The sequence below is a fragment of the Trinickia sp. HAY1-2D genome, assembly GCF_056754935.1.
The window spans coordinates 2,324,296-2,785,668 of the sequence record NZ_JBPGWX010000002.1; the positions used below are offsets into that span (position 1 = coordinate 2,324,296).

Sequence of the window (461,373 nt, forward strand, 5' to 3'; positions counted from 1 at the left end):
ATGCATCATGCCGAGCGTATCCTCCGCCCAATCGCATGCGCCCTCTTCCCTTTCGGCTGCGAGCGACGCGGCGATGGCCGCGGCATCGGGCTGCCCGAAATGCCTGTCGATCCATGCGCGCGTGGCGGCAAGCGACGTGTCGGCGTGTTCATCGCCGTTGGCGCAGATAGCCTCGTGCGCAATGCGCTTCACGCAGGCGATCACGTCGGTGCCTGTGGCAAACGATTCATGACCCAGCGCTTCGAGAAGCGTCGGAATGGCGCTGGCATTCATGCAGATATCGGCCAGCCCGGCGTAGAGTGCATCGGCCGCGCCGATCGTTACACCGGTGACGGCAAGATACCGGCCGATCGCGCCGGGCGTACGGGCGAGGAACCATCCGGCGCCGACATCGGGGAAAAATCCGATACGCGTCTCGGGCATCGCCATTCGCGTCGTGCTCGTCACGACGCGCAGGCCGCCGGTCCGATGCGCCCCTTGCGAAATGCCCATTCCGCCGCCCATGACGATGCCGCTCATCAACGCGATATAAGGCTTGGGGTAAATAAAAATCGCGTGATCGAGCGAATACTCCTCGATGAAGAAACGCTCGCGTGCGGCGATGTCGTTGCGCTGCGACATCTCGTAGAAGGAACGGACGTCGCCGCCCGCGCAAAAAGCGCGCTCGTGCGGCGAATAAACGACGACGGCAAGCACGCCGGGATCCGTGCGCCATTCGTCGAGCCGGGCGTGCATCGTGCGGATCATGCCCAGCGAAAGCGCATTGAGCGCCTTGGGGCGGTTCAGTTCGATAAAACCGATTCGATTGGCGATGAAGGTGCGCACCTCGGCCGAGGTGGCAGCTAAAGCCGAATCATCAGTCGTAGTCATGGCTGGACGTCGAAACCGAAGAAGCGACACATGAAACGGTAGCACGCGCGGGCATCGACAGCGAGCGAGGCCGTCCGAATCAATGCGCCTGCATCCCGGAAAAGAGGTTGAGGACGACGACACCGGCCACGATCAGCGACAGGCCGATGACCGCGCCGACATCGGGAACCTGCCGGTAAAGCACGATGGCGACGAGCGTGATGAGCACGATGCCAACGCCCGACCATATTGCGTAGACGATGCCCACCGGCATCGATTTGAGCGTCAGCGAAAGGCAGTAGAACGCCACGCCATAGCCGCCGACCACGACGAGCGAAGGCGCGAGACGCGTGAAGCCCGCCGAAGCACGCAGCGCCGAAGTACCAATGACCTCCGCGACGATCGCGATGGCGAGCCAGAGATAGCCGAGACCGCTCGATCCGCGCATCGGTTTCAGCCCTTGACCAGCGCAAGCTGCGCGTAGTCGTGGCCGAGCTCCGCGCTGAGCGCCTCGACGACCAGTTCGTGATCGGCGCGTTGAGCGAGTCCCGACACCGTCACCGACCCGATGACTCCGACACCGGTCACCGTGATCGGAAACGAGCCGCCGTGGGCGGCGTACTCGGCGCCGGGCAATCCATGCTTGTCGGCAAGCGTCGTCCCGGCCTGCTGCATGCGCAGTCCGATCGCATACGAACTGCGGCGGAAGTGGGCGACGACGTTGCGCTTACGGCGCACCCAAGCTGCGTGATCGGGCGTGGCCCCCTCCAGCGAGCAGAAAAAAAGCGACTGGCCGAAGGTCGAAACATCGATGGCGAGCGCGAGCGAACGCGCTGTCGCAATTTCGTGCAGATAAGCGCCGAGCTGCCAGGCGCGAGCGGCGTCGAAACGAGGGAACACCAGCGTGTGCTCCTGGGCTGCGATGGTACGCAGATCGTGGTCGATATCCATGAGAGAACAAAATGCCGTTGGGTAATGCGCGTGAACCGGGACAACCCGATCGTGCTGCGGCGCGGCACCCGATTCTAGCGCAGGTGTATGCGGCCGCGCCCAAGTGGCGGCGAGCAATCGGGCATCCGCGCAAACCCGCGATCGATAGATAAAAGCGAATCCATCCTTGCGTCGACTTTGGGATTTATCTATAATCTTCTTTTCGACGGACGCGGGGTGGAGCAGTCTGGCAGCTCGTCGGGCTCATAACCCGAAGGTCGTAGGTTCAAATCCTACCCCCGCAACCAATACAAGCACGTCCGCAAGCACTTCCAAGCGATGTGCCGCCGTCCAGGAACATTGAAGCTCGATCGTCAGATCGGGCTTTTTTTATGTGCGCGCCGCGGAGGTTGGCGCGATAACGAAAGCCCGGCGAACCGGGAAAAACCCGCATCGACGACCGAAACGGCGGCGACCGTCCAGCCATGCGCCGAGTCCAAGACAACGTTTTCTTTATGTAGTCTCGGCTCCTATTGCGCATAATCCGGCGCGCCCCTATCGTTGTCGAAGCAACATCAACGGCTGCGCAAAAAAACAGAAAGACTGCGCGAAAGGCCGACACTCTGAGACAGGTACGGAGACCACCGATGACAAGCATGTCCGAACCCGCACACGCCGGGCCCCCCACATTTTTTTCGAAGCAGGCCACGGTCGCCCGCCCCGGTTTCACTCGCTGGATGGTGCCGCCCGCGGCACTCGCCGTGCATCTGTGCATCGGCCAGGCCTATGCGTTCTCCGTCTTCAACGGCCCGCTGACGAAAGTCATCGGCATTACCCAATCGGCGCCGGATGACTGGTCGCTGACCACGCTCGGCTGGATTTTTTCGCTCGCCATCGTGTTCCTCGGGCTCTCCGCGGCCTTCGCGGGCAAGTGGCTCGAGCACGTCGGCCCGCGACGCACGATGTTCACGGCGGCCTGCTGTTTCGGCGGCGGCTTCCTCGTTTCGGCGCTCGGGGTCTGGCTGCATCAGATCGTGCTGCTCTATCTCGGCTATGGCGTGATCGGCGGTATCGGGCTGGGGCTTGGCTACGTCTCGCCCGTGTCGACGCTGATCCGCTGGTTCCCGGACCGCCGCGGCATGGCAACCGGTATGGCCATCATGGGTTTCGGCGGCGGCGCGATGATCGCGGCGCCGTTGTCGGTCGCGCTGATGAACCACTTCAAGAGCGCCACTAGCGTCGGCGTGGCCGAAACGTTCATCGTTCTCGGCATCGCCTATTTCATCTCGATGTCGATCGGCGCCCTCGCCATCCGTGTGCCGCCCGCGGACTGGAAGCCGGCGGGATGGACGCCGCCCGACACGTCGCACAAATTGATCACGCGCAACCACGTCCATATCGACGAAGCCTTGAAAACGCCGCAGTTCTATCTGATCTGGCTAGTGCTCTTCCTGAACGTCACCGCGGGCATCGGCATTCTCGGACAGGCCTCGGTCATGATCCAGGAGAGCTTCAAGAACACCGTCACGCCGGCCGCCGCCGCGGGCTTCGTCGGACTTCTCTCCCTGTTCAACATGGGCGGGCGCTTCGTCTGGGCATCGGCATCGGACTGGGTCGGCCGCAAAAACACCTACTTCATCTTCTTCGTGCTGGGCGCCGTGCTCTACTACCTCGTTCCGAGCTTCGCGACGACGGGCAACATTGCACTTTTCGTGCTGGCTTACTGCGTGATTCTTTCGATGTACGGCGGTGGCTTTTCGACCGTGCCGGCCTATCTCGCGGATATGTTCGGAACGGCCTTCGTCGGCGGCATCCATGGGCGCCTGTTGACCGCCTGGGCCGCCGCGGGCGTGGCGGGTCCGGTGCTCGTCAACTACATCCGCGCATACGAGGTAGCGCACGGCGTGGCCAAGGCCGACGCTTACACGATGACTGTCCACATCATGGCAGCGCTGCTCGTCGTCGGCTTCATCTGCAACCTGCTCGTTTCGCGCGTGAACGAGAAACATCATATGAGCGAGCTTCAGCTCGCCAACGAACAGTGAGGAGAGGCGCAATGAACGAGACATCCACCGCGGTCACGCCGTCGAGCCGCATCGGCCTGATCGTCTTCTGGGCGTACGTGCTGATCCCGCTCGCCTGGGGCGTCATCAACACGCTGCGCCAGGCACTCAAGCTGTTCGTCTGAGGCGCACCGGCGAGCCGACCGGAAGCCGGGCCATGCGCCCGGCTTCGTTTTTTCGGTGCACGATCCGAAACGTCGGGCGACCCGCGGCGAGCCGGCAGCCAGTGATAAACTCGCATCACTTTCACGCGCGCGTTTTTTGCCGGCTTGCGCGAGCGCCGAGTACGCAGCAGCGCTGCACCGCGCCCGCGCCGTCCCTCACGATATCTATGAAATTCTGCTCAGCCTGCGGCCACTCGGTCAGCTTACGGATTCCAGCCGGAGACAATCGCGAGCGCTTCGTATGCGAGCGCTGCGGCGCCGTGCATTACCAGAATCCCCGCAATGTCGTCGGGACGGTGCCCGTGTGGGAGGACAAAGTCCTGCTCTGCCGCCGCGCGATCGAACCGCGCTATGGCTATTGGACGCTGCCGGCCGGTTTCATGGAAATGGGCGAGACCACCTCGGAGGCCGCCGCGCGCGAAACGCTCGAGGAAGCGGGCGCGCGCGTCGAAGTCCAGCACTTGTTCTCGCTGCTCAATGTGCCGCACGTCCACCAGGTGCACATTTTCTATCTGGCGCGGCTGCTCGATATCGATATCGAAGCCGGCGAGGAAAGCCTCGAAGTGCGTCTTTTCGACGAAAGCGAAATCCCCTGGGACGACATCGCGTTTCCCACCGTCTGCCAGACGTTGCGTTTTTTCTTTGCCGATCGTTCGGCCGGCAACTATGGGCTGCACACGGGCGACATCTTCCGCTCGCTGCGCGAAGGCTGATCGAACCCGCGCGCCGATGGTCCCCTGGCTCGGTCCTGACGATCCGTTCCCGCCTGTCGAGCAGGCGCTCGGCGCAACGAGCGGTGCGCCGGGCCTGTTGGCCGCGAGCTCGGACCTGCTGCCCTGGAGACTCGTCGATGCCTACCGGCGCGGCATTTTCCCCTGGTACTCGGACGGTCAGCCGGTACTCTGGTGGTGTCCGCATCCGCGCATGATCCTCGTGCCGGCGGAATTCAAGGTATCCCCTTCGCTGAGAAAGACGCTCAAGCGCGTGCTGCGCGATCCGCGCTGGGAGGTCCGCGTCGATTGCGATTTCCCCGGGGTGATGCGCGCCTGCGCGCAAGCGCCGCGCCAAGGGCAGCGCGGCACCTGGATCACGGCCGAAATCATCGACGCCTATTCGATGCTGCATCGCGCCGGCGAAGCGCACAGCGTGGAAACCTGGTACGAAGGCGCCCGCGTGGGCGGTCTGTACGGCGTCTCGCTCGGACGCATGTTCTTCGGCGAATCGATGTTCGCCGATGTGACCGATGCGTCGAAAATCGCGCTCGCCGCACTCGTGGGCCACCTGCTCCGCCACGAAGTAGAAATGATAGACTGCCAACAGAATACGTCGCATCTGGCATCGCTCGGCGGCCGGGAAATTGCGCGCAAGAGCTTTCTCGGACATGTGCGCGAAGCGGTGGCGCAAGCGCCCATTCCGTGGCGCTTCGATAAATCCGCCTTGCTCGAGGTCCTGCCTGACAGGATGCAGGCGATGCCGGAAAAACGCGCGCGCTGACCACGCACCGTGAGCAGCCTGCCAACGAGGGACGATGCTTCGAGAGCCGCCAATGACTCACCCGAATGAGCTGCCGCTTTCACCTCTTTCCGCGCTGCAATTTTATGCAACCGCGCCCTATCCTTGCAGTTATCTGGAAGGACGCATCGCGCGCTCGCAAGTCGCCACGCCAAGCCACCTGATCAATTCCGACGTTTATACCGAGCTCGTCAAGGCGGGCTTTCGCCGCTCCGGGGTATTCACGTACCGCCCGTACTGCGAAGGTTGCCGCGCTTGCGTGCCGGTTCGCGTGCCCGTCGCGGCCTTCACGCCGAACCGGACGCAGCGCCGTGTGTGGAAGCGCCACGCCAGCCTCGTCGCATCGGTCTCGCCGCTGCACTACGACGAGGAACACTACGGGCTCTATATGCGCTATCAGGCGGCCCGCCATGCGGGCGGCGGCATGGACCGCGACAGCCGCGATCAATACGAACAGTTCCTGTTGCACAGCCGCATCAACTCGCGGCTCGTCGAATTCCGCGAGCCGGTGCCAGCCGATCTCGGGATGGCGCAACCGGGAACACTGCGCATGGTCAGCATGATCGACATCCTCGGCGACGGGCTGTCCTCCGTGTATACCTTTTTCGAACCCGACGCCGCGAAGGCGAGCTACGGCACCTACAACATTCTCTGGCAGATCGAGCAGGCTCGAAGCCTCGGGCTGCCTTACGTCTATCTGGGCTACTGGATTCAGGAAAGCGCCAAGATGGCCTACAAGTCGAATTTTCGGCCACTCGAAGGCTTGAGCGGCGGGCGCTGGAGCCCGCTGGATATGTCCTCGCGCGAGGCGCCGCCCTCCGACGACGATGCCGCGCGTGGCGCCGAAGGGTAACGCCCTTGCGCGCGCCGGGCACCGGGCCGCGCGTTTCGGGGCCGGCACCGCGAAGCCGGTAAAATAGCGGGTTTCCATTTCCGGCTCCAACCTTTCCGTGCTCAGCTCCCTTTATCCGTTTGCACGAGCCCAACTCTTTCGCATGGATGCGGAAGACGCTCATCATCTGACGCTGCGCGCACTGAGTGCCGCGGGCCGGGCCGGCGTCGCGCGGCTGCTCGCCACGCACGTACCCGACTTGCCGCGCACGGTGATGGGCATCGCGTTTCGCAATCCGGTCGGGCTCGCAGCGGGGCTGGACAAGGATGGCGCCTGCATCGACGGACTCGCCGCACTCGGCTTCGGGTTTATCGAAGTCGGCACCGTGACGCCGCGCGCACAACCCGGCAACCCTCGCCCGCGCATGTTCCGGCTACCGCAGGCCGGCGCACTCATCAATCGGATGGGTTTCGACAACGGCGGCGTGGATCAGTTCGTGCGCAATGTGCAGGCGGCGCGATACCGTGGCCCGCTCGGCCTGAACATCGGCAAGAACGCCGATACGCCCATCGAGCGCGCCGCCGACGATTATCTCTATTGCCTCGAAAGGGTCTACCCGTTCGCCAGCTACGTCACGATCAATATCTCGTCGCCGAATACGAAAAACCTGCGCCAATTGCAAGGAGCGGACGAACTCGACGCGCTCGTCGGCGCGCTCAAGGACAAGCAACAACGGCTGGCGGACCTGCACGGCAAGTTCGTTCCGCTCGCGCTGAAAATCGCCCCCGATCTCGATGACGAGCAGATCAAGGCGATCGCCGCCACCCTGCTGCGCCATGGCGTCGAAGGCGTCATAGCCACCAATACGACGCTCTCGCGCGCGGCCGTCGCAGGTCTGCCGCATGCCGACGAGACAGGCGGCCTGTCGGGCAAACCGGTGTTCGAAGCTTCCAACGCCGTGATCGCCAAGCTGCGCGCCGAGCTCGGCGAAACGGTCGCCATCATCGGCGTCGGCGGCATCGCGTCGGGTGCCGACGCGGTGGCCAAGCTTGCTGCGGGAGCGTCGCTCGTACAGATCTACACCGGCTTCGTCTACCGGGGCCCCGCGCTGGTGGGCGAGTGCGTCGACGCGATCGCCCACATGAGTGCGCCTGTCATATAGACATAAACAAACGATATTTCTAGACCGATTGGTATTTCGCTATCATGACGCACCTAATCACTGCCCCCGAGGCGAGGAGATCGACACGATGAAATTGGCGACGCTCAAGAAGATTCTGACGGCCGGCCTGCTTGGCGCGGCGTTCGTTACGGTCACCGCGCACGCAGCGGATTTACTCGACGAGGTCAAACAGCGCGGGACGTTGCGCATCGGCCTCGAAGGGACGTTCCCGCCGTTCAATTCGAAGAATGCCAGCGGCGAACTCGTCGGTTTCGATGTCGATATCGCCAAGGCCGTGGCGGCCAAGCTCGGCGTGAAACCCGAATTCACGACGACCGAGTGGAGCGGCATCATTGCCGGCCTGCAGGCAGGCAAGTTCGACGTGATCGTCAACCAGGTCGGCGCGACCGATGCGCGCAAACAAGTGTTGGATTTTTCGCCGGCCTATACCTACTCGGGACCGCAGTTGATCGAGCGCAAGGACGACCCGCGCGAGTTCAAATCGCTCGATGACCTGAAGGGCAAAAAGCTCGGCCTCGGACTGGGCACGAACTACGAGCAGATGGCCAAGGCCGTTCCCGGCATCGACGTCAAGACCTACCCGGGCGCGCCCGAATATCTGCGCGACCTTGCAGCAGGACGCCTCGACGCCGCACTCAACGACAAGCTGATGGTCGCTTATCTGCTGAAGGGCTCGCAACTGCCGTTGCGTGCGGGTGCACAGCTGAACAGCGATACGCCGTCCGCCATTCCGTTTCGCAAGGGCAATCCGAAATTTGCCAAGGCCATCGACGATGCTATGACCCAGCTCGAAGCCGACGGCACTTTCAAGAAGATTTCGGAAAAGTGGTTCGGCATCGACGTTACGAAGCCCAAGGGCAAGTAAGCGCCCCTCGCTATTTCCCAGCTTCTGATGAAGGGCGGCGTCACGGCGATGCCGCCCTTTCTCTTTATCGAGCGTATATGATGTGCGCTCGCGCCGTTGCGGCACGTCGAATCGTTTAGCCCCCACGCCACCACAGGTCATGTCCTCCACAACATCCCTGCTCGTCCAGTCGATGCCCGCACTCTTGCAGGGCGCGGCACTCACCGTCAAATTCGCCGTGCTTTCGATGGCCTGCGGGCTCGTTGCCGCAGTCGGGCTCGCATTGATGGGTATCAGCCATAGTCGCCCCCTGAACTGGATCGCGCGCATCTATGTGAGTCTCATGCGCGGCACACCGATGCTCGTGCAGATCTTCGTCGTTTATTACGGGCTGCCAAGCGTCGGCATCGCGCTCGAACCGACGCCGGCGGGCGTCATCGCGCTGTCGGCGAATGTGGCCGCGTATCTATCGGAGAGCATGCGCGGCGCCATCAACGGCATTCATCGCGGCCAATGGCTGGCAGCCTACAGCCTCGGCTTGTCCAGGCGGCAGACGCTGCGCTATATCATCGGGCCGCAGGCGCTGCGCATCGCGGTGCCGAGCCTTTCGAACAGCCTGATCAGCCTCATCAAGGATACGTCGCTCGTCTCGGTCATCACGGTGACCGAACTCTTGCGCAGCGCACAGGAGATCATTGCGGCCACCTATCAGCCGCTACCGCTTTATCTCGCGGCGGCCGCAATCTATTGGGTGCTCTGCCAAGTGCTCGAATGGGTGCAGCGCTGGTACGAGCGCCGGCTGGCACTGCCGACGCGTCACTGACGGGCCGGCGTATCGCGCCTTTTCAGTAGGCCGGTAGCTTCGCGGCTGCCGCGACCGCGTCGAGCGCTGCGCCGAACCGATCGATGCGCGGCAGATAGAAATGGTCGGGGTCGAGCGAGTAGGCAACCCGGCGCGTGCGCCCCATCACTTCGCTGCGGGGAAAGAAACCGAAGTAGCGCGAGTCCGCACTATTGTCGCGATTGTCGCCGAGCATGAAGTACTTGCCGGCCGGCACGATCACGGGACCGAACGAGCTTCGCGGGCTGGGCGCCACCGGCGACCCGCGTACGACGCGAGACGACTTGTCCAGATGTTCGACGAGGTAGATCCCCGGCGAAGACGGCGCATCGCGCATGGGTGCCACGACGAGGGACCGGTACTGCGCGCGCACTCCGTTCACGTAGAGCACATTGTCGACCAGTGAAACGCTATCGCCCGGGATCGCGACGATGCGCTTGACGAGAAGCTCGTGGGCAGCCGATGAATCGATCGTCACGATATCGCCGCGTTGAGGGTCGGCAAGGTGTGCGATTCGAATGTGCGTCAGCGGCACCCGCAAATCGTAGGCCATTTTGTCGACGAAAATGCGATCCCCCTCACGAATCGTCGGCAGCATCGAGCCGCTCGGCACGGAGTTCCAGTCGGCCACGGCGCTCCGGAACACGACCATGAGGAAGATGAAGGCAATGAGGCTCTTGTTGTTGCGCCAGAGGTTGGCAAGCGTCGGCATCGATGAGCTCCCGGACGGATGATTGATTGCAAACGAGCATCGGTCATGGCCGATGCGCCTGCGATCATATCCGAGTTGCCGCGCCAGGCATGTCGAACTGCCCATTACGCGAAGGCGCGCCGAAGCCGTGCCGCATCGGCCGCGAGCGCCCCGCCGTGCCGGACTCCGTTATCGCCGGCCCGGCATCTCGACCGAGAACTCCCGGCTGACTTCATCGGCGGCCAGCTCGACGAGCGCCAGCGCCGCAGCTTCGGCTTCCTTCGGGTCGCGCCGCTCGATCGCCGAAACCAGACGTTCGTGCGTGCGCACCGAGATCTCCCAGGCGCCCTGCTTTTCCATCAGCATCGGTTGCGTCGCGGCAAGCGCTCCGCGAATGATCGCAGCCATTTGCTGGAAAAACTGGTTGCCGCTCGCATGGACGATGCGCGTATGCAGCATCTCGTTGGCGGACGCATAGCCTGCGTCTCCCGGCGCGAGCGAGCGAAACAGATCGAACGCCTCGCGAATGGCGGCCACGTCGGCCACGCTCGCCCGTACCGCGGCTTGCGCCGCCGCCCGCGGCTCGATGACCATACGAAACTCGATGACGTCGCGCATGAACAGCGGATCGGGCTTGGCCCTGAAGCGCCAGTTCACTACGTCTTCGTCGATCATGCGCCAGTCGCGCATCGAACGAATGCGCGTACCGACCTTCGGCCGGACGTCCAGCATGTGCCGCGCGAGCAGCATCGACAACGCTTCACGCATGACCGTGCGGCTGACGTCGAACTCCTTCGACAGCACGTCTTGCGGCGGAAGAATCGCCCCGTACTTCTCTTCGACGATGCCTGTGACAAGCCCGTCCATCACTTTGCTGACCAGCGAACGATCCTTCCCCTGCTCCATGACTCCCCCCGATGCGCCTATCGACGCTTACTCCCGCCTCATCCGTTGCCCGGCTACGCATCGCGCTTTCGGTACGCGATACGGTGCTTCGTTCAAATTCGCCACGCTATTGGGAAACGCCTGAACAGGGTTATCCCTCTGACGAATCACGTATGACTATGCTTGCGCGCTGCCGCTCGCTCGCGGCGTGGGCGCCAATCGTTTAGGAGACCTCACTGTCGTCTCCGCTTCGACGACGGGCGCGGTACAGGTCGCATACCGCTGCATACGAGCACCGCTTGCCGACCATCGAGCCGCGGGCCCAGGTAAGACGAATCGTCATGCTGCACGGTACTTCTCATACAAGTACAGTTCCGTTCGCAATCGCACTCACTCTTCCGAGTTTGCACGGCGTAGGCAATACAACGCGCGAAATTGCACCCCACGCACATGTCTCAACAATGAGTCATTCGCGACGCTCGTCGCTTTTACATGCGAGGGACGCCAACTCTGCGAAGCGTTGTCCGCGGGACCGTCGATGCATCCGCATCGCCAAGCCGCTGGCCGGCATGGCGGGGGGAGCCGAACCCTTGTCAGCCGGGCCTTCGCTCTCGTAGCGAAATCAGCGCGACGCAGCAACGAATGTGGCCGATGCAACACAACTGAATCAATTTCCGCCACCCAGCCCGTGCTTGCCCGCCGCCGATCGAGAGGGTGCGCTGGCTGCCCAAGGCCGTGCGCCTCGAGCCCAAAGAGCAGGCCGATCAACGGTTTACGGCAATCAAACAAAGCTGAATCTGAGGAGTCCCGGTCCACGGGCGCGTTGTGCAGATTTGAAACAAAAAGGTTGCTCGGTTCCGTAGTCCCGCGTCGCAACAGTGGTCGCTTCCGGTGCGGCGGGGCCTCGCGGGGCATGGCACGATCCTCGCTGATCCTGGCGCGCAACTGAGCGCTGCCGCACAGACGGTGGCACGGCCAGGGAGAGAAGGCCAAAACCACGCCGGGTTGAATGGCGATGTCGGAACCCAGTCGTCCGACGCATCCAAGCATCCACGGCCTTAAGCAACAAAGAGCCGCACGAGCCTATGCGCGAGAACCGCATGACGTGGCTGTTATTCGAGGACCGATCATGTTGACACTACAATCCGACCTTCACGGCAACCATCTGCTAGGGGCATTGCCGTCGCATGAATGGCAAGCGCTGACGCCTCATCTCGAGTTGGTTCATCTTCGCACAGAGCAATTGCTGTGCGACTGCGGACACAAGATCCATCACGTCTACTTCCCGACGACGGCCATCATCTCGATCCTCTCGATGATGGAAGACGGCGGTTCTGTCGAACTCGCCGCCGTCGGCCGTGAGGGCATGACGGGCGTACAAGTGCTGACCGGCGGGGAGACGATGCCGAGTCGTGTCCAAGTGCAATGCGCGGGTTTTGCCTACCGAATGAGCGCTCAGCAATTGAAACAGGAGATCGCGCGTTCCGATCTCCTGCGCCGGCTGATGCTGCTTTATATGCAGGCCCTTCTCACGCAAGTCGCACAAACGGCCGCCTGCAACCGGCACCACTCGCTCAGCAAGCAACTATGCCGTTGGCTGCTGATCGAAATCGACCGGGCCGCCACGAACGAGCTGGCCGTGACGCAACAGATGATCGCCGACATGCTCGGCGTGCGCCGCGAGGGCATTACCGAGGCCGCCGGCAAGCTGCACGAGCAGGGCCTCATCCATCACAGCCGAGGGCATATCAAGGTGCTCGATCGCAAAGGCCTCGAATCGCGTGCTTGCGAATGCTACGGGCTCGTGAAACGCGAATTCGACCGGCTGCTGCCGAGCCTGCATCAAACGAACGCCGTCACCTGAGCGCACGACGTAGTCCGCACCGCGGTGCAAGCCGCGGTGCGATGCCCAACGCTCGGGTCCGCGCGCGAATGCCTTCCCGTTGCGCTCGCGCGCCGAACGCGCGGCTTACCTTGGTGCGCCGTAAAGAATCGATTCGACGCCCGTTCCGGAGCCCAACAGGCACAGATCCGCGCCTCGTGCGGCGAACAGCCCGACGGTGACGACACCGGGCCACGCGTTGATCGTCGCCTCGAGTTCGCGCGGCGCGGCGATCTGCAAGCCCTTTACGTCGAGAATCTCGTTGCCGTTGTCCGTGATATAAGGCGCGCCGTCCTGCCGCACGCGCAGCACCGGCACCCCGCCGAGCCCCATGACTCGCCGCCCGATCGCCGTGCGTGCCATCGGCACGACCTCGATCGGCAATGGAAAGCTGCCAAGCACATCGACCCGCTTCGATGCATCGGCGATACAGACGAATACTTCGGATACCGAAGCAACGATTTTCTCGCGGGTGAGCGCGCCGCCGCCGCCCTTGATCATGGCGCCGCTCGCGTCGATCTCGTCGGCGCCGTCGACATAGACGGGCAGCGATTCGATCTCGTTCAGATCGAACACGCGAATGCCGTGCTGCTCGAGCCGTGCCGTGGTGGCAACCGAGCTCGACACCGCGCCGCGGTAACGCGCCCGATGCGGTGCCAGCGCTTCGATGAAACAATTTGCCGTGGATCCGGTGCCGACGCCGATGACGGCGCCCTCCGGAGCGTGGGCATTCACGTAGTCGGCGGCGGCTTGGCCGACCATGCGCTTGAGTTCGTCTTGGGTCATGAGGAGCAGCTCGATGTGAGGCGAAAAGCGCTGATTTTACCGGAGTCCCCCGCCCTGATCTCGACGCCGCGGGTCATACGCTGCGCGGGTGCGGCACGACATCGGCAAGCGCGTGCGTCGGCCGGCGCCGCAGCGCGACGTCGAACGGATTGGCCAACGGCCCGATCGCATCGGCCTGCCGTTTCAGCAGCTCCACGATCATCGGCAGCCGTTCCTCGTTGAGCCTCGAAGCCAGGGTGCCCACGCTCAACGCCGCAATGGCCGTACCCGTGCGATCGAGGATCGGTACGGCCACGCCTGCCATGCCGTCGAGCACGCCGCTGTTGCGTCCCGCGTAGCCAAGCTGCCGCACGCGTTCGATCTCGGTGCGCAGGTAGACCTCGTCGAGTACGCCGTATCCGCGAATACGCGGCACGTTGAAGCGGATGATTTCTTCCCGTTCGGCTTCGGGCAAGAACGCAAGGATTGCGAGGCTGCCTTGTCCGACACCCAGTGCGATTCGTCCGCCGATGTCGCTCGTGAACGACCGGATCGGAAACGGTCCCTCGCAGATGTCGAGACACACTGCATCGAACCCGCTCTTCGCCAGTAAAAAAATCGTCTCGCCGAGACTGGCGCATAGCCTCAGCAGCGATGGGCGGCAAAGCGTGCGCAACCCGCCGGGGTTGCCCGCGAGCGCGGCCAGCGCGAAGAAATCGAGGCCGAGCCGGTAGCGCTTGCTCTGCTCGTCTTGTTCGACCGCGCCTTCCGCGATCAACGCGTGCAGGATGCGATGCGTCGTGCCCTGCGTAAGGCCCACGGACTTGGCGAGCTGCGTTACGCGCGCGCCATCGGCCTGCGCAGCTGCCAACGCGCGAATCACGGCGAATGCGCGCGGCAGCATGCCGCTCGCGCGCGCGTCGTCCGCCTGCTCGGACGCTGCCCGCGCCGGTGTGCCATCCGAGACGGAGGATTGCCTCATATATGCGACCGTTATTCCATTGAGTGAAACTATCTATGCCAGCTCCTCGAAAGCGAGTATCTCAGTTTTCGAGCGTGCGCGTGAGATGCGGCTTGAGACAGCGGGCAAACCCTGATCGTCCGCAATGGAATGAAGCGAGGGAAAGATACCTCCACGTTCCGCTCAATGGAATTTTTTCGATTTTCCTCCCGCTCACCGGAATTCCAAATTGACGCGACAAATCTGTCTGGACAGAATCAGCCGTGCCTCGCGCCCCATGGCGATATCGCCATCGATGGTGTCGCGGCGTCGCGGTTACAGAGGATCCGCCATGTCGTTTCTCAAGCTCACCGATCTTTCGAAGTCGTTCGGCGATCTGCAGGCCGTACGCAACCTGAACCTGTCGGTCGAAAAGGGTGAATTCGTTTCCTTGCTCGGTCCATCCGGGTGCGGCAAAACCACGACGCTGCAGATGATCGCCGGTTTCCTCGACGTATCGAGCGGCAGCATTGCGCTCGACGGATGCGACATCACACATCTGAAGCCCAATCGACGCGGGCTCGGCGTCGTGTTCCAAAGCTACGCGCTGTTTCCACACATGAGCGTCGCGCAGAACGTCCGGTTCGGACTCGAGATGCGCGGCACCGATCGCAAGGAAAGCGAGGAGCGCGTGCGTGAAGCGCTCTCGCTCGTTCATCTGGACGCGCTCGCCCACCGCTTCCCGCGCGAACTCTCGGGCGGCCAGCGTCAGCGGGTCGCACTGGCTCGCGCCATCGTCATCGCGCCGCCGGTCCTGCTGCTCGACGAGCCGATGTCGAACCTCGACGCCAAGCTGCGCGAGGAAATGCAGTTCGAACTCCGCGCGATCCAACGGCGCATCGGCACGACGACCATCATGGTCACGCACGATCAGTCCGAAGCGCTGTCCATCAGCGACCGCGTCGTCGTCATGGAGGCAGGCCGCATTACGCAGATCGATACGCCCTATCGAGCCTACGAGCGCCCCGAGAACCGCTTCGTTTCGCAATTCATCGGCAAGGCGAATCTGCTCGCGGGCACGGTGCTCGCGAACGACGGCGATGAAATCCGCATCGACCTCGGGCATGACGTCGTTGCCGTCGGACGCGCGGTGCTCAGCGGCAACGGCCGTGGCGACCCCGGCAAGGGCGACGCGGTGACGGTCTGTATCCGCCCGGAAAAGCTCAAGCTTTGCGAGTCGAGCCGCGGCCGCCTGGACGCCACCGTGACGAGCCGTTTCTTCCTCGGCAGCCAATGGCTTTATCGGGTGGCTTCCCCGCTCGGGGAAGTGCTCGTGTGTTGCCAGAACGAAGGCGGGGAGCCGATCGCAGAAGGACAGCAGGTCGGTGTCGATTGGACCAACGACGCCATCCGCTTCGTCGAGACCGAGGCGCGACAATGACGATCGCTGCATCGAAGTCCTCGCAGCCCCCATCGGTGCGCACGACATCGACCGTCGCCGCATCGCCGGCGTTGCCGTCGACCGGTACGCCGTGGCGATCCTATGTGCCGCTGTGGCTCGCGAGCGCGCCCGCATTCGTGCTGTTTGCGACCCTCGTGTTCGTACCGCTCGCGATGACGCTCGTGCTGACGTTCTATCGCTTCGATCCGTCGAGCGGCCCCATCGCCGCGTTTCAGTTCGGCAACTACATCGAGGTCGTCGGTTCCCCTTACTATCAGACCATCTTCGCGCGCACGTTCGCCATCGCGTTCGTGACGACGGTGGCATGCGTTGCGATCGGCGCGCCCGAAGCCTATGTGCTCTCGCGCATGCGCGACCCTTGGCGCTCGTTGTTCCTGCTCGCGATTCTGGCGCCCCTGCTCGTCTCCGTCGTCGTCCGCGCGTTCGGCTGGAGCATGCTGCTCAACACGAACGGCCTCGTCAATCAGGCGTTCGCCTTGTTCGGCCTCGGGCCTTTCAAACTCGAATACACGTCGTTCGCGATCGTCATCGCACTCGTGCACGTCATGCTGCCGTTCATGGTCATTCCCGTCTGGACCGCCCTGCAAAGGCTCGATCCGCAAACCGAGCAAGCCGCGCTGTCGCTGATGGCAACGCCCTGGGTCACGCTTTATCGCATCGTGCTGCCGCAGGTGATGCCGGGCATTCTGTCGGGCAGCCTGATGGTGTTCGGCCTATCGGCCAGCGCATTTGCGATTCCGGGCCTGCTGGGAGGGCGGCGCCTGAAAATGGCCGCGACCGCGGTCTACGATCAATTTCTCGGCTCGCTCGACTGGCCGCTCGGTGCAACGATCGCGCTGTTGCTGCTGGCCGCCAATCTCGCCGTCATGCTCACCTATTACCGCGTGCTCGAGCGCCGTTACGCGCGCAGCATGGGTTGAGACCGGAACTTCGCCATGAGACGTAACGGACCTCTCGCACTCGCGTTTCATACGCTCGTGATCCTGTTCGTGCTTGCACCGCTTGCCATCGTCGTGCTCGTGGCATTCACGCCCGACGAGACACTGACGTTGCCGACGCACGGGCTTTCGCTGCGCTGGTTTCGCGCCATTCTCAATTACCCCGATTTCATTGGCGCGTTCTTCAACAGCGTGAAACTCGCGTTCCTGGCGTCAACACTCTCGCTCGCGATCGCCCTGCCGGCTGGACTTGCGATTGCCCGCGCGCGTTTTCCGGGGCGGAACTTTCTCAACGCGTTGATGCTCTCGCCGCTCGTCATTCCCGGGCTCGTGCTGGGTATCGCGTTTTTGCGGTTTTTTGCCGTGATCGGCGCGACGGGCTCGTTTGCCTGGCTCGTCATAGCGCACGTGGTCATCGTCACGCCGTTCGTATTGCGTTTGATCCTGGCCGCCGCTAGCGGGCTCGATCGCAGCGTCGAGCACGCCGCGTTCTCGCTCGGCGCGAGCGCATGGACCACGTTCCGGCGCATCACGTTGCCGATGATTCTGCCCGGCATCACCGGCGGCTGGTTGCTCGCATTCATCAACAGCTTTGACGAACTGACCATGTCGATCTTCGTCACGTCGCCGCAAACCGTCACGTTGCCGGTGCGCATGTACATGTACGCGACGGAGTCGATCGACCCGATGATGGCATCCGTCTCCACGCTCGTAATCGCGATCTCCGCCGCGGCGATGCTGCTGCTCGACCGCATATACGGGCTCAACCGCGTCCTGATCGGCAATCATTGATGCTTGGCACTCCTGATCGGCAAGCCGACGCCTGCCACCCCTGCGATCCGCAATTCGTTCGTGTCGCCGAGACGCGTCGTGCGAGCGTCTCCTTCTTTCTCGACGGCCGCGAGGCGCAAGCGCTGGTTGGCGATACGGTGCTCACCGCTGTGCTTTTGCAGCAGCGGTTCGTGCGCCATAGCGAATTCAACGACGAGCCGCGTGCCGGCTTCTGCCTCATCGGCGCATGCCAGGACTGCTGGCTGTACACCGAAGCCGGCGAGCGCATACGCGCATGCTCGACGCCGATCGTGGCAGGCATGCGCCTCGTCACGCGCGCCAGGGCCAGCGGCATGAACTGCGACGGGGACCGTGCGGCCGCGCCTGGTGACGGCACGGCGTGGAGCGGCGAACGATGACCGACGCTGCGTGCATTGTCATCGTCGGCGCGGGTCCCGCGGGCGTGCGGGCGGCCGAAACGCTCGTCGCAGCGGGATTGCGTCCGCTCGTGCTCGATGAGCAATCGCGTTGCGGCGGGCAGATCTATCGGCAGCCGGCCGCCGGTGCCGGTTTCGAACGCTCGAAGCGTACGCTCTACGGATTCGAGGCAGCCAAAGCCCATGCGCTCCATTCGACGATGGAGGCGCTGCTCCCCCATATTGGCTATCAGGCCGATACGCTGGTCTGGGACTGCGAGGCGCGCAATGGACAAGGCGGCCGGCTCGTGGCGCTGCATGATGCACGCGAGCAGAACGTGCCTTTCTCCCACCTGATCCTCGCAACAGGCGCGACCGATCGCGTCTTGCCGATACCCGGATGGACGCTGCCAGGCGTCTATACGCTCGGCGGTGCGCAAACAGCGCTCAAGGCGCAAGGTTGCGCGATCGGCTCGCAGATCGTATTCGCCGGTACAGGGCCGCTCCTTTACCTCGTCGCATACCAATATGCGAAAGCCGGTGCGTGCGTCGCCGCCGTGCTCGATACGAGCCCGCTCGCCGCGCAGGCTCGAGCGCTGCCGAAGCTCGCTCGCCAGCCAGCCACGTTGGCCAAGGGCGTCTACTACGTCGGCTGGCTCCAGGCCCACGGCGTGCGGATCGAACGCAACGTGACGCTGGAGCGCGTGCACGGAGAACGGTCCGTCACGGGTCTCGCATGGCGTCGCGCTGATGCCGGGAACGGCGACGAGGCTATCGTCCAAACAATCCGGTGCGATGCACTCGCGCTCGGCTTTGGGCTGCGTCCCGAAACCCAACTGGCCGACATTGCGGGTTGCCGCTTCCGCTTCGACGACACCACGCAGTGCTGGCTGCCCGAGCGCGACGCGGCAGGACGCAGTTCCATTGCGGGGATCTATCTCGCGGGCGACGGTGCGGGGATAGCCGGAGCCGATGCCGCGGAACTTGCCGGCCGGCGCGCGGCGCTCGCGGTACTCGAGGACTTGCAGTGCGAAGCCTCGCCCGATGCGCATCGCGAAGAAACGGCATCGCTCGAACGTGCAATGAAGAGGATCGCCGTCTTTCGCTCGGGATTGGAAGCCGCGTTCCCGCCGCCTTTTGGCCGTGCCGCATCGTGGCCCGATGACACGATCGTGTGCCGTTGCGAGCAGATCGACGCAGGCACGCTGCGACGCTGCGTGCGCGCCGGTGAGGCCAAGGAGATCAATCGTCTGAAGGCGCTGACGCGGGTCGGTATGGGTCGCTGCCAAGGGCGCATGTGCGGTGAAGCAGCGCTCGCGCTGATCGCCGACGAGACCGATTGTTCGATGCAAACCGTGGGGCGCTTGCGGGCGCAGGCTCCCGTCAAGCCGATTCCGCTCGCAGCCGCACTCGGGGACGATGCGCTTGCCGCCATTCCGGAGCATGCGCGCGATGAGTGAGCTCCATCACTACGACGTGGCAATAGCGGGCGGCGGGCTCGTCGGCGCTTCGGCGGCACTCGCGCTCGCACGGGCCGGCTTGCGCGTCGTGCTGTTCGAGCGCCGCTACTGCGGCGCTCAGGCCAGCGGTGTCAATTACGGTGGCGTACGGTGCCAAGGCCGCCCCGCCGAGCAATTGCCGCTTGCGATGCGCGCGCGCGAGGTCTGGCGGCGTTTGCCCGAATCGATCGGTATCGATGGCGAGTTCGTGGTGTCGGGCCATCTGCGGCTCGCTCGCAGCGAGGCCGACCTGGCGGGACTCGCCGAGTACGTGCACATGGCCGCCGAGCACGGACTGCACCTCGAGTTCATCGCCGGCCGGGCGTTTCGCACGCGTTATCCGTGGCTCGGCTCAGCCGCGATCGGCGGATCGCTCTGCGAGACCGACGGGCACGCCAATCCGAGGCTCGTGTCCCCGGCGTTTGCGCAGGCGGCACGCCGCGCGGGCGCCGACGTACTCGAGCTGACCCCGCTCGACGATGCGACATATGACGGTGCGCGTTTTCACTTGTCGGCAAACGGCCGGCGATTCAGCGCGGATTGGCTCATCAATGCCGCCGGCGCGTGGGCCAATACGATCGCGCAACGCTTCGGCGACGCAGTCCCGATGCAGCCGATCTACCCGAACATGTGGGTGACGGAGCCGCTACCGCAATTCATCACGCACAACCTCGGCGTCTACGGCGGTGGCATCTACGCACGCCAAGTCGCGCGCGGCAACTGCATCATTGGCGGCGGGCGCGGTTATGGCGACGGTCAATATGCACAGCCTTCCTCCGACACCACGCGTACGGTCATGCGCGATGCCTGCGCGTTGCTGCCGATGCTGCGCGAAGCGCTGTTGATCCGCTCATGGAGCGGTGTCGAGGGATGCACGCCCGATCACAACCCGATCATCGGTGCCAGCCACCGGGTACCGCGCCTGTTACATGCATTCGGTTTTTCCGGCGGCGGCTTTTTGCTTGCCCCGGGCGTCGGCGAAGTGCTTGCCGAGCTCGTGGTCTCCGGCGCAACCGCAACACCGCTTGCCGCGTTCGATGTCGACCGATTCGTTCCCGCTGCAGCTTCGCTGCCCAGCATTACTTCGTCATGAGGAGACCCGTCGTGAAACCGTCGTCGATCTTGTCGTCCGTTGCCGTTACTCTATGCGTCGCCGCTGCCGCGACAGCCGTTCACGCTCAATCGAAAACGCTGTACATCGGCATGAATGGCGGGCCGATGGAAAAGGCCTATACGAGCCAGGTCCTGCCGATGTTCGAGCAGGCCAATAATGCGAAGGTGGTTGTCGTGCCCGGCACTTCGTCCGATATCCTCGCGAAGCTGCTCGCCAATCGCGATAAGCCGCAGATTCATGTCGCCTTTCTCGACGACGGTGTCATGGCGCGAGCCGTCAGCATGGGGTTGTGCGAAAAGCTCGACGATTCGCCCGTGCTCAAGGAGCTCTATCCGTTTGCGCGAATGAAAGACGATGTCGGCGCGGGCGTGCAACTCGGCATGACCGGCATCGCGTACAACACGAAGCTGTTTACGCAGAAAGGATGGTCCGCGCCCAGCTCGTGGCTCGATTTCGCCGATCCGAAATACAAGGGCAAGGTGGTGTTCCAGTCGGAATCGAGCAGCACATTCGGGCTGCACGGTTTTCTCGCGCTCAATCGCCTCTGGGGCGGCAGCGAGAAAAACGTCGAACCGGGGTTTACGAAATGGCCCAATACCGTCGGGCCCAACGTCGTCGAGTACGTCCCGAATTCGGCGAAGATTTCGGAGATGGTGCAAACGGGCGAAGCCGGCCTCTTTCCGCTGACGCCGACCGCCGTGGCCGATCTGCAGGACAAGGGCTTGCCCGTGGCCTACGTTTCGCCCAAGGAAGGGCCGGTGCTGCTGCTCGTCGATGTGTGCGTCGTCAAGCACAACCCCGATCCGCAACTCGCGCAGAAGCTTGCGCAGTTCCTGCTGTCGAAGCCCGCGCAGGAAAAAGCGGCTGAGGCGGGCAAGCAGATTCCGACCAACCGGTTGGCTACGATGCCGGCATCGATGCAAAAGAGCCTCGGGAACGTCGAGAGCCTGCTGAGCAAGGTTACCGTCGTCGATTGGGATTCGATCAATGCGCGCCGTCCGGAATGGGATAAGCGCTGGAATCAGCAGATCGAGCGCTGATAAGGCATCCGCACGCCAACGCTGCCACTTGCAGCGGCTCCGGTGGCGTGCCGTTTGACGACGTCAGGGCTTGGCGGTCCGCTGTCTCACCGCTTCGAACAAACAGACACCGCTCGCCACGGAGACATTGAGGCTCTCCACCGTCCCCGCCATCGGTATCTGCATGACTTCGTCGCAGGTGTCGCGCGTGAGGCGCCGCATCCCCTCGCCCTCCGCGCCCATGACGAGCGCCACGGGCCCGTCGAGTTTCGTGCCGTAAAGGCTCGCGGACGCATCTCCCGAGGTGCCGACCACCCATACGCCGGCATCCTTGAGCTCGCGCAATGCGCGTGCGAGGTTGGTCACCGTGATGTAGGGCACTGTGTCGGCCGCGCCGCTCGCGACCTTGGCCGCCGTCGCGTTCAGCCCGACCGCGCGGTCGCGCGGTGCGATTACAGCGTGCGCACCGGCTGCATCGGCCACGCGAAGGCATGCGCCGAGATTGTGAGGATCCGTCACGCCGTCGAGCACGAGCAAAAGCGCCGGGCCCTGGATCCCGTCGAGCAGTTCGGCAAGATTTTGCGCGAGCGGCAAATCGCTTGCGCGCGCGACGACGCCTTGATGACGCTCGGTATGCGCAAGGCCCCAAAGACGTGTCTCGTCAGCCGCGATCAACCGGACGCCCGCTTCCTTCGCCGTGTGCAGGAAGTCCTGCATACGGCGGTCGCGCCGCGTCGCGTCGTAAAAGACTTCTTCGACTGTGGACGCGTCGTGACGCAAGCGCGCCGTCACTGCGTGAAACCCGTAGAGAACCTTGAGACGTGCCATAGCTGAATCGAAAAATCGTGTGAGTATGCGATGCGAGCAGCCGATAAAAGCCGCTCGCTATCACGGGCATGCGGACATGCTGACATGCGCCGATGGGATGCCCGGCACCGAAGCGTCCGACATGCGTGGACGGTAAGCCGGTGCGCGCCGCGCCGCACCGGCAAGCTACCGCGGTTACTTCTTGCGCACGTGCGATTTCGAAGCCGGCTTCGTCGCAGCGCCTCGTTTCCTGGCTGCTTGCCCGCGTGCGGCTCGCGCCTCCTTCACAGCCGGCGTCTTGCCCGGCGCGGCCTTCTTGCGCGCCGTGGACTCGCCATTTGCAAGCGTTCGCACGCGCGCACCAGCCGGCTCCGCAACCGCTCGCTCGGCCAGCGCCGCACGCTGTTGCACGACCGCCGTCTTCGTCACGGTATCGCGCACGAGCCGGAAGTCGATCTTGCGGGCATCGAGATCGACACGGCCCACTTGCACGCGCACGCGATCGGACAATCGATAGCGAATGCCGGTACGCTCGCCGCGCAGCTCGTTCTTGATCTCGTCGTATTGGAAATAGTCCGCGCCGAGCTCGGTCACATGCACGAGCCCTTCGATGAAGAGCGCGTCGAGTTGCACGAAGATGCCGAACGACGTCACGCCGCTCACCATCCCACCGTATTCCTCGCCAAGCTTGTCGCGCATGAAGTAGCACTTGAGCCAGGTCTCGACGTCGCGCGAAGCTTCGTCGGCACGCCGCTCGTTGGACGAGCAGTGCAAACCGAGTTCTTCCCAGATTGCCGTATTCGGCCCACCGTTGTTGCGCGGCGCAGATTCGTCAGCTTGCTGCAACGCACGCGCTTTCGGCGAGAGCGCCGTATTCAGCGTGACGCCGAGCGGTGGCTGCGGCCGATATTTACGGCCCGCCAGAATGGCATAGATCGCGCGATGCGTAAGCAGATCGGGATAGCGTCGAATCGGGCTCGTGAAATGCGCGTAGGCCTCGTAGGCCAGACCGAAGTGCCCGATGTTATCGGGGCTGTAGACGGCCTGCTGCATCGAGCGCAGCAGCATCGTTTGCAACATCTGCGCGTCGGGCCGGTCGCGGATCTGTGCCATGAGCGCCGCGTAATCGCTCGCATGCGGCGTCTCGCCGCCGCCCAGCGAGAGCCCCATACCACGCAGGAACGTGCGCAGGTTTTCGAGCTTTTCGGCGGTCGGACCTGCGTGAACGCGGTAAAGCCCCGGATGCTTGTTGCGCTTCAAAAAGTCGGCGGCACAAACATTCGCCGCCAACATGCACTCTTCGATGAGCTTGTGCGCGTCGTTTCGCTGACGCGGCAAAATCTGCTCGATCTTGCCTTGCGCATTGCAGACGATATAGGTTTCCGTCGTATCGAAATCGATCGCCCCGCGCTTTTGGCGCGCGGCAAGCAGGGATTTGAATACGCCGTAGAGGTTCTGCAGCTGCGGCACCAGTACGCTACGCCGTGCGGCCTCGGGACCTTTCGTATTGGCGAGTATCGCCGCAACCTCGGTGTAAGTCAGGCGCGCGGCCGAGTGCATGACGGCCGGATAGAACTGATAGGCCTTGATCTCTCCCCTGCCCGTGATGACCATGTCGCACACGAGCACGCACCGGTCCACCTGCGGGTTCAGCGAGCAAAGACCGTTCGACAGCTTCTCGGGCAGCATCGGGATCACGCGCCGCGGGAAATAGACCGACGTGCTGCGTTCGATTGCGTCGGCATCGAGCGCCGTCTCGGGCTGGACGTAGTGCGAGACATCGGCAATCGCCACGATCAGGCGAAAGCCATCGCCACGGCCGACCTTCATCGGTTCGCAGTAGACGGCATCGTCGAAGTCCCGCGCATCTTCGCCATCGATCGTCACGAGCGGCACATCGCGCAAGTCCACGCGATGGCGCAGATCGGCCGGCCTGACTTCGTCGGGCAGCTTTGCGGCTTCGGCGAGCGCCTGCGGATTGAACTCGTGCGGCACGCCGTACTTGCGCACCGCGATTTCGATTTCCATGCCCGGGTCGTCTATGTCCCCGAGTATCTCGGACACGCGGCCTAGTGGCTGCGAATGCCGGCTCGGGAAATCGGTCAGCTCGACCACCACGACCTGCCCGACCTTCGCTTTTTTCGTGCTTTGCGTGATCAGAATGTCGTGACCGATCCGCTTGTCCTCGGGGGCGACGATCAGCGCGCCGTTTTCGCTCAGCAGTCTGCCGATCACACGCTTGTTGGCGCGGTCGGTGACCTCGACGATGTGCCCCTCCGGCCGCCCGCGCCGATCGTAGCCGATGACGCGCGCGAGTACGCGATCGTTATGCATGACCTTTTGCATTTCAGCGTTCGGCAGGAACAGATCGTCCTGGCCATCGTCTCGCACGACGAAGCCGTAGCCGTCGCGATGACCCTGTACGCGGCCGGCGACAAAATTCGAAGGATGAGTCAGCTGGTAGTAGCCGCGCTTGTCGAGGCGGATCTGGCCGTCGCGTTCCATTGCGCCAAGGCGTTTGAAGAAGCCTTCGCGCTCCTGGCGCTTGATCGAAAGCGTCTCGGCAATGTCGTTCGCGGTGAGCGGCGTGTCGCTGGTGCGCAGCACGCCGAGAATCTCTTCGCGGCTCGGGATCGGGTACGGGTATTTGCTCAAGGGACGCGTGTCGGTGGTTTGTTCTTGTTCCGGGGTATGAGACATCATGGCAATGCGGGCGATTCTAACACTGTGGATCGTGGCACCGGGCAGCCGGCGGGCCGCGGCAGGGAGCCGGGTGGCTTCGGGCAGGCGTTGCGGCCGTAATGGGGCGGTATTCCCAGCGCCGACCGACACGTTGCGACCAGGCGCGATAAAGCGCTTGACAGCAATTTCAGGGCCCATATAATGGCGATCTTTGCTGCACGACGCACACCTGCCCAGGTGGCGGAATTGGTAGACGCACTAGGTTCAGGTCCTAGCGGTGGCAACATCGTGGAGGTTCGAGTCCTCTCCTGGGCACCAAAGATTGACGTGAAAGGCCCAGCCCGCAAGGCTGGGCCTTTTCATTTGGCGTAAATTTGGCGTAACGGCCTTCTGCAAGCGACGAGGCCCGGTAGCAGAAGCGAGCAAGTCATCGGGACCGATGAGCCGGCACTCACAGGGATCCAAAATCGGACCGCCGGAAACAGGTAACACGGGTAACCCTCACCGCAGCAATGCGTCAGTGCCCCGAGGGCCAACGGCCTGCGCAGCTTTGAGACCAGTCACAAATAGGTAACCGTAAAGTGACACGTTACCTTTTGCTTCTGTCACAGCAGCACTCATTCAATCCGCTTGAAATCAAATAGTTGGCCGAGCGTTACACATTCAGTGACCGGCCGTGACCATCCGGCAGTAACGTAAATTGCCGTTTCTGTTCAGTGGGTTACCGCCGCTTTCGAGGCCTAGTGACACCCGTTACCGTTTCCCGCGGCCCGCTCCACGATGTTCGTCAGCCCGAGCTTCCATGTACAACCGGTAAAACGGTCCGACGATGCGAACCTTCCCTTGATTCGCCACTACCCCGTCACTATCATTGCGGCGTGTTCGAAACAACGAACACCCGGATTGGCGTCCGGATGATAGAAAGCAGGCGATAGGCGGAAGATCAGCTTATCGCCTGCGCGTCTCGTGCCTCCTCTGGTCGGGCCTTGACGAGGGAGCCTTCGGGCTCGCCGGTTCTTTCTATCCCGGTACGCCAACCTTGTCTCGTGCCCGGCCACCTCATCTGGCGTCAGCGTCGGGCTTGTCGAACCCGCACAAGGAGGCGCGCCCCATGGATCCAATCGCCGCAGATTCCGAGTCTCTACAGTCCCGGCTTGACGTCGCAATGATCAGCATCGATCGCATCACCGCCCTAACCGGCCTGCTGGCCGTCGAAGACGTCGCGGCAGCCTTTGCCCGCCTCTCGTCGCTTGAGCAAGTAGCCATATTCGGCTGCATCGAAGCCGATCTCCATAAAGCTCGCGAGGCATTATTGCGCGCCGTAGGTCACGACGACCGGAGGAATGCACCGCGCCCCGGTTCGTGATGCAATATGTGGTTCTTGCAGCTTCCGAGTTCAGGTGCGCGTCACGAAGGCGCCCGCCAAGCCCTTCGTGACCACTATCGACGCTCACCATCTCCAGAAATCGGCCCGGGCGTCACGCTCATATACCGCTTTAGATCGGGCTTGCCCAAAGCAATCAGGTTGAGCATCGCTACGCCAAGACGACGGGCAAATTCATCGTCGACCTTATAGTCGAACTCATCCAGTAGGATCGGCATCTCGAGACGACCAGCGAGCAGTGGCGCAAGCTTGACCGGATCAGCGGTCTGTACGTTGAACTTTTGTTGATCGTCGTCGTAGGTCAATACGACAGAGTAAGGCGGGTGCGTTGCCATCAATATCCCCTGCATTGCTGATAGTTCATGAATGCCTGCTGTTTACAGAGCGCCAAGCCACGAGCGCCTCCCATCGGGCTCCCGAGCGCGTGGCACATATCTAGATCCCGCTCATACTGCTCGAAGCACTCAGCCTCGTGCTCCTCGCTAACAGCTCGCCCAGAAACGCTCATCAAATCGTCGGACGTGCGACTGGTGCCAAAGTCGAACCGGTCGCCCTCTCCAAGAGGCGTCGACGAATGTGCATCTGGGGCCGCAGCTTGGGCCGGCGTGCCGGCTACGACGCTCTCGAGGTACTTGATCAAATCGTCAGCGCTAACGTCGTCGTAGCTCTGCATCCAAGAGTACGACTTGGGCGCGGAAACCGCTCCTCCAAACGCCGCTGCTACTGGGCTGCCACCTTCTCCCATCTCAGCGAATGATTGACGGGACGGCTCGATCTGATTCCGTCGCGAAGTACGCTCGGGAGCGGCAAGGCCGCCGCCAAATCGCCTCGCAGCGCGCTCAATCGCGACCGTGACTCCGCCACTTTTCACCGCTGACCGAAGCAAGGCGATCGCATCGCTCGGATTCACGCCTGCCGGCGTATACGCGACCTGTAGTCCGAGCTCCCGAAGGTAACCGCGCGCCTGATGAATTGACCGTGCCAGTGGCCAACGTCGTAAGAACTCTTCGGCATCCCACTGATGCTTCACCGTCGGTATCGCTGATACACCGGTGGTAGACAGAATTGCTTGTTCACCGAAACCCAAGTCGATTGTGACCGAGGCCATCGACAAATCTCCTCCACACATGATCGGGATATGAGATGCAATCGTAGCCGCGTCTCCGCTGCGGGGCAAACCGCATAAAGAGGTCAGGACAACCCGAAAGCCCTACCCGCATCCACTCTCTCAAAATCACCGCAGAGGCGTCTTTCCGCCGAATGCACCCAAGCGCACCTTCTCGGCGAGAAGACGGTCGATTACAGTTTGAACGGCCGCTTTCACGTCCCCGTCCTTCTTCTCCCACAATGCGTATTGCGCCCGCAAAGCATCGGCGTGAGCGCCATTCAATACGTTCCGCGCCCGGTGAACCTCAAGGATCAAGCGGCGCACTTCCGACTCTCGATATCGCAACCAAAGGTCGCGGAGTTCGTTGTCAGTAATCGGCACGAAGTTGTCGGGGGTGAGCTTCATCTGGATGCCACAATACCTGTATGCCCATACAGTATAGAGCGTGGCAGAATGCGAGTGAAGGACCATTCTGCTGGGGAGTGGCATGTGCACGAGCTACAAAGTCGGCCGCGAGATCGATGTGGCGCGCATCTTCGATGCGGAGCCGCCGGTCGGCGAATGGCACGAGGAGGTCTACAAAGACTAACTGGCCCCTATTGTTCTGCAGGAACGAGACGGCACGCGAACGCCGAAATTCGCCACATTTGGGTTGATCCCCCGAAAGCGGATCCCGGATCGCTTAAAGCCTTATGATACGATGAATTGCCGGTCGGAGACCGTCGGCACTAAGCGTTCCTTCAAGTGGCCCCTGGCGAGCCGGTCAACTCTGCTTGATCCCTTGTACCGCCTTCTATGAGCCATGCTATGAGACAGGAAAACCCGTGCGCTGGGAAATCGGGATGGCCGACAAGGAACCTTTCGCTATCGCGGGCCTTTGGCGCGAATGGGCCGATCGCGACGGCCTCGCGCTGTCATTCACCATGCTGAAAATCAACGCTGACACGCATCCGCTAATGCGCCGCTTCCACAGGCCCGGCGACCAGAAACGGAGCGTGGTTATCGTGCCGCGGATGCACTATGGCGACTGGCTGTCTTGCCGTGACTCTGACGTGGCTCACACGTTTCTCAATTCGTATCCGGCCGAGTTATTGACGGCCCAAGCCTCGCCGTTACCGCCACGCCAGCAACAAGCGAAACCACAAGCGACCTGACTGAAACGGCCAATGAGACAAATCGCTACCCGGGGAAATCAAAATGTTCGATCTCATCAGTAGAAACCGAGGCTACCTCTTTTCTTCCGGCTATCTCCAGGAAATGTTAGATGGAAAGGTCCAGACTCTCGAACGTGAGGTCGATGGGATCGACGCCGAACGTCTCCTGAATACCGCGCCCGCCGATTTAATTGCATACCTCGTCGAGAAATATACGGTCCCCCACATAACATTGCATCGCTCAGAATGGACGGTAGACCAACAAGAGACGCAAGTCGACGTGAGCGCCGACCCGTACCGACACTTCTCTCACGCTCGGTCGGGGCCGTTCTATGTTCCCGGCCAGACCATTGAGATCCACGTGCCGTTCGAGGGCGACCCGGATTTATTTTTTATGCGGGCGAATCAGTTCACTGCGAATCCACCGCGAGCGAGCATTCGGGGTAACACACTTGTACTGGTGTTTATGCAGCCGCATGATCAGCAGCGGGACATCCGGAGTGACATTGACCGTCTTCTGGTTGAAATCGAGCAACACATTAAGTGGGGGAACGATCAGATCGAACAATGGATCAGATCTCTTCATACATGCGCTGAACAAGCGGTTAATGGCCGGCGCCAGCGCCTCCTTGAAAATCAGAACCGAGTGGCATCGCTCGGGATCCCGATACGCGAGCGCGTTGGAACTCCAAAAACGTACGCCGTTCCGGACGTTCGTAAGAAGGCCGCCCCAAGTTTGCCTCCCGCGTCGACTGCGCCGTATGCTGCCGAGCCCTCCTGGGATATGACGCAGTACGAACACGCTCTGTCCGTAATCCGGAATATGGCGCTGGTGTCATCTTCCGCCATATAGGAGCCACTGGGCTTCCGGCATAAAGGAGCCGGGACGTTTTCGGCATAAAGGAGCCACCGCGTTTCCGGCATATAGGAGCCAGTCGATTTCCGGCATATAGGAGCCAGGAGCCAGGGCAGGAATCGAGCATCTCGATCGTGATGCTCATCGCAGGCTTAACTTGTGGGGCGTGATCCCCCAAGGGAGGCTGCGATGGGCCGACGGAGAATCGAGATGCATCAATATCGCCAGGTTCTCGTGCGCATGCGCCACGGGGATTCCGAGCGCGAACTGGCGCGCTGTCGCTATATGGGCCGACGCAAGCTCGCCGCACTGCGAGAGTTGGCCGAACAACGAGGCTGGCTCAAGCCCGATGCGCCGTTACCGGATGACGCCGAGATCGCCGCGGCGCTCGGGCCGCCGCACAAGGCTAGGTCCACCGTCTCGGGGCTCGAGGTCCACCGCGCATTGATCGCCTCATGGATCGAGCAGCAAGTGCCCGGCACCTGTTAGCGCCGGTGTAAAACCGACGCTAAACGACGGCGCAAGGTTGAGCGAATCACTCAAGAACAAAGGGGCCGCGTGGGCCCCTTTGTCGTCAATGACATCGATCAGAACGGCGGATCGCACTCGTTGAGCGGCAGCTCGTGTTGCCGGCGATCGTCACGTAGGACCCGCTGCATGTCGGGCAGATATCGGGCGCAAATCACTTCACGCAGGTCGTCGAGTAGCTCGAACACGGCGAGCGCCTGCTCGGGCGTCCAATCATCGGGCACGACGAAGCTCAGGCCGCGCGTTCGACCGGAAGGCAACAGCGGGGCTTTCATGATGTCTGCCCTCCCTTGGCCGATTTGCCGGGACTGCGCTGGCGGGCGCGTTTGTCAGCCCGCTCGCGAGCTTCTTTCAGGCGGTACGATTCGCCTTCGATCGAGATGACCTCGGCCAGATGCACCAGGCGATCGACGAGCGAGACGACGCAGGCAGCGTTGGGGAACACTTCGTGCCATTCGGCGAACGGTCGATTCGATGTCACGATCGTGCTGTTGTTCTGGTATCTGCGGCTGATCAGTTCGAACAGCAGATCCGCATGGCGATTCGAGTACGAGAGGTATCCGACCTCGTCGATTACAAGGACGTCGGGCGCAGCATAGCGACGCAGGCGCCGGCGCAGCGTTGAATCGCTATCGAGCGCGGCCAGTTCGCCCAGCATGTTGCCGGCGGTGGTGAACAGCACCGTATGCCCATGCACGAGCGCCTGATGCGCGATGTTCTTCGCTAGCGTCGACTTGCCCACGCCGTTCGGGCCGATGAGCACGACGTTGGCGGCGTCCTTCATGAACCCGAGCGTCATCAGATCCTCGATGGCGCCGCGATCACATCGTGACGGCCAAGCCCAATCGAAGTCGCATAGGGCTTTGAATCCACCCAGATGCGCTTCCTTGATGCGCCGCTCGAGCGAGCGACGGGCTCGCTCGTCTTCTTCCCACTGCACGAGCGGGGCGACCCACGGCTGCTGCGCAACTTCCGGCCAGTGGGCCAACAGCCCGTGCAAACGTAATTCCTGTGCGCGCGTACGCAATGATTCAAGCGAGCTCATCGGAGCCTCCGGCGAGTTGGTCGTAGGTGTCGAGCCGGTGTGGTCGAACCGGCGTGTCCTTCTGGCGTACGTGCGGTGGCAGACACACGGCAAGCGGCGGCGGTAGCTGCTGCTCTTCGCGGCGGCGCTCCAGCGCCAAGCGCACGGCGTTCGGGTGCGGAACGCCGCTTTCGAGCGCATCTCCGATTGCGGCCTGCAATTGCGCAGCGCCGTATCGTTCGAGCAGACGCAGCAACGCCGCCGTGATGGTGCCCAGATTCGCATTGCGTTCAGCCGCGCGGCGCAGCAGGTCTTGGCTAGCAGGGGCGGCTTTGGCCAAGCGATCCATTCCGCGATGATGCCGGGCCTCGCGTTTGACGCCGACGAGCGTCTCGATGTGAACGGGCTCTTCGATTTGCGCGCCGCGGTCGAAACTGCGAGCGTGGCGGGCAATGATCTCGGCGCCATCGAGCACACGTACCTGCTCGAGATCGGCGCGTATCGTGAGCGTGCGCCGCACGTGCGTGTGCGGGATCGAGTAGTCGTTCAGATCGAAGCGCACGTAGGGCGTCTTGCCGACTTTGACGGCGAGCGTTTCCTCGACGGGATACGGGTTCTCGGGCAGCGCAAGCAGCGTTGGCTGTTCTTGAGTAAATGCTTGGCGCACGCTGATCATGCGATCCTCCGGGCACGGGCGATCGGCCGCCTGCGTGCGGCACCAGTGCTCGGCTTGCGCATTCAGATCGTCCAGATCGGTGAACTGCCTGGCCGCGAAGAACGCGTCGCGGACATGTCGAATCGCACGCTCAACGCGGCCCTTCTCATTGCCGCGCGCAATGGCCACCGGCCTGGGCTCGAAGCGATAGTGCGCGGCGAAGGCGAGCAGCGTCGGATGGAAACGGATGGCCTCGCCCTGGCGTTCGAGCACGGCGCTCTTCAGGTTGTCGTAGAGGATGACCCTGCCGAGCCCGCCCCAGCAGGTGAAGGCGCCGATATGGCCGCGCAGGAAGTTCTCCATGCGCGCGTCGAGGAAGAACCGAAGATACAGATCGCGCGAGTATGAGAGCACCATCACGAAGGCCATCAAGGGCCGGCGCGCTCGGCCGATCTGCAAGTGACCGAAGTGCCCCCAATCGCATTGCATCTGTTCGCCGGGCAACGTGCGCAGCCGCAGGTACGCCTCGGCAGGCGGGCGCGGCCGGTGCAGCGAGATCAGATGCCGGAAGTGCGTGGGGCCGCCCTGATAGCCGCGCTCACGCACCATACCGTAAAGGCGACTGGCGGTGAGTGTCGGATACTTCTCGAGCGTCTGGCCAATGAACGGCAGATATGGCTCGATCATCGAAGAGCGCGGCGCCGATCCATGGCGCGGCAAGCCGGCCTGCGCGAGCACCCGTTTGACGGTGTCGCGATGCACGTGCAGTTGCCGCGCGATGGTGCCGCAGCGCCACTTCTCGACGTGATAGAGCCGCAGGATATGGGCTTCGAGTTCAGCGTCAATCGTCACCTTCAGAGCCTCCCCGCAATCGGTAGATGGAATGGAAAGCTCGACGGCGCAGCGGGCCAAGGCGTACGAACGGCGAACACGCATTGCCGCATAGGTGGCAATGCGTCGCCGTCGGCACTGATGCCGTGACGCGATGATGAGCGAAGGCGGCGCGCATCGACTCCGCAGCCAGTAGAGCACTGGACGCCGTCGCGAGTGAACCGTGATGCGTCACTTTATTGATTCGTGCCCGGTAACGCCGGGCGCGCTGCGCATGGGCGAGACGTCCACGGCGAGAGTGCTGGTAACGCTGGGCCGCTTCGCGCTGGCTCGCGCGGCGAGCCGCTTGCGCACAGCCGTTGGCGCAATAGATCTGGCCGCGATCACAGCGGCGACAAATGAACACCTGTGCCCGACAGCGGGCGCAAAGGAACAGGCGGCCCGTGGGCTGCTCTTGGCAATAGCCTTCGGTCATCGGCGCTCCGATCGAAACGCCGAAGACGAACGCATAGACAGGAGCGCGCCAGCCGTGGAATACTGCGGCTGCACGCGCTCCCTGTGTTAAAGCCCCTGGCTTTGCACGTTGACTTGTGTGGCGCGACTCCGGGGTTAACTTGGCGGTTTAGCCGGGGTCGCGTCGGTGGTTTCTTCGGCGCTGTGCCTTTCTACCGCAACCGCTTCCCGCCGTCATCTCCCAACGCGCTTTGCGCGTCTGCACTCGCCCTACGGGCTCCTTACGACGCGCAAAGCGTCGTCAATGCCCAGCGCAACCTTCCCTACACATCGCGCAATAAGATCCGGCCGCTCAGTGGCTCGATTCCGGAACGCCGTCGTTTAGTGTCGGATTTGGACCGGCGTTCACAGCACCGCGATTCTGGCCGCTTTGCGGCGTGAGCACGGCTACACCGGCAGTTATTCGTCGGTTTATCGCATGATCGTTTCGATCAACGCGGACCGTCCGCCCGAGGCCACCGTGCCGCTCAGCTTTGCGCCCGGCGAAGCGGCGCAGGTCGATTTCGGTGCCGGCCCGATGCTGCCCGACGCCGACGGCGTGCTGCGGCGCACGTGGGCGTTCGTGATGACGCTTGCCTTCTCGCGACATCAGTACGTCGAGTTCGTCTGGGACCAGACGGTCGCAACTTGGCTCGGGTGCCATCGTCGCGCCTTCGAATGGTTCGGCGCCGTGCCCACGCGCGTGATCATCGACAACCCCAAGTGCGCGATCACGCGTGCCTGCGCTTACGACCCTGTCGTGCAACGCGCCTACGCGGAATGCGCGGAAGGGTACGGTTTCCGGATCGATCCCTGCCCGCCGGCGGACCCGCCCAAGAAGGGCATCGTCGAAGCCGGCGTCAAATACGTAAAAGGCAACTTCCTGCCGCTGCGCCAGTTCCGCGACTTCATGGATCTGAACGAGCAGGCTCGTCACTGGGTCATGCATGAAGCGGGGCGTCGCATCCACGGTACAACACGCAAAGTACCGCTCGATTTGTTCGAGATCGAACGGCCACTGATGCGCGAGCTGCCAGCCGTCGCCCCCGATCTGGGCACCTGGCACAAGGTCTCGGTTCACCGAGACTGCCATGTCGCCCATCAGCGCGTGCTGTATTCCGTGCCGTTCTCGTTGGTCGGCAAACGGTTGTGGCTGCGTGCAACGGATGCTTCGGTTTGTATCTACGACGATTACCGACTGGTCGCTTCGCACGTACGCGGCCGCCGCCCCGGCGATCGGCTTACCGTGCGCGACCACCTGCCGCCCGAGGCGCGCGCGTTTCTCGCTCACGATCGGCAGTGGTGTCTCGAACAAGCTACGCGCGTGGGGCCGGCTTGCGCCGAGCTCATCGAACTGCTGCTGGCCGATCACATTCTCGAACGCCTGCGTGCGGCGCAGGGCGTCATGCGGTTGCAGAAGCCCTACGGAGCTTCGCGCCTGGAAGCGGCGTGCGCTCGGGCGCTCGCACACGCCAGTCCCTTCTATCGGACCGTCAAGACGATCCTTGTCGGCGGCTTCGATCAGCAACCACTCACCGATTCGAACGACCACATCCATGCGCCCAGCGCGCGTTTCGCCCGCGACGCCCAGTCTCTGTTTGCCCCCGACGCCCACGTGCGTCACTGACCCAGGAGATGGCCATGCAACCCATGCCAGCCTTGACCCCACATCTGAAGCAACTGCGCCTGTCCGGCATCCTCGACTCGCTGGAGGCGCGCAATCGCCAAGCGATCGACGCGAAGCTCTCTTACGTCGACTTCCTCGCGCTGCTGATCGAAGACGAAGTCGCCCGGCGCGAGCAGAAGAAGTTTGCGTTACGCATGCGACGCGCCGCCTTCCGCACCAGCAAGACGCTGGAGCAATTCGACTTCGATCGGCTACCGCAGTTGAACCGTGCCCTGGTACACGATCTGGCCGGCGGTCGTTACCTGGGCGAGCACGCACCCGTGCTCATCGTCGGGCCCTGCGGTACCGGTAAAAGCCATCTGGCGCAGGCCCTCGGCCATTGCGCCGTGCGCCAGGGAGTCGACGTGCTGTTCACCACCTGCACCCAGCTCACAACGAGCTTGAACGCAGCACGCGCCACCGGCGCCTACGAGCGTCGGCTCGCCAGCTTAATGCGCGTCGAATTGTTGATCATCGATGACTTCGGGCTCAAACCGCTTCGTCCGCCCGCCGACGAGGATCTGCATGAACTGATCGCCGAGCGTTACGAGGCGGCCTCCACCATCGTGACGAGCAACCTCGATCTGACCGAATGGGATCAGGCGTTTCCAGCTAACCGCTTGCTGGCCTCGGCTACGCTCGACCGCCTGCGTCACAACGCCTACTGCCTCGTGCTCGATGGGCACTCATATCGCAGCCCGAGGCACCTGCCGGAGCATCACTTGAACCTTGCAAACGCCGGATAAACGGCACATTCTTGAACCACAAAGATGCTCGATTCTGCCCACTTCTGCTGGCGCCTATATGCCGGAAATACCCGGCTCCTTTATGCCGGAAGGTGACAGCTGGTGATGGAACGCAGTCCGCGCGCCTTTGCCAGGATGGATGAGGAGGCGCTGCGCCAACACTTTCTCGTGCAATTGAACGGGCAATTTGAGGGCGGCGCGACCGGCGAGACATTTAACTTCGGTGGCAAGACCGACATCTTGCTGCGCGCCGACGGGCGCAACGTTTTCATCGCCGAATGCAAATTCTGGAATGGCGCAAAGAAATTTTCGGACGCGGTGGACCAGCTTCTCAGCTATACGTCCTGGAGAGATTCGAAGACAGCAATTCTTGTCTTTAACCGCGGCACGGACACGAGCAAAGTTCTCACCGCTGTCGAGGCAGCAATGACAACGCACCCGCATTTCAAGCGGTCCTCGGACTGGAACGACGACACTGGCCGTCGCTACGTCTTGCATCAGCCCGGCGATAAGAACCGCGAACTAATCGTTTCTGTGATGGTGTTCCACATTCCCGCCCCTGAGGACGCGTCGACCCCCGAATGAGGGGCCAAGGGGTGTTCAATGCTCCCACGAGCCCCGCGGTGCATCCACCGCGCAGCGGGCCGAGCGTCACACACTAGCAACTATGTGCACAAAAACGCATCATCCGGGCATGCTCGCCATTCTCCGCGGGCGCGCTCCACGAGAGGCCGGCCGCCGAGACTCCTGGCGCACAGAAACCGCTCCTTACATCTGCGCCGCAGGCGGGGAGGAGGACCGCGCAGCCCTCGGCTCCGTGTTCGCGGCTGTCCGTACACCCGCCCCTTTCAAGTCCTGCGGCTGTCCATAGTGACCTCTTGGAATCATTAATGCCCCACGGCCTCAAAGACGACGGGCAAATTGGGTTCGTATGCTAGCATTACATCTCACATAACAAACGCAGTTTGGAGAAAGTGTGGAACCGCAAGCCGGAATAAGAAGCCTTACCGTCGAAGGACTTCACGAGCAGTTCGACGTCGACCTTGAGTTCAAGCCGCGACTGAACATAATTTATGGAAAGAATGGCAAAGGCAAAACAACAGTCCTTCACATATTAGCCAACGCCCTTGAGCTCGACTTCAAGCGATTTAAATATCTAAATTTCAGAAAGATCGCAATTTCGACTTTTTCCGGCACAACACTTGAGATAACAAAAACCACGGACGCTGATAGTGTCAAGGTGCGCGTTAATGGCGAAGCGACTTCATTAGTTGACAGCTCTGAACATCTGTCTGAGCTCGAGTTGACATCTCTTCGCACCGTGCTCGGCGAGCGTTCAACGTACCTACCCGCGTTTCGATCAGTTCTCGAGCGGGTTCGCGATGAGGTGGGGGCCTACTACCGCGATAGAACACGTGATTCAAATCTGGATGAGCTCGAGGCAAAGGAGTTGGAGTCGCTCCGCGAAAAATTTGGCGTTCGAAGACTACGTGCCGCGACTGAAATGCGTACGCTGCGGGAAGAGGCGAGCATAACGGCGCGCAAAACAGTGCAGTGCCGCCAGTGGTTTGGGCCGTTTGTACCGACAATCCGATATCCATCGATAATGGAAGTTGATGACGGACTGACATCTGAATGGCGATCGGCTCAGTTCGCGATGGCGGAGCGTGAACAAAATATGTTCGCAGACGTTTTCGTCAAAGTATTCCGAACAATTGTTGGCCTAGATAATCCACAAAAGCCCTTTGAAATTGAAGATGCGCTCGCCTCTATTGCGGACTCGCTCGATAGTAAGGATTATCAACTCGGAAATCGTCGATCCGAGCCAATCTCAGATCAATTACGCGAGGCGATGGAATTTCTCAAGCAAAGACCAGCGCATGAATCAAAGGGAATTGAAAAATCAGTGCTTGCGCTGTACCTGGAAACGTTAGTCGAACGCAAGGAAGCAAGAAAGAACGCTCTACAGAGCAGCCGAGACTTTGAGACCTCTATTAATCGGCTCCTGGGGACGCAAAAAACTCTAAAAATTGGCGAGACCGCAGGCCGGGAGCATGTTAGGTCGGCAGTCTCCGTAGGCACTGAGGGAGGTCGTTCGTACGGACTTTCCGCCCTGTCTTCCGGCGAGCGTCAGATTTTGACAATGCTCTATTCAGCTTGCCGCTCGCGATTTAAAGATGGAATTTTTCTCATCGATGAACCGGAGCTTTCTTTGCATATTGACTGGCAGAGAATGATTCTTAATGAGCTAATGTCCTTGGCTCCGAATCGCCAAATCATTGCTTGCACGCACTCACCGGAGGTTGGGGCCGATCACTTCGATGAGACGCAGGATTTTGAGCCGCGCCTCACCAAGCGCCCGCAGGACGATTTATTTGACGAAATAGACGACGCAACAGACGGAGAATAACATGCAGGGGTATTCAATCGCGGGGTATTTGAACGCGGTTATGCGACGGACACAAAAAACCATCTTGGTCGAGGGGAATTCAGACAAATCAGTCCTTCAACGTCTGAAGGGCGAGCGCTGTGCCACGAAGAGCGAAGAGCTCCCTGGAGTTATTGACATTGCAAGTCTCCTGACAGACGAGAAAATAAAGGGTCTCGGAATGAAGGAAATAGTTAAGACGGTGCTTACAGAATTATCTGCATCTGCGTCAATGTCAGCGAAGGCCGCCGAAAAATTCGGCACGCTAACGGACCGGGAATGGGATGGACTTACGCTCGACTTGGAGCTACAAAACCCGTGGTTTCCGCCTCAACAAGGATGCCCGAATTTTGTAACTGTCGGGCATTCGGTCGAGAATTATTTTTTTCGACTACCACCTGTTCTAGCATTTCTTCGTCAATTCTTTAGCGACGATCTCGATCAGGATTTTTTTAATCTCCTATCCGATAGATTTCACGCGATAGTTGGCTTTGCCGTTTCATATTCACTAGTCATGAAACATATCGGCGCGCTTACTCGCGCCGATCGACTGATTTCAACCACCGCGATTGAATGGGTTGACTCCCTGTACATTGCAAAACCGGCGCTCAATAGCTGTCTGACTGCGCGAAATTTTCACGCACAAGTTAATGTTTACTTGCTCGTAAATCATGGCGCCAGAGCTTATGCGGACAGGTTTCCGACAACGGAACCCGGTCACTGGCTTTGTCATGGGCACCTGGGAGAACAGGCAATATGGGCGTGCGTCGCAAGCCTTGCTCGCGAGTGTGGGGTAGGCAATGACACGGCGACCCAAATCGAGCGGGGCTTGAACGATGTTCGATTCAAACACTTTGTAGACTATCTTTGTCGTGACAATGCTCACCCTCACGCACCGCTTGACTCAGCCGTTGAATGGCTCACAACATAGTTCCCTGGCGAAAAAAACAGCGGGTCGGTTATCGGAGTCGGCAACGGCCCACCATCGAATAAAACAATGCGCTCGCCCATCATTGAGGCTTTCATGTGCGCATTTCCGGATCGGCGGTGATGACAGGTCAGCTATCCGAGGATCATACACGTCTCGGCGATCGATGCAGTTTCGTTTCCGATCCAACCATTGCGATCGCCGAGGTATGCAGCTCATGCTATGTTGGGACCGGAACGGCCGGAATCTCATAGCGGTCGAACCTCACAACGTCTTCGCCGAGCCAGTCGTTCAGCTCGGCGAAACGAGCCTGCAGCGGCTCGATCTCGTTCCGCCCGAAGACCCGTGCAGCTGTGTCGGGCGTACCGAATCCTCCCGAGTTGACTGGCACGATGCCGAGCAACTGCGGCGGCACTCGGTGCGCCGCAAGTAGGTCATCGCGGGTCACGTTCTTGATGTTGAAGAACTCATCCTTTGCCGCGACCTCCGACACGGGAATCAGCTGGATGCCGTCCTTCTTACCGTTCGGCGCGTACATAAACACGTTGCGGAAGTTTCCCGGCCCCTTCGCGTTTTTCAATGCCTCGCGCATGTTGTCGACGTCCTCTTGTCTCTGAGCAGCGTCGGTCATGTAGAGAATGAAACCTGCGTGGCTGCCGTTCTCGTAGTACTTCCTCCGAAACAGCGTCGACGACTCGTTCAACCAAGCAGAATGCAGCGAACTGAGGTACTCGGGTAGGCCATACACCTCCTGATTGATGTCCGGCCGCATGAGCTGAAAGACGCTTTCCGGCTCGAACTCGTGCCGGTCGTGCCAACCATTCACATAGAGGAAGCCGCACATATCCGCCCTCCGCCGCGTGTATTTTGCGAGCGTGGGCTCGAGCCGCAGCGTCCCTCCTAACCGGTTCTTCCGGCGTTCGACGTAGCCATTGCCGAACGTCAGAAAGTCGAGTGCCCACCGCTCGAACGCATGCCGCGACAACCATTTGTGCGGCCGAAATGTCGACGCGAGCACGTTCGCCTTAAAGTACAGCGCGGAGCTATGGTGCGTGCTCGCGCGGAACGACTTCGCCAGTCCCGCGAAGCTCACCGGCGGCTCGAACCATTCGCCATTCGACCAGCATTCGACATAGTCGAGAATCTCGGCCCTGTTCATCGCCGGGGAGGGGTCACCGAACGTGAAAACCTCGGCTCGCGCGGGCGCGGCCTGCATAGCGTTGGCGGCTGCCGCGACCGCGGAGGTGTGCGGCGCATGGAAGTGGCGCTCGCTCATGAATAGAACTCCGTGAATGATGAAGAATTGACGCCCGCTCCCGCCAGCGGCTCGCGGTCGATCGCGTGCAAACACGCCCATGCCAGATCGGCGTGGCCGGTCTCGTCGTTACGGCCCGCCGTGAAGGTTGTCTGACGCCCGCTCGCCGTCATCGTCTGCTTGATCGCCATGAACGCTGCTGCCAGGTCGGTCCAGCTCGCGTCGAATTGCAAGCGGCCGTTGCGAATGACGGACTGCCCCTTCAGCACGAGCCTAGTTTTCACCTCGGGCGAGTAGTTCAACGCGACAGCGCCCGGAAAAAACTTGCAAACCAGCTGATAGACGCCCTGCCCCATGCCAGTCGTGTCTATAGCGATGTAGCCAACGTTGTAGCGTTGCGTGATCTGCTCGATCGCGGCGGCCTGCTCTTCGAAATTGTTGCCGCGGAACTGGTGACGTTCGAGTACGCGGAACGGGCCGCCTTCGACGCGCGGAGGCGCCACGACGACAAGCCCCGCCGAATCGCCTGTAAGCGCCGGATCGTAGCCAACCCACACCTCGCGGTAGCCAAACGGACGCAGCAACAACGGCGAGAAGTCCTCGGACCACTCTTCCCAGGAATCGATCATGCACCGCTGCAGCTCGGCCAGCTTGAACACCGAAAGCGAATCGTCGATGAATTGGCACATCAGCAGATTCGCGAATTCCTCGGCGCTGTATTCGTTGCGCAGCTCATCGATGTCGAACAGGTCGCATCCGCCTGCCATTGCGTCGAGAATCGTGACGATCTGGCGCCACTGCGCATCCGGGCACAACATACCCCGCACGAGCGCCTCGTGGCTTGTATCGATCTGGATACGATCGCCGGCCGTGCGGCCGCGGTTCGCGTGTGCGCCGCTCCAGAACGAATACGCTTCGTGCGTGATGCTCGAGGGCGTACTGAAATATGTCTTGCGCCAGCGCTTGTGCATCGCCATGCCCGAGGCGACCTTGTTGAGCTCGCGAAACTTCGGTACCCAGAAATACTCGTCGAAATAAAAGTTGCCGTGATAGGACTGCGCCGTGCGCGCGTTCGTACCCAGGAAGTACAGGATGGCGCCGTTAGGGAGAATGATCGGATCGCCCGTCAACTCCAGCTCCGCTGCCTCGCGGGCAAACTGCGTGATGTACTGTTTGAAGACGTGTGCCTGCGCTTTGCTCGCGGACAAGAAGATTTGGTTGCGACCGGTCTCGAGCGCATCGGCAAACGCCTCGCGCGAGAAATACCAGGTTGCACCGATCTGGCGCGACTTGAGGATGTTCCGCGTTCGCCGGTCGCCGTTGCGGTACCAGACCTTCTGATAGTCAAACAGCGAATCACGAAACGCCGTGACGATCCTCTGGTGCTGCTCCTCACTGATCTCGTTGCGCGGCGGTCGCCGTTTCCTTCCGGCGTTGCGCGCGGCGATGTTCGGATTAAGGTCGCCTTCCTTCCCGGTCTCGCCATACTTTCGCACGCGGGCGAGCCGCTCGATCTGCCGGCCGAGCAGGTCGATTTCCTTGTAGTCCGCGCCGTCTTTCTTATCTTTCGCAATCAGCAGCGCAAGGCGCGTCTCGGTAGCCGCCTCGATTCGTTGGATCGGCGTGGTCTCCTTCCATCGATCGCGGCGGCACCACGACGCCACGGTCGGGGGTTTCAACTGGAGATGCCGCGCAATCGACGCGATGCGCCAGCCTTGCCAGTAGAGCGAGCGTGCGGTCTTGCGCGCGTCCGTTTGGTGTTGAATCGAGTCCGTCGTGTCGAGCATGCACCAAGCGTAGGGCTCCGCGCACGCGTGAGCACGCGAAGCAATGCGTACCCGGTCCAGCAACGCTCATGGAACGTTGAGCGATAGCCGACGAAGGTCGAACATGAGAACCACGCTCACTCAAACCCTATGGTTCGACCTCTCGATATGGCAACCAGCAAAACGAAGTTCTTTCGCGTCGCAGTAGAAGGCGCGACCGTCGATGGCCGCGAAATCAAGCGCGATTGGCTCACCCAGATGGCAAAGAACTACAACCCGGAACTGTACGGCGCGCGCCTAAACGTCGAGCACGTCAAAGGATATGCGCCGCTTTCGGCGAACAGCCCGTTCGGCGCGTACGGCGACGTGACTGCCCTCGAAGCGCGCCAGATCGATGACGGTCCGCTGAAAGGAAAAATGGCGCTCTACGCGCGAATCGACCCGACCGACGATCTGATCACGCTGTCGAAAAAACGCCAAAAAATCTATACGTCGATCGAAGTCAACCCGGCCTTCGCCGACAGCGGGGAAGCGTACTTGGTCGGCCTCGCCGCGACGGACGATCCGGCAAGCCTCGGCACCGAGGCGCTGCAATTTGTCGCGAAGCGCTCGAACAACGTCTTCTCAGCGCCGTGCGAAACAACGATTGAATTCAACGGCGACATCGAGTCCTCGAGCCTTCTTTCGATCGTCAAGGGAATGTTCGCCCGGAATCGCACGACCGACGATCAGCGTGACGGTGATGTTCGCCGAGCAGTCGAAGAGGTAGCCGGTTTTGCTACGAAGCAGGCCCGAGAAACCGCGGCCCTCCGCATCGAACTCGCGTCCACTGTCCTCGACGTGGCTGACGCGAGGAAGCAGGCCGAGGAGGCGGTCGCCGCGGTGGAAGCGCTTACCACCAAGCTTTCGTCAACGGACAACGGTGCACCGCGACGGCCGCCGTCAACCGGCGCGGCGGGCGAATTCGTGACCGACTGCTGACCTATTCCACGCTCACATCTCGGAGCCCCCATGAAGAAGGAAACGCGCTTGGCGTACAACAAATACGTCGCGCAAATCGCCAATCTCAACGATACGTCCGACGTGTCGACGAAGTTCACGGTCGAGCCCTCCGTGCAACAGACGCTCGAAACCAAGATCCAGGAATCGAGCGAGTTTCTAAAGCGCATCAATGTGCTGCCCGTTACCGAATTGGAGGGCGAAAAGCTCGGCTTGTCCGTCTCCGGTCCGATTGCCAGCCGCACCGATACGACGAAGGCGGACCGGCAACCCGTCGACCCAACGGCACTCGATAACGCCAAATACCGCTGCGAGAAGACCGATTACGACACGGCAATCACGTACCGCAAGCTCGACGCGTGGGCCAAGTTCCCCGATTTCCAGCAACGCGTCCGCAACGTGATAGTGACGCAATCCGCGCTGGATCGGATCATGATTGGCTGGAACGGTGCAGCGGCTGCGCCTACGACCGACAAGGCGGCGAACCCGCTGCTGCAGGACGTTAACATTGGTTGGCTGCAGCAGTACCGTAACCGGGCGGCTCAGCGTGTTCTGCATGAAGGCACCAAACAAGCCGGCAAGGTGCTCGTCGGCAAGGACGGCGACTACGCCAACCTCGACGCGCTTGTGATGGACATCGTTTCGTCGATGATCGACCCGTGGTTCCAAGAAGACACTGGGCTCGTCGTAATCTGCGGCCGAGAATTGCTGCACGACAAGTACTTTCCAATCGTCAACGCGACGCAGGCGCCGACCGAGCAGCTCGCAGCCGATTTGATCGTCAGCCAAAAGCGCATCGGCAACTTGCCTGCCGTGCGCGTACCGTTCTTCCCGAAGCGCGCAATGATGGTGACGAAGCTCGACAACCTATCGATCTACTTCCAAGAGAGCGCTCGTCGGCGCTCGCTGATTGATAACCCGAAGCGCGATCAGATCGAGAACTACGAATCGTCGAACGACGCGTACGTCGTCGAGGATTTCGGCTGCGGTTGCGTCGCGGAAAACATCGAACCGGTGGCGGCATGACCATCGACACGCCTGCCCGCGCTCACTACGCCAGGGTGACGGCTGCGCGCGCGGCAGCTGCCGCCTCGCCCGGTCAATCGATGGCCGGGGCAACGCCATACGAACTCATGATGGCGAAGCTCGCCGCCGACCGCCGCGCCCTAAAGAGCGTGCAGTCGATCGCCCGGAAGATCGAACTCAAAAGAAAGCTGCTGCCCGAGTATGCCGACTACGTCTCGGGCGTATTGAGCGGTGGCCGCGGCGCACAGGACGATGTTTTGGTCACAGTCATGGTGTGGCGCATCGATGTCGGCGACTTCGAGGGTGCGCTCGACATCGCATCCTATGCCCTGTCACACGGCCTCGCCCTGCCCGACCAGTTCGAGCGATCGCTTGCCTCTCTCGTCGCTGAGCAGTTCGCCGACGCAGCGCTCTCGGCATTCATGGAGGGAGGGACGTTTGATGCCGGGACCTTGGAATGCGTTGACGAGCTGACCGGCCACGCCGACATGCACGATCAGGTCCGCGCGAAGCTCTACAAGGCCCTTGGCTACGCGCGACAAGAAACCGACCCGCCGCGCGCACTCGAATATCTGCGACGAGCGCTGTCGTTAAACGACCGCGTCGGCGTGAAAAAGGACATCGATCGGCTTTCGAAGCTGATCGAGGCGGTCGAGCGTCTGAGCGACGCAACCGACGGTCAGTGAAGAGCCCTCCCCGGCATGGCGGCACCGACGCTCGATCCCTACACCTGTTGGCAAACGGGAACCGAGCGTCGGTCCACCGCCATCCCTGAACACCTGGACATCATGAGCAGCTTCATTGCGATCGCCGATACGACAGTACCGGCCCAGCCGGCCAACGCCACGATCGTCAGGAACGACGGATGGTTTCCCGACATCGATCTGAAAGACCTTCGCGAAGCGATGCGTCTCGACGGCACGGTGACGCTTGAGCGGTTGCGCCTAGCCACGGTCGATGCGATCGCGAGCATCAACGATGAACTGCGGGCATGGAAAGCGGGGCGATGCGCTCAAGGGCACGCCGATCTGGCGAGCGTCCCGGCTGATCAGACCGACGGCGTCAGCGCTCACGTGCTGCGGTACCGCCGTGCGGTCTACAACTTGACACGTGCCGATCTGACCGAGCAGTACCGCGCCTACGACGTCACGAAGACGGGTGCCAACGACACGGAAGTCCTGGAAGCAACGATATGCGAGTCGCGCCGCAACGTCCGGTGGGCGCTGAATGACATGCGCGGCACCCCGCGCTCAACGATTGAGCTGATCTGACCATGATCGTGAGAGCACTACGGGGCGATTCGGTCGACTCGCTGTGCTGGCGCCACTACGGGCGTACCGACGGCACAGTCGAAGCTGTACTGGAGGCGAACGCCGGTCTAGCAGACCTCGGCGCGATTCTGCCCGTCGGCACCCCGGTCCACTTGCCGGCGCTCGAAACCGTCACAAACACAAAGCCACTGCTGCAATTGTTCGATTGACCCCAAGCTACTTCCATACATGTCCGGATCGCACACTCCAACCGCCGCGCCGTTGACCACGGTCGGCATTGCCAGCCTTGCGCCGGGTATCGATGGCAATGCGTTGATCGGCGCGTTCACCGGCGCAGCACTTGTCGTCGTCACGTCGAAAGAGATCGGCGTCGGCCGGCGCGCGGCCTACATGCTGATCTCGCTCGTGATGGGATATCTTGCGGCACCTGAAATCGTCAACGCCACGCCGCTCCAATCGACGGGTGTGGCGGCGTTCTTCGCAGCGGCCCTTGTCATCGCCATCACGCTTCGAATGATCGAGCGGGCGAGAGCCTGGGATCCACGCTCGATGTTTCGAAACCGGGAGTGACATGTCCGTTTCGTTTGCTCTTATCGCATGCATCGCACACCTCGCGACGCTCCTTCGTATCCTCACGTTCCGACGAAATGGCGCGCGATATCGGGGTCACGTGTCGTGGGCCGCCTGGGTCCTAGCTGCCGTCATGGGCGGAGCCGCGATCGAACTGGCGCTGCGCCTCGGGCAAGTCGGCGTTTTTGAAGCGGCAGCGTCAGTCTTGCTGGCCGTGTTTGTGTTCGGCGCGCGCGGCAACGTCGCACGCCTTCTCTGGAGCGATTGACCATGAAGACGCATCGCCTCGGCGACCACGGTGACGACGTTGCCCTGCTGCAACGCCGGCTGGCCCGCGCCAGCTTCCGCCTGGAAGTGACCCACCTCTACGACGACGCGACTCAAGCCGCTGTTGCCGCCCTTCAGCGAAAGTTCGGGCTCATCGACGATGGAATAGCTGGGCCAAAGACCTATGCCGCACTTGCAGCCGGCCAGCGCGATCCAAAGCACCTCAGCGCTGCTGATCTCATGCGGGCAGCGCAAACGCTCGACGTTCCCGTCGCTTGCGTGCGCGCCGTGATCGAGGTCGAATCCCGCGGCACCGGCTTCCTGGCCAATGGTCGTCCCGCCATCCTGTTCGAGCGGCACATATTTTGGAAGCGGCTCCAGGCACGCGGTGCCGATCCCGCGCCATTGTCGGCAAAGCATCCGAATATCCTGTCAAAAGCGCCGGGCGGCTATCAGGGTGGCGCTGCGGAGTACACGCGCCTCGCTACGGCCGAGCTGATCGACGTCGCAGCCGCTTGGGAGTCGGCGAGCTGGGGCGCATTTCAGGTGATGGGTTACCACTGGGAGCGTTTGGGCTACGCGAGCGTCGACGATTTCGTGGCTCGCATGGAAGCTGACGAAGCCGGCCAGCTCGATGCCTTCGTGCGCTATGTCGCGGCTGACATGGCGCTCATCGCTGCGCTCAGGGCCCCGAAATGGGCCGCTTTCGCGAAGGGATACAACGGCCGGACCTACGCGGCGAACCTATATGACGTCAAGCTCGAGCGCGCCTATGAACGGTATGCGGCGCGCGAAGCAGCGGCGGCCAAGGACACGGCGGCGGTTGCCGCGTGAACAGGCTTGCAGGGAAGCTGATCGCGGCATTGGTGACCCTCGCCGCCCTCCTCGCTGGCGCGTCCTACGTGCGTGCGCTGCGTGCCGACCTGGCAAGTGTGAATCGGCAGCTTATCGATGCGCGGAAGCGCATTACAGAGCGCGACAGCGCCCTTGAGCGGGTACGTTTGGATGCCGCCAATAAAGTGACCCAGCAGATACAACTCACTCGAACACACGACGCAATCGCCTCGAAACTGGCGGCAGCTCGGCTCGAGAACCGGAGATTGATCGATGAAACCGCCGAGCTTCGCGCGTGGGCTGATACCCGCTTGCCTGATGATGTTGTGCGCCTGCACACAAGCCCCACTCTCGCCAGCGCCAACGATTACATTGAACGAGTGCCCGGCGGTGAGCCATTGCACACTCCCGGCTATTGCACCACGAACGAACGGTGATCTAGACGCGGCTCTCACAACGGCAAAGGCCGCATGGGCTGCGTGTGCGGCCAAGGTCGATATGATCGTTTCGTGCCAAACGGAAGCGCGGCAGCGAGACGCCAGAGCAAATGTCCATGAATAAACCCGCGAGCCTGCGAACGGCGCTCGTCGCTGCCATCCCATCTTTGGAGGTCGAGCCCGACAAGCTGGCAGTGTTCATCGACCAGGGATCAATCATCGCGACCGGTACACGCTCGCTCTCGTTCGAGTACCGGTACACGGCGCATGCCCTCGTGATGGATTTCGCAGGCGATGCCGATGACGTCTTCGTCGCGCTCATCGAATGGGCGCGCAAGAATCAGCCGGAACTTGTGACGGACCCAGACGAACGTGAACACGGCATTACCTTCGAGGTGGACATTCTCAACCATGCAACGGCCGACCTCTCTATCAAACTGGCTTTGACGGAAGGAGTGGCGGTAACGACCGGGCCCGACGGCAATCGAGTTATCGAACACATCGACGACTCACCGCTCCGGGCAGCCGATGGCATGACATGGGTTGGAAGCCGTGGACAATTTGAGCGCGCTTGAGGACTGGGCGGGCGCCCTGCTCGCCCGAATCTCGCCCGCTGGCAGACGCGCGGCGATGCGCGACATCGCGCGCGAGCTGCGCCGCAGCCAGCAGGTTCGCATCGCCGCGCAGAGGAATCCCGACGGCACCGGATACGAATCGCGCAAGGTAAGGCACAGTGACAAAAAGCTGCGCAGCAAGCGTGGACGCATCAAACGAACGGCAATGTTCATGAAGTTGCGCACGGCGCGTTGGATGAAGATCGAAGCGAGTGAGAGACAACTAGCAATCGGCTTCTCTGGTCGCATTGCGCGAGTCGCCCGCGTGCACCAGTTCGGCGAGAAAGCACCGGTGGTGCCGGGCGGATCCGAATACCCATATCCTGTGCGAGTGCTGCTTGGTTTGACAGATCTCGATCGCGAGCTTATTCGCGAAAATTTGCTAAGACACCTGACGGAATAATCGGCCAGCGATGATTTGCTGCGTCTCCGCGCTCCCAAACAGCGTGTTGTTCTCGGACTGCAACAGGGTCGGAATCCGGCCAGAAGCGGGCGTTCGTGACTAGCGGTTTTCGGGCAGGCTGGAAGCGGACACAGCGTTGCCAGATTTGGAAGCGGCGCGGAATTGTGAAGCACGCCTCACCGCGACGTGGCTTCATTCCGAGGTGGTAAACTGCTGGCCTCGGGGCAGTTGTGATGGTGTCGCCGCTAGCTGCGGTGCAGTGAGCGCCGCGACCAGTGGCCGGCGTGTTCGTGCACGTCACGCAGCGATGCGGCGCAATATTACTGAAGCCGCGTCAGATGCGCTACCAATCCGGCTTAAGAACTGGGAGGTGGTTGGGGAATGGCTCGTAGATTCAACATTGCGGCCCTGAAGGCCATTGCACAGGCTCCGGCCTCAGATGCGGCGAAATGGCTGACCGGCGCAGAAGATTCAGTCGGCTTCCTGAAAGAGAATGCTCAGAGCGAGGAAATCGTTATCTACGCTGGCGGACCGGCCGTGCTCATTCACGCCGTGCTCGCACCTGTTCAGCAGGTCACACCAGCCGATCAACAAGACCTCATGAGTCGGTTCGTCAGCACCGATGAGGCCTGGGCGATCCAGAAGAGCTACGGCGGAGGAGAAGGTCACCGCGTTTATCTGGAGCCACCAATGGGGTCGGGCAATTCGCTCGCCGGTGGCGAGAAGCTCGTCTACCAGCGCAGCTTTCATGGAGTGGACAAAGGCGAGCGAGCAATGGAATTGAGCCAGAAGCTCGTGCACGCCCTGGACCTGCACTTCGTGGCAGAGCGGAACGCCTACTGCCGGCTGGACTCACGGGGCGACATTGAAGACGTGATCCGCATCATCCGTGCGGACCTTGCTCCCGGCAGCGAGAAACTGGTGGCAGTCACCATTCTCACGGAAGACCTTGCCAGATACATGGCGTTGGCGGGCTTTGCCTTGGTCTTCTTCTTTGACTTCACTCGCTTCAGTCCCAGTTTCGGCGGCTGGGGCGACCACGAGCGCATCGATCGTAAGGCACCGGACCTGTTCTATCACGGCGGTGGCATCCACAATGCCAGCTACGTGAACGGGCGTATGATCGTGCGCCCGACCGTCACCGTGCAGGACTTGGTTGCCGAGTGGGAGGCGGAGTCCAATCCCAAGAGAAAGAGGGAGTACGCCACCTTCAAGATCTTCGATCGCAAGAACAACCGCGAATTGGAAACCTCATGTGCGCCGGAGTTCCTCTCTAACTACTTTCAGAAGTCGGATCTGCCTTGGGAGATATCACCGGCGTTCTTTCGTGCCGACGTCTTGCACAGGTTCAAGGCGGACCCTGAGAAGTACAGCCTCGACGACCGTTCGATCACTTGCCGCAATGCTTGGTACTTGAAGAGCTACGACATCAACGAGGCCGGCCAAGTGCATGCCTACATCGGTGACTTGGCACGTCTCCCGATTGAGGAGCAGCGCTATTGGCAGTCCTTCAACGAATGGCCGAACGGGTCGATATCGAAACGAGCCTATGAGAACGACATTCTTGGTGAGTTCAGCTCTGAATACGACCCCCTCAGCAGCATGAAGTACAAGATCGGGAAGCTAAATGCCGCCCCTCCTGATTGGTGGCAGCCGCGCTCTGAAGGGCATATGGAAGCCGCACGGTATCCAGCTACGGACTCGGTCCTTGAGTGGGCCAACGAGGTCATGGCCTTCGATCAAGTTCTCGTCGAAGGCTTCCAGGTCAAGCCCCTGCGCAAGCTGCTCGAGTCCAAGGGACGAAAGGCAGAGGCAAGCTGGGCCTCTTTGCGCGTGGTCGCTGAACTAGCTGTGGCCTCAGGAATGACGGTGGACGAAGCCAGAGCACTGCTTACACCGCTGAGCCGGCTGCATGCGCTGAGGAGCATTCTGAAAGCCCACAGTTCCGTCGAAGAGAAGGACAAGGAAGAGAGACAAGCGCGCGCAGCATATGGAACGTTGCGCGCGCATTTTAAGGAGCTCGCTGCTCAATGCGACCGGAGCTTTGACAAGATCATGCGTATTCTTGGAATTGCTGACTTGAATCCGTAGATCGCGAACGGTGACGTAGGCGTGATATGCGCGGCGGCCTCGAGACGGACGCCTTTGACGGTGGCGGCCTAAGACTGGTAGGTGGCCTTCGCGGCTTCCTTGCCCCGGCGGCCGCCGACAGCGACGGCGCTGTCATCGAGGCACCAGGCGAGCGGGGCCAGGTGGTCGCGGCCGGTCAGGCCATTGTGCGTCTGGCAAAAGGCCGGCGCCCGTCAGGCCGCGATCGACCAGCCGGGCACCGTCCGCCCGCAGATCGGCTCCGCCGCGGTCGCCACGCTGTTCGGCTAGGCAGACGGCAACCAGCCCCCCGCGTGGGATAATCTCGACGATGCTATCCGATCCGATCTGAGGCAATTGATGGGGCCCGAAGCCGAAGAAGTTCAAGAAGAAACGCAACCAGCGAAGCTCTTCGACCTGCCAGAGACGGAAGGGGTCAACGAATCCGAGCGCATCCTTACTGGTCTGTGCCAGCGGACGTTCCTACGCCTCTGGTCCCAGACGAACGTCTACACTGACGACGGCTTCAAAAACGGCAAGGGTGCGACGAAGGAACTGTGCGACGCGCTCGTCGTCTTCGGGAAAGATGTCATCTTGTTCTCGGACAAGCACGTCCTCTTCAACGAGGCCAAGGGGCTCAAGGTCGCCTGGCCGCGCTGGTACAAGAAGGCGGTGTTCGAGTCGTGCCGACAACTCCATGGCGCGAAGCTCTGGCTCGAGCGCTTCCCGCAGCGCGCCTTTCTGGACGCGAAATGCACTAGGTCGTTGCCGGTCCCCGTCCCCTCCGAAAACGCCACCTTCCATTTGGTGGCCGTGACCCGCGGCAGCCGTAACTCCGCGCTTGCGCACAACGACGGCGTAGGCTGCGGATCGCTCGCTGTGAACAACACGGTGAAGGGAGACACCCACAACGAGCTTCCTTTCGTCATCGGTATACCCCAGCCGGAAAAGCACTTCGTCCATGTCTTCGACGAGGTATCTATTGAGCTGGTTCTCCGCGAGCTCGACACTGTCGTCGACTTTCTGGACTACCTCAAGAAGCGACAGGCGTTGCTTGGCACGTCCGGGATCATGGTCAGCGCCACGGGCGAGGAGGAACTGCTCGGCTCAGTATTACTTTGCGCGCAACAATGGGAAGACGGTTTGTCATGGCACGGTCGATACGCGACCGGAAATGATCAGAGCCTTTCTCGAAGCCAAAGGTTGCAGCCACGCCAAGGTTGGTATGGAGACAGGCCCGTTGGCCGTGTGGCTTTATCATTCGTTGCGGAAGCTGAATCTCGACATCGATTGTATCCATGCGCGTCATGTGCATTCCGCGCTCACGGTGCAGTTGAACAAGACGGACCGGAACGATGCGCGCGGTATTGCCAACCTGGTTCGCTCAGGGTGGTATCGGCCAACCTTTGTCAAAAGTCTCGAGTGCCACAACGAACGGCTGCTGATCTCCGCGCGTGACCGCCTGGTGAGAGTGCGGGTTTCGATCAATAATCAGATTCGTGGTTTGCTGAAGACATTCGGCGTGGTGCTTTCGCCGGGTAGGAATGATGTCTTCCGACGCGAGGTCCTCGCGGCAGATCCTTCCGTCGAGGCAGTGAAGTCCGTGATCCTCATGCTACTGGATACGTGGCGACATGTGAGTCTGCAAATTAGGGCGTGCAGCAGGATGCTCGAGAAACGAGCTACGCAGGATCCCGTGTGCCGAATGCTCATGTCGATTCCGGGTGTTGGTGCGCTAACGGCGCTGTCCTACAAGACTGCAATTGGCGATCCGGCACGCTTCCGCCGTGTGGCTGATGTGGGTGCCTACCTTGGCCTGACTCCGAGGAAATACCAGTCCGGTGACGTCGACAGAAACGGCGGGATTTCCAAACAGGGAAACCGGCAGACGCGATCGCTCCTATACGAGGCAGCGTCATGCCTGCTATCGCGCTATGGAACTGAAACCAGTCTGGCGCGTTGGGCGGGCATGATTCGTCAAAAAAAGGGATACAAGAAGGCCGTCGTCGCACTGGCTCGAAAGCTATCAACTGTTATGCTGAGTATGTGGAGGACGGGACAACTGTATAAAGACCCTGCTCTGCAGGTTGGCCGTTAAGCGAGGTGCGGCTGTCAGCGACTCCGATCAGACTGAGTTCGTCGCCGAACTCGATTCCGAGACTCGCTTTGCTACCTCTCATGGGATAGCGTGAATCACATAGGATCGAGCGCGACGTCTGGCTGCATGTTGTAGCGCGTGAAAAGCGCGACTACGAAGACGACAAAGACCACAGTAGATCGGTGGTGTTGACCAATTAGACGATAAGCGCGTGTACCGGATTTACCGGGAGCTGGAGTTGAACCTGCGCATCAAGCCGCGCAAGCGGCTCGTACGGCAGGCACGGGAGCCGCTGATCGTGCCGGCGTCGATGAATGCGGTGTGGTCGATGGATTTTATGCACGACCAGTTGAAGGATGGCCGCAGTATCCGGTTGTTCAACGTGATCGACGACTTCAACCGCGAGGCATTGGGAATCGAGATCGACTTCTCGTTGCCCTCTGCGCGCGTCATCCGAGCCTTGGAGCAGATCATTGACTGGCGGGGAAAGCCCATGGCGATACGGTGCGATAACGGCCCGGAGTACCTGAGCGACGCAATCACGCAATGGGCAGCCAAGCATGGCATCGCGTTGAACTACATCCAGCCGGGCAAGCCGCAGCAGAACGCCTACGTGGAGCGATTCAATCGTACGGTGCGCTATGAATGGCTATCGCAGTACTACTGGGACGACCTCGCGCACGTGCAGCACTTCGCGACGGAATGGATGTGGCAATACAATCACGAGCGCCCTAACATGGGCCTGGGCGGCATGACGCCGAAACAGCGGCTCATGGCCGCGGCATAGTCTCTACTTCTGACTCGCGTTAAAAGCGGGGGGACTACCCCGGGTGCTTACACACCAACGGGTGTATCTTCGCTTATTTTCGCCCCCGCTGAAATATGTCACGAAAACCCTTTGTCCTCGTCAGCGGCCTACCTGCCAGTGGGAAATCAACTTTGGCTCGAAAAATCGCAACCGTGTTGGAGCTACCTTGCATCGACAAGGATGATCTTCTCGAAAGGCTTTTCTTGACAAATGCAGTCAGTGAGCCGGCTCAACGCAGATCGCTTAGCCGGTTGGCTGATATCGAGTTAATGGAAAGTGCAAGACGATCAGGAGCAGCAGTCCTTGTGTCTTGGTGGCGGCATCCCAAGTCGAATGCAGATTCGGGTACGCCCGTTATGTGGCTGAGCGAGCTTCATGAGCCAGTGGTCGAGGTTCACTGCTTTTGCACGCCTGAGGTAGCTGTGGAGCGCTTTCTCGCGCGCGAGCGACATCCTGGCCATTTAGACTCGCGATGGTCCCGCGACCAACTGCTGGAAATGTTTCACGATCAGGCAGCATACGGGCCCATATACGCGGACAGAGCAATCTGCATTCCAACCGATCATTAGACGGACGTCGGTCGCATCACCGACGAGTGATTGCTGGGCGTGATAGCGCGCGCAACGCGCGCTGCCGCATTTCAAGCCGCTTGTCGCGGTTCGTCGGCAGACACCGCACGGGCGCCCTTGTGTCGAGGCGCCGTTTCGGTCAATGCCGACGCCATAAACACACCAATGACAAGACCAGCCAGCGCAAAATCGAACACGCGCGGCAGCCCGAAATTCTGCGCGATATACCCGGCGATAGCCGGTGCCACCCCTCCGCCGAACATCTCTCCGATGCCGGAGATCAACCCAATCGTCGAAGCCACGAGCCCCGCCGGTGCCGCTTCGTACAGTGTCCGTTAATGGTTAGGGAAGTCGAACTCGCTCCCGAGGCAACGGCGCCAGCCATTCGATAGACGAAACGCTGCGATACGCTTGCCGCTCGCCCTATTAGGCCGCTATAACTTCCCTTGTTGATCAATCATTCAGCCAGAACGTCCGGCTCACGGCGCAAAAAGAGCGATGGACCGCTTTCCATCCGATACAGCTTCAGCACGACCGGCCCCACTGTTCCGCACAAACAGCAACGGCACGATGGCAAGCAGACAGATTACGGCAAGACTGCCGTAATGCACGGTCCACCCCGCATGTCCAATGAGGTAGCCTGAGAGCGGCGAAACGACCATACCGGCGACCCCGAACGCGATCCCGATCATCAGCCCCATTCCCGCGCCGGCCGCCCGCTCCGCCGAATCGATGACCATCGCGTAGGCAACCGGAAATGGGGCATTGCGGAACAATCCCCAAACGAGAAGGACGCTCCACGCACTGGCGAGGGAGTCGATGCGCAACAGCATCAGTGTGGAAATCGCACAGCAAATCGCCAACACGATCAGCGTTCGCTTTCTTCCCAGCGAGTCCGAAAGCGTCCCCCACACGACCTGTCCCACCCATCCCGTCAACCCCGACACGCCGGATACGAGGGCCGCCGCCGAAACCGTCATATGGGCCACCTCGATCAAATACGACGTCAAAAACAGGACGATGCCCAGCTCGGCGACCAGAAACAGAAAGATCGAAGCGATCGCCAATCCCGTATTGCGCTGGCGAAACGCCGCCTTGATCACGCCCATCGGCCGCCGGAAATCCCCTCTTTCACCCACCGCAGCCGTGGGCGTCGTCAAATCATTCGCGCGCATCCATTCGAATGCCATTTCCTGATTGCGTCGGGTGCCGACGACCAATTGCGCCACGATGATCACGACGCCGATCAGCGGAATGAGCGCAAAGGCATCGGTCCATTGTCCGTAACGCAGGACGATAGCGATCAGCACGCCGGAAAGGAATTGGCCGATCGGAAAACCTGTGTGGTGAACGCCCACGGCGAAGCCGCGGTTCTCCTTCTGCCACCAGTCGCTAACGAGTGCCACGTTGACCGGCTCGGCGCCGCCTCGGCTCAGCCCCATCGGTACGCGCAGCAGTTGAAACCATCCAAGGCTCCCCGACATCAGCGCCGTCAGCAGCCCACCCACCACGGCCAAGGCATAGGCGACGATCCACGTATAGCCGCGCCGATATCCGCTGCCGATCAGATCGGACGCCACGCCGAAGCCCACGGCGCCGATCATCGAGGCAAACGCGAAAATCGTATTGATGAATCCAGCCTGAACGTTCGACAGGCCATAGGCAAACTTGATCGACGGCAATACGGCCGGCATGATCTGGCCGTCGATCGAGATCATCAGCACGGCCAACGTCGTAATCCAAAGCATTGCCCAGGAGCTCCAATGCGCGCGCACCCTGCGGCGTGCCCGCCCGGATGCTTGTGTCATCGGCTCAACTCTTTCGTTCATGACTGTCTCCGATCCTGTTTGTCTTCAATTGATTGCACATATTCGGTTCCGCCGATGCGCCGCTTCCAACTTTCCCGTGAGTGGCGACGCACGCCCCAGCCGATCACGCGCATCCGGTTGCCAGGGTGAATGGGATCGGGGCCCCAGATGGCTTGATAGGTATCGATGCAGCGCCCCGTGCGCTGTAAGTGCCCCGCAACCGATATGAGCGCAAGCCACCAGACGGTGAGTACGGCCGCCATCCACCGCGGCGCGTCGGCAAGCTTCAAACCCATCCCGATTACGACGACCGCCAAGAGAATCGCAGCGGTCCCGACAACCTTGTGCACGTACTCGAACCAATATCGTCGCGCCGTCATGTCGTAGTGATCGCCGCGTATCGCATCCTCACTCGAAGCGCCAAGCCCGATTGCAGTGGAGCCACCACCCTTGCTACCCCGCCACACCCCACCCAACACCTGGACCCATCCGCTCGCGACCACCGCCCATCCGAACCATCGATGACACTGTGCCAGCGCACTTGTGTCATGCGCACGGCCCAATGCAAGCGAGCACCCCAACGTCATCGACAGCACCCCTGCCGTCTGCAAGATGCGATGCCAGTGCCACCACGTTTTGTTGTCGAGTTCGTCCGGCCAGGCTTGTCGCGGCATCACCTTGAAATAGCGGGCCACCAGCACGCCAAGCGGCAACAGAATCGCCCACGCGGCCACCATCGCCCTGCCGTGCCATGCGGTCCACGCGGGAAGTTCGTGATCCATGCGCCCCGATATCGGCGTCAGCAGCCACGTTACGAGATCGGCGCTCATTCGGCGGACCGAATGACCTTCGAAACATCCGGCTCGCGCTGCGTAGCGATATAACTTTCCAACCGTCGCGTCCGAACGTCGAAAATACCGACGCGATCGTCATCCTGCGAGACGAATGCCAGACCGCGCTCGCGATCGAACGACAGCGCAATCGCTCGCGCCGGCATCGGAATGTGGTCGATTTCGGCAAGCGTGGCAGGATCGACGAGCGACAAGCTCCGCTCGCCGTAGTTGGTCACGATCAGCATCTCGTCGTCCCAGCGATAGATACGTGTGGGATCGTCGCGGGATGCACTGCGCCGCCGCACTTGCATCGCTTCCGTATCGATCGCCGTCAGTGTTTGGCTCCAACGATTGCTGACGAATAGCGTGCGCTCGTCGCCGCTCAAACAATACCCTTCGGGCTTATCGCCTGGGTGGCAAGCCACCGGCACCGCCAACGGGTCCCACGGTTTGACCTTCGTTACCGTATGCGAAAGCAAATTCATGCAGTAAGCGGTGGCGCCGTCTTTAGTCAACGCGAACAGGTGACTCTTGATACCGCCGGAGGGCACGGCTCGCCGTGGCGCCTCGTCGGTCAATGGCCGATCGAGCACGAGCAACGTGGCTTTCTCCTCGCTCAGCGCATACAGACGGTCGCGCTCATCCATCTGCAAGCCATGAATCCGGTTGTACGGCGCAAGGTCGATCGTTCGCGTCAGCGAGCCGGCTTCGATGTCGATCTGCAACAGCGAATGACCGCCCGGGCCTGTGTGGCCGGATGTCTCGACACCGTAGTGCCCGATCCACGCGTTGCGATTTGCCCGGTCCGTCACGAACTCGTGCGGATACGAAGGCAACGCGACGCTATGCAGGCGTTTTCCCGATTCGATCTCGTACCAACTCACGCAATGACTGCATTTTTCCACAAGCAAAAGCGTGCCGCCGTCGCTCACGTTGCACCTCTCGTATTAAGCCGAATGCGATAAAGGGATGTCGATGCGCAGATATAGAGCGCGTTGCCGTGCGGCCCGCCGAAGGTGACGTTGGCGACTTTCTCGGGCACGCCGATCCGCGCCAGGCGCGTCCCGTCAGGATGATAGATCTGCACACTATCCTCGCTGCTCGTGAAAACCCAGCCCTGGCGATCGACGCGGAAGCCATCGGCAAGGCCTGGGGTCACCACCGCGAAGATGCGTGGATTGGCCAACTCGCGCCCTGACACGACATCGAACGCGACGATGTGATGATTGCCGCTACCGTCGCTGCGCAACGCCGCCGAGGTGTCCGATACGTAAAGCACCGACTCGTCCGGCGAGAACGCAAGGCCGTTCGGCTCTTCGATGAAATCGGATACGACGGAGAGCGTCCGTGTGCGCGGATCGTATCGGAAAACATAGTTGCCGCCGAGTTCGGATTCAGCGACATGGCCCTCGTGATCGGACACGATGCCATACGGCGGATCGGTGAACCAGATCGTGTCGTCACGTTTAACGATGATGTCGTTCGGCGAGTTCAGGCGCTTACCCTCGAAACGATCGACCACGATCTCGTCCTCCGTGAACGGCACGCCATCGCGCATACGCGTTCGGACAATGGCTCGCTGCCCGTGCGAACAATGAAGGATAGAGCCGTCGCGCTCGCGCGTATGTCCGTTCGTGAATTCAACGCCTTCACGCCAAACCGTCATTCCGTCGCGTTCGGACCAGCGCAGCATCCGATTGTTGGGAATGTCGCTCCACAGCAGCGCGGCGTCCTCATCGATCCAAACGGGCCCCTCGCCCCATATCGCGCCCGTGCACAACCGCTCGAGCATCGCGCCCGGGGCAAAGAGCGAGCTAGCCCGGGCGTCATACACGGTGATTTCCGTCTCGATCGCATCCATCTCTTTTGAACTCTCGTTGCACATCTGAATAGCCCGCGCTGTTATTTGCCCCAGATCCGACGGTACGCATCGCGATAATGGTTGGCCGGGTCGTAGATGTTGTTCGACGTAACGTCGGAAGCGATGTTTTCCCGTATCACGAGATGCACCGGCGTGCTGTAGCCGCTCGGCTGCGCGCCGGCGAATGCACGGTTCAACTCGTCGACGAGTTGCCAACCGTGGAGCATCAGCGGCTCGGGAATCGTGCCCACCTGATAGCGGTCGCCGCGAATGCGCTGGTAGGCGGATTGACTACCGTCGCCGGCCGATACATTGAACGGCGGGCCGGCCGGCTTTTCGCCCGCGCTCGAAAGCGAGGGCCCCATGAAATCGAAGTAGAGGTCGTTAATTCCGAGCGAATACGTCCACTTGGCGCCGTAGCGTTGCAGCAGCGCAGTCGACAGTTGCGGAATGCGCGTCGACGTCTCCGAAAGCGGGGTGTCCTCGACCGCCAGCAGCGCGCAGCCTTTGCATTGCTTGATGACGTTCGCCATCGCGGTCGATTTGGCGACCGCCACCTTGTAGAGCGAATCGGTGAAGACAACGACGCCCGCGGTGCCGTTCGACTTGACCACTGCATAGTCGGCTGCCACCTTCGCAACAGCGATCGGATCTGTACTGACGTTCGTGAAAAGGCCGGTCGCCGGGTCCGGGCCCGCCTTGGGCCCCGCATGCCAGCCTACGACTGGAATTTTCAAGCCGCGCGCCTTCTGAATGACGACCGCTTGCTCGGCTGGATCGAAGCCGCCAAGAATGATGCCGGCTGGATTGAGTGCCATTGCCTGATTCATGGCGGCCGTGCGCCCGGAGACCGTGCCCTGCCCATCGAGGATGCGCACTTTCCAGCCGATCACGTGAGCGGCCTGCGCCACACCGTCGCTCACACCCAGTACCCCGCCGTTGCGAAGATCGGACGCCACGTACACGATGGTCCTGTCGGGCTGCGCCTTCGGCCCGGCCGTCGGGCCGTCCCAGGCCGGCGACGGTTGAACGGCTGCATCGACGACCTTTTGCGCCGTGGCGAGATAATCGTCGGCCGCCATCGCTCGTGTCGCCAGGGTGAAGCAAGCAAGCACCGCGACAGCAGCCGCGATCAAGTTGAGGGGCTTGTGAATCGACTGCACGCACTTCATCGTCATGTCTCCGTTGCTGTTCATTGTTGGACTTTCCACGTCATGCCGCGAGCTTCAGTTCTGCTTGCCGGTAGGGGCCGCATTCGAGGCCGTCCTCGATGCAGCGCGTTTCGGCGCCTGCGAGCGTCGGCGGGCGCCATAACCGGCGATGCCGATGGCAACCAATAGCGTCACGCCGTTGAAAAGCGGCTCGACAAAAAATGCGCCGCCCAATTGCTCGATGCCCGAGATGCCGACCGCCAGGACGCCCACGCCCACGAGCGTGCCCCACACGTTCACGCGGCCGGGGCGGATCGTCGTCGAACCCAGAAACGCGCCGACGAGTGCTGGCAGCAGATATTCGAGGCCGACGCTTGCTTGTCCGATTCCGAGCTTCGATGCGAGCACGACACCGGCAAAGGCCGTCAGCAATCCCGACGACATGAATGCACCGATGACATAGCGGCGCACAGGAATCCCATTGAGCCCGGCCGCACGCGAATTGGCACCGATCGCATAAAGGAATCGCCCGACGGGAAGATATTCGGTGGCGACCCACAGCAGCAGAGCGATCGCGATCACGTACCACGTCGAGATAGGCAGCCCCAACAGCACCGCGCCGTTGATCCGATAAAAGGCGTCCGGCAACGTGCCGACTACCTGCCGCCCACCGGTGTGCCACAGCGCAATGGCGTAGACGATCGTGCCGCTACCGAGCGTTGCGATGAACGAATCGATCTTCGCCATCTCCACGAGCAGCCCGTTGAGCAGACCGAACCCAAGCCCGAGCAGCAAGACGATCCCGACCGCCACGGGCCACGCCAGGCCAAACCGCGTTTGCAAGGTGATGGTCAGGATGTGCCAGAGCACGATGCCGTAGCCGACCGTCAAATCTATTTTGTTGGTCAACATCGGAATCATCGCGGCCAATGCGAGCATCGCGATGATGGCCTTGTCCGACAGAATCGAGTTCAGATTCATCCGCGTCGGAAACGTATCGGGCAGGACGATCGAAAACAGCACGATCAACGCCACCATCAGGATCGGCAGGCCATACACGGGCAGGATCGTCGAGAGGCCGTACGAAATCGCACGAGGTGACGATTTATCCTTGGTTTGCGGGATGGAAATCATGATGAGTCCTTTCAATTTTCAAATCGATCAGCCGACCGCGCATTCGTTGGCGGACGCGCGCTGCAGCAGCGTTTCGATCGTCAACTCGGCACGCGGGACGCTGTCGATCACGCGCTCCCGGTTGAATATCAAGGCACGGTGCGCGATGTTCGCCACTTCTTCGAAATCGGTCGACACGAGCAAGACGGCCACACCGCGTTCGAGCGCCTGGTTCACGAGCGCGTAGATGTCCGCTCTCGCCCCCACATCGACGCCCGCCGTCGGCTCCTCGAGGATCAGCAGTTTGGTTGCAATTTGCAGCCAGCGCGCCATGACGACTTTTTGCTGATTACCGCCGCTGAGATTTTCGATGGCTTTGCTCGGGTCGTTCGGACGCACGCCGAATTGTGACGTCAAGACGAATGCCTGTTGATGCTCATGACGTGCGCTCTTCAATTGGAAGAAGCCACGCCCTATCGCAAGTGGATTGAGAAACAAGTTTTCGCATACCGAGAGCGGCATCGCGAGCGACTCGCCCGTTCGGTCGCCGGCAACGAACCCGATCCCTTGCCGCATCGCATGCCGGGGACTCCGAACGTCGAGCGTTGCACCGCAAAGCTCCATTCGGCCGGCGTCCAACGATGCCTGTCCAAAGAGCGCGCGGCCCACCGTGTCCTGCCCGGCCCCACGCAAGCCTGCGAGCGCAACGATCTCGCCCGCGGCAAGCTCGAGCGAAACGGGCCCCACGTCGCAGAACACGGCATCGCGCAGTGCGAGAACGACGTCCTTGCTGCCTCGGATCTGGGGCACATGGATCGGTTGCGGCTTGCGCCCGACGATCATGCTGACGAGATCTTCTGGGCTCGTCTCCTCGATACGCTTCTGTCCGACGAGCCGGCCATCGCGCATCACCGCCACGCGATCGGCGATTCGGAAGATCTCATCGAGGCGATGCGAGACATAGATCATCCCCACACCCCGTTCGCGCAGCGACGAGAGCACGGTGAACAGACGCTCGACGTCGTCCTGCGGCAGGCTGGCTGTCGGCTCGTCCAGGACGATCAAGCGGGCGTCCGTGGCCAAAGCCCGCGCGATCGCAAGCAACGATTTTTCGGTGCGTGTCAGTTCGCTGACCGGCGTGTCGGGATCGATATCCGCGTCGACCGACTCGAGCGCTTCGACGGCACGGCTTCGCACGGCACGCCAGTCGATGAGGCCCCCACGTCGGGCGAAGCCGCAGCCGAACGCTACGTTCTCCGCCGCGCTCATCCAGTCGATCAGACCGAGGTCCTGATGGATGAATGCGAGGGACTCACGCGAGCGTTCGCCCGTGAGCGACGCACCGCGAAACGTGATCGATCCCGAATCGATTGAATAGACACCGGCGAGCAGTTTGATCAGCGTCGATTTGCCCGCGCCGTTCTCTCCGAGCAGGGCGACCACCGATCCCGCATCGATATCGAGACTGACGTTGTCGACGGCGAGCGTGCCGCCGAAGCGCTTCGTCACGTTGTTGAAGGACAGTAGCGATGACATCCATGTCTCCTCGTGTTGGACCCGCGTCTAGAACGTATGACGCAGGCCCATTCGCACGCCAAGTTGATTTGCGCCACTCGACGCGTCGAATCCTGTGATCTGCGCTTGCGTCGCATCGCCGGCGGCGTGCTGATAGACCGCCATCACGTAGGTATCGGTGCGTTTGGAGAGAAAATAGTCGGCAATCAGATCGAGCTGGTGATACTTCGGCCGGGCTCCGTTCGCATCGTCCTTCCCGGCAAGAAAATCATAGGAGCCGGAGAGAAAGAACGCCGGGGTGAATTGATAACTCGCACCGGCTTCCACATTGTCGAATGCGACGTGATGCCCGGCATCGCCCGATGCGAAGAAAGTATGCGAAAGATTGAGCAATGCCTTGAGATTGCCGAACGCGTATGAGCCTGCCAGCGCGGCCACGCGTTGGCTCGATGCCTGAGCGAGATAGTTGCCGTAGATGACGTTCGTGAAGGTCGGCGTATTGACGTAGCCATCGACCGCCACAGCCGGATTCTTCACGTTCAAATAGGCGGCGGCGAGCTGAAGCGGCCCGCGTGCATATCCTGCGCCGATGCTCCACACACTATTTTGCGAAAAGCTGCCCGGCACGCCGCCGAAGCTATAAAGACCGCCGAACGTGAAGCCACCGTAATTGGCGCTGGCAAACTTCACACTGTTGTTCACGCGAAATCCGCTGCCCGTATTGTCGATGTCTTCGGGATGCGAGAAATACCAGCCACCCCAACGCCCGTTGGAAGAAATCGGCTGGATGTAGTCCACCACGAGGTCGTATTGGCGGCCCAGCGTCACCGTTCCATATGGCGTCGAAAGCCCCATGAATGCCTGGCGTCCGAACTCGCGTCCGCCCGGCCCGGCTTGCCCGGAGAAACCGTCGAAGCCGTTTTCGAGCGTAAAGATGGCTTTCATGCCGCCACCGAGGTCTTCGGTTCCGGTGAAGCCCCAGCGGCTACCGGCCACTACGCCGCTGACGGCTTGCCAGCTGTGGGCGCCTCCCTGATTCGTTGCATATGTCACGCCGTTGTCGATGATGCCGTACAGCGTGACGCTGCTTTGCGCCATTGCCAGCGGTGCGAAAAGTGAAATGGGAATGGCGAGCAGTGCAGCACTTCTCATGACGTCTCCTTGCTTGTTTTCGGTACATCGAATTTTTTGCAAGTGTGGACGCCGGACAGTTGCCGCGCTAATCAAAAGTTTTCAGCGATCGATAACCTGTGTTTATAAGCGATTGGATGTGAACGTCGTGCGGCGCACGTACTACGCGGCTTCCGACTCGCCATGGAAAAGCTGCAGAAAGTGGCGCGCCGGGGCGCTCAGTGGCCGATCGCGCCGGATGATGCTGCCGTATGACGGCAGCTTGTGACGGAAGGCGTAGGCGATCGCGGCCACGAGTCCATGCTCGGCATTGACCTGGGCCACGGTAGCCGGAATCGCGCCGAGCATTTGCGAGCGCGACACCAAGCTCATCGTGGTCAGGATCGATCCGGTTTCGATGAGCCCGCGCGGCATCGGACGATGATGCTCGCCGAACTCACGCTCGACGACGTCGCGCGCGGGACTGCCAGTGGGCTGCAGAATCCATGGGTACTCGGAGAGCGTCGCGAAATCGAGATCACGACGCCGAGCCAGCGGATGGTCGACGCCCGAGACGATGGCAAGCGACTCGTCGTCTACGGTGCGAAACAAGTATTCACTGCGTTCGTGTGCGTCTCGCCCGATCACTACCTCGAGCACGCCTTCGTGCAGTTGCGGCATCAACCGATCGCTCGTATCCACGGCAATTTCGATGGCCAACAACGGAAAGCGCGCCTTCAGCTGCACGAGCGCCTCGGTCAAACGCCCGGGCGTCGCGGCCATGATGCTGCCGATCACGAGCCTCCCCGCGCTGCCTAGCTGCAACTCCGCCAGCTCGCGATTGAGCGACTCCATGCTGCCGCGAATGCCGCGGAAATAACCGAGCACACGCTCGCCCGCCGGATTGAGCTGAAGACTTCGCCCCGTTCGCTCGAACAGCCGCTGCCCGAGCGCGCTTTCGAGCTCGTGCAGCATTTTGGTCGCCGCGGGCTGCGTGAGCCCGAGCTGTGCTGCAGCGCCGCGCAGCGTCGAACACTCCTCGACAGCGAGCAGCAGTGCGATTTGTCTCATCCGCAGCCGGTTCAGCAATTGCGGCGTCGAGTCTTTTCTATCTATGGAGCCCAAGCTGATTACCTGTGGTTATCGATTCATCAAGAGTTTTCAATTTACGGAAGGGGTGCGTCTACCTAGGATCAACCCTGTATGACATGGCCGACGAACGGCCGACTCAAGGAGATCCTGAATGACCATCGAACATCACGCCGCCCGGTATCGGACGAATTCAGCCGAGGTGAGCGCATGACGGGCGCATCGCCGCTTCCCGTCGTCGCACTGACGCTCGGCGATCCGGCCGGCATCGGGCCCGAGTTGATCGCGAAGCTGCTCGCCCGCCCAGATGCGGCGATGCACGCGAATATCGTGCTGATCGGCGATCCGTGGTTGTGGGAGGAAGGCCAGCGGCTCGCGCACGTGTCTGTCGAGGTCGAGCCGATCGCTTCGCTCGCCGATACGCGCCATCGCCCATCGACGCAACGTCCTGCCTTCATCGCGATCGATACGGTCGAGCAAGCGCAGGTCGTGAGCGGTCAACCACGCGCGGCCGGCGGCCGCTCAGTGTTGCAAGTGCTGGACCACTGCATGGACGCGACGCTCGCGGGCCATGTCGACGCGATTGTCTTCGCACCGCTCAACAAACATGCGATGAAACTGGGCGGGCTCAAGCACGAGGACGAACTGCACCACTTCGCCGAGTATCTGGGCGTGAAGCATTACTTTTGCGAATTCAACACGCTCGGCGACCTCTGGACCGCTCGCATTTCTTCGCACGTGCCGCTGAAAGAGGCTGCGGCCTATGTGAACGTCGATCGCATCGTACAAGCCTCCGAGTTGATTTACAGATCGCTGCTCGATAACGGCGTCGAATCGCCGAAGGTGGCGATTGCGGCCTTCAATCCGCACGGCGGCGACGGCGGCGTATGCGGCCGGGAGGAAATCGACATCATCGCGCCCGCCGTACGCGAGCTGCAGGCTCGAGCGTGGCCGACCGATACGCCGTTTCATGGGCCGTTCCCCGCGGACACCATCTTTCTGAAGGCGCAGTCCGGCGAATACCAGGCGATCGTCACGATGTATCACGACCAAGGGCAGATCGCGATCAAGCTCATGGGCTTCTCACGCGGGGTAACCGTGCAAGGCGGACTGCCCGTGCCGATCACGACGCCCGCGCACGGCACGGCTTACGACATCGCAGGGCTCGGCCGCGCCGACGTGGGCGCGACCTGGCAAGCATTCCAAATCGCGTGCCGCATGGGCGCCGCGCACCGGCGATCCATCGAGGCGGTCAGGGCATAACGGCGGGCGCTCCCCGTAGCGATACCTCATGACGAAGCATGACGAAACAACCGAGACATCCGAATGAAAATCAAATCCGTGCGCGCACGCCTTTTTAAATGGAAAGGCAAGACCGTGCCGCCTCAAGGCAATTTCTGCTCGAACGCGATGGACCTGCTCTACGCGCCGCAAGAAACGATGAGCACCTTCCGCTTCCACTCGTGGACCGTCGTCGAAGTCGAGACCGATTCCGGCATCGTCGGTCTCGGCAACGTGGCCCTCGCCCCGCAGGTCGCGAAGGTCATCATCGACGAGTATCTCGCGCCGCTCGTCATCGGTCAGGACCCGTGGGACTACGAGTATCTGAACCAGCGCATGTACCGCGCGACGCACGCATGGGGGCGCAAGGGCATCGGCATGGCCGCGATTTCCGCAGTCGACATTGCGATCTGGGACATCCTCGGCAAGAGCGTCGATAAGCCCGTGTTCAAGTTGCTCGGCGGCCGCACGAAGGAAAAGATCCCCTGCTACTACTCGAAGCTCTATCGCACCAACCCGAAGGCCATGCAAGAAGAGGCGCAAAAGTATCTGGACGAAGGCTTCCGCGCGTTCAAGATGCGCTTCGGCTATGGGCCCGCGCACGGTCAGCAGGGTGTCGTCGAGAATCTGAAATCGGTCGAGGCCGTGCGTGAGGTGATCGGCTACGACAACGATCTGATGCTCGAGTGCTACATGGGATGGAACGTCGAATATGCCAAGCGTATTCTGCCGAAGCTCGAGCAATACCAACCGCGCTGGCTCGAAGAACCCGTCATCGCGGACGACATCGACGGCTACGCCGAGCTGAATCGGTTGACGAGTATTCCTATCTCGGGCGGCGAGCATGAGTTCTCGCTATACGGCTTCAAGCAGCTGCTCGATCGCAAGGCCGTGTCGGTCGTGCAATACGACACCAATCGTGTCGGCGGCATCACGATGGCACACAAGATCAACGCGCTGTGCGAAGCGTACAGCGTACCGGTGATTCCGCACGCCGGCCAAATGCACAACTACCACCTGACGATGAGCACGCTTGCCTCGCCGATGAGCGAGTACTTCCCGATGTTCGACGTCGAGGTGGGCAACGAGCTTTTCTACTACATCTTCGACGGCGAGCCGGTTGCCGAAAGCGGCTTCCTGCAACTGCGCGATGACGTGCCAGGCCTGGGTCTTACGCTGAAGACCGAGTTTCTCGATCAGTTCGAGATCGTGGAGTGACCATGAGCGCACGTTACCAAGGCGTGTTTCCCGTCGCGCCGACGATCTTCAAGGAAGACGGCGCACTCGACCTCGACGGTCAGCGCCGTTGCCTCGATTTCATGATCGATGCGGGCTCGAACGGGATCTGCATTCACGCAAACTATTCGGAACAATTCGCGCTCGGCGATGACGAACGTGATCTGATCACGCGCACGACACTCAAGCATGTTGCCGGCCGGGTACCGGTGATCGTGACGACGTCACATTTCAGCGCGCGGATTTGTGCCGAGCGTAACCGATATGCGCAAGCGCTCGGTGCGGCTATGGTGATGGTGATGCCGCCCTATCACGGCGCGACGTTCCGCGTCCCCGAGGCGCAGATTCAGGCGTTCTTCCGCGAAGCGACGGCCGGGCTGGGCATACCGTTGATGATTCAAGACGCGCCCGCAAGCGGCACGACATTGTCCGCGCCGTTTCTTGCCAGGCTGGCTCGCGAGATCGAAGCCGTGTCGTACTTCAAGATCGAGACCGCCGGCGCGGCCTCGAAGCTGCGCGAGCTGATCGAACTGGGCGGCGATGCGATCGAAGGACCTTGGGATGGCGAGGAAGGGATCACGCTGCTTGCCGACCTCGATGCGGGTGCGACCGGTGCGATGACGGGGGCTGGCTACCCGGACGGGATCCGTCGGATCACCGATGCTTACTTCGCGGGCCAACGCGACGAAGCAGTTGCCCAATACGCTCGTTGGCTGCCCCTCATCAACTATGAAAACCGCCAGGCAGGCTTTCTGGCCGCGAAAGCGCTGATGAAGGAAGGCGGCGTGATTGACTGCGACAAGCCACGCTCGCCTTGGCCGGAGCTGCATCCGCAAGTTCGCGCGGGTCTGCTCGACGCGGCTCGCCGGCTCGATCCGCTCGTGCTGTCCTGGGGCCGGTAAGGGAAAGACGCCCAGGCGGCCCTCAAAGGCCGCCGCTACTGGTCAATAGATGATGTTGGGTGCGAGTGTCTCGCCCGTCATGAAGCGCCGATGCGACATGTGCTTCAGATCGTCGGAAGCCTGACCGGTTGCGATTGCCTCAGCGAGCATGCGGGCGGCGCCGAGCGAGCTGCTGAAGCCGTGTCCGCTGAAGCCGGTGCACAGATACACGCCGGGATGTTGACTACATTCGGAGACGACCGGAATGCCGTCGGGCGTATTGTCGATGGCGCCGCCCCACGCGATGTCGACTTTCGATGGATCGAACTGCGGAAATACTTTACGCGCCTCGTCATAGGCGGAGTGCACCAGCGACAGGTCGGGCGCGGGATCGAGCACGCGATTGCGCACGAACGGCGAGCGTCCGAGATGCAGATAGCTGAACTCGCTCCACAGTTGCCGGAAGAACTCGCCGCCGAATTGCACCTTGATGCTGTTGCGACGGCTCGCATACAGCCCTTTGAAACGCATGCCGTAGCGCAGCGCGTTCGGCACCACGTGCACGGTGCCCCGCCCGCTCTTCGCGAGCGTGTAGCCGCCATCGGCACGCTCTCGCAGTGCGAACTCCGGCGCCTTCAGCGGTCCACTGAAGGCGAGACGAATATCGCTGTGCGATTTCGATGCCGACGAATAGACGTTCAGCGTCGGCAGCACGATCTTTTGCTTCAGACAGAAAAGCGACGACCACGCGCCTGCCGCAATCACCACCGCATCGGCGCGCACGCGTCCGCGCTCCGTCTCTATGCCGGCGATGCGGCCCGCCTCGAAAACCAGATCGTTGACCGCGCAGTCCTGCAGGATCGCGACGCCTTGCGCGGCAGCTCGCTGTGCAAGCAGGGGAATCGCGCAAGACGGATCGGCATAACCGTCGTCGAAAGTGCGCACGCCGCCGATCCACGGCGCGCAGCCATCGGCGTAGACCTTGTTCGCTTGCTCGCGCGACAGCATCTCCGCCGCGACGCCGCTGCTGCGCGCAAAATCGCACCACGCATGCCAACCCGCGAGTTCCTCTTCGCTGCGCGTGACGAAAGTGATCCCGGTCTTGCGAAACCCGACATCGACGCCGATCTCGTCGGCGAGATCCGTCCAGCGCTGTACACTCAGTTTCGCCACGGCCAGTTCGCGCATGTCACGCCCGAGCGTTCGACACCATCCCCAGTTGCGGCTACTCTGCTCCGCGGCGACATGACCTTTTTCGAAGACCGCGACGTGCTTGCCGAGCCGGTTCAGTTCATAGGCCGTCGCTACGCCCGCCGCGCCGCCGCCGATCACCGCGACGTCCACGTGCGTCGGCAGCGTCACGTCGGTGTTGATTTTCAATAACGGTTGTCTCACTTTTCAGCCGGGTCTTAGGGAAAAAGCGTGCAGTAGGAACATCGCCGACATCGTTGTCTCGATCGACAAAGCGACGCAAAGAAGCGATGTTTGGTCGCTGTTTCGTCGCTTTTGATACGCGTGCCGGTATGCGGATGACGTCGAAGTTTAAGAAGGAGCCTCCGCCATGACAAATTCGCAAGTATTGGGAGGACATGCTTTTTTGATATGGTGAGCGCTGTGCAGCGGGCGGCTCGACACGTGCCTCGAAGATGTCGCGAATAAACAGCCAAGGGTTTAGGTGCGTACCCATATCAAAAAGTGATGGGGGGTCAAATATGGCGTATTTGGATGTGCAGCGGATCCATCAATAAAATGGACCGACTAGCGGCCGGATCAGCGAATGTAGCGACGAGCGCGATCTCCCTGACGCAAGACCGCTGATCACGATGAGACCAGAGGACGACGATGAAAGCCAGCAGAAGAGACTTCCTCGCGATGTTCGCCGCGGCAGGCGCAGCAACCGCCTTGCCGGGCATCGCGATGGCGGACGAGGCGCCGCGCAAGGGCGGCAACGTGCGCATGGCGGTGCAGAACAGTTCGATGTCCGACACGCTCGATCCGGCCAAGGGCGGGCATTCGGGCGATTGGACCAAGCAATTTTGCGTGTTCAACGCGCTTACCGAGTTCAACGGCACGCTCACGCCCAGCAACGCGCTTGCCGACAAGCTCGAGAGCACCGACGGCATGACGTGGCACATCGGTCTCAAGCAGGGCGTGCATTTCCACGATGGCGCCGAGTTGACCAGTGAAGACGTCGTCTATTCGCTCGCACGTCACAAGGACCCCGCCACGGCATCGAAGGCCTTCGCGATCGCCAGCGGCTTCAAAGAGATCAAGGCTGCCGGCAAATCTGAACTGACGCTGGTGCTCGACCAGCCGAACTTCGATCTGCCCTCCGTGCTCGGCAGCAGCTACTTCCTGATCGTCAAGAACAACACGAAGGATTTTGCGAAACCGGTGGGCACAGGTCCGTTCATCGTCGACACGTTCACGCCCGGCGGCAAATTCTCCGCCAAGCGCAATCCGAATTATTGGAAGTCGGGCCTGCCTCATCTCGATACCGTCGAGATCATCGGCTTGCCCGATAACAGCGCGCGCGTGAACGCGGTGCTGGCAGGCGACATCGACATTTGCTCGCTGGTCGATCACCGCTATGCCGCACAGGTAAAGGGCAACGCCAACGTGCAGTTGGTGGCCAACAAGCTCGCGATTTACACCGATCTGATCCTGCGCCAGGATCACCCGATCACCGGGAATCCAGACTTCGTCTCGGCCACGCGCTGCCTCCAGGATCGCAAGCGCATGGTGAACGACGTGATGCAGACCTACGGCGTGATCGCAAACGATCATCCGGTCGCGCCGTGGGACCCGTACTACCTCGAAGGCCTGCCCCAACACCAATTCGATCTCGACAAAGCGAAGTTCCATCTGAAAAAAGGCGGGCTCGTGGGGAAGTCGATGGAAATCTATTGTCAGCCGGGCATTGCGGCAGCCGTGGAAGGCGCGCAGTTCCTGCAAAGCTTCGGCGCGCAGGCGGGCTTCAACTTCGTCATACGTCAGGTGCCGACCGATGGCTACTGGTCAACCTACTGGACCAAGCGCCCGATCACCTACGGCTCGATCTCCAACCGGCCGAACGTCGGCATGATCTTTCAGCTGTTCTACTCCTCGAAGTCGCCGACCAATGAAGCGCATTGGCAGAATCCGAAGCTCGACCAACTGCTCAGTGCGGCGCGCGCGGAAGGCGACTTCAACAAGCGCAAGGCAATCTATGGCGACATGCAGACGCTGGTGCACGAAAGCGCCGGCACCGTGATTCCCGTGTTCGACGTCATCCTCGACGGCGTCTCGAAGAAGGTGCGCGGCTACCAATCGAATCCGTCGGGCATGAACATGGGCTACCGGTTCGCCGAAGCGGTCTGGCGCGCCTGAGTTCCGTGGCAAGGCAAAATGCCGTTCAGTCGCCAGACTGAACGGCATTTTTTCGTTGGGAGTTTGCGCTTTGCAGCGGCGTCAGGCCTTCGCGCGCAACGCCGTTTCCTCCAACCAGTTGGCCCGCATCTCGGGCACCGAATCAATCAGCAGCGATGTATACGGGTGCCGTGGCTGGGTGAGCAGCGTGCTGGGGTTGCACGCATCGACCTTCTGGCCTTTGAACAGCACGACGATGTCGTCGCAAATCGAGCGCACGGTCGAAAGATCGTGGCTGATGAACAGATATGACATGTTCAGCTCGTGCCGCAGCTCGACCAGCAGATCGAGGATAGCCGCGCCCACCACGGTATCGAGCGCCGACGTCACTTCGTCGCAGATGATCAGGTCGGGATCGGCAGCCAGCGCGCGCGCCAAGTTGACGCGCTGTTTCTGGCCGCCCGAGAGCTCGGCGGGACGTCGATGCGCAATCGACGATGGCAGCTCCACCAGCTCGAGCAGACGGGCGACGCGCGCCGGCACCTCCTTCGACGCACAGCGTTCGAAATGCCGCAGCGGCCGCGACAGAATCGTCTGGATGTCCTGCGCCGGATTGAGGACCTTGTCGGCGTTCTGGAATACCAATTGAATGCGTCGATATAGACCGCGATCGCGCTTGCCATGCTCGCCCGGCAACGGCTTGCCGGCGAAACGGAGAACGCCCCGCGCCGGCGCAAGCATCCCCGCGATCACATAGGCGAGCGTCGACTTGCCCGAGCCCGATTCGCCGATCACGCCGAGCGTGGTGCCGCGCCGCAGCGTCAGATTGATGTCGTCCAGGACGCGCACGGACGGCATGCCCGCGCGGTCGCGCTCGCCGTACCCGGCGATCAGATTGCTGATCTCGAGCAATGCCGGTTGCTTTCCGGCCTGATCGGCGTCTTCCTCCGTCAGGCGGCACGACGGCTCGGCAGCGGCCAGCAGGCTGCGCGTGTACGGATGCGCAGGCGCATCGATGATCTGTCCAAGCACGCCCTCTTCCTGAATCTCGCCGTTGCGCAGGACGAGCACGCGATCCGCAATCTGCGCCACCACCGCGAGGTCGTGCGACACATACACCGCGCTGATGTGGAACTGTGCGATCGCACGCTTGAACGCGCGCAGCACTTCGATCTGCGTCGTCACGTCGAGCGCCGTGGTCGGCTCGTCGAACACCACGACTTCGGGGTCCGACATCAGCGCCATCGCCGCCATCAGCCGTTGCAGCTGACCGCCCGATACCTGGTGCGGATAACGCTCGCCGATAGCCTCCGGCGACGGCAGCGCGAGCGCGCGGAAGAGCCCGACGGCCTTCTCTCGCGCGGCCTTGCGGCTCATCAGCCGGCGCACGCACACGCCTTCGATCACCTGATCGATGACGCGTAGCGCGGGGTTGAACGACGCCGATGCGCTCTGCGCGACATAGGCGACCCGCCGGCCGCGCAGGTCGCGCAATGCCGCAGGCGCCGCCGCCAGGACATCCGTTCCGCCGACGCCGACGCGCCCCCCAGCAATCCGGCAGCCACGCCGAGCGTAGCCGAGCAACGTCAGCGCAATCGTCGTTTTGCCCGAGCCGGATTCGCCGATCAGCGCGAGCACTTCGCCGCGCCGAATCGAGAAGCTGACGTCTTTGACGATCGGTATTTCGGCGCCATCGTCACCGCGTGCGACGACCTGCAGATTGGCAACTTCTACGAGACATTCGGTCGACATGGCTTATCCCCGTGCGCCGCCGCGCCTGCGCACGGCCAGACTGTCGATCAGGAGGTTGACGCCGATCGTCAGCGTGGCGATCGCGAGCGCCGGCATGATCACCGCTGGCGCACCGAAAGAAAGACCCGACAGGTTCTCGCGCACAAGCGATCCCCAGTCGGCATACGGCGGCTGCACGCCAAGGCCGAGGAAGCTCAGGCCGCTCAGCATCAGCACGTTGTAGACGAAGCGCAGGCCGAAGTCGGTCAGCATCGGATGAATCATGTTGGGCAGGATCTCGCGGCATGCGATATGGAAGGCGCTTTCGCCGTTCAGGCGCGCGACCGTGACGTATTCCATCGCATTGATGCCGACCGCCTGAGAATGCGCGATACGGAATGCGCCCGGCATGTAAATGACGCCAGCCGTCAGCACCAACACACGCAGATCCGAACCGTAGATAGCGATGACGAGCAGCGCGAGGATCTTGCTCGGTGTAACGAGTAACGCATCGACGATGCGGCAGACGATCTCGTCGAACCAGTTGCCGATCACTGTCGACACCAGCGCGAGCAGCGTGCCGCTCACGCTCGCGATGACGGTGGCGGCAAGCGCGAGCCCGATGGAATAGCGCGCGCCGTACAGAATGCGGCTCAGCAGGTCGCGGCCCAGGAAGTCGGTGCCGAGCGGATACGCAAGACTGCTCGATGCGAACACCTTCCCGCCGCTCATGTCCATCATGCCGTAAGGCGCGATGAAGGAACCGAAAATGGCGATGAAGACCCACGCGAGCGAAAGGAAGAGACCGATGCGGCCGAGCCCGCTCAGGGACATGAAGAAGCGCCCGATCCGACGCGGCGAAAGCAGGAAGGTCATGGCGTCACCGCAATTTCGGGTTGCAGACGATCGTAGCGATGTCCGCGAGCAATAGCAGAAGCAGATAACAGGTGCTGAAGAACAGCACGCAGAACTGGACGATTGGCAGATCGCGGTTGCTGACCGCGTCGACCAGCGTGCTGGCAAGCCCTGGGTAGGAGAAGATCGCCTCGACGATGATGACGCCGCCGAGCAGATACGACAGGCTCAGCGCCATCGCATTGACGATCGGTCCGATCGCGTTGGGCAGCGCATGGCACAACACCGTGCGCGACGGACGCAGGCCCTTGAGCACGGTCATCTCCGCATACGGCGCATCGAGTTCGTTGACGAGCGCCGCGCGCGTCATCCGCGCCATCTGCGCGACCACGACGCAACACAGCACCAGCACCGGCAAACTGTACGACTTGAAGAACTCGCCGACGCTCGACACATCGGGATTGACCGACACGGCCGACACCCAGTGCAGCTTGACCGCGAACAGCAGCACGGCGAGCGTGGCGAGCAGGAATTCGGGGACGGCGACCACCGACATCGTCAAGACCCCGATCACCCGGTCGAGCAGTGTGCCGCGCACCATCGCCGCGACGATGCCGAGCACCAGCGCGATCGGCACCGAGGCAGCGGTCGCCGCGCCGGCCAGCATCAGCGTATTCGGAATGCGCGCCAGCACGATGCTTTTGACCGGCACTTGCGCCGCGTACGAAATCCCGAAGTTGCCGCTCATCATCCCGCCGAGCCACGTGAAGAAGCGCAGCAGCAGCGGTTCGTCGAGCCCCAGCTCCTTGCGCAGCATCGCCACCGTTTCCGGCGTGGCGTACTGGCCCAACGCCATCTGGGCCGCGTCGCCAGGCAGCAAGCTGGCCATGAAAAAGACGAGCGCGGAAACCAGAAACAGCGTGAGCGCACCAATTGCGATGCGGCGGCTCACCATGCGCAGCACGACGCGATTCATATTTCACCTCGGTAACCTCGGTATTCAGGTGCGCCGGTCCGGCTTTGCGAGACGCCGGGCCGGATCGCGCTCGAAACAACCGCTCCGCTGTCAGGGCATCATGAGACCGCGTCCTTGAAGCGGAAATACGCGCCCACCAGGGGCAGGAACCATTCGCGCCCCGCGTAGCCCGGCAAGGCCTTCCAGTCCTCACGCGCCCACGGATTGGCGCGCGCGGCGCCCATCACGATATCGGCCATCACGTCGCCCATGTAGGTCGACATCTGCGTGCCGTGCCCGCTGTAGGCAACCGAATAATAAAGCCCCTCGTGCTTGCCCGCCGACGGCAGACGATCCGCGGTCGCCTCGACGAGGCCGCCCCAGCAATACTCGATGCGCACGTCACGGAAATCCGGCAGCAGCTTGTCCAGCGACTCTTTCAGAATCCGTCCGCTCTTGCGGTCCGACGCGGGATTGCTGCGCGCGAATTGCGCGCGGCCGCCCCACACCAACCGGTCGTCGTCCGTCGTCCGGAAGTAGTTGCCGAAATTCAGGCTCGTCACGTAGTTGCGGCGGTTGGGCAGCGCGCGGTCGAGCAGTTGCGGAATCGGTTCCGTGACGATCACGAAACTGCCGACCGGCACGATGCGGCGTTGCCACCAGCCAAACGGCCCATGATTCGAGCAGCCGGTGGCGAGCAGCACGCGTCCTGCCTCGATCTCGCCTTTCACCGTCACGATGCGGTGCCGGTCTCCGCCGAGCGGGACGAGCTTCGTGACCGCCGCATGCTCGAAGACGCGCGCGCCGTGACGCGCCGCCGCCGTCGCCAGTCCGGTGCCGAAGCGGCCCATGTGCATCTGGCCGCCACGCCGATCGAGCATGCCGCCATGAAACGCATCCGAGGCGATCTCGCGGCGCACGTCGCTGGCCGACAGCAATTCGACATCCGAAAGCAGATGCTTGCGCAACGCTTCGTGGTTGCGCGCGATGCCGGCCATATGGCTCGGCTTGCTGGCGAGCTTGAGCTTGCCGTGACGAACGAAGCTGCAATCGATCTGTTCGCGGCTGACCAGTTGCTCGACGTAATCGACCGCGTCGGTGTAGGTCTGATAATACCGCTTCGCCACCTGCTCGCCGTAGCGCCCGATCAGATCCGGCAGGCTCTGCGAGGTGCCCGGGCTGCAATGTCCGCCGTTGCGGCCCGAGGCTTCGCCGTGGATGCGCGACGCTTCGAGCAGCACCACGTCGACGCCCTTGCGCGCGAGCGACAGCGCCGCCGACAGCCCCGTGAAGCCGCCGCCGATCACCACGACGTCCGCACGCGCCGGCAGGTCGCCGGTCACGCCGGCCTCGAAGCGAGGCGCTGTTGCCAGCCAGAAAGATTCGAGTCTCATAGCCCGACGACGGCGGCAAGACCACCGATATCCTTGATTTCCGTATAGCCGTAAAACGGATTGGCCGGCTCGTGGCCGCGGTTGACCCACACCTTGTTCCTGATGCCCATGTCGTGCGCGATCATCAGGTCGTAGCGGAAGCTCGACGACACGTGCAGGATGTCTTCCGGACCGCAGTTCAACTGGTCGAGCAGATACTCGAACGCCTTCATCTGCGGTTTGTACGCCTGCGCCTGTTCGGCCGTGTAGACCGCATGGAACGGCGCGCCCATGCGCGCTATGTTGTGAGGAATCTGCACGTTCGACGCATTCGTCAGGCCGACCAGCTGGAATTCCTTCGCGACCTTGGCGAGACCGGTGGGCACGTCCGGGTGCGGCCCCCAGCCCGGCACCTGATCGTAGATGGCCTTGCCGTCGCCTTCCCGATATTCGACGCCAAAGCGTTTGCAGGTACGGCGGATGGCGTTGTCGACCACCTGTTCGTACGGTTTCCACGCACCCAACACTTCGTCCAGACGGTAAGCGGCGAAGGCGTCGGTGAATGCGCGCATCCGCGCGGCAGGCACACGGTCCTGATAGAGCGCGCTCGCGGCCGGCGCCATCTCGAAGTAGATCAGTGTGCCGTAGCAATCGAAGGTGATGTACTTAGGCTTGAACAACGACATGTTATTTCCTCGGCAATTGGGGCGCGTCGCCCGGAATTAGAAATCGATGAGCACCGACTTGTAGCGAAGACTGCCTTCGAAGGCTTGGCGGCCCAGATCCTTGCCCATGCCCGATCCCTTGAAACCGCCGGTCGGGATGATGAAGTCCCACGTGCGGCCGAAACGGTTCACCCACACGGTGCCCGCCTGGATGCGGCGCGTCGCCCGCAGCGCCCGGCCGAGGTCGAGCGTATGGACGGCCGCCGCCAGGCCGTAGCTGGCGTGATCGGCGAGCGCGAGGGCTTCCTCTTCGTCGTCGAAGGTCTGCACGGTCAACACCGGACCGAAGATTTCTTCGCGCACCGCGAGCGACCGACTCGTCACGTCGGCGAGCAGCGTCGGACGGTAGTAATAACCCTTGCTGTCGTGCTCGAAGAAATCGGCGCCGCACAGCGCGCTTGCGCCTTCGTCCATGGTCTGCCTGACCGCCGCGTGGATGTTGCGGGCCTGCTGCCCGTTGATGATAGGCGGAAAGCAACTCGGTTCACGCCAGGTCGGTCCTGGCCGCAGCGCGTCGATCTTCGCGATGATCGCTTCGATCAACGGCCCGGCGATGCCGCGCTGCGCGATCAGCCGCGTGCCGGACACACAGGCCTGCCCCGCATTCGACGTGAACCCGCGCACGACGCGGCCGGCGACCGCGTCGATGTCGCCGGCGTCGTCGAACACCACTTGTGGGCTCTTGCCGCCGAGTTCGAGCGTGACCGGCTTCGTGCCGTGATGCGCCGCCTCGCTCATGATCGCGGCGCCCGTGCGGGTCGAACCGGTGAACGACACCTTGCCGACGAGCGGATGCCTCACGAGCGCCGCGCCCGCGCCCGCACCGCGGCCCTGCACGATGTTGAACACCCCCGCCGGCAAGCCCGCTTCGATCGCGAGTTCGGCGAGACGCATCACCGAATAAGGCGTCAGCTCGGACGGCTTGAGCACCATCGCGTTTCCGGCTGCGAGCGCGGGCGCGCATTTCCACGAAGCCATCGAAAGCGGGAAATTCCACGGCGCGATGGCCGCCACCACGCCATACGGCTCCGGCAGTACGAGGCCCAGGCTGTGGTGCGTCGTCGGCACTGCGTCGCCGCCGAACTTGTCGGCGCACTCAGCGAAGAAGCGGATGCACTCCGCGGTGAACGGCACATCGAAGGCGCGCGCTTCAGCAATGGGCCGGGTCGAGCCGATCGCCTCGAGACGCCCGAGAGAATCCGCTTTCGCGTCGATCAGGTCGGCCCAGCGCGACAGCACGCGGGCGCGCTCGCGCGGCGCACGCGTGCCCCAGCCGCTCGCGAGCCAGCTGCGGTGGGCATCGCACACGGCCTGATCGACGAGATCGTCGGAGGCGTCGGGCAGCGTGCCCATCACGCCACCGTCGGAGGGTCGCAGGACCTCCAGCTCCTCACGGCCATCGACGCGTTTGCCGCCAATGAAGTGTCCGCTTGGAACCGGGATGAGAGGTGAAGTATCGCCCTTCATGTCGTTCATAGGGACCCGGTCATGTCCATGGGATGAGCGCCGCTGTGCGCGTGTCATATCGGCGTTTCATCAAGTTACGGCGAGTGTAAGAACGACAATTTTCTTTGACAAATACGCATATAATCGTAGGCCATACATTTTTGATATGGCCCGCCCGATGCTGAATTTTCGCGAAGTTCAGGCCTTTCGCGCGGTCATGTTGTCGGGTTCGATGACGCAGGCCGCAAAAGATCTGCACACGTCGCAATCGAACATCAGCCGCGTCATCGGCCAACTGGAACGGCGTCTCGGCATCAAGCTGTTCGAACGCCAGATCGGCAAGCTGATGCCCACGCTCGAAGGCCAGGTGTTCTTCCGCGACGTCGAACATACGTTCGCGAGTCTGCGCGGGCTCGAGGAAAAAGCCGAATCCATTCGAAAACGCGGCAGCGGCCGTCTGCGTGTCGCGGCCGTGCCATCCATGGCGATCGTCGCCGTTCCCGATGCCATTCAGGTTTTCGCGCAGCGTTATCCCGATGTCGACGTCACGTTGCAGGTCGCCGATTCGCTGACCGTGTGCCAGTGGCTCGCAACCGGCTATGCCGATGTCGGCATCGCCTCCGAGATCTTCAACGGCACGAGTGTCGCGTCGGAGGTGGCGCGCAAGAGCCGGGGCGTGTGCATCGTGCCGAGCGATCACCGGCTCGCCAAGCGCGGTGGCACGGTCACGCCGGCGGACCTCGTCGGCGAACGCTTTCTGTCGCTCAAATCGAGCGACGTGATGCGCAAGCGGATCGACGACGCCTGTCAAATCGACGGCGAAGACAAGCGCATCCTCGCCTACGAATCGCATTTCGCCGCGGCGATCTGCCGGATGGTCGCCTGCGGTTTGGGCGTGAGCGTCATGAATCAACTGGTCGCGCGCGAATACGCGAGCCAGCTCGCCATCCTGCCGTTCTCGAAGCGCATCGAGTTCTCCACTTACGTCGTCTATCCGCTCAACATTCCCATGAACATGCTGGCGAAGTCCTTCGCCGACGCGTTCCGGGAAAGCAGCGGCTGACGGCGTGCTGCGGGACCGGTCTGCCGCGCGGGCAGCACCGCCGCCCGCTCTCGCAGCGCCAGTGCTTAGCCGACGCTCGCGCCGCTGATTTCGTCGGCTGTATTCCTGACCGCACGCCCCCATTCCTCGATCCGGTCCGCTTCGAAGCGCGAGCCGGGCATCGAAAAGCACACGCTTGCCACCGCGATGCCGTTCCCGTCGAAGATCGGTGCGCCGATGGCGTAGATCTGGTGGCGGTACTGGCCTAGATTGACGGAATAGCCGCGCGTGCGAACGCGCTCGAGCTCTTTGCGGATCAGCGCGGGATCGTTGATGGTGTGCTCGCCGTACTTCGGCAGATCGCGCCCGAGGATCGTGTCGATCTGGTCGCCGTTCATGTGCGCGAGGATCGCTAGGCCGTTGGCGGTCGCATGGAACGGCGACACGTTTCCGATGGAGTACGCCGTACGGACGTGCTGCTTGCACTCGGTTTCCTCGATGAGAACCATCGCCGTGGTGCCGTCCGGGATCGAGAGATGAACGGTTTCGTTGACGAGGTCGCACAGGTCCTGCATCGGCTGGCGCGCGGCTTTCTGCAATGCGCCGCCCTTCAATGCGCTGGGCCGCACGCCCACTACCCGCGCGCCGATCTCCCAGCGCGTCACTTCGCTGCCGGCCTGACGCAGCCAGCCCGCTTCCTGAAACGTCATCAACACGCGCTGCACGCTCGACTTCGGCATATTCAGCAGCTTCGAGAGTTCGCTGACTCCGATCGGCTGATGCTGCGAGATGGTCTCGATGATCTCGATGCTCTTCAGGAGGCTGTTCATCTTTTGATTCCTTGCGATCGACAAGCGCGCATGCTAACTTGGCAACTCGTACCACATAGAAGCACGGCGTGCCGTATTGTGGCACACAACAAAAGCGAATGCAACGGCCAATCCGCAGACGCGCGAGCGTAGCAAGGCTTACCTAGAGAAACGCAGAGGAAGGCAATGGGCTTGAGAATCGGAGTAGACATCGGTGGATCGTTCACGGACTTCGCCGTGCTGGACGACGAGACGCGGACCACGCGCACACTGAAAGTTTTTTCGCGGCCGGACTCGCCGGGCAGCGAAGTGATCGACGGCATGCAAGGCTTGCGCGAGCGTTTCGGCATCGACCCGCGCGACGTCACCTACTTCACGCATGGCACGACCGTTGGCGTGAACGCGGTGGTGATGCGCAAGGGCCTGCGCCTCGCGCTCATCACGACACGCCATTTCGAGGATGTGCTTGACATCGCGCGCCTGAAGATCCCCGACATGTATCACCTGATGTCGCGCCGCCCGGATCCGCTCGTCACGCGCGACCGCGTGTTCGGCGTCGATGGCCGCATGCGTCCAGACGGCACAGAGGAAACACCCATCGACGAAGCCAGCGTGCTGGCCGCGCTCGCCGCGCTACGGGCGGCGCAATGCGAAGGCGTGGTCATCTCGCTGCTGCATTCGTACCGCAACTCCGCGCACGAGCAGCAGGTCAAGGCGATCATCGAAAAGGCCGCGCCCGGATTCTTCGTGTCGTGCTCGCACGAAGTGTGGCCGATCATCCGCGAATACGAGCGCACCGTCACCGCCACGATCGGCGGCTATGTGCAGCCGCGTGTCTCGCAATACCTCTCGCGCCTGCAGGCCGCGCTCGCCGAGAGTGGCGTCGGCGCGGATCTCAAGGTGACCAAGTCCAACGGCGGCGTGATGAGCGCCGAAAACGGCAAGAGCAACTGCGTGCAAATGATCCTCTCGGGCACCGCCGCCGGCGTGATCGGCGCGTCGTATCTGGCGGGCATCTGCAAGATCAAGGACTGCATGAGCCTGGACATCGGCGGCACGACCGCGGATGTCGCGCTGATCGTCGATGGCAAGCCGCAGTACGCCACTGGCGAATACATCGGCGACTTCCAGATTCACATTCCGTCGGTATCCGTGTCGTCGATCGGCGACGGCGGCGGCTCGATCGCCTGGGTAGACGATTTCGGCGTGCTGAAGGTCGGCCCGGAGAGCGCCGGCTCGAATCCTGGGCCGGTGTGCTATGGCCGCGGCGGCACGCGGCCCACCATCACCGACGCGTTCGCGGCGATCGGCGTGCTCGGCCGCGCGTCGCTCGGGTATAACGCGGTGAAGGTCGACGTCGACGCGAGCCGCCGCGCGATCGAGCCGCTCGCCCAGCGCCTCGGGCTGGATGTGCATCGGACCGCCGCGGCGATCATCGATGTCGCCGTGTCCGGCATGTACGGCGGCGTCAGCCGCATCGTGTCGCGCTTCGGCATCGATCCGCGCACGTTCTCGCTGATGCCGTTCGGTGGCGCCGGGCCGATGCTCGGCGGTTTCCTCGCCCGCGCGCTGAACATGAAGCATCTCGTCGTGCCCACCACGCCGGGCGTGCTGAGCGCGCTGGGCGGCCTGATCGCCGACACGAAGAACGACTTCGTGCGCACCACCTACTACCCGCTCGACGCCGCCTCGCTCGACAAACTGTCCGTCGATCTCACCACGCTCGAAAAGCAGGCGCGCGACTGGATCGTCAGCGAAACCGGCTCGGACAAGGGCGCCGAGATGTCGGTGTCGGCCGACATGCGCTACCGCGGCCAGTCGTTCGAAGTCGACACGCCGCTCGATCCGCAATCGATCCGCAACGGCGACATGGCGACCATCGCCGACGCATTCCATCGCGAACATCACCGCCTGTACGGCCACAGCGATGCCGCGTCGCCCGTGCAGGTCGTGGCCCTGCGCCTCGTGATCAGCCTGCCGACGCCGAAGCCCGAAATGCAGAAGATCGCCGTGGGCGAAGGCGCACCGCCCGTCGAGGCGATGATCGACGTATACCTGGACGACGCATGGCGCAGCGTGCCGCTCTATCACCGCTCGGTGCTGCTGGCGGGCCACCGTTTCGACGGCCCCGCGATCATCGCGCAGGACGATACGACGACCTGCGTGCTGCCCGGCTGCGAAGCTGTCGTCGATGAATACGGCAACCTGCTGCTGTCGCTGCAGTGAGCGCAGATGACTTTCGAAGGACTGAGACAATGACATTCGACCGATCCGTTCTGCAGATTTTTGCCAACTATTGCGTGGCGGCCGCCGAAAGCATGGCGCATACGCTGATGCGCACAGCCCATTCGGCCTTCGTCAAGGAAACCGAGGATTTCTCCTGCACGATCATGACGCCGGAAGGCCTCACCTTCGCGTCGCCGAAGACGCTCGGCGCAACCTGGTATCCGGGCCTCGACTTCGGCTCGGTGATCGAGGCGATCGATCACTACGAACCCGGCGACATCGGCATGACCAACGATGCCTATAGCGGCTACGTCGCCACGCATACGCCCGACGTCATGATGTGGAAGCCGGTGTTCTACAACGGCGAGATCGTCTGCTATGTGGGCGGCCATATTCACAACACAGACATGGGCGGCGCGGTGCCAGCCTCGCTGTCGCGCACGCTCACCGAGATCTATCAGGAAGGCATCCGCTGGGCGCCGACCAAGATCATGCGTGCCGGCGTGCTCGACGAAACGCTGCTCGATCACATGGCGATCAACGTGCGCGCCCCCGAGCAGAATCGCGGCGACCTGAAGGCGCAGATCGCGATGCTGATGACCGGCGAGCGGCGCGTGCTGGAGATCATCGAACGCTTCGGCGTCGAGGACTTCAAGGCGGGCATGCACGCGATGATCGACTACTCGGAGGAACAGGCGCGCGCGATCGTCGCCGCCATGCCCGACGGCGAATACTTCTTCGCCGAATACGCGGACGAGGATTCGGTCAACGGCAAGCCGCTACGCGTCGCGCTCAACCTGAAAGTCGAAGGCGAATCGCTCGTGCTCGACTTCACGGGCAGCGATCCGCAGCTCAATTCGTCGCTGAACATGCCGACCGGCGGCAAGGAGCGGCACGTGCTCGCCCTCGTCGGGCTGAACTACGTGCTCTATTCGCTGCATCCCGATCTGCTGCTGAACGCCGGCATGCTGAAGGTCGCGCGCTGCGTGCTGCCGGAAGGCACGATCATGAACTGCGTGCCGCCCGCTGCGGTCGGCATGCGCAGTCTGACCTGCAAGGTCGCGCAGAACGTCACCTTCGGCGCGTTCTCGATGGTCTGCCCCGAGCGCCTGCCCGCGTGCCCAGCTGGCGGCATGTCGATTCTCAACGTGCGCACGGTCGATAGCGACGGCCGCACCGTGATCGCCGCCATCGGTCCGGTGGGCGGCGGCGCAGGCGGCATGATCAGCGCGGACGGTTCTGACGCATCGGGAGCGAACGTCGCGTTTCTGCGCAACACCCCGGTCGAGATCAACGAAGCCGAAGTGCCGATCCGCATCCTCAAGTACGGTATGGTGCCGGGCAGCGCGGGCGCGGGGCGCTATCGCGGCGGCCTTGGCACGGTCATGGAATTCCGGGTGTTCTCGCCCGGCACGCTGGTCACGGCGCGCAATCGCGACCGTTCGCGCTTCGCGTCATGGGGCGTGCTGGGCGGCAAGGCGGGATCGAATTCGCGCTTCACGCGCAATCCGGGCACCGAGCGCGCGGAAGATCTCGGCGTCACCGATCTCGTCGTGTGCGGCCCCGGTGACGTGATCCGCCTGGAAGGCTGCGGCGGCGGCGGTTACGGAAATCCGTACGAGCGGGATCCGCAGATGGTCGCCACCGATGTTCTGCGCGGCTACTTGAGCGAAGCCGATGCGCTGACGCTGTACGGCGTGGTGCTGAACGCCGGCGAAGTGGATGCGGACAAGACCAAGGCGAAACGCGCCGCGCTCGCGGCCGAAGCGCCCGCCCGCCCCGTCGGGCACTTCGATTACGGAGCAGCGCGCACGGCCTACGAGGCGCGCTGGACCCGCGAACGCTACGCGGTGCTGACGGAGATCCTCGCGGCGGTGCCGGTGGTATGGCGTCACTTCCTCAAGCACAAAATCTTCGACACATTCGATGCCTGGGAAGCCGATGGCCGTCTGCAGCCGGGCGGTCAGGCGATCCGCGATATCTTCGCCGAGGTCGCGGCCAAGTATCCGCAACTCATCGAGGCACAGCGCGCGGCCTGACGCCCCTCGCCGATGCCGCCGCGATGCGCGAGGCCTGCCGGTTTTCCTTTGACGGCAGGCGGTGCACGCGCGGCATCCGGTCAAACGCGTTTTTGAAGGGTGAGCAATGACATCGCTGCACGAAACAGATCGGCGTCACTTTTTTCATCCAGGCACGCACGCAAACGATCACGCAACTGGCGCCCTGCCCGGCTTCATCCTCGACAAAGGGCACGGGATCTATCTGACCGACGTCGACGGGCGCGAGTACATCGACGGATTCTCCGGACTGTATTGCGTCAACGTTGGCTATGGCCGCGAAGAAATCGCCGATCGCATGGCCGCGCAATGCAAGCGGCTGTCGTACTACCACACCTACGTCGGCAGCGGTAACGAGCCTGTGATCGAATTGTCGCGACGGTTGATCGTGCCCCTGGCGCGTGCGAAGCGGACTTCACCGCGCAATGCATCGCCGAACTCGAAGCGTTGATCGAATTCGAAGGCGCCGACACGATCGCCGCATTCATCGCCGAACCGATGAACGGCACCGGTGGCATCGTGCCGCCGCCCGAAGGTTATTGGCGAACGACACGCTGCCCGCATGACGACGAACCTCGAGGCGACCATGACGACACTGCATCTGCCCGCGATCGGTTTAGGTACATGGCGATCGACGCATGACGAGGGCGTGCGCGCAGTGCGTACGGCGATCGAAAAGGGCTACCGGCACATCGATACCGCCGCGCGCTACGAAAACGAAGCCGCGGTCGGCGAAGGCATTCGGCAAAGCGGCATCGCACGCGATGATCTGTTCGTGACCACGAAAGTCTGGTGGACCGAACTAAGCGCGGCGGCTTTCAAGCGCTCGCTCGAAAGAAGCCTGTCCGAGCTGAAACTCGATTACGTCGATCTATTGCTGATTCACTGGCCGAATCCCGACGTGCCGCTCAAAGAGCAACTCGGCGCGCTCGCCGATGCGCATCATCAAGGACTCGCTCGCCAAGTCGGCGTGTCGAACTTTCCGGTGGCTTGGCTGGACCGCGCGGTGCAATTATCGCCGGTACGGCTGTCGGTGAATCAGTGCGAATACCACCCGTATCTGGACCAGCGAAAGGTGCTTGATGCGTGCGCGCGCCACGCAATCACCTTCGTCGCGCATACGCCGCTGGGCAGCGGGCGGCTCCTCGACGAACCGCTGATCGCCGAAATCGCGGCGCGCCACGGAAAACGGCCGTCGCAAGTCTTGCTGCGCTGGCTCATCCAGCAGCCCGGCGTTGCGGCAGTGCCGAAGTCGTCAAACGAGATTCGGATCGGCGAAAACATCGACGTGTTCGATTTCGCGCTCGACCCACACGAAATGCGCCGCATCGCCGCGCTCGCTCGTCCCGACGGACGGGTCAGCAAAGTGGCGTGGGCGCCTGAGTGGGATAACGCCTGACGCTGTCGTACTCGGCTCCAAACTCGCGATAAGGATTCGGATGCTAGTCTTTCACCACAAGGACCAGGCTCTGCACGACCCCGAGCGTGTATTTCGTGGCGGAAAATACATCCCGCAAGTCGACAGGGCAGAACGTTACAAGATCTTCCTGGACATCGTGACTCAGGCGGGGCACGACGTAAGGTCCGCAGAATTGAGCGGCCTGAACGACATTTTAGAGATCCACGATCCAGCCTACGTCGAATTTCTCAAGACGGTCTACTCGCGTTGGGAAAAACAAGCGGAGTTTGGCCCCGACGCAGTGCCAAACGTACATCCTACCCATAGGATGTCGCGCAAACCCCAAAATCTTCTTGGCGAGCTCGGCTGGTACAGTAATTCAACCTCGTGCCCAATCACAAGAGACACGTGGAAGGCTGTCTTCGCCAGCGCGTGCGTCGCGCTCAATGGTGCGCGTTCGCTCGGTGAGGGCGCAAAACAGGTCTACGCGCTATGCCGGCCTCCCGGTCATCATGCGTTCCCTGACATGATGTCTGGTGTATGTTTTCTAAATAATGCCTCGATTGCGGCACAACAATTGACGAAGCGCTTCGGAAAAGTGGCTGTCGTCGACCTGGATGTGCACCATGGAAACGGAACTCAGCACATCTTCTATCGCCGTTCCGATGTTCTTTTTTGCTCCATTCATGCAGACCCTTCGCAGCGCGCGCCGTTCTATGCCGGTTACGACGATGAAATTGGCGCAGATGCCGGCGAAGGTTTCAATCTCAACATGCCGCTCCCCGTTGGTACTGGAGATGAAGTCTGGCTCAATGCAGTTATCCAGGTGGTCCGACGAATCATGGCATTCAATCCAGGCGCTATTGTAATTTCACTAGGATTTGACGGGTCGATACACGATCCGATGAAGACTTTCCAGCTAACGAATAATGGCTTCGCAAAAGCAGCATCCTTGTTAGCTGCCCTGAATGTTCCCACGCTGCTTGTTCAGGAAGGTGGTTACATCAACCCGCAACTGGGCGCATGCCTGCAGCTATTCCTTGCAACGTTCCAGGGCGGCTAACAGTGCCCACGGTCGCTATGGACGATGACACAGTTACGCTGCAACAGGCTGTCCGCGCGAATGCTTAAGACGTTGGCGAACGTTCGCGCTTCGCCTCCCATGCAACGCCTGCCTACGGTAACTCAGGCGATGACCTTCTGCTCTGAGGTAGCCTGCTCGCGCATGCGACGGGATTCGTCGCGCAGGAACTGCTGGTAATCGTCCAGATCGCCGTCGAAGGGCTCGACGCCGCCCCTGGTCACCAGCCAGAACTCATCACATACCGCGCGCAACAGGGCCCGGTCGTGACTGACCAGCATCACCGTGCCTTCGAATTCGTTGAGCGCCATGGCTAGCGCTTCGCGTGTGGCCAGATCTAGGTGGTTGGTAGGCTCGTCGAGCAGCAGCAGGTTCGGGCGCTGCCACACGATCATGCACAACACGAGCCGCGCCTTTTCGCCACCGCTCATCGTGCCAACCGCCTGATGGACCATGTCGCCACTGAAGTTGAAGGTGCCGAGGAAGGTGCGAAGCGATTGTTCGGTGCTACTCTGGCCGGGGGCGCGCATATGCGCCGGCGTCTCCTTGGCAAGGCGGATCATGTGTTCCATCGGCGTGTCGAGCGGACGCAGCACGTCGAGCTCCTGCTGGGCGAAGTAGCCGATGTTCAGACCTTTGCCTTCGCTGATTTCGCCGGCGATCGGCGCCAGCGCGTGCGCCACGGTCTTCACCAGCGTGGACTTACCTTGGCCGTTGGCACCGAGAATGCCGATCCGCTGCCCGGCCAGCACGGAACGGCTGATGCCGCGCACGATGACCGTGGGCGGCGTGCCCGGCAGCGCGCCGGTCGGCGCGGGGTAGCCGAAGCTCGTGTCCAGCATCGACAACAGCGGGTTCGGGACGTTGAGGGGCTCCTTGAACTCGAAGTTGAACTCCGCATCGGCAAGCACAGGTGCGATCTTCTCCATGCGTTCGAGCGCCTTGACCCGGCTCTGCGCCTGTTTCGCCTTCGAGGCCTTGGCCTTGAATCGGTCGATGAATTTCTGCAGGTGAGCGATCTTGTCCGCTTGCCTGGCCACCGCGGCCTGCTGCAACCCGATCTGCTCGGCGCGCATGTCTTCGAACTTGCTGTAGTTGCCGCCATAACGCACGAGCTTGGCGTTGTCGACGTGCACCGTCACCTGCGTCACCGCGTCGAGGAATTCGCGATCGTGGCTGATCACTACCAGGGTTCCTTGATAGCGTTTGAGCCAGGCTTCCAGCCAGACCAGCGCGTCGAGGTCGAGGTGGTTGGTCGGCTCGTCGAGCAGCAGCAGGTCGGACGGGCACATCAGCGCGCGCGCCAGTTGCAGTCGCATGCGCCAGCCGCCGGAGAAGCTGTTGACCGGCTGGCTAAGCTGCGCAGCACTGAAGCCAAGGCCCAGGATCAGCGCTTGGGCACGTGCAGGGGCATCGTGTGCACCGGCGTCGTGCAGGGCCATGTAGGCGTGCGCCATGCGCATGCCGTCGTCGCTGGCTTCGGCGGCGGCTGCTTCGGTCTGCGCCGCCAACAGCCCAGTGTCGCCCTCGATTACGAAGTCGGTCGCGCTCTGCTCGGTCTCCGGCATCTCCTGCGCGACCTGGCCCATCTTCCACGCAGCGGGAATCGAGAACTCGCCGCTGTCTTCGTGCAGCGTTCCGTTGAGAAGGCCAAAGAAGGACGATTTGCCGGCGCCGTTGCGGCCGACAAGACCAATTTTTTCGCCGGGGGTGAATGTGATCGACGCGCGGTCGAGTACGACATTAACGCCGCGACGCAGCGTGAGATTACGGACGGAAATCATAAGGAGCTACATCGGAGAGGATTGGCATGATAGCCGACCGGACGTGCAGCGCTGCCTCTTTTCTGATCCGCTTGCGCTTTGCGGCGCCCACCGCCGATTCCATCCTCGAAAAGATGGGCGTCCTCGGCGGTTCATTAAGCGTACTTGACGGCCTTGCGCAGTCCATCGACGAATACATCCAGGTCCGCTTCGTTCATGTAAATGTGCGGCGACACACGCAGTCCCTCCAACTGGCCGACGCGCCGGTATTTAACATGAATTGAGAACGATTGTCGCAAGACGCGTTCGAGATGCACGGCATCGATGCCGTCGACGGAAAACAGGCTCACCGCACCCAGCGTCTCTGTCTCGAGCGGCGTGTGGATCCGCAAGCCATCAATGTCAGCGGCGAGCCGCGTCCAGTAGCGGGTAAGTGCGCGCAACCTCGCATGAATATTCCCGACACCGATCGCTTGATGAAAGCCGATCGCCGGTTCGATGCCGGCCTGCAATGCCGAATTGTAGGTGCCGAGGTTCCAGTGATCGAACTTGTCCACCGTGTCGGGCGTGGCATCGAACGAAGCGAGCAATGGCCATGTTTCGCGTAAGCGTCCTCGTTTTATGATCATCATGCCGTTTCCAACGGGTGCGCCGAGCCATTTATGCAGGCTCGTCACGAAGAAATCGCAGCCGAGCTCGCGGAAGCTGATGGGCATCTGCGCGAAGGATTGCGCTGCGTCGACGATGGTGATAATGCCGCGCTCCCGTGCGAGCGCACACAGGCGGGCAACAGGCAGCACCCTGCCTGTCCAGTGAATCATATGCGTCAGATGAAGCACGCGCGTCGCGGGACAGATCGCCGAAGAATACGCTCCGATTATTTCCTCGTCGCTGGCGAGCGGATCGAACGTCACCGAGTCGACCACAACGCCTTCGCGGCTCCGCCGCTGCTGCCAGCCGCCTAGTGCGCTCGGATAGTCCCACGACGACACAACCACTCGATCGCCAGTGGACATCTGGACACCGAAAATTGCGACGCTGAGGCCTTCGCTCGCATTGCGGTTAAGCACGACCTCATCCGCATCGCAATCGGCTAGTGTCGCCAACTGCCGCTTGATGTCAGGAAGCTTCAGGTCGAGACCGGTCCACATGTTGACGTCCGGATTCTTGCTGATGAAGCGGTAGGCGTCGATGACCGCCTGCTCAACGACGAACGGTGGCGGACTCACTGCTGCATTGTTCAGATTCAGCAACGGCTGCTGTGCGGGATACGATTTGCGGACCTGCTCCCAATCCACATCGGTGTTCCTTTCGCATGAAGCATCTGCAAGCATGTTCCGTGTCCTATTCTGATTTCGGCGTGGATGCGTCGGCAAAACCGCAGTCACTCTACACGGTAACGGGAGGCCTGGATCGCTGTTCACGCAGGCCAAACCACGCGAATGCTCTGTTGTTGCTGGCACATGAGCAATTTTCTACCGCCGCGCTGCCAACGCTATCAAATCCAGCGCAACGCCTCAGCAATGACATGCGTTGCCCCACTGTCTGCGCATTGGCCATGAGCGATCAGAAGGCGCTCGGGCTTCCAATCGAGCACTCTTTGGCGAGCGGCGCGCGCGGCATCACGCGAGAGAAAACTCAGTCGCCATTCGCGCGGCGTGCTGCCGTGCGGTCCGACGAGGTCGTCAAGCCGCAGGAGTATGCCTTTCCACCCTGTGGCCACCTCCTCGGGAAAGCGTTGGATCAGGTCGCCGAAGATGGCGGTGCGTGATACGCGATGGAAGAACACTACTTCTTCCATGGCAAACGATCCGCGAAACACAACTTGATCGATGTCGTCGATCCATTGTCGGTCCGGCTCGTCGCCAAGTTCGGCATCGAAGCGAAACCCCTTCATTTTTCGAACGAGCCCCGGAGGGGCATGGATGCTCGCTGCAGGCCAGCGCATCTTCCACGCCGAGAGCGCGAGATGATGCAGTTTGTTCGGTGAGACGATATGCGCGACCGGCCCGACTGCCTCTACGGCGACGGCTAAATCTTCCGTCAGCGCGATTGGAGACCACACCCACGTCTTCCCCGACGAGAGCCGCACGACCGCCATGCGGGTCGGGTATGGAAATCCATAGAACGATACAGCTGGCCCATCGGCAAAATACAAATTCTGTCCGAACGCAGTCAGCATTGGTCGAGATGTCTCGCAAGGACGATATGGCAAGGCGATGCTCCCGGCGCCGAATAGCGTGTGCGGCATCATGTAATGGGAATGGGGGTTCAGAAACTCGCGGTTAAATAGTAATACGCATAAGCAGTGGCACGTATCCTCATTTCACGTAGCGATCGGCCTACAACGTTCGCCGGAGAGCGCTTGGTCGGTCCGAACTGGTACATCGGTGCGTGCCCGGCCGCTATCTTGCTACACTAGGCCGCTATAATTCCCTTTTCAATCATTCATTTAGTCATAAAGCGCGAGTCCTCTCCCGGGCAACCGAGTTCTCGTTCCGCGATAAGCCGTTGCCGAGGTTCCGAACTCTTCTTTAACCATAGAAGGACGTGATCTTGAAGACATCCCTCGTAATAGCGTCGCTGCTGGCGGCTACGGCCTTCGCCGCATGCAGCAAGAGCAGCGATGAATCTGCGGCCCCCCCCGCGTCGGACGCGGCCGCCACTTCGAGCGCTGCTTCTCTCGAAGCGCCGCCCGCCGCTGCCGCCTCGGGTCCTGCCGCTGATGCTGCAGCTTCTGCTCCCGCCGCTGCTGCTCCTGCCCCTGTGCCCGCCGCTCCGGCCGGAGCTGGCGGACATGCAGGGTTACCGCAAGGCGCAAGCGATTAACGGCGATCGCGGTGGTGCGAACGGGAGAAAGGGACGCGATGATCGCATCCGCTTTCGCCATACCTGCGATCTGTCAGCCAGCGCTCCAAGGCGTCTTGCAGCGCGTGTACTCAAGTTGATAGAGAGTCGTATCTGGCGCTGTCGCGCCCGCTCCGGGCAATGCCGCAAGTCCCGAAACAAAGCGGTCAGCAGCTGAACGGACATTGCCTGCCCGGCACCCTTCGACCAGCACGATCCATGTCGGTATCCTGGTGCCCTCCGAACGCGCCTTCTTTTCCGCCGTTTCCACCTTGCTGATCGCTTCGTCTGCAAGGCACAGGTGCACGCCCGTGATACCGGGTAGGTCGACGAGGGGCGGCAGGACGCGCTGACGCAAACCCTTCACGACCTCTGCCCGTGCATCCGATGGCACGTCGAAGCGCACGGTCGTGAGATAGGCCCCCTGCCCAACGCCGTCCGAATAGGCGACGTGGCAGATCGAGCGTGCCACGCTCCGGAAAGAGGCAACGACCTGCTTGGTCCACGGCGTCGGCGTGTTCAGCCGAGAAAGGTAATCTTGCGCGCCAAGCACCTCGACGGTGTCGGCCTCGTAGAGATTGAAGTACTCGGGGCCTGCATCCAGTGCTATGAAGCGCCGCCCGCGCCTGAACCCGGGGATGCCGGCGCGTTCGGGCATGTGCTCGCGGTTGTGCCACTCGTAAAATTCGTCCTTCGCTTCCGGCAGCAGGTCATGCCAGATTGCGACGACGCCCGTTCCCGAAAGACTCATATCTCCTCCCTCTGATAAATCGAATCGTCTTGAAGCGCTGATGGATACTCGCCGCGGCCCCAGGCTGCGCCAAGCGCGTCCGCGTACTGGACAACCGTTTGTGTCTGCACACCGAGCCCGCTGCCGCCGAGCGTCATGGTGTCGCCTGCTTTCAGGAAGACAGGCGGCTTCTGACCGAGGCCCACGCCGGGAGGCGTGCCCGTAATGATCACATCGCCAGCCATCAATGGCATGAAACGGCTGAGATACGCCACGATGTGCGCGACGTTGAAGATCATGGTGCGTGTGTTGCCGGTCTGACGGCGAGTACCGTTCACGTCAAGCCAAAGGTCGAGCACCTGCGGATCGGGAACTTCGTCGCGTGTCAGCAGCCACGGACCCAGCGGAGCGAACGAAAATCCGCTTTTACCCTTGGTCCACTGCCCTTCGCGTTCGAGCTGATACGCGCGTTCCGAAACATCGTTTGCAAGGCAGTAACCCGCCACATGGTCCAGCGCATCGGCTTCGTCGACTTGCCACGCGGGTTTGCCGATTACGACGCCGAGTTCTACCTCCCAATCGAGCTTTTGTGCGTCTACGGGCAAGACGACCGGATCGTTGGGGCCGCTGATGGAGCCCGTATGCTTGTTGAACACCACAGGTTCCCGAGGGATCGGCGTGTCGGTTTCGGCAGCATGATCGGAGTAGTTCAGACCAATGCACACGAGATTACGGACATTGCCGATGCAGGCGCCGAGACGCGTCCCCGCATCAACGACGGGTAGACGATCCAGATCGAGTTCGCGCAGCCTTGCAAGGGCGACTGGCGTGATCGTCGTTCCATCGATGTCGTCCACGATGCCGGTCAGATCTCGGATCGCGCCGCTCGAATCGATAATACCGGGGTGCTCATGACCAGGCTGGCCAAAACGGACGAGACGCATGTAGTACTCCTAACAAGACAAAAAGGTAATCGGCAATGTGCCGAGCTCGCCGAAGCCGATATGCAACTCTCGACCCACTGGCAACTCGAGAACGCCCGCGTAAGACCCGGTGATCACAGCTTGGCCGGCATGCAGCCCGACGCCGCGGACGCGAAGGAAATTGGCGAGCCACACAATCGGCGCGAGCATGCCCCGATCGGGGTGGCGCCCCGTGAACGTGACCGCTTTTTCCCCGAGGCGAGCCAGACTGAGGTCGAATTCCACAGGGAGATCGGCCGGCGTGGCACCATCGGGTAAGCGAACGCGGGGTCCAACGACAAGGCCGGCATTGAACAGGCCGTCTGCCAGTAGTTCAGGGAACGACAGCCTTTCGGGATGCGAGTAACGACTGCCTAGCAATTCGAGCGCGAGGTGCGTGTTCCCAAGAGCGTCGAGCACTTCAGCTTCGCCATAAGCTTCGCGCCGCGGCGGCAGGTCGCGGTTCAGTAGACAGGCCAGTTCCGGCTCCGCCCTCACAGAGGCGCGCGCAGGCGCACTGATGCGACATACATCGCCTCGATGAATATCAACGTCATGGATCGGCGCTGCGATGACTTTGCCCGGCTGCGGAAGCGCACATTTCCATGCGACGATCCGCCGCCCTAGCTGATGGCTGACCTCTTGCTGGATTGCGAAACCGTCGTCCAGATTCGCGGGCAGCACCTCGACTGGCAGACCCTCTAGGAGCATGCCTTTTTGGCGCGCTGTCACAAGAATACTTGCTGCCTGTTCACGCCGACTGGCGATGGCCTCAGCGGCCTGCGGCGCGGCTGTCATATTCACGCCGCCTCGCTTACGTTCGCGCCAACGCTTTGACGCGGCCATACCGCACCCAGCTTCGAAGCCGCTTCTTTCAATAACGCGTGGAAGTCGTCGTAGCGCTCGGGCCGAACTCGCATCACCGGTCCAGCGATGCTCATCGTGCCGACCACCGTATTGTCGGCCAGCGATCGCACAGCCACCGCCAACGCGGCAACGCCCGGCTCCGCCTCCTCTACAACAAGCCCATAGCCGCGCTGTCGGGTGAGCTCCAGCTCGGGGATCAACTGTTCGACGCTGGCGATCGCTTTGGGCCCATATGCGCTGGCGGCGGCTTTTCCAAGTCCACCACGCAATGCACATTCGATCGCCACGTCGTTCGGCATCGACGCGAGCCACGCTTTCCCGTTCGCCGTTGCATGCAAGGTGATAGGGCTATCCATGGACGGCGAATACATGAGGCCCGGGGCTGCGCCTTGAGAGGACGCCAGCCACGCGAGCGTTCCTTCACTTGCGACGGTTAGCCGAACCAGCTCGCGGCACTGCGCCGCCACGTCATCGAGGATCGGCTGCACCAGGCCCGGCAAGCCGAGGCCATGCAAGTACCGCTGACCCAACAGGGAAAGCTTCAGGGTCAGACGATATTGCGACGTGCTTTCGTCTTGTTCAGCCCAGCCTTGCTCGCACAACTGTGCCAGTACTCGATGCGCGGGGCCTTTTTCCAGCTCGAGTTCGGCGGCGATGTCCGACATACGCATCCAGCGCGCCTCACGTGCGAGCAACTCGATCGCTTGGAGCGACCGGTCCACTGCTCCCTTGACAACTCTCATAATGTGGGTAACATCCTTCCTATTGGAACGATGTTACAACAATAAAAGAATGGCACCGGAAAGTCAATTACATGGAGACAGGCATGAACGCAAAAGCATCGGCCAAGCCCCACGGCAAGCGCCAGTCGAAGGTCGCAGCAGCCAGTGGTTGGATCGGCTCGGCGCTCGAGTACTACGACTTTTTCATCTACGCGACCGCGGCGTCATTGCTGTTCCCGCAACTCTTCTTTCCGTCCGGCAATCCAACGGTAGGCATCGTCGCGTCACTGGCCACCTTCGGCGTCGGCTACGTGGCCCGTCCGATAGGGGCGATGGTGCTCGGGCACGTCGGCGACCGTCATGGCCGCAAGACGGTGCTGATCTTCTGCATGCTCCTGATGGGTGCCGCAACGATGTGTGTCGGCCTCTTGCCCACCTACAAGCAGATCGGCATCTGGGCGCCCGTGCTGCTCGTCATCCTGCGGCTCATTCAGGGATTCGCGGTCGCGGGAGAGATGTCCGGCGCGAGCTCGATGATTCTCGAACATGCGCCGTTCGGACGACGCGGGTACTTTGCGAGCTTTACTCTCCAGGGGGTGCAGGCGGGGCAACTCCTCGCGGCAGCCGTCTTCTTGCCGCTCGCGCACTTCATGCCGAAGGATCAGTTTGCTGCCTGGGGGTGGCGCATCCCGTTCCTGCTGAGCATCGTCGTGATCATCGTGGGCTACATCATTCGGCGCGAGGTCGACGAGACGCCAGCTTTTGCGGAAGAGCAGGCACACGGAGAAGTTCCGCCTTCGCCGGTCGTCGAAGTCCTTCGCCAGAGTTGGGGCGACGTCTTGCGCGTTGTCGGCATGGCGCTTGCCGCGGTCACCGCGCTCCTCGCGACTGTGTTCGGCGCGACCTATGCAGTCCAGCCGGCGTACGGTATTGGGTTTCCTGCCAGCGTCTTTCTGTGGGTACCGGTCCTCGGCAACCTGTGCTCCGTAATACTGATCCCACTCGTCGGCAACCTCTCTGACAAGATCGGTCGCAGGCCCCCCGTTATCGTCGGCGTTGTCAGCTCCGGAATCTTCGCTTTCGGCTACCTGTACGCCATCAGCATTCATAGCATCTGGCTCTCACTCGTCTTCTCATTGCTCATGTGGGGCGTCGCTTACCAAGGCTTCAACGGCGTGTTCCCGAGTCTTTTCCCCGAACTGTTCCGCACGCGCGTGCGTGTCTGCGGCATGGCAATCGGACAAAACGTGGGGACGACTTTGTGTGCCCTGCTGCCGTCGCTTTTCGTCGCAGTCGCGCCCCCGGGGTCCTCCAACATCCCGTTGAAGATCGGCTGTCTCACCTTCGGCATTTGTCTCGTCGCCGCGTTTGCCGCGTTCACCACCCGAGAAACGTATCGCATTCGCCTTGCTGAGCTGGGAGACCGCAACGCGATTCCTGTACCCGAGGCCGAATATGAACGCCTGCGCAGTGAGGCCATCGCCGCGACGAGCAAGGATGTCGACGAACCGCAGTTTGCGAAAAAAGTGTTGCGGTCCTAACCCGCCGCCGGCCGCCTACTCGGCGTATCGACCGCGTTGGGTCAACGCAAGTTGGACGCCGCATGCAAACGTGCACTTCGTAGCGCTACGCCGTTTCGAATGTGCTTGAATTGACTTTCGTTTTACATTGAACATCAAGCCGCAATGGAACCCCATATCTCGGGCACGACGCGACTCTTTGGGTTGGTAGGCGACCCGCTCAGCACGGCGAAGTCGCCACGATTGTTGAACCAACTGTTTGTCGAACAGCGCGCCGACGCAGTTTGCGTTCCTTTCTGTATTAAGGCGGACGATCTATCCGCCTTCGTTACGGGCGCAAGAGCGATCGGCAATCTGTCCGGCATGCTGGTCACGATGCCTCATAAGCAACGAATGCTCACCTTCGTCGATGAGCTGACCTCGACTGCTCGCCAAGCCGGCGCGCTCAATGTCATCCGCTGCCAAGCAGATGGACGCTGGGTCGGCACGATATCCGATGGCGTCGGCTGCGTTCTTGGGATGGAATGGGAAGGTCACCATCCGGCGAATAAGTCGGTGCTTCTCGTCGGCGCAGGAGGCGCAGGTAGAGCGATCGCATTTGCCGTCGCTTCCGCAGGCGCTAGCAAGCTGACCATCTCCGATGTCGACGAGCACCGCGCCAACGATCTTGCGGCGTCTGTTGCCGCTGAAACCGGTTGTGCTACGCGTTCAGGGCCAGCGGATCCGCATGGCTTCGAGGTCGTGATCAATGCCACCCCGCTCGGCATGAACGCGAACGATGCCATGCCGGTCGACCCGCAGCGGCTCGAACCCGGCACCATCGTCGTAGACATCGTTAATACGCCCGAGCCGACGCCGCTTCTCCGAGCTGCTCAGGCACGTGAATGCCGTACCCAGGACGGCGGTCCAATGCACCAGGGACAGGCTTTGTACGCGCTGCGCTTTCTTGGGTTCGACTACCGCCCCGATGGCCGTCTGACAAGCAGCGAGAGCCTGAAATGAGCACCGAGGCAAAAGCGCACGAAGGAAAATATGTATGAAGGTCGCCTTGTTGGAGGCCAGTCATTGGCATGTCCCTCTGTATCTCGATGCGCTTGAAGCGCCCGGGATCGAGGTGGTTGCCCTGTCTGACGCGGAGCACGTGAAGGGCGAGGCGATTGCCGCACGATTCGGAAGCAAGTTGTACTCGTCCGCCTACGAGTTGCTTGAGCGCGAGGAGGTCGATTTCGCGTTTGTGTTCGGGCGGCATTCCGAAATGCCGGCGCTCGCCGAGGCCGTAATCGCGCGGAACATTCCGTTCGCGTTGGAAAAGCCGTGCGGCGTCAACATGTCCCAAGTCACCCGGCTTCGCACACTGACCGAGGAAGCGAATCTTTATTGCGCGGTGCCGCTGATCTTCCGGATGAGCGAGCTGCTCCGCTCACTCGAAGAAGCGGAGGGGCGCATACCATCAGACTTTAATTACATGTCGTTTCGCTTTATTGCCGGGCCGCCCAGTCGATACGAAGCCGCAGGCTCCGGTTGGGCAATCGACCCGGCATATTCCGGCGGCGGATCGACGATCAACCTGGCGACACACTTCATCGACTTGTTTAGATTGCTCACCGGCAAAGAGGTTGCCCGTGTCTCCGCCGTCATGAACTCGAGAACGCATGGAGGTGCCGTAGAAGATTATTCGCTGGTGACCATGCAAACCGAAGACGGCGTGATCGGCCTGGTGGAGACGGGATACAGCTTTCCCAGTACCGCCGACGAGCAGCGCGAATTTTCCTTCACTCTCGCTTCGGACCGCATGTACGCGAAGTCTGGTCCGGACCGAATCGAGATCCGCGACAGAAATAATCTTGCCGCGGGCACGCGCAGCCGCCGCCTTCAGCTTGAGACCGACGTCTACTATCCGTTGTTCGTCAAGCGCGTCCTCGCTGAAAGTCAGACTGGCGCAAAGCCGATTGCATCGTTGCGCGATGCGGAGCGGATGATGCAAGTCATGGATGCAGCCTACGCCTCGGCCCAACGAGGCGGAGTGTCTCTTCATCTATCTGCCTGACGATCTCGACGGTGCCCTCCCGAGCGGATCGCCGCTCAGCTCAGGTGGCATACGCCGACGGCGACGTAATGCCCGTCTGCGCAGCCACGCCGCCTGCGAAATTGCGAGATGATGCGTAGGGGCTGCACGCAGTCGAACCAGCACAGACGATCGGGAGGGACGTAATGACGATGTCGGAAAACCCAACGATCGCCCTCGTTGGGCCGGGTGCAATCGGCACGACCGTGGCGGCGGTCCTTCATGAGGTCGGACGAACACCGACCATTTGCGGCCGTTCAGCGCACGAACACCTCGAGCTCCGCTTCGACGGCGGTCGCATCGCGGTGCCGGGGCCTGTGCGAACCAATCCGGCTGAGGTCGAAAACACGTTCGACCTGGTTTTTGTCGCGGTGAAGTCAACACAGGTGGACGCGGCAGCGCCGTGGCTTTCTGCCCTGAGCGGTAACAGGACCGTTGTCTGGGATAACGGCTCGCATCGGCGCGGCGGTTCGACGTGCAATATCGGTCGTGCGACGAATGAACCGGCAGTCGCGCAAGAGAACATTTTTTGGCGCTCACCACAATATTTGCGCTCCTGAAACGTCTTCAGGCGCATGGAACCGCCACCCACCTCGTACCCGATGACCGACCGAGACAACGACATCACCGCAACGGTGGTGCGTGAGCGCACGAGGCTCGTCAATTTCATCCGGCGTCGAATACGCGACCCGGATGATGCCGAGGATATCTTGCAGGATGTCTTCCACGAATTCGTTCGGGCTTACAGGCTTCCTGCTCCGATTGAACAGGCTAGTGCGTGGCTTTTCCGTGCCGCACGCAACCGCATCATCGATCGCTTTCGCAAGAAAAGAGAGCAGCCACTGACTGATCCGTTCGAGGCCGAGGACGATGCCGATAGTGAGTATCGCCTCGACCTCGCGCTGCCAGCGCACGATGCGGGTCCCGAAGCGCTCTACGCTCGCGCTCTATTGCTCGAGGCCTTGCAGGATGCGCTCGATGAGTTGCCGCCGAATCAACGTGAGGTATTTATCGCCCACGAGCTTGACGGGCGCCCCTTCAAGGAAATGGTGGCGCAAAGCGGTGTGCCGCTCAATACGCTGCTCGCGCGCAAACGCTATGCGGTTCTGCATCTGCGCGCCCGACTGCAGGTCATTTATGACGAACTGGATATTTAGAGGAGTCAACGGATGAATTTCAGAATCAGATGTGCCGGTAAAGCGCTGCTTGGGGTCGTCGCCATTGGCGTGCTTGGGTGGGTCGTCATGACGCTATGGAATTGGGTGATTCCTGGCCTGTTCGTTGGCGCACGTGCGATCGACTTCGCCCATGCGTTGGGCTTGCTCGTTTTGAGCCGCATCCTCTTTGGCGGATTCCGCGGACACGGCGGCTGGCACGCACGGCGTCATTGGCGCAAATGGGAAGCGATGACGCCCGAGGAACGGGAGCATGTTCAGACACTGTGGCGCTCGCGCCATACGCAGCACACGGAGGATTGAACATGCCCCAGAACTCGATGCGCGGCTGCAAACAGGAGCCGGGCCGGATTGCGCCAGTCGTCGACCTGAAACGTTGCGAAGGGAAAGGCGATTGCCTGGAGGTCTGCCCGGAGAATGTGTTCGAGGTCCGGCGTATCGATGAGGCCGATTATCTCAGCCTCGATTTGATGCATCGCCTCAAGCTACGCGTGCATGGAATGAAAGTCGCCTACACGCCGAACGCACATGCCTGCCGCTCCTGCGGTCTTTGCGTGACGGCATGCCCTGAACGCGCGATCAAGCTCGCCAAAACAGCATAGCATTACACGTTTTCGCGGATGCCAGAGCCTGTTTAACGAGCCGTCTTCGGGGTGAAATGGATCCATCACGGCGACGATGCCGAGGCTCGGTGTCCGCCGCGCCCACTAGAAAGTCAACACCACCCTGCCCGGCACGCGTAGCCCTCCCTCGACTGCCGCAACCGTCTCCACGGCCTGCGAAAATGCCCTTTCGAGTCCGATGGTGGGTTTCAAAATGCCTTGCGCCGCGAGTTCAGCGATTGCGGCGAGATGTCGGGTCGCCATCGTGGCAAACACCAATTTGTAGCGGCGCGTCAGCAGGCCGCGCAAAAGCCGCCGCGGTGTCGGATTGATGTCCGCGAAGACGCCTCCCCGATTGAGCATTGACAGACCGAGCCCCAGGTTCAGCGTGCCCGCAGTATCGAAAATCACATCGAATGGTCCGGCAGCACCCCACGCACTCGCATCGGTATAGTCGAAGACCGACTCCAGGCCCGCCGCACGAGCACGCTCCATCGACGCTTGGCTACACGTGCCCGCCACTCGCGCACCTCGAGCGATAGCCAGTTGCACCGCCATTAGGCCGACTGCCCCGGTGCATCCGTTGATCAGCACGCGGGTACCGCGCGACACCCGCCCCTTCAGCAGCAGCGCCGCCCATGCCGTCGCACAGGGGATCGGCAGACACGCCGCTGCTTCGAACGAAAGTTGCGAGGGCTTCTTCACGAGATTGCCCTCAGCCGTGACCAGCACCTCGGCGAACGCCCCGGGATGTTTGATCGCCATGGTGCCCAGCACTTCATCGCCCACGCGGAAGGCGGCAACGCCCTCGCCCAGCGCGACGACAACGCCCGAAAAGTCGGACCCCATGCCCTTGGGAAATCGCCTATCCATGACGAGCCGCATGGCGCCTTCGCGTTGCTTCCAGTCCAGCGGATTGATGGCTGCGGCCCTCACACGAACAGCCACTTGCCCCGCCCGAGGCTGCGGCACGGCGCATCGCCCGATGTGCATCGTGTCGGCGTTGCCGTAGCGATCGAATTGAAGTCGATTCATGCATACCTCTAAATTTGCACTGAGTGCATTACAATAATTCACTAAGTGCAATATTGCAAGCGATGCAGGCCGTCTGCTACGATGGCGCCTATGCAGACCAAAACTGTCGAACCGAACGAATGGCAGCCGGAGGGGCTGCGTGAAAGCAAGCGCCGCGATACCCTGCAGCGGATTACGCAGGTCGGGCTCGATCTTTTTCTCGCCGCCGGTTACGAAGCGACCACGCTCGACGACATTGCCGCTGCCGCTGGCATCTCCCGGCGCACCTTTTTCCACTACTTCAAATCGAAAGACGAAATACTGCTCGCGTGGCAGACGGGAATGGGCGACGCGGTGCGCGACGCCGTGCTGGAGGCTTCGACGGATCAATCGCCGCTAGAGGCGTTGTGCGGCGCCCTTCGGAAGCTGGCTTCGTATTTCGACACGGACACCGCGATCGGCATCGCCCAAGTGCTTCGCTCGAGCGACCAGTTGCGCGCCGCCAATCAAGCGAAGTACACACACATCGAGCACTCCGCATTCGAGTCGCTGTGTCGGCTCTGGCCGGGCCGTAGCCGGCGCGGACCGCTTAGAATGGCAGCCATGGCCGGCGTCGGCGCGTTCCGGGTGGCGATCGACGAATGGATCGACGAAGGCGGAAAGGGAGCGTTGACCAAGCGCATCGAGAAGGCGTTCGATGACTTGCGCTCTGCGCTTCGCGCTGGTTAGCGCGCCTGCGATGAAGCGAATGAGGCAATCTGTTCGGAGTAAGCGCGTCGAGTGACGCACGCGCCCTGCCCGGACAGCGGCGGCCTTACTTCGCCACCGCGAGCCCGACGTACTCGTTCGTGTACGTCCTGCTCAGGTCGATATGTTTGCCCTTGACCGCGGGATTGATCGTCGAGAGGACTCGAAGAACGTTCTCCGGTCCACCCGTCGGCATCTTGCCATCGGCTGTGTACATCGACATCGTCGATTTCAAGGCCCGTACATACAGTGCCTTGTCGCCGCCGTAGTAGTCCTTCGGCATTTTGTCCGCAATCTCTTCCGCGGAATGAGAATGGATGTATTGCATCGTTCGGACCATCGCGCGCGCCAATGCCGCCGCCTGCTGCTGATGCGATGCCAACCAGCGCGCATCCACGTATAAGCCCGTGAATGGATAAATCCCGCCGAGCGCTTCGCGGGTTCCGTCCACCGTACGCAAATCGACCATGACGGAAGCGTCGCCCTGTTCAAGCAATCGCGATACCGTGGGCTCTGTCGTCATGCCCGCATCGATGCGGTGCTGACGAACAGCGGCGATGAACGAGTTGTCAGCGCCAACTGGCAGCGTCGAATACTGCTGTTGTACGACACCGCTTTTCAGCGCCATGTATCGCGTCAGGAAGTCTGTCGACGATCCCAAACCCGTGACGCCCAGTGTCTTACCCTTTGCATCGGCCATGCTCTTCATCGGTGAGGACTTCGACACGACCTCCACCTCGCCCGGAACCTGGAGGAAGGTCACGATCGACCGCACTTCCTTGCCTTTGCTCTGCAGGTCGATCGTATGGTCATAGGCGCCTGCAACGGCTTGCACCGCGCCGGAGAGCAACTCGTTTTCGGCATCGACGCCCGACGGTTGTGAAAGAAGTTCCACATTGAGTTTCTCGTCCTTAAAATAGCCCAATTGATCTGCAAGCTTCACGGGCAAATAGATGAACTTCGAGATGCCCCCCACCATGATGGAAAGAGGTTGTGCATCATCCGCCCGGGCGTTGCCCAGCGCGAGCGCACTCAACAGCGCGGCGGCAATGCAAAACACACGCTTCTTTGATTGCTTCATCATTTTTTGTCTCTGTTAGTGACTGTGATTGGCAACGGCGCCGGTGGTCTCGACCGTGTTCCGCTCGTCAACGCGGATAAAGAACGTCATCAGGAACGAGGCAACCAGCAATGCAGCGAGGAACAGCAGCCCATGGGTTGCGCTGTGCCCCGAGCCCTTGATGTAGCCGATCGCAAACGGTCCGACGAAGCCGCCCAGATTCCCGACGGAATTGATGACTGCGATCGACACCGCCGCTGTGGAACGGGTAAGAAACAGCGTCGGCAGCGCCCAGAACGGTGACTTGAATGCGTAGAGCCCCGCGAGGCTCAGGCTGATCATCGTGATGGACACGTACGGATTCGTCGACAGCCCCGCGCCCAGCAATGCCACCGCGGAGACCGCCAGGGGAATGGCCGAATGCAGACGCCGCTCGTTGCGGCGGTCCGAACTGCGCGACCACCAGACCATGACGATCGTCGCGAACAAGTACGGCACGATGGCAATGAGCCCGACCTCCGTGTGACTGAGCGACTTCGAAAAACCTTTGATGATCTGCGGCATCCAGTACCCGACGCCAAGACTGCCGCATTGATAAACGAAGTAGATGAACGACAGGTACAGAACTTTCGGATTGGCCATCGCCTTCAGCGAACCGAAATGCTTGGCGTTTGGACATGCCTTTCTATCGTTTTCCAACTCGTTCAGCAGCCAGTCCCGCTCTTTCGGCTCGAGCCATTTCGCGTCTTGCGGACGGTTCGTTAGGTACGTAAAACACATGAAACCGCCGATCAAGGCCGGCACGCCTTCGAGCACCAACATCCATCGCCACCCGCTCCAGGCGAACCAATGAACGTTGTCCATGACCCATGTGCTCAACGGAGCGCCGATTACGTACGAGATCGGAATTGCCGCCGTAAACAGGGCAACCGTCGTCGCGAGTTCTTTGGCGCGGAACCAATACGTCAGATAAACGATGATGCCTGGAAAGAAGCCCGCCTCGGCCACGCCCAGCAAAAAGCGCAAGACATAGAGCTGATTCGCACTCTGTACAAATGCCGAAGCGATCGACACGATGCCCCACGTGATGAGGATTCGCGCGATCCAAACGCGAGCGCCGTACTTGTTCAGCAGCACGTTGCTGGGCACCTCGAACAGGAAGTATCCAATGAAGAAGATGCCCGAGGCGAAGCCGAAGGCTTCGCTGCTCAGCGCGAGCTCCGTGTTCATTTGCAGTGCCGCGTAGCCGATGTTGGCGCGATCCAGATACGAAACGATATAGAGAACGAAGACGAACGGAATAATTCGCCACCCGATTTTGCGCACGGTGGCTCGTTCGTCGATGGCAGTCATTGCATGCATATGTGTCTCCGCCGGCGGATGCCGCCGGCCGCTTTGGAACAAGTATTCGGAATTACGCCTGGTGCTGCGAGAACACCATGCATACGGGACTACCCGATTCGATAGAAAACCCGGTCGGCTCGAGTTGGCCCGTCGTTGAATCGATCGAAAACGCGACGATGCTGTCGCTGTCTTCGTTCAACGCATACATGTACCGGCCGTCGGGCGTACAGGTCATGAACCGCGGCGTGCGGCCGCCCGTCGGTTGGGCACCGCTAAACTTCAGATGGCCAGTGGATCGATCGATCCGGAACACGGCGATGCTGTCGCATCCTCGATTCGACGCATAAACAAAGCGTCCCGCACGATCGACCTCGATTTCAGAGGCACGGCTGTTGCCCGTGAACGTATCCGGCAGCGAGGACACGACCTGCAACGGTGTCAGCGCCCCGCTTTCATGCGCATAGTGGTATGCCGTAACGGTCGAATCCAGCTCGTTGACGACATACATAAACGCGCCGTTCGGATGAAATGCCGCGTGTCGCGGTCCGGCGGATTCCCGCGATGCGACGAACGCAGGCGTGGCCGGCCTCAACCGCCCATCCTCGAAACGAAACGAAAAGATGCGGTCCAGACCTTTGTCCGGAACGATCACGAACTTGCCGGTGGGATCGAATCGATTGAAGTGCGGCTTGGCCTGTTGCTGCTCGACACGATGAGGGCCGACGGGACCTTCGAGACGAACAAGCTGCATCACTTCCCGCAGCGATCCGTCGGCCGCAATCGGCAGCACTGCCAAGCTTGCGCCGATGTGATTGGAAACCACGATATAGCGACCTGACGGGTCGATAGCGAGGTGGACCGGATTCTTGCCCTGGCTGCTTTGCCGGTTCAAAAACGTGAGTTCACCCGACGCTTTGTCCACACCGAACGCACTGATGTCGCTTTGATCGCCATGCACGGCGTAGAGTCGCTCGCCATTCGCGCTGATGGCAAGAAACGATGGATTGACAAGGTTCCTCAAGAGTTGGACGCGTTCGAGCGCCCCCGTCTCGGCGTCGACCCGATAGACGCTGATGCCCTCGCCTCGGGCGTTTCGCTCGCGGGTCGTACGCGAGCCGACGTAAGCAAACATGGATGTCCTTCCTTTCGTACGCGTCCCGGGTTTGCACTAGATTGCATTTGTACGCTATAAAATGCAACAATGCAGTTATGGAAAACACCGATCACCCCACGGAAGCCAGCTTGGACATCGACGGCAAGTCGTACCGCCACGTCGATCTGCCGGGCTGGTTCGGCGACACGCTGCGTGATTTGCCCGTCGTGCTACGCCTGTTGCTCGAGAACGTCGTCCGGAACACCGACGGCGACGAACGACGGCAGGCCGTCGAGGGCATTCGCGGCTGGATCGCTCGCGGTACGAGCGAAGCGGAGATTGCCTTTAAGCCCAATCGCGTCCTCATGCATGACACGACGAGCACGCCCGCCCTCGTCGACATTGCCGCCATGCGAGACGCGCTCGCCGAAGCCGGCGCCGACCCTGCGTTGCTCAATCCGGTGCTGCCGGTCGATTCCTCAGTCGATCACTCGCTCGCCGTCGAATACTTCGGGCAGCGCGACGCCGCACCGCTGAATCTGCAGCTGGAGCTGCGGCGCAACGACGAGCGCTATCGATTCCTGCGCTGGGCGTCGAAGGCGCTCAAGGGCGTTCGTATCCATCCGCCCGGCACGGGCATCATGCATACGATCAACCTCGAGCAACTGGCGACCGTAGTGACGACGTTCGAGCGTGACGGCGAACGATGGGCCGTGCCCGATACACTGATCGGCACGGACAGCCATACGCCAATGATCAATGGCATCGGCGTGCTTGGGTGGGGCGTGGGTGGTCTGGAAGCACAAACGGTCATGTTCGGCATGCCGGTCATGCAGCGTATTCCCGACGTGATCGGCGTGCGTTTGACCGGTGCACTACAGGCTGGGGTGTTAGCGACGGATCTCGCGTTGACCGTCACACAACGCCTTCGTGCAATCGGCGTATCGGGCGAGTTCGTCGAATTCTTCGGGCCCGGTGTGGCAACCCTGAGTGCGGGCGATCGAGCCGTCGTAGCCAATATGGCGCCCGAATACGGCGCATCGACCGGCTATTTTCCCGTGGATCAACGCACGCTCGACTATCTGCGGTCGACCCATCGTTCTCCACAATTGGTGCGGCTCGTCGAAGCGTTCACGCAACGGACAGGCCTTTGGTTTGATCCTCACGCCACCCCTCGCTATACGCGCACGATCGAGATCGACCTCGCCGGCATCGGCATGCATATCGCCGGCCCGCGCCGCCCGCAGGACTTGCGCGCCTATTCCGAGACCAAAGCGTTGCTATTGACGCTCGGCTTCGAACCGTCGCAACCGCACCCTGTTTTGCCGAAGCATCCGGTCGCGATCGCCGCGATCACGAGTTGCACGAACACGTCCGATCCCGCGTTACTTATCGCCGCGGGCCTGCTGGCTCGGAAGGCCCGAGCCACGGGGCTCAAACCGCCGGCGTGGGTCAAGACCTCGCTGGGCCCGGGTTCTCCTGCCGCGGCGGCATACCTCGAACGCGCCAACCTGATTGACGATTTGTCGGCCGTCGGCTTCGATATCGTCGGGTACGGCTGCACAACCTGCATCGGCAATTCGGGGCCGCTCACGGAATCAATCCGCGCCGCCATTGCAAACAAAAGCGTCTATCCCGTCGCCATGCTGTCGGGCAATCGCAACTTCCCCGGCCGCATTCATCCTGAACTCGACCTCGGGTTCATCATGTCGCCGCCGCTCGTCATCGCCTTCGCTCTCGCGGGCACTGCCGAGATCGACCTCGGCCGCGAGCCCATCGGGCAAAACGGTGAAGGCAAACCCGTCTACTTGCGGGACATCTGGCCGACTCGTGAGGAAGTCGCGGAACTCGTTGCCGCAGCGGCGGACCCACAAGACTACCCACGCGCGTTCGCGCTCGCCAGCGCCAATCCCTCGTGGCACGACCTGGACGCGCCCGATGCCGCCCGGTTCCCGTGGGACCCGACTTCGACGGCGTTGCGCAGGCCACCGTTCGCATCGGCGACCGAAGGGACACAGTTGGGGCGCTATAGTGCTTTTCCACTGCTCGTGCTTGGCGACGACGTCACGACCGACCACATTTCACCCGCGAGCGCGATTCCGAAGGACAGCTATGTCGCCGATTTCCTGGTCTCTCGCGGCGACGATCGCAACGATCTGAACGTGTTTGCATCGCGACGCGGCAACTGGGAAGTGATGGTTCGGGCGGCCTTCTTCAATCGAACGCTCGTCAATCGTTTGGCTCCAGGCCTACCGGTCGCCCATACGCTGCATGTACCAAGCGGCGACGTCATGCCCCTCTTCGAAGCCGCGCAGCGCTACCGGCAAGATGGCGACTCGGTCGTGCTCGTAGCGGGCGAACGGTATGGAACGGGTTCCTCGCGCGACTGGGCAGCCAAAGGGCAACGATTGCTCGGCATCCGCGCCGTGCTGGCGGTCAGCTTCGAGCGCATTCATCGATCGAACCTGATCGGCATGGGCATCCTGCCACTGCGTTTCGCGGCGGGCACAAGCCCGCACACGCTGGGGTTACAACGCGGCGACAAACTAGAAATCGACGCGCCGGCTGATATGCTGTCACCTCGCTGCAAGGTACCGGTGCGCATCGTTCGCGCGAATGCAAGCGTGCAGCCCATTGAAGCGACGGCAGCCGTCGAAACGCGCCTCGAATGCGAGTTGCTGCGCTCGGGAGGTGTCATCCCGCTGATCCTGCACAATGGCTTGGCGAGGCAGAAAGCGTGAGACGAGGCCGCCACGGAGCGCGAAGGGCATCATTCCATGATCGACAGATCCATTGCGACGCAAATCGTTGAATTGATCAAGACCGAAGGGCTCGATGTCGGCGTGCATCTGCCTGCGCAGATGCTGGCCGATCGACTGCGGGTTTCACGCTCTCCTGTGAACGAGGCGCTCGCGCTGCTTCACGAGAAAGGTATCGTGACGCGCGAGAAGAACCGCGGCTTCTTTGTGGCGAAGGCTGTCATCGAGCCGCTTGCGGACGTCGTGGCAGAGCTGGGTCTCGCCGAAGCCGATCTCGTGACGAGCGTTTATTTTCAGATCGCCGACGATCGGTTGAAAGGCGAGCTGCCCGATGAGTTCTCCGAGCAGTTGATTCGCACACGCTACGGGCTCACGAGTGCACAGCTCACCGCGGTCATGGCGCGGATCGGGCAAGAAGGCTGGGCGGAACGTAAGCCTGGATACGGGTGGCAGTTCTCCCCCATGCTGACGACGCCTGACAGTCTATTGAAGTCCTACCGTTTGCGTCTTGCGTTGGAACCCGCTGCGCTCCTCGAGCCGGGCTATCGGCTCGAACGCAAAGTGCTCCAACGGTGTAGAGACGTCGAAAAACATTTGCTCGCCGGCGGCATTGAAACCGACACAGCCGATCAGTTGCACGAACGCGGTGTGCGCTTTCATGAGTCACTGGTGGAAGCCTCCGGCAACAGCTTTTTCATCGATGCGATCAAGCGCGTCAATCGCGTGCGGCGCTTACTTTCCTATCGATCGATGCAGCATCGCGAGCGGTACGTCGAACATGCAAAGCAGCATTTGCATGTGCTCGAACTGCTCGAGCGCGAACGAAATGAAGAGGCGTCGGCAGCCATGCGGGAGCATTTATTGCACACGCTCGAGGCGCTTTCGCGGATCAGAGAGATTCTCGAACCGTAGCGGGCTGCGAGGCCATCGCAGTCGCCACCCTGACGGTGGCGATCGACGAAAAAAAACGGCCATCGTCGATCAATGGCCGCTGCATGCTGCGAGAGGCAGAGCCGCTTACTGCGCGGCGATATTCGGTTGCGCCATGCGGCTCTTTGCCGTCACTGCCGACACGGCGACCGTAACGACGACGTTGACCACCAGCGCGATCAAACCGATATAAGTCGGATACGTCGCGCCTGCGATATGCAGCGCGTACACCGGCTTCAGACCCTGCATCGCGGCGAGAATCGTGCCGAGCGAGATACCCGCGAGCCAACCCAGGAACAAGCCCGGCGTCGTCAGACGACGCGTGTAGAGCGAAAACACCACGGCCGGGAAGATTTGCAGAATCCATACGCCGCCGAGCAGTTGCATATCGATCGCATATTGCGTGGGCAGCGCGATGATGAACAGCAGCGCGCCGAACTTCACGACGAGCGAGACGAGCTTGGCGTTCGAAGCTTCCTTTTCAGGCGTGGCGTTCGGCGCAATCAAAGGTTTGTAAAGATTGCGCGTGAACAAGTTCGCGGCACCGATCGACATGATCGCGGCCGGCACCAGCGCACTGATCGCGATGGCCGCGGCGGCAAAGCCCACGAACCACGACGGGAACAGCGTGAGGAACAGCGTCGGCACCACATCGGACGGCGACTTCACGTGCACGCCCGCGGCGATCGCCATGTACCCGAGCAGCGCGATCAAGCCGAGCAGCACCGTATAGGCCGGCAGGAAAATCGCGTTCTTCTTGACCGTGGCGGCGGAACTCGACGAGAGCACGCCCGTCAGCGTGTGCGGATACATGAACGCCGCCAGTGCGGAGCCGAGCGCGAGCGTCGCATAAGCCGTGAACTGCGACGGCTTCAGCAAAATGCCTGTTGCGCCGCCTTTGGCCGTGAAGTACTTGTCCGCAGTGTCGAACAGCGCGCCGTAGCCGCCGAGCTTGGCCGGAATCCAGCAGATCGCGACTATCACGACGATGTAGATCATGATGTCCTTCACGAACGCGATCATCGCTGGCGCGCGCAGGCCGCTTGCATACGTATAGAGCGCGAGAATCACGAACGCGACGATGAGTGGCAACTCACCCGTGACGCCGAGGCTCTTGATGACGACTTGCATGCCGACGAGCTGCAGCGCGATGTAGGGCATCGTGGCGACGATGCCGGTCACCGCGATCGCTGCCGGGAACCATTTGCCGCCGAACACGCCTTGGACATAGTCGGCCGCCGTGATGTGATTGCCTTTATGGCACGCCTGCCAGAGCTTGGGCATGACGGCGAACACGAACGGATAGACGATGATCGTGTAGGGCAAGGCGAAAAAGCCATAGGCACCCACCGAATAAACGAGCGCGGGCACGGCAATGACCGTATAAGCGGTGTAGAAATCGCCGCCTACGAGGAACCAAGAGATGACAGTGCCGAATTGGCGTCCTCCGAGTCCCCATTCATGCAATTGCGTCAGGTCGCCTCGTTTCCAGCGCGCGGCGACGAAGCCGAGCACAGTGATGAGCGCGAAGAAAACGATGAAGATCGCGAGGGCGGTGGTGTTGATCGCGGTCGGCTCGGTCATTTGGCGCTCCGGTAGACGGCGTACATCAGCAATGAAGTGATGGGCACCCAAAGAAACTGGTACCAGTAGAAGAACGGAAAACCGAGCAGCGAAGGACGCGCGCCGTTATAAAACGGCAGCCATAGCAGTGCGAAATAAGGCAACAGCAAAATCAACGGCAACCACGCGCGGCGTGGTGGGCTGGAGGTCTCCATACCATCTCCTTAGGGCTGACGAGGAATAGAGCGGCGTTCCGCAGCTACGGGCCGACATTCGTTGTCTTTTTTTAACTATCGTGGGAAGAATCGAGCCAAACGCGGAGCTTGCTTTGGAGGAACTGGCCTGTCCTTATGCAAATCGGGTGCGATTGACGGGCGTAGTATTCGCGGTCGGTACGTCGTCCGCAAGCGCATAACTACTTAGGGCTGCTACGTAGTAATACGTAGTGGACTGGTCCGGCCTGGACGATGTCGGACGATCGCCCGACTCGCGGGGAAGTCGCGAAACTCGTGTCGATTGCGATCGAACCCATCAAGCGCTCGCCCCCTGATTTCGCACTTGCGTGCTAGCGCCAACCGTCGGGTGGCGCCCCCTCAGCCGACATTGAGATTACCGCTGAGTCGTGCGTGGAACGCGCGACTTCGTTCATCGAGACCGGTGAACACGACGGCGGCGTCGTGCTGCCGATACTTCATCTGGATGGAATCGAGCGCGGCCACCGTCGATGCGTCCCAGATCTGCGACTTCGAGAAATCGATGACGACCAGGCGCGGATCGGTCGCATACTCGAAGCGGTCCACGAGGTCGTTGCTGCTGCCGAAGAACAGCGGACCGTGCACCTCGTAACGCACGCTTTGTCCGTCGGCGGACATGGTGCGCGTGGTACTGATCACATGCGCGACGCGGCGCGCGAACAACACCATCGCCAGCAGCACACCGCCCATCACCCCAAGAGCAAGATTGCCGGTATACACGGTCAACGCCACGGAGACCACCATCACCGACGTTTCCATCATCGGCATCCGCTTTAAGGTAGCGGGGCGCAAGCTGTGCCAATCGACGGTCTTCACCGCGACAACCATCATCACGGCGGCAAGGGCGGCCGTCGGGATACGCGCCATGACCGGACTTAGCCCGGTCATGAGCAAAAGCAGTGTGAACGCGGCGGCGAGCGTTGAGACGCGCGTGCGGGCGCCCCCGATACCGACGTTCACCACCGTCTGGCCGATCATCGCGCAACCGGCAATCCCGCCGAAGGCGCCCGCACAAAGATTGCCGAGCCCGAGCGCCCAGGATTCGCGCGCCTTGTTGGAGCGCGTCTGCGTCATTTCGTCGACGAGTTTGGCCGTAAGCAAGGTTTCCAGCAACCCCACGAACGCGATGCTGGTCGCGGTCTGCCATACGATCTTCAGCGTACTCAAGTCGAACGGCACCGTCCATGGCGTGAGCCCCGGCAAATCCGCTCGACCGGGATGAGCACCGCTGACCGTCGGCACGCTCCATTGCAGCCCGACGGCAATGCCGGTCGCGACCACGATCGCGATAAGCGGAGAAGGCACGGATCGCAGGAATCGCGGGCCGACCAGCACGATAGCGAGCGTGATCGCAAAGACCACATAGACCTCGAATGGCTTGTCGATCACGTGCGGCAGTTGCGCACAAAAAATCAGAATGCCCAGCGCGTTGACGAAGCCGAGCATCACCGAGCGCGGAATGAAGCGCACGATGCGCGAGAAGCCCATCAAGCCGAATGCCGCCTGGACCATCCCGCCGAGCAGCACCGCCGGCAAAATGTAGCCCGCACCATGCGCGCGAACCATCGGGCCGACGACGAGCGCCACCGAGCCCGCCGCCGCGGTGACCATCGCGGGCCGCCCCCCGAACAGCGACGTAACGAGAAGCAGCACCACAGAGGCAAAGAGCGCGGAATACGGCTCGACCCCCGAAATAAACGAGAAGGAGATGACCTCGGGGATCAGCGCGAGGCTCGTCACCACGCCCGCGAGGATTTCGCGCTGCAGTTCGGCGCGCGACGCGGGCAATGCAACGCGCGACGCGGCGCGCGGCGAATCGATCCTGCTCACAGGATGTGTCATATCGGTACTCGGTTGTTTGAGACATAAGACGCGGCACACGTCATCGCCTGTAGAGCGCCGCGAACGGATCACGTCCGGACGATGCATCGAAAGCCGATATGGCTGGTCGACGTATCGAGCGTCTGGCCCTGACGTGCCGCAGGCCGGTAGCGCAGGCAATAGCCCGGCGCGCATAAATGCGATCCACCCTTCACCACGTTGCGCACGTCCGGAGCGTGAGAGCCCGTCGACGGGATGCAGCACGACTTCACATCCGCAACGCCAGGCGGCTGGCCGTAACGGGTCACGGTCCACTCCCACACGTTGCCCGCAACGTCGTAAAGCCCATAACCATTCGGCGGGAACGACTTCACCGGCGAAGTGCGTTCAAAACCGTCGAGCACAGCGTTGCTCCACGGAAATTCGCCTTGCCACGTATTCGCCATCTGCCGACCCTCGGGCGCGAATTCATCGCCCCAGGGATACGCCGCACCATCGAGACCGCCGCGGGCCGCATATTCCCACTCGATCTCGTTCGGCAGAGACTTCCCTGCCCATGCCGCGTAGGCGCTCGCATCCGCGAACGAAACATGCACGACCGGATGGTCGGCGAGACCGCCCAGATCGGTGTCCGGCCCTTGGGGGCGGCGCCAGCACGCGTCCGGCACATAAGCCCACCATTGCCGAAAGTCGTGCAGGCTCACCCGCGACTGCGGCTGCGTGAACACCAGCGAGCCGGGGCACAGAAGCGCCGGATCGGCGTCGGGATACAGCGCCGGGTCGGGCTGCCGCTCCGCGAGCGTGACGTAGCCGGTCGCCTCGACGAAAACAGCGAACTGCGCGTTCGTCACCGGGTGCGCGTCGATCCAAAAATCGGGGGCAGTGGCGCGCCGCGCCGGACGTTCCTCGCGATAAAAAACATCGGAGCCCATCGTGAAGTCGCTGCCTCTGATCCACACCATGCCTTCGGTGCGGGCAGCGTTCATGGAAGGCGCCGCCGCTTTTGCGGAGCAGCAGCATGCGGGCTTCTCGGGTTTGATGTCCATGATCGGCGCGCCCATGGCGTTACGCGTTGAAGACCGACTTCGGCACGAAGTCGAGCTCGGAGCCCGGCGGAATCAGCGCCTCCTGCTTCACGCTGTCCTCGAACTCCCGCACGACGCGATGCGCGTGCTGCATCACCCACCACCGCACGTAGCGCTGATTGACCGCCTCGCGTTCCTTGGGATCTTCCTGCAGATGCGTGATGCGCGCGAAGCCGAGCGGCAGCTCGGGGTCGTGAAAATGCTGCTGGCGCTTGAAGTTGATCTTGAAGTCTTTCCACTTCACTGCATGCAGCTCATCCTTGAGCCATACCATGCACGACTCGCGGTTCGAGCTCTCCTGTTCACCGAGGAAAAACGCGGTCTGATCCTTACCATCGATGAGCCGGTCCTTCGGCGTGTCGCTTCCCGCGAACTTGAGCAGCGTCGTGAAGAGATCGGTGACATGGACCATCTCGTTGCTTTCTACGCCCGCCGGAATGCGACCCGGCCAGCGCGCCAGCAACGGCGTGCGGATGCCGCCCTCCGCCGAGCTGAAGTACGAGCCGTCGAAGAATCCGCCGGTGCCGCGTCCTGCCAGATGGTCCTCCGCGCCGTTGTCGCCGCACAAGATGACGATCGTGTCGTCCGCCACGCCGAGACGGTCGAGTTCATCGAGCAGCACGCCGAAATCGTGATCGAGCATCAACAGGCAATCGCCCCATTCACCGTTGGTGCTCTTGCCGACGAACTCGTCGCGCGGCGACATCGGAAAGTGCATCAGCGAGTGATTGAAATAGAGAAAGAACGGCTCGTCGTTTTTGACGCAACGCTGCATGAAGTCGAGTCCGCGCTTCTGGTACGCGAGGTCGCAGGTCTTCTTGGTTTCCATCGTGAGCTGCTCGTCGAGCAGCGGCCTCGCGCCCTTGCCCTTGAAGCCCTCGTGCATGTGCGAGTAGCCATCCCGCTCGGGCACGTAGTGGGGATCCTCCAACCACATGCACTCGTCATAGGTACGCAATGGGCCATACCATTCGTCGAAACCGTGATCGGTCGGAAAACGCCCGTCTTCCGCGCCGATGTGCCATTTTCCGAGGCACGAGGACTTGTATCCGCCCTGCGCGAGCAGTTCGGCGATGGTGACCTCCCAGGTCACGAGGCCGCCGCCGTTGCCGCCCAGCGCGATCGTGTGATTGCCGGAGCGGATCGGGTAGCGGCCCGTCATCAACGCTGAACGCGTCGGCGTGCATTGCGGCTCGACCACGTAGTGCGTGAGCTTGGTGCCCTCCTTGCAGAAGGCATCGATACGCTTGGTATCCGCGCCGCGCAGTTTGCCGCCGCCGTAGCAGCCGAGTTCCCCCATACCCAGATTGTCGACGTGGAAGAACAGGATGTTCGGTTTCTTGCTCATTGCAAAACTCCATCGGATCGAGAACGTTATCCCCCGCCCTCGGTTAGGGACGCTTTTCGCGTTGTGTCTTACTGCGCCAAATGCTGGCTCGACAGGATCAGAGCATCTCTTCGACGCCGTTCGGGCCCATCTCCATACTGAAACCCTCGACGCCGCCCGGTCCCAGTTCGGATCCCATCGCGGCGAGCGATTCCTCGCGAATCAGGCCTTTGAGGCGATGCACCAATTCGATGAATTCGGGCGTATCCAGCATCGCTGCCGAACGCGGACGCGGCAGCGGCACGCGTATTTCGGTCTTGATGCGGCCAGGCCGCGCCGTCATCACGTAGATGCGGTCCGACAGGAAGACGGCTTCCTCGATGTCATGTGTGATGAACAGCACCGATAGCCGGAAGCGCTGCCACATGTTCGTCAGGATCTCCTGCATGACGGTCCGCGTTTGCGTGTCGAGCGCGCCGAACGGCTCGTCCATGAGCAACACCTGCGGGTTGGCCGCAAGCGCGCGCACGATGCCGATGCGCTGCTTCATGCCCCCCGACAATTGATCCGGATAGTGGTTTTCGAAAGTCAGCAGCCCCGCAAGGCCCAGCAGCGTGCGGGCAGTGCTTTCACGTTTGGCACGCGAGACGCCTGCCATCTTCAGGCCGAACTCGACGTTCTCTCGCACACGCAGCCAAGGGAACAACGAATACTGCTGAAACACCACGCCGCGTTCCGCGCCGGGCTTTTTGACGAGTACGCCGTCAAGCGTGACCGTGCCTTGCGTCGGTTTCGTAAAGCCCGCCGCGATGCTCAGCAAGGAGGACTTGCCGCAGCCCGACGGACCGATCAACGAAACGAACTCATGCGGTTCGACGGTCAGCGATACGTCCTTGACTGCTTCGGTCTCGGCGTTACTCGAGCCGAACACGACGCCGACGTTGCGGCACTCGATGCGGCCTTTGTTTGCGTTGCTCATTTGCGCGCTCCGTTGACGTATGCGAGCCATGGCATCGAGAACTGCCCGACGAGACGGATTGCGCCGCTGCAGATGAGACCAAGGGCGCCGATCGTGATCATGCCGAGGACGATCGCCGGATAGTTGACGAGCGAATAGGCTTCCCATGTGTAGTAGCCGACGCCGTACTGCCCCGCGATCATTTCGGCCGCGATGAGCGACACCCAGGCCACCCCCATTCCTACCGCCAGCCCCGTGAAGATATTCGGTAGGACGCCTGGCAAGATCACATGCCAGAACAGTTGGGCTTCGCTCGCGCCGAGACAGCGGCCGGCGCGCAGCAGCACGCCATCGAGCGACTCCACGCCATCTACCGTGTTGAGCAGGATCGGATAGAACGCGCCGATGAACGTGATGAACACGATCGACGACTCCGTTGTCGGCCATAGCATGATCGACAACGGCACCCAGGCGATCGCCGGGATCGGCCTCAGCACTTCGATCGCCGGCATGAGCAACTGCTTCACGATGCGATATCGTCCGATCACCAAGCCCAGTCCGACGCCCGAGAGCAGTGCGACGAAAAATCCCAGGAAGATGCGTCGCAAGCTGTTGCCGATGTTCGTCGAAAACGTGCTTGACCCGGCGACATGCACTGCCGCATGAAACACGTCGAGCGGCGTCGGCACGTCCTGAAAGCGGACATAGAACTGGACCCGAAAGCGCGTGCCGAGATACCAGACCAGGAATGGCGCGCCGAGCGAAGCAATCGCGAATGCGAGCCTCACGGTGACCGCTTGCGCACCGTTCGGCGCCGAGGCTTGCTTACGGACGCCGTTACTTGACACAGCGGCCGGCGGTTTCTCTTCAGGCAACGACGATGCGCCGTTCTTGATCTCGAGATCGAGGGAGCCTTCCATGTCACTTCCCTCCCTTACCGACCGCGCTCAACGCCTGCGCAAAGTTCACGACCGTCTCGCCCGAATTCTTCGCGCTCGCCTCGGCATCGCGCTTGAGCATGAACGATCCGATGTCCGGTCTTTTTCCATTTGCAGCGCCGAGCGTATAAAACGCGGCATCCGCAAAGACCTTCACGCCGAGCGTCTTGTCCATCAGATAGACCGCGTCGACCTTCTTGCCTTGCGCGCGATACGCGTTCACACCTTCGAGCGTGCATGCAGCGGAGCTGAACGAGGCGACCTTGCCGCCTTCGGCCCAGATCTGTCCCGCCTGCGACGGATCGCCGATCGGCGCGTTGCACACCGTGTCGTTGCCCTGCACCTGATAGTTGGAGAAGTCCGCGAGCTGCGCGTCGTAATTGCGCCCGGACGCCTTGAAAGCCTCGCGCACGAAGGCGTCGTTCACCCATTTGTCGATATCGAGGTCTTTCACCATGTCGAGCTTCTTGAGCACCGCATAGTCCGCCTTCAACGCGGCGACCCAGCGTGGCTTGATGGTTGGGTCGAGCGTATCGATGCCGCCCGGTCCCAGGAAGATGTACGCTACCTCCTTGTCCACCTTGGTCCACGACTGAATCTTTTCCGCGGCCTGCTCCGGATCGCGGCGGACCCAATCGTCGGCTTCCATCAAAGCCCTGATGTAAGCCGTCACGATCTCGGGATATTTCTGGCCGAAGTCCTTGCGGACCACCACGCCATGAAACGTCGGCTGTCCCGTCTCGGCACCGTCGAAGATCTTGCGCGCGAAGCCGCGATAGGGCAGCAACTCGGCGAACGGCACGAAGTCCGCATGAGCGTCGATTCGTTTTTCCTGGATGCTCGTACTGCCGACTTCCGGCGACTGGTTCACGAGCGCGAAGTAGTCGCTCGGCAGATGCCGGCTCTGCAACGCGGCGAGCAGCATGCCGTGGGCGGCGGAGCCGAACGGCACCGACACGCGCTTGCCTTTCAGATCGCTCAAATCGTAGTAAGGCGAATCTTTCGGTACGACGATGCCGTTGCCGCCGCCGTGCGCGTTATAGGCGATTACCGCGACGAGTTCGGTATCGTTGTTCGTTGCGTGCCCCGTCGCCCCATTCACGAGCAGCGGATAGTCGCCCATCATGCCGATCTGCAACTTGCGCGCAATCATGGCGTTGGTGATGGGCGGCCCGGAAGTCGCGTTTTGCCAGGTCACGTTGTAGGTGACATCCTTATACTTTCCCGTATGCGGCAAATATTTGTCGAGCAGATGGAGCTGCTTGATGACGATGCCGCCCGTGACTGTGTTCGTCGTGGTGTCTTGCGTGCCGATGCCGATGTCGATCGTTTCCGCGTGCGCGGCGCCTCCGAACGCCGGCATGGCGCCGATTGCGACGAGCGAGGCACTGCTCAACGCCCGGCCTACCAAAGCTCTGATTCGCATGGTGTAACCCTAAGAGTGAGTGACATGAATCGGGTCCCTGCTCCGCCCGCGTGGGATCCAGCCAGAAACATCAACCGTCGACATCGATCGTCTGTCTTTCGACACGACCTCCGTGGACATAACTCGTCATTACAAGTTGGCGAATCTATGCAAGCCCTATGCCAACGTTTACCGGGGGCAACCACCGCCGACTTGCCCTTCTTTCAGCCTCTGTCGCGCCTCACGATTGCGCGCGCGCAGGCTGTCGGTGCAGAAACGGTTCCGGCTTGGTGCAAGCTTGCGCGGCATCAGGCAAGCGAACAGATCCACGGAAACGTACGGAAGCGAATAAACAAAGACGCGCCGATAGCCACCGCCATGAATGGCGCAACGCGGCTCGCCGCGAACTGCAACGCCGGGATCGACGAGCGGGAGCCTGCGCTCCAGAATGCGCAAAGACAGAGCAATGCCGTAAGCAATCCAAACGCCCCCGCAATGAACGTCATCTGGGACAGGGCGCGATCCATCATGACGCTCGAATAAACCATCACGTTGTCGATCGCGCCGGAAGTCGTCACAGCGGCCACGGTCGCTACGCGCCCGAACGTTCCGTGGCCCGGACTCTCCCGGCACACCGCATTTTCATTTCGCGGCCCATCTCGCCGGCGCAATTGTGCGATTCGCTTCAGCCCCGCCAGCAGCGGCACGGCGCCGACTAGACCGACCAACGGCGAATGCGCCACCCATCCCGAGCGCATGACCGCAATCGATATCGCCAACTGTGTCGCCATGCTGAGGAATTGCCCCGCGACGATCTCCATCGCGCGATAACGCTCGTTACTGAAAAATCCGAGCAGCAGTGCATATCCATCGACGTTGGTCGAAACATAAGCGGCCGTCGCGGTGACAATCAGGGCGGGCAAAGCGTCCAATCTTCTCTCCGTTAGTGCTTCACTCATCTACTCGTCATGACAAGACATGACGTGTAGTCTAAAGCAAGGACGATGCCAATTGTGGAAACGCGGTTCGCTCGGGCTTTTTTTTCGGCGGTGCGCTTCATGCAGGTGCGACCTGGCACACGCATCAGTCATTCTCGCCATAAGTCGGTGCGTGACGCCGTATGCTCGAAACCGAATGCCGTCAAAAAACGAGGTCTTGAAATGACACGCCATCCCATGACATGACATGATGGGTTTTCGGGTCGTCAACGCAGATATGCAGCGGTATAATCTTCCATCGCCAAAGCTGCATCGTGGAATCCCCCGTGCTCCCGCTCATCGACCATGCAGACAAGCCAGATCGCCTTCGAACCCGACTCGCCGGTTCCGCTCTATCAGCAAATCAAAGATACGCTGCGCAGCGGTATCCTCGACGGAAGGTACCCTCCGCATAGCCGCATGCCATCGGAGAGCGAACTGCAGGCGATGTTCGAGGTGAGCCGCATCACGATCCGGCAGGCGCTCGGCGATCTTCAGAAGGAAGGGCTGATCTTCAAGGTGCACGGCAAGGGCTCATTCGTGTCGCAGCCGAAAGCGGCGCAGAACATCACGTCCCTGCAAGGCTTCGCCGAGGCCATGTCGAGCGAAGGACACGAGATCGTCAATCGCGTGGTCTCTTTCACTTTCGTTCCAGCCAACGCCGAGGTCGCCGCGAAGCTCATGCTTCAGGAGGGTGAGAAGGTGGCGGAGATTCATCGTGTGCGCCTGCTCAATCGCGAGCCGACATCCTACGAAATTACGTTCCTGCCCGAACCTCTCGGCAAGAAGCTGATGCGTGCCGACCTCGCCACGCGCGACATTTTTCTCATGCTCGAGAACGATTGCGGCATTGCCCTGGGCAGCGCAGACCTGAGCATCAACGCTATACCCGCGCGCCCCCCTGTCGCGCGCGCGCTCGAGATCAAACGCGATGCGCCTGTGCTTCGCGTCGAACGGCTGACGCACGACAGCAACGATCGCCCCGTCGACTTCGAATACCTGTATTTCAAGGGCGATACGTTCCAGTTCCGGTTGCGAGTGAATCGTGAACGTCCCGCAAAGGGGCGTCGGAAGGCCTGAGGCGGTGGCTGCCTGATGGCGCTGCGAATGGAGTGGCGCGCCCCGGAAGCGCGCCCGTGCAGTAGCCAAGGCAAGGTTGGTAGTGGGCTCGAGGACGGCGCGTGCGCCATTCTCGAGCCAACAACCTGATGTCAAGCCACGTAATCGGGCTGACGCTGTGGCTGGGCGGCGACGAATGCAGCGTGTTGCGATGCGTGCTCATAGACGGCCAGGCTGCGCTTGTACGCCCCCAGGCTGCAGTCCATGCGCAACGCGTTGGCCATCTGCGGGACGAGGCACACATCCGCCAGCGTCGGCTGCGTGCCGAAGCACCACGGGCCTTCGTTGCTGCGTTCGAGCAGACGCTCGACGGCGGCCATGCCCTCCGCAACCCAGTGTCGATACCACTGCGTTTTCTGTTGCGGCGTAACTTTCAGCTCCACTTCCAGATAACGCAAGACGCGCAGGTTGTTGATCGGATGGATGTCGCACGAAATCGCGGTCGCCAGTTCGAGCACGCGCGCCCGCCGTTCCGGTTCCAGCGGAATGAGGCGAGGCTCGGGATATTTCCGGTCGAGATAGTCGAGGATCGCAAGCGACTGGCCCAGGCTGAACTCGCCGTCGATCAGCGCGGGCACCGACGCCGACGGATTCACGTTCGCCACATAGTCGGTCGCGCGATGTTCGCCGATCCGAATATTGACGGGCAGCGTGTCGTACGCGAGGCCCTTGAGTGCCAGCGCAATGCGCACGCGGTACGAGGTCGAGCTGTTGAAGAAACTATGGAGTTGCACGGCCGTGTCTTCCGTTGATAGCGCTGCGTCACACGATGCGAACGGTCAATTCACCCAGATGCTCGATGCCGACCTTCATCTGATCGCCCGCCTTCACCGCGCCGACGCCCTCCGGCGTGCCCGTGAAAATGACGTCGCCCGGTTCGAGGCGGAAGAACTTCGACAGGTAGGCGACCGTCTCCGCGACCGACCAGATCAGATGCGACACATCGCTCTTTTGCTTCGTCTCGCCGTTGACGGTCAACCACAGTTCCGCGTTTTGGATGTGGCCGACGGCGCTTGCGGGATGAATCGGGCCCATCGGCGCGGAACGGTCGAACGCCTTGCCGATTTCCCACGGGCGCCCCATTTCGCGCATCTTCATCTGCAGGTCGCGACGGGTCATATCGACGCCGACGGCATAGCCCCACACATGATCGAGCGCCTGCTCGACTTCGATGTCCGCGCCACTCTTGCCGATCACGGCAACGAGTTCCGCTTCGTAGTGATAGTTCTGCGTCTGCGACGGATACGTCAGTTCAAGCGTTTCGCCATAGGCGACGGGGACGACGGCATCGGTCGGCTTGCAGAAGAAGAACGGCGGCTCGCGATCGGGATCGAAGCCCATTTCGCGCGCATGCGCCGCGTAGTTGCGGCCCACGCAATAAACGCGGCGCACGGCGAATTGAGCGTCGCTTCCAGCGACGGGAACAGCGACGGGCGCTTCGGGAGTGAAAACGAAAGCCATGATGGGGTCGACTCGACAAGTGAAAGGATGGAGGGCGCGCCCTGCGACCGGGCGCGCAAAGATCAGGATGCGCCCGCCTAGCTGCGCTCTTCGCGCAGCAGATTCAGCGCGGCGAGCACCGGACGGTCGGAATAGCTGAACAGCACGCTTTCCGCCGAGGCAGAAAGTTGCACGGGTTCCCACGACGGCGCGACGAAAACGTCATGCGGCTCGAACGTGAATTCGTCGCTGCCAATCTTCACGCTGCCCTTGCCTTCGACGACGCAATACACGGTGGCGTCCGTGCTGCGATAGGCGCGGCCCGTAAAACCCGCCGGCAGGTACTGCATGAAGGTGGCAATCGTTGGCATCGGCCAGCCCCCCGTCGCCGGGTTGACGTAGCGCAGCTTCACGCCGTCCCAGTCGTCGAGCTCGCCGTTGCGATACAGCGCATCGAGCGCTTCCCGGCTGCGTTCGTACGGGTAGCAGAAAATCGGCGAAGTCGGATCGGACGCGCGATGCCGCATCGGCACCATGTTGTGACCGAATCTCGCGAAGCTGTCGCCTTCGGGACGCGAGACGGGTTGAGTCGCCTCAGGGTAGTTTTCGGCGAAACCCGCGTCCATCTGCGCGACGAGCGGAATATCGAGGCCGTCGAGCCAGACCACGGGCTCGCCGCCTTCTTCTGCCGACGGATTGCCGTGGTCGTGCCACGTCCACGACGGCGTGATGATGAAATCGCCGGGATGCATCGTCGTCCGCTCGCCGTCGACGGCCGTCCAGGCGCCCTTGCCCTCGACGATGAAGCGCAGCGCCGACTGCGTATGACGGTGGCTGGGGGCGATCTCGCCGGGCAGAATCAGCTGAAGCCCCGCATAGAGGTTCGGCGTCATGCTCGACTTGCCGGACAGCCCGGGGTTCTCGAGCACCAGCACGCGGCGAACGGCTTCCTCGGCGCTGATCACGCTGCCCGCCTCCATCACGAGATCGCGTACCTGTGCGTACTTCCAGATCGCGGGCCGAGCCTTCGGCTGCGGCGCTTTCGGAACGAGGCTGTGCAGCGATTCCCATAGCGGCGCCATGTGCTGGCGGGCGATCTGCTCGTAGTAAGCCGCGCGCAATGCGTCCGGACGATTGTTGGTCATTTGCGTCTCGTTTCGATGTCTCGGGGCGGACGCGCTGTGCCGGCGCCGCATTGAATGGATGGTTCGATCGACCTCGTGCACTCTTTATATGCGATAGACCTATGCTTAGTAAAATGGTTAAATCATCTAATCCATGTGTTTTCGGATATACCTCCGGAACCTGGCGACATCGTGACCGGAGGACTGCGCGATGGACTGGACATACCGTCTGCGTCTGCGACATCTGCAATTGCTGCTGAGCCTGGCGGAAACGGGCAATCTGAGCCAATCGGCCACGGCGCTCAATACGACGCAGCCGGCGCTGTCGAAATGGCTGAAGGAGTTGGAGAAAGACGTCGGCCTGCCGCTTTTCGAACGGCATGCGCGAGGTTTGCGGCCGACCGGGCCCGGCGAGGCGCTGATCGAGCACGCGCGGCGTATCGAAGCCCATCTCGACACCGCCCGCGACGACATGCAGGCGCTGCGCGAAGGCGGCAGTGGCCTCGTGAGCATCGGCACGTCAGGCGTAGCGGCGGCGGACACAGTGCCGCTCGCCGTGTCGCGACTGCTCTCGCACATGCCGCGGGCGAAGGTTCGTCTTGTCGAAAGTACGATGAACCAGCTGATGCCGCAGCTCGCGCGTGGCGAACTCGATATCGTCGTCGGCCGCTCGGGGGAGCAGCAGTACGAGGACGCGCAGTTGCAAAGCGAGACGCTTTATACCGAACTGATCGACTTCGTCGCCCGTCCGAATCATCCGCTGACCCAAAAGGCCATGCTCGAGTGGGACGACGTTCTCGCCTACTCCTGGGTCGTCTGGCCGCAAGGCACACCGGTGCGCAATGCGCTGGAGACGGCGCTCGCGGCCGCCGGGCGCGCGCTGCCGGCTCATTGCGTCGAATCCAACTCGTCGGTTCTGAACCTCACGCTGTTGAACAACACGGATTTGTTGGGCGTCGCCTCGCATCGGCCCGCACTCCGCTTCCAGCAGCTGAACGCGCTTCAGATACTGCCAATGGAATTGCAGGGCTTCGGCTCTGTATCGATCTACTGGCATCCGGAGAACGAAAATCGGGCTGCGGTGGCCATGGCGCTGGAGGCGCTGCGCGCCTACGCCGATCCGAGCGAGGGCGCAAATCGAGTCCTCGGTATGTAACTTCCGTCGATTAGGGGCAGCCGGTCAAGACGAGAAATACAGTGTGTACGGCCACGGGAGCACGCATGATCGATTTCACTCGGACGAAGCCGAGATGCGGACACGCCTGGCCTATCGGCTCAAGGCCGATTGGGCGCGTTGCAACCACTCGCTGTTGTGGTCACGGGCGTAGCGCGTCCAATGCCTCGCATCGTGCACGATATCGGCGTAAAGTTCGCGCGCTCGCCGACGATCGGCGTCGTCGGCTTGCGTCGCCAGCCAATCGGCGTACAAGCAACGGGGCGCCGCATCGCTTGCGCTGGCGAGCGCCACCTCGAATGCGGCGCGCGTGCCCGGTGCGCCGATCGCCGCCAAAGCTCGTGCGTACAGCAAGGCAGGTTCGGATTGCTGACGGGCGATGGGATGAACGGCGAAGAGCCTTTCCAGCGTCTCCTGCGTACCTGTGGCATCGCCGTTGGCAAACTGCGCTCGCGCCAATCCCTGCAGCAAACCCGGATCGGACGAGAACGGCCCCGTAGCCGCCGCTTGGTAATGCTCGAGCGCTTCAGCGGCGTTTCCCGCTTCGAGCAGCGCGGCACCGAGCCGCATGCGATGCGCGACGCTCGGCGCGCGATCGAAAGCCATGCGCGCCTCGCGTACGGCTCGATCCGGATCGACCAGCTGCGAAAAGGCCCGCGTTGCCGCCCTCGCTCCACGCGATTGGCGCAAGCCAGGCAAGTAAACAACGAACAGATAGACCAGACTGCCTAGGCCTGGGAAGAGAAACAGAATCACCAGCCAGTACATGTTCTGCTGCGTGCGCACGGCATGCACCGCAAGAATGAGGGCGATGATGATGTGGATGCTTATTCCGAAAATACGCATTTACGAGAGGCTCGATCGTGATCCGTTGTCTACGGTGCGCCGGCGAATCGGCGAACGCCATTGTGACAGAAGTGATGCCACGCGCTTTCTGACGGCGAATTACCGGGCAATGCCGCAAAACAAAAAGATCATCCTATGCAACGAGGGCCCGCAGATCGATCATTTGTAGTCCAGGTATCGCTGTCAGCGAGGGCTGAAACAAAGATGAGTAGCTACCCGATCGAAGTCGATTTCCCCGATATTGCCGCGCACGCGCCTGGCAATACCGGTATCCCGTACCTTTACACGTTCGATTCCGGCGTAGCCGGCCCGCACGTCATGATCAACGCACTGACGCACGGCAACGAGGTCTGCGGAGCGATCGTCGTCGACGAACTATTGCGCGCACGATTGCGCCCCCGTCGCGGCAAGCTCACGCTGTCGTTCGCCAACGTAGCGGCGTATGCGCGATTCGATCCCGCCGCGCCGGACCGGGCGCGCTTCGTCGATCAGGACTTCAACCGCGTATGGACCGCGGCGAAGCTCGACGACGTCACGACGCGTTCGGCGGAACTGGATCGCGCCCGCGCGATGCGGCCGGCGATCGATACCGTCGATCTGCTGCTCGACCTTCACTCGATGCACGAGAAGAGTTCGCCCCTGATCGTCGCCGGTCCGCTGAAAAAGGGCGCCGAACTCGCGGTTCGCCTCGGCACACCGGCCACGGCGATCCTGGACGAAGGTCACCCCGAAGGACGCAGAATGCGCGACTACGAGGACTTCGGCGATGAGGCGAGTCCAAAGAACGCCCTCCTCATCGAATGCGGGCAACACTGGGAGAAAGGTGCGGTCACCGTCGCGCGAGACAGCACGGCGCGCTTCCTGCTGTTGGCGGGCATCGTCGACGAAAGCGACCTGCCGGCCGAATGGCTCAGGCCGCTCCCCGAGGAAATGCGAGTCGTGCGCGTCACGGAACCGGTTGTTGCGAAGAGCATGGACTTCCGATTCGCGGCACCGTATACGGGCCTCGAAGTGTTCGAGAAGGCCGGCGCGGTCATCGGGTGGTCAGACGGTCAAGCCGTCACCACCCCGTACGACGACTGCGTGCTCGTCATGCCGTCTCTACGTCAGTTGCGGCCCGGCGTGACAGTCGTCCGGCTGGGGCGAATCGAACAGCGCATCGCCCTTTCGCCGGGCAAACCGCAAAACGCAACGTGAACCGCGTAACGTGTCCAGCGGGTGCGCGACCGACGGGCCGCCCCGCTCAGCCGCGCGAATGCAACACGCCGGACAAAGCCTTGGGCTAGCCGCGCGCGCAGAAGTCAGGCAAAGCGAGGTGGCCGTTTCGCGACGAACGCGGCCTTACCCTCGATCGCATCCTCGGACAGTCCAAGCGGCACGGTGAGCGCCTCCTCCATCGCCAAGCCAGCGTAATACCCGTTGCGCAAGCCGGTCGCAACAGCACGGCGCGACGCGCAAACCGCTTTTGGCGACACCGCCGCAATCTGGCGTGCAACCTCGATAGCCCGGGCCTCCAGGCGTTCGTCGTCGACAAGCTCCTCCACCAATCCGATGCGACAGGCCTCCTGCGCATCGATGGCCTCGCCGGTCAGCATGAGCCTCAGCGCATGCCCGCGCCCGACCAGGAGAGCAAGCCGCTGCGTCCCGGTCGCAGTCGCCATCGCTCCAAGCTTCACTTCGGGCACGCCGAACGTAGCGGCGCGACCCGCGATGCGGAAATCGCACGCGAGCGCCATCACGAGGCCGCCGCCCAGCGTGTGGCCGTTGCACGCGGCTATGATCGGAACGGGTCCTTTTTCAATCGTCTCGTTGAGTCTCGTCTCGACGATGCGCGCTTGCTCGATCCACTCGGGTGTGGCCTCGAACTCCTTGATGTTCGAACCGACCGAGAATCCTCGCCCGGATCCGATCAAAACGCCACAACGTGCCCCGTATTTGGAATCGAGCACCTCGATGAACGAGGTCAGTTCGCGGCGAGCAGCCACGGTGAAAACGCCCATCGGCCGGGCGGTGATTCGGATCAGCACAACCCCGGGAGCCGCGAGGGTTGCTACGAAAGTCGCATTTTCAATGAGCGTTTCAGTCATGACGGATTCTCACTCGGTAAAGGACCCAGCGTGTTTTGGCGATGGAGCGGTCAGCTCGAGACCGATCGGTTCCGCGAAAAACAGGCGTGGATCCATTGTCTTCAGGTCTGCGGAAACCTCGAGCGGTATACCGGCGCGAGCCAGCACGTCGCGCTCGAGATCGATGCCAGGGGCTATTTCGACGACGGTTAGGACGCCCTCGATCAACCTCAATACACAGCGTTCGGTGACGTAGGCGATGTCCTGTCCACGCCGCGCAGCGTCGCGCCCGTTGAATGTGACGTGGCCCACCTCTGGAACGAGCTTCGGAAGCTTGCCTTCGTTCACGATCCGCAGCACGCCATGACCCGCTTCTACTTGAAGTCCGCCGGCGGTGAAATAACCGCTGAATACGATCTTGCGCGCGCGCGCAGTGATGTCGATGAACCCGCCACAACCAGCGGTCAGATACGGACGGGACGGCAGACGCGAAACGTTCACGCTACCGCGCGCATCGATCTCGAGGAACGACAGCAACGAGCAATCGAAGCCGCCGCCCTGGAAGTACGTGAACTGCTGCGGAGTCGGGAAGATGGCCTGCGCGTTTGCGGCACATCCGAATGCGAAGCCGGTGAGCGGCACGCCACCGACGGCGCCCTGTTCGATGACCCAGGTGACGGCTCCGGCTTGTCCCTCCTCGATGAGAATTTTTGGAACCAGCGCGGAAATACCGAAGCCCAGATTGACCGCACTATCTTCGGCCAGCTCCATCGCGGCGCGGCGCGCGATCACCTTGTCAGCACTGAACGGCTCAGGCTCGAAAGCGGACAGCGGCCGCCGAACCTCTCCGCTGATCGCCGGATCGTAGCCGATCTCGGTCGCTTGCCTCTGATCCGCGTCGACGATCACGAAATCCACGAGCGTGGACGGTATATGAACGCGGTGAGCCGGAATCGATCCCTCGGCCGTCAGCCGCTTTACCTGGCAGATGACGATACCGCCCGAGTTGCGCGCCGCCAGCGCGATATCGACCATCCCGAGCACGGCGCCTTCCTGCTCCATGGAAATGTTGCCGCGCTCATCGGCCGTCGTGCCGCGAACGATGGCGACATGGGGATACAGATTCGGATAGTGGAGCCACTCCTCACCGCCGAATTCGACCAGCTTGACGACATCGCCACGGCGTGCAGCCGCGTCGTTCATCCGGCCGCCCAATTGCCGAGGGTCGACGAAGGTATGGAGACCGACCTTGGTGAGGACGCCCGGGCGCTTGGCGGCCGCGTCCCGTGCCATGTCGTACATCACGCCGGAGGGGAGGTTATAGGCCGCCACCTCGTTGCGGCCGATCATCTCCCAGATTGCCGGGGAAGGACGCGATGAAGGCCCGCTCGGGTAGGAGCCGGCGATGATCGCACTGACGAGCCCCGATTGCGCCAGGTGATCGATGCCCTTGATCCCGTACATATCGCCGGCCGCGATGGGCGAGAAAATCGTCAGGTTGCGCGGGTAACCCTCGGTGCGATAGCGCTTCCCGATGGCTTCGAGCGTGCGGTCCGGACAATTGAGACCCGCGGAGGAACCGATCGCAACGACAGCGTCGTTCGGTACGAGTTTTGCCGCTTGTTCAGCGGAAATCACTTTGTTCTTCACTTGCAAAATGAGCGCGTTCCCGATCGCGGCGCGATCTTTCGGCGCCCAACTCAGGTTGGGAGAAAATTGCACGGACTATTTGATCGCCGGCACCGTTGCGGCGTTTTGCGCCTCGATCCTCGCCTCGACGGGCTGAAGCACGCGCATGAGCAACCACGCGAGCAGGTAGGCGCATCCGCAAATCGCAAAGATGATGTTGTAGCCGGTATCGACGTTCCCGAGCGCCTTGAAATGATCGAGTAGGCGGCCGACGAAGATCGGGAACAACGTCGATCCGAGCGCTCCGGCCATGCCGCCAATACCGACAACCGAACCGACGAACTCTTTCGGAAACAGGTCGGCCGGCCGTGTGAACAAGTTCGCGGACCAGCCCTGATGCGAGCCCACTGCAAGGCTCAGCAGTCCGACCATCACCCACATGTTGCTCACCCATGGCGAGAGCACGATCGGCACGACGAGACACGCGATGCACAACATCGTGGTCTGGCGCGCCTTGCTGACCGACCAACCGCGAGCGATCAATCGGGACGACACCCACCCGCCGATGACGCTGCCCATCGATGTCGCGACGTAGATCACCACGAGCGGAAGGCCAAGGTTCTTGAGGTCGAGGCCGAAACGCGAATTGAAATACGACGGCAGCCAGAACGCCATAAACCACCACACCGGATCGGTGAGCAGCTTGCCGACGAAAAACACCCAGGTTCCACGGTATTTGAACAACGAGAACCAGCTGACTTTTGCATTGGCCGGGTCCGACACCGCGCCGCCCTCGACGATCAACGCGAGTTCCTCACGCTGAACCTTTCGATGGCGTTGCGGAACCTCATACATCGCAAACCAGAACCCCAACCAAACGAACCCGGTCAGTCCGGTGACGAAGAAAGCCGCCTGCCATCCGTAAGTGGACGCAAGCCACGGCACCACCGCGGGAGCAGCCACGGCCCCGATACTGGTGCCCGCCGTCAGGATGCCGATCGCGAACGCTCGCTCGCGCTTGGGAAACCATTCCGATACCGCCTTGACAGCGGCCGGAAAGCTGCCGGCTTCGGCTACACCGAGCAGTGCGCGAGCGGCGCCGAAGCCAAACGTGCTGCGCACGAGTGCGTGCCCGCACGCTGCGATGCTCCAGACGCAGACACACGCCGCGTAACCGATCTTGACCCCGAAGCGATCGACGAGCTTGCCCGACACCAAGAGACCGAGCGCATAGCAGGCGGTGAAGACGACGACGATATAGCTGTATTCGGTCTCCGACCAATTCAACTGAGCGGCCAACGCGGGCTTCAACAGACCCAGCACCTGACGATCGAGGTAGTTGATCGTCGTGGCAAAAAACAACAATGCGCATATCCGCCACCGATAACCCGACTGATTCATATCCACCTCCTCAATATATCGAACCGGTTCGTTACTTAGGAGCGGATGTTGGCATAGCACGAGGCCGCGAGCAAGCGCATTTACCGCGACCTGGGGTTAACGAGGAAATCGGTGACCGGCCTTCGCAAACCGCCGCGCGCGAAGCGCAGGGCCGGTTTTCGGCGATGGTATAAAGTGTCCCAACGTTTCCCTACCCGTCCGATCTCGAAGCAATGCCGACCACCTCCGAAACCAAAACGAACCCGCGGTCCGTCACGCCATCCCGCACTGCGAAGCGGCTGCGCGACCCCGTCCAAACGCAAAACAAGATCCTGGCGGCCGCGAAGGCGGAATTCGCGAAGGTCGGCCTCGGGGGCGCCCGCATCGACTCCATCGCGGAGAAGGCCGGTGTCAACAAACGGATGATCTACGAGTACTTCAAGGGAAAAGACGAACTGTTCCAGGCTGTGCTCGAAGACGCGTGGACCGATATCAGGACCGCTGAAGGCAAGCTTCAGCTCGATCATCTGCCGCCCGCCGAGGCGATCCGTGCGCTGATGACGTTCACTTGGGAGTACTACCTGAAGCACCCGGAGTTCATGTCGCTCGTCAATAGCGAGAATCTCCACAAAGCCCGCCACGTCAAGAAATCCCGGCGCTTCGTGGAGATCCATAGCGGCTTCATCGACATGCTGCAGCGCATCCTCGACCGGGGCGTGCAAAGCGGCGAGTTCCGCGCGGGAGTCGATCCGCGCCAGCTACACTTGACCCTCGCCGCAATCGGTTACTACTACCTGACGAACCGCTACACCGGCGAGGTCATTTTCGGCTTCGACTTCACTTCGAAGGAAGCCCTCGCGGCGCGCCTGGAATTCAACATCGATACGGTCCTGAGCGTTTTGCGGCCCCGATAGCCAAGCCGCGCCCGCCCCTTCTTGCTCCATCGCGCGCGGCAAATGCCGCGCGATATTCGACACAGCGCTTCCGTCTCATGGAAAACCCGTTTGACATGCGCTTCGCTCGGGTATTAAATAACGAACCATATCGTTACTTACAGCTTCTTCGCCATATGCGCGGCGATCGAACAGGAGGAGACACCCATGCAACGCCCGATTGCGCTCATCACCGGCGCTCGAAGAGGTATCGGCAAAGCGATCGCGCTGGAACTCGCCGGCTCCGGCTTCGACGTCGCCCTCACAGACATCCAACCGTCAGACGAACTGGACGACGTCTGCCGCCTCGTCGCTCGACGCGGGGCGCGAGCCATCTCGGTCGTTTCCGATCTGGCGGCCATCGATATGCATGACGCATTGCTGTCCAGTGTGGAGGCGCAGCTCGGCCCCATCACATGCCTGGTCAACAATGCCGGCGTATCGGTGATTTCGCGCGGCGACCTTCTCGACGTGAGTCAGGAAAGCTACGACCGATGCCTGAATGTGAACACCCGCGGGACGTTCTTTCTGATGCAGGCTTTCGGCAGACGTGTGAGGGCGCGCCAGACCAATGCCGGCACGTCATCGCCAGAGCTGGCGCCCCGCCAGACGATCGTCACGATCAGCTCGTCCAACGCGGTTGCCGCGTCTACGTTGCGCGGCGAGTACTGCGTATCGAAAGCGGCGCTTTCGATGGCCACCACGCTGTTTTCGCTGCGCTTGGCCGAGCTCGGCATGGCCGTTTATGAAGTGCAGCCGGGCCTCATCGAAACGGAAATGACCGCGCCGTCCCGCCACCGGTATGACGCGTTGGTGGAAAGCGGCCAATTGGCGATTGGGCGGTGGGGCCGCCCCGAAGACGTTGCGCTTACCGTTCGCACACTCGCGACCGGTGGTCTGCCCTACAGCGCTGGACAGGCCATTCGTGTCGATGGCGGCCTACTCGTTCGGAAGTTCTAGATCATGACGCACGAAATCAAGCTCCCTACCTCCGACGGCACGCTCGAGCCTTACACGCTGGTCGGCCAACCGCTCGTCGCTGTGCCGCCCTCGACGCCGTTCAACCGCATCGCCTATTCCGCCGCGCACGTGGTCGCGCAGCCGTTTGCGACGGGAGATCCCGGCACCTCGAACGCCATCGACTGGTCCCGCACCATCGCGTATCGGCGCTATTTGCTCAACCAAGGGTTAGGCATCGCCGAAGCTATGGATACCGCGCAACGCGGCATGGGCCTATCGTGGGACAACGCGCTCGAACTGGTGACGCGCACTGTGTCCGAAACGCGCGATATTCCGGGCGCACTGATCGCGTCCGGCTGCGGCACCGACCATCTTCCGAACGGGTCCGCGGCGTCCCTCGACGATGTGATTCGAGCCTACGCATCGCAGCTCGAGGCTGTGCAACGCGCCGGAAGCCGGATCATCCTGATGGCAAGTCGCGCGCTGGTGCGCGCTGCCCGTTCCGAGCGCGATTACGTGCGTGTCTATCGCGAAGTGCTGTCGATGTGCGATGGGCGCGCGATCCTTCATTGGCTGGGCGACGCATTCGATCCCGAGCTCGCCGGATATTGGGGCAGCGCCGATTTTGAGCGGTCCGCGGCAACGTGTCTCGAGATCATTCATGGCAACGAAGAGAAGATCGACGGCATCAAGATTTCCTTGCTCGATGCACAAAAGGAAATTCTCTTCCGGCGGCGCCTGCCGGCAAGCGTGAAGATGTACACGGGCGACGACTTCAACTATCCCGATTTGATTGCGGGTGACGATGAAGGCTTCTCGCACGCGCTACTCGGCATCTTCGACGCGATCGTACCGGCGGCATCGCAAGCGCTCGCCGCGCTGGCCGTCGGCGATCGCGCTCGCTACGATGCGCTGCTTCGACCCACGGTACCGTTGTCCCGCCATATCTTCCGCGCACCCACGCAGTACTACAAAACGGGCGTGGTATTCCTCGCTTACCTCAATGGTTTCCAAGACCACTTCTTCATGCTCGGCGGCCATCATGGCATGCGACCGCCGCTTTACTTTGCGGAACTGTTCCGCCATGCGGACGCCGCTGGATTGCTGCGCGATCCCGAGCTCGCCGCCCGGCGTATAGCCGACGTATTGCGTCCGTTGGGATGTGTGGCATGACTGCCGAGAACTCGCTTCGCGGTCGTCTCGATATCTGCTCGATCAACACCGCCACGCTCGGCCACCGCGAACCACTGTCGACGACGATCGATCGAATCGCAGCCGCCGGGTTCGGTGGCATCGCACCGTGGCGAGCGGAAGTCGAGGCGGCCGACGTCAAGCGCATCGCAAGACAGATCCGCGCGCTGGGCCTCGCTGTGACCGGGTACTGCCGCTCCACTTATCTGCCCGCCCTCACCGGCGAGCAACGGATGGCCAATATCGAGTCGAATATCGTGGCACTCCACGATGCAGCGGAGTTGGGTGCACGCTGCTTCGTCATGGTGGTCGGCGGGATGCCGCATGGCAGCCGAGACCTCGAGCTGAGCCGAAATCAGGTGATCGATGGCGTTGCCGCGTTGCTGGAAACGGCGGCACGAGTCGGCGTGCCGCTTGCCCTCGAACCGCTCCATCCGATGTACGCCGCAAACCGTTCGGTGTTGAACACGATCCCCCAGGCGATCGACATCTGCCAGGCCGTCGACCCGCACCATAGTGGCTACCTCGGCATCGCGGTCGATGTCTATCATTGCTGGTGGGATCCGCAACTCGAGTCGGCCGTGACCAGGGCCGGACGCGCAGGCCGCATCCTCGCCTACCATGTCAGCGACTGGCTGCACGAAACCCAGGATATGCTGCTCGATCGCGGAATGATGGGCGATGGGATCATCGAGCTGTCGAAGATCCGAAGCTGGGTCGAGCGCGGCGGATACGCGGGCATGACCGAGGTGGAGATCTTTTCTCGCGATACGTGGTCGAAAATGCCGCCCGACGAAGTGCTGCGGATTTGCGCGGACCGTCTGCAGTCGGTTTGCTGAGCGGCGAAGAGGCAGCGTTCGAGCACGACGACGCACGACCTTTGTTCAGATGGCGTGCCGGAGCCACGCGAATCTCACGACCAAACAGCGAAACAGCCCGGAATCGCTGAGCGCGGCACGCTCGTCTTTCTACTGCGGGATTTTGCCGGTCGCGGTACCTGAAGCGCCCTGCGGCGACATACCCTGCTCACGCTTTTGCATAAGCGTGCCACCTTGGGGGGATGACGCTGGGTGGCTCGGATCCGCGTAGCGCGTGGTGGTGCCGGGCGCCTGCTGGTCGGGTTGCGCGCCTTGCTGGGTGGAGCTCGGTTGCTGTGGGGGCTGTGTGGTCTGGGCCATGGCCAGCGGGCTTGCGATGACCAGTTGCGCACAGGCGGCTATCAGTATTGGCCTGAAGAATTCCATGGTACCTCCCGGTTCGTGCGGATCGAGTCGGCGGCAAGCCATCGTGCCCGCCGCCTCCCATCGACATTGCGGCAAGGCACGTGCCAGGTCTCTCGACATGGACACGCGCCCTTGCACCGCATGATCCCGGCTCCCGCCCCACTATCGCATCGCTTTCTCCCGCCCATACAGCATCATCATCACGATGATCACGAGGCCGAACACGACCTGCCGGAAGACATCGGCGGGCAGCTTGATGCCCATCGAAGCGAAATAATCCTGCGGCTGCAGTACCGAAAGAATCGACTGCAAGAGGGTGATCAGAATCACGCCGGCCACGGTGCCGAGATAAGTACCCCGACCGCCGAGCACATTGGTTCCGCCCAGCACGATGGCGGCGATCGTAGGCAACAGATAGGGATCGCCCATGGCCTGATACGAACGGTTTGCCCATCCGGCAAGCAGCACGCCGCCGGCCGCCGCGCAAGCGCCGGAAAACGCGAAAGCGATCAGCGTGACCCTCCGGCTATCGACGCCGGAAAGAAAGACCGCCCGCTCGCGATTGCCGATCGCATAAATCTGACGACCGAATACGGTGCGCGTCAGGATATAGACGGTGAGCGCCCCAAGCGCGATCCACACGAGCAGCGGATTGGAAAGACCGGGGATCCACTGACCGCTGGCAAGCTCGATCATGAGTGAAGTCGCCCGGTCCTGAGGTGCGAACCCCCCGGTGTGATAGACCATGAGGCCTTGGGCCACGGCATTCATGCCGAGCGTGAAGATCATGGAAGGGGCCCGCAGATAAGCCACGCCCCAGCCGTTCACCACCCCGATCAAAGCGCCGCATAAAATCCCGAACGGGACGGCAAGCGGTACGCCGAGCGCAGTGCCGAGAATGCCCGATGCGCCGGTGGCCATCATGCCGCCGATACCGATCGTCCATGGAATCGAGAGATCGATCTGTCCCATCAGGATCACGATCATCTCGCCCGTCGCAATCACGCCGAGGAACGCCGCAACCTGAAGTTGTTGACCGAGATAATCGACGGACAAAAAGCCGGGTTTGGCCACGCCGCCCAGCAAAAGGAGCAGCACGATGCAGCCAAATGCGATCAATGTCGCGACGTCGATCTTGGGCAAGGAACGAAGCATGGCGGGCTTTAGCGATAGAGATCGAGCTTGTTGCGTACCCGCAGCAGGCGCAGCGAGCCAAGGCTGACGGCGAACAGCAACACCACTCCGACGAATAGCGGCTGCAGCACCGGATTGATGTTGAAGACAACGAGTAGATCGCCCACCGTGCGCATCACGAACGCCCCGAAGACAGAGCCGACCACGCCGCCCGAGCCCCCGAAGAGCGAGGTGCCGCCGATCACCAGCGCGGCAATCGAGTTCAGCGTATAGTCCCCGCCCAGCGCGGCACGCGCTTCGCCGGAATACGTCAGGCACGTGAGCAACAGCCCGCCCACCGCGGCGAAGAGCCCCGCAAGCGTATAAGCGCAAAGCTTGGCTCGCGCAATCGGAACGCCCGACATATAAGCGGCCTGTTCCGACGAACCGACCGCATAGGCCGCCCTGCCCAGCGTGGAGTTTCGGTAGGGCATCCAGATCAGGACGACCGCCGCCACGATCAGCACGACCGACGAAGGCACCCCATAGGTCGACCTCGTCATCAGATCGGCGAAATCGCCGTTGACGTCACCGCCCGGCTGCGGTCGTAACGCGAGCGCAATACCGAAGTAGATCGCGCTCGTCGCAAGCGTCGCGATGAGGGGCTGCAGCCGCCCATAGACGACGATCAATCCATTCACGAGACCGCACGCGAGACCTGCCGCGAGGACGCCGGCAATGCCGAGGATCGTCATGACCGGACTGCCCGTGACGATGACTGATGCCAGGCAATTGGTCAGCATGAAGATCATGCCGACCGACAGGTCGAGCCCGCCCGTGAGCACGGGCACGGTCTGCGCCATCGCAACGAGCGCCAATAGCGCCCCCTTGTTCGCCGCGGTATTGACGACATCCGAACTCAGTCCCGTAGGCTGCGCGGCGCCGTACACCGCGAACATGATCGCGAAAATAGCGGCCGCGGCGAGCGCGCCGCGCTGGGCGGCGAGCCGATATCGCCAGTTTCTGTCGCGCGCTCCGACCGTCATCTTCGCCCCTCGTTCCACAGTTGCATCGGCAACCTCTAAGCAGCGTTCGAAGCCGGCCGCTCGCCCGCCGAAGACAAGTTCAGCGCCGCGCCCACGAGATTGCGCTCGGTCAGCTCGGCGCCTTGGAGCATCCGGCTTATCGTGCCGTCATAGAAGATGGCCACGCGGTCGCAGCAACCGATCAGTTCGTCGTAGTCGGTCGAATAGAAGAGCACGGCCGTTCCCTGCTGCGCGAGCCGGCGCAGCAGCAAGTAGATCTCCTGTTTCGTGCCGACATCGATGCCACGCGTCGGATCGTTCAGGAGCACGATGCGCGGGCGCGTCATCAGCCACTTGCCGATCACCACTTTCTGTTGGTTACCGCCGGAAAGCGCGGCCACGGGACCGTCGAGTCCATCCGATTTGATGGCCAACTGCCGCACGAGCGCGTCGAGTTGCTCGGCCTCCGCCTTGCGGTCGATGCGGCCGAACCGGCTCAGCGTCTCGAGCGCGGCAAAAGAGAGGTTCTCGCGCACCGTCATGGGCAGCATCAGCCCTTCGTTCTTGCGGTCTTCCGGAATCAGCGCGAGCCCGAGTTGTGGCGACTTCGCCTGACGCGGGCTGCCGATTTTCGCGGGCCGGCCGGCCACTTCGATCGTCCCCTCCACGCCGATCAGCGCACCGAACAATGCGAGCAGGAACTGCCGCTGGCCCTGACCGTCAAGACCGCCCAGACCGACGACCTCGCCCGGATGGACTTCGAGCGAAATGTCGTTCAATTCTCCGGCCCACGACAAGTTACGCACGGCAAGCGCCGGTGTTCCGTCGCGCCGCGTCCCGCCGAGCGGCGGGAAGGCACTCGAATACTCGCGGCCGATCATCATCTCCACGATGGCATCGTCCGATCGCGTGCCGGCTGCGAAGGTTTCGATGTAGCGGCCGTTGCGAAACACAGTGCATTCGTCGGCAAGCTCGGCGATTTCGTGCATGCGATGGGAGATGTACACGATCGCCATGCCCTCGGCCCGAAGCTGCTTCAGCAGGGTGAAGACCTTGGCTACGTCGGCCGCTGTCAACGCCGAGGTCGCCTCGTCGAGTATCAGCACTTTTGGCCGCCGTGCCAGCGCCTTGGCAATTTCCACCAACTGCTGGCGCGAGAGCGGAAGCTGGCCTACGGGCGCGGCCGGGTGGATATCCTCGCCGCCGACGCGGGCCAGCATCTGCTCCGCCCGCCGCCGCTCTTGCGTGCGATCGATCAATCCGAGGCGGCGCAGCGGATCCGCAATATTGATGTTGTCGGCCACCGTGAGATCAGGCAGCAGCGAAAGCTCCTGAAAGATGCAGGATATGCCCGCGTCCGCCGCCGCGGCGGGCGTAGGGAAGCTGACCGGCATACCGCCAAGCACGATGCGGCCGCGCTCGGGCTGCACCACGCCTGAAAGGATCTTGATGAACGTGGATTTGCCCGCGCCGTTTTCGCCGAGAAGCGCATGAATCGAGCCCGCGCGACACGAAAACCGCACATCCTCGAGCGCCCGGACGCCGCCGTAATGCTTCGACACACCCTCCACGCGCAGCAGTGGATCCGATGCTCCCTCCCCCATCGTCGTGCCTCCCCTTTTCGGCCGCGGCAACGATGCGCGGCCGCGCTCAAGCGTTCAGTTGTTCTGGCTGCTCTGCTTCGCAATTTCCTCGGCGGAGAACCCGATATTGCAACTGGGGAAGTTGTTGCCGGCGAAGAAGCTGCCCGGCAGTTTGGGGAATACATTCTTGTCCGGCGTAAAAGGCGAATAGTCGACCGACGTGGGCAGCGCGATGCCTTGAGGCACCACTTTGCCTTGCAGCGCCGCAATCGCGGTTTTGATCGCCACCGCGCTTTGCGCCGGCCCGGTACCGCCCGACTGGCAGGTCAGGTCTGCCTTGTCGCATAGCATCCGAAAAGCGTTCTCCGTCTCGCCGGAAATCGGCGCCTTGAACTTGCCCGCGTCGAGCATGGCCTGCACCGTGCCTTGGGAGCCGCCCTGTACGTAGATGCCGTCGAAAATGCCGCCCGCGGCGATCGCATCCGCGGTTGCCTTTTGCGCGTCGCCCGGTGCCCAGTTGCCGATCACGTCGACTACCTTGACCTTGCGGCCGGACTTGTCGAGTACTTCATGAAAGCCCTTGTCGCGGGCGAGATCCACCGGTTGGCCGGACGGTCCGCGTACGTGCAGGAACGTCAGATCGCCGCTCTTCTTTTTGGCTTCCTTCAGCAAGAACGTCGCCGCCATTTCGCCGAGCCCGACCTGGTTCACATTGACCGAGATTTGATCGGGGCTGTCGATCACGTTATCGAACGATACGACGACGACACCCTTCGCATTGGCCTTGCGCACGACGCCCTTGAAAGCCGCGGAATTGTTGGCATCGACGATGATGGCATCGAAGCCTTGATCGATGAAATTGTTGGCGGCGGCAATCTGCGCGGAGATGTCCTGACCAACCGAGACGACCTTGAATTCCTTGATGTCGTTTTTGACCGCCGGCTGGGAAACATAGGCTTTGGCAACGCGGATCATCTGCACGCGCCAGTCATTGGCAATAAAACCGTTAACGAGCGCAATTCGATAGGGGCCCGGTTTGGCCGGCCACTGGAAGTACTTCGTGTCGGCCGCCTGCGGCTTGAAACAGCCCGGATCGGCGCCGGGGCCGCTAACCGCCTTCGGGCCTTGCGCAAATGCTGGAGTCGACAACGCGACCGCCATCAGTGCGCCAACGATCATGGGATGCAGAGCTTTATGCCAAGCTTTCATTGACCTACCCCCATCGAAAGGTATATCGCCGCAATGCGGGCAAGTGTGGAGAGTGGCGATTGCCCTGTCAAGAAGTGAGAGGGATCGTCACTTAATGGGATGTCGTAGGAGCAGGTTGTATTTTGCGCTGCAGCAGTGCTCATCGTACTGCCGATCAGCTCACGTCTGACGGTTTTTTTCCGCTGTCCTCCGTGCTGAAGCCGGCCATCTGTTCGGCCAGGTCCTGCGGCCGCGCGTGCCGTTCGGGGCGCACGTCCCAGTCGAACACCGTACGCGCCACCTCGGCGTGGCCGTGAACGCAATTACTCGAGTCGGCGCCGCTCGTCTCGTATTCGGGAAAAATCGGCTGCTGCTGAATCTCCTTCATACGCGCGAGCTGCTCATCCGTCATCTCCCCGTGGTCGATTACGCGCGACGCCGATTGCGGGTCGATGAGCTTGTCGTCACCCGCGTCGATCGCGGGTCCCTTCAGGGCATTGACGCGAAATGGCGTACCGTCGGGCAAATGGCCGCTTACCTTGAGACTCTGTGCCCTGGGTGCACGCGGATCGGTGCGTCGCGAATGTCCAATGGCGCGCGCCAACCCCGGCTCTCGTGCGCGCTCGGCTTCCGATGTTTGATATTGGATGTGTCCGGGATCCGTGACGTCGCCTGCTTCGTTGGTCCGCGTGTCGCTCACCACGGTACTGACACGCCTGCGCGGCAACGCCGACAACTGGGGCGAGACGCTCCGAGTCCGTGAACCGCCTGGGGACGCATCTTGCTCCGTCGTCCGCTTGTTTGCCCTGGTAGTGCTGCCCGTCTGAGTCAGCGCTCTCGCGGCGCGGCCCACCCCTCTGCCATGCATCTGCCCCCTCTATCTCTTGTCCCGGTTTGTTGCCCGAGTATCGGATCCAGGCGGCTGTCATCGTTCAAGAGGCAGCGTAAAACCGCGTCCGCTGGCGAAAGAAATTCATGGCATCGCTTTCGGCATCACGCCCAAGCGCGCAATCGTTCGGCCTCAAGGCCGCCATCGATAAACGACGACACTCGACCCGTTGTAGTTGTCCTTCGCAACCAGGTACTCGCCGTTCGTTCTCAGATAAGCCCGCAGTCCATACATCGAATCCACATCGTTGCCGACGTCGATCCTGCCTTCGCTGCTGTTGGTCAGCGTCGCCACGCGCTGGCCGCCGCTCAGGCTGAATACGTCGATGTTCGGCACGGTATGGACATACCCCACGAAAAGATAGTCTCCAGCGGCTGCGAGCGACTTCGCGCTCGCGTTCTCCAGCACCACGACCGGGTTCGGCCTGCGCGTGTTGCCGGCAAGCCAACCGTGATAGACCTCGATGCGCTCGCTCATCTGCGTCCAGTCGAGCGTACTGCCGCTCCCCTGCGCAAGGATCATCGTGTCGCTCTCGGGCAAGTAAACGATTCGCACGAGCGGGCGGACGCTGGCCGGGACCGGGATCGTTTCGGGCGGGCTCCACCGCGGTTTCCCATCGGCGCCGAAGCCGAGAAGCCGGTAGTGGTAGATCGCGTCGGTCTTGTCGAGCGCTGCCCAGACGTCGCCCTTGCTGTCCAGGCAAAAGCCTCCTGTCACTTCCCGCACCGTATCGAACAAATCGCCGGGCAACGAGCCGTCCGGTATGGCGATATATCCATGCGCGGCATTGAAATGAAAGAAATGAAACGTTCTGGGGTTTTGGCTTGCCGCGACCAGAACGAGATTCCCTCCCACGCGGGCCAGTTGTCCGAAATGCTCACCGCGCTGAGTGCTGTCGAGGCGCGGGTCCGAGGGAAACTCGAACGGATCGACGGTATTGGCAAAAAAGACGCCGCCCGACTTTCCACGATAGATGTTCGTACCGCTGTAGAAATCGGTCCCATCGTTACCGGGATCGGGTGCGGCAATCGCTTCGAAATTCAGCGAATGCAATTCCCACTGCATTCGGCCGGCCCTGCCATACGCCCGGATATCGGTGCCGCCGGTCCGGGCGAGGTCCCATCCCCTACCCCACGGATTGTTGAGGACATAGAGATTGCCGCTGTCATCGCGCCCGATGCCTACCACGCGATTGAAGCGGTTCTCGCCCGTTTGCCCTTTGATGCCCGTCGAGGTGTCGAGGTAACCGCCGCGCACGCCGAACGTGCCGGCGAGCCTGGGAAGCCCATTCGAAAACGAATATAGCTTGATGTTCAAATCAGGGCCTTCGTCGCCCACCAGCAATTGCTTCGAGGTCGAATCCCAGAAAAGCGCGGATGGCCGCGACCCCTCCGGCATACGAATAGCCGTCAATTGACGCCCGGCCGCGCTGAACTCGACGATTTCGCCCTCGTCTTGTCGGGCAACCCAGACATTTCCGGCATCGTCCGCCGTCAGCGCGCCGGGTTTCTGAAAGGCGATATCGCGCTGCCAGATGCCGTCGACGGTATAAATGCGGACCCGGCTGCCGGGAAGGTCACTCGCGTAGACCAACGACTTCGATGCCGCAAGACCGGTGATTCGATCGGCATGAACGCCGACACTCGCATTGCTGACCTGGAATACCCGGTCGCGCAAGCCAGTCGTTCGATCGAAACGACCGACCGCGCCGCTGCCGCCGCGCGCGCTCGACTGCAACTCGGCAAAGATCGAGGTAGCATTTCCCGCGATGGCCCCGCCTTGAACGTCGTTGTGCCGGCCGATGGAGCCGATCGTTTTACCGTTGCGATAGATTCCGATACCGCCCGCGCTCTCGTCCCACATCGATGCCGTATAGATCGTACCGTCAGGCGCGACCCACATCGCGCGGGCCGCGTTGCCGACATGCTCGGCAAGCGAACCGTAGGAATTCGCGAGCCAGTCCGTGGTGTATCGCGCGGGACAGGACGGCGTAACCGCCGCGACCATGACGCCGAAAAGCGCCCCACGAATTATTTTGTTTGTCAGCATCGATTTTTGTCCAGAGCTCGCCCACAAATTTCGATCATAGCAACCAGAATTTGTTGAAAAATTCCTGCGCGCCTCAACGCATACTTTTTATTCAACAACGACGACGGAGCGTTTGGATTGCTTCAGTGACCAACCGCGTCCGCATACTCGTATCCGGGCTTCTCGATCGGAGAAAGACTTGATTGCGTTCGCCGCGCCCGCGCTTCGTATCGGTATCGCGCCGGCGTCAGCTAACGTGCTATTTCTTTTGGTTTGATGTTTTGCGCCGCGACACCTCTCGCGGCACGCGGACGATGCAACGCTTTTTCGCCCAACACATTTCGTACAGAGACGCGGCAGAGGTCGCCCGACAATCGACCTTCGCTTCCCCATTTCGAACCGGGAATCCGGCTTCTCCCGCCCCGCGGGCGACGCCGGCAGCTACATCGAAAGGGGCACTGGCCGGATTACCTGTGTCGCGCATCGGCTCACTCCGGCTCGATCGCCCGGAGGCCGACGTCGCAAGGCGCACCGTGACGTCTTTCGCGGCTCCCGGCAACAGGGCGCATGTGCCTACTCTGCGAGATGCGTTGGCCGCCGCAGTCCTTTCAAGAGCGCAGATGCTCGTCTTGTCGAAGGGGAGGTACGAACCGCTTGTAGTGCGGTATATGCAGGACCTCCACGGCATCCATATCGAGCCGTCGAGGGCCGCGATAGTGGGTGAGGTTTTCATCAAGCGCGAAGCGAAGCGATTCAAATACATGCGGGATGCCGAGATTCCGAATTTCGTCACTCGCCGTGAACTGAGCGTCGGCTTCGCGGGCTCCCACCAGGTATATGGCGCTCGGGCGGCCGGCGCCCTACCCGGGCTGCGCGATATTCCGGTGATCGCGCATCCGACTGCGCGATTCGTTTTGGCGGCGCATGAAACCAACATCGACATGCTCCTCAAAAAAATCAGCAACGGAGAAACGCTGATACTCACGACGGAATACGTTCCATCGGGCCGTCGCATCGCGGCGGAAAAAGGATGGCCCGTGTATCTTTACCGCTCTGGCAAAGGCATGGCGGAAATCGACGCCGGCGAGTTCCCGGAGCGATTCGATGGCGTAATAGCAATCGCCGACACCGGAAATACGCTTGCCGCGAACGACCTGCGCATAGTTCGGGAATTCGATCCCCTTGCGCCGCTCGCGATCCATTTGCTATGGCAAGCAAAGGACGGCAAAGGCGGTGGTCGAGCGAGCAGCACGGAGCTGCTCGACCTTCCGTCGGAGAGCCCGGAACGGCAAGCCCGGTGGAATCCGTGGCTCGACGGCACGCACGCCGAGCGAATCAAGAAGATGCTTGCCGCCCCGCATCGGAAGTCTTGTCCCCCCGGATCAGCAACGTAGCGCAACGCTTGCGCGACCCGCCGCGGAATACGACGCGGCGATCATCTTGAGCGGTTTAGTGCGCTCTCTCACAGGCGGCGAAACGTCGAGCGAGCAACATGAATGGACGGACACGCGAGACCGGTCCCCCCGCTTTCGACCGGTAGCGTTCCCAATTTGCGCCCAACGCCAACCCAATGGAGCGAGCCGTGAGCATCAGAACTTCGGGAACCCCCCATCTGGCCTTACGCAGCATGGCTGCGGCGTCATTTTTCTGCGTTACCCTCTGGGTGCTACCGCTGTCGACCTACGCGGCGCCACCCATCTCCTCACCCGCCAGGACGGCCCATACGTCGCCCGACAGCGGCAGCCGGAACGGCAGCATTGAAAGCGCACCCAACTACGCGATATTCGTCGACCGGTACGGGCCCGCCGTCGTCAATATCCGTGCAGCGGGCGACGCGGACCGATCGGCGCAACTCGACGCGATCGCACCCGACGATCCGATCGGCGCACTTCTTCAGTCCTCCGCCTCGCAGCAGGATCAATCCCCGCCCGCTCGCGTCATGTGGGGGCGTGGGTCCGGGTTCATCGTCAGCCCGGATGGGCTCGTCGTGACGACGGCGCACACCGTGAACCGCGCGGACGAGGTCACGGTGACGCTGACCGACCGGCGCCAGTTCAAGGCACGCGTGCTCGGCGTCGATCCTCGAACCGATGTCGCGCTGCTTCAAATGCAAGGCGCGTCGAAACTTCCTGTCGTCCGGCTTGGCGACGCTGCGAGGGTAAACACCGGGGAGCCCGTGTTGACGATCGGCGCTCTCGAGGGCGCGCAAAACACGGTCACTGCGGGGATCGTCAGCGTCGCGCCACATGGGTTGCCCGACGGCACCACCTTCCCGTTCTTTCAGACCGAGATTGCCGTGAACCCCGATAACTCGGGCGGTCCCCTGCTGAATCGAGACGGCGCGGTGATCGGCGTGGACGTGCAGCTTTACGTGGACGCCCCCCGCTATCAAACGATGACGTTCGCCATCCCGATCACGGCGGCAATCGAGTTGCGTACGCATTTGCTGGGTCAAGCGAAGGTCGGCGGCGGCAGTCTCGGCATCACAACGCAAGATCTCGATCCCGGTCTGGCCACGGCGTTCGGCCTATCGCGACCGCAGGGCGTACTCGTGACGCTCGTCGCCCCGACGGCGCACGGCACCGCTGTCAACGGCCTGAGGGCCGGCGATGTCGTCACGCACGTCAACGGAAAGAGCGTCGACCACGCCGCCGACCTGCGCGATGCCGTCGCGGGGCTGACGCCAGGCTCGAAGGTCACGCTCAAAATCGTCCGCAACAACAAGCCGATGACGTTGAGTGCAACGGTGGCGGCGTCCACTGACGCCGCGGCACCCAGCAGCGACGATCTCGACAGGGTCGGTCTAGCCGTCCATCCGCTCAGCGAAGCCGAACGGCGCACAAGCGGGGTCGAAGCCGGTTTGCTCGTCGATGCGGCCTCGGATCTTGCGGCGGATGCCGGGATCGAACCCGGCGATATCGTGGTGTCGGTGAACGGAAAGCCGGTTGCGTCCCGCGAAGCGTTGGCCGCGCTCGTCGCCGCGAGCCCGAAGGTAGCCGCACTGCTGATCGTTCGCGATAACACGCGTACGTTCGTATCGCTGAAATCCAGGTAGCGCGGCCCGCGCCGGGCGCAACAACGCGGAGCCATGGGCGAGCGGCGCGTAGTACCGGACAGGCGCAGGGTCTTTCTTATTACAAAACCGAAATCGACCCGGCTGGTCGGACGAGGCGTCTTCCCCGCGCAACGCGGGGCATCGAACGCCGTCGACAGCCGATTGCTGGCGACGTTCGCCGTTTTCGCCAATAATGCGTCGATAACGATCGCAGGGCGGAGGCGCCATGGACTATTCCCCCGAAGCCATTCGTACCGTCGCGTTGGTCGGTCACACCGGTTGCGGCAAGACCTCGCTCGTCGAGGCGCTCCTGCACGAGAGCGGCACGATCCATGCGCCCGGCAGCGTCGAGCGCGGTACGACGGTCTGCGATTTCGATCCGCTCGAGCGCAAATATCGCCATTCGCTGAGCTCCGCGATCGCGCACGTCGATTACCGCGACACCCGCATTTATCTGGCCGATACACCGGGTTACCCCGACTTCTCGGGCCTGTCGATCAGTGCGCTGCCCGCCGTGGAGACAGCGGCCGTCGTCATCAATGCGCGCGCCGGCATCGAAATGACGACGCGGCGCATGATGGCCTGGGCTCAGGCGCGCAAGCTGTGCCGAATCATCGTCGTCAATGGCATCGATGGCGAGAAGGTCGATCTGCCCGGCATCGTCGCTCAGATTCAGGATACGTTCGGCAAAGCGTGCCTGCCGATCAACCTGCCTGCCCAGGGCGCGCAAGCGGTGGTCGACTGCTTCTTCAATCCTTCGGGCGAATCGGACTTTCTGACGGTAGCCGCGGCGCACGATGCGCTCATCGATCAGGTGATCGAGCTCGACGCGAATCTGATGGAGCTCTATCTCGAACAAGGCGAAGCGATCAGCCCCGAGCAACTGCATGCGCCGTTCGAGCGCGCGTTGCGTGAAGGGCATCTGGTGCCGATTTGCTTCACCTCCGCGGCCACGGGCGCCGGCATTCGCGAACTCCTCGATATCTTCGTGAAGCTGTTGCCGAGTCCGCTCGAAGGCAACCCACCTCTTTTTTATCGCGACGTCGATGGCCGTCGCGAGGCCGTTCAAGCTCGACCGCTCGCCGACAAGCACGTCCTCGCGCACGTATTCAAGATCGTGGTGGATCCGTATATCGGCAAAATGGCCGTGTTTCGAATACATCAAGGCACGGTTCGGCGCGACAGCCAGCTCTATATCGGCGACGCACGCCAACCGTTCAAGGTCGCCCATTTAATGACACTCCAGGGCAAAGAACACGTCGAGATCACGCGCGCGGGACCGGGCGATATCTGCGCCACGGCCAAGGTGGACGAGATCGGCTTCGATGCCGTTCTGCACGATTCGCCCGACGACGGCAATATTCATCTCACGCCCCTCGCGTTTCCGACACCGATTTACGGCCTCGCGATCGAGCCCGAGCGCCGCGGCAACGAGCAGCGCCTATGGGAAATCCTCCAGAAGCTGACGGCGGAAGATCCTTGCTTGCGAATCGAACATTCGGGCAACAACGAAACGGTCGTACGCGGTCTTGGCGAGCTGCATCTGCGACACATGCTCGAACGGCTCGCCGATCAATACAAGGTCTCCGTGCTCACCCGGCCTCCCAGGATCGCCTATCGGGAAACGATCGTCGCGCAAGCGGAAGGACATCATCGGCACAAGAAGCAGACAGGCGGCGCCGGACAATTCGGCGAAGTCATGTTGCGCGTCGAACCCTTGCCGCGCGGCAGCGGCTACGAATTCGTCGATGCGGTCAAAGGCGGCGCCATTCCGGGTCAATTCATGCCGGCCGTCGAGAAAGGGATACTGCAGGCGATGGAAAGCGGGCCACTGGCCGGCTTCCCGATGCAGGACGTGCGTGTGACGGTTTTCGACGGCAAGAGCCACCCCGTCGATTCGAAGGAAGTTGCGTTCGCCACGGCGGGACGCAAGGCGTTCATCGATGCCGCGCTGAAGGCGCAGCCTCTCGTGCTCGAGCCGATCGTCAATATCGAAGTGATGACGCCCGAGGCGGCCATCGGCGACATCATCGGCGACCTGTCCACGCGCCGCGCCCAGGTGCAGGGCACGCGCGCACTCGCGGGACACGCCGTCGTGGTAACAGGAAAGGTGCCGCTATCGGAGCTGACCGATTATCAATCCCGCCTCAACGCCATAGCCGGCGGGCATGGCAGCTACAGCATCGAATTCAGTCACTACGATGCGGTCCCGCCCAATCAGCAGGAGCGGCTCGCCGCGGAGTATCGCAAGCAACACGAAGCTGCGGCGCAATGAATGCGCCGCCCAGGGCCTGCCTCGATTGACGTGGCGGGAGACTTGCGCAACGACTCAGGCCGCCCTCGTCCACACCTTCTGCGATGCGACACCCGTTTTTCACGATCGGTCATTCGACACGCTCGCTCGACGAGTTCATGGGCCTGCTCGAGGCCTCCGATATCGAACTGCTCGTCGACGTGCGCAGCTTTCCGCGCTCGCGAACGAACCCGCAGTTCAACGTGGACACGTTGCCGGATGCGCTGGCGGAGCACGGAATCGAGTACTGTCATCTGCGGGAGCTCGGCGGACGGCGAGGCAAATCGCAGCGCACGGAGCCTTCGGCGAACGGATACTGGACGCATCCCGCGTTTCGCAACTACGCCGACTACGCATGCACCGCGACCTTCGCGGAAGGCCTGGCCGCGCTGCTCGAATTGGGCGCGAGCAAGCGCTGCGCCATCATGTGTTCGGAGGCCGTCTGGTGGCGCTGTCATCGCCGCATCATTACCGACTACTTGCTATCGCGCGGCGAAGCGGTCAAACACATACTGGGGGATCGTCATGTGGACGCCGCCACCATGACGCCGAGCGCTCGACCTCAACGGGATGGCACCATCATCTATCCCGCAGACACGCGGTCGTGAACAGGCACGGTCCGCGTACCGCCCGCTTGCCGCACTCGGACGGTAAGATCACTGAGGTTCGAGGTGAAGCGCCTTCGAGCGCGCCGGCCGGCCGAGAAGAAATCCCTGCGCGTGCGTACAGCCGCAAGCGCGTACGAAGTCGAGTTGCTCGTTCGTTTCGACGCCCTCGGCCGTCGTCGGCATCCCGAGTTCGCGTGCCAACGCAACGATTCCGCGCACGACCGCCGCGGATTTGCTCTGATGCGCGGCCGTTTTGACGAACGATCCATCGATCTTGAGCTTGTCGAACGAAAAGCGCACGAGCGTCGACATCGTCGAGTACCCTGTGCCGAAGTCGTCCAGTACCAGCCCGACTCCCTGTGCCCGCAGGTTCGCCAAATTCCGGCGCGTGTGCACGTCATCGCTCAGAAAGACGCTTTCCGTGACTTCGATATTCAGCCGCTGCGGCGGCAAGCCCGTTGTCTTCAGCACCGTTGCAACGGTCGATGCGAACGATGCTTCGGTCAATTGAACCGGCGATACATTGACAGCAACCACTGCGGCATCGGACCAGCTCAGTGCATCGATGCACGATTGACGCAGCGCCCATTCGCCGAGCGGCACGATCAATCCCGTCCGCTCGGCGATCGGAATGAAAGCGGCCGGAAACAACTCGCCCCGGCTCGGATGCGTCCAACGGAGCAATGCCTCGCGGCCTGTGACCACCCTCGTGGCGATCTCGACGACAGGCTGGTACTCCATGCGCAAGCCCTTGAAAGTGCGCAGCGCGCCCTCGAGATCGCTGCGCATGAGACTCAGTTCTTCGTTCGTTGCATGCGCCGAAGGATTGAAAACGGCCGATGCGCTCTTGCCGCTGCGCTTCACCGCGTACAACGCCCGGTCCGCGCAGATCAGCAACTGGGCGCCCGTATCGCCGTGATCGGGGTAGAGCGCAATACCGACGCTCGCACCGATATGCACAGTGGCATCGCTCAGTACGAACGGCTGTGAAAGCGTCTTGACGATGCGATCGGCAAGTGCGGACGCATCGGCCGACGACGTCGTGCCGTCGGACACGACGACAAACTCGTCGCCGGCCAGACGTCCGACGAGTTCGCCTTGCGGAGCGGCCTCGCACAAGCGCGCCGCCGCACTTTGCAGAATCTCGTCCCCCGAGGCGTGACCAAGGCTGTCGTTGATGGCCTTGAAGCCATCGAGGTCGATCAGCAGAACGGCGAACGCGTGGGCTCGGCGCGGCGAAGCGGCACTCGTTCGCTCGAGCAAAAACTCGCTGATACGGGCGCGATTCGGCAAACCGGTGAGGCTGTCGCGATGAGCAAGCCGATGACTGCGTTCACGCGCGGCAAGCAGGGCGACCGTGTCGCGATTGCTCCGCAAGGCAACGGTGAAAAATCCGGCCGCGCAAAATGGCGCTTGAAACAGCAATACGAGCTTGCCCGATCCAGGGGAAAGCGCTGCGCCCAATCCCAGCAACCCGAGGATTGCCGAAATCTGCACCAGAACGAGGCGTGGCGTACCCGCGTTGCGTCCGGCCAACCCACCGATCACGCCGACGGCGCAAACGTTTCCAAGCAGGAACAGCGTCGGATCCCCACTGGTATTGCATAAAAGCGTGCCGAAGCCGAAAAGCGCACTCCAGAGGATGCTCACGAAAAGAAAAAGCGCGGTGGGCGTTGATGCTTTGCGCGCGCTACGTCGACGGCATACATAGACCACCGTCAAACGCACCGCGAGCAACGCAAGCACGGCGCCGCCCCAACCCGCATACAGGCTCCTGCGCTGAAAATAGTACGCCGTTGCCGCCACACTGATTTCGCATATCGACGCAAAGACTATTTCTGGCGTGCGAGTGAATAGATTGGCTAGCAGTGTTTGTCTGTTTTCGAAGCTCAGATGCGCATCGGAGGAGACAAGCCACCTGAAAAAAGCCGACTTCGGTTCGCTAAAAGCCATATCCAACGGATTCGACGGTAAGAGGGTCGGCGTGAGCCTATCGCGCGATTATTACGTGAAATCGTAAGAATTGCCAAAGAAAGCCGAAATGGGCGAAAAAAGATCGACGCAGCGCATCGAATCATCGGCTTCGCTTCGAAGATCAACCTTTCGCGATCGATCGAACAAACCATCGTCGAGCGCTTAACGTTGCGCTCGAGGCAACGCGCTTGCAAAACACCGGTGATTCGCGTCGCCGCATTCAACGTTTCCGAGATTGCCGTCAAGTGTCGCCTGACCGGTCAGATAAAACCTCCATGGACAGACAATCATTGCCGCCCGATATCGACGTCGCCTCGATCGCCATGAACGAGTCGCTTGGCATCGAAGCGGCTGAACTCGAGGCGCGGGCGGATTGGCACTTCACGAAGCGCGAATTCCGCGATGCGCTGGCGTGTCAGCTGCAAGCCGTTGCCATCCGTCAGCGCGCACATGATGTGACAGGCGCGGGAAATGGCGCACAAAACTCGGGCCTTCTCTATTTTCTTCTGGGTCATCACGAAGATGCGATACGCGCTTACGGGGAGGCGCTGGAATCGCGTACGCGCACGGACGACTTTCGCGGGCAAGCCGTGACATTGGCGCGGATGGCCGAGGTGTATCAGCATATCGGCCGGCACGGGCGAGCCGTTCAACTGCTCGAACAGTCGCTGGACCTCCTCTCGCGGGCCGGCACGAGCGAAGACATCGGGACCGCGCTGAACAACATCGCCGTCTCCTACCGGGAATTGGGCGAATGGGACAAGGCGATGCGATGCTATGAGCGATCGCTCGAGAATCGCAGACAGACCGGCGACATCGAGGGACTCGCGGCAACGCTTCATAACCTCGGCGTCCTGTATTCCGATCAGTCGCATGACGATCACGCCCGGAAGCTGCTCGAGGAAGCCCGCGGCCTACGGGAAACGATGGACGACATGCAAGGAGTCGGGCAAACGACGCTTCGGCTCGGCATGCTTCACGAAAAGCATGGAGATTTCCCGGCCGCTATCGCGGCCTACGAGCGTGCCCTGACATTGGCCCGGCGAGCGGACGTGCAAAGCAAGGACGACGAAGCCGCTGCACTGCTCAATCTCGCGGATGTCCATTCGGATCAAGGCAACATCGAGCGCGCGCTCGCGCTGCTGGGTGACGCCGAAAAGCTCTTCAACGAAACAGGCATGACGACCGGCGTGGCCATGGCGCAATACGGGCGTGGCAGCACGCTCGCGGCAGCGGGCCGCACGTCCGAAGCGCTGGCCTGGTTCGAGGCGGCACAATCGCACTTCTTGCGGCTGAACGACCGGCCTCGCCTCATCTCCACCTTCATTGCCATGGGCACGCTTTTGTCGCGCACCGAGCGGCACAGGCAGGCTCGCGACGCGTTCTCGTCCGCGCTCGAATTGCAAAGGGAATTGGCACTGCGCGCCGACGAGGCGATCACGCTGCAATTGATCGATCGGGAATCTGCCGCTTTGGGAGATACCGGAAGCGGTCTCAATCGCCATTAGCGGGTTCATCGTTCCGGCCGTAGTTTGCTATGTCCGCCATCGCGTGACGCCCCGAGCGCAACGCGATGCGTTTGCGCCGATCGGCGCAAACGCGGTTGGATACTCGAGGCAAGAGGCTGCGTCAGCCGAGCGGCAGGACTGCCGCCGCCACGGGTGAGTGCTTCGTCCCTTCGTTCATTCGTCCGTTACGACTTGGCGGGCGCGAGCGAGCCCATTCCGTGCGGCGTCTTCATCGTCGTGCAAGTACCCGTCGGCACATTCTTGTAGTGCGCGCCGTCATAGTCCATCTTTTGCGTGCCGGCGCAAGTGGTCCCCGCCCCCGCCTTGCAATCGTTATGGCCGGCAAGCGCCACGCCATAGCACTTTTCCACGTTCTGGGCGGCAGCGTTCTGCGCGAATGCGCCGGTCGCCAGCGATGCGAGAACCAGGGCTGCTGCGGAAAGTTTGTTCGTATTCATCAATTCGCTCCTAGATGCCATCAAGTGGTTAGCGATCGCTTGCACCGCATCATTGGCCTTGCCCGACTGTCCTGGCACGGCGCGGCTGCACTGCGCGATCTGACAGGTAATTCGCCGCAGCTGGGCAAGCGGTTACAGCGGTCGAAAAATTTTCGACACCCGTTTCACGAAGCTGCGAATGCTTCGGCGACAACCTCGATGAGTGCTTGCATGCGGGCCGTCTTATACAAGTCCAGATGGGCGACGAGCCAGACCTCGAAGTGCTCGCGGCGATGCGGCATCACACGCACGAGCTCGGGCTCGTCGTCCGCGCGAAAGCATGGCAGCCCGGCAAGACCGAGTCCGGCGATCGTCGCCTCGAACAGCATCATCGTCGATGCAGTCTGAAACGCCACCCGCCCCCGGTTGGTAGGCTCGCCGCATAGGGCGTCCCACATCGACGGTACCACCGGCTGCTGATACATGACGAGATCGTGTCCTTCGAATGCCTCGCCTTCACGCGGTGTTCCCCGCGCGGCGACATAGGCGTGCGAAGCGTAAATACCCATTTCCAACTGAGCCAGCCGCCTGACGACGAGCTCCGGCGAATCAGGCCGAACCGTCCGGATCGCGAGGTCGGCCTCACGCTGCGTGAGATTGGCGATATCCACCGATGTCACGCAAACGATATCGATACCCGGATGCGCACGACGCAGCTTCGCGATGGCGGGCACGACGAATTTTTTGCCTAGCGAGTCAGTCGTCGCCACCCGAATCGTCCCGCACAAGGCTTCGTCCATCCCGGCCACGCGCCGCTCCATCGCCAGCGCCGCCTGCTCCATGGCCTCCGCCGGTGCGACCAGCGCTTCGCCCGCCGAAGTCAACACGTACAGCGAGGGCGTGCGCAGGAAAAGCCGCGCGGACAGCGCCGCTTCGAGCGCCGCGATGCGCCGCCCGACAGTGGCCTGATCGACGGCGAGGCGGGCGGCCGCGCCGCGCAGTGTGCCGGCTCGCGCCACCGCCAAAAAGAAACGCGCATTGTCCCAATGAATCATCGTTGCGAGGCCCCCGGGCATGGATTCGTGCCGCCGATGCAAATTTGCATCACAGATATGCGATATTACTGCTTTATTGCATCGCCGCGCATTCGTAGACTGAGAGGCATTCAGCCAACGGAGGAACGAATGTCCGATACGGTTCTCGCACGCACGGACGAATGCGGCCTTCAGCGCCGCGACGCATTGCGCAGGCGCCTCACGCTGGGTCTGGTCGCCGGCGGCATGTTCATGGCAGTGCTCGATACGACAATCGTCAATGTCGCGCTGCCCGCCCTGCGTGCGTCGCTCGGCGCGACGGTGAGCGGCCTCGCATGGATCGTCGATGCTTACACGCTGACTTTTGCCGCGTTGATTCTCGCCGGCGGCGTCGCCAGCGATCGTTTCGGCGCGAAAACGGTTTACCTCGCCGGGCTCGCGGCATTCGTCGCGGCGTCCGCCGCGTGCGGTCTCGCCCAATCCGTCGGCGCGCTCGTCACGGCCCGCTTTGCGCAAGGTGCCGGCGCCGCGCTGTTCCTGCCCGCCTCGCTTGCCATCGTCCGTGCCACTTTCGACGATGCGCAGGAACGGGCCCGTGCCATCGCCACATGGGCGCTCGTCGCGTCGGCAGCGGCCGCGATCGGCCCTGTCCTGGGAGGAGTGCTCGTCGATAGCTTCGGATGGCGAAGCGCATTCCTCGTCAATCTGCCGACAGGCGCGGTTGCTTTCGCGGGCGCGCTGGTCTCAGTCCGACAGGCGGCGCGCAGCACCTCCGTGCGCCGCTTCGATTGGGGCGGACAGTTGTCGAGTGCGGCAGCGCTGGGCGCACTGTGTTTCGCCGCAATCGAATTGCCGACTCGCGGTCCGCGTTCGCCCGAAGTCGTGGTGGCTTCCCTGTTGTTTGCCGCCTGCGTCACGGCACTGGTTTTCTTCGAGCGCCGCTCGCGCGAGCCGATGGTGCCGCTTGCGTGGTTTCGAAACAGGATCTTCCTGGCGATGAATGCGGCGGGAACGCTTGTCTACGTGGGCTATTTCGGACTGCTGTTCAATCTGAGCCTTTACCTGCACGGCGCGCTCGGCATGAATGCGAAGGCGACCGGTTTCGCCCTCTTGCCCATGGCGGCAAGCCTGTCGTTCGGCAACCTGCTCTCGGGCAAGCTCCATGCGCGCCTCGGCGCCGCCCGCTTGATGACGATCGGCCTGGCCGCGGCGGCGGTCTCGGCCCCCCTCACGGCCGCGCTGTTCTCATGGGCGGCACCCCGCCCATTCATCTATGCCTCGATGGCCGTTTTCGGAGCGGGCACCGCTTTATCGGTACCGCCGATGATCGCCACCGTGCTCGAGCAGGTGCCCGCGGAGCTCGCCGGCGTGGCCTCGGGGCTGCTGAACGCGTTGCGCCAGGCGGGCAGCCTCGTCGGCGTCGCGTTGGCCGGCGCGGTCACGATGCTTGCCGCGCATCTGAGCGTTTCGCTGTGCGTCGTCAGCGCGGTGGGCGGCGCGGCGTATGCCGCAGCCGCCATGCTGGCGCATGCGTTCGGCGCCGAGCGCGGCACTCAATAACCGAGAATCGGGTCCCAGAGCGCGCAGTCGTACTGGACACCGTAATGGTAAGCAGTCCTGATGTCCATTCATCGGTTCATTGAATTCGCGCATTCACCGCGCACGCAGATCTTCCCGCTCGAGGCGAAACCGTTGGTAGCTCAGCGCTTCGCTCGCGTTGTATCCGACCCGTTGCATGCCAAGCTTTTGCGCGACACGCAGCGACGCGGTGTTCGCGGACGCGATTTCCGCAATGACGCGCGGCAACCGGAGTGTTGCGAAGGCGTGATGCACGAGTGCGTGGGCGGCCTCGGTGGCGATTCCCCTACCCCATGCATCGCGCACGAGACGCCAGCCGATCTCGACCTCGGGCCCCGCTCCATGGTCCGGAATGAGCAACACCCAGCCGATGAACCACTCGGGCGCGCTGCGCTCTCGTATCGACCAATAGCCGAGCCCAGGCGGATACGCCCTCGTCGTGCGGAATGCCACGAACTGTCGATGCGCGACCGGGTCCTGCCAAGGCCCGGCGATATGACGGGTGACCTCGGGATCGCGATCCATGGCGAGGCACGCCTCGAGGTCGGCGAGCGTGCGCTGCCGGATCAGCAACCTGGGGGTATCCAGGGCAGGCAGTTCGGGAGTCGAAACGGACATGGCGAAAGAGTAATGGGTTTTCTGCATCGAATGCGGCTGGCTTGCAATGAACGGCATAACCGTTGCGAGGCCAGTCTTTCTAAAAGCCGACATTTAAAATCGGATCGTAATATTTTAGACAGCTACATAGGGATTAATACCGATAAACGGCCAACCCAATCATGCAGCCGCTTAAAGTGCGCGTACACTCGTCATGCCAACCCACGGGACGGCCGCGCCAGCGTGATCCGCGGCGCGGCTGACGATCTGGAGACAAAGGAGAACGCAAAAATGGCTTGGACGCGTGAGCAGAAAAACGTCACGATCGCAGCCTATCTAGGCTGGACGCTCGACGCCTTCGATTTCTTCCTGATGGTTTTCGTCCTCAAGGATATCGCTGCAGAGTTCAACACGACAATCCCGGCCGTCGCGGTTGCGATCACCCTGACCCTGGCGATGCGGCCGCTCGGTGCGCTGATCTTCGGCCGGCTTGCCGACAAGTTCGGCCGCCGGCCGACCCTCATGATCAACATCGCCTGCTATTCGGTGCTCGAACTGCTCTCGGGCTTTTCGCCGAATCTCGCCACCTTGCTCGTCTTGCGCTCGCTGTTCGGGATCGCCATGGGCGGGGAATGGGGCGTCGGTTCCGCGCTCACGATGGAAACCATTCCCGCCAACGCCCGCGGCTTTGTCTCCGGGCTGCTGCAAGCCGGCTACCCGACCGGATACCTGCTCGCTTCGGTCGTGTTCTGGCTGCTGTTCGACGTCCTGCATTGGGGCTGGCGCAGCATGTTCTTCGTCGGCATCATCCCCGCGCTGCTGGTGCTCTATATCCGCAAGAACGTTCCGGAATCGCCCGCGTGGCGCGCCATGGAGACGCATCAACGCCCGGGCCTGATCGACACGCTCAAGAGAAACTGGGCGCTCTCGATTTATGCGATCGTGCTGATGACTGCATTCAACTTCTTCTCCCACGGCACGCAGGACCTCTATCCGACGTTTTTGCGCGTACAGCACAGCTTCGATCCGGCAACCGTCTCTCGCATCCTGATCGTCCTCAATATCGGCGCGATCATAGGTGGACTGTTCTTCGGCTCGATGTCGGAAAAGATCGGCCGGCGCCGCGCGATCTGCATCGCGGCATTGATCGCGTTGCCCGTGCTTCCGCTGTGGGCGTTCTCGGCTAGCGCCGTCGCGCTCGCGATCGGCGCGTTTCTCATGCAAATCTCGGTACAGGGCGCGTGGGGCGTGGTTCCGGCCTACCTCAACGAGATCTCGCCCGATGAAATTCGCGCCACGTTCCCTGGCTTCGTCTATCAACTCGGCAACCTGATCGCTTCCGTCAACGCCACGATGCAGGCATCGCTCGCCGCCAGCCAGAACAACAACTACTCGCTCGCCCTGGCCGCCGTTGCGGCAATATCGGCAATCGTCATCGCGGTGCTGATTCTGTTCGGGCGCGAGCAACGTGGCGTGGACATGCTGCGCTCGGCTAAACGCGTCGGCGAATCCGCATGACGGGACGCCCGTGATGCCCGATGTCTGACCGCCTTCAGAGTTTGACGGACCGGAGTAGCGCCGCACCGCGTGCCTTCGGCCCGTCATTTCCGCGAGGGTTGGCGGACTCTAGAGGACTCCACCCACAAACAACGCTTGCCGCCGTATCGATACGTTTTTATCGTTCCCGAAACAACGAGTTTCAATCGAAAACTTGAATCGCTTGTTCGCGGCCGGCTAACCGGCATGGGAGGCGCACATGGCAGTTCGCACATCGAACCGGATAACCGGCGACACGAAGGCACGCATTCTCGATGCGGCCGAAGACATCTTCATCGAATACGGTTTCGAGGCCATGTCGCTGCGGCAAATCACGTCGCGCGCGGACGTCAACCTGGCCGCGGTCAACTATCATTTCGGCAGCAAGGAAGCGTTGATCCACGCGATGCTGTCCCGTCGCCTCGATCGCCTCAACGAAGAACGATTGAAGATGCTCGAGCGTTTCGACGCGGCGCTCGGCGACCGGCTCACCTGCGAACATGTCCTCGGCGCGATGTTCATCCCCGCGCTGCGCCTGTCGCGCGATCCGCAGGCCGGCGGGCGGGCGTTTCTGAAGCTGCTGGGCCGCGCCTATACGGACCCCTCCACATTCATTCACAACTTCCTCAGCGGCCACTACGCATCGGTCGCCGAGCGCTTCTTCGACGCCTTCCAACGAGCGCTGCCGCATTTGCCTCGCGAGGAGCTCGGCTGGCGACTGCATTTTGCGATCGGCGCGCTGTCGGGCGTGCTGGCGGGCGGCGATACCGATAATCTCATCGCCGAGTTCTCCCAAGGGCAGACGATGAGCGATCTGCAATTGATTGCGCGCCTCGCGTCGCTGATGGTTGCCGCGCTGAAGGCACCGTTGCCCGACGCGGCCCAACTCGCAGCTTTCGCCGCCGTGCTGGGCGATGCCGCGGACGGAACCGATGCGGCCGTTGCAATCAGTGCCTGCGGCTCGCTCGATCGGCATCCCGCTGCCTTCGAGGACGATCGACGCGCGACGGCCCCGAACGGCGGCGCAAGCGATGCCGAGGCAGCGCCGGCATCCGGTCCGCGGCCCATGCCCCTACCGGAGCAGCGCGGAACCCAGCGCTCGGCGCTCTGAGCCTCGATCGGCATCAACGCAGGTCGATCGCTATCTCCACCGTATGCGCATGCCACGGCCGCTCGATCACTGTGTGTCCCGCATGCCTGGCCAATCGCGTCAGCACGAATGCGTCCGACGGACGCAACAGGCCGACGATGCGGCCCTGAGTGCTGGCTAGGCGCGCGTACCATAGCGCGCCAATGTCGCCGCCGACGGGCGCCACGGATGCCGTCGATGCGCCGGCCGATACGGCATCCGCCGCAAAGGCGATGCTTCGCCCGAGGGACGCGTCGACGAGAACGGTCGTGGCCGGCGCGACCGGCGCGACCGTCCGGCCGGCCGCCGCTCGCGGCGCACTCGCGACCGATTCCGGGCTACCGCCGCACACACCGGCGATCAACGCCGCCGAGTCCACGATGAAGCTTCGCCGATCCATGAAGCTGAGCCCCCTTACGTATAGCCACGCCGATCGCGCCAGGCGCGCGGCCAGATGCCCGATTTGCCCGGCGCCAGGATGCCGTCGGGATCGAGCGTATCCTTGATCGTTTCCGACAAGCGCAGCAACGCACCATCGTTGAAATCGTATTGCGCAGCCGCCAGGTCCATGTAGGCCAGATGGGTACGGTACTGGCCATACCCCGCCGCGCGCGCATCGCTGATCAACACGCGCAGCAAGTCGCCCGCGGCATCGGTCTGGCTTGCATCGCCGCGGTCGAAGATCGTTGCGACGATGTGATGCAAATGGCGCGTGCCGGCGGTGAAGCCGCCGTAGTAATCGAACCCGTATTCGGCACAACGGGTCTTTGCGAGCCAATATTGCCGCATCGCGTCGCGCCCCGCGAACGGGCAGATCGGCGAAAAATCGACGTGCGCGCCCGCGCCGCCGCGCCAGTCGAGCATCCGAAATGCGGTCATGGTCGGGACGCCGGCCATGTTGCGGTCGCCGCCGCCCTCGGGTTGCGCGTCGCCGGCATACCGCGCAGCCTCGATGCGCACACCTCGCACGCGGGAAAACGCCCGCTTGACGACCGAAAACTGCGCCTCGACGACTTCGGGCTCGCCGTACAGGCCGAAACGCAGATTCCATCGCCCGATCCCGAGCCGCTTTGTCATCGCATCGATGGCGGACTCGGGCATCGGCCCCTGCCCGTCATACCACTCGCCGCGCGACGACACCCCCGCCGCAAAGCGAACAGCGCCTTCGACGACGGCGTGATTGCGAATCGTCTCGTCGAGCTTGAACGGACGCAACGTCTCGACGATGGCCTCCAGGTCCGCTTCGTCGCCGAAGCGCAGATGCGCGAGCAGATAGCTGGCCGGCCGCGGCATTAGTGCGATGCCGAGCTTGGTCACGATGCCGAAATTCGACTGCATGAACATCGCGTCGTACGAGGGGCCGAAGCCGGGCTTGTAGAGCTGCCACGAACTGCCGATCTCGATGCCGCCCATTCCGGTGCGCACAATGTCGCCCGTCGCGAGGACGACTTCCATGCCGCACTGCATCGCGGCGTGGTCGCCGTAGGGCGTGTAGCCGAAGCCGCGCTCGAGCGTATTGCCGACGACGCTGCCCCAGCCCGCCGCGGGCGGATCGATCCATAGCTTCGCACCGCGGGCGCGCAAGTGCTCGTGCAGATCGAAGTAGGTCACGCCGGGCTCGACCAGGGCATAGCCGAGGGTCTCGTCGACTTCGAGGATGCGGTTCATGCGTCGCAGATCGACCACGATCGATCCGGACAGACGGGGCGCCGCTCCTCCATACGCATAATTGCGGCCGGTCGAGACCGGCCAGAGCGGCAGACGATAGCTGCGCGCGATGCGCAGCACTTCCCTGATTTCGTCGACCGAAGCGGGCAGTATCGCTGCGGATGCCGCGAAGCGCGGCTCCTGAGGGCCCGGAGCGAACGGATCGGCGTATTCGATCAGTTCGTTGTCCGAAACAACGACGTGAGTTTCGCCGACAATCGAACCGAAGAGGCGCAGCGCTTCGTGAAAGCGCTGTGCACTGCAATGGGGCGGCAGCACGCTCATCGAGGCCACCGCGGCGAAAGACGCACTGACGATTTCATCGAGTCCCCTTGGTTGCGGCGCAATGTCCGCTAGTTCGCTCGACGCGAAGCTGCGCTGGAGGACTTTCGGCAAGCTTCGGCATGCGATGCTGCCGCCATTGTCCCACGAGCGCGCGCTTTTCCGGGGGCCCGTGCGCGGGCATCGACCGTGCTCGGACATGCGCAGCAGCCGTGGTATCTGAAACCCGCGCGGGGCGAAAACGAATGATGTCGCCCGCCTTTTGGAACATTTCGTTACGCGCGCGTGGGCCCGATGCGCGTGCGAAAGGACCCTCGCGGCAGCACACACGGGTTAAAATCCCCGCCAGCCACGAATTTCGCGCGTAGCCACCGCGCTTCACTAACCAACCTGGGGCAGCTCCTGCTGTCGTCCGTGCAATGCCGAATCCCGCAGAATCCCATCCGCAGAACGACTTCATGAACGCAGCGCGCAAAGAGCGCAAGCGCGTCGAAATCTATCTCGTGAACGGCATCCGTCTGACTGGATGCATCGAGTCGTTCGATCAATATCTCGTCATGCTGCGCACACCCGTCGGGCTGCAAGGCATTTACAAGCGTGCAATTTCGACGATTCAGCTCGATACCGGCACGCGCCCGGGGCCGCGCGGCCCGCGTACCGGCGGGTATGGCGAGCGCCACGGTCCGCGCGAGGGCTCAGGCGCGCCTCGCGAAGGCCGCGAGCCGCGCGAATCGCACGGCATGCATGGGTCATCGGAGCGCTCGGGCGACGCGCCGGTGGTCGTGACGCGCAGACGCCGGCCGTTCAGCACGGGCCCGCATGGCAACGAGCACGGCAACCACCACAGCAGCAGCAACAACAACAACAACGACGGCAACAACAACGACGACAACAATAACAACAACGAATGAGGTGCCTCGCGGCGAGGCACCTCAGGATGTCAGCGAAGGCCCGCCATCGCGGGTCGAGCATTGCTCTGCCGCTGCGAAAGGCTCTCTAGCAATGCCTCCGCGCGGGCGCGCTGCTCGCGAGTCAGTTCGAATTGCCGGCGGATGCTCAAGATCCGCTGCCGCCAATACTGCGCCGTAAGCATACGATTCTCGGGTTCGCGGATCGCCCGCTCGAGATGATCCAGATCCGCGTCGACCAAATGAAGCGCATACGTCCGGCGCGCCGGTTCCGTCTGTTGAATTGCCATTGCAGTCCTATTTTCGAAAACAACGTGCCTCTAGTCTGCAAGTTCGATGCCTCATTGCGACGAATAGCGCGCGATGGAGAGAAATAGGCGCATCGCGGCGAATGTCTTGCGGCTCGGGAGTCGAAGTGCGGCGCGATTGGCTGGCAACGATTACATCCATCGCGGAAGAATGTGCCTGCACAAAAGCCGGGAACGCGGCCCTGCCCGAATCGTCCGACGAAAATGTCACTCGCTGACCCGCACGTAGCGAGCTTCGAGCGCCCACGGCAATGACGCCGGGAACCGACGCAGCGCGTCCAGTGACTCGACGAGCGCTTCATAGACCAGACGCCCGTCGCCCCGGCGGGGCAACGGACGACTAAGCGCTCCGTTTCGAACGCATCGGGGGGATGTCGATGAACAGCGGATCCATGGGCTCTGGGCTCGATGCAGTACCGCATGATAGCCGGCCTGCTGCCGCGCCCGGCCCCGCACGCTCGATTTGGGACGGCGCGCCCCGTTCAGCGCACGCGGTGCGGCAAGCCCGAGTCCGCCTCACGCTGCAACTCGCGCACCTGACGCTTGAGCGCACGCAATTGATCCTGCGCGGCGCGCTTTTGCGCGTCCAGCGCCGCCGCCTCGCCGCGCGCCTGCTTCTGGCGATCGGCGGCGAGTGCTTGCTGCTCGTGCGCAACGTCGAGATCGGCCTGCAAACGCTCGGCCCGCGCTTGCGAAAGCGCGATCAAATGTTCCGTATAGGCTTTTTGCGCCGCCAGCTTGGCCCCGCGCAACTCGACATCAGCGAGCTGCGCGCTCTTTTTCGCGAACTCGGCATAGATCGCTTCCGCGCGGGCCTCATCCTGCGTCTTGATCACGCGCCAAAAGTTTTTCTGTTGAAAGAGCGCGACGTAGTAGGTCAGCTCTTTCCCATAGAGCAGCAGGCTCGCGCCGTAGCTGCCGTTGTAGCTGGTGCGAAGCTCGGTCAAGTCGCTGCCATGCATGAGACGCTGCAATTCGGCAACGTTGCCTTGCGCCGCTTCCTTCGAGTCTTCGACTTGGGACACCGCCGACGCTGCTGGGGCTTGTTCGTGTACCGGCGATGCGTCGGACGTCGCCGCGGCGGGCGTTGCCGCGCCCGCGGTCAACGGGATCGAGGCGCTCGTCTTCGTTGCCGGTGCCGTCGTACTGCCGCTCGATTGCGCGCCGGCGCAGCCGAACATGCCCAATCCCCCGATCATGACAAGCGCCGCAAGCGCTGTCCCCCGTACTTGTGGTAGATGCCTCATCGTTATTCCCGCGCGAATAGTTTTTATGTGAGTAAGCATGATTTACTGACTCAAGCGTGTCATTATTACTCAGTTTCGCGCGCTTCGGGCTCTTCCTCGAAGATTTGGTATTTGCGCATCTTTTCCCATAAGACTTTGCGGCTGATACGCACGACAAGATCGCAATCTTCACAGCGTGCCACCGTCGGCCTGCTCGAAGTAACCCTTGTGCGCACCCACGGCATCGGTAAATGAGCCCTTCGCGTGGCCGAAAAACAGTGACTCGAAGAGACCGTCGGGAATCGCGCCGCAATTGACGGGGACGAACGGGCCGTCGGCATAGCGGGAGTACTTTTCGTGCAGGTGAAAGGCGTCAAGGCCGTCCCCTTTGCCGAGGTTGCCGGGCACTTCACGCCGCTCGTCGGCAAAGACATTACGATCGGGCAGTTGATCGAGACCGCGAACGAGATCACCCGGCTTTATCAGTCGCACGGATAGGCGCTATCGTTCGCGTTCATTCCGGCTCAGACGTTCGAAAGCGGCGTCGTGCGCGTAACCGTTGTGGAGGGATGCGTCGCGCAGATCGACATCAAGGGCAATCCGGGCTCGACCGAACGCAAGATTCGCCAGCTTGCCGAGCGCATCCGCAACGAACGGCCGCTGCGTCGTGCGACGTTCGAGCGCAGCGTGAATGCGCTCGGATTGCTGCCTGGCCTCACCGTGACGGCCACGGTACCAGCACCGAAAACGACAGACGGCGCGACGACCCTCGAGCTCAACGTCGCGCGCAAGCCATTGAACTTCAGCGCGGGCATCGACCTGCACCATCCGGGCGTGCAAGGCCTTTTCACGGTCACGTTCGAAGTCAACCGTGCTTTTGCGGTGGCGATGCACTACCTGCAGACCGTTACCCCTATGTGTCGTTCGATATGGCGCGTGTGTACCTACACTCGGGGCCGACATCGCCCAATAAGCTGTCTTCGGTCGCGCTTGGCTTGCGGATCACCGACACGAAGCATTACAGCCTCGATCTCTCGATCGCCAAGGCCGTTGCCCACGCGCCGATCGAAAGCCCACCGCGCAGCCCGCGAATCAACGCCACGTTTTCGTACCAAATGTTTTGACGTCCGAAGGAAATGCCGCGGGAACGAACCAGGACGAACTGCCTGCCCGCTCCAGCCTGATTAGAGGTTCCACTATCAAACCTCAGTCATTTTTTCGTGGGTATGCTGGCCTGATTCCAACAAGCGCGGCGCGACAGACCTATCCGCCACCGCGCGAAAGAAACGACAGCCGACTCACCCCATCAGGAGGACGACATCATGCACTTCCCGCACGACACCCGCTCGATCGCCTTGCATGCCGTTAAGCGCATGGCAGCAGCCGGCTTGCTACTGGCCAGCGCCACGATAGCCTTCGCGCAAGGCACCGATTCCCCCGTCGGCGTATGGCAAACAATCGACGACCACACGCATCAACCGAAAGCGCTTGTACAGATTACGCAAAACGCGGATGGATCACTGAGCGGGAAAGTCATCAAAGGCCTGAACCCCGCGGACTCGCCCGATCGCCGTTGCACCGAATGTACCGACGACCGCAAGGATCAGAAAATTCTCGGTATGACGATCATCCGCGATATGAAGCAGGACGGCGATCATTGGGATGGCGGCAACATCCTCGATCCCGAAAACGGCAAAGTCTATCGATGCAAAATGACGCTGGACGAGGGAGGCCGGAAGCTCGTCGTACGCGGCTATATCGGCGTCTCGCTGCTAGGCCGGTCGCAAACGTGGAACCGGCAAGCCGATGCGGCTTCGGACCAGGCAAAGAACTGATCGAGCTCACGACACCCTGTTGCGCGAGCGGTCCTGACCATACGGCAGGTTCGCTCGCAGAAGAGCCGCGTGGCTCACGCGGCGCGACGCAGTGAAGCCAGATAGGACAACGTGGGCGCATCGATCGTCGAAAAAGCCGGCGCCACCTTTGCCGGATTCAACTTCGCGCGCATACGCGCCCTGACCGACTCGCACAGCCCTTCGGCCGCATCGCCATACAGTTCGCCCAGCACGTGCCTGAACACGCCCGCGTCGTACCACGTCTTGAAGCGACGGTGGCAGGTTTGATAGGAAGGGTACCGGCGCGGCATCGAAGACCACGCTGCGCCGCTATAGATCACCCACAACACGCCATTGAGCACCGCGCGTGTATCGGTGAGGGGACGGCCACGCGCAGGCGCGCGCGCCTGCAATTCAGGAAACAGCGTGACCACACGGTGCCATTGCTCGTCGGTTATTTCGCGGTAAGGGGTCATCTGTGCCTCCTTCGTTTGAATAGAGAGCACGATAGGCCTCGTCCCGGCCGGCGAATATCAGAATAATCCGAATCTGTCCCGCGCCCTGCTCGCGCGCGAGCCGAAGCCCGCCGCCCGCGACCGTCAAGTCAACGAGGTATCGACGAGCCTGCGCGGCGCTTCCAGATATTCCTTCGACTGCATTTCGACGAGACGCGAGACCGTCCGGCCGAATTCATTGGCCATCGGCCCTTCGGGATAGAGCGCTTCGGGCGCCACCGCCGCCGACATCAGCAGCTTCACCTTGTGATCGTAAAAAACGTCGACCAGCCAAGTGAAACGGCGCGCTTCCGACGCCATGCGAGGCGTCATTTGCGGCACGCCGGAAAGCACCACCGTATGAAATCGCGAGGCCAACTCGAGATAGTCGTTTTGCGAGCGCGGGCCGCCGCACAGCGTCGCGAAATCGAACCAGACGACGCCGTCGGCGCGCCGCAACGCTTTCAATTCGCGCTTCTCGATATGGAGCAGCGGGCTTTCATCGGGCACGGCCGCGAGCTGCGAAAATGCAGCTCTCAGCGCGCGGTCGGCTTCGGCGCCCAGCGGCGTGTGATAGACGCTGACCTGTGCGAGCGTGCGCCGACGATAGTCGGTACCGCCATCCACATTCATCACATCGAGCCGCTCCTTCACGAGCTCGATGGCGGGCAACACGCGGTCACGGTGCAAGCCGTCGGGGTAGAGCGTATCGGGATCGTAGTTCGACGTCATCACGAACTGCACGCCGTTATCGAAGAGCCCGGTGAGGAGCCGATGAAGAATCATCGCGTCGGCAATGTCGGAGACGTGGAACTCGTCGAAGCAAATGAGCCGATAGCGCTTGGCGACACGCCGCGCCAGTTCGTCGAGCGGATCGGCCTGCCCTTTGAGCTCCTCGAGCTGCCGATGGACTTCGCGCATGAATTCGTGGAAATGCAGCCGCGTCTTGCGCTGCACCGGAACCACCGCGTAAAAGCTATCCATCAGGAAGCTCTTGCCGCGCCCGACACCGCCCCACATATAGACGCCACGCGGCAGCTCGGGATGCACGAGCAGCTTGCGCAGCGCATTCGAGCGCCGGCTCTTGTAGGTGACCCACTCCGCATAGCATTGCTGCAAGCGATTCACCGCCGCGAGCTGTGCGTCGTCGGCGAGATAGCCACGCGCTTGCAGCTCGTGTTCGTAATATTCGAGGACATTCATCGTGAAGGAACCGCTCGGCCAGCGTCCGGAGCGGGCGCTGTGCGGGGGACCGGGCGCGCCCGCGCACCGGCCCTGACCGGCCGAAGAGGCGCCAGGGATTTCGCCCCTGCCGCTCCGTGGGCCGCTACTGCTTGAGAGAACTGACTACCAGAACTTACTGCCGGGAGTGACTACCGCGACTTACTTGTTGAGCGAACGCTTGTCGACGGCCAGCGCGGCTTCGCGCATCACTTCGGAGAGCGACGGGTGCGGATGGCAGATGCGTCCGATGTCTTCGGAGGCCGCCTTGAACTCCATCGCGACAACCGCTTCGGCTATGAGATCCGATGCGTTCGCTGAAATGATATGGACGCCGAGCAGCTCGTCGGTCTTCGCGTCCGCGATCATCTTGACGAAGCCCTCGGGCTTCGCCACACCCAGCGCACGCCCGTTGATCGAAAACGGAAACTGCCCCGTCTTGATCTCGCGGCCCTCGGCCTTCAACTGCTGTTCGGTCTTGCCGACCCAGGCGATCTCCGGCTCGGTATAGATGACCCACGGAATGCAGTTGTAGTCGATATGCGGCTTCTGACCGTCGATGATCTCCGCCACGAGCACGCCCTCGTCTTCCGCCTTGTGGGCGAGCATCGGCCCGCGGACGACGTCGCCGATCGCATAGACGTTCGGCACCGCCGTACGGCAGTGATCGTCGACCTCGATGAACCCGCGCTCGTTCGCCTTCAGGCCGATCGACTCGAGACCGAGGTTATCGGTATTCGGCACGCGGCCCACCGATACGATCAGACGATCGGCCTCGAGCGTTTGCGCGTTGCCGTCCTTGTCGGTGTAGGCGATCGTGACGCCCTTGGCGTTCGCCTTCACCTCGCCGATGCTGACGCCGAGCTGAATATCGAGGCCCTGCTTCTTGAAAAGCTTCGCGGCTTCCTTCGCGAGCGCGTCGTCGGCCGCACCGAGAAACTGCGGCAGCGCCTCGAGCACGGTGACCTGCGAGCCCAGGCGGCGCCAGACCGAACCGAGCTCGAGCCCGATCACGCCGGCGCCGATGACGGCGAGCTTGGCCGGAACCGCATCGAACGCGAGCGCGCCTTCGTTATCGGAAACGATCTTGTTATCGACCGGCACGTTCGGCAGATGACGTGCCTTCGAACCCGTCGCGATGATGACGTTCTTCGCCGTAACGACCTCGGCCTCGCCTTCGCCGCTCACCTCGATTTGCACGCCCGCGTCGCTTTTGCCGACGAACTTGCCATGGCCCTTGAGCCACGTGATCTTGTTCTTCTTGAAAAGGAACTCGATACCGCTCGTCATTTTTTCGACGATGCCGTCCTTGCGGGTCTGCATCTTTGCGACGTCCATCTTGACTTCGGACACGGCGATGCCGTGCTCGGCCAGATGATGCGATGCATCTTCGAACTCCTCCGACGACGCAAGCAGCGCCTTGGACGGAATGCAGCCGACGTTCAGGCAGGTGCCGCCGAGCTTCAGCGTGCCGGCCGGGTTCTTCCACTTTTCGATACAGGCGACGCTTTTGCCGAGTTGGGCGGCCCGGATCGCGGCGACATACCCGCCGGGACCCGCGCCGATCACGACGACGTCAAATTGTTGGGACATGACGATCCTTTCGATGACGCGACGGCGCGGCGTGAGCCACGCTTCGTCGCGATTTTCAACCAAGCTTTGCTGCGCCCGGACAGCGGGCGCGGGGGATTACAGATCGAGGAGCAAACGCGCCGGGTCTTCGAGAGCGTCTTTCATCGCGACGAGCGAGAGCACGGCTTCGCGTCCGTCGATGATGCGGTGGTCGTACGACAGCGCGAGATAGTTCATCGGGCGGATGACGATCTGGCCGTTTTCGACGACCGCCCGCTCCTTCGTCGCGTGTACACCGAGGATCGCCGACTGCGGCGGGTTGATGATCGGCGTCGACAGCATCGAGCCGAACACGCCGCCGTTCGAAATCGAGAACGTGCCGCCCGTCATTTCCTCGATCGACAGTTTGCCGTCCTTGGCTTTCTGACCGAACTCGGCGATCTTCTTCTCGATCTCGGCAAGGCTCAATTGATCGGCGTTGCGCAAGATGGGGACGACGAGACCGCGCGGCGAGCCCACGGCGATACCGATATCGAAATAACCGTGATAGACGATGTCGGTGCCGTCGATCGACGCATTCACGAGCGGGAATTTCTTCAGCGCATGCACGGCCGCCTTCACGAAGAACGACATGAAGCCAAGCTTCACGCCATGCTCTTTCTCGAATTTGTCCTTGTACTTGTTGCGCAGATCCATCACCGGCGCCATGTTCACTTCGTTGAACGTCGTGAGGATGGCATTCGTTTGCTGCGATTCCAGCAGGCGCTCGGCGATACGCTGGCGCAGGCGCGACATCGGCACGCGCTGTTCGGGGCGGTTGCTGAGCCACGTGTCGGCCGAGGCCGGGGCCTTGACGTCAGGCAGCGCGGGCTTCGATGCACGCGCTGCCGGCGCGGCAGGCGCCGCAGCCGGTGCCTTCGCGCTCGTGCCGAGCACGTCGCCCTTCGTGACGCGGCCGTCGCGGCCGGTTCCCGCCACCTGGTCCGCCGACAGGTTCTTCTCCGCCATCAGTTTGGTGGCGGCCGGCGATGCAGCGGCACCGGCCGTGGCCGTTGCGGTGGCTGCGGCGGGAGCGGCAACCGGTGCGGCAGCGGCGGGAGCGGCAGTAGCAGCCGCGGGTGCCGCGGCACCGGCCTTGCCTTCCGTATCGATCTTCGCGATCAGTTGCTCGGAGCTCACGATCTCACCGTCGCCGACCACGATGTCCGCCAGCACGCCCGATGCCGGCGCCGGCACTTCGAGGACGACCTTGTCGGTCTCGATCTCGATGAGCGTTTCGTCTTGCGTGACGGCCTCGCCGGGCTTTTTCTTCCACGCAATCATGGTGCCTTCCGAAACCGATTCGGAAAACTGCGGAACCTTGACTTCTACAATAGCCATTTGATTTTCCTGAACTCGTATCTGGTGTGGAGCGCGAACGCTCGCCCGTCCTGCCCGCGCGCTTCGATTGGTCGGGGCGGCATACGGCGCGGGAAAGCGCGCGGCGCTTTCCCGGTTCGCTGTCGTTAGTTATTTCGCAATCGATGCGCTCTTCAAGCGGCCGAAAGCACCTTCGATCAACGCTTTTTGCTGCTCGTAGTGCTTCGCGTAATAGCCGACCGCGGGCGATGCGGATGCCGGGCGGCCGCTATAGGCGAGCTTCTGCCCATCGCGCATGCCTTCCTTCAGGTGATGCTCGATGTAGAACCACGGACCTTGGTTTTGCGGCTCGTCCTGGACCCATACGACCTCGGTGGCATGGTCGTATTTCTTCATCTCCGTTTCGAACTGCTTGTGAGCGAACGGATAGAGCTGCTCCACACGCATGATCGCCACGTCGTTCGCTTTCGCTTCGCGACGATGCGCGATCAGGTCGTAGTAGACCCGGCCCGAGCACATCACCACGCGCTTGACCTTCTTCGCTTCGATCGCGGGGTCGACTTCGCCGATCACAGGCTGGAATACGCCACTTGCGAGTTCCGACAGGTCCGAGATCGCTTCCTTGTGGCGCAGCAGCGACTTCGGCGTGAAGACGATGAGCGGTTTGCGGAACAAACGGATCATCTGACGGCGCAGCAAATGGAAGATCTGCGCGGGGGTGGTCGGTTGCACGACCTGCATGTTGTGCTCGGCGCACAGCTGCAAATAGCGCTCGATGCGCGCCGACGAATGCTCGGGACCCTGTCCTTCGTAGCCGTGCGGCAGCAGCATCGTGAGACCCGAGACACGACCCCACTTGACTTCACCCGACGAGATGAACTGGTCGATCACGACCTGCGCGCCGTTGGCGAAATCGCCGAACTGCGCTTCCCATGCGACGAGCGTATTCGGTTCGGCCGTCGAGTAGCCGTATTCGAAGCCGAGTACGGCTTCCTCGGAGAGCACCGAATCGATGACCGTGAACTTCGCCTGACCGTCCGCCACGTTTTGCAGCGGAATGTAGGTGCCGTCGTTCCAGCGCTCGCGGTTCTGATCGTGCAGCACCGCGTGACGGTGCGTGAACGTGCCGCGGCCCGAGTCCTGGCCCGTGAGGCGCACCGCATAGCCCGATGCGACGAGCGATGCGTAGGCGAGATGCTCGCCCATGCCCCAATCGAGCGGTGCATCGCCGCGCGCCATGGCGCGGCGGTCGTTGATGACACGCTCGACGAGCGGGTGCACTTTGAAGTTCTCGGGAATCGTCGTGATGCGTTCGCCGAGGCGCTTGAGCTCGGCAAGCGGGACGGCCGTATCGGCCGCATCCGTCCACTTGCGATTCAGGAACGGCACCCAGTCGACCGCGTACTTGCTCTTGTAGTTCGAGAGGACCGGATCGACGGTGTGCTGGCCGGCATCCATCGCCTGGCGATAGGCCTTGACGAAGGCATCGGCGTCTTCGGCGCCGATCACGCCCTGCTGCACGAGCTTTTCCGCATAGAGCGCGCGCGTACCCGGGTGCTGGGCGATCTTCTTGTACATCAGCGGCTGCGTCACCGCGGGCGTGTCCTGCTCGTTGTGGCCGAGCTTGCGGAAGCAGACGATGTCGATCACGACATCCTTGTGGAACTGCATCCGGAAGTCGATCGCAAGCTGCGTGGCAAGCACGACCGCTTCGGGATCGTCGCCGTTCACGTGCAGCACGGGCGCCTCGATCATCTTCACCACGTCGGAGCAGTAAAGCGTCGAGCGCGCGTCGCGCGGGTCCGACGTCGTGAAACCGATCTGGTTGTTGATGACGATATGCAGCGTGCCGTGCGTGCCGTAGCCGCGCGTTTGCGCGAGGTTCAGCGTCTCCATGACGACGCCCTGGCCTGCGAAGGCCGCGTCACCGTGAATCTGCACCGGCAGAACCTGCACGCCGCTCTCGTCGCCGCGACGATCCATACGCGCCTTCGCGGAACCCTCCACCACGGGGTTCACGATTTCGAGGTGCGACGGGTTGAACGCCAGCGACAAGTGCACCGGACCGCCTTCGGTGGAGACGTCCGACGAGAAGCCCTTGTGATACTTCACGTCGCCTGCCGGCAGATCGTCGACGTGCTTGCCCTCGAATTCGGCGAACAGATCCGACGGCATCTTGCCGAGCGTGTTCACGAGCACGTTCAGACGGCCGCGGTGAGCCATACCGATGACGATTTCCTGTACGCCCTTCGCACCGCCGTGGCGCACGACCTCGTCCATCGCGGCGATGAAGCTCTCCCCGCCTTCGAGCGAGAAGCGCTTCTGCCCCACATAGCGCGTATGCAGATAGCGTTCGAGACCTTCGCCGGCCGTGAGCCGGTTCAGGATGTGCTTCTTCTTTTCAGCCGAGAAATTCGGCGTGGCCCGGATCGATTCGAGGCGCTCCTGCCACCAGCGCTTCTGTTCGGGATCGCTGACGTACTGGAATTCGGCGCCGATCGTGCCGCAGTACGTATCGCGCAGCGCTTTGACGATATCGCGCAGCGATGCCTGCTCGAAGCCGAAATACAGATTGCCCGCGCTGAACGTCTGGTCCATGTCGGCTTCGGTGAAGTCGTAGAACGCAGGCTCGAGCTCGGGAATGGAGGGACGTTCGCGGCGCTTCAGCGGGTCGAGGTTGGCCCATTGCGAACCGAGAAAGCGGTAGGCGCTGATCAGAGACTGGACGTGGACTTGCTTGCGCGCCGTGCCCAGATTCTCGCCGGCTTCGCGCGGAATGAAAGCATTGGCCTTCGCGCGCTGCGCAAACGATTCGACGATCGGACCATGCGCGACGTCGTTCGCGTTCGAGCCATCCGACGCGGGCACGTTTTGCAGGGCGTCGAAATACTCCCGCCAATTGTCGGGGACCGACGCCGGATTATCGAGGTATTGCTCGTACAGCTCTTCGACGTACGGAGCGTTGCCGCCGAACAGGTACGAGTTCAGCTGGAATTGCTTCATCATGTTTACGCTCACCTTTTCTTCGAGTTTCTCGAGAAATAGCGGGTTACTCAACCTTCCGCGACACGGCCTGACCGTTTAGCGGATTGCGCGAATCAAGTCTTGCTTGGAAGGACCTAAAACTAGCACCGGGAGGATATCACACAACCGACATTCGAGATGGACATAAGCGCCATTCGATATCGGCATGTGTTCCCTGCTCCAATGAAAAAGCCGCTCGTTTTTCTTTGCGAGCGGCTTTTTTCCGAACAGATGCCATCGATAGCTGGCTCTCGATCAATCGACCGAGGTTTCGCGGCTCGCACGGCGGCGCTCGTGCTCCTTCAAATGACGCTTGCGCAGGCGGATGGACTGCGGCGTCACTTCCACGAGCTCGTCGTCGTCGATGAATTCGACCGCGTACTCGAGCGAGAGCTGAATCGGCGGAACGAGCCGAACCGCTTCGTCCGTACCGGATGCCCGCACGTTCGTAAGCTGCTTGCCCTTGATCGGATTGACCACGAGATCGTTGTCGCGGCTGTGGATGCCGATGATCATGCCCTCGTACAGTGCATCGCCGGGCTTCACGAACATACGGCCCCGGTCCTGCAGCTTCCAGAGTGCGTAGGCCACGGCGGCGCCATCGTCTTGCGAGATCAGCACACCGTTGCGCCGCTCGCCGAGCGAGCCTTCCTTGACGGGTGCATATTCGTCGAACACATGACTCATGAGTCCCGTGCCGCGCGTGAGCGTCATGAACTCGCCCTGAAAGCCGATCAATCCTCGCGCCGGAATCCGGTATTCGAGGCGCGTGCGGCCGCGCCCGTCGGATGCCATATCGAGCAGCTCGCCCTTGCGCCGGCCAAGCTCTTCCATGACCCCGCCCTGGTGCGAATCTTCCAGGTCGACCGTCAGCAGCTCGTACGGCTCGTGCTTCACGCCATCCACCTCATGCAGGACGACGCGCGGACGCGATACGGCGAGCTCGTAGCCTTCGCGGCGCATATTCTCGACGAGGATCGTCAAATGCAGCTCCCCGCGGCCCGACACTTCGAACACTGTTTCGTCGCCCGTGTCGCGCACGCGCAACGCTACGTTATGGTTGAGCTCGCGCATCAGTCGATCGCGAATCTGCCGGCTCGTGACGAATTTGCCTTCCTTGCCCGCCAGCGGCGACGAATTCACGAGGAAGTTCATCGTCAGCGTCGGTTCGTCCACGGTGATCATCGGTAGCGCTTCGGGCGCCTCGGGCGAGCAGATCGTCGCGCCGATGCCGATGTCCTCGATGCCGTTGATGAGCACGATGTCGCCGGCCTCGGCCTCTTCCACCTGAACGCGCTCCAGCCCATGGAACGACAGGACCTGGTTGATCTTTCGATTCAGGATCTCCCCCTCGGGGCCGAAGCGCACGACGACGGGCTGCCCGGGCTTCACACGCCCGCGCGTGATGCGCCCCACGCCGATCCGGCCCACGTAGGTGGAATAGTCGAGCGAGGTGATCTGCAGCTGCAGCGGCGCGTCCGGATCGGCCGGGCGCACGGGCACGTGCGCAAGAATCGCCTCGAACAGCGGCCGCATGTCGCCTTCGCGCGCAGCCGAATCGAGCGAAGCGTATCCGTTCAGACCCGACGCATAGACGATCGGAAAGTCGAGCTGCTCTTCGGTCGCGCCCAGCTTGTCGAACAGATCGAACGTTTGATTGATGACCCAATCGATACGCGCACCGGGCCGGTCGATCTTGTTGACGACGACGATCGGCTTCAATCCGAGCGCCAGCGCCTTTTTCGTCACGAACCGCGTTTGCGGCATCGGGCCTTCCACGGCATCCACGAGCAGCAACACGGAATCGACCATCGACAACACGCGTTCGACCTCGCCGCCGAAGTCGGCGTGCCCGGGGGTGTCGACGATGTTGACGTGCGTCCCTTCGTATTCGACGGCACAGTTCTTTGCCAGGATCGTGATGCCGCGTTCGCGCTCGATGTCGTTCGAGTCCATGACGCGCTCCGCGATCTGCTGATTTTCACGGAAGGTGCCCGACTGACGAAGCAGTTGATCGACGAGCGTGGTCTTGCCGTGATCGACGTGGGCAATGATGGCGATGTTGCGTAGGGCGCGAGTCATAAGGAATCTGAGCGGTTTGGGGCGGCGGCTTCATGCCCGAGGTAATCAAAAATTATAGCACGTCGGTGTGACGCAAGCCCCACTGGCAGGCGGGGCCAGAGCACGCGGCGCGTGAATCGGGCGCTTCGCCCGCCAACTGGCCGACGTGTGTTCGCGCTCGGTGGCATGATGAGCGCCCGCGCGATGAGCCGCTCCCACACAAGAAGGTTGCATAGGCAGCTTTTGGCGACTAGAATCATGCCTAGTCAACTATTGCATGCTCACCCAGATCATGACCCAACCGCCCGATCAGCTTCTTGCAGAACTGCGCGAATTCGAGCTCGACGAGGTGGTCGGGTATTTGCTCGCCCGGGCGAAGTCGAGCATGTCGAACCTGGTCTCGCAGCGCACGATGAAAGAGCTGGGCATCACGAGCACGCAAGGCAGCATTCTTTTCATGATCGGTTCAGGGCGCTGCCAGCTTGCGGCGGAGCTCGCGCGGCACTACGGGATCGATGCAAGCGCCGTGACGCGGCTCATCGACCGGCTCGAAAAGCGCAAGCTGCTCCGGCGGGTGCGCAGCAGCGAGGACAGGCGGGCCGTGCTGCTCGAGCTGACGGCCGAGGGCTACGAAATGGCCGCACACATTCCGGGCGTGTTCTGCGACGTAGTCGACCGGGCGCTCAGCGGTTTTACACCCGAAGAAGTCGGCTTCCTCAAAAGCATGTTGAGGCGCATTCTGGCGAATACCTGCGAATCGGTGGACGAGACGCCTCGTTAGCCGCGCCGCGCAAAGTTCGGATTTCGCAGGAATCGTTCGCGTCCGCGAGCACTGCTTCATCGGTGTGATGGCAAGTAATCTCCATCCGGAACCCATAACAACAAGTTGCGATGTCCATCATTTCATTCGAGTCGAAAGGCGATGCAATGAACTCTCCAACCGTGCCGTCCCATGTTGTCGCGCCCGCGAGCGCCATTGCCGCGGCATTGACCGCGCTCGTCCTCGCCGGTTGCGTCAGCTATGCCGGCATCAAGAGCGACAAAACACCTGCCAGCGCCGCCAGCTTCGAGGCCGCGCAAAGTCTGCCGGCTCAAAGCGGCCAGTGGCCCTCGCTCGATTGGGCCAATCAATTCGGCGATGCTCAATTGCCGAAGCTCATCGACGAAGCGCTAGACGGCAATCCGACGATCGCACAGGCTCAGGCGCGCCTCGCCAAAGCCCAGTCCTACATCGAGACCTCGCGCGCGGGCCTGATGCCGAAAGTCGAAGGCAGCTATTCGATCACGCGCGAGCGATTCACCGAAAACGGTCTCTATCCTCCGCCGTTGGCGGGCAACTGGGTGACCGAGCACAATGCGCTCGCGAGCGCCTCGTGGGACCTCGATCTCTGGGGCAAGAACCGCGCACGCCTCGCATCGGCGCTTTCGCAGCAAAAGGCCGCGCAGGCCGACATCCAGCTCGCGCGCATCACGCTCGCCTCTTCGGTCGCACGTACCTACAACCAGCTCGCACAGCTTTACGCGATACGTGACATTACGGCACGCGAAATCGCCAATCGCCAGGAAGTCAGCGCGATCACGAACGGGCGCGTCGTAGCCGGTCTCGATACCAGTGTCGAAAAGCAGACCGCACTCGGCAACATCGCCTCCACCCAGACGACGCTGTCCGATCTCGACGGGCAAATCACCGCTCTGCGCTATCAGCTCGCCGCGCTGCTCGGCAAGGGGCCCGACCGCGGGCTGCAGATCGCTCAGCCGGCGCTGTCGGCCGGCGGCGCGGTGACACTCCCCGATAACCTGCCGGCCGATCTCGTTTCGCGCCGTCCGGATCTCGTCGCGGCGCGCTGGCAGGTCGACGCGGCACTGCACGATGTGAAAGAGGCCAAGGCCGAATTCTTTCCGGACATCAATCTGGCCGCGGCAGCGGGTCTGGACTCTTTCGGCTGGAGCCGGTTCCTGACGGCCGGCAGCCGCCAATTGCAGGCCGGGCCCGCGATTCACCTGCCGATCTTCGATGCCGGCGCCCTGCGCGCCCAATTGAAGGGGCGGTACGCCGATTTCGATCTCGACGTCGCGAATTACAACCAGACGCTGATCAACGCCCTGTCGGACGTGGCCACGCAGGTGTCGTCGATTCGCGCGATCGACCGTCAGATGAATGACGCGCAACGGGCGCTGGACGCATCGAGCGAAGCTTATCGGCTGGCCGTGATCCGCTATAAGGCAGGACTCTCGCCACAATTGCAGGTGCTCACGGCCGACATCAACCGGCTCAACGCCGAGCAAACGGTGACGAATCTCAAGATGCGCCGGCGGGATCTGCAATTTGCGCTCATCAAGGCGCTCGGCGGCGGATTCGACGCAAACACCGTCGGGCTCGGCGAGCCGGCGCCGCAGGTGCCGGGACAGGCGCGAAGTGCGGCGGCGCCGTCGAGCTGATGAAGGCATGATCCAGGCACGGCACCGATCGACGCGCCACGAGCCGACGAACATTCGAAGACAGAAACCCGAGAACCGGAGAGCATTTCCATGAGCGAGACTCAACAATCCGCCGCGAACGTTCAGACGCCGGCGAACGGAAAGCGCAAGCGGCTGATGGCACTGCTTGTCGGCGTGATCCTCATCGCGGCCATCGCGTACGGCGTCTACTATTTCCTCGTCGCGCGTTTTCACGAGGAAACGGACGATGCCTATGTCAACGGCAACGTCGTGCAGATCACCCCGCAGGTGACGGGCACCGTCATCGCGGTGAATGCCGACGATACGCAAACGGTCAAGGCGGGCGACCCGCTGGTCGTGCTCGACGGCGCGGACGCCCGTGTCACGCTCGCGCAGGCCGAGGCGAATCTCGCGCAAACGGTGCGTCAGGTTCGCGGCCTTTTCGCCAACAACGATCAGTACCAGGCGCAAATCGCACAACGCCAGTCCGATCTGTCGCGCGCGCAAGACGATCTGCGGCGACGTATGGCCGTCGCGCAAACAGGTGCGGTCTCGCAGGAGGAAATCTCGCATGCGCGCGATGCAGTGAAAAGCGCACAAGCAAGCCTCGACGCCGCCGAACAGCAACTCGCGTCGAACCGCGCGCTGACCTCGAATACCACCATCGCAACGCATCCGAATGTGCTCGCCGCAGCCGCGCGAGTGCGCGATGCCTATCTGAACAATGCACGCAACACCCTGCCGGCACCTGTCACCGGCTACGTGGCGAAGCGTTCGGTGCAAGTGGGGCAGCGCGTCTCGCCCGGCACGCCGCTCATGGCGATCGTGCCGCTCGAGGCCGTCTGGGTCGACGCAAACTTCAAGGAAGTGCAAATCAAGCATATGCGCATCGGCCAGCCGGTCGAACTGACCGCGGACGTCTACGGCTCGTCGGTCGTCTACCACGGCAAGGTCGTGGGCTTCTCCGCGGGTACCGGTTCCGCGTTTTCGCTGCTGCCCGCGCAGAATGCCACGGGCAACTGGATCAAAGTCGTACAACGTCTGCCCGTTCGGATCGAACTCGATCCGAAGGAACTGCACGCGCATCCGCTGCGCATCGGCCTGTCCATGCAAGCCGACGTCGACATCAAGAACGACAACGGCAGCCAGTTGGGCAACGCCCAAAACACCGTCTATCAGACGAACGTATTCGACAAGTACGGCGCAGACGCGGACGCGGAGATCGCTCGCATCATCGCGCAAAACGCGGGCTCGGATGCAGCGGCGGGCGTGGCCCGGCAAAAGCCGCCGGCATCCCACGGGACGCGCGGTGCGCAAGTCGCGAGTGGCGCGGCAAAGCTGATGTAAACAAGCAGCCCAACGTTTCCCGTTTCGAGGCATTTACGCAATGGCCCAATCCGCAGCCGCTCCGCATCCGCCGCTCACCGGCGCGAAGCTCGTTATCGGCACGGTCGCCGTGTCGCTCGCGGTGTTCATGAACGTGCTCGACAGCTCGATCGCGAACGTGTCGATCCCGACGATCTCGGGCGATCTTGGCGTCTCATCGGACCAGGGGACGTGGGTCATCACCTCGTTCGCCGTCGCCAATGCCATCTCCGTGCCGCTGACGGGCTGGCTGACCGACCGCATCGGCCAGGTTCGCCTCTTTCTCGCATCGATCGTGCTGTTCGTGCTGTCTTCCTGGATGTGCGGCCTGTCTCCGACGCTGCCGTTGCTGCTCTTCTCGCGGGTCATCCAGGGCGCGGTCGCCGGGCCGATGATTCCGCTCTCGCAAACGCTGCTGCTGGCGAGCTATCCTCGTTCCAAAGCTCCGCTCGCGCTTGCCATGTGGGCGATGACCACGTTGATTGCGCCGGTGGCCGGCCCGATTCTGGGCGGGTGGATCTCGGACAATATCTCGTGGCCGTGGATCTTTTACGTCAACATCCCGGTCGGCATCGTCGCGGCAGTGGCAACGTGGGCGATCTTCCGCACGCGCGACTCGGCGATCAAGAAGGCACCGATCGACACCGTCGGCCTCAGCCTGCTCGTGATCTGGGTCGGCTCGCTGCAAGTCATGCTCGACCAGGGCAAGGATCTGGACTGGTTCTCGTCGACGACGATCGTGATACTCGCGCTCATCGCCCTGATCGGCTTCGCGTTCTTCGTGGTCTGGGAGTTGACCGCCGAGCATCCCGTCGTCGACCTATCGCTGTTCAAGAAGCGCAACTTCACGGGCGGTACCGTCGCACTGTCGGTCGGCTATGGGCTTTATTTTGGGAACCTGGTCCTTCTGCCGCTCTGGCTGCAAACGGATATCGGCTACACCGCGACCGATGCGGGTCTCGTCATGGCGCCTGTCGGGGTCTTCGCGATTCTGCTCTCGCCGTTGACCGGCAAGTTCTTGCCACGAACCGATCCCCGCAAGATCGCCACGGCCGCGTTTCTCGTATTCGCGCTTTGCTTCTGGATGCGCTCGCGCTATACGACCGGTGTCGACACCTGGTCGCTCATGCTGCCGACGCTCGTGCAAGGCATCGGCATGGCGGGCTTCTTCATTCCGCTCGTGTCGATCACGCTGTCCGGCCTGCCCGGCAATCGCATCGCGGCCGCATCGGGCCTGTCCAATTTCGTGCGGATCATGTGCGGCGGGATCGGCACCTCGATCTTCACGACGGCCTGGGATCATCGCACGACGTTCCACCACGCGCAGTTGACCGAGCGCGCGAGCGCGTTCGATCCGACGTTCACGCAAGCGATGTCACAGATGGGCTCCGCGACCGGCCTCGACGCGACGCAACGATATGGGCTCTTCGATCGCATGGTGACGCAGCAGGCCGCCCAACTCGGCGTCAACGACCTGTTCTACATCTCGGCGGTGATCTTCGTGGTGTTGATCGGGCTCATCTGGATTACGCGCCCCGAACGATCGGGCGGCGGGGATTCGAGCGCAGCGGCATCGGCCGCGCATTGATCGAGCCTTTCTCAGCTTTTCTCATCACAATTGAGAATTCTCAAAGTACGTGAGAAAGCATGATGCAAAAGCATGGAGCGCCTTATAAATCGAGAAAGGATCTCCCAGGCTCCACCGCTCCGACGCTGAAGAAAACCCTCGACGTCCGCCTTACCCGCCAACGACGAGCCGTTCCGGCGCAAGCACGCCGTCCCCAGCACGTGCTACGCCAAGCAAAGCCCCATCGCTTTCACGGTATACCCGCACGCGAACGCTGCCCTCGCTGCTTTCCTGCACCGTCGGCGCGCTCAGTTCCGCCAGGCGGATGCGCTGTCCTTGCTGAAACCTGCGCGCGAGCTCGTGCCCGAGCTGCACGGGTGCGAACGTGGACAGCAACGCGTCGACGGGCTGCAGCATCGCATCGCGCGCGGGCATATCCATATCGGAAAGTGCATCGAGCGTGACCGCATGTTCCAGAGTCAATGCGCCCACCCCCGTGCGCCGTAACGCGACGAGGTGCGCGCCGCAGCGAAGCGCCGCACCGATATCCTCGGCCAGCGTGCGAATGTAAGTGCCCTTGCTGCAGGTGACGCGAAAGGTCACGTCCGGCAATACGCAGCCGGTCACCTCGAGACAGCGGATGGTCACCGCGCGACCCTCGCGCTCCACGGTCTGCCCAGCTCGCGCGTACTCATAAAGCGGTTTGCCGTCGCGCTTCAGTGCCGAGTACATGGGAGGTACTTGAATGATTTCGCCGACAAAGCGCCGGCATGCCGCTTCGACCTCTGAGCGCTCGACCCGCACCGCCGCCGTCTCGAGCACCTCGCCCTCGGCGTCGCCCGTCGAGGTACGAATGCCGAGCCGCATCGTAGCCTCGTAGGTCTTGTCGGCATCGAGCAGATCCTGCGAAAACTTCGTGGCCTCGCCGAAACAAAGCGGCAACAGCCCCGAAGCGAGCGGATCGAGCGTCCCCGTATGACCGGCCTTTTTCGCAAGATACAGGCGCTTCGCGCTCATCAGCGCGTCATTACTCGACAGCCCGAGCGGCTTGTCGAGCAGCAACACCCCATCGAGCACGCGACGCGGCACCCGGGGCCTTTGATTTTGATTCATCGGACAGTTGCAAAAAGAGCGGACATACACCGGGACCTCAGTCGGGACTCAATCGTCCTTGGCCCGGCTGGCGTTAGCCTCGTCAATCAGGCGCGACATCTCGACGGCCTGTTCGATGGTCTTGTCGAAGTGAAAGTGCAGCGTGGGCACCGTATGAATGTGCAGCCGCTTGAACAGCAGATTGTGAAGATGGCCTGCCGCGTGGTTCAGTGCGCGCTCGGTTGCCTGAGCGTCGCCCGTCAGCGTCGTGAAATAGACCTTCGCATGCGCGTAGTCGGGCGTGAGCTCGACGCTTTGAATCGTCACGAGCCCGATGCGCGGATCCTTCACCTCGCGCATGATGAGTTCCGACAGATCGCGCTGGATCTGATCGGCAATCTGCACGTTGCGGTTAGGAGAACTACGTTTCTTCGACATGGCGAAAATTCCTGATGCAAACTTTGCGGGCCGAAAGGCCACACAACCGTTCTTGCGGCCATCGTTCGAACAAAGGGCCGCCCAAAAAAACAACGGGCGGGACAGGCTCGTCGCCCGCCCCGCCCCGAGCCGCGCACGTGGCGCTTACAGCGTACGCGCGACTTCGGTGACCTCGAACACTTCGAACTGATCGCCTTCGACGATATCGTTGAAGTTCTTGACCGACATACCGCACTCGAAGCCCTGCTTCACTTCCTTGACGTCGTCCTTGAAGCGCTTCAGGGAATCGAGTTCGCCGGTGTGGATGACCACGTTGTTGCGCAGCACGCGCACCGACGACGAACGCTTCACGACACCGTCCGTCACCATACAGCCGGCCACCGCGCCGACCTTCGGCACGCGGAACACCTGCCGCACTTCGACCATGCCCGTGATGACCTCGCGCTTCTCCGGCGACAACATGCCCGACATCGCAGCCTTCACTTCATCCACAGCGTCATAGATGATGTTGTAGTAGCGAATATCGATGCCGTTGGTCTCCGCCAGCTTGCGGGCCTGGGCATCGGCCCGCGTATTGAAGCCGATGATGACCGCTTTCGACGCCGTGGCCAGATTGACATCCGACTCGCTGATGCCGCCCACCGCGCCGTGCACGATCTGCACGCGCACTTCGTCGGTCGAAAGCTTTTGCAGCGACTGCACGAGCGCTTCTTGCGAACCCTGCACGTCGGCCTTGACGATGAGCGGCAGGTTCTTGACCTCGCCCTCGCCCATTTGCTCGAGCATGCTTTCGAGCTTCGCGGCCTGCTGCTTGGCCAGCTTCACATCGCGGAACTTGCCCTGACGGAACAGCGCGATTTCGCGTGCCTTGCGTTCGTCCTGAAGCACCATGACTTCTTCGCCAGCGGCAGGCACTTCCGACAAGCCCTGGATTTCGACCGGGATCGACGGGCCGGCCGATTTCGTCGCCTTGCTCGTTTCGTCGAGCATTGCGCGAACGCGGCCATAGGCGCTGCCCGCGAGCACGACGTCGCCGCGCGAGAGCGTACCCGATTGCACGAGCACGGTCGCAACCGGGCCCTTGCCCTTGTCGAGCTTCGCTTCGATCACGAGTCCCTTCGCAGGCGCATCCACCGGTGCGGTCAATTCGAGCACCTCGGCCTGCAGCAGCACGTTTTCGAGCAGATCGTCGATACCCGCGCCCGTCTTGGCCGACACCGGCACGAACGGCGAATCGCCACCGTACTCTTCCGGCACGACGCCTTCGGCCACGAGCTCTTGCTTCACGCGCTCGGGGTTCGCTTCCGGCTTGTCGATCTTGTTGATCGCGACGACGATCGGTACACCGCCCGCCTTCGCGTGCGCAATGGCTTCCTTCGTCTGCGGCATTACGCCGTCGTCGGCAGCCACGACGAGAATCACGATATCGGTGGCTTTCGCGCCACGTGCCCGCATGGCCGTGAACGCTTCGTGGCCCGGCGTATCGAGGAACGTAATGACGCCGCGCGGCGTTTCGACGTGATAAGCGCCGATGTGCTGCGTGATGCCGCCCGCTTCACCCGCCGCCACCTTGGCGCGCCGGATGTAGTCGAGCAACGACGTCTTGCCGTGGTCGACGTGGCCCATGACCGTGACGACCGGCGGACGCGGCAGTTGCTCGGCGTCGTTCGCCTCTCCTTCGACGAGCAACGCCTCGGGATCGTCGAGCTTCGCTGCCACGGCACGATGTCCGAGCTCTTCGACGACGATCATCGCCGTTTCCTGATCGAGCATCTGGTTGATCGTGACCATCTGGCCGAGCTTCATCATTATCTTGATGACTTCCGATGCCTTGACGGACATCTTGTGCGCGAGGTCGGCAACGGTGATCGTCTCCGGAACGTGCACTTCGCGCACGATCGGCTCCGTCGGTGCCTGGAAGTTGGCGGCCGCATCCTGGTGCTTGCCGCGGCCCTTCGGACCGCCGCGCCAGCCGCGATCGACACCGCCGCTCGAATCGCCGCGCGTCTTGATGCCGCGACGCTTCGCGGCGTCGTCCTGCCAGCCCGCTTTGCCGCCAGGCTTTTTCTTGTCGGCGGAGGGAGCCGCCGGGGTCGTGCTCGGCGCGGCCGCGGGTGCCGCCTTGCGCGCGGCCGGACGGGCCGCCTCGCCCGGCGGGCGCGCGGGCTTGTGCAACGTGCCCTTCGCTTCGGCGGTCTTGACGGCAGGCTCGGCCGGCTTCGCGGGCGCGGGCTCCGGGGCCTTTACCTGCGCCTTGCGCGGCGTATTCATCATCTCGCGAATCGCGCGCGCTTCGGCCTCGGCCGCCTGGCGGCGCTTGGCGATTTCCTCCTGCTCGGCGCGGGCCTTCTCGGCTGCCTCGCGCGCAGCGTCTTCGGCCTTCTTGGCCGCTTCACGCTGTGCGGCGCGCTCGGCGGCGGCTCGCTCGTCCTCGCTCGCACCACGCTCGGCCTGCTCGCGCGCAGCGACTTCGGCACGCTTCGCCGTAGCCTCTTCCTCGGCGCGGCGACGCTCCGCCTCGGCGGCTTGCTCGCGCGCCTGGCGGTCCGCTTCCTCGCGCTCGAGACGTTCTTGCCGCTCCTTGAGTTCCTGCGCCTGCTTCTCGAGCAGCTCGGCCTCCCGGCGTGCCTCTTCCTCGCGCCGCTGCAGCTCGGCGCTTTCGGCGTCGACCACCTGCCCCGCCGCTTCGGCAGCCGCTTCGCCGGCTTCGTCGCGCTTCACGAACACGCGCTTTTTGCGCACTTCGACCTGAATGGTGCGAGCCTTGCCCGTCGCGTCGGACTGTTTGATTTCCGACGTATGCCGGCGCGTCAGCGTGATCTTGCGCTTGTCCGCGTCCGCCGAGCCGTGCGCTTTGCGCAAGTGGTCGAGCAAACGTGCCTTGTCCGATTCGGACAGCGCATCGTCCTCACTCGCTTTTTGGACGCCCGCCGCCTGGAGCTGCTCGAGCAGCACCCCGGCAGGCATTTTCAGTTCCGCGGCAAATTGGGCTACGTTGTTACTCGCCATTCATTCCTCTTAATGCAAGGACCGATTCCTTGCGGTTAGCATCGGGTCGTGCGACCGGCGCGTGCTAAATCTATCGCCGTCGCGATCGTTTCAGTGCGTCATGGTATTCACTCACTGGAACCAGTGTTCACGTGCTTTCATGATCAACGCTTTCGCGGCTTCCTCTTCCATTCCAATCAATTCGACCAATTCGTCCACGGCCAGCTCGGCAAGCTCGTCGCGCGTCTGTATTTGATGCGCGGCCAGCTTCGCGAGCAAGTCGGAATCGACTCCGTCGAGGCTCTTCAGATCGAGCGAGGCGTTTTCGACTTTCTCTTCGTTCGCGATGGCCATCGTCAACAGCGCATCGCGTGCGCGGTTGCGCAGCTCGTGAACGGTGTCTTCGTCGAACGCCTCGATCTCGAGCATTTCGTTGAGCGGCACATAGGCGATCTCTTCGAGGCTCGTGAAGCCCTCGTCGATCAAAATGTCGGCCACTTCCTCGTCGACGTCCAGCCGCGCCATGAACAGGTCGCGCAATACGCCCCGCTCCTGGTTCTGCTTCTGCGCGGATTCGTCCGGCGTCATGATGTTGATCTGCCAGCCGGTCAGCTCGCTCGCGAGCCGCACGTTCTGGCCGCTGCGGCCGATCGCGACCGCGAGCTCGTTTTCGTCCACGACGACGTCCATCGAATGTTTTTCTTCATCGACGACGATCGACTGGACCGCTGCCGGCGCGAGCGCACCGATCACGAACTGGGCGGGATCCTCCGACCATAGCACGATGTCGACGTTCTCGCCACCGAGCTCGTTGCGCACCGCCTGCACGCGCGAGCCGCGGATGCCGACGCAGGTGCCGATCGGATCGATCCGCTTGTCGTAGGCGATGACGCCGATCTTCGCCCGCACGCCGGGATCCCGCGCGGCGGCCTTGATTTCGAGCAGGCCCTGCTCGATTTCCGGCACTTCCATTTCGAACAGCTTCATCAGGAACTCGGGCGCGGTGCGCGAGAGCTCGATCTGCGGCCCGCGAGCCGTGCGATCGACCTTCGCGATATAGGCGCGCACGCGGTCGCCCACGCGCAAGTTCTCTTTCGGAATCAGTTGATCGCGGCGCAACAGCGCTTCCACGCGCCCCGATTCGACGATGAAGTTGCCCTTGTCGAGCCGCTTGACCGTCCCCGTCATGATCTTTTCCCCACGCTCGAGGAAATCGTTCAGGATCTGCTCGCGCTCGGCATCGCGCACCTTTTGCAGGATGACCTGCTTCGCGGCCTGTGCGCCGATGCGGCCGAACTCGATCGACGGGATCGGCTCTTCGATGTATTCGTCGATTTCGATGTCGGGCTGCTCTTCGCGCGCCTCGAAAAGCAGGATTTCCTGATCCGGCTCTTGCAGACCGGCCTCGTCCGGCACGACGCGCCACCGGCGATACGTTTCGTGCTCACCCGATTCACGATCGATGTGCACGCGAATATCGACGTCTTCTTCGAAGAGCTTCTTGGTTGCCGAAGCAAGGGCGGCTTCGAGCGCAGCGAACACGACATCCTTGTTGACGTTCTTCTCGCGCGCCAGCGCATCCACCAGCATCAATACTTCGCGACTCATTGTTTCCGGCTCCTAAAATCAACGTGCGGGACGAGGCGCGCGCGGTCCATATCCGCAAGCGTAAAGTCGAGCATCGCGGCGCCTTCTTTCCCAACAAATTCCAAACCGATCGTTTCCCCGTTCGGCGCATGGAGAATGCCCCGGTACGTCTTGCGTCCGTCCAACGGTTTTTTCAGCGTAACGACCGCCTCGCTCCCCGCGAATCGCACGAAATCGGCCAATTTCTTCAGCGGACGGTCGAGCCCAGGCGACGACACTTCGAGCCGCTCGTAATCGATATTTTCAACCGTCAAAACGTGCTGGAGCTGACGAGTGACCTTTTCACAGTCCTCGATCGCGATACCGGAGGGCTGATCGATATAGACACAAAGCATGCCGCGCCCGGTACGCTCGAGATCGACCAACTCGTAGCCCATGCCCGAGACCGTGGTTTCTATCAGTTCCGTCAGTTGCACAAGTGCCCTCTAAGATATTCGCGCGCGACGCGAACATCTTGCGGGCCGCGCGCCTGGCCGGCGCACGGAAGGTCAGTGCAACCCGAGATGCTGAACCGCAACGGCAAAAAAAAATGGGCTGAACGCCCATCTTCTTCTTACCGGTGGTCGCACCTGAGCCGCACGAAAAAGCCGCACGCCCAGCGACTTCGACATTCTAGCATTTTTCAAGAGCACGTGCCAAGCACGCGCTCTTTCGAACGACGCCTTTCTCGAATGCGGACCGCTGGCCGTTACCGGCCCCGCGCCCGATTGCGCGGCATTCCGCGCGGCCCGTTGGCGCTCCCGCCCGGGCGATTGCCGCCGCCCGCAGGCCGGTTGCCGCCGGGGCCGCCACCACCGCCGCCCGGGCCGCGCTTGGCACCACCGGCAGGCAACGCGCGGTTGCCATCCACGTCGCCACGTGCGCGTTGCGGCCCGCTCTTGCCCCGGTTTGCGCCCGGACGCCCGCCGAAACCGCCAGGCGCATCGCCGAATCCGCCGCCCGGACCGCGCCGGCCCGGACCGCGGCCCGGCTGCTCGAAGCGGCCGTGCGCCGTCAGCACCGGCTCGCGGCTGATGAAGCCCATCGACGTTTGCATCGGATCCGGTTGGCGACGTTCCTGCGTCGCGCGGCGCGCACCCTTGTCTTCGACCGGCGCCTTCAGCCCGACCGCACTCATGAGGCTGCGCACCTGATTTTCTTCGAGCTCCTCCCAGCGGCCGCGGCGCAACCCGCGAGGCAGCGAGATCGGGCCATGCCGCGTGCGAATCAGACGGCTCACCATGAGGCCGACCGCTTCGAACATCCGGCGCACTTCTCGATTGCGCCCTTCCGCGAGCGCAACGTGATACCAGTGGTTCGTCCCTTCGCCGCCGCCGTCCCGAATCCGCAGGAAGTTGGCTGGACCGTCTTCGAGTTCGACGCCGTGGAGCAGCTTTTGCCGCGCCCCTTCGCCCAGCTCTCCGACTACCCGAACGGCGTACTCGCGTTCGACGCTATAGCGCGGGTGCATGAACCGGTTGGCCAGATCGCCCGACGTCGTGAGCAGCAACAGCCCTTCGGTGTTGAAGTCGAGCCGGCCGACAGCCAGCCATTTCGCCGTTTTCATCGGCGGCAGCTTGTCGAAGACCGACGCCCGGCCCTCGGGATCGGCATGGCTCACGATCTCCCCGGCTGGCTTGTGGTAGACGAGCACGCGCGGCGGCTTCGTCTGCACGCGTCGCTTGACCGGCTTTCCATTGATCCTGACCTGGTCCGTCGGCATGATGCGCTGACCGATATGGGCCGGCTCGCCGTTCACCGATACACGCCCGGCAACGATGAGTTCTTCCATTTCGCGGCGCGAACCCATGCCGGCTTCAGCCAGCACCTTGTGCAGCTTCGGCGCATCGTCATCGGGCGACAGCACCCGCTTTTGGGGTGCCTCGCGGCCGCGGCGCAGCATCGGCGCACGAACGCCGGCCGTCGAGCCGTTGTCCGCATCGAACGCCGGCGACGTCACGTACGAGAACAGGTCGTCGGACCCTCCTGTCGCTGCCGCGCCGGGCGCATCGCCACGCGGTTCCTCGGCGCGCTTGCCCTCGCCTGCCGGACGGCCGGAGCCGGGGCCCGGGCCCGGGCCGCGCTCGCGGCGCCCGCCAGCGGGCTTGCGCGGCGGCTTCCCGCCCGCGCTTCGTTTTTGATCCCGGTGCGGGGGCGCGGCGTCGAGCGCGTCGCCTCCTGGCGCAGCGAGCTCGGCCGGCGCATCCGGCTCCGATTGCGCCGCTGGATCGCCTTTGGTCTTGGCCGCCGCACGACGCCGCGCGATGAGACTGCGCGGCCCGCGGCGCAGACCGCGCCTCGGGCGCTCCTCGCCGCCGGCATCCGCCGCCTGGGGCTCTCGCTCGTTGGAGCCGTCGGGTGCCTCTTGCGCGCCCAATGTCTGTTCGCGGCCCGCAGCGTCAATAGCGTGCCCGGACGCGGACAAATCGGTGTCGTGGGTATCTGTCAAAACAACCTCGAATGTCAGAGGGCTCGCACTCGTCGCGAGTGCGGCAAAAATTCGGTTAATTCAGGCACGGCGCGAGGCCGCTTCGTGGTTGGCGAACGGGTCGTCGTCGACGCCATTCACCGAATCGTTTTCGTCATGTTCCGAAGGTGCAGCGGGCGACTCGATCGCACGCAGCGCAGGCGCGGGCACCGCGGCCACCGGCGCTTCGCCGTCGCCTTCATTCGCTTGCCGTGGCGCGTCGCCGATATCCTCCGCGCATAAATCGTGCTCCGCGGCGTCGCCCGCGCGCACCGCCTCCGCCGGCTCGTCGTCCGCCGCGGCATCGGCCCCGCCGGCGACCTGCGCCTCGTCAGTCTTGCCGGCTTCGTCGAATTCCTGGCTCGCCGACTCGGGAAACTCGATTGCGTGCTGAGCGAGCGGCGTTCCATCGAGCTGGGCAGCTGGATCTTCGAGCGGCGGCAGCTCGTCGAGCGCCTTCAAACCGAGATCGTCGAGAAATTGCTTGGTCGTCGCATAGAGCGCGGGCCGCCCGGGAACGTCGCGGTGACCGATGACCTCGATCCAGTTGCGGTCCTCGAGCTGTTTGACCACTTGCGTATTGACCGTGACGCCGCGAATCTCCTCGATGTCGCCACGCGTGACGGGCTGCCGATACGCGATGATCGCGAGCGTCTCGAGCACCGCTCGCGAATACTTCGGCGGCTTTTCGGGATGCAGGCGGTCCAGAAAATTGCGCATCGCCGGCTTGCTTTGGAAGCGCCACCCCGACGCCAGCGCGACGAGTTCGACGCCGCGACCGGACCACTCGCTTCTCAAATCCTCGAGCAACGCACGGACTGTGTCCGCCGACAGGCCATCGGCGAAGAGCTTGCGCAACTCGCCGAGCTTCAGCGGTTCTTGCGCGCAAATCAAAGCAGTCTCGAGGACGATCTTCGCCTCTTGGGTATTCATGCAGCTAGGCCAGACCCTGTGTGGTCAAACGAACCGGATCAATCAGACGATGTTGGAACAGAAGACGCGCTCGCCCGATTTTGATCGGTCATATTGATGGGAGCACGGACCGGGGGGCGGCGAATCGGACAGCTATCGAGCCAAGCCCAGCCGGACAAAGCGGCGGCCTTCCGAAGATGGCGCCGCGTGATTGAACGTCATCTTACGCAAAAAGGTTCGGTGCGTAAACGGGCAACCGAGCAACAGGGCCCACAACTGCCCCGCGCGCGTTTGCAGACGACCCGAAAACGAGCCTGGACGACAAGCCGCTCTGCCCAGCTGAATCGACCTGCTTCCTCGATGCGTTCGATTCGAGCCGAAAGTCGCTGCGCACTGCCGGGTTCGCATCCCGCGCCCGGTCCCGCGACGGATGCTGCAGGTGCAAAAGCGCCCGTATGGCGCTGGGGTGCAAGTCGACCGTCGGGCGGCGGGCCAATTTTGCGCATCGCAATATTCGGGCGCCCACGCACCCCCGGCGCGCCGTACTGCACTGGATTGGTGATTGTCCCGATTTTCCCCGGCGGGGATTTGGCGTCTTATACGCCCCTAGCTGATCCCCCGACAGGCCCGCCGCCACGCGCCTCGCGGCGCCCGTCGACCCGCGTGGCACGCTTGTTGCATTGATCGGGCCGCCGAAGCCGGTACGGCGCGCTCGATAGCTTGATTGGCGAGCGCGGCCACAGCCGGCGCACTCGGCACTCGTTTTATCGGGTGTTTCGAGCGTGCGCAGCACGGGGCGGCGCACCGGGTCAGTTTCGCTGAGGTGAGGACATGATGCTGTTCGACGATTTGAGAGATAACGAATGGGCGCTGGTGGAAGCGTTGTTCTGCGCGGAACCCGCACGCAGTGAACGGCGCGGACGCCCTCGCGTGGAAGCACGCGCAGTCGTCAACGCGGTGCTCTGGGTGCTGTCCACGGGCGAAGGCTGGTCGAAGCTTCCGGGCCGCTATCCTTCTCCGCCGACTTGCCGGCGCCGCTTCGACGAATGGCAAGCAGACGGCACACTCGCTGAAATCGTCAAGCGCCTGTCGACCTGCGGACGGCAGATTTCGCTGCGCGGACGTATCGGCGCCTCCACTGTCAAACCGCCCGCGCCGCCCAGCCGCGACCGCCTGCGCGGCGCATTCTGGACCAATCCTGAATCCTGGCGCGCGCCGGTGAAGATGGCCTGATCGGCGCGTACGCGAGCGGGCGCGCCTGCGGCCAAACGCAGGCGAAACATCCATTTACCAATATTTACAGCGCGCTTTCGCGGCCCCGCGTACCTTGCCGGTATGCAGACAAGCCTTTTGCGCGGCCTGCCCGCGAACGTCCTGCTGAAGTGCATACCGTTGCTACTGGGCAGCATGATCGTCCCGCTCGTTATCGCGGCGATCATACCGGTGGGAGACGGCGGTGTACGCAGCAGGGGCGCCCGCGCTCAGCCGCATCCCCCACCGAGCGCGTCGACGACCGTTCCCATGCCGGTTGACGTGCCGCGTGGCGATTTGCGCAGCGACATCGTCCGCAATGCGCGGTCGCACCCCGAGGTATCGAGCCCACCGCCCCCACCGCGCCCACGTAACGTTCGCGATCAGCATTGATTCGGTGTTGGAGGGCGTGATAACGACAGCGAAGGGAACCGTGCGCGTTCGCCGCGGTCCGAGTGAATGCCATGAGCACATCGTGGCAGCAGAAATACACCGGTAGCCCGTATCCTTGCGATACGGGCTTTTTTTGCCGGCTTTCGCCCGCGTTACGGCGCTAACGTGCGACGTCGACTGCGACGGCCATCTTGAATACGTAGTCGTCGGCGCGGCGCGCATCCCAATCGAGGGCGCGCTCCTCGCGGGCGAGACGCGTGAATTCGGCGCGCCCCTTGTCGGTGAGAACGGCAATATCAACCGGCGCATGAAAGCCAGCGCCAGGGGCGACGGTACGCTGACGCACCGTCTCCATCAAGCCGAGTCCTCGCAGATATTCGAAAACACCCGGGCGCCTGGCCCATGGAACCTGACGGTATTGGACCCGCCTTAGCGCTTCGAGCACCGCTTCATTTGAAAACGTGGCCATCTCGACTCTTTTTCAAATCCGGCCATCGCACAGTTCATGCCTGAGCATGCACCGCACGGCAAGGCCGCACTGGGTGCGGTTTGCCGATTCGGGAGCGATGGTCCGGAACATCCGGCGTCGCCGTATCATCGATACTGTCCGTGATTTACGAGCCCCATTTGGGGGGCGGCGCCCCATGACATCGGCGTCGCCGATGCGCCGCGGCTGGATCAACCGCCAGCTCACTCGTGGATCCCGAACCCATACGTTACCGCATTCGAATTGATCATATTCACTTTATTCGCGCTTTTTTTTGCAGTTTTCGTACTGTGGCGCCGCGCACGCCTCGCCCTCGGCCCGTCCGCCATCCTTCTGTTGTGGCTGCTCGCCGCCGGGTGGCTCGCGGCGCCTTTGCTCAACGCCGTTCAGGCACGCGCGCCCGACTCATCTCCCATCCGATTCGGTTCACGCACGGTCATCGTGCTGCTGGGAAGCGGTACGGAGTACGACGCCCGCGGCCGGCTCATACCCAAGAAGGACGCCTCGGCTCGCATCGCGAAAGCCGCGTCGGTATACGCCCAATGCAAAGCGGAAGTGCCGCACGGCGATTGCCGTGTCCTCGTGAGCGGCGGCAATCCCCAGCGACATGAGGCGAGTGAAGCCGATACCTATGCGCCGTATCTGCTGCGCTCGAATGTCGCGCGTGCAGACCTCGTACTCGAAAACGCGAGCCGCAATACCTACGAGAATGCCAAGTACGTGGCACGTATGCTGCGCGATCGACATTACGATTCGTTGATACTCGTCACGTCGGCTTACCAGATGCCCCGCGCGCTGCTCGATTTCGACCGCTTCGGGCTCCCGGTACAACCGGTCGTTTCCAACGCGCGCGAAGTGCGATGCGGCGCGCTGCCCCGCTTGTCGAACCTGGTCAATGCCAATATCGCGCTGCACGAGCTGATCGGCATCGCCCAATTCCATGTTTACCGGGCCTTGGGGTGGTTTTGATAAAGGCCACTACAATGGAAGCAATGCGGCAATCGGATGTAACGACATGTAACGGAGCGTCTCTTTTGCCTTACAAAGGAGTCTGGCTCCGAATATGCTCGCTAGAATGCAGTGTCCCGAGAACGGGCAGGATCTCGACCATCACCTATCTACCTTTTTCGCACGGAGGCAAATAATGAAGAAAGCGTCACTGACTGTCCTGGCTTCTCTTTCGATGCTCGCCGGTGCCGCCTATGCGCAGACGGAAGGCGTCCAAATGAGCACTGACCCGGCCAAGGCTGCAGAGGTCGAGCAGCGCGCGCAGGCACTTCAGTCGCAGCAGGAAATGCAGCCGCAAGAGACGATGCCGATGGACCATACGAAGCCGATGCGGCATCACAAGAAGGCAATGAAGCACAAGAAGGCCGAATCCGGCGAGTGAAAACGTTGCGGGGTGAGCCCCGCGCAACAGGCAACGACAAGCCGAACCGGCCTCGCCGGTTTCGGCTTTTTTTATAGCCGGAACCGTCCGCCCGCTGTGCTAAAGTCGCGCTCCGATATTTCTTCGCCAATACTCTCGACGCACCACGGTGCGGAGGAAAAGCATGAGCAACATCCAACTGGACATCGAATGGACCGAGGCCGCGTCGCGCAAGATCGAGAAGCTGATGCCGCGCGGCTCGCAAGAGGCGTTTCTCGCATTGCCGCCAATCGAGTGCCTGCCCGTGGAAGGCGATGTACTCTTTCTCGGGCCCACGGGCAAACAGCAGCCGTTCATCGTCGTCGAACGTCAATACCATCATGACGGCGAAGCCGATTGGACCATCGTTCTGATTCTCGACGTCCCGGATACCGCGCATTGACCTGACGTTGGGTTGGCTAAGCCGGCCGCACGACAATCCTCGGGCCACGAAAAAGACCCGCGTTCCGAAGAACGCGGGTGAAACCGTCGCCCTACGAGGATGGGCGACGGGGCCATCGTGTCCGGCATGCTTTCTCCCGCCGGCCATGCCGTTGCCATTCGATATCGCACTGCATGTGGCTCGTCCGCGGCTGCCGGCTCTAGAGAGAGCAGCTAACATGCCAGTTGCTCAGCAACCGCCAAGTCGCTGATTCGCATCGACAAATTACCGTGCCAAAGCGCAAGGCCGACGCAGGGGCGCCATGTTACGGGGTAACGTCACGTGACAAAGGCCGTGACGTGAGCCGCCCATGGCCGATTCATCCCGTAGCGACGACGGTCCGCACAAGAAAAAACCCGCCTTGCGGCGGGTTTCTATGGGGTGCTTCCTCGGGAGCAATGCAGGATCAGTGCAATTGGTCCTCGAGCAGTCCCATGATTTGCCGGGCCTGCGGAGTCGACTCGACATCGCCTTTATCGTCGACGACGGCAACGCGAGTTTGATTCGGCGTCAGCGCACGCACGTTGATGCGGTATTGCTTGGCGATCTTTTCCTTCTTGCCGTGGAACACCTGGTTCCAGAAGCCCTGCTTATCCGCGCTCAAGTCTTTCGGATCGACGTAGCGGATGTAATAGAGGCCGCGCGTGCGGTCTTTGTCATCCACCGTAAAGTTGCTTCGGTCGAGCGCGATCCCTACGCGAATCCATGCGTTGTCGTAGCCTTCGCCAAGTTCGACCTCGGACGTTGCCGCCTCGCTGCTCGCCGCTTGCTCTCGCTTGCTGGACTGTGCGGTAAACGCGGCATTTTGCGCAGCAATCGCCGCAGCATCGGACTTCGCCTTGCCCGCCTTGGCAACGTCCGCATCTTCAGCGGGTTCCTCGCCGAGCTGGCTGGCGCCGCGCGAATCGGCCCGCGCGAGCGTTGCCATGAGACGTTTCAGATACTCGGTCTCGAGCGCAGGATCGTTCGGCTTCGGTTGCCATGTGCTCGTATCGTTGTGGACGCCTTCGAGCGCTTCGCGCATGCCCTTCTGACTTACGAACACATAGGTGCCGCCATTGGGCGCGGTATCGAGGCGCGTCCGATACTTGTTGCGCTCCGCGGCGACGTACGAGTTGCCCATCGCCTTCGACAGCGTGTTGCGAATGAGGCCCTGGTTCACTTCCGGGCGCGTCTCGTTCCAATCCGTTTCCATGACGTGCTTGTCGCGCTGATCGACGACGAGCAAGAAGCCCTGTTCCTGCCAAAAGCGCCGCACTTGCGGCCAGACCTGATCTGGCGTTTTGCCGTCGATCACGAGCCAGCTCGCGGTACCGTCGCGTTGAATGTGCATGCCGGCGACGGGGGGAACCACCGCGGTTTCGGACGGGGCGGCCTTCTGCACCTGACGCAGCGAGGAAAGCGAAGTCTGCCCGCCGAGAGGCGGCAGCGAACGCTGATCGGAAGTCTCCTCGAGCAGGTTGGGGGAACGGCAAGGGATGCCTGCTTCGATTTCGAATCGCTCCGGTAGTCGACCTGGGTCGGCGACGGGGAACTGCAACCGGCAACGAGGCCGCCGGCCAAAACGAGAGCTGCGAACCGCGAGGTAAAACGAAGATCAGTCATGTTCGGGAAATCCTTGCGCTTTCGCCACGGGTATTTCCGTGGATCAGCCGCGCATTTTACCGGTCCCGGACCATCGTGTGTAAAACCGGCGCCTCGCGCCCTATCGTTCGCGCTCGGAACGCCGGTTCGCGACGGTCAATGTCGCGGTTCGCCGTGCGAGAGAATCCAGCCCAGCGCGGCCGATTTTGCCGCTTCTTCAGCCTCGGCTTCGGTGGCGAACGGGCCTTGCGTCACATGCACCACATGCCGTTCGGCTTCATCGGTGCCGTTACCGCCTACCCGAAAGCGCGCCGCGAATCCCTGCGCCGCGGCGGGCACCACTTCGATGTCGACATCGACGCCCTCGATCCGATGGGTCACGAATCCGTCCATCTCTATCTCCTTCATCGCGCTGGCGTTCGACGATCGTAGCATTTGCCACGCCGCGCTTGTACGGGGTTCTTCAACCGCTGGTGGATTCGTCATCGGCATCAGCGTCTGCAGGTTTGGCCAACTCTGTCGGAGCGAGCCAATGCGTCGAGACGAGCGCGTCGCCGTTGAACGTGCATTCGAGCGCGGCGGCCCGGCTGCGCGTTTTGCCGGGCGCAGCGCGGACCGCCGCGACCGCGCCCGATGCCGCCGCCGATACCCCGCTTGCCGCGGCGGGTCCCTGCAATGCCCCTTCGACGACGACTCGCGAGCCACCGATGCCCACGCCTACATTCGAAATTTTGAGGCGATCATGCGGGGCGGCTCGAGCGAGCTCACTACGCATCCGCGTTTCGCAAGCGCTCGGGTTTTGATAAAGCGTACAGCCGCCTGCCAGAAACGGCATGACGAGGAGCAGCCCGGCGAGCGGCGCGATTCGGATCTTGTTCATCGGCGGATCGATTTTTGCGGGCGATCATTTTAACGCTGTGTGCGCTCGCGTGCGTCGGGCCGCGCCGATGGTAGAATCGCGTCCACCCTGCCCGGGTGATGAAATTGGTAAACATAGCGGACTTGAAGCAATTGAGTGCCCGGCTGGAAACGGTCGGTGCAGAACCCTTCAAATTCGGCGAACCCCCTGGTGCATGACATCTGTTCATTATGGATATCAGGCGGCCGAGGCAACGCCGAGCCAAGCCCGGTGTGCGTCGTCACCGATGCGCGCCGCGGAAGGTGTAGAGACTAGACGGGGGGCGCCTAATGCTGCGCGGCACATCTCGAAAGTGTGCCCGGCGATGGCGAAGGCATAGTCCAGCGCACAAACGGCAATGCAGTACCTGAGCGCATCGCCGGCATCGAAAGATGCAGTGTGACGAAAATCCGCCGCCTAACGGCTTGCCGGTTCGATTCCGGTCCCGGGCACCATAGAATGTTCCGGCTTGTGCCGATGTGTTCGGAAGAACCCAGCTAGGTCAAGGTTCTCCGGGGGTTGTTATTGCTTTTTGGACCGGCTTGGTCCTTAGACAGCCAGTTGTATACGGTGGTATTTTTGGTGGTATCTGTGACGCTGCCGCCCTTCTCCGATAGGAGATATCACCATGCCGCTCACCGACGCTCAAGTTAAAACCGCGCGGCATAACCCGGGCGGAACGGGTAGGCGCTTGGCGGACGGTGGGCGTATGTATCTCCAACTCGACGAATCCGGCGCGAAGTACTGGCGGATGAACTATCGATTCGCCGGCAAAGACAAGACACTCGCGGACTTTCGGAACACGAGTTATCGGAACCGCGTGAATGACCTCACCAACTCAGCCGGTCGATGTCGCCGACCTCGCGCACAGGCAGCGGGCCCCAGTCTTGCCCGGACCGTTGTCCCGACCGGTCTCGCCCGGGATAATGCCCCCACCTGTTGACTAACGCTGCTCGCACGGATGGCTGCATGACCGATTCTCTAAGCCCTTGGGGCGACGACGATTACCGACACTGGTTAACCGAGCTTAAGCAGCGGGTTGAACTCGCACGTCAACGCGCAGCGGCAAGCGCGAATCGAGAACTCGTCACTCTGTACTGGCAGATCGGGCAAGATATCTTGGACCGTCAACAACGCCAGGGCTGGGGCGCGAAGGTCATCGACCGGCTCGCACGGGATCTAAAGGCGGCTTTTCCCGACATGCAAGGGTTTTCACCACGCAACCTCAAGTACATGCGGGCGTTGGCGCAAGCATGGCCGACGCCCGCAATTGTGCAACAGGCCGTTGCACAATTGCCTTGGTCTCATATCGTGACCTTGCTAGACAAGCTCAAGGAGCCGGGCGCACGCAATTGGTACGCGGCACAATCGCTCGAGCACGGCTGGTCGCGCAATGTGCTTGCGATGCAGATCGATACCCACGCTTATTCGCGTGCCGGTGCCGCGATCACCAATTTTGATGCGCGACTCCCTCCACCGCAATCCGATCTGGCGCGCGAAGCATTGAAGGATCCGTACGTGTTCGATTTTCTGGGGCTGACGGAAGACGCACAGGAACGCCATATCGAAACCGCGCTAACGCGTCACATCACGCGTTTTCTGCTCGAGCTGGGTGCCGGCTTCGCGTTCGTTGGTCGCCAGTATCGGCTTGTCGTCGGTGGCGACGAATTTTTCATCGACTTGTTGTTCTATCACTTGAAGCTACGCAGCTACGTTGTGGTCGAATTGAAGGCGACGTCCTTCCGTCCCGAATACGCTGGCCAACTCAACTTTTATCTGTCTGCGGTCGACGCAGAGCTGAAGGGGCCCGACGATCAGCCGACGATCGGCTTGCTCTTATGTCGAGAGAAGAACCGGCTGGTTGCAGAATACGCACTGCGCGGGATGACCAATCCGATGGGCGTCGCGGAATACCAGCTTCTCCGTCAGGTTCCGGAGCCGCTCGAAGCAGGCTTGCCGTCGATCGACGAGATCGAGGCAGAACTCGGCCCCGATCTGCCCGACGTCGAATGAGGATGACGACGTGCTAGGCATTGGAGACCTCTTCCCATGACACTCACCGCTGGCGACCTCGAACGAATCAGCACCGCTACGCTGCAGCACTATAACGCGCATGCGGAAGATTTCCGCGAAGGCACGAGCGACCACGACGTCACGCAGAACATCAACGCTCTTTTGCGTCATATCGTCAGCGAGCCGCCTTTTGCGATCCTCGATTTTGGCTGCGGGCCGGGACGGGATCTCAAGGCGTTCACTTCGCTGGGACATCGCGCAGTCGGCCTCGATGGTGCCGAACGCTTCGTCGCGATGGCACGCGCGGAGACCGGCTGCGAAGTGTGGCATCAGGATTTTCTGCACCTCGACTTGCCAGTTGCACACTTTGACGGCGTTTTCGCCAACGCCAGCCTGTTCCATGTTCCGAGTCAAGCTTTGGCGCGCGTGCTGCGGCAATTGCACTCGACGCTAAAGCATGGCGGCGTGCTATTCAGCTCCAATCCGCGCGGCGCGAATCAGGAAGGCTGGAGCTACGGCCGCTATGGCGCGTTCCATGATCTCGAAGCATGGCGGCGATACATGGCGGATGCGGGATTCCTCGAACTCGAGCACTATTACCGGCCCGCCGGCTTGCCGCGCGAGCAACAGCCTTGGCTCGCCAGCGTATGGCGCAAGCCGTCCGCTTGAAGTGCCAGGCGCATTGGCGAACTCGACCGGCGCCTAAACTTTTATCGTCTGACGAGATCAGCCCGAACGAAGGCTTGTTGCAGCAGCAACCCATAGCCGGATCGAGATTGCGGGGCAAAGAGATGTCGTGCAGCCACTGCGCGAACACCCATGACCCGCCATGCTTGAACCACGCCCGCGACTCAATTCCCTTCGCATAACACAGCTGTAATCAAGAGGGGAACCACTTCATGAATAATGGCATCGCTGCCCGCTTGGCGAACGCGCGCCTCGACCGACTCGGCAGGGCCGGTTACTACCACGCCGTACGATGACGCCGTAGCCGGATGGCCACTGCCCTGTTTGAACATCGCATCGTTCGGTTCATACCCGAAGACGGCATAGACGCGAAAGCCGAATGCCGTCAAATTACTGCCGTGCGCTGGCCGAAACGCGTTGACCGAGTCCGGCTCAATGCGCATGGGCTTCGCCTCGATGGCCTTGTCGCCCACGAGCGCGGCGATGAACTCGTGCGCATTCGATTTACAGTCGAGTTGCGGATCGAGCGCATGGGCACCGCAGAGCACCGGAGGCAGTCCAGCGCCCAACGCCGTAAGGAGGGTTAGCGTGTTCAAGGCGACCTTTCCCATCGTAGCCACGCACGTCGTTCTATCAGACTGCATACTCGCACGCCCAGCATTTGGCGTCGGTACGGTGGCGCTCCATGTCGCGCGCCACACGACCGGGACATCCGGAAGTCTGGTCCCGTCAAAGAACCGGCCCCCCACATTCCGCCGCTGCCATAGCCCTGCGCGTGACTAACTCGCCGAGCGCAACATCGGCAAGCGCGATCCCAAGGGATTTGAAGACTGTTATTTCGCCACGCGGTCGCTCCTGGACATAGCCATTGGCGATGACGTCGCCGAGCTCCACAATGTTGCTCCAGTCAACCATCCCCGGCGCCGCCATCAGTAGGTCCCCCGCCTCTTCCTCTGCCTGCGCGAGCGATTCGACGACGATCATGCCGGCTCGAGAAAGCGTCGTGTCGTCGATCTCGCGCGCGCTCGGCTTGCTGGAGCCGATCGCGGCGACGAAGGTTCCCGGCTTGAGGTTGGCACCGTCGAAGAGCGGGATGGTGCTGCGCGTAGCGGTGACAACGACGTCGGCTGCCTGCACCGCCATTTCGGCCGTGGACGCCTCGAAGCATACGCCAGCGTAGCGTGCCTGCATTTGCGCAACCGCTTCCTGCACGCCCTCGCTGCCGACAATCAGCACGCGCTCGATGCCTGATTTCTCGACGAGAGCCCGGATGTGCGCTCTGGCCTGCACGCCGGTTCCGAATATCGCGAGCACCTTCGCGTCGGCACAGCCGAATTCGTCAAATGCAATGCGGGTCACCGCCGCTGTGCGATATTCCGTGAGCGCTCCGCCATGGATGATGGACAGCAACCTTCCGTCATGTGTGGAGAACAAGGGAATCACGAAGTCGAAAACCCCCTTGTGCGTCGAATATACCTTCGCGCCGCACACACCAGCGCCGGGCAAGATTGCTCCCATGGTGCTCAACGACACGTCTTCACCGAGTGTCCGTACGCGTGGCTGGATCTTCGCTCTTCGGCTGCCTTGTTCAGCAAGCGCGAAGCGCAGCGCTTCAATGGCGTCGCTCATCGTGATCAGGCGGCGGACCTGATCGTCGGTAACTATGTACATAGTGTTTCCTGGCAGGGGTCAAAAGCGATAGAAGGCTGCCTGCAACGCGCGGCGCTCGTCTGGATTGCTCAGCATCGCCAGCATCAAGAGAATGCGAGCCTTTTGGGGCGGCTGATCGTCGACGACGATCCAGTCATAATCGTCGTCAGGCTGTGCGCCGTTGCGGATCACTACGCCGCTCCCTGTCCGTGAGGCCCTCACTATGTGCAGCCCCTCACGCGCGGCCTCCCGCAGCGGCTCGACCATATGTTCGGCGATGTTGCCATTGCCAGTGCCAGCGAATACAAGGCCGCCCGCATCCGCCGCAATGGCGCGGACCAGTTCACTCTCAAGCGCGCCATAGGCATATACGACGACGACTTTCGGCAACACCTCCATGTCGTCGATGGACCACGGCGTGGAAACAGTGTGATCTCGCGATGGCGTACGGTAGTAGCGAGGCTTGCCTTGGATCACGCAACCGAGCGCACCGTAGGGCGAGCCGAATGCCTCGAGCTTGAAGCTGTTTGTCTTCGTGACGTCTCGAGCAGTATGGATCTCCTGGTTTGCGACGACGAGCGTTCCTTTTCCATGCGAAGACGGATGAGTGGCTACCGCGATCGCGTCGTAGAGATTCAGCGACGCGTCGGAGCTCATCGCCGATGGCGGCCGCATGGAGCCGACCACGACGACAGGCTTCACGCTCTTCAACGTCAGATGCAGAAAGTACGCGGTCTCCTCAATGGTGTCGGTGCCGTGCGTGAGAATGACGCCGTCTACCGTATCGTTCTTGAGTACCTCGGATATCCGCTTCCCGATCATGAGCAGGTGCTGTTCGTTGAAGTTCTCCGAGCCGCTCTGCAGCAGCTGTTCCGCGCTCAGGTTCGCAAGCGACGACGCTTCCGGAATGGCTGACAGGATTTCGTCGATCGCCAGCACGGAGCATGCGTAGGAGGAGGTGTCGACGGCGCTTGCGCCACGGCCGGCAATCGTACCGCCCGTGCCGATGACCACAATATTGGGCTTGTCTTTCATCCGGTATCGATTCGAGGAATTGGTGAGGGAGGACAGCCGCGCGTCACACCTTGTACGGCTCATTAAACGAGCGAGAAAAAGTTGGACAACAACTGATCGGGCTTTCCGTCGATCCAACCCGTGAGCAACGCGGCCGACCCGGCGGCCAACGTGAAACCGAGCGCGCCATGCCCAATGTTGAGCCAGAGATTCGGATAACGCGTGGGCCCGATAATCGGCGTGCAGCGTGGCGTGGCCGGACGCAGCCCGGTCCACTCGGTCGCGTCGGCGTGATCAGCTACGACCTGAGGGAACAGCGCGGCGACCTCCGCACGTAGCGCGGCAACGCGCGACGGATCCAGCTTGAGGGAGTAGCCGTCAAAGTCAGCCATGCCCGCCACGCGCAACCGGTCACCAAGACGCGCATAGACCACTTTGCGTGCGAAATCGGTGACACTCAACGTCGGCGCGATCGACTGCGGTCCCAGCGGGTAGGTCAAGCTGTAGCCCTTGAGCGGATAAACAGGCACGTGAAGGCCCAAAGGCTGCAGCAGATGCGTTGCGCCGGCCCCGGCAGCCACGACGACATGGTCCGCTTCGAGCGCCCCGCCACTGCTGCGCGCCACGATGTGTCCGCCTTTGGCGACCTCCAGTGCGTCGATGCGCGTATTCATCGAGAACCGCACGCCGCGCGCCCTCAAAATCGCTTCGAGGCCTTTGCTGAAGCGATGGCAATCGGCGGTATCTTCGCTGCGCGTATAGATGCCGCCGACGATCCGGTCGCGCACATGAGCCAGCGCAGGTTCGAGCGCGACGCATTCGTCGGCGGACAGCGCCTCCTGCTCGCAGCCGAGCGAGCGCTGAAAATCGAGCAGATCGATGGCGCCTTGCATCGCAGCAGCGTCGCGGTGCAGGACGAGTTTTCCAGAGTGCTGAAAGTCGAAGTCGAGCGTGGGTTCGTCGCGCAGGAGTTGGTGCATGAGCGCACGGCTCGCGAACGAGAGCGAGAGCAGTTCGCTCGTGGTGAGATTGCTACGCCGTTGCGTGCAAGCGAACAGGAATTTCAGGCACCAGAGCCACTGCTCCGCGCTCACGAACGGTCGAAAGCGCACCGGCGAGTCCCGCCGCGTGAGCCACGCCGGCAGCTTCGACAATACGCCCGGCCCGGCCAGTGGCGCGACGTAGCTGTACGATAACTGGCCACCGTTGCCGAAGCTGGTTTCGGTAGCCACCTCACCATGCCGGTCGATGACGATGACCTGATGTCCGGCCCGGTTCAAATAATAGGCGCTCGACAGACCGATGACACCTGCACCCAATACGGCAATCTGCATGTCGCTTGTTTCCCCTGGTTCACGGTCCACTCACATGAGACAGGATGTTGAGCCAGGCGACACCAGCGGGATTGCACCGATGAGCAAAAAAATAGAAGAAACGCGACAACGAAACCACCGCCGGACAGGGGCGCGATGATGGCATCGCCGCCGTCGCCGAGCTTCAGTCTTCGCTCGGACCTGTGCGCGAGCCGCGCAGCTTGCCCGGCGTCACGCCGTAGGTCTCGCGGAAGACCCTGATGAAATGCGCGGAATCAGCGAAACCACACTCGTATGCGATGTCCGTGACCTTGCGCCCGGTGTTCAGCAGCATCCAGCGTGCGTATCGTAGCCGCATACCGCGATAGAACTCGTTCGGCGACACCTTCATTTCGGCCATGAACGCCCGTTCGAGCTGACGCACGCTAGTGCCGATCATCTTCGCGATCACCGCGATGTTGAGCGGCGCTTCGAGGTTTTCCTCCATGAGCAGCGCAGCATGGCGAACGGTTGCGTCGTCCACCGACAGGTAGCCAAGTGCACGGCGGCGCTCGATGAACGATGCGCCGGCCTGCCGGCTGACGGTCATCTGGTGAATCACCTTTGATGCGCGGTCAGGTCCGCAATGCAGATTGACGAGCCGCGCAGCGAGCTCGATGACCGAGATGCCGCCCGCACACGTGATGCGATCCCCGTCGATGAGGTAGTCGGCATGCGTGACGACGCGTAGTCCGGGAAATCTGTCGCGATAGTCGTCGAAGTGAAAGCTGTGCACGCACGCGACGTGATCCTGCATGAGTCCGGCATGGGCGAGGACGAAGCTGCCGGTGCAGATGCCGACCAGCGGAACGCCCGCTAGTGCAGCGGCGCTCAGATAGTCCCAGTAGCGCCTGTCCACCTTATCGAGATGTGGCAGCAGGCCGCCGATGACGACGATGTAGTCGAATTGCCCGACTTCCGGAAAGGTGGCCTGCACCGGTACAGCGATTCCGCAGCTCGATTCGACGGTGGTGTCGTGCACGCCAATCGTCGTCCAAAGACAGCGCAACTGGCGACTCTGATCGCTGCGATCGGCAGCGTGACGTAACGCGTCGCAGAGCCCGCCGAGCGACAGGAGCGGAAAGCGCGGCCATAGCAGGATTCCGACGTTGAGCTCCGCGCCGGCGCGCCCCTGGGGCGAGTCGGGCGCCGTGGAAAGTGAATCAAGCCGCTCCACCAGTTTGTGGGCCGGCGGCGCTTTGGCCGGGGGAACGTCGGAGGAAACCATGGGCGGCGCGAATGATCGTGTGACGCCATTATAGGACCGCACGACACGCATCGCCGCTGTCGCATTTCTTCTGTTTTCTGGCAAATCGGTGCAATGCCGCTAGTTTGTGTCCGCATAAATTTGTCTCGCCAGCGCAGACCACATGCCGCGCGGTACCAGGACGGAGGCGACGGGGACAATCCAGCGGATCGACCTCGATGCAGATAACTATCGATGAGGTAATGCAATGACCAAGAGCACGATATTGGGTCGCCGTGCGACGACCTTTGGCATTCTGGGGGCCCTGGTCTCCGTTTCTGCCGGGGTGGCGCATGCCGACGAAACCGTGAAGATCGGTGAAGTCGCGCCTCTGACCGGTCCGGCTTCATATCTGGGCAAGGACACTGAGAACGGCGCGAGGCTTGCGGTCGAGGAAATCAACGAAAAGGGGCTTGTCGTCGGCGGAAAGAAAGTCGTACTGGTTCTCGACGCCGAAGACGATGCTGGCGATCCGCGCCAAGCCACGCAGGTCGCACAAAAGCTTGTCGACGACAAGGCAGTGGCGATAGTCGGTCACATGAATTCGGGAACGACGATTCCGGCGTCCAAGATCTACCGTGATGCCGGTATCGTGCAGGTCTCGCCCTCCGCTACGAATCCGGCGTACACGCAACAGGGCTTCAAGACCGCATACCGCGTGGTTGCAACCGATGCCCAGCAAGGGCCGGCCCTCGCCGATTACGCGACGCGGACGCTAAAAGTCAGGACGGTCGCTATCGTCGACGACGCCACCGCATACGGGCAGGGTCTGGCCAACGAATTCGAGAAACGTGCGAAGGCAGACGGCCTTTCAGTGGTTTCGCACGATGCGACCAACGATAAGGCCACCGACTTCCGCGCGATCCTTACAAAAATCAAGGGTGAGCATCCCGACGTGATCATGTATGGCGGCCTCGACGCGACCGGTGGCCCGTTTGCGAAGCAGGCTAAGCAGCTCGGCATGACGCAGAAGATTCTTGCAGGCGACGGCCTGTGCGCCGACGACCTCTCAAAACTCGCCGGCGCCGCAGCCGACGACGTGATCTGCTCCATCGCAGGCTCGCCGCTCGAGAAGATGCCGAAGGGTCCGGCCTTCATGCAGCGCTACGAAAAACGCTTCGGTACACACCCTGTCCTGAACTCGCCATTCGCTTATGACGCTGTGTACGTCATTGCCGAAGCGATGAAGCGTGCGGGTTCGACGGCCCCGGACAAGATTCTTGCCGCAATGCCAGCGACGAACTATGAGGGCGTTCTCGGCCAGACGCAGTTCGACTCGAAGGGCGACCTGGTCCACGGGACGATTTCTCTCTACAAGTACGTCGGTGGAAAGCAAACCCTCCTCGACTACCTGAAGAATTAACCCGCCAGGATCTGCTGGTCAATCAGGCACAGCTGCAGCGATGCGGTTGTGTCTGTCCTACGCTTCTCCTTTTTCCTCACTCCCGCCGCATTGATAGCGAAAAGCGCCGGCTACCGAGGGGCGGTCCCGTCGCGCAGGGTGCAACTCCCGCAAACGCACAACGGCCGGACGTTCTGAACCGGATATGGACATCTTTCTTCAGCAGTTGATCAACGGGCTGGTGCTGGGCAGCATCTACGCCATAATCGCACTCGGTTACACCATGGTGTACGGGATTCTGGGCATCATCAACTTCGCGCACGGCGACGTTCTCATGGTGGGCGCCATGGTCGCGCTCTCCGCGATCGACGTGCTCCACAATCACTTCCCGGGCCTCGGGAACATCCCCACGCTCTGCATTGCGCTCGCGGTTGCCGCGGTCGTGTGTGCGGTTGTCGGGTACACGATCGAAAAGGTCGCGTATCGGCCGCTGCGTCGCGCGCCGCGCCTCGCACCGCTGATCACGGCGATCGGTGTATCGATCCTGCTGCAGACGTTCGCCATGATCATCTGGGGCCGCAATCCGCTGGCGTTCCCCCAACTCGTCTCGACCGACCCGATCAACGTCATCGAGCCGACCGAAACCGGCGTGGGCGCCGTGATCTCGATGACGGAAATCGTCATCATCGTCGTCGCGTTCGTCGTGATGGCGGGTCTGCTGCTCCTCGTGCACAAGACCAAGCTCGGCCGCGCCATGCGCGCGATTGCCGAGAACCCGAACAATGCTTCGCTGATGGGCGTGAACCCGAACTTCGTGATCTCGGCCACGTTCATGATCGGCTCGGCGCTCGCCGCGCTGGCCGGCGTGATGATCGCCTCGGAATACGGCAACGCGCACTTCTACATGGGTTTCATCCCCGGCATGAAGGCCTTCACGGCCGCGGTGCTGGGGGGTATCGGCAACCTCGGCGGCGCGATGGTCGGCGGTGTGGTGCTCGGCCTGATCGAGCAGCTCGGCGCAGGCTACATCGGTAACCTGACCGGCGGTGTGTTCGGCAGTAACTATCAGGACGTCTTCGCATTCATCGTGCTGATCGCCGTGCTCGTGTTCCGTCCGTCGGGGCTGTTGGGCGAACGTGTCGCGGACCGCGCATAAGAGGGAGTAGCAGAACATGACTTCAATTCAATCGATCGAGCCGTCGACAACGCTCATCCCCGAAAAGAACACGACGAAGACCCTCGCAGTGGGCATCGTGACCGCCATCGTCGTTGCCGCGGTGCCCTTCGTGGTCGGTGCCGCGGGCGGCAACTACTGGGTGCGCGTGCTCGACTTCGCGATGCTCTACGTGATGCTCGCGCTGGGCCTGAACGTGGTGGTGGGCTTCGCCGGCCTGCTGGATCTGGGCTATATCGCGTTCTACGCGGTGGGCGCCTACGTCGCCGCGCTGCTCACTTCGCCGCATCTCACCACGCAGTTCGCGTGGATCGCCAACATGTTCCCGGGCGGGCTGCATACGCCGTACTGGATCGTGGTGCCGTGCGCCATGGCGCTCGCGGCGATCGCGGGTCTCCTGCTCGGCGCACCAACGTTGCGGCTGCGCGGCGACTACCTCGCGATCGTGACCTTGGGCTTCGGGGAAATCGTCCGGATCTTCATGAACAATCTCGACCGTCCGGTGAACATCACCAACGGGCCGCAGGGCATTACCGGCGTCGCGCCGCTGCAGGTGTTCGGCTTCGATCTCGCGCAGCCGCACGAGATCCTTGGCTTCACGTTCACGTCGGTCTACATGTACTACTACGTGTTCGTGATCTGCGCGCTGCTCGTGATCTGGGTCTGTACGCGGTTGCAGCACTCGCGTATCGGTCGCGCCTGGGCCGCCATTCGCGAAGATGAAATCGCCGCCAAGGCGATGGGCATCAACACGCGTAACGTGAAACTGCTCGCATTCGCGATGGGCGCATCGTTCGGCGGTCTGTCGGGCGCGATGTTCGGCGCGTTCCAGGGCTTCGTGTCGCCGGAATCGTTCACCTTCTGGGAATCGGTTGTCGTGCTGGCGTGCGTGGTGCTCGGCGGCATGGGCCACATCCCGGGCGTGATCCTCGGCGCGGTGCTGCTCGCGATCTTCCCCGAATTCCTGCGTTCGACGATGGGGCCGCTGCAGCAGGCGATCTTCGGTCACCAGATCGTCGATACAGAAGTGATCCGTCAGCTCCTCTACGGTCTTGCGATGGTGCTGATTATGCTGTACCGCTCCGAAGGCCTGTGGCCGTCGCCGAAGCATGAAGACAAGATGGCGAAGCTCGCGAAACGCAACGGCAACAAGCCGGTGTGCACCTAAGGACTGGGAGAACTGCACATGAGCGATAACATTCGACTGTCCGTAACGGGCGTGACCAAGCGCTTCGGGGGGCTGCAGGCGCTGTCCGACGTCGGCCTGGAAATTACGGCAGGCAATATCTACGGCCTGATCGGCCCGAACGGCGCTGGCAAGACGACGTTCTTCAACGTAATCACCGGGCTCTACACGCCGGACTCCGGTGAGTTCAAGCTGGACGGCGAGGCGTACACGCCGACGGCCGTTTATCAAGTTGCGAAGGCGGGCATTGCCCGTACGTTCCAGAACATCCGTCTGTTCGGTGGCATGACCGCGCTGGAGAACGTGATGGTGGGCCGCCACGTGCGCACGAAGCATGGCCTGTTCGGTGCCGTGTTCCAAACGCCGGCGGAACGCCAGGAAGAGCGAGAGATCAAAGAACATGCAATCGAGCTGCTCGAATACGTCGGCATCGCACAATACGCGGACTACACCTCGCGCAACCTCTCATACGGTCACCAGCGCCGTCTGGAAATCGCGCGCGCGCTCGCGACCGATCCGAAGCTGCTCGCGCTCGACGAGCCGGCTGCAGGCATGAACGCGACCGAGAAGCTCGAGCTCACAAAGTTGCTCGACAAGATCCGCGGCGACGGCAAGACGATCCTCCTGATTGAACACGACGTGAAGCTGGTGATGGGCCTATGCAACCGCATGACCGTGCTCGACTACGGCAAGGTGATCGCCGAAGGTTTTCCGCAAGACGTGCAGAAGGACGCGAAAGTGATCGAGGCATATCTGGGCGCGGGGGTCCACTGATGGCTACGGCAATGTTGAAAATCAAGGGGCTGCAGGTCAACTACGGCGGCATCCAGGCGGTCAAGGGTGTCGATCTGGAAGTCGCGCAGGGCGAACTGGTGACGCTGATCGGCGCGAACGGCGCGGGCAAGACCACGACGATGAAGGCGATCACGGGTCTGAAGCCGTACTCGGCTGGCGACATCGAGTACATGGGCCAGTCGATCAGGGGCGTGCCGGCGCACGAGTTGCTCAAGCGCGGCCTCGCAATGGTGCCGGAAGGCCGGGGTATCTTCGCGCGCATGTCGATCCTCGAAAACATGCAGATGGGCGCGTACCTGCGCAGCGACAGCGACGGCATCCGGAAGGACGTCGACCGTATGTTCGGCTTCTTCCCGCGCCTGAAAGAACGTGCGACGCAGCTCGCAGGCACGTTGTCGGGCGGCGAGCAGCAGATGCTGGCCATGGCACGCGCGATCATCAGCAAGCCGAAGCTTCTGTTGCTCGACGAGCCATCGATGGGTCTCTCGCCGATCATGGTGGAGAAGATTTTCGAAGTGGTGCGCACGATCTCGTCGGAAGGCATTACGGTGCTGCTCGTGGAGCAGAACGCGCGTCTTGCGCTACAGGCGGCCAATCGAGGCTACGTGATCGACTCGGGTCTCGTGACGATGGAAGGCGAGGCCAAGCAGATGCTCGACGATCCGAAGGTGCGCGCAGCGTACCTGGGAGAGTAAATCGCCAAGACCTTCTCAAGAACAGCCGCAGAGAGGTTTCCGGCGAGCCCCTCTGCAACGAGCGCATCAATGAGCTCTTTCTGCTCGCTTGAGATTGTTTTCATATTGAATAGTGCTTTTACCGAACCCTAGTTTCCTGCCGATGCGGCGATTCCCCGTGTTGATCACTACTCCCGGCGGCAGTTGGGTCGTCCTGCCGGAGTTGTACCGCTCCGCCTGCCTGGATGGATAGGTCTTCACCCCCATCCTGGTCAGTACTTGCTCGGCCAGGACTTCCACCGGCTGCGTAGGAATGGGCTGACCGGACAAGGCGCTTCGCTTCGCTTTGGCGTACACCCCCACCCCAAGCTTCACGATAACGCCACCCTCAACGAGTTTGCGCAGCGCGCGACTAACCTGGGCTTCGCTACCAAAGCGCGCGAAGTCTGTTCGCAAGAATACGTCGGCCGTCCGTTTGGCGATCGATATCCTCAGCCGGTCTTCAAGGTACACGACAATCTCCGATCACTAGGTCCGCGACAAATATACCATAACCCTATGATATATAAGAATATATTACTACGACTTCCGATCATCGTGTAGATGATGAAGTAACGCCCCATTCCGATCCCGCCCGCTCGGAGGGGTGAAGCTCTCAGCTGTGTGGGTGACAATATCGGTCGCAGGAATCCGTTCGCGGTTTGCCGCCAGTATTCAGACGACTGCCCGGCCTCAGTCGATTTCGAGTTGGCTCTTTTCCCCGACGTATGTATTTGTAAGCGGCTCTTGCTTTGCGCACGCCCTCGGCCCTGCGGCTTAACTCGACCGAATGCATCCGCGGACCGTGCCGAGATCGCCAATTTCGACGCGCGGCTGCCACTGCCGCAGTCCGATCTGGTGCGAAGCAACGTTCTATCACTTGAAGCTGCGCAGCTACGTGGTCGAATTGAAGGCGACGCACTTCCGTCCCGAATGCGCCAGCATCCTGATGCGACGGCTAGCCTCACTCGTTACATCGCGCGCAGAAATGCCGAGGGCAGCGTGACCCTGTGCTTACGCTCCGCGGCGCCGCGCTAGGCGCCCGAGTCAATGTGCTCGATTTTTTCAGGGAGCTCCCACAGCAGAATATTGGCCCGTTTGCGCGAATTGTTAAGGGCTTCTTCCGCCTGAGTCCGGTGCTTCGCCCGCGCTTGTCGATCCGCGCGTTCGTCCGCGCTCAGGGAAGCGCGAGCATCGGGATGGCTTTTGCGCCATTTGGCATCCTCAGCGATGAGACGCTCGATCCGACGCTGCAACATTCTGCAGCTATGTGCCGCGTTGATGACCTCTGTCTCGAGTGCGGCAATTTCCAAGCCGCCGAGTGCGCGTTTGAACCGCCTGACGGTCTCATCTGACGGATTGGCAGTTCCTCGGTAATGCAGCCCGCAGACCGCGTTCTCCAACTCGGCCGCGTTGCGCAGCGCCTCGTTTGCACGCCGGAAACTGTCGACGTGCGAGATCAATTCATCGAGTGCTATACCCCGCGGAATCGTACTAAAGCGTGACGGCGTGCCGTCAATGGATGTCTCCGGCGTAGGAATCTCGTCCACGATTCCAACCATTCTGCGCGCAGCAAGATCCTCCATAACAGCGACGAATGTCTCGCTCAATATTTGAACACCGCTTGTTCTAGCGCTGGGCTCCCCCTCTAAAACAGCGTTTGCCTCCCCAGGTTGTTCGCTCCCGGTATCGATCGGATGTCCCACTGGACATCCCATTCCTGTAATGACGCCGGGCGCGAACGACGGCAAGCGCTCCAATTGACGAAAAACGTCGGTCATCGCGTCGCGCTGACCACGCAATTGCTCTCTGAACCGTGAAGTAAGCGCAGGAACGCCGTCCGTCCACTCGACAGCGTTCTCGAAAAGAGCGTTGTTTTCCCGCGTTGGTGCAATCACGCCAAACGCGAGGCGCAACGACAGCGCCTCTACAATCCGGTGCTCGGTGATGGCTCGCAGCGCCTCCATGGGATCGTCGGGGCCGCCATTTTTTCTGCCCAACGCCTCGACGATTGCATCTGCAATCGAATCGATCCCATCCTGCAACGTTGCCAGGGGTGAATTGAACCGGTCGGCACCTGGCCCGCTTGATTGCATCAAATCGAGTTGAGTGCGACAGACCAGCGCCGGGTCGCGCTTTTTGAGTTGCATGGCTTCGTCTGCGACCAGTTCCTTCGCCGCCCGCTTGAGGATCGTCGCGGCCCGCATGATATCGAATGCGAACGTCTCGCCGTACTCGCCGACCGGTACCGCTACCACGTTCGTCAAGAACTCGGGATTGGCGAGCGTCAAATAAAACCGGTCCACCACTTCGACTGGCGTCATCGCGCGAACCTGTGCAACTTCTTGCGCACTCGGCCCGCTACCACGAACCTTATGAACGAAATCGATGAACGAGCGACGTTCGTTCATGGCCATTGGCATAGGCATGACGTTGATTGGCGATACGTTGTCGTCGTATAGCGCAGGTGTTCTCTCCATTAACAATGCGTTCCTTGGATCGAATGGCGTATAAGCCTGCCCCTCGACACCGCCGCCGTTCGCTCGCAACCTCTCGATCTTGTCTGCGAACGAGAAACACAGCGGTGAAAATGTGGACTGCAACTGCCGTAACGTTTTCCGTTTCGCTTCCATTTCATCGAGCTTGCCGCGGCGCTGTGCCGGTTCGACGGAAGTTTTTTTGCTCGGCGCATTCGCAAGCGGCCCCGATGCAATGCCTCGAGAGGACGGCTTCACCGAAAGCGGTTTCGCGGCAGGGGGGCCCCTATCCTCAGCTCCAGGCTGAGTAGGTTCGGGTTGGCCCGGCTGTCTAATGGGCGATGACGATGCCATAACGTACGGAATCTGCATATGTCAGATCACGACGTATAGCATGCGCCCAAGCGCGCGGGCCCCAGCGCGCGAACTCAGCACTGGCACGGCGAAGCCCAAAGCCGAAGCCGGAGCTCCGCTCGGTGCGAACGCTCAAAAACCGGATTCGGGGGTTAACACCCACAATTTGTCAACACCGCGGAAAGCTTCGCGAAGGAATCCGCTTTCTATAATCGGCCTCATATGTCGTCAGCCTGCAACCAGCACAACGTTTGGACCCTGCGATGAAAGATGCCGAAATCGACCGGTGGCCATTTGCGATCCTCATGTGCGTTTGTCTGGGCGGCCTGTTGTTGAAGTCGTACGCGCTAGGGCACCACACTTCGCCGCTCGATGGCGCGTTCGCCCGCACATGGAGCGACCTGCTGCTCTTCCTCGGAGGTGTGGGCAGCGCCGCGCTTCTCTGTGTCAAGGTCTTGGGCCCCGCCAGGGTCGAGAGCATGCTTTTCTGGGTGTTCCTCGCAGGCATCATCGCCGCCGCGATCCTGTTTTGCCGGGGAATCTGAGCGAAGGCATGAGCATGGCGCACATCATGGATCGACGCAGGAGTGAGCGATGACCGAAGGCCGGATGTCTTTACGCGCCGTCATCGACAAATGGGTTGGCCGCACGGCGACGAACCCCATCAAGATCGTTCGACACGGCGATGCACGCTCGGGCCGCTACGTGCTCGTCTCGCTTTCGCGCTCGGCGACGATGCAAACGATCTTCTTCTTTCGTCACGATAACGGTAGCTGGAACGTCTTCCCGCCCGAAACCCAACGCCCCGTAATGACGCATCTGCAATACGGGATGCACGGCATGCGCTGATTGCCGATTGTCCGTTTTGCCCTTTGCGCCTCAGTACACCCCTGGCACGCCAGGCGGACGGTGCTTGAAGCGCCGGTGCACCCAGTAGTATTGATCGGGGAATCGCAGAATCTGCGTCTCGAGAAACGCGTTCATTCTCGAAGCATCGTCCATATCGCTCCCCGACGGAAACCCGTCGAGCGGCTCGAAGATCGTCAGCTTATAGCCCTTGAAATCCGGAAGTACCTCGGTCACGAACGGCACGACCCGGGCGCGGCCCAACTTCGCAAGCCGCGAGACCGAAGTCAACGTACACGCGGGAACGCCGAAAAACGGTGCAAAAACAGAGTTCTCGATACCGTGATCCATATCGGCTGCCAGCATCACGGGCTTGCCCGAGCGCAGGATCGAGAGCACCTTTCTCGCGCTCGTCGAGCGCTCGATCATTTCCGCGCCGAACCTGCCACGCTGCCGCTTTGCCAGGTCGCACATGCGCGTATTCGACATGCGCGTGTACAACGCCGCGACAGGCAGTTGCATCGAATACAGCATGCAGCCCACCTCGATGCCGACGAAGTGAAATCCCATGAAGATCGTCGGCGGCGCATCCGGGTCTTCGAGATCGAGCTTGCTGTCGATCTGGACGATCGCCCTGATCGCCCGGGCACTACCGAACCACTGAATGCCCCGCTCCAGATAGCTGCGGACAACCTGCCGAAAATGAGCTTTTGCGAGATCGTCGTGCTCACGCTCGCTTTTCTCGGGAAAGCACAGGCGCAAGTTCACCAATACGATATGTTTTCGGCGGCTCGGAAGCATGTACAACATCGTGCCGAGCATACTGCCAAGTCTCGCGACCAGCGCATAAGGAAGGACCGAGAACGCGCGCAACACCGCGACGAGGAATGCGTGACCGAGTTGTTCCACAAGGTGCCCCGATCAGCCAGGCCGGCGGAATTCGCTTTCCACCCAGGCCGCGGCACTCGCCTTGGTCAATTTGAACGCTGCCGCCACACGCACCTGCGCAAGCCGTTCGCCAGCGGAATCGAGCGCGCTCAATAGTGCGTAGGGCTCGTCCTCGTCGGGCACGATGTCCAATGTGATCTCGAGTTGATCGTCGCCCGTTGCCGCCGCGACTGTCACCCGCTTATGCAACTGCGCGCGCAGTTGCTGCTCATGCCTGCGCAATACCTCGGAAGCCGTTTTTACGAGGGTATTGAATGCCGATGTGTCCAGTGGCTTCGGGTCCTTCTTGTTGCGGCCCATTGTCCACGGGCCCACAAGCGCGGGTTCCGGTTCCCCGTCCTTGATCATCTGAACGGCCCAGCCATCGTCGTCTTCGTTCTTGACCACGCGCGCAGTCCAGCCCCCGTCTCGCCACAGACGATCCTCGTGCAGGGTTTCGAGAACTTCGTCGCAGAGGCCCTCCGCGGCGGGACTGGTGGAGAGATCGGACGATGAAAACAGCGTATCGGTCATTTCGGGTTGATGGTCGTTCGTGGGCGGCGGCATTCGGCACAAGGATGGGATTCTACTCGCCCGGTGGACCGTTCTGTTCAAGTTTGCCGTGAATCTGCCGTTTACCCGGGGTTGGCCCGACACGGTACCCATCGAACTCCTGGAGCTCATTCATGAACGTATTGCGCGCGCGCAGCCTTAGCATCGGCGCACGGCTTGCCGCCCTGTCCTGCACGCTCGTGGCACTGCTGTTTCTCGCATTCTCGTGGGCGTTGACACAAGCCGCGGGCGCACAGGTGCGCGAGCAGGTCATGAAACAAGTGGATGGAAAGAATCGCTCGATCGGCGAAATGATCAGCGTGGTCGATCAGACGCTGACGGCCGAGGTGGGCCGTTCGATGACGCTTTTCGCAAGCTTTCTGCCCGGCCCGTTCACGATCGACGAGAACGCCAAAATCGACATCAACGGTGTGGCCACGCCGACGTTCAAAGCGGGCGAGCGCGTGCTGAACCTCGATTTCACGATACCCGATCAATTCCTGGAGCGCAGCGGCGCAGTCGCCACCGTATTCGTACGCAATGGCGACGACTTCATCCGCGTCACCACGTCGCTCAAGAAGCAAGACGGGTCGCGAGCGATCGGCACGCTGCTCGACCGTAAAGGTCCCGCATATGGGCCCGTCATGGCGGGGCGCACCTATACGGGCCTCGCGGCGCTCTTCGGCAAACAGTACATCACTCAATACAAGCCGATCACGGATGGGTCTGGCCGTATCATCGGCGCGCTTTTCGTTGGCGTCGATATCGAGGCGCAGATGCAGGCGCTGCAGGACCAGATTCGCAAGCTCAAGGTCGGCGAAAGCGGCTATTACTTCGTGATCGACGCGTCGGGCGGGGCGAACCGCGGCAAGTTCATCGTGCACCCGGCCGCAGCCGGACAGCGCTTCGACGACAAGAACGGGCCCTACACGCGCATGCTCGAACAAAAGGAAGGCCGCATCGATTATGCGTCGGCGGACGCCTCGCTCGGCGAGACCGCTGCACGGGAGAAGACGGTTTCGTTCATCACCGTGCCCGAATGGCAATGGGTCGTCGGCGGTGTCGCGTTGCGCGACGAGGTCATGGCGGAGATCGCCTCGACTCGCAACCGCTTCGCCGCGATCGGTGTGGCCTTGCTGATCGCTTTCGGCGTGTTCTTTTCGATCGCGGTGCGCCGCGTGGTGAGCCGCCCGCTCGAGCGGATCGCTGCCGCGGCAGGCCAGCTCGCCGCGGGCGACCTGGCCGTGCGGCTGAGCGGTAGTGGCACAGCCAGTTCCCGCGCCGGCGTGCGAGACGATGAAATCGGCCGGCTCATGCGCGCCATCGACGGCGTCGGCGAAGGCCTTGCGCGCATCGTCGCCCAGGTACGCGAAGCCGCCGCCGGCGTCAGCGCAGGCACGGCACGCATTTCGGCGAGTAGCGGCGACGTCGCGTCCCGCATCGCCACCCAAGCGGCGAGCGTCGAACAAACCGCCGCCAGCATGGAGGAGATCACGTCGACGGTTCAGCAAAATGCGGATCACGCCGCACGCGCCAACGCCGTCGTCGGGAGCGCGGCGGACGCGGCGCTCGGCGGCGGACAAGCTGTCGAGCGCGTCGTCTCGACCATGAGCGACATCAATCAGGCCTCGCAGAAAATCGCTGACATCACGACCGTGATCGAAGGCATCGCATTCCAAACCAATATCCTTGCGCTCAACGCAGCGGTCGAAGCTGCGCGCGCAGGCGAGCACGGCCGAGGGTTCGCCGTCGTGGCGTCCGAGGTTCGTGCACTCGCGCAACGCAGCGCCGCGGCCGCCAAGGAGATTGCCACCGTAATCGGCGAATCGACATCCACCGTGCAAAACGGCTATCGGATTGCCGCGGAAGCCAGCACGGCGATGCAGGGTATCGTGGCGCGCGTCGATGAAGTACGCGCGATCATCGGCGACATTGCGGTCGCATCGCGTCAACAGTCGGCCGGCATCGAGCAGGTCAATATCGCCATTACGCAAATCGGTCAGGCCACACAGCAAAACGCGACGCTCGTCGAAGAAGCCGCCGACGTATCGCGATCGCTCGAAGCCCAGGCGTCCAGCCTCGATGGCGCGGTCTCGGCGTTCAAGCTCGCCAACAACGCCAGGGGCGCTTGAGCCCCTATTCCAGTGGCGGGGTACGCTCCTTGCGCGCCTCGCATGTCGTGCCGCGCAAGCGTCGTCGGTGAGCATCGATCGGCGCTGAGCGCGCCGTCGCACCGGAGGCACTGACATGGCAACCCAACGCAATACCACCCCGCAATTCGACCGGCCCTTCAAGCTCGTTGCGGCCGGATCCCGAGTTCTGGCGCAAAACGCGGCAGGCAAGATCATCGACATCGGGGCGATCGAATGCGGCGCCCAGGGCGCCTGCTCGATCAAGCTCGATGTGGATGCGATCGAAAGCGGCCCCCAGCCCGACGCGACGCAAGCGCTGCAGGCGCTGATACCGATACTGACGTTCGACTACCTCGACGGCCTGTTCACGAGCGAGGCCGATGCCCGCGTCGACGGATTGCTCGACGAATGGCCACACGTGTCGTTCACGCTGCCGGAGCCGGCACCGCGCGAACTCACCGACCGCAGACCACCCGAGCTCTTTTGACACGGCACGAGACTCCAAGGCACCGTCAACGACACCGCTCAGGCACGGACGTTGCGAAACACCTGACGGTGTCTAACCGTTGCTGAGCCATTCGTCACGAGGGTACGCAACGGTCGTCTCGGAAATGAGACATGTCGGACGCGCTCGCTTGGGCGCGTCCATCTCACCAGAACCTGCGCATACGGGCCTTTGCCTCGAGCTGCCAGCCGACTTCCTCGTTCCCCAGCCTTGAATTCGTCTTACGTCTGAGACGAAATCGCCAGCTTTTTGCCTCGCATCCCTCCTTTTTGCGGCGGGTGCCGCATGGCTGCTGGATGCGCCGCCGATGGCGCAGTGCTTGCTAAAGCAGTCCGCGCATCGGTAGCGGGCAACGATCGGTTCCGTAGAAGAACCATAAGGACCAAGGAAGGGGGATCTCATGGACAAGGCTAACGCGCTGCTAGCGAGGCCTTCAGCGCTCGGGGGAGCGCTGAATCAGGGTGCCCATAGCATTTTCGCGCGCTTGTTTTAAATGCATTCCGCCACACCGGAAGCCGCCACCGAGCCGGCAAGCGAGCCCGCTGCTCGAGGATGGGATGTCCCACCGACCTCCGGAATCGAAAACGATCCGTTGCTCGGCTGTCTCATCGCGCTCGCCCGGCTATTCAACCAGCCAACGAGTGCCGACGCGCTCGTGGCAGGCCTGCCACTGAACGATCAGCACCTGACGCCTGCGCTTTTCATTCGGGCGGCGGCGCGTGTCGGCATATCGGCAAAGCTCAACAGACGCCAGCTCGACAGCGTTACCGACATGCTATTGCCGGCCGTTCTTCTCTTGCGAGATAAGCAGGCCTGCGTCCTGTTGCGCAGGAACGGCGGCGGCAGTATGCAAGTCGTTCTCCCGGAAACAGGCGACGGCGAACAAGAAATCAGCGTAGCCGATCTGCAGGAACGCTATACAGGCCTCGTTCTCTTCGCGCGCCCTGCTCACCGGTATCACGAGTGCGATCCGGACAGCGCCGTGCCGCGCGCGAGCCACTGGTTCTGGGGCGTGGTGAAGCAGGCATGGCCGATCTACGCGGAAGTGATGATTGCATCGCTGATGGTCAATGTGTTCGCGCTAGCGATGCCGCTTTTCACGATGAACGTCTACGACCGGGTGGTCCCGAACCACACGCATGAGACGTTATGGGCTTTGACGGTCGGCGTCATGGTGGTGATAGTGTTCGATTTGCTCATGCGATCGCTACGCGGCTATTTCATCGACGTGGCCGGCAAGAAAATCGACGTGATTCTTTCCGCCAATCTGTTCGAGAAAGTGCTGGCGATTCAGATGGCCGAGCGACCGCCTTCCGTGGGTGCCTTTGCCTCGAACATTCAGGAGTTCGAAGCAGTAAGGGAATTCCTCACCTCGGCGACCGCCTCCGCGTTGATCGATCTCCCCCTTTGCGTCGTTTTCATCGCAGCGATGTTCTGGGTTGGCGGCGCACTCGGATGGCTCCCGCTGATCGCCCTGCCGCTCGTCGTGGGGTTCGGCCTGGCCGTACAAGGGCCATTGGCCGCGACGGTCGAGGTCAGCCAACGTCACACGGCGCAACGGCAAGCCCTATTGATCGAATCGTTAGTCGGGCTCGAGGCCATCAAGATCAATGGCGCCGAAGGCCAAATGCAGTCGTTGTGGGAACAGACGGTCGGCCAGTTAGCCCGTCTTGGCTTGCGCTCGCGCTTTCTTTCGGCGTGCGCGGTCAACTTCGCCGCTTTCACGCAGCAGGCCACCTATCTCATCGTCGTCGTATGCGGTGTCTACTTGATTGCCGACGGCAAGCTCACCACAGGCGGCCTCATTGCCTGCACGATTTTCACCGGTCGCGCATTGTCTCCCATGAGCCAGGTTGCGTCCCTGCTGACCCGCTATCACCAGTCGCGCGGCGCGCTCGCATCGATCCAGCGGTTGATGCACCTGCCGGTCGAGCGCCCTGCCGACAAACGGTTCGTGCACCGCCCTGCGCTGCGCGGCAGCATCGAATTCAAGAATGTCCATTTTTCATACCCCCGCCAAACCGGCGCTGCGCTCGAAGGCGTGTCGTTCCGGATTGCTGCCGGAGAACGTGTCGGCATCATTGGCCGGGTCGGCTCGGGAAAGACTACCGTCGAAAAACTGATTCTCGGGCTGTACCCGCCCGCTTCCGGGAATGTGCTTGTCGACGGCGTCGAGTTGCGACAGTTCGATCCCGCACAACTGCGGCGCGGTATCGGCCACGTTCCGCAGGATGTCGTGCTCTTCAACGGCTCCGTGAGAGAAAACATCGTGCTCGGTGCGCCGAGCGCGGACGATGCGGCCGTACTGCGCGCGGCGCGAATTGCCGGGGTGGCGGACTTCGTCGACCGTCTGCCGAACGGATTCGACCTGCCCGTCGGCGAACGAGGCGAAGCATTGTCCGGCGGTCAGCGGCAGGCGATCGCGATCGCGCGCGCCGAGTTGCTCTCGCCACCCATTCTCGTGCTCGACGAGCCGAGCAGCGCAATGGACAACCGCTCCGAAGAGCTCTTCAAGGCGCGACTCACCCCGCAACTCGAAGGGCGTACGCTGGTGCTGATTACGCATCGTGCATCCCTGCTGGCGCTCGTCGACCGGCTGATCGTCATGGATCAGGGACGCGTTATCGCCGATGGGCCCAAGGATCAGGTCTTGGCCGCCCTTGCCGGAAGGAGGCTTCATGTCGCGGCCGGCTGAGCACAACGGCGCGGATTCGTCGACCGTGCACCGCGGCACGCTCGCGGCACTGGCACATCGCATGAGTGCCGCGCTGCGGCCGCGGCCCGACGATACGGCGTTCATGCGCGAGCGCTGCGCAGCCGTCATGGAAGGGCCGCGCTATTTCACCCACTGGATCCTCTGGGCGACATTGGCCTTCTTCCTTGCCGCATTGACTTGGGCTGCGTTCGCCAACGTAGACGAGGTCATCGTTGGAGAGGGAAAGGTTATCCCGACACGCCGAATTCAAGTCGTGCAAAACCTCGATGGCGGCATCGTCTCCGAGATCATGGTCCGCGTGGGGCAAGTCGTGCAGAAAGACGAGCCGCTGTTGCGCATCGACGATACACGGTTTGCATCGTCGTACAAAGAGGGAAAAACCAAGGATGCCGCGTTGATCGCGAGGATCGCACGGCTCACCGCGGAAGCGAACGACACGGCGTTTATCGCTCCTCCGCAATTGGAGAAAACGGATCCGTCGCTGCTCAATCAGGAACAATCGCTGTTCGAATCCCGTCAGCGTGAATTGCAAGCGAACCTGGCCGTGCTCAAACAACAGTCGGAGCAACATCGCCAGGAACTGGCGGAGAAGCGTTCGCGCGAGGTGCAACTGCAGCACAGTTACAGTCTCGTCGCCAAGGAACTCGACTTGACGAGCCCACTGGTCCAAAAGGGCGCCGTTTCCGATGTGGAAGTGTTGCGGCTGGAACGCCAGGCCAACGATATGAAGGGCGAGCTGGATGCAACGCGACTCGCCATGCCAAGGCTGGACGCTGCGTGGCGTGAAGCTCGACAAAAGATCGACGAGCTCACCGCGCGCTTCCGGGCGGACGCGATGAAGGAACTGAATGAAACGCGCGCCGAACAAGCGGCCCTGAGCGCGGCCAACGTTGCACTGGAAGACCGTGTCACGCGCACGACCGTGCGGGCGCCCGTGAAAGGCATGATCAAGCAAATCAAGATCAACACCGTGGGCGGTGTCGTTCAGCCGGGCATGGATCTGCTCGAAATCGTGCCGCTCGACGAGACGTTACTGATCGAGGCACGCGTGCAGCCTTCGGACATCGCGTTTCTGCACCCGGGTCAGGACGCAACGATCAAGCTCTCCGCTTACGACTTTTCCATTTATGGCGGATTTCCCGCGACGGTCGAGGACATCAGCGCCGACACCTTGATGCCCGAGCGCCCCGGCGAAAAGCCGGAAAGTTACTACCGTGTCCTCGTTCGCACGAAGACGAACAAGCCCAGCGGCCAGCGCGAGCCTGTGCGGATCGTGCCGGGGATGATTGCGACCGTCGATATCCAGACCGGGCGCCGAACTGTACTGCATTACCTGCTCAAGCCCGTGATCAAGACCAAGGAAACGGCGTTACGCGAGCGTTGAGATCAGGCGGATTTCAGTTTTATTCACATACGGCACGGCGGCATCGCTTCGTCGAGACTGGTTGTGCCAGGCACTAAACAAAACGGGGAAGACTCATGGCTACCATCACCAGCGGAACGACTGTCTCGATCAGCAACACGCCGCAGGCCACCGACGACGTCTATACATCCGCGCAGACAGGACTGACCGACGATTCGCTCGGCGTTGTCTATCTGAATGTGATGGCCAACGATCTCGGCGGAGCGGCGAAGACACTCTACTCCGTCGACAGCGGTACCGAGACTACGCTTACGCAGGAACAAAGCGCGCTGTTGACTCAGGACACCACGCGCGCGGAAGCCGTCAGTACGGACTACAGTGCGCATGGTGCGCATATCTGGATCACGTCCGACGGAAAGGTGGGATACGATGCGAGCCACATCGACTCTTCCTGGCTTGCAAACAGCTTCAACACGCTGGGTTACGCGCAAGACAGCTTCAACTATGCGATTCGACTCAGCAACGGCACGCTCAGTTGGGCGACGGCCTACGTCGACATTGCGCCGCCGGCGCCCGTCGTGGCATTGGCAAACGACACGGGGAATTCCGCGCACGACTGGATCACCTCGGACAGCACGCTCTCCCTGGGCGGCCTTGCACATGGTGCCACGGTGCAGTACAGCACCGACAATGGCGCGCATTGGAGCAGTAGCTTCACCGCCGCTGAGGGACTGAATTCCGTCGAAGTGCGGCAGATCGATGTCCTTGGCAATGTTTCGGCAACGTCGACCTGCTCGTTCGTTCTCGACACAACGGCCGCGGCGGCTCCTGGGGTAGCCCTGACGACGGACTCGGGCAGCAGCGCCTCGGATCACGTGACGAACGTCGGTGCACTGAGCCTCACCGGTGTTGAAGCGGGCGCGACGGTACAGTACAGCACCGATAACGGCGCTCATTGGACCAGCGGTTTCAGTGCGGTCGAGGGGTTGAATTCTGTCGAGGTGCGGCAGATTGATACGGCAGGCAACGTATCGGCGGCGACCACGTTCAGCTTTACGCTCGATACGTCGGCTGCTGCGCCGGGGGTGACCCTTACCACCGACTCCGGCGGCAGCACGAACGACCACGTCACCAGCGTCGGCACGCTGAACCTCAGCGGTGTCGAGAACGGCGCCACCGTACAGTACTCCACCGATGGCGGGCAAAGCTGGAGCACCAGTTTTTCCGCAGTCGAAGGCACGAACAGCGTCGAGGTGCGTCAGACTGATGTAGCCGGGAATGTCGCCAACGCCACCAGCTTCAGCTTCACGCTCGATACAGCGGCCGCCGCGCCGGGCGTGACCCTTGCCACCGATTCGGGCAGCAGCACCACCGACCACGTCACCAACGTCGGCACGCTGAGCCTCAGCGGTGTCGAGAACGGCGCCACCGTACAGTACAGCACCGATAACGGTGCTCATTGGACCAGCAGTTTCACTGCAGTCGAGGGGTTGAATTCTGTCGAGGTGCGGCAAACCGATGTAGCCGGCAACGTCTCCAGCGCCACGAGCTTCAGCTTTACGCTCGATACGACGGCTGCCGCCCCAGGCGTCGCGCTTGCCACCGATTCGGGCAGCAGCGCCTCGGATCACATCACCAACGTCGGCACACTGAACCTCACCGGTGTCGAGAACGGCGCCGCGGTACAGTACTCCACCGATGGTGGCCAAAGCTGGAGCACCAGCTTTGCCGCCGTCGAAGGCACGAACAACGTCGAAGTTCGTCAGACCGATGTAGCGGGGAATGTCTCGAACGCCACGACCTTCAGCTTTACCCTCGATACAACCGCCGCTGCCCCAGGCGTCGCGCTTGCCACCGATTCGGGCAGCAGCGCCTCGGATCACATCACCAACGTCGGCGCGCTGAACCTCACCGGTGTCGAGAGCGGCGCCGCCGTACAGTACTCCACCGATGGTGGCCAAAGCTGGAGCACCAGCTTTACTGCCGTCGAAGGTACGAACAGCGTCGAAGTTCGTCAAACCGATGTAGCGGGCAACGTCTCCAGCGCCGCGAGCTTCAGCTTCACCCTCGATACCGCGGTGGCCACTCCGGGCGTGAGCCTTACCGCCGATTCCGGCAGCAGCACCACCGACCACATCACTAACGTCGGCACACTGAACCTCACCGGTGTCGAGAGCGGCGCTGCCGTCGAATATTCGACCGATGGCGGGCAAAGCTGGAGCACCAGCTTTACCGCCGTCGAAGGCACGAACAGCATCGAAGTGCGCCAAACCGATGTAGCCGGGAATGTCTCCAGCGCCACCAGTTTCAGCTTCACCCTCGATACAACCGCCGCCGCCCCAGGCGTCGCGCTTGCCACCGATTCGGGCAGCAGCGCCTCGGATCACATCACCAACATCGGCACGCTGAACCTCACCGGTGTCGAGAGCGGCGCCCCGGTACAGTACTCCACCGATGGCGGGCAAAGCTGGAGCAGCAGTTTCACCGCCACCGAAGGCACGAACAGCGTCGAGGTGCGCCAAACCGATGTCGCCGGCAACGTCTCCAACGCCACGAGCTTGAGCTTCACCCTCGATACGACGGCCGCCGCCCCGGGCGTGACGCTTGCCACCGACTCCGGCAGCAGCACCTCGGATCACATCACCAACGTCGGCGCATTGAACCTCACCGGTGTCGAGAACGGCGCCACGGTACAGTACTCCACCGATGGTGGCCAAAGCTGGAGCAGCAGTTTCACCGCCGTCGAAGGCACGAACAGCGTCGAAGTGCGTCAGACCGATGTAGCGGGCAATGTCTCGAACGCCACGACCTTCAGCTTTACACTCGATACAACCGCCGCTGCCCCAGGCGTCGCGCTTGCCACCGATTCGGGCAGCAGCGCCTCGGATCACATCACCAACGTCGGCACATTGAACCTCATCGGTGTCGAGAACGGCGCCGCCGTACAGTACTCCACCGATGGTGGCCAAAGCTGGAGCAGCAGCTTTACTGCCGTCGAAGGCACGAACAGCGTCGAAGTCCGCCAAACCGATGTAGCCGGCAACGTCTCCAGCGCCACGACCTTCTGCTTCACGCTCGATACGTCGGCTGCTGCGCCGGGGGTGACCCTTACCACCGACTCCGGCGGCAGCACAACCGACCACGTCACCAACGTCGGCACGCTGAACCTCAGCGGTGTCGAGAACGGCGCCACGGTACAGTACTCCACCGATGGCGGGCAAAGCTGGAGCACCAGCTTTACCGCCACCGAAGGCACGAACAGCGTCGAGGTGCGCCAAACCGATGTGGCCGGCAACGTCTCCAGCGCCACGAGCTTCAGCTTCACCCTTGATACGGCGGCTACCGCCCCGGGCGTGGCGCTTGCCACCGACTCCGGCAGCAGTGGCTCGGATCACATCACTAACGTCGGCACACTGAATCTGAGCGGTATCGAAAACGGCGCCACCGTACAGTACTCCACCGATAACGGCGCCCATTGGACCAGCAGTTTCAGTGCGGTTGAGGGGCTGAATTCTGTCGAGGTGCGCCAAACCGATGTAGCCGGCAACGTCTCCAGCGCCACAAGCTTCAGCTTCACCCTCGATACAACTGCCGCCGCCCCGGGCGTAACCCTTGCCACCGACTCGGGCAGCAGTGGCTCGGACCACATTACCAACGTTGGCACGCTCAATCTCAGCGGTGTCGAAACCGGTGCGGCTGTACAGTACAGCACCGATAACGGCGCTCATTGGACCAGCAGTTTCAATGCAGTTGAGGGGTTGAATTCTGTCGAGGTGCGGCAGACCGATGTGGCCGGCAACGTCTCCAGCGCCACGAGCTTCAACTTCACCCTCGATACGGCGGCGGCCGCCCCCGGCGTCGCGCTTGCCATCGATTCGGGCAGCAGCACGACCGACCACATCACAAACATCGGCACGCTCAACCTCAGCGGTATCGAAAACGGCGCCACCGTACAGTACTCCACCGATAACGGCGCTCATTGGACCAGCAGTTTCAGTGCGGTTGAGGGGCTGAATTCTGTCGAGGTGCGCCAGACCGATGTTGCCGGCAATGTCTCCAACGCCACCGGCTTCAGCTTCACGCTCGATACAGCGGTGGCCGCGCCGGGCGTGGCGCTTACCACCGACTCCGGCAGCAGCACGAGCGATCACATCACCAACATCGGCACGCTGAACCTCACCGGTGTCGAGAACGGCGCCGCCGTACAGTACTCCACCGATGGTGGCCAAAGCTGGAGCACCAGTTTTACCGCCGTCGAAGGCTCGAACAGCGTCGAGGTGCGCCAAACCGATGTCGCCGGCAATGTCTCCAGCGCCACCAGCTTCAACTTCACCCTCGATACGACGGCCGCCGCCCCGGGCGTGACCCTTGCCACCGATTCCGGCAGCAGCACGACCGACCACATTACCAACCTCGGCACACTGAATCTGAGCGGTGTCGAGACCGGCGCCACGGTACAGTACTCCACCGATAACGGTGCTCATTGGACGACCACCTTTACCGCCGCCGAAGGCGAGAACTCGCTGCAGGTGCGTCAAATAGACATCGCCGGCAACACTTCGGCCGCCACCGCATTGAACTTCACACTGGACACCACGGCGCCCTCCACGCTGACCTGGCAGTACAGCGGGCACACACTGACAGCCACCACCGACACATCGAATGTCTGGAAGGTCACGATTCACGACAATTCGACGGGTGTCGACTATCTGGCAACACAGCAAAGCCCGGGAACGTGGAGCTTTTCGAACCAGACTCTCAATCTGAACAAGGACTCCATCACGGTGACCGAGTGGGACCTCGCGGGCAATACGCGATCACTGCAACACACAGCTCCTGCCGGAATCGCCGGATCTGACATCAATCTGGCATTGGCGGATCCATCGAACGGCGCAGCCGATCTCACGGTAACGATCTCGGGGATGCCGGCCGACTGGAAACTCAGCGCCGGGACCGACCTCGGCAACGGCTCCTGGCTCGTGTCGACACACGATCTGAGCGGACTCTCCGTTACGCCCCCCGCGTCTTTCACTGGCGCAACGGTACTGAACGTAACGGAGAACTGGACCAACGCCGACGGCAGCCACTCGTCGCTCACTGTCTCAGACAACGTCGAAGCCTACGCGGCCAACGCCCCCATTTTCGCTTGGTCTGGCTATGACCACCTCAGCGGCTCGAGCGCGAGCGACCTCTTCGTCTTTGCCCAACCGATCGGTAACGATACGCTGCATAACCTTGATGTTGGAGCCGACAAAATCGATCTGGTCGGATTTGCCGGCATGGGGAGCTTCAGCGATGTGCAGACACACATGACCGATGACGCCAATGGCAACGCAGTCATCACACTCGGTGCCGGCCAAAGTATTACGGTCGAGGGCGTGCATTCGGCGGACCTGACAGCCAGCAACTTCGTGTTCGATCAAGAGCCCGTGAGTACCAATACAGGCATCCTGACGGTCAACGATGGCGCCATGCTGCCCATCGGCGGAACCATCGAGAATGCCGGGACGATCGTACTTGCTTCGACCGGCGATGAAACGAACCTCGAAGTCCTCGTCAAAAATGCAACGCTCGAAGGCGGTGGCCAGGTTCAGCTTTCCGACGACAGCCACAACATCATCTTCGGAGGCGCAGCCGATGCGACGCTCGTCAACGTCGACAATACGATCGCAGGCGCGGGCCAAATCGGCGCCGGCCAGCTGACGCTGACGAACGGTGGCACGATCGTCGCCAACGGCACGCATGCGTTGGTGATCGATACCGGCAGTAACACCGTCAGCAATACGGGCACGCTCGAAGCGACCGGGGCGGGCGGTCTCGTGGTCGACGGTGCCGTACTGAATACAGGAAACCTCTGGGCCAATGGCGCAAACCTGACGATACATGGCGATGTGACCGGAAACGGGGCCGCCACGATCAGCGGTGCGGCAACGCTGGAATTCGGTGGCGCCTCGGCAGCCAATACCGCGTTTTCCGACGGTGCAGCCGGCACGCTCCAGCTCGATCGCGCCGAAAGCTTCAGCGGCTCCGTCTCGGGCTTTACGACCGGCGACAAGCTGGACCTGGCAGACGTACTCTATAGCGACCACGCGACGCTCAGCTTCACGGCAAACGATGCGGGAACAGGTGGCACGCTGACCGTCAGCGATGGCGTCCACACAGCTCAGATTGCGATGCAAGGCAATTTGTCCAGTGGAGGGTTCCAGCTCGCGCAAGACCAGAGCGGCGGCACGCTGGTCACGTATATTGCGCCGGCCTTGCCGCACGTCCAGGAATATTAACGGAGATATCGGAAGAACCCGTGTCGGAATCGGCTTAACGGGATTCTCCTGATTGAAAGCGCAACGTATCTCAAGCAATATAAATCGTCGAATGATGCCGAAGTACCGGGGGCGGTATTTTTTGCTTCGGCATCATGAGATAGCGGTCTTGGGGTTACAGGAAATGCGCAATGAATAAAAATAGGCCAAGGCTTGCAATGCTTTTATTGCTGGCCGCGATAACCGTCGATGCTTCAGACGCTTGCGCACAGACCCTTCAAGAGGCAGTCGAACAGGCCGTCGCGACCAATCCCGAAGTGCTTGCCACGGATTATCATCGCGAGGCAGCGGATCAAGCGCTGAAACAAGCGCAAGCCGGCTACTTGCCGCGTCTCGATGTCGATGCCGGCATCGGCCGGGAGCGACGCGACGACACCGAAACGCGCCTACTCGGTTTGAATCGCACTACTTTCACGCATCGCACCGCCAACGTTACGCTGACGCAAATGCTGTTCGACGGCGCAGGCGTCAAAAGCGAAGTCGCCCGCCAAAGGGCGCGCATCGAATCGTCTGGCTATGGAGTGGCAGCGACGGCACAGGATGTGGCGCTGCGCGTCGTCGGTGCCTATCTCGAAGTATTGCGCCGGAAAGAAACAACTGCCGCGGCGGAAGACAACATCGAGGCACATCGCCGCATCTACGAGCAGATCAAGTTGCGTAGCGATCGTGGCGTTGGACGACGCGCCGATCTCTATCAGGCTGAAACTCGTCTGGCGTTGGCCAGCGACAACTTGCGCTCGGAGCAAAGCAGCCTGAAGGATGCGGAAATCGCGTACACACGTCTGGTCGGCGTGCCGCCGGCGGCGCTGATGAAGCCCAGCGCGCAGGAGGAGGCGATCCCGCCTACCGAGCAACTCGCTGTGGATGCCGCGTTGGCGCGCCATCCTTCGCTTGGCGGAGCCGACGCGGACGTCGACCAGGCGCGCGCCCAGTACAACGTCGCAAAATCAGCGCTATGGCCGCGCCTCGATCTCGAAGTCAGCACCGCGCACGACCGCGAAAGCATGCTCGGGCCCAGCACCGATCGTCGCGTCATGCTTCGGCTGCGCTTCAATATTTTCAGTGGCGGTGCCGACAAGGCACGAATCGGGGAAGCCGCAGCGCAGATTCGCGAAGCCGAGGAGCAGCGCGACCATACGCGTCGCGAAGTGCAGGAAACCGTCTCGCTTGCATTCAACGCCTACCGCACCGCGCGTGATCGTACCGCCGTCCTCGCGCAGTACGTAGGCTCGAGCGCTTCCACACGCGAAGCCTATGGGTTGCAATTCGGCATCGGGCAGCGCTCGCTGCTCGATCTGCTCAACGCCGAAAGCGAGTACTACAGCGCGCGCATCGATTACATCAGCGGCCAGTATGCTCAGACGGCGAGCGCTTATAAGGTCTTCTCAGGCATGGGGCAGTTGCTCGATATGCTTCACGTCGATCTGCCGCCCCAGGCCATTTCGTCCTACCGTCTGCGGGTGCGATGACGCAGCCAATCTCGTCGCATGGCACCGTACTCAGGTGCACAGCGATACGCGCTCCGGCTCGTCTGCGTCGAACCAATCGGGATTGCGAGCGGCGACGGGGCCCAGCGAAACGAGGATTTCCCGCAAGTGTGCGCGCATCGCCTGCTCCGCCGCGGCGGGATCGTGCGCGCGCAGCGCGGATACGATCTTCGCGTGCTGGCGAATCAACAGATCGAGCGGTGAAACCTCGGGCAGGCTCAGATAACGCACGCGGTCCATTTGCGCCTTGATATCCTGAATCGTTTCCCAAGCCGCAATACAGTCGATCGATTGTGCAATGGAATAATGAAACGCCTCGTCGAGCGCAAGGAATCGCGCGGTGTCGTTCACCTTTGCCGCGAGCTTCTGATCGCGGAGGTTTTCGCCGAGCTGCAGCAGTTGGTCATCGGTAATCGATTCTGCCGCCTTGCGTGCCACGGCGGTCTCGATCGCCTCGCGAATGAAACGCCCCTCGCGCACCCTTCGCGGCGAAATCTTGCGCACGAACGTGCCGCGCTGAGGCAAAACCTGCAATACGCCCGCCTCGGCGAGCTTGATGAACGCTTCACGCACAGGTTGTCGCGATACGTGAAACATCTCCGACACCTCTTTTTCCGACAACGGCGTGCCGGGGACCATCTGCCCGACGAAAATCGCCTGGCGCAACGCCCGGAAAATCTGTGCGCCGATCGGCTCATGGGAATCGAGCGAAACCTGCGCAGCCAGGTCGGGAAGCGCGGTGCGCGGCGCAGCGGCCAACCCGCCGCGCCGCCTGACCGTTGCAACCGGTGCCGACCGGCCGGTCGGCGAGGCGGAACGCGGAATCGAAGCGGTGGAAAGCGTGGTTTTCATATCCACCATACTACCATGCGCGTCCCACCCGAACGCCCGCTGGGCGCGGCTCGCGAATACCCACGATCGAGCAGACGGCGCCTGCCACCGCAATGCCGCCTGCCAGGACGAACGCGCTCGCGTACGAGCCGTGCGCGGCTTGCACGATGAAACCCGTCGCAGCCGGCCCGATAACGCCGGCGAGATTGGCGAGAAAGTGCACGAAGCCGCCGACACCGCCCACGTGGCGGCGCGGCACCGTATCCTGGATCACGGCCCAGTACACGGAACCCGTCACATAGAGAAAGAAAATCGACACCGACATCAGCGCAACGGCGCCCGATGTGCTTTGGACCCCACCCGCGAGCGCGACGCACAGCGCCGACGCGCCAAGGCATACGCCGAGCACGATCCGGCGCGACAGCAGCGGTCGTCCCGTGACCTTGAGAATGGCGTCGGAAATGAAGCCGCCCGAGGCAAGCCCGACGCTTCCGAGCAGCCACGGAATGACCGTTGCGATACTCATGTCGCGCAGACTGAGGTGATGCGCCTCGGTCAGATAGGTCGGGAACCACGAGAGGAAGAAAAACAGCACGTAGTTATAGGCGAAAAACGCGCAGGCCGTGGCGAGCACGAGCGGCTTCCGCAGAAAATGCGTGAGCGGCGCGGACTCCTCGTCGATGGCGCCTGCGGTACTTGCGTCGCGCTGTTGCTGCCCGCTTTCGATCAGCTCGAGCTCGGAGCGTGAAATGCGCGGATGATCGCGCGGCTCGTCGGTCGTCGTCGTCACCCAGGCGACGAGCCATATCAGCCCGAGCACCATGATGCCGACGAAGGCCCAGCGCCAGCCGAACCGCACGGCAAGATAGCCGACCACAGGTCCTGCAAGCGCGCCGCCCAACGGCGTTCCGGAACTGATGACACCGATCGCGCTGGCGACTTCGCGCTTCGGGAACCAGTTGTTGACCATTTTGCTGTTCGACGAGCTGAACGGCCCTTCGCCCATGCCGAACAGCACGCGTAGCACGATCAACGAAGCGATGCCGGTTGCAAGTGCCGTCGCACCGCAGAAAATCGACCAGATCGCCATGGCGGCGCCGAATACGCGCTTAGCGCCGAAGCGGTCCGACAGCACCCCGCCGACGAAGTTGAAAATGGCGTAGCCCACGAAGAAGCTGCTGAACACGACGCCGAGTTGCGCATGCGTGAAGTGCAGGTCTTGCTGAATCAACGGCGCCGCGATCGAGAGCGCTGCGCGATCGAGGTAGTTGACGAGGCCTGCCAGGAAAAACAAGGCGACGATGTACCATCGCTGGCTCTTGAACATGATTGCGTCTCCTTAGCGCATCCGCGCTGACTTTCATCGATACAAAGCTGTCGCACCTCTTTGCGGGCGTGTTCGACAAACCTGAAAATGCAAATGCAGCGAACCGGCACGAAGCGCCCGTTCGCATCGCGGTAACTCAATCGAACTGCAGATGAACCTTCATCGATTGCGACCGGTCGTGCGCCACCTCGAATGCATGATTGGCCTGCGATAGCGAGAACGAATGCGTCATCAGCGGCCGCAAATCGAGCTTGCCTTGCGCGATCTCCCGCGCCGCAATTGCGTATTCGTCGGCAAAGCGGAACGAGCCCGTGTAGCGAATCTCTTTGGACATGACGAGGTTCGCCGCGACCGGCGACTGTCCGGCGGGCAGATTGCCCACTTGAACGACGGTGCCGCCCGCGCGCACGGCGCGCAGCGCGGTATCGAGCCCGGCGGGACTGCCGGACGCCTCGATGACGACATCGAACGTGCCGCGCGCCTCGGTCCAGCGCGATACCACGTTCGTATCGCCTGCATCGACGGTTTCATCGGCGCCCATTGCGCGCGCGATATCGAGGGCCCGCTTCGAAAGATCCATGGCCACGAGCCGATGCGCGCCGGCACGGCTCGCCGTAGCCAGCAACAGGCAGCCGATCGGACCGCACCCGACGACGAGCACCTGCGCGCCGACGAGCGAGCCGGCGCGGCGAATCGCATGCAGCGCCACCGCGAGCGGTTCGGCCATCGATGCCTGCGCGAAATCGAGCGTCTCGGGTACCGCCACGCATTGATGCTCGGCAACGACGATGTACTGCCTGAACATGCCCTGGCTATGCGGGAACGTCGAAGCACTGCCCATGAAGCGCATATCGAGACAGTGGTTCGGCATGCCTGCCACGCAATAGCGGCAGCGCCCGCAGGTCAGCCCCGGATTGACCGCAACACGCTGACCCACTGCGACCCCGGCAGCCGCACTCGATTCCGGCACCCCCGCGCCAAGCGCGTCGATTTCGCCCGACACCTCGTGCCCGAGGATGAACGGCTCTCGAACGGCGAAGTCTCCGCTCTTTCCTTTGAAGTAGTAGGACAGGTCCGATCCGCAGATGCCGCCCGCGCGTACGCGCACGCGAACCTGCCCCGGCCCCGGTTCGGGACGTTCGATGTCGTCGACACGAATGAGCTTCGGCTCATGAAGCACGGCTGCCAGCATTGAGAGGACTCCTTACCAGTTCCAGAGGGTGCCGTCTTCGAGTCGCGCGACGGGAAGATAGGCCGGGTCGTAGGGATAGCGCGCGGCCAACGCCTCGTCGATATCGACGCCATGCCCGGGCGCCTCGCCCGGGTGCATCATGCCGCGTTCGAACCGCCACGCGTGTGGGAAGACTTCGAGCGCGGCTTGCGGAAAACCCATGTATTCCTGTACGCCGAAGTTCGGTACCCACAGGTCGAAATGCAGTGCCGCGCCCATGCAGACGGGCGACAGATCGGACGGGCCGTGACAGCCGGTACGCACCTGATAAAGCGAGGCAAAGTCCGCCACGCGGCGCAGATGCGTGATGCCGCCGGCATGCGTCAACGTCGCACGGATATAGTCGATCAACTGCTCTTCTATGAGTTGCTTGCAGTCCCAGATGCTGTTGAACACCTCGCCTACGGCAATGGGCGTGACGGTGTGCTGGCGAATCAATCGAAAGCCGGCCTGGTTTTCGGCTGGAGTGGGATCCTCGAGCCAGAAAAGCCGGTACGGTTCGACGGCCTTACCGAGGCGCGCCGCTTCGATAGGGGTCAGGCGGTGATGGACGTCGTGCAGCAAATGCGTATCGAAACCGAAGCGCGCACGCACGGCCTCGAAAAGCTTCGGTACGAAATCCAGATATTTCTCCGAAGACCAGCTGTGCTCTTGTACGACACCTTTGGTGGCCGGCTCGTAGACGCCCCCGCCTTTCGCCACGCCGTAGACCGAGCGCATGTTCGGCACACCGCATTGCACGCGAACCGCCTTGTAGCCCGCCTCGATATGCTCGGCGTATCGATCGAGCGCCTCGGAAATATCGGTACCCGTCGCGTGCCCGTACACCATTACGCCTTCGCGCGAAGCGCCGCCGAGCAACCGGTAAAGCGGCAGCCCCGACACCTTGCCGAGAATGTCCCACAGCGCCACGTCGACGGCCGCGATGGCCGTCATCGTCACCGGGCCGCGCCGCCAATAGGCGCCCTTGTAGAGGAACTGCCAGATGTCTTCGATACGTCCTGGATCGCGGCCGATGAGCGCCGGGCAGACGTGGTCCTTCAGATAAGACGCCACAGCCAACTCCCGGCCGTTGAGCGTCGCATCCCCGATGCCATGAACGCCTTCGTCCGTGACGATCTTCAATGTGACGAAATTTCGACCGGGACAGGTGACGATGACATCCGCGCGAACGATTTTCATGGGGCGAGTCCTTGCATCTGCTTCGATGTTGGCTCATGCTACCATACAAGTATGTTTGATTGATTCCAAGGGATAACCCGGATATTCGCCTCATGACCCCTGCTCCTCGTCTGACTCGTCACGCGCTGCCCGAGCTGACAGCGCACCTTCTATCGCCGGGCTGGCGCGAGCCCGACATCGGTATCGTGCATTTGGGCATCGGCAACTTTCATCGTGCCCATGAGGCGCTCTATACGGAGCAGGCCGTTGTGGCCGCAGGTGGGGACTGGGGCATTTGCGGCGTCACATTGAAAGCGGATACGAGCAAACGCGATGCGCTCGCCGCCCAGCAAGGGCTCTATAGCGTCATCGAGCGCGGCCCCGATGGCGAACGCATCACGCTCGCGCGCATCGTTCGCGAAGTGCTCGCGCTGCCCGACGATCGTGCGCGGCTATTCGAGCGGCTCACCGATCCGCGTGTCCGCATCGTGTCGCTGACGGTGACCGAAAAAGGTTACTGCCGGGACACTGAAACGGGCGATGTCGATCTGGGGCACCCTGACATTGCCCATGACTTGGCGCATCCCGACGCGCCGTCGACGGTTCCCGGCATACTCGTCGCCGCGCTGCGCCGCCGCATGGCCGATCCGTTTACGGTGCTGTGTTGCGACAACCTCGCGCATAACGGCGCGGCGACGCGCCAGGTCGTCGCCTCTTACGCCCGGGCGCTGGATCCGTCGATTGCGGACTGGATCGTTGGAAACGTGGCGTTTCCCTCGACGATGGTGGACCGGATCGTACCGGCTACGACTGAGGCGGATCGCGAATCGGCATCCGCGGCGCTCGGCTATACCGATCTGATGCCGGTGCCTTGCGAGCCGTTTCGGCAATGGGTGGTCGAAGACCGTTTCCCGGGGGGCGCCCCGCATGGGAGCAGGCTGGGGTACAAATGGTCGAGGACGTGACGCCGTTCGAGCTCGCGAAGCTGCGCATGCTCAACGGCACGCATTCGACGATCGCCTATCTCTCGATGCTCGCGGGCATCGAAACGGTCGATGCCGCGATCGGCGAGAAATCGATACGCCAATTGATCCACGCCATGATGACCGAGGAAATTGCACCGACACTGAGCGTGCCGCCGTCGCTCGACCTGCACGCTTATCGCGACGCATTGCTTCAACGTTATGCGAACCCTGCTCTCAAGCATCGCTGCGTACAGATCGCAATGGACGGCAGCCAGAAGATTCCGCCTCGTCTGCTCGGGCCCATCGCCGAGCGCCTGGCTGCCGGCCAGCCGTTCCCGCGGCTCGCGCTTGCCGTTGCGGCGTGGATGCGGTTCCTGCGAGGTCGAACCGACGATGGTGCGCCGTATGAGATCAGCGATCCGCTTGCCGCCCGGCTGACGCACGCCGCACAGCCCGCGGCGAATACGCCCGAGGCGCTCGCCGACGCCTTGCTCCGCATCAGAGAGGTGTTTCCCGAAGCGCTCGCGGGCAACCGCGTCTTGCGGGATGCGCTCGTTCGAGCGCTGTCGGCCCTTCGCGAAGGCGCACGCCACGCGGTTCAGGCCTATGGGTGAACGTCGGTCCACGCCTCTGGACGCGGACAACCAGCCGTCAATCGATTTGCTCTGCGGCTTCCTCGATGACGCTGGCATCCGACGGGCGCACGACGCGCGCGACCTCGGCGCCGTCACGCAGGAAAATCAGCGTGGGCCAAAGCTTCACCTTGAATGAACGGCCGAGCGGCCGGCCCGGGCCATCCTCGATCTTCAAATGGCGCACCTGCGCGCGCGGCCGGAGCGACTGGGCAATCAGCGGCTGCGCCCGCTCGCAGTAGCCGCACCAGTCCGTGCCGAACTCCAGGACCGTCGGACCGACGAAGGCGTCGACTTCGCCGCGCGTCGGCGGTGTTTTCGAATAGGCGGTATCGCGACTCATGACCCTTCCCCGTTGCCGATGAAGGCTCAATGATGCGCGCGTGCCGCGCGCGTGTGCGCGGCCTTTTTCGCGGCCGCTTTGCGGCCAGCCGCGCCCTTGGTGGCGGCGGCCTTCTTGGCCGCGGCGGAGCGGCTTGCCGCCGGGCGCTTCGCCGCCGCGGACTTGGCCTGCGCCGAAAGTGCACCGCGCGATGCGCTCTTTTTACCCTCGTGTTTGAGCACGGCCGTCGTCGTGCGGGAACGCTTGGCAGTGGTCTCCTTGCTGGCCGATTTGCGCGCCGCGGCCGGGGTTTGACCCACCTCGCGATCCTTCTGCGCCTTCTTGCGCGTCGACTCGCTGGTCGCCCCCTTCTTCGGCGGCTTCAAGTCCACACCCGCCCTGCGGGCCTTCGACAGTCCAATGGCCACCGCTTGCTTCGCCGACTTCACGCCATGCTTGCCGGCGCGCACGTGATCGATCTCTTCCTTCACGAATTCGCCGGCCTGCGTGCTCGGCGCTTTGCCCGCACGCTTGTCGGCACGGGCACGCGAGAGGGTTTTCTTCTCAGGCATGGCAGTTCTCCCATGGATTGGTTGGGTTTCTTACTGCCGCGCAAGACCTGTGCCTCGCTTCCCGGAAGTCGTCGCTGCGGACCCCGGCGGTCAACCCGCAAGCGCACAACGACGGCGCCCGCCATGCCGCCGGCCAGGTGTCCGTGACGCCGATCGCCTCACGGCACCGCCGTTTCGCGCCGAAGATCGATCCATGCCACTTGCGGATAGGCCCGCGCCGCATAGTCTCGCAGCATCGCGGGGACGATGCGCGCAGGAACGAAAAGGCTTTGCCGCAACGACAACGAAAGCGCCACTGCGGTCTCGTCCGTCGCAGCGGGCGCCGCCTCCCCGGTCAGCACGACGGCGCGCACCGATGTCGGCCGCCCGGGACGCAGCCACGGCGACACCATGCCGGGCGCCATCCCGAACTCGATCAAAGGATCGCAGCCGGGCGGATTGATATGCAGCCGTTTGACGCTGGCACGAGCGAGCCCCAACCGTTCGGCCACCTCGCGCATGAGATCGCGGCTCAGCAATGGATCGCCGATGGCTGTGCACAGCAGCGTCGAGTCGCCCAAGCGCACCGTCACGGTCTTTTGCACCTGGGCTGGTGCGACGATGCGCTGCTTTTGCGCCGCACTGAATGACGGAGGATGCGACCGAACGGCAGGCTCGACGCCGTAGCGCAGACAAAGCGCGAACATGAGCGCCACGCTTTGTCGGGGCAGCGCCGTGTCATCGAATCCCGGCTCGAATGCCGTACCCTCGCGAAGGCTCACTCCCGCGGGTTCGAGCGTCGTGCCAGGTCGAAAGCCAGGGGACTCTGAAAAGAACAATCGAAAATCCGGACCGCTCGTCATAACGCCCTCGTGCGACAGCAGTTTCGAACGCTTGCTCGGGGTGTCCGGCCTGGCAATGTCTACCGGGCAACGATGCTGCCAGAAACGCGGCACGGACGCCGAAAACGATACCGGCCGCACCGTGGGCCGGACGCGCCGAGAATCGTGAAAACCTGCATGTCGCGTGATGAGGATTACGGCTTTGGGTAGTGGCAGGCGCCAACGCGGGCTAATGCTGCAGGTCTGTTCACCCTAGAATGAGGACTTCCCGTCGAAGCACTCCACCCGTTCGTCCAAAACGCGGAAAGGATACTGACATGCGAGCCCTGCGCCTCGTTCTGATGCTGCTGCCCGCCCTCATCGCTTCGCCGGTGCTGGCGAAAATGGTCGTCAAACCCGTCGAATGGACACTCGACGGCACGACGTTCGATAGCCGGCTCGTCTATGACGACGACTCCATGGCGAAGCGCCCGGGCCTCGTCATGGTGCCCAACTGGTACGGGATCAACGATATCGCCATCGAAAAGGCGAAGAAGATGGCCGGCAAGGACTACGTCATCCTGCTCACCGACATGTACGGCAAAGGAACACGCCCGAAGGGGGACGACGACGCCAAGGCGGCGGTCACGCCGCTCTACAAGGACCGGGCCATGATGCGCAAACGCATCGTCAAGGCGTTCGAACAGCTCGAGGCCGCCGCGGCCGGGGCTCCGATCGATCGCGCACGCCTTGCCGCCATCGGCTTTTGCTTCGGTGGCGCGGTCGCACTCGATCTCGCGCGCAGCGGCGCCCCCGCGAAGGCCGTGGTCGCCTTTCATGGCGATCTGAGTACCGACAACCCCGCGCTCGCCCGAAACATCAAGGCGCGCGTGCTCGCCATGAACGGAGCCGACGACGCGTTTACCATGCCGGACGCCCCCAAATTCGTCGAAGCAATGAAGCAAAGCCCGGCCGACTGGCAGTTCGTCGAGATCGGCCATGCCGTTCACTGCTTTACGGAAACCGAGGCCACGAGCCCCACGGGAATGTGCCGCTATGACGCGAAAGTCGCGGCCCGGTCCTATGCGATGATGCGCGAATGGCTCGCCCAGAGCTTCGCCTCGAACTGAGCGCGCGGACTGGCACGCCTGAACGCATGCCAGAAAATCCCTACACCATGCGCAACCTATCCTTACTCGACAATCCGCCTGCGCCTATCGAACAACCGAGCGCATACGCGTAGCATGGTTCTCGAGCGGCAAAATCGATTTCTATCGATGGCGCCGCCCGCGCGGGGCCACCCCGCGCGCCGCACTACCACTCGAACAGAAATGGGAGCCACGACATGAACACGTCCTACGCCAGCAGCAGCTACGACGCTTGGGAATTGCCGCCCGAGGAGCGCGAACTGCGTCAGTGGATCACCGACTGGTATCAATCGGCAGTGAAAAGCGGCTATGTGGAACCCCCCTATGAACTCGACAACGAGATGGCCGAACGCCTGGAAGGGTTCTTTCGCTTTGGCCTGACCCCTGCGGAAGGCGCAAACGTGGTCTTTGGCAGGCTACATTGACGGGAGAATCAGCCGGGGGCCGAGCGTTCACCGCGGCGGCCTCCGCCCCCGCCCCGCTTCTTGCGATAAGCGGGGTCTACGTGTTTTCCCCTACGCGTGCCCGCTAGCCGTAATCCGCTATAAAGATTGGCGCCCCGCCTGCCGATAGCCAGATACGCCCTTTCGGCGAACGGCGAACGGCCGCTAATGACGCGTGCCGACCGGTTTCGATTCGTATCGGGAGCTAGGCCCCGCCGGCCACGCTCGCGCGTGGCCGGCATGACGCGTCATGAAAGACAATTTACATTCCCGGATGCCAATGGGCCGGCGCTTCAATATCGGCGTCGCCTGCACGCTCGTGCCCGTTCTCTTGCTGTCCTATTTGCTGCTCAAGCATCAATGGATGGCGTTTCAAGACGCGGACGCGGCCGTGCACCGTTTTCATTCGTTGGGCGCCACGCTGATCGCGATGGAGAAGATCTCCGCCGAGCGCGGCCCGATGAACGGCGTGCTCGGCGAAGATCTGCCCATCCCAGCTATGCGCACGGTTTTGCTCAAGCGTGCGCGCATCGAAAGCGACGAGCGACTCAATCGCCTGCTCGAAACGCTGAGCCCGGACGAGTGCGCCACCTGCTCGGACGATTACGCGATCGTGCGTCAGCTCAAAAGCGAGCTGACGGCGGCACGCGTTCAGGTCGATCGCCTCGCGGCCATGCCGCGCGCGGCGCGCGACGACCGCGCGCTGGAGAACGTCCTTCATCGCATGTTCTCGATCGTCGACGGCTTCAGTCCCGTGGCGGTCTCGCAGACCTCGGCGGTCGCGCGCGGCGATCCCAACACCATGAATTGCCTCATCATCTCGCGTCTGGCCGCCGATCTGCGCGAGCATGCGGGCCGGCTCGGCTCGCGCTTCACGAGCGCGCTGGCCATGCGGCGTCAGTTGACGATCGAGGAAAAGCTCGCGATCGCGCAGACGCACGGCCGCATCGACCAGATACGCGCGCTCATCGATGCGCGCATGGTCGAGCATCCGTTGCTGAGCGCGGAAGCGTTCGCCGCCGTCAACACCCGCTATTTCGGCGACGGCTTGCGCTATGTCGCCTCCGTTCAGGCGCTTGCCGATCGGCCGATCGGTGCCGGCATCTCCACGGGCCGCTTCGCCGAAGAGTATGTGCCCACGATGAGACCGATCGTCGGCTTTCGCGATGCAGTCCTCGAGAAGGCGGCGTCCGAACTACAGCGCAACCGCCACGCCGCGCTGGTGGCCGCGGTTACCACAGCCGGCGGCGAAGTGCTGTTGCTGATCGCCCTCGGCTTGCTCATCGTCGGCTTCAGGCGCGACGTGGTCAGCCCTTTCGCAGAGGCCACCGCGGCCATCCAGGCCATCGCGGCCGGGAACCTCGATCATCACGTACCGTGTTCGTTCAGCCGGGACGATATCCGCGTGATGTTCGATGCGCTGCGCGTCCTGAAAGAGAACAGTATCGAACGCGCCCGGCTCGAAACCGACCGCGCACGCCTGATCGACGAGTTGGCGACGATGGCCGAGACCGATCCGCTCACGCGGCTTTTGAACCGGCGCGCCTTCGAAGGGCGTGCAGGCGCCTTATGCCGGCAGCCCTACGATCCTTCGTCACGCATCGCGCTGATCATGTTCGATATCGACTACTTCAAGCGCGTCAACGACACCTACGGCCACGCCGTCGGCGACGAAGCGCTGCGCAGGGTCGCCCAGCTCTGCCACACTCACTTCGCGCGCTCGGATATCGTCGCGCGCATCGGCGGCGAGGAGTTTGCGGTGATGTCGCGCGTGCAAAGCATCGAAGCCGCCCGCGAGATGGCCGAGCGCATGCGGCAGGACATCGCCCGCGCCGCCGTGGATACCGACTCGGGTACGCGCTGTCAGATGACCGCGAGCTTCGGCATTGCCATCGCTACGGGAGCGGCAGCCGAACTCGAGGGACTCCTCAAGCAGGCCGACCAGATGCTCTACGAGGCCAAGGTGGCCGGGCGCAACCGCGTCATGGTGCGACGTGCCGCACAGGCCGGCGACCCCGCCGAGGCAGCGGCGGGTTGACGCGTTCGCGCGAATCGCATCGCCATAGCGCGGAAAACGGCCCCTGCCCGCGGGCCAGCCTGCCCGGCGCACCGCGTTCGACGATGCCGCCGGCGTCCATGACGAGGACTTCGTCGACAAGCTCGGTCAGCGCCGAAAGGCGGTGCGTGATCAGCAGCACGCTGCGTCCTCGCATCAACGCCATGACGGTATGCAGCAGTGCTTGCTCCGTGATGCTGTCGAGCCCTTCGGTCGGCTCGTCGAGAACGAGAATCGGCGCATCGAGCAACAGCGCGCGCGCAATCGCCAGACGACGTGCCTGACCGCCCGACAACCGTGCGCCTGCCTCGCCGATCTGCGTGTCGTAGCCTTGCGGCAGGTCCGTGATGAAATCGTGCAACTGCGCGCTGCGGCATGCCGCCTCCAGCGCCGCTTGATCGGCGTCGGGCCGCGCCATCAGCAGATTGTCGCGAACGGTTGCGTTGAATAGATAAGTGTCTTGCGAGACGACGGCAATGCGTGCGCGCACGGATTCGCCCGCGCACTCGCGCAACTCGCGATCGCCAAGCCGGATGCTGCCGGCCTGATAGTCCCAAAAGCGCAGCAGCACGTTGACCAGGCTCGATTTTCCCGCGCCGCTCGCGCCGACCACCGCGAGACGACCGCACTCGGGCAACTCGAACGATACATTGCGCAATGCCCAATCGTCGCCTTCCCGATATCGCATGAAGACGCCCTCGAACGCGAGCGCGGCGCCGCGCGGCAGGTGCGGCTCGGCTGGGTCGGCCACGGCAGGCGCCGCATCGACGAGCGCAAAAATACGCCGGGCGGCCGCGAGACTCTCGCCGAGCATCTGCATGGCGAGCGGCAACGGCATCGCCGCTTCGAACGCGGCCAACACGAGGAGCGCCAACATCGCCAGATCAGCCGGCGGCAAGGCACCGCGGCTCACGGATGGAACGACGAGTACGAGCGTCGCCCACATCGCCAGCGATGCCGCTACGACGAGCGTCGCTTGCGAGAGTGCATCGAGCCGGTTCACCGCGGCCTGCCTGGCGACGAGTTCCGCCGATAGCGCGTCGATGCGCTGCGCATAGCATGCCTCACCGCCGTAGACACGCAGTTCGGCCGATCCCTGCATGGCGTCGATGACTGCCTCGCGCATTTGCGCGCGCAGCGCCACGCATGCACGCGAAGGCTCGTTCGCGCGGGCGAGCAGACAAGCCGGCAGCACCACGCCCGCGAGCAGCAGGCAAACGAACAGCACGAGTGCCGCCGGCAGGCTAAAAACGGCCGTGGCGGCGATCAGGATCGCTGCACCCACCGCGCCTACGATAATCGGCAGCAGAACCCGCAGATAAACGTGATCGAGACTATCGATATCGGACTGAATGCGGCTCAGGAGATCGGCGCTGCGCAGATCGGCCAGGCGAGCCGGCGCTAGAGGCTCGATACGCGAGTAGAACCAGACGCGCAGTTGGGCCAGCAGCTGCAAAGTGGCATCGTGGGTGACGAGCCGTTCGATGTAACGCCCAAGCGTACGAACGATCGCGCAGGCGCGGATCGCGGCCGCCGGGGTGAAGTAGTCGAAAGTCGTCCGCGCGATACCCGCGAGCGCCATCGAGGCGATGAACCAGCCCGAAAGCGCCATGAGGGTGACATTGGCGAGCAGCGTCGCGAGCGAGACGGCTGCACCGAGCGCCATCCGCTTCCAGTACGGACGAAAGAGCAGAACAAGGCGGATGAAATCGGCGCGAGCCTCGTGCGCAAGACGCACGCGGGAATGCTTCGGCCGGTCCGATCGCAGCGAGGCGCTCACGATACAACTCCGGAAATCGCATCTGCATCTGCATCTGCATCTGCATCTGCATCTGCATGCGCATCGTGCGTGTCGTAGGCTCGCATCAGGCGGCGATAAAGGCCGTCGCGGGACATCAATTCCCGATGCGATCCGCTCTCGAGGGCACGTCCGCGATCGATGACGACGATATGCGTCGCCAGTTGCGCAGTGGCCGGCCGGTGAGCTGCAAGCAGCACCGTCCGTCCACGCGCGAGCCGACCGATTGCGGCATGAATGCGTTGCTGCGTACGCGCATCGAGATGGGCGGTCGGCTCGTCGAGCAGTACCACGGGCGCATCCTTGAGAAAGGCGCGGGCGAGCGCAAGACGTTGAATCTGACCGCCGGACAAGCCCACGCCACGCTCGCCGACAGGCGTGTCGTATCCGGCGGGCAATGCCTCGATGAATTCGTGCGCATCCGCAAGCTCGGCGGCCTCGCGCACGCGCGCGAGCGAGGCGCCGGGCGAAGCGAGCCGCAAATTGTCGAGCACCGTGCCGGCGAAGAGGTGCGCGCGCTGCGGCACCCATGCCACGTTCGCGAGCCAGCTGGCTTCGTCTATGGCCGACAGGTCCACGTCGTCGATCGAAATCGAACCGCTTTGGGGCAACGCGAAGCCGAGCAGCAAATTGAGGGCGGTGCTCTTACCCGCTCCGCTCGGGCCAACCAGGGCCGTGACTTCGCCGGGCTCGGCAACGAAGCTGAGCGCATCGAGCGTGGTGCGGCCTTCGGCATGCGCGAACGACACGCGCTCGAAACGAACGCGGTGAGGCTGCGCAGGGTGCAGCGTCGCGCGCTCAGCGCAACGCTCCGGTAACGGTGCGCTCAGGATGTCGACGATACGCTCCGCGGCCGCAATGGCCTCCATGCGGGCGTGATAGTGCGTGCCGAGCGTACGCAACGGCAGATAGAACTCAGGGGCGAGCAGCAAAACGAAGAACACCGGCTGGAAATGCACCTTCGCATAGAGCAGATTGAAGCCGATCAGCACGGCGACGATCGCAATGCTGACCGTCGACAGAAATTCGAGCGCCACCGAGGACAAAAACGCGATCCGCAAGACCTGCATCGTACTGAGCCGATACGACTCGGACACGCGAGCGACGATTTCCGCTTCACGCCGACTGGCGTTGAAACGCTTGAGCGTCGCGAGGCCCGCGAGCGTGTCGAGCAGGCGTGCGCTCAAGCGCGTGAGCCGGCTCCACTGGCGCTGGTTCGCGGCCACCGCATCCTTGCCGAGCAGCGTCATGAAAAGCGGGATGAGCGGCGCAGTCAATACGAGCACGAGACCCGATACCCAGTCGAGCGGAAATATCACGACGACGAGCGCGAGCGGCAGGAGCGCGCTCAACGCGCGCTGAGGAAGCCAGCGTGCATAGTAGCCCTCGAGCGCCTCCACTCCCGTGACGAGATGGCTCGATAACGCACCGCTCGATTCGTTCGCAAGCCATGCGGGACCGAGCGCCTGGATCTTGCGAACGAGCTCCGCGCGCAACGCGGTGCGCACGGTCGCCGCGCCGGCGAACGCATATCGCTGCGCCGCCTGCACGGCGACGAAGCGCAAGCCGATCGCCGGCAGCATGGCCGCCAGTGCCGGCCACACTGTCGCGAGCGCGGCGCCGCGGAGGATGACGGCGTTGACGATCCACGCCAACAACGCCGCCTGTGCGATCACGGCGACTCCTGCCGTCAGTCCCATTGCGACGGCCATTCCGAGTGGCGCACGTATGCCGTCCGCGCGCCGCGCAAGCCATGCATCCAGGGTCTTTTTCAACTGAGAATCGGGGCTCATGCTCTTGAAGCTCGAACATATAAAAACATCGCGGCACGATGTCGCACCCATGCGAACAACGATGCAACCGTACCGGCACGCACCTTAACAGAACCGCGCTCGCGCGAAACGATGGCCGGCACGCGGAGACGCGCTGAGCCCCGTGCTTGCGTGGTTCTTGCGACGGTATGCCGCAAGAAATCGAGCCGCGCTTAATTAAAATCAACGACAGTCGAACGTGTTGCGTTCGCGCGTTCGTGCCGGGTCTTTGCCGACACACGGTTCGCATCATTCGCACGATTCGGCAACGCCTATTACCGGAGCTTCACATGATCAGCAATACCGTGGTCGAGCTTTCGCGGCTTCAGTTCGCCGCGACCGCGCTCTATCACTTTCTGTTCGTCCCGCTCACATTGGGGCTGTCGTTTCTTCTGGCGGTCATGGAGACCGTCTATGTCATCACCGGAAAGCCGATCTACCGCGATATCACCCAGTTCTGGGGCAAGCTCTTTCTGATCAATTTCGCGCTCGGCGTGGCGACCGGTCTCACGATGGAGTTCGAGTTCGGCACCAACTGGTCGTTCTACTCGGGCTTCGTTGGCGATATCTTCGGTGCGCCGCTCGCCATCGAAGGCCTGATGGCATTCTTCATGGAATCGACGTTCGTCGGCCTCATGGCCTTTGGCTGGGAGCGGCTTTCGAAAGGCAAGCATCTCGCCGTCACCTATCTCGTCGCACTCGGCTCGAATCTCTCGGCGCTCTGGATTCTCGTGGCCAACGGTTTCATGCAGAACCCGCAAGGGGCCGCCTTCAATCCCGTGACGATGCGCATGGAACTGCAAAGCTTCAGTGCGTTGATTTTCAGCGAAGATGCGCAAACCAAGTTCGTGCATACGAGCATTGCCGGCTATGTGACCGCCGCCATCTTCGTGACGGGCATCAGTGCCTTCTATATGCTGCGCGGCCGGCACATGGAGCTCGCCAAGCGCTCGTTTCGGATGGCCAGTCTGTTCGGTGTGCTCTCGGTAGCCGGCGTCATTACGCTCGGCGATGCGCTAGGCTTCGTGGGCGGCCATGCCCAGCCGTCGAAGCTGGCGGCAATGGAAGCGCTCTGGCAGACCGAGCCCGCACCGGCGCCCTTCAACGTCGCGGCATGGCCGCTCAACAGCGAGCGCCGCAACGCCTGGAGTCTGCAGATCCCCTACGTGCTCACGCCGCTTCTTACCCACACGTTCGATACGACGGTGCCGGGCGTGGACCGCATCGAAGCCGATGCGGTGAAACGGATCAGAAACGGCATTCCCGCTGTCGCCGCATTGAAGGTGTTGAGCGCCGATCCGACCAACGCCGCGGCGCTCGCGCAGTTCGAGGCACACAAGGCCGATCTCGGCTACGGGTTTCTCGTGAAGCGCTATGCGGCTGGCCAGGACGTCGAGCGAGCGACCGAAGCCGATATCGCGAAGGCCTCGAAAGACACGGTGCCGAACGTATTTCTGATGTTCTGGATGTTCCGCATCATGGTGGCCTGCGGCATTTCGATGCTGGCCTACTTCGTGATCGCCGTCATCTTGTCATTACGCGGGGACGTGCATCGCCGGCGCCGGTTTCTCAAGCTCGCGCCATGGATGATCCCGGTTCCGTTCATCGCGTGCGAAACCGGCTGGATCACCGCCGAGGTCGGACGCCAGCCGTGGTCGGTCTATGGTGTGTTACCCACCTGGATGTCGGCGTCCAGCCACAGCGTCGGATACATGATCTTTTCGCTCGCCGGCTTCTTGCTGCTCTATTCGGTATTCATCGTCATCGAGGCGTTCCTGATGGTGAGAGCGATCCGCCAAGGGCCCGACGCGCCACATGGCAGCGATACGGCACCCGCCATCACGGAGCCGGCGGCGGTTCCGACCGGCGCAACCGCTGCGCCGGCACGATAAAAAGGACTGCGAGATGGAACTCTATCTAGTCTTCAAGGTGCTCTGGTGGCTGGTGCTCGGCGTGCTGCTGATGGGGCTCGGCATCATGGTGGGCATGGACATGGGCGTCGGCGCGCTGCTGCGCTATGTCGGGCGCACCGACACCGAACGGCGCATCGCGCTCAATATCGTTGCGCCACACTGGGACGGCAACCAGGTCTGGTTCGTTCTCGGCGGCGGAGCGGTTTTCGCCGCATTCCCACTGCTCTATGCGACTGCGTTCTCGGGCCTTTACATCGTCATGCTGTTGCTGCTCTGGACGATGATCCTGCGGCCGCTCGGCTTCGAGTACCGCAGCAAACTGCCGACGGCTGCCTGGCGCAACGTGTGGGACTGGGCGCTCGTCGCGAGCGGCATGGTGCCGATGATCGTCTACGGCGCGGGTGTCGGCAATATGCTGCGGGGCGTGCCCTTTCATTTCGACTGGGATCTCACGTCGCACTACACCGGCAGCTTCGTCTCGCTGCTGAATCCGTTCGCGGTGATGTGCGGCATTCTTTCGCTCTCGCTTGCCGTCTATATGGGCGGCGTGATGCTCACAGGACGCTCGGAGCCCGGGCCCCTGCAAGCGCGTGCGCGCCGCGCCGCCACGGTCGGCATTGCGATCGCATTCACGCTGTTCACGATCGGGGGATGGTGGACGATTCATCTGAACGGCTATCGGCTCGTACAGGCACCGGCGCCCGGCTTGGCGCAAACCCCGCTGCAACAAACCGCGGTGCTCGTCAGCGCGGGGTGGTTCGATAACTACCGCGCCGTTCCCGCGCTTTGGCTCGTACCGGCACTCGCATACTTCGGCATGACGCTGGGCTTTTTAGCGCTGCGCGCGCGCCGCGCGACACTCGCCTGGTGGTGCGGCGCGCTCGCATGGATCGGCGTCATCGGCACGGTCGGCGTCAGCATGTTTCCGTTCCTCTTGCCCTCATCGAGCCACCCGTCGCAGAGCCTCACGGTCTGGAACTCGGTGTCGAGCCGCCATACGCTGATCTGGATGGCGGGCTGGGCCGCTATTTTCGTCCCGGCCATTGTCGCCTATACCAGTTGGGCGTTTTACATCATGCGCGGCAAGGTGAAGGCAGAACATGTCGAAGCCGACCCGCACGCTTATTAATGGGGTAATCATGAAGACGTTTTTGCAATTCGCCGTGATGCTGGCCGCTGTCGTCGCGGCGATCGTGATCGGTGTCATCGTGGGCAATTATGGCGCGTGGTACTTCTCGTGGATCGTCGGCACGATCATGATCGTGCTCTTCTCCGCCGCGGGCGGTGTATTGCTCGATACGCAGGAGTACGAACGATCGGCAGCCCGGCGCTGATCTATGCTTCGTAAAGTTCGAGCGGCAAGCCGTCCGGGTCGCTGAAGAACACGAAGCGCTTGCCGGTCAGCTCGTCGAGCCTGACCGGCTCCACCGCCACCCCCGCCGCGGTGAGCGACGAGACGCACGCATCGAGATCGTCTGTCGCAAAAGCGAGATGGCGCAATCCCCGGGCCTCGGGATACGACGGCCTCGGCGGAGCCTCTGGAAACGAAAACAACTCGATCTGGCCATACTCGCCGACTTCGAGATCCAGTTTCCACGAACGGCGTTCCCCCCGCCACGTTTCGCGAATGACGCGCAATCCCAACGTCTGCGTGTAAAAACGCTTCGAACGCTCATAGTCCGAGCAAATAATCGCAACGTGGTGAATGCGGGAAAGGGGCAGCGCAGCGGACGTCATCGCATCTCCTATGGCACCGATGTTTATACACCGCCCGCGCGATACGCTCAATGCCCATTGATCGACCGACCCGGCAGTTTGGCGAATAAAAACGTATTAAAAAAGGATCGCGAGCGCATCGGAGCATCCTGCGGTCACGGCGCGAGGACATCGTCCGCCAGGGCATCGATCGCTCGCTGTCACGACCATGACATAGACATTCTGCGAAATAGCGCTAATTCGATTTGCATGAATCGTACAAACTTTTCGAATAGACGCTACAAAGAAACTTTATGGATCAGACATTTCGTTTTCTCTCGCAGATTGCAATTCTCCCTTTAGCCGATGAGCGCGTGCACGCGCGCTTTTTGACCGACCGCGACTTACCCGCGCTGCTGGAGTTGGAGCAGGAAAAGTGGACCGATGTGCAGGCCGCGTCGCGCGCCCAACTCCAGGCGCGAATCGACGCTCATCCCGATCTGGCCGTCGGCGCCTTTTGCTCGCGATCCGGCCGACTGCTCGCCTCGCTGTTCATGCGGCCCGTCGCCGACGACTTCCACCGCTGTGTCACGACCTGGGAAGACTGCACATTACTGCCCTCTCCTGCCACAGGGACGACGCTATTCGGCATCAGCCTCACGAGCCGCGATCAAGCCGGCGTCACGGCATTACTGAAATTTTTTTGGCCCTACGCACTCAAGCGCGGCTGGCGGTACATCTATCTCGGCTCTCCGGTGCCCGGTCTGCGCGACTGGATGGCGGCTCATCCCGAAGGGCACGTCGAAGACTACGTCCATGCCCGGCGCCGCGGCCTGCCCCTCGATCCGCAGTTGCGCTACTACGCCTCGCGCGGCTTCGACAGGATCGTGTCGATCAAGCGGGACTATTTCCCGCATGAGCGCTCGCTCGATTACGGGGTGCTCCTGCGAGGAACGGTTCCTTTGTCGATACTGCGTCCAGTTTGGTCTGCGCTTGCGCTGCCTACGATACAACGCATCGCCCACCCGCTCGCCGCATTGCTATGACTCGATCCGCCACGCACTCCACGACCGGACGCGTTCAGCCGCGCTCGTACAGCGATTGGCCCAGCGCATTGTTTTTGTCGTCCGTCCTCATCAATACGATTCTGATTTCGATCTGCACCAACCCGTGGTTCCTCGCTCCGCTGATGCTGCTCCAAGGGCTCCTGCTGACCGGGTGTCAAGAAGCCAAGCATCTGTGCGCGCATGGGACGTTCATCGGTAATCGCAACGTGAGCGACGCGATAGGCACCGCATGCGCGGCGCTGGTCGGGCAGAACTTTTTTGCCTTCCGTTACTTTCATCTGGCACACCATCCCCTCCCCTGTACCGGGGCCGATCCCGAAGGGCCGCTCTATGCCCGAAGCTGGCGCACGCGCTGGATCTGGCTGCTGGCCCCGCTCGAGGTGCCTTGGGTCGCCTGGCATCTGACGCGAACGGGATGGTCGATGGTGCCGCGGGCCAAACGCGCCCGGCGCAATGCAGCCTTCGTCTGGTGGGTCGTATTTGCGCTATCGATTGCCGTCGGGCTGCGCCACGCGCCACGCACGGTCGCTGTCGCTTATCTGATTCCGCTCGCACTGTCGGCATGGTTCGATTTCATCCTCACACAGGCCGAGCACTATGGCGTGGCGATTGCCCCCGCCTCGTGCCGGCGTCCGCAGGGCTCGATCGCGAACGACATTGCGCTTCCGTTCGGCCTCGGCTGGGTCCTGCTGCACCGTTCGCTGCACCGGGCGCACCACTGCGAACCTGCCTTGCGATGGTTCGAGGTGGCGCGTCGGATCGAAACGGATCCCACCGCGGCGCCAATCGGCTATATCGCGTTCGTGCGCCGTTGGCTGACCGACGGCCCCAGGTTATGGCTGACGGATCGAGGCTCCCGCGCGAACGCGAACGTGCCGATTCGCGCAGAACCGGGACGCCGGACATGACGCCGACCTACGATGCTTCCACCCGCCGCGGCAAACCGCTGTTCTGGAATGGCACACTCGTGCGCAGCCGGTTCTTCGATGCGCTTTCGCTGATCCTCCCCGCCGGCGAGGCGTTTCTCATCGACACGCTCGAAACGTGGCGTACGCGTTGTCCCGCGCCTATCGACACCAGGCTGCACAGCGAGGTCGAGCGTTTCGTTCGAGAAGAGCGCGCGCATCGGCAAGCGCACGTGCGTTACAACGATGCGCTGATTGCGGGCCTGCCAGGCGCGCAGGCCGTCGCCGAGCGGGCAAACCGCGTGACGGCTGAACTCGAGCGGCTCGATTTGCCGATGAAGATAGCGCTCGTCGCCGCATTCGAGCACTTGACCGCCGTACTCTCCGAAGAGGTCGTCTCTCACGGCACCTTGCTGATCGATGGGCAATCGCACGCGGCGAAGCTGTGGCGCTGGCATGCGCGCGAGGAACTCGGGCATCGCGATGTGGCTATCGATGTCGCCGCGCACGCGGGACTGAACCGATGGACGCTGCGGTCGGCCTTGCTCCTCGCTACGGGATATCTTTTGGTCGACGAGTTGCGCTACACGTTCGCGTTGTGCCGCTGCGATATCCGCTCGGGCGCGCCGAGTTGGCGCGCAGCATCGATCGATGCCGCCCGGTTCGCGTTCGGCAGCCTGCCCTCGCTCGTCCGCATGGTGCGGGGATGGTGGCGTTATTTCCGCGCACCGTTGGCGAGCGCACGCTGAATATCGATTTCGCTGTCGGGCACGGCGTTTCGCCGCGGCCACCGGAATTGCAATAACACTTTCCTAGCATGGGTCGCGAATCCCCCCTGCATCGCCAACATGAAATCCGCCCTGCGCCGCATCCTCCCGTCATCCACATCTCCCACTGCTGCTCCCGCGGCGGAGATCCGGCCACCGCAAAGCGCCCCGCAGCCGGAAGGATCGGCAGCGGCGCACCCCGCACGCGGCAGCGTGCGGGGCCGTCTCGCGCAATTGTTCGACATGAAGAAGGTTCCCTTCGAGCCGGCTGTCAGCGTCGAGCGCTGGGACGAGACGACGACGCTCGGCATCTGCGAACGCTGGGCCGAAGGGCAGCGCAAGCAGCCGTCGATCGTCGGACTGGCTCGCCTGACGGCGCTGAACTTCGAGCGCGCACGACCGGATTCGATCCCCGCGGAGATGAGAGATCAGCGCTTGTTGCCGGAAGGATCGAAGGACGAGGACTATTACCGCGAGATGATCGCGACATTCCTTGAAACGGTAGGGCTCGACGATACCGACGCAGTCATCGACAGCTTCAAAAAGACCGGTACGGGTGCGTTGCATCGTCAGCGCCTGACCGTCTCCTCGACCGTCAACGGGGCGGTAAGCGCCGCGCAATTGGCGGCTTCGGCTCATCTGCCGGCGAAAACGGCGCTCTCCGGCGTGCAACTGCTGCTGACGTTGCTTTCGACGCAGCTGGCATTCGATTCGGCCAACATCCGGTTCCGGAATTCGGGTACCGAGGAAATCATGCCGCTTGGCAAGGCCGATGCGACGCCGAGCGCGAAGACAGGTCCGAATGTCATGCGGGCATCGGCACGCCTCGCGTTGGAACTGCGCAAAATCGGCAACGCCGTGCGAAAAATGGAGCGCGCGCAAGCCGATCTCGACGACGCGCATACTCGGCTTGCGAATCCGAATGCCGCACCGCAAGAGCGCGAGCAGGCCGAGCGGGACATGCGTGCCGCCGGCACCGCACTCAGCGTCGCTTATGCGCGGTTTTGCATGCGCATGGAGTTGAAATCCGATTACAAAACCGCGGCCGAAAGCGCAAAGATCGAGTATCACGGCAACAAGCGCGCGTTCGGCGTCAGTGTCGCGTCAGGCGCGGCGACTTATACGGCGACGCTGCTCGGCATCCTCACGCCTGTCGTCATCACGTCGTTTGCCGCCACCGCCGGCGCGACGGCCGGCGCTGTCGCGCTCGTGGCCGCGCTTTATGTCGCCTACCAACTCGGTTCGGGTCCAAGCAAGGACGGCGAAGCCAAAGCGAAACGCGCGATCGTGGCACTTGCCAAATCGACGGACCTGCTGGCCGGCAATGCCGCCAAGCAGCAAACCGAACGCGCCGCGGCCTATCGCACCTACATCGCCGAAAAACGCGTGACGAACAATCCCGAGGTGCGCAAGCAGGCCAAGGCCAAACTCATTGCCACGCTCGAAGAGATCGCGCGCCGCGATTCGACGAAAGACGATCTCGATCCAGTCAGGAACTGGACCGATTACGCGGCGCTGCGTCGCGGGATCGCCAATGCGGGTGCCGATGAAACCGCCGTGAAAGCGCTCGAAGAATCGTTCGCTGAAACACACGCGAGTCAATTCAAAGCGTCGACCGTCTCCGATGCGTGGAAAACGCCCGATCGCATGCGCTTCGACAGCATGGGACGGCTGCTGCTGGGCCGCGTGAGCGAATCGCTCGCGTCGCTGCACGACTTCAACACCGAGGTGGAACGGACCGGCGCCCGCGAGTCGCGGCGCAAGGCCGCGGCGCGCAACACGTTGCGTGCCGGCCGTCGTGCCGAGGTCAAGGCCTGCTTGCGCGACTGGCTTCATTTCGAACTCGCGCAGTCGCGGATGAAGGCAGCCGTTGCCGAGACCGATCCGGTTCAGGCGCGCAACACCCTGCGAGCGGCAGCCCAGGCGCTCGCGGCCATCGAAAGCGCCGATGCCCGCGCACTGTTCAGCACCGATGCGCGCAAGCAGGTGGATGCGACGAAGCTCGCCAAATCGATGGCGATCGGCGAGCGTGAACGCTATACGGTGACGAACGCCGGAGCGGCCGCGTTGGCCGCCGCGGTCAATATCTCCGGCTCGGCGGCGAGCCTGGGGCTCAATATTCACAAGGCCGAATTGGCCAGTCATGGGGTTCATCAAAAGCCGGCGTTCGGCGATCAGAACGACGCGCGTCTGGTGGCGCAAGGCACCGCGCCCGTTACCGCGCCCTATTCCGCGGGCGAACGCGCGCGGTTCCAGAAGACCAGCATGGCCAAGCTCGTCAAGACGCTCGCAAGAGACGGCGAAGCCGTCGTGACGAAGCTCGACTTGCCGGCGACGAATGCCATGCTCGTCGATCTGGGCGATCGACACAGCGACGCGTCGCTCGACCGGTTGCTCGCGAGCATCGAGGCAGCACGGGACATCCCCGACGAAATCACGGTTTCGGTCGGCGGGGCGAAGCTCAGTTCAGGCAAACTGAGCGGCACGACCGGGTATTACAACTGGCGCTATCGACACGCACCGCTTGCGACCCAGGCGAAGTTCAGAACGCGTCAAATGGCGATGCTCGCCGATAGCCTTGCCATCTCGGTCGCCACACCCATCGCTCACGCAGTGGCACAAGTGCCATTGTCGAAAACGCGCAAGGCGGCCGATCTCGGCAAAAGCCTGAGCCCGGGCGTACGCGAACGACTGACGAGCCTCGCGACCCAGCCGCCGCCATCCGAGGCGCCGCCCGCGACGGATGCGCGGCACACGAGCGATACGGTTATAGAACGAGTCGAATCGGCGTTGCCGCCGCCCGAAAGGCCGCTTCCTGAAACGCAAACGGGATCGCCCCCAGCGAACGACTTCATCGCTTCGGCCGGCGCGGATGCGCACGGGCTGGCAGGCTCGTTCGATGCGCAAGCCGCCGCACTCGCACTGCGTGCTATCCCGGAGCTCGGCGGCAGTGCGCGCGTCACGCATCCGGACGTGCCTGCGGCGCGCCCGGAGAACGTGTTCGTGCCGCGTCCCGAGCAAGCGACGATACCGGTAGCCGAACGCCATGAACCGCTCGAACTCGAGCGGCAGCGCGACATGATGATGGGCGCGGGGCGCGACGAGACGCTGCGATGGTTCGCGCAGCACGGGATTCGCGCCGCGGACAACAGCGGTCATGCCTCGATGGACTGCCTGATCATTTCGCTACTTCAGCACGCGACGGGCCGCTATGACGCGCAATCCGAGCCGCTGCTCGCGGCTCAGGCATCGCGTTACCGCGAAGCGATGGCGCGCGAGTATCCCGAGATCGAAGGCGGCGACCGCATGCTCTACGACGACGAGCCGGCGATCGCGGCGCTGATGCAGCGGATCAACCGCGATTACGGCGCCAGTATGAATCTGCAATTGATCATGCCCAGCATCGACGGTCCTATTCGCTTTCAAGCGTCGCGGCTCGGAACCGATCCCGTCGGCATCGTCATGTTCGGCAATCACTTTCAGGCCGTTCACATGGCGGGCGACATCAGCGAAGAGCGCATCGTCGACGAACCTTCGGACACGTCAACATCGTCGAGCGAACAACCGGTCGCCTCGGCGTCGTTGACGCAAGCCACGCTGCCGGCCGACGTCGAACCCGTCAGCAGCCGGCTCGAGGCGTGGTTGTCCGCCATGCCGACGGACCCGCGAACCCTCGGCGCGCTCAGGAAAGCAGCGGCATCGACACAACCCACACCGCGCGGCATCGATGCCGTGGAGGATTCGACGCCTCGTTCGCCGTCCCTCGACAGGCGGGATTCGCTCGCCGGAACGACGGCCGCCGTCGTCGGAGCCGATTCGCGCCGCTGGACCGTGGCCGGGCGGCGCGTCCGATTCGATGACGATGCCAAGACGAACGACGGCCCAACCCGGCGCGCCAGATCGAATAAACCGGGACGGGAATGAGTCAGCGTCGACGGTGACGAGCGGACATCGATCGAACGCCGATGCGGCAGTTACTGCGCCGCGAGCCCATGACGAATCGAATAGCGGAACAACTCTGCGTTGTTACTCACGCCGAGTTTCTGCATCAAGCGCCGCTTATGCGTGCTGATCGTTTTGGCGCTCAGCGAAAACGCCTCGGCGATCTCGTTGATGCTGCGCCCGCTCGCGAGCAGACGCAGCACCTCGAATTCCCGATCGGAGAGGATCTCGTGCGGCGGCACGTCGCTCGAATGGCGTTCGAACACCACCGCATCGACGAGCGTCGGATCGATGAAGCGCCCGCCTGTTGCAAGCTTTCGAATGGCCGCCAGCAGCACTTCGGGATCGCTATCTTTCGTGACGTAGCCGCTCGCACCCGCGCGCAAAGCCCTCGAGACGACCTGCGCTTCGTTATGGATGCTCAGAATCAGGATCGGCATGTCCGGATATTCGCCATGAACGCGGCGAATCAGGTCCACGCCGCTGATACCCGGCATCGTGATGTCGAGCATCAGCAAGTCCACCTCACGGCATCGCAGCTTACTGAGCACGTCGGCCCCGCTCGCGGCTTCGTCGACCACCGTCACGTCGGTGGCGGTCGCCATGATCTGTTTCAAGCCGCTGCGGACTACGGCATGATCATCCGCGATCAGAATCTTGATCATCTTCTCTTCCATTCTCGACAGGAATACTGATCGACACGACAGTCCCCGAACCGGGTGCGCTGTCGATCTGCAATGAAGCACCTATGAGCCGTGCACGTTCGCTCATGCCCAGCAGTCCATAGGAATCGCGCGTGCCGGCGGCAGCCGGATCGAAACCGCAGCCATTGTCGCTGACGTTCAGGACGAGCCCACGTGCGTCGCGCATCATCGTGACGTAGACGCGCGTAGCGCGGGCATGACGTGCGATATTCGTCATCGATTCCTGGACGACCCGAAACAGCGCCGTTGCATGCGCGTCGTCGAGCTCGGGCTCGCCGGCATTGAGCACGAGCTGACATGGGATGCCCGTGCGCTTGCCGAAATCGTCGGCCAGCCATTCGAGTGCCGAAACGAGACCGAAATTCAACGCCGCGGGCCGCAGGTGATTCGCGACATTGCGCACCATCAGAATGGTCTGCTCGACCAGATCGCGCATGCCGTTCACCTTCCCGAGCAGATCGGGCGCGCCACTCAATCGCATTCTGAGCAATGATACGTCCATCTTCAAAGCCGTCAGCAATTGGCCGAGTTCGTCATGAATCTCGAGTGCGATCCGCTTGCGCTCTTCTTCACGTATCGCCTCCATATAGGCGCTCAGTTGACGCAACTGCTCGCGCGATTCGAGCAACGCCTGCTCGATGCGCCTGCGCTCGGTCATGTCGCGTATGCCGATATACATCGCGGGCTCGTCCTGGAACGTCGCGAGCCGGGCCGTCATGGCGCCCCAGAACGTGGTGCCGTCGAGCCGGCGCAGGAGCACGTCAGTGTCGCACGACATCCCCTGGATCCGCGCACGCTCGATGATTCTGCGTCGACCGCTTTCTTCGGCGTAGAGCAGGTTGCAGTCGACATGGCCCTGCTCGACCTCGCTCACGCCCATCAATTGCCGCCACTGCTCGTTCGCATACAACACGCGCGGTTCGGCGAGCGAGCCGATGCAGAGGGGCACCGGGCTTGCCTCGACGATCTCGCGCAGGCGCGCCTCGCTGACCTTCAGCCGCGCCTGGGCGCGTTCGCGCTCCTCGATTTCGGCGCGCAGATCGTCGTTCGCACGCGCGAGTTGCTCGGTACGGCGCGCCACGCGCAATTCGAGCTCGTCGCGAATGCGCGAAAGCTTGAACTCGGCCTTTTGCCTGACCCTCACCTCCTCCTGCAGTTGCCGGTTCTGCCTGACGAGCGTCATCTGCATTTCGCGCATGGCCAGATGCACGTTCATTCGGGCAACGACTTCGTCGATACGCACGGGCTTGGTCACATAGTCGACACCGCCCGCCATAAAACCTTCGACCATATCCCCCAGGCCATCGGCAACCGTCATGAAGATGACGGGGATGTCGCGTGTGGGTACGTCGGCCTTCAATCGCCGGCAGGTATCGAAGCCGTTTATGCCCGGCATGTTGACGTCGAGCAGGATCAGCTCGGGCTGGGAGAATCGCGCGCGCTCGATCGCTTCCGCACTGTCGAGCGCGATCAGCACGCGAAAGCCGCGCTCGCCGAGCGCATCGACCACCACGCCCAGGTTGGCGGGGTTATCGTCGACGATCAGCACGGTCGCGGTGCGCGGCTGGAGATCGGCAAACTGATTCACGGCGCGCCTCCCGCGTGCAGATGCCGCTCGACGAACGCGAGCAGCGCCTTCGATTGATAGCCGCGCGCAAGCGCGCGCAACGCCGAAGCGAGCGGCGCATAGCGGGTGTCGCGCGCACTCAGCGCATCCGCCCAGCCGCGCACGGCCCGCATATCGCCCATGCGCGCAAGCTCATGCAGCTCGCGCATCGACTCCGCCGGCGGCGTCGGCAGCAGGACGCTCGCGAGTTGCGCGAGATCGAGCGCGCGCCCCGCGGGCTGCGATGAATAAGTCCACTCGAGTCCCAGCAGCGCCGCCATTTCCGCCTGCAATCGTTCGAAGTCGACCGGCTTCGGTAAAAACACATTGGCACCGGCCGCGAGCGTTTTTTCGACGTCCGCGGCCGAGGAGCTGGCCGAGAGCGCCACGATCGGCACACCGCGGTATTCGCGCAATGCGCGCACGCGCTCGATGAATTCGAGCCCACTCATGCCGGGCATCACGATGTCGGTCAATATCAGCGAAACAGGGCTCCCGCGCCCTTGCGATTGCATCAGCGCGGCGAGGCCGTCGGCGGCCTTCTCGAGGGAGATCACCTCGAAGCCGAGACTGCCGAGCAGATCGGATACGATCGCGCGGTTGACAGCGATATCGTCGAGCACGAGCACCGTACGGCGCGCCCCGGTATAGCCGGTTGCGACCCGCTCGATTTCGCACGCGATCGCGTGCGTACCCGCCTGGATCGCGGCAGGCAGCTCGAAGCGGAAGACACTGCCTCGGCCGAGTTCGCTCTCGGCGGCGATTTCGCCGCCCATGGCGCGCACGAACTGCTGGCTGATCGCGAGGCCGAGCCCCATGCCGCCATCGTGGCCGCTCTTTTGCCGGCCTTGCTCGAACGGCAGGAAGATGCGCTCGAGCTCGTCGGCGCCGACGCCGCAACCCGTGTCGCGCACCTCGAAGCTGGCCCCGCCCGCGGTGCCGCGCCGCACGCGCAGCTCTACCGTCCCATGCGCCGTGAACTTGATCGCGTTCGTCAGCAAGTTCAACAGCACCTGCCGCAAACGGCGTTCGTCCGCGCGTACACCGAAGGGCACATCGGGCTCGATGTGGCAGACGAATCGAAGCCCCTTGTCGGTCGCCTTGACCACGATCACTTCCCTGATCGCGCTGACGGCCTCCGCCAGAGGCACATCCGCGACTTCGACACGCATGCGGCCCGCCTCGATCATCGCGAAGTCGAGCACATCGTGAATCAATGCCAGCAATTGTTCGCCGCAACGCTGAATGACGCCGACGGCCTCGCGTTGCGTCGCGCCGAGCGAGCCGTCGCGGCGAAGAATCTGCGCATAGCCGAGAATGCCGTTCAGCGGCGTGCGCAGTTCGTGACTCATGCTGGCGAGAAATGCGCTCTTGGCGCTGTTCGCGGCTTCGGCCGCGTGCCTTGCCTCGCGCTCGGCCGCGGCGTCGCGCTCGTCGAGATACGCGCCGTAGACGCGCAGCGCCATGGCATTGATGGCCAATACGACGCGATCGAGTTCGTCCGGTATCGTGCGCTTGCCACGCTCGAGTATCAACGGCACCGGCAGCTCGCGATAATCGTAGCGGGCAACGGCCCGGGCGATCGCGGCCAGATGTCGCGTCACGAGCCGGTTGAGCAGCCACGTGATGAACAGCGCGACGAGAAACGTACTGGCCGCCTGGTTCATGAGAATCAGCGCCGCCGTTCGCGCGAGCGAACGGTAAAGGCCGGCGAGCGTCGCTTCGACGTGCAGCGTGCCGATCTGCCGTTGCACCCCCTCCTGCCCCCTGCGCATGATCGGGTAGTCCCGCGCAATCGTCGCCGTCGCGCCGACGGAATGGCCGGCCGACACGATCAACGGATCGGCGCCGGCCTCCCGCACCTGGACCGCACTGATGTCGTCGAGCCGAAGCATGCCCTCGAGTTCGAGGTTCAGTTGCGACCGGTCGAGTCGCCACAGCGCTTCTGCGAGGCTGTCGCGGTAGATGCGGTCCACTTCGGAGAGGCGGCCCTGCACGTGCTCGACCCCCAGCCAGTAATCGCGGCACAGCTGCGCGGCGGTCAGCGCGAGCGTGACGACGCAACTGAACACGAATACGATGACGAACAACCGCACGACGACACTGCCGCGCACGCGATCGAGGGGGCGCCACCTGAGAATTGACGCGTTGAGATTCATATCGACTTCAGAAAAACCCTGCCTTCATGCCACCGGCGGCTCACTTGACCATCCAGTATTCCCCGGGATGTCGCGGTCCGCGTCCGACAAATACCGATTGTCGAGATGGATGACCGTACGGCGGGCCAGTTCGGCGCGTTCGAGCGCGGATCGGATATCGGGCTGCGAATCGAACAGCCGTTTGTATGAACCATCGCGATAGGCTGCGCGCAAGCCGGTCTCGATCGTGCTGGCGAGCGCATCGTCGTGCTTGCTCGTATAGAAAATGAAATCCGAGCGGTAAGCGAGCAACAGATGACGTTCGACGACGAGATCGGGATTGGCTGCCCCACGTGCCGCCAATTCGGTCCACGCTTCGACGACACCGCGCGGAAAATAATCGATGCGACCCGCCTCCGTCATCGGAAACAGCGAATCGTACGTCGACGTTTCGATATTCAGGCCCGCATCGCGCAGAATGCCCGTATCGACCCACCCGAAGCCCTGCCCGCCCGTCAACGTCTTCAGTTGGGCGAGCGAATCGATCTTGTCGAACTCGGCCTGGCGGTCCTTGCGAATCAGCAGGACACGATAGCCGATCAAGCCGCGATAGATCGGTATGCGCACCGGGCGCAGCATCGCTTCGTCGCGCGCCGACATGCTGACCCACGCCAGATTGATCGAGCGTCCCGCCGCCAGCTCGCGCAATGCCCGCTCGCGCTGCATTACGTCGCTCGAGCGGCGAATCGTGTAATCGGCATGCGCCTCGCGCATCGCAAGATCGAGCACGGCTTTCGCGAACAGCGCGCGCTGATCGTCGATGACCGTGAGCCGCGGATAGACGATGTCGAAGTGCTCGGCGCGCGCAAGGGGCGCGAACAGAGCGGTCAGCACAATCATCGCCGCGGTGACGACAGCGCGACACGAAAGCCGCGTGCCCGGCATCGCCTCGGCATGGCGCCGTAGGCGCGGGAGAAGCGTCTTGGCAGTCCTCAGCGGCACAACGAGACTTTCCGTTCAATATGTGGGACAGATGGAGCGCGCTGGCGACCGTCAGCGGGCCAGAGGCCATGCCGGCATGGACCGGACGACGCTGAGCATCGCACGATTGCCGGGAGTTTGGAAGCAGCCCAAACCCGGTCACCATTGTAAACGTCCTGCCGCCTCGCGGCCGATTCAACGGTCTGACGAAACGCTCGCGCGTCACTCAGCGCTGCGCACTCCGTCGACGGGCTCGACGAAACGCACGCCGCGCGCCGCGCGCAGTGCCGCGACGTCCTTTTCGATGTCGTGGCCTTGGCCGAGCGCGCCCAGCGAGTAGACGCCATCCTCGTTCGGGCCGCCGACGATCTGCAGATTGCGGGGCACGAGCAGCGCCTGGAGTTCGCCGGCAGTCATCGATGCGTCGACGACGAGCCGGATCGATGCCGGCGGCAACAGGGCATCGGGCGATGACAGCGTGCGGTAGGCGGCCGGCTGATGGGATACGCCAAGCGCGAGGAACCCACCCGCTTCGAGCAGCACCATGGCGGCCAGACCGCAGGCGACCCAGGCCCAGCGACTGCGGGCCGCCCCACCGGCCGCGGCGGCAACGTGCGGGACAGCGGGCTCATCCCGCGCCTCGACTTTTCGCATCAATCGGTCGAGCCCGCGCTCGACGGGCAGCTCGACCCCGCCGCTCGCATTCATGCCCGCATGCACACGCCGTTGACGAACGAGTTCCTCGCGACAATGGATACACTCGCGCAGATGTTCGTCGACCTCGCGTCGAACGGACTCGGAAGCGGTGCCGTTGACGACCCAAGGCAGCAAATCCCACACGCGCAGGTGAGTACGCTCGCAACCGTTGTCGGTCGATGTATTTTTCACTGGTCTTCCTCGGCAAAACCGGCCAACGCCGGCATGACATTGCGCAACTTGACACGGGCATGGAACATCCGGGCCTTCACCGTACTGACTGGCGAGCCCGTCATGTCGGCGATCTCATCGAGCGAATATCCCATCACGTAAGCCATTTCCATCACGAGGCGCTGCTCGGGCGTGAGCCTCGTCAACCCCTTGTTGAGCCAGTCGATCAACTCGTGATCGACACCGGGCTCGCCCGCCAGCGCCTCATGCTCGCCTTCCAACGATTCGGTGGGCAGCAAGCCTTGTCGCAGCGCCTTGAGCGTCACACGATAGGCGATGCCCATGAGCCAGGTCGAGACGCGCGAGTGCCCCCTGAACTCGTGGGCCTTTTGCCAGACGACGAGGAACGTATCGTTGACGACCTCCTCGATCAGGTCCTCCCGCCGCGTGAAGCGCGCCAGGAAACGGACGAGCCGGCGGTGGTATTCGCGGTAGAGCGAGGCCAGCGCGGCCTTGTCGCGCGTGGCGATGCGCGCCAGCAACGCGACGTCGTCGGCGTCGTTGCTGCGCGAGGCCGCCGCCTTGGGCCGCCCGATTGAAATCTCCACGACCGGCAACATGCAGTTCAGAATCCACCCAGTTCGATATTTCACTGTAGGTACCCGCCAGCATGAAAAAAGTTGCGACGTTTCGAATATCGAAAGCCGATGCAGGCCTCACTTTGCCGTCAACGCTCACAGGATCTAGATCGGGAAAGACGGATTCCGCTGTAGGGATTTCCTGATCAAGACGCCCCACGGGCCGCTGGGAACCTTTACGGCCAGCCGTTTCGTGGGGTAAGGAGTTCGGCACGCATGCTGTGACAAGCCGCACAACGGGCATGAACCTGACGCATCCGAGTTCCCGACAGCCGGCACTAACGGACAACAAGACTTCATTCATGAAGCCGGGCGCGACGGGAGCGCGTCCTACTTGGAGGTGACACCGCAACAACAAGCGAGCGTCTTATAAACGAAACATCTGTCATGAGAGACCAGTATGTTCACCGTCCGGTCGAACCACGCCGATGCCCCATGGCGCAGTGGCGGCGCCGTTATTACACGAAACGCTTCGTCGACGAAGCGCGCTGAAAGGAGGATAAAGTGCGATTCGCTCTTGTAACCGAGGACCCCCAGCTCACGGCCAGCCTGGCCGACTGTTTCGCCGACGAGGCGATTGCGGTCGACCCGTTCAGCGCCGAGCTGCCGCTCTTTCGCGCAATGCGCACGACGGCATTCGACGCCGTGCTGATCGATGCGAAGAACAACTCAATGCTCGTCAATTCGCTGCTGTCCTGGCGCAATTGCAATGCCGACTTATGCACGCCGGTCATCGTGCTGACGCCATTCTCCAACTGGTCGGCGATGCTGCGATGGATCAATGCCGGCGCAACCGACGTCGCCAGCCGTTTCGATCTCGAGCAAGTGCGGCTGCGTGTGCACGTCGCCCTGAGCCGCCGGACTCAGGAACGCGTCGACGACGTAATTGCCGTGGGGCCCTATACGTTGCGTCGCGACGTCGGCACGCTCACGATCGACGGCGAAGAGATTCCGCTGACGCCGCGCGAGTTCGCCATGGCGTGGCTTTTCTTTTCGAGCCCCGGCAAGTTTCTGAGCCGTGCGCAGATTGCAAGCAGCGTCTGGGGTGCCTGCGAGGACGTCGCGGGTCGTTCGATCGAACAGCACGTCTACAAACTGCGCAGGAAGCTGCGGCTCTCGGGCTGCACGGGCGCCAACCTGAAGACGGTCTACGCGCTCGGCTACAAGCTCGATCTCTCGGCGTCCGACGCGCCGGACGAGGAGCCGATACCCACGCCATCCGATTGCAAATCCCCCGCTTCCGGCTCGCCGGAACTGCCTGGCCGCCGTCTGCTGTCGGCCATGAAAGTGGCCGAGCTCTAAGAGCGCGGCTCCCCGCCTTTTTTCCTTCCGCTGTCCGTTATCGCATCGATCGTCGGAACCGACGATCGATGTCGCGCATCGGCGCTTGCCGGCATGCTTCATAGCTGCACGTGTATCGGGCCTCGTTCGTTCAGTTCGTTTCGCCGAGGTCCAGCGGAGTTCGCCGCTATCCGCGAGCGGACGGCCGGCCGCCGGGTATCGTCGATTCCGAGCGATGCGCCGTGCCCTTGCGTTCCCAGCCGGAACCCGGGTGGGCGCTTCGTCGCGCGGCGAAACACCCCGCATTGCCGGCAGGCAGTGCGCATCCACCATTCATGACGACGAGGTGACTCATGAGCGTATCGATCGATAATTCATTCGGCTCGGGCATCAATTCACTCGATTTCGCCAGCCCGATGGGCTCGGGCGGCAACAAGGTTCAACAACTCGAACAAATCCTGGCGGAAGTGCTGCAGATGATCGAGGACCTGCTCCAGCAGGCCATTCAAAAGCAGAACGCGCAAACCGGCATGGATACGAAGGGCGGCGGCGGCAACTCGTCACCCGATGCGGGCGGCGGCGGCGGCGGCGGCGCGCCGTCCGGCGCGGGCGGCCCCTCGGGCGCCGGCGGCGGAGCACCGGGCGGAGGCGGACCCTCGGGCGCAGGCGGCCCGTCGGATGCGGGCGGCCCCTCCGATGCGGGCGGCCCGTCGGATGCCACGGACGGTGGCCAGTCGACGTCGCTCGACTCGATGCTTCAGCAGATTCTCTCGATGCTGCAACAGCTCCAATCGCAAAACGGCCAGTCGGGCAACGGTCAGAACAACGACCAGATGATGCAGATCCTCGGCGAAATCCTGAGCATGCTGAAACAGATGATCGATGGAGCCGGCGGCGCGGGTGGCGGTGGCGGTGGCGGCGCAGGCGGTGGCAGCGGCGCGGGCGGTGCGGGCGGCGGCGGCGATGCCGGCGGCCCGTCGGGCGCGGGCGGTCCCTCCGGTGCCGGCGGTCCTTCCGATGCGGGCGGCCCCTCCGATGCCGGCGGACCCTCGGACGCAGGCGGGGGCAACCAGCCGCAATCGATCGAATCGATGCTTGCCGAAATCACGCAGATGCTCCAGCAACTGCAATCGCAAGGCAGCCAATCGGGCGGCAACGGCAACGGTAACGGGAACGGAAACGGAAACGGCGGAGGGACGAACCAGGAGCTGCAAATGCTCGGCGAAATCATCCAGATGTTGCAGCAGATCATGCAGCAGCAAAAGGCGTCGGGCGCGAGCGGCATCTGATCCCCGCGGAAGAGGCCGGCGCAACGCCGGCTTTTCACATTTCACAGGCACCGTTCGGAAGGATTTGCCATGAGCATTTTTTCGAAAATCAAGCACGGCTTCGAGCATCTGGGGCACGACATCGCGCACGTCGCGAAAGACGTCGGCCACGGGCTCGAAACAGCGGGTAAAGACATCGCCAAAGTCGGCGAAGGCGTGGTCAAGGGCGTGGAGGACGTGGGCAAGGCCATCGGCAAAGACGTCGCGCATGTCGCCGAGCACACGCTGCAGGCAGCGGACGACATGATACATGGCCACATTCAAAAGGCCTTGAATCAAGCGATGCAGGCCACGCAGGACCTCGCCAAGACCGCTTACGACGCCGGCACGGCCGGCGAGCAGGCCACCGTCGATTCGCTCGCCCACATGCACCTGAGCAAGAAGATGGACCATGTGATGGGCAAGGCCGAAAAAGGCATGCAGAAAGTGGGCGAAGGCATCAAGACCGGCGTCGGGATGGTCGGCCAGCAACTCGGGAAAGATGTCAGCACGGTCGGCAAGGACCTCGCGAAGACCGGCGGCGATGTCATTCACGGGCATTGGCAGAAGGCGCTCGACGATACCGTGAAGACCGCGCAGGACGGCTTCAATACGGTGGCCGACGCCAGTACCGCCGTGGGCCAAGCCACTGTCGATTCGCTCGCCAACATGCATTTGAGCAAGGGCATGGACCATGCGATGGGCAAGGTCGAGAAAGGCTACGACACCATCAAGAACGATGTGAAATCGAGCGTCGATCAGGTCGGTGCCCAGGTGGTCAACGGTACCGAAGGCATGATCAAGGATACCGTTCAGGCCGGCAAGGATGCGGTGCATGGTCATTGGGGCACCGCGTTCGGGGACCTCGGCAAGGCAGGCATGGATGCGATGGAAGTCGCCTCCGATCTGACGCCCGAAGGAGCGATGGCCGCCGTCGGCACGCAAGTGCTGGTCAACGCGCACATCGGCAGCCAACAGCTCGACGAGGCTATCGGCGGTGCGCTGCATGGCAATGTCGCGCAAACGGTGAAAGGTGTCGTCAAGAACGTCTCCGAAATGGAGATCGGCAACCAGGTGCAGGACAAGCTCGGCTCGCTGGAGTCGAAGGTCATGCCCGAAGGCGCTTCGGGCTCCGGCTCGGGGTCGGCCTATGCCGGCGTCGCGGCGGGCGCAGCACTCGGCATCGCCGGCAGCGGCGGATTCTCGATGGGCGGCAAGCGCTCGCATACTTCGTTCGAAGGCGGCGCGGGCGGATCGTCCAAGATGAAATTCAGCGAACGGTTGAGCGCGATGACGGGCCGCGGCGGCGGCAATTCCGCGCAACGCAACGAAAGCGCTGCCGGGGGACGCGAAACCAAGGAGGAAAAAGAGCAGCGTCGTGCCGATAACGCGCAGAACGCCTCCAGCAACACGGCCAATCAGGCCAACGGCGGCCAGGCCGGCGACAACGGCCAGGAAATGCTCGAGATGTTCCTGCTGCAGGCCGGCATGACGCGGCGCGACGATGCGAAGAAGCGTCGGGCGATGCTGACTGGCGACGCATGAGCGGCGCTCGTTAGCCCTCCCCGCTTCGAGCAGTGCAAAGGACCGGCCCGCCGGTCCTTTTTTATCGATGGCGTTTCGCCGCTGCAACGACAAAGGGACCGGCTCACCGCCCGGTCCCTTGCGCCGACTTGCGTTTCCCTTCCCGCGCTTCGATCCTATCTCGTTGGCAGTCCTAGAGGTGGGCCAGGCTGCCACGAAGGTGTCGTCGGTTGACCGACGGACGTCATCGGCTGGCCGACGGACGTCATCGGCTGACCGACGGAAGCCGTCGGCCCGCATCCCGCATCGCACGGCGCGGCATCGTCGGGCGAGGCCGATACGACGCGCGGCGTGAGCAGAAACAGCCGTTGAAACTTCTGCCCCTGATGATGCTTGAAGCGAAAGAGGCTCCCGATCACGGGAATCTTCGATAGCACGGGCACGCCCGTTTCGCTGCGATCGTCCTGGTTGACGGTATAGCCGGCGATGAGCAGGCTTTGCCCCTGATCGATCAACGCCTGCGTATCGATCGTGCTCTTGCTCACGACAGGTAGATTCCCCACACTCTGTCCTGTCAGATTGCCGTCTTCGATGTGCACGTCGAGCCGGATCTGCGGCTTGCCCTGATCCGAGACGATGCTCGGCAACACCCGCAGCGCCACGCCGGCCGATACGCTGAAGAGACTCCCCGATTCGAAGCCCTGGACCGGCACGTAAAACGTCTGCTTGTTGTCCATGATCGCTTCCATATTGTCCAGCGTGGCCACCTTCGGGCTGGCTGTGATATGGGCGTTGTCCGTTTGCTCCAGCGCGCTGATGCGGCTCAGCAGATACCGCCCGGTACCCCCGATGACCGCCGTCAACACGCCGCCCACCGGCGTCGCGGCCACCGCGGCGCCCGCTGCGGCCGTGGACAGCGAGCCGATCGTGCCGGGACTGCCCGGCGCGGGGAATCCTTGCGGATTGACCGAAGCCGGGAAACCGGTCTGCGTGTTCTGGCCGTTGCCGGTCTCGATGTCGACATGACCCGAGTGCAGGCGCCAATCGACACCGAGCTCCTTCAACCCCGTCTCGGTGATCTCGATGATGCTCGCGTCGATTTCGAGCACGCCGGGCCGGCGATCGAGCGAAGTGATGAGCTTTTCGAGCGCCGGCATCGCATCGGCGCGAGCGCGCACGAGGATCGCGTTGTTGCGTGCGTCGGCTCGGATGATCGGTTCGTCGGAGTGACCGGCGCTCGAGGACGAATCGGTACTCGTCGGACCGGGATCGTTGGGAAGCGGAGATACGACGGTGTTCGCGTCCGTACCGCGCATGTTCGCGGGCAGCGGCGGGTTGATCGCCGTGCGCGCCGAGCCGTTGCCGCCGAACATGTTGGCCATGGGGGGAAACGAACGGTCGCCCGCGCCGTAACCAGGGTTCGGATTGGCGCCCGAGCCACCGATATCGCGCAGCCGATAGGCGTCGTCTCCAGGCGCCGCCGTGGTGTCGGCGGCTCGCGCACCGGGGCTGTCGGGATAGAGACTGCGCAAGGTCGACGCGACACCGGCCACGACGACAGGCTGCCCGTTGATCGTCAACGTGCGATCGGTGGCCCAAGCATAGTGCAGTCGGAACGAGCGCACTTCCGGCGCATCGCTGCGCGCAACGTCATGATCGATCAGACGGGCGACATCGGTCACGAGCTCGACGAGGCGCGGCGGCCCCGAAACAACGGCCGTGCGCATCGCATCGTCGTAGAGCACGGGAAAGCGCGGATCGGTGATACCGAGCCTCGACAACGCGCCGCGAAGATCGCTCGTCGTCGCGTGGACGAGCCCGATCGTGGCGCTGCGCGCCTCGTTAGGCCCCGACACGCGCAACACCGAGCCATCGTAGTACCAGACAAAGCCGAACGAATCGGACAATCGGTCGAGAAAGCGCTGCGGCGTCTCGTCGAACCGCCCCGTGACGACACCGTCCACGTGCGGGGAAATCCAGGTCATGACGTTCTCGCTCGCACCGAGATCGCGCAGGACCTCCTTGATGTCCTTGTGGTCGGCCACGTACTGGAAATGATTCGACTTCCAAGGAATCGCTCTTGCCGATGCGTCAGGGCTGGCGACCCCCGCGCCGATCAGCATCGCGAAGACGAGCGCTTTCAGGCGCAGCTTGCGTCCGGGCATATTCATCGTTTTTGCGTTCCAGGCGGATAAGGGCTTCAGCGCGTGTGGGTGACGATCGTCTCGGAAGGCGACTCGTTGAAGTGCCGGCGATACCCCTTCGCCAGCGTCGAGCGGCTCTTGAGCCCCCACCGCGCCGCCGTGTCGTAGATCGACGGTGCCGGACCGTTTTCATCGAGCAGCGCCTCGCGAATGCCTTCCATGCGCAGCGACCGGATCAGCCCGCACGGGGTCACGCCGAGCGCGCGTTTGAACACGAGCTGAATCGTGCGCATCGTGACGTTCATCTCCGCCGCAACCTCGCGTGTGGTCAGATCCTCGCGGTCGATGTTCTCGATGATGTATCGATAGGCGCGCCGATATTTGGCGGGCAGCCGGGCGGAGACGTCGTCGTTGATCGCGGCGGCCGCGGCGCGCGGACGTGCCGTCGTCGCGCTGCGCACGGTCGCGGCTTCATTGCGCAGGCAACGCAGCGCTTCGGTCGTGTACTGCGAGTAGAACTTCAACGCGCGTACGAAATCGCCGCGTTGCGTGGCGACTTTCGCCATGCAGTAGAGGTAGTCGAAGTCGCGCCGCGGCTGGTCGCCGATTGCCGGCAGGTTGTCCATGATTTGCGCGGCGATGTCGTCGAGGCCGCCCGCCAATGCCGCAAGTGCGGTGTCGAGACATCCACGGAAGGTCAGTTGAGCATTCGTGACGCCCCGATTCAAGCGCGCATTGAGCAACGATGCGGGCGTGCCGCGGTCTCCCTGCGCGAGGCGCTCCATGCAGTGAAGCTCCTCCAGGCGCAGCGACAACAGCGCGGGGCTGGCCGCCACGACGCAGGCCGGCTCGATCTGCGCACGACCTCCGGCCGCCAGCGATACCGTCGTCAATGCCGATTGCCAGAAGGCATTGTCGTCGAGCGCGCGCGAAGCGCGGATCTTCAGGCGTACATCGAACTCCCGGGAAAGCAGCTCGACGATCAGGCGAAAGCGCGGCTCATCGAGATGGTCGGCAATTTCGGCGGCCTCGAGGAGCGCATCGTCGGCGGCCTGCTGCTGGGCCAGTTGATGATGCGAAAGCGCCATGCCGATGTGGGCCTCGATACGCTGTTCGGCATGCGCCTCGGCCTCCGAAGCCATACGAGCGAAGCTGCGCTGCGCGACGCTCAAGCGGCCGTGCAGCAGCGAGAGCCAACCCGTGTTTCGGCAAGACTGCACGCGCAGCTGATCGTCGTTTTTCCAAACCATCTTTTGCGCGCGGCGGTAATAGTCTTCGGCTTCCTCCCAATTGCCCAGCACGAGCGATACGTCGGCCAATGCCGTCAGTTCCTCATTGCTGCGGCTACGTGCCTGGGAATGCACGCGCTCGCTCAAATCGGCCGCGTCGTCCACCGCGCAATAGGCGCGCGCGAAGTCCCCGTCGAGGGTGGCGGCGCAATAGCGGGGCAGACTCTTGCGAAATTTCAACGCGGACAACAATGCCAGATAGACGGTCGGATACATTGCTCGACACTCGCTGTGTTCGCCCGACTTTCCACGGCCGATCGGGCGTTAGGCCGCGCATCGCATCGCTCGCGAAACCGTTGAGTCGATGCAGTGCTGACACTGATATTAGCGAGAGCTGTTCCGCGCAATCTCAACAATCTCAGCGCAGTACACAACAATTCTCAATCAGAAAAAACAATCCCTCGCATAAGAAATTCGGATGTTTTAGATCGCAATGCTCATCGCGTCCCATGGCCCGCACCCGGCGCCGCGAGCGCGGCCGCTTCGCGCCCGAACTCGTCGAGTCTCAGCGAACCCAATACCTGCTGCGCGAACACTCCTACCAGGAAAATCAGCATCAACAAACCGATCGCACCGCGCATCGGTTGGCTCAGCGCCGAGGGTTCGAGCTTTTCCGCCGCACGCGCCAGTATGCCGATCGAAAGATCGACCAATATCAGCGCGAGCATGATGGGCGTGCCAAGCTTGACGGTGGCGGACATGATCGAATCGGTGCGCGCGATGATGAAGCTTTGCGCGACATCGGTCATCGATGGCGTCAACGAAACGAGCGGCCACCATTTGAACGATTCGAACATCGCGCCCAGCAAAAATGTCATCCCGCCGCCCACATAGAACAGCGCAACGGCCATTTGCAAAAGCGTATTCGAGACCGGCGTGCTCTGATCGCCGCGCAGCGGGTTGTTCATCTGGACGCTGTTGTAGCCCGCCAGGTCGTCGATCAGCGTGCCGACGCACTGCGCGATGAAGAACACCGTCGAGGCGGCATAGCCCAGCACCGCGCCCAAAAACATTTCCTTCAGCGAAATCATCAGCAGCTGCGCGGAATTGACCGTATCGAAATAATGTTCCGGTTGCGCGGCGGCCACGAAAAACGCCAGCACATAGATGATGCCGTTGCGTGCGGTACCGGGCAGCATGTCGCCGCTCGTGGGCGGGAAGATCTGGAACGCCACCGCAATCCGGGCGGCGCTGATCGCCAGCGTCATGAAAAAACCTTCGTATTCGCCGAACAAATCGGCAAGCGCACGCCCTACGTGCAATCCATCGACCATCCTAGGCTCCTCGGTGCATACGGGCGGCCGCGGTTTCGCCCGCTTCTTCGTCGTTGCGTTCCTCGACACGGCGCTCGGCCGCCGCAATCGCCTTCTTCAATTGCTCGCGCGCGGCCTCGAGCGACGCATCCGCACGCCGCACGGCAATGCCGAGCTGCTCGACGGCTTGCTGCTGCGCCTCGGCCGCCTCGATCGCGCGCGTAAGCGCGGTGCGCGCCTCGTCCACCGCCTGTCCAAGCGGCTCGCGATAGCGGTCGTGATCGAGATAGGCCAGCGGCGACAATCCGTCGGGACTGCTGAGTAACTGAGCAATCCGTTCTTCGTGCGCGAGCCGTCGCGACTGTGCTCCCTCGAACACCTCGTTGGCCTGCTCCGTGGCTTCGATGAGCTCCTCGCGATGGCGGCGTGCATCGGCCAGCTCCTGCTCGAGCCGTTCCTTGGCGCGGGTCTTCGCGGCCACCACGATTTTCCAGACATGCAAGGCGGCCTGGGTCATGATCGGCGCATGTGGGCGTCCTACGCCTGTCCGAAGCCGCTGAGCAGATCGCGGGTCTCGTTCAGATCGGCCAGTTCGTCCGTGCGCTGACGCACGAACCCTTCGATGTCGTCGTGCATGGCGATGGCCTCGTCGGCGAGCGGATCGCTGCCGCTCTTGTACTCGCCGATCTGCAGCAGCATCTCGATCTCGTCGTACTTGGCCATCAGACGACGCACGCGCGACGCTCCCGCGCAATGCTCGGGCGAAGCGATTTGCGGCATGACGCGGCTCAGGCTGCCCAACACGTCGATCGCGGGGTAGCGATTGCGCGCGGCGATCTTGCGCGAGAGGATCAGATGCCCGTCCAGAATGCCCCGCACTTCCTCGCTGACCGGGTCGCCCCCCTCCTCGTCGTCGGCCAGCACGGTATAGAGCGCCGTGATCGAGCCCTCCCGTCCCATGCCCGCGCGTTCGAGCAAGCGCGGCAGTTCGGCGAATACCGAGGGCGGAAATCCGCGCCGCGTCGGCGGCTCGCCGGCGGACAGACCGATCTCGCGCTGCGCGCGCGCAAATCGCGTGAGCGAATCCATCATCAGCAAGACGCGCTGCCCGCGGTCGCGAAAATATTCGGCGATGGCCGTGCCGACGTGCGCCGCCTTCGCGCGCTCGATCGACGATCGGTCGGACGTGGCGCACACCACGACGCTGCGCGCCATGCCCTCCTCGCCGAGGATCAACTCGATGAACTCGCGGACTTCCCGCCCCCGTTCGCCGATCAGCACGATTACGTTCACGTCGCAATCGGTACCGCGTGCGAGCATGCCGAGCAACGTACTCTTGCCGACCCCGGCCGCCGCGAAGATGCCCATGCGCTGTCCTTCGCCGAGTGCCATGAGCCCGTCGATGACCCGAACGCCGGTGCCGAGTTGCGTCTCGATCATGCGCCGCTCGAGCGGATCGGGCGCCGGGGCATAGACGGGCACGCGGCACTGCGCGAGCACGGGCCCGAGCCCGTCCGCCGGTTCGCCGAGCCCGTCGAGCACGCGCCCGAGCAAGCCGGGCCCCACGGGGACCGACAACGGCTCGCCGCGGCCCGTCACACGCGTGCTGCGCGACACGCCCGTCATGCTGTCGAACGGTGCAAGCAACGCATGTTGCCGTCCGATACCGACGACTTCCGCCCGCTGCATCAATGTGCCGTCGGGCCGCCAGAGTTCGCACAATTCGCCGAGCTGGGCATCGATCCCGCCCACCTTGATCAACGTACCCACGGCCTCCAGTACCTTGCCGTACCGTTCGAACGAAGCGCTCGCGCCAAGCGCCGTCTCCAGGCGATCGGCGAGGTGGGCGATCGTACTCATATCCTCGCCCCGTTGGCGTCCGGGCCCTCGAACCGGTCGTGGCGGTTCGCACGCGCCGCGTCGTCGCGCGATTCGAGCCGGCCCGATGCGTCATGAGGGTCACGAGTCCCCTGCGGAGTATCGAACTGCCAGTCGTCATCGAGCGCGCCGCCGGCCGGCGGCGCTTTTGCGGCGGTCAAGGCGGCACCGTTGGCCAGCGCGCGTTCGAGACTTGCCAACTGCGCGCGCAGACTCGACTCGACGACGCCGTAGTCCCATTCGCAGACACAGGTGCCCTCGTCCATGTCGTCGTCGACGATAACCTCGAGATTGAGCGGCGGCGAAGCGTCGCGGGCAAGCTCGCCGAACAGCCGCTTCGCACTCTCGGCATCGGCAGGCGCAACGCTCACCGTCAGATGCGTCGCGTCGTCGATCGATCGTGCCACGGCAAGCGCGACGCGACGCATCAACGCGTCGCGGTCCGTCTCGGCGACCACTTGCTCGACCGCTTTCATCACGAGGCGCGCGAGGCGATCGGACGACGACTGCAGCTCCTCATGCTCGCTACGGGCGCGCGCCGCGAGCCGCGCGTGCGCCTCGGCCAGCGCGCGCCGATGGCCGGCCGCATAGCCGAGCCGCGAGCTGTTGTCGAACTTGCGCCGCGCCGCCTCGACGAAGGCGTCGGCTTCGCGACGGGCCGCTTCGATGAGCTCGCGCGCGTGTTCCGTGGCCTCGCGCATCGTCGCATGCACGACTTCGTCGAGTGCTCCCAGCGCGTCGTTCAATTCGGTCACGCGTGCAAGCTCGTCCGCGCGCACGACATCGGTATCGAAGGCGAGCACTTTCGGTTGTGCTTTCAACCAAATAACCATTGAAACTCCGGGAACAAATCGCCTGCCATGGAAAAGAATCGGCTCGTGTCGCTCTCGCCCGCGGGCGCCTTCGCAGCACTCGCCCGGCTCGCCACGCCCGCCCTGGCTGTCCGGTCGGCGCCGGGGCGCAGCATCCGTTGCCAGCGCTCGCCTCCCGCGACGCGGGCGAGGCTCAGCTCGACGATATTGCCGAGCGTTGCGTTGCCGCATGCCCCCTCGCCCGAGATCATTTGCCAGCCGCGATCTGCCAGGATGTCGGGTGCCAGATCGTCGGGCAACGGGTCGGCGCTTGCCATCGCCGCTGGCCGATCCTGCAGCTGTGCAAGTGCTTCATCGCCGAGCGCAAGCGCGAGCGCACGCCGCCGATCGCGGTCGATGCAACGGCGAATGCCGTCCTGGCAACGGATCAGCGCGCGTGCCGCCAGTACACGGCGCAGCGCTGCGGGCGCCAGAATGGCGATGCGGTTGCCCGGCTGCAGGAATGCGTCGAGCGGCACCGGCTCGGAAAACCAAAGGCGCCGGCAGGCCGCGATCCTCAGCGCCATTGCGCGCGGCTCCGATGTTCGCGGCTCACTCGCGTCGCCAGCCGTCGACGTTTGCGCGAGCGCCGAGGCCAACTCCAGCACCCTCGCCTCGAAGCCGGCCAGCATGCGGATGAGCGGATGATCGGCACTGCTCATGATGCGGCCGCGGGCTTCCGGACCTTGCCCTTGACGCGCTGAAGCCAGCGCGCGGGCGCCCCGTTTTTCAGTGCTTTCGGCAGAAAGAACGCGCCGAAAGCAAGCGCACTCGCGAGCGCACCGAGCACGGCCGCGCCGACGGTCCAGACGACAGGCAGTCCGCCCGCCGCACTGCCGCCCGCCGAGTTGCTCGATTGCGGCTCGGAGGCCTGCACCAGCGTGACACTGACATTGTCGTAGGACAGTCCCTCGACGCTGTGAACGACCAGATTCTTGATGCTCGGCACGAGCGCCTGCACATCGGTGCCGGATTGATACTTGATGAATACAGCAGCCGACGAAGGCTTCACGGTACTGGACAGCGGATCGTTATTCGGCAAGACGATCTGCACCTGCGCGAACGCCACGCCGTCGACGCGCGAGAGCGTCTCCGACAGTTGCTGCGACACGCCGTAAATGAAGCGCACGCGCTCTTCGGTCGGCGTGGAAATCAGCCCGTCCTTCTTGAACAGGTCGCCCAGCGACGTGTATTTCTGATGCGGCAAACCGTGTGCTCGCAGCACCTCGGTCGAACGCGCGAAGTCCGCGCCATCGACCGATACCGTCCAGCTCTTGCCTCCATCGGGCGACGATTTGCTCGCATCGATACCAGCCTCGATCAACACACGCATCAAATCGTTGGCGTCCGGCTCGGACAGCTGCGCATACAACTGCTTGCTGCATCCTGCCAACAATGCGGCAGCCAGCGCCGCAATCGCCAGCGCGCGCACTAGAGATGGAACACGGCGCATCGCGCTCTCCCGTCATTGATTCTTCATCAGTGTTTGCACAGTGCTCTTGCCGCCTTGCGCGACCGCCGTACCTGTGTAGATCTTCACCATCTGCTCGGTGATTTCGTGCTGAATCTGAAGCGATTGGGCCTCGACCTGCTGCATCGACATCGAGCCGCTCGACGCCTCGAACGCGTCGATCTTTTCCGTCAGGGCACCGAAGGCCTCGTCTTGTGCGGTGACGGCCTCGGATACCATCGACGGGCCTTGTATGTGCGCACCCTGCTCGGGCACGAGCCGCGCCTGCGCGAGCGCGTCGCGAAAGCGGTCTCCGAGGCCGGCTGGGGCCTGCGCGCCCATCGCGGCTTGCGCGGCGCCGGTCACGCCGCCGGCGGGCTCGGCAAACGAAACGGACGGCGGCGGGGCAATGGCTGCTATTGCGGAAGTCATGAGCTGTCTCCTCAGGCGCGCATGTAGCTGAACGACATCGCTTGCCGAAGCAGATCGGCCGCCTCGGTTTTGCCTGCCGTCTGCGTGTCGTCGCGTTCGGTTTTCTCGCGCTTGCCCATCAGCAGGTTCATGAGGCCGACCGATTCGGCGTCCTCGTCGCGCGTAAGCACCTGGTTGGCATAGATCCGCCAGCCCGAATCGCCGAGCGACGAGAGGCACACGGCCAACAGCGCCGTGACGTAGGGACCGAACGGCGGCTGCAGCTCGCGGCCCTCGAGCTGCCGCAGCAGTTGCGCCGCGTCTTCCATGCGATTGCGCCGAATCAGGAGCCATGCATCGTACGCATTGAGCTCGACGAAGTTCGGACGCATCAGGTGTAGCGCCGCCAGCAGGCGGTCCGCCTCGTCCAAGTGCCCCTTGCGCGCCGCCCAGGTCAACAACTCGACCAGTGCGGACACCAGGCGATTGCTGCATGTCGTGAGATTCATCGTTACACCTCGCGAAGTTCAGATTCGTCAATCAGGGCGACAGCCGTGCCGCCCTCATCGGAAGCTGCGCCGCCGACGTCCGTAACGTATCCGGGCCGAACCGGCGCGCTTGACACAGACAGCGAATTCCGTGGCCCGCCAGCGAACCCGGAGCGCGCCGGCGGCACGGCCCACGTGGATTTCGCCGGCCGACGCGCGGTTTCGTCGCAGGTGTCGCCGCCTGAACGCACGCTACGCGAGACTTCGACCATTCCCACTCACCGCGCGCATACGGAGCGTCAGCCGATGTCCGACGAGAAAACCGAAGAGCCGACAGACAAGAAGCTTCGGGACGCGCGTCGCGATGGCGAAACGGTCAAGAGCGCCGATCTGTCGTTTTCGATGCTGTTGATCGCCGCAGCGCTCGGGCTGTCGTTGGCGGGACCGGTCATGGGCCAACACCTGCGAGCCCTGCTTGGCTTCGCGCTCGACATGCGGTTCGCGAGCGGCACGGATGCGGATTTGCGGCGGGCCATGGGCCGCATCGGCATCGAGGCGCTGCTGCTGTCGATACCGGTATGGGTCGCGATGGTGGCCGCGGCGGTCGCCGTCGCGTCGCAGGTGGGTTTTGCGATCTCCTTCAAACCGCTCGAGCCGAAGTTCAATGCGATCAACCCGGCCTCGGGCTTGAAGCGGATGTTTTCGCTGCGTTCGTTCATCGATCTCGCGAAGATGCTCGTCAAGGCGGTCGTGCTGGCCGCGGCGCTCTACAAGACGATGATGGGCCTCGTGCCGCTGATCGTCGGCGTGGCCTACGAACCCGTGCTCGACCTCATCGAGATTTCGTGGTCGGCGCTATGCCGGCTGTTCGCGGTGGGCGGCGTGCTCTATCTCGTGCTCGGCGTAGCCGATTACGGCATTCAAAAATGGCTCTTCATTCGCGATCACCGCATGAGCAAGGACGAGGTCAAGCGCGAGCACAAGGATTCGGAAGGCGACCCGCATTTGAAAGGTAAGCGCAAGCAGGTGGCCAAGGAAATCGTGGAAGGCAATCCCGAGAAGGCCGTGGCCGGCGCGCAAGCCGTCATCGTGAACCCCACGCACTACGCCGTCGCCGTGCGTTACATGCCCTCGGAGTACGAGCTGCCGCGCATCGTCGCGAAAGGCGTCGACGCCGATGCACTCGAGATTCGACGGATGGCCGAGCGTCACGGCGTGCCGATCGTCGGCAATCCGCCGCTCGCCCGGGCGCTGTATCTGGTGCCGCTCGACGATGCGATTCCCGAATCGTGCTTCAAGGCCGTTGCCGCGGTACTGGCCTGGGTCGAAGACATGGCTGCGGCAAGGCGCGGCGATGCACCGAACGCACCGCCGGACGCGCCGAATCCGCAAGCTCAACCCCATCGAGGCTTACCGTCATGACCAAGAACGCCACCATGTCGAGCGTGTCGCAATACAGCGGGGAGGTCGGCATCGCCGGCGTCATCGTCGCTGTCGTCGCGCTGATGATCCTGCCTCTGCCGACGTTTCTCATCGATACGCTGCTCGGGATAAACATTACGACGAGCGTCGTGCTGCTGATGGTGACGATGTACATCCCGAAGGCGACGTCGCTGTCGGCCTTTCCGTCGCTGCTGCTGTTCACGACGCTCTTTCGCCTCTCGCTGAACATCGCCTCGACGAAGTCGATTCTGCTGAACGCCGAGGCCGGCCACATCATCGAAAGCTTCGGCGAGCTCGTCGTCGGAGGCAATCTCGTCGTGGGTCTCGTCGTCTTTCTGATCATCACGACGGTGCAGTTCATCGTGATCGCAAAAGGCTCGGAGCGGGTTGCGGAGGTCGGCGCGCGCTTCACGCTCGACGGCATGCCGGGCAAGCAGATGAGCATCGATGCCGACGTGCGGGCCGGCAACATGACCGCCGAGCAGGCGCAAAAGCGCCGCGCGCTGCTCGCGATCGAAAGCCAGCTCCACGGAGGGATGGATGGCGCGATGAAGTTCGTCAAGGGCGATGCGATCGCGGGTCTCGTCATCACGATGGTCAATATTCTCGCGGGCATCGTCATCGGCGTGAGCTATCACGGCATGTCGGCGGGGGAGGCGGCGAGCCGATTTTCGGTGCTGTCGATCGGCGATGCGATGGTCTCGCAGATTCCGTCGCTGCTCATTTCGGTCGCGGCGGGCGTGCTGATCACGCGTGTGGCCGACGAAGACAGCACGCCGCGTTCGCTCGGTACGGAAATCCTCGAGCAACTCTCGGGCAACTCTCGCGCCCTCTTCGGGTCTGCCGCACTGCTGTGCGGCTTTGCGGCCGTGCCTGGATTCCCCTGGGAACTGTTTCTCGTGCTCGCGGGCGGGCTGGCGGCCGCCGGCTTCGCGCTGCGGCGCAAGCAGCGCAAGGACAACGAACCGGCCGGCCCCGAGCTGCCCGCCTTGACGCGCGAAGGATCGAAGGAAAACGCACCCACGATCTCGACCAAAGCGCCCGCGTTCGCCGTCCCGCTGGCGATTCGATTCTCGCCGAAGCTGGCTTCCCTCATCAACGCGGCCAAGCTCGACGAAGCGTTCGAACAGGGGCGCCGCGCATTGACCGCCGACCTCGGCCTGCCGTTTCCGCGCACGGCGCTCTGGGTGGACGACGCCTTGCCCGATCACTGCTATCAGCTGCTCGTGCAGGACGTGCCCTCGGTTCCGCTCGACCTTCCGCCGAATCTGAGCGTGGTGCGCAGCGTACCTGATGCGTTGCGCGACGCATTCGAAGCGCGCCGCGATGTCGCCGGGCTCGACGAGAGCTATTGGATCGACACCGCCCGCCTGCCCGCTGAGTCGAGCCGCGACGTGGTGAGCCGCGAAGCGTTGATTGCCGGTCATGCGGTGGCGCGCCTCGGCTCCGACGCAAAGCTTTTCATCGGCCTGCAGGAAACGCAGTGGCTGCTCGAGCGCGCAGGCACCGACTATCCGGGCCTCGTGGCCGAAGTGCAAAAGGCGCTGCCGGCTCAGCGGATCGCCGAGGTCCTGCGCCGCATGCTGGAAGAGCAGGTGCCGATTCGCAACATGCGCGCGATCCTCGAAAGCCTCGTCATCTGGGGCCCCAAGGAAAAGGATCTGCTGATGGTGACCGAATACGTGCGCGGCGATCTGGGCCGCTTCATCGCCCACCGGGCGACGGGCGGCACCGGTGAATTGCCCGCGATCGTACTGGACCCGGAAGTCGAGCAGACGATACGCCAGGCCATCAAGCCGACACCGGCCGGCAACTTTCTCGCACTCGAGCCTGCCATCGTCGATACGCTGCTGCGCAATCTCGAAGGCATCTGCGGCGCCGAGCCCGTCAAGCATCTGGCCGTCATCGCTGCGATGGACATTCGCCGTTACGTGCGGCGGATGATCGAGCAGCGGCTGCCCTGGTTGCACGTCTACTCGTTCCAGGAGCTCGGATCCGACGCGCATCTGACGCCGGCCGGGCGGCTGACTTTCTGATGCGGGAGCCGTCATGAGCGAGCGCGTACGCCAACCCCAGGATATTCGCATCGTACCCGCGGGTGCGGCCGCCGGAAGTGCGATATCGCCGCGCTCGCCGTCCCCGAGCGCGACCGCGGTACAGATTTTCAGGCTACTGGCAAGCCAGGCGCAAGGACAGCCGCTATCGGCGAACGCACCGGCCGGCGACGGGGCGTCGGTCGACGAACCCGATGCTCAGGCATCGTCTTCGACCGATCAGGGAGCGGCCGCCATCGTGTCGGCCGAGCCGCGCGAACAGCAACCGCCGTCCGTTCCGGCTTCGGGCCCCCACGATCAGCCGAAACAGGACACGTCGCGCGGCGGCGCCTTGTCGGGCTTGCGATCCACGGCTCAGCGCGAAGCGCAAAAACCCGAACCGCCCGAACACGATGCCGCGCTCGGCAAGCAGATCGTGCATGCGTGCGCCACGGCCGCGCATGGCGAGCTCTTCACCCGCGAGCTGGCCGATCGCATCGCGCGCTTTTGCTCGATGTCGGGTGCGTCGGACGACGCATCGTGGGCCGTCACGCTGCCGATGAATCCCGCGGTGCTGCCCGATACGCTGTTGCATCTGCAACTTTCGCCGTCGTCCATCGGTATTCGCTTTGAAACGTCGAGTGCGCGCTCGACGCAATTAATCTCAGACAACACCGACGCCTTGCGCACCCGATTGAGCGACGCCCTGGGCCGCCACATCGACGTCGAGCTCGCCGCGTGACATACGCCCGAAACGCACCTGCGCCACGAGGATATCCAGCAGACCATGAACGACGCCCTGCCGACATTGCTCGAAGGCAAGCTACCCCGCTACACGAGCGCGCTCGCTCAGCTGACTCGCGCGCTCGCGCTCAGCCATTCGGCGCATCCGGCGGCTCAGCTCGGGCTGCGCGTACGCGGGTTCGAAGCGAGTGCGTTCGAAGCGCCGCTGACTCTCACGCTCGATAGCACGCATGGGCCGATTTCGGTCGTCGCCGACGCTGCAGAACATTCCGCACTCCTCAGCATTGCGCTCGATAGCGAACCCAAGCGGGCGAGCGCACTGGCCAATATGTGGCTCTCCGAGTGGCTCGCACGCCTCGATGCCGGCGACGGCATCACGCCGTCGGTCAAATCCATCGCGTTGGGCGCGCATGCCGCCGACGTGCATGGACTTCAGCTTTCGGTCGATGCAGGCGGCGGCCACGTCAAGCTCGCCGTCGTCGACCTCCCCGCTGCTCTTGCGGACGATTACGAACGCGCTTGGGCGCACCCGTGCGCGCAGGTGCCGCACGACACCGTCAACGACATCGTGGTGCCGGCGGCCATTCGGCTGCGCAACCGCCTGTGTTCGCCGGCGACGCTCGCGTCGCTGCGACGCCACGACGTGCTGCTCGGCTGGCAACCGGGCCACCCCTACATCGAAGGCGGCGCCATAGAACAAGCCTCGCTACGCGTGGGCGCCCCTCGCGGCCGCCAACTGCGGGCCGGCGTGCGCGTCGATCCGCATACCGTTACTCTGGAGACCCCCGTGACCCTTGCCACCGCCGCCCAACCCGACGATTTCGACCCGCTCGCGGGCGCATCGATCGATCCATCGAGCGAGCCGCTCGTCCCGGTCGGATCGATCGAGCTGCCGGTTCATGTCGAGCTGCTCAGCGTCAATCTGAGCGTCGCCCAGCTGGGTTCGCTGCAGCCCGGCTACGTGCTCGACCTTCCGCTGCCGCTCGCCGATTCCGCGGTCCGACTCGTTTCGTACGGTCAGACGCTCGCGTTCGGCAAGCTCGTCGCAGTCGGTGACAACCTCGGCGTGCAGATCAACCGCATGGCGGCCAGCGATGAACGGCAATCTTGACGTCGCCTCGCTGCTCGTCGCGCTGCTCGCCTTCGGCCTGCTGCCGTTCGCAGCAATGGTGGTCACGTCCTACACGAAGATCGTCGTGGTGCTCGGTTTGCTGCGCAACGCGCTCGGCGTACAGCAAGTGCCGCCGAGCACTGTGCTCAACGGCATCGCCATGATCGTGACCTGCTTCATCATGGCGCCCGTGGGCATGGAGGCCGTGCATCGCGCTGAGCTTTCGAGCGACCAGACGGCGACGAGCCAGGTGATGCCGATTTTCGATGCCGCCCGCGAGCCGTTCCGCCAATTCCTGCTCAAACATACCGATGAACGCGAGAAGGCGTTTTTCATGCGCTCGGCGCAGCAGATCTGGCCGGCGGACAAGGTCGCAAGTCTCAAGCCCGACGATCTCGTCGTGCTGGCTCCGGCGTTCACGCTGACCGAGCTGACCTCGGCATTCAAAATCGGTTTCCTGCTCTACCTCGCATTCGTCGTCATCGATCTGATCGTGGCGAACCTCCTGATGGCACTCGGGCTCTCGCAAGTGACGCCTACCAATGTGGCGATTCCGTTCAAGCTGCTGCTGTTCGTGTCGATGGATGGATGGTCGACGTTGATTCACGGCCTCATCTCGACGTACAAGTGAAGGAGTGAAGCATGGATGCCGACGCAATCACGCGCCTGACCACCGATGCGCTGACGTTGTGCCTGCTCGTCTCGCTGCCCGCCGTCGGCGTGGCGGCCGTCGCGGGCCTCGTCATCGCGTTCTTGCAGGCGGTGACCTCGCTGCAAGACTCCACGATCTCCCATGGCTTCAAATTTCTGATCGTCACCGTGGTCATCATCGTGGCGGCACCCTGGGGTGCATCGGCCGTCATGCACTTCGCGCAGTCCGTCATGCGGAGCGTCTTCCCATGAGCATTCATATCCGAGGCATCGGCCCGATCCCGGCGCCCGCCGATGACGGGGCATCGTCGCAAAACCCGCAGGGACCGTTTGGCCCGCAAGGCCATCATCACCACAAGCATCAGGTTCATCAAGCGCAGAAAAGCGGCGCTCGCTCGCGGTCCAAGCGTAAGCGCGGCGCCGATTCACAGGACGGTATCGACGAATCGGGTGCCAGCGAAGAGCTGCTGATGATGCTCACCGAGCATCTGCAAAAAGAGGCGGACCTCGTCATGCGCGTCGCCGAGCGACACGGCGGCGAGCGTGGCGAATCGGACGCCGATACGCGCGAGGGCGGCGACGAAAACGGGAGCGCCGCGTCCTCCCGGCTCAAACGCACGGGTTCCGGCAAGCGTTTCTTTCGCACCACGGACCATCCCGAGCAGGCAATCGCGGCTTTCGATGCCGCGGAATCGGCACTGCTCGAAGCACGCCGGGCGCAAGGCGAGGCCCGCCCCGCGATGAGCTCGACTTATCGCGTACTCGCTGTGATGCGCGACTTTCTGGCCGTACCCGGCACCGCGGCACGCGCCTCGGCAACGCTGGCGCTGATCAGGGAGCGGCTCGTCGCGGCTGTGGGCACCCCGACGAAACGGGCGCCCGAGCAACAGGAGTCGATCAATCTGCTATTGCCGCTGATGCTGCTCAATCTCGAACGCGCGCGCACCGATACGGAGCGCGCGCTGGCGGTCGCGAAGATCAGCTCGCTGATCGAGCGGCGCAGATCCTACGTTTGAACGCATACGCGCGACGCGCAACGCAACAAAAAGGAGTTCGTTCATGACCAAGGAAATTCGTCTGCTCACCGGGCGCCACGCAGGCGCCCGCATAAAGTTGACCTCAACGCACACAGGCATCGGCAACGATGGCGAAGCGGAAATTCAGATCAGCGATTGGGATCAGCCCACCATGCAATTGAGCCAACACGACGACGCAAGCCTCACGATCGCCGACGCGGACGGTCATGGCGAGCCCATCGTGCTCGAGGACTTCAAACCGCACCGCTTCGGCAACGTCGTGCTCTGCGCTGGAGACGCCGATGCGCCCTGGCCCAGCGATATCGAGTTGCTCGAAACGCTGCTGGCGCCCGCTATCGCGCCCGTGGAGGAACCGGAACCCGTGCGCGTCGACGAGGTCGTGCCCGCCGCACCGCCTGCCTCGCCGAAGAATCGCAAGACGCTGCATGCGCTGGGGATTGCGGGCGTCGCCGTTCTCGCGATCGGAGGTGCCGGCATCGCTTTGCCTGCCGTGCTCCACCCTCGCACCGGCACCTTGGCGGGGCTCGGCGGGTCGACCGAGCCGCAACGCGGCATGGCACCGCAGGCCGGTCTCGAACAGCTTCAGCGGGCGCTCGATCGGCTCCACCAGCCCGACGTCGCCGTCACGCAGCAAGGCGGGCGCTTCGATGTCGTCGGCGTGGTACCCGACACCGGGAGCGAGGCACTCGTGCGAACGACGCTCGAAACGATGGCGCCGGGCCGCATCATATGGCACCTCGGCTGTGTCGACCAGATCGAGCGCGACCTGCAGGAGTCGCTGCACGACCCGGCTTTGCAAGTGCACTACCTCGGCCACCGCGAATTCGGTGTGTCCGGCGTGGCGAAAGACACGCGCGCAGTGCGCACGACGCTCGCGCAACTGAGCGCCGACCTGCAGCCGATGGTCACGCGTGTGGCACAGGAGCTCACGCCCGATGACCGCATGGCGATGCCGAGCTCGGTCGAGTCGCTGCTCGCAGTCGACGATCTTCAATACGTCGAGGCCGGCGACGGCACCAAGCAATTCATCGATTCACGCGCAGCCGCGCATCCACTGAACTGAGGACGATCATGTATGACACCGTGACCCCCGAAATGATCGATGCGATCGACAGCGTGAAGACGCTGGCCGACCAGCCCCCGCAACAGCGGCAAAAGCTCGGCGAAGCGGCGCGCGGGCTCGAACGCCTCGCGACCGAAATCGCGTCGCAAGCGCTCAAGCTGGCCGATCCGATGCTTCGGCAATCCGCGACCACCGTCGCGGACGGCCTGACTGCCGCGGCGCAATTGTGCCGCAACACGATCGAATCTCCATCGTGACCTGTCAGGCCAGTACCGCATTGCATTAGTCGTTCCCCGTACGAAAGTACGAATCCGCAGTATCCGCGTCCATCCGGTCGCGGCAACACCATCGCCCTGTAATGGGTTTTTTCTGATCGTTAGGAGTGCTTAAAATGGCTATCAATACGTCTGCTTTCTCGTCCGGCGCAACGGTTGGTCAAAACGCTTCGACCATCGCCGAAATGTCGGCCAGCACGGCCAGCTCGATCGCGTTGCAAGACGCGGCGACGCAAATGGAAAACGCGCTCAACAACAACGCGGCCAAGGATCAGCTCGAAGAAGCCGGTCCGAAGAACGCGAAGAGCCTGACGCAAGGTTAAGCGTAATCCGAGGTGCGCCTTCGTGCCGCGCGGGGCGCACCCCCTTTTCGTTCCGAAGACTCCTGCTCATGAGCCTCGAACGCCGAAATCAGTTGATCCGCGAGTTATGCGATTTACGCGGCATCGGCGATGCCGATCGCGCCATCGAGCGCGGCGTGATCAGCATCGACGATTTCGACATCGCCATCGACTTCTACGAGGAAGACCCGGCTGCCATCTACGTGAATTTTCAATTCGGCATCGTCTCGGGCGGACGCACGTTGCGTGTGTTCCGGCTGCTGCTCGAAGCGAATCTTTCCGTCTATGCGCAGGACCAGGCCCAGCTCGGCGTGGAAGCCGAGACGGGCGGCGTCATCCTCGTCGTCCGTGGGGTGCTCGAAGCGAATTCGGACGGGCAATGGCTCGTCGAGATGATCGAACATTATGTCGAGCATGGCCGTTATTGGCGGGAAAACATCCTGCTTTCCGATGACGAGATGTTTCGCCATCTCGCGGATGGGAATTATCTCTGGATTAGAGCCTGATCGAAACGGAATGCCAAACACATGAATAGACATTTAAGACAGTTCGCCAACGCCTCATAAAATTCGTTCTAATCCTGGTTAAAAATCGGCAGCAGTAGCAAAATATCTCCTGACGCTGACGCCAATCGAGTGTTTTGCAAAGACGATGCGCCAAGCGTGAGAGCGGTACTTATAAGCAAGCCAATTCAACGAATCGTTGTAACCGTGTCCACCAGGCCGCGGCATTACTCTGGCCCATCATGGGCCCAACCTTGATGATTGGGAGTACTACAAATGGCAATCAATACGTCCGCTTTCTCGTCCGGCGCAACGGTTGGTCAAAACGCTTCGACCATCGCTGAAATGTCGGCCAGCACGGCTAGCTCGATCGCGCTGCAAGACGCGGCGACGCAAATGGAAAACGCGCTCAACAACAACGCGGCCAAGGATCAGCTCGAAGAAGCCGGTCCGAAGAACGCGAAGAGCCTGACGCAAGGTTAAGCGTTTATTCGGGTGCGTCCTCGCGCCGCGCGGGGCGCACCCACCGGGTATATTCATGACCAAAGTCACCTCCGCAAACCGTACCGGCGATTTGCCGGTCGAGCGATCCGGCCGCGAAACGAAGAAGACTTCGTCGCAGCCCTCCTCGTCCGCAGGCCCCACGCGCGACGCCAATCTCCAATCGCTGAGCAGGCGTTCGGCAGTGAGCGCGGAGCCGAACCCGGAAGGCGCTCGGCGCCGTCGCGCACGCTTGCCCCAAACGGGTGACGCCGCGCCCGCCGACGAGGGCGCTCAGCCGGATCAGGCCGCGCCGAACGCGGCAGGCGGAAATTGGATGCGGCATCTCTGGAAGGCCTATGTCGGCGCACTGGCCGTCGGCGCGGGCTACGGTGTGTATCAAGGAAGCAGGCAAGCGTCGTCAGGCTCGGAATCGCCCCCGGGCACGAGCGCCAATCGTCCGCCCACGGCAGCGCCGAAGGTCCCCAGTCCCCGAATCGATCTACCCACCGTCTATCAAGCTCGCGAGAATGTACTGCAGCGGTTCGGCACCCATATTCCGGCCGATAGCGATTGCCATTCGATCGAACCGCAACTGGATCAGTTGCCGTTCGGCATGCCGGGCGTAACCGATTTGCAGTATGTACCGGGGCTACTCGGCAACGCAAAAGTCGTCGGCATGCATTTGGACAAGACGTTGCCGCAGGAACTCGCCACGCATATCACGCAGCACGAATACATTCACTGCTTTAACAGCCCTGCATTTCAGGAGTTGCTTCTGCGCAGCGGCACCCCGTCGATTTCGGAAGGGCTTGCCCAGCACTTCACGGAGAAATTCCCGGACGGGAGGCGCTTTCGCGGCACCGTGCTCGACAATGGATCGGCGGCGGCGCGGCTCGCCAACGGCAAGTCGGGCGTCGAGCTTGCGGCGGAACTCGAGCTCACAGTGGGTAAGGACACCCTCGAGCGCGCCTACTACGGCGGGGAACCCGAGGCCATCGCGAAGGTTGCCGATGCGATCTACGGCCTCTGGCCGAAGGCGCCGACACCGAATGCCTGGCTTCACACCTCGAGTTGGCGCGGTGCTGGCCAGCAAGCGATGGCCGAATCGTTCGTCGGCGCGACTCTGCTTCATACGGGATCGTTGCCCAAAGAGGAGCTCGGCCAAAGCTATCCGATACGCTTCGCGCTACCCGTGGGCAGCTTCGCGGAAATCTCCGCCGAGCAGGCGGCAGCGCTGCGCGCGCAGGCGTCGAAGGTGCGCAAGGCGCTTGGCCCGAATGCGTTCGATCGCGCGTTTTGCGCGACCAATCCGGCCAAGCAACAGAAAGCCATGAATAAGCTCGCCGACGAACTGCAGCGTCTTTGGCGCCCCGTCCTTGGGTAATGGCGCAATGTGCGAGTTCGCGCGCTCTACTGAGCCCGTTCCTCGATCTCACGTCGAATAGCCCTTTGCGTGCGGCAAACGCGCTTGCACGTCACCTCCGCGCTCCCGCTCGATCGGTCTGCGGGGTGCGCCGCGAAAGCCACCGGGTCGAGCGTCAATGTCCGGAACAGTTGCGCCAACTCGGCCGCCTCCTCCACCCGCAATTCGCTCGTGAGCCCTAGATAGGTCGCGTCGCTCATCCCCTTCGGAGCGCTTGCGAGCGCGTGCTTTCTCGGCGCATACGCCCCATCGAGTTGTGCAAATTTCGACCCATGCCGTCTGCGCAAGACGTTTTGCCGACGGCCGACCTCGGCCGGCCGATCGGCCATCTCAGTTCCGGGTGATCGAAAGCAATGCCTGTCCCGAGTGCTGCACGAGTCGCTGCAGGATCTGAGAGATCAGGATGGCGAGTTGCTGCAACTCGGCCATTTCCTGCTGGAACAGGTCGTACGGCGGTTGGGCCGGATGAGCCGCAACTGCGTTGTGCATGGCGTTGACATGGTCGTGGACCTTGCCTTCCAAGCCGGAGAGCTCTTGATGAGCGTCGGCAATGGGGCCTGCGACACCTTCGGTTTTCGGTCCTTGCGCCTCTGGTCGTTCCGCCTCTGGTCGTTCCGCCTTCGGACCTTCCGCCTTCGGCTCTTCCGCCTTTGGACCTTCCGCCTTTGGACCTTCCACCTTTGGACCTTCCACCTTTGGACCTTCCACCTTCGACTCTTCCACCTTCGACTCTTCCACCTTCGGCTCTTCCGCCTTCGGAGCTTCCGCCTTCGGAGCTTCCGCCTTCGGAGCTTCCACCTTCGGAGCTTCCACCTTCGGCTCTTCCACCTTCGGAGCTTCCACCTTCGGAGCTTCCACCTTCGGAGCTTCCACCTTCGGAGCTTCCACCTTCGGAGCTTCCACCTTCAGCTCTTCCACCTTCGCGCCGTCCACTTCGTGAGCGTCCGCGTTCGCAACCGATGCCGACAACAACACGTTGACATGGACCGATACCGCCGCCGATAACCCGCCGTTGCGCTTCTCGCCGGTCATCGGCGGCTTGCGCCCGGCCGGGGCGTTTCCTCCGCCCGCCTTGGGCATGCCTGCCTTGAGCGCATCGAACCGCTTCTGAAGATCAATGGGCAATGCGGGGCTTGGCAACGCCTGGATGCGTGCCACTTCGCGCGCCGTCGCAAGCGCTTGTGCGCGCGCCCGGAACGTGGCGCCCGCGCGCGGCAGATCACGAGCCGATAACCGCGGCCGAGCCGCTCCACTTATGAGCGCCGCCGCCGCGGACGACGACGTGTTCAGCCGCGCAAGGTTGCTCAACGCTCCATTCGAAGCGGGCCGCGTCGTCCCTGTCCTGGCCGGCGCGCTCGCCGGCTTGCTCGCGCCGCGCGTCAGCCCCGAAAAGAACGACAGCGCTTTCGTGATCTTGCTGTTCATGGCATGTCCCCCGACGCGATTCGATGCAAGTCGAATCCGGCCGCCCGCAACATCGTCGCGTCGGCACGCTGCCATCGCGCGAGCAGGTCATGTCTGTCCGAGCGGATCGGCCCCGAGAAGAAAACGCCTAGACATGCGAGTGCAAACAGCAGCACGCGCGACACGCGCCTGCCATGGACAGTATCGGTTTTCATCGCCTTCTCCGGGTTTCGCGTCGACAATGCCGCACGAGCGGCAGGATGAATCGATTGTCATGGCGACCGAACTGCGCTCACGTCGGAAGTGGCGAATATCGGCGTCCCTCGACGAATCGATCGGCCGTTACGACTCGCGCGCCGAAAAACGCGATTCGCCCAATACATCCGGGCGCGAAGAAACGAGAGAAGCGGGTTGGGCAGGAACGAGCGAGAGCAGAGAAGGGCCGGCTGGACGGCCAGCGCTCAATGCGGTTGATTGACGGCGTCGGCGCATGCGATGCCGACTGCGGCCGACAGCGCGCCGCAGGCATCGATCGTTTGGTGCGCCGCGTCGCCATGGGCGCTGCTCTTGAGCGCCGCATAGATCTTGTCCGAATCGAGCCGCGGATCGACGGCGAGCAGCAATGCTGCCACGCCCGAGACGAACGCCGTCGAAAACGAAGTGCCCGAAAAGAAATCGTAATGACCGCCCGGCGTCAGGCTCAGCACGTCGCGACCCGGCGCCCGCACGACCGGCGCGGCCGTCTTGGCGCCCGGGTAGTCCGCCGCGATCACGTGCGCGATGCCAACCGGAAAAGCATGCATGTCTCCACTGGGCGGCACCGCGCCCACCACGACACTGCCGTGCCGCAGCGAATATTCGACGAGCTGCGTCAAGAGCGGATCGGGCGGACCGCTCAAGCTCAGATTGATGACGTTCGCGTGCGCTTCGATCGCCGCCGCAAGTGCCTGGGCAAGCGTCAGCGAATTGCACACCGATTGCCCGGGCACATGACCGCCCGAAGACGCCGGCTCCTGCCAGCATGCCTTCAATGCAAGAATGCGCGCACGCGGCGCGACTCCGACCATGCCGCGACCGCCGTTGAGATTGGCTGCTATTACGCCGGCCACGGCGGTTCCATGCACATCGTGGCCGAACGTCGCCAAGTTCTGTTCGACGAAATCGCGCCTCATGACGATCGATCCCGCGAGGCCGGGATGAAACGCGTCGACGCCCGTGTCGATGAGAGCGACTCGGACACCCTCGCCTTGCGAAATGCGCTGCGCGGCCAGGGCATCGATTTCGCGCAACCCCCGCTCGAAGTCGACATAGTTGGCGCGATATGCACGCTCCGCGGTACTTTTCGCGTCGGCCGCCGCGGCCGTCTCGGCCGTCGTCGCGCTATCGCCACCGGGTTTGCTCAACGTGCCGACGGTGCGAAAGGACTGCAGCGGCTGCACGATCTTTACGCGCCGATCATGCGAAAGCTGCTCGATCACCTGTGCACGGGTGCGCTCGTCACGCACCTCGAGCACCGCGCAATGGGCCTTGAGCGGCACGATCGGCCAGGCCATGACTTGCTCGAGTTTGTAGTCGCGGGCAATGGCATCGATCGTTTCCCGCGCGCTGCCGTAAGCCGTATAACCGGGACCGCCGTCATAGCCGCCAATCGTCGTGCCTGCCAGAATCGGCACCGATTCGCTCGGATTGGCAACGGCCACGACGATCATTCGCTCGCCCTCGTCGTTGATCTGACGGAGCACATCGGGATCGATATCGGCGTTCGTTGGCGGGACCAGCGAAACGTGGCTGCATGCCACGACGAGCGGGACGATGGCGGCGACAAGCGCGACGAGACGCGCCCGTGCCGTGCGCCGGACCGCTTTCGTCCGTACCGCCATCCATAGCCGGACGACGTGCGCGCGGGCCGGCCGTTTCAGGGCCGCCTCCCGTGCAAACGGTGCACTGCCGGCGCGCGGCGTGCTGGGCTGACAATGTGTCATCTGATTGATTTCTCCGGGTTGCTGATCGAGAGGCGAGACATGGCAACCCGTGAGTACCGCAAACAGTGAAAAATGTTGCAGCCCTGACGCACGAACCGTGAAACAGGACGAACCGCTCGCCGGACAACGCGCCATGCGTGCCCGCGAGCGCCTTTCGTCAGACGTTATCGAGGCCGCCCTGTGCCGCCCAATCGAAATTGCTTACACCGGAAATGCCGTCGCCGCCCGCGACGTCGTGCGTTTCGATCCGGTTGTAGGTATCGGGATTCGAGAGCATGAACTTGGCGGCCGCGGAGACTTCCGAAGGCGTGCCGCTCGCCGGATTGTAAGCCATCTGATACAGCTTGTTCGGATCGAGCTTGGAGATGCCCTGCTCATGCAGGTAGGCGCCGAGCGCGCCCGAGGCGCTTTGCGCGTCGAGCGACGCATCCGTCGCACCCGTATCGCCAATCGTCGCGCTCGCATCCAGGAAATCGGCATCGCCCGCCGAAGAGGCATCGCCGGTGTTCGACGCGTCGCTCAACCCGCCTTGCGCCGCCCAGTCGAAATCGTTCACGCCTGCAATGCCGTCGCTGCCCGCGACGTCGTGCGTTTCGATCTGATTGAACACATCGGGGTTCGACAGCATGAACTTGGCGGCGTCGGACACTTCCGACGGCGTGCCGGCAGCCGGAGAGTACGCCATCTGATAGAGCTTGCTCGGATCGAGCGAGCCGATCCCGTTCTGATGCATATAAGCAGCCAGCGCACCCGATGCGCCTTGCGCCGTCATGCCCGCATCGGGCTGACCGCCGTTGTCGATATTGCCTGCGCCGAGCGAGCCCTCCTCCGCGAACACTTGTTGCAGCATCTGCTGAATCGATTGCAGTGCCGATTCGTAAAGTGCTTCGTAATTCGCCACAGCGGAATCGACCGGGGACGATGTCGTCGGACTCGGGTCGAGTGGCTCGGACTGGACAGTGCTATCGAGAGAAAGGTTGACGCTCATGGTATTAGACTCCGCATAGATGAGAAACCGCCGATGCGCATCGTGCGCGAAAGGCCCCGCCGCGTAAGCGCCGCACTGACCTGCATTCCCCGCGTCGCTCTGCGCGCCACGATATCGAAGCCGCCTTTCGATCTTATGGCTCGCGGCGAAATCAAAAAGCCATCGGCGAATCGTCGAAAGATGTATGCGTCGCGCATCGCCCGCCCAATCCGCCGTTCGACGATTATTGTTTTTGAGGTAGCATCGTCCCGCTCGGGGTACCTTGCCCTGCCCGCCGAAGTCGTTGCCGCAGCCTGGCGATACTTCGGCGCAGAGTCTGATCGAAAGGAAAGCGGTACCAGTCATGAGTGGGATTCAGGCGTTGCTTCGAATACGAACGGCATTGCGGTTGCGGCAGCGATATTCGCATTTGTCCTTCGGGCAGCGCCTCTCAGTCGGGCGTCGGTTGGCCCTGGCATTCTCGATGCTGGTAGCCTCGGTTCCCGCCGCTCGCGCGTCCGATACCTGGCATTTTCAGTTAGGCGCGACGACGGACCGCATCAACCGCGGCCTCGATATGAGCCACAACGAGCCCTCGGTCGATGCGGCGGTCAGTTGGTACCCGGGCACGGGACCGTTTGCCGGCGTTTCGGCATGGACCGTCAGGCCCATGAGCGGTAGCCCGATGGGTGCGGAATTCCTCGCCAACGCAGGATACGGATGGCGCCGCGGCGATTGGGGTGCGAAAGCGATGGTGCTGCACTATCAGTTCGCCCACATCCCTCGCGCAACGAGGATCGAATACGACGAGGTGGGGTTCGCGGGAAGCTGGCGCGAGAGCCTCTTCGCTTCTGTCACCGTGTCGCCGAATACCGCTTATGGAGGATCGCCGCGAACGCTGGCGCTGACCTACAACCTCGTCGGGCATCTGCCGCTCGCCCATGGATTTTCGGCGACGGCCGGCGTCGGCTATTACGACCTGCACGCCGGACTCGGCTCGGGTTTCGTCTATGACGACATCGGGCTGATCTACCAATACCGTTCGCTGCAACTTCAGCTCGCCTACTTCGGCACACAAGGTCCGCAGCGCATCAAAGCGCTCTTCGGTCCAATGCTCGTGCATCGCTGGGTCGCGCAAGTCAGTTGGTCTTTCTGAGGTAGCACGGCGAGACGCCCAAGCGCATCCGCTCTCGCTCGTCCCCCCCATAGGCATCGCCGAACACGCGCCATCCGCGCCTGCGATTCGATTCGCCGCGGTACGAGCAATTTCGCCGCGAGACGACGCACCCTCATATTTGCCTCCCGATACTGAGCACGCGCGCTCTTCCTACGAACCACGTAACGAAGCCGCGCATACCGAGCGGCCGTTGCCGTTATCTCGGCACGCTCGATTACTCCAACCCTATCGAAGCAATGCAAAATGACCACTGTCCAATCCAGCCGTGCGTCAACCTCGGCATCCAATTCCAACTCCCCGTCCGACAACGCTCAAAGCGCCAGTCCAAAAGCGCCGACGGGAACCGCGAAACGCCGTAATCCCGATTCGCCGACCGGCAACCTCGCCAAGCGTGGCAAAGGCGAGAGCAGCGAAGCGGCGTCCACCCTGCAAGCGCACACCCGCTTTTTTGAAGACGGCAGCAGCACGACAACCGGTTCGCGCGTTCCGTCGCGTGTTCCGATTGCGCAGCGCGCCGGCCACATCGCCGCCGCGCTACGCGGCCGGCAGATCGACGCGGTGACCCACGGCACCGACAAGGCAGCGCTCGAACGAGGCGCTAAAACCACGCTGGGCAGCTGGACGTCCGATTCGCATTTCCATCCGACCCAATACACGCAGCAAGGCATTCTGCCGGAAGAAATGCTCGCGATGATGGATAAGGTAGGCGTGTATCGCAGCGTGATCATGCCAATTCCAACCGATGTCATTCCATGCGGCCACCCCGACAACAATCACATTCCGCCCGAGGACTATTACGTTCCGAAGGAAGACATGAGCATGGCGCGCCATGAGCTGACCGCGGAGCGCGAAGACAAGATCGCCAAGAGCGCGCATCTCGTCGTCAACCAGCAAGTCGACGCGGACACGGCCGATTTCATGGACATGTCGGGTCTCACCGATGCTCAGCGCGACCGCCTCGATCCGATGGTAACGGGCCTGCATCTGGGCTCGCCGCTCAGCTCCGAAGCGCTGATCAAAAAGCTTCACAAGGACCCCGGCACGTTCACGGGCATCGGTGAAGTAACCATTCACAAGGAGCTCGTCGAGCGCCAGTTCGACGGCGCGCGTCAGGCCAATCTGACCGACAACGTTCAACCGTTCAAGGACCTCATCGCAACGGCAGGCGTCGTCGGCATGCCGGTGGTTCTGCATTGCGACGTGGACTCGACCGATAACCAGCGCAAGAACGGCCTCGGTGCTCCGCAGCATCTCGACGGCATCAAAAAGCTGCTCGGCTCGCCCGAAGCGAAGAACACGACGATGGTCTGGGCGCACTTCGGCGGCATCGGACGCTTCGTCGCGAAGCCCGACAACCACATGGAAAACCTGCGCCAGATTCTGCGCGATCCGGAAATGAAGCACGTTCACGTGGACATCTCGTGGTCCCGTGTGGCACGCCAGATCGTCATGAAGCAAAACGCGCACGGCGTCGAGGAGCCCGATCCGGCCTCGATCGACGCGGCCGCCAAGCTGATCACCGAGTTTCCCGATCGCTTTCTGATGGGCTCCGATGCGCTCGATCCGAAGAAGGAAGAAACCTGGGCCGAGACCGGCAACATGTATAAGCCGCTGCTCGACAAACTGTCTCCCGAAGTACGGCATCAGGTGACGATCGGCAACTACGAGCGCGTCATCGTCGGCGCGCGCGCGAAGGTGCGCGCGTTCGAGAAGCATGTGCTGACGAACGAGTTCATGAAGCGCAACGTGCGCCCGTCGGGACCGACGCCGCTGCGCAACGGTCCGCACATCGAACCCGAAAAGCTGCGTGCCGCACGCGATGCGGCGTTCGCCGCCGCGGGTGTCGATGAGCGCGGCGAACCGGTGTCGAACGCAGCGCGTTGATTGAAAGCGAGCCCGCGCGAGCCGATGCGGTTGGCTTCGCGCGGGTACCCCAAGACCCGGTTTGAAGGACGGCGCGTGGTGTTTCGGCGCCTTATTTCATTCGTCTCCCTGAGCGAGTCGAGGCTATGAAACTGTTTGGAACCAGCGCGTCGTCCACCGCCGCAAATCAACACCCTGCGCAAGCCGCAACCGATAGCGGCAACCGTACCCGTGCCTCGCGTTCGAGCGGGCGTCGATCGTTTGGCGGTATGCTTTCGAAGCTTACCCGGCTCGGGCGATCGCAGAAGGCGCCGTCTTCACTGGCGACGGGCGGGAGTCTTCAGCAACCCGTGTCCGGAACGGTTGGCGCAGCAGACAACCGGCGCTCGGGCACCGCCCCTTCGAACGACGACGACGTGCGCGAAATGGTCGCACGCATCGTCTCGCAAAAAGACTCGCGCCGTCCTGGCGCCGCCGGTACGTCGAGCGAAACCGAAGCCCGCCCCACGATCGCGCACTTCCTCGCACCGGAACTCGGCGTCTCGCCGAGTGCACCCGAGAAACGTTCCAAGAAAGGCTGGAGCGGGCTTTTCCATCGCCGATCCAGTTCGAAAAAGACTCCTGCCGCCACGCAAAAGGCCCCGACGCAAGCCCCCCCCGCCACATTGTCGACGGCCACCCATCGCGAGGATCCGATTGGAGAGACCGTTAGTTGGATCAACGCCAAGCGCGCCACGGAATCCACCGCGCAGGAAGATATCCAGGAACCGAGTGCCGCCGTTTTCTCCTCGACAGGAGCCGGAGACGACGATACCGAGGTTCGGCACGAGAGCCCTCGTAACTCGAACACATCGGAGCATTCGGCGAAAGACGTCACCTACGACACCGGCCCCATCTTCGACGAGTCGGGCGACGAACATGAAGAGGACGATCTGTTCGATCTCGACATCGGCCCGTTGCATCCACCGCCGGTGGAAAATGAAATCCGTCCGGTCACGCCATCGAATTCGGAAACCGGTTCGGCACGGCACGACGTGCCGCCGCAGCAGAATGAAGTGTTGACTACGACCGCGCCGGTCCCGCAACCGGACCCCGTGCCGAGCGCCAACCCGCAGCGAAGCAGCCTGGGCAAGTTGAAGCAACTCAAGAACGCCCTCAAGGGCTGGCAGACCTATGCCAAGGACGAAGCGTATATTCACGGCTTCGGCATTTCGTCGACGAGCCTGTCGCTCACCCCGATCTCGACCAATACAAAAACCGCACGCGCCAAACCGTTCACGGGCGTCACGCGCGAAGGCGATGCACCCGTCGAGCTGCACAAGCGGCTCGCGAATTTGCCCGGCAGCACACCGCCGGCCGTGCTTCACGAAAGCCCTGTCGTGCAGGAACTCGAAGCGCCGAACGCACTCGATCGATTGTTTCTCGACGCGAGCATCCTCCCCGGCACCAACCGCCGCCAGCTCTTCGATTCGATCAAGCAAGTCGCCGCGGAAAAGAACCTGACGCCGTTCGAGGCATCCAGCCTCACCCAGGCACTGCATATCGCGTTCAGCCGCACGCCCGATCGTTCGAGCGACGCCGCTTACGATCCAGCGTACGATGCCGCGCACGATGCGCAGATCGCACTGCAATCGCTGCCGCAGACGAATCTGCTCGATGCGCTGCGCGATACCGCCGAACCGCAGCGCACCCCCGATTACGATGCCGACAAGGCCTGGGCGCTCGCACAAGAGCTCGTCCACATTCCAGGCGGCGTCGGCACGAGCCTCATCGAAAAGCTCACGCCGCAGACGCCGCGTCCGGCGGGCACACATGCCTCGGTCGTGGAAAAGGACCGGATGCTGGTGAGCGTGTTGCTGAAAGCCTCGCAACAGGTCGTGCGCGAAGCACGGCAATCGGCCGCTACGAAGCCCGAAAGCAAGATACTCGGCGTGTTTCCCCGGGCATCGCGGCAGGTGGGCAATGCCGCCTCGCCCGAGCCCGGCGGTCCTCGCATGCTCGCCCACGATCCGGCTTCGATCTTCGCCGACGGTGCGCTCCACGCCGCCATCGCGCAAGCGGGCGAAGACCAGTGGCCCGGAAACAACAACACGTCTGTGCCGAGCAATCTCTCGCTCGCGCAAAAGGCGATGCTCGCCGTCAAAGACGAGTTGCAGACGATCGATGCGCACGTCGCCGACGAAGCCACCCGCGGCACGGCCTTCAGCCAGGGCACGCACGGTTGCCGCTTCGCGATTTCGATGATTCGCGGCGATATGCTGACCGACCAAGCGCGTGAGCCGAGCGGCGTGCGCAGTCAATTCCAGCTCGCCGAATCGCGCCTGGGCAAGAGCGTTGGCAAACACCTCGACCGCGCAATGCGGCGCCGGACCACCTGGACGCGCTTCCTCGGCTCGCTCGAAGCGTTGAGCCGGCACGTCGGCGTCTACAAGAACAAGAGCCCCTTTTACACTTACAACCGCATCGCGGAGAGCGACGGCGGCCGCGGCATGGGTGTCGCGAACCGTGGCGGCACACACGCGGGCCGCGCGCTCTACGACATGCAGCACAAGGTCCAGACGACGATCGACGAACGCGCCAATCTTGGCGAGGACGCGGCTGCCGGCGACGAGGAAGCGCTGCGTCTGATGGTGCGATCGTCGATCATCCAGACGTCCAAGGCAGAGACACTGATGTTGCCGCGTTTCGCGCAGCCCGTGAGCCTCTCGGACCTGTCGCAAGGCAAGGTCGTGGACGCCGTGATGCAGAAACTTGGCGGCGCCGGTGCCGAAGCCGATGCCGAAGCGAACGACGCGTTGCGAGCCAAAGTCGCCGCGATGGTGGCCGACGAGAACAAGCCGTTGACGACGCAACGGTTGCTGCAATGGGCCGCCGCTGTCGGCGGCCCCGATAATGCGGGCTCGGCCAAGGAGATAGCGGGCGCGGCGCCGGCCGACCACCCATGGCGTGCGTTCGCGGAAGCGTTCGAGCGCGCCGAACATCCGGACGAGATCGCCCCGATCGCCACCCCTTCCTTACGCGGCAAGTCGCGCGACGAAGTCGCTGACATCCTGGCCAAAATCGTCGCCGCGGAGGAACTGGGCTCGGGTTTCGCGCTGGATAGCGCCGGCAACGTGCAGGGCACCACGAAGAACGTTTCGGGCATCATCTCGAGCGTTCCGCTGCACTTTCTCGGCAGCGTCCACGCGGACCTGGGCGGCGGCAAGATCCGCACCGTGCGCTTCGAATCGGTGACGAGTACCGATCGCAGTCAATTGCGCGTCAGCGTGACGACACTGAAGCGCGCTCAGGCCGGCTTCGGCGGCAGCGTCGGGCATTTCACCTCGGGTGACGCACCGATCACGGCCGGGGGCGGACTCGATGTCGGCGGCGCGTACGAAGTCGTCCATCAGGAAGGCGCGGTCCTAGGATTCCCCCGCAATCTGTCGGGCGGCGTGCTGGGCGATCGCGCCGTCAACGAGAAAAAGGCGCAGCTCGTCAAACTGCTCGTGCAAGGCGGCGCACTCGAAGGCCATGCGCAGCCGGCCAACGAGGAAGACCGCAAGTCGCTGATCAAGTGCGCCTATCAGGCTTTCGGCGACGATCTGTCGATCGGCTTTTACGAAATGGACCAAACCGACAAGCAAGGCACGGCGAGCGTCAACGGCAACGTCGGCATTCGATTCGGCGATTTCAAGCTGGGCCTGCCGACGTTGGGCGCAGCAGGACGCGCGCAAGGCACGACGATCCGGTATCGGGACCAATCGGGATTCCTGAAGACCGAATGGGAGACGGACTCGAGCGCTTACAACGCGTCGTTCCAGGGTTCTTTGGCGTCGCTGAATGGCTACGACCAGCTTTCGGCGGGCACTCACGACCTGCACAGCTCGATCACCACCGCCATCGCCCCATTCGTATCGGGCTCGGCGCAATTCTTCCGCTTCGGCGTGGCCGATCGTCGCGTCCAGATCGTGCAGGACGGCAAGGAGCTGCCGACGAGCTTCGCGACACGCACGTTCCAGGCGCCGATTTCCTTCCTTCACGAATTCGGCCAAAACGTCGACAAGTATGCCGACGACAAGGCAAAGAAGTTTTTCCCGAAGGAGTACAACGCGGGCGGTCAGGCACGCGAGAACGTAGTGCAGCGCGAGAAGACCCGCATGCTCGAGTTCGTCAACCACTACCTGAAGGAACGCGACCTGACGTCGACGCCACAGCTCTACACGGAATTCGGCGACAACGTGGATACGGCCAACAAACTGCGCGCAGCCGCTTACATGGCCGAGCGGCTGGGCAAGAAAGAGACGGCAGGTACCGCGCGCGAAGAGATATCGGCGATACACGGCGACGAGAAGTATCGCGAGGGCCGCTTCCTGACCAACCTTCAAATCGAGCAGGAAGGCAAGCAGGTGGGGATCAACGGTATCGTCGGCGTGACCTATGCTCGCAACGATAACCGCGCGCAGCAGGTTCTATCGTTCACGTAAGCGGACTCGCCCGCCCGGGCACATAAGCGGACGGCGCGGCGATCCTCGTTTCGCCGCCCGCGCTGTCAGAGCCGCCGCCGCTTCGCTGACGGCTCAGCCGACGAGGAAGATGGGCCGGGCGCCGGCGGTGAGCCCGGCGGCGACGCTTCGGGACTGTCGTCGCTCCCGCTTCCCGAGTCGGAAGCGTCCTGCGAACCTTCGTCATCGGAACTCTCCGATGACGATGCGCCGGCGGCGCGCAGCAAGTCGACGATTGCGACATGCCCGTGAGCTTCGGCGAGCGCCAGTGGCCGCCAACCGCCCGTGTCCCTAATGCTTGCGTCGGCCCCCAGGCGCAGCAAAAAGGCGACCGCTTCGGTCTGGCCTTGCTGTATCGCGTGGTGCAGCGCGGTGCGCCCCGCGGCGTCGGTACGATCGACTTGCGCGTCGTGGTCGACCAGGACTTCGATCATATCGGCGTCGCCGTCCCGAGCGGCCAGCATCATCGCTGTCTGACCCAGCGCGTTCGCATGTTCGACATCGGCGCCGTGGGCAATCAGCGTCTCGGCCAATTCGGTATCGCAAGTCCTGGCAGCCGCCAGCAGTGCCGTCATGCCTTCATTGTCGGTGCCGCGGATATCGCCGCCCAAGGCCAGCAGCGCATTGACCGCCTCTCCGTGACCTTGCGCCGCCGCGATGATCAGGGCAGTTTGCCCATTGGCGTCGCGCTTTTCGATTTCAGCCCCCTGCGCAGCAAGCATGCGGATCGAATCGTGGCCATTGCGAGCCGCAGCGGCCATCAGAGCGGTCTGCCCCGACGCATCGGTCCGGTCGATCTCGGCGCCCGCCGCCGCCAATGCCTCGATTGACGCGGGAGCGTCGACCGAGGCCGCAACCATGAGCGCGTCCCGCCCATCGAGAGCGGTGTGATGGACGTCCGCGCCGGCATTCAGGAGGGCCGTTACAACGGCCGGGCCTCCCCCATTCGCCGCGTGCATCAGCGCGCTCCAGCCCTTGCTGTCGGCGGGGGCCGTATCGGCGCCCTTCGCCAGCAGCGCATCGACGACTTCGACGTGTCCCCTGCCTGCCGCCCACATCAACGCGGTTCTGCCTTGCGCGCGCTCGGCGCGATCGAGCGCCGCGCCGCCTTCGATCAACGCTTCGGCGATGGCCAGGTTGCCGTCGTGCGCCGCCATCATGAGCGCCGTCATGCCCATGGCATCGGCATGATCGACGTTCGCGCCGCGCGCCGCCAGCGCCCGGACCGCCGCTGCCTTCCCTAGCATCGCGGCCAGCATCAACGCGCTCCAACCGTTTGCGTCAGGCAGCTCCCGCGCGGCGCCGCGGTCGATCAGCATTTCGATGGCCGCGACGTGTCCGCGCTGCGCCGCGAGCATCAGCGCGCTCGCACCTGCATCGTTGACCAGGTCGAGGTTTGCGCCCCGCGCGGCCAGCGCGTCGATCGCAGCGGCTTGCCCCGCTTGCGCCGCGAACATGACCGCGGTAAGGCCGTCGCTAGTGACCCGGTCGATGTAGACTTCGGCGTCCGCCAACGCTTCGATCATCGGTACGCGACCGTAGGTCGCTGCAAGCATGAGCGCAGTGATGCCCGTAGCGGTGGTTTGCTCCGGATCCACGCCGCGTGCCATCAACTCGGCGAACGCCTTCGTACCGCCGTTCGCCGCGGCCACGAGCAATACGCTCCAACCGAAATTGTCGCGATGCTCCGGGTTCGCGCCGCGGGCAAGCAGTGCCGCCAGCGCTTGAGGCCGATCGTGCGCCGCGGCGGTCAGCAGCGCGCTCCAGCCGACCACGTTCGTTCGCTCCAGGTTCGCCCCGCTCTCATGCAGCGCCTCGATAGCCTGCACGCGCCCCGCGCGCGCGGCGATCATCAATGCGGTCTCGCCTGACTCGTTCGTCAGTTCGACATCGGCGCCAGCCTCCTTGAGCGCGCGAATGACTCCGGCTTGGCCACTTTGGGCGGCCAACATCAGTGCGGTGCGGTTATCGCGGTTACGCAGGTTGATATCGATTTTCCCTGCCAGCCGTTCGATCGCCCGTACCATCCCTTGGCTCGCGGCGTAATGCACCACCGCGTTGCCGCGCTCATCGATTCCGCGGATCTGCGTAAATGCCTGAACCAGAAAGGCCGTCAAACGTTCATCTCCGGCCTTCGCCGCGCCGAGCAGTACGGCATCGCGCTGCGCACTGCCGAGCACATTCAGTTTGTCCACGACCGGCGCCGTGAGGATTTCACCCGTATCGGATCTGTTCTCCCAATATCGGCGCACGACCGGGTCGCTCAGTTGCGCGAGCCATCTCACAGGCGCTCGTTCGGTATCCAGCAGCGCGAGCATACGCTCCGGCGTCAGCGCAATCAGCTCGTCGTGCGGCGTATTGTTCAGGGCAGCCATCACCATGGGTGGCGTCAAGGCGTCACGCATATAGCCCAGATCGCGCAGCACCAGCGAACGATCTTTTTTCCGCTTCGTCGTGAACGATAAAGGCCTGGTACCCGAGCTCGACGATCTGCTCGCTCGGCCCCCCACGTACGACACGCACAGGAAAGTCATTCAACAGGTCGCTTTTGACGAGGTTTGCGCCGATCTGCGGCATCAGCAGCACCGGATCCTGCGTCATCCGATAGCTGCTTTCTCCATCTTCGTCTTCCCCGCTGACGAACAGCGCCTCGGCCTCGATCGGTCCGAAGCGTTCGCGCAGTTCGGTTTCGGCCCATGGCGCGAACTCCTGATAGAAAGCCCAAACCTCGTCGGCCGACAGCGTCCGATCAGTAAAGCCGTTGAAGCGTCCGCGAATCTCCGCCAGGCAGTTTTCGGCGACGTGGCGCACGAGCCGCCCCGGCGTGACGCGCTCGATGACGTGTTGTTTGCACGCGGCGAAATCGCCGTCGGAAATGCCGAGGCTCGCAATGAATGCGTCTTCCCGTGGGTCCGTGCCATAGTCCGACACGAGATGATTCCAGCATGCGTTGTGATAATGGATCTCGTTCGGCGGGTAGTGCTGACGCATGCCGAACGATCTTTGCGTGAACTCGAGAATCGATTGCGTCAGCATCCGTTCCCATTCTGTTTTCGCGTTGAAACGCAGCCCGCCGGCGCTTTCGAGATCGATCTCTCTTGCCGAATTGATCAGATGCGTGATCGCGCCGTCGGCACACACGATCAGCCCGGGCGCCAGGTTCCTGACGATTTGCTCGCGCTTGTCCTCGTCGATTGCCGGATCTTCGATTCGATAGGCAAGTTGCTCGAGTGCCTCCTTGCCCTGAGTATGCGCAAGCACGACGCGTGTCGAAAAATAACCGGAAGAACCGGCTTCGACGCGCCCCGCAAACGTTTCGATCTGCGCCGACGCATTCCGGTGTTCGGCTGTTTGCTTGCGTTCGAGGAATTGCTTCAATGAATCGACGTTTTTGCGGATCTGTGCCTTGGACACGGCGTACTCGGGCGATTGCTCGAAAGCCGAGAAACTGCCGTGCTGCAGCGCGTTGAAATAGACCGGTCGCTCTCCGTAGCGTTGCGCGGCCTTCTGCGCGACCGCCTCGCGCCTGCCGTCTGCGTCGTCGTCATGTTTCTCGACATGAAAGCTGCTGCCTTCGGTAAAGTTGATTTTCACTTGACGGACCCATTGATTCGCACCCTGCGAGCTTGCAGGTAAAAGGCATCGAGCACGCAGCCGTGCGACGAAACCGCGCCGCGCGCGGCGAATGGGGTTCCGGGTCAGCCGTTTCCACAAGACAAGAAATGTTTATCGAGCGCCATAAGGGATGTTTATGGTGCTTTTCTCGAGTGACGAATCTCTATATATTCATCCGCGCTTCAACCACCCATTCCACCAGCCTGTGAGGGAAAGATGTCGAAATCGAAAATGACCTGGATAGCGCTGTCCATTGCCGCTGGCCTTTGGTCGACGCAAGCGTTGGCCAACCCGCAACTGTCGACGCTGGCCGACATCGAGGCGGCGCTCGAGCGAGGAGCAACCGTTTCGGTAGCGGTCGATCTCACCCGATGTGCCCCGAGCGGCAGCACGACGCGGCCCGGGACGACGCGTGGCGGACTCAAGATCTCGTCGTACCGCATCACGCCCGACGGCACGCTGAGTTTCGCGGACGAGCATGCAAGCGTCGGACAGGACGGTTCGCCGCTGTGGCAATTCATTCGCTATCAGGTCAAACCGGACCAGACGGTCGCCTTCTCGACCGATTTGTTCTCGCTTCCGGCCTATACGCGCTTGATGCCGCAGATCACGTACGCCTGCGCGATCAATCAAGGCATCGAATTCGTTAGTGACCGGCACTGATGGCATAGATCGATCTCCTTATCAATAAAACCTCATAACCGTATCCATAAAATCGTCGATCTATATTCCAAATCCTCATTTCGCTCGCTTCCAGCGCAATTCGTTCGCTGAACCGAGCGGCACGGCGATCGAGCTTATGGTTGGGCCATGACGCGTCGGGCGCGGCATCCGCGTTTTTCCAGCGGGCCGCTCGACGCACGCCCCATCCATCCCTCGCCCATCGCCCCTATGAAAAGCGGAACGATTTCCACCGGTAACCCGGTCGCGTCGACGTCGACCGATCCGCAGACGGCTTCCGTTCGCGATACGTCCGAGCGGCTGCGCCGCGAAACGCCTGCCGTCAACGCGCAGTTCTCCGACTTGCGACCATGGCGCCGGACTTCGGCCCACATCGAGGAGAGAACCGATTCGGACATGAGCGGAGCTTCGTTTCACAGCACGGTTTCCGGTCCGTTCGACGCTCTCTCCGATACGATCTCCGATACGGTCACGCCAACCAATGCCGTCGTGCCCCCGAACATAACGGCGTCCACGGGTCCGCTCGAGCACGAGGCGCAGACGAACGAAGCGCCGCCGCTTGCGCACACGCGGCGCGAACGGCTACTCGAGGACTACTTGAGCGCGACGGGGCGACCGCTCGATCTCGAACGCGCCCTGACCGCGATCAAGCTGCGTTGCGCCGCGGAAGTTCACTGCGAGAAAAACGAATGGGCCCGATTCATGCCCCGTCTGCACAGAAAAGGCGCCGCGCTGCGACGCTTCGAGGAATTGCTCGACGTACCGGTGGACGAGTTGCTCGCCGACGTGCAAGCGCACCCCAAGCACTATTCGCGCACACTGTTGACGGACCTGGCTCAGCATCATTTGCTCGCTTCGCTGAACATCGATGTCGCGCTATATAAGCAAGGTATCCACAAGGCAGGCCTATACGAAGGGCTCCACAGCGTCGCGGGCCGACTGACCTCGGTCGCGGCCGCCGGCATCAGCGGCGGCCTGTCGCTCGTTCCAGGCACCGAACACGCATTGAAAGCGGCTCAGAAAGCCGCCAAGGTCCTTGCGCACGAATTGCCGCCCAATATCGTGAACCCGGCACTCACGGGCACGCTGCGCTCGATCACAGACGTGAAGGAATCGTTCAAACGCGTAGGCGGGCAGCCGGTGGTCGCGCCACAAATCGAGAGAAGCCCCGACATGGGGGCGATCGTGAGATCGCTCAAGGATCAGCGTCGCGAACTGGCCACGGCGGTTGCGCAGTTTCGGCAGGCGGCGCAATCGGATGAGGGCGCGCAAGCCGCAGTCGGCCCTCTGACCGATGCGTTCCTCGCGTTGCATGACACCGCGGATCGGCAGTACAGGCGCCGCATCGGCTTGAATCGCACGCAGACCTACAGCAAGGGCTGGGGGATGGCCGTGAACGGCGTAGCCGCAGCGGGCGCCGTGGTAACCGCTACCGTGCCCGTCGCCGGGCAGATTGCCGGCCCCGCGATATTGGCCGCCACGGTACCGCTGCAATGGGGGGCGGGCTACCTCGACGAACGGCGCAACAAGCATCGCTATAACCTGCGAGCGAACACCAAGTGGGGCGACTTCCTGACGGAAGGCGCCGCGCGCATCCATTTCAAGGATTTGAGGCCCGAGCATGTCTCGGAAGCGGCCCTCAGGCGGTCGTTCACGACGCAGCCCGAAGTGCAGATCGCGGCGGTTCGAGAGGTCTACGAAGATGCGCTCGGCGAATGGATCCACGAGCATGCCGAGCTGGAGCGAAAAATCCGCGCGCTGCAAGCGGGCGGGACGACGCCAGAGCGTACGCTGGCGCCGCATCGCACGCGGCTTGCGGAGTTGACGGAACGCATCGAGTTCGCCAAGCAGCACGCGGGCGATTTCGAGTCGCTGGATCCGGCACGCTGGGCCGCGATTCCCACCGACAGCCTGATCGGCCGCTGCCTCGACGACTTGAAGCAACTCGAAAAGGCGAATCGCCGCGCGCGGCTTCGCAAGCCCGGAGAAAGCGCCCAGATCGTTCAGCGCTACGTCCAGGCCTTTCACGCGGGCGTGTCGACCGGTACGGCCCTGCCGATCATGGATGGCATCACGGCAACGGATTCGTCCTACACCACGGATGCGCACCGCCATCGCACCGGTCTCGATCCCTCCGCCGAAGCGGGCGCATTGAGTGCGGGCATCACAGGCGGGGCAGTCTTCACTGCGGCCACGGGCGAGGTGCGCATGAGCAAGGCCGACAACAAGAAGCTGCTCTCGAAAACGCACGTGAGCCCTCTGCAATCGCGGCTGCACGAAGCGCGCTGGGTGTTTCAGGCGGCCGGGCGGCGCGTCGACTTGACTACGACGGCGGGGTACCGCCGGCATGTCCATTCGACGTGGGACGAACTGAGGCTGCTTGGCCGTGCCGTGGGCCACGGCCTCGTCAGCGGACCGGTCGGCCTGGCCAACCTCGTGCGCGCGAAGTGGTGGCCCCGCGGGCAACTGCGCCAAGCCAAGGCCCAACTGCGCGACGCGCTCGACGCCATGACGCAGGCCGGGGTGCCGCGCAACGAAGCGGTGCCGCGAGCCAACACGCTGTCGGCCATGAAAGACGAGCTATACGACTACCCCGCGGTGCGCCGCCATCTAGGCGTCGATGGGACGGATAGGCCCGCTGCATAAGGCTCCGGCGGGTATCTATTTTTCTTATACGGTGGATTTATTTTTCTGCCTGGACTGACCGGGTTGGCTCCTTCGACAATCCACCCGACAAACAATGGCCGGCGATGCGCCCACACCCAGCAACCGGCGGCCATCCATCGTGGACGGAGAGTCGAGGTCATGGAAGTGAAATCGCAAGCAAACCAAGAGAACGCGGCAACCGGCGTCGGCGCCGCGCGAGAGACCACCCCAAGCGACGGCCGCTGGCAATTCTGGGTCGATCGGGGAGGCACGTTCACCGATATCGTCGCGCGCCAACCGAACGGCGAACTCATCACACACAAGCTGCTTTCGGAAAACCCCGATCGCTATCGCGATGCGGTCGTCCAGGGCATCCGCGATTTGCTCGGCATCGAAGCAGGTGCCCCGCTGCCGCAGGACAAGATCGAAGTCGTCAAGATGGGCACGACGGTGGCGACCAATGCCTTGCTCGAACGCAAAGGTGCCCGCACGCTGCTCGCGATCACGCGTGGCTTCGCGGACCAATTGCGCATCGGCTATCAGGAACGCCCCGACATCTTCGCGCGGCATATCGAGCTGCCGGCGCAAATGTACGAACGCGTGGTGGAGATCGACGAACGCATCGATGCGCAAGGCACGGTGCTGCGCGAGCTCGACGAAGTGGCCACGCGCGCGGCGTTGAGCGCCGCGCGCGAAGCCGGCATCAGCTCGATTGCCATCGTATTGATGCACGGCTACCGCTTCCACAAGCATGAACTTCGCGTCGCCGCCATCGCCAGCGAATGCGGCTTTACGCAAATCTCCGTCAGCCATCAAGTCAGCCCGCTCATGAAGCTCGTCGGCCGTGGCGACACCACGGTCGTCGATGCCTATTTGTCGCCCGTGCTGCGCGATTACGTCGATCGCGTCACGCAGCATACGGGCTCCGTCCGGCTCATGTTCATGCAGTCGAGCGGCGGCCTCGTCGACGCTTCGCGCTTTCGCGGCAAGGACGCGATCCTGTCCGGCCCCGCGGGCGGCATCGTCGGCGCGGTCAAGACTTGCGAAGCCGTGGGCGAACAGAAGGTCATCGGCTTCGACATGGGCGGCACCTCGACCGACGTCGCGCACTACGACGGCGCATACGAGCGCGTATTCGAAACGCAGGTTGCCGGCGTTCGCGTGCGCGCGCCGATGATGGACATCCATACGGTCGCGGCCGGCGGCGGCTCGATCTGCAGCTTCGAGAACGGACGCTTCAAGGTCGGCCCGGAATCGGCCGGCGCTTATCCGGGTCCGGCGAGCTACCGCAACGGCGGCCCGCTGACGGTGACCGATTGCAACGTCATGCTCGGCCGCGTGCAGGCGGAGCATTTCCCGCACGTGTTCGGACCGGACGGCGATCTGCCGCTCGACGTCGAAGTCGTGCGCCGGAAGTTCGCCGATCTCGCGCAACAAGTCGAACGCGAAACGGGCCGCTCGATGAGCCCGCAAGCCGTCGCCGAGGGGTTCCTCACGGTGGCCGTCGACAACATGGCGCAGGCGATCAAGACCATCTCCGTCGAACGCGGGCACGACGTATCCGACTACGCACTGTGCGCGTTCGGCGGCGCGGGCGGCCAGCACGCCTGCGAGGTGGCCGACGCGCTCGGCATGAAACGCATCGTGCTGCATCCGTTCGCGGGCGTGCTGTCCGCATTCGGCATGGGCCTCGCGGACCTGCGCGTGCTGCGCGAACGCGCCGTCGAAACGGTACTCGAAGAAGCCGCGCTGCCCGAGTTGCGCGGCTTCTACAACGCGCTCGAAACCGAAGCGCTCGAAGAACTGGTGGCACAGCGCATCCCGAGCGATCGCACACGCGTGACGCGGGCCGTGCGGCTCAAGTACCAGAACACCGATTCCACACTCGAAGTGCCGTTCGGCCACGAAGCCGAGATGGTGCTGGCGTTCGAAACGCTGCATCGCAAGCGCTACGGCTTCGTCATGCAGGCCAAGGCACTCGTCGTGGAATCGGTCGTCGTCGAGGCCGTCGGCCTGACCGAGACCGATACCAACGCGCTGACCATGGTCTCGCGCCGCGCCGCGAGCGCTCCGCAAACCGATGCGCGCGCAACGATGTTCGTCGGCGGACGCGAACTTCAGGTTCCGCTTCACGCGCGCAAGGCAATCGCGTTGGGCGACCGGCTCGAAGGCCCTGCCCTCATCACCGAGGACATTTCGACGATCGTGCTGCAACCGGGCTGGTCGGCGAGCCTGCTCGAAGACGGCACGCTGCGTCTCGAGCGCAACGATCAGGCGCAGGCGGGCGCCGCGGCAGCGACGACCGCGATCACGACGGCACGGCACCCCGTTCATCTCGAGATCTTCGACAACATCTTCATGTCGATCGCCCAGCAAATGGGCGTGACGCTCGAGAAGACGTCGTACTCGGTCAACATGAAAGAGCGGCTCGACTTCTCGTGCGCCATCTTCGACCGGGCAGGCGGCCTCATCGCGAACGCGCCGCATATCCCGGTTCACCTCGGGTCGATGAGCGACAGCGTGCTCAGCGTCATTCGCGAGCACGGCGCGACGATGAAGCGCGGCGACGTCTTCATGCTCAACGTCCCGTACAACGGCGGCACGCACTTGCCTGACATCACCGTCGTCATGCCTGTTTATGACGAGCGTGCCGAGCTGCTCTTTTACGTGGCCGCGCGCGGGCACCACGGCGATGTCGGCGGTATCACGCCGGGATCGATGCCGCCGAACAGCACGCGCATCGAAGAAGAAGGCGTCCTGCTCGATAACGTCAAGATAGTCGACGAGGGTACCTTCCTCGAGGGACCAGTGCGTGGGCTCTTCAACGAGGGCCCCTACCCGAGCCGCAACGTCGATCAGAACATCGCCGACCTGACCGCGCAAATCGCCGCCTGCGAGTGCGGTGCGGCCGAACTGCTGCGTGCGGTCAAGCGCTATGGTGCCGATGTCGTGCTCGCCTACATGGGGCACGTGCAGGACAACGCCGAAGAAGCGGTCCGCAACGCCATCGCAACGCTCCATGACGGCGAATTCGCCTATGAGATGGACGACGGGGCCGCGATCCGTGTCAAGGTGACGATCGATCACGAGCGGCGTCAGGCGCGCGTGGATTTCACCGGCACGAGCGAGCAGCGCAAGACGAACTTCAACGCGCCCTGCTCGGTCTGCAAGGCCGCCGTGCTCTACGTGTTCCGCACCTTGCTGACTGACGATATCCCGATGAACGAAGGCGTCTTGCGTCCGATCGAAATCGTGATTCCACAAGGGTCGATGCTGAACCCGGTGTACCCTGCCGCTGTCGTGGCCGGCAACGTGGAGGTCTCGCAATCGATCACCGATGCGCTTTACGGTGCGCTCGAGGTCATGGCTGCCTCGCAAGGGACGATGAACAACTTCACGTTCGGCGACGAATCTCATCAGTACTATGAGACGATCGCTGGCGGCTCGGGCGCGGGGCGCGCTCATCCGGGCACCTCGGTGGTGCAAACGCACATGACGAACTCGCGGATGACCGATCCGGAAGTGATCGAGTGGCGCTTCCCCGTCATCGTCGAACAGCATGCGATTCGGGCGGGCAGCGGTGGCGCCGGCCTGCAATCGGGCGGCGACGGCGCGGTGCGCAGAATCCGCTTCCGGCGTGCGATGACGGCGAACATCCTCGCGAACCGCCGTCGCGTCCCGCCGTTCGGTCTGGCGGGTGGAGAAGCCGGTGGCGTCGGCCGCAACTGGATTGAACGCGCAAACGGCGAAATCGATCATTTCGGCGCGACGCATACGGCAACGGTCAATCCTGGCGACGTGTTCGTCATTGAAACGCCGGGAGGTGGCGGCTTCGGCCGCGCTGCATAATTCCAACAATACAAGCGCGAGTCGGGGCCTGTTCGGAGGGCGGCATTGCACGAACAGGCCCCGGTCAACGCGCCATACCGAGGCCCCGCGTGAGAACGCGCGGGACCTTGTCCATTCGCTGCTACGGAGGAGCACCCCATGCAACACGCAGTCAATCTATACCCGCTTGTCGGTGTGGCTGTAATCGTTATCGGCTTTCTATTGCGTTTCAATCCCATGTTGATCGTGGCGGCATCGGCCATCGTCACGGGGCTTGCCGCGCACTTCCCCATCGACCATATCCTCGCCGCGATCGGCAGCGGCTTCGTCAAAACACGCGTGATTTCGCTGATCATTTTGCTGCCGCTCGCGGTGGTCGGTCTGCTGGAACGGCACGGGCTGCGCGAACGCGCGCAGATCTGGATCTCGGGTATTCGCGCCGCAACGCCCGGCCGTTTGCTGATCGCCTACCTGTTCGTGCGCGAAATCACGGCGGCGCTCGGGTTGACCGGGCTCGGCGGCCATGCGCAGATGGTGCGCCCGCTCATCGCACCGATGACGGAAGGCGCGGCCGAGGCGCGCCACGGCAAGCTGAGCGATGCGGTTCGCTACCGGCTGCGCGCGTTCGCTGCGGCGTGCGACAACGTCGGTCTGTTCTTCGGCGAGGACGTGTTCGTCGCCTTCGGCGCCATCGTGCTGATGGTGACGTTCCTGAAGGAGGCCGGCATCGTCGTCGAGCCGATGCACGTCGCCGTTTGGGGCATGCCGACCGCGCTGTCTGCGTTCCTGATTCAAAGTTTCCGCCTGTACCGGCTCGATCGTTGGCTCGCTCGCAATCTCGGTAGCAAGCAGCCCACCGACGCTCGTCAAGGCACCGGTTCCGAAGAAGTCGCCGCGAAGGCCCAAGGAGAAAACGCATGATCGTCTCGCTCAACGTATTCTTCTGGCTCGTCGGGATCGTGCTGTTCGTCATCGGCGGCATCATCGTCAGCGACCGCTCACATCCGAAGCGCTTCCTCGCAGGCGGCTTCTGGATCGTCTGCGGCGTGATTTTTCTGGCCGGCGACCGCTTGCCCGCCGATGTCGTCGGCGTACTCGTGATTCTGATGGCCATCGTCGCCGGTATCGGCGGCGTCACACGTGCCAAACCCCAGATGCGCCCTGAGGAAGCGCGCCGCGCCAGTGCGGTCCGGCTCGGCAACAAGCTCTTCATGCCGGCGCTCACGATTCCGCTCGTCACCGTCATCGGCACGCTGCTCGCGCCGAAGCTCGTCTTCGGCGGTGTCGCGCTGATCGACCCCAAGAATGCGACGCTCGCATCGTTCGGAATCGGTTGCGTCATCGCGTTGATCTTTGCCTGTGCGCTGACGCGCGATTCGGTCGGACAGTCGGTGAAGGAAGCGCGCCGCCTCGTCGACGCCCTTTCCTGGGCCGTCGTGCTTCCGCAATTGCTCGGCATGCTGGGGCTGGTGTTTGCCGATGCCGGGATGGGCAAGGCCGTCGCGCATCTGATCACCGCCTACGTGAACCTCGATTACCGCCTGGTTGCCGTGGCCGTCTACTGCGTGGGCATGGCGTTGTTCACGGTCATCATGGGCAACGGCTTCGCGGCGTTCCCCGTCATGACCGGCGGCGTCGCCCTGCCGGTGCTGATCGGCGTTTTCCATGGCAATCCCGCACCGATTGCGGCGATCGGCATGTTCTCGGGTTATTGCGGAACGCTCTTGACGCCGATGGCGGCAAACTACAACATCGTGCCGGCCGCCCTGCTCGAGCTGCCCGATAAATACGGCGTCATTCGGGCACAGGTGCCGACGGCGATCGCATTGTTGATCGTCAATATCGTGCTTTTGAATGCGTTCATGTGATGTCTGAAGCCCTATATCGAGATTGACAGCGCGCAAGGGCCGGATTGCCGAGGCAATTCCGGCCCTTCGCTCATTCGGATCGATGGCGGAGTGCAAAGTGAATCTCAAGTTCCTCGAAACGTTCATCTGGGTCGCGAAGCTGCACAGCTTCAGCCTCGCGGCGGACAAGCTCCATTCGACGCAGGCCGCCATTTCGAGCCGGATATCGGTTCTCGAACAGGAACTCGGCTCGAAGCTCTTCAAGCGGGATCCGAAGGGTGTCACGCTCACGCGCGCCGGCGAGCGGGTGCTGCAACATGCCGAGCAGGTGAGCCGATCCATGGCCGAGCTCTATGCCTCGTTGCAAGACGAGAACCTCGCTGCCGGCACGATCCGGATCGGCGCGATGGATAGCGCGATTCATTCGTGGTTCGTCGATTTCGTCGCCGACGCGATGCACCACTATCCCAACCTCGATATCGAAGTCACGTCGGACACGGCGCTCAACCTGAACGAACAGTTGCGCCGCGGAACATTGGACCTCGTGATTCAGACCGACATGATCCGCGACGAGACGATCCGCAGTGTGGAGCTGCTCGAACTGCCGGTGTCGTGGATTGCGGCGGCCGGATCGAACATGCAGCCCATGCAAGCGGACGAAACGATGACCGCCGCGTTGCGCCGGCTCGGCGCCGAGCGGCTCATCACGTATTCGCGCCACTCGCGTCCGCACCAGGATTTGCTGCGGCTCATGCAGTCATATGGCGTCGCCGAGGCGCGCGTGAGTTGCGTAAACTCCCTGGCCGCGATGATTCAATTGACGCGCACCGGGTTCGGTGTGGCGGCGATGCCCCCGGCGCTCGTGGCCGACCTGCTGGAAAAAGGCGTCCTTCGCCGGCTCGATGGGCTCGAAACCCCGCCGCCGCTACCGTTCGTGATTGCCTGGCGTACGGGCACGAATCGCGCTGAAAATCTCGTCGACATCGCGGCGCAAACGGTTCGCAAGTTTGCCGAACGAGTAGGCGAAGGTGCGGCGCGTCTCATCGTTTGATCGGCATTGCCAGCGGCTCACGACGTTTCGAGGTAGTGCGCCGAGAAGAAGTGCGCGATGACTCGGAACTCGTCGAACTGCGTGGCCAGCTCGAAGCTCAGTAAGAACGCCAACGCGAAAAACGGTCCGGGCCATCGTCGTGCCATCGCAAGCACGGGTTTCGCGGCGATCGAGCGTACCGGCCGCACACTCATGACGCCGGCGAGCAGGATCCCAAGCAGCCCACCCACGATCACATCGCTCGGATAATGCAGCCCGAGATAGATGCGCGGCAACCCGATCAGCACGGCGGTATGAATGAACGCATAGATGCCGAGCCATCTCGACGCCAAAAAAATGCCCATTGAAATCGCGCACCAAAGCATTGCATGGTCGCTTGGAAATGCGCTCCACGTCCGCGGCAACAACTGATCGACTTTCGTGACCGGATACAAGCCCTGCAGAGCCGGCTCATAGACCGGACGCAGGCGAAATGGCAGGTAATGCGCGAGCAGCCGTCCCGCGAGGAATGCAACGAAACCGCTCACGATCGCGATGACTACCAGTTCGCGGTCGCGCCGCCGAATGGCGATCTCGTCCCGCGATGTCGCGCGGTAATGTCTGAACCAGATCCACCAGAGCAACGCCACGAGCAGCGTGCCCTTGAACAAGTACATCTTCGAGATCGCGTCGACGATATGAGCGACCGATTGCGAATGCACCGTGTAATGGCTCATCGCTTCGATCAACGGACGATCGAATGCGTTCATACCTCTCCCTTTTCGAGCACGCCCTTTCCTGCCGGGTCTGGCGCAACGTCGCTAGGCTAGCGCACACATCGCGGTCGAACCGCGCGCTACCGATCATAAAACTGTCATCGGAGTCGTATGCGAGGAACATGACTTGCTGCCGCGGGCGTCTGCTCGCGCCGGCAAACGCGGTCCTTGCGCACGCAATCGAATGCAATATGAAAGAAACGGGAAGGATAAATGAATGCGTCCGGACCATTGGGCGATAAGCATGATTGCCGAGGCGATCGGCTCGCGCGCTTCGGTATGCAAGCGACGGGAGAAAAATCTGAGAATGCGGCGGAAGGCGGTAATTCGGTCCTAGACCACCCCGCATAGTCGATGATTCAGCGCGGCTGGCGCGTAGTTTGAAGCACTCATTCCCAATTGCATTGGAGGCACAAATTGAAATGGAACGATGTGGCTATCCTTCTACTGGATCCGGCCGATGGAACGATCCGCGAATGCGCAAATGCCTGGAAAAGGCGCTATGGGATTTCGCGCGACCGAAGCTTCAGCGTCCCCTTTGCGCGTACTCACCGCCGCGCGGGCGAGATACTCCCGGGATACAAGCGTCTCGAAGCGGGTTCGTTGTCTTTCAGCAATCTCACGACCAAGCTGATCGTGGTCAGCCACGGCTGCCCCCAAGGGTTGTTCCTCGGCAGAACCTTGCTGGGCGCCCAGGACGTTGCCTACCAGTTGGCCGCGTGGGGTTTGACGAGCGTCGGCCTGCTGGCATTTCGCGGGTGCCTGCTCGGAAAGGCCAACTTTCTCGACAGGCTCGTCCCGTCGCTCTCGCATGCAAACATCGAAGCCGGCTGGCTCCTCGGTTACAAACGCGAAGCCATCTCGCTCGGGATCGATCCGGGTTGGCTCGAGACCCCGCGCCTGCTTATCGATACGCAGCTCAACGGGAAGCACGAAGGATGTCACCATCCGATGGCTACCGAACGCCGAGCGCCGCCACGCGTCGCGGCGCACGAGGGAATCGGCTTCTTCGACCGGCTGCTTCGTGAAGCCACCGGGGGCCGCTCCAAGCTGCCTGACGAGCAGCGCGTCAAAGTCGTTCGAGGCAACCGGGTCGTGGCGCCGCCCAACGGATCGAGTCCACGGTACCCCGCCTACCTCGAAACGCCCGTCTGACGGCAACGGCCGGCCGCGCCCGTGGCACGCGCTCGGGCGTTCGCCGGCCATGCCGAATTGACGTCTCACGCGGCGGCCTGCTCGGCCATCGAGCGCGTATTGACGAGTGCCCGACCGTCTTGCGCGAACAGATGCACATGGCGAATCGCAAAGCCTGCCGCAATGCGTTGGCCCTCCACGGCCTTGGACTCGCCCGAACCCTTGAGCTGAATCGTTCGATCGTCCGCCAGACGCAGATGCAGCAGCGTTTCTCCGCCAAGATGCTCGATGACCATCACTTCACCCGCGAACGCACCCTCTGCGCCCGCCATGTCCTGTTCGAGCAGATGCTCGGGGCGAATGCCGAGCGTCAACGTTTCGCCGGCGCGCACGCCGTTAGCATCGAAAGGCAATGCCAGCGACGCGCCGCCCGGCAGTTCCACCGCGACACTGCGGCCTTCGGCGGAAACCACGCGCACGTCCAGGAAATTCATCTTGGGCGAGCCGATGAAACCGGCCACGAAGCGGTTACGCGGCTGGCGATAAAGCTCGAGCGGCGAGCCGATTTGCTCGACCAGGCCATGGTTGAGCACGACGATGCGGTCCGCCATCGTCATGGCTTCGGTCTGATCGTGCGTGACGTAGATCATCGTTGCGTTCAACTGCTTGTGCAGCTTGATCAGCTCGAGCCGCATCTGCACCCGCAGCGCAGCATCGAGGTTCGAGAGCGGTTCGTCGAAAAGAAAGACCTTCGGCTCGCGCACGATGGCGCGCCCTATCGCCACACGCTGACGCTGCCCACCCGAGAGCGCGCGCGGGCGGCGTTCGAGTAACTGTCCGATCTGCAGAATCTCCGCCGCGCGACGCACGCGATGCTCGATCTCGTCGTTCGGCAACTTGAGCATACGCAGGCCGAACGCGATGTTCTCGTACACCGACATATGCGGATAGAGGGCGTACGACTGAAACACCATGGCGACACCACGTTGCGAGGGCTCGAGGTCTGTCACGTTCTCCTCGCCGATCAGCACGCGGCCCGAATCGACCGCCTCCAGCCCGGCGATGGTGCGAAGCAGCGTGGACTTGCCGCACCCCGAAGGCCCCACGAACACGAGAAACTCGCGGTCCGCGACTTCGATGTCGATGCCCTTCAGCACTTCCGTAGCGCCGAACGTCTTGCGGATTGCCTGCAACTGAACTGCACTCATGCGTGTCTCCCGCGGTCCAGATCCGTACCGGAATCGCCGCACCGCATCACGAACTTCGAATCGATTCTTCTTGACAAGTGCCTCGGGTCAAAATATACATTTGTAAAACTGAAATTACAAGTGTATCGCACGAGGCGAGCACACTACATCCCAGGAGACAGGCAATGAACAAACGCTTCCTTCGGCCGAAGGCCTCGACGTTGTTGCTGGCGACCGCTTCGCTCTTCGCCGCGGCGAACACTTATGCGTGGACGCTGAAGGAAGCGGCGGCACCGTACTCGGGTACGACGATCAACGCAATCTTTCTCGATCGTCCCGGGTACAAGGCCGCGGCCCAGCTGATTCCCGAGTTCGAGAAGGAAACGGGCATCAAGGTCAAGTTCGAGACGATTCCCTATGAGAGCACGCGCGAGCGCGAAGTGCTCAACTTCGCGAGCGGCGGCGCGCAAGACGTGGTGCTTGTCGACGTGGTGTGGATCGGCGAGTTCGCGAACAACAAATGGCTCGCACCGATCAAGAAATTCACGGACGACCCCAAGCTGGCGGACCCGAATCTGAACCTGAAGGGCTTTTTCCCGATTCTGCTCGATTCGTTCGGCACCTGGAACAAGGTCACCTATGGGTTGCCGTTCGATAACTACTCCGGGCTCATGTTCTACAACAAGTGCATGCTCAAGGACGCCGGGTTCGATTCGCCGCCGAAGACATGGGATGACCTGCTGAACACCTACGCACCCAAACTGACCCACCCGGACAAGAACCAATACGCGTTCGCGCTGCAATCGCGCCGCGGCGAGACGCAATCGGCCGACAGCTTCATGCGCGTGCTATGGCCGAACGGCGGCTCGCTGCTCGATGCGAAGTTCAAGTCCAATTTACTTTCGCCGCAATCGCAGGCCGGCCTCGAGTACCGCCAGAAGCTGATGAAGTACATGCCGCCGGGCATCGTCGACTTCGATCACGCGGAAGCCGTCAATGCGCTCGCCCAAGGGCGCGTTGCGATGATCACCGAGTGGTCGGCGTTCTATCCCACGCTGACCGATCCGTCGAAATCGAAGATCGGCAACTGCCTGGCGATCACTACCGAACCGCGCGGTCCGGCCGGCCTGAAGCCTGCATTGGGCGGTTTTTCGCTCGCCGTCAACGCGAAGTCGAACGCGAAAAAACAGGCGGCAGCGTGGCTGTTCATTCAATGGATCACGTCCGAGCAGATGGCCAAACCGTACCTCGAAGCGGGCGGCGTGCCGGCTCGCATGGCCGTCTATCAGGACAAGGCCGTACAGGACAAATATCCGTTCGTGAAGCCGATGGTCGAATCGTGGCAAGGCGGTGTGCCTGACTATCGTCCCCGTTTCCCCGAGTGGCCGGCCATTTCCGAAATCATCGCCGAGTGGGGCACGAAGATGATGCTGGGCCAGGTCTCCGTCAAGGACGGCGCGAAGACGATCGGCGACAAGATGGAGGCGATCCTCGCCAAGGACGGCTACTACGACGGCAAAAAACCTTTGTTGAAATAAGGCCGAACCGCATGCGGCGCGCGCAACGAGCACAACGATGTCAGACCCGAGGAGCCAGACGATGAAGACGACCGTGCCAGGCACGACGGCACGAACGAGATCAGCGGCCGCGCGCTTGCGGCTGTGGCCGCGCTCGCCGGCCTTCTGGTTTCTGTTCCCGGCCATCTTCGCGCTGGCTGCGATCGGCGTCTATCCGCTGCTCGTTGCGCTCTATAACTCGTTTCATCAATACAAGCTCGCCGATGTCGAATCAGGCACCCCGTTCGTCGGATTCGACAATTACGTGGCGACGCTCACCGATCCGTCGTTCTGGCAAGCGCTCGGCCGCACCGTGCTGTTCTTATGCCTGACACTGCCGATCGAAGTGGGCATCGGCCTTTTTGCAGCGCTGATGCTGCATCGCAGCGGCCTCGCGTGGATGCGGGCCGCGGCCCGCGTGAGTCTCGTCATTCCGATGGCGACGACGTATGCCGTCGTCGGCCTGATCGGCCGGCTCATCTTCAATCGGCAATTCGGCGTCGCCAACTATTTGCTGAGCTTTTTCGGGGTGCCGCCGCTCGACTGGCTCGCCGATCCGACGCTTGCCTATGTCTCGGTGATGATCATGGACATCTGGCAGTGGGCGCCATTTTGCGCGCTGATCTTTCTCGCAGGCCTGGCGATGGTGCCCAAGGAGGCCGAGGAAGCCGCACGGCTCGAAACGCCGAGGTGGAGCATGATTCTCTGGCACCTGCAGCGGCCTTACCTGCTGCCCGGTCTCACGGCCATCATGATCCTGCGTTCCGCGGACATGCTGAAGATGTTCGATGCCGTCTTCACGATGACGCGCGGCGGACCGGGCTCAGCCACCGAATTCATCAGCGTCTACATCCAGCGCGTCGGCTTCAGGCTCTTCGATCAAGGCATGGCATCGGCGCAGGCCATGCTGCTGCTGATTCTCACGATCGTTCTTTCGCGTCTTTATATCCGCTTCGTCTATCGGGAGGCCGCTTGAACACGACACCGACGACGCCCGATTCCAGCCGTGTCACGCTGCGCGCGCGGCGCGCCCGCCTCGCACGTCAGCGCGCGGGCGCCGGCCATTTTTTCGGCCTCCTGATCGTTTTTCTGTCTTCGGTATTCCCGTTTTACTGGATGGTGACCACGAGCCTGAAACACCAGGCCGATGCCCTCGCCTATCCTCCGCACTGGATCTTTACGCCGACGCTCGACCATTACATCGATGCGCTGTTTCAGCACGACGTAGCCGGTAGCCTCGTCAATTCGCTGCTCATCGCGAGCAGCACGACCGTGCTCGCGATCCTGCTCGGCACGCCGGCCGCTTATGCACTCGCGCGCTACGAATTTCGCGGCAAGGAAGACCTGTGGTTCTGGTTCATCTCGAACCGGATGGTGAGCCCGGTCGTGCTGGCGGTGCCGTTCTTTCTGATCGCGACGAAGCTCGACCTCGTCGATACGCATATCGTGCTGATCCTGCTTTACCTGACGTTTTCGCTGCCGATCGTGGTCTGGATCTGCACAGATCAATTCCGCAATATCCCCGTCGAGCTCGACGAAGCGGCACGGCTCGACGGCGCCTCGCCGTGGCGGGTGTTCTGGCGGATCAACCTGCCCCTCGCGATGCCGGGCATCGTCGTGTCGGCCATTTTCGCGTTCATCTTTTCCTGGAACGACCTGCTCTATGCGCTCGTGCTGACGCGCTCCGACGCGGTGACGTCGCCCGTTGCCGCGACGAGCTATATGAGCGGATATGAGCTGCCGTGGGGCGAGATCATGGCAACCGGCACGCTCATCGTGTTGCCGATGGTCGTGTTCGCACTGCTCGTCTCGGGCCGGCTCGTGCAAGGCCTTACCATGGGCGCGGTCAAATAACGCCATTCACCTCGACGCACCGCACTGCCCATGAGCAAGACAGACACCCCCGCGCCGGCAAGCGCCGACGACGAATCGATAGACAGCGAAGAAGAGCTGCAAGCGCGCGTCGCCTGGCATTACTACGTCGGCAACCTCACGCAGCAGGAAATCGCGCAGCGCATCGGCAGCAACCGCGTGCGTGTGAACCGCCTGCTTGCCGCCAGCCGCGAATCGGGTCTCGTGCAGATCACGATCAACAGCCGCATCGCGCCGTGCGTGTCGCTCGAGGCGGCGCTCGCCGCGCGTTTCGGGCTGACCGATGCAATCGTCGTGCCGACCGGTCTCACGCACGAGGCGAACATGGCCGCGCTGGGTATCGGTGCGGCCGCCTATTTTTGCAAGCAGATCGAGCCCGGGCATACGATCGGGCTTGGCTGGGGCCGCACGATTCGCGCCGTCTTGCGCGCGATGCCGCAACGGGCTTACGGACCGATCTCCGCCGTCTCGCTGCAAGGCGGCCTGTCGCACTGTCCGAGCATCAATACCTTCGATATCGTCTCGGACTTCGCGAATCTCTGCCACGCGGACGGTTACCTCTTCGCCGCGCCGATCTACGTCAGCAGCCAGAAGGCGCGCGATGTGATCCTGCAGGAGGAGACGGTACGCGAGACCTATGAACTTGCCCGCGGCGCCGATCTCGCGCTGCTGACGGTCGGCGATCTGACCGAGTCGCTCGTCATCACTTACGGCATCAACAACCCCGACGATCTGCGCACGCTGCGCAAGGCCGGCGCCGTGGGCGACATGCTCGGCCACTTCATGGACGAGAACGGCAAGCTGATCGACCATCCATTGAACCGCCGTACCGTGGCCATTGCGCTCGACGATCTGCGCGGCATCAAGCGCGTCGTGCTCGTGAGCGGCGGCGCCAAGAAGTTCTCCGTGACGCGCGCGGCGTTGCGCGGCGGCTACGTCTCGGTCCTCGTCACCGACGAGGACTCGGCGCGACGGCTGATCGACGAACCATGAGGGCGACGACATGACAGCGCTCGACAGAAGCCGCGAGTTCGCGGGCAAGACCGTGCTCGTGACGGGTGCCGGAAAAGGTATCGGCGAAGCCACGGCCCGCCTGATGGCCGCGCGTGGCGCGCGCGTCATCGCCGCGAGCCGCACGCGCAGCGACCTCGAAGCGCTTGCCGCAGCGATCGGCTGCGAGACCGTCTGCGTCGATCTGGCCGATGCCGATGCGGCGCGCGCCGCGGCGCAAGCGGCGCAGCCTGTCGATCTGCTCGTCAACAACGCCGGGATGGTGGAGCTTCAGCCGTTTCTCGATACCACCGTCGACGCGTTCGACACCACGATGGCGGTCAATGTCCGCGCGCCGATGATCGTCGCGCAGGTCTGCGCGCGCAGCATGATCGAGCGCGGCGTGCCGGGCGCGATCGTCAACGTGTCGAGCATCTCCGCGATGATCGGACTACCGCTTCATGCGGCGTACTGCGCCTCGAAGGCCGCGCTCGACGGTCTCACGCGCGTCATGGCCGTCGAGCTCGGTGCGCATGGCATTCGCGTGAATGCGATCAACCCCGTCGTCACCCTCACCCCGATGGCTGAAAAAGCGTGGAGCGATCCCGCGAAATCCGCGCCGATGCTCGCGCGTATTCCGCTCGATCGATTCGTGCAACCCGAAGAGGTCGCTCGCTCCATCGCGTATTTGCTCGGTGACGATGCCGCGATGGTGAGCGGCACGAGCCTCGCCGTGGACGGCGGCTTTCTGGCGGGATGAAGAAAGCCCGGCCAGACACCATGCACCAAACGATGAATCAGGACTCCTAACCGTTTCGATATGCCGAGAGCAAACATCATGAGCGAATCGAATGCCCAAGATCAGATGACCGCGATCGTCTGCCACGCCCCGAAGGACTACCGCGTCGAACGGGTGGCGCGGCCGCAGCCGGGGCCCAATGAACTCGTCATACGCATCGCCGCGTGCGGCGTGTGCGCGAGCGACTGCAAATGCTACTCGGGCGCCAAGATGTTCTGGGGCGGCCCGAGCCCCTGGGTGAAGGCGCCCGTCATTCCGGGGCACGAGTTTTTTGGTTACGTGGAGGCGTTGGGCGACGGTGCGGCCGAGCACTTCGGCGTCGCCGAGGGCGATCGCGTGATCGCCGAACAGATCGTGCCTTGCGGGAAATGCCGTTATTGCAAATCGGGCCAATACTGGATGTGCGAAATCCATAATATCTTCGGCTTTCAGCGCGAAGTGGCCGACGGCGGCATGGCCGAATATATGCGCATTCCGCCCACCGCGATCGTGCACAAGATTCCTCTTGGCATTTCGCTCGAGGACGCGGCCATCATCGAACCGCTCGCTTGCGCGATTCATACCGTCAACCGCGGCGATATCCAGCTCGACGATGTCGTCGTCATTGCCGGTGCGGGGCCGCTCGGCTTGATGATGGTGCAAGTCGCGCATTTGAAGACGCCGAAAAAGCTCGTGGTCATCGATCTCGTCGACGATCGGCTCGCGCTTGCGCGCGAATACGGGGCCGATATCACGATCAATCCGACGCGCGAAGACGCGCTCGCCATCGTTCGGTCGATCACCGATCAATACGGCTGCGATGTCTACATCGAGACGACCGGTTCGCCTTCAGGGGTTACGCAGGGCCTGGATCTGATCCGCAAGCTCGGGCGATTCGTCGAGTTCTCCGTATTCGGCGCCGATGCCAGCGTGGACTGGTCGATCATCGGCGATCGTAAGGAGCTCGATGTGCGCGGCGCGCATCTGGGCCCCTACTGCTACCCCATTGCCATCGACCTGCTGGCGCGCGGGCTCGTCACATCGAAGGGTATCGTCACGCACGGTTTCGCGCTCGAAGAGTGGGACGAAGCAATCAAGGTGGCCAACTCGCTCGATTCGATCAAGGTGCTGATGCGGCCGAGGCATGGCGCGGCGGGTTGAGGTCGAGCCGGTAGATCCGGGCCGCGTTGTCATGCCAGACTGCACGGCGCGCGCACTCGTCGAGTCCCATGTCCGCCAGCGCGGCGGCGAAGGTCGACACGAGTGCCGGGTAGGCGATGCGCAGCCCAGCCACCGGAAAGTTGCTCGCGAACATGCACCGCTCGACGCCGAACGTCTCGATCGTGTCCCGTATGATCCGCCGGTTTTCCGTCTCGTTCCATGCCGAATTGCGCAATCCGAATTCCGACAACTTCACCGAGACGCGCGGGTGCGCGGCCAGCGCCGCCATGCCGCGCCGCCAACGCGCGAGGCCCCCTTCAGTTCGATCCCACGGCAATCCGGCATGTTCGAGCATCACATCGAGTGCGGGCGCATCTGCCAATCGAGCGGCCGCTTCTTCCAGATGCCAGAACGGCACGCGCAAGTCCCACCCTAGTCCGTGAGAGCGCAGCCGTTCGAGGGCACGCGGCCATCGCGGATCGTTCAGTGTGCCCGGACCGCGGATCCTCTCGGCGGGCATGGACGATGTGAGAGGCTTGAAGCGCACGGCGCGCACGAGCGGATAGCGAGCCTGCTCGGCGATACGCTCGCCGGCATCGTCGGCCAGCAGGTCGACCCATGCGACAACGGCCGACGGAAGGCCGTGCCGCGCCGCGACTTCGTGCAGCCAATGCGTCTCCGTGAGCGCGTCGGCGCGTGCGCATTCCGCTTCCACGTGCACGCTTGCCACAATAGGCGCACCGCAGGCCGCGCGGCGAAACTCTTGCACGCCGAAGTCGCGGCGCAACACATCGTACGGGCCGAGCATGAAGTGCTCCGCGTCATACGCCTCCTGCAGCCACGGATAACTGAGGTCGCCGCCGAGTCGCCATAGATGATGGTGTGCGTCGACGATCGCATCGGGCAGACCCGGCCGTGCGTCGTCCATAGGCCGGTCAGCGGTTGCCTGCGAGCACATACGATGCGTCCGGCTCGCGCAGCGTCGGCATTTCTCCCACGAAACGCCAGCTCGTCATGTCTAGTTCGCGGACGTGATCGTCCTGGAACGAGATATAAGCCGCTCGTCGCGAGGGATGGAACGACAGCGCGGTCGGGTTCGCCGGCAGCGCGATCCGCTCGATTTCCTCGAGCTGCGTTGCGTCGAAAACCGAAACCGATCGATCTCCCGAATTGGTCAGCAGCAGCAGATCGCGGCCATCCTGTGCGGTCGTGCGGTAGATGCGATTCGGATCGCTGCGCGTTTTCACACGGCGCCCGCAGGTCATCGTTTCAGTGTCGATTGCAACGAGCGTGTCATCGCCGCGGTTCGCGACGTAAAGCGTGCGCTCGTCGCTCGACAACGCATTGCCCTCGGGCCGCGGCCCCGGCATCACGGATCGCGGTGTAACCGTTGCATCGCGCGGATGAAACCGCGTGACCGTGTTCGACAGCAGATGGACTCCGTATGCACTGTTCGCTTCGCGCGTCAGCGTCACCAGGTGCGTCTTCACGCCGCCCGACGGCACCGCCATGTTCGGCACGTCCTGATCGCCGGGACGATCGAAGATGAGCAGCATGTCGTTTGCCTCGCTCATCGCATACAGGCGCCCCTCGCTGTCGCTCGCCATGCCGTGCGGCCTAAAGTACGGCCATAGATCGAGCATGCGCGTGAGTCTGCGCTCTCCCAGATCGATTTCGGCAATCCGGTGATCGCCCTGCTCGCCGCGCGTCCACGCGGTTTCGATCCCGAAGATGCCGACGTACGCATGGCGGCCGCTCGCAGCCACTGTGAACTCGTGGGGAAAAGCCGGCAGGACGATATGCTTGAGCGCCGTTTTCGTTTCGAGATCGTAGAAGCTGAACGTATGGGCACATTTTTGCACCAGCAGCAGGATATCGTTCATGGTGAAGCCTTGTCCTCAGGTGATTGCGTCGCGGCCGCACGCATGAGCGCGGCGCCGCGGTATCGATCGGATCGGGGCCCAGACTTGCGTCACGCTTCGCAGCGCTTCGGCAGCGCCATCGAGAGCAAGCCGGCGATCGCCAGCGTCACCGCCAGGCTGTACACGCCGGCGGCCGAGCTGAGGTGCTGGGTGAGCACACCCACCGCATAGGGCCCGCAAAAACCGCCCAGATTACCCAATGCGTTGATCAGGCCGCGTGCGCCGCCCGCCGTTTCGCGAGTGCACAGCTTGGGCAGAATTGCCCAGAATACGCCCGCCGCGGCTTGGAGAAAGAACCCGCAGCCGACGAGGAACGCAAAGGAAACGGACATCGTCGATCGTGTCAGTACCGACAGCGCGAGGCAGGCCGCGAAGCCGACAAGCGGAAGCAGCACGAACAGACGCCGTTTGCCGGTCAGATCGGACAGGTACGACGTTGCGAACATGCCCACGATCATCGCGATATAAGGCAGCATCGCGAGTAGCCCCACCTTGCCCATGCCCGTATGCATAAGGTTCTTCAGCAGCGTGGGGAGCCACATCGTGTAGCCGTAGATGCCGAACTGGTAGCAGAAGTTGACCGCGATCAGCAGCCAGATCGTCGGATTGCCCATCACCTTTCGAAACGACGTCGAAGGCAACGCGCCCGCGCTCTCGGCGCTTTCGCGTTCGGCGCGCAGCGCGTCGAGAATGTATGCCTTTTCGCGCGGCGAGATCCAGCGGGCCGTCTCGGGGCCGTCGTCGGCAAACAGCAGCCAGACACCAAGGAACAGCAGCGACAGCGCGCCCGTGCTGAAGAACAGATGGCGCCAGTCGTATGTCGCCAGGATGTAACCCGACAACGGCGCGGTGATCATGCCGGCGAGCGGCACGAACATGATGACCATGGCGTTGGCGCGTCCGCGTTCACGATCGGGGAACCAGTTGCAGACCATCGTCAGCACGACCGGCAGCATGCCGCCCTCCGCAACACCGAGCAGGAAACGTAGCGTCAGCAGCTCCCATGTGTGCGTGACGAGCCCCGTCATCCCCGAGAGCGCGGCCCAACTGACGAGCGACCATGCGATGAACTTCTTGCCCCCGCCAAGTGCCGCGCGATAGCCACCGGGGATTTGCAGGAACAGGTAGCCGAAAAAGAAGATCCCGCCGGCGAGACCGGCCATCGTCGCGTCCATGCCAAGCTCGGCGTTCATCCCGCCAGGCAGCGCGAAGGCGATGTTCACGCGGTCCATGTACGAGATGACGCAAGCGAGCAGCAGCGGCGGAATCACGCGCAGCCAGCGGCGACGCGGCATCGCCGCATCGGCTTCATAGGCCGCGTTCGCGGCAGGGTTGGCCGTGCTATCGGCCGGGTTCAACGAATTCATTGTCTGTCTCCTGTACTACGTCATGTCTTTTTGTCAGCGGCGCCGTTCGCCGGGCGAGCGCCGTTCGAATGCCGTTCGGCGCATCGATCGGCGTCAAGTACCCCAGGTCGTGGGTTCGTGGTCGCCCTCGATCAATCCACGACAGCCGATTGCCGATGCGCCGCTCCCATGCGGCATGCGATCTGAAACGCCTGCCACATCGCGCCGACATCGGCGCGGCCGCACCCAGCGATGTCGTATGCCGTGCCGTGCGCCGGCGTCGTGATGGGCACTGGCAATCCGCCTTGAACGGTGACGCCTCGGGAGAAGCCCATGAGCTTGATCGCGATCTGGCCTTGATCGTGGTACATCGTGACGATCGCGTGATATTCGCCGGCCTGTGCCTTGAGGAAGATCGTGTCCGCGGGGAACGGGCCATGAAACGGCGTGTCGGTCGGCCAACTACGCGCTTGCAATGCACGAACGGCGGGACCGATGATCTCGAGTTCCTCACGACCGCACACGCCGCCGTCGCCGCCGTGCGGATTGAATGCGGCGATGGCGACTTTCGGTGCGGCGATGCCGTTCGCGAATAAGGACCGGTAAATGAGCTCGGCCGCCTGCGTGATGCGCTCGATGCTCAGATAGCTGGCCGCGTCTTTCAGCGGGACATGCGAGGAGATACGCGCCGTCCACAGATCGCCGAGCGTATTGAACTCGCAGAAGTAGTGCCGCACGCCCAGGTATTCCGCGAAGTGGTGCAACTCGTCCTCGTGAGCCAGCCCGCCTAGCTTCATCGCATGTTTGTTGAGCGGTGCAAAGCAGATCGCATCGACGACACCCGCAAGCGTCGCGTCCATACACTGATCCAGCACTCGCAGCACCGAAGCGCCGCCGACGGCGCGCGCTTCGCCGTAGACCACTTCGGCTCGGTCGACGGTATCGATAGCGACCCATGCGGGGCGCGACGTCGAAGTGCGAAGACGTGCATCGGCAAGCGAGGCGATAGGGTCGACTTCCACTTGGACGCCCGCGACGCGCTGCCCTTCCTGCCAGAGCCATGGGTCTCCGATGAGCACGATGTTCGCGCGTGAGGTCGCGTCCGGGCGCGCCAGCAGTTTCGCGATCAGCTCTGGGCCGATACCGGCCGGATCGCCCAATGTCAGTGCGACGACGGGCAGATGCGCAGCGCTCGTCATGCCGCAACCTCTGATACGCTCGCCCGTGACTGCGGGGCGGGGTGTTCGATCGTCATCCGTTGATCTCCTTGAAAACAGGCCGCGTGGCGCGGAGGGCGCGATTCCAGGGTTGATGCTAGGTAGACGCTCTACTTCCGTAAATTGAAAACTATTGATGAATTGATAACCACAGGTAATCAGCTTGGGCGCCATCGGCGGAGGCGATCCCACCCCTCAACTGCTGAACCGCCTGCGGATGCGGCAGATAGCGCCGTTGCTCGCCGTCGAGGAATGCGCCACGCTACGCGGCGCCGCCGAGCCCAACGCCGAGCACGGGCTCGTTGCGGCGATCGATTATGCGTTCCGTCACAAGCTGACTTCATACGGCGGCATCGTGCGCCGCGAGCGCGAGCGACCGGCGCCAATGGCCGGCTTCCTGGCGCAAGTAGCGCCAGAGGCGTTCGGCAATCGGGCCATGCGGGCGATCGTGGCGTCGCGCCGCGACCACCTCCTCCGTTGCGCCGGGTAAATAGCGTCCGGCAATCGACCGCAGCTTGCCTTCTTGCAGTTCGTTCTCTATCAGAAAGCGCGGCAGATGTCCCCAGCCGAGGCCTTGCAGGATGATCTCCTTTTTCATCGATTGATCGGCCACCGTACATCGATGCGCGCCTTCGATCGTGAAGTATTCCTGCTGCGGAGTATGTCGCGCCGTGTCGCGCATCACGCACTGCGTCAGCTCGCGTAGCTGCTCGGGCCGCAGCGCGCGCGGCAAAGGCTCCGGAAGTACACCGGGCGCGATGACCGGTACGAATTGCACCTTGCACAAATCGATCCATTCGATGCGGGCATCCGTCTTGTCGATGCGATGAACGATCAAGTCGGCGTCTGCGTCGAGCAGCCTTTCGATGGGACCGCCCACCGTTTCGAAATGCAGGTTGAGCCGTGTGCCCGGATAGCGGCTGAAAAATCCACCGAGCAATGCAAGCACGGCCTCGCGCGGACAGACATCGCCGATCACGATGTCGAGCTCGCTTTCCTCACCCATCGCCAATTGCGTCGCGTATTGACGCAATGTTTCGAATTCGCGCAGCAGCGGCTGCGCGCGCCGATGAAACGCGCGTCCCGCGGCGCTGAGGCGGACACGGTATCCGCTGCGATCGAACAGTGCGACATTCAGTTGGCGCTCGAGCCGCGCCACCGCGGCAAAGACCGCCGGATGCGAGCGGTTCAGTTGCGTCGCGGCGGCTTGAAAACCGCCCGCTTCAATGACCGCGTTGAAACATTGCAAATCGTGCAGTGTGAACTCGTACATGTCGATGCTGTTCCCTGATCGAAATGACATTACAAAGATGTTCTGAACTTTGTAATATCTTTTCGCGCTCTCCGCAACTAGGCTCTCTTCGACGGCAATGTTTGCCGCAGCGCTGCACCGTGCTCGAGACGCTGGAACGCATGCTCGGGCAGCGATCCCGATCACTTACTCGAAGGAGCTTTTACGATGGAAGAACGATCCTTTCTTACGCTCGGCGACGGCACGCGGGTCGCTTATCGCCTCGACGGCCAACCGCACTCCCCGGTGTTGGTGCTATCGAACTCGATCGGGACCGCACTGGAGATGTGGACAGACGACGTTCCGGAGTTCGCCGAGCATTTTCGTGTGCTTCGGTACGACATGCGCGGTCACGGCGCATCCGATGTGCCGGCCGGTGCCTACCCGCTGCCACGGCTCGGCCGCGACGTCGTGGAGATGATGGACAAGCTCGGGATCGAACGCGCGCATTTCCTCGGGCTTTCGCTCGGAGGATTCGTCGGCCAGTGGCTTGGCATTCATGTGCCCGAGCGCATCGATCTGCTCGTGCTGAGCAATACGTCGGCTTATTTGGGGCCTGCCGAGCAGATCGATGCGCGCATCGCGTCGGTGCGCGAGCCCGCCAATATCGCCGAGACGGCCGAGACATTCTTGCGCAACTGGTTTCCTTCGTCGATGCTGAACGACTGCGAACCGTCTGTCGAAAGGTTCCGACAAATGTTGCTCGCGATGAATCCGCACGGCATCGCCGCCTCGTTGGCAGCGGTGCGGGATGCGGACTTGCGTAGAACCGTGGCGCTCATCGAACGGCCGACGCTCGTCATTACAGGGCGCGACGATACCGTCACCGCGGCGAGCCATGGCGAGCTGATCGCCGCGACGATTCCGGGCGCGCAACTCGTCGCGCTGCCCACCGTGCATTTGCCGAATATCGAGCGTCCACGGGAATTCCGCGACGCGGTGCTGGGGTTCCTGTTGCAGCGCTGAGCCCGCGGGTACCCCGGCGCACGCCGAGCCGTAAGCGTCGTACGCCTAAACGATCGCTTATCGATGCGCCCAAAAAACGCTGAAAGTCTGTTGCTTCCCCGGTGTAAACCCGGGTGCGCGGCGCCTGCCTGCGCCGCCGTAAATACGTACAACGGCGAGCCGCGCCGATCGCTCTCGCCGCGTACCGCGCGCCGAGCCCGAAACATGCATTTCGCTCAAGGACGTGTCGAGGCAACGATGCTCAAACTTTCGAATTACCGCCTGACCACCCGCATCGTGGCGGGCTTCGCGGTCATGATCGCGCTCGTTTTGCTGACGGGCGGCGCGGCCGTCTGGGCGATCATGGCCGCGTTGGGTGGTGAGCGCGACACTGTCCGCGCACTGTTGCCTGTGGTAGCGACCGTCTCCGCCGCATCGGTTGCCGCCGGTATGCTGCTCGGCTGGGGTATACGCCGGAGCATCCGAGTGCCGGTGGAAAACGTCGTTGCAACGGTGGGCCGGATTGCCGGCGGCGATCTGTCGACCAAAATCGAATCGCCGGGGCGCGATGAAATTGCGTGGCTCAATTACGAGTTGAACCAGATGCGCAAAAAGCTGCAGTCCACCATCGCGGAAGTCCGCCTGTCCGCGGAAACCGTCGCGCAGGCGTCATGCGAAATCGCGGCCGGCAACAACGATCTGAGCACACGCACGGAGCAGCAGGCGTTGAGTCTGCAACGCACCGCGCATTCGGTTGCCGCGCTGACCGATGCCGTCAAGCACAACGCCGAACATGCGAAGCAAGCGAACGAACTGGTGGCGCAGGCAAGCGAGGTCGCGACACAGGGCGGCCGCACGATGCGCGACGCGGTGGCCACGATGAGCGATATCAACTCGAGCGCGACGAAGATCGGCGACATCATCAGCGTAATCGACAGCATCGCGTTTCAGACCAACATTCTTGCTTTGAACGCGGCCGTTGAAGCAGCGCGCGCGGGGGAGCAAGGCCGAGGCTTTGCCGTGGTCGCGACCGAGGTGCGCGCGCTCGCGCAACGCAGTGCCACGGCAGCGAAGGAAATCAACGAGCTCATCAGCAAATCGGTCGAGCAGATCGAATCGGGCGTGAAACTCGTCGACGTGGCAGGCCAGACGATGGAAGAGATCGTGAAGAGCGTGAAGCAAGCGGCCACGATCATGGGCGAGATCAGCTCGGCCAGTGCTGCTCAGCGCACGGGTATCGAGCAGATTCATGGGGAAATCGCTCAGATCGATAACGTGACGCAGCAAAACGCGGCGCTGGTCGAAGAAGCCTCGGCGGCTGCGGGCTCGCTGCAGGAGCAGTCGCAAACGCTGGCTGAGGCCGTCAAGATTTTTCAGGTGAAAAAGGTGGGGTAGTTTTGTGGCATTGATGCATCAATGCTCAACGCTCGGCTCACGTTCAGCGTCATCTCGCAAAATTGCTTCGTAGATCCGTCACCGCGTCGGTAGCCGGCTAAGGAAGCACACCGTTACTGCGCAACGCTCGTCGTTGGATATTGCTGACGCGCGTGAAGCACACGAAGCACAAGCACAGCTGTGCCCATCACGCGGTAGACGATGACATAGTTCGGGTGCGCAACGACCTCGCGCGTACCCGCCACGCGCCCGGTGCGGAACAGATAGGGGTGCTCGGCCAGCGGCAACACCGAGTCCTCGATGACGTTCTTGATACGACGCGCGGCTGCAGGATTGTGTTCGGCGATGAAACCAAGGATCGCAGCAAGATTACGACGCGCGGCGGGAAGCCAGACGATAGGCAGCATTAGCGTTATCCGGTCGAGTCGGCTGGATCGGGCCGTCAGGACCGTTTAGCTGCAAGTCGGAACTCTGCCTCGTGGATGATGGCCTCCATGTCGGCCATCACTTCGTCATGGGGAACAAACACCGCGCCAGGCGCATCAGCCTCGCGTAGCGCAGCCTCAATCTCCGCACGGAACCAGCGGTCGTGCGCCTCGGCCTCTTCGACCGTGGCGAATTCCGATTCGATGGGGGAGAGATTGGTAGGCATGGGTTGTAGGATACACCTATCTTGCCGACCCGTTGACCGGTAGATCTCGTTACTGCGATACGACCTGTCCATTACTCGGTTCTCCTTTACCCGAATAGCACTTTCTTCTGCCCGTACACCCGCTTGAACAACCGACTTCGGGTGATCCTCGATCCACGAAGGCGGCTCACTCATAAGCTGCTCCTTGAGTGCCAGCGTTTGACTGATTAGCGCCCGCGACTACTCTTGATACAGCCTCGCCTCCTCGGGCGCGAAGCCCAAATCGGCAAACAAGGTCGCGCCTGGCTTCGTCACATGGCGGACACGCGTGTCTACTTTGCTCATTTCCGCTCCCTCCTTTCTCGGAACGCCGCACGATAGCGGTTCGCAGCAATCTTTTTATCCTGCTTGAGCCGTTGGATATGGATTTGGCGGGCGCACCATCCACCCGAACCACATCTTCCCGGACACGCGGCGCACATCTTGCCTGCCCCTCGAGAGCGCCCCGCCGTCTTTCTTTTGAAATCGGAACAAGTAACGCTGATAGCGCTGAAGCACCGGCCGGGTCGCTTTTTGGCGTTGACCTCGCCGTTGGAACGCCCATTCAGCATTGGCACCGCGTCCTTGCCCGCAGAAATCGTGCTGCCAACGATATTGATATTGCTATTTTTGCCTGCGCCGGCTGCCGCGATCGTCACGTTCCCGCCACGCGACACAGTGCTGCCCACGGCCGTACTCGATTGCGCTTGCGATTGACAGTCGCTTTTGCTCGTACCCAGCGAAATATTGATGCCGATGCCTTCGCAGCTGTTGCGGGATCTCCGCCGCCCGTTGCATCGTTGGCATTCTTCGCGGCCAGCGCGGTGGTTGCGGCAGCCAACGCCGTCAAGCGCGCGTCGCCATGCGCCTGCCGCGACGCGCTTGCCATCTGAGAAGCCGTCTGGATCGCCCCAGAGCGTGAAGCAAGCCGCGACGATCATGAGCGAGATCAGCTCGGCCAGTGTTGCCCAGCGCACCGGTATCGAGCAGATTCATGGGAGATCGCTCAGATCGATGACGTCACGCAGCAAAACCCGCCGCTGGTTTTTTCAGGTGAAAAAGACGGGATAGTTTTGTGCCAGCAATGGCGGGCGGCCTGAGTTCGACTGGCGATCGCGTCTCAGCGCCATTCGTTATAAGGTTCACAGCGTCGACGAGTTGTTTGCGGCGGTCGTGCCGCGCCTCAGCGCGGCTGGCTGGTCCGGGCCATAGACGATGGATGACGCCGAATTTAAGCCACCACAACATGCGTATGCTCAAGCGGGCGTCGTTCGGCATTCTTGACCACAATCTCGACGTCGCGCGCTAGACCATTCAGACACTCGATCATCGTGGCTTGGCTGACGCCTCCGAACTTGCCGCGCAACATCTCGGAGAGTTTGGATTGCGGCATTCCCAGCAACTCGGCCGCTCGCTGCTACGTCAGACGCCGGCTGGTGATGATTTAGCTGATCCCATGCGTCAGTCCGGCTTTGATGAGTATCTCGTCGGCCCGCGAGTAGCCAAGTTCCGCATGCGGATTGTCGCTACCTTGTTCAATGGCGATGCCGTCGATGAAACGGCGCTTCATGCTTGCGCCCAGTCACGCATGGGCAACCCTCGTTGTCAGTGCCAAGCCCAACGCGTTCAGCACCGCCAGCATCGGCTTCAGGGTCGGGTTGCCTTGATCGCTGAATGAACGATACAGTTGCTCGCGAGACAGCCCCGTCTGCCCTGCAATCTGGGCCATCCCCTTAGCACGGGCTACCACCCCGAGTGCATGCGCGATATAGGCCGCATTGTTCGTCTCGAACGCCTCAGCGATGAACACCGCCATCGCTTCCTCACTGCCTAAGTCCTCGGCAGGGTCATAGGTCGTTAGCTGTTTGGCCATTCACTCTGCCATCTCCTTCGCCAGGCGCTTTGCTGTCTCAATGTCTTTCGCTTGCCTGCTCTTCGTTCCCGCGCACGACAACACGATAATCGTATTGCTCCGTCTCTGGAAGTAAATGCGATACCCCGGCCCATAGTGGATGCGCAATTCGCTGATCCCTTCCCCCACCGTCTGTGCATCACCGATATGCCCGAAGGCCAGGCGGTCAAGCCTCGATGCGATCAATGCCGCTCGCCACCTTCTGAATGTCTCCGTTTGTAGTGCGAACCGATCGGCACCAGCCCGCAGAACCGCACTTTCATCGGCACGAAGCGTATCTTGGCCACGCCGCGGGAGCGCCTCGCCGTTCTTCGCGCGATATAGGAACAAGTAACGCTCACTGGATTGCACCCTGAAAATGCGGATCTCACGTTGCTCGCGTGCCGAAAGCATCCCCAAATCCCGCTCGCCGACGCACGAGGTGGGCGTGGAGAAAGACACGACTCGTCTATGCGGAGACATTCGCTGTCTGCCATCCCGCCGCCACGGCCCAGCGAATTACTTCACAGCGCTCGCCCTTCGCGTCGGCTCGGCAAGAGCCGTTGCCCCATTTCAACGGGTGCTCCGATACTGAATCAAGCGAAAAGCATCGACATCGTTGGGCTCACTCGAATCTTCGCGACCGATCCTGGCCGCCCGCCGGGATTTCGGGACCGCTTCGCAACAACGCTTCAGCCCGCGACGACTTTGACCGGTTTGCCAATGCGGGGCAGCATGTCCACCAAGGCATCAATCGTTAGCTCGCCCGCCCGCTGATTCACGCCTTGTCACCTTCCGGCATAAAGGAGCCGAGTATTTCCGGCATATAGGCGCCAGCAGAAGTGGGCAGAATCGAGCATCTTTGTGGTTCAAGAATGTGCCGTTTATCCGGCGTTTGCAAGGTTCAAGTGATGCTCCGGCAGGTGCCTCGGGCTGCGATATGAGTGCCCATCGAGCACGAGGCAGTAGGCGTTGTGACGCAGGCGGTCGAGCGTAGCCGAGGCCAGCAAGCGGTTAGCTGGAAACGCCTGATCCCATTCGGTCAGATCGAGGTTGCTCGTCACGATGGTGGAGGCCGCCTCGTAACGCTCGGCGATCAGTTCATGCAGATCCTCGTCGGCGGGCGGACGAAGCGGTTTGAGCCCGAAGTCATCGATGATCAACAATTCGACGCGCATTAAGCTGGCGAGCCGACGCTCGTAGGCGCCGGTGGCGCGTGCTGCGTTCAAGCTCGTTGTGAGCTGGGTGCAGGTGGTGAACAGCACGTCGACTCCCTGGCGCACGGCGCAATGGCCGAGGGCCTGCGCCAGATGGCTTTTACCGGTACCGCAGGGCCCGACGATGAGCACGGGTGCGTGCTCGCCCAGGTAACGACCGCCGGCCAGATCGTGTACCAGGGCACGGTTCAACTGCGGTAGCCGATCGAAGTCGAATTGCTCCAGCGTCTTGCTGGTGCGGAAGGCGGCGCGTCGCATGCGTAACGCAAACTTCTTCTGCTCGCGCCGGGCGACTTCGTCTTCGATCAGCAGCGCGAGGAAGTCGACGTAAGAGAGCTTCGCGTCGATCGCTTGGCGATTGCGCGCCTCCAGCGAGTCGAGGATGCCGGACAGGCGCAGTTGCTTCAGATGTGGGGTCAAGGCTGGCATGGGTTGCATGGCCATCTCCTGGGTCAGTGACGCACGTGGGCGTCGGGGGCAAACAGAGACTGGGCGTCGCGGGCGAAACGCGCGCTGGGCGCATGGATGTGTTCGTTCGAATCGGTGAGTGGTTGCTGATCGAAGCCGCCGACAAGGATCGTCTTGACGGTCCGATAGAAGGGACTGGCGTGTGCGAGCGCCCGAGCGCACGCCGCTTCCAGGCGCGAAGCTCCGTAGGGCTTCTGCAACCGCATGACGCCCTGCGCCGCACGCAGGCGTTCGAGAATGTGATCGGCCAGCAGCAGTTCGATGAGCTCGGCGCAAGCCGGCCCCACGCGCGTAGCTTGTTCGAGACACCACTGCCGATCGTGAGCGAGAAACGCGCGCGCCTCGGGCGGCAGGTGGTCGCGCACGGTAAGCCGATCGCCGGGGCGGCGGCCGCGTACGTGCGAAGCGACCAGTCGGTAATCGTCGTAGATACAAACCGAAGCATCCGTTGCACGCAGCCACAACCGTTTGCCGACCAACGAGAACGGCACGGAATACAGCACGCGCTGATGGGCGACATGGCAGTCTCGGTGAACCGAGACCTTGTGCCAGGTGCCCAGATCGGGGGCGACGGCTGGCAGCTCGCGCATCAGTGGCCGTTCGATCTCGAACAAATCGAGCGGTACTTTGCGTGTTGTACCGTGGATGCGACGCCCCGCTTCATGCATGACCCAGTGACGAGCCTGCTCGTTCAGATCCATGAAGTCGCGGAACTGGCGCAGCGGCAGGAAGTTGCCTTTTACGTATTTGACGCCGGCTTCGACGATGCCCTTCTTGGGCGGGTCCGCCGGCGGGCAGGGATCGATCCGGAAACCGTACCCTTCCGCGCATTCCGCGTAGGCGCGTTGCACGACAGGGTCGTAAGCGCAGGCACGCGTGATCGCGCACTTGGGGTTGTCGATGATCACGCGCGTGGGCACGGCGCCGAACCATTCGAAGGCGCGACGATGGCACCCGAGCCAAGTTGCGACCGTCTGGTCCCAGACGAACTCGACGTACTGATGTCGCGAGAAGGCAAGCGTCATCACGAACGCCCACGTGCGCCGCAGCACGCCGTCGGCGTCGGGCAGCATCGGGCCGGCACCGAAATCGACCTGCGCCGCTTCGCCGGGCGCAGAGCTGAGCGGCACGGTGGCCTCGGGCGGACGGTCCGCGTTGATCGAAACGATCATGCGATAAACCGACGAATAACTGCCGGTGTAGCCGTGCTCACGCCGCAAAGCGGCCAGAATCGCGGTGCCGGGCACTTGCTGCTCGATCCATGAGGCGATCAATGCGCGGTGGACCTCGAGCCCCGAGACGGTGGACCTAGCCTTGTGCGGCGGGCCGAGCGCCGCGGCGATCTCGGCGTCATCCGGTAACGGCGCATCGGGCTTGAGCCAGCCTCGTTGTTCGGCCAACTCTCGCAGTGCGGCGAGCTTGCGTCGGCCCATATAGCGACAGCGCGCCAGTTCGCGCTCGGAATCCCCGTGGCGCATGCGCACGAGAACCTGGCGATATTGATGCATCTCGATTCTCCGTCGGCCCATCGCAGCCTCCCTTGGGGGATCACGCCCCACAAGTTAAGCCTGCGATGAGCATCACGATCGAGATGCTCGATTCCTGCCCTGGCTCCTGGCTCCTATATGCCGGAAATCGACTGGCTCCTATATGCCGGAAACGCAGTGGCTCCTTTATGCCGAAAACGTCCCGGCTCCTTTATGCCGGAAGCCCAGTGGCTCCTATATGGCGGAAGATGACACGCCTTTCTGGCAACATCGGACGGTGGCGGTTCAGACTCTGGCTCCATACGATCACTTTCGATGTCGTTGTATCGACGATGTCCAGGTTGACCTTCGCGTAGGCGACTTGCGCCTTGCCGAGGCCAAGAATCCCGAAAAGTTTGATCGTCGACGGCCAGACAAAGGCAAAGCCGCAAATCGGCGTATGTTGTTGTCGAACACGCTCGATTCAGTCCAACTTTTCCAGCACACTGTAGTGAGTCCGATCGTGATAAAACCACTTCACGCTAAATGAATACCAATTGCGCTTGAATGGTACAATACCGCGCTCGGATATCCCAAAAAATTCGTCGTCGCTGTGCCCCTTCATATGGATAGCGGAATGCAAGGCAAGGTACGGGGACGTTTGAAAATATGCGTTTTCTCCGCATATGATCGAACCGTCGAGGCTTGCCACGCCTGTTTCGATCGTGCACGCGTGCGGGCTGCTCTTTTGCACCGCGACACCGGTGCCATTCAGGAACGCAAACACTGGCTTGCCATACTCGCTTGGCGAGATTTCGAGCAGCGCAATGTCAGGTCCAAGCGAGCCGTCGACGATGCGATACCTTCCGAAGAATACCGGAAGTTTCTCGACGTTATTGCCGGTAAGCGCGGTGTCGTAAGGAGTAATCTGCGCTGGTCGATTTCCGCCATTCACAACCGTATTCCATGTGCAGGCGGACAAAATCACGCTGAACGCCGTATAGACAATCGGCCGGTACGGCTTTCGATTCGATCGTTTATTCAATTTAGGTAACATACTCATCTCTCGAGCGTTGGCATACTGAGTTGATTGCATGAAGGCATGTGTTACGGTAAAGGCAATTTTTGAAATAATCCACCGATATGAAGGCATTTAAGGGCAAGTTGAACGTCGGTCCTGCATGCAGCATCTCGACGATTTCAAGCCCGCCCACGCTCACGTTTGCGCCGGACATACGCCTATCGCTTGTACATATTGGCCGTACCTCGTTGACCGTTTGGCTTCGACAGATTCGCCGAAATGCCATTCACAGCATCCCGGCACCGATCTCTTGCTGTGCCGCTCTTTCGGGAGGCGCCGAATCTTCTCGCCCCCGTTGCGGACTCGACCGGTCAACCCGTGTGCGATTCGAACTCCATCTTGCTCAACACGCCACTCGCGCTGTCGAAATAGAACGTTGCCGTCTTCGTAGTGCCTACCGGTATCCCAACGAACACGACGCCGACCGCTGCTCGCCTAACATACCGATAGGTCCAGATTTCATAGCTACCAGCGGTGGACTTGGACGATGGCGCGCCGAGTTGTTCAACAACTTGATCGCGTGTCGCGGTGCCGACCACGAATTGCTGCTTCAATGACTCCTGGGACGCGTCCGAGATTTTTTGCGCGCCCTCTCCTGGCGCGACCGATACGGCACAGCCGAACAGTGAGGACACCATCAAAACCCCGAAAACAACTTTAATAATTAACTTCATTTTTAATTTCCCCGATTGAATAACAAATAAAAGCTCCCGATATTGCGCAGCGCTTGCAGCGACAACTGGAACGGCCCCCTGAAAGTCCGGACACAGTCTCCCACTTACAATAGCGGGTAGGCATATGACTGTGTTTTTGACTAACACCAATCAAGAAGTGATGGATGTATTGACGGGGCCCGAGCGCCGGCGGCGGTGGTCGGTTGAAGAGAAAGTGGCGATGGTCCGGGAGAGCCTCGAGGCGGGCAAGACGGTCTCGATGGTGGCTCGCGTGCATGGCGTGAATCCGAATCAGTTGTTTCATTGGCGCAAGCTCTATCAGGATGGCAGCCTCTCGGCGGTGAGTGCCGGCGAAGAGGTGGTGCCGGCCTCGGAGTTGGCCGACGCCCTGAAGCAAATCAAGGAACTGCAACGGTTGCTGGGCAAGAAGACGATGGAGGCGGAAATCCTTCGCGAAGCCGTCGAATTCGGTCGAGCAAAAAAATGGATTGCGCGCTCGCCATCGTTGCCGGGGGACGACCAGTGAAGCAGGTCTGCGAAGTTCTCGGTGTAGCGCGCTCGAATATGACGGCAAAGCTGGCGCGGCCGACTGATTGGCGTGATGGGCGCACGGCCAGGCGAACCAACGACGCTGGGTTGGTCGAAGAAATCCGGCACATCATCGCGCACTTGCCGAGTTGGGGTTATCGACGAGTTTGGGGCAAGCTTCGAAACGAGCGAGAAAGCCAAGGCGCAGCTCCAGTGAACGTTAAGCGGGTTTATCGCGTCATGCGCGTGCATGGCCTGTTGCTGGAGCGTAGGCCAATGCCACCCCGTCCGCAGCGCCGGCATGAAGGCAAGGTCGCTGTCGCCAAGAGCAATCAGCGCTGGTGTTCTGATGGCTTCGAGTTTCGCTGCGACAACGGTGAGCCGCTGCGCGTGACGTTCGCATTGGACTGCTGCGACCGCGAGGCGATGAGCTGGGCGGCGACGACCGGCGGCCACAGCGGTGACATCGTGCGCGACGTCATGCTTGCGGCTGTGGAGCATCGCTTTGGCAGCACCTTAAAGGCGCCCGAGCAAATCGAATGGCTGACGGATAACGGCTCGGGCTACATCGCCGAGAAAACGGAGGTGTCAGAAAGTTTGTGTGCTGAGGTCGGTTAAAAATCTCAGCTGATGGCGGCGGTGAATCGCTCGCCGAACAGGATGGCGAACTGATTGACTGCTTGCCGCCAAGTGATCGGTGGCATCTTCCAATCCTTTTCGATGTTGCGCAAGGCCAGGTACAGCAGTTTGCTTGCGGCTTCGTCGCTTGGGAAGTGACCGCGGTTCTTGACGATCTTACGCAACTGCATGTGCATGCTCTCGATCGCGTTGGTCGTGTATATGATTTTGCGTACTTCCGGCGGATAGGCGAAGAATGGGATGACTTGTTCCCATTGGCGCTGCCACATCGCGGCGACCGTTGGGAATTTCTTGCCCCATTCGCTTTGCGAGAAGGCTTGCAGCGCCGCCTCAGCGGCTTCGGCGGTGGCGGCCTGATAGATCGGCTTGAGCGCCGCAGCCAACGGCTTACGGTCCTTCCAGCTCGCCAGATTCAGCGAATTGCGGATCAGGTGCACGATGCATGTCTGGATCTGGGCGGCCGGATACACCGCTTCGATCGCCTCGGGGAAACCGCGCAAGCCATCGACGACGGCGATCAGGATGTCGTGCAAGCCGCGGTTCTTCAGTTCGTTGAAGACCTTCAGCCAGAACTTGGCGCCTTCGGTTTGCTCGATCCACAAACCCAGCACTTCCTTACGGCCGTCGGCCCGAATGCCCAGCGCGAGGTACACCGCCTTGTTCTTGACCGTGCCTTCGTCGCGAATCTTCAGCCGAAGTGCGTCGAAATACACGATCGGATACATCGCTTCGAGGGGGCGTTGCTGCCACTTGTCACCTTCCGGCATAAAGGAGCCGGGTATTTCCGGCATATAGGCGCCAGCAGAAGTGGGCAGAATCGAGCATCTTTGTGGTTCAAGAATGTGCCGTTTATCCGGCGTTTGCAAGGTTCAAGTGATGCTCCGGCAGGTGCCTCGGGCTGCGATATGAGTGCCCATCGAGCACGAGGCAGTAGGCGTTGTGACGCAGGCGGTCGAGCGTAGCCGAGGCCAGCAAGCGGTTAGCTGGAAACGCCTGATCCCATTCGGTCAGATCGAGGTTGCTCGTCACGATGGTGGAGGCCGCCTCGTAACGCTCGGCGATCAGTTCATGCAGATCCTCGTCGGCGGGCGGACGAAGCGGTTTGAGCCCGAAGTCATCGATGATCAACAATTCGACGCGCATTAAGCTGGCGAGCCGACGCTCGTAGGCGCCGGTGGCGCGTGCTGCGTTCAAGCTCGTTGTGAGCTGGGTGCAGGTGGTGAACAGCACGTCGACTCCCTGGCGCACGGCGCAATGGCCGAGGGCCTGCGCCAGATGGCTTTTACCGGTACCGCAGGGCCCGACGATGAGCACGGGTGCGTGCTCGCCCAGGTAACGACCGCCGGCCAGATCGTGTACCAGGGCACGGTTCAACTGCGGTAGCCGATCGAAGTCGAATTGCTCCAGCGTCTTGCTGGTGCGGAAGGCGGCGCGTCGCATGCGTAACGCAAACTGCGTATTTCGGACGAACGTGACCGGCCGTTTCGGGATCGTGACCGACGATTTCGGCAACGTGACCGGTCATTTCGGGAACGTGACCGAGCGGACCGGAAGGCAGGATTGGCGTTGCGCATGACATCAACCACGCGGGCTATGCTCGCCGGCTTTGGCCGGAGAGAACATGCCCGCGCACCGGATGAACATGCGCATGATCAAGGACGTTTTACGACTTAAATTCGACGGCGGCCTCTCGCACGATCGGATCGCCGCGTCGCTGGGCATTTCCAAAGGCGTGGTCACGAAGTACGTCGGACTGGCGGGCGCCGCCGGGCTGGACTGGGCAAGTGCCTGCGACATGGACGAAGGCGAGCTCGAGCGACGGCTACTCGGCAAGCCTACAGGACCAGCCGCCTACGCCCAGCCCGATTACGGGCGCATCCATCAGGAACTGCGCCGCAAAGGTGTGACGCTGACCCTGCTGTGGGAGGAGTACCAGGCCGAGTTCGCCGACCGGCAAACCTACCGCTACACGCAATTCTGCGAGCACTACAAGGCGTTCACGAAGCGTCTTAAGCGCTCGATGCGTCAGATCCACCGCGCCGGCGAGAAACTGTTCGTTGACTTCGCCGGTCCCACATTGCCGCTGACCAGCGGGCGACGCGCGCACGTGTTCGTGGCCGCCATGGGTGCCTCGAGCTACACGTTCGCGTGCGCGACGCCGGCCGAGACGATGGAGGACTGGTTGGGCGGCATTGCGCGCGCGCTGACCTTCTATGGCGGCGTGCCGCAACTGATCGTGCCGGATAACCCGCGCGCGATGATCGCCGATCCCGACCGCTACGAACCCCGCGCCGGTGACACCGTGCTGGACTTCGCGCGTCATTACGGCACTTCATTCCTGCCTGCACGCGTGTATCGCCCGCAGGATAAACCGAAGGTAGAAGTTGCGGTCCAGGTCGTCGAGCGTTGGATCATGGCGCGCCTGCGTCATCACCGGTTCGCATCGGTCCAGTCGGTCGACGACGCAATCCGGCCGTTGCTCAAGAACCTAAACGAGCGCCCGTTCCAGAAACTGCCCGGATGTCGTGCGAGCGCATTCGCCGACCTCGACGCACCGGCACTGCAACCGTTGCCCGCCCAGCCCTATGAGCTCGCGCGCTTCAAGACGGTGACAGTTCACATCGACTATCACGTCGAGATCAACAAACACCGCTACAGCGTGCCGCACGCCCTGGTCGGTCTCAAGCTCGATGCGCGCATCACGGCGGGCGCCGTCGAGCTATTGCATCGCGGCCGCCGCGTTGCCAGTCATGCTCGCAGCGATCGCGTAGGTGGCTACACAACGGTCGTCGAACACATGCCGGCGGCCCACCGTGCCCACCTGGAATGGACGCCCCAGCGATTGATTCACTGGGGCCAGCAGATCGGCGCGGCAACTGGCGTGCTCGTCACCCGATTGCTGCAGGAGCAACGCCATCCAGAGCACGGCTATCGGGCATGTCTCGGGTTGCTCTCGCTGTCTCGCCGCTATGGCCGCGAGCGCCTCGAAGCGGCGTGTGCGCTGGCGCTGGAACTGGGCGTACACCGGTACCGCCATGTGCGCGACATCCTCATCAATAACCGCGACCGCGCTGCGGCGGCAACGCCTGCCGACTGGGTCAGCCCGAGTCACGCGCACGTGCGCGGCCCCAGCTATTACCAATAACGAGAACCCGCCATGATGATGCAACAGACATTGACGCAACTGCGAGCGCTGAGGCTTGACGGCTTCGCCGACGGCCTTGAAGAACAACTGACGCAACCTGGTTCGGTTAGTCTCAGCTTCGAGGAACGGCTATCACTCCTGGTCGACCGGGAAGCCAGTTGGCGTGATGATCGGCGCCGCACACGCCTGCTTAAGCAAGCACGCTTGAAGTATCCGCAGGCCGCCATCGAAGATCTCGACACCCGCGCCGGCCGAGGCGTGGACTCGCGCTCGCTCATGAGCCTCGCCCTCGGTGATTGGGTCGAAGCCGGTTACAGCCTGCTCATCAGCGGCCCAACGGGCGCGGGCAAATCGTGGCTGGCCTGTGCGCTCGCGCAATACGCCTGTCGGCGCGGACATTCGGCGTTGTATCTGCGCGTGCCGCGCATGAGCGAAGAGCTGCGCGTGCTGCACGGCAACGGCGGCTTCACCAAATGGTTGCTACAAGTAGCCCGCGTTGATGTGCTCCTGCTGGACGATTGGGGGATGGCTCCCCTCGATGCGACGGTTCGAAACGATCTGCTCGAGATGATCGACGACCGCGCCGCAGGCAAGGCGACCATCGTCACCAGCCAATTACCGATCGAACACTGGCATGGCTGGATCGGCGACGAGACCATTGCCGATGCGATGCTCGATCGGCTCATGCAGCGGCATCATCGGATCACGCTCACCGGCGAATCGCTCAGAAAAGCGGCCCTTAAACCCAACGTTCCGGAGCCCGAACTCGACCAAAACTAGCGAGGAAAACTACAATCGACACCGCGCAACGCCAAAACCCGCCGAATCGGTCACGTTCCCGAAATCGGCGGTCACGTTCGCCGAAATACGCACAAACTTCTTCTGCTCGCGCCGGGCGACTTCGTCTTCGATCAGCAGCGCGAGGAAGTCGACGTAAGAGAGCTTCGCGTCGATCGCTTGGCGATTGCGCGCCTCCAGCGAGTCGAGGATGCCGGACAGGCGCAGTTGCTTCAGATGTGGGGTCAAGGCTGGCATGGGTTGCATGGCCATCTCCTGGGTCAGTGACGCACGTGGGCGTCGGGGGCAAACAGAGACTGGGCGTCGCGGGCGAAACGCGCGCTGGGCGCATGGATGTGGTCGTTCGAATCGGTGAGTGGTTGCTGATCGAAGCCGCCGACAAGGATCGTCTTGACGGTCCGATAGAAGGGACTGGCGTGTGCGAGCGCCCGAGCGCACGCCGCTTCCAGGCGCGAAGCTCCGTAGGGCTTCTGCAACCGCATGACGCCCTGCGCCGCACGCAGGCGTTCGAGAATGTGATCGGCCAGCAGCAGTTCGATGAGCTCGGCGCAAGCCGGCCCCACGCGCGTAGCTTGTTCGAGACACCACTGCCGATCGTGAGCGAGAAACGCGCGCGCCTCGGGCGGCAGGTGGTCGCGCACGGTAAGCCGATCGCCGGGGCGGCGGCCGCGTACGTGCGAAGCGACCAGTCGGTAATCGTCGTAGATACAAACCGAAGCATCCGTTGCACGCAGCCACAACCGTTTGCCGACCAACGAGAACGGCACGGAATACAGCACGCGCTGATGGGCGACATGGCAGTCTCGGTGAACCGAGACCTTGTGCCAGGTGCCCAGATCGGGGGCGACGGCTGGCAGCTCGCGCATCAGTGGCCGTTCGATCTCGAACAAATCGAGCGGTACTTTGCGTGTTGTACCGTGGATGCGACGCCCCGCTTCATGCATGACCCAGTGACGAGCCTGCTCGTTCAGATCCATGAAGTCGCGGAACTGGCGCAGCGGCAGGAAGTTGCCTTTTACGTATTTGACGCCGGCTTCGACGATGCCCTTCTTGGGCGGGTCCGCCGGCGGGCAGGGATCGATCCGGAAACCGTACCCTTCCGCGCATTCCGCGTAGGCGCGTTGCACGACAGGGTCGTAAGCGCAGGCACGCGTGATCGCGCACTTGGGGTTGTCGATGATCACGCGCGTGGGCACGGCGCCGAACCATTCGAAGGCGCGACGATGGCACCCGAGCCAAGTTGCGACCGTCTGGTCCCAGACGAACTCGACGTACTGATGTCGCGAGAAGGCAAGCGTCATCACGAACGCCCACGTGCGCCGCAGCACGCCGTCGGCGTCGGGCAGCATCGGGCCGGCACCGAAATCGACCTGCGCCGCTTCGCCGGGCGCAGAGCTGAGCGGCACGGTGGCCTCGGGCGGACGGTCCGCGTTGATCGAAACGATCATGCGATAAACCGACGAATAACTGCCGGTGTAGCCGTGCTCACGCCGCAAAGCGGCCAGAATCGCGGTGCCGGGCACTTGCTGCTCGATCCATGAGGCGATCAATGCGCGGTGGACCTCGAGCCCCGAGACGGTGGACCTAGCCTTGTGCGGCGGGCCGAGCGCCGCGGCGATCTCGGCGTCATCCGGTAACGGCGCATCGGGCTTGAGCCAGCCTCGTTGTTCGGCCAACTCTCGCAGTGCGGCGAGCTTGCGTCGGCCCATATAGCGACAGCGCGCCAGTTCGCGCTCGGAATCCCCGTGGCGCATGCGCACGAGAACCTGGCGATATTGATGCATCTCGATTCTCCGTCGGCCCATCGCAGCCTCCCTTGGGGGATCACGCCCCACAAGTTAAGCCTGCGATGAGCATCACGATCGAGATGCTCGATTCCTGCCCTGGCTCCTGGCTCCTATATGCCGGAAATCGACTGGCTCCTATATGCCGGAAACGCAGTGGCTCCTTTATGCCGAAAACGTCCCGGCTCCTTTATGCCGGAAGCCCAGTGGCTCCTATATGGCGGAAGATGACACCACTGTTCGACTTCGGCCAGCACCTCATCGGTGACGGTCGAAATCAGGTCGGGCGACACCTGTAGGCCATATAGCTCCAGCAAATGGCCTTGGATCTCGCGCACGCTCATGCCGCGCGCGTACATGCTGATGACGTGGTCATCAAAGCCTGGCAGCCGGCGTTGATATTTGCCCACTAGCTGCGGCTCGAACGTCGCCTGCCGATCGCGCGGAATGTCCAGATTCAGTTCGCCGTTGGGCGTGAGGACCGTCTTGGGGCTCGTACCGTTGCGGTGGTTGCCGGCCTTGCCTTGCTCAGCCTCGTTCTCCAGGTGATGCGTGAGCTCCGCTGCCAGCATGCGCTCAGCCAGTCGCTTCTTCAGTTGCCCGGCCAGGCCCGATTCGCCGAGAACCGACTCGGCATCCTTGTTCTGAATCTGCGCCAGCAGTTGATCGACCAGTTCGTCAGGGAACAGCTTCGGCGCCTTCGGGTTCTTGCTCTTCTTGGTCACGGTTGCTTCGGTCATAGGACGTAATTTCCGTTATCGTCTCATGACCTCGGCACACTAAAATTCTGACAGGCTCGAGAAAACCCGCGCCTTCGCTGCCGACATCGGCCTGAAGCCGTTGACGACGCCCGTATGCAGCCCGCAAAGTAACGGCATGGCTGAGAGCTTCGTGAAAACGATGAAGCGAGATTACGTGAGCTTCATGCCGAAGCCCGACGCTGCAACGGCGGCACGCAACCTTGCAGTCGCCTTCGAGCATTACAACGAGCAGCATCCACATAGCGCGCTGAAATACCGTTCACCACGTGAATTCCGGCGCAGGACCAAATCATCGACTCAAGTGTGAGGCGGTGTCCGGAAGTACAGGGGCAAATCCAACAACCAATTGAGCACGTCTCCATAGCTCATAACGTCTGCATGGCTAGCCACTTATGCCTCGACTTTCCGCTTCTATCTCCAACTGATGCAACTACCGATTGTAAAGGTCTGCAGTCGACACCCAGCCCCATCATCGATCCAGAGGAGGCATTCGCGCCTCCCTGACGTAGCAACGGCTCTTTCCCACAACGGTTCCTGCCGCGCTTCAGTTATACATATAGCTGCGCTGATGACACGCGCACTGCCGAGGACTGGTAAGGCGCGAAATCGCCTTGTTCAACGTGGTTTCCGGTCCCAAACAGAGCGTGTCTGCGCAAGACTCGATTCCGTAAGATCGCCGTGATCAAAGAAATCACGAAACATCTGCATCGCTATCGATAAGTCACGACACACCGTTCGATCATCCCATTCATGCTCGTTAAAGTTGGTAGTACCTCGGAAAGGTGCATCGCCCGGCTCCCACCACTCTCTGCTCTTTGACCTCTCGCCCGGAATTTTTTGGGGACTATAGATCAGTCGGCATGCTCCAGAGCGCGCCTCCATACCCAAATGCGTTCCTAGCTGCGCTTTATCATCCTGATCAACGACTCCCGCCCATAACTTAACCTGTCCCCCAAACGCAAACGCCCGTTGAACTCGCAACTCAACGTGAGACCAAACAGGTTCCGGCAGGGAAACGCTGAGAGGATCCTCACCCGAACCATCAGTTGCATCTAACCAGAGAAGTTTTCGCATCATGTCTTATCTCGGCAATTGAGGGGATTTAAGCGTCCCCCATGTTGTCGTTCCACGCACCCACTGTCTGACCGCGCCGGTAGCTCCGTCCACTACCGTTAGTTGATTTAACCCAGCCGCATTCGCCATATCTATCAAATCGCTGCTGCAATAGGAGCAAGGCGACTGCCCTCTAACCACAACCGTCATGGATTGACCCTTCGTGAGTCCTGCATCGTAGGCTTGCTGAATTACACCGATCTCGGCATGCGCCGCGCCATACGTGCCATTCGGATCTCCAGCAGCAACCAGGTCGGAAATCAGCGTCGGTTGGTTCGCCTCTCCGAATCCGGCCCCCCGAGCCGTCTGATTGACATCAAAAAACGTTTTTCCTCCAACACTTGCATCAGCCGTCACTTGGACCGGGGCACTAGCCCCCGGTAGCGTTGTACCAATGAGCGGGTCCTTAGACTGTGCAATCGCCAAATCAGCAGCCAGTCCTCGCGCTGTAGCGTAAGCGCCCGGCAATGTCATCTTGAGCCGGTCGGGCATTGAAAGCGACGATCGTGTCCACCTAACTTTTAAGTGGACACGTGTACGCTATGAACGGAAACGAAGCGGTATCGGACGTGGTGCAGCCAACGCGGCGGCGCCGCCACAGCAAGGAGTTCAAGGAGAAGGTGATCCGGGCGGCGATGCAGCCGAACGTGTCGATTGCCGCAGTGGCGCTGCATTACCAGTTGAATGCCAACTTGTTGCGTCGCTGGGTGGCCGCGCGCGAAGAACAAGACGTCGCGCGCGAAGCGCGCCAGTCTATGAGCGCGCCGCCGGCTGAGTTTGTGCCGCTGCAGTTGTCGGCGCCAAGCGTGACACCTGTGTCGGCGCAGATTCAGATCGAGGTGCGCCGGGGCGCGGCGACCATCACTGTGCGCTGGCCGGTTGGCGCCGCGGCCGATTGCGCTGTCTGGTTGCAAGGTTGGCTGCGATGATCCGCATCGAGGCGATCTGGCTGGCGACCGAGCCCATCGATATGCGCGCTGGCGTCGATACGATCCTGGCGCGTGTTGTGAAGGTGTTCGGTGCGGCACGTCCGCACCACGCATACCTGTTTGCCAACAAGCATTCGACACGTATGAAGGTGCTCGTATATGACGGGCTCGGCATCTGGCTAGCTGCGCGTCGGCTCAATAAGGGGCGGTTCATCTGGACGAACGGGGACCAGGCGATCGCCACCGCACTCAATCCCGAGCAGTTGCATGCACTCGTGATGGGGTTGCCCTGGCAGACGCTCACGCCCGATCACGCGATCACGGTCGTGTAATACCCCCAGGGCCGTAAACCGGCTTGCTTCCGCCGCGGGTTGGGTTCTGGCAGACTGGCCGAATGAACCCACCCGCGAACCTCGATGCCCTGAGCCCCGACGAACTGCGCACGCTGGCTGCGCAGTTGATGGCTGAGGTGAGCGAGAAGAACCGGGAACTGAGCTACCGTCAGACGCGCATTGATCAACTGACCCACGAGATTGCCGCGCTCAAGCGCCTGCAATACGGCAAGCGCAGCGAGCAGTTCACCGCCGAGCAGATGAGCCTGCTAGACGAGGCAATCGACGCCGATCTGGCCGCGCTCGAAATCGAGCTGGAGCAGTTGCAGCCGACGCCTGCAGATAAGCAACGGCACAAGCCCAAGCGTGCGCCATTGCCGCCGCACTTGCCGCGCACCGACATCTATCACGAACCGGAAGACATCACGTGCTCGTGCGGTTGCCAGCGTCTTCGCGTCGGCGAGGACATTAGCGAGAAACTGGACTATGCGCCGGGCGTGTTCACGGTCGAGCGGCATATCCGCGGCAAATGGGCCTGCAAGGCGTGCGAGACGCTGGTCCAGGCACCCGTTGCGCCACATGTAATCGACAAGGGCATTCCCACCACCGGCTTGCTTGCGCAGGTGCTGGTTGCCAAGTACGGCGACCACTTGCCGCTGTACCGTCAGGAACGCATCTTCGAGCGCGCCGGCTTGGCGATTGCACAATCGACGCTAGGCGAGTGGGTTGGCGTATGCGGCGTGCGATTGCAGCCGCTGATCGATGCGCTACGCGAAGCACTTCTCCAGCAGGGCGTGCTGCACGCCGACGAAACGCCAGTGCAGATGCTGGTTCCCGGCAAAGGAAAGACACAGCGCGCATATGTCTGGGCGTACGCCACGACGCAGTTCGCCGACATGCGCGCGGTGATCTATGAGTTTGCCGACAGCCGTGCTGGCGAACATGCTCGCGCGTTCCTCGGCAAGTGGCGTGGCAAGCTGGTGTGCGACGACTACAGCGCGTACAAAGCCGGATTCGAACTGGGCATCACCGAAATCGGATGTGCGGCCCACGCCAGGCGAAAGTTCTTCGAACTGCATGCCAATCACAAGAGCCAGGTCGCCGAGCAGGCACTGAAATACTTCGGCGCGCTTTACGATGTCGAGCGCGATGTTGCTGAACTGAAACCCGATCACCGACGTGAGGTTCGCCAGGAGCGCGCTCGGCCGATCGCCGATGCGTTACATGAGTGGATGGTTGCCCAGCGCAAACTGGTCTCCGAGGGATCGGCGATCGCTAAGGCGCTCGATTACAGCCTGAAGCGCTGGGACGCGCTCACACGTTATCTGGTCGATGGGCATGTGCCCATCGACAATAACTGGTTGGAAAATCAGATTCGTCCATGGGCGACCGGGCGCTCGAATTGGTTGTTCGCCGGTTCTCTGCGCGCCGGGAAACGGGCCGCCGCGATCATGAGCCTGATTCGATCGGCGCAGATCAATGGCCACGATCCCTACGTCTATCTGAAAGACGTCCTCACTCGCCTGCCGACCCACCGCGCCGACGACATCGCCGCGCTTCTGCCGCATCGCTGGACACTCGCCGCGGCGTGATTGATGGCAATTTATGCCGAGGGGTGCCTTCGCCGGGCGCTTACGCTGTAGCTGCGTTAGCGATACCACCAGATGCGACCGCATTGCGGACATCGACAATGCTCGTCGCAGCCGCATCCGCCGTTCCGCCAGCCAAAAATTGACCTACGATAGCCTTGATCGCCCCCGACGTCAGCCCACCAGCCATACTCCCGAGCACCACACTTTCAGCCGGGTATAGGGGCGTTACAGAGCCATTCGCCGTTCCAATCTGCTGCAAGACGTCATTAGCGAAGCCATTGACCTGCTGATTCGTCGGCCCGTTCGGCGCAATGTAGTACTGCGAACCGATCCCTACCGATGCCGGCATCTCCCCCATCGCGAGCCCGAGCCTCGTACCACCCGGAGTACCGAACAACGACGAGTCCTTGAACTGAGAACCGGTCGCTTGGAACGTCTTCAGCAGGCCATCGTCAGCAACGATAGGACCACCATTGCTGATGATTGTCTGGCCTGCCATCCCCTGGATCGCCTGCTGCGCAGTTTGCAGCGATCGTACGAACTGCTGGTACGCCTGCGAGTTCCCCGACGCTTGGGCCGCTTGGGCCATCTGATTCAATTGGCTACCCAACTGTTGCCGCGCCTGTGAGTCCACGTCCGCATCGGCAACCAGCGTCAGAACGTTGGTCCAGTACGCCTCGATCTTCGCAACGTCGTCTGGGTTCTTCGCTTGCTCCAGCGCCATCTCGTGCGCCTTGTCGCCAATCAGCTTCCGCTCATCCGGATGCAACTGCCGATTGTAAAGATCCGCATTCGACGCAGTGAACGCCCCCGACGTACCCCCAACCAACGCGCCAGCCGCGCCGGACAGCACGTTCGACAGCACATTCCCCAGCGCTTGTGAGCCCGTCGCGTCTCCAATCGCACTCGCGATGCTGTTCAGTTTGGGCGCCAGCGCCGAAGACACCGCAGCCCCTGCCGCGCCCCCAAGTATATTGCCTCCGCCCAGCCCGGCTAAGGCTGCGCCGCCTACCGTGTGCAGCAGTATGCGGTTCGATCCCCCTTCGGCCCACGAGTCCGCCTCCGCCTGATACTGAGCCGCCGCCGTGGTATCGCCCGCTGCCTTCGCTGCATTCGCTTTGGCCTGCGCATCCTTCTGCTTCGAACTGGCATAGTCGCCGATGGCCTTGGCAATCGTCTGCCCTGCCGCCTGCGCCGCCTGCATCGTATCGGCCTGCTGCGATAGGATAGCCTGCACATCCGGCGTCTTAGCAACCGTGCCGTTCGTGTTGCTCGTGTCGCGACTCAGGCTTGCGACGTCCTGCTTCTGATTCGCCCCATCCGTGACATTGATCGTGCCCGCGCTCACCGCGCTGCGCGTCGTCGCGCTTTCGTCCCTATTCGCGTTTTGCGACATCATCGGCGTCACGCCATTCGGTCCGCTGGTCGATGAAACCGCAGCACTGAACCCGCCGCTCGATGCGCTGTAATGCGAATGATCTTGGATGTCGCTGTATGTCAGCGTGGCGGTCGTCAGGCTGTTCTGCGAAGCTTCCGCCGTACTCGCAATCACAGCACCCTTCAGGTCGGTGTTGCCCTTTACCGTGATGTCAAACCCACCCGAACCCGCTTGAATCCCCGCCTGCTCATTCACGCCGGCATAATTCCCATCCGCGTGGCCCTTTTGGGCATTGAAGCTCGCGCTCGCACCACCCATCGTGCTCACGCTAAACCCGCCACCCGCACTCGACTGATGCGCCGCGCTCACCGTCGTATCCTGCACGCTTGCGATGTTCAGATTGCCGCCGATATTGGCAACCACCTGGTTGGCGCTGACACTGGCGCCGACGATATTGGTATCGCCCCCGCTGAGGATCGTCGCCGAATTGCTCGCGTTGATATGCGTGTTGTTCTGCATGGCGGCATCCGAGTTACCGTCGCCATGCGCGTTCTGCATCGACGCCGAAATCCCCCACCCGTTCGTGCCAAACGACACCCCCACGCTCGCACTCGATGACGAATTCGAACTACGCGTCGAATCGGTATTCGTCGTGTTGAGCAAATTCACCTGGTTCTTGGCAATTAGCGCAACGTCGCTCGCACTTACGTCTGAGCCCGCGATAGTCACGTTGCCACTGCCCGGCGTGCCGTTGCCCGTTGCAATGAACGTTGCCGTCCCACCTGCCTGGACCGACGATCCTCGCTGCGTCGTCTGATCCTCGGACGACTGGCTCGAACTATGGCTCGAGCCAACGCTGACTTGAATGCCGATACTCGGTGCGTTTGTCCCGTTGGCGCCGTTCGCCAGCGCCGCTGCGCCCATGATGCCCGACGCGACATCGCCCGCCGCCGCGATCGAAGACCGATGCTCCTCCGCACCTTATGTCTCCTTTATTCGCTCGCGATAACCAGCGATTTCCCAGGACCGATTTGCTTGAGCGTAAGCGGGCTACTTACGGCCACGACTCCAACTTCGGGATCATCGAAAAAGCCGACTCGCTGAAACAAAAGACCGTTGCGATTTGCAACGGCTGATACTAACCCATTATCCTCGTTCCATTGCCCGGTCCAGCCAGCGGCAGGCAGATGCCCTAGCCCTATACCTTTTGGTTGAACGAGAATGTAACTACAAGAGCGCGGTGTCATTGTTCGCCCCGCCGCGACCACACTTTCCGGCGCAAGTCGCGCAGCACCAAAATATTTCAATTTCCCATCTCGCTCAATCAAAAATTCGAGGCGGTCGCAAGTTCCCTCTAAATCTATTCCCAGCATTTTTAATGAATTGAATAGCTTCCTGTGTCGCACGACTTTCGTATCAGGTTGCCACGCCGAGTGGCCTGTAATCAGCCAAACTTCATGGCCGCCAAAGCGACGCCCGACGTCATCCAGCACCGCGCCGAAAAGCATCGGAAAGACATCGACTCTCACACCACGTTCGACAGCCCACTCCACGGCTCCTAACTGCAGGTTCGCCGGAAATCGTTGACGGTCTAACGTCAAAACGTCATTCTCTGAAAAGATGTCCATGCTGCATAAGATTCGGGCTTCAATAGTCATAATGATTTCCGTTGGGATCATTGAAGTGCGGCCCTCTGTTCTGCGGGTTCCCATCGCCATAATAGTGCCCCGCGGCATCGTCCCGGATTATGAGCGTTTGCGTCCCACCGCCTGGAGCTGGAACCTCAAATTCATATTGGTAACCCGGTTGCTGATTCCCCCGCTTATCAACGTTTGGATAGACGGCGACAGGTTGTTGGCTCACAGGGATGCCCGCTGCACGCTTCGCCTCGTTGAAGGCGCCGCTTCTTCCGGCCCCATCCGGGGTTAAGTTAGGTGGAACTGTACCCTTGTCGTTCGTTGCGTTGCTATCGTTCCCTCCGACCGAACTTACGACGCCCTGCACCAACTGCTTGACGTCGTCAGGTATCGCCGCTGTGATCATCGCCCAGATTTTCGCGGGCCCTGGAAGCGGCGTCACCAACGGTCCCGCCTTCGCACTCGCATCAAGCTCAGTTGCAGGATCCGCGATAACGCCGTCGCCCTTCTTCGCCGCCTCGCCCGTAAATCCAGGCAGAGGCGGTAAGGGAGGCGCGGGAGCGAACGAAACCTGATTATTCTCGACCTCGATCTTCGCGGCACCCGCCGCCGTCGCCGCATTCAGGCCTGACGTCGCCGCAATCCCGGCAACCAGGCTCGTCACCATATTGCTACGCGCTTCGCGCTCCTCCGACGACAGATCCTTCGACGAGGTGAGAAGACTACCTAGCACCGAGCTCGCCGCCGCACCCATCGCACCTGCACCACAGCTCTGTCCGCTCGCCGCCGCGCCGGCACACCCCACAATAGCGTGCAACGCGGCGCGCGCGTCCTCGTTGCCGAGGCTGTCGGCGATTCGCTTCACCTCGTTCGTACCGAGTTCCTGCAGGTATGCGACGGTAGCATTTTGCGCAAACTGCCCGACGCCGCCGGTCACATTGCCGCCCGCGGCCACACTCAGGGCCGTCAGCAACTGACGATACGTCCCACCCGGCCCCCAATTGGCATTCAGTTCGTCCGCCCGCTGTTGAGCTGCCGCGCGCTGTTCCGGCGTCAGGCTCGGATCTTTTGCCGCCTTCTTGGCCGCATCCGCTTCTGCGGCACGATTCGCCACGAACGTGCCAAGCTGATTAATGAACTGGCTCGTGATATCGAACCCGGCTTGCACCTTGTTTTTATCGAAGATCGGCGCAAGCGTGCCACCCGTATTCGAAGTGTCCCGATTGATGCTTGCCACCACCTCGTCCGCCGACTTGCCCGTCAACTGTTGCTCTTTATCGCCGTCGGTGATTTCGATCGCGCCGCCACTGATACCGCTGCGCGTCGTAGAACTTGCATCGCCAGAAGCGTGCAGCGCCACCGGCGGCGCCATCGACAAGCCGCCCGCGCTCGGCAGCGTCGTACCCGACACCGGATTCACGTTGGTTGCCGTGCCCTTCTGATCCTTGCCGATTGACCCGCCGTAACCACCGGAAATCCCAACCTGCGACGCATCGTAGGACGCGTGATTCTGAATATCGCTATACGTCAGCGTCGCCGTCGTGAGACTGTTCGCTGCGTCCTGTACCGCCTTGTCGCTGCTTGCAAGCACGCCGCCTTTGAGGTCCGTGTTGCCCTTGACATTGATCTGAAAACCGCCGTCGCCCGCCTGGATACCCGATTGCTCCCCTACGCTCGCGTAGTCGCTCCGCATCTCTTGCTGGCTGACATTCGCTGAAACGCTCGAGCCCCCATAGCAGATGGGTGGCACACATACGCTCACCGATACGCCGGCGCTTTGCTGTTTCGAGTCAAAGTGGTCGAGGTTTTGCAAGCTTGCGACATTAAGGTTGCCGCCAATGTCCGTGACCACCTGGTTGCCGGAGACCACCGCGCCCTTGACGTTCGTATCACCGCCCGATCGAATCGTCAGCGTATCGCCTGCTGCGACATGCGTATTGGTCCATTCGCCGAATCACCATCAGCATGGCCTCGGCTTCTCGACTCGCCCGCGGAAAGGCTATATATCTCCTTGCCATCAATCACGATTTTTGGGCTTCTCGCCGCTCGAAAATCGGGCCGTCGATGAATTAGACGCCATATCAATATCGCGATCAACGATCGTAATCGACTGTTGCATGATGCTACGGCCAACGAGACACAAAATCCTTTTCGCCGTTCCAAGCGGGAACCCGTTCGAGGTGACGGAACGTCGATGTTAGGGGTTGTTCCTACATCCAATCAGAACACTAACATCGGCAACCTCATTTCCTCGCTCCATTTTGTGCAAGATAGATCTGATCCAGAGCATCGTACGCCGCAACCGCGATAGTATCGAATTCACCATGCAGCAGATGCACAACGTTGACATCCGAATGTTCGTCGCGAGAATACATAAGCAACGAATCACCATCCCCGTCAACCAAAAAGATATTCCACGAGTTGAATATATCCACAGGTATTCTGACGTCCAGCTTTGCTGGCAAAAATTCATTATCGACAAAATGCGAAATCTCATTACTTAATTCGCTCAATGACATTGTAATCAAGTCCACGATCTTACTGGGAGGGAGCACAGCAAGCTTCGGACACGTTCGCTGCCCCCCATCCCCGACGACATACTTCATCTGAAAGAGTACGTCGCGCAGCGACACCCCTGAGCAATAGTCCCCCACCATTTCGCCGCCAATCCAGTAGCAAAACCGACCAAATAGCCATGATCCGCCATGGTTGTCGTCGAGTTCAAACTCAATAGCGAATCGCGCCTTATCACCAAACTTCACCCTCACCTCCCGAATTGTTTCATGACTCCGCTGGGTACTTTGGATTCCGGAATGGTGCCACTAAAGTGCACGGTCCCGGCGTTATCGGAGAAATACTGGTAATAGCCTCCTTGACCTCGCGCGTACCACGTGCCCATACCTCCCCTTACCGCACCGTTTTCATACGCGCTTTGAGCGTCTGTCGGTTCCGGCGTTTTTCTCGGATTGTATAGCGGGCTAGTCGTGTCATGCGCTGGATTCGTTTCATACGGTGGCTTTACGCGAGCATCTACGTTATCTGGACTGTAGGGGCTATCGGGAAGCGCGGGACTCGGCGTTGCTTTACTATCTTGATCGCCGCTTGCTAGCGTCGCATTCCCCGGCCCATACCCCGCCACATTGACCGGGACCGACCTTCCCGCCTGAGCCGCTCCGGACTCCGTCACCGCCACAGTACCGGGGTTCAGGCTCTGCGGACCGCCTCCTTCGCCAAACAGGATCCCGTTCAGCCCGTTTCGGATCCCCTGCAGCATCAGGTCCGTCCTCGACTGCGAGAGCGGGCTGGTGCTGCGGCTTTCACCTGTCAATATGTCAGTATCACTTGCTGATCCGCTCGCCCCCGGCGCTTTAAAGATGCCGCCAAGCGCGTAGTTTAGCGAATCGACCGGATGCGCTGCCGTCTGCACCACGGCATTCGCCAATCGCGTAGCCAAATCCGCCGCCCTCTCGCTCGCCGATTGCTCGCCGGTATCATTGCCCTGGTTATACAAGCTTACGTTCGACGCCATAGCGGCGCCCGCGCTTCCCCCAATTAGCGCACCACCCAATCCCGCCAGAATGTTTCCGCTGATGTTGCCGAGCAACGACGAGCCGGTTCCATCGGCGACCGCAGTGGAAACGTCCTTCGTGCGGCCCGCCAGCAGTGAGGACGCCCCAGCCCCCACGCCTCCGCCAAGCGCGCTCAATGCGCTTCCTCCGCCCAAGCCGCCGATCACTGCCCCACCCGCTGTCTGAAGCGCAGCGCGACTATCACCGCCTTCCTTCCAGTTTTGATAGTCCGCCAGCGCCGCTCGCGCACCATCGAGATCGCCGCTCTTCAGCGCTTTCTCCGCCGCGTCGAGCGCCGAGTCACGCTTCCTGTCCGCATACTCGCCAATACCCTGCGCGACGGCCTGCCCCGCCGCCTGCGCGGCCTGCATCGTATCCGCCTGCTGTGACAGGATGTTCTGGACATCCGGCGTCTTCGACACCGTGCCGTTCGTGTTGTTCGTGTCGCGACTGAGGCTCGCGGCATCCTGCTTCTGATTCGCCCCATCTGTGACGTTGATCGTGCCCGCGCTCACCGCACTGCGCGTCGTCGCGCTTTCATCGCCATTTGCGTTCTGGAACATCATCGGCGTTACACCGCCGGATCCGCTCACGGATGCAGGACCCACCGCCTGCTGGCGCGGGCCCGCCGATCCTCCAGCACTGAACCCACCGCTCGATGCGCTGTAGTGCGAATGGTCCTGAATGTCGCTGTACGTCAGCGTCGCCGTGGCCAAACTGTTTTTCGACGCATCCGCTGTACTTCCGATGACTGCGCCCTTCAAGTCGGTGTTGCCCTTCACCGTGATGTCGAAGCCACCCGAACCCGCTTGAATCCCCGCCTGCTCATTCACGCCGGCATAATTCCCATCCGCGTGGCCCTTTTGGGCATTGAAGCTCGCGCTCCCACCGCCCACCATGCTAACGCTAAGCCCGCCGCCCGCACTCGACTGATGCGCCGCACTCACCGTCGTATCCTGCACGCTTGCGATGTTCAGATTGCCGCCGATATTGGCAACCACCTGATTGGCATTCACCTTCGCGCCAACGATATTCGTATCGCCCCCGCTGAGGATCGTCGTCGAATTACTCGCGTTGATATGCGTGTTGTTCTGCATGGCGGCATCCGAGTTACCGTCGCCATGGGCGTTCTGCATCGACGCTGAAATCCCCCACCCATTCGTGCCAAACGACACCCCCACGCTCGCACTCGATGACGAATTCGAACTTCGCGTCGAATCGGTATTCGTTGTGTTGAGCAAGTTCACCTGATTCTTGGCGATCAACGCAACGTCGCTCGCGTTCACGTCCGAGCCCGCGATGGTCACGTTGCCACTGCCCGGCGTGCCGTTGCCCGTTGCAATGAACGTTGCCGTCCCACCTGCCTGGACCGACGATCCTCGCTGCGTCGTCTGATCCTCGGACGACTGGCTCGAACTATGGCTCGAGCCAACGCTGACTTGAATGCCGATACTCGGTGCGTTTGTCCCGTTGGCGCCGTTCGCCAGCGCTGCTGCGCCCATGATGCCTGAAGCGACATCGCCCGCCGCCGCGATCGAGTGAAGCGCCGCCGCCCGATCGTTTCCGCTGCCGACAGAATTACGCGCCGCCTGCGTCTCGCTGATCGCACTATTGATCGCGCTCCCGACCGTGCCCGACAAACCGAGCGTCACACCGCTCTTGCTCGTCTGCTGCGTTTGCGCCTGGTGTGATGTATCCGTTGCCGCATCGATGATGACGTTCGCGGCCGTCCCCGTCAGGTTCTGTGCCGCAATCAAATCGCTACCCGTTATATGCAGGTTATTGCCCGCCTGCACAGTCAGATTGCCGTTGAGCGAGCCGATCGTGCTGGCGTTGTTCGTCACGCTCGATTCCTGCTCCGTCTGAGCGAGCTTGCTGCTGCCCACCGACACGGCGATGCCACCGCCGGCCATCAAGCCGGAATGATGCTCCTCGTAGCTGCTCGACGAGCTCATCGTGTCCTGCGACGTCGTGATATTTACGTCGTGCGCTGCGCCGAGCGACACGTCGTTCGTCCCGACAATCGTGCTCCCTTTGACATTGATATCTTTGCCGCTGGCGATCGATACCCCGTCCGCAGAAATCGTGCTTCCTTCGGATAACGTCGTCGTTGTATTCAGTGCGCTGGCTAGGCTGGTACTGCTCGCCACCCCGCTATGGCTATGCGTCTCATGCGAGTTCAACTCATGCGTTTCGGTAACCGCGCCAATCTCGACGTTACCCGCGGCCGCGAGCGTCGCATTGCCCTTGTCGAGACTCACCGTGCTGCCGTTGACCGCGATATCCTTGCCGGCCACAATCGCCAGGCTGTCTCCACTCTGCAGCGTCGTTCCCGTCAGCTTGTCGTCCAGCGTATGCAGCGTCTCCGCATAGCTCCCGTGATGATCGCTGCCGGAGCTATTGCTATCGACCGTCGATGTCGCCTTCGCCGCCTGCAGTGTCACATTGCCGCCGGCCGCAATCGTGCCGCCCCCGCCCAGATTGATATTCGCACCGGTCGCAGTAAGATCACCTCCCACGGCAATCGCGGACACCCCGCCTACCTTCACACTGCTGCCCGTATCGCCGACGACGTGCGTATCCGACACGCCATTCGCGCGCGCCACGACCTTCGTCTCGCCGGTCTCCTGCACGCCCAACGTCCAGTTGCCGCCGATGTTCATCCCGAGCGCGCCACCCACGCTCAGATTGCCCGCGTTCTGCACGAAGTTCCCGCCGGTCACGATCGCCGCGTTGCCTACGACATCGATGCTCGCCGTCGGACCGAGCGTCGACGAAATGCGCGTCGCACCCGATGCGCTGACCTGATCAAGCGTCTTCACCGCCGTATCCAGCACGAGGTTCCCGCCCGCTTGCAGAGCCAAACTGCCTGCTTTCACCGTGGCTGAGGTCAGGTTCACATCGCCCGCCGTGACGAGCGACATCTGTCCGCCGGCCTGCAATGTACCGAACGAACTGTCGATGCTCTGCCCGCTGATCGAGAAGTCATTGGCCGCCTTGATCGTGCCGCTGTTCGTCACCGACTTAGCGTTTTGCAGATCGATGTTCGTCGCCGCGATGACCGGGCCATTGCCCATGTTCTCCTGGCTCGCCTTCGCCAGATACACCACCGGCACGAGCACCCGCTCCCCATCTACGGTCTGGCTTTGCATGATGACGACATTGCTCGTCAACTGCGACACCTGTTGCGGCGACAACCCGGTGCCCGGCGCCAGATCGAGCGACCGGGCCAGCTCGGCGCCCGACGTCATCAACGACTTGAACTCATCCTGCGTGCTCGCATAGTTGGTCAGGACCGCCTTGCCCGTCATCGACATGATCTGGTCCTGCACGAGCTTTTGCTCGTAGAACCCGTCGCCCAGCCGTAGTTGCAATCGGCCGGGATCCATGCCCATCTGCTGGAAGTAATAGTCACTCGACAGCCACTGCTGCTGATTCGTGAACGCTGGGTTCGTTTCGATCAGGTACGTCGCGTTCGGTGCCGTGTCGCGTTTGAACAGCCCGCCTTGAGGCACGGAGATGTTATTGAGCACCGTGACCGCGGTGGCACTCGCGATGACCGGGTCGTTGAAGTTCGCGAGGCCGCTGTTCGCAACCTGCCCGCCATGAACCGCCACCGTCGACGCTGGCAAGCCGCCGGTCGAAACAATCGCGCCGTTCACCCTGCTTGCGCCGACCGCCCTGCCCGAGGAGCCGGCACTGATCGTCCCGCCGACGGACCCGGCCGCCACGCCCGACACCGACTGCCCCGGCAACAGTCCGAGCGGTGTCACGCCCGCATTACCGGCCGTATTGTTGAGCGTCACGCCCGTGCCGCTCAGCGTGCCGCCCGCCGTAAAGCTCGATTCGTAGCCCGGCAGCGCATAGGTGCGAACGTCGGCTGGCGCGGCCTGCGTATAGCCGCCGGGTTGGGAGCCGACAAACGGCGCATCGCCGAACGGCAATTGCCAGTTGTGCTCGGAGTTGTCGTAGTTGTTGTAGTGATACTCGCCCGAGTAGGTAACCTGCACTTGCGGTGCGCTCTGGCCTCGCCAACTGTCCTGATCGAGGGCGGCAGGCATCGCGATGTTGCCCGCGGCGGCCACCTGGCTCCAATAGTTCTGGAACGTACCGACCGACGACGCGTTCAGGTTTCCGCCGGCAATGATCTGCGATTGCGGGCTGATGGACGCGACCGTATTGGCAAGTGCAACACCCGTATAGGTCGTGTACTGATACCCGCTATTCCACTGGCCGCCGTGCGGTGGATCGGTATACACGCCACCGATCTGGGACGGGTCGACATCGCTCGGGTTGACCCAACCAACGTTCTGGCCGCTGCAAGCCTCCATATGAACCGCGACGCAGCCGGACAAACTGATGCCAAGGCCCGCAAGCAGATTCGGATCGACCGACGACGTAAAGCCGGTCGTACTCATTGTGCGCCGCGTATTCGTCACCTGGTTCGCGGCGATCAGCATATCGCCGCCCGACTGAATCAGCCCGGACTGATTTCGAACCAACCCTGCATTCGTATAATTGCCGTTCGCATCCTTGCCGCCCGCAAGGACGACCTGCCCGAGTCCGTATATCGCCGTCATGGCCTGCGCATCGAAGGCGGTCGTATCGTCGCGGTTCTCGATGTCGGGCGCGAGCAGTTCGAGTTTCCCGGCGCTGTCTGTCGCGCCGATCAGCGCGCTCGTACCGAGATTCGAGAGGGTTTGCGTGGCATTCAAGGACACGCTGCCGCCCACGATCGTGCCCGTGTTGGTCAGCGTGTTCGAGTGCGTGCTCAGCAAACCGGCGGCCGCGAGGGTGCCGGAATTGACGACGTCGCTTGCATTGATGTTGAGGCCGCCCGCGGCCGCCAACCGACCGCCGTTGCTGAATGTGCCCGGCAGCGTGAACGTCAGGTTATGCCCGGCACCGAAACTGTAATTCGGGGAAGTCGCAAAGCTTCCTTGCAGGTTCAGCGTGAGATCGCCGACAGCGCTGTACGAGCCGCCGCCTGACAGCAGGCTCGTCGTGATCGACAGGTTGCGCGAGGCGTTGATCCAGCCGCTCGTGCCGGTCAGGCTGCTCGTCGTAATGCCGACATCGCCGGTCGTGTTCGCAACGTTGCCGATCGCTCCGCCGCTGTTGTTCAAATTGCCGGTAGCGATCTGCAGGTTCGCGCCGCTCAACTGCCCGCCTTGTGTATTGACAACAGACGTGGCATTCAATGTGACATCACCGTTGCCGCTGATCGAACCCATGCCCGTCACATTGCCGGCGTTCGCGTTCGTGATCTGGCTGCCGCCGTTGATCGTCATCGCACCGGTGCCGGCGTTGGTGATCGCCCCGCCCGAGTTGTCGATCGACGATGCGCTCAGGCTCAGCGTGCTGCCGGCTACCGCACCGCCCGCGCCGATGATGCCACCGGCATTGCGCAGCGCACCGCCGCTCGAGGCGCTCAGTGCTGTGCCGGACGATAGCCGGCCGTTCGTGTTGTTCAACCCTGACTGAACCACGGAGGACAGGACACCCTGCGAGGCGAGCACGCCACCGGTATTGTCGAAGCTACCCGCCAGGACCGACGCCCGCCCATTGCTCACGATACGCCCGCCGACGTTCGTGAACGATCCGGCGCCGTTGCTTGGGTCGATCGTCAAGGTACCCGTGCCGGCATGCGTGATCGTGCCGCCGTCGTTGTCGAGCGTCGCCGGTGCGAGCGTCAGATCCGTGCTGTTGGTCTGCAGCACGCCGCCGTTCGAGTTGTCGAAGACACCGCTCACGTTCACACCGATCGCCCCCGAGCCGAGCTGCGTCAGGGTGCCATGCGCGTTCGTGAGGTTGGTCGAGGTCAAGCCGAGCTGGTTCGCGATGATTCGCCCGTTGCTGTTATCGAACTGCGCCGCGGTGAGCGATAACGCATTGCCGCTGACGGTGCCGCCCGCGTTCTTGAACGATGCGGCCGCACTCGTCACGGTTTGCGCACTGAGCGTACCGCCGCTGTTGTCGAGCTTCCCGGCGACGGTCGCGTCCAGGTTCTGTCCAGCCGTGATGCTTCCGCTGTTCGTCAGCGCAGCCGCCTTCACGCTGCCCCCGCCCGTCGCAGCAATGACACCGCTGGCATTGGTCAGTGCGCCGCCGCTCGATACGCTCAGGTCCGCGTTCGATGCCAGTTGACCACGCGTATTGTTCAGCGCGCCGGATACCGATGCAACGAGCCCGGTCTGACCGTCGATCGCCCCGCCGGTGTTATCGAGGCTACCCGACGACAGTGTCGTCAGCCCGTTGCTGACGATCGAACCGGCCACGTTCGTGACGGCGCCGGTGCCCGCGGCAGCATCGATCGTCAGTGTGCCCGTGCCGGCATGGGTGATCGTCCCGCCGTTATTGTTCAAGGCCGCTGGCGCGAGCGTCAGGTCCGTGCTGTTCGTCTGGATGACGCCGCCCAGCGAGTTGTCGAGCGTCCCGCTCACCCCCAGACTGATTGCACCCGTGCCGAGCTGCGTCAACGTTCCATGCTCGTTCGTCAGATTCGCAGCGCTCAGGCTCAACTGGTTCGCAATGATTTGCCCATCGCTGTTATCGAGCTGCGGAATCGTGAAGGACAGCGTATTGCCGCTGACGATGCCGCTCGTGTTCTTGAACGATGCCGCTAAAGCCGTCACCGTCTGTGCACTCAGCGTACCGCCGCTGTTGTCGAGCGTGCCGGCGACCATCGTGTTCAGAGCCTGCCCGGCCGTGACGCTGCCGCTGTTCGTCAGCGTCGCCGCCTGCAGGGTGCCATTGCCGGCAGCGACGATCGTCCCGCTCGCATTGGTCAGCGCACTGCCGCTCGACACGCTCAAATCGGCGTTGGATGCCAGCCGCCCGCGCGTGTTGTTCAGCGCGCCCGCGACCGTCGCAGCGAGTCCCGCCTGAGCGCTGATCGCGCCACCGGTATTGTCGACGCTAGCTGCCGACAGTGTCATCGCACCGTTGCTGACGATCGAACCGCCCGCATTCGTCACGGTACCTGTGCCGCTGTCCGCATCGATCGTCAATGTGCCGGTGCCGGCATGCGTGATCGTGCCGCCGCTATTGTTCAGCGTTGCCGGTGCAAGCGTCAAATCGGTACTGTTGGTCTGGATGACGCCGCCGTTCGCATTGTCAAGCGTGCCGCTGACGCCGACGGACATCACGCCTGAACCGAGCTGCGTCAGCGAGCCGCGCTCGTTCGTCAGATTCGCCGCGCTCAGGCTGAGCTGTTGCGCCGTGATCTGTCCACCGGTGTTATCGAGCTGCGGCACAGTCAACGTCACGGTGTTTGCGCTGATCGCTCCGTTCGCATTCGCGAGCGATGCCGCGTTCGCCGTGAGTGCCGCGGCGCTCATCGCGCCACCACGATTGTCGAGCGCCCCCGTGGTCGTCACGGCAAGCGTGAGCCCCGCCGTGAGGGTCCCGCTGTTCGTCAGCGACGCAGCCTGGATCGTCGCGTTGCCATTGCCGCCGATCACGCCGCCCGTCGCACCTTGCGCGGTCGTGCCGGTAGCGCTCGCAACCCAGCCGCTCGCCGTGAGCGACAGACCGTCGCCATTCTCGGACACGATGCGTCCGGCAGCATTCTGCACATTCGCGCCCGACACGTTGAGCGCGCCGGCCGCTTCGAGCCGGCCAGCGGTATTGTCGATATCGCCGCTCGATGTCAGATCGAGCGTCCGGGCCGAGGTGATCGAGCCCGATCCGTTGGCGAGACTTGCCGCCTCGATGCTTGCCGCACCGTTCGTGGCCACGCTGCCGTGAGTATTGTCGAGCGCCCCGGTCCGCACGTTCAACGCACCCGCGCCGGCCTGGCTGATCTGGCCGCTCGCATTGGTCAGGCTGCCCGCTCGGAGCGTGGCATTCTGCGCATTGGTCGCGACCGTACCCCCCGTATTGTCAAACCCGCCCGCAGCGACGATAACGGTATCGCCGGCGCCGGTCTGAGACAACGTGCCGCCGCGGTTCGACACGCTGCCCGCCGTCACGCCCAACTGCGCTGCGCTCGCGCGTCCCTGATCGTTCGTCAGCGCGCCCGCTGCGCTGACGGTCAGACTGCCGCCCGCCTGCAACGACGCGCCCGCATGGTCGATATTGCCTGTGTCGCCGCCGGCAGCGGTTGCCGTCAACGCCACGCCGCCCCTAGCCAGCGTCTGAGCGCCCGCCATGTTCAGGCTGCTGCCCGCGAGCGTCAGATTGCCGCCCACCATCTGCCGGCCCGTGGCGCTCACGGCGCCCACGCTGCTCACCGCAAGACTGCCGGTGCCGGCGATATTCCCATTCGCGTCGATACCTGCGCCAAGCGCGCCGCTCGCATCGATGCTCGCCCCTGTCACGTTCGTATTGCCGAGCGCCGCTACGGTTCCGCTATTGCTCACCCGCCCCAGAGCGCTCACCGACGCATTCTGCGTCGCATAGACGGAGCCTGTGTTCGAAACCTCGCCTGCACCGGAAATCGCGACACTGCCATTTGCGCTCGTGGTGCCCGAGAGCGTTACCTTCCCCTGGCTGCTCAGCGTGACGTCGCCAGATTGCGACGCAATGGTGCCGGCGCTATTGACGCCGACGCCGGTCTCCGTGCCAACGAGCCGGATTTTTCCCGCGTACATTCCGCCCAGTTGCGCGACGTCGATTGCCACGCCGGGACTGCTGCCGTCCGGGCCGAGCGATCGTGCGCTGAGGTCGCTATAGCGAACGTCGTTGTTGCCGGTCACGAGATTGAGCGACTGCCCGGCCCATACCTTGCCGTTGATCGCCACGCTGCGCGAAATCAGGTCGACCTGATCGACGTTGTTGCCGTTCAGACCGGCCGAGCCGATCTGAATCTGGCCGCCGGTCACGTGAAAGGAATCGAGGCTGCCGGTTCCGCCGAATACGGGCGTGCCGGTGGTCAGAATGCCCCGGCTCGTATTGATGAAGCCACAACCGTTGCAATAGATGCCCGACGGATTTGCAATCACGACCTCGGCCCGTGTACCGGCCACCTCGGTATATCCCAGCAGTTGGCTCGGGCTGCCGCCCACCACCTGGTTCAAGATGACGCGCGCACCGCTCGACGCGAGATTCGGATTGCCCCCCACGAGGCCCGCCTGCTGGGTCTGAACCGTGCCCGTGGAGTTGTTCAGGACCAGGCCTTGCGAACCGACGTTGTACTGCGTGTACACGTTGTTCGATACGCCCGCGGCATTGGGCGTCGCGATCTGCACGAGCGGTACGCCGTTGGCCGAGACGCCCACGAGAGGCTTGCTGCCGGACGACGTGGGCGCCGCCACGACCTGCGCTTCGACGAGCAACGGCTGCATGCCGAGTACACACAGTGCCGCGAAGGCGACGTGACGCATCGACAGCATGTCGACGAATTCCCATCCTGCGCCCGAAGCTGCTTTTCGCCGGGAGATCGTTGCCGAACGCCCGCGACCGTTGGCCGTTGCCGTTTCCTGCACGGCCGCCCACACGCCCCGAGCCACATTGAAGATGACGCGATAAATGTTCTTGTTCATAACAGGAAACTCACGCTGAACCCCGCCACCGGCCAGCGGTTCGGGAAACGGGCGGGCTGGTACAGCGGACCGCCGATGAAGACGTCGTAACTGACATGCTTGAATGCACCGCCCCGCAAGCCGATCACGGCCCCTGCCAGGCGGCGGCCGAGCAGGTTGCCCGCTTGAGGACCGAACACCTCCCCGCCGTCGATGCCGACATAGATAGCCTGACCGAAACGCGGCAGCGCAAGCTCGAGATCGTTGCGCATGAACACACCCTTCTCGGCGGCCAGCATCGTATTGCCGTCGAAGCCGCGCACGGTGTAGCGGCTGCCGATCGAGAAGTCCTCGGTGGGATAGAGCACGTTGGGCGAGTTTTGCGCGCGCACCGTTGCCGTGTAGCGCAGCGGAAAGCCGGCGAACGCGAACGGCAGGCTAAGGGTCGCGTCGAGCGTTTCCATGCGGTAGTAATACGTCGGCGTACCCGCTGCCACCCCCGGCAGATCCGGCTGCGCACCGAACCACGGCACACCCTGGCGATACGCGATCGTGCTGTCGAATTGCGCCGCGCCGAAGTAGTGCTTATGCTCCCAGCCGATCTCCGCGTAACTGTTGTCGCGATGCTGCACGTCGATTTCCGTGCCGTCGATGAACGCTTCGCTGAAGCGTTTGCCGACGCGGAACTCGAGCATGTTTTTTTGCACCTGATTGCGATAGAACTGGTACTCGGCCTTGACATCGAAGGTCTTCGACTTGCCGCTCGACACGAGCGTCGCGAACGCCCCCGCGATCTGCTGGTGGTAGTCGTATTGGCTCGCCATGGCCGTGAACGTCCAATTGCCCCACGGAATCGAGTAATAGGCGTTGCTGCCATGCGTGCCATATCGGCTCGCATGGCCGTTGACGTCGTGGTTGTAGCCGAGGTTGAGAACGTCGGACAGGCCGAGCGGATTGTCGATGGTCAGACTCGCACTGCCTTGCAACCGGCCCGTCGACTCGAGCCCGCTGTCGTCGGCGCTCACGGAGAGCGACCACGGCTTCACTCGCTTCACCGCGATGACGACATCGCTTTCGCCGGTCGACGGCCCCGGCACGATCTGCATGTCGACGTCCTGATTCGGCACGCGCTTCATCTGCTCGAGACCCTGCTCGAGATCGCGCAGATTCAGCAAATCGCCTGCCTTCGTCGGAAACGCGTTGCGCCAAGTGCCGTACGTCGACGGGTCGGCAAAGCGAATCGCGCTGATTACGCCGGGAATTAGTTGGAGCTTCAGCTTGCCGGTCGACAAATCCTGCGGTGCGATCACGACGCGCGTCGTCGAGTAGCCTTTGTCGATGATGCGTGCCATCACGCGATGCACGATCAGATTGAGCCCCTCGCGGCCGACACATTGGCCTCGATAGCGCTGCAGGTAGTCGTTGGCGAACCTCAGGCGCCCTGGAAACAACGGGTCCGGCGACAGTGCCCGTGCGCCGGCAGCCTCGACGGCACCGCTCAACCCGGCGGGCACCTCCAGCGTCAGTTCATCGAGTACGAAGCATGGCGACTCGACCGGCACCTTGCCGTCATCCTCGATGCGCCGCGACGCAGGTTGCAGCTCCACGTTGGGCGCATGTGCGCTGCGCTCGCGCTCGATGGCCTGTTCCTGCGCGCGCCGGCGCTGTTCCTGCTCACCGAGCGTACTGGCCGCTTGCGATTGAGCCTGCGGCTGCGATTGAGCACGCGCATCGGGCGCCTGAAAGAAAAAGGCCGCGCACAACGCCCCCCAACCCAGTGCGCCGGCGAGCTTCGCTCGCTCGTGCAACGGCGAGGGCAAGCTGCATCCGACGCGCGCGACGCGCGCACGCTTCCGTGACCGGACCAGCCGGCCTTGGTTCTCGTTTCTCATCGATGAAAACTACCGTCGCGGGAGCACTAACGAGGCCGAAGCCAGCAAGCGCATTGCGGACGGTCGCGATTGCCGCGCACCCAATGGAAGGAAGCGGCGAGCATCGCCGGCTACCGTCGCGCACGGCGACAGCCCGACGATGGATCGCGCGTCATGGTTGGCCTCGCCCGCGGCATGGACCCGTTCGATCTCTGCCACTGGCACCCCTCGGAGCTTGTGGTGTACAAGCTGGTCTATCTTATTATTCATTAGTTATACATATTACAATTTGTAACATCTCGCCAATATATCAAAACGCGACACACTTCATCTCGAAAATGTCAGACGTTTGTCGTGTCGACGCCACAGCGAGTCGTGCCCCTTATTCGGCTGGCCGGCTCAGGCTACGCGCGTGCGAAAGCACCGCGACTCGTATATGCTTCACACACAGGCCGTATGCCGTATTGCCGCTGCTGCGCCGGTTCGGCGAGGCCCGTTGCCCCGTTTCGTCGGGTGTTTCGATCCTCGGCGAAACGAAGGCATCATCCTCTTCACTGTTGCCAAGTCGGGTGTCATCGTGAGAGTCCGAGGCCCTTTGGTCAGGTGGGAACGTCGTCAGCCCGCGAGGTGTCTTCGCGCTGATCGCGCCCCTGCCGACGGCCGCTGCGGCAAGCTTGCGTTTCGCCGCTTCCTGTCCGTCTTCACGGTCTTGTCCAGCCGTTCCGTTCGACGTCACAACGCTACCGCTTCACGCGCATCCATCGCCGTGCACACCGACGAAGTCGCTTCGCTGCTGCCGTAGCGTCCCTCACCTTCCGTTCATCCATGTCATCTGCCGGCGTGCTTTTCGCGCGCACGGCATGGCGTCGCTCGCCCCGCGCACGATCGCGTCATATGCGAACCGCGTCGGGCCCACGCGCGCCCGCGACGCGGCGAGAAACACCTGGCTTTTGATGACGCGCGGCGCCGCGCGCTGACGACAGTCCGCTTTTTATCGATTGCTGCGTCAACAGCGTACCGGGCTGCTATGGTCGCCGTTCATCGCGATACCGGGCGAGCCGCGCTTTTTCGGCGGGCGGGGATTGCCCGCAACACAACGAGAGAACGATCATGCATGACATCGACGAATTCCTGAAAAAGCATCACATCACCGAAATCGAAGCGATCATCCCGGACATGGCGGGCGTCGCGCGCGGCAAGATCATCCCGCGCAGCAAGTTCGAGTCCGGCGAAGCGATGCGGCTGCCGCAGGCCGTCATGATCCAGACGGTGACGGGCGACTATCCCGCCGGCAGCGCCCTCACCGGCGTCACGGACCCGGACATGGTCTGCGTCCCCGACCCGTCGACGATCCGCATCATCCCCTGGGCCGTCGATCCAACGGCCCAGGTCATTCACGACTGCGTTCACTTCGACGGCACGCCCGTCGAGATCTCGCCGCGGCGCGTGCTGCGCCGCGTGCTCGAGCGCTATGCGGCAAAAGGCTGGAAGCCCGTCGTCGCACCGGAGCTCGAGTTCTATCTCGTCGACATGAACAAGGACCCGGACTTGCCGCTTCGCCCGCCCATCGGCCGCACGGGCCGCGCGGAGACGGGCCGGCAAGCCTACTCGATCGACGCCGTCAACGAGTTCGATCCGCTGTTCGAGGACATCTACGAATATTGCGATGTCCAGGAGCTCGAGATCGATACGCTGATTCATGAAGTCGGCGCGGCGCAGATGGAAATCAATTTTTTGCATGGCGATCCGCTGAATCTCGCGGATCGCGTCTTTCTGTTCAAGCGAACGGTGCGCGAGACGGCCTTGCGACACCAGATGTATGCGACGTTCATGGCCAAACCGATGGAAGGCGAGCCGGGCTCGGCCATGCATGTGCACCAAAGCATCATCGACGAAGCGAGCGGGGACAATCTGTTCACGACCCGCGAAGGCGAGCCGGCCCCGTTCTTCTACAGCTATCTGGCCGGTCTGCAGAAATACACGCCGGCGCTGATGCCGATCTTCGCGCCGTATATCAATTCGTACCGGCGTCTGTCGCGCTTCATGGCCGCGCCCATCAATGTGCATTGGGGCTATGACAACCGAACGGTCGGCTTTCGCATCCCGCACTCCCGACCCGCGGCGCGCCGCATCGAAAACCGCATCCCGGGCGTCGATTGCAACCCCTATCTCGCCATCGCGGCGACATTGGCCGCGGGCTATCTCGGCATGACGCAAAACCTTACGCCGACCGAGCCGCTCTCGAGCGACGGCTATCGGATGCCTTATCAACTCCCGCGCAATCTCGAAGACGGGCTCACGCTGATGGGTGCCTGCGAGCCGCTCGCGGAAATCCTCGGGGAGCCGTTCGTGAAAGCCTATCTCGCACTGAAGGAAACCGAATACGACGCGTTTTTCAGGGTCATCAGTTCCTGGGAGCGCAAACATCTGCTGCTGCATGTCTGAGCGCAACGGAGGCGCTATGAATGACGAATTACAACGATCCGCGGACATCGACCTGCAAGCGAAACAGGCTCACCCGCCGGCACGCAGCACCGCCGAATACCGCGAGCTCGATGCCGCGCATCACCTTCATCCGTTCTCGGACATGGGCACGCTCAACCGCCTGGGCAGCCGAGTCATCGTGAAGGCGCAGGGCGTTTATCTCTGGGATTCGGACGGCAACCGCATCATCGACGGCATGGCGGGCCTCTGGTGTGTGAACGTCGGCTACGGGCGGCGCGAATTGGCCGAGGCCGCGTATCGGCAGATGCGGGAGCTGCCGTACTACAACACCTTCTTCAAGACGACGCATCCCCCCGTCATCGAACTTTCGGCCCTGCTCGCCGAATTGACGCCGCCGCCCTTCACGCACTTCTTCTATTGCAATAGCGGTTCGGAAGGCAACGATACGGTCCTGCGCACGGTCTACCGCTATTGGGCGACCCTAGGCCGTCCGAGCAAGAAATACGTCATCTCGCGCAGAAACAGCTATCACGGCTCGACGGTTGCCGGCGCGACGCTCGGCGGGATGGATTACATGCACGAGCAGATGCCGTCGAAAGTCGAGCACATCGTCCATATCGATCAGCCCTACTACTTCGGCGAGGCGCAAGCCGACACCCCACCCGAGGCGTTCGGCCTCGCGCGTGCGCGGCAGCTCGAAGCGAAGATCCTCGAGCTTGGTGCGGAAAACGTCGCGGCCTTCATCGGCGAACCGTTCCAAGGCGCGGGCGGCGTCATTTTTCCACCGTCGAGCTACTGGCCCGAGATCCAGCGGATCTGCCGAAAATACGACGTGCTGCTCGTGGCCGACGAGGTCATCGGCGGGTTCGGCCGCACCGGCGAGTGGTTCGCGCATCAGCACTTCGGCTTCGAGCCCGATCTGATGACACTCGCCAAAGGGCTCACGAGCGGTTATGTCCCTATGGGCGCGGTGGCGTTGACCGAGCGCATCGCCGAACCGATCATCGAGAACGGCGAGTTCAATCACGGGCTCACCTATTCCGGCCATCCCGTTGCTGCCGCTGTGGCGCTAGCCAACCTCGAGCTTTTACGCGACGAACAAATCGTCACGCGCGTGAAAACCGATACGGGGCCCTATTTCCAGGCGTGCCTACGCGAAGCGTTCGCCGGCCATCCGATCGTCGGTGAGATTGCCGGCGCCGGCCTCGTCGCAGGATTGCAGCTGGCCGAGGATCCAGCCGCTCGCCGGCGCTTCGTGCAGGGCGGCGAAACGGGCGCGCTGTGCCGGGATCTGAGCTTCGGCAGCAATCTCATCATGCGGGCTTCGGGCGACCGCATGCTGCTCTCGCCTCCGCTCGTCATCTCGCGCAGTGAGATCGACGAGCTCGTCTCGAAGGCCCGGCACGCAATCCACGCCACGGCGCGGGAGCTCGGCCTCGCCTGAGCGCACTACGGGGCGGCACGAGCCACCCGGGGCGAAGCCGCTCAGGGCGTCAGGGCGTCTGCGCCCCGCCACGCTTGCGTGGCGATGAGCTTCGCCGCGCGCCGCGCCGCGTCCCACCAGATCACGCGAAGAAGCGGCGCATGCTGCGCGATGAATATCGCCTGCACCGGGTCGCTTTCGATGAAGTGCGTGCAGGCCAATTCGAGCGCCGCTTCGGCCTTGTACGCGGCAACCTGTTCGGGATGTTCGCCATGTCTCGACGGGTCGCGCATGACGAGACGCAGATGGGCGTAACCGTGGCGGGCGAGCCAATCCGCCGTGCGCGTCCGGTCGATTTCAGGCCGGCCCGTCACGATGGCCTGCGTCCGCGAGAAATCGATCTGCGGCAAATGCGCGAATGGCAATAGTGCATCGCGTTCTTCGAGTGCCGCCAACAGATCGGCATCGTATCGATGCGGCGGGACGTCGGGAAGCAGCACGCCATCGAGATCGATCGCATAGACGGCAAATTCATGGTCCTCGCCGATCGGCCCCAGGGTGCCCGCCTGTGTGTGCTGCCAGCGTGCACGGTAACGATCCGTATACGCATGCCGCTCCCAGGGCAGCAGCGCAAAATAGCCGCGACAGTCCATGCCGTAATCGGGCCGCATACGGCTCAGATCGTCGAAGACGACGGTCAGCGTCTTGACGACGAGCCCCTGCTCGCGCAGGAAGCTCACGCAATCGGCCAGCGTGTGTCCTGCGCCGGCGATGTCCTCGCAGACCAGTACCTTGCTGCCGCGCGCCGGCAGCGGCACCGACGAATCCCATACCGCGGTCCGCGTGGCTCGTTCGTACCGCAAAAAGGCTGGGACGGCGCCCGTGGCATGAGAAACGAGCGTGGCAGGCCAAGCGCCGCCGCGCAAAATCCCGACGGCATGCGTGAAGCCCTCGCGGGCAAGTTCGGGTTGCAGCGAGGCGATCCAATGATCGATCTGTTCGTACGTGAGCGGCAATACCGGCTTGTCCATGACGAAGCGCGCAGAGGTCCATGACTGAAACAAGCCGACAGTCTAGCGCAGCGGCGTACGCCGTATGCGCCAGACGCGCCGCTCGCTAGCGCTATTTCGCTTCGTGCACCGGTCGCCGCTCGACAAACGCGCCGTATTCGCGTTCGAGATAAGGTGCCGCATGCTCGAGCAGGAAACGTCTGAAGAGCACGCAAGTCGGCGAAAGCTGCTTCGTGCGCATATGCACGATCTGCCACGTTCGCTCGATGGGTGTGCCGTTCACGTCGAGCAAGGCGAGTTCGCCCGAGCGCAGCTCCAGCTGCAACGTATGAAGCGAAATGAGGCTCACGCCCATGCCCGCGATCACGGCCTGTTTGATCGTTTCGTTGCTGCCGAGCGTGATGATCTTGGCCGGCGAAAAAAGGTGCTGCCGAAACATCTCCTCGGCCGCCATGCGCGTGCCGGAACCGGGCTCGCGCAGCAGGAACTTCTCGCCGCGCAGCTCCTGCAAATCGAACCGCCTGGCTGCGACGAGCGGATGATCGACGGGCGCGATCATGACCTGCGGGTGGAATGCGAGTGGCTCGACGGTCGTATCGAGTTCGGCCGGCGGGCGGCCCATCAGCGCGAGATCGATGGCGTTGTCCTGCAGCATCCGCAACAGCGATTCACGGTTGCCGACCGAGAAATGCACATCGACCTTCGGATACTGTCGCGAATAGAGCGCGAGCAGCTTAGGCGCGAAGTAGGTCGCGGAGCTGACGATGCCGACCGCGATCGATCCGCTGTCGGCCAGTTGCAGCGACATCATGGCGTCTTCCGCATCCTTGATCTCGCCGAGGATACGGCTCGCATGATGCGTCAGACGCTCGCCGGCTTCGGTCAGTGTCAGCCGGCGCGCGACGCGCTCGAAAAGCGCAAGCCCGATCGCGTCTTCGAGCTGCCGAATCTGCATCGAGATCGCCGGCTGCGTCAGATGCAGTTCCTCGGCCGCTCGAGCGAAGCTCACGTGACGGCTCGCGACGATGAAGATTTGCAGCTGACGCAGCGTCAGCGAGCGAATGAAGTTCACGTTTGACTGCTTCGTCGAAATGCAACGCTCGCCGCGGCGCGGAGCGAGCTCGCACCGCGAACGCCCGCGCAACCCGCGTCAGCGGCTTGCGCGGGGAGCGTCACCGGGCTTGGCGGGAGCCGGGCTTCGGGGCGGCGTCAGCTTGCTCACCGCGGCCTGGAAGCTGAGCGTTTCTGTTTTCACAGGGTGAGCGAAATCGTCGTTCGGCCCCGGCACCTCGGTGCGGATCAGCGCAATCTGTCCGGGCAGTGCGTCGGCGAGTTCAAACGTATAGCGTTTGCCGGTGTAGCGTGCAAAGCGCTCCGCGTTGGGATCGTGCAAGTAAGGCTGGATGACGATCTGCCGCACCGCGACTGTCTTGCCGCCGATATGCTCCGTCGCCGATACGATCTTCGGTCCCTCGGCCAGCGCAAGACGCACCCGCTTTTGGAAATAACGCCGCTGCCCGCCTGTCAACGCCTCCATCTCGGCGATATCGCGTTCGAGGAAATAGATGACGACAGGATTGCAGGGCAGCCCGCTCGTCGGCAACGGGTGCTCGCCGCCGCGATCGGACACTTTGGCATCGCCCTTCGCATTGCCCTTGCTCGCGACGAGCACGCGCACGACGTCGGGAGGCTCGGCCTTTTCTCCGGCCGCCACCATCGCATAGTCGAGTTCCGTCTGGGCCGGCACCTCGTGCAGATGGTCGATCTCGAAGATCAAATGTTCGGCCGCGGTAATCGCGGCCGACGGCTGGGGCTCCACCGCACTCGCCTCCGCCGCCGCGAAGGCGCCGGCACACGCGAGCGCCATGCCCCCCGCAGAGGCGAGCGCGATGACCGCATGCATACGCGCCCTCATTGCGAGCCGCCCGCGCCGGACGATTGCGTCGCCTCCGCACGCTCGAGCAGCGGCACGTTATAGCTCGACAGAATTCGATCGATCTTGCCTTGATTCGCCGAAATCCACTGATCGACCTTGTCGTGCCAGGCCTTTTCGCCATAGCGGACACCCATCGAAATCTCGTAGTCGAAATGGATGCCCTTTTGCGGCGGAAACGGCACGATTCTCACTTTGTCACCCGATTGCTTGGCGAAGTAGCCGGCAATCGGGCCCCAGACGAATGCAACATCGATGTTGCCCGATGCCAGATCGTGCTCGATCATCTCGCCCGGGTACGCTTGCGGATCGCCGCTTTGAACCTGATAGGACATCGCCTGGTCGATCAAGCCGTGAGCGAGCAGCCAGTCGACTGCCGGCGTTTGCGAGAAGATGCCGAAGCGCAGCTTGTGCAGCTCGTCGGCGGGCAGCTTGAGCAGATCGTCCGGCGTTTTAACCGATGCGAACTCAGGCTTGTTCGGCACCACCATCGCATAAGTCGAGTGCAGATACGGGTGCGTCGTCGACGTCAGCTCGTACCCCTTCGGCACACCGATGATGAGATCGCATTTGAAGCGATCGCTGTCGGCAACTTTCTCGCGCAGCGTATGCCGCACAAAACCCATGCGCTGCGGGAAATAGGTGTACTCGACCTTATAGCCGAAATCGTGCGCCATCTCCGCGGCGATCTTGTTCTCGTAGCCCTCGCCCTTGTCGTTGGATAACGGCATGTTGTGCGGATCGGCGCAGACTCTGAGCACGCCATCCGCGCCGTCGTTGTTGGGCAGCGCGGGGCCGTCCGCACGCACGGCGGCGCTCGCGAGCGCCGCGCAGCACAGCGCGGTGGCCGACAGTACGATATGCACGGACATTGATTTGCTATGACGCATCCGGTGTCTCCGGGAAGTGACGGCGCGAGCGTTACTTGCTGTCGATGGCACTCAGATCGCCGGGGTTGATCTTCCCGTCCGAGCGCCCTTTCAGATAAGCGTACAGGTCCTGCCAATGGTCCTGCATTCTCTTGCTCGCGCTGAAATCGGGCATGCCCTTGGCAAGACGGCCGCCGAAGACGGTCCGCTTGAATTCGTTCTTGTCGATGACCTTGAGTGCGTCGATGAGGGAGGGTCCGACGAGCCCTTGCTGCTGCGGCCCGTGGCAACGCTGACAATCGAGCGCACGCCATGTCTTCCAGCCCTGCAGCGTATTCTCGTCGACCTTGTTGCCGTCCACGACCTTATACGCCACCTGCTGCGCCTGCGCCGGCTGGTTCTGGGCATAGACGACGGGCAATGCGACAACGGCGGCGGCGAGTGTCGTCGACAACAAGATGGTACGGCCTTTCATACAACGTCTCCTTCGATATAGTGATGCCCCGGGACGCTGCGTTGGCGTGCCGTCGTGGCGGGCGAGTGAAAATGTCGATACTGCTCGATGCTTGAAACCGCCGCGCGCCCGTCGCCCGCTCCTAAAAGCCGATCGGTGACGCGCGGCGTATACCGCTACAACCTACTGCTACGACACGGTACTAGGGCTCAGCTCTTTTCGCCGCCGGGCAGGGCGAACACGAACAGCGTGCCGCCGAGCGCCGTGTACTTGGCCAGTTCGCGATAACCGCCCACCGCACCGAGACCCTCGGTCGACTTCTTCAGACCCGCGGCGAGCCCAATGCCGGCCCATCCGCCGATACCCGAGTAGACGCCGACGTACTGCTTGCCGTTGTACTGGTAGGTGAAGACGTTGCCGATGATGCCCGAGGGCGTCTTGAACTTCCAAAGCTCCTTGCCCGTCTTGATGTCCACTGCCTTGAGATAGCCTTCGAGCGTGCCGTAGAACACGATATTGCCGGCCGTGGCCAATGCACCGGACCACACGGAGAACTTCTCGGGCTTGGACCAGACGATCTTGCCCTTGGACGCATCCCATGCAATGAAGTTGCCCATTGCCTTGTCGACCGTCTTGCCGGCGTTCCCGGCGCCCACGCCCGGGTCGTTCGGCCCCGGATACATCGACAGCGTCGCGCCGACATACGGCTGACCGGCCGTGTAATCGACTTCGAACGGCTCATAGTCCATGCACACGTGGTTCGTCGGTACGAGGAAGAGGCTCGTCTTCGGATCGAAGGAAGCCGGCTGTTCGTCCTTCGAGCCAAGCGCCGACGGGCAGATGTTCTTCACGTTGTGATCGGGGCCCGCTGCCTGCGTCGAATAGGCAGCGTTACGAATCGGCAAGCCGCTCTTCATGTCGATACGATCGGCCCAGTTGACGGCCGGGTCGTACTTTTGCGCGACCAGCAATTGGCCCGTCTCGCGGTTCAGCGTATAGGCGAAACCGTTGCGGTCGAAGTGGACGATCGCGGGCGTCTTCTTGCCGTTGATCATGAGGTCCGACAGAATCATTTCATTGACGCCGTCGTAGTCCCACTCGTCGTGCGGAGTCATCTGATAGACCCACTTCGCCATGCCGGTGTTCAGGTCACGCGCAAAGATGGTCATCGACCACTTGTTGTCGCCCGGTCGCTGCGTCGGATTCCAGGTGCCCGGGTTGCCCGAGCCGTAGTAGACGAGGTTCAGCTTCGGATCCCACGCATACCAGCCCCACGTCGTGCCGCCGCCGATCTTCCATTGATCGCCCTTCCAGGTCTTGAGCGAAGAGTCCTTGCCAACGGGCATCATTTTGCCGTCGGTATAGGTCATCGTTTTGTCGGGGTCGAGCAGGATCTCGTTGTCGGGGCCCGTGCTGTACGCCGTCCAGGCCGGCTTGCCCGTCTTGATGTCGTACGCGATGACGCGCCCGCGCACGCCGAACTCGCCGCCCGAGATGCCCGTCAGCACCTTGTCGCCGAAGACATGCGGCGCGTTGGTGTTGGTTTCGCCCTTCTTGGGATCGCCATTCTTCACCGTCCAGACGACATCGCCTGTTTTCGCGTTGAGCGCGACGAGCGTCGTATCGGCCTGCTGGAGGAAGATCTTGCCGTCGCCATAAGCCAGGCCGCGATTCACGGTGTCGCAACACATCACCGATACGACCTGATCTTCCTGCTTCGGCTGATACTGCCAAATAAACGTTTGGTCCTTGAGGCTGATCGCCGTCACGTTGTTCGGAAACGGCGTATGGATATACATCGTGTCGCCGATCACGAGCGGCGAGCCCTCATGGCCGCGCAACACGCCCGTCGACATCGTCCATACCACCTGCAGGTTCTTGACGTTGCCGGCGTTGATTTGATTGAGTGTGCTGTAACGGTGATTGTCGTACCCGCCCGACTGGGAAGCCCAGTTCGCGGAGTTCTTGATTGCCGAGTCAAGCTCCGAATCCGCGTTCGCTGCGAGTGTGGTAAAGCCCGCCGATGCGAGAATCGCGAGCCCAAGAACCGTGGTGCGTAAGTTCATGTCTCCTCCAGAATTGTCTTGCAGTTCAACTCACGAATGACCCACGCTACTCATCGCATCGGGCGCGCCCTCTCGAATGCGGGTAACGATCCAACGCTTGTGTCCCGCTTCGGCGGCGGGCTTCATGGCGTATCGCGCTCCAACGCATAATCCATGCCGATGCGCGTCACAGCACGCACGGCCGACGCCCCCGAGGTCGTCCCGACGCCCATCGCATGGCCCTCGGCCGCAACCGGACACGCGCGCAGATGGGTGCCGAACGTCGCCCGGCACGGATACAGGGGCGCCCGGCCGCAACGGTTCGTGCGGCACGCTGCACGCGGAGCGAGACATACTGTGTCAAAACCGCGATAGCGCAACTGCTGGCGCGGCGCAATGCCGTTCGCCTTTCGGCGGGATGGGGGTTTTCCTTTAGCCGACGGCCGCTTTCGCGCTTTATGCCGCTTGAGTTCCCGGTGTGTTTCCCCAGCGTTTCTGCGCTTTTTGTATAGTCGAGGTCGAACGGACTTTTTCCGCATGGAGACAACGACCATGAGTCAATCCGAACACGTCTATTCCGACGACGAGATCCGCGCACGTCTCGCCGGTCCGCTCGAGCACTGGTATCTCGAAGACGGGTGGCTGCGGCGCAAGTACAAGACCGAGAGCTGGAAAGGCACGCTGATGGTCGTCACGACGATCGGTCACTTGGCCGAGGCCGCATGGCATCACCCGGATCTCACGGTTTCCTATGCGTTCGTCATCGTCAAGCTGAAGACGCACACCGCGAAGGGCATCACCGACAAGGACTTCGCGCTTGCGCGCAAGATCGAGGAGGTCGTGCAATGGCAACCGGGCCGGGAAGGCGGGCCGCTCGAAGGCACACCATCCGACGACCAGCGCTTTCGCTACATCAAATACGACGCACCCAAAGACGCGTCGCAAAGCTGAATGCCCCTGACGCGCGCGCCGCGCAATCCGTGACAGTGTGCGTCTGGGCCGGCACAAACCGCTGAGCGGCCCGCGGATGACGCGCTGTCACGCCGGAAGCGGCAGTGCCGCCGCCCCGCGCGTCAGCGCGCTCGATCGGGCATGGTACGTCTCGTGCTTGGCAACGTCTCGCGCATTGGCGCTGGCTCGAGCCGGCGCTTTCACCGGACCGCCACGCCAACACGAGGACCACGCGATGCCGCTTCATTTTCGCCGCACGTCGGCGCCCAGCACGGTGACCATCGACGCCCCGGCCCGGCTTCATCTCGGCTTTCTCGATCCGAGCGGATCGCTCGGTCGCGTGTTCGGCAGTCTCGGGCTCGTGATCGACGCGGCCGGCACCGAGCTCGAAGCGCGTCTGGCTGAAACGGATTCCATCGCCGGCACGATGACCGACAGCGAACGCGCGCGCATCGCCTGGTGTCTCGAACGCCTGCATGCGGCATACGGCCCGACGCCCGTCGCGTTCAACGTCCTGCGCACACCGCGAGCGCATAGCGGCCTGGGCTCGGGCACCCAGCTCGCGCTGACGATCGGCACGGCCTACGCGCGGCTCACGGGGCTCACGACCACCACCGCCGAGCTCGCCCGCTTGCTCGGCCGGGGCGGGCGCTCGGGCATCGGCATTCTCGGTTTCGATTCGGGCGGCCTGCTGCTCGACGGCGGCGCGCCGCGCGATCGCCGTGGCACGGGCGTGCCGCCTCTCGTCGCGCGCCAACCTTTTCCCGATGCGTGGCGCGTCATGCTCGTCACGGACACCTCGCGCGAAGGCCTCTCTGGCGAAGCGGAACGGCGGGGGCTTGCGGCGCTTGCGCCGTTTCCGCAGCAGCTGGCGGCTCACCTTTGCCACCTCGTGCTGATGCGGATTCTGCCCGGCGCAGCGGATGGCGATTTCGATGCCTTCGCGCACGGCATCACCGAAATGCAGCAGATCATCGGCGAGTACTTCGCGCCGGTGCAAGGCGGCGTATTCGCCAGCCCCGATGTCGAAGCCGCGTTGCGCGCGGCGGCGGCCGGGCGGCCCGCCGGCATCGGCCAGACCTCGTGGGGCCCGACGGGGTTTGCCTTTTTGCCAAGCGCGCTCGAGGCCGACGCGGCGCTCCTCGCGGCGCGCGCCGCGGTTCGCGACAAGCCCCATATCGAATGCGCGGTGTGCGCCGCGCGCAATCGCGGCGCGGTGATCCGCGTTGCGGGTGCGCTTGACGCGCGCGTCGACGCCGCATGAGCCCCGGAGCATTTGGCGCCGCTGCATCCCCTGCCGCCCCAACCACACGACCTGCGAGTTGTTGCCATGTCAGAAGCCACTGAAAGGCCTTACATCCTCCATATGCTCACGGCCACGCCGCAGATGAGCCCGTTCGATGTCAACATGGCGGCCGACGCCGGCTACCAGGTGATCGTGCCGTATTGCGGGGTCGACGCAAGCATGGTCACCAACCTCACGCAGGACGCCATTTTTTCGCGGGGGCCGAAAGGCGTGTCGCGTACGGGCATTTTCATCGGCGGACGCGACGTGATGCTCGCGGCGGATATGCTCGAAATTGCGCGCAAGGCCATGGTGCCGCCGTTCGAGGTTTCGGTGTTCGCCGATCCGAGCGGCTCGTACACGACCGCGGCGGCGCTCGTCGCGCTCGTCGAGCGGCATATGAAGCGCGCGCATGGTATGGAACTCGGCGGCAAGCGCGTGTTGATCCTCGGCGGTACCGGCGCCGTCGGCCGGGTCGCGGCCGCGATGGCGGCCTCGCTGGGCGCGGACGTGACCATCGCCAGTCATGGCTCGCTCGCGCGCGCGAGGCAGGTCAGCGATGAGGTCAACCAACGCTTCGGCATTACGACGACGGCCGTCAGCACCGCCGGCGAAGACGATCTGCGCGCTGCGCTCGCCGATACGGAGATCCTGATGGCCTGCGCGACGGCAGGCATCCAGGTGGCCAGTGCCGCGGACCTCGCGCATGCGAGGCGTCTGCTCGTCGCGGCCGACGTGAACGCCGTGCCGCCCGAAGGGATCGCCGGCGTCAACGTCATGAACGACGGCAAGCCCATTGGGCCGTCCGGCGATGCGGGCCCGGTCGGCATCGGCGCGCTCGCGATCGGCAACGTCAAGTACCAGGTCGAGCACCGGCTGTTCGTTCAGATGCGCACGAGCAGCAAGCCCGTCTATCTGGGCTTTCCGCAAGCCTTCGACGAAGCGCGCGCCGTCGCCGCAGGTCTCGGTTGACCGGCAGGCCATGCCCGCATCGAGGCCGTCCGCGCCCTTGCCGCCCATGACACAGCTCCCGCCTTCACGCAGCGCACCGCTCATTGCGGTCGCGGGGCTGTCGGCACGCATGCTCGCCCAGTCCGCGCATCGCGCGGGGCTGCAGGCAGCCGCGCTCGACATCTTCGGCGATCGCGATACACGCGCGGCCTCGGCGCTGTGGTTCGACGTCGCGGGCGACGGGCTTGCGATCGATCGCGATCGCCTCGTCGATGCGCTGCGCCGCATCGCCCGGCTGCCTCGCGTGGCAGGCTGGATTGCGGGCAGCGGGACCGAACCTTTCATCGACGAACTCGCAGGGCTTGCGGGACTGCCCGCGCTCATCGGTAACGGTCCCGAGGCGCGCCGCGCAGTGCGCGAGCCACGGCGGTTTTTCGCGCTGCTCGACTCGCTCGGCGTGCCGCACCCGGCCGTCTCGTTCGAGCGCCATGACGGGTCCGCCGCCGACTGGCTCGTCAAACGGGCCGACGGCTGCGGCGGCACACATATCGTCCCTGCCGGAGCAGCAGGCGCCGTTGCGTCGCCTGCCAGCTACTTTCAGCGCAGGACGCGAGGCAAACCCTGCTCGGCGCTGTTCGTCGCCGCGCGCGGCACGGCCTCGGTGCTCGGATTTGCCGACGAATTGAACGTCTTCATCGACGGATTGCCGTTCGTGCATACGGGCGCCATCGGGCCAATCGAATTGCCGCCTCGTCTCGGCGCCCAGCTGCGCGAGGCCATCGGCGAAATCTGTCGGCACTCGGGCCTCGTCGGCATCAACAGCTGCGATTTTCTGCTCGACGACGATGGGTTCTCGCTGCTCGAAATCAATGCGCGGCCGTCGGCGACGATGTCGCTGTACGAAGCCGTCTGGGGGCAATACTGGCCCCTGGGGTTGCTGGAGTGCCACCTCGCGGCCTGCATGCGTGGACGGCTGCCATCCGTACCGCCCGGCCCCGCCGGGCAGTGCGCGGGTCAGCAGGTCTTGTTCGCCCCCCACGCACTCGACGTATCGCAAGCACTGAGCGATGCCTGTCTCGCCGACCCCGGTTGCCGCGATATCCCCATGCCCGGTACGCACATCGCAGCCGGGCAGCCGCTTTGCACGGTCGTCGCCCGCGCGCCGACGCGCCGGGCTGTCATGCATGCGCTCGACCAGGCGCACGCACGCGTTCTCGACCGAATCGACCTACCCTCCCGCGAGTTCCACCATGTCCTCACCGCATCCCAAGCCTGAGCGCGAAGCCCCCCTCAGCGTCAACGCGCTCAGCGAGCGCCATGTCGCAGCGCTGCTCGACAACGCCGGACAACTTGGCGTCGCGCTGACGCGGACCGACGCCGGCACCGTGCTCGCCGACGCGGGCGTACATGCGCCGGGCGGCATCGAGGCCGGGCTGCTCGTCGCGCGCATCTGCATGGGCGGGCTCGGCACGGTCGGCCTGCGGGCCAGCTTCGACGCGGCCCCGCTTTGGCCCACGTCGATCGAAGTCCATACGTCGTCGCCCGTGCTGGCCTGCCTGGCCAGCCAGTATGCGGGCTGGAGCCTCGCGGCCACGAAAGAGCAGACGGGCGGCAAGAAATTCTTCTCGCTCGGCTCCGGTCCCGCACGAGCGCTGGCGGGCAAGGAGCCTCTGTTCGGCGAGCTCGGCTACCGCGATGCGCACACGCGTGGCGCGCTCGTACTCGAAGTCGATCGTCTGCCGCCGCAAATCATCATCGACAAAGTGCTCGGCGACTGCGGCCTCGCTCCCGATGCGCTGACGATCGTCGTCACGCCGACGCACTCGTTGGCCGGCACCGTGCAGGTCGTGGCCCGTGTCGTCGAAGTCGCGCTGCACAAAACACATGTGCTCGGCGTGGCGCTCGACGAAGTCGTGGAAGGCTCGGGCTGCGCGCCGCTGCCGCCCCCCTCGCCCGATGGCATCGAGGCCATGGGCCGCACCAACGACGCCATTCTGTACGGCGGCCGCGTGCATCTGACGGTGCGCCACGACGCTGCGGCGAAAAAGCTCGCCGTCGAGTTGCCCAGTGCGAACTCGCGCGATTACGGGCGACCGTTCGCCGAGATATTCACGTCGTTCAACTACGATTTTTATCAGATCGATCCCGCGCTGTTCGCACCGGCGGAAGTGTGGATCAGCAGTCTGGAAAGCGGCGCGACCTGGCACGGGGGCGGGGTCAACGCTTCGCTCTTGCATCAACAGTGGAACGGCGCGGTCGATGACAGCCTCCCGGATCGAACATGAGCTCACCCGATCCCTCCTTGCACGCAATGCGCGGCACGCCGGCGGCAACGGGCCTGCGCATCGCGATCATGACCGACGAGACGGGTTGGCACACCGGCCGGCTCAAGAAAGCCTTCCGCGCGCGCGGCGTCGAGGCACGCTGCGTCGATCTCGCCGATTGCCGCATCGATACGACCTGGCAGCCGCACGGCCTCGCGATACCGGGGTTCGGACACGGCCTGCCCGACGCGGTCTTCGTACGCGGGATCGCGGGCGGCACGTTCGAACAGGTGACGCTGCGGCTCGGCGTCCTGCACGCGCTGCGAGAGTTGGGCGTGCCCGTCTACAACGATGCGCGCGCGATCGAGCGCAGCGTCGACAAATCGATGACGAGCTTTTTGCTGCATCGCCACGGCGTGCCGACACCGCCGACATGGGCGAGCGAGTCGACCGCTTTCGCGCAGCGTCTGCTGATGCGGGAAACCGCCGCGGGGCGCGCGCTCGTCATCAAGCCGTTGTTCGGCTCGCAAGGGCAAGGACTGCAGCGGCTCGGCCCCGTGCGCGGCCTACGGTCGGCCGCGCGCAAGACGAGCGGCACGTCGGCCGCGGGTGCGACGTTGCCGCGGCTCGCGCCGTATCGGCACGTCGCCTATCTTCAGCGGTATGTGGAAGGCGGCAGCCCCGGTTTCGATTGGCGGGTGCTCGTGATCGGTTCGCGCGCCGTGGCGGCAATGCGCCGCGTGGGCGGCAACGGCTGGATTCACAACTTCGCGCAAGGTGCCCGCTGCGAGCCGGCCGAGCTCGACGAGGCACTCGTTAGGACCGCGGTAAGCGCAAGCGCGGCACTGGGGCTCGACTACGGCGGCGTCGATCTGATGCCGAATCCCGACGACCCGAACCGCCCGCTCGTACTCGAAGTCAATGGCGTCGCGGCCTGGCGCGGGCTGCAATCGGTCACGTCCGTCGATATCGCCGGGGCGCTCGCCGACGATCTGCTCGAACGCAAGCTCGGCCTGACACAAGGCGCAGCGGCCGCCGATGGCTCGCGCGTGATCGACCTGCCCAAACGCCATGCGTGAACAGGCGCCCCGCCGCACGGCTCCCCTTGCCGCGCCCGATGCGTTTTTGGCGGCCTGCCGGCTCGATATCGAGGTCGCCAAACCGGGCAACGTCAGCGAGCAAAGCGCAGGACACGGCATGGTGGCCGCGCAGTTCATCTCGAGCGCACGCGCGGCGGTCGCGCCGCTTTTCACACCCGGCGCGCCCGTGGGCACCCGCCTGATCGAAGCTGTCCGCGTTACGCGCGCGGCCGTCGACTGCAATACGAATCTGGGTATCGTGCTGCTCGTCGCGCCGCTGGCGGCCGCGCTCGACGGCTTCGATGCTCCGCCTAACGCGCGCGATTGGCACACAGCCACGGAGCACGTGCTTCAGACACTCGATATCGACGATGCGCGCGCCGCGTTTCGAGCCATCGCCCTCGCCAATCCGGGCGGGCTCGGCGACGCACCCGAGCAATCGGTCCATGCGCCGCCGACCGTCGGGCTGCGCGCGGCGATGGCGCTCGCGGCCGCGCGCGACAGCATTGCGCGCCAGTATGCCGACGGCTTCGCCGACGTCTTTGCCTGCTGCGCGGCAATTGCGCCGCTGGTTCGCGAAGGACAACTCGAAACCGCCACGCTGGAAGCCTTTTTTTCGTTCCTCGCCGGCTGGCCCGATTCGCACATTATGCGCAAGCACGGCGCTGCGCTGGCGCAGAGTGTCACGGACACGGCGCGCGAGGTGCATGCGCGGTGGCGCGATCTCGTGACGAGTCGCGCGCCGCTCGCGGCCGGGACCGTGCTGGCCGGGTGGGACGCCGAACTGAAGGCGCGCGGACTGAACCCCGGTACGAGCGCGGACCTGACGGTCGCGACGCTGTTCGTCGCCCTCGCCGCCGCGCACGCCTGAGCCGCTCGTCGTGCCTGCGCCGTTCTCGCACACAGCGACTGGCATGAAACCTGTTAGGTACAGCCACCGTGCATCGGTAGTCCACCGCGCGCCCAGCATGCGCCCTCGCGTGAACGGCGCGCCGCACGTATCGCCTGAGGGCGCCAATCAGAAAGTTGATGTCCATCCATCGGAGGAACAGCATGGCCAAGATTAATCGCGTCCTGGTAGGGGAATCGCTCGTCGGGGACGGCAACGAGGTCGCGCATATCGACTTAATCATGGGGCCGCGCGGCTCCGCCGCCGAAACCGCGTTTTGCACCGCACTGACGAACAACAAGGACGGTTTCACCTCGCTTTTGGCCGTCGTCGCGCCGAACCTCGCCACGAAGCCGAACACGGTGTTGTTCAATAAAGTCACGATCAAGGGCGCCAAGCAGGCCGTGCAGATGTTCGGGCCGGCTCAGCACGCGGTCGCGATGGCGGTGGCCGATTCGGTCGAAGACGGCACGATTCCGAAGGATGAAGCGGACGACATCTTCATCTGCGTCGGGGTCTTCATTCACTGGGAAGCCAACGACGACCAGAAAATCCACGACTACAACTATCAGGCGACGCGCGAGTCCATCCAGCGCGCCGTGGCGGGCACGCCGAGCGCGGCGTCCGTCGTCGAGCAAAAGGGCAAGGTCCATCACCCGTTCTCGCCGAGCTGAAACGCTGAGCAACCCTGCCGCGCGAGGCGTTCGGCCGCGCGCGGCAGCGTCGTCGACGCCACACGCGAATGGGCGTATCGTTGACTTGCCCCACCCCGGGACGATCGAATCAGAGGCGACCAACATGTTCAACAGTGCTCGCATGATGCTTGCCTGCGGCGCGCTTGCGTCGGCGTTCGCCGGCCAGGCATGGGCGGCCGGTGACGGCACCCCGGCCGCCGCGGGCGCGGCTCGCACAGGCTACGACTATCCCACGCAAGGTCGCGTCGAATATGTGCTGACCTGCCTCGACGAGAACGGCCACGATTTCGCCAACGTTTACAAGTGCTCCTGCGTCATCGACAAAATGGCGGCTGTCCTACCCTACGATGAATTCGTGGGCCAGCAGACGTTTGCCCGCTATGCCACGCTCGGCGGAGAGGGCGGAGCCGAATTCCGGGTCGACCATGCCAAGGACGAATCGAAGTCTTTTCGGACATTGAAGACGAACGCCTATCGGGCCTGCGGTCTGACGGGCCCGCTCACGGCCAAGAAATAGGCGGCGCGCGCAACCGGGCTGGCCGCATGGATGCGCGCCAGTCGGCGGCGGTGGCACCGGGTCGGCGGTTCGTCTAATTCGGCTGGCTCGGAACCAGGCCGGCGCCGAGCGATGCCCAGGTGAACGCGGCGTTGCCCTCGGCGGGGCGTCGGCGTTCGATGACCACTCCCACGGCCTTTACGTCGTCGAACTTCGCCGGCTTGGCGATCGCCACCCGGACCCAATACGCGCCGAAGTCGCGAATCAGGCACAGCGCCACCTTCTCGGCCAAGGCCTCGAGCAGCTTTACGCCGTGCGTCGCCAGCAGTTCGTGAAGCGCCGCGCGCACGGCCGCGTAATTGATCGTGTCTTCTATGCGATCGGTCACACAGGCCTTCAGCGAGGGGACGCCGATCGTCAGATTCATGCGTACGGCTTGTGGCAAGTGCAACTCGCTGGTATCGATGCCAATCACCGTCTCGCCGACGAAGTCTTCGATGAAAACGATATCAAGCGCGGGGGCCGCCTGCCGTTCGGACGGCATGCCGGCTTGCTGGCCTGCTGGCAAAGCGGTGGAACTCAAACGGGTGGCATCGATTCGATCCATGGTGCGCTCCGCCGCGCGACGGCAAATGACTAGACGAAAGGGGGACAGCAAGCGCTCGCGCATAACAAGCTGTACCGGCTTTGCGACAACGGCGCGCCATTGTGGGCGCCAGAACCGCATCCACTCAGTAAAGCAAGAAGCACGCTAGGGGATACCCACATAATGCGACTTCTTGTTGAACGCACGCGCCATCGAGGGTAAAGTTTTTCGAGTGCTGGAATCTTTATTCCAGCGTATGAGCCGTCGCGCACCCGGGCATCAGAATCCGCGGCGCAAAGGGGACAACGTTAATGAGAGCGGCACTTACGAAAGCGGCTGGAAACGCCGCGCGAGGTGTGCGCCGTGGAGACAACCCCATGTCATTGCCCGCTGACAGCAGCTCGCACGTTCGTGAAGTGCTGAATGTCGTCAACCACCACCTGCCGTCCCGGCCGATGAGCGAGCCCGTCGCTCAATCGTGGGCTCGCTGCGTCAACGAGTTCAAGCTGGATCCGGGCCGCTTCGTCACGCCTCCGGTGCTGACCGATTACGAACTCGCGGCGCGCCGCGAGGCCGTCGGTGATTTGATCGCGTGCGCCAAACTCGAGATGACGACGCTCTATCAGCAACTGGCGGATCCGGAGCTCGCCGTCGTACTGGTCGACGCCGATGGCGTCATCGTGCATCAGGTGTCCTCGGTCCCATTCGCCGAAGCTGTCGCCGCCGACGGCTTCAGAATCGGCGCCCTCTGGAGCGAGCGCGAGGCCGGCACCAACGGGATGGGCACCTGCATTGCCGAGCGCGACTGTATCGCCGTGTGCCAGCACGAACACTTCTATACCCGCTATACGTCGCTCACTTGCACGGCCGCCCCGATCTTCGACGATCGCGGCGAAATAGCCGGCGTGCTCGATGTGACGAGCCGCTCCAAGCTCTTGCAGCAGCATTCGCTCGTACTGGTCGGCATGTCGCGCCAGATGATCGAAAACCGGCTGCTGAGCGCGCGTTTTCGTCATGTGAACATGATTCAGTTTCACAGCCGGCCGGAATTCGTCGGAACGCTGCATGGAGGCAAGCTTGCCGTCGACGACGAGGGCACCGTCCTCGCCGCCAATCGCAGCGCGGCGTTTCAGCTGGGCTGCCGCTCGCTCGACGAGTTGCGCGGCAAGCGCATCGACGAAGCGTTCAACGCGTCGCTCGAAGATATGATCGCGCGCAGCATCCGCGGCTCGTTTCATCCGATCACCGTCTACAGCGCAAGCGGCACGAATCGCTTTTTCCTCGTCGCGCAAACGCCTCAAACGACGCTCGCACGCGCAACGAGCATCGTCTCGGCGGAACCGGCCGCTCGCCGTCCGGTGCGGGATGCGGGCCCGGCGCCGAGCCGGCTGGACAAGATATCGCATCTCGAATTCGGCGACCCGCGCATGGCCTCGCAGATCCAGCTCGCCGCACGCGTGATCCAGCGCAAGATTCCGATTGTCGTGCGCGGGCAGACCGGCACCGGCAAGGAAGTCTTTGCGCAAGCGCTCCATAGCATCAGCCCGCTCGCCAATGGGCCCTTCGTGCCGGTGAACTGCGCGTCGCTGCCCGAGAATCTGATCGAGAGCGAGCTTTTCGGCTATCGTGCCGGCGCGTTTACCGGCGCGCAGCGCGAAGGGCGCCGAGGCAAGATCGTGCAAGCCAACGGCGGCACGCTGTTTCTCGATGAAATCGGCGATATGCCGCTCGCGTTGCAGGCGCGTTTGCTGCGTGTCATCGAAGAGCACGAGGTGACGCCGCTCGGTGCCGAAACGACGGTGAAGGTCGAATTCCAGCTGATCAGCGCGAGCCACCGCAATCTGCTCGAGCTGGTGCAAGGCGGCCAATTCCGCGAAGACCTCTACTATCGGCTCAAAGGCATCGAAATCAACCTGCCGTCGCTGGCCGAACGGGCCGACAAGCTGGCGCTGATCCATCACCTGCTCGAATCCGAAACCGACGACCCGCCAGAGCTGACAGCCGAGGCACAGCGTGCGCTCCTCGGCTACGGCTGGCCTGGCAATATCCGGCAATTGCGTCACGTGTTGCAAATGGCCATTGCGCTATCGGACGGTCAGGCGATCCAGTGCGCACATCTGCCGGCGGAGGTTCTGCAAGGCCAGGCGGCGAGCGTACCGCCGGCTGCGCCCGTGGCGCCGGCCTCGCGTGCGCCCGAGGCACCCGGCTTGCCCCATCTTGCCGAGGATGCCGATATCTCGTCGCTCAACGCGATCCAGATCAAGGAGCGCGAAACGGTGCTTTCGATGCTCGACGAGCATCGCTGGAACGTCAGCAATGTGGCGAAGGCGCTCGGCATCAGCCGCAACACGCTCTATCGCAAGATGCACCGCCTTCACATTCGCCTGTCGCACGACGGCGCCCCGATTCCACTCGACGCATGACCCAAACGAGCGTCCGTCACCTCACTCAATTCAAACCGGATGCCCGATTCGCGTGGTGCGTGACCGGCTCGGGCCACATGCTCGTAGAATCGCTCGCGCTTGCGCTGCAGTTGCCGCGCACCGATCTGTTCCTGTCGCGGGCTGCCGAGGAAGTGCTGCCGCTTTACGATTGGCCGCTCGAACGCCTGCGTGAACACTTTCGTGTGCTGCGCGACAACAGCGCGAGCGGCGTGCCCGTCGGCATGCTTTATCACGGCATGTACCATACGGTGATCATCGCGCCGGCCACGAGCAATACCGTCGCCAAATGCGCATTCGGCATCTCCGACACGCTACCCACCAACATGTACGCGCAAGCCGGCAAACAGTGCATTTCGAGCATCGTCTATGCGTGCGATACGGAGCCGACTGTCGTCACGCAAAGCCCTGACGAATGGGTCGAACTGCGACCGCGTTCGATCGAGCTGGAAAACGTCGAGCGCTTGAAGCGCTTCGAGTACACGACGCTCGTCACTTCACCCGACGAATTGAGAACGGCACTCGACGGCCGGCTCGCCGCGCTCGATCTCGCATGGACCACATCCTCTTCCTGACGGGCCGCCTCGCCGAGCCCAGCTTGCGACGCGTGCTGGACGGCATGGCCCCTGCGCCTTTCACCTGGGAGGTGCGCGAGCTCGGGCTACAGGTCGCCGCGCTCATGACGGCCGACATGATCCGGCGGCGACTCGCCTCGCCTGTCGCTGCCGCACGTGTGATCGTGCCGGGACGTTGCCGCGGCGATCTGCAGGCCCTGTCGGAACACTATGGCATTCCGGTGGAGCGCGGTCCCGAAGAAGTCAAAGACCTGCCCCAATTTTTTGGACGCGAGGCGCGGCCTGTCGACCTGTCGCGCTACGACACGGAAATCTTTGCGGAAATCGTCGATGCGCCACGGCTCGACATCGACGGTATCGTCGCTCGGGCACGCGAGTATGCAGCGCAAGGCGCCGATGTGATCGATGTCGGCTGCCTGCCCGAAACCGCGTTTCCTCACCTGGAAGAGGCGGTACTTGCGTTGAAACGCCAAGGGTTTCGCGTCAGCGTCGATTCGATGCGTACCGAGGAGCTCTTGCGCGGGGGGCGCGCGGGCGCCGATTTTCTGATGAGCTTGAACGTCGATACGCTATGGGTTGCCGATGAGGTTGCGTCGACGCCCATTCTCGTCGCGCGCGAACCCGGCGATACCACATCGCTCGATGCGGCCATCGATGCGATGCGCGCTCGCGGGCGCGCGTTCCTCGCGGATCCGATTCTCGATCCGATCCCTTTCGGACTCGCCGCGTCGATCGCGCGTTACGTCGGCTTGCGCGAGCGTTATCCCGATGTCTCGATCATGATGGGCGTCGGCAATGTGACCGAGTTGACGGAGGCCGATACGAGCGGAATCAATGCGGTGTTGCTCGGCATGGCTGCCGAGCTGCATGTATCGGCGATCCTGACGACCTCGGTCAGCCGACACGCGCGGCGCGCGGTGCGCGAAGCCGATGTCGCGCGGCGGGTCATGCATGCGGCGCGCGAGGCGCAGGTGTTGCCGAAGGGCCTGGGCGGCGAGCTGGCGACGGTTCACGAAAAGCATCCTTTTCCTTATGGCGCGGCCGAAATCGACGAGTTCGCGCGTGGTGTACGCGATCCGAACTTCCGGGTGCAGGTGGCCGAGGACGGACTGCATGTTTATAACCGCGCCGGCCATTGGCGCGGTGCCGACCCGTTCGCGATTTATCCCGAACTCGATTTCGGTACGGATGCGGGGCATGCGTTCTACATGGGCGTGCAGCTTGCGCGGGCGGAGATCGCGTGGCAGTTGGGCAAGCGCTTCAATCAGGACGAGGCGCTCGATTGGGGCTGCGCGGTGGACCGGGCCGAGGAGGATCTCGCCGCATGGTGCGCCCCGGGCGCGACGATGAAGAAGTGAGGTTGCGGCCAAATCAGCCGCCACGGGATTCGCCACGCTTTCCCCTCGGGCGTCGCATCCCTCTTGGTTTCGGTGGCTAGCCAGTGCTCGCGCCGGCTTGGCGAGCCGCCGGCATCGATGATGTCGCCGCCTCCGTGACACGCTCCGTCGAGGGCGTCGCCCGTGCGAACAACTCCTGAAGCAACGCGGGACTGATAGCAGCGCGATGCACCTTGGCCTCGGTATGGCCCCACGCGCGCATCGCTTCCTCCCAGTTGCGCCCGAGCTTCTTCTGTTTGGCCGTCTTCAAGTGAACTGCCGTAAAGGCGCCGAACTCCATCGCGGACAACGTCTGGCTCTCCACCGGCTTCGATGTATGCAAATGCACGAACCAAGGCGCAACATGCTGGCCATCGGAAAGCCGTTTAGGCCGGATAGCGATCTCGAACAATGTACCTGATTCGCCGGTATCGCCAGCGGACGGTAGCCGGACCGGCGCACCCACACTGGCGATTTCTTCGCTGCTCAACAGCCGGCTCAGGTGTTTCGCTCGGGGCAAGGGATCTTGCTTCAGTGCATCGGCTTCGAACGTCTTTATGTTTTGCTCGAGCAGCTTCAGCGCGTCCAGACGATCCGTCAGTTGTGCGATCCGCTCGTCGTCATCGCGCTCGCTCAGCGATGCTTGCACTTGACGCACACGGTCGCTTTCGCCGAACCAGTCTCGTGCCGACACCGTGAGGTAATCGACAACTTGCACGGCGTCGTAGCGGGCGTCGTTCAGCAGCTTCTCGGCCGTACTCGTGTCTTTACCCACTGTACGCGCAACCGCGATGACGTCCGCATCCAGTCGCTTCGCCGTCGCATGATCGACCGGGCAGCGTTTCAACAGTGCGTCTGCGTTTCTTTGCGCCGGCGTGCGCGAGTCGACGGGCGCGGCTGGCGGTGCCGCCGCGGTATCGGACGGAGCGGCCGCGCGCTTGCCCGGCTTGCGGCGCTTGGGCTTCAGCCTCGAGGATGCCGCGGGGGCCGGCGATCCACCTACCGGCGCCGTGAGCATGGCGCTTCGCGGGGGGCTGCTCGAAGGGACGGTTTCGCACAAATCCAGCACGCACGCCTTATACGCAGCGACCACGTCAGCCGTGTCGAGCATAGCGCGCCAGATTTCGCCAGCGTCATTCTGTTCGATACCGGCATCGTCCATTTCGATACTGGCGGCGACATCGAGACACAGCTTCAACCCGACCCGATCGTATTGATCGACGAATTCCTCGAGCAACGCCTTGTGTCTGTTCAGCGCTTCCGGGGGCACGCCGCCGCCGCGGGGTGCGCCCAACACCGCCTCACAGACTGCCTCGTTCAACGCCGTAAAGGCTGCACTGACTTCGTCGCCCCGATAGCGCGAGGCCTCCCTCAGTTCATCCACACGCAAGGCGACGTCTGTCAGTCCTCGCTCTTCGGCCAACTCCGCCAATCGTTCGCTGTGGATGGCGATGAGCACGCTGCGCACGGACTGCGTCGCGCTCGCGCACAATGACTGTTGAGAGACGGCGACCGGCAGCGAGCTTTTGAGCTTTTCCCTGAGTTTTCTCGGCGCCTCCGGGGCTCTCATCCGTTGCACCATGTCGTCCATCGCCGCACGATACAGGCGCAGTTCATTCAATATCCCGACCCATTCGCCGAGATCCTGTTTCTCGCCGCGCCACGCAACCCGCAAGACGGCGGAAACCTCGGGGTCCGCCTGCAACCCCAAGTCCTGCTGCCACCTCGCGTCCAGCATGGCTTCGCGGCCCGCGAAGCCCGACGCCGCCGCCGCCGACAACATCATCCACAGCACGTTCTCATGTTCGACGGCGTCGACCGCGCTCACCCTGCTTTGTATTCTCAAAGCAGAGAGCGCGCGGAGCCCTTCGCGGGCGGATTCCATGACGGTGCGCGCGACCTTCACCTTCTGCTCGGGGCTGAGCCGGCGCCTTGGATCCACATCCGCGTCATCCCCATGCTCCGCGACAAGCATCTGCTTCCAGGCCCGGCCGCGGTCCAACGCGCGATTCAGGACATCGCCCGGATCGGCAGTTGCAGACGTCGTGGTGGACCGAGGCAACATGGCGTTACGCGGCGGCCCCACCCGCGGTTCGACGGGTGGCCCGGAGCTCGACGCTCGGGGAGCAAGCGCCGCGAACTGCGCGGACTGTGAGGCCGGGTGCGCACTCGCCGGCGGGCTTGCCCCTTCGGCCGCGCCCGTCGGGGCAGGCGCACAATGCGTTGCCGAATGGGTCGGCCCGACCGATTTTCCAATGCCGCCTTCGCTGACGCGTCCGCCCGTCATGATATTCCTTCGATGCTGTCCGTCGCGCTGCCCGGGCGGAAGACACCACCCCCATGAAAAAATGTGGGGTGCCATCTCCGACTCGGTGCGCCTCGAAACAGAGCACTATGTCGATCTTCGCTGCGCGACACGACGATCAACAGCGAAAGAATGGCGCTTTGCGCGAAGGCGGCCGCACCTTGCGACACGCGGAGATCGCGTGGCAGTTGGGCAAGCGGTTCGGCTCCAAGCTCGCGCCACCTTAGTCGCCAAAAGACTCGCCACGATTTTCTAGTACCGTCAACATATCCTTGAATATAAAGCGTTTTTTGTTGTACAATTGCAAACTATTCCCGCAAGAATAGCCGCCACAATAGCCGCCAAATGGCTTCTCGCCCATCGTACTCATGAGTGAAACCACCGGTTCCTATCATTACGACAGTCCGCATCAAATGCTCCCGATGCTGCCCGGTGAGCATAAGCTCGACGACCTGCGGTTACTCGCAGCGGAGGTCATCGCTGGCGCCGGCGAACTCGCGGCACACGGCATGCCGCAATTGCGCGCACTACTGCGCGAGGCACTCAGACCGATGAATTCGTACTACACGAACAAGATCGAGGGCCAGCATACGGAACCGCTACTGATCGAGCGGGCCATGCGGCAAGACTTTTCTCGCAGCCCGGACGAGGCGCGCCGTCAGCGCATCGCTATCGCGCATATCGACACAGAGCGCTGGAGCGAGACGGTCTGGACATCGTTCGATTCGACGACGTTTTTTACGCAGGAGACCGTGCGCGAGATTCATCGACATCTGCATGCTCAACTTCTACCCCAAGATTTGGCTCAGCAGGGCGACAACGGCGAAACCGCAGCTGTCAGTCCGGGCGAGTGGCGCACGCGCGGCGTCAAAGTGCACCGCCATGTCCCTCCCGACCCAAGCTGCATCGATGCTTTCATGCAGAAGTGGCATGAGGGCTACCGGTTTGCTCGCGCCGGCGAAACTGCCGTCATTGCACTTGCTGCGGCTCATCACCGTCTGGCCTGGATTCACCCATTCCTTGACGGTAACGGCCGCAGTGCACGGTTACACACGCATATTGGACTCGGCGCGCTCGGGCTCACTCACGGGCTGTGGTCACCTATGCGCGGACTGGCCCGGTCACAATCGCAATACTATGAGCGGCTGATTGCAGCTGACCAGCCGCGTCAAGGTGACATCGATGGCCGCGGCAATCTTACCGAGCGCGGATTGATCGAATTCATCGAATACTTCCTTGGCATCTGCCTCGATCAAATCCGGTTTATGGGCGGCATGCTCGACCTCGATGCATTCGAAATGCGTCTGGCGCAAATGCTTGCGGCACTCGGCCAGGACGAGGACACCCGGTTTTTGCGGGCGGAGGCGGCAATACCACTCGCCTATCTCGCGACAGTCGATTCGATGGACCGAGCGCGCTTCAAAGCGATGACTGCACTGGCTGGACGCACAGCCGATCGAACGCTCGCCGATCTTTTCAAGATTGGTATTCTCACGTCGCCCAGTCCTCGCGGGCCGGTTGCACTGGCGATCCCCCTGTCGCTGTTTCGGTGGCTTTTTCCGCGGCTTTGGCCGGAGGCAGAGGGAACGGGCGTTTGATGACGCGGAACATCGCGGTGCACAACGTGCCCCTCACCGAGTTCCAAATCGAACAACGCGGCTTCCTTGCGCTGCGCTTTATCCGAATGGCCGACGAGAAGCGTGGCCTCAACGGCGACGCGTGTTTCGCATCTTCAAGTCATCAATGAACGGCAGGACAATGTCCCGATATTGCTCCGTCGATTTATTCGCGAATTCCTGGATCCGCCACCAGAAGTCCACTCGGCCGCTCGGTGGTACCCGGAGAGCGACATTCTCGGCGCCCCGTAGGGCTGCCGCCGCGGCAGTCCCACGCGTCCGGGCCGCCCGACGCCGGACACGCAAGACTTGACGCCGCGGCAAGCAGTCAGTGATAGCGCTTGGCCATTGCATCGAGCGGCAGCGGTTTGATGCGCGCCGCCTGCCCCGCGCAGCCGAACGCTTCGAAACGCTGGACGCAAATGTCCTTCGCCGCCGCCGTCGCCGCCTTCAGCGCGGCGCGCGGATCGAACTCGGAGCGCGACTGCGCAAACGACCTGCGCATCGCGCCCGTCATCGCCAGCCGAATGTCCGTATCGATGTTGACCTTGCGCACACCATGCGCGATGCCTCGGCGAATCTCCTCGACGGGCACGCCGAACGTCGCCGGAATCTCGCCACCGTAGTCGCGGATCGTTTGAAGCCACTCCTGCGGCACCGACGACGAGCCGTGCATCACGAGATGCGTGTTCGGAATGCGCGCGTGAATTTCGGCGATCCGATCGATCGCGAGGATGTCGCCGGTCGGCTCGCGCGTGAACTTATAGGCACCGTGCGAGGTGCCAATGGCAATCGCCAGCGCATCGACGCCCGTTGCCTCGACGAACGCGCGCGCCTCCTCGGGATCGGTCAGCAATTCATCGCGCGAGAGCTTGCCCTCGGCGCCCACGCCATCCTCCTCGCCCGCCTGCCCCGTTTCCAACGAACCGAGGCAGCCCAGTTCGCCCTCCACCGAGACGCCCACCGCATGCGCCGCATCGACCACCCGCCGGCTCACGTCGACGTTGTACGTGTACTGCGCAGGCGTTTTCTGATCCGGCATGAGCGAGCCGTCCATCATCACCGAAGTGAAGCCGGAGCGGATCGCCTGCTGGCAAACCGACGGGCTCGCGCCATGATCCTGATGCAGCACGACCGGAATGTCAGGGTGCGCCTCCACAGCAGCCAACACGAGATGTCGCAAATAAGCCTCGCCCGCATATTTGCGCGCGCCGGCCGACGCCTGCAGGATGACCGGGCTCGCCGTCGCCTCCGCGGCTTGCATGATCGCGTGGATCTGCTCCATGTTGTTGACGTTGAACGCCGGCACGCCGTAGCCGTGCTCGGCCGCGTGATCGAGCAATTGGCGCAATGCGATGAATGCCATGATCGGGCTCCTTCCCAAAGTTAAGAATCGATCGAAACCGTCAGCAGCTAGCGCCACGCGCGCGACGCGGCTCGACCTGCCGCGTCGACAACCGCTTGCGTCGTCAAATTGAAATGCGCGAAAAGATCGGCCGCCGGCGCGGACTCGCCGAAGCTGTCGATACCGACCGTCTCGCCGTCGAGCCCGACGTACTGACGCCAGAACGCCGTGACGCCCGCTTCCACCGCGACGCGCGGTACCTCGCGCGGCAGCACGCTATCGCGGTACGACGCGGGCTGCCTGTCGAACACCGTCGTGGACGGCATCGATACGACGCGCGCGGCAATGCCTTGCGCCGCGAGCGGCTCGATGGCCGCCAGCGCAAGCGCCACTTCGGAGCCCGTCGCAATGAGCACCACACGTCGGCTCGCTTGCCGCGCCTGGTCTGCTCCCGGCCCGGCTTCGGCGTCGGCGGTGCCCGCCTCTCCAAGCCAGTCTCGCAATACGTACCCGCCTCGCTCGATGTCGTCGATCCGCGCCTCGGTCCTCGTCACGAACGGGAGCGTCTGGCGGCTCAACAACAAACACGACGGTCCTTGCCGCTCGATCGAAGCCACCCACGCCTGTGCCGTTTCCACGGTGTCGCAGGGCCGCCACACGTCGAGTCCGGGAATGAGTCGTAGGCTTGCCGCGTGCTCGACGGATTGATGCGTCGGTCCGTCCTCGCCCAGACCGATCGAATCGTGCGTGAAAACGAAGATCGAGCGCGTCTTCATCAACGCGGCCATGCGCAAGGCATTGCGCGCGTAATCGGAGAACGTGAGGAACGTGCCGCCGAACGGCAGATACCCGCGATGCAGTGCGATGCCGTTCATGACCGCACTCATGCCGAACTCGCGCACACCGAAGTGCAGATAGTTTCCGCCGCGCAGGCCGCCGTCGTCGGCTCCGATCTCGACCGCGGCCGCCCAGTCGGTGAGATTCGAGCCCGTCAGGTCGGCGGAGCCGCCGAGCAGCTCCGGCAAGGCGGCAGCCAGCGCGCCGATGGCAAGCTGAGACGCTTTGCGTGTCGCCACGGATTGCGCGGCGTCGTTGGCCGTGCGCACCATCATCCGCGCAGCCGCGGCCCAGCTTTGCGGCAATGCACCGCTCGCGCGCCGCTCGAACTCCACGGCTTCGCGCGGGAACTCCCGGCGATAGGCGGCAAACCTCTGCGTCCATTGCGCTTCGGCCTGCGCGCCGCGCATCGTCGCATCCCATGACGAACGGACCTCGTCCGGCACGACGAACGGCGCGTGCGGCCAATTCAGCGCCGCACGCATAGCGGCAATCTCCGCCGCGCCCAGCGGCGCACCGTGGACCTCGTGCGTGCCCGCCTTGGTCGGCGAGCCGCGCCCGATCACCGTCTTGCAACCGATCAACGTCGGACGTCCCGCGCCGCGCGCTTCGACGATCGCGCGATCGACCGCATCGACATCGTGCCCGTCGACATCGCGCACGACGTGCCATCCGTACGCGGCGAATCGCGCCGGTGTATCGTCGGCGAACCAGCCGTCGACATGCCCGTCGATCGAAATGCCGTTATCGTCATAGAGCACGATCAGCTTGTCGAGCCTCAACGTACCCGCGAGCGAGCACGCCTCGTGCGATATGCCTTCCATCAGGCACCCGTCGCCGACGAACGCATAGGTATAGTGATCGACGATGCGATGCCCGGGCCGATTGAACTCGCGCGCGAGCAGCGCCTCGGCGAGCGCCATCCCGACGGCGTTCGCGAGACCCTGCCCGAGCGGGCCCGTCGTCGTTTCCACGCCCGGCGTCACGCCCACCTCCGGATGTCCCGGCGTCTTGCTGTGTAGTTGCCTGAAGCGCCGCAGCTCGTCGACCGGCAACGCATAGCCGGTCAAATGCAGCAGCGCATAGAGCAACATCGAGCCGTGGCCGTTGGAGAGCACGAAGCGATCGCGATCGGGCCACGACGGATTGCGCGGGTTGTGCTTCAAATGACGGTCCCAAAGCGCGACTGCAATTTCCGCCATGCCGAGCGGCATGCCCGGGTGGCCGGAGTTGGCTTGCTGGACCGCATCGATTGCGAGCATGCGCAAGGCGTTCGCCATCATTGCGGTGGCGTTGCCTTCAGCGGGTTGAGCTTGGGCTGCAGCGTTCATGATCGGTCGTCCCTCCTGGCATCAGGCGCGCGCGCGGCGATCCATCAATTGCAGAATCATCGGCGTGAAGATGAGCTGCATTGCAAGTCCCATCTTGCCGCCCGGTACCACGATCACGTTCGGACGCGACATGAACGAGTCGTGCAGCATCGTGAGCAGATATTGGAAGTCGATTCCCTTGGGCCGCGCGAACCGGATCACGACGAAGCTCTCGTCGGGCTGCGGAATCTCGCGCGCGGTGAACGGGTTGGAGGTGTCGACAGTCGGCACGCGCTGGAAGTTGACGTGCGTGCGCGAGAACTGCGGGCAGATGTAGTTCACGTAATCGGGCATGCGGCGAAGGATCGTGTCGACCACCGCTTCATGCGAATAGCCGCGCATCGTCTGGTCGCGATGCAGCTTCTGAATCCACTCGAGATTGATGATCGGCACGACGCCCACGAGCAGATCCGCGTGACGCGCGATGTCGACTGTCCCCGTCACGGCCGCGCCATGCAGCCCTTCGTAAAAGAGCAGATCGCTCCCGGGATCCACGTCCTCCCACGGCGTAAACGTGCCCGCCGGCTGCTGGTAAACAGCCGATTCCTTCTCGTCGTGCACGTAATGCCGGAACCGTCCCGTGCCGTCGCCGGCATAGCTCGAAAAAAGCGTCTCGAGTTCTTCGAGCAGATTCGCCTCGGGGCCGAAATGGCTGAAATTCATGACACCGTCGCGCTCGCGCTGCTGCATCGCATCGCGCATACCGGCACGATCGTAGCGATGAAACGCATCGCCTTCGACGACTTGCGCGTTGATGCGTTCGCGTCGAAAGATATGCGTAAAGCTCTTCATGACGGTTGTCGTACCGGCGCCGCTCGAGCCGGTCACGGCAATGATCGGGTGCTTGACGGACATGCGTGTCTCCGGGAAGTCGTTCTGAATCTGGCTGCAAGCGCGTAACCCGCGGCAAAAACGCCGCGAAAACGCATCAAGCCGGCGTCTCAGGCAAAAAAAGCGAACGCGGCTGAAAAAGCGGAGACGTATAGGGCTTGTCCTCACCGCGATCGAACTCGCGGTGATAGCGGCCGATGCGCTCGACTTCGTTGCGCGAGCCCAGAATCACGGGCACACGCTCGTGCAGCGCGCGCGGCTTCACGTCGAGAATGCGCTCGCGTCCGGTGATCGCCGAACCGCCCGCCTGCTCGATGAGAAAGCTCATCGGGTTGGCCTCGTAGAGCAATCTCAGGCGCCCCGCGACGCCGGGGGTCTTGAAGTCGCGCGGATACATGAAGACGCCGCCGCGCATCAGGATCCGATGGACCTCCGCGACCATCGACGCGATCCAGCGCATGTTGAAATCGCGCTCGCGGCAGCCGGTGCGCCCGTCCTTGCATTCCTGAACGTACCTGCGCACCGGGTCCTCCCAGAACCGCTCGTTCGACGCGTTGATCGCGAATTCGCTCGTCTCGTCGGGAATGCGAATGTCCGAATGCGTGAGCACGAAATTGCCGACATCGCGCTCGAGCGTGAAGCCGTGCGTCCCGTTGCCAACCGAGAGGACGAGCATCGTCGAGGGTCCGTAGATCGCATAGCCGGCCGCAACCTGTTCGTGGCCCGGGCGCAGGAACCCGGTCTCGCCGCTTTGCCCGTCCTTGCAACGCAGGACCGAGAAGATCGAACCCACGACGCCGTTGATATCGATGTTCGACGATCCATCGAGCGGATCGAACGCGAGCAGATACTCGCCACGCGGGTATTCGGATGGGATCGCATAGACTGTCTCCATTTCCTCCGAGACCATCGCCGCGAGCAGACCGTCCCACTCGCAATGCTGGACAAAGATCTCGTTGGTGGCGATATCGAGCTTCTTCTGCTCTTCGCCGTGCGTATTGACCGACTGTGCGGATCCGTAATTGCCGCCGAGCGCGCCGCGCGTGAGCGCCGACGAAATCGTCTTGATCGCCGCGGCGACATCGATCAGCAAGGCCGAGAGCCCCGCGGCCGCCACGGGCGACGGCTGCCGATCGAGCGTGTCGATCAGGAACTTCGAAAGGGTCGTACGTCCGTCCTGCATGGCGCTCTCCTTGACATCGTTTCTAAATCGGGCCGGGCGGCGACGTACCCGCATGGGGCTGGTGCGAGACGCCATTGAGCAGCGAGCCTGCGACGCTTTCGTCGAAGACGCGGCTCGCGCGGATGTCCTCGCTCGTGATGCGCATGAGCGCTGCCGTATCGATGGGCGCGCCGCCCGCAATCGCGCGTGCGAATAAACGCCGGGCCTGGCGCAGCCGCGCGCGGTCGAGCGCGTTGCGCACCGAGCGCGCATTGGCGAAATTCGGCTGGCGCGTGCGGCGCGCGATGTACTCGGCAAACGCTTCGCGTGCATCGGCATCGAACGCGTAATGCATGCCGTCGAGCATGCGCTCGGCGATCTGGACCAGCTCGCCTTGCTCGTAGTCCGGAAATTCGATGTGATGGGCGATGCGCGAGCGGAATCCCGGGTTGCTCTGAAAGAACGTCTCCATGCGCGACGTGTAGCCGGCCAGGATCACGACGAGATCGTCGCGCTGGTTTTCCATTGTCTGCAACAGAATCTCGATGGCCTCCTGGCCGTAGTCGCGCTCGTTCTCCGGGCGATAGAGGTAGTACGCCTCGTCGATGAACAGCACGCCGCCCATTGCCCGCTTGAGGACATCGCGCGTTTTGGGCGCGGTATGTCCGATGTATTGACCGACGAGATCGTCGCGCGTCACCGAGACGAGATGGTTGCGACGGATATAGCCGAGCCGATGCAGCACCTCGGCCATGCGCAGCGCGACTGTCGTCTTGCCGGTGCCGGGGTTGCCCGAAAAACACATGTGCAGCGTGGGCGCGCCGCTCGCGAGATCGAGTTGCGAGCGGGCCCGCTCGACGATGAGCAGCGCCGCGATTTCGCGTATGCGCGTCTTGACCGGAAGCAGGCCGACGAGATCGCGATCGAGCTCGTCGAGCACCGCCGCAATGCCGGAATCGCGATAAAGCCCGGCAAGATCGACGCTTTGGGCGCAGTCCATCGTCAGCCCTTCGCACCGTAGCGCTGACCCTCGGGCGCATTGCTCGCGTAGCTCGTCATGCTGTAGCGCTGAATGCGGCTGCGATCATCGGTCCGTGTCAGACGGAAGCCCGGCTCCACGGCGGGGCGGTTCACGATGAACGACATCCGCATCGTCTCGAAGCTGCGCGTCGAATCGAAGGCGTTCACCTTGATGTAGCGATCCGGATAGGTGGTGCGGCAGGCGCGCACTTCCTGCATGACGCCGGCGGCGTCGCGCAGATCGAACATCGGCAGACCCCACATTTCCCAGTACGTGTTGCGAGGATGAGGGTCGTCGGTGAACTCGACCGAGCAGGCCCAGCCCTGACTGAGGGCATAGTCGATCTGCAGGCCGATCTCCTCGTCGGTCAGATCGGGCAGGAAGGAAAACGTCCCTTGCGTGATTCGCATGACAAAACCTCTCGTTGGTTCGCGGTGATTTCGCGTGGGTTGATCGCGCTCAAGCCACGCTCGGCGTGACCGCATAGTCGGGCGTATCGGTCGATGCGTAGTTGAACGTCACGTCCTTCCACGTATCGAGTGCCTGTTTGAGCGGCGTGCAAAAGCGCGCCGCCGCCTCCAGGATGTCGGGCCCCTCGTTGGCAATGTCGCGCCCTTCGTTGCGCGCCTTCACCATCGCTTCGAGGGCCACCCGATTCGCCGTGGCCCCGGCCTGGATACCGGCCGGATGCCCGATCGTGCCGCCGCCGAACTGCAGAATGGCGTCGTCGCCGAACAGGTCGAGCAGCTGATGCATCTGGCCTGCATGAATCCCGCCAGATGCCACCGGCATCACTTTGCGCAAGCCCGCCCAGGGTTGTTCGAAGAAAAGGCCGCGTGACAGGTCCACTTCGTTGCGCGCCTCTCGACACACGTTGTAATACCCCTGTACCGAAAGCGGATCGCCTTCGAGCTTGCCGACCGCCGTGCCCGCATGGGCATGATCGACACCGGCCATGCGCAGCCACTTGGCAATCACGCGAAACGAAATGCCGTGATTGCGTTGCCGCGTATAGGTGCCGTGGCCGGCGCGGTGAAGATGCAGGATCATGTCGTTGCGCCGTGCCCATTTCGACATCGATTGAATCGCGGTCCAGCCGATCACGAGGTCGATCATGACGATGCAAGACCCGAGTTCCTTCGCGAATTCGGCCCGCTCGTACATGTCTTCCATGGTGCCGGCCGTCACGTTCAGGTAATGGCCCTTCACTTCGCCGGTCTCGGCCTGCGCCCGATGGACGGCTTCCATCGCGAAGAGGAAACGGTCGCGCCAGTGCATGAAGGCCTGCGAGTTGATGTTCTCGTCGTCCTTCAGGAAGTCGAGCCCGCCCCTGAGGCCTTCATAGACGACACGCCCATAGTTCTTGCCGGACAGGCCGAGCTTCGGCTTCACGGTTGCGCCCGACAACGGCCGCCCGTATTTGTCGAGCCGCTCGCGTTCCACGACGATGCCCGTGGGCGGGCCCTGAAACGTCTTCAGATAAGCCACCGGGATGCGCATGTCTTCGAGACGCAGCGCCTTGAGCGGCTTGAAGCCGAACACGTTGCCGATGATCGAAGCCGTGAGATTCGCCACGGAGCCTTCCTCGAACAGGTCGAGCTCGTAAGCGATATAGGCGAAGTACTGCGGATCGCCCTGGCTCGTTCCGGGCACAGGCTCGATCCGATACGCCTTCGCTCGGTACATGTCGCATGCGGTCAGGCGGTCGGTCCACACCACGGTCCAGGTCGCCGTCGACGATTCGCCGGCGACGGCGGCCGCCGCTTCCTCGGGCTCCACGCCCGCTTGCGGCGTGATTCGAAACATCGCGATGACATCGGTATCCTTCGGCGTGTAGTCCGGCTGCCAGTAGCCCATTTCGCGGTACTTCATCACGCCGGCGGCATATCGCTCGCGCGGAGTGCGTGCCGGCTCGACGGCTGCCTTGCTGAAATCGTTCATGACGTGTCCTCGAATTTGACTCGGCGCGCTTTGCAGCGAGTGGCCAAGCGCTTGAGTTGCACTCTAGGGGAGCACGCATGCGTTGGGAAATCACGATTTCATTCGTGAGCATTAAGCGATGCGTTATCGATTGCGGATGACGAAGCGCGATTGCGTGATATGCGTCGATCGGTTGGTCCCGCACTGCACTGTCCCGATTCGGAACGGGCTGTAACAGGCGATGTTCCAATCGGCCACGCCTGAAACACTTTGCTGCGTTTTCGTCACACCGCGGGGCTCACGCTAAACCGTGCAAACCTGCCCATCGCCTGTCATACTGGTTGCACGCACGTCGTACGAGTTGAAGGCACCGCACCCTGTGCGCAGGTCCATGCGGCTTCGCGCCTCGGCACGAAGCTTGCGTGACCGACGCTCGCCGCTCGACTCCCGGCAACCTGCCGGGCCCGCCGGCGGCACTTCCCAATGACCGAATGGAGGGACTTTCGATGCAATGGACGACACCTAGCTACTCCGACATGCGTTTCGGCTTCGAAATCACGATGTATATCGCGAATCGTTAAGACCAAGCGCGGGCCGCGTCATGCGGCCCCTTCGCCGGAGCCCGCTGTCCCTTCGTAAAACCCGGCCGGCCGATCGGCACGGTGCACCGTGATGACCTCCGCCATGATCTTCGAGACGATCGTTACCACTGCGGCGCCCGACGGCCGGCCCCACATTGCCCCGATGGGGGTGCGCTACGAGGACGGCTTCGCTGTTCTTTCCCCATTTCGGCCGTCCGCCACGCTCGATAACATCGTCGCCACGCGTGCGGCCGTTCTGAACTTCACCACCGATGTCCGCGTCTTCGCCGGCTGCGTCACGCATTGCGCGACGGATTGGCCGACGATCGCGGCCACGCGCGTCGCGACCGTGCGTCTTGCCGAATCGCTCGCCCACACGGAATTCGAGCTAGAACGCATCGAGGACGACGCTCAGCGCCCCGTGCTGCGCATGAAACCCGTGCACCAGGAGCAGCACGAGGCCTTCGCGGGCTTCAATCGCGCGCAGGCGGCCGTCATCGAAGGCGCCGTGCTGGTGAGCCGCTTGTTCATGTTGCCTGCCGACAAGGTCGATCGCGAAATGGCCTACCTGCAGATCGCCATCGACAAAACCGCCGGCGAGCGCGAGCGCACCGCCTGGAGTTGGCTCGTCGCGGCCATCGCGCGCCATCGCGCCACCACAACAGTGGGCGCAGCCCCCGCTACGGTCGATACACCGCTGGGCGGGCGCGCCCATCATTGACATCCCCACTCACCCTGGAGAGTTTGTATGACCGCATTGCTTGCGAGCGTTCGCTCGGAACAAGAGGCGCTTGCCGCCGCTCACGCCGGCGCCGAACTCATCGATCTCAAGGAGCCGCGCTCCGGTGCGCTCGGCGGTTTGCCCATCGCGCAGATCGGCAGGATTGCCGCCGCGCTGCGCGCACAGTATGCGGTGAAGCCGATCAGCGCGACCATCGGCGACATCGATAGCGAGGACGTCGACGAAGTGGCCGCGCGCGTCATGGACGTGAGCGCGGCCGGAGTCGACTACGTCAAGGTCGGCGTGACGCCGGGCGCCGGCGCAAAGCGGTGCCTCGAAGCACTCGCGAGCCTGCCGGCCGCCGTGGTGCCCGTGCTGCTCGCGGACGCCGGGATCGATGCCGCGCTCGTCGCGCATGCCGCGTCGCTCGGATTCGTCGGCGTCATGTTCGACACGGCGGCCAAAGACGGACGCACGCTCTTCGATCATGTCGACGAAGAGACGCTCGGGCACTGGCTCGGGCTCGCGCGCAAGCAAGGCGCGATGAGCGGCATCGCCGGATCGCTCGGCTGGGCGCAACTCGAGCGCATTCGCGCGCTGGCGCCCGATATCGCGGGTTTTCGCGGTGCCCTGTGCGTGGACGGACGCGGCTCGTCGCTCGATCCGCAGCGGGTGACGCAGTGGGCGCAAGCGCTGCATCCTCCCGCTGCCACGCTCGCCGAAGGCGCACCCGGCGACGCGCCAAGGCCCGCCCCGCACGCCTGAGGGGGCGGCTGGCGCACGATCGAGCCGCGGAGATTGTCCGCCGGCTCGATTCGCGGCGCGCCGCGCGCGCAACCCACCCTCAGGCCGCGCCGCCGACGCGGTCCGCGGCCCACGCGGCCGGCAGGTTCAGCAGCCGCTCATGGACGCGTTCGATGTCGTCCTTGTTGAAAAACTCCACCAGGTAGTTGGCATCCTTGACGTAACCGAGAAACCGCCGGTCCACGATGCCGCTCGAGGCGAGCGATTCGATCGGCTCGTCAAGCTCGATGGGGCAGGACTTCACCACGATCAGGCGCTCCGCGTTGAGCATCGTCGAGAGCCACGCCGCGAGGCTGTCCGAAGTCGTATCCCAGTTGCTCATCGCATCGGGCTCGTCGCGCATCAGTGCGGTCGGGACCCAGATCGCCACGCGGCCGTCGCGCAACGCGCGGCGGACCTTCGCCTCGCTCGAGGCCAGCACGAGCTCGGGCGAAAGCCCCTGCATCATCAGTGCGTACTGCGTCATCGCCAGCAGACACATGTTGTGAGCGGCAAGGTCGTTGAAACGCCATTCGGCCTGGTATTGCCGCACCTTGTCGGCGAAATCGCCGCCGCCCGGCACGATCACGACCCGGCCACCGCCCATCTCCGCGAGCTCCGTCAGCCAGCCGCGCAGCGCCGGGTCGTGACTGAGGCTGCCCCCGATCTTGACCACCCACATGATCTTCCTCGCATCGATGATTGCTGTTTGCTGATGTCCCGCCCCGGTGCGCCGGTGTTCAGCTACGACGCGCCGCCACGCCCGGCGCGCTTGCGTCGAACGGCGAGGCGCGGGCCGCCAGTAGCGCGAGCGCCACGCTCGGCGCGCACGTGGCGGCCCAGTCGCCGCACTGACCCGATGCGCCCGTCAGCGCGCCGATATCGACGTACGGGCGGCCGCGCTCGCGCGCCAGCGCCGCGACGAGGAAGCGCCCGCATCCGGCCCCGACGAGCGGCGCCGATGCGAGCCCGTCGTGGTGGCCCTCGACACGCTCGAGGTTGATGCCGGTTTGCGCCAGCTGCAGCGTGCGCCACCTGAGCGCGAAGCGCAGCCAGTCGGCGTCGCTCGCCTCGCGCGCATCGCGGCCGATCATGCGGGCAAGGCGCACGCGGCTCGCCGCCTCCGTCTTCGGGCCGCCGTCGGCGCTCGCGTGCACGTCATGCGCCGCATCGAGTTCGCCCGTGAGGCGGTAGACGTCGGCCGTCGTCGCGAACCACTCGTTCATGACGTTGGCGAACGTACCGCCGAACGCGACCCGTTGCGCCAGCCCACACAGTGGCGTGCGCACCACGCCTTGATACACGAGTTCGCCGGTGGCGAGCCGGCCCGCATCGTCTCTCGCCTCGGCCACCACCCGTCCATTCGAGATCGGTACGATGTCGGTCGTTGTGCTGCCGATATCGACGAGCACCGCGTCGGGCAGGCGCGTTGCGAGCCAACTGGCCGTTGCGAGCCAGTTCGCGGAGGCCACATGCCGCCACGCATCGGCGCAATGTTGCGCGCTGAGCCACCCGGCATCGCCGCCGTAGAACCGCACGTGCGGGCCCAGCCGTGCGGCGAGGGCCTCGGCGATTGCGCGCACGCCTTCCTCTCGGCTCGCAAACAGATCGACCATCTCGCCCGTCATCGTCACGGCGTGCCGGACATCGGGGCGGGCAGCGGCGGGCCACCGGGCCAGGGCGAGGTCGATTGCCCGATGCAGATGGTCGAGCCCCTGCCATAACGGGCAGGCCCACTGCCCGACATCGTCGATGCGGCCGGACATGCCCGTTGCGCTGACTTTCAGATGCGCTCCGCCGACATCCCAGCCGAACGTGAGCGCGTAGGGCCCGGCGGCGACGCCCCGGCCGTTCACGGACGCACCCCGCATTCGGCCAATGCGCCGACAACGGCCCTGCTGGCGGGTCGCCCAAGCCTCACACCGTGCGCCGCGAGCAGCGCCTGGGTCAGCCCGCGGCCGCGCGTTGCGGCAAGTTCCGCATAGGCGGTCGTCAAGCGCGGATTGACCTCGATTACGACAGGACCGCGCACCGGGTGCCAGACGACATCGACGCCGACGAAGCCGCGCAGGCCCGGCATCGCGTCGGCGATACGTCGTGCGAGCGAAGCGAGCGTGCGCCCGCGCGCGCTGCCGAGGTCGAGCTGGTCCGCCCGCACGCCGCGGAACTCGACGATCCGCGCCGGCGCGCCCGGCGCGTGCCGCAACGTCGCCGCTATGTCCTGACGATTGATGCTGACGAGCTCGGCGCCCTCTTCGCAGCAAATCAACGACAGACTCAGCGGCTCGCCGTCGACCCATGCCTGGAGCACGGGGTTTCGGTTGACCGCCGCGCGCGAGTCGTACTCCGCGCATGCGGCGGGAAACGAATCGAAGATGAATGTGTCGAGCGCACCTGCGCCGTCGTCGGGTTTGACCACCCACGGGCCGGCCTCGCACTCGCTGTGCCGCGAGGCCTCCGAGGCCCCGGCCGGCTCGACGGGCGAGAGCGCCGGCGTTGTCGCGATGCCCGACGCAGCCAGACGACAAGCGGTCGCGCGCTTGCTCGATGCGATCCGGATAGCCTCGCGCGAGCAGCCCAGCCAACGTTCGTTTCCGACGGCGTCGTGCAGCTCGAGCAACAAGCCGTCGCATTCGGGGGCGATGACCCACGTGTAATCGTGCTCGCGCGCCAGGCGGCCCACGAAGGCGGGAATCGATTCGCCATCGCCAGGCAGACGGTACCCAGTGCCGGAGCGCGGCGTTTCGAAGCGCGAGCTCGCGTAAGTGAGCTGCAGGCCGTCGATCTCGCGCAGCTGCCCCACGAGCGCATCGCGCATCATCCGGCCTTCGCCGATCAACGCGCCGAGATCGGCGAGGCCGCCCTCGCGCGCCAACGCGGGATCGAGGCCGCCGCCGGTGAGATACTCGTACACGAAGATCTTGCTCAAAGGACCCACCTCATGCTGGTCATACCGGTTCTCGACTTGCTCGGCGGCCAAGCCGTGCGCGCCGTGCGCGGCCGTCGGGACGACTACCGTCCAATCCGCTCGCCGCTCGCCGCGACGAGCGACCCGCTTCTCCTTGCACCCGCGCTCGCCGCCGCAAGCGCTGCCAGCACGCTCTACGTCGCCGATCTCGACGCGATCCTCGCGCGCGGCGATCATGCCCACACGCTCGCGGCCTTGCGCGTCACGATGCCCGACATCGAGATATGGCTCGATGCGGGCTTCGCAGACTATGACTCGATGCGTGCAACGTTCGCCCGCATCGATGAAGCCGTGACCTGCTCGGAGTCCGCCCCCCGCGCGCGGCTCGTCCCCGTGTTCGGGACCGAGTCGCTGCGCGACCCCAACGCGCTCGAGGCCGCGCTTGCCGATGGCCTTGCGCCGATCCTGTCGCTCGATTACCGCGCCGGCCAACTCGTCGCGCCTGCTGCTTGCGTCAGCGAATTCGAGCGCGGCACAGCTTCGTGGCCTGCTCGCGTAATCGCAATGACGCTCGATCAGGTCGGCAGCTACGCAGGCCCTGATCTCGATACTTTCCAGCGCCTGCGCGACGCGGCACCGATCGGTACGACGGTGATCGGTGCCGGCGGCATCCGTGATCGGCGCGACCTCGCCGCGGCGGCCCGATCCGGCGCACCGGCATGGCTGATTGCTTCGGCACTGCACGACGGACGGCTCGACGCTGAGCGCTAGACACCGCCGAGCCGCCACGGCAGTGCGATACACAAGTTCCATGCCATCGGCAACCGGCCAAGGCGCGCCGAAAACCCGACACGACACCGCAGCGCCTGGCCTGTGACACTCTGCCCCAAACGGCAAACAACCTGTGCGCGCGGCACATAAGCAGCGCGCATAGCGTCGAACGCTATCGGTATCGCCTCGCTCGCGCACCGAACTGAAACCCCCGATCGAAACCGCCCGCGCGAAGCGGGGCACCGCGCCCTGCGATGGGACTCGGCATAGGCCTTGCTTGATGGCCCCGCATGCCCTACTCGTCTCCCGATCCTTCGAGCGCTGGAGCGCCCGGCGCCGCCGGGCCTGTCGCACCGACGACCGTGCACGACTGGACCTGCCCGTTCTGTCCGCTGCTGTGCGACGACCTGACGCTCACGGTCGAGGCCGGCGGCACGCTCACGGCTGCGCCTGGCGCCTGCAAGCGGCTCAGCGAATCGCTGGGTCGCTATCGCGCGGACGATGCGCGCAGCGCTGCGACGATCGACGGGCAGCCCGCATCGCACGACGAGGCCCTCGCGCGCGCCGCCCAGATGCTCGCCAGCGCGCGCCGGCCGCTCTTCGGCGGCCTCGCCACGGATGTCGCCGGCATCCGTGAGCTCTATGCGCTGGCCGCCGCATGCGGGGCGACGCTCGATCATCTGCATGGTGTCGCGATGAGTACCGCTACGCGCGTGATGCAAGATCGCGGGGCGTTCTTCACCACGCTCTCGGAAATCCGCTCGCGCGCCGACCTGCTGATCTTCTTCCGTTGCTGTCCCTCCGAGCACTTCCCGCGCTTTTACGAGCGCGCGCTGGGTGTTGCCGGATTTGCGCGTGAGCTGGTCTTTGTCGGCTGCGAGGCGGACCCCGCGGCCAAGGGTCTGCCGAAGGTGCTGACCGAGACGATGCTGCCGCATGTCGACGCCTTCGATCTGGTCGCGCTCTGGTCTGCGCTGGCCGAAGGACGTCCGGCGGCCGCACTCGCTACGCTGCGCGACGACGGGCGCGCAGCCGTCGACGTGCTCGGGGCGCTGGCCGCTCGCATCGCGGCTGCGCGCTATACCGCGCTCGTCTATGAACCGGCCGCGCTGCCCGGCTCGCAGCCGGCGCTGCTGATCGAGGGACTGCAGCGCATCGTCAAGGCGGTCAATCGCACGACGCGCGCGGGTGCGCTCGCCCTCGCCGGCGACGACGGCGCGCTCACGGCCAACCAGGCCGTCACCTGGCTCTCGGGACTGCCGCTGCCGCTACGGGTCCCGCGTATCGGGCACGATGAGCTCGCTCGTGGCCAGACCGAACTCGAGCACGACGCGCACCGCCTGCGAACCGATCGTTTGCTCACTCACGGCGGCGCAGACGCGCTGGTCTGGATCAGCACCTTCGCACCCACTCGCTGGCCCGATGCGCTGGCCGCGCCGATTCCGGCCATCGTGATCGGCCATCCGGCGCTGGCCGAAGCGGCGAAGGCACGCGGCGCTTCGACGGTGTTCATTCCCGCGGCCACCCCCGGCATCGACGCGCCGGGACACCTCTTTCGCCTCGACGGCTCCGTCGTCGCGCCGCTCAAGGCCGCGCGCGGATTCTCGCTGGCGCCGATGGCCGCGATCGCGGCGGGCATCGCAGACCGACTGGCTCGAAGCGACGCACATAGCGCGGGGAAAGCGCAGCCATGACCACGATTCGCTTGAAAGGCGGCATGCTCTACGACCCTGCGCACGGCGTGAACGGCGAACGTCGCGATATCGTGTTTCGCGACGGGCGTATCGTCGCGCACGAGGCCGGCGCCCCCGTCGACGAAGAATACGACGCGACGGGCATGATCGTGATGGCGGGCGGCATCGACTTGCATTCGCATATCGGCGGGGGCAAGACCAATCTCTCGCGCTTGCTGTTGCCGGAGGACCATCGCCGCCGCGAGATCGCGACCGAGGGCGTTCATCCGGACATCGACGTTGCCGCGGCACCGGACACGGCAGGCCGCTATCTGCGGTTGCCTTCGTGCGGAACGTGTACGCCCGGGACGCTGGCGACGGGCTATCGATACGCCGAGATGGGCTACACCGCGGCGTTCGAACCCGCGATGATGCCGAGCAATGCGCGCCACACGCACCTGGAGATGGGCGATACGCCGATCATCGATCATGGTGCCTACGTCATGCTCGGCAACGACGACCTGTTCATGCAGCTGCTTTCGGCGCATGAACACGAAGAGCGCATCCGCGATTACGTCGGCTGGACCATCGACGCCAGCAAAGCGCTCGGCGTGAAGGTCGTCAACCCGGGCGGCATTTCGGCGTTCAAATTCAATCAGCGCGCGCTCGATATCGATGAAGCGCACGTCCATTACGGTGTGACGCCGCGCGATGTCGTGCGCACACTCACGCGCGCGCTCACCGAGCTTCGCGTGCCCCACCCGCTGCACGTTCATACGAGCAATCTCGGCGTGCCCGGCAACGTCGCTTCGACGATCGCGACGATGGATGCGGCCGAAGGCTTGCCGATTCACCTGACGCACATCCAGTTCCACAGCTATGGCGTGGAGGGCCCGCGCAAGTTCTCGTCCGGCGCGCGGGCCATCGCCGAAGCCGTCAATGCACGGCCGAATGTCACGATCGATGTGGGCCAGGTCATCTTCGGCCAGACCGTCACCGCCTCGGGCGATACGATGATGCAGTGGCGCAACGCGCCCTTCGCGCAGCCGCGCAAGTGGGTCCTCGGCGACATCGAATGCGATGCGGGCTGCGGCGTCGTGCCGTTCCGCTATCGCGAGCAAAGCTATGTGAACGCGCTGCAATGGATCATCGGACTCGAGATCTTCCTGCTCGTCGACGATCCGTGGCGCGTGTCGATGACGACCGACCATCCGAATGGCGGCCCGTTCACGAGTTACCCGCACTTGATCCGATTGCTGATGGACCGGACGTTTCGCGCGGAGCAGCTCGCGAAGCTGCATCCCGAAGCACAGGTCGCGAGCGTATTGCCCGAGTTGCAACGCGAGTTCTCGCTCTATGAGATCGCGATCGTCACGCGCGCGGGACCCGCGAAATTGCTGGGACTCGCGGACCGCGGACACCTCGGCGTGGGCGCAGCCGCCGATATCGCCGTCTATCGCGACGAAGCCGACCGCGAGCGGATGTTCTCGCGGCCGGCTTACGTATTCAAGGACGGCACGCTGATCGCCCGCGACGGCACGCTGCTCGCCGCCCCCACGGGCGGCATCCACTACGTGAGCCCCGAATACGATCGCGACATCGAACGCACGGTGCGCGCCTATAGCGAGCGGCATCTGACCACGAACTTCGCGCACTCGGCCATCAGCGCCGACGAGGTCTGCAGCTGTTGCCGCGGCGGCCGGCTGCTGCCCGTCGAATGCCTCGCGCATCCGCGCGCGGCGCAAACCGGACATTGACGGGCCGACGACGATGAGCCTACCGCGCACGATCAACGGCACCGTCATCGACGACACGTTCGCCGAAGCGTTTCCGATGAAGGCGACACGCCTCGTCATCACGGCGCATACGCTCATATGGGCGCGCCACGCGGCCAATGCGCTCGCCGGCTTCGCCACGTCCGTCATCGGCTGCGGCTGCGAAGCCGGCATCGAACGCGATTGGCACGCCGACGAGACGCCCGACGGACGCCCCGGCGTATCGGTGCTGCTTTTCGCGGTATCGACGAAAGAGCTCGCCAAGCAACTCGAACGGCGTGTCGGCCAATGCGTGCTGACATGTCCCACCACGGCTGTCTATGCCGGCATCGACGCCGCAACGAGCGCGGCGCCCCTGTCGGACGATGCCGGCATCGGCAGCCGGCTGCGCTTTTTCGGCGACGGCTGGCAGATCGCGAAGATGATCGACGACAAGCGCTACTGGCGCGTGCCGGTCATGGACGGCGAATTCCTGTGCGCGGATACGGTGCCGACCGTCAAAGCCGTCGGCGGCGGCAATTTGCTGCTGCTCGGCGAGCACATCGATGCGACGCTCGCCGCCACTGAGGCCGCCGTCGCCGCGATGCGCAAGCTGCCGAACGTGATCCTGCCGTTTCCAGGGGGCATCGTGCGCTCGGGCTCGAAGGTCGGCTCGAAATATGCCGGTGCGACGGCCTCGACGAACGACGCGTTTTGCCCGACGCTCATCGGTCTATCCGCGAAAAGCGAACTGACGGCCGATGTCGGCTGCGTGCTGGAAATCGTCATCGATGGGCTGACCGAGGCCGATGTCGGCGCGGCGATGACGGCCGGCATCGCCGCGGCGACAGCGCTGGGACGGCCTGCCGGCGTCGTGCGGATCTCGGCCGGCAACTACGGCGGCAAGCTCGGTCCCTATCACTTTCCGTTGCATCGCCTTTCGGAAGGCATCGAAGGAAGCCGGACCCCATGAGCACGACCACGTTACGTCTGAAGACCCCGCCTGGCTTCGAGATCGACGGCTCGCCGCTTGCGCCGGACGCGCTTGCCGCGATGCCGCTCACGACGCTCGAACGCTTCGGCCTGCCTGCAGGCGGCGAGACGGTGGCGATCGGCGATCTTTTCGATGTGTCGCGAAGCGAAACGGACAGCAACGCGGGCGATCCAGCCCCCACGCTCGTGATCGAGGGCCAGTGCGAATGGCTTTTGCGCATCGGCGCGGGCATGGAGCGCGGCACGTTGCGGGTACTGGGCACGGCGGGCGACTACGCGGGCGCGCAAATGCGCGGCGGCACGCTCGCGATCGAGGGCGATGCCGGACACTTCGCGGCCTGCGAAATGCGCGGCGGACGCTTGAGCATCGCGGGCAACTGCGGCGATTTCGCCGCCGCGGCACGGGCTGGCGAGATGGAGGGCATGACAGGCGGCACGCTCGCGATCGGCGGCAACGCCGGCGAACGCCTCGCGGACCGCATGCGGCGCGGGCTGGTGACGGTCGGCGGCAATGCGGGTGCCTTTGCGGCGTCGCGGCTCGTCGCCGGCACGATCTGCGTGGCCGGACACGTCGGGGACCATTACGGCTATGGCATGCGCCGAGGCACGCTCGTGCTCGCCCATGCGCCTGCCGCACTGCCTCCGACCTTCGTCGCGGGCGGGCGCGGCTTCGACGTGTTTTGGGCACTGCTCGTGAAGAGCCTTTCACGCGAAGCGGCGCCGTTTTCGCGCCTCGCCCCGGACAAGCTGCCTCGGCGCTATGCCGGCGATCTGGCGGTGGACGGCCGAGGGGAAATACTGATCGTCGCATGACGCGCGCGATCGAACTCGCGAGCGCTGCGGCGCTCAATGGAGAAAGAGCCGACAGCATCATTCGGGACACGACCATGAGGACCACTGCCGAACCGACTTCCGATCGCCATCGCGACGTGCCGTCTGACGCGTACCGCTTCGCGGCACCGCTCATGGTGCTGCATTGGCTGATCGCATTCGGGATCATTGCACTGATTGCGCTGGGGCTTTACATGGTCGGTCTGCCCAAAGGGTTGCCCGTCAAAGCGACGCTGATCAATCTTCACAAGTCGCTCGGGCTAACGGTTTTCCTGCTTGTGCTTTTACGCATCCTGGTGCGCGTGGTCGTCGGAAGGCCGCCGCTGCCGCCGATGCGACCGTGGCAACGCGCCGCCGCGCGCACGACGCAGGTCTTTTTATTCGCAGGCATGGTCGCGCTGCCGGTCACCGGCTATCTCGGCTCCTCGTTCAACACTTATGGCACGCGCTGGTGGGGCCTGACGCTGCCGAAATGGGGCTGGGACGACCCCGGGTTGCGCGCGATCTTCTTCGGTGGGCATACTGTACTGGCTTACATGATGATCGGGCTCGTCGCGCTGCACATCGCCGGCGTGTTCAAGCATCAATGGATCGATCGCGACGGCTTGCTGTTCACCATGCTGCCGCGGCGGTCCAAACCGCATAAAGGGGGCGCCCAGCGCCCACATACGGGATGAAAATCAAAGTACTGGGTTCGGCCGCCGGCGGCGGATTTCCTCAGTGGAATTGCAATTGCCATAACTGTGACGGCGTGCGGCGCGGCACCGTCAAGGCGAAGCGCCGTACTCAATCGTCGATTGCCGTCAGCGCGAACGGCGAGGATTGGCTGCTCGTCAACGCATCGCCCGATCTGCTCGCGCAAATCGCCGCCAGTCCCGAGCTGCAGCCCGCGCGGCAGCCGCGCGACACCGGCATCGCGGCTGTGCTCGTCATGGACGCGCAGATCGATCACGTGACGGGCCTGCTGATGCTGCGCGAGCGCGGCACGCCGTTGCCGCTCTACGCGACGCCGGCCGTCTGGCAAGATCTGAGCACGGGTTTCCCGATCGGCCCGATCCTCTCGCACTACTGCGGCGTGGAACATCATGCCATCGCGCTCGACGGCGCACCGATCGAGCTCGCCGCGCTGCCGCGCGTGCGCATCGATCCGCTGCCACTCACGAGCAAGGCGCCGCCTTATTCGCCGCATCGCGAGGCACCCGAGCGCGGCGACAACATCGGGCTCGTCATCACGAATCTCGATACGGGCAAGCGCGCGTTTTACGCGCCTGGGCTCGGCGTGCTCGAACCTCATGTACTGGCGGCCATGCAGGAGATGGATCTGCTGCTCGTCGACGGTACGACCTGGACGAACGATGAAATGATTCGTCTCGGTTTTTCGAAAAAGACCGCTGCGGACATGGGCCATTTGCCTCAATCGGGCCCGGGCGGCATGATCGAGGTGCTCGATGGAATCGGCGCGTCGCCTGCGCGGCCGGTGCGCAAGGTCCTGATTCACATCAACAACACGAACCCGATCCTGGTGGAAGATGGTCCCGAGCGCCGCACGCTCGCCGAGCACGGCATCGAACTCGCCGAAGACGGCATGACGTTCGAGCTCTAGTGCGCCGCGGTCCGCCGCCGCAAAACCAATGCGATGATGCGCTACAGGCTGGGCACGGGCGCAACAGGAGACGAAAACCGATGAACGTGAACGATACATTCGGCACGGCGCCCGTGCCTGCGGTCGATCCCGCGCTGCCGGCCTGGAGCCGGGAGGAATTCGAAGCGCAACTGCGGGCAAAAGGCGCCGGCTATCACATCCATCATCCTTTCAACGTGCGGATGACGAGCGGACAATGCTCGCGCGAGCAGATTCGCGGCTGGGTGGCCAATCGCTTCTATTACCAGATCAGGATTCCGATCAAGGATGCCGCCATCCTCTCCAATTGTCCCGATCGCGAGACGCGCCGCCAATGGGTCGTGCGCATTCTCGATCACGATGGCTACGGCGACAATGCCGGCGGAATCGAAGCGTGGTCTCGCCTTGGCGAAGCCGTCGGACTGACACGCGACGCGCTCTGGTCGCTCGAGCAGGTGACGCCGGGCGTGCGCTTTGCCGTCGACGCCTATGTCAATTTCGCGCGCCGTGCGCCTTGGCAGGAGGCCGTCTGCTCTTCGCTGACCGAAATGTTCGCGCCGCAAATCCACAAGGACCGGCTGGCGACATGGCCGCAGCATTATCCGTGGATCGCCCCGGACGGTCTCGCCTATTTCCGTTCGCGCATTCCGCTCGCACAGCGCGATGTCGAGCACGGCCTGAAGGTCACGCTCGCGCATTTCACGCGCCGCGACCAGCAGGAGCGTGCGCTCACGATCCTGCAATTCAAGCTCGACATTCTCTGGTCGATGCTCGACTCCATCGAAAAGGCATTCCCCGCATGAACGCAACCTCGCATGAATCGAGCGCGGCGACACCCGCCGAGCGCCCCTCGCTCAAATCGGTTTTCCGGCTGCAATGGGAACCGGCGCAAAACGCCCATGTGCTGCTCTACCCCGAGGGCATGGTCAAGCTCAACCAAAGCGCCGCCGAAATCCTGAAGCGCTGCGACGGCACGCGCGATCTGCAGGCGCTCGTCGCCGAGCTCGAGCGTGCGTTCGAGACGACCGGGATCGAGGCCGAGGTGCGTGCGTTCCTCGCCGAAGCGCGCACGCGCGGATGGATCGCTTAGCCTGTCGCCAGGTCGAAATCGACGGAGCCATGTCATGACCGATCTCGTTTCCCCAGTCGCGGGTGCCACGGCCGACGACGCCCAAGCCGCCGGGGGCGTCGCGCCTCCGCTGTGGCTGCTTGCCGAGCTGACGTACCGATGCCCGCTGCACTGCGTTTTTTGTTATAACCCGGTCGACTACGCGGCGAACCGGCGGGAGCTCGATACCGCGCAGTGGATCGCCGTGCTGCGCGAAGCCCGCGCACTCGGCGCTGCGCAACTCGGTTTCTCGGGCGGCGAGCCGCTGCTGCGCGATGACCTCGAGGAACTCGTGGCCGTCGCGCGAGAGCTGGGCTTTTATACGAACCTCATCACCTCGGGCATCGGGCTGACCGATGCGCGCCTCGGTGCGCTCAAGAAGGCCGGGCTCGATCACATCCAGCTGTCGTTTCAGGACTCGACGCAGGAGCTGAACGATTTCCTGAGCAGCACGCGTACGTTCGATCTGAAATGCCGGGTGGCCGAGGCCATCAAGCGCCATGGCTTCCCGATGGTGCTCAATTGCGTGCTGCATCGCTATAACCTGCCTCATGTCGACAAGATCATCGAGATGGCGCTCGCGATGGGCGCCGAGTACCTCGAGCTCGCCAACACGCAGTACTACGGCTGGGCATACAAGAACCGCGCGCAACTGCTGCCTACGCAAGAACAGCTGGTGGAGGCCGAAGCCGTCGTCGAACGCTACCGGCAATCGCATGGCGATCGCTGCCGGATCTTCTTCGTGGTACCCGATTACTTCGAGCGCCGCCCGAAGCGCTGCATGAACGGCTGGGGCGCGGTGTTTCTCGGCATCGCGCCGGACGGTACCGCGCTGCCGTGCCACGCGGCACGCTCGCTGCCGGGCCTTTCGTTCCCGAACGTGACCGATACGGCATTGGCCGATATCTGGTATCGAAGCGACGCGTTCAACCGATTTCGCGGCTTCGGATGGATGAAGGAGCCTTGCAGAAGTTGCGAAGAAAAAACAAAGGATCTCGGCGGTTGCCGTTGCCAGGCCTATCTGCTTACGGGCGACCCGGCCAACGCCGATCCGGTCTGCGACAAGTCGCCCGCGCACGCGCAAATCGTGCAGTTCGTCGAGCGGGCGAGCGAAGCCGCGGCCGGGGGAGGCGGTGCCACGGAACAGCCGATCTTCTTTCGCAACGACGCCAATTCGCGCAAGCTCAGCGGGCTTTCGCACGAGGCGGATGCACAGAGCGGGGGCGCATGCGGAACGCGCGACGAGGCTGGAGCCAAGTCGTGACATCGGTGTGCATTCGTCGGCGCCCCCACCCGGTCCACTACGTTCCCAGTACCGCCAGCTCCCGAACGCCCGACACGCTCTGCAGACTCTGAGCGTTGAGCAGGAACGACAAGCCCAGTGCGCGTTGCGCGCCGAGCGACTCATAAGCATAGAGCGACTGCCTGCGCCAACTGCTTTCGCCGGCGAGCACATGGCGGATATCGGCATTGATGCGTGCCAGCTCGCGTGCCTCGGCGGCGCTGAGCTTCGGCGGTCGCTCGTAACGCTGCTTCAGATGAAACAGGAAGTCGAGCCGCTTGGCCGCCTCGCCGGTCATATCCCAGCGCTCGCCCATCACCACGTTGCCGGCAGCGGAGCCTTTCTTGATCGCAACGATGATGTCGTCGAGCTTCTTCACTGCATCCTTGTCTCCGCCAAGAGCGGCAAGCCACTCTGCACGATAGCAATCGACATATTGCTTGAACTCCTTGAACGTGCCGAACTCCGTATCCCGGAACGTATGCTTCGGTACGATACGATCGCTATCGTGACCGATGCGCAGCGCTGCGTTCGTATTCTTCGCAAAGAGTTTTGTGCCCACGCCTATATACGGCGCCGATGGAAACGAGAAAGCCGCTAAATGCGGCGCATGGGCATGCCCGTTGTGATGGGCCTGTGTGCCCTGATGGAGTTGCGCGCCCGGCAAGCCCTCCACAATGGTGAACGCAACGGGCGTCACCCGCCCGCTCGCCACCGCTGCAACATCGATCCCGTGGTTGCCTGTCTTGTCGACGAGCCGCGATTGGGCCTTGTGAACCAGCGTCGTGCCTGCCGAGATCGACGGGCCCCACTTGGTCGCGGCGGTGCCGACACGCGCGGCGGCGCTGGCGGAACCCGACGTCGCGCTAGTCCGGTCCCGGTTGTCCGTCCAGCTCACGGAGAGCGCCGGGTCTTTCCAATAACGCTGAGCGAGGCCCGACCACATTTCTTCCGCAGTCCTCGGGCGGCCGCTGTTCGGCCCCGAAGTGCGCAGCGCACCGAGTGCACCGAGCATCTTTGTGCGCCATGCGTCCGGGGTACCCTGCGCCTCGTCATCGGATCGGCGGGTGCGAATCGTCACGCCACACGGGCCGCCCGTATTTCGGCTGCGGCGTGCTCCACCCGAAACGCCCAGCATGGCAAGCCCCTTCTTGCCGAACGACCATCCCGCGAAGCCGCCTATGCCGCCGTAAATGGCCTTGCGCGAATCCGTGCCGATAAAAATGTGTCCGAAATGCTGATTCGAGCCGATGTCGATGACGGCATGCCGTCCTTTGATTGCGCCGAGATCGGGCAACGCGGCGACCATTGGCACGGCTGCCGCACTCGACAAGGCAGCGAGCGATTCGGACGTCACGCTCGCGACACCATATGAGCCGCCGCTGCTCAAGCGGATGTCGTAGGTGTCGGGCATCTCTTTCGCGATCGCATCGATGGCATCGAGTTGCGCTGCGCTATCGCCGGGCTTCGGCCGCACGTCGACAAAGCGTGCTTCGAATGCACGGATTTTCTGAGCAACGGTGTCGGGTAGCAGCGAAGTATGCGCTCCCTCGTCACCGTCGGCGCAACCGGCCTTGTTCGCCGGTCGCCAGGCATGCTCGCCCCAATCGCGCAACAGCGAGGGCGTCATCTTGTCCAGTTGCCGTAAGGCCGCTCGTATCGCTTCGCTATTGCGTCTATGGTCTGCCAGTTCCTCGCGCGGCAGCGGAGAAATCGTCTTGCCCGGTTGCGCCGAGGTCGAACGAACCGTTCCTGTCTCGCCGCCATGGTCGACCCCGAAGTAGGCCGCGCTCTCCTTCTTGCTAATCGGTATTCGGTTCGGCGTGAGCGCGCGTGCGCGAACGGCGATCGCCTCCAGATCGGAGGACGAAAACCGATAGCTCGATCGCAACCCCTTCGACGCCATGCGCTGATGCCACTGGTCCAACGCGGCGATCTTCAGCGCATATTGCACCTTGTCGGGCCTGGGTACCGTACCGTCGTTCAAGCAATCGACGAGACGCGCCTTCACAGCGTCGAGTGCATCGGTGAAAAGGGCAAATTCGTGGTGAGGCTGACGCAGCATCAGTCCGTTCGTCCCGAGGTTTTGCAGGGCCGAGAGCGGCGACTTGCGCATCCCGAAGAATCCGGACATCGCGCGTGAAACGAAGCTCGTTTCGGCCGCGCGGTCCGCGTACGTCAGGAGTTTGAAGAGACGATGCTGGCATTTCGAAAGGTCGGTTCCGGCTCCCTCGCGATCGAAGCCGTTGCGCCAGGCAAAGTAGGCTTCAGCCAGATGTCGAGGGCAATCGGCGGCTGGGGCGGCGCGAAGGAGATTGGCCGCCTTCAGCGCCTTGACGGCAAGCGTATTGGTCGGCTCGACGAGCCAGGCCGGCACCGGGTCCGAGGCCATGTCGATGGGTTCGACCCGGTTGCCTGACGAAGCGCGCGGCCGCTCCCGCTCCGCAATGGGCAGCGCGGCCTCGGCGATCGTCGAAAGCGCATCGAGGCTCGTTGGGCCGATCTCCGAAGCGGGTTTGTTTGCCAGCAAGACCTCGGCCGCGCGCAGGGCCTGGCGAAACGCTTCGCGCTGGACCTCGGCGCTCGTGGCGTCGCCAGACGCTTGCGGCGGCAACGTGTGCGGCGCGATCGCGAGCAGTGTCTCCATGCCGACGCCGCTCGTTCCCAGCGCGATTTGCAGTGCGAGCACGTCAGCCTGGACTCTCGGTGAGGCGGACGTATCGCCTTCGATGAGAGCCGTCAATGCAGCCTGTGCGCGAAGCGGGTCGCCATTCGTCGCTCGCGCAAGCGCGTCCGATACCATGATCGCGCATGTGCCGGCCTGGACGACCGCTTCGCCGCCACGGTCGTGCGCGGCCGTGTCGCGCTCCAGCAGATATTTGCTCAACGTCTCCGTCAACCGGTCGATATCCCCTGCCTGGAACCGTCCGTTGCGTATGACCTCTTTCCACTGCGTGTCGATGTAGCGTCGCGCGCCCTTCGGCGTGTCGATATCGACCGGTAATCCGAAGCGAATCTCGGCTCGCGTGGAGACCGATTTGTCTTGCGGTACGACGGCATCGATATTGCGTTCGTGTTTATGGCCCAACGAACGCGGCGGCTTGGGATCGTCCCCGGGCAGTATCGACGCGTCGCCCGCGGCCGCCTCGGGCTTTGGCTTCGCGCGCGTGGGTCGAGTCTTCGTCGTGCCGTAGAACGGATAAGTGATAGTCAACGACGTCGCTTTCAACGTGCGTTTGGATAGCGTTTTCAGGTTGGCGAACATGCCGCGGTCACCGCGGCGGTGAATGTCGGTGGATGCGGGCCTCGCCGACGCGAGGGAGCCATCGAGGAGCGTTGCCTCAACGCTGTCTGTCTGAGCCGCGAGTGGCGATGCGAAAGGGAATACCGATCTGCTGCGCAACATTTTTTACCTCGCATTTTTATTGATGAGGTTGCTGCATGAACGGAATGCACGGACTGGAAGCGATGCGCCGGCGCGACATTCACCGAGGCATCGCAGATGACATTTTTTTGTCAGACGAATTAAAGGCCCGTCTTGGCGAGAGAAAATCCGGCGAACGGAGCGAAATCGTCACGCTGCGTTCACCGGCGTCGCGACGAACGCCCGGCGCCTCGCATCGACTCGAGACGCGCTCGAACAAAGTCGTGGAAATCGAAGACCGAGCATCGATCCCAGGCAGCCAATGCGATGCTTGCGCGCGGCAATGGAACCCGGCACGATCAAGCCTCCGATGCATAGACGACGCAACCAGCGAGCGGGAATGGAGACCATGAAAAAGATCGCGCGGGCAATGCACCTCAGACGACCGCTGGGATTCAGCCTGGTGCTCGCCGGCGCATTGACCGGCTCGCCGACATCCGTGCTCGCACAGCAGACACCGGCTGCTGACCCTGCGGCGCCGACAAATTCGCCGCAATCGACACCGGCCCCGGCCTCCGGTTCGACCGTCCTTGCACCGGTCATCATCGTGGGCACCACACCGTTGCTCGGCCTGGGCACCCCGCTATCGCAGGTGCCCGCCAACGTCCAAACGGTCCGTGCGCGCGATCTGGACCGCCAGCACCGGGCGACCCTCGCCGATTACTTCGAGAAAAATCTGCCGAGCGTCGATATCAACGAAGCGCAAGGCAATCCCTATCAAACCGATGTCAACTATCGCGGTTTCACCGCATCGCCGCTGCTCGGAACACCGCAAGGACTCTCGGTATTCGTCGATGGCGTCCGGGTGAACGAGCCGTTCGGCGACGTCGTGAATTGGGACCTCATTCCCGAAGCCGCCATCGACACGATGCAGTTGATCCCGGGCTCGAACCCGACCTACGGTCTGAATACGCTCGGCGGCGCGCTCGTCATCACGACACGCAACGGCAAGACGAGCCCCGGCGGCGAAGCGGAGCTCACCGCGGGCTCATGGGGCCGCAAGACGGCGCAAATTCAGCAGGGCGGCACGCTCGGCGCACACCTCGATTACTACTTCACCGCAAACGCGGCCAACGACAACGGCTGGGCCGCACACAACGCGAGCCGCGTGCGCCAGGCATTCGGCAAACTGCGCTATACCGATGCCGATACGACACTCGCGGTTTCGGCGGGCGGTGCCGATAACACGCTCGAAGGGGCCCAAGCGCTGCCGCGTTCGTTTCTCGGCAACCCGAGCCAGCCCTACACCTTCCCCGATCGCAATCGAAACAGCGTCGGCTATCTGACGCTCTCGGGCGATCGCGCGCTCAACGACACGTTCCAGCTGAGCGGCAATGCCTATTACCGGCACTATCGAAACGGCAATCTGAGCAGCAATACCAACAGCGATTTCGGCACCGCCGACGCGACGGGCGTCATCGATACGCTGCAAGGTACCAATCAGCAATCGGTCGTCACCACCGACAGCTACGGCGCGAACCTGCAATTGACGACGCTCGGCACGATTGCCGGACACGACAATCAGCTCGTCACCGGTGTATCCGCCGACATCGCGAACTCGCGCTACACGGCTGCCCTGCAAGACGCGTTCTTCAACGACCAACGCGAGGCCATCGGCATTGGCGGTTTCGCGCCGCAAACAGATGCGAAGACACGCAGCGCCAATTACGGCATCTACCTTTCGGACACCTTCTCGCTTTCGAAGCAGTGGACGCTGACGCTGGCCGGGCGCTACAACTGGTCCAGCGCACAAATCGGCGACGCGAGCGGCACGCAGCCGCAACTCGACGGCCGACACGTGTTTTCACGCTTCAATCCGGCTGCCGGCATCAACTGGAACCCGACACCGGCTTTCACCACCTATGTCACCTACAACGAAGGCATGCGCGTGCCGACAGCCATCGAGCTGGCCTGCGCCGATCCGAGTGCACCGTGCTCGCTGCCCAACGATTTTCTGAGCGACCCGGCGCTCAAACCGGTCATCTCGAAGACGTTTGAGATCGGAGCGCGCGGCAAACTGGGCGACGCGACGAGCTGGAGCGCCGCCGTCTATCGCACCTCGCTCAACGACGATATCCAGTTCATCGGCAGCGCCGGCAGTGCGCAAGGGTTCTTCCAGAATGTCGGCACGACCCGGCGGCAAGGCATCGAGCTCGCCGGGCGAACGAAGTTCGGTGGGTTAGGCATCGGCGCGAGCTACAGCTATGTCGATGCCACCTATCGGACGGCATGGACCGAACACAGCGCGAGCAATTCGAGCGCCGACGCGAGCGGCGATATCACGGTCAAACCGGGCGACAAAGTACCGGGCATTCCCGCGCATACGCTCAAGCTGCGCGCCGATTACAGTGCAACGCCGAAGTGGGACGTCGGCGGGAACCTGACCTACCGCGGCAGCATCTTCGCCCGCGGCGACGAAAACAACGCCGACACGCACGGAAGGATCGCGGGCTACTTCCTCATCGATCTGGACACGACCTACCGCATGACCAAACAGCTTCAGGTGTTCGCGCGCGTGACGAACCTGCTCGACAAGCGCTACGCAAGCTTCGGCGTGCTGGGCGCGAATGTTTTCAACGGTCCGAATCACACGTTCGACGGCGCCAACCCGGTGAACGAACAGTTCGTCGGGGTGGGCGCGCCGCGCGGGATGTGGGTGGGTCTACGCTATGCGTGGAACTGATGCCGCGGCACACGCGCCGCGGCTCGCTCACAGGGGACGCTCTTACCGGGACTCGATCGACCCGTCGCTCGGCGGATAGGTGACGATGCCCCACGCAAGCGGCAGACTGCCGATCTGCTTGATCGGCGCGTAAGTCTTCGCGTCGAGCACATAGACGGCATCGGAGCGCCCGCACGCGAGCATCAGCTTGCTGCCGTCGGGCGTGAAGCTGAAGTGCCAGCAGCGCTGGCCAATGGGCGCGTCGGTGACATGCGCATAGGTCTGCGCATCGAAGACCTGCAGCGTCTTGTCACGCGCCGCAGCCACGACGATATGCTTGCCCGCCGGTCCGTAGGCGATACCGTAGGGGCCGAGCTTCGTATCGACTGTCTTCACCACGTGGTAATCGCTCGCAGCGAGCACCACGAATTTGCTCAGCGATTCGAGCGTGACGACATAGGTCTTGCCGTCGGGCGACGCCTTGATCCCCCGGGGCCGCCCGCCCGCGGCCAGTTTGATGGTGGTGACCGGCTCGGCCGTATCGGTGCGATAGACCGAGACGGTGTCATCGCCTTCGTTCGTCACGAGCATCAGGCTGCCGTCGCGCGAGAACTCGACACCCTCCGTCTCATGCCCGCTCTTCACCGAGCGGATCACCCGCCACGTCTTCAGATCGACGACTGCGATCTCAGCGGGCGGCTTGTTCGCATCGTCGTCATCGCCACCGCCCTTGCCGCCCGCCGCGGACGGCTCGGGCTTGCCCGTGTCGCCCGGCTCATAGGTGACATAGGCCCGTCCCCCGTGTACGCGCACATACTCGGGGTTCTTGCCGATCTTCACGTGCTCGACCACTTTACCCGTTGCGGTGTCGATGGCGGCCAACTCGCCCGTGTTCTTGTCGGCCACCAGGAGGCGCGTGCCGTCGTCGTTGAGGCCCAGCCCGCGCGGGCCGCTCGCGCCGATCGAAAACGTCTTCTCGAGCGTCATGCTGTCGAGGTCGATGACCCCGACCCCCGCCTTCTCGCTCGTGACGTAAGCCACCGGCGCCGCCGCGTGCGCGGCACTTGCCATGACGAGTGCGGCAGCGGCAATCGCCAGAGGCCTTGCCGCGCATGCGCGTTGATATCGTGTCTCCAGCATATTGTTCGTTCTCCGTGATGAATCGAGTGCAAGCTCGAGCGGCGGATGACGCCCGCCGTCAAGGTATCCCATTATCGGCAGCGGTGACAACGCCCCCGTCCGGGCGCGCGTCGCGAATCGCGCCCCGCGGGCGCCACGGTCGGAATCGAAGCGAGGCGAGGTAGCGCCCGACGAGCACGATGAGCGCAAGCATGGCGGGAATGCGGCGCACGTCCGTCGGCACGCGTTCGCGATGGGCGAAACGTACGTCGCGCAGCGCACGCGCGAGCGAATCGGCACTGCTCAAGCGCCGGTACGAGAAGCCGATGCGCGCGGCGACCTTCGCGAGATATTCGCCTTGCAACGCCGAAAGCTCTTCATGGCTTTCGGCCGTCGGCGAAGCGCGCAGCGACGGCGGGACCTGGACCACCTCCGAGGCCCCCCAGAACCCGATGCGATTGCCGTCGGCATCGATCTTCGGAACCGGCGCCGGTTGGTCGCCGCCGACGCCGATCAGCCAACCGCCTACGCCCGGCACGGCGATATCGACCTCGGGGGAGTTCGACGGCAAGATGGGCGGCGCCTCCTGCCCGTCGGTGAAGAAGACGACTTCGACGCCGCGCCCAAGCTCGCGCGCCACACGCACCGCCGAATAAACGCCGCCCTCGGCAATGCGGCTCCAGTTCGTCCAGCGCATGCGGCCATCGATGCCTTCGAGCGATGCGAGCAGCGCGTCGAAGTTGCGGCAAACCTCGATCGGCGGCATGAGCGGCAGCGTGGCTTGCCCCGTGAAGATGCTCCAGCCGATCTTCGAACCGCAGGGCAAGCGCGTGAGCGCCTCCCGCATGGTCGCCTTCGCGAAAGCGAGCCGGCTCACCGGCGCGCCTGCGGCGGTCATGTCTTCGGTCTGCATGCTTTGCGTGATGTCGAACGTGACCATGTAGGTGAAGGTATCGCGCGGCAACTCGATACGCGGAAAGAAGAGCGCGATGGCGAGCAACACCGCCGCCGCGACGATCGCCGCATCGCGCGATCGCGCCATGACGCGCACGCGTTCGCGCAGTGTCACGGCAAATCCTCGCTCTTTGCGCCGCGCAGCTTGATGTCGCGCTTGCTCGTCCCGTTGGCGGCATCCGTATCGGCGACGGTCTCGGGGGCGACGCGCAAGGCGCGCTCGAGGTTGTACCGCGCATCCCAATCGTCAGGCGCGACGCGAAGCAGCGCGCGATAGCGCGCCTTGGCCTGTTCGACGAGCGGCAGCGAGCGTAACGACTGGGCTGCGTCGCCCGCGCCCTGGCGAAGATACATATTGGCCAAATCGAACAGCGCCGCGCGGCCGATGGCGTCGTGCGGCCCGTCTTCGGCGAGCGCTTCGAAAACGCTACCGGCCTCGCCATAGCGCTTGGCGGACGACAAGGCGATCGCCCATGCGAGTCTCGCCTCACGCGACGCACCGTGTTTCTGCGCTTCCCCGCCAGGCCTTTGCGCAACGGTTGCAGCCACGCGCTCGCTTCCGGAAAAGACCTGCGCCTGCGATTGCACCGGTGCGTGTCCCTGCCCCTTCGCGGCGTCGGCAATAGCGGCCACCTCGCCGTTGACATGCGCAGCGTGCGCGAGCTTCAGTGCCTGAGCGCCCGCGTACACCGCACACACGAGGCTCACGGCGGCGAACGCGAGATGAACCGACCTGCGTCTCATGCCCAGCTCCTGACCTGAATCGCGCGCGAGGCGATCACGAGCGCGCAGCACACGAGGGCGAGCGCAAAGCACCAAGGGCTGCGGTCCTGACGCGGTAGACGTTCGACAAAGGAGACGGGAAAGTTCTGCTGGCGATTGATCTCATTCATCGCGGCCGTCATTGCGCCTGCATCGCCCGCCTGAAACAATCGATAAGGCGTTTTGAGCGTCAGAAAGAACCGATGCAGCTGGGCCTCCGGCGAGTCGCCTTCCGCTCGCGCGGCGCGATCAAGCTCGGGGCTGAACACGCTGCTGCGCAAATAGATGAAGTAAAGCGCGATCCGGTTGCGCCCGAGCCCCTCAGCGATTCGCGCACGAGCCGCGGCATCGAGCAGCGCGCCACCGTCGGACACGAGCACGATCGCGCGATGGCCCGTCCAGGGCCGTTCGTCGAACTGAGCGATCGCGGCGATGAGACCACGGCCAAGCTGCGTGTCCGGCTGGCCGCGCCCGATCTTCGTCCCGTCGATCGCATCGCGGATGATCGCGTGATCGTAGGTGAACGGCATCGCGAGCACGGGGCTGATGCCGAACAGCATGAAGGCCAGGCGATCGTTCGGGCGACCGTCGACGAAGTCCGTCAGCGCGGCGCGTGCGACCGCGTTCTTCGAGACCCCCGACGTATTGACGCCTTTGCTCGCCATGACGCCGTTCATGCTGCCGCTGCGATCCATCAGGATCAGAATTTCCGCGCCGCGGCCGGTGCGCCGCGCTTCGAGATGAGACCGGCCAGGACCGGCGAGGCCCACCACGATGGCCGCGATGGCGAGCGCCGCCGCCACACGCGCGACGAATCCGAGCCAGCGCCCGAGCCGGTCCCGCGGAATCCAGGCCGCCCACGAAAACGGCAATGTTTCGCCCCGCCGCGGCAAGAGCGGCAGCAGCGCGAGCGGCAGCCATAGCAGCATCGCGGGCGACGTGAAGTCGCGAGACGCGCTCATCGATGCCGGCCCTTTTCCGCGCGATAAAGCGAACGCGTCAGCGCCGCGAGCACCGGCGGCGATGGCTCTACCGCAAGCCCGCCCGGCAGCTCGTCGGGCGTCAACGAGAAGAAGCGGACGTCCGAGCGCAGATAGAACTGCTCCAACTGCGGCCGCAACGGCTGCAGCCAGGGCGCGCGGGCGAGAAGCCGGGGCAACGAGCTCCGTTGCACGACGAAGCCGGCCGTTTCGTTCAATGCTTGATGCACGATCCGCCATGCGGCATCCGAATACTCGCCGCCGTCATTCGCCATCCCTGGCCGGCGAAGCTCGCGCCAAGCGCGCGCGAACGGCAAGCGAGCGGCGTCGCGGCGGTTTCGCGCGACCCACCACGCCAGCCAAGCGAGGAGCGTGGCGGCCAGGCCGCCGAGGCCGATCGCGATGCGCCGCTCGATCGGCGTAACTGCCAGCGGCGCCGGGCCGCGATCGGGCTGCATCGCGGTCAGCCCGCCGGTGTCGAATGCGGCATCCGGTGCGAGCGGACCGATGCTGATCGGCCAGGCCGGCACGCGCAACACGTCGCCGGCGCGCGTTCGCAACGCAAGCGCCGGCAGTTCGGCTTGCGTAAGCGCACTCGGCGCGTTCGTCACCTGATACGCGAGCAGGAGCCAGCGACTGCCGTCGGCCGCCGTTTCGATGCGAGCCGGTAGCCGCTCGAGCCAGACATCGACGCGGCCGCCCGTGGGCAGCACCGGTTCCTCGCCGCCGCCCGAGCGCCCGGCCCTGGCAAGCCGCACGCGCTGCACGAGGACATCGCCGATCGTATGACCGAAAGCGCGCGGCTCATCGACATGGGCGATTGCATCGGTCGCAGCAACACCCGTCGTCGGTGCGCCGCCCCCCAACGCGAACGCAGCGCAAATCGCCCATACAGCCCGGGCCGCGAGCGAGCGCCGTGCCGCAACCCATCCCGTCCTTGCGCGAAGCAAGCGTATGACGCGACTCATGCGCTTTGCTCCATGAAGTATTGCGAGAGCGCTTCGCCATCGAACCCGCCCTCGATGTAGAACGGACGCACACTGCGCTTCGCGAACAACGCGTCGATCTCGCCACGGCGACGCGCCACCGCCTCGCGCCACGCAGTGCGCACGCGCGGCGAGAGCCACACGGTCCTGCGCGCGCCCGACTCGACGTCGTGGACCGCGAGCAGCCGACCATCGTCGGGTGGCGCGAGCTCAGCGGGGTCCCAAACGACGATCGGCACGACACAGGCATGGGCGAGCGTATCGAGCACAGCCGGCAGCGCATCGAGCGGCCAGTGGAAGTCCGAGGCGATGAAGACGAGCCCGGGGCGCCCCGCGAGCGGCATCAACGCGCGTGCAAGGCCCGCCGCGCCATGACCGTCGTGGCCCGTGCGCGCGGCGCGCAGCATGCCGGCCATGACCTCGCCGGCGCCGCGGCCATGGCGCGGCGGCATGAAGAGATCGTCGCGCTCCATCGCATCGAACGCGCTCATGCCCACCCGGTCGCCCGAGCGAAACGCGCTGAAGCCGAGTGCCTCGACGAAATCGGCGACGATGTCGAGCTTCGTGCGACGCGCACCGAAGCGCATCGAGGACGACACATCCACCACCGCGTGTACGGGCACGGCGACACGTTGCAAGCTCAGGCGCACGAGCCATTCGCGCCGCACCGATTGCACGCTGGCACGCAAGTCGAGGCGCCTCGGGTCGGGAAAGTCCATGAGCCGCGCATGCATGGCGAACTCCTGGCCCGCCCCCAGGCTCGTGCCCGGATGCGAGCCAGGACGCGAGCCGCTTGCGCGCCCCGGCAGGCGATAGTGGAATTCGGTCGGTCCGTTCATGCTGTCGGGTCAGGGCACCGCCAGCCGCGCGACGATGGCGTCGATCAGCGCCTGCGCCAACTCCTGCCGGCGCAACTCATAGATCGGCGTAAAGAAGACGCGATGGCCGAGCGCGGCGGGCAGCACCGCTTGGATGTCGTCGGGGCTCACATGCGAGCGGCCGCCCAGCCACGCGTTCACGCGCGCGGCGCGCACGAGCGCACTCATGCCGCGCGGGCTTGCCCCGGCCAGAATCAGCCGATCCATCTCGACGCCTTCGAGCGCCACGCCGAAGCGTTGCGGCGCTTCGGTCGCCTGCCAGATATCGAGCAGATAGCGCTCGATCGCCGCGCTCGCGTGAATGCCCCGCTGGATCGCCGCCCCCATCGCGTTGAGCCGTTCCCAGGCCACGACGCCCGGGCGCACCTGCTCGACGAGCGCGTCCGCATCGTGAAACGCCGTATCGAAGACGAGCGCGCGCCGCACCTCGGGGTCCTCGGGGGTCGGCATATTGAGCTCGAAGAGAAACCGGTCGCGCGCCGCCGAGGCGAGCTCGAAAGTCTCCTCTTTCTCGACCTTGTTGCGATCGGCGAACACCGTCATGTGCGGGAAGCGATATTCGCGATCGAACGCCGCGACCGAGCGCTCGGCCATCGCCCTCAGCAACAGCGATTGAACCTGCGGACGGGCGCGGTTGATCTCGTTGAAAAAGAACGTGGTGAGCTGCTCGCCGCGCCGCAGGAGCGGCCCCGGATCGATGCGAGGCTTACCTTGCGCATCGACATAGGTGTGATAGACGAGATCCCCGGGCATCAGGTCGATCGTGCCTTCGATGCGCTCGAACGCTCCGCCGACGGCACGCGCGAACGCGCGCAACACCGTGGTCTTGCCGACGCCCACCCCGCCTTCGAGCAGGACGTGGCCGCGCGCGAACAGCGCGACGGTGATCAAGCGAATGGTCTGCTGCTGGCCGATGACGACCTTGCCCACCTCGTCTTCGAGGCGCAAGGCGTCGCTACGCCAGTCTTGAAGCTCTTCCCCCAATGCCATCGATCGATCCCCCACCCGCCGCATAGCCGAGCGCCGCGCGCGAAACGCGCGCTCCTCGCGCAAGGCCGCTTCAGCCGGCCCCGGGTCTAAGCAGAGTTCATGCCGAAGCGAGGGGACGAATGCGCGCGTCGCGCCGGGCGTGCCCGGCCGTCGAAGGACGGACGCTTGCCGCGCAAGCAACGCTGTCTGTCACGGCACGCCGGGACAGACTGTCACCGAAAGGACAGAGGGGCCGCCCGCGCAGACGTTGCGGGGCGGATCGAGACATTCGCCGCGAACGATCAGCGGGCGATGCGATAAAAGAACAGCGCCGTGCTGCCGGCAAACATGCCGAACAGCGTGAGCGCCATTGCCATTGCGAGATCCATGCGTTCTCCAGAGGGACGGGAGGGGCGGCACCGGCAACCGTTTCGGGCGGCACGAAAGTCGCATTATGGGCATCCCCCCATGCCGGACAAAGTCGAGATTTCCCGAGCAAGGGTTTTTCCCAAGCCGCAGCTGGCGCACAATATCGGCTTCGGCGCACACCGGCCCGGTGGCCTGCGCCGCCTCTTCCCCGCTACCCACGGACCATGATGACCCGCTTTCAAGATCACGACATCGTAGAACTGCGCCACGGCGACTCGCTCATTCGCGTCGCACCTCAATTCGGCGGCCGCCTGCTCTCCTGGGACATCGGCGCCGAACCGGTCATCTACTGGCCCGATCAGGCGGATTGGAGTCAGCTCGCCCGTGTGCGCGGCGGCAATCCGCTGCTTTTCCCGTTTCTCGGCCGCCATCGCGTGGACGGCCGGCTCGGAGAATGGCGCGATAGCGCGGACGTCGTGCGGCACATGCCGATGCACGGCTTTGCGCGCGATTTGCCGTTCGCGGCCACGGTCGATGCCGACGGGCGCGGCATCCGCATGACGCTGACCGATACGGAGGAGACCCGCGAAGCCTACCCGTTCGCCTTCCGTTTCGAAGCCTGCTACCGGCTCGTCGATGACCAGACGCTCGAGGTGTCGCTGACCACGGCCAATACCGGCACCCAGCCGCTGCCGTCCTACCCCGGCCACCATTTTTATTTCGCACTGCCGCATGAGATGCGCGCGCACACCACGCTCGAGCTGCCCGCGACGGACCGGCGGCACCAGCTCGACGACGGCGCCATCACCGCGCCGGTCCCGGGCGAGCCGAGCTACACGCTCGACGAGGCACGCATCCACGACCGCTTCCATTGTCTGCGTGCGATTCCGTCCGCGCCGATCAGCATCGTCTGCCCACCGCTTCGCAAGCGGATCGAGATCGATCTCGACCGGCCGGGTTCGGTGCCCTGGTATGCGGTGACGACGTGGACGGAGAAAGACACTTCCGACTTCTACTGCGTGGAACCCTGGCTCGGGCTGCCCGACGCGATCCATAACGGCTTCGGCTTGCGCTGGATCGCCCGGGGGGAGAGCCACACGGCCATCCTGCGCATTTCGGTCTCGAATATCGGCTGACTGCCGACTGACTGTGGGCTGACTGCCGGCTGACTGTGGGCCGACATCGCCGCCGCGCGCTCGCAAGCCGTTAAAATCCGACGTTTGGGGCGCGCCGCGCCGCCCGCCGGGGCTGCCGCGGCTCGCTCGTGTCGTTCAAGCGAGGATCAATGTCGAGAACAACGATGAGGCGGCTGGCCGCCGCCGCGATGGCGGCGACGCTGGCCGCATGCGGCACGCCCGGTGTCGCGCCGGGGTACTACCGCGTGGAACGCGGGGACACGATATCGAAGATTGCGCGTGCACACCGCCAATCGATACCGAGCATCGTGCGCTGGAACAATCTCACGAACCCCGATGCCATCGAGGTCGGACAAGTGCTGCGCGTGGCCCCGCCCGGTGCGGGCTCGACGCGTACCGCACCTGGCGACGTCCGCACGACACCCGGCACCGCCTCCGCGGGCGTCACGCCCCGCGCGGGTTCCGCCACCGAGGCCACGCCCGTGCCCTCCTCGCGCATCGCACTCGTGTGGCCCGCCCAAGGTACGACCGTGCGCACCTTCGATGGCGCCAGCTCGAAGGGCATCGACATCGCCAATGCGCTGGGTACGCCCGTCGTCGCCGCGGCTGGCGGAACCGTCGTCTACGCGGGCAACGGCCTGCGCGGCTACGGTAATCTGCTCATCGTCAAACATAACGCGGACTATCTCACCGCCTATGCTCATAACAGCAAATTGCTGGTGCAGGAAGGCCAGACGGTCTCGCAAGGCCAGCAAATCGCCGCCATGGGCGACAGCGACAACGATCGTGTCGCGCTGCACTTCGAATTGCGGTACAAAGGACAGTCGATCGATCCCGCGCGCTATCTGCCGACACGTTGAAAGCGCAACGGTCAGTAGTCCTGATGATTATTGCGCCTCTCGCACGACGCCCGCCGGTCGCCCGTTGCTCTGCATTGGGCCCCAGTAAGCGCTAAAGCGCTAACTGGGGCCGTAAAAAAAGGCCCGGCAGTGCCGGGCCAACGGGGGTTCGGCGCATTGAGGCAAAGGACCGGTTCGCCGTGCGCCGAGTAGCAATCTAGTCGTTCGGTGCAACGCCCACAATCGCCGGGGGGCCGCAAGCGATCCAAATGTCCGGCAAAGCCGAGGTAATGTCAGGGAAACGATGATTCAATGAGGATTAAGCTGATTTAACGGCGAAATCTTTCTTCAGAAATTATTATGTAATTGCGGTCATTTCCAATCAGTTCAATCAAGCGTCGGACGAATTGCTGGAGCGAGACAGATATGCTGACGAAGACCGATACCTACGAAACCCTCGCGCGTTCTTTCGCGTGGCACATTCCCGCACGCTACAACATTGGCGTCGATGTGTGCGACAAATGGGCCGATGGAAGCGGCCGCCTTGCCCTCGTATACGAAAGCAGCGACGGCACGATCGCGCGCTACAGCTTCGACGACTTGAAGGCGCTCTCGAACCGGCTTGCATCGAGCTTCGCGGCTCGCGGCATTACCCGCGGCGAGCGCATCGGCATCTTCCTGCCGCAGGCGCCCGAAACGGCGCTTGCCCATCTGGCGGCCTACAAGCTGGGGGCGGTTGCCGTGCCGCTGTTCGCGCTGTTCGGTCAGGAAGCGCTCGAATATCGCCTTGCCAACAGCGGTGCCGCGGCACTCGTCACGAACGCGGCCGGCCTCGCGAAAATCGCACCGATCCGCGCCGCGCTGCCCGAGTTGAAAGCGGTGTACTGCATCGATGGCGATGCCCCGTTCGCGGCGCTACCCGAGGCGCTCGCCTTCTGGCCCGAGCTCGAATCCCACTCGCCCGAGTTCACGCCAGCCGATACGCACGCCGACGACCCCGCGGTCATCATCTACACCTCGGGCACGACCGGCAAACCGAAAGGTGCGTTGCATGGCCACCGCGTCCTGCTCGGCCACCTGCCCGGCGTCGAGATGCCGCTGTCGTTCTTCCCCGACCATGCGCGGATGATATGGACGCCGGCGGATTGGGCCTGGATCGGCGGACTGCTCGACGTTCTGCTGCCCGCCTGGCACCACGGCGTGCCGGTGCTTGCGCGCCGCTTCGAGAAGTTCGAGCCCGAAGCCGCGTTCGAGCTGATGGCCCGCCATGGCGTCACGCATGCATTCTTGCCGCCCACGGCGCTCAAGATGCTGCGTACCGTCGGCTCGCCGCGCGAGCGCTACGCGCTTTCGCTCGTCGCGGTTTCGAGCGGGGGCGAATCGCTCGGCGAAGAGTTGATCGAATGGGGACGCGCGGCGCTTGGCGTCACGCTCAACGAGTTCTACGGGCAAACCGAGTGCAACGTCGTACTCAGTTCGTGCAGCACGCTGTTCGAGCCGCGCATCGGCTCGATCGGCAAAGCCGTGCCGGGCCATCGCGTCGCGATCGTCGACGACGAAGGACGCGAACTGCCGCCGGGCACCGAAGGCAACATCGGCATCCGTTCGCCCGATCCGGTGATGTTCCTCGGTTATTGGCGCAATGAGGAAGCGACCCGCGAGAAGTTCGCCGGCGATTATCTGCTGACGGGCGATCTCGGCGTGCTGGACGAGGACGGCTTTTTCCGCTTCGTCGGCCGCAACGACGATGTCATCACGAGCGCCGGCTACCGGATCGGCCCGGGGCCCATCGAAGATTGCCTGCTCGGCCACCCCGCCGTGCGGCTCGCGGCCGTCGTCGGCGTACCCGACCCGACGCGAACCGAGATCGTCAAGGCGTTCATCGTACTGAACCCGGGCTTTGCCCCGTCGCCCGCACTGGAGCGCGAAATTCAGGAGCACGTGAAGACGCGCCTTGCCGCGCACGAATATCCTCGGGCCGTCGCTTTCGTGACGAACCTGCCGATGACGGCGACCGGCAAAATCATTCGCCGTGCGCTGCGCGAGAGCCCGCCAGACTCGGTTTAGGCGCGACCCGCGACGGCGGGCATCAGGCCATGCGCCGAAGCACGCCGTCGCGCAAAATGAAGTGATGATAAAGCGCACCGGCGAGATGCAGGCCGATGAGACCCAGCAACCCCCAGGCGAGCACCTGATGAAGGTCGCCCATTTCATGGCCGAGCGGCGAGCCGGTGGGGGAAAGCGCCGGCAACGGAACGGCGCCGAATAGCGTGACGTGCCAGCCGCGCGATGAAGCGTTGATCCAGCCCATCACCGGCTGCACGATGAGAAGCGCATAAAGAAGGCCATGCGTGAGGCGCGCGACGAGGCGCATCGAGGGCGTCGTTTCGACGACCTCGGGTTCGCGCCGCAGCAGGCGCCAAACGATTCGTACCAGCATGACCGCGATGATGACGGTGCCGATCTCGAGATGCCACGTAATGAGGCCGACCGGCCGGGTCCCTCTATGAATCGCGGGCATCGTCCATGCGAGCGCATACTGCACGACGATCAGTGCGACGATGAGCCAATGCAAAACGCGGGCAAATGGGTCGTAGCGCGAAGTCGAAATCGCTGCCATGAGCGGATGTCCTTTGAAGTGAAAGATCGGGTAGCCATTTGAGCGACGACGGATTTTAGCGTGCCGGACAGTCCGCCATTACCGCCCGTTACCCGATACAACCGCGCATCGAAAACCGGCAATCAGTTATAGTGACGCCCGCCTTGAACCGCATATTCCCATCATGAGTTCCGAACACCCCGACGCCGGCAACGGCCAACACAGCCCGCTCTATCTGAAACTGCTCGGCGAAACGGCCAAGATCGGCTGGAGCGAGCTGGAGCGCTTTTTTGCGCGGGGCATGCTGCTGCTCGTCGCACGCGATCTCGACCTCGTGAGCGTGGCCGAAGCCGTTGCCGCAGACGATTCGCAACAAGTGGCGCAATGGCTGTCGGCCGGACTCGTCGAGCGGCTGCAAGCCGAAACGGCGGCGGAATTCGCCGAGCGCGACCCCGAACTCTGGGCCGTGGTCGTCTCACCGTGGGTCTGCGTGCAGGCGCGCGGCTGACGCCCCCTGCCCCGCTTAGCGCTGCGCGAGCCCTCCGATTCGCCAAGAAGTGTCCTAATATGTACTCGTCGCTTCATGGCGAAAGGAGGCATCCATGGACGCTGAATCGATCGCCGGCCTGGTCGGACTCGGAGTGGGCCTGCTGGTGCTGGTCGGGCTGACAATCTTCGAATCGCGCTCGTACAAGCGCGAACATGGCGAAGGCATCCTTCACCACTGGCTCTCGGCCCATCACATGCTCGACTGGCGCCGGAAACACTGACGGCGTCGAGCGTCGCGCGCACCCCGCGTGACGCCTTTCAGGTCGATGCGAATTGCCGAAGCGCGGCTTGCTCCGCAGCCAGCGTCGCGGGCAGTTCTGCGCGCATGAAATCCACCCACGTCCTGATCTTCGCATCGAGATATTCGCGTGACGAATAGAGCGCGTGGATGTTCATCGGCTGCGACGTATAGTCGGGCAGGACCCAACGCAGGTCGCCGCTTTTCAAACCTCGCATGACGGTATAGGTCGGCAATACGGCGATGCCCATGCCCTCGCGCACGGCCATTGCCATTGCCTCCGCGCCGTTGACCTGAAACGGTGCGGGAGGCAGCACGAACGTTTCGGCGCCGTTGGGGCCGTCGAAATCCCATTTGTCGAACGTCGAACCCGGCGTCACGAGCCGCAGACAGACGTGATCGGCCAGTTCGCCCGGCGTTTTGGGCACGCCGTGCCGTTCGAGATAGGCGGGCGATGCGCACGCGATGCTGAACGCGGTGCCGAGCCGCTGCGATATCAACCCCGAATCGGGCAGGTGGTAGCCGAGTACCAGCGAGACGTCGAAGCCTTCGTCGAGCAGATCGGGGGTGCGCTGCGCCAACGTGAGTTCGACCGACACGTCCGGGTAGCGCTGCCGGTAGCGGCCGATCGCGGGCACGACGTAATGTCCGCCGAAGCTCGCCATCGCGTGCATGCGCAGTTTCCCCGACGGTCGCGCGTGGGCATCGCTTGCTTCGGCCTCCGCCTCTTCCACGTAGGCAAGGATTTGCTGGCAGCGGCGCAAGTAACGCTCGCCCGCCTCGGTGAGCGCAATGCGCCGCGTCGTGCGATTCAAAAGACGCGTGTGCAGATGCGCCTCCAGATCGGATACCGCGCGCGAAGCGTAAGCGGTCGTCGTATTCAAATGCTGCGCGGCCGCGGTGAAGCTGCCCGATTCGACGACGCGCGCGAAAACGCGCATGTTCTGAAGCGTGTCCATAGCCCGGTTTTCCCTTCAACGATGCGGCTCGATTGTTGCACGGCCCGCAAAGTCGATTATCTCAAAAACTGCAAAGATCTCTTACATCCTTACCGCTTATTCCACAATGAGGCAAAAAATATAATCGATTCAGTCTATTACCGCTGTCGAGGAGAGAATCGTGCTACTGCGGATCGGGAAACGAGGCATGATGTTCTCGTTTCTTGCACTACTGATGATAATGACCGGCTGCGCAAGCACGCACGGCATTACACCGCAGGCGCAACTGCCGGACGCCGCGACGCTCGATGTCGGTCCCGCCATCGACGCAGCGAACGCGAGCGCGCAGTGGCCGAAGACCGACTGGTGGCAGACGTTCGGCGACCCTCAGCTCGATACGCTCGTGCATACCGCAATCGCGTCGAACCCGACACTCGCGGCCGCTTCGGCCCGCGTGCGCGAAGCGGCATCGATAGCAGGCGTGGCCGAGGCAGCCGAAGGTCCGCAGGTCGCCGGCAGCCTCGATATCACGCGACAGCACTGGCCGGAGAACGTCTATTACGGTCCCGGACCGCTCGCGGGACGCACCACCTGGAACAATACGGGTGCCTTGCGCCTGTCGTACCGCCTCGACTTGTGGGGGCACGAAAAGAACGCGACCGAGCAAGCGCTCGATGTCGCACACGCACGCACGGCCGATGCGCGTGCCGCCCAGCTCGAAATCGAGGCCAACGTCGTACGCGCTTATATCGATTTCGCTCAGCATTACGCCTTGCTGGATATCGCGACCGATGTGCTCGCGCGCCAGCGGCAATTGGCCGACCTGGCGCGGCGGCGCCTCGCCGGTGGCATCGGCACGCAGCTCGAGCTCAGCCAGGCCGAGGCGCCGCTGCCCGAGTATGAACGGACCGTCGAGGCGCGCCGGGAGGCCATCGAACTCGATCGAAACCAGCTTGCCGCACTGCTCGGCAAAGGTCCCGGTGCCGGTGCCACCCTCGTGCGCCCGGCACTTGCACTGAATGCACGTGCAGAGCTTCCTACCCACCTGCCGGCCGAGCTGATCGGTCATCGGCCCGATGTCGCCGCCGCGCGCTGGACTGTGGCCGGCGAGGCACGCGGCATCGACGTGGCGCACGCGGCGTTCTATCCGAACGTCGACTTGGTGGCAACGCTCGGCGGCTACGCGGCGGCCGGTCCGCTATTCGGTTTCCTGCGCGCTGCGAGCGGCGGCTGGACCGGCGGACCGGCGCTGTCGCTGCCCATCTTCGACAGTGGCGCCCTGCGTGCGCGCCTCGGCGCAGCCGCCGCGAGCTATGACGTGGCGGTTGCCCGCTACGATCAATCGATCGTCGGCGCGCTCAAGGAAATCGCCGATGCAACGGTGCGCCTGCGCTCGCTGGACATGCAGCAGCACGATGCCGAGCGCGCCGCCGATGCCGCCGAGCGCAGCTATCGCCTCGCCGATCGCGGCTTCCAGCGGGGGCTCACCGATTACGTCAATGTCATCGTCGAAGAGACGCGCTGGCTCAGCGCCAAAGAACGCGTCGCCGAAATTCGTGCCGCGCGGCTCGCGGCCTATGCCACGCTGATGACCGCGCTGGGCGGTGGATTGGCGACGCCCGCCGACGGGCCGGCCGACGAACACCTGATGCCGGCGCATAGCGTGCAGGCCGCGCGTGCCGGCACCCCGTCGACACGATGATGGGGCGAGCGATGATGTCCGACAACGCGAACGCTATCGTCTCCCGTACCGCGGCTGGGCGCGCCGCGCTGAGCGACTGGTGGGACACCGAGGGGCGCACGTGGATACACGTGGCCAAGGCGCTGCTGGCAGCATTCGCCGCGCTTGCCATTGCGCTGCGGCTCGATCTTCCGCAACCCCGCACGGCCATGACCACGGTCTTCATCGTCATGCAGCCGCAAAGCGGCGCCGTGCTCGCGAAGAGCTTCTACCGGATCGGCGGTACGCTCGTCGGCCTCGTCGCCACACTTGCGCTCGTTGCTCTGTTCTCGCAGCAGCCCGAGTTGTTTCTTGGCGCGCTCGCACTTTGGACCGGCATCTGCACGGCCGGCGCGGCGCGCAACCGCAATTTCCGCTCGTACGGGTTTCTGCTCGCGGGTTATACGGCCGCGCTGATCGGCATTCCCGCCGCGCAGCATCCCGACGGCGCGTTTCTCGCCGCGCTCACGCGCGCCGCCGAAGTTTCGCTCGGCGTCGTATGTGCCGGCTTCGTGAGCGCACTCGTGTTGCCGCAGCATGCCAGCGACCAGATGCGCAGCACCGTGCGCGCGCGCTTTTCGAAGTTCGTCGAGTACGTGGCATCCGCGCTCGCCGGGAACATGGCACGCGAGCAGATCGAGCGTACCAACGCGCGCTTTCTGGCCGAGATCGTCGGCTTCGAGGCCATGCGCAGCATCGCCGTCTTCGAAAGCCACGATGCCCGCTTGCGTAGCGGGCGCCTCGCTCGTTTGAACCGCGAGTTCATGACGGCCTCTACTCGCTTTCACAGTCTGCATCAGTTGATGAACCGCCTGCGCGCTGCGGGCGCGCGTGAGATCATCAACGCGCTCGAACCGTATTTCTCCGAGCTTGCACCGATGCTCTATACGCCGGGCGAGCCGGTGCTCAGGGCAGCCGATGCGACACGCTCCGCCGACCGGCTTCAGCACTTCAAGCGCGAGCTGCCAAGCCGCATGCGCGCAACGCGCGAGCAGCTGAGCGCGCTATCCGATTCGGCACTGCTCGACTTCGATACTGCTTCCGAGCTGCTCTATCGTTTCGTCGACGACATGCACGCTTATGCGCAAACCTATGCGTCGCTCGCAACGGCCAGCCATGCGCGCGAACGTTCGCCGGAGCGCTACGAGCCGAAAACGAGCGCCGTCGTCACCGCAATCGCCGGCGTGCGGGGCGCCATCGTCATGGCCGCGCTGAGCGCGTTCTGGCTCGCCACCGCGTGGCCGAGCGGCGCCACGCTCGTGTTGAATGCAGCGGCGGTTTGCGCGCTCGCGTCATCGTCGCCGCGCCCGACCCGCATGGCGCTGCAGATGAGCATCGGAACATTGCTGGCGGCAGCGGCGGGCGCGATCGTCGTGTTCGGCGTCTACCCTCGTATCGATGGGCTTGCCCTCCTATGGGCGGTGCTGGCGCCGCCGCTCGCGTTCGGTGTGTTTCTTGCCACGCGGCCCAAGCTGGCCGGCATCGGCGCGGGCTTCTGCATTTTCTTTTGTGTGCTGGCGGGGCCCGACAACGTCATGCAGTACGATCCGGCCGGATTTGCCGACAACACGCTCGCGCTGATTTTGTCGATGGTTGCCTGTGCCGCCGCGTTCGCTGTGCTGCTGCCGCCCTCCACGCCCTGGCTCATCGGCCATCTCGTTGCCGACTTGCGGCGCCAGGTGGCGCTCGCCTGCCGCGCGCCGCTCGCCAGCGTACGGGCCCGCTTCGAAAGCCGCGCCCGCGATATCGCGTTCCAGGCGTACGCGGTGGCCGAACGCACGCCGGCCGCCCAGCGCGATGCGCTGGCCTGGCTCGTCGCCGTACTCGAAGTCGGCCACGCCGTGATCGATCTGCGCAGCGAGCTCGTCGCGCTGCCGCGCGACGCGCGTTATGCGCCGACGATGCCCTGGCGGCGCAGCATCGCAGCCGCGGAGCGCGAGCTTGCGGCGCTGTTCGAGCGCCCGCGCGGCAGGCGTCTCGACGCGGCGCTCGCGGCGAGTGTCGACGCCATCGCCGCCACCCGGCAGGTGCTCGTCGCCTTTGCGCCGCCACGCGAAGAGCGCAATCGCCTGCAGCGCATCCTGAGCCACTTGCACTTCCTGCGCACCGCGCTGATGGATCCGCAATCGCCGCTCGCGGCGTTCGCCTCGCATGGGCGGCGTGCGAACGAAGGCGGCGATGTGCCGCCCAACCATGGAGCTCGTCATGCCACGTGATCTCGTCATTTTCGGCGCCTACGTACCGGCCATCGTACCGCTTTGCGTCGGCGGTGCCGCGCTCACCTGGCTGCTCGATCGCCTGCTTGCGGCCGTGGGCCTGTATCGCCTCGTCTGGCATCCGTCGCTGCTGCGCGCGAGCCTGCTCGTGACCGTATGCGGCGCGCTCGGCCTGGCCGTCTATCGTTGAATCATCGTTCGAGCCCATCATGAACACTTCCGCAGCTCACCATCCGGCATGGCGTTACGTCATCAGCTTCATTGCGACGGCCCTGGTGTTCGTCGCCGCGCTGGCGATCGGCCGCACACTCTGGATTCACTACATGGACGAGCCCTGGACACGCGATGGGCGCGTGCGCGCCGAGATCGTCAATGTTGCGCCCGATGTATCCGGTGCTGTCGTCGATCTGCCTGTCGTCGATAACGGGTTCGTCAAGAAAGGCCAGGTGCTGATGCGCATCGACCCATCGCACTATCAGGTTGCCGTCGAGCAGGCCGAAGCGGCCGTCGCAGCGCGCCGGGCCGAGTGGCAGATGCGCCGTGCCGATGCCCAACGGCGCGCCGATATGGACAGTCTCGTCGTCTCGAAGGAAAGCCGCGAGAACGCATCGCAATCGGCCGCGTCGGCCGAAGCGCAGTATCGGCAGGCACTCGCAGCGCTCGACGCGGCGAAGCTCAATCTTGCGCGCACAATCGTCGTCTCGCCTGTGGACGGGTATGTCACCAACCTGTCGCTTTACCGCGGCGACTATGCGACGGCGGGCGCGCCGAAGCTTGCGATCATCGACAGCCGCTCGTTTTGGGTCTATGGGTATTTCGAGGAAACGAAGCTGCCGCGCGTGAAGATTGGCGACAAGGCCGAGATTCGCCTCATGAGCGGCGGCACGCTGAAAGGCCATGTCGAAAGCATTTCACGCGGCATTTACGACCGCGACAATCCGCAAAGCCGGCAACTCGTCGCCGATGTGAATCCGACGTTCAACTGGGTACGTTTGGCTCAGCGCGTGCCGGTGCGCATCCATATCGACGACGTGCCGGCGGGCGTCATGCTTGCCGCCGGCACGACGTGTACGGTGGTTGTTTCGCCGAGTTGATCGGGATCGGCGCTTGAATATGCGCCCTCCCGAACCTCACCGGTGCCTGGCGCGCAACCGGTCTTCTCTGACGCGCTCGTCGTGCACTCGCTGTTCGTGGATGCGCTCGTCGTGCAGCCGTTGCTCATGAACTCGTTCGTCGTGCAACCGTTGTTCGTGGATGCGCTCGTCGCGCAACCGTTGCTCATGAACGCGCTCGTCGCGCAGCCGCTCCTCCCGTAACCGGAGTTCGCGCACGCATTCATGATCCGGCCTCGCCCCGGGTAGCCGGGCCTCTTCGCAACGTCCCGCCGGGGCAGATCCGGCGCACGCCTGCCCTGGCGCCGACGCCGAGCACGACGGGTCGCCAGGCCCGGGAAAAGCCTGCGCCAGCGCGTTTGCCGATGCAAACCACAACGCGCACGCCGTACTTCCCGCCAATACCGCTAAGCGCATCGGCAACATCCGATCTCCTTGACGAGCCGGACATGAAGATAACGCGCGCATTCCGGCCGCTCGCAGCGAACGAGCGAAACGACGTACCGTGGAGCGAATGGCTATTACGCATCGCTCATCGGCTTGCTTGCACCTATGGCGTGCCGTGCAGGATCGCTACCGTCTGCACGCCATAGCGTACGAGGTAGCCGCCATGCTCGGCCTGCCAGGCGTGGGCCGTTGCGTGGTCAGGAAACCAGTTGGTCGCGAAATCGGCGAAGCATCCCGCATCGAAGCGCAATGCATCGAGTTCGGCACGCGGACGCGTATCTACGCCGCGCTTGCAAGCGGCCCAATCGGGGTAGCCAAGCTCGGCCGCGAGCATGTTGAGTACGTGCTTGAGCCGAATCCCTTCGCGCGCAGCGAAGAGTTCGGCGAGCGTGTGCGCCGGAACCACACTGGCCGCCTTGATTCGCCTCAGCACGGGCAAAGCGCGGCTAGCGTCGGCGTGCGCGGCGCGCAGCAACCGGCGCGCATGGTGGCGCAGAAACTCGACGTGGGAAACATCGGAACGGGTGGGATTGGCGGTGGACCACATGAACGCTCTCCTTTCATTGCGCCGTTCTCGCTGCGGCTTGAAGGTCGAGGTTGCGATGCGTCCGAGAGGATCGTTCGACTGCTAGGCAGGTGCGGCGGCTTTCGCGAGAACGGGCGCCCTGCCGCGCCCGCCGCGTATTCTAACGCGAAATCTCATCGGGCTCGAATAGCAGTCCGGCATCGAGGTCAGGGCAGGTTCGACCTAACCGCATGAGACGAGCAATGCGCCATGCCACCCCCATGAACACCGCCAGCGCCCGCTCGATGCGCTCGATCGTGCTCAGTTGTAGCGCCTCGACTCGGCAACCGTTCTTCAGCACGTGAAAGAAGGTTTCCACCTCCCAGCGGGCGCGGTACCAACCGATCAGCCGCGGCCTCGGTCATATCTGGCACGTCGCGATTGGTCAGCAAGCGCCATTCGATCGGCGTCGCCCCGGCGGGCGCGTCAATCTCGCGCGCAACAAGGCAATTGATCGCGTCGGCTGGCGCGTCAGTTCGTCGATGACCACGGACTTCGTTCTCGACGCACTTGAACAGGCGCTTTATGCTCGCCGGCCGGACAATGACGGTACGCTCATTCATCATTCCGACAGGGGCTCGCAGACGCGTGAGTCCATCGAATTGGCAACACTCGAATGGGTCGCCTGGTTTAACCACCATCGGCTCATGGAACCGCTCGGCTATATCCCGCCCGCTGAAGCTGAGGCAAACTACTACTGGCAACTCTGCAACGCAGTTGCTGTGCCGGCATCAACTTAAACCAACCAGCCTCCACGATTCCCGGGGCGGTTCATTGAGTGGATCGCTACATAGCCACAAATGAGAGTGGGCGATCTTATTTCGAAATAAACTCACCCACTTTTAATTTATATTCATTTTTTACAGTAAATATTATGACGCCCCGCATCAATATACTCATCTATTTCCTCTTCTGAATAACCCAATAAACCTCCAATTATTCTATCGACACTCTCATCAGCTCGCCCAACTCTATTCATCGCCTGCAGCGCCAACTTCATCGCGGGAATTCGCCAAGCCTCATCTTTAAGAGCATACATCACATATCTCGTAACTACCACCGGACTATTCGACGCTTGAAACTCAAGAACATCCTTGACTAGCAGTCCATTTTCGACATATGCATCAAATTTATCCTCGGGAATATATTCATACGCCAACCCGCTCATTACCGAGCAACAAAACATAGATAATGGCTTTTCCCCAGAGATCATCATCTCCAGCTCTTTACCAATATGCGGCGCGACATTCATTTATCTAGCTCCTTCGGCACAGGAGCTCCTCCTATGGCCAAGCTCCAATCCTCATTAAACACTGGCTACACACATTCGGATAGAGAGGATTGACACCACCATACTGAACAGGAGCGCCACAAGATTGACCACCGACTCCGGGGCAAGGGACTACAGGGGCTTTCGGAGGTGGACATAGCCCTAATGGATCAGTCAGATCAATGGGATCGCCATTAACATAGGCGTAAAGATTGGGCCCGCCCGCCAGCTCCATGGGGTCTTGGCCGACGAAGCGGCCGAATCCCGGGTGATAGTAGCGTGCTCGATAGTAGTAGAGCCCGGTGCCATCCTTCTCGCGTCCGGCGTACTGCACCGCACTGGCATTCGCCTCGCCGCTCGCCGTCGTGTTGCCATACGGCTCGTAGGCGTAGCTGGTCGTGACCGCCCCGCTGCCATCAGTAAGCTCCACCGTACTGCCCAGCGCGTCCGTCACAACATGTCTCGTGCCGAGGCCGTCCGTACGGCTGAATACTTCGTCGATGCCAAGCCCCGTCAGCAAGTTCGCGGTAGGCGTGCCGCTCGTGAGCTCCTGCACAAAGTTGGCACCATCGTAGACAAAGTTCGTCGTGGTGCCATTGATGGTCTTGCCAGCTCGACGTCCGGTCGCATCGTAGGTGAAGCTTGCCGCCGCGGCGCCCGCAAGCGAGACGAGCCGAGCCGATTGCGCTAATCCCAGCCGTAGCTGAGAGTTCCATCGCCCGTCAGGTTGCCGTTCGCATCATAGGTCAACGAAGCACCCGCCCAGTTCGTCAGCCGATTGCCCGCATCGTACGTTGCACTCGTCATCGCCGCCGGCAAGGTCAACGTCGCCAGCGAACCGCCGATCTGTGTACGCCGTCCGGCATTGTCGTACGTGTCATCTTCCGCCATATAGGAGCCACTGGGCTTCCGGCATAAAGGAGCCGGGACGTTTTCGGCATAAAGGAGCCACTGCGTTTCCGGCATATAGGAGCCAGTCGATTTCCGGCATATAGGAGCCAGGAGCCAGGGCAGGAATCGAGCATCTCGATCGTGATGCTCATCGCAGGCTTAACTTGTGGGGCGTGATCCCCCAAGGGAGGCTGCGATGGGCCGACGGAGAATCGAGATGCATCAATATCGCCAGGTTCTCGTGCGCATGCGCCACGGGGATTCCGAGCGCGAACTGGCGCGCTGTCGCTATATGGGCCGACGCAAGCTCGCCGCACTGCGAGAGTTGGCCGAACAACGAGGCTGGCTCAAGCCCGATGCGCCGTTACCGGATGACGCCGAGATCGCCGCGGCGCTCGGCCCGCCGCACAAGGCTAGGTCCACCGTCTCGGGGCTCGAGGTCCACCGCGCATTGATCGCCTCATGGATCGAGCAGCAAGTGCCCGGCACCGCGATTCTGGCCGCTTTGCGGCGTGAGCACGGCTACACCGGCAGTTATTCGTCGGTTTATCGCATGATCGTTTCGATCAACGCGGACCGTCCGCCCGAGGCCACCGTGCCGCTCAGCTCTGCGCCCGGCGAAGCGGCGCAGGTCGATTTCGGTGCCGGCCCGATGCTGCCCGACGCCGACGGCGTGCTGCGGCGCACGTGGGCGTTCGTGATGACGCTTGCCTTCTCGCGACATCAGTACGTCGAGTTCGTCTGGGACCAGACGGTCGCAACTTGGCTCGGGTGCCATCGTCGCGCCTTCGAATGGTTCGGCGCCGTGCCCACGCGCGTGATCATCGACAACCCCAAGTGCGCGATCACGCGTGCCTGCGCTTACGACCCTGTCGTGCAACGCGCCTACGCGGAATGCGCGGAAGGGTACGGTTTCCGGATCGATCCCTGCCCGCCGGCGGACCCGCCCAAGAAGGGCATCGTCGAAGCCGGCGTCAAATACGTAAAAGGCAACTTCCTGCCGCTGCGCCAGTTCCGCGACTTCATGGATCTGAACGAGCAGGCTCGTCACTGGGTCATGCATGAAGCGGGGCGTCGCATCCACGGTACAACACGCAAAGTACCGCTCGATTTGTTCGAGATCGAACGGCCACTGATGCGCGAGCTGCCAGCCGTCGCCCCCGATCTGGGCACCTGGCACAAGGTCTCGGTTCACCGAGACTGCCATGTCGCCCATCAGCGCGTGCTGTATTCCGTGCCGTTCTCGTTGGTCGGCAAACGGTTGTGGCTGCGTGCAACGGATGCTTCGGTTTGTATCTACGACGATTACCGACTGGTCGCTTCGCACGTACGCGGCCGCCGCCCCGGCGATCGGCTTACCGTGCGCGACCACCTGCCGCCCGAGGCGCGCGCGTTTCTCGCTCACGATCGGCAGTGGTGTCTCGAACAAGCTACGCGCGTGGGGCCGGCTTGCGCCGAGCTCATCGAACTGCTGCTGGCCGATCACATTCTCGAACGCCTGCGTGCGGCGCAGGGCGTCATGCGGTTGCAGAAGCCCTACGGAGCTTCGCGCCTGGAAGCGGCGTGCGCTCGGGCGCTCGCACACGCCAGTCCCTTCTATCGGACCGTCAAGACGATCCTTGTCGGCGGCTTCGATCAGCAACCACTCACCGATTCGAACGAACACATCCATGCGCCCAGCGCGCGTTTCGCCCGCGACGCCCAGTCTCTGTTTGCCCCCGACGCCCACGTGCGTCACTGACCCAGGAGATGGCCATGCAACCCATGCCAGCCTTGACCCCACATCTGAAGCAACTGCGCCTGTCCGGCATCCTCGACTCGCTGGAGGCGCGCAATCGCCAAGCGATCGACGCGAAGCTCTCTTACGTCGACTTCCTCGCGCTGCTGATCGAAGACGAAGTCGCCCGGCGCGAGCAGAAGAAGTTTGCGTTACGCATGCGACGCGCCGCCTTCCGCACCAGCAAGACGCTGGAGCAATTCGACTTCGATCGGCTACCGCAGTTGAACCGTGCCCTGGTACACGATCTGGCCGGCGGTCGTTACCTGGGCGAGCACGCACCCGTGCTCATCGTCGGGCCCTGCGGTACCGGTAAAAGCCATCTGGCGCAGGCCCTCGGCCATTGCGCCGTGCGCCAGGGAGTCGACGTGCTGTTCACCACCTGCACCCAGCTCACAACGAGCTTGAACGCAGCACGCGCCACCGGCGCCTACGAGCGTCGGCTCGCCAGCTTAATGCGCGTCGAATTGTTGATCATCGATGACTTCGGGCTCAAACCGCTTCGTCCGCCCGCCGACGAGGATCTGCATGAACTGATCGCCGAGCGTTACGAGGCGGCCTCCACCATCGTGACGAGCAACCTCGATCTGACCGAATGGGATCAGGCGTTTCCAGCTAACCGCTTGCTGGCCTCGGCTACGCTCGACCGCCTGCGTCACAACGCCTACTGCCTCGTGCTCGATGGGCACTCATATCGCAGCCCGAGGCACCTGCCGGAGCATCACTTGAACCTTGCAAACGCCGGATAAACGGCACATTCTTGAACCACAAAGATGCTCGATTCTGCCCACTTCTGCTGGCGCCTATATGCCGGAAATACCCGGCTCCTTTATGCCGGAAGGTGACACGTACGCATAACTGAGATCACCGAGCACCGTACTGCCATTCGCGTAGCTGATGCCAGTGAGCTGATTCGCCGTGTCGTAGCTGTACGTCGCCACGATTCCGTTCGGCAACGTCAGTGCCGTACGCCGGTTTGCCGCGTCGTACGTGAATCCCACCTGCGCGCTACCCTGCGTAATCCCGGTGAGGCGATCGGCGTTGTCATACGCATACGTCACGGCTGTTTGCCCCGCCACCTGTGGGCTCGTACGCCGGTTCGCGGCATCGTAGTTGTACGTGACCGTACCCTGTGGCGTCGTTTCCGATGTCAAACGATCCAGACCATCGAAGCTGCGCGTTATCGTGCCGCCCTGACTATCGACGACCTGCGTCGCGCGATCGCCTGCGTCGTACGTCGTGCTTACCGTCGCATCGGGCGCGGTGAGGCTGCCTCCCGAGCCGGTCTGCCCATATGCCGCGGATATCGTCCGGTTGAGCCCATCGTAGCCGAACGTCGTCACCTTTCCGGTCCGATCGGTGAACTGGGTCAGATTGTCATCGCCGTCATAGGCATAGGTCGCCACCGCCTGCAGCGGATCCGTACGGCTCACCCTTCGGTCTTTCGTATCGTATGCGAACGCAGTGACGCCCCCCTTCGCATCAGTAAAGTTCGTCAGATTGCCATCCGCGTCATATGCAAGACTCGTGACGCCACCGCGCGCATCGGTCACACGAACCGGCAAACTACGACCGTTGTAATCGAAGCGCGTGGCGTTGCCTAACGGATCTGAAACCGAGAGCGGCCGTCCGACGTTATCCGTCAACCGCGTGACCGTTCTACCTAGCGGATCCGTCGCCGAGATCACGTCGCCATACTGATAACCAAACGTCGTCGTATTGCCCAAGGCATCAGTGGCCGTGGTCATCTGCCCGAGGCCGTTATAAGTAAAGTGCGTCGCATGCCCGAGCGCGTCGTCGACCTCGATCGCATTGCCGGTGCCATCATAGTGGTACGTCACCGCATGACCGAGTCCGTCGGTGACAGATGTTATCCGGCTATACACAGGCTCGTAGGTGTAGGTGGTAGTGACCGCTTGCGCCGTACCCGAAAGCACCGTAGCCGTCAAAACGTTGCCCATCGAATCGTACGTGTAGCTCGTTGTCCGCGAAAGCGCATCGGTCGATGAAAGCAGCAAGTTCGTTCCAGCACCTCGGCTGTATGTGAACGTCTGCGCTTCGGGCTTACCCGACGCCCACGTGGTGCTCGTCGCATAACCACTCGAATTGAACGCCACCTGCCTCACGTTCCCGTTCGGGTCGGTAATCGATGTCTGCGTCACATCGGTTACAGTTGATTTTGTGAGTAATATGAGTCAACGAAGACGAGAGCTCTTTTCTCCGCATCGTTCAGCTTTAATTTATCGACATCCTGCTCCAATCTGTATTTTCGATCAATCCCCAATATCACATTGCAGATTTCTACTGGCAGGGGTGCTACGGAATCTATGATGCATGGGGCGCCACCGCCCCCCCATTCTGCCTCCCCAGTCGTCCGATCGAACCGAAGAGAATATTGAGTAGTCACTGTTCGAGCGTAGATGGTGCTCTCGTCAACGCGAGTGACAAGGCAAATTAAGCTAGCTCCATTCGGGCTTTCCGCATGAAAAACATCTCCCACATCCAGCTTCTGTAGAATAACCGCTCGTTCGACCATATCACTCCCCTGGTTTTAACAGAAAAGACCGTAGAATCGTCACTTTTTCGCCTGCCGGTTCATCTTGGATTCCCAACATTTTAACGGCGCATCCATAGCAAACATTCCGACCACTGATGCAATACATCGCGGTTGTGCCGTGGCTTCCCCCGTTTTGGCATCCATTTTTAAACCCCTGACACGCAAGATCTCCAGCCGCCAGTCCCTTCGGGTCAGTCAGGTTAATCGGATCCCCATCCACATAGGCGTAGACGTTGACGCCACCGCCTAATCCAATAGGATCTTGCGCCACGAAGCGGCCGAATCCTGGGTGATAGTAGCGTGCCCGGTAATAGTACAGCCCGGTGCCATCATTCTCTCGTCCGGTGTACTGCACCGCATTGGCATTCACCTCCCCATTCGCCGTCGTATTGCCATACGGCTCGTAGGCATAGCTGGTCGTGACCGCTCCACTGCCATCGGTGAGCGCCACCGTGCTGCCCAACGCATCCGTCACGAGCGTTCTCGCGCCGAGCCCATCTGTGCGGCTGAACACCTCGTCAGTGCCAAGCCCCGTCAGCAAATTCGCCGTGGGCGCGCCGCCAACGAGTTCCTGCACCGAGTCGATACCGTCATAAACGAAGTTCGTTGTATTGCCGTTGATCGTTTTTCCGGTCCGACGCCCGAGCGGATCGTAGGCGAAACTCGCGGTCGTCGCGCCCGTCAACGATACGAGCCGATTGCGCGAATCCCAGCCATAGGTCAGGCTGCCATCGCCCGCCATGTTGCCGTTCGCATCATAGGTCAACGAAGCACCCGCCCAGTTCGTCAGCCGATTGCCCGCATCGTACGTTGCACTCGTCATCGCCGCCGGCAAGGTCAACGTCGCCAGCGAACCGCCGATCTGTGTACGCCGTCCGGCATTGTCGTACGCATAACTGAGATCACCGAGCACCGTACTGCCATTCGCGTAGCTGATGCCAGTGAGCTGATTCGTCGTGTCGTAGCTGTACGTCGCCACGATTCCGTTCGGCAACGTCAGTGTCGTACGCCGGTTTGCCGCGTCGTACGTGAATCCCACCTGCGCGCTACCCTGCGTAATCCCGGTGAGGCGATCGGCGTTGTCATACGCATACGTCACGGCTGTTTGCCCCGCCACCTGTAGGCTCGTACGCCGGTTCGCGGCATCGTAGTTGTACGTGACCGTACCCTGTGGCGTCGTTTCCGATGTCAAACGATCCAGACCATCGAAGCTGCGCGTTATCGTGCCGCCTTGACTGTCGACGACCTGCGTCGCGCGATCGCCTGCGTCGTACGTCGTGCTTACCGTCGCATCGGGCGCGGTGAGGCTGCCTCCCGAGCCGGTCTGCCCATATGCCGCGGATATCGTCCGGTTGAGCCCATCGTAGCCGAACGTCGTCACCTTTCCGGTCCGATCGGTGAACTGGGTCAGATTGTCATCGCCGTCATAGGCATAGGTCGCCACCGCCTGCAGCGGATCCGTACGGCTCACCCTTCGGTCTTTCGTATCGTATGCGAACGCAGTGACGCCCCCCTTCGCATCAGTAAAGTTCGTCAGATTGCCATCCGCGTCATATGCAAGACTCGTGACGCCACCGCGCGCATCGGTCACACGAACCGGCAAACTACGACCGTTGTAATCGAAGCGCGTGGCGTTGCCTAACGGATCTGAAACCGAGAGCGGCCGTCCGACGTTATCCGTCAACCGCGTGACCGTTCTACCTAGCGGATCCGTCGCCGAGATCACGTCGCCATACTGATAACCAAACGTCGTCGTATTGCCCAAGGCATCAGTGGCCGCGGTCATCTGCCCGAGACTGCTATACGCATAGTGCGTCGCATGCCCGAGCGCGTCGTCGACCTCGATCGCATTGCCAGTTCCATCGTAGTGGTATGTCACCGCGTGACCGAGTCCATCGGTGACAGATGTCATCCGGCTATACACAGGCTCGTAGGTGTAGGTGGTAGTGACCGCTTGCGCCGTACCCGAAAGCACCGTAGCCGTCAAAACGTTGCCCATCGAATCGTACGTGTAGCTCGTTGTCCGCGAAAGTGCATCGGTCGATGAAAGCAGCAAGTTCGTTCCAGCACCTCGGCTGTATGTGAACGTCTGCGCTTCGGGCTTACCCGACGCCCACGTGGTGCTCGTCGCATAACCACTCGAATTGAACGCCACTTGCCTCACGTTCCCGTTCGGGTCGGTAATCGATGTCTGCGTCACATTGCCGCTGCCGTCGAGCGTGTACGCGAATTGGTAAACCCCGCTATCCGCCAGCGTCTGCTTGATTACGCGGTTATGGCTATCGTACTGATTCGTAACCATTACCTGCCCATTTGGCTCGGTGACAGTCAGCATGTTGTTGGACGAATCGTACGTATAGCTTTCCACCCCTCCGTCCGGATTCGTGACTTGACCGAGACGCCCACTCGTGTCGTATTGATAGCTGACGGTACGCCCGATGATGTCTTGCGCTTGCGTGATCCGGTTCGCACTGTCGTACGTCAGGCTGATATAGCGTCCGTCCGGATTGGTGATTTGCGTGAGGTTGCCATATGAATCGCGCGTGAACGTCAGCTTGTTGCCCAAACGGTCATCGAATTCGGTGAGTGCGGCCTGTCTGCTATTCGAGCAGCCCGCGCATTCGGCGAAGTGCATGATGCGCCCGTCACGCATCTTGAGTTGCCATCCGTTGCCTATCCAACTGATGGTCGCCCCGTAATATGCGCTCGGAGTCGATGTGTGCGTATAGACCGCATCGGTCCAACCCGTGCCCGACGACGTCCGCGGGAAATGGATTCGGCCGCCGTCGGGAAGAATCAAATCTTGATACGTGTACGGATTCATATCGCCAACAGTAAAGATGTCATAGCGATCGTTTGTGCCGATACCGAAAGCACGCGAGGTACTGTCGCTCTGACGGTATACCCGCGTGAGCGCCAGCGGAATCGTACCGGCCACCGACAAATCCGTGCGCGACAAGACGAAGAGTCCCGTGGCGCAATCTACCGGGTCGCCGCCCTGGGAACCGCAACCTGGGTTCCCCCGGATTTGCTCGGCGAACTGGGCGTGGCCGGGTGCCCAGGCTCAGGGGTCGGCGACGAAGAACATGTTCCCCCCGGATCGGCAGGCGACCCCGGTGCAGGTGCTGCGGGCACGCCGCCCGGCCCAGGCGAGCCACCCGCGCTAGGACATCCGCCAGCGGGTGGGCCATAAGCAGGCGCATTGCTCGGCAGCGACACCATCGCACCTGTCAGCTCATAGATTGCTACCCCCGGATTGGGAACGATCTGCTGCCCGTTCGAGCTGATTTTGCCTTGGCCATAGACATACCAGCCCTTCACCGTTGGATCGTAATTCCAGAAATCGAGTACGCTGCCCGGCGCGCCGTGATGGTAGTTCGGGTAGATGACCCGAGCGCCCTGCGCACTTGCTGCATCTACACCTTCGAGATGCGCCCCGCCCGGCTGTAGTGTGAAATAAACGGGCACGTATCGTGTAGGAAGCGGAAACGGCGGGCGATCCACCGGTATCGGCGTCATGGACAGCTCAGTAATCACATGCCCAGCACGGTCACGCAATACCGTACCTTTAGGAATGTGAACCTCGAGACCAGGGACGTACGGTGTCGTGACGACGACCTCGCTTGTCGTCGGTGAATCGAACTTCACCGAGTGGGCCGTATCGACCAGCGGCATCCAGCTCGTATAGGGCAACACGTTCGTTTTGCCTGCGTCGATCCTAACCAGGTCTTCAAAGTAGCCGAACGTTTTGCCGGGACGGTTTGCACTGTGCCCATCGATAATCAAGGTCTGCGCGCCAGGGCTAAGGCCTGTCAGCAAGAAGCGTCCCGTTGCATCGGTCAGTGTGGTCTGATCGCCCAGCTTTAGTGTGACGTTCGCGGCAGCCGCGCCGTTCATGAAGAGGACTTGGCCTGCAAGCGCGGTTACCCCCGGTGCTGCTGCCAACGCTGGGAAGCGCTGCAAAGGGGATGCCGGAAGTTTGGCGCGCCAGTCTCCAGCCAATTGCGGCCCATGGGGAATCCACATCGACGGCTCCGCCGATGGATCGATCGCTGCGAGCGGCTTCGGTGTACCAGACGCTTGTGGTGTCGATGCGGCGCTCGGCACAGCGGCGCTCGCGCCGCTACCGCGAATACCCGTTACCGCACTACCGCCTGCCGAGGTCGACGTGCCGCCTAACGTGCGTGTCGAAAAACCGATTGCCGTGAACGGCAGCGCTTTTCCATTGGAATCGCTCGCTCCGCTTATGAACAACGTATAGCTAGCGCCCGGCCGCAGTTCGGTCTTAGGGGTGACAAACAGCAAACGGCCACCCTCAGCAGGAACGACGCTAACCGCGGCTGCATCGGTGGGACCGAGAAGTGTCACAGTGGTCGGGTTCAGGCTCACTACCGACAATGGCTTGGAGAAGCTCACCGTGATACTCAAATTGGTCGCCACTCCGCCCTGCCCCTGCGTCGGCAATGAATCCGCTACCGCAGGCGCCTCATTGCTCGAGTCCGTGGTTAGAAGCCCGCTATTAGTCGAATCAACAGCAGCAAAACTTTGCTGAGACGGGAAATAGATTTCGGGTGTGACGACCGGCTTGCCCGCTGCGTCCCTTCCCCCTGATAGCAGCACCGGCTCGGTAGACAAGATCGCCGCTGAATGGTCGGCTCGCGGGATGGCGAGTTGCGCCGAAAAAGCCTTTGCTTGATGCGTGACTGGATCCCACAGTTCGGCTTGAGGCAAAGTTTGTCCGTTCTCGGAGACCCCACCGGCCACTAGCACTGTTCCGTCCATCAGCACCGTAGCGGTATGGTGTGCGCGTGGCAGGAGCCCGACATCGCCGAGTAACGTGAATGCCCGGCTCTGCGGATCGAACAGCTCGGCACTCGCAAGCGTGGCGCCAGTTTGCGCGACCCCTCCCGTGAGCAGCACGTGGCCGTCCGGCAACAATGTCGCTGCGTGATATCCGCGTGGTGTCGTCAGCCCGGACGGCAGCGGCAACATTTCCTTTGAGACCGGATCGAACAAATAGGCGGTCGCAGCAGACGCTCCGACGCCTCCAACCAACAGCCATTCGCCATCCGGCATCAGTGTCGCGCTTTGACCTGGCGCTGATGGCAATGATCCGGCCCACGCGTTGCCGAATGCGGCGCAGATCAGCATCGCGAATGCAACTATCCACTGCACACCTCTGCGCGCGACTTGCATAACGCATCCCGCCCGGCGCAGATCAATTGACGTCTGTTGGCGCATCGCGCACTCCGTTTAATGGGTGGTCAGCGAAAAGGTTGCGGTGCCTGTGTGGATGTCGTAAGGGTCGAACTTCACTGTGTATCCCCCGCTGCTCGGCAATGTGTATGAGCCCGACCAACTGGCCCCGCACCCGCTCGTGGAGACCAAATTGGTTCCGTCTGGCTTGACGATGACGATGCCGTTGCAGTTCGACGTCAGGCTCCCGTTCTGCGTAAGCGAGAACGAAGCGCTCTGATTGGCTAGCCCGTTGAACGTCAGAACTGCGTTTTGCCCGGGCACCGTCGTGGTGACGCTTGTTGCCGTGCCATCCGTCGCAAGGGTCGCGGTTACGTCGGGCGGGACCGCATAGACATTGAACGTGGCCGTACCGGTGCCCATACCGCCTGGGTTGTATTTGATCGTATAGGTCCCCGTAGCTGGCAACACGAGCACATCTGTGAAGTACTTCGGGCCGCACTCACCAGTGTTGGTGAGGTTCGTCCCATCGGGATTGACGATCGGCAGAGCGTTGCAGTTATTGGTAAGCGTACCGGTTTGACTCAGGTATACCGATATGCGCTGCGCTGCAGCCCCGCTGAATGTCACTGCAGCGTTTTGCCCCGGAACCGTCGTAGTCACGTTCGTAGCGGTGCCATCCGTCGGGGCAATGGCCGTGGCATCGGGTGGCACGGTGTATACCGTGAACGTGGCCGTTCCTGTTCCGGTGCCGCCCGGGTTGTATTTGATCGTGTACGTTCCCGTCTGGGGCAATGTCAGCAGATCCGAAAAATACGTGGTGCCGCACTCACCGTTGGTAGTGAGATTCGTCCCATCCGGATTAACAATCGGCAAACCGTTGCAGTTGTTCGTGAGCGTGCCCGATTGGCTTAAGTAGATCGATATGCGCTGCCCAACCGTACCACTAAATGTAAGGCTCGCGTTCTGGCCCGGCGTCGTGATGTTAACGCTCGTTGGCGTTCCGTCAGTCGTGAGCGTGGCGGTCGCGTCGGACGGCGTCGTATAGACGTTGAACGTGGCCGTACCGGTTCCAGTGCCGCCGGGGTTGTATGCGATCGTGTAGGTTCCCGTCGTCGGTAATGTGATCACGTCCGTGTAATAGCCCGAACCGCACTCGCCGGTGGTCGTCAGGTTCGTTCCGTCTGGATTGAGGATCGGCAAATTGTTGCAGTTGCTCGTGAGCGTACCCGTTTGACTCAGATTGACGGATATACGCTGCCCAGCCGTCCCACTGAACGATAGATTTGCGTTCTGCCCTGGAGTCGTGATGTTGACGCTCGTCTGCGTTCCGTCAGCCGGGATTGTCACAGCGACGTCGGCCGGAACCGTGTACACCGAAAACGTAGCCGAACCGGTTTGACCTCGGACCGTAATAAGTTTGATTGTGTAGGTTCCCGTCGCCGGCAGTACGCCAACGTCGGAGAACCAGCCGGTTCGGCAAGCGCTAGTGTTGGAGAAGAGATTCGTCCCATCCGGTTTGACAACTGGCACACTGTTACAGTAACCGCTCGCAAGGCTGCCCGTCTGACCTAGGTTGATCGATATGCGCTGACCCGCAGTGCCATTGAAAGTGATCGCCGCGTTCTGTCCCAGTGTCGTGATGTTGACTGTCGTAGGCGTGCCATCAGTTGAGGCCGTCGCTGTTGCATCCGCGGGAACGGAAGAAAGCGAGCACGTGATGGTTCCCGTACTATTCGCAGCGGGGGTCATGACAATTGTGTAAGTGCCGGTCGCGGGAAGCGTAACCGCGCCAATGAACTCACCGTTGCACATACTTGCTGTATTGCCAACCACCGAACCGTTCGGCCCCAGGATTAGAAGCGAGCCGTTCAAGCACGTCCCGATGCTCGAACTGGTTGTCAGCAGACCGATCTTCTGGCCAGCCGTACCGTCAAATAGCACCAACGCGATCTTGTTCGCAGCGGTGAACGATACCGTCTGGCTGCCGCCGATCGCCATTCGGCCGGTGAACGAAACGTCTGCCGGCGTATGAGGAGAAGGTGGCACAAAGAAATCCTGGCTGCTTGTCGTTTGCCCGTACGGCGTTGCGACGACCAGGCGACCAGAGGTGGATGAAGTTGGCACAACCGCGCCCAATGTGGTCGCAGTGGCAGTTCTCACCGTCGTGGGACGTCCATTCAACGCCACGCTGTTTTCGCTGGGTGCCAGTTGATAGTTGCTGCCGCCAATCGTGAATGCAGTGCCGGGGGTGCCGATCGTCCGCGAAATCGAGGCGATCGTCGGCGCAGCGCTTACCGTTACAGAGAACGATCCCGAACTCGTTGCGGATCCATTCGGAGAGGTGACAAATATAGGGCCCGTGGTTGCGCCAGCGGGCACCACGGCACTCAATTGGGTCGTCGTTGCCGCAGTAACCTGCGCAGCAGTGCCGTTGAACGTAACGGTATTCTGATTGGTCGTTCCGGAAAATCCATAACCCGAAATCGTAACGGTGGCTCCAACTGGACCACTCCCTGGGGAAAAGCTGGCTATCGATATTGCTCCGGTGCTCCTCGAAATCGAGAGAATGTTTCCTGTGGCGTCATATCCATAGATCGCCGTATTCCCGGTGCTATCGACTACACCCACTAAACGCCCCGACTCGTCGTAGGACAGATTATAGGTCGCTGCTTCACAGGGCGCAGCGGCGAAAACGGAGATAAGAATCACCGATATCCACGCATCGCGGATACCTTCGTAAATTCGACGGAGCATCGCAACCAGCCTTTAAGTTTGGTGACGACAAACAACGGAAATGACGAAAGCGCAGCTAATCCGTGCCCGTTAGCTAAGCCAAAGCCAATGAACACTCAAGCCGAGTTCCACTATGTGGGTATATCTGGTGATGGCGCCCATATGAAGCGCACCGAGATCGCGAACTTGCTTAGGATTTTTATGGCAGCACGTCAACATAGGCTCCCCGTCGAGATTATTTTTACCCCGTCCTGATACCGCCGTGTTCCTTCATATTTGCGCAAAAAATTTGGGCGCTATGTATGACAGACCACACAAAATCTGATCTCTTTTAAGCGCAGCCCCTCAAGTCTCCCCTATCACTTACTAGTTCTTCGCGGCAAACGTTTGCCATCAAAAATGACCTTGAACAATTCACTGACTATGCTAGCTTTTCGGAAAATCGAGAATATGTTTCGCGGCTTTCGAACTGAGTGAGGCGTCGCAATGAAATTGCAACATAACGAACACGGTATCGCTAGCTGCCGCGCCCAATACGTTGCACTTGTGCTATCCGCACTCACCTCCGTTGGCTCGCTTGCGCAGTCGGTCGACGAACGACTTGGACTGCCTACGGAAATCCGTGATGCGCAACCTCCAGCCGTCCGTTTGAGCGCACTCGGTGAAAAGCTCTTTTTCGACAAGCGATTCAGCGCAGATGGCTCGGTGAGTTGTGCTACGTGCCATCAGCCGAGCCATGCATTCACCGACGGTTTGCCCAAAGCACGCGGCCTGGCGGGCCAGGTCGGCACCCGCAACGCGCCGAGCCTCTATAACGCATCTCTCGTCGATAATCAGTTCTGGGATGGTCGCCAGCGGTCATTGGAAAAGCAAGCCCTCGAGCCGTTCGTCAATCCCGTCGAGCATGGCTTGCATGACTATGGAGCGTTGTTGACGATCATCCGTCGCGACTCCGCCTATGCCCGCGACTTCGAAAACGTCTTCGGTATATCGCGCACAGCGATCGATGTACAGAAAATCGCTAACGCGCTCGCGGCATTCGAGCGCACCCTCGCGTTCGGCAACTCGGCGTTTGACCGCTACTACTACGGTCATGACACGGGCGCACTCTCGCTCGAAGCTATGCGTGGACTCGTGCTCTTCTCGGGCCGCGCTCAATGTACGAGCTGCCACAGCATCGGGCCCAAGGGCGCGGCGTTCACTGATGGGCAGTTTCATAGTCTCCATATCGGCATCCCACGCATCGAGAAGCGGTTGCCCGATCTCGGCCAACGCGTCGTCAGACTGAAGAGCAAGGGGCGCTCTGTCGCAGAGATCGTGCTGAGCGACGCGGACATCGCCGAGCTAGGAAGATTCGTCGTGACCCTTGACCCGAGCGATATCGGCAAGTTCCGAACACCCAGTCTACGAAACGTAGCGCTCACCGCTCCATACATGCACGATGGGAGCATCGGCACGCTGGAAGCCGCCATCGACCAGGAAATCTATTACCGCACCGCTCAGAGCGGCCAACCTCTCATCCTTACGCCTCAAGAAAAGGCAGACCTGGTCGCATTTCTCCACAGCTTGACGAGTCAGCGAGCGCTGTTGCCGCCATCGGCATTGCATGATTACTCGGTCAAACGTGGGCCAGATAACACACGATCGAAGCATGCCATGAGGTAATACGAAACAATTTTGCTGTTCCCCTGCCGCGAATACTGGCTACAACTCGATGCCTGGACTCGCGTCTGTTCTCATGGTCATCACCAGATAAGGTGAGCCACTTCACGGGGTGAGTCAATTGAAGCGCTGCGGTCTTTCGTCCGTCGTAGCCTCTGCCGCATTGACTGTGGCGTCGCTTATGCTGTCAACGCGCTACGCAATCGCGGACGTATATATGACGGAGCAAAGCGACGGGACACCGCATTTTTCGGACTCCCCGATCGACAAATCATCTCAATTGCTCGATTCAGCGCACGCCACGCGGTTTCGCTCCGCCTCCAAAGGGATCACGAGGGATGCGACTCCCGGGTTGCAATCGATCGTCGAGGTTGTGGCATCTAAGTACGGACTTGATCCTGCTCTGGTGCGGGCGGTGATCGACGTCGAATCGCATTTCAATCCGGAGGCGCAATCGAAGAAAGGGGCGCTCGGGTTGATGCAATTGATGCCACAGACTGCTGCCCGCTATGGCGTGCGCGATGCCTTCGACGCCTACCAGAATATCGACGCCGGGGCGCGCCACTTGAAGACGTTGCTCGAGGCCTGCCATGGCAACGTTGCTTTGGCGCTCGCGGCATATAACGCCGGGCAGCGGTCGATCGCGTCACACGGAATGCGTATTCCGCCGTACGGCGAAACGATGATTTATGTACCGAAGGTATTGGCGCGCTATGAAGCATACCGCGCGATCGCGCGTCAAGGAGTCCACACCGATGAGTGACTTTGAAAGGCCAACGCCGAGCCCCCGTGGAAACTTGCTGGCCCGCTCAATAAAACGGGCAAATGGATTCACTCTCCTCGAGCTGCTCGTTGTGCTGGTCATCATCGGACTGCTCGCATCGTATGTCGGCCCAAAATACTTTGCGCAGGTCAACAAGTCGGAAGCCACGCTCGCAAAGGCTCAACTCACTGCGTTCGAAAAGGCACTCGATACCTTCCGACTGGATGTGGGCAGGTACCCCAGCACGGAGGAGGGCCTGAAGGCGCTAATGGTCCAGCCATCTAACGCAGCGCGCTGGAATGGCCCCTACCTCAAAAGCGACATTCCGCCGGATCCATGGGGAAGACCGTATCAATATCGCGCCCCAGGACCCAAGGGCGAGTTCGAAGTCAAGACGCTGGGCAAAGCGGGCATGCCTGGGGGAACCGGTGAGAATGCCGAGATCGCCCTCCCCTGAATGCGACAACGAGGACAAACGATGCGCTTCGACGCACGAGTGCTGACTACCGACCATAAAATCGTACGCCTGCACATCGAGGCGAACGACGACGTCGATGCAAGACGCCAACTGGAAGCGCGATCGCTGCGCGCGGTGGAGATTCGGCCCGCCCTTATTGCGTCAGTAATCGATCGCCGAAGCCATTTTCCCTTGGTTCTGTTTACGCAGGAGCTGCTGGCGCTCCTGCGCGCAGGTCTTGGAATTGTCGAAGCCCTTGAAGCCTTGGAAGAAAAGGAACCGATCGCATCTACGCGTGCCCTCATCAAGGGACTGTTGCAGACGCTTCTCGACGGGAGGCGTCTCTCAACTGCGCTCACAGAGTATTCGAACATCTTCCCGCCAATGTATGTGGGCCTTGTCAGATCGGCGGAAGGCACCGGTAGTCTACCCATCGCACTGGAACGCTACGTCGCTTATCAAACACGGATCGACACAGTACGCAGCAAGGTCGTTAGCGCATCGCTGTACCCCATGATTCTTTGCGTCGCAGGTAGCGCCGTAACGTTGTTTCTTGTGGGCTACGTCGTTCCGCGGTTTTCAGTGATCTACAAGAATACCGGTCGCCCCCTTCCGTTTCTTTCGCAAGCAATGATCGACGCTGGGCAATTCGTCGCCCATCACTCGATGGAACTGGTAGTAATCGGCGGATGTGCTGCACTTGCTCTTTTCGCAGCCGCGCGTTCGTACTTTGCAAAGGGCGGTCTTATACGATTGCTGAGCAAGCTGCCCTTTGTGGGCGAGCATGTCCGCATGTATCAACTCGCGCGCTTCTATCTCACCTTGGGCGTATTGCTGGAAGGCGGTATGCCGATCCTCGACGCGCTTCGAAGCGCTGGCACCGTCGTTCCCCGAGACTGGGAGCGACCGCTCCATCACGTCGGCAAGCAAGTGGAGGATGGATACACGCTCTCCAGCGCCCTCGACGGGCAACGAATGACGACATCCGTATCCGTGAGAATGCTACGCGTGGGAGAACGATCCGGTCAGTTGCCGGAAATGTTACGACAAGCCGCTCAATTTTACGAAGGCGATATCTCTCGCTTCGTAGACCGCTTTACGCGCACATTCGAACCTCTTTTGATGGCAGCTATCGGCATCATCGTCGGCGGAATTGTAATTCTGCTGTATGTGCCGATTTTCGACCTCGCGGCGAGTTTGCAATGACCGCTCATCCAGACTCTATTGCGTTGACTATGGATACGATCCGTTCGGCCAACAGCCTGGCACGTGCGTCCGGTCAGAGCGTAATGGCTGCGTTGGAGACGGTCACTGGCCGCGTTGGACGGGACATCACATCGCTTCTCGGCGAGTACCTAGGATGGCCGGTAGTGGAAACGCGGCATATGCATGAAGCAAGTCCGGCCTTTGATCTAATGCCCCTCGTTCAGGCGCTTCAAAAAGGCGCGGCTCTCCTGCGCTGCTCCAACGGCGCTCTATGGGCCGTGGTTTCTGATCCATTCGACGCCGACCTTCAGGTTTGGTTGAACACTCGCGCCAACGCATCGTTGCAGTATCAGCTAGCCTTCGCCGAAGATGTCCGAGCCTATCTCGACAAACAGGAGGAGAGCGCGCGCACCGTTGACGGCATTCTTTCCGTCGACGCAACGAATTCCACCGATAAAAAGCTCGCCCACGAATTATCGTTTGCAACGGTCGCCGATAGCTCGAGTCCTGCCGTCAAGCTGATCAACTCGACGCTTTACGACGGCCTCAAAGCCGGAGCCTCCGACGTTCATTTTGAATGC

Annotated in this window: 392 protein-coding genes, 2 tRNA genes and 19 pseudogenes (2 of these 413 cut by a window edge); 208 read left to right on the top strand and 205 right to left on the bottom strand. The window is 62.8% G+C overall.

The genetic code is table 11. From position 1 onward, the window contains the following. The 3 genes from ACR9ZC_RS18030 to ACR9ZC_RS18040 all read right to left on the bottom strand — a co-directional run. On the bottom strand, positions 1 to 870 hold the 5' portion of the coding sequence (locus ACR9ZC_RS18030; protein WP_481581330.1) for an enoyl-CoA hydratase/isomerase family protein. The gene continues 276 nt to the left of window position 1, outside the view; 870 of the gene's 1,146 nt are visible here — the first part of the coding sequence; the start codon lies at positions 868 to 870; its stop codon lies beyond the left edge, outside the window. A 79-nt stretch (positions 871 to 949) separates the two neighbouring features. Further along, complete coding sequence (locus ACR9ZC_RS18035; protein ID WP_440560676.1) at positions 950 to 1,297, bottom strand: DMT family transporter; 348 nt, start codon at positions 1,295 to 1,297, stop codon at positions 950 to 952. Positions 1,298 to 1,302: 5 nt separating this feature from the next. Beyond that, complete coding sequence (locus ACR9ZC_RS18040; RefSeq protein WP_481581331.1) at positions 1,303 to 1,800, bottom strand: heme-degrading domain-containing protein; 498 nt, start codon at positions 1,798 to 1,800, stop codon at positions 1,303 to 1,305. A gap of 210 nt (positions 1,801 to 2,010) precedes the next feature. On the opposite strand from ACR9ZC_RS18040, the gene ACR9ZC_RS18045 reads away from it, so the two are divergent. From ACR9ZC_RS18045 to ACR9ZC_RS18085, 9 genes are all read left to right on the top strand, one after another. After that, positions 2,011 to 2,087, top strand: a tRNA-Met gene (locus ACR9ZC_RS18045). Positions 2,088 to 2,426: 339 nt separating this feature from the next. Then, on the top strand, positions 2,427 to 3,824 hold the full coding sequence (locus ACR9ZC_RS18050; protein WP_481581332.1) for an L-lactate MFS transporter: 1,398 nt from the start codon (positions 2,427 to 2,429) through the stop codon (positions 3,822 to 3,824). 11 nt (positions 3,825 to 3,835) lie between these two features. Further along, positions 3,836 to 3,967, top strand: coding sequence for an MFS transporter small subunit (locus ACR9ZC_RS18055; RefSeq protein ID WP_331567782.1), 132 nt, complete (start codon positions 3,836 to 3,838; stop codon positions 3,965 to 3,967). Positions 3,968 to 4,173: 206 nt separating this feature from the next. After that, positions 4,174 to 4,719: an NUDIX hydrolase gene (locus ACR9ZC_RS18060; RefSeq protein WP_440560678.1), complete on the top strand. Its 546-nt coding sequence runs from the start codon at positions 4,174 to 4,176 to the stop codon at positions 4,717 to 4,719. Positions 4,720 to 4,735: 16 nt separating this feature from the next. Further along, positions 4,736 to 5,500 (top strand): leucyl/phenylalanyl-tRNA--protein transferase, encoded by a 765-nt coding sequence (gene aat / locus ACR9ZC_RS18065; protein WP_331567786.1) that lies wholly within the window; start codon positions 4,736 to 4,738, stop codon positions 5,498 to 5,500. Between the two features lie 52 nt (positions 5,501 to 5,552). Next, positions 5,553 to 6,371 (top strand): arginyltransferase, encoded by an 819-nt coding sequence (locus tag ACR9ZC_RS18070; protein ID WP_481581333.1) that lies wholly within the window; start codon positions 5,553 to 5,555, stop codon positions 6,369 to 6,371. Positions 6,372 to 6,468: 97 nt separating this feature from the next. Beyond that, entirely contained in the window at positions 6,469 to 7,512 is a 1,044-nt protein-coding gene (locus ACR9ZC_RS18075) for a quinone-dependent dihydroorotate dehydrogenase (RefSeq protein ID WP_481581334.1), read from the top strand. Positions 7,513 to 7,600: 88 nt separating this feature from the next. After that, positions 7,601 to 8,398: a transporter substrate-binding domain-containing protein gene (locus ACR9ZC_RS18080; protein ID WP_481581335.1), complete on the top strand. Its 798-nt coding sequence runs from the start codon at positions 7,601 to 7,603 to the stop codon at positions 8,396 to 8,398. Between the two features lie 139 nt (positions 8,399 to 8,537). Further along, a complete protein-coding gene (locus ACR9ZC_RS18085; protein WP_481581336.1) occupies positions 8,538 to 9,200 on the top strand; it encodes an amino acid ABC transporter permease in 663 nt (220 codons plus the stop codon). Positions 9,201 to 9,222: 22 nt separating this feature from the next. Here ACR9ZC_RS18085 and lepB read toward each other — a convergent pair whose 3' ends face one another. Together lepB and ACR9ZC_RS18095 are read right to left on the bottom strand one after the other, a co-directional pair. Next, entirely contained in the window at positions 9,223 to 9,930 is a 708-nt protein-coding gene (lepB, locus tag ACR9ZC_RS18090; RefSeq protein WP_481581337.1) for a signal peptidase I, read from the bottom strand. Between the two features lie 168 nt (positions 9,931 to 10,098). Then, complete coding sequence (locus ACR9ZC_RS18095; protein ID WP_331573782.1) at positions 10,099 to 10,815, bottom strand: FadR/GntR family transcriptional regulator; 717 nt, start codon at positions 10,813 to 10,815, stop codon at positions 10,099 to 10,101. Between the two features lie 1,108 nt (positions 10,816 to 11,923). Here ACR9ZC_RS18095 and ACR9ZC_RS18100 point away from each other — a divergent pair. Continuing rightward, positions 11,924 to 12,658, top strand: coding sequence for a Crp/Fnr family transcriptional regulator (locus tag ACR9ZC_RS18100; protein WP_173256093.1), 735 nt, complete (start codon positions 11,924 to 11,926; stop codon positions 12,656 to 12,658). 105 nt (positions 12,659 to 12,763) lie between these two features. Here ACR9ZC_RS18100 and rpiA read toward each other — a convergent pair whose 3' ends face one another. Further along, complete coding sequence (gene rpiA / locus ACR9ZC_RS18105) at positions 12,764 to 13,462, bottom strand: ribose-5-phosphate isomerase RpiA (protein ID WP_481581338.1); 699 nt, start codon at positions 13,460 to 13,462, stop codon at positions 12,764 to 12,766. 73 nt (positions 13,463 to 13,535) lie between these two features. After that, positions 13,536 to 14,345, bottom strand: a complete 810-nt coding sequence (locus ACR9ZC_RS18110; RefSeq protein WP_481582706.1) for an IclR family transcriptional regulator — start codon at positions 14,343 to 14,345, stop codon at positions 13,536 to 13,538. Positions 14,346 to 14,733: 388 nt separating this feature from the next. Between ACR9ZC_RS18110 and ACR9ZC_RS18115 the strand changes: the two genes are divergently transcribed. From ACR9ZC_RS18115 to ACR9ZC_RS18145, 7 genes are read left to right on the top strand one after another with little or no spacing between them, the layout of a single operon-like run. Next, positions 14,734 to 15,822: an ABC transporter ATP-binding protein gene (locus ACR9ZC_RS18115; protein WP_481581339.1), complete on the top strand. Its 1,089-nt coding sequence runs from the start codon at positions 14,734 to 14,736 to the stop codon at positions 15,820 to 15,822. Continuing rightward, positions 15,819 to 16,763: an ABC transporter permease gene (locus tag ACR9ZC_RS18120; RefSeq protein WP_481581340.1), complete on the top strand. Its 945-nt coding sequence runs from the start codon at positions 15,819 to 15,821 to the stop codon at positions 16,761 to 16,763. Before ACR9ZC_RS18115 ends, ACR9ZC_RS18120 begins: the two co-directional genes overlap by 4 nt. A gap of 15 nt (positions 16,764 to 16,778) precedes the next feature. Then, positions 16,779 to 17,573, top strand: coding sequence for an ABC transporter permease (locus tag ACR9ZC_RS18125; RefSeq protein ID WP_173256087.1), 795 nt, complete (start codon positions 16,779 to 16,781; stop codon positions 17,571 to 17,573). Next, positions 17,573 to 17,971, top strand: coding sequence for a (2Fe-2S)-binding protein (locus ACR9ZC_RS18130; protein ID WP_481581341.1), 399 nt, complete (start codon positions 17,573 to 17,575; stop codon positions 17,969 to 17,971). The genes ACR9ZC_RS18125 and ACR9ZC_RS18130 overlap by 1 nt, the downstream gene beginning before the upstream one ends. Continuing rightward, positions 17,968 to 19,428 (top strand): FAD/NAD(P)-dependent oxidoreductase, encoded by a 1,461-nt coding sequence (locus ACR9ZC_RS18135; protein WP_481581342.1) that lies wholly within the window; start codon positions 17,968 to 17,970, stop codon positions 19,426 to 19,428. Before ACR9ZC_RS18130 ends, ACR9ZC_RS18135 begins: the two co-directional genes overlap by 4 nt. Then, positions 19,421 to 20,560, top strand: a complete 1,140-nt coding sequence (locus tag ACR9ZC_RS18140) for an NAD(P)/FAD-dependent oxidoreductase (RefSeq protein ID WP_481581343.1) — start codon at positions 19,421 to 19,423, stop codon at positions 20,558 to 20,560. Before ACR9ZC_RS18135 ends, ACR9ZC_RS18140 begins: the two co-directional genes overlap by 8 nt. Beyond that, positions 20,557 to 21,621, top strand: a complete 1,065-nt coding sequence (locus ACR9ZC_RS18145; protein ID WP_481581344.1) for an ABC transporter substrate-binding protein — start codon at positions 20,557 to 20,559, stop codon at positions 21,619 to 21,621. Before ACR9ZC_RS18140 ends, ACR9ZC_RS18145 begins: the two co-directional genes overlap by 4 nt. A gap of 63 nt (positions 21,622 to 21,684) precedes the next feature. Here ACR9ZC_RS18145 and rlmB read toward each other — a convergent pair whose 3' ends face one another. Together rlmB and rnr are read right to left on the bottom strand one after the other, a co-directional pair. Then, on the bottom strand, positions 21,685 to 22,428 hold the full coding sequence (gene rlmB, locus ACR9ZC_RS18150) for a 23S rRNA (guanosine(2251)-2'-O)-methyltransferase RlmB (RefSeq protein ID WP_481581345.1): 744 nt from the start codon (positions 22,426 to 22,428) through the stop codon (positions 21,685 to 21,687). 174 nt (positions 22,429 to 22,602) lie between these two features. After that, the gene (gene rnr, locus ACR9ZC_RS18155; RefSeq protein WP_481582707.1) at positions 22,603 to 25,107 is read right to left on the bottom strand and encodes a ribonuclease R; all 2,505 of its coding nucleotides are present in this window, start codon (positions 25,105 to 25,107) and stop codon (positions 22,603 to 22,605) included. Positions 25,108 to 25,320: 213 nt separating this feature from the next. Here rnr and ACR9ZC_RS18160 point away from each other — a divergent pair. Together ACR9ZC_RS18160 and ACR9ZC_RS18165 are read left to right on the top strand one after the other, a co-directional pair. Continuing rightward, a tRNA-Leu gene (locus ACR9ZC_RS18160) sits at positions 25,321 to 25,407 on the top strand. A gap of 793 nt (positions 25,408 to 26,200) precedes the next feature. After that, complete coding sequence (locus ACR9ZC_RS18165) at positions 26,201 to 26,455, top strand: hypothetical protein (RefSeq protein ID WP_481581346.1); 255 nt, start codon at positions 26,201 to 26,203, stop codon at positions 26,453 to 26,455. A 74-nt stretch (positions 26,456 to 26,529) separates the two neighbouring features. On the opposite strand, the gene ACR9ZC_RS18170 is transcribed toward ACR9ZC_RS18165, so the two are convergent. From ACR9ZC_RS18170 to ACR9ZC_RS18180, 3 genes are all read right to left on the bottom strand, one after another. Then, a complete protein-coding gene (locus ACR9ZC_RS18170; RefSeq protein ID WP_481581347.1) occupies positions 26,530 to 26,808 on the bottom strand; it encodes a hypothetical protein in 279 nt (92 codons plus the stop codon). Beyond that, positions 26,808 to 27,581, bottom strand: a complete 774-nt coding sequence (locus tag ACR9ZC_RS18175; RefSeq protein WP_481581348.1) for a hypothetical protein — start codon at positions 27,579 to 27,581, stop codon at positions 26,808 to 26,810. Before ACR9ZC_RS18175 ends, ACR9ZC_RS18170 begins: the two co-directional genes overlap by 1 nt. A gap of 126 nt (positions 27,582 to 27,707) precedes the next feature. Further along, positions 27,708 to 27,986, bottom strand: coding sequence for a hypothetical protein (locus ACR9ZC_RS18180; protein ID WP_481581349.1), 279 nt, complete (start codon positions 27,984 to 27,986; stop codon positions 27,708 to 27,710). A gap of 419 nt (positions 27,987 to 28,405) precedes the next feature. On the opposite strand from ACR9ZC_RS18180, the gene ACR9ZC_RS18185 reads away from it, so the two are divergent. The 3 genes from ACR9ZC_RS18185 to ACR9ZC_RS18195 all read left to right on the top strand — a co-directional run bounded on the left by ACR9ZC_RS18185 (position 28,406) and on the right by ACR9ZC_RS18195 (position 30,080). After that, positions 28,406 to 28,735, top strand: a complete 330-nt coding sequence (locus tag ACR9ZC_RS18185) for an SOS response-associated peptidase family protein (protein ID WP_481581350.1) — start codon at positions 28,406 to 28,408, stop codon at positions 28,733 to 28,735. 43 nt (positions 28,736 to 28,778) lie between these two features. Then, positions 28,779 to 29,588, top strand: a complete 810-nt coding sequence (locus ACR9ZC_RS18190) for a hypothetical protein (protein WP_481581351.1) — start codon at positions 28,779 to 28,781, stop codon at positions 29,586 to 29,588. 213 nt (positions 29,589 to 29,801) lie between these two features. Then, positions 29,802 to 30,080: a hypothetical protein gene (locus tag ACR9ZC_RS18195; RefSeq protein ID WP_481581352.1), complete on the top strand. Its 279-nt coding sequence runs from the start codon at positions 29,802 to 29,804 to the stop codon at positions 30,078 to 30,080. Positions 30,081 to 30,178: 98 nt separating this feature from the next. Here ACR9ZC_RS18195 and ACR9ZC_RS18200 read toward each other — a convergent pair whose 3' ends face one another. The 4 genes from ACR9ZC_RS18200 to ACR9ZC_RS18215 are packed head-to-tail and all read right to left on the bottom strand — an operon-like array spanning position 30,179 to position 33,104. After that, positions 30,179 to 30,394 carry a hypothetical protein gene (locus ACR9ZC_RS18200; RefSeq protein ID WP_481580380.1) on the bottom strand — a complete coding sequence of 72 codons (216 nt, stop codon included), beginning with the start codon at positions 30,392 to 30,394 and terminating at the stop codon, positions 30,179 to 30,181. Next, positions 30,391 to 31,164, bottom strand: a complete 774-nt coding sequence (gene istB / locus ACR9ZC_RS18205; protein ID WP_481580381.1) for an IS21-like element helper ATPase IstB — start codon at positions 31,162 to 31,164, stop codon at positions 30,391 to 30,393. The genes ACR9ZC_RS18200 and istB (ACR9ZC_RS18205) overlap by 4 nt, the downstream gene beginning before the upstream one ends. Beyond that, positions 31,151 to 32,650, bottom strand: a complete 1,500-nt coding sequence (gene istA, locus ACR9ZC_RS18210) for an IS21 family transposase (RefSeq protein ID WP_481580382.1) — start codon at positions 32,648 to 32,650, stop codon at positions 31,151 to 31,153. Before istA (ACR9ZC_RS18210) ends, istB (ACR9ZC_RS18205) begins: the two co-directional genes overlap by 14 nt. Then, positions 32,640 to 33,104, bottom strand: a complete 465-nt coding sequence (locus ACR9ZC_RS18215) for a hypothetical protein (RefSeq protein ID WP_481580383.1) — start codon at positions 33,102 to 33,104, stop codon at positions 32,640 to 32,642. Before ACR9ZC_RS18215 ends, istA (ACR9ZC_RS18210) begins: the two co-directional genes overlap by 11 nt. Positions 33,105 to 33,482: 378 nt before the next feature. On the opposite strand from ACR9ZC_RS18215, the pseudogene istA (ACR9ZC_RS18220) reads away from it, so the two are divergent. The 5 genes and pseudogenes from istA (ACR9ZC_RS18220) to ACR9ZC_RS18240 form a co-directional block, all read left to right on the top strand. Further along, a pseudogene (gene istA / locus ACR9ZC_RS18220) lies at positions 33,483 to 34,748 on the top strand (IS21 family transposase); the annotation flags it as partial. 14 nt (positions 34,749 to 34,762) lie between these two features. Next, positions 34,763 to 35,533: an IS21-like element helper ATPase IstB gene (gene istB, locus ACR9ZC_RS18225; protein WP_481579760.1), complete on the top strand. Its 771-nt coding sequence runs from the start codon at positions 34,763 to 34,765 to the stop codon at positions 35,531 to 35,533. 105 nt (positions 35,534 to 35,638) lie between these two features. After that, positions 35,639 to 36,118 (top strand): hypothetical protein, encoded by a 480-nt coding sequence (locus tag ACR9ZC_RS18230; protein ID WP_481581353.1) that lies wholly within the window; start codon positions 35,639 to 35,641, stop codon positions 36,116 to 36,118. A gap of 391 nt (positions 36,119 to 36,509) precedes the next feature. Beyond that, on the top strand, positions 36,510 to 37,943 hold the full coding sequence (locus tag ACR9ZC_RS18235) for an AAA family ATPase (protein WP_481581354.1): 1,434 nt from the start codon (positions 36,510 to 36,512) through the stop codon (positions 37,941 to 37,943). A gap of 1 nt (position 37,944) precedes the next feature. Further along, the gene (locus ACR9ZC_RS18240; RefSeq protein WP_481581355.1) at positions 37,945 to 38,892 is read left to right on the top strand and encodes a hypothetical protein; all 948 of its coding nucleotides are present in this window, start codon (positions 37,945 to 37,947) and stop codon (positions 38,890 to 38,892) included. 217 nt (positions 38,893 to 39,109) lie between these two features. Here the strand turns inward: ACR9ZC_RS18240 and ACR9ZC_RS18245 are convergent, their stop codons facing one another. Both ACR9ZC_RS18245 and ACR9ZC_RS18250 read right to left on the bottom strand, forming a co-directional pair. Next, on the bottom strand, positions 39,110 to 40,165 hold the full coding sequence (locus tag ACR9ZC_RS18245; protein ID WP_481581356.1) for a phage portal protein: 1,056 nt from the start codon (positions 40,163 to 40,165) through the stop codon (positions 39,110 to 39,112). After that, positions 40,162 to 41,931 (bottom strand): terminase ATPase subunit family protein, encoded by a 1,770-nt coding sequence (locus tag ACR9ZC_RS18250; protein ID WP_481581357.1) that lies wholly within the window; start codon positions 41,929 to 41,931, stop codon positions 40,162 to 40,164. The genes ACR9ZC_RS18245 and ACR9ZC_RS18250 overlap by 4 nt, the downstream gene beginning before the upstream one ends. A 147-nt stretch (positions 41,932 to 42,078) precedes the next feature. On the opposite strand from ACR9ZC_RS18250, the gene ACR9ZC_RS18255 reads away from it, so the two are divergent. The 13 genes from ACR9ZC_RS18255 (at position 42,079) to ACR9ZC_RS18315 (ending at position 50,422) form a co-directional block, all read left to right on the top strand. Further along, positions 42,079 to 42,891 (top strand): GPO family capsid scaffolding protein, encoded by an 813-nt coding sequence (locus ACR9ZC_RS18255; protein WP_481581358.1) that lies wholly within the window; start codon positions 42,079 to 42,081, stop codon positions 42,889 to 42,891. 30 nt (positions 42,892 to 42,921) lie between these two features. After that, the gene (locus tag ACR9ZC_RS18260) at positions 42,922 to 43,935 is read left to right on the top strand and encodes a phage major capsid protein, P2 family (RefSeq protein WP_481581359.1); all 1,014 of its coding nucleotides are present in this window, start codon (positions 42,922 to 42,924) and stop codon (positions 43,933 to 43,935) included. Further along, complete coding sequence (locus ACR9ZC_RS18265; RefSeq protein ID WP_481581360.1) at positions 43,932 to 44,621, top strand: phage terminase small subunit; 690 nt, start codon at positions 43,932 to 43,934, stop codon at positions 44,619 to 44,621. Before ACR9ZC_RS18260 ends, ACR9ZC_RS18265 begins: the two co-directional genes overlap by 4 nt. A 102-nt stretch (positions 44,622 to 44,723) precedes the next feature. Further along, entirely contained in the window at positions 44,724 to 45,206 is a 483-nt protein-coding gene (locus ACR9ZC_RS18270) for a head completion/stabilization protein (RefSeq protein ID WP_481582708.1), read from the top strand. A 2-nt stretch (positions 45,207 to 45,208) separates the two neighbouring features. After that, positions 45,209 to 45,415, top strand: coding sequence for a tail protein X (locus ACR9ZC_RS18275; protein WP_481581361.1), 207 nt, complete (start codon positions 45,209 to 45,211; stop codon positions 45,413 to 45,415). A 19-nt stretch (positions 45,416 to 45,434) separates the two neighbouring features. Beyond that, positions 45,435 to 45,776 carry a putative holin gene (locus ACR9ZC_RS18280; protein WP_481581362.1) on the top strand — a complete coding sequence of 114 codons (342 nt, stop codon included), beginning with the start codon at positions 45,435 to 45,437 and terminating at the stop codon, positions 45,774 to 45,776. Position 45,777: 1 nt separating this feature from the next. Then, positions 45,778 to 46,044, top strand: coding sequence for a phage holin family protein (locus ACR9ZC_RS18285; protein ID WP_481581363.1), 267 nt, complete (start codon positions 45,778 to 45,780; stop codon positions 46,042 to 46,044). A gap of 2 nt (positions 46,045 to 46,046) precedes the next feature. Next, entirely contained in the window at positions 46,047 to 46,877 is an 831-nt protein-coding gene (locus ACR9ZC_RS18290) for an N-acetylmuramidase domain-containing protein (protein ID WP_481581364.1), read from the top strand. Further along, the gene (gene lysB, locus ACR9ZC_RS18295) at positions 46,874 to 47,314 is read left to right on the top strand and encodes an Rz-like lysis system protein LysB (RefSeq protein ID WP_481581365.1); all 441 of its coding nucleotides are present in this window, start codon (positions 46,874 to 46,876) and stop codon (positions 47,312 to 47,314) included. The genes ACR9ZC_RS18290 and lysB overlap by 4 nt, the downstream gene beginning before the upstream one ends. Then, the gene (lysC, locus tag ACR9ZC_RS18300) at positions 47,196 to 47,438 is read left to right on the top strand and encodes an Rz1-like lysis system protein LysC (protein WP_481581366.1); all 243 of its coding nucleotides are present in this window, start codon (positions 47,196 to 47,198) and stop codon (positions 47,436 to 47,438) included. Before lysB ends, lysC begins: the two co-directional genes overlap by 119 nt. Further along, positions 47,431 to 47,889: a phage tail protein gene (locus ACR9ZC_RS18305; RefSeq protein ID WP_481581367.1), complete on the top strand. Its 459-nt coding sequence runs from the start codon at positions 47,431 to 47,433 to the stop codon at positions 47,887 to 47,889. The genes lysC and ACR9ZC_RS18305 overlap by 8 nt, the downstream gene beginning before the upstream one ends. Next, a complete protein-coding gene (locus ACR9ZC_RS18310; RefSeq protein ID WP_481582709.1) occupies positions 47,867 to 48,331 on the top strand; it encodes a phage virion morphogenesis protein in 465 nt (154 codons plus the stop codon). The genes ACR9ZC_RS18305 and ACR9ZC_RS18310 overlap by 23 nt, the downstream gene beginning before the upstream one ends. Before the next feature lie 381 nt (positions 48,332 to 48,712). Continuing rightward, positions 48,713 to 50,422: a hypothetical protein gene (locus ACR9ZC_RS18315; RefSeq protein WP_481581368.1), complete on the top strand. Its 1,710-nt coding sequence runs from the start codon at positions 48,713 to 48,715 to the stop codon at positions 50,420 to 50,422. Positions 50,423 to 50,902: 480 nt separating this feature from the next. Here ACR9ZC_RS18315 and ACR9ZC_RS18320 read toward each other — a convergent pair whose 3' ends face one another. Next, positions 50,903 to 51,382 (bottom strand): hypothetical protein, encoded by a 480-nt coding sequence (locus ACR9ZC_RS18320; RefSeq protein WP_481581369.1) that lies wholly within the window; start codon positions 51,380 to 51,382, stop codon positions 50,903 to 50,905. Positions 51,383 to 51,593: 211 nt separating this feature from the next. Here ACR9ZC_RS18320 and ACR9ZC_RS18325 point away from each other — a divergent pair, with 211 nt between their 5' ends. From ACR9ZC_RS18325 to ACR9ZC_RS18335, 3 genes and pseudogenes are all read left to right on the top strand, one after another. Then, positions 51,594 to 52,517: an IS110 family RNA-guided transposase gene (locus tag ACR9ZC_RS18325; RefSeq protein ID WP_481581370.1), complete on the top strand. Its 924-nt coding sequence runs from the start codon at positions 51,594 to 51,596 to the stop codon at positions 52,515 to 52,517. Between the two features lie 205 nt (positions 52,518 to 52,722). Then, a pseudogene (locus ACR9ZC_RS18330) lies at positions 52,723 to 53,304 on the top strand (IS3 family transposase); the annotation flags it as partial. Between the two features lie 95 nt (positions 53,305 to 53,399). Continuing rightward, positions 53,400 to 53,894: a P-loop nucleotide/nucleoside kinase family protein gene (locus ACR9ZC_RS18335; protein ID WP_481581371.1), complete on the top strand. Its 495-nt coding sequence runs from the start codon at positions 53,400 to 53,402 to the stop codon at positions 53,892 to 53,894. Positions 53,895 to 53,965: 71 nt separating this feature from the next. On the opposite strand, the gene ACR9ZC_RS18340 is transcribed toward ACR9ZC_RS18335, so the two are convergent. The 10 genes from ACR9ZC_RS18340 to ACR9ZC_RS18385 all read right to left on the bottom strand — a co-directional run bounded on the left by ACR9ZC_RS18340 (position 53,966) and on the right by ACR9ZC_RS18385 (position 64,410). Further along, on the bottom strand, positions 53,966 to 54,178 hold the full coding sequence (locus tag ACR9ZC_RS18340) for a hypothetical protein (protein ID WP_481581372.1): 213 nt from the start codon (positions 54,176 to 54,178) through the stop codon (positions 53,966 to 53,968). 195 nt (positions 54,179 to 54,373) lie between these two features. Continuing rightward, the gene (locus ACR9ZC_RS18345; protein WP_481581373.1) at positions 54,374 to 55,723 is read right to left on the bottom strand and encodes an MFS transporter; all 1,350 of its coding nucleotides are present in this window, start codon (positions 55,721 to 55,723) and stop codon (positions 54,374 to 54,376) included. Then, positions 55,720 to 56,532: a cytochrome b561 domain-containing protein gene (locus ACR9ZC_RS18350; RefSeq protein WP_481581374.1), complete on the bottom strand. Its 813-nt coding sequence runs from the start codon at positions 56,530 to 56,532 to the stop codon at positions 55,720 to 55,722. The genes ACR9ZC_RS18345 and ACR9ZC_RS18350 overlap by 4 nt, the downstream gene beginning before the upstream one ends. After that, the gene (locus ACR9ZC_RS18355) at positions 56,529 to 57,419 is read right to left on the bottom strand and encodes a YncE family protein (RefSeq protein ID WP_481581375.1); all 891 of its coding nucleotides are present in this window, start codon (positions 57,417 to 57,419) and stop codon (positions 56,529 to 56,531) included. The genes ACR9ZC_RS18350 and ACR9ZC_RS18355 overlap by 4 nt, the downstream gene beginning before the upstream one ends. A gap of 44 nt (positions 57,420 to 57,463) precedes the next feature. Then, complete coding sequence (locus ACR9ZC_RS18360) at positions 57,464 to 58,396, bottom strand: SMP-30/gluconolactonase/LRE family protein (protein ID WP_481581376.1); 933 nt, start codon at positions 58,394 to 58,396, stop codon at positions 57,464 to 57,466. 41 nt (positions 58,397 to 58,437) lie between these two features. Next, positions 58,438 to 59,592: an ABC transporter substrate-binding protein gene (locus ACR9ZC_RS18365; RefSeq protein ID WP_481581377.1), complete on the bottom strand. Its 1,155-nt coding sequence runs from the start codon at positions 59,590 to 59,592 to the stop codon at positions 58,438 to 58,440. 30 nt (positions 59,593 to 59,622) lie between these two features. Further along, on the bottom strand, positions 59,623 to 60,681 hold the full coding sequence (locus ACR9ZC_RS18370) for an ABC transporter permease (RefSeq protein ID WP_481581378.1): 1,059 nt from the start codon (positions 60,679 to 60,681) through the stop codon (positions 59,623 to 59,625). Between the two features lie 27 nt (positions 60,682 to 60,708). After that, a complete protein-coding gene (locus ACR9ZC_RS18375) occupies positions 60,709 to 62,196 on the bottom strand; it encodes a sugar ABC transporter ATP-binding protein (RefSeq protein WP_481581379.1) in 1,488 nt (495 codons plus the stop codon). A gap of 27 nt (positions 62,197 to 62,223) precedes the next feature. Beyond that, positions 62,224 to 63,327 (bottom strand): porin, encoded by a 1,104-nt coding sequence (locus ACR9ZC_RS18380; protein WP_481581380.1) that lies wholly within the window; start codon positions 63,325 to 63,327, stop codon positions 62,224 to 62,226. A gap of 141 nt (positions 63,328 to 63,468) precedes the next feature. Further along, complete coding sequence (locus tag ACR9ZC_RS18385) at positions 63,469 to 64,410, bottom strand: LysR family transcriptional regulator (protein WP_481581381.1); 942 nt, start codon at positions 64,408 to 64,410, stop codon at positions 63,469 to 63,471. A 174-nt stretch (positions 64,411 to 64,584) separates the two neighbouring features. Here ACR9ZC_RS18385 and ACR9ZC_RS18390 point away from each other — a divergent pair, with 174 nt between their 5' ends. The 3 genes from ACR9ZC_RS18390 to ACR9ZC_RS18400 all read left to right on the top strand — a co-directional run bounded on the left by ACR9ZC_RS18390 (position 64,585) and on the right by ACR9ZC_RS18400 (position 67,793). Next, positions 64,585 to 65,637 (top strand): 4-hydroxythreonine-4-phosphate dehydrogenase PdxA, encoded by a 1,053-nt coding sequence (locus ACR9ZC_RS18390; protein ID WP_481582710.1) that lies wholly within the window; start codon positions 64,585 to 64,587, stop codon positions 65,635 to 65,637. A gap of 63 nt (positions 65,638 to 65,700) precedes the next feature. Further along, on the top strand, positions 65,701 to 66,873 hold the full coding sequence (locus tag ACR9ZC_RS18395) for an L-rhamnonate dehydratase (protein ID WP_481581382.1): 1,173 nt from the start codon (positions 65,701 to 65,703) through the stop codon (positions 66,871 to 66,873). Positions 66,874 to 66,875: 2 nt separating this feature from the next. Continuing rightward, positions 66,876 to 67,793, top strand: coding sequence for a dihydrodipicolinate synthase family protein (locus tag ACR9ZC_RS18400; RefSeq protein ID WP_481581383.1), 918 nt, complete (start codon positions 66,876 to 66,878; stop codon positions 67,791 to 67,793). Positions 67,794 to 67,835: 42 nt separating this feature from the next. Here the strand turns inward: ACR9ZC_RS18400 and ACR9ZC_RS18405 are convergent, their stop codons facing one another. Next, positions 67,836 to 69,152, bottom strand: coding sequence for an FAD-dependent oxidoreductase (locus ACR9ZC_RS18405; protein ID WP_331568329.1), 1,317 nt, complete (start codon positions 69,150 to 69,152; stop codon positions 67,836 to 67,838). Between the two features lie 462 nt (positions 69,153 to 69,614). On the opposite strand from ACR9ZC_RS18405, the gene ACR9ZC_RS18410 reads away from it, so the two are divergent. Next, the gene (locus tag ACR9ZC_RS18410; protein ID WP_481581384.1) at positions 69,615 to 71,141 is read left to right on the top strand and encodes an ABC transporter substrate-binding protein; all 1,527 of its coding nucleotides are present in this window, start codon (positions 69,615 to 69,617) and stop codon (positions 71,139 to 71,141) included. An 81-nt stretch (positions 71,142 to 71,222) separates the two neighbouring features. Here ACR9ZC_RS18410 and ACR9ZC_RS18415 read toward each other — a convergent pair whose 3' ends face one another. From ACR9ZC_RS18415 to ACR9ZC_RS18440, 6 genes are all read right to left on the bottom strand, one after another. Then, positions 71,223 to 72,872 carry an ABC transporter ATP-binding protein gene (locus ACR9ZC_RS18415; protein WP_481581385.1) on the bottom strand — a complete coding sequence of 550 codons (1,650 nt, stop codon included), beginning with the start codon at positions 72,870 to 72,872 and terminating at the stop codon, positions 71,223 to 71,225. Positions 72,873 to 72,875: 3 nt separating this feature from the next. After that, positions 72,876 to 73,727 (bottom strand): ABC transporter permease, encoded by an 852-nt coding sequence (locus ACR9ZC_RS18420; protein ID WP_481581386.1) that lies wholly within the window; start codon positions 73,725 to 73,727, stop codon positions 72,876 to 72,878. A gap of 4 nt (positions 73,728 to 73,731) precedes the next feature. Next, positions 73,732 to 74,682 (bottom strand): ABC transporter permease, encoded by a 951-nt coding sequence (locus tag ACR9ZC_RS18425; RefSeq protein ID WP_440559571.1) that lies wholly within the window; start codon positions 74,680 to 74,682, stop codon positions 73,732 to 73,734. Between the two features lie 98 nt (positions 74,683 to 74,780). Beyond that, entirely contained in the window at positions 74,781 to 76,055 is a 1,275-nt protein-coding gene (locus ACR9ZC_RS18430) for an NAD(P)/FAD-dependent oxidoreductase (protein WP_481581387.1), read from the bottom strand. Next, positions 76,052 to 76,720 (bottom strand): haloacid dehalogenase type II, encoded by a 669-nt coding sequence (locus ACR9ZC_RS18435; protein WP_481581388.1) that lies wholly within the window; start codon positions 76,718 to 76,720, stop codon positions 76,052 to 76,054. The genes ACR9ZC_RS18430 and ACR9ZC_RS18435 overlap by 4 nt, the downstream gene beginning before the upstream one ends. A 36-nt stretch (positions 76,721 to 76,756) precedes the next feature. Beyond that, positions 76,757 to 78,235, bottom strand: coding sequence for an aldehyde dehydrogenase family protein (locus ACR9ZC_RS18440; RefSeq protein WP_481581389.1), 1,479 nt, complete (start codon positions 78,233 to 78,235; stop codon positions 76,757 to 76,759). Between the two features lie 148 nt (positions 78,236 to 78,383). Here ACR9ZC_RS18440 and ACR9ZC_RS18445 point away from each other — a divergent pair, with 148 nt between their 5' ends. Further along, positions 78,384 to 79,268: a LysR substrate-binding domain-containing protein gene (locus ACR9ZC_RS18445; RefSeq protein ID WP_481581390.1), complete on the top strand. Its 885-nt coding sequence runs from the start codon at positions 78,384 to 78,386 to the stop codon at positions 79,266 to 79,268. Between the two features lie 65 nt (positions 79,269 to 79,333). Here the strand turns inward: ACR9ZC_RS18445 and ACR9ZC_RS18450 are convergent, their stop codons facing one another. Beyond that, positions 79,334 to 80,077 carry an IclR family transcriptional regulator gene (locus ACR9ZC_RS18450; protein ID WP_481581391.1) on the bottom strand — a complete coding sequence of 248 codons (744 nt, stop codon included), beginning with the start codon at positions 80,075 to 80,077 and terminating at the stop codon, positions 79,334 to 79,336. Positions 80,078 to 80,242: 165 nt separating this feature from the next. Between ACR9ZC_RS18450 and ACR9ZC_RS18455 the strand changes: the two genes are divergently transcribed. The 5 genes and pseudogenes from ACR9ZC_RS18455 to ACR9ZC_RS18475 all read left to right on the top strand — a co-directional run bounded on the left by ACR9ZC_RS18455 (position 80,243) and on the right by ACR9ZC_RS18475 (position 86,801). Continuing rightward, positions 80,243 to 82,282 carry a hydantoinase/oxoprolinase family protein gene (locus ACR9ZC_RS18455; protein WP_481581392.1) on the top strand — a complete coding sequence of 680 codons (2,040 nt, stop codon included), beginning with the start codon at positions 80,243 to 80,245 and terminating at the stop codon, positions 82,280 to 82,282. 29 nt (positions 82,283 to 82,311) lie between these two features. Beyond that, on the top strand, positions 82,312 to 84,321 hold the full coding sequence (locus tag ACR9ZC_RS18460) for a hydantoinase B/oxoprolinase family protein (protein WP_481581393.1): 2,010 nt from the start codon (positions 82,312 to 82,314) through the stop codon (positions 84,319 to 84,321). A gap of 106 nt (positions 84,322 to 84,427) precedes the next feature. Then, positions 84,428 to 84,882: pseudogene (locus ACR9ZC_RS18465) on the top strand (aminotransferase class III-fold pyridoxal phosphate-dependent enzyme); the annotation flags it as partial. A 19-nt stretch (positions 84,883 to 84,901) separates the two neighbouring features. Next, on the top strand, positions 84,902 to 85,738 hold the full coding sequence (locus ACR9ZC_RS18470) for an aldo/keto reductase (RefSeq protein ID WP_481581394.1): 837 nt from the start codon (positions 84,902 to 84,904) through the stop codon (positions 85,736 to 85,738). A 40-nt stretch (positions 85,739 to 85,778) separates the two neighbouring features. Next, positions 85,779 to 86,801, top strand: a complete 1,023-nt coding sequence (locus ACR9ZC_RS18475; protein WP_481581395.1) for a histone deacetylase family protein — start codon at positions 85,779 to 85,781, stop codon at positions 86,799 to 86,801. A gap of 122 nt (positions 86,802 to 86,923) precedes the next feature. Here ACR9ZC_RS18475 and ACR9ZC_RS18480 read toward each other — a convergent pair whose 3' ends face one another. The 7 genes from ACR9ZC_RS18480 to ACR9ZC_RS18510 all read right to left on the bottom strand — a co-directional run bounded on the left by ACR9ZC_RS18480 (position 86,924) and on the right by ACR9ZC_RS18510 (position 94,731). Beyond that, positions 86,924 to 88,603 (bottom strand): ABC-F family ATP-binding cassette domain-containing protein, encoded by a 1,680-nt coding sequence (locus tag ACR9ZC_RS18480; RefSeq protein ID WP_481581396.1) that lies wholly within the window; start codon positions 88,601 to 88,603, stop codon positions 86,924 to 86,926. Positions 88,604 to 88,737: 134 nt separating this feature from the next. Next, on the bottom strand, positions 88,738 to 89,880 hold the full coding sequence (locus ACR9ZC_RS18485; protein ID WP_481581397.1) for an aminotransferase class V-fold PLP-dependent enzyme: 1,143 nt from the start codon (positions 89,878 to 89,880) through the stop codon (positions 88,738 to 88,740). Between the two features lie 200 nt (positions 89,881 to 90,080). Continuing rightward, entirely contained in the window at positions 90,081 to 90,764 is a 684-nt protein-coding gene (locus ACR9ZC_RS18490) for a DUF4336 domain-containing protein (RefSeq protein ID WP_481581398.1), read from the bottom strand. 720 nt (positions 90,765 to 91,484) lie between these two features. After that, positions 91,485 to 92,180 carry a hypothetical protein gene (locus tag ACR9ZC_RS18495; RefSeq protein WP_481581399.1) on the bottom strand — a complete coding sequence of 232 codons (696 nt, stop codon included), beginning with the start codon at positions 92,178 to 92,180 and terminating at the stop codon, positions 91,485 to 91,487. Next, positions 92,177 to 93,103, bottom strand: coding sequence for a fumarylacetoacetate hydrolase family protein (locus tag ACR9ZC_RS18500; protein ID WP_481581400.1), 927 nt, complete (start codon positions 93,101 to 93,103; stop codon positions 92,177 to 92,179). The genes ACR9ZC_RS18495 and ACR9ZC_RS18500 overlap by 4 nt, the downstream gene beginning before the upstream one ends. Before the next feature lie 9 nt (positions 93,104 to 93,112). Continuing rightward, positions 93,113 to 93,919: a 2-keto-4-pentenoate hydratase gene (locus tag ACR9ZC_RS18505; RefSeq protein WP_481582711.1), complete on the bottom strand. Its 807-nt coding sequence runs from the start codon at positions 93,917 to 93,919 to the stop codon at positions 93,113 to 93,115. 2 nt (positions 93,920 to 93,921) lie between these two features. Next, a complete protein-coding gene (locus ACR9ZC_RS18510; RefSeq protein WP_481581401.1) occupies positions 93,922 to 94,731 on the bottom strand; it encodes an IclR family transcriptional regulator in 810 nt (269 codons plus the stop codon). 83 nt (positions 94,732 to 94,814) lie between these two features. Between ACR9ZC_RS18510 and ACR9ZC_RS18515 the strand changes: the two genes are divergently transcribed. From ACR9ZC_RS18515 to ACR9ZC_RS18545, 7 genes and pseudogenes are all read left to right on the top strand, one after another. Next, positions 94,815 to 96,251, top strand: a complete 1,437-nt coding sequence (locus tag ACR9ZC_RS18515; protein WP_481581402.1) for an MFS transporter — start codon at positions 94,815 to 94,817, stop codon at positions 96,249 to 96,251. Positions 96,252 to 96,395: 144 nt separating this feature from the next. After that, a complete protein-coding gene (locus ACR9ZC_RS18520; protein ID WP_481581403.1) occupies positions 96,396 to 97,232 on the top strand; it encodes a shikimate dehydrogenase family protein in 837 nt (278 codons plus the stop codon). 34 nt (positions 97,233 to 97,266) lie between these two features. After that, a complete protein-coding gene (locus tag ACR9ZC_RS18525) occupies positions 97,267 to 98,277 on the top strand; it encodes a Gfo/Idh/MocA family protein (protein WP_481581404.1) in 1,011 nt (336 codons plus the stop codon). 164 nt (positions 98,278 to 98,441) lie between these two features. Next, positions 98,442 to 98,735, top strand: a pseudogene (locus tag ACR9ZC_RS18530) (2-dehydropantoate 2-reductase N-terminal domain-containing protein); the annotation flags it as partial. A gap of 135 nt (positions 98,736 to 98,870) precedes the next feature. Continuing rightward, positions 98,871 to 99,452: an RNA polymerase sigma factor gene (locus tag ACR9ZC_RS18535; RefSeq protein WP_481581405.1), complete on the top strand. Its 582-nt coding sequence runs from the start codon at positions 98,871 to 98,873 to the stop codon at positions 99,450 to 99,452. 12 nt (positions 99,453 to 99,464) lie between these two features. Continuing rightward, the gene (locus ACR9ZC_RS18540; RefSeq protein WP_481581406.1) at positions 99,465 to 99,773 is read left to right on the top strand and encodes a hypothetical protein; all 309 of its coding nucleotides are present in this window, start codon (positions 99,465 to 99,467) and stop codon (positions 99,771 to 99,773) included. 2 nt (positions 99,774 to 99,775) lie between these two features. Next, positions 99,776 to 100,072 carry a 4Fe-4S binding protein gene (locus tag ACR9ZC_RS18545; protein WP_481581407.1) on the top strand — a complete coding sequence of 99 codons (297 nt, stop codon included), beginning with the start codon at positions 99,776 to 99,778 and terminating at the stop codon, positions 100,070 to 100,072. 105 nt (positions 100,073 to 100,177) lie between these two features. Here the strand turns inward: ACR9ZC_RS18545 and ACR9ZC_RS18550 are convergent, their stop codons facing one another. Further along, positions 100,178 to 101,107, bottom strand: a complete 930-nt coding sequence (locus tag ACR9ZC_RS18550) for an NAD(P)-dependent alcohol dehydrogenase (RefSeq protein ID WP_481581408.1) — start codon at positions 101,105 to 101,107, stop codon at positions 100,178 to 100,180. 90 nt (positions 101,108 to 101,197) lie between these two features. On the opposite strand from ACR9ZC_RS18550, the gene ACR9ZC_RS18555 reads away from it, so the two are divergent. Further along, positions 101,198 to 101,815: a TetR/AcrR family transcriptional regulator gene (locus ACR9ZC_RS18555; RefSeq protein WP_481581409.1), complete on the top strand. Its 618-nt coding sequence runs from the start codon at positions 101,198 to 101,200 to the stop codon at positions 101,813 to 101,815. Positions 101,816 to 101,900: 85 nt separating this feature from the next. On the opposite strand, the gene ACR9ZC_RS18560 is transcribed toward ACR9ZC_RS18555, so the two are convergent. Genes ACR9ZC_RS18560 through ACR9ZC_RS18570 form a run of 3 tightly spaced genes read right to left on the bottom strand, consistent with a single transcriptional unit; the run spans position 101,901 to position 105,369 of the window. Continuing rightward, positions 101,901 to 102,917: an ABC transporter substrate-binding protein gene (locus ACR9ZC_RS18560; RefSeq protein WP_481581410.1), complete on the bottom strand. Its 1,017-nt coding sequence runs from the start codon at positions 102,915 to 102,917 to the stop codon at positions 101,901 to 101,903. Positions 102,918 to 102,929: 12 nt separating this feature from the next. Beyond that, positions 102,930 to 104,255 (bottom strand): MFS transporter, encoded by a 1,326-nt coding sequence (locus tag ACR9ZC_RS18565; protein WP_481581411.1) that lies wholly within the window; start codon positions 104,253 to 104,255, stop codon positions 102,930 to 102,932. A gap of 52 nt (positions 104,256 to 104,307) precedes the next feature. Then, a complete protein-coding gene (locus ACR9ZC_RS18570; RefSeq protein ID WP_481581412.1) occupies positions 104,308 to 105,369 on the bottom strand; it encodes a lactonase family protein in 1,062 nt (353 codons plus the stop codon). A 77-nt stretch (positions 105,370 to 105,446) separates the two neighbouring features. Here ACR9ZC_RS18570 and acnA point away from each other — a divergent pair, with 77 nt between their 5' ends. Together acnA and ACR9ZC_RS18580 are read left to right on the top strand one after the other, a co-directional pair. Beyond that, a complete protein-coding gene (gene acnA, locus ACR9ZC_RS18575; protein ID WP_481581413.1) occupies positions 105,447 to 108,071 on the top strand; it encodes an aconitate hydratase AcnA in 2,625 nt (874 codons plus the stop codon). A 36-nt stretch (positions 108,072 to 108,107) separates the two neighbouring features. Next, positions 108,108 to 109,001, top strand: coding sequence for a GntR family transcriptional regulator (locus tag ACR9ZC_RS18580; RefSeq protein ID WP_481581414.1), 894 nt, complete (start codon positions 108,108 to 108,110; stop codon positions 108,999 to 109,001). A gap of 105 nt (positions 109,002 to 109,106) precedes the next feature. Here ACR9ZC_RS18580 and mctP read toward each other — a convergent pair whose 3' ends face one another. From mctP to ACR9ZC_RS18625, 9 genes are all read right to left on the bottom strand, one after another. Continuing rightward, positions 109,107 to 110,603 carry a monocarboxylate uptake permease MctP gene (gene mctP, locus ACR9ZC_RS18585; RefSeq protein ID WP_481581415.1) on the bottom strand — a complete coding sequence of 499 codons (1,497 nt, stop codon included), beginning with the start codon at positions 110,601 to 110,603 and terminating at the stop codon, positions 109,107 to 109,109. After that, positions 110,600 to 110,797: a DUF3311 domain-containing protein gene (locus tag ACR9ZC_RS18590; protein WP_173256069.1), complete on the bottom strand. Its 198-nt coding sequence runs from the start codon at positions 110,795 to 110,797 to the stop codon at positions 110,600 to 110,602. Before ACR9ZC_RS18590 ends, mctP begins: the two co-directional genes overlap by 4 nt. Before the next feature lie 378 nt (positions 110,798 to 111,175). Next, entirely contained in the window at positions 111,176 to 112,678 is a 1,503-nt protein-coding gene (locus ACR9ZC_RS18595; protein ID WP_481581416.1) for a SulP family inorganic anion transporter, read from the bottom strand. 68 nt (positions 112,679 to 112,746) lie between these two features. After that, on the bottom strand, positions 112,747 to 113,643 hold the full coding sequence (locus ACR9ZC_RS18600) for a formylglycine-generating enzyme family protein (protein WP_481581417.1): 897 nt from the start codon (positions 113,641 to 113,643) through the stop codon (positions 112,747 to 112,749). Between the two features lie 79 nt (positions 113,644 to 113,722). Then, a complete protein-coding gene (locus ACR9ZC_RS18605; RefSeq protein ID WP_481581418.1) occupies positions 113,723 to 115,090 on the bottom strand; it encodes an arylsulfatase in 1,368 nt (455 codons plus the stop codon). 97 nt (positions 115,091 to 115,187) lie between these two features. Continuing rightward, a complete protein-coding gene (locus tag ACR9ZC_RS18610; RefSeq protein WP_481581419.1) occupies positions 115,188 to 116,048 on the bottom strand; it encodes an ABC transporter ATP-binding protein in 861 nt (286 codons plus the stop codon). Further along, positions 116,045 to 116,947 carry an ABC transporter permease gene (locus tag ACR9ZC_RS18615; protein WP_481581420.1) on the bottom strand — a complete coding sequence of 301 codons (903 nt, stop codon included), beginning with the start codon at positions 116,945 to 116,947 and terminating at the stop codon, positions 116,045 to 116,047. Before ACR9ZC_RS18615 ends, ACR9ZC_RS18610 begins: the two co-directional genes overlap by 4 nt. A 1-nt stretch (position 116,948) precedes the next feature. Beyond that, a complete protein-coding gene (locus tag ACR9ZC_RS18620) occupies positions 116,949 to 118,391 on the bottom strand; it encodes an ABC transporter substrate-binding protein (RefSeq protein WP_481581421.1) in 1,443 nt (480 codons plus the stop codon). A gap of 287 nt (positions 118,392 to 118,678) precedes the next feature. After that, entirely contained in the window at positions 118,679 to 119,329 is a 651-nt protein-coding gene (locus ACR9ZC_RS18625; protein WP_481581422.1) for a cadmium resistance transporter, read from the bottom strand. Positions 119,330 to 119,653: 324 nt separating this feature from the next. Here ACR9ZC_RS18625 and ACR9ZC_RS18630 point away from each other — a divergent pair, with 324 nt between their 5' ends. After that, positions 119,654 to 120,427 (top strand): GntR family transcriptional regulator, encoded by a 774-nt coding sequence (locus ACR9ZC_RS18630; RefSeq protein ID WP_481581423.1) that lies wholly within the window; start codon positions 119,654 to 119,656, stop codon positions 120,425 to 120,427. Between the two features lie 131 nt (positions 120,428 to 120,558). On the opposite strand, the gene maiA is transcribed toward ACR9ZC_RS18630, so the two are convergent. The 3 genes from maiA to gtdA all read right to left on the bottom strand — a co-directional run bounded on the left by maiA (position 120,559) and on the right by gtdA (position 123,051). Further along, the gene (gene maiA, locus ACR9ZC_RS18635; protein WP_481581424.1) at positions 120,559 to 121,200 is read right to left on the bottom strand and encodes a maleylacetoacetate isomerase; all 642 of its coding nucleotides are present in this window, start codon (positions 121,198 to 121,200) and stop codon (positions 120,559 to 120,561) included. Between the two features lie 28 nt (positions 121,201 to 121,228). After that, positions 121,229 to 121,927, bottom strand: a complete 699-nt coding sequence (locus ACR9ZC_RS18640; protein WP_481581425.1) for a fumarylacetoacetate hydrolase family protein — start codon at positions 121,925 to 121,927, stop codon at positions 121,229 to 121,231. A gap of 77 nt (positions 121,928 to 122,004) precedes the next feature. After that, on the bottom strand, positions 122,005 to 123,051 hold the full coding sequence (gene gtdA, locus ACR9ZC_RS18645; protein ID WP_481581426.1) for a gentisate 1,2-dioxygenase: 1,047 nt from the start codon (positions 123,049 to 123,051) through the stop codon (positions 122,005 to 122,007). 190 nt (positions 123,052 to 123,241) lie between these two features. On the opposite strand from gtdA, the gene ACR9ZC_RS18650 reads away from it, so the two are divergent. Next, entirely contained in the window at positions 123,242 to 124,186 is a 945-nt protein-coding gene (locus ACR9ZC_RS18650; protein ID WP_481581427.1) for a LysR family transcriptional regulator, read from the top strand. A 111-nt stretch (positions 124,187 to 124,297) separates the two neighbouring features. Here the strand turns inward: ACR9ZC_RS18650 and ACR9ZC_RS18655 are convergent, their stop codons facing one another. Next, a complete protein-coding gene (locus ACR9ZC_RS18655; protein WP_481581428.1) occupies positions 124,298 to 125,050 on the bottom strand; it encodes a hypothetical protein in 753 nt (250 codons plus the stop codon). A gap of 204 nt (positions 125,051 to 125,254) precedes the next feature. Between ACR9ZC_RS18655 and ACR9ZC_RS18660 the strand changes: the two genes are divergently transcribed. Next, positions 125,255 to 126,247 (top strand): M14 family metallopeptidase, encoded by a 993-nt coding sequence (locus ACR9ZC_RS18660; protein WP_481581429.1) that lies wholly within the window; start codon positions 125,255 to 125,257, stop codon positions 126,245 to 126,247. A gap of 104 nt (positions 126,248 to 126,351) precedes the next feature. Here the strand turns inward: ACR9ZC_RS18660 and ACR9ZC_RS18665 are convergent, their stop codons facing one another. The 3 genes from ACR9ZC_RS18665 to ACR9ZC_RS18675 all read right to left on the bottom strand — a co-directional run bounded on the left by ACR9ZC_RS18665 (position 126,352) and on the right by ACR9ZC_RS18675 (position 130,146). Next, positions 126,352 to 127,137: an enoyl-CoA hydratase/isomerase family protein gene (locus ACR9ZC_RS18665; protein WP_481581430.1), complete on the bottom strand. Its 786-nt coding sequence runs from the start codon at positions 127,135 to 127,137 to the stop codon at positions 126,352 to 126,354. 9 nt (positions 127,138 to 127,146) lie between these two features. Next, positions 127,147 to 128,766, bottom strand: coding sequence for an acyl CoA:acetate/3-ketoacid CoA transferase (locus tag ACR9ZC_RS18670; protein ID WP_481582712.1), 1,620 nt, complete (start codon positions 128,764 to 128,766; stop codon positions 127,147 to 127,149). A gap of 75 nt (positions 128,767 to 128,841) precedes the next feature. After that, complete coding sequence (locus ACR9ZC_RS18675) at positions 128,842 to 130,146, bottom strand: MFS transporter (protein ID WP_481581431.1); 1,305 nt, start codon at positions 130,144 to 130,146, stop codon at positions 128,842 to 128,844. 212 nt (positions 130,147 to 130,358) lie between these two features. Here ACR9ZC_RS18675 and ACR9ZC_RS18680 point away from each other — a divergent pair, with 212 nt between their 5' ends. The 4 genes from ACR9ZC_RS18680 (at position 130,359) to ACR9ZC_RS18695 (ending at position 134,047) form a co-directional block, all read left to right on the top strand. After that, positions 130,359 to 131,039 carry a TetR/AcrR family transcriptional regulator gene (locus tag ACR9ZC_RS18680; RefSeq protein ID WP_481581432.1) on the top strand — a complete coding sequence of 227 codons (681 nt, stop codon included), beginning with the start codon at positions 130,359 to 130,361 and terminating at the stop codon, positions 131,037 to 131,039. A 186-nt stretch (positions 131,040 to 131,225) separates the two neighbouring features. Continuing rightward, positions 131,226 to 132,017 carry a 3-ketoacyl-ACP reductase gene (locus tag ACR9ZC_RS18685; protein WP_481581433.1) on the top strand — a complete coding sequence of 264 codons (792 nt, stop codon included), beginning with the start codon at positions 131,226 to 131,228 and terminating at the stop codon, positions 132,015 to 132,017. A 3-nt stretch (positions 132,018 to 132,020) separates the two neighbouring features. Beyond that, positions 132,021 to 133,190 (top strand): dihydrodipicolinate synthase family protein, encoded by a 1,170-nt coding sequence (locus ACR9ZC_RS18690; protein WP_481581434.1) that lies wholly within the window; start codon positions 132,021 to 132,023, stop codon positions 133,188 to 133,190. Continuing rightward, positions 133,187 to 134,047 (top strand): sugar phosphate isomerase/epimerase family protein, encoded by an 861-nt coding sequence (locus ACR9ZC_RS18695; RefSeq protein WP_481581435.1) that lies wholly within the window; start codon positions 133,187 to 133,189, stop codon positions 134,045 to 134,047. The genes ACR9ZC_RS18690 and ACR9ZC_RS18695 overlap by 4 nt, the downstream gene beginning before the upstream one ends. A gap of 546 nt (positions 134,048 to 134,593) precedes the next feature. On the opposite strand, the gene ACR9ZC_RS18700 is transcribed toward ACR9ZC_RS18695, so the two are convergent. From ACR9ZC_RS18700 to ACR9ZC_RS18725, 6 genes are all read right to left on the bottom strand, one after another. Next, on the bottom strand, positions 134,594 to 135,586 hold the full coding sequence (locus ACR9ZC_RS18700; RefSeq protein ID WP_481581436.1) for an ABC transporter permease: 993 nt from the start codon (positions 135,584 to 135,586) through the stop codon (positions 134,594 to 134,596). An 8-nt stretch (positions 135,587 to 135,594) separates the two neighbouring features. Then, positions 135,595 to 136,590 (bottom strand): ABC transporter permease, encoded by a 996-nt coding sequence (locus ACR9ZC_RS18705; RefSeq protein ID WP_440558770.1) that lies wholly within the window; start codon positions 136,588 to 136,590, stop codon positions 135,595 to 135,597. Between the two features lie 35 nt (positions 136,591 to 136,625). Continuing rightward, entirely contained in the window at positions 136,626 to 138,173 is a 1,548-nt protein-coding gene (locus ACR9ZC_RS18710; protein WP_481581437.1) for a sugar ABC transporter ATP-binding protein, read from the bottom strand. 54 nt (positions 138,174 to 138,227) lie between these two features. Continuing rightward, positions 138,228 to 139,361 carry a substrate-binding domain-containing protein gene (locus ACR9ZC_RS18715; RefSeq protein ID WP_481581438.1) on the bottom strand — a complete coding sequence of 378 codons (1,134 nt, stop codon included), beginning with the start codon at positions 139,359 to 139,361 and terminating at the stop codon, positions 138,228 to 138,230. Positions 139,362 to 139,515: 154 nt separating this feature from the next. Next, on the bottom strand, positions 139,516 to 140,043 hold the full coding sequence (locus ACR9ZC_RS18720; protein ID WP_481581439.1) for a type III effector: 528 nt from the start codon (positions 140,041 to 140,043) through the stop codon (positions 139,516 to 139,518). 318 nt (positions 140,044 to 140,361) lie between these two features. Then, positions 140,362 to 142,275 carry an SMP-30/gluconolaconase/LRE-like region family protein gene (locus ACR9ZC_RS18725; protein ID WP_481582713.1) on the bottom strand — a complete coding sequence of 638 codons (1,914 nt, stop codon included), beginning with the start codon at positions 142,273 to 142,275 and terminating at the stop codon, positions 140,362 to 140,364. Between the two features lie 650 nt (positions 142,276 to 142,925). Between ACR9ZC_RS18725 and ACR9ZC_RS18730 the strand changes: the two genes are divergently transcribed. From ACR9ZC_RS18730 to ACR9ZC_RS18745, 4 genes are all read left to right on the top strand, one after another. Then, the gene (locus ACR9ZC_RS18730; RefSeq protein ID WP_481581440.1) at positions 142,926 to 143,651 is read left to right on the top strand and encodes a type 2 periplasmic-binding domain-containing protein; all 726 of its coding nucleotides are present in this window, start codon (positions 142,926 to 142,928) and stop codon (positions 143,649 to 143,651) included. Positions 143,652 to 143,839: 188 nt separating this feature from the next. Next, positions 143,840 to 145,312 carry a trypsin-like peptidase domain-containing protein gene (locus ACR9ZC_RS18735; RefSeq protein WP_481581441.1) on the top strand — a complete coding sequence of 491 codons (1,473 nt, stop codon included), beginning with the start codon at positions 143,840 to 143,842 and terminating at the stop codon, positions 145,310 to 145,312. Positions 145,313 to 145,538: 226 nt separating this feature from the next. Then, positions 145,539 to 147,587, top strand: coding sequence for an elongation factor G (gene fusA, locus ACR9ZC_RS18740; protein ID WP_481581442.1), 2,049 nt, complete (start codon positions 145,539 to 145,541; stop codon positions 147,585 to 147,587). Between the two features lie 83 nt (positions 147,588 to 147,670). Then, positions 147,671 to 148,213 carry a DUF488 domain-containing protein gene (locus ACR9ZC_RS18745; protein ID WP_481581443.1) on the top strand — a complete coding sequence of 181 codons (543 nt, stop codon included), beginning with the start codon at positions 147,671 to 147,673 and terminating at the stop codon, positions 148,211 to 148,213. Between the two features lie 48 nt (positions 148,214 to 148,261). On the opposite strand, the gene ACR9ZC_RS18750 is transcribed toward ACR9ZC_RS18745, so the two are convergent. Continuing rightward, positions 148,262 to 150,166 carry a putative bifunctional diguanylate cyclase/phosphodiesterase gene (locus ACR9ZC_RS18750; protein WP_481581444.1) on the bottom strand — a complete coding sequence of 635 codons (1,905 nt, stop codon included), beginning with the start codon at positions 150,164 to 150,166 and terminating at the stop codon, positions 148,262 to 148,264. Positions 150,167 to 150,462: 296 nt separating this feature from the next. Here ACR9ZC_RS18750 and ACR9ZC_RS18755 point away from each other — a divergent pair, with 296 nt between their 5' ends. Next, positions 150,463 to 151,695, top strand: coding sequence for a tetratricopeptide repeat protein (locus tag ACR9ZC_RS18755; protein WP_481581445.1), 1,233 nt, complete (start codon positions 150,463 to 150,465; stop codon positions 151,693 to 151,695). Between the two features lie 185 nt (positions 151,696 to 151,880). Here ACR9ZC_RS18755 and ACR9ZC_RS18760 read toward each other — a convergent pair whose 3' ends face one another. Further along, a complete protein-coding gene (locus tag ACR9ZC_RS18760; protein WP_481581446.1) occupies positions 151,881 to 152,153 on the bottom strand; it encodes a BufA1 family periplasmic bufferin-type metallophore in 273 nt (90 codons plus the stop codon). A gap of 164 nt (positions 152,154 to 152,317) precedes the next feature. Next, positions 152,318 to 153,208: a LysR family transcriptional regulator gene (locus tag ACR9ZC_RS18765; protein WP_481581447.1), complete on the bottom strand. Its 891-nt coding sequence runs from the start codon at positions 153,206 to 153,208 to the stop codon at positions 152,318 to 152,320. 108 nt (positions 153,209 to 153,316) lie between these two features. On the opposite strand from ACR9ZC_RS18765, the gene ACR9ZC_RS18770 reads away from it, so the two are divergent. Further along, a complete protein-coding gene (locus tag ACR9ZC_RS18770; protein WP_481581448.1) occupies positions 153,317 to 154,726 on the top strand; it encodes an MFS transporter in 1,410 nt (469 codons plus the stop codon). Positions 154,727 to 154,819: 93 nt separating this feature from the next. Here ACR9ZC_RS18770 and ACR9ZC_RS18775 read toward each other — a convergent pair whose 3' ends face one another. After that, the gene (locus tag ACR9ZC_RS18775; protein WP_481581449.1) at positions 154,820 to 155,362 is read right to left on the bottom strand and encodes a GNAT family N-acetyltransferase; all 543 of its coding nucleotides are present in this window, start codon (positions 155,360 to 155,362) and stop codon (positions 154,820 to 154,822) included. Positions 155,363 to 155,632: 270 nt separating this feature from the next. On the opposite strand from ACR9ZC_RS18775, the gene ACR9ZC_RS18780 reads away from it, so the two are divergent. Together ACR9ZC_RS18780 and ACR9ZC_RS18785 are read left to right on the top strand one after the other, a co-directional pair. Continuing rightward, positions 155,633 to 156,859 carry an MFS transporter gene (locus ACR9ZC_RS18780; RefSeq protein ID WP_481582714.1) on the top strand — a complete coding sequence of 409 codons (1,227 nt, stop codon included), beginning with the start codon at positions 155,633 to 155,635 and terminating at the stop codon, positions 156,857 to 156,859. Positions 156,860 to 157,097: 238 nt separating this feature from the next. Then, a complete protein-coding gene (locus tag ACR9ZC_RS18785; protein ID WP_481581450.1) occupies positions 157,098 to 157,988 on the top strand; it encodes a TetR/AcrR family transcriptional regulator in 891 nt (296 codons plus the stop codon). Positions 157,989 to 158,001: 13 nt separating this feature from the next. On the opposite strand, the gene ACR9ZC_RS18790 is transcribed toward ACR9ZC_RS18785, so the two are convergent. Both ACR9ZC_RS18790 and ACR9ZC_RS18795 read right to left on the bottom strand, forming a co-directional pair. Next, positions 158,002 to 158,406, bottom strand: a complete 405-nt coding sequence (locus tag ACR9ZC_RS18790) for a hypothetical protein (RefSeq protein WP_481581451.1) — start codon at positions 158,404 to 158,406, stop codon at positions 158,002 to 158,004. 14 nt (positions 158,407 to 158,420) lie between these two features. Further along, on the bottom strand, positions 158,421 to 159,998 hold the full coding sequence (locus ACR9ZC_RS18795; protein ID WP_481582715.1) for an FAD-binding oxidoreductase: 1,578 nt from the start codon (positions 159,996 to 159,998) through the stop codon (positions 158,421 to 158,423). A 416-nt stretch (positions 159,999 to 160,414) separates the two neighbouring features. Between ACR9ZC_RS18795 and hfq the strand changes: the two genes are divergently transcribed. Continuing rightward, positions 160,415 to 160,906, top strand: a complete 492-nt coding sequence (gene hfq, locus ACR9ZC_RS18800; protein WP_481581452.1) for an RNA chaperone Hfq — start codon at positions 160,415 to 160,417, stop codon at positions 160,904 to 160,906. A 787-nt stretch (positions 160,907 to 161,693) separates the two neighbouring features. Here the strand turns inward: hfq and ACR9ZC_RS18805 are convergent. Then, a complete protein-coding gene (locus ACR9ZC_RS18805) occupies positions 161,694 to 162,458 on the bottom strand; it encodes a DUF2968 domain-containing protein (protein WP_481581453.1) in 765 nt (254 codons plus the stop codon). 171 nt (positions 162,459 to 162,629) lie between these two features. Continuing rightward, positions 162,630 to 162,884: pseudogene (locus tag ACR9ZC_RS18810) on the bottom strand (sigma 54-interacting transcriptional regulator); the annotation flags it as partial. Here ACR9ZC_RS18810 and ACR9ZC_RS18815 point away from each other — a divergent pair. Together ACR9ZC_RS18815 and ACR9ZC_RS18820 are read left to right on the top strand one after the other, a co-directional pair. Then, a pseudogene (locus ACR9ZC_RS18815) lies at positions 162,798 to 163,295 on the top strand (POTRA domain-containing protein); the annotation flags it as partial. The pseudogenes ACR9ZC_RS18810 and ACR9ZC_RS18815 sit on opposite strands and share 87 nt — an antisense overlap. A 464-nt stretch (positions 163,296 to 163,759) precedes the next feature. Beyond that, complete coding sequence (locus ACR9ZC_RS18820; RefSeq protein ID WP_481581454.1) at positions 163,760 to 164,272, top strand: DUF2147 domain-containing protein; 513 nt, start codon at positions 163,760 to 163,762, stop codon at positions 164,270 to 164,272. A gap of 74 nt (positions 164,273 to 164,346) precedes the next feature. Here the strand turns inward: ACR9ZC_RS18820 and ACR9ZC_RS18825 are convergent, their stop codons facing one another. From ACR9ZC_RS18825 to typA, 6 genes are all read right to left on the bottom strand, one after another. Next, positions 164,347 to 164,748, bottom strand: coding sequence for a transposase (locus tag ACR9ZC_RS18825; protein ID WP_331565882.1), 402 nt, complete (start codon positions 164,746 to 164,748; stop codon positions 164,347 to 164,349). Positions 164,749 to 164,871: 123 nt separating this feature from the next. Then, positions 164,872 to 165,969 (bottom strand): cell division protein ZapE, encoded by a 1,098-nt coding sequence (zapE, locus tag ACR9ZC_RS18830; protein ID WP_481581455.1) that lies wholly within the window; start codon positions 165,967 to 165,969, stop codon positions 164,872 to 164,874. A 180-nt stretch (positions 165,970 to 166,149) separates the two neighbouring features. Continuing rightward, the gene (gene lpdA / locus ACR9ZC_RS18835; protein ID WP_481581456.1) at positions 166,150 to 167,580 is read right to left on the bottom strand and encodes a dihydrolipoyl dehydrogenase; all 1,431 of its coding nucleotides are present in this window, start codon (positions 167,578 to 167,580) and stop codon (positions 166,150 to 166,152) included. A gap of 96 nt (positions 167,581 to 167,676) precedes the next feature. Continuing rightward, a complete protein-coding gene (gene odhB / locus ACR9ZC_RS18840) occupies positions 167,677 to 168,939 on the bottom strand; it encodes a 2-oxoglutarate dehydrogenase complex dihydrolipoyllysine-residue succinyltransferase (RefSeq protein ID WP_481581457.1) in 1,263 nt (420 codons plus the stop codon). Between the two features lie 129 nt (positions 168,940 to 169,068). Continuing rightward, positions 169,069 to 171,924: a 2-oxoglutarate dehydrogenase E1 component gene (locus ACR9ZC_RS18845; protein ID WP_481581458.1), complete on the bottom strand. Its 2,856-nt coding sequence runs from the start codon at positions 171,922 to 171,924 to the stop codon at positions 169,069 to 169,071. Positions 171,925 to 172,197: 273 nt separating this feature from the next. Beyond that, positions 172,198 to 174,024: a translational GTPase TypA gene (gene typA, locus ACR9ZC_RS18850; protein WP_481581459.1), complete on the bottom strand. Its 1,827-nt coding sequence runs from the start codon at positions 174,022 to 174,024 to the stop codon at positions 172,198 to 172,200. 271 nt (positions 174,025 to 174,295) lie between these two features. On the opposite strand from typA, the gene ACR9ZC_RS18855 reads away from it, so the two are divergent. The 4 genes from ACR9ZC_RS18855 (at position 174,296) to ACR9ZC_RS18870 (ending at position 179,395) form a co-directional block, all read left to right on the top strand. Continuing rightward, positions 174,296 to 174,784 carry a MarR family winged helix-turn-helix transcriptional regulator gene (locus ACR9ZC_RS18855; protein ID WP_481582716.1) on the top strand — a complete coding sequence of 163 codons (489 nt, stop codon included), beginning with the start codon at positions 174,296 to 174,298 and terminating at the stop codon, positions 174,782 to 174,784. Between the two features lie 146 nt (positions 174,785 to 174,930). Then, positions 174,931 to 176,442 (top strand): efflux transporter outer membrane subunit, encoded by a 1,512-nt coding sequence (locus tag ACR9ZC_RS18860; RefSeq protein WP_481581460.1) that lies wholly within the window; start codon positions 174,931 to 174,933, stop codon positions 176,440 to 176,442. A gap of 90 nt (positions 176,443 to 176,532) precedes the next feature. Beyond that, positions 176,533 to 177,789: an EmrA/EmrK family multidrug efflux transporter periplasmic adaptor subunit gene (locus tag ACR9ZC_RS18865; protein ID WP_331565866.1), complete on the top strand. Its 1,257-nt coding sequence runs from the start codon at positions 176,533 to 176,535 to the stop codon at positions 177,787 to 177,789. A gap of 40 nt (positions 177,790 to 177,829) precedes the next feature. After that, the gene (locus ACR9ZC_RS18870; RefSeq protein ID WP_481581461.1) at positions 177,830 to 179,395 is read left to right on the top strand and encodes a DHA2 family efflux MFS transporter permease subunit; all 1,566 of its coding nucleotides are present in this window, start codon (positions 177,830 to 177,832) and stop codon (positions 179,393 to 179,395) included. Positions 179,396 to 179,545: 150 nt separating this feature from the next. Here ACR9ZC_RS18870 and truB read toward each other — a convergent pair whose 3' ends face one another. The 7 genes from truB to scpB all read right to left on the bottom strand — a co-directional run bounded on the left by truB (position 179,546) and on the right by scpB (position 188,918). Then, positions 179,546 to 180,487, bottom strand: coding sequence for a tRNA pseudouridine(55) synthase TruB (gene truB / locus ACR9ZC_RS18875; protein ID WP_481581462.1), 942 nt, complete (start codon positions 180,485 to 180,487; stop codon positions 179,546 to 179,548). A 48-nt stretch (positions 180,488 to 180,535) separates the two neighbouring features. Beyond that, positions 180,536 to 180,904 (bottom strand): 30S ribosome-binding factor RbfA, encoded by a 369-nt coding sequence (rbfA, locus tag ACR9ZC_RS18880; protein WP_331565860.1) that lies wholly within the window; start codon positions 180,902 to 180,904, stop codon positions 180,536 to 180,538. 144 nt (positions 180,905 to 181,048) lie between these two features. Further along, positions 181,049 to 183,913 (bottom strand): translation initiation factor IF-2, encoded by a 2,865-nt coding sequence (gene infB, locus ACR9ZC_RS18885; RefSeq protein ID WP_481581463.1) that lies wholly within the window; start codon positions 183,911 to 183,913, stop codon positions 181,049 to 181,051. Positions 183,914 to 184,024: 111 nt separating this feature from the next. Next, positions 184,025 to 185,500 carry a transcription termination factor NusA gene (nusA, locus tag ACR9ZC_RS18890; protein ID WP_331565856.1) on the bottom strand — a complete coding sequence of 492 codons (1,476 nt, stop codon included), beginning with the start codon at positions 185,498 to 185,500 and terminating at the stop codon, positions 184,025 to 184,027. Next, positions 185,497 to 185,955: a ribosome maturation factor RimP gene (gene rimP / locus ACR9ZC_RS18895; RefSeq protein ID WP_173256186.1), complete on the bottom strand. Its 459-nt coding sequence runs from the start codon at positions 185,953 to 185,955 to the stop codon at positions 185,497 to 185,499. The genes nusA and rimP overlap by 4 nt, the downstream gene beginning before the upstream one ends. A 272-nt stretch (positions 185,956 to 186,227) precedes the next feature. Then, the gene (gene rluB, locus ACR9ZC_RS18900; RefSeq protein WP_481581464.1) at positions 186,228 to 187,967 is read right to left on the bottom strand and encodes a 23S rRNA pseudouridine(2605) synthase RluB; all 1,740 of its coding nucleotides are present in this window, start codon (positions 187,965 to 187,967) and stop codon (positions 186,228 to 186,230) included. A gap of 60 nt (positions 187,968 to 188,027) precedes the next feature. Further along, positions 188,028 to 188,918 carry an SMC-Scp complex subunit ScpB gene (gene scpB / locus ACR9ZC_RS18905; protein WP_481581465.1) on the bottom strand — a complete coding sequence of 297 codons (891 nt, stop codon included), beginning with the start codon at positions 188,916 to 188,918 and terminating at the stop codon, positions 188,028 to 188,030. A gap of 813 nt (positions 188,919 to 189,731) precedes the next feature. Here scpB and ACR9ZC_RS18910 point away from each other — a divergent pair. Next, positions 189,732 to 190,127, top strand: a pseudogene (locus ACR9ZC_RS18910) (transposase); the annotation flags it as partial. Between the two features lie 574 nt (positions 190,128 to 190,701). Here the strand turns inward: ACR9ZC_RS18910 and ACR9ZC_RS18915 are convergent. Further along, entirely contained in the window at positions 190,702 to 191,010 is a 309-nt protein-coding gene (locus ACR9ZC_RS18915; RefSeq protein ID WP_173256190.1) for a hypothetical protein, read from the bottom strand. A gap of 261 nt (positions 191,011 to 191,271) precedes the next feature. Here ACR9ZC_RS18915 and ACR9ZC_RS18920 point away from each other — a divergent pair, with 261 nt between their 5' ends. From ACR9ZC_RS18920 to ACR9ZC_RS18930, 3 genes are all read left to right on the top strand, one after another. After that, positions 191,272 to 191,997, top strand: a complete 726-nt coding sequence (locus tag ACR9ZC_RS18920; RefSeq protein WP_481581466.1) for a YdcF family protein — start codon at positions 191,272 to 191,274, stop codon at positions 191,995 to 191,997. Positions 191,998 to 192,172: 175 nt separating this feature from the next. Further along, the gene (locus ACR9ZC_RS18925; RefSeq protein ID WP_331565848.1) at positions 192,173 to 192,418 is read left to right on the top strand and encodes a hypothetical protein; all 246 of its coding nucleotides are present in this window, start codon (positions 192,173 to 192,175) and stop codon (positions 192,416 to 192,418) included. Between the two features lie 163 nt (positions 192,419 to 192,581). Then, entirely contained in the window at positions 192,582 to 192,839 is a 258-nt protein-coding gene (locus tag ACR9ZC_RS18930) for a DNA-binding protein (protein ID WP_481581467.1), read from the top strand. 445 nt (positions 192,840 to 193,284) lie between these two features. Here the strand turns inward: ACR9ZC_RS18930 and bamC are convergent. From bamC to ACR9ZC_RS18945, 3 genes and pseudogenes are all read right to left on the bottom strand, one after another. After that, positions 193,285 to 194,483, bottom strand: a pseudogene (gene bamC, locus ACR9ZC_RS18935) (outer membrane protein assembly factor BamC). A 135-nt stretch (positions 194,484 to 194,618) separates the two neighbouring features. Then, complete coding sequence (locus tag ACR9ZC_RS18940; protein ID WP_173256194.1) at positions 194,619 to 194,855, bottom strand: hypothetical protein; 237 nt, start codon at positions 194,853 to 194,855, stop codon at positions 194,619 to 194,621. Between the two features lie 70 nt (positions 194,856 to 194,925). Continuing rightward, a complete protein-coding gene (locus tag ACR9ZC_RS18945; RefSeq protein WP_481581468.1) occupies positions 194,926 to 195,342 on the bottom strand; it encodes a hypothetical protein in 417 nt (138 codons plus the stop codon). Between the two features lie 646 nt (positions 195,343 to 195,988). Between ACR9ZC_RS18945 and ACR9ZC_RS18950 the strand changes: the two genes are divergently transcribed. Genes ACR9ZC_RS18950 through ACR9ZC_RS18960 form a run of 3 tightly spaced genes read left to right on the top strand, consistent with a single transcriptional unit; the run spans position 195,989 to position 198,042 of the window. Beyond that, positions 195,989 to 196,303, top strand: a complete 315-nt coding sequence (locus ACR9ZC_RS18950; protein WP_481581469.1) for an Arm DNA-binding domain-containing protein — start codon at positions 195,989 to 195,991, stop codon at positions 196,301 to 196,303. 26 nt (positions 196,304 to 196,329) lie between these two features. After that, entirely contained in the window at positions 196,330 to 197,373 is a 1,044-nt protein-coding gene (locus ACR9ZC_RS18955) for a PDDEXK nuclease domain-containing protein (RefSeq protein ID WP_481581470.1), read from the top strand. A 36-nt stretch (positions 197,374 to 197,409) separates the two neighbouring features. Beyond that, positions 197,410 to 198,042, top strand: coding sequence for a class I SAM-dependent methyltransferase (locus tag ACR9ZC_RS18960; RefSeq protein WP_481581471.1), 633 nt, complete (start codon positions 197,410 to 197,412; stop codon positions 198,040 to 198,042). A gap of 182 nt (positions 198,043 to 198,224) precedes the next feature. On the opposite strand, the gene ACR9ZC_RS18965 is transcribed toward ACR9ZC_RS18960, so the two are convergent. The 5 genes from ACR9ZC_RS18965 to ACR9ZC_RS18985 all read right to left on the bottom strand — a co-directional run bounded on the left by ACR9ZC_RS18965 (position 198,225) and on the right by ACR9ZC_RS18985 (position 203,304). After that, on the bottom strand, positions 198,225 to 198,656 hold the full coding sequence (locus ACR9ZC_RS18965; protein WP_481581472.1) for a hypothetical protein: 432 nt from the start codon (positions 198,654 to 198,656) through the stop codon (positions 198,225 to 198,227). A gap of 133 nt (positions 198,657 to 198,789) precedes the next feature. Then, complete coding sequence (locus ACR9ZC_RS18970) at positions 198,790 to 199,731, bottom strand: ornithine cyclodeaminase family protein (RefSeq protein WP_481581473.1); 942 nt, start codon at positions 199,729 to 199,731, stop codon at positions 198,790 to 198,792. An 18-nt stretch (positions 199,732 to 199,749) separates the two neighbouring features. Next, positions 199,750 to 200,808: an asparaginase gene (locus ACR9ZC_RS18975; protein WP_481581474.1), complete on the bottom strand. Its 1,059-nt coding sequence runs from the start codon at positions 200,806 to 200,808 to the stop codon at positions 199,750 to 199,752. Next, a complete protein-coding gene (locus ACR9ZC_RS18980; RefSeq protein WP_481581475.1) occupies positions 200,808 to 202,058 on the bottom strand; it encodes a D-amino acid dehydrogenase in 1,251 nt (416 codons plus the stop codon). The genes ACR9ZC_RS18975 and ACR9ZC_RS18980 overlap by 1 nt, the downstream gene beginning before the upstream one ends. A gap of 163 nt (positions 202,059 to 202,221) precedes the next feature. Further along, complete coding sequence (locus ACR9ZC_RS18985) at positions 202,222 to 203,304, bottom strand: GlxA family transcriptional regulator (protein ID WP_481581476.1); 1,083 nt, start codon at positions 203,302 to 203,304, stop codon at positions 202,222 to 202,224. Between the two features lie 226 nt (positions 203,305 to 203,530). On the opposite strand from ACR9ZC_RS18985, the gene ACR9ZC_RS18990 reads away from it, so the two are divergent. The 5 genes from ACR9ZC_RS18990 (at position 203,531) to ACR9ZC_RS19010 (ending at position 208,514) form a co-directional block, all read left to right on the top strand. Next, entirely contained in the window at positions 203,531 to 204,685 is a 1,155-nt protein-coding gene (locus ACR9ZC_RS18990) for a branched-chain amino acid ABC transporter substrate-binding protein (RefSeq protein WP_331573476.1), read from the top strand. A gap of 184 nt (positions 204,686 to 204,869) precedes the next feature. Continuing rightward, on the top strand, positions 204,870 to 205,820 hold the full coding sequence (locus ACR9ZC_RS18995) for a branched-chain amino acid ABC transporter permease (RefSeq protein WP_481581477.1): 951 nt from the start codon (positions 204,870 to 204,872) through the stop codon (positions 205,818 to 205,820). 16 nt (positions 205,821 to 205,836) lie between these two features. Next, the gene (locus ACR9ZC_RS19000) at positions 205,837 to 207,006 is read left to right on the top strand and encodes an ABC transporter permease subunit (protein ID WP_481581478.1); all 1,170 of its coding nucleotides are present in this window, start codon (positions 205,837 to 205,839) and stop codon (positions 207,004 to 207,006) included. Between the two features lie 18 nt (positions 207,007 to 207,024). Further along, entirely contained in the window at positions 207,025 to 207,798 is a 774-nt protein-coding gene (locus tag ACR9ZC_RS19005; protein ID WP_481581479.1) for an ABC transporter ATP-binding protein, read from the top strand. Further along, a complete protein-coding gene (locus ACR9ZC_RS19010; RefSeq protein WP_481581480.1) occupies positions 207,798 to 208,514 on the top strand; it encodes an ABC transporter ATP-binding protein in 717 nt (238 codons plus the stop codon). The genes ACR9ZC_RS19005 and ACR9ZC_RS19010 overlap by 1 nt, the downstream gene beginning before the upstream one ends. Before the next feature lie 66 nt (positions 208,515 to 208,580). Here ACR9ZC_RS19010 and ACR9ZC_RS19015 read toward each other — a convergent pair whose 3' ends face one another. Both ACR9ZC_RS19015 and ACR9ZC_RS19020 read right to left on the bottom strand, forming a co-directional pair. Beyond that, positions 208,581 to 209,006 (bottom strand): DUF6088 family protein, encoded by a 426-nt coding sequence (locus tag ACR9ZC_RS19015; protein ID WP_481581481.1) that lies wholly within the window; start codon positions 209,004 to 209,006, stop codon positions 208,581 to 208,583. Positions 209,007 to 209,566: 560 nt separating this feature from the next. After that, positions 209,567 to 211,267 carry a hypothetical protein gene (locus tag ACR9ZC_RS19020; RefSeq protein WP_481581482.1) on the bottom strand — a complete coding sequence of 567 codons (1,701 nt, stop codon included), beginning with the start codon at positions 211,265 to 211,267 and terminating at the stop codon, positions 209,567 to 209,569. A 359-nt stretch (positions 211,268 to 211,626) separates the two neighbouring features. Between ACR9ZC_RS19020 and ACR9ZC_RS19025 the strand changes: the two genes are divergently transcribed. After that, entirely contained in the window at positions 211,627 to 211,908 is a 282-nt protein-coding gene (locus ACR9ZC_RS19025; RefSeq protein WP_331573466.1) for a hypothetical protein, read from the top strand. 49 nt (positions 211,909 to 211,957) lie between these two features. Continuing rightward, positions 211,958 to 212,212: a hypothetical protein gene (locus ACR9ZC_RS19030; RefSeq protein ID WP_481581483.1), complete on the top strand. Its 255-nt coding sequence runs from the start codon at positions 211,958 to 211,960 to the stop codon at positions 212,210 to 212,212. A gap of 30 nt (positions 212,213 to 212,242) precedes the next feature. Here ACR9ZC_RS19030 and ACR9ZC_RS19035 read toward each other — a convergent pair whose 3' ends face one another. Next, on the bottom strand, positions 212,243 to 213,118 hold the full coding sequence (locus tag ACR9ZC_RS19035) for a lipid A biosynthesis lauroyl acyltransferase (protein WP_481581484.1): 876 nt from the start codon (positions 213,116 to 213,118) through the stop codon (positions 212,243 to 212,245). A 12-nt stretch (positions 213,119 to 213,130) separates the two neighbouring features. Continuing rightward, on the bottom strand, positions 213,131 to 213,670 hold the full coding sequence (locus tag ACR9ZC_RS19040) for a hypothetical protein (protein WP_481581485.1): 540 nt from the start codon (positions 213,668 to 213,670) through the stop codon (positions 213,131 to 213,133). A 152-nt stretch (positions 213,671 to 213,822) separates the two neighbouring features. On the opposite strand from ACR9ZC_RS19040, the gene ACR9ZC_RS19045 reads away from it, so the two are divergent. The 6 genes from ACR9ZC_RS19045 to ACR9ZC_RS19070 all read left to right on the top strand — a co-directional run bounded on the left by ACR9ZC_RS19045 (position 213,823) and on the right by ACR9ZC_RS19070 (position 228,193). Continuing rightward, entirely contained in the window at positions 213,823 to 215,820 is a 1,998-nt protein-coding gene (locus ACR9ZC_RS19045; protein ID WP_481581486.1) for a methyl-accepting chemotaxis protein, read from the top strand. A gap of 115 nt (positions 215,821 to 215,935) precedes the next feature. After that, the gene (locus ACR9ZC_RS19050) at positions 215,936 to 216,307 is read left to right on the top strand and encodes a hypothetical protein (RefSeq protein ID WP_481581487.1); all 372 of its coding nucleotides are present in this window, start codon (positions 215,936 to 215,938) and stop codon (positions 216,305 to 216,307) included. Positions 216,308 to 216,818: 511 nt separating this feature from the next. Then, on the top strand, positions 216,819 to 219,020 hold the full coding sequence (locus ACR9ZC_RS19055) for a type I secretion system permease/ATPase (protein ID WP_481581488.1): 2,202 nt from the start codon (positions 216,819 to 216,821) through the stop codon (positions 219,018 to 219,020). Continuing rightward, entirely contained in the window at positions 219,004 to 220,425 is a 1,422-nt protein-coding gene (locus ACR9ZC_RS19060) for an HlyD family type I secretion periplasmic adaptor subunit (protein ID WP_481581489.1), read from the top strand. Before ACR9ZC_RS19055 ends, ACR9ZC_RS19060 begins: the two co-directional genes overlap by 17 nt. 95 nt (positions 220,426 to 220,520) lie before the next feature. Continuing rightward, positions 220,521 to 226,685, top strand: coding sequence for a beta strand repeat-containing protein (locus ACR9ZC_RS19065; protein ID WP_481581490.1), 6,165 nt, complete (start codon positions 220,521 to 220,523; stop codon positions 226,683 to 226,685). A 170-nt stretch (positions 226,686 to 226,855) separates the two neighbouring features. Further along, positions 226,856 to 228,193, top strand: a complete 1,338-nt coding sequence (locus ACR9ZC_RS19070; protein WP_481581491.1) for a TolC family outer membrane protein — start codon at positions 226,856 to 226,858, stop codon at positions 228,191 to 228,193. 30 nt (positions 228,194 to 228,223) lie between these two features. On the opposite strand, the gene ACR9ZC_RS19075 is transcribed toward ACR9ZC_RS19070, so the two are convergent. The 4 genes from ACR9ZC_RS19075 to manD all read right to left on the bottom strand — a co-directional run bounded on the left by ACR9ZC_RS19075 (position 228,224) and on the right by manD (position 232,782). Further along, on the bottom strand, positions 228,224 to 229,063 hold the full coding sequence (locus ACR9ZC_RS19075; RefSeq protein ID WP_481581492.1) for a GntR family transcriptional regulator: 840 nt from the start codon (positions 229,061 to 229,063) through the stop codon (positions 228,224 to 228,226). A 10-nt stretch (positions 229,064 to 229,073) separates the two neighbouring features. Continuing rightward, entirely contained in the window at positions 229,074 to 230,369 is a 1,296-nt protein-coding gene (locus ACR9ZC_RS19080; protein ID WP_481581493.1) for an MFS transporter, read from the bottom strand. 136 nt (positions 230,370 to 230,505) lie between these two features. Continuing rightward, positions 230,506 to 231,561 (bottom strand): L-idonate 5-dehydrogenase, encoded by a 1,056-nt coding sequence (locus ACR9ZC_RS19085; RefSeq protein WP_481581494.1) that lies wholly within the window; start codon positions 231,559 to 231,561, stop codon positions 230,506 to 230,508. A gap of 12 nt (positions 231,562 to 231,573) precedes the next feature. After that, positions 231,574 to 232,782, bottom strand: coding sequence for a D-mannonate dehydratase ManD (gene manD / locus ACR9ZC_RS19090; RefSeq protein WP_331568498.1), 1,209 nt, complete (start codon positions 232,780 to 232,782; stop codon positions 231,574 to 231,576). Between the two features lie 92 nt (positions 232,783 to 232,874). Between manD and ACR9ZC_RS19095 the strand changes: the two genes are divergently transcribed. Both ACR9ZC_RS19095 and ACR9ZC_RS19100 read left to right on the top strand, forming a co-directional pair. Further along, positions 232,875 to 233,726, top strand: coding sequence for a mannitol dehydrogenase family protein (locus ACR9ZC_RS19095; RefSeq protein ID WP_481581495.1), 852 nt, complete (start codon positions 232,875 to 232,877; stop codon positions 233,724 to 233,726). Continuing rightward, positions 233,711 to 234,340 carry a mannitol dehydrogenase family protein gene (locus tag ACR9ZC_RS19100; RefSeq protein ID WP_481581496.1) on the top strand — a complete coding sequence of 210 codons (630 nt, stop codon included), beginning with the start codon at positions 233,711 to 233,713 and terminating at the stop codon, positions 234,338 to 234,340. The genes ACR9ZC_RS19095 and ACR9ZC_RS19100 overlap by 16 nt, the downstream gene beginning before the upstream one ends. 37 nt (positions 234,341 to 234,377) lie before the next feature. Here ACR9ZC_RS19100 and ACR9ZC_RS19105 read toward each other — a convergent pair whose 3' ends face one another. From ACR9ZC_RS19105 to ACR9ZC_RS19115, 3 genes are all read right to left on the bottom strand, one after another. Continuing rightward, positions 234,378 to 234,701 (bottom strand): thioredoxin family protein, encoded by a 324-nt coding sequence (locus ACR9ZC_RS19105; protein ID WP_331568496.1) that lies wholly within the window; start codon positions 234,699 to 234,701, stop codon positions 234,378 to 234,380. Between the two features lie 26 nt (positions 234,702 to 234,727). Then, positions 234,728 to 235,252: a DUF6496 domain-containing protein gene (locus ACR9ZC_RS19110; RefSeq protein WP_331568495.1), complete on the bottom strand. Its 525-nt coding sequence runs from the start codon at positions 235,250 to 235,252 to the stop codon at positions 234,728 to 234,730. Between the two features lie 158 nt (positions 235,253 to 235,410). After that, entirely contained in the window at positions 235,411 to 236,013 is a 603-nt protein-coding gene (locus tag ACR9ZC_RS19115; protein ID WP_481581497.1) for a hypothetical protein, read from the bottom strand. A 377-nt stretch (positions 236,014 to 236,390) separates the two neighbouring features. Between ACR9ZC_RS19115 and ACR9ZC_RS19120 the strand changes: the two genes are divergently transcribed. From ACR9ZC_RS19120 to ACR9ZC_RS19130, 3 genes are all read left to right on the top strand, one after another. Continuing rightward, positions 236,391 to 237,182 (top strand): dienelactone hydrolase family protein, encoded by a 792-nt coding sequence (locus tag ACR9ZC_RS19120; RefSeq protein ID WP_481581498.1) that lies wholly within the window; start codon positions 236,391 to 236,393, stop codon positions 237,180 to 237,182. A 215-nt stretch (positions 237,183 to 237,397) separates the two neighbouring features. Then, on the top strand, positions 237,398 to 237,625 hold the full coding sequence (locus tag ACR9ZC_RS19125; RefSeq protein ID WP_331568492.1) for a hypothetical protein: 228 nt from the start codon (positions 237,398 to 237,400) through the stop codon (positions 237,623 to 237,625). Between the two features lie 268 nt (positions 237,626 to 237,893). Then, on the top strand, positions 237,894 to 239,681 hold the full coding sequence (locus ACR9ZC_RS19130) for a GGDEF domain-containing protein (RefSeq protein ID WP_481581499.1): 1,788 nt from the start codon (positions 237,894 to 237,896) through the stop codon (positions 239,679 to 239,681). On the opposite strand, the gene cydC is transcribed toward ACR9ZC_RS19130, so the two are convergent. Together cydC and cydD are read right to left on the bottom strand one after the other, a co-directional pair. Beyond that, complete coding sequence (gene cydC, locus ACR9ZC_RS19135) at positions 239,626 to 241,479, bottom strand: thiol reductant ABC exporter subunit CydC (RefSeq protein ID WP_481581500.1); 1,854 nt, start codon at positions 241,477 to 241,479, stop codon at positions 239,626 to 239,628. The two genes, ACR9ZC_RS19130 and cydC, sit on opposite strands and share 56 nt — an antisense overlap. Then, positions 241,476 to 243,290, bottom strand: a complete 1,815-nt coding sequence (cydD, locus tag ACR9ZC_RS19140) for a thiol reductant ABC exporter subunit CydD (protein WP_481581501.1) — start codon at positions 243,288 to 243,290, stop codon at positions 241,476 to 241,478. The genes cydC and cydD overlap by 4 nt, the downstream gene beginning before the upstream one ends. Before the next feature lie 308 nt (positions 243,291 to 243,598). Here cydD and ACR9ZC_RS19145 point away from each other — a divergent pair, with 308 nt between their 5' ends. The 3 genes from ACR9ZC_RS19145 to ACR9ZC_RS19155 are packed head-to-tail and all read left to right on the top strand — an operon-like array spanning position 243,599 to position 246,555. Further along, a complete protein-coding gene (locus ACR9ZC_RS19145; protein WP_481581502.1) occupies positions 243,599 to 245,200 on the top strand; it encodes a cytochrome ubiquinol oxidase subunit I in 1,602 nt (533 codons plus the stop codon). Between the two features lie 13 nt (positions 245,201 to 245,213). After that, positions 245,214 to 246,350 (top strand): cytochrome d ubiquinol oxidase subunit II, encoded by a 1,137-nt coding sequence (gene cydB / locus ACR9ZC_RS19150; protein WP_481581503.1) that lies wholly within the window; start codon positions 245,214 to 245,216, stop codon positions 246,348 to 246,350. 10 nt (positions 246,351 to 246,360) lie between these two features. Beyond that, positions 246,361 to 246,555 carry a hypothetical protein gene (locus tag ACR9ZC_RS19155; RefSeq protein WP_481581504.1) on the top strand — a complete coding sequence of 65 codons (195 nt, stop codon included), beginning with the start codon at positions 246,361 to 246,363 and terminating at the stop codon, positions 246,553 to 246,555. Position 246,556: 1 nt separating this feature from the next. On the opposite strand, the gene gloA2 is transcribed toward ACR9ZC_RS19155, so the two are convergent. Further along, the gene (gene gloA2 / locus ACR9ZC_RS19160; protein ID WP_481581505.1) at positions 246,557 to 246,958 is read right to left on the bottom strand and encodes an SMU1112c/YaeR family gloxylase I-like metalloprotein; all 402 of its coding nucleotides are present in this window, start codon (positions 246,956 to 246,958) and stop codon (positions 246,557 to 246,559) included. Between the two features lie 272 nt (positions 246,959 to 247,230). Between gloA2 and ACR9ZC_RS19165 the strand changes: the two genes are divergently transcribed. The 4 genes from ACR9ZC_RS19165 to ACR9ZC_RS19180 all read left to right on the top strand — a co-directional run bounded on the left by ACR9ZC_RS19165 (position 247,231) and on the right by ACR9ZC_RS19180 (position 253,579). Beyond that, the gene (locus ACR9ZC_RS19165; protein WP_481581506.1) at positions 247,231 to 247,962 is read left to right on the top strand and encodes a hypothetical protein; all 732 of its coding nucleotides are present in this window, start codon (positions 247,231 to 247,233) and stop codon (positions 247,960 to 247,962) included. Further along, a complete protein-coding gene (locus ACR9ZC_RS19170; protein WP_481581507.1) occupies positions 247,959 to 248,891 on the top strand; it encodes a fatty acid desaturase in 933 nt (310 codons plus the stop codon). Before ACR9ZC_RS19165 ends, ACR9ZC_RS19170 begins: the two co-directional genes overlap by 4 nt. Continuing rightward, positions 248,888 to 249,637 (top strand): metal-dependent hydrolase, encoded by a 750-nt coding sequence (locus ACR9ZC_RS19175; protein ID WP_481581508.1) that lies wholly within the window; start codon positions 248,888 to 248,890, stop codon positions 249,635 to 249,637. Before ACR9ZC_RS19170 ends, ACR9ZC_RS19175 begins: the two co-directional genes overlap by 4 nt. 99 nt (positions 249,638 to 249,736) lie before the next feature. Further along, on the top strand, positions 249,737 to 253,579 hold the full coding sequence (locus tag ACR9ZC_RS19180) for a type III effector protein (RefSeq protein ID WP_481581509.1): 3,843 nt from the start codon (positions 249,737 to 249,739) through the stop codon (positions 253,577 to 253,579). A gap of 50 nt (positions 253,580 to 253,629) precedes the next feature. On the opposite strand, the gene ACR9ZC_RS19185 is transcribed toward ACR9ZC_RS19180, so the two are convergent. From ACR9ZC_RS19185 to ACR9ZC_RS19210, 6 genes are all read right to left on the bottom strand, one after another. Next, positions 253,630 to 254,262: a response regulator transcription factor gene (locus ACR9ZC_RS19185; RefSeq protein ID WP_331568480.1), complete on the bottom strand. Its 633-nt coding sequence runs from the start codon at positions 254,260 to 254,262 to the stop codon at positions 253,630 to 253,632. Further along, positions 254,237 to 255,889: a response regulator gene (locus ACR9ZC_RS19190; RefSeq protein WP_481581510.1), complete on the bottom strand. Its 1,653-nt coding sequence runs from the start codon at positions 255,887 to 255,889 to the stop codon at positions 254,237 to 254,239. The genes ACR9ZC_RS19185 and ACR9ZC_RS19190 overlap by 26 nt, the downstream gene beginning before the upstream one ends. Further along, complete coding sequence (locus tag ACR9ZC_RS19195) at positions 255,886 to 258,066, bottom strand: hybrid sensor histidine kinase/response regulator (RefSeq protein WP_481581511.1); 2,181 nt, start codon at positions 258,064 to 258,066, stop codon at positions 255,886 to 255,888. Before ACR9ZC_RS19195 ends, ACR9ZC_RS19190 begins: the two co-directional genes overlap by 4 nt. A gap of 24 nt (positions 258,067 to 258,090) precedes the next feature. Next, positions 258,091 to 259,047, bottom strand: a complete 957-nt coding sequence (locus ACR9ZC_RS19200; protein WP_481581512.1) for a hypothetical protein — start codon at positions 259,045 to 259,047, stop codon at positions 258,091 to 258,093. Between the two features lie 201 nt (positions 259,048 to 259,248). Continuing rightward, positions 259,249 to 259,914 carry an anti-sigma factor gene (locus ACR9ZC_RS19205; RefSeq protein ID WP_481581513.1) on the bottom strand — a complete coding sequence of 222 codons (666 nt, stop codon included), beginning with the start codon at positions 259,912 to 259,914 and terminating at the stop codon, positions 259,249 to 259,251. Then, positions 259,911 to 260,546: an RNA polymerase sigma factor gene (locus ACR9ZC_RS19210; RefSeq protein ID WP_481581514.1), complete on the bottom strand. Its 636-nt coding sequence runs from the start codon at positions 260,544 to 260,546 to the stop codon at positions 259,911 to 259,913. The genes ACR9ZC_RS19205 and ACR9ZC_RS19210 overlap by 4 nt, the downstream gene beginning before the upstream one ends. Positions 260,547 to 261,035: 489 nt before the next feature. On the opposite strand from ACR9ZC_RS19210, the gene ACR9ZC_RS19215 reads away from it, so the two are divergent. The 3 genes from ACR9ZC_RS19215 to ACR9ZC_RS19225 all read left to right on the top strand — a co-directional run bounded on the left by ACR9ZC_RS19215 (position 261,036) and on the right by ACR9ZC_RS19225 (position 264,664). After that, positions 261,036 to 261,833, top strand: coding sequence for a response regulator transcription factor (locus ACR9ZC_RS19215; RefSeq protein ID WP_481581515.1), 798 nt, complete (start codon positions 261,036 to 261,038; stop codon positions 261,831 to 261,833). Between the two features lie 332 nt (positions 261,834 to 262,165). Further along, positions 262,166 to 263,101: a hypothetical protein gene (locus ACR9ZC_RS19220; protein WP_481581516.1), complete on the top strand. Its 936-nt coding sequence runs from the start codon at positions 262,166 to 262,168 to the stop codon at positions 263,099 to 263,101. Between the two features lie 69 nt (positions 263,102 to 263,170). After that, entirely contained in the window at positions 263,171 to 264,664 is a 1,494-nt protein-coding gene (locus ACR9ZC_RS19225; RefSeq protein ID WP_481581517.1) for a hypothetical protein, read from the top strand. A gap of 155 nt (positions 264,665 to 264,819) precedes the next feature. Here the strand turns inward: ACR9ZC_RS19225 and sctC are convergent, their stop codons facing one another. From sctC to ACR9ZC_RS19275, 10 genes are all read right to left on the bottom strand, one after another. Next, positions 264,820 to 266,814, bottom strand: coding sequence for a type III secretion system outer membrane ring subunit SctC (gene sctC, locus ACR9ZC_RS19230; protein ID WP_481581518.1), 1,995 nt, complete (start codon positions 266,812 to 266,814; stop codon positions 264,820 to 264,822). 29 nt (positions 266,815 to 266,843) lie between these two features. Beyond that, positions 266,844 to 268,292, bottom strand: a complete 1,449-nt coding sequence (locus ACR9ZC_RS19235) for a helix-turn-helix transcriptional regulator (protein WP_481581519.1) — start codon at positions 268,290 to 268,292, stop codon at positions 266,844 to 266,846. A 221-nt stretch (positions 268,293 to 268,513) separates the two neighbouring features. Next, a complete protein-coding gene (gene sctT / locus ACR9ZC_RS19240; RefSeq protein ID WP_331568469.1) occupies positions 268,514 to 269,350 on the bottom strand; it encodes a type III secretion system export apparatus subunit SctT in 837 nt (278 codons plus the stop codon). 1 nt (position 269,351) lies between these two features. Beyond that, positions 269,352 to 269,846 carry a hypothetical protein gene (locus tag ACR9ZC_RS19245; RefSeq protein ID WP_440562588.1) on the bottom strand — a complete coding sequence of 165 codons (495 nt, stop codon included), beginning with the start codon at positions 269,844 to 269,846 and terminating at the stop codon, positions 269,352 to 269,354. Positions 269,847 to 269,866: 20 nt separating this feature from the next. Beyond that, positions 269,867 to 271,189, bottom strand: a complete 1,323-nt coding sequence (locus tag ACR9ZC_RS19250; protein WP_331568467.1) for a FliI/YscN family ATPase — start codon at positions 271,187 to 271,189, stop codon at positions 269,867 to 269,869. Beyond that, positions 271,186 to 272,040, bottom strand: a complete 855-nt coding sequence (gene sctL, locus ACR9ZC_RS19255) for a type III secretion system stator protein SctL (protein WP_481581520.1) — start codon at positions 272,038 to 272,040, stop codon at positions 271,186 to 271,188. Before sctL ends, ACR9ZC_RS19250 begins: the two co-directional genes overlap by 4 nt. Continuing rightward, positions 272,025 to 272,720 (bottom strand): type III secretion protein HrpB4, encoded by a 696-nt coding sequence (locus ACR9ZC_RS19260; RefSeq protein ID WP_481581521.1) that lies wholly within the window; start codon positions 272,718 to 272,720, stop codon positions 272,025 to 272,027. Before ACR9ZC_RS19260 ends, sctL begins: the two co-directional genes overlap by 16 nt. Then, positions 272,717 to 273,511, bottom strand: coding sequence for a type III secretion system inner membrane ring lipoprotein SctJ (sctJ, locus tag ACR9ZC_RS19265; protein WP_481581522.1), 795 nt, complete (start codon positions 273,509 to 273,511; stop codon positions 272,717 to 272,719). Before sctJ ends, ACR9ZC_RS19260 begins: the two co-directional genes overlap by 4 nt. Positions 273,512 to 273,523: 12 nt before the next feature. Further along, positions 273,524 to 273,940, bottom strand: a complete 417-nt coding sequence (locus tag ACR9ZC_RS19270; RefSeq protein ID WP_331568463.1) for a hypothetical protein — start codon at positions 273,938 to 273,940, stop codon at positions 273,524 to 273,526. A gap of 11 nt (positions 273,941 to 273,951) precedes the next feature. Further along, positions 273,952 to 274,428, bottom strand: coding sequence for an HrpB1 family type III secretion system apparatus protein (locus ACR9ZC_RS19275; protein WP_173256244.1), 477 nt, complete (start codon positions 274,426 to 274,428; stop codon positions 273,952 to 273,954). 285 nt (positions 274,429 to 274,713) lie between these two features. On the opposite strand from ACR9ZC_RS19275, the gene sctU reads away from it, so the two are divergent. The 13 genes from sctU to ACR9ZC_RS19340 all read left to right on the top strand — a co-directional run bounded on the left by sctU (position 274,714) and on the right by ACR9ZC_RS19340 (position 285,475). Next, positions 274,714 to 275,829, top strand: coding sequence for a type III secretion system export apparatus subunit SctU (gene sctU, locus ACR9ZC_RS19280; protein ID WP_481581523.1), 1,116 nt, complete (start codon positions 274,714 to 274,716; stop codon positions 275,827 to 275,829). Next, a complete protein-coding gene (gene sctV / locus ACR9ZC_RS19285) occupies positions 275,826 to 277,886 on the top strand; it encodes a type III secretion system export apparatus subunit SctV (RefSeq protein WP_481581524.1) in 2,061 nt (686 codons plus the stop codon). The genes sctU and sctV overlap by 4 nt, the downstream gene beginning before the upstream one ends. A gap of 13 nt (positions 277,887 to 277,899) precedes the next feature. Next, on the top strand, positions 277,900 to 278,625 hold the full coding sequence (gene sctP / locus ACR9ZC_RS19290; protein ID WP_481581525.1) for a type III secretion system protein SctP: 726 nt from the start codon (positions 277,900 to 277,902) through the stop codon (positions 278,623 to 278,625). A 45-nt stretch (positions 278,626 to 278,670) separates the two neighbouring features. Next, positions 278,671 to 279,738, top strand: a complete 1,068-nt coding sequence (sctQ, locus tag ACR9ZC_RS19295; RefSeq protein WP_481581526.1) for a type III secretion system cytoplasmic ring protein SctQ — start codon at positions 278,671 to 278,673, stop codon at positions 279,736 to 279,738. After that, the gene (gene sctR / locus ACR9ZC_RS19300; RefSeq protein ID WP_331568457.1) at positions 279,722 to 280,369 is read left to right on the top strand and encodes a type III secretion system export apparatus subunit SctR; all 648 of its coding nucleotides are present in this window, start codon (positions 279,722 to 279,724) and stop codon (positions 280,367 to 280,369) included. Before sctQ ends, sctR begins: the two co-directional genes overlap by 17 nt. An 11-nt stretch (positions 280,370 to 280,380) precedes the next feature. Further along, on the top strand, positions 280,381 to 280,641 hold the full coding sequence (sctS, locus tag ACR9ZC_RS19305; RefSeq protein WP_331568456.1) for a type III secretion system export apparatus subunit SctS: 261 nt from the start codon (positions 280,381 to 280,383) through the stop codon (positions 280,639 to 280,641). Next, on the top strand, positions 280,638 to 281,405 hold the full coding sequence (locus ACR9ZC_RS19310; protein WP_481581527.1) for a hypothetical protein: 768 nt from the start codon (positions 280,638 to 280,640) through the stop codon (positions 281,403 to 281,405). The genes sctS and ACR9ZC_RS19310 overlap by 4 nt, the downstream gene beginning before the upstream one ends. Positions 281,406 to 281,448: 43 nt before the next feature. Next, positions 281,449 to 282,489 (top strand): HrpD5 family protein, encoded by a 1,041-nt coding sequence (gene hrpD5 / locus ACR9ZC_RS19315; protein WP_481581528.1) that lies wholly within the window; start codon positions 281,449 to 281,451, stop codon positions 282,487 to 282,489. Between the two features lie 8 nt (positions 282,490 to 282,497). Next, on the top strand, positions 282,498 to 282,746 hold the full coding sequence (locus ACR9ZC_RS19320; protein WP_481581529.1) for a hypothetical protein: 249 nt from the start codon (positions 282,498 to 282,500) through the stop codon (positions 282,744 to 282,746). 134 nt (positions 282,747 to 282,880) lie between these two features. Beyond that, positions 282,881 to 283,087 (top strand): hypothetical protein, encoded by a 207-nt coding sequence (locus ACR9ZC_RS19325; protein WP_481581530.1) that lies wholly within the window; start codon positions 282,881 to 282,883, stop codon positions 283,085 to 283,087. Positions 283,088 to 283,155: 68 nt separating this feature from the next. Next, positions 283,156 to 283,611, top strand: coding sequence for a CesT family type III secretion system chaperone (locus ACR9ZC_RS19330; protein WP_173256254.1), 456 nt, complete (start codon positions 283,156 to 283,158; stop codon positions 283,609 to 283,611). 273 nt (positions 283,612 to 283,884) lie between these two features. Continuing rightward, positions 283,885 to 284,091, top strand: coding sequence for a hypothetical protein (locus ACR9ZC_RS19335; protein WP_481581530.1), 207 nt, complete (start codon positions 283,885 to 283,887; stop codon positions 284,089 to 284,091). Positions 284,092 to 284,146: 55 nt separating this feature from the next. Continuing rightward, entirely contained in the window at positions 284,147 to 285,475 is a 1,329-nt protein-coding gene (locus ACR9ZC_RS19340) for a hypothetical protein (RefSeq protein ID WP_481581531.1), read from the top strand. A gap of 26 nt (positions 285,476 to 285,501) precedes the next feature. Here ACR9ZC_RS19340 and ACR9ZC_RS19345 read toward each other — a convergent pair whose 3' ends face one another. The 5 genes from ACR9ZC_RS19345 to ACR9ZC_RS19365 form a co-directional block, all read right to left on the bottom strand. After that, positions 285,502 to 285,714 carry a hypothetical protein gene (locus tag ACR9ZC_RS19345; protein ID WP_481581532.1) on the bottom strand — a complete coding sequence of 71 codons (213 nt, stop codon included), beginning with the start codon at positions 285,712 to 285,714 and terminating at the stop codon, positions 285,502 to 285,504. Positions 285,715 to 285,844: 130 nt separating this feature from the next. After that, positions 285,845 to 286,672 (bottom strand): hypothetical protein, encoded by an 828-nt coding sequence (locus ACR9ZC_RS19350; RefSeq protein WP_481581533.1) that lies wholly within the window; start codon positions 286,670 to 286,672, stop codon positions 285,845 to 285,847. A 263-nt stretch (positions 286,673 to 286,935) separates the two neighbouring features. Then, positions 286,936 to 287,133, bottom strand: coding sequence for a hypothetical protein (locus tag ACR9ZC_RS19355; RefSeq protein ID WP_481581534.1), 198 nt, complete (start codon positions 287,131 to 287,133; stop codon positions 286,936 to 286,938). Between the two features lie 246 nt (positions 287,134 to 287,379). Beyond that, a complete protein-coding gene (locus ACR9ZC_RS19360) occupies positions 287,380 to 288,900 on the bottom strand; it encodes a S8 family peptidase (protein WP_481581535.1) in 1,521 nt (506 codons plus the stop codon). A gap of 157 nt (positions 288,901 to 289,057) precedes the next feature. Then, positions 289,058 to 289,888, bottom strand: a complete 831-nt coding sequence (locus tag ACR9ZC_RS19365) for a hypothetical protein (protein WP_481581536.1) — start codon at positions 289,886 to 289,888, stop codon at positions 289,058 to 289,060. 463 nt (positions 289,889 to 290,351) lie between these two features. Here ACR9ZC_RS19365 and ACR9ZC_RS19370 point away from each other — a divergent pair, with 463 nt between their 5' ends. The 3 genes from ACR9ZC_RS19370 to ACR9ZC_RS19380 all read left to right on the top strand — a co-directional run bounded on the left by ACR9ZC_RS19370 (position 290,352) and on the right by ACR9ZC_RS19380 (position 297,373). After that, on the top strand, positions 290,352 to 291,023 hold the full coding sequence (locus ACR9ZC_RS19370; protein ID WP_481581537.1) for a TorF family putative porin: 672 nt from the start codon (positions 290,352 to 290,354) through the stop codon (positions 291,021 to 291,023). Between the two features lie 264 nt (positions 291,024 to 291,287). Next, positions 291,288 to 292,928: an amidohydrolase family protein gene (locus ACR9ZC_RS19375; RefSeq protein WP_481581538.1), complete on the top strand. Its 1,641-nt coding sequence runs from the start codon at positions 291,288 to 291,290 to the stop codon at positions 292,926 to 292,928. Positions 292,929 to 293,176: 248 nt separating this feature from the next. Further along, complete coding sequence (locus tag ACR9ZC_RS19380; protein ID WP_481581539.1) at positions 293,177 to 297,373, top strand: hypothetical protein; 4,197 nt, start codon at positions 293,177 to 293,179, stop codon at positions 297,371 to 297,373. Between the two features lie 65 nt (positions 297,374 to 297,438). Here the strand turns inward: ACR9ZC_RS19380 and ACR9ZC_RS19385 are convergent, their stop codons facing one another. Both ACR9ZC_RS19385 and ACR9ZC_RS19390 read right to left on the bottom strand, forming a co-directional pair. Further along, positions 297,439 to 299,817, bottom strand: a complete 2,379-nt coding sequence (locus tag ACR9ZC_RS19385; protein WP_481581540.1) for an ankyrin repeat domain-containing protein — start codon at positions 299,815 to 299,817, stop codon at positions 297,439 to 297,441. Further along, the gene (locus tag ACR9ZC_RS19390) at positions 299,789 to 300,985 is read right to left on the bottom strand and encodes a hypothetical protein (protein WP_481581541.1); all 1,197 of its coding nucleotides are present in this window, start codon (positions 300,983 to 300,985) and stop codon (positions 299,789 to 299,791) included. Before ACR9ZC_RS19390 ends, ACR9ZC_RS19385 begins: the two co-directional genes overlap by 29 nt. A 237-nt stretch (positions 300,986 to 301,222) precedes the next feature. Here ACR9ZC_RS19390 and ACR9ZC_RS19395 point away from each other — a divergent pair, with 237 nt between their 5' ends. The 6 genes from ACR9ZC_RS19395 to ACR9ZC_RS19420 all read left to right on the top strand — a co-directional run bounded on the left by ACR9ZC_RS19395 (position 301,223) and on the right by ACR9ZC_RS19420 (position 311,059). Beyond that, a complete protein-coding gene (locus tag ACR9ZC_RS19395) occupies positions 301,223 to 301,669 on the top strand; it encodes a VirK family protein (protein WP_481581542.1) in 447 nt (148 codons plus the stop codon). A gap of 147 nt (positions 301,670 to 301,816) precedes the next feature. Then, entirely contained in the window at positions 301,817 to 304,333 is a 2,517-nt protein-coding gene (locus tag ACR9ZC_RS19400; protein WP_481581543.1) for a hypothetical protein, read from the top strand. Between the two features lie 159 nt (positions 304,334 to 304,492). Next, positions 304,493 to 308,182 (top strand): hydantoinase B/oxoprolinase family protein, encoded by a 3,690-nt coding sequence (locus tag ACR9ZC_RS19405; protein WP_481581544.1) that lies wholly within the window; start codon positions 304,493 to 304,495, stop codon positions 308,180 to 308,182. Positions 308,183 to 308,320: 138 nt separating this feature from the next. Next, complete coding sequence (locus ACR9ZC_RS19410) at positions 308,321 to 309,082, top strand: DUF969 domain-containing protein (protein WP_331568438.1); 762 nt, start codon at positions 308,321 to 308,323, stop codon at positions 309,080 to 309,082. Further along, positions 309,079 to 310,029, top strand: coding sequence for a DUF979 domain-containing protein (locus tag ACR9ZC_RS19415; RefSeq protein WP_481581545.1), 951 nt, complete (start codon positions 309,079 to 309,081; stop codon positions 310,027 to 310,029). The genes ACR9ZC_RS19410 and ACR9ZC_RS19415 overlap by 4 nt, the downstream gene beginning before the upstream one ends. 97 nt (positions 310,030 to 310,126) lie before the next feature. Beyond that, the gene (locus tag ACR9ZC_RS19420) at positions 310,127 to 311,059 is read left to right on the top strand and encodes a LysR family transcriptional regulator (protein ID WP_481581546.1); all 933 of its coding nucleotides are present in this window, start codon (positions 310,127 to 310,129) and stop codon (positions 311,057 to 311,059) included. Between the two features lie 17 nt (positions 311,060 to 311,076). On the opposite strand, the gene ACR9ZC_RS19425 is transcribed toward ACR9ZC_RS19420, so the two are convergent. Continuing rightward, positions 311,077 to 311,808 carry a phosphatase PAP2 family protein gene (locus tag ACR9ZC_RS19425; protein ID WP_481581547.1) on the bottom strand — a complete coding sequence of 244 codons (732 nt, stop codon included), beginning with the start codon at positions 311,806 to 311,808 and terminating at the stop codon, positions 311,077 to 311,079. Between the two features lie 423 nt (positions 311,809 to 312,231). Here ACR9ZC_RS19425 and ACR9ZC_RS19430 point away from each other — a divergent pair, with 423 nt between their 5' ends. Beyond that, complete coding sequence (locus ACR9ZC_RS19430; protein WP_481581548.1) at positions 312,232 to 312,969, top strand: hypothetical protein; 738 nt, start codon at positions 312,232 to 312,234, stop codon at positions 312,967 to 312,969. A gap of 65 nt (positions 312,970 to 313,034) precedes the next feature. Here the strand turns inward: ACR9ZC_RS19430 and ACR9ZC_RS19435 are convergent, their stop codons facing one another. Then, a complete protein-coding gene (locus tag ACR9ZC_RS19435; protein ID WP_481581549.1) occupies positions 313,035 to 314,156 on the bottom strand; it encodes an ABC transporter ATP-binding protein in 1,122 nt (373 codons plus the stop codon). Between the two features lie 164 nt (positions 314,157 to 314,320). Here ACR9ZC_RS19435 and ACR9ZC_RS19440 point away from each other — a divergent pair, with 164 nt between their 5' ends. From ACR9ZC_RS19440 to ACR9ZC_RS19465, 6 genes are all read left to right on the top strand, one after another. Further along, positions 314,321 to 315,673, top strand: a complete 1,353-nt coding sequence (locus ACR9ZC_RS19440; protein ID WP_481581550.1) for an ABC transporter substrate-binding protein — start codon at positions 314,321 to 314,323, stop codon at positions 315,671 to 315,673. A 61-nt stretch (positions 315,674 to 315,734) separates the two neighbouring features. Next, a complete protein-coding gene (locus ACR9ZC_RS19445) occupies positions 315,735 to 316,667 on the top strand; it encodes a carbohydrate ABC transporter permease (protein WP_481581551.1) in 933 nt (310 codons plus the stop codon). Beyond that, the gene (locus ACR9ZC_RS19450; RefSeq protein ID WP_481581552.1) at positions 316,664 to 317,545 is read left to right on the top strand and encodes a carbohydrate ABC transporter permease; all 882 of its coding nucleotides are present in this window, start codon (positions 316,664 to 316,666) and stop codon (positions 317,543 to 317,545) included. Before ACR9ZC_RS19445 ends, ACR9ZC_RS19450 begins: the two co-directional genes overlap by 4 nt. Before the next feature lie 30 nt (positions 317,546 to 317,575). Further along, entirely contained in the window at positions 317,576 to 318,556 is a 981-nt protein-coding gene (locus ACR9ZC_RS19455) for a sugar-binding transcriptional regulator (RefSeq protein ID WP_481581553.1), read from the top strand. Positions 318,557 to 318,566: 10 nt separating this feature from the next. After that, positions 318,567 to 319,313: an SDR family oxidoreductase gene (locus ACR9ZC_RS19460; RefSeq protein WP_481581554.1), complete on the top strand. Its 747-nt coding sequence runs from the start codon at positions 318,567 to 318,569 to the stop codon at positions 319,311 to 319,313. Between the two features lie 78 nt (positions 319,314 to 319,391). Further along, on the top strand, positions 319,392 to 320,492 hold the full coding sequence (locus ACR9ZC_RS19465; RefSeq protein WP_481581555.1) for an alcohol dehydrogenase catalytic domain-containing protein: 1,101 nt from the start codon (positions 319,392 to 319,394) through the stop codon (positions 320,490 to 320,492). On the opposite strand, the gene ACR9ZC_RS19470 is transcribed toward ACR9ZC_RS19465, so the two are convergent. The 4 genes from ACR9ZC_RS19470 to ACR9ZC_RS19485 all read right to left on the bottom strand — a co-directional run bounded on the left by ACR9ZC_RS19470 (position 320,452) and on the right by ACR9ZC_RS19485 (position 324,959). After that, positions 320,452 to 321,450, bottom strand: a complete 999-nt coding sequence (locus ACR9ZC_RS19470) for an amidohydrolase family protein (protein ID WP_481581556.1) — start codon at positions 321,448 to 321,450, stop codon at positions 320,452 to 320,454. The genes ACR9ZC_RS19465 and ACR9ZC_RS19470 overlap by 41 nt on opposite strands. Next, on the bottom strand, positions 321,428 to 322,375 hold the full coding sequence (locus ACR9ZC_RS19475; protein ID WP_481581557.1) for a YncE family protein: 948 nt from the start codon (positions 322,373 to 322,375) through the stop codon (positions 321,428 to 321,430). The genes ACR9ZC_RS19470 and ACR9ZC_RS19475 overlap by 23 nt, the downstream gene beginning before the upstream one ends. Before the next feature lie 89 nt (positions 322,376 to 322,464). Next, positions 322,465 to 323,781 carry an MFS transporter gene (locus ACR9ZC_RS19480; RefSeq protein ID WP_331567836.1) on the bottom strand — a complete coding sequence of 439 codons (1,317 nt, stop codon included), beginning with the start codon at positions 323,779 to 323,781 and terminating at the stop codon, positions 322,465 to 322,467. 131 nt (positions 323,782 to 323,912) lie between these two features. After that, positions 323,913 to 324,959, bottom strand: coding sequence for a 4-hydroxythreonine-4-phosphate dehydrogenase PdxA (locus ACR9ZC_RS19485; protein WP_481581558.1), 1,047 nt, complete (start codon positions 324,957 to 324,959; stop codon positions 323,913 to 323,915). 181 nt (positions 324,960 to 325,140) lie between these two features. On the opposite strand from ACR9ZC_RS19485, the pseudogene ACR9ZC_RS19490 reads away from it, so the two are divergent. Continuing rightward, positions 325,141 to 325,257, top strand: a pseudogene (locus tag ACR9ZC_RS19490) (LysR family transcriptional regulator); the annotation flags it as partial. 60 nt (positions 325,258 to 325,317) lie between these two features. Here ACR9ZC_RS19490 and ACR9ZC_RS19495 read toward each other — a convergent pair. Beyond that, the gene (locus ACR9ZC_RS19495) at positions 325,318 to 326,250 is read right to left on the bottom strand and encodes a LysR family transcriptional regulator (protein ID WP_481581559.1); all 933 of its coding nucleotides are present in this window, start codon (positions 326,248 to 326,250) and stop codon (positions 325,318 to 325,320) included. Positions 326,251 to 326,436: 186 nt separating this feature from the next. Here ACR9ZC_RS19495 and ACR9ZC_RS19500 point away from each other — a divergent pair, with 186 nt between their 5' ends. Together ACR9ZC_RS19500 and ACR9ZC_RS19505 are read left to right on the top strand one after the other, a co-directional pair. Further along, positions 326,437 to 327,234, top strand: a complete 798-nt coding sequence (locus tag ACR9ZC_RS19500; RefSeq protein WP_481581560.1) for an alpha/beta fold hydrolase — start codon at positions 326,437 to 326,439, stop codon at positions 327,232 to 327,234. Positions 327,235 to 327,471: 237 nt separating this feature from the next. Continuing rightward, entirely contained in the window at positions 327,472 to 328,608 is a 1,137-nt protein-coding gene (locus ACR9ZC_RS19505) for a methyl-accepting chemotaxis protein (RefSeq protein ID WP_481581561.1), read from the top strand. Positions 328,609 to 328,721: 113 nt separating this feature from the next. On the opposite strand, the gene ACR9ZC_RS19510 is transcribed toward ACR9ZC_RS19505, so the two are convergent. The 12 genes and pseudogenes from ACR9ZC_RS19510 to ACR9ZC_RS19565 all read right to left on the bottom strand — a co-directional run bounded on the left by ACR9ZC_RS19510 (position 328,722) and on the right by ACR9ZC_RS19565 (position 336,075). Then, entirely contained in the window at positions 328,722 to 329,015 is a 294-nt protein-coding gene (locus ACR9ZC_RS19510; protein ID WP_481581562.1) for a type II toxin-antitoxin system RelE/ParE family toxin, read from the bottom strand. A gap of 35 nt (positions 329,016 to 329,050) precedes the next feature. Further along, entirely contained in the window at positions 329,051 to 329,260 is a 210-nt protein-coding gene (relB, locus tag ACR9ZC_RS19515; protein WP_481581563.1) for a type II toxin-antitoxin system RelB family antitoxin, read from the bottom strand. A gap of 320 nt (positions 329,261 to 329,580) precedes the next feature. Further along, positions 329,581 to 330,255, bottom strand: coding sequence for a hemagglutinin repeat-containing protein (locus ACR9ZC_RS19520; protein ID WP_481581564.1), 675 nt, complete (start codon positions 330,253 to 330,255; stop codon positions 329,581 to 329,583). A 254-nt stretch (positions 330,256 to 330,509) separates the two neighbouring features. Next, positions 330,510 to 330,680, bottom strand: a complete 171-nt coding sequence (locus ACR9ZC_RS19525; RefSeq protein WP_481581565.1) for an XRE family transcriptional regulator — start codon at positions 330,678 to 330,680, stop codon at positions 330,510 to 330,512. A 42-nt stretch (positions 330,681 to 330,722) separates the two neighbouring features. Then, on the bottom strand, positions 330,723 to 330,848 hold the full coding sequence (locus ACR9ZC_RS19530; protein WP_481581566.1) for a hypothetical protein: 126 nt from the start codon (positions 330,846 to 330,848) through the stop codon (positions 330,723 to 330,725). Between the two features lie 12 nt (positions 330,849 to 330,860). After that, the gene (locus tag ACR9ZC_RS19535) at positions 330,861 to 331,151 is read right to left on the bottom strand and encodes an addiction module antidote protein (RefSeq protein WP_481581567.1); all 291 of its coding nucleotides are present in this window, start codon (positions 331,149 to 331,151) and stop codon (positions 330,861 to 330,863) included. Continuing rightward, positions 331,152 to 331,583, bottom strand: a complete 432-nt coding sequence (locus ACR9ZC_RS19540; protein WP_481581568.1) for a type II toxin-antitoxin system RelE/ParE family toxin — start codon at positions 331,581 to 331,583, stop codon at positions 331,152 to 331,154. A 470-nt stretch (positions 331,584 to 332,053) separates the two neighbouring features. After that, a complete protein-coding gene (gene istB, locus ACR9ZC_RS19545) occupies positions 332,054 to 332,824 on the bottom strand; it encodes an IS21-like element helper ATPase IstB (protein ID WP_481579760.1) in 771 nt (256 codons plus the stop codon). Between the two features lie 14 nt (positions 332,825 to 332,838). Beyond that, on the bottom strand, positions 332,839 to 334,362 hold the full coding sequence (gene istA / locus ACR9ZC_RS19550; protein WP_481581569.1) for an IS21 family transposase: 1,524 nt from the start codon (positions 334,360 to 334,362) through the stop codon (positions 332,839 to 332,841). 271 nt (positions 334,363 to 334,633) lie between these two features. Continuing rightward, a pseudogene (locus ACR9ZC_RS19555) lies at positions 334,634 to 334,738 on the bottom strand (CsgG/HfaB family protein); the annotation flags it as partial. Between the two features lie 66 nt (positions 334,739 to 334,804). Next, on the bottom strand, positions 334,805 to 335,377 hold the full coding sequence (locus tag ACR9ZC_RS19560) for a hypothetical protein (protein WP_481581570.1): 573 nt from the start codon (positions 335,375 to 335,377) through the stop codon (positions 334,805 to 334,807). Between the two features lie 335 nt (positions 335,378 to 335,712). Further along, positions 335,713 to 336,075 (bottom strand): hypothetical protein, encoded by a 363-nt coding sequence (locus ACR9ZC_RS19565; RefSeq protein ID WP_481581571.1) that lies wholly within the window; start codon positions 336,073 to 336,075, stop codon positions 335,713 to 335,715. A gap of 160 nt (positions 336,076 to 336,235) precedes the next feature. Between ACR9ZC_RS19565 and ACR9ZC_RS19570 the strand changes: the two are divergent. Beyond that, positions 336,236 to 337,185 (top strand): annotated as a pseudogene (locus ACR9ZC_RS19570) (IS3 family transposase); the annotation flags it as partial. A gap of 41 nt (positions 337,186 to 337,226) precedes the next feature. On the opposite strand, the pseudogene ACR9ZC_RS19575 reads toward ACR9ZC_RS19570, so the two are convergent. Together ACR9ZC_RS19575 and istB (ACR9ZC_RS19580) are read right to left on the bottom strand one after the other, a co-directional pair. Then, positions 337,227 to 338,036, bottom strand: a pseudogene (locus ACR9ZC_RS19575) (IS256 family transposase); the annotation flags it as partial. A 55-nt stretch (positions 338,037 to 338,091) separates the two neighbouring features. Then, positions 338,092 to 338,697, bottom strand: a pseudogene (istB, locus tag ACR9ZC_RS19580) (IS21-like element helper ATPase IstB); the annotation flags it as partial. A gap of 166 nt (positions 338,698 to 338,863) precedes the next feature. Here istB (ACR9ZC_RS19580) and istA (ACR9ZC_RS19585) point away from each other — a divergent pair. Together istA (ACR9ZC_RS19585) and istB (ACR9ZC_RS19590) are read left to right on the top strand one after the other, a co-directional pair. Further along, the gene (istA, locus tag ACR9ZC_RS19585; protein WP_481580254.1) at positions 338,864 to 340,387 is read left to right on the top strand and encodes an IS21 family transposase; all 1,524 of its coding nucleotides are present in this window, start codon (positions 338,864 to 338,866) and stop codon (positions 340,385 to 340,387) included. A gap of 12 nt (positions 340,388 to 340,399) precedes the next feature. Further along, complete coding sequence (istB, locus tag ACR9ZC_RS19590; RefSeq protein WP_481580255.1) at positions 340,400 to 341,167, top strand: IS21-like element helper ATPase IstB; 768 nt, start codon at positions 340,400 to 340,402, stop codon at positions 341,165 to 341,167. 96 nt (positions 341,168 to 341,263) lie between these two features. Here istB (ACR9ZC_RS19590) and ACR9ZC_RS19595 read toward each other — a convergent pair. From ACR9ZC_RS19595 to ACR9ZC_RS19605, 3 genes and pseudogenes are all read right to left on the bottom strand, one after another. Continuing rightward, a pseudogene (locus ACR9ZC_RS19595) lies at positions 341,264 to 341,431 on the bottom strand (ATP-binding protein); the annotation flags it as partial. A 14-nt stretch (positions 341,432 to 341,445) separates the two neighbouring features. Then, the gene (istA, locus tag ACR9ZC_RS19600) at positions 341,446 to 342,969 is read right to left on the bottom strand and encodes an IS21 family transposase (RefSeq protein ID WP_481581572.1); all 1,524 of its coding nucleotides are present in this window, start codon (positions 342,967 to 342,969) and stop codon (positions 341,446 to 341,448) included. A 221-nt stretch (positions 342,970 to 343,190) separates the two neighbouring features. After that, positions 343,191 to 343,709, bottom strand: a pseudogene (locus ACR9ZC_RS19605) (transposase); the annotation flags it as partial. A gap of 58 nt (positions 343,710 to 343,767) precedes the next feature. Here ACR9ZC_RS19605 and ACR9ZC_RS19610 point away from each other — a divergent pair. Further along, positions 343,768 to 344,037, top strand: a pseudogene (locus ACR9ZC_RS19610) (integrase core domain-containing protein); the annotation flags it as partial. Between the two features lie 773 nt (positions 344,038 to 344,810). On the opposite strand, the gene ACR9ZC_RS19615 reads toward ACR9ZC_RS19610, so the two are convergent. After that, a complete protein-coding gene (locus tag ACR9ZC_RS19615) occupies positions 344,811 to 345,335 on the bottom strand; it encodes a cytidine deaminase-like fold-containing protein (RefSeq protein WP_481581573.1) in 525 nt (174 codons plus the stop codon). Between the two features lie 50 nt (positions 345,336 to 345,385). On the opposite strand from ACR9ZC_RS19615, the gene ACR9ZC_RS19620 reads away from it, so the two are divergent. The 3 genes from ACR9ZC_RS19620 (at position 345,386) to tnpC (ending at position 347,696) form a co-directional block, all read left to right on the top strand. Further along, complete coding sequence (locus tag ACR9ZC_RS19620; protein WP_481581574.1) at positions 345,386 to 345,772, top strand: transposase; 387 nt, start codon at positions 345,386 to 345,388, stop codon at positions 345,770 to 345,772. Further along, on the top strand, positions 345,769 to 346,104 hold the full coding sequence (gene tnpB, locus ACR9ZC_RS19625; protein WP_481581575.1) for an IS66 family insertion sequence element accessory protein TnpB: 336 nt from the start codon (positions 345,769 to 345,771) through the stop codon (positions 346,102 to 346,104). The genes ACR9ZC_RS19620 and tnpB overlap by 4 nt, the downstream gene beginning before the upstream one ends. 62 nt (positions 346,105 to 346,166) lie before the next feature. After that, positions 346,167 to 347,696, top strand: a complete 1,530-nt coding sequence (gene tnpC, locus ACR9ZC_RS19630) for an IS66 family transposase (RefSeq protein WP_481581576.1) — start codon at positions 346,167 to 346,169, stop codon at positions 347,694 to 347,696. A 757-nt stretch (positions 347,697 to 348,453) separates the two neighbouring features. On the opposite strand, the pseudogene ACR9ZC_RS19635 reads toward tnpC, so the two are convergent. From ACR9ZC_RS19635 to ACR9ZC_RS19660, 6 genes and pseudogenes are all read right to left on the bottom strand, one after another. Further along, positions 348,454 to 350,034, bottom strand: a pseudogene (locus tag ACR9ZC_RS19635) (hemagglutinin repeat-containing protein); the annotation flags it as partial. A 32-nt stretch (positions 350,035 to 350,066) separates the two neighbouring features. Further along, the gene (locus ACR9ZC_RS19640) at positions 350,067 to 350,732 is read right to left on the bottom strand and encodes a hypothetical protein (RefSeq protein ID WP_481581577.1); all 666 of its coding nucleotides are present in this window, start codon (positions 350,730 to 350,732) and stop codon (positions 350,067 to 350,069) included. After that, positions 350,722 to 352,623, bottom strand: coding sequence for an HNH/endonuclease VII fold putative polymorphic toxin (locus tag ACR9ZC_RS19645; protein WP_481582717.1), 1,902 nt, complete (start codon positions 352,621 to 352,623; stop codon positions 350,722 to 350,724). Before ACR9ZC_RS19645 ends, ACR9ZC_RS19640 begins: the two co-directional genes overlap by 11 nt. A gap of 331 nt (positions 352,624 to 352,954) precedes the next feature. Next, complete coding sequence (locus ACR9ZC_RS19650; RefSeq protein ID WP_481581578.1) at positions 352,955 to 353,473, bottom strand: Imm42 family immunity protein; 519 nt, start codon at positions 353,471 to 353,473, stop codon at positions 352,955 to 352,957. Positions 353,474 to 353,475: 2 nt separating this feature from the next. After that, positions 353,476 to 363,765: a hemagglutinin repeat-containing protein gene (locus tag ACR9ZC_RS19655; protein ID WP_481581579.1), complete on the bottom strand. Its 10,290-nt coding sequence runs from the start codon at positions 363,763 to 363,765 to the stop codon at positions 353,476 to 353,478. Beyond that, positions 363,762 to 365,564: a ShlB/FhaC/HecB family hemolysin secretion/activation protein gene (locus ACR9ZC_RS19660; RefSeq protein ID WP_481581580.1), complete on the bottom strand. Its 1,803-nt coding sequence runs from the start codon at positions 365,562 to 365,564 to the stop codon at positions 363,762 to 363,764. The genes ACR9ZC_RS19655 and ACR9ZC_RS19660 overlap by 4 nt, the downstream gene beginning before the upstream one ends. A 628-nt stretch (positions 365,565 to 366,192) precedes the next feature. Here ACR9ZC_RS19660 and ACR9ZC_RS19665 point away from each other — a divergent pair. The 3 genes from ACR9ZC_RS19665 to ACR9ZC_RS19675 all read left to right on the top strand — a co-directional run bounded on the left by ACR9ZC_RS19665 (position 366,193) and on the right by ACR9ZC_RS19675 (position 369,504). Then, positions 366,193 to 366,417, top strand: coding sequence for a hypothetical protein (locus ACR9ZC_RS19665; protein ID WP_481581581.1), 225 nt, complete (start codon positions 366,193 to 366,195; stop codon positions 366,415 to 366,417). A gap of 308 nt (positions 366,418 to 366,725) precedes the next feature. Continuing rightward, complete coding sequence (locus ACR9ZC_RS19670; protein WP_331565919.1) at positions 366,726 to 368,060, top strand: glutamine synthetase family protein; 1,335 nt, start codon at positions 366,726 to 366,728, stop codon at positions 368,058 to 368,060. A gap of 16 nt (positions 368,061 to 368,076) precedes the next feature. Continuing rightward, entirely contained in the window at positions 368,077 to 369,504 is a 1,428-nt protein-coding gene (locus ACR9ZC_RS19675) for an aspartate aminotransferase family protein (protein ID WP_481581582.1), read from the top strand. A gap of 41 nt (positions 369,505 to 369,545) precedes the next feature. Here ACR9ZC_RS19675 and ACR9ZC_RS19680 read toward each other — a convergent pair whose 3' ends face one another. The 6 genes from ACR9ZC_RS19680 to ACR9ZC_RS19705 all read right to left on the bottom strand — a co-directional run bounded on the left by ACR9ZC_RS19680 (position 369,546) and on the right by ACR9ZC_RS19705 (position 375,815). Then, positions 369,546 to 370,514: a phosphoribosyltransferase gene (locus ACR9ZC_RS19680; protein ID WP_481581583.1), complete on the bottom strand. Its 969-nt coding sequence runs from the start codon at positions 370,512 to 370,514 to the stop codon at positions 369,546 to 369,548. A 91-nt stretch (positions 370,515 to 370,605) separates the two neighbouring features. After that, positions 370,606 to 371,565, bottom strand: coding sequence for a LysR family transcriptional regulator (locus ACR9ZC_RS19685; protein ID WP_331565925.1), 960 nt, complete (start codon positions 371,563 to 371,565; stop codon positions 370,606 to 370,608). A gap of 78 nt (positions 371,566 to 371,643) precedes the next feature. Continuing rightward, complete coding sequence (locus tag ACR9ZC_RS19690; protein ID WP_481581584.1) at positions 371,644 to 372,396, bottom strand: hypothetical protein; 753 nt, start codon at positions 372,394 to 372,396, stop codon at positions 371,644 to 371,646. Positions 372,397 to 372,404: 8 nt separating this feature from the next. Next, positions 372,405 to 373,316, bottom strand: a complete 912-nt coding sequence (locus tag ACR9ZC_RS19695) for a substrate-binding domain-containing protein (RefSeq protein WP_481581585.1) — start codon at positions 373,314 to 373,316, stop codon at positions 372,405 to 372,407. A 31-nt stretch (positions 373,317 to 373,347) separates the two neighbouring features. After that, positions 373,348 to 373,770, bottom strand: a complete 423-nt coding sequence (locus tag ACR9ZC_RS19700; RefSeq protein WP_331565931.1) for a c-type cytochrome — start codon at positions 373,768 to 373,770, stop codon at positions 373,348 to 373,350. A gap of 188 nt (positions 373,771 to 373,958) precedes the next feature. Beyond that, positions 373,959 to 375,815 carry a methanol/ethanol family PQQ-dependent dehydrogenase gene (locus ACR9ZC_RS19705; protein WP_481581586.1) on the bottom strand — a complete coding sequence of 619 codons (1,857 nt, stop codon included), beginning with the start codon at positions 375,813 to 375,815 and terminating at the stop codon, positions 373,959 to 373,961. 531 nt (positions 375,816 to 376,346) lie between these two features. Between ACR9ZC_RS19705 and ACR9ZC_RS19710 the strand changes: the two genes are divergently transcribed. From ACR9ZC_RS19710 to ACR9ZC_RS19750, 9 genes are all read left to right on the top strand, one after another. Beyond that, a complete protein-coding gene (locus tag ACR9ZC_RS19710; RefSeq protein WP_481581587.1) occupies positions 376,347 to 376,745 on the top strand; it encodes a 4a-hydroxytetrahydrobiopterin dehydratase in 399 nt (132 codons plus the stop codon). Between the two features lie 235 nt (positions 376,746 to 376,980). Then, on the top strand, positions 376,981 to 378,009 hold the full coding sequence (locus ACR9ZC_RS19715; protein WP_481581588.1) for a beta-ribofuranosylaminobenzene 5'-phosphate synthase family protein: 1,029 nt from the start codon (positions 376,981 to 376,983) through the stop codon (positions 378,007 to 378,009). Positions 378,010 to 378,075: 66 nt separating this feature from the next. Further along, the gene (locus ACR9ZC_RS19720; protein ID WP_481581589.1) at positions 378,076 to 379,002 is read left to right on the top strand and encodes an NAD(P)-dependent methylenetetrahydromethanopterin dehydrogenase; all 927 of its coding nucleotides are present in this window, start codon (positions 378,076 to 378,078) and stop codon (positions 379,000 to 379,002) included. A gap of 46 nt (positions 379,003 to 379,048) precedes the next feature. After that, the gene (locus tag ACR9ZC_RS19725; protein ID WP_481581590.1) at positions 379,049 to 380,257 is read left to right on the top strand and encodes an ATP-grasp domain-containing protein; all 1,209 of its coding nucleotides are present in this window, start codon (positions 379,049 to 379,051) and stop codon (positions 380,255 to 380,257) included. Beyond that, positions 380,232 to 381,266, top strand: coding sequence for a methenyltetrahydromethanopterin cyclohydrolase (gene mch / locus ACR9ZC_RS19730; protein WP_481581591.1), 1,035 nt, complete (start codon positions 380,232 to 380,234; stop codon positions 381,264 to 381,266). The genes ACR9ZC_RS19725 and mch overlap by 26 nt, the downstream gene beginning before the upstream one ends. Next, positions 381,263 to 382,324, top strand: coding sequence for an ATP-grasp domain-containing protein (locus tag ACR9ZC_RS19735; protein WP_481581592.1), 1,062 nt, complete (start codon positions 381,263 to 381,265; stop codon positions 382,322 to 382,324). Before mch ends, ACR9ZC_RS19735 begins: the two co-directional genes overlap by 4 nt. Further along, complete coding sequence (locus ACR9ZC_RS19740) at positions 382,317 to 383,195, top strand: triphosphoribosyl-dephospho-CoA synthase (RefSeq protein WP_481581593.1); 879 nt, start codon at positions 382,317 to 382,319, stop codon at positions 383,193 to 383,195. The genes ACR9ZC_RS19735 and ACR9ZC_RS19740 overlap by 8 nt, the downstream gene beginning before the upstream one ends. A gap of 182 nt (positions 383,196 to 383,377) precedes the next feature. After that, positions 383,378 to 383,887: a formaldehyde-activating enzyme gene (gene fae / locus ACR9ZC_RS19745; protein ID WP_481581594.1), complete on the top strand. Its 510-nt coding sequence runs from the start codon at positions 383,378 to 383,380 to the stop codon at positions 383,885 to 383,887. A 124-nt stretch (positions 383,888 to 384,011) separates the two neighbouring features. Beyond that, on the top strand, positions 384,012 to 384,425 hold the full coding sequence (locus tag ACR9ZC_RS19750; protein WP_481581595.1) for a hypothetical protein: 414 nt from the start codon (positions 384,012 to 384,014) through the stop codon (positions 384,423 to 384,425). 73 nt (positions 384,426 to 384,498) lie between these two features. Here ACR9ZC_RS19750 and ACR9ZC_RS19755 read toward each other — a convergent pair whose 3' ends face one another. After that, complete coding sequence (locus ACR9ZC_RS19755) at positions 384,499 to 385,011, bottom strand: dihydroneopterin aldolase (protein WP_481581596.1); 513 nt, start codon at positions 385,009 to 385,011, stop codon at positions 384,499 to 384,501. Positions 385,012 to 385,367: 356 nt separating this feature from the next. Between ACR9ZC_RS19755 and ACR9ZC_RS19760 the strand changes: the two genes are divergently transcribed. Genes ACR9ZC_RS19760 through ACR9ZC_RS19770 form a run of 3 tightly spaced genes read left to right on the top strand, consistent with a single transcriptional unit; the run spans position 385,368 to position 389,364 of the window. Beyond that, on the top strand, positions 385,368 to 387,413 hold the full coding sequence (locus ACR9ZC_RS19760; protein WP_481581597.1) for a sigma-54-dependent Fis family transcriptional regulator: 2,046 nt from the start codon (positions 385,368 to 385,370) through the stop codon (positions 387,411 to 387,413). Further along, on the top strand, positions 387,410 to 388,006 hold the full coding sequence (locus tag ACR9ZC_RS19765; RefSeq protein ID WP_481581598.1) for a flavoprotein: 597 nt from the start codon (positions 387,410 to 387,412) through the stop codon (positions 388,004 to 388,006). Before ACR9ZC_RS19760 ends, ACR9ZC_RS19765 begins: the two co-directional genes overlap by 4 nt. Beyond that, positions 387,985 to 389,364: a DUF6513 domain-containing protein gene (locus ACR9ZC_RS19770; protein ID WP_481581599.1), complete on the top strand. Its 1,380-nt coding sequence runs from the start codon at positions 387,985 to 387,987 to the stop codon at positions 389,362 to 389,364. Before ACR9ZC_RS19765 ends, ACR9ZC_RS19770 begins: the two co-directional genes overlap by 22 nt. A 76-nt stretch (positions 389,365 to 389,440) precedes the next feature. Here ACR9ZC_RS19770 and ACR9ZC_RS19775 read toward each other — a convergent pair whose 3' ends face one another. Next, on the bottom strand, positions 389,441 to 391,447 hold the full coding sequence (locus ACR9ZC_RS19775) for a type III secretion system effector XopP (RefSeq protein WP_481581600.1): 2,007 nt from the start codon (positions 391,445 to 391,447) through the stop codon (positions 389,441 to 389,443). 608 nt (positions 391,448 to 392,055) lie between these two features. Here ACR9ZC_RS19775 and ACR9ZC_RS19780 point away from each other — a divergent pair. Both ACR9ZC_RS19780 and ACR9ZC_RS19785 read left to right on the top strand, forming a co-directional pair. Next, the gene (locus tag ACR9ZC_RS19780) at positions 392,056 to 393,285 is read left to right on the top strand and encodes a Fic family protein (RefSeq protein ID WP_481581601.1); all 1,230 of its coding nucleotides are present in this window, start codon (positions 392,056 to 392,058) and stop codon (positions 393,283 to 393,285) included. Then, positions 393,285 to 393,434 carry a hypothetical protein gene (locus ACR9ZC_RS19785; protein ID WP_481581602.1) on the top strand — a complete coding sequence of 50 codons (150 nt, stop codon included), beginning with the start codon at positions 393,285 to 393,287 and terminating at the stop codon, positions 393,432 to 393,434. The genes ACR9ZC_RS19780 and ACR9ZC_RS19785 overlap by 1 nt, the downstream gene beginning before the upstream one ends. 197 nt (positions 393,435 to 393,631) lie before the next feature. Here the strand turns inward: ACR9ZC_RS19785 and fba are convergent, their stop codons facing one another. The 7 genes from fba to ACR9ZC_RS19820 form a co-directional block, all read right to left on the bottom strand. Further along, positions 393,632 to 394,669 (bottom strand): class II fructose-bisphosphate aldolase, encoded by a 1,038-nt coding sequence (gene fba / locus ACR9ZC_RS19790; RefSeq protein WP_331565961.1) that lies wholly within the window; start codon positions 394,667 to 394,669, stop codon positions 393,632 to 393,634. Between the two features lie 47 nt (positions 394,670 to 394,716). Then, the gene (gene tkt, locus ACR9ZC_RS19795; RefSeq protein ID WP_481581603.1) at positions 394,717 to 396,816 is read right to left on the bottom strand and encodes a transketolase; all 2,100 of its coding nucleotides are present in this window, start codon (positions 396,814 to 396,816) and stop codon (positions 394,717 to 394,719) included. A 21-nt stretch (positions 396,817 to 396,837) separates the two neighbouring features. Beyond that, positions 396,838 to 397,710, bottom strand: coding sequence for a phosphoribulokinase (locus ACR9ZC_RS19800; protein WP_481581604.1), 873 nt, complete (start codon positions 397,708 to 397,710; stop codon positions 396,838 to 396,840). 73 nt (positions 397,711 to 397,783) lie between these two features. Continuing rightward, a complete protein-coding gene (locus ACR9ZC_RS19805) occupies positions 397,784 to 398,869 on the bottom strand; it encodes a class 1 fructose-bisphosphatase (protein ID WP_331565967.1) in 1,086 nt (361 codons plus the stop codon). A 22-nt stretch (positions 398,870 to 398,891) separates the two neighbouring features. Further along, positions 398,892 to 399,848: a CbbX protein gene (gene cbbX, locus ACR9ZC_RS19810; protein WP_481581605.1), complete on the bottom strand. Its 957-nt coding sequence runs from the start codon at positions 399,846 to 399,848 to the stop codon at positions 398,892 to 398,894. A gap of 2 nt (positions 399,849 to 399,850) precedes the next feature. Next, the gene (locus ACR9ZC_RS19815) at positions 399,851 to 400,279 is read right to left on the bottom strand and encodes a ribulose bisphosphate carboxylase small subunit (protein ID WP_331565971.1); all 429 of its coding nucleotides are present in this window, start codon (positions 400,277 to 400,279) and stop codon (positions 399,851 to 399,853) included. Between the two features lie 49 nt (positions 400,280 to 400,328). Next, positions 400,329 to 401,810 carry a form I ribulose bisphosphate carboxylase large subunit gene (locus ACR9ZC_RS19820; RefSeq protein WP_481581606.1) on the bottom strand — a complete coding sequence of 494 codons (1,482 nt, stop codon included), beginning with the start codon at positions 401,808 to 401,810 and terminating at the stop codon, positions 400,329 to 400,331. Positions 401,811 to 402,295: 485 nt separating this feature from the next. Between ACR9ZC_RS19820 and pqqA the strand changes: the two genes are divergently transcribed. The 3 genes from pqqA to ACR9ZC_RS19835 all read left to right on the top strand — a co-directional run bounded on the left by pqqA (position 402,296) and on the right by ACR9ZC_RS19835 (position 403,856). Beyond that, positions 402,296 to 402,370 carry a pyrroloquinoline quinone precursor peptide PqqA gene (pqqA, locus tag ACR9ZC_RS19825; RefSeq protein ID WP_331566094.1) on the top strand — a complete coding sequence of 25 codons (75 nt, stop codon included), beginning with the start codon at positions 402,296 to 402,298 and terminating at the stop codon, positions 402,368 to 402,370. Positions 402,371 to 402,473: 103 nt separating this feature from the next. After that, positions 402,474 to 403,091, top strand: coding sequence for a DUF447 domain-containing protein (locus ACR9ZC_RS19830; RefSeq protein ID WP_481582718.1), 618 nt, complete (start codon positions 402,474 to 402,476; stop codon positions 403,089 to 403,091). A 27-nt stretch (positions 403,092 to 403,118) separates the two neighbouring features. Then, positions 403,119 to 403,856 carry a (5-formylfuran-3-yl)methyl phosphate synthase gene (locus tag ACR9ZC_RS19835; protein ID WP_481581607.1) on the top strand — a complete coding sequence of 246 codons (738 nt, stop codon included), beginning with the start codon at positions 403,119 to 403,121 and terminating at the stop codon, positions 403,854 to 403,856. Positions 403,857 to 403,935: 79 nt separating this feature from the next. Here ACR9ZC_RS19835 and ACR9ZC_RS19840 read toward each other — a convergent pair whose 3' ends face one another. Genes ACR9ZC_RS19840 through ACR9ZC_RS19850 form a run of 3 tightly spaced genes read right to left on the bottom strand, consistent with a single transcriptional unit; the run spans position 403,936 to position 406,803 of the window. Continuing rightward, entirely contained in the window at positions 403,936 to 404,556 is a 621-nt protein-coding gene (locus ACR9ZC_RS19840) for an amino acid kinase family protein (RefSeq protein WP_481581608.1), read from the bottom strand. A gap of 58 nt (positions 404,557 to 404,614) precedes the next feature. Next, positions 404,615 to 405,730 (bottom strand): hydantoinase/oxoprolinase family protein, encoded by a 1,116-nt coding sequence (locus tag ACR9ZC_RS19845; RefSeq protein WP_481581609.1) that lies wholly within the window; start codon positions 405,728 to 405,730, stop codon positions 404,615 to 404,617. Then, positions 405,727 to 406,803, bottom strand: coding sequence for an ATP-grasp domain-containing protein (locus tag ACR9ZC_RS19850; protein ID WP_481581610.1), 1,077 nt, complete (start codon positions 406,801 to 406,803; stop codon positions 405,727 to 405,729). Before ACR9ZC_RS19850 ends, ACR9ZC_RS19845 begins: the two co-directional genes overlap by 4 nt. A 12-nt stretch (positions 406,804 to 406,815) precedes the next feature. Here ACR9ZC_RS19850 and ACR9ZC_RS19855 point away from each other — a divergent pair, with 12 nt between their 5' ends. From ACR9ZC_RS19855 to pqqE, 10 genes are all read left to right on the top strand, one after another. Beyond that, positions 406,816 to 407,553, top strand: coding sequence for a HisA/HisF-related TIM barrel protein (locus ACR9ZC_RS19855; protein WP_481581611.1), 738 nt, complete (start codon positions 406,816 to 406,818; stop codon positions 407,551 to 407,553). Between the two features lie 290 nt (positions 407,554 to 407,843). Beyond that, the gene (locus tag ACR9ZC_RS19860) at positions 407,844 to 409,247 is read left to right on the top strand and encodes a molybdopterin-binding domain-containing protein (RefSeq protein ID WP_481581612.1); all 1,404 of its coding nucleotides are present in this window, start codon (positions 407,844 to 407,846) and stop codon (positions 409,245 to 409,247) included. After that, positions 409,244 to 410,983: a formylmethanofuran dehydrogenase subunit A gene (locus tag ACR9ZC_RS19865; protein ID WP_481581613.1), complete on the top strand. Its 1,740-nt coding sequence runs from the start codon at positions 409,244 to 409,246 to the stop codon at positions 410,981 to 410,983. The genes ACR9ZC_RS19860 and ACR9ZC_RS19865 overlap by 4 nt, the downstream gene beginning before the upstream one ends. 13 nt (positions 410,984 to 410,996) lie before the next feature. Next, positions 410,997 to 411,953, top strand: coding sequence for a formylmethanofuran--tetrahydromethanopterin N-formyltransferase (gene fhcD / locus ACR9ZC_RS19870; protein WP_481581614.1), 957 nt, complete (start codon positions 410,997 to 410,999; stop codon positions 411,951 to 411,953). Beyond that, complete coding sequence (locus ACR9ZC_RS19875; RefSeq protein WP_481581615.1) at positions 411,950 to 412,786, top strand: formylmethanofuran dehydrogenase subunit C; 837 nt, start codon at positions 411,950 to 411,952, stop codon at positions 412,784 to 412,786. The genes fhcD and ACR9ZC_RS19875 overlap by 4 nt, the downstream gene beginning before the upstream one ends. 74 nt (positions 412,787 to 412,860) lie before the next feature. Next, positions 412,861 to 413,481, top strand: a complete 621-nt coding sequence (locus ACR9ZC_RS19880) for a cytochrome b (protein ID WP_331565993.1) — start codon at positions 412,861 to 412,863, stop codon at positions 413,479 to 413,481. Further along, on the top strand, positions 413,478 to 414,407 hold the full coding sequence (gene pqqB / locus ACR9ZC_RS19885; RefSeq protein WP_331565995.1) for a pyrroloquinoline quinone biosynthesis protein PqqB: 930 nt from the start codon (positions 413,478 to 413,480) through the stop codon (positions 414,405 to 414,407). Before ACR9ZC_RS19880 ends, pqqB begins: the two co-directional genes overlap by 4 nt. 80 nt (positions 414,408 to 414,487) lie before the next feature. Next, complete coding sequence (gene pqqC, locus ACR9ZC_RS19890; RefSeq protein WP_481581616.1) at positions 414,488 to 415,228, top strand: pyrroloquinoline-quinone synthase PqqC; 741 nt, start codon at positions 414,488 to 414,490, stop codon at positions 415,226 to 415,228. Continuing rightward, on the top strand, positions 415,225 to 415,515 hold the full coding sequence (gene pqqD, locus ACR9ZC_RS19895; protein WP_331565998.1) for a pyrroloquinoline quinone biosynthesis peptide chaperone PqqD: 291 nt from the start codon (positions 415,225 to 415,227) through the stop codon (positions 415,513 to 415,515). Before pqqC ends, pqqD begins: the two co-directional genes overlap by 4 nt. A 34-nt stretch (positions 415,516 to 415,549) precedes the next feature. Further along, positions 415,550 to 416,797, top strand: coding sequence for a pyrroloquinoline quinone biosynthesis protein PqqE (gene pqqE, locus ACR9ZC_RS19900; RefSeq protein ID WP_481581617.1), 1,248 nt, complete (start codon positions 415,550 to 415,552; stop codon positions 416,795 to 416,797). Positions 416,798 to 416,834: 37 nt separating this feature from the next. Here pqqE and ACR9ZC_RS19905 read toward each other — a convergent pair whose 3' ends face one another. Next, positions 416,835 to 420,080: a hypothetical protein gene (locus ACR9ZC_RS19905; protein ID WP_481581618.1), complete on the bottom strand. Its 3,246-nt coding sequence runs from the start codon at positions 420,078 to 420,080 to the stop codon at positions 416,835 to 416,837. A gap of 499 nt (positions 420,081 to 420,579) precedes the next feature. Here ACR9ZC_RS19905 and ACR9ZC_RS19910 point away from each other — a divergent pair, with 499 nt between their 5' ends. Continuing rightward, entirely contained in the window at positions 420,580 to 422,922 is a 2,343-nt protein-coding gene (locus ACR9ZC_RS19910; protein WP_481581619.1) for a TonB-dependent receptor, read from the top strand. Positions 422,923 to 422,964: 42 nt separating this feature from the next. Here ACR9ZC_RS19910 and ACR9ZC_RS19915 read toward each other — a convergent pair whose 3' ends face one another. The 7 genes from ACR9ZC_RS19915 to ACR9ZC_RS19945 are packed head-to-tail and all read right to left on the bottom strand — an operon-like array spanning position 422,965 to position 429,570. Beyond that, positions 422,965 to 424,041, bottom strand: coding sequence for a beta-propeller fold lactonase family protein (locus tag ACR9ZC_RS19915; RefSeq protein WP_481581620.1), 1,077 nt, complete (start codon positions 424,039 to 424,041; stop codon positions 422,965 to 422,967). Positions 424,042 to 424,099: 58 nt separating this feature from the next. Continuing rightward, the gene (locus ACR9ZC_RS19920; RefSeq protein WP_481581621.1) at positions 424,100 to 425,089 is read right to left on the bottom strand and encodes a vWA domain-containing protein; all 990 of its coding nucleotides are present in this window, start codon (positions 425,087 to 425,089) and stop codon (positions 424,100 to 424,102) included. Further along, positions 425,086 to 425,718: a hypothetical protein gene (locus tag ACR9ZC_RS19925; protein WP_481581622.1), complete on the bottom strand. Its 633-nt coding sequence runs from the start codon at positions 425,716 to 425,718 to the stop codon at positions 425,086 to 425,088. Before ACR9ZC_RS19925 ends, ACR9ZC_RS19920 begins: the two co-directional genes overlap by 4 nt. Next, on the bottom strand, positions 425,715 to 426,698 hold the full coding sequence (locus ACR9ZC_RS19930; protein WP_481581623.1) for a vWA domain-containing protein: 984 nt from the start codon (positions 426,696 to 426,698) through the stop codon (positions 425,715 to 425,717). The genes ACR9ZC_RS19925 and ACR9ZC_RS19930 overlap by 4 nt, the downstream gene beginning before the upstream one ends. Then, a complete protein-coding gene (locus ACR9ZC_RS19935; protein WP_481581624.1) occupies positions 426,695 to 427,684 on the bottom strand; it encodes a calcium incorporation protein MxaA in 990 nt (329 codons plus the stop codon). The genes ACR9ZC_RS19930 and ACR9ZC_RS19935 overlap by 4 nt, the downstream gene beginning before the upstream one ends. Beyond that, positions 427,681 to 428,541, bottom strand: coding sequence for a DUF58 domain-containing protein (locus ACR9ZC_RS19940; RefSeq protein WP_481581625.1), 861 nt, complete (start codon positions 428,539 to 428,541; stop codon positions 427,681 to 427,683). Before ACR9ZC_RS19940 ends, ACR9ZC_RS19935 begins: the two co-directional genes overlap by 4 nt. A 9-nt stretch (positions 428,542 to 428,550) precedes the next feature. Beyond that, entirely contained in the window at positions 428,551 to 429,570 is a 1,020-nt protein-coding gene (locus tag ACR9ZC_RS19945; RefSeq protein WP_481581626.1) for an AAA family ATPase, read from the bottom strand. A gap of 575 nt (positions 429,571 to 430,145) precedes the next feature. Between ACR9ZC_RS19945 and ACR9ZC_RS19950 the strand changes: the two genes are divergently transcribed. The 3 genes from ACR9ZC_RS19950 to ACR9ZC_RS19960 all read left to right on the top strand — a co-directional run bounded on the left by ACR9ZC_RS19950 (position 430,146) and on the right by ACR9ZC_RS19960 (position 433,960). Beyond that, a complete protein-coding gene (locus ACR9ZC_RS19950; protein ID WP_331566102.1) occupies positions 430,146 to 431,054 on the top strand; it encodes an aldose epimerase family protein in 909 nt (302 codons plus the stop codon). A 149-nt stretch (positions 431,055 to 431,203) separates the two neighbouring features. Continuing rightward, entirely contained in the window at positions 431,204 to 431,914 is a 711-nt protein-coding gene (locus ACR9ZC_RS19955) for a peptidoglycan DD-metalloendopeptidase family protein (RefSeq protein ID WP_481581627.1), read from the top strand. A 405-nt stretch (positions 431,915 to 432,319) separates the two neighbouring features. After that, positions 432,320 to 433,960, top strand: coding sequence for an acyl-CoA synthetase (locus tag ACR9ZC_RS19960; protein WP_481581628.1), 1,641 nt, complete (start codon positions 432,320 to 432,322; stop codon positions 433,958 to 433,960). A 22-nt stretch (positions 433,961 to 433,982) separates the two neighbouring features. On the opposite strand, the gene ACR9ZC_RS19965 is transcribed toward ACR9ZC_RS19960, so the two are convergent. Further along, positions 433,983 to 434,513, bottom strand: coding sequence for a cytochrome b (locus ACR9ZC_RS19965; protein ID WP_481581629.1), 531 nt, complete (start codon positions 434,511 to 434,513; stop codon positions 433,983 to 433,985). Between the two features lie 163 nt (positions 434,514 to 434,676). Between ACR9ZC_RS19965 and ACR9ZC_RS19970 the strand changes: the two genes are divergently transcribed. Together ACR9ZC_RS19970 and ACR9ZC_RS19975 are read left to right on the top strand one after the other, a co-directional pair. Next, positions 434,677 to 435,000, top strand: coding sequence for a DUF2288 domain-containing protein (locus ACR9ZC_RS19970; RefSeq protein ID WP_331566021.1), 324 nt, complete (start codon positions 434,677 to 434,679; stop codon positions 434,998 to 435,000). A 94-nt stretch (positions 435,001 to 435,094) separates the two neighbouring features. After that, complete coding sequence (locus tag ACR9ZC_RS19975) at positions 435,095 to 435,262, top strand: hypothetical protein (RefSeq protein ID WP_331566023.1); 168 nt, start codon at positions 435,095 to 435,097, stop codon at positions 435,260 to 435,262. Between the two features lie 37 nt (positions 435,263 to 435,299). Here ACR9ZC_RS19975 and ACR9ZC_RS19980 read toward each other — a convergent pair whose 3' ends face one another. Next, complete coding sequence (locus tag ACR9ZC_RS19980) at positions 435,300 to 436,238, bottom strand: LysR family transcriptional regulator (RefSeq protein ID WP_481581630.1); 939 nt, start codon at positions 436,236 to 436,238, stop codon at positions 435,300 to 435,302. Positions 436,239 to 436,428: 190 nt separating this feature from the next. Between ACR9ZC_RS19980 and ACR9ZC_RS19985 the strand changes: the two genes are divergently transcribed. From ACR9ZC_RS19985 to ACR9ZC_RS20005, 5 genes are read left to right on the top strand one after another with little or no spacing between them, the layout of a single operon-like run. After that, positions 436,429 to 437,919 carry an efflux transporter outer membrane subunit gene (locus ACR9ZC_RS19985; protein ID WP_481582719.1) on the top strand — a complete coding sequence of 497 codons (1,491 nt, stop codon included), beginning with the start codon at positions 436,429 to 436,431 and terminating at the stop codon, positions 437,917 to 437,919. Positions 437,920 to 437,933: 14 nt separating this feature from the next. Then, entirely contained in the window at positions 437,934 to 440,153 is a 2,220-nt protein-coding gene (locus tag ACR9ZC_RS19990) for an FUSC family protein (RefSeq protein WP_481582720.1), read from the top strand. Next, on the top strand, positions 440,143 to 440,343 hold the full coding sequence (locus tag ACR9ZC_RS19995) for a DUF1656 domain-containing protein (protein ID WP_481581631.1): 201 nt from the start codon (positions 440,143 to 440,145) through the stop codon (positions 440,341 to 440,343). Before ACR9ZC_RS19990 ends, ACR9ZC_RS19995 begins: the two co-directional genes overlap by 11 nt. A gap of 19 nt (positions 440,344 to 440,362) precedes the next feature. Continuing rightward, on the top strand, positions 440,363 to 441,247 hold the full coding sequence (locus tag ACR9ZC_RS20000; RefSeq protein WP_481581632.1) for an efflux RND transporter periplasmic adaptor subunit: 885 nt from the start codon (positions 440,363 to 440,365) through the stop codon (positions 441,245 to 441,247). Between the two features lie 42 nt (positions 441,248 to 441,289). Continuing rightward, on the top strand, positions 441,290 to 441,469 hold the full coding sequence (locus tag ACR9ZC_RS20005) for a hypothetical protein (protein WP_481581633.1): 180 nt from the start codon (positions 441,290 to 441,292) through the stop codon (positions 441,467 to 441,469). Between the two features lie 346 nt (positions 441,470 to 441,815). On the opposite strand, the gene ACR9ZC_RS20010 is transcribed toward ACR9ZC_RS20005, so the two are convergent. Both ACR9ZC_RS20010 and ACR9ZC_RS20015 read right to left on the bottom strand, forming a co-directional pair. Continuing rightward, entirely contained in the window at positions 441,816 to 442,259 is a 444-nt protein-coding gene (locus ACR9ZC_RS20010; RefSeq protein WP_481581634.1) for a hypothetical protein, read from the bottom strand. A 148-nt stretch (positions 442,260 to 442,407) separates the two neighbouring features. Then, positions 442,408 to 442,759 (bottom strand): annotated as a pseudogene (locus tag ACR9ZC_RS20015) (IS4 family transposase); the annotation flags it as partial. On the opposite strand from ACR9ZC_RS20015, the pseudogene ACR9ZC_RS20020 reads away from it, so the two are divergent. Continuing rightward, positions 442,736 to 443,017, top strand: a pseudogene (locus ACR9ZC_RS20020) (IS3 family transposase); the annotation flags it as partial. The pseudogenes ACR9ZC_RS20015 and ACR9ZC_RS20020 sit on opposite strands and share 24 nt — an antisense overlap. 113 nt (positions 443,018 to 443,130) lie before the next feature. Here the strand turns inward: ACR9ZC_RS20020 and ACR9ZC_RS20025 are convergent. The 3 genes from ACR9ZC_RS20025 to ACR9ZC_RS20035 all read right to left on the bottom strand — a co-directional run bounded on the left by ACR9ZC_RS20025 (position 443,131) and on the right by ACR9ZC_RS20035 (position 444,438). Beyond that, a complete protein-coding gene (locus ACR9ZC_RS20025; protein WP_481581635.1) occupies positions 443,131 to 443,529 on the bottom strand; it encodes a hypothetical protein in 399 nt (132 codons plus the stop codon). A gap of 31 nt (positions 443,530 to 443,560) precedes the next feature. Further along, entirely contained in the window at positions 443,561 to 444,103 is a 543-nt protein-coding gene (locus ACR9ZC_RS20030) for an RHS repeat-associated core domain-containing protein (protein ID WP_481581636.1), read from the bottom strand. Positions 444,104 to 444,234: 131 nt separating this feature from the next. Then, positions 444,235 to 444,438, bottom strand: coding sequence for a hypothetical protein (locus tag ACR9ZC_RS20035; protein ID WP_481581637.1), 204 nt, complete (start codon positions 444,436 to 444,438; stop codon positions 444,235 to 444,237). A gap of 217 nt (positions 444,439 to 444,655) precedes the next feature. Between ACR9ZC_RS20035 and istA (ACR9ZC_RS20040) the strand changes: the two genes are divergently transcribed. Both istA (ACR9ZC_RS20040) and istB (ACR9ZC_RS20045) read left to right on the top strand, forming a co-directional pair. Further along, positions 444,656 to 446,179 carry an IS21 family transposase gene (gene istA / locus ACR9ZC_RS20040; RefSeq protein WP_481581569.1) on the top strand — a complete coding sequence of 508 codons (1,524 nt, stop codon included), beginning with the start codon at positions 444,656 to 444,658 and terminating at the stop codon, positions 446,177 to 446,179. Positions 446,180 to 446,193: 14 nt separating this feature from the next. After that, complete coding sequence (gene istB, locus ACR9ZC_RS20045; RefSeq protein ID WP_481579760.1) at positions 446,194 to 446,964, top strand: IS21-like element helper ATPase IstB; 771 nt, start codon at positions 446,194 to 446,196, stop codon at positions 446,962 to 446,964. Positions 446,965 to 447,018: 54 nt separating this feature from the next. Here istB (ACR9ZC_RS20045) and ACR9ZC_RS20050 read toward each other — a convergent pair whose 3' ends face one another. The 4 genes from ACR9ZC_RS20050 to ACR9ZC_RS20065 all read right to left on the bottom strand — a co-directional run bounded on the left by ACR9ZC_RS20050 (position 447,019) and on the right by ACR9ZC_RS20065 (position 456,725). Beyond that, the gene (locus ACR9ZC_RS20050) at positions 447,019 to 448,377 is read right to left on the bottom strand and encodes a hypothetical protein (protein ID WP_481581638.1); all 1,359 of its coding nucleotides are present in this window, start codon (positions 448,375 to 448,377) and stop codon (positions 447,019 to 447,021) included. 375 nt (positions 448,378 to 448,752) lie between these two features. After that, entirely contained in the window at positions 448,753 to 451,731 is a 2,979-nt protein-coding gene (locus ACR9ZC_RS20055) for an RHS repeat-associated core domain-containing protein (protein ID WP_481581639.1), read from the bottom strand. A gap of 23 nt (positions 451,732 to 451,754) precedes the next feature. Further along, positions 451,755 to 454,013: an Ig-like domain-containing protein gene (locus ACR9ZC_RS20060; RefSeq protein ID WP_481581640.1), complete on the bottom strand. Its 2,259-nt coding sequence runs from the start codon at positions 454,011 to 454,013 to the stop codon at positions 451,755 to 451,757. Positions 454,014 to 454,025: 12 nt separating this feature from the next. Further along, the gene (locus tag ACR9ZC_RS20065; protein ID WP_481581641.1) at positions 454,026 to 456,725 is read right to left on the bottom strand and encodes a beta strand repeat-containing protein; all 2,700 of its coding nucleotides are present in this window, start codon (positions 456,723 to 456,725) and stop codon (positions 454,026 to 454,028) included. A 465-nt stretch (positions 456,726 to 457,190) separates the two neighbouring features. Between ACR9ZC_RS20065 and ACR9ZC_RS20070 the strand changes: the two genes are divergently transcribed. The 5 genes from ACR9ZC_RS20070 to ACR9ZC_RS20090 all read left to right on the top strand — a co-directional run. Continuing rightward, positions 457,191 to 458,369, top strand: coding sequence for a cytochrome-c peroxidase (locus tag ACR9ZC_RS20070; protein ID WP_481581642.1), 1,179 nt, complete (start codon positions 457,191 to 457,193; stop codon positions 458,367 to 458,369). A gap of 214 nt (positions 458,370 to 458,583) precedes the next feature. Further along, positions 458,584 to 459,129 carry a lytic transglycosylase domain-containing protein gene (locus ACR9ZC_RS20075; RefSeq protein ID WP_481581643.1) on the top strand — a complete coding sequence of 182 codons (546 nt, stop codon included), beginning with the start codon at positions 458,584 to 458,586 and terminating at the stop codon, positions 459,127 to 459,129. Continuing rightward, a complete protein-coding gene (gene gspG / locus ACR9ZC_RS20080) occupies positions 459,122 to 459,586 on the top strand; it encodes a type II secretion system major pseudopilin GspG (RefSeq protein ID WP_481581644.1) in 465 nt (154 codons plus the stop codon). The genes ACR9ZC_RS20075 and gspG overlap by 8 nt, the downstream gene beginning before the upstream one ends. Before the next feature lie 21 nt (positions 459,587 to 459,607). Continuing rightward, positions 459,608 to 460,792: a type II secretion system F family protein gene (locus ACR9ZC_RS20085; protein WP_481581645.1), complete on the top strand. Its 1,185-nt coding sequence runs from the start codon at positions 459,608 to 459,610 to the stop codon at positions 460,790 to 460,792. Beyond that, a protein-coding gene (locus ACR9ZC_RS20090) for a GspE/PulE family protein (RefSeq protein ID WP_481581646.1) crosses the window boundary here: on the top strand, positions 460,789 to 461,373 show its start. It continues 1,101 nt past the right edge of the window; the window shows 585 of its 1,686 coding nt (coding positions 1–585); the start codon lies at positions 460,789 to 460,791; its stop codon lies beyond the right edge, outside the window. Before ACR9ZC_RS20085 ends, ACR9ZC_RS20090 begins: the two co-directional genes overlap by 4 nt.

Bases quoted from the DNA above. Each gene is read 5' to 3' on its own strand.
- ACR9ZC_RS18035 (WP_440560676.1), bottom strand. From the start codon at position 1,297: ATGCGCGGATCGAGCGGTCTCGGCTATCTCTGGCTCGCCATCGCGATC.
- ACR9ZC_RS18040 (WP_481581331.1), bottom strand. From the start codon at position 1,800: ATGGATATCGACCACGATCTGCGTACCATCGCAGCCCAGGAGCACACG.
- ACR9ZC_RS18050 (WP_481581332.1), top strand. From the start codon at position 2,427: ATGACAAGCATGTCCGAACCCGCACACGCCGGGCCCCCCACATTTTTT.
- ACR9ZC_RS18055 (WP_331567782.1), top strand. From the start codon at position 3,836: ATGAACGAGACATCCACCGCGGTCACGCCGTCGAGCCGCATCGGCCTG.
- ACR9ZC_RS18060 (WP_440560678.1), top strand. From the start codon at position 4,174: ATGAAATTCTGCTCAGCCTGCGGCCACTCGGTCAGCTTACGGATTCCA.
- aat (WP_331567786.1), top strand. From the start codon at position 4,736: ATGGTCCCCTGGCTCGGTCCTGACGATCCGTTCCCGCCTGTCGAGCAG.
- ACR9ZC_RS18070 (WP_481581333.1), top strand. From the start codon at position 5,553: ATGACTCACCCGAATGAGCTGCCGCTTTCACCTCTTTCCGCGCTGCAA.
- ACR9ZC_RS18080 (WP_481581335.1), top strand. From the start codon at position 7,601: ATGAAATTGGCGACGCTCAAGAAGATTCTGACGGCCGGCCTGCTTGGC.
- ACR9ZC_RS18085 (WP_481581336.1), top strand. From the start codon at position 8,538: ATGTCCTCCACAACATCCCTGCTCGTCCAGTCGATGCCCGCACTCTTG.
- lepB (WP_481581337.1), bottom strand. From the start codon at position 9,930: ATGCCGACGCTTGCCAACCTCTGGCGCAACAACAAGAGCCTCATTGCC.
- ACR9ZC_RS18095 (WP_331573782.1), bottom strand. From the start codon at position 10,815: ATGGAGCAGGGGAAGGATCGTTCGCTGGTCAGCAAAGTGATGGACGGG.
- ACR9ZC_RS18100 (WP_173256093.1), top strand. From the start codon at position 11,924: ATGTTGACACTACAATCCGACCTTCACGGCAACCATCTGCTAGGGGCA.
- rpiA (WP_481581338.1), bottom strand. From the start codon at position 13,462: ATGACCCAAGACGAACTCAAGCGCATGGTCGGCCAAGCCGCCGCCGAC.
- ACR9ZC_RS18110 (WP_481582706.1), bottom strand. From the start codon at position 14,345: ATGCTGCCGCGCGCATTCGCCGTGATTCGCGCGTTGGCAGCTGCGCAG.
- ACR9ZC_RS18115 (WP_481581339.1), top strand. From the start codon at position 14,734: ATGTCGTTTCTCAAGCTCACCGATCTTTCGAAGTCGTTCGGCGATCTG.
- ACR9ZC_RS18120 (WP_481581340.1), top strand. From the start codon at position 15,819: ATGACGATCGCTGCATCGAAGTCCTCGCAGCCCCCATCGGTGCGCACG.
- ACR9ZC_RS18125 (WP_173256087.1), top strand. From the start codon at position 16,779: ATGAGACGTAACGGACCTCTCGCACTCGCGTTTCATACGCTCGTGATC.
- ACR9ZC_RS18130 (WP_481581341.1), top strand. From the start codon at position 17,573: ATGCTTGGCACTCCTGATCGGCAAGCCGACGCCTGCCACCCCTGCGAT.
- ACR9ZC_RS18135 (WP_481581342.1), top strand. From the start codon at position 17,968: ATGACCGACGCTGCGTGCATTGTCATCGTCGGCGCGGGTCCCGCGGGC.
- ACR9ZC_RS18140 (WP_481581343.1), top strand. From the start codon at position 19,421: ATGAGTGAGCTCCATCACTACGACGTGGCAATAGCGGGCGGCGGGCTC.
- ACR9ZC_RS18145 (WP_481581344.1), top strand. From the start codon at position 20,557: ATGAGGAGACCCGTCGTGAAACCGTCGTCGATCTTGTCGTCCGTTGCC.
- rlmB (WP_481581345.1), bottom strand. From the start codon at position 22,428: ATGGCACGTCTCAAGGTTCTCTACGGGTTTCACGCAGTGACGGCGCGC.
- rnr (WP_481582707.1), bottom strand. From the start codon at position 25,107: ATGTCTCATACCCCGGAACAAGAACAAACCACCGACACGCGTCCCTTG.
- ACR9ZC_RS18165 (WP_481581346.1), top strand. From the start codon at position 26,201: ATGGATCCAATCGCCGCAGATTCCGAGTCTCTACAGTCCCGGCTTGAC.
- ACR9ZC_RS18170 (WP_481581347.1), bottom strand. From the start codon at position 26,808: ATGGCAACGCACCCGCCTTACTCTGTCGTATTGACCTACGACGACGAT.
- ACR9ZC_RS18175 (WP_481581348.1), bottom strand. From the start codon at position 27,581: ATGGCCTCGGTCACAATCGACTTGGGTTTCGGTGAACAAGCAATTCTG.
- ACR9ZC_RS18180 (WP_481581349.1), bottom strand. From the start codon at position 27,986: ATGAAGCTCACCCCCGACAACTTCGTGCCGATTACTGACAACGAACTC.
- ACR9ZC_RS18190 (WP_481581351.1), top strand. From the start codon at position 28,779: ATGTTCGATCTCATCAGTAGAAACCGAGGCTACCTCTTTTCTTCCGGC.
- ACR9ZC_RS18195 (WP_481581352.1), top strand. From the start codon at position 29,802: ATGCATCAATATCGCCAGGTTCTCGTGCGCATGCGCCACGGGGATTCC.
- ACR9ZC_RS18200 (WP_481580380.1), bottom strand. From the start codon at position 30,394: ATGAAAGCCCCGCTGTTGCCTTCCGGTCGAACGCGCGGCCTGAGCTTC.
- istB (WP_481580381.1), bottom strand. From the start codon at position 31,164: ATGAGCTCGCTTGAATCATTGCGTACGCGCGCACAGGAATTACGTTTG.
- ACR9ZC_RS18215 (WP_481580383.1), bottom strand. From the start codon at position 33,104: ATGACCGAAGGCTATTGCCAAGAGCAGCCCACGGGCCGCCTGTTCCTT.
- istB (WP_481579760.1), top strand. From the start codon at position 34,763: ATGCAACCCATGCCAGCCTTGACCCCACATCTGAAGCAACTGCGCCTG.
- ACR9ZC_RS18230 (WP_481581353.1), top strand. From the start codon at position 35,639: ATGGAACGCAGTCCGCGCGCCTTTGCCAGGATGGATGAGGAGGCGCTG.
- ACR9ZC_RS18240 (WP_481581355.1), top strand. From the start codon at position 37,945: ATGCAGGGGTATTCAATCGCGGGGTATTTGAACGCGGTTATGCGACGG.
- ACR9ZC_RS18245 (WP_481581356.1), bottom strand. From the start codon at position 40,165: ATGAGCGAGCGCCACTTCCATGCGCCGCACACCTCCGCGGTCGCGGCA.
- ACR9ZC_RS18250 (WP_481581357.1), bottom strand. From the start codon at position 41,931: ATGCTCGACACGACGGACTCGATTCAACACCAAACGGACGCGCGCAAG.
- ACR9ZC_RS18255 (WP_481581358.1), top strand. From the start codon at position 42,079: ATGGCAACCAGCAAAACGAAGTTCTTTCGCGTCGCAGTAGAAGGCGCG.
- ACR9ZC_RS18260 (WP_481581359.1), top strand. From the start codon at position 42,922: ATGAAGAAGGAAACGCGCTTGGCGTACAACAAATACGTCGCGCAAATC.
- ACR9ZC_RS18265 (WP_481581360.1), top strand. From the start codon at position 43,932: ATGACCATCGACACGCCTGCCCGCGCTCACTACGCCAGGGTGACGGCT.
- ACR9ZC_RS18270 (WP_481582708.1), top strand. From the start codon at position 44,724: ATGAGCAGCTTCATTGCGATCGCCGATACGACAGTACCGGCCCAGCCG.
- ACR9ZC_RS18275 (WP_481581361.1), top strand. From the start codon at position 45,209: ATGATCGTGAGAGCACTACGGGGCGATTCGGTCGACTCGCTGTGCTGG.
- ACR9ZC_RS18280 (WP_481581362.1), top strand. From the start codon at position 45,435: ATGTCCGGATCGCACACTCCAACCGCCGCGCCGTTGACCACGGTCGGC.
- ACR9ZC_RS18285 (WP_481581363.1), top strand. From the start codon at position 45,778: ATGTCCGTTTCGTTTGCTCTTATCGCATGCATCGCACACCTCGCGACG.
- ACR9ZC_RS18290 (WP_481581364.1), top strand. From the start codon at position 46,047: ATGAAGACGCATCGCCTCGGCGACCACGGTGACGACGTTGCCCTGCTG.
- lysC (WP_481581366.1), top strand. From the start codon at position 47,196: ATGATGTTGTGCGCCTGCACACAAGCCCCACTCTCGCCAGCGCCAACG.
- ACR9ZC_RS18305 (WP_481581367.1), top strand. From the start codon at position 47,431: ATGAATAAACCCGCGAGCCTGCGAACGGCGCTCGTCGCTGCCATCCCA.
- ACR9ZC_RS18315 (WP_481581368.1), top strand. From the start codon at position 48,713: ATGGCTCGTAGATTCAACATTGCGGCCCTGAAGGCCATTGCACAGGCT.
- ACR9ZC_RS18320 (WP_481581369.1), bottom strand. From the start codon at position 51,382: ATGGACGAAGTGCTTTTCCGGCTGGGGTATACCGATGACGAAAGGAAG.
- ACR9ZC_RS18325 (WP_481581370.1), top strand. From the start codon at position 51,594: ATGATCAGAGCCTTTCTCGAAGCCAAAGGTTGCAGCCACGCCAAGGTT.
- ACR9ZC_RS18335 (WP_481581371.1), top strand. From the start codon at position 53,400: ATGTCACGAAAACCCTTTGTCCTCGTCAGCGGCCTACCTGCCAGTGGG.
- ACR9ZC_RS18345 (WP_481581373.1), bottom strand. From the start codon at position 55,723: ATGAACGAAAGAGTTGAGCCGATGACACAAGCATCCGGGCGGGCACGC.
- ACR9ZC_RS18350 (WP_481581374.1), bottom strand. From the start codon at position 56,532: ATGAGCGCCGATCTCGTAACGTGGCTGCTGACGCCGATATCGGGGCGC.
- ACR9ZC_RS18360 (WP_481581376.1), bottom strand. From the start codon at position 58,396: ATGGATGCGATCGAGACGGAAATCACCGTGTATGACGCCCGGGCTAGC.
- ACR9ZC_RS18365 (WP_481581377.1), bottom strand. From the start codon at position 59,592: ATGAACAGCAACGGAGACATGACGATGAAGTGCGTGCAGTCGATTCAC.
- ACR9ZC_RS18370 (WP_481581378.1), bottom strand. From the start codon at position 60,681: ATGATTTCCATCCCGCAAACCAAGGATAAATCGTCACCTCGTGCGATT.
- ACR9ZC_RS18375 (WP_481581379.1), bottom strand. From the start codon at position 62,196: ATGTCATCGCTACTGTCCTTCAACAACGTGACGAAGCGCTTCGGCGGC.
- ACR9ZC_RS18380 (WP_481581380.1), bottom strand. From the start codon at position 63,327: ATGAGAAGTGCTGCACTGCTCGCCATTCCCATTTCACTTTTCGCACCG.
- ACR9ZC_RS18390 (WP_481582710.1), top strand. From the start codon at position 64,585: ATGACGGGCGCATCGCCGCTTCCCGTCGTCGCACTGACGCTCGGCGAT.
- ACR9ZC_RS18395 (WP_481581382.1), top strand. From the start codon at position 65,701: ATGAAAATCAAATCCGTGCGCGCACGCCTTTTTAAATGGAAAGGCAAG.
- ACR9ZC_RS18400 (WP_481581383.1), top strand. From the start codon at position 66,876: ATGAGCGCACGTTACCAAGGCGTGTTTCCCGTCGCGCCGACGATCTTC.
- ACR9ZC_RS18410 (WP_481581384.1), top strand. From the start codon at position 69,615: ATGAAAGCCAGCAGAAGAGACTTCCTCGCGATGTTCGCCGCGGCAGGC.
- ACR9ZC_RS18415 (WP_481581385.1), bottom strand. From the start codon at position 72,872: ATGTCGACCGAATGTCTCGTAGAAGTTGCCAATCTGCAGGTCGTCGCA.
- ACR9ZC_RS18420 (WP_481581386.1), bottom strand. From the start codon at position 73,727: ATGACCTTCCTGCTTTCGCCGCGTCGGATCGGGCGCTTCTTCATGTCC.
- ACR9ZC_RS18425 (WP_440559571.1), bottom strand. From the start codon at position 74,682: ATGAATCGCGTCGTGCTGCGCATGGTGAGCCGCCGCATCGCAATTGGT.
- ACR9ZC_RS18430 (WP_481581387.1), bottom strand. From the start codon at position 76,055: ATGAGACTCGAATCTTTCTGGCTGGCAACAGCGCCTCGCTTCGAGGCC.
- ACR9ZC_RS18435 (WP_481581388.1), bottom strand. From the start codon at position 76,720: ATGTCGTTGTTCAAGCCTAAGTACATCACCTTCGATTGCTACGGCACA.
- ACR9ZC_RS18440 (WP_481581389.1), bottom strand. From the start codon at position 78,235: ATGAACGACATGAAGGGCGATACTTCACCTCTCATCCCGGTTCCAAGC.
- ACR9ZC_RS18445 (WP_481581390.1), top strand. From the start codon at position 78,384: ATGCTGAATTTTCGCGAAGTTCAGGCCTTTCGCGCGGTCATGTTGTCG.
- ACR9ZC_RS18450 (WP_481581391.1), bottom strand. From the start codon at position 80,077: ATGAACAGCCTCCTGAAGAGCATCGAGATCATCGAGACCATCTCGCAG.
- ACR9ZC_RS18455 (WP_481581392.1), top strand. From the start codon at position 80,243: ATGGGCTTGAGAATCGGAGTAGACATCGGTGGATCGTTCACGGACTTC.
- ACR9ZC_RS18460 (WP_481581393.1), top strand. From the start codon at position 82,312: ATGACATTCGACCGATCCGTTCTGCAGATTTTTGCCAACTATTGCGTG.
- ACR9ZC_RS18470 (WP_481581394.1), top strand. From the start codon at position 84,902: ATGACGACGAACCTCGAGGCGACCATGACGACACTGCATCTGCCCGCG.
- ACR9ZC_RS18475 (WP_481581395.1), top strand. From the start codon at position 85,779: ATGCTAGTCTTTCACCACAAGGACCAGGCTCTGCACGACCCCGAGCGT.
- ACR9ZC_RS18480 (WP_481581396.1), bottom strand. From the start codon at position 88,603: ATGATTTCCGTCCGTAATCTCACGCTGCGTCGCGGCGTTAATGTCGTA.
- ACR9ZC_RS18490 (WP_481581398.1), bottom strand. From the start codon at position 90,764: ATGCTGACTGCGTTCGGACAGAATTTGTATTTTGCCGATGGGCCAGCT.
- ACR9ZC_RS18495 (WP_481581399.1), bottom strand. From the start codon at position 92,180: ATGAGTCTTTCGGGAACGGGCGTCGTCGCAATCTGGCATGACCTGCTG.
- ACR9ZC_RS18500 (WP_481581400.1), bottom strand. From the start codon at position 93,103: ATGCGTCTCGTCCGTTTTGGCCAGCCTGGTCATGAGCACCCCGGTATT.
- ACR9ZC_RS18505 (WP_481582711.1), bottom strand. From the start codon at position 93,919: ATGACAGCCGCGCCGCAGGCCGCTGAGGCCATCGCCAGTCGGCGTGAA.
- ACR9ZC_RS18510 (WP_481581401.1), bottom strand. From the start codon at position 94,731: ATGAGAGTTGTCAAGGGAGCAGTGGACCGGTCGCTCCAAGCGATCGAG.
- ACR9ZC_RS18515 (WP_481581402.1), top strand. From the start codon at position 94,815: ATGAACGCAAAAGCATCGGCCAAGCCCCACGGCAAGCGCCAGTCGAAG.
- ACR9ZC_RS18520 (WP_481581403.1), top strand. From the start codon at position 96,396: ATGGAACCCCATATCTCGGGCACGACGCGACTCTTTGGGTTGGTAGGC.
- ACR9ZC_RS18525 (WP_481581404.1), top strand. From the start codon at position 97,267: ATGAAGGTCGCCTTGTTGGAGGCCAGTCATTGGCATGTCCCTCTGTAT.
- ACR9ZC_RS18535 (WP_481581405.1), top strand. From the start codon at position 98,871: ATGGAACCGCCACCCACCTCGTACCCGATGACCGACCGAGACAACGAC.
- ACR9ZC_RS18540 (WP_481581406.1), top strand. From the start codon at position 99,465: ATGAATTTCAGAATCAGATGTGCCGGTAAAGCGCTGCTTGGGGTCGTC.
- ACR9ZC_RS18545 (WP_481581407.1), top strand. From the start codon at position 99,776: ATGCCCCAGAACTCGATGCGCGGCTGCAAACAGGAGCCGGGCCGGATT.
- ACR9ZC_RS18550 (WP_481581408.1), bottom strand. From the start codon at position 101,107: ATGAATCGACTTCAATTCGATCGCTACGGCAACGCCGACACGATGCAC.
- ACR9ZC_RS18555 (WP_481581409.1), top strand. From the start codon at position 101,198: ATGCAGACCAAAACTGTCGAACCGAACGAATGGCAGCCGGAGGGGCTG.
- ACR9ZC_RS18560 (WP_481581410.1), bottom strand. From the start codon at position 102,917: ATGATGAAGCAATCAAAGAAGCGTGTGTTTTGCATTGCCGCCGCGCTG.
- ACR9ZC_RS18565 (WP_481581411.1), bottom strand. From the start codon at position 104,255: ATGCATGCAATGACTGCCATCGACGAACGAGCCACCGTGCGCAAAATC.
- ACR9ZC_RS18570 (WP_481581412.1), bottom strand. From the start codon at position 105,369: ATGTTTGCTTACGTCGGCTCGCGTACGACCCGCGAGCGAAACGCCCGA.
- acnA (WP_481581413.1), top strand. From the start codon at position 105,447: ATGGAAAACACCGATCACCCCACGGAAGCCAGCTTGGACATCGACGGC.
- ACR9ZC_RS18580 (WP_481581414.1), top strand. From the start codon at position 108,108: ATGATCGACAGATCCATTGCGACGCAAATCGTTGAATTGATCAAGACC.
- mctP (WP_481581415.1), bottom strand. From the start codon at position 110,603: ATGACCGAGCCGACCGCGATCAACACCACCGCCCTCGCGATCTTCATC.
- ACR9ZC_RS18590 (WP_173256069.1), bottom strand. From the start codon at position 110,797: ATGGAGACCTCCAGCCCACCACGCCGCGCGTGGTTGCCGTTGATTTTG.
- ACR9ZC_RS18595 (WP_481581416.1), bottom strand. From the start codon at position 112,678: ATGACACATCCTGTGAGCAGGATCGATTCGCCGCGCGCCGCGTCGCGC.
- ACR9ZC_RS18600 (WP_481581417.1), bottom strand. From the start codon at position 113,643: ATGAACGCTGCCCGCACCGAAGGCATGGTGTGGATCAGAGGCAGCGAC.
- ACR9ZC_RS18605 (WP_481581418.1), bottom strand. From the start codon at position 115,090: ATGAGCAAGAAACCGAACATCCTGTTCTTCCACGTCGACAATCTGGGT.
- ACR9ZC_RS18610 (WP_481581419.1), bottom strand. From the start codon at position 116,048: ATGAGCAACGCAAACAAAGGCCGCATCGAGTGCCGCAACGTCGGCGTC.
- ACR9ZC_RS18615 (WP_481581420.1), bottom strand. From the start codon at position 116,947: ATGGAAGGCTCCCTCGATCTCGAGATCAAGAACGGCGCATCGTCGTTG.
- ACR9ZC_RS18620 (WP_481581421.1), bottom strand. From the start codon at position 118,391: ATGCGAATCAGAGCTTTGGTAGGCCGGGCGTTGAGCAGTGCCTCGCTC.
- ACR9ZC_RS18625 (WP_481581422.1), bottom strand. From the start codon at position 119,329: ATGAGTGAAGCACTAACGGAGAGAAGATTGGACGCTTTGCCCGCCCTG.
- ACR9ZC_RS18630 (WP_481581423.1), top strand. From the start codon at position 119,654: ATGCAGACAAGCCAGATCGCCTTCGAACCCGACTCGCCGGTTCCGCTC.
- ACR9ZC_RS18640 (WP_481581425.1), bottom strand. From the start codon at position 121,927: ATGGCTTTCGTTTTCACTCCCGAAGCGCCCGTCGCTGTTCCCGTCGCT.
- gtdA (WP_481581426.1), bottom strand. From the start codon at position 123,051: ATGACCAACAATCGTCCGGACGCATTGCGCGCGGCTTACTACGAGCAG.
- ACR9ZC_RS18650 (WP_481581427.1), top strand. From the start codon at position 123,242: ATGGACTGGACATACCGTCTGCGTCTGCGACATCTGCAATTGCTGCTG.
- ACR9ZC_RS18655 (WP_481581428.1), bottom strand. From the start codon at position 125,050: ATGCGTATTTTCGGAATAAGCATCCACATCATCATCGCCCTCATTCTT.
- ACR9ZC_RS18660 (WP_481581429.1), top strand. From the start codon at position 125,255: ATGAGTAGCTACCCGATCGAAGTCGATTTCCCCGATATTGCCGCGCAC.
- ACR9ZC_RS18665 (WP_481581430.1), bottom strand. From the start codon at position 127,137: ATGACTGAAACGCTCATTGAAAATGCGACTTTCGTAGCAACCCTCGCG.
- ACR9ZC_RS18675 (WP_481581431.1), bottom strand. From the start codon at position 130,146: ATGAATCAGTCGGGTTATCGGTGGCGGATATGCGCATTGTTGTTTTTT.
- ACR9ZC_RS18680 (WP_481581432.1), top strand. From the start codon at position 130,359: ATGCCGACCACCTCCGAAACCAAAACGAACCCGCGGTCCGTCACGCCA.
- ACR9ZC_RS18685 (WP_481581433.1), top strand. From the start codon at position 131,226: ATGCAACGCCCGATTGCGCTCATCACCGGCGCTCGAAGAGGTATCGGC.
- ACR9ZC_RS18690 (WP_481581434.1), top strand. From the start codon at position 132,021: ATGACGCACGAAATCAAGCTCCCTACCTCCGACGGCACGCTCGAGCCT.
- ACR9ZC_RS18695 (WP_481581435.1), top strand. From the start codon at position 133,187: ATGACTGCCGAGAACTCGCTTCGCGGTCGTCTCGATATCTGCTCGATC.
- ACR9ZC_RS18700 (WP_481581436.1), bottom strand. From the start codon at position 135,586: ATGCTTCGTTCCTTGCCCAAGATCGACGTCGCGACATTGATCGCATTT.
- ACR9ZC_RS18705 (WP_440558770.1), bottom strand. From the start codon at position 136,590: ATGACGGTCGGAGCGCGCGACAGAAACTGGCGATATCGGCTCGCCGCC.
- ACR9ZC_RS18710 (WP_481581437.1), bottom strand. From the start codon at position 138,173: ATGGGGGAGGGAGCATCGGATCCACTGCTGCGCGTGGAGGGTGTGTCG.
- ACR9ZC_RS18715 (WP_481581438.1), bottom strand. From the start codon at position 139,361: ATGAAAGCTTGGCATAAAGCTCTGCATCCCATGATCGTTGGCGCACTG.
- ACR9ZC_RS18730 (WP_481581440.1), top strand. From the start codon at position 142,926: ATGCAGGACCTCCACGGCATCCATATCGAGCCGTCGAGGGCCGCGATA.
- fusA (WP_481581442.1), top strand. From the start codon at position 145,539: ATGGACTATTCCCCCGAAGCCATTCGTACCGTCGCGTTGGTCGGTCAC.
- ACR9ZC_RS18745 (WP_481581443.1), top strand. From the start codon at position 147,671: ATGCGACACCCGTTTTTCACGATCGGTCATTCGACACGCTCGCTCGAC.
- ACR9ZC_RS18750 (WP_481581444.1), bottom strand. From the start codon at position 150,166: ATGGCTTTTAGCGAACCGAAGTCGGCTTTTTTCAGGTGGCTTGTCTCC.
- ACR9ZC_RS18755 (WP_481581445.1), top strand. From the start codon at position 150,463: ATGGACAGACAATCATTGCCGCCCGATATCGACGTCGCCTCGATCGCC.
- ACR9ZC_RS18760 (WP_481581446.1), bottom strand. From the start codon at position 152,153: ATGAATACGAACAAACTTTCCGCAGCAGCCCTGGTTCTCGCATCGCTG.
- ACR9ZC_RS18765 (WP_481581447.1), bottom strand. From the start codon at position 153,208: ATGCCCGGGGGCCTCGCAACGATGATTCATTGGGACAATGCGCGTTTC.
- ACR9ZC_RS18770 (WP_481581448.1), top strand. From the start codon at position 153,317: ATGTCCGATACGGTTCTCGCACGCACGGACGAATGCGGCCTTCAGCGC.
- ACR9ZC_RS18775 (WP_481581449.1), bottom strand. From the start codon at position 155,362: ATGTCCGTTTCGACTCCCGAACTGCCTGCCCTGGATACCCCCAGGTTG.
- ACR9ZC_RS18780 (WP_481582714.1), top strand. From the start codon at position 155,633: ATGGCTTGGACGCGTGAGCAGAAAAACGTCACGATCGCAGCCTATCTA.
- ACR9ZC_RS18785 (WP_481581450.1), top strand. From the start codon at position 157,098: ATGGCAGTTCGCACATCGAACCGGATAACCGGCGACACGAAGGCACGC.
- ACR9ZC_RS18790 (WP_481581451.1), bottom strand. From the start codon at position 158,406: ATGGATCGGCGAAGCTTCATCGTGGACTCGGCGGCGTTGATCGCCGGT.
- ACR9ZC_RS18795 (WP_481582715.1), bottom strand. From the start codon at position 159,998: ATGAGCGTGCTGCCGCCCCATTGCAGTGCACAGCGCTTTCACGAAGCG.
- hfq (WP_481581452.1), top strand. From the start codon at position 160,415: ATGCCGAATCCCGCAGAATCCCATCCGCAGAACGACTTCATGAACGCA.
- ACR9ZC_RS18805 (WP_481581453.1), bottom strand. From the start codon at position 162,458: ATGAGGCATCTACCACAAGTACGGGGGACAGCGCTTGCGGCGCTTGTC.
- ACR9ZC_RS18820 (WP_481581454.1), top strand. From the start codon at position 163,760: ATGCACTTCCCGCACGACACCCGCTCGATCGCCTTGCATGCCGTTAAG.
- ACR9ZC_RS18825 (WP_331565882.1), bottom strand. From the start codon at position 164,748: ATGACCCCTTACCGCGAAATAACCGACGAGCAATGGCACCGTGTGGTC.
- zapE (WP_481581455.1), bottom strand. From the start codon at position 165,969: ATGAATGTCCTCGAATATTACGAACACGAGCTGCAAGCGCGTGGCTAT.
- lpdA (WP_481581456.1), bottom strand. From the start codon at position 167,580: ATGTCCCAACAATTTGACGTCGTCGTGATCGGCGCGGGTCCCGGCGGG.
- odhB (WP_481581457.1), bottom strand. From the start codon at position 168,939: ATGGCTATTGTAGAAGTCAAGGTTCCGCAGTTTTCCGAATCGGTTTCG.
- ACR9ZC_RS18845 (WP_481581458.1), bottom strand. From the start codon at position 171,924: ATGATGAAGCAATTCCAGCTGAACTCGTACCTGTTCGGCGGCAACGCT.
- typA (WP_481581459.1), bottom strand. From the start codon at position 174,024: ATGACTCGCGCCCTACGCAACATCGCCATCATTGCCCACGTCGATCAC.
- ACR9ZC_RS18855 (WP_481582716.1), top strand. From the start codon at position 174,296: ATGACCCAACCGCCCGATCAGCTTCTTGCAGAACTGCGCGAATTCGAG.
- ACR9ZC_RS18860 (WP_481581460.1), top strand. From the start codon at position 174,931: ATGAACTCTCCAACCGTGCCGTCCCATGTTGTCGCGCCCGCGAGCGCC.
- ACR9ZC_RS18865 (WP_331565866.1), top strand. From the start codon at position 176,533: ATGAGCGAGACTCAACAATCCGCCGCGAACGTTCAGACGCCGGCGAAC.
- ACR9ZC_RS18870 (WP_481581461.1), top strand. From the start codon at position 177,830: ATGGCCCAATCCGCAGCCGCTCCGCATCCGCCGCTCACCGGCGCGAAG.
- truB (WP_481581462.1), bottom strand. From the start codon at position 180,487: ATGAATCAAAATCAAAGGCCCCGGGTGCCGCGTCGCGTGCTCGATGGG.
- rbfA (WP_331565860.1), bottom strand. From the start codon at position 180,904: ATGTCGAAGAAACGTAGTTCTCCTAACCGCAACGTGCAGATTGCCGAT.
- infB (WP_481581463.1), bottom strand. From the start codon at position 183,913: ATGGCGAGTAACAACGTAGCCCAATTTGCCGCGGAACTGAAAATGCCT.
- nusA (WP_331565856.1), bottom strand. From the start codon at position 185,500: ATGAGTCGCGAAGTATTGATGCTGGTGGATGCGCTGGCGCGCGAGAAG.
- scpB (WP_481581465.1), bottom strand. From the start codon at position 188,918: ATGAATACCCAAGAGGCGAAGATCGTCCTCGAGACTGCTTTGATTTGC.
- ACR9ZC_RS18915 (WP_173256190.1), bottom strand. From the start codon at position 191,010: ATGGCCACGTTTTCAAATGAAGCGGTGCTCGAAGCGCTAAGGCGGGTC.
- ACR9ZC_RS18925 (WP_331565848.1), top strand. From the start codon at position 192,173: ATGAAGAAAGCGTCACTGACTGTCCTGGCTTCTCTTTCGATGCTCGCC.
- ACR9ZC_RS18930 (WP_481581467.1), top strand. From the start codon at position 192,582: ATGAGCAACATCCAACTGGACATCGAATGGACCGAGGCCGCGTCGCGC.
- ACR9ZC_RS18940 (WP_173256194.1), bottom strand. From the start codon at position 194,855: ATGGACGGATTCGTGACCCATCGGATCGAGGGCGTCGATGTCGACATC.
- ACR9ZC_RS18945 (WP_481581468.1), bottom strand. From the start codon at position 195,342: ATGAACAAGATCCGAATCGCGCCGCTCGCCGGGCTGCTCCTCGTCATG.
- ACR9ZC_RS18950 (WP_481581469.1), top strand. From the start codon at position 195,989: ATGCCGCTCACCGACGCTCAAGTTAAAACCGCGCGGCATAACCCGGGC.
- ACR9ZC_RS18955 (WP_481581470.1), top strand. From the start codon at position 196,330: ATGACCGATTCTCTAAGCCCTTGGGGCGACGACGATTACCGACACTGG.
- ACR9ZC_RS18960 (WP_481581471.1), top strand. From the start codon at position 197,410: ATGACACTCACCGCTGGCGACCTCGAACGAATCAGCACCGCTACGCTG.
- ACR9ZC_RS18970 (WP_481581473.1), bottom strand. From the start codon at position 199,731: ATGTACATAGTTACCGACGATCAGGTCCGCCGCCTGATCACGATGAGC.
- ACR9ZC_RS18975 (WP_481581474.1), bottom strand. From the start codon at position 200,808: ATGAGCCGTACAAGGTGTGACGCGCGGCTGTCCTCCCTCACCAATTCC.
- ACR9ZC_RS18980 (WP_481581475.1), bottom strand. From the start codon at position 202,058: ATGCAGATTGCCGTATTGGGTGCAGGTGTCATCGGTCTGTCGAGCGCC.
- ACR9ZC_RS18985 (WP_481581476.1), bottom strand. From the start codon at position 203,304: ATGGTTTCCTCCGACGTTCCCCCGGCCAAAGCGCCGCCGGCCCACAAA.
- ACR9ZC_RS18990 (WP_331573476.1), top strand. From the start codon at position 203,531: ATGACCAAGAGCACGATATTGGGTCGCCGTGCGACGACCTTTGGCATT.
- ACR9ZC_RS18995 (WP_481581477.1), top strand. From the start codon at position 204,870: ATGGACATCTTTCTTCAGCAGTTGATCAACGGGCTGGTGCTGGGCAGC.
- ACR9ZC_RS19000 (WP_481581478.1), top strand. From the start codon at position 205,837: ATGACTTCAATTCAATCGATCGAGCCGTCGACAACGCTCATCCCCGAA.
- ACR9ZC_RS19005 (WP_481581479.1), top strand. From the start codon at position 207,025: ATGAGCGATAACATTCGACTGTCCGTAACGGGCGTGACCAAGCGCTTC.
- ACR9ZC_RS19010 (WP_481581480.1), top strand. From the start codon at position 207,798: ATGGCTACGGCAATGTTGAAAATCAAGGGGCTGCAGGTCAACTACGGC.
- ACR9ZC_RS19025 (WP_331573466.1), top strand. From the start codon at position 211,627: ATGAAAGATGCCGAAATCGACCGGTGGCCATTTGCGATCCTCATGTGC.
- ACR9ZC_RS19030 (WP_481581483.1), top strand. From the start codon at position 211,958: ATGACCGAAGGCCGGATGTCTTTACGCGCCGTCATCGACAAATGGGTT.
- ACR9ZC_RS19040 (WP_481581485.1), bottom strand. From the start codon at position 213,670: ATGACCGATACGCTGTTTTCATCGTCCGATCTCTCCACCAGTCCCGCC.
- ACR9ZC_RS19045 (WP_481581486.1), top strand. From the start codon at position 213,823: ATGAACGTATTGCGCGCGCGCAGCCTTAGCATCGGCGCACGGCTTGCC.
- ACR9ZC_RS19050 (WP_481581487.1), top strand. From the start codon at position 215,936: ATGGCAACCCAACGCAATACCACCCCGCAATTCGACCGGCCCTTCAAG.
- ACR9ZC_RS19055 (WP_481581488.1), top strand. From the start codon at position 216,819: ATGCATTCCGCCACACCGGAAGCCGCCACCGAGCCGGCAAGCGAGCCC.
- ACR9ZC_RS19060 (WP_481581489.1), top strand. From the start codon at position 219,004: ATGTCGCGGCCGGCTGAGCACAACGGCGCGGATTCGTCGACCGTGCAC.
- ACR9ZC_RS19065 (WP_481581490.1), top strand. From the start codon at position 220,521: ATGGCTACCATCACCAGCGGAACGACTGTCTCGATCAGCAACACGCCG.
- ACR9ZC_RS19070 (WP_481581491.1), top strand. From the start codon at position 226,856: ATGAATAAAAATAGGCCAAGGCTTGCAATGCTTTTATTGCTGGCCGCG.
- ACR9ZC_RS19075 (WP_481581492.1), bottom strand. From the start codon at position 229,063: ATGAAAACCACGCTTTCCACCGCTTCGATTCCGCGTTCCGCCTCGCCG.
- ACR9ZC_RS19080 (WP_481581493.1), bottom strand. From the start codon at position 230,369: ATGTTCAAGAGCCAGCGATGGTACATCGTCGCCTTGTTTTTCCTGGCA.
- ACR9ZC_RS19085 (WP_481581494.1), bottom strand. From the start codon at position 231,561: ATGCTGGCAGCCGTGCTTCATGAGCCGAAGCTCATTCGTGTCGACGAC.
- manD (WP_331568498.1), bottom strand. From the start codon at position 232,782: ATGAAAATCGTTCGCGCGGATGTCATCGTCACCTGTCCCGGTCGAAAT.
- ACR9ZC_RS19095 (WP_481581495.1), top strand. From the start codon at position 232,875: ATGACCCCTGCTCCTCGTCTGACTCGTCACGCGCTGCCCGAGCTGACA.
- ACR9ZC_RS19100 (WP_481581496.1), top strand. From the start codon at position 233,711: ATGGTCGAGGACGTGACGCCGTTCGAGCTCGCGAAGCTGCGCATGCTC.
- ACR9ZC_RS19105 (WP_331568496.1), bottom strand. From the start codon at position 234,701: ATGAGTCGCGATACCGCCTATTCGAAAACACCGCCGACGCGCGGCGAA.
- ACR9ZC_RS19110 (WP_331568495.1), bottom strand. From the start codon at position 235,252: ATGCCTGAGAAGAAAACCCTCTCGCGTGCCCGTGCCGACAAGCGTGCG.
- ACR9ZC_RS19120 (WP_481581498.1), top strand. From the start codon at position 236,391: ATGCGAGCCCTGCGCCTCGTTCTGATGCTGCTGCCCGCCCTCATCGCT.
- ACR9ZC_RS19125 (WP_331568492.1), top strand. From the start codon at position 237,398: ATGAACACGTCCTACGCCAGCAGCAGCTACGACGCTTGGGAATTGCCG.
- ACR9ZC_RS19130 (WP_481581499.1), top strand. From the start codon at position 237,894: ATGAAAGACAATTTACATTCCCGGATGCCAATGGGCCGGCGCTTCAAT.
- cydD (WP_481581501.1), bottom strand. From the start codon at position 243,290: ATGAGCCCCGATTCTCAGTTGAAAAAGACCCTGGATGCATGGCTTGCG.
- ACR9ZC_RS19145 (WP_481581502.1), top strand. From the start codon at position 243,599: ATGATCAGCAATACCGTGGTCGAGCTTTCGCGGCTTCAGTTCGCCGCG.
- cydB (WP_481581503.1), top strand. From the start codon at position 245,214: ATGGAACTCTATCTAGTCTTCAAGGTGCTCTGGTGGCTGGTGCTCGGC.
- ACR9ZC_RS19155 (WP_481581504.1), top strand. From the start codon at position 246,361: ATGAAGACGTTTTTGCAATTCGCCGTGATGCTGGCCGCTGTCGTCGCG.
- gloA2 (WP_481581505.1), bottom strand. From the start codon at position 246,958: ATGACGTCCGCTGCGCTGCCCCTTTCCCGCATTCACCACGTTGCGATT.
- ACR9ZC_RS19165 (WP_481581506.1), top strand. From the start codon at position 247,231: ATGGATCAGACATTTCGTTTTCTCTCGCAGATTGCAATTCTCCCTTTA.
- ACR9ZC_RS19170 (WP_481581507.1), top strand. From the start codon at position 247,959: ATGACTCGATCCGCCACGCACTCCACGACCGGACGCGTTCAGCCGCGC.
- ACR9ZC_RS19175 (WP_481581508.1), top strand. From the start codon at position 248,888: ATGACGCCGACCTACGATGCTTCCACCCGCCGCGGCAAACCGCTGTTC.
- ACR9ZC_RS19180 (WP_481581509.1), top strand. From the start codon at position 249,737: ATGAAATCCGCCCTGCGCCGCATCCTCCCGTCATCCACATCTCCCACT.
- ACR9ZC_RS19185 (WP_331568480.1), bottom strand. From the start codon at position 254,262: ATGATCAAGATTCTGATCGCGGATGATCATGCCGTAGTCCGCAGCGGC.
- ACR9ZC_RS19195 (WP_481581511.1), bottom strand. From the start codon at position 258,066: ATGAATCTCAACGCGTCAATTCTCAGGTGGCGCCCCCTCGATCGCGTG.
- ACR9ZC_RS19220 (WP_481581516.1), top strand. From the start codon at position 262,166: ATGAGCGTATCGATCGATAATTCATTCGGCTCGGGCATCAATTCACTC.
- ACR9ZC_RS19225 (WP_481581517.1), top strand. From the start codon at position 263,171: ATGAGCATTTTTTCGAAAATCAAGCACGGCTTCGAGCATCTGGGGCAC.
- sctC (WP_481581518.1), bottom strand. From the start codon at position 266,814: ATGAATATGCCCGGACGCAAGCTGCGCCTGAAAGCGCTCGTCTTCGCG.
- ACR9ZC_RS19235 (WP_481581519.1), bottom strand. From the start codon at position 268,292: ATGTATCCGACCGTCTATCTGGCATTGTTGTCCGCGTTGAAATTTCGC.
- sctT (WP_331568469.1), bottom strand. From the start codon at position 269,350: ATGGTCGATGGATTGCACGTAGGGCGTGCGCTTGCCGATTTGTTCGGC.
- ACR9ZC_RS19245 (WP_440562588.1), bottom strand. From the start codon at position 269,846: ATGACCCAGGCCGCCTTGCATGTCTGGAAAATCGTGGTGGCCGCGAAG.
- ACR9ZC_RS19250 (WP_331568467.1), bottom strand. From the start codon at position 271,189: ATGAGTACGATCGCCCACCTCGCCGATCGCCTGGAGACGGCGCTTGGC.
- sctL (WP_481581520.1), bottom strand. From the start codon at position 272,040: ATGGTTATTTGGTTGAAAGCACAACCGAAAGTGCTCGCCTTCGATACC.
- ACR9ZC_RS19260 (WP_481581521.1), bottom strand. From the start codon at position 272,720: ATGAGCAGTGCCGATCATCCGCTCATCCGCATGCTGGCCGGCTTCGAG.
- sctJ (WP_481581522.1), bottom strand. From the start codon at position 273,511: ATGCGCCGTGTTCCATCTCTAGTGCGCGCGCTGGCGATTGCGGCGCTG.
- ACR9ZC_RS19270 (WP_331568463.1), bottom strand. From the start codon at position 273,940: ATGACTTCCGCAATAGCAGCCATTGCCCCGCCGCCGTCCGTTTCGTTT.
- ACR9ZC_RS19275 (WP_173256244.1), bottom strand. From the start codon at position 274,428: ATGAATCTCACGACATGCAGCAATCGCCTGGTGTCCGCACTGGTCGAG.
- sctU (WP_481581523.1), top strand. From the start codon at position 274,714: ATGTCCGACGAGAAAACCGAAGAGCCGACAGACAAGAAGCTTCGGGAC.
- sctV (WP_481581524.1), top strand. From the start codon at position 275,826: ATGACCAAGAACGCCACCATGTCGAGCGTGTCGCAATACAGCGGGGAG.
- sctP (WP_481581525.1), top strand. From the start codon at position 277,900: ATGAGCGAGCGCGTACGCCAACCCCAGGATATTCGCATCGTACCCGCG.
- sctQ (WP_481581526.1), top strand. From the start codon at position 278,671: ATGAACGACGCCCTGCCGACATTGCTCGAAGGCAAGCTACCCCGCTAC.
- sctR (WP_331568457.1), top strand. From the start codon at position 279,722: ATGAACGGCAATCTTGACGTCGCCTCGCTGCTCGTCGCGCTGCTCGCC.
- sctS (WP_331568456.1), top strand. From the start codon at position 280,381: ATGGATGCCGACGCAATCACGCGCCTGACCACCGATGCGCTGACGTTG.
- ACR9ZC_RS19310 (WP_481581527.1), top strand. From the start codon at position 280,638: ATGAGCATTCATATCCGAGGCATCGGCCCGATCCCGGCGCCCGCCGAT.
- hrpD5 (WP_481581528.1), top strand. From the start codon at position 281,449: ATGACCAAGGAAATTCGTCTGCTCACCGGGCGCCACGCAGGCGCCCGC.
- ACR9ZC_RS19320 (WP_481581529.1), top strand. From the start codon at position 282,498: ATGTATGACACCGTGACCCCCGAAATGATCGATGCGATCGACAGCGTG.
- ACR9ZC_RS19325 (WP_481581530.1), top strand. From the start codon at position 282,881: ATGGCTATCAATACGTCTGCTTTCTCGTCCGGCGCAACGGTTGGTCAA.
- ACR9ZC_RS19330 (WP_173256254.1), top strand. From the start codon at position 283,156: ATGAGCCTCGAACGCCGAAATCAGTTGATCCGCGAGTTATGCGATTTA.
- ACR9ZC_RS19335 (WP_481581530.1), top strand. From the start codon at position 283,885: ATGGCAATCAATACGTCCGCTTTCTCGTCCGGCGCAACGGTTGGTCAA.
- ACR9ZC_RS19340 (WP_481581531.1), top strand. From the start codon at position 284,147: ATGACCAAAGTCACCTCCGCAAACCGTACCGGCGATTTGCCGGTCGAG.
- ACR9ZC_RS19345 (WP_481581532.1), bottom strand. From the start codon at position 285,714: ATGAGCGACGCGACCTATCTAGGGCTCACGAGCGAATTGCGGGTGGAG.
- ACR9ZC_RS19355 (WP_481581534.1), bottom strand. From the start codon at position 287,133: ATGAAAACCGATACTGTCCATGGCAGGCGCGTGTCGCGCGTGCTGCTG.
- ACR9ZC_RS19360 (WP_481581535.1), bottom strand. From the start codon at position 288,900: ATGACACATTGTCAGCCCAGCACGCCGCGCGCCGGCAGTGCACCGTTT.
- ACR9ZC_RS19365 (WP_481581536.1), bottom strand. From the start codon at position 289,888: ATGAGCGTCAACCTTTCTCTCGATAGCACTGTCCAGTCCGAGCCACTC.
- ACR9ZC_RS19370 (WP_481581537.1), top strand. From the start codon at position 290,352: ATGCTGGTAGCCTCGGTTCCCGCCGCTCGCGCGTCCGATACCTGGCAT.
- ACR9ZC_RS19375 (WP_481581538.1), top strand. From the start codon at position 291,288: ATGACCACTGTCCAATCCAGCCGTGCGTCAACCTCGGCATCCAATTCC.
- ACR9ZC_RS19380 (WP_481581539.1), top strand. From the start codon at position 293,177: ATGCTTTCGAAGCTTACCCGGCTCGGGCGATCGCAGAAGGCGCCGTCT.
- ACR9ZC_RS19395 (WP_481581542.1), top strand. From the start codon at position 301,223: ATGTCGAAATCGAAAATGACCTGGATAGCGCTGTCCATTGCCGCTGGC.
- ACR9ZC_RS19400 (WP_481581543.1), top strand. From the start codon at position 301,817: ATGACGCGTCGGGCGCGGCATCCGCGTTTTTCCAGCGGGCCGCTCGAC.
- ACR9ZC_RS19405 (WP_481581544.1), top strand. From the start codon at position 304,493: ATGGAAGTGAAATCGCAAGCAAACCAAGAGAACGCGGCAACCGGCGTC.
- ACR9ZC_RS19410 (WP_331568438.1), top strand. From the start codon at position 308,321: ATGCAACACGCAGTCAATCTATACCCGCTTGTCGGTGTGGCTGTAATC.
- ACR9ZC_RS19415 (WP_481581545.1), top strand. From the start codon at position 309,079: ATGATCGTCTCGCTCAACGTATTCTTCTGGCTCGTCGGGATCGTGCTG.
- ACR9ZC_RS19425 (WP_481581547.1), bottom strand. From the start codon at position 311,808: ATGAACGCATTCGATCGTCCGTTGATCGAAGCGATGAGCCATTACACG.
- ACR9ZC_RS19435 (WP_481581549.1), bottom strand. From the start codon at position 314,156: ATGAGTGCAGTTCAGTTGCAGGCAATCCGCAAGACGTTCGGCGCTACG.
- ACR9ZC_RS19440 (WP_481581550.1), top strand. From the start codon at position 314,321: ATGAACAAACGCTTCCTTCGGCCGAAGGCCTCGACGTTGTTGCTGGCG.
- ACR9ZC_RS19445 (WP_481581551.1), top strand. From the start codon at position 315,735: ATGAAGACGACCGTGCCAGGCACGACGGCACGAACGAGATCAGCGGCC.
- ACR9ZC_RS19455 (WP_481581553.1), top strand. From the start codon at position 317,576: ATGAGCAAGACAGACACCCCCGCGCCGGCAAGCGCCGACGACGAATCG.
- ACR9ZC_RS19460 (WP_481581554.1), top strand. From the start codon at position 318,567: ATGACAGCGCTCGACAGAAGCCGCGAGTTCGCGGGCAAGACCGTGCTC.
- ACR9ZC_RS19465 (WP_481581555.1), top strand. From the start codon at position 319,392: ATGAGCGAATCGAATGCCCAAGATCAGATGACCGCGATCGTCTGCCAC.
- ACR9ZC_RS19470 (WP_481581556.1), bottom strand. From the start codon at position 321,450: ATGTGCTCGCAGGCAACCGCTGACCGGCCTATGGACGACGCACGGCCG.
- ACR9ZC_RS19475 (WP_481581557.1), bottom strand. From the start codon at position 322,375: ATGAACGATATCCTGCTGCTGGTGCAAAAATGTGCCCATACGTTCAGC.
- ACR9ZC_RS19480 (WP_331567836.1), bottom strand. From the start codon at position 323,781: ATGAATTCGTTGAACCCGGCCGATAGCACGGCCAACCCTGCCGCGAAC.
- ACR9ZC_RS19485 (WP_481581558.1), bottom strand. From the start codon at position 324,959: ATGACGAGCGCTGCGCATCTGCCCGTCGTCGCACTGACATTGGGCGAT.
- ACR9ZC_RS19495 (WP_481581559.1), bottom strand. From the start codon at position 326,250: ATGTACGAGTTCACACTGCACGATTTGCAATGTTTCAACGCGGTCATT.
- ACR9ZC_RS19500 (WP_481581560.1), top strand. From the start codon at position 326,437: ATGGAAGAACGATCCTTTCTTACGCTCGGCGACGGCACGCGGGTCGCT.
- ACR9ZC_RS19505 (WP_481581561.1), top strand. From the start codon at position 327,472: ATGCTCAAACTTTCGAATTACCGCCTGACCACCCGCATCGTGGCGGGC.
- ACR9ZC_RS19510 (WP_481581562.1), bottom strand. From the start codon at position 329,015: ATGCTGCCTATCGTCTGGCTTCCCGCCGCGCGTCGTAATCTTGCTGCG.
- relB (WP_481581563.1), bottom strand. From the start codon at position 329,260: ATGCCTACCAATCTCTCCCCCATCGAATCGGAATTCGCCACGGTCGAA.
- ACR9ZC_RS19530 (WP_481581566.1), bottom strand. From the start codon at position 330,848: ATGAAGCGCCGTTTCATCGACGGCATCGCCATTGAACAAGGTAGCGAC.
- ACR9ZC_RS19535 (WP_481581567.1), bottom strand. From the start codon at position 331,151: ATGGCCAAACAGCTAACGACCTATGACCCTGCCGAGGACTTAGGCAGT.
- ACR9ZC_RS19540 (WP_481581568.1), bottom strand. From the start codon at position 331,583: ATGCTTTCGGCACGCGAGCAACGTGAGATCCGCATTTTCAGGGTGCAA.
- istB (WP_481579760.1), bottom strand. From the start codon at position 332,824: ATGCAACCCATGCCAGCCTTGACCCCACATCTGAAGCAACTGCGCCTG.
- istA (WP_481581569.1), bottom strand. From the start codon at position 334,362: ATGCATCAATATCGCCAGGTTCTCGTGCGCATGCGCCACGGGGATTCC.
- ACR9ZC_RS19560 (WP_481581570.1), bottom strand. From the start codon at position 335,377: ATGTTACCTAAATTGAATAAACGATCGAATCGAAAGCCGTACCGGCCG.
- ACR9ZC_RS19565 (WP_481581571.1), bottom strand. From the start codon at position 336,075: ATGAAGTTAATTATTAAAGTTGTTTTCGGGGTTTTGATGGTGTCCTCA.
- istA (WP_481580254.1), top strand. From the start codon at position 338,864: ATGCCCGCGCACCGGATGAACATGCGCATGATCAAGGACGTTTTACGA.
- istB (WP_481580255.1), top strand. From the start codon at position 340,400: ATGATGATGCAACAGACATTGACGCAACTGCGAGCGCTGAGGCTTGAC.
- istA (WP_481581572.1), bottom strand. From the start codon at position 342,969: ATGCATCAATATCGCCAGGTTCTCGTGCGCATGCGCCACGGGGATTCC.
- ACR9ZC_RS19615 (WP_481581573.1), bottom strand. From the start codon at position 345,335: ATGCCCGACCGGCTCAAGATGACATTGCCGGGCGCTTACGCTACAGCG.
- ACR9ZC_RS19620 (WP_481581574.1), top strand. From the start codon at position 345,386: ATGAACGGAAACGAAGCGGTATCGGACGTGGTGCAGCCAACGCGGCGG.
- tnpB (WP_481581575.1), top strand. From the start codon at position 345,769: ATGATCCGCATCGAGGCGATCTGGCTGGCGACCGAGCCCATCGATATG.
- tnpC (WP_481581576.1), top strand. From the start codon at position 346,167: ATGAACCCACCCGCGAACCTCGATGCCCTGAGCCCCGACGAACTGCGC.
- ACR9ZC_RS19640 (WP_481581577.1), bottom strand. From the start codon at position 350,732: ATGACTATTGAAGCCCGAATCTTATGCAGCATGGACATCTTTTCAGAG.
- ACR9ZC_RS19655 (WP_481581579.1), bottom strand. From the start codon at position 363,765: ATGAACAAGAACATTTATCGCGTCATCTTCAATGTGGCTCGGGGCGTG.
- ACR9ZC_RS19670 (WP_331565919.1), top strand. From the start codon at position 366,726: ATGCATGACATCGACGAATTCCTGAAAAAGCATCACATCACCGAAATC.
- ACR9ZC_RS19675 (WP_481581582.1), top strand. From the start codon at position 368,077: ATGAATGACGAATTACAACGATCCGCGGACATCGACCTGCAAGCGAAA.
- ACR9ZC_RS19680 (WP_481581583.1), bottom strand. From the start codon at position 370,514: ATGGACAAGCCGGTATTGCCGCTCACGTACGAACAGATCGATCATTGG.
- ACR9ZC_RS19690 (WP_481581584.1), bottom strand. From the start codon at position 372,396: ATGCATGCGGTCATCGCGCTCGCCTCTGCGGGGGGCATGGCGCTCGCG.
- ACR9ZC_RS19695 (WP_481581585.1), bottom strand. From the start codon at position 373,316: ATGCGTCATAGCAAATCAATGTCCGTGCATATCGTACTGTCGGCCACC.
- ACR9ZC_RS19700 (WP_331565931.1), bottom strand. From the start codon at position 373,770: ATGAAAGGCCGTACCATCTTGTTGTCGACGACACTCGCCGCCGCCGTT.
- ACR9ZC_RS19705 (WP_481581586.1), bottom strand. From the start codon at position 375,815: ATGAACTTACGCACCACGGTTCTTGGGCTCGCGATTCTCGCATCGGCG.
- ACR9ZC_RS19710 (WP_481581587.1), top strand. From the start codon at position 376,347: ATGAGTCAATCCGAACACGTCTATTCCGACGACGAGATCCGCGCACGT.
- ACR9ZC_RS19715 (WP_481581588.1), top strand. From the start codon at position 376,981: ATGCCGCTTCATTTTCGCCGCACGTCGGCGCCCAGCACGGTGACCATC.
- ACR9ZC_RS19720 (WP_481581589.1), top strand. From the start codon at position 378,076: ATGTCAGAAGCCACTGAAAGGCCTTACATCCTCCATATGCTCACGGCC.
- ACR9ZC_RS19725 (WP_481581590.1), top strand. From the start codon at position 379,049: ATGACACAGCTCCCGCCTTCACGCAGCGCACCGCTCATTGCGGTCGCG.
- mch (WP_481581591.1), top strand. From the start codon at position 380,232: ATGTCCTCACCGCATCCCAAGCCTGAGCGCGAAGCCCCCCTCAGCGTC.
- ACR9ZC_RS19735 (WP_481581592.1), top strand. From the start codon at position 381,263: ATGAGCTCACCCGATCCCTCCTTGCACGCAATGCGCGGCACGCCGGCG.
- ACR9ZC_RS19740 (WP_481581593.1), top strand. From the start codon at position 382,317: ATGCGTGAACAGGCGCCCCGCCGCACGGCTCCCCTTGCCGCGCCCGAT.
- fae (WP_481581594.1), top strand. From the start codon at position 383,378: ATGGCCAAGATTAATCGCGTCCTGGTAGGGGAATCGCTCGTCGGGGAC.
- ACR9ZC_RS19750 (WP_481581595.1), top strand. From the start codon at position 384,012: ATGTTCAACAGTGCTCGCATGATGCTTGCCTGCGGCGCGCTTGCGTCG.
- ACR9ZC_RS19755 (WP_481581596.1), bottom strand. From the start codon at position 385,011: ATGGATCGAATCGATGCCACCCGTTTGAGTTCCACCGCTTTGCCAGCA.
- ACR9ZC_RS19760 (WP_481581597.1), top strand. From the start codon at position 385,368: ATGTCATTGCCCGCTGACAGCAGCTCGCACGTTCGTGAAGTGCTGAAT.
- ACR9ZC_RS19765 (WP_481581598.1), top strand. From the start codon at position 387,410: ATGACCCAAACGAGCGTCCGTCACCTCACTCAATTCAAACCGGATGCC.
- ACR9ZC_RS19770 (WP_481581599.1), top strand. From the start codon at position 387,985: ATGGACCACATCCTCTTCCTGACGGGCCGCCTCGCCGAGCCCAGCTTG.
- ACR9ZC_RS19775 (WP_481581600.1), bottom strand. From the start codon at position 391,447: ATGTTGCCTCGGTCCACCACGACGTCTGCAACTGCCGATCCGGGCGAT.
- ACR9ZC_RS19780 (WP_481581601.1), top strand. From the start codon at position 392,056: ATGAGTGAAACCACCGGTTCCTATCATTACGACAGTCCGCATCAAATG.
- ACR9ZC_RS19785 (WP_481581602.1), top strand. From the start codon at position 393,285: ATGACGCGGAACATCGCGGTGCACAACGTGCCCCTCACCGAGTTCCAA.
- fba (WP_331565961.1), bottom strand. From the start codon at position 394,669: ATGGCATTCATCGCATTGCGCCAATTGCTCGATCACGCGGCCGAGCAC.
- tkt (WP_481581603.1), bottom strand. From the start codon at position 396,816: ATGAACGCTGCAGCCCAAGCTCAACCCGCTGAAGGCAACGCCACCGCA.
- ACR9ZC_RS19800 (WP_481581604.1), bottom strand. From the start codon at position 397,710: ATGTCCGTCAAGCACCCGATCATTGCCGTGACCGGCTCGAGCGGCGCC.
- ACR9ZC_RS19805 (WP_331565967.1), bottom strand. From the start codon at position 398,869: ATGCAGGACGGACGTACGACCCTTTCGAAGTTCCTGATCGACACGCTC.
- cbbX (WP_481581605.1), bottom strand. From the start codon at position 399,848: ATGGACTGCGCCCAAAGCGTCGATCTTGCCGGGCTTTATCGCGATTCC.
- ACR9ZC_RS19815 (WP_331565971.1), bottom strand. From the start codon at position 400,279: ATGCGAATCACGCAAGGGACGTTTTCCTTCCTGCCCGATCTGACCGAC.
- ACR9ZC_RS19820 (WP_481581606.1), bottom strand. From the start codon at position 401,810: ATGAACGATTTCAGCAAGGCAGCCGTCGAGCCGGCACGCACTCCGCGC.
- ACR9ZC_RS19830 (WP_481582718.1), top strand. From the start codon at position 402,474: ATGATCTTCGAGACGATCGTTACCACTGCGGCGCCCGACGGCCGGCCC.
- ACR9ZC_RS19835 (WP_481581607.1), top strand. From the start codon at position 403,119: ATGACCGCATTGCTTGCGAGCGTTCGCTCGGAACAAGAGGCGCTTGCC.
- ACR9ZC_RS19840 (WP_481581608.1), bottom strand. From the start codon at position 404,556: ATGTGGGTGGTCAAGATCGGGGGCAGCCTCAGTCACGACCCGGCGCTG.
- ACR9ZC_RS19855 (WP_481581611.1), top strand. From the start codon at position 406,816: ATGCTGGTCATACCGGTTCTCGACTTGCTCGGCGGCCAAGCCGTGCGC.
- ACR9ZC_RS19860 (WP_481581612.1), top strand. From the start codon at position 407,844: ATGCCCTACTCGTCTCCCGATCCTTCGAGCGCTGGAGCGCCCGGCGCC.
- ACR9ZC_RS19865 (WP_481581613.1), top strand. From the start codon at position 409,244: ATGACCACGATTCGCTTGAAAGGCGGCATGCTCTACGACCCTGCGCAC.
- fhcD (WP_481581614.1), top strand. From the start codon at position 410,997: ATGAGCCTACCGCGCACGATCAACGGCACCGTCATCGACGACACGTTC.
- ACR9ZC_RS19875 (WP_481581615.1), top strand. From the start codon at position 411,950: ATGAGCACGACCACGTTACGTCTGAAGACCCCGCCTGGCTTCGAGATC.
- ACR9ZC_RS19880 (WP_331565993.1), top strand. From the start codon at position 412,861: ATGAGGACCACTGCCGAACCGACTTCCGATCGCCATCGCGACGTGCCG.
- pqqB (WP_331565995.1), top strand. From the start codon at position 413,478: ATGAAAATCAAAGTACTGGGTTCGGCCGCCGGCGGCGGATTTCCTCAG.
- pqqC (WP_481581616.1), top strand. From the start codon at position 414,488: ATGAACGTGAACGATACATTCGGCACGGCGCCCGTGCCTGCGGTCGAT.
- pqqD (WP_331565998.1), top strand. From the start codon at position 415,225: ATGAACGCAACCTCGCATGAATCGAGCGCGGCGACACCCGCCGAGCGC.
- pqqE (WP_481581617.1), top strand. From the start codon at position 415,550: ATGACCGATCTCGTTTCCCCAGTCGCGGGTGCCACGGCCGACGACGCC.
- ACR9ZC_RS19905 (WP_481581618.1), bottom strand. From the start codon at position 420,080: ATGTTCGCCAACCTGAAAACGCTATCCAAACGCACGTTGAAAGCGACG.
- ACR9ZC_RS19910 (WP_481581619.1), top strand. From the start codon at position 420,580: ATGGAGACCATGAAAAAGATCGCGCGGGCAATGCACCTCAGACGACCG.
- ACR9ZC_RS19915 (WP_481581620.1), bottom strand. From the start codon at position 424,041: ATGCTGGAGACACGATATCAACGCGCATGCGCGGCAAGGCCTCTGGCG.
- ACR9ZC_RS19925 (WP_481581622.1), bottom strand. From the start codon at position 425,718: ATGAGACGCAGGTCGGTTCATCTCGCGTTCGCCGCCGTGAGCCTCGTG.
- ACR9ZC_RS19930 (WP_481581623.1), bottom strand. From the start codon at position 426,698: ATGAGCGCGTCTCGCGACTTCACGTCGCCCGCGATGCTGCTATGGCTG.
- ACR9ZC_RS19935 (WP_481581624.1), bottom strand. From the start codon at position 427,684: ATGAGTCGCGTCATACGCTTGCTTCGCGCAAGGACGGGATGGGTTGCG.
- ACR9ZC_RS19940 (WP_481581625.1), bottom strand. From the start codon at position 428,541: ATGAACGGACCGACCGAATTCCACTATCGCCTGCCGGGGCGCGCAAGC.
- ACR9ZC_RS19945 (WP_481581626.1), bottom strand. From the start codon at position 429,570: ATGGCATTGGGGGAAGAGCTTCAAGACTGGCGTAGCGACGCCTTGCGC.
- ACR9ZC_RS19950 (WP_331566102.1), top strand. From the start codon at position 430,146: ATGACCCGCTTTCAAGATCACGACATCGTAGAACTGCGCCACGGCGAC.
- ACR9ZC_RS19955 (WP_481581627.1), top strand. From the start codon at position 431,204: ATGTCGAGAACAACGATGAGGCGGCTGGCCGCCGCCGCGATGGCGGCG.
- ACR9ZC_RS19960 (WP_481581628.1), top strand. From the start codon at position 432,320: ATGCTGACGAAGACCGATACCTACGAAACCCTCGCGCGTTCTTTCGCG.
- ACR9ZC_RS19965 (WP_481581629.1), bottom strand. From the start codon at position 434,513: ATGGCAGCGATTTCGACTTCGCGCTACGACCCATTTGCCCGCGTTTTG.
- ACR9ZC_RS19970 (WP_331566021.1), top strand. From the start codon at position 434,677: ATGAGTTCCGAACACCCCGACGCCGGCAACGGCCAACACAGCCCGCTC.
- ACR9ZC_RS19975 (WP_331566023.1), top strand. From the start codon at position 435,095: ATGGACGCTGAATCGATCGCCGGCCTGGTCGGACTCGGAGTGGGCCTG.
- ACR9ZC_RS19980 (WP_481581630.1), bottom strand. From the start codon at position 436,238: ATGGACACGCTTCAGAACATGCGCGTTTTCGCGCGCGTCGTCGAATCG.
- ACR9ZC_RS19985 (WP_481582719.1), top strand. From the start codon at position 436,429: ATGTTCTCGTTTCTTGCACTACTGATGATAATGACCGGCTGCGCAAGC.
- ACR9ZC_RS19990 (WP_481582720.1), top strand. From the start codon at position 437,934: ATGTCCGACAACGCGAACGCTATCGTCTCCCGTACCGCGGCTGGGCGC.
- ACR9ZC_RS19995 (WP_481581631.1), top strand. From the start codon at position 440,143: ATGCCACGTGATCTCGTCATTTTCGGCGCCTACGTACCGGCCATCGTA.
- ACR9ZC_RS20000 (WP_481581632.1), top strand. From the start codon at position 440,363: ATGAACACTTCCGCAGCTCACCATCCGGCATGGCGTTACGTCATCAGC.
- ACR9ZC_RS20010 (WP_481581634.1), bottom strand. From the start codon at position 442,259: ATGTGGTCCACCGCCAATCCCACCCGTTCCGATGTTTCCCACGTCGAG.
- ACR9ZC_RS20025 (WP_481581635.1), bottom strand. From the start codon at position 443,529: ATGAATGTCGCGCCGCATATTGGTAAAGAGCTGGAGATGATGATCTCT.
- ACR9ZC_RS20035 (WP_481581637.1), bottom strand. From the start codon at position 444,438: ATGGCGGAAGATGACACGTACGACAATGCCGGACGGCGTACACAGATC.
- istA (WP_481581569.1), top strand. From the start codon at position 444,656: ATGCATCAATATCGCCAGGTTCTCGTGCGCATGCGCCACGGGGATTCC.
- istB (WP_481579760.1), top strand. From the start codon at position 446,194: ATGCAACCCATGCCAGCCTTGACCCCACATCTGAAGCAACTGCGCCTG.
- ACR9ZC_RS20060 (WP_481581640.1), bottom strand. From the start codon at position 454,013: ATGCGCCAACAGACGTCAATTGATCTGCGCCGGGCGGGATGCGTTATG.
- ACR9ZC_RS20065 (WP_481581641.1), bottom strand. From the start codon at position 456,725: ATGCTCCGTCGAATTTACGAAGGTATCCGCGATGCGTGGATATCGGTG.
- ACR9ZC_RS20070 (WP_481581642.1), top strand. From the start codon at position 457,191: ATGAAATTGCAACATAACGAACACGGTATCGCTAGCTGCCGCGCCCAA.
- ACR9ZC_RS20075 (WP_481581643.1), top strand. From the start codon at position 458,584: ATGACGGAGCAAAGCGACGGGACACCGCATTTTTCGGACTCCCCGATC.
- gspG (WP_481581644.1), top strand. From the start codon at position 459,122: ATGAGTGACTTTGAAAGGCCAACGCCGAGCCCCCGTGGAAACTTGCTG.
- ACR9ZC_RS20085 (WP_481581645.1), top strand. From the start codon at position 459,608: ATGCGCTTCGACGCACGAGTGCTGACTACCGACCATAAAATCGTACGC.